General features: G+C 62.6%; 214 protein-coding genes, 1 tRNA gene, 1 other RNA gene, 4 pseudogenes and 2 CRISPR repeat arrays. Of the genes and pseudogenes, 133 read left to right on the forward strand and 87 right to left on the reverse strand.

All coding sequences use genetic code 11. The annotated features are described in order from the left end of the window. The first annotated feature begins 19 nt into the window (after positions 1–19). A CRISPR array of direct repeats spans positions 20–334; the repeat unit is 37 nt; unit sequence GGTGAACGCCCTTCCGCTTATCCACGCGGACTGAAAC. A gap of 104 nt (positions 335–438) precedes the next feature. The 8 genes from ACLIRY_RS14360 to ACLIRY_RS14395 form a co-directional block, all read right to left on the reverse strand. Next, positions 439–2,970 carry a hypothetical protein gene (locus ACLIRY_RS14360; RefSeq protein ID WP_413206101.1) on the reverse strand — a complete coding sequence of 844 codons (2,532 nt, stop codon included), beginning with the start codon at positions 2,968–2,970 and terminating at the stop codon, positions 439–441. A gap of 439 nt (positions 2,971–3,409) precedes the next feature. Then, entirely contained in the window at positions 3,410–4,873 is a 1,464-nt protein-coding gene (locus ACLIRY_RS14365; RefSeq protein WP_413206102.1) for a polysaccharide pyruvyl transferase family protein, read from the reverse strand. A 1-nt stretch (position 4,874) separates the two neighbouring features. Beyond that, positions 4,875–5,681: a thioesterase II family protein gene (locus ACLIRY_RS14370; protein WP_413206103.1), complete on the reverse strand. Its 807-nt coding sequence runs from the start codon at positions 5,679–5,681 to the stop codon at positions 4,875–4,877. After that, positions 5,678–7,015, reverse strand: a complete 1,338-nt coding sequence (locus tag ACLIRY_RS14375) for a glycosyltransferase family 4 protein (protein WP_413206104.1) — start codon at positions 7,013–7,015, stop codon at positions 5,678–5,680. Before ACLIRY_RS14375 ends, ACLIRY_RS14370 begins: the two co-directional genes overlap by 4 nt. A 26-nt stretch (positions 7,016–7,041) precedes the next feature. Beyond that, positions 7,042–14,121, reverse strand: coding sequence for an amino acid adenylation domain-containing protein (locus ACLIRY_RS14380; protein WP_413206105.1), 7,080 nt, complete (start codon positions 14,119–14,121; stop codon positions 7,042–7,044). Further along, positions 14,118–25,556 (reverse strand): amino acid adenylation domain-containing protein, encoded by an 11,439-nt coding sequence (locus ACLIRY_RS14385; protein WP_413206106.1) that lies wholly within the window; start codon positions 25,554–25,556, stop codon positions 14,118–14,120. Before ACLIRY_RS14385 ends, ACLIRY_RS14380 begins: the two co-directional genes overlap by 4 nt. A gap of 8 nt (positions 25,557–25,564) precedes the next feature. Continuing rightward, a complete protein-coding gene (locus tag ACLIRY_RS14390) occupies positions 25,565–31,939 on the reverse strand; it encodes an aminotransferase class III-fold pyridoxal phosphate-dependent enzyme (RefSeq protein ID WP_413206107.1) in 6,375 nt (2,124 codons plus the stop codon). Between the two features lie 3 nt (positions 31,940–31,942). Further along, entirely contained in the window at positions 31,943–37,747 is a 5,805-nt protein-coding gene (locus tag ACLIRY_RS14395; protein ID WP_413206108.1) for an SDR family NAD(P)-dependent oxidoreductase, read from the reverse strand. Positions 37,748–38,327: 580 nt separating this feature from the next. Between ACLIRY_RS14395 and ACLIRY_RS14400 the strand changes: the two genes are divergently transcribed. From ACLIRY_RS14400 to ACLIRY_RS14430, 7 genes and pseudogenes are all read left to right on the forward strand, one after another. Beyond that, positions 38,328–38,954, forward strand: coding sequence for a hypothetical protein (locus ACLIRY_RS14400; RefSeq protein WP_413206109.1), 627 nt, complete (start codon positions 38,328–38,330; stop codon positions 38,952–38,954). Positions 38,955–39,050: 96 nt separating this feature from the next. Next, positions 39,051–42,965, forward strand: a pseudogene (locus ACLIRY_RS14405) (beta-ketoacyl synthase N-terminal-like domain-containing protein); the annotation flags it as partial. 81 nt (positions 42,966–43,046) lie between these two features. After that, positions 43,047–43,164: pseudogene (locus tag ACLIRY_RS14410) on the forward strand (phosphopantetheine-binding protein); the annotation flags it as partial. Between the two features lie 842 nt (positions 43,165–44,006). Beyond that, positions 44,007–44,867 (forward strand): annotated as a pseudogene (locus ACLIRY_RS14415) (SDR family NAD(P)-dependent oxidoreductase); the annotation flags it as partial. Then, entirely contained in the window at positions 44,860–50,511 is a 5,652-nt protein-coding gene (locus ACLIRY_RS14420; RefSeq protein ID WP_413206110.1) for a beta-ketoacyl synthase N-terminal-like domain-containing protein, read from the forward strand. The pseudogene ACLIRY_RS14415 and the gene ACLIRY_RS14420, both read left to right, overlap by 8 nt. After that, on the forward strand, positions 50,508–52,277 hold the full coding sequence (locus tag ACLIRY_RS14425) for a PfaD family polyunsaturated fatty acid/polyketide biosynthesis protein (RefSeq protein ID WP_413206111.1): 1,770 nt from the start codon (positions 50,508–50,510) through the stop codon (positions 52,275–52,277). The genes ACLIRY_RS14420 and ACLIRY_RS14425 overlap by 4 nt, the downstream gene beginning before the upstream one ends. Before the next feature lie 279 nt (positions 52,278–52,556). Continuing rightward, complete coding sequence (locus ACLIRY_RS14430) at positions 52,557–52,805, forward strand: DUF6429 family protein (RefSeq protein WP_413206112.1); 249 nt, start codon at positions 52,557–52,559, stop codon at positions 52,803–52,805. Between the two features lie 266 nt (positions 52,806–53,071). Here the strand turns inward: ACLIRY_RS14430 and ACLIRY_RS14435 are convergent, their stop codons facing one another. The 12 genes from ACLIRY_RS14435 to ACLIRY_RS14490 form a co-directional block, all read right to left on the reverse strand. Then, on the reverse strand, positions 53,072–54,319 hold the full coding sequence (locus ACLIRY_RS14435) for an MFS transporter (RefSeq protein ID WP_413206113.1): 1,248 nt from the start codon (positions 54,317–54,319) through the stop codon (positions 53,072–53,074). Between the two features lie 230 nt (positions 54,320–54,549). After that, positions 54,550–55,515 carry an SMP-30/gluconolactonase/LRE family protein gene (locus ACLIRY_RS14440; RefSeq protein ID WP_413206114.1) on the reverse strand — a complete coding sequence of 322 codons (966 nt, stop codon included), beginning with the start codon at positions 55,513–55,515 and terminating at the stop codon, positions 54,550–54,552. A gap of 3 nt (positions 55,516–55,518) precedes the next feature. Continuing rightward, positions 55,519–56,814 carry a TRAP transporter large permease gene (locus ACLIRY_RS14445; RefSeq protein WP_413206115.1) on the reverse strand — a complete coding sequence of 432 codons (1,296 nt, stop codon included), beginning with the start codon at positions 56,812–56,814 and terminating at the stop codon, positions 55,519–55,521. Next, positions 56,814–57,350: a TRAP transporter small permease gene (locus tag ACLIRY_RS14450; protein WP_413206116.1), complete on the reverse strand. Its 537-nt coding sequence runs from the start codon at positions 57,348–57,350 to the stop codon at positions 56,814–56,816. The genes ACLIRY_RS14445 and ACLIRY_RS14450 overlap by 1 nt, the downstream gene beginning before the upstream one ends. Positions 57,351–57,352: 2 nt before the next feature. Continuing rightward, positions 57,353–58,330 carry a TRAP transporter substrate-binding protein DctP gene (gene dctP, locus ACLIRY_RS14455; protein WP_413206117.1) on the reverse strand — a complete coding sequence of 326 codons (978 nt, stop codon included), beginning with the start codon at positions 58,328–58,330 and terminating at the stop codon, positions 57,353–57,355. 76 nt (positions 58,331–58,406) lie between these two features. Further along, a complete protein-coding gene (locus ACLIRY_RS14460) occupies positions 58,407–59,363 on the reverse strand; it encodes a tripartite tricarboxylate transporter substrate binding protein (RefSeq protein ID WP_413206118.1) in 957 nt (318 codons plus the stop codon). Positions 59,364–59,444: 81 nt separating this feature from the next. Continuing rightward, entirely contained in the window at positions 59,445–60,485 is a 1,041-nt protein-coding gene (locus ACLIRY_RS14465) for an amidohydrolase family protein (RefSeq protein WP_413206119.1), read from the reverse strand. Beyond that, a complete protein-coding gene (locus ACLIRY_RS14470) occupies positions 60,482–62,014 on the reverse strand; it encodes a tripartite tricarboxylate transporter permease (protein WP_413206120.1) in 1,533 nt (510 codons plus the stop codon). Before ACLIRY_RS14470 ends, ACLIRY_RS14465 begins: the two co-directional genes overlap by 4 nt. A gap of 10 nt (positions 62,015–62,024) precedes the next feature. After that, a complete protein-coding gene (locus ACLIRY_RS14475; RefSeq protein ID WP_413206121.1) occupies positions 62,025–62,486 on the reverse strand; it encodes a tripartite tricarboxylate transporter TctB family protein in 462 nt (153 codons plus the stop codon). Between the two features lie 81 nt (positions 62,487–62,567). After that, positions 62,568–63,536 (reverse strand): Bug family tripartite tricarboxylate transporter substrate binding protein, encoded by a 969-nt coding sequence (locus tag ACLIRY_RS14480; protein WP_413206122.1) that lies wholly within the window; start codon positions 63,534–63,536, stop codon positions 62,568–62,570. A gap of 77 nt (positions 63,537–63,613) precedes the next feature. Continuing rightward, on the reverse strand, positions 63,614–64,294 hold the full coding sequence (locus tag ACLIRY_RS14485; RefSeq protein WP_413206123.1) for an RraA family protein: 681 nt from the start codon (positions 64,292–64,294) through the stop codon (positions 63,614–63,616). Continuing rightward, entirely contained in the window at positions 64,291–65,352 is a 1,062-nt protein-coding gene (locus ACLIRY_RS14490) for a hydroxyacid dehydrogenase (RefSeq protein ID WP_413206124.1), read from the reverse strand. The genes ACLIRY_RS14485 and ACLIRY_RS14490 overlap by 4 nt, the downstream gene beginning before the upstream one ends. A 164-nt stretch (positions 65,353–65,516) precedes the next feature. On the opposite strand from ACLIRY_RS14490, the gene ACLIRY_RS14495 reads away from it, so the two are divergent. Continuing rightward, positions 65,517–66,416, forward strand: coding sequence for a LysR substrate-binding domain-containing protein (locus ACLIRY_RS14495; RefSeq protein WP_413206125.1), 900 nt, complete (start codon positions 65,517–65,519; stop codon positions 66,414–66,416). Positions 66,417–66,651: 235 nt separating this feature from the next. Here the strand turns inward: ACLIRY_RS14495 and ACLIRY_RS14500 are convergent, their stop codons facing one another. The 10 genes from ACLIRY_RS14500 to ACLIRY_RS14545 all read right to left on the reverse strand — a co-directional run bounded on the left by ACLIRY_RS14500 (position 66,652) and on the right by ACLIRY_RS14545 (position 78,583). After that, the gene (locus ACLIRY_RS14500; RefSeq protein ID WP_413206126.1) at positions 66,652–67,458 is read right to left on the reverse strand and encodes an amidohydrolase family protein; all 807 of its coding nucleotides are present in this window, start codon (positions 67,456–67,458) and stop codon (positions 66,652–66,654) included. Beyond that, positions 67,455–68,939 (reverse strand): tripartite tricarboxylate transporter permease, encoded by a 1,485-nt coding sequence (locus ACLIRY_RS14505; protein WP_413206127.1) that lies wholly within the window; start codon positions 68,937–68,939, stop codon positions 67,455–67,457. The genes ACLIRY_RS14500 and ACLIRY_RS14505 overlap by 4 nt, the downstream gene beginning before the upstream one ends. 120 nt (positions 68,940–69,059) lie before the next feature. After that, positions 69,060–69,533 carry a tripartite tricarboxylate transporter TctB family protein gene (locus ACLIRY_RS14510; protein WP_413206128.1) on the reverse strand — a complete coding sequence of 158 codons (474 nt, stop codon included), beginning with the start codon at positions 69,531–69,533 and terminating at the stop codon, positions 69,060–69,062. Then, a complete protein-coding gene (locus ACLIRY_RS14515; RefSeq protein ID WP_413206129.1) occupies positions 69,530–70,489 on the reverse strand; it encodes a Bug family tripartite tricarboxylate transporter substrate binding protein in 960 nt (319 codons plus the stop codon). Before ACLIRY_RS14515 ends, ACLIRY_RS14510 begins: the two co-directional genes overlap by 4 nt. An 807-nt stretch (positions 70,490–71,296) precedes the next feature. Continuing rightward, positions 71,297–72,592, reverse strand: coding sequence for a TRAP transporter large permease (locus tag ACLIRY_RS14520; protein WP_413206130.1), 1,296 nt, complete (start codon positions 72,590–72,592; stop codon positions 71,297–71,299). Then, complete coding sequence (locus ACLIRY_RS14525; RefSeq protein ID WP_413206131.1) at positions 72,589–73,116, reverse strand: TRAP transporter small permease; 528 nt, start codon at positions 73,114–73,116, stop codon at positions 72,589–72,591. Before ACLIRY_RS14525 ends, ACLIRY_RS14520 begins: the two co-directional genes overlap by 4 nt. Positions 73,117–73,185: 69 nt before the next feature. Next, complete coding sequence (locus ACLIRY_RS14530; RefSeq protein WP_413206132.1) at positions 73,186–74,169, reverse strand: TRAP transporter substrate-binding protein; 984 nt, start codon at positions 74,167–74,169, stop codon at positions 73,186–73,188. A gap of 51 nt (positions 74,170–74,220) precedes the next feature. After that, positions 74,221–75,468: an NAD(P)/FAD-dependent oxidoreductase gene (locus tag ACLIRY_RS14535; RefSeq protein WP_413206133.1), complete on the reverse strand. Its 1,248-nt coding sequence runs from the start codon at positions 75,466–75,468 to the stop codon at positions 74,221–74,223. Between the two features lie 166 nt (positions 75,469–75,634). Further along, positions 75,635–77,386 carry a thiamine pyrophosphate-binding protein gene (locus ACLIRY_RS14540; RefSeq protein ID WP_413206134.1) on the reverse strand — a complete coding sequence of 584 codons (1,752 nt, stop codon included), beginning with the start codon at positions 77,384–77,386 and terminating at the stop codon, positions 75,635–75,637. A 135-nt stretch (positions 77,387–77,521) separates the two neighbouring features. Continuing rightward, positions 77,522–78,583 carry a saccharopine dehydrogenase C-terminal domain-containing protein gene (locus ACLIRY_RS14545; RefSeq protein WP_413206135.1) on the reverse strand — a complete coding sequence of 354 codons (1,062 nt, stop codon included), beginning with the start codon at positions 78,581–78,583 and terminating at the stop codon, positions 77,522–77,524. Positions 78,584–78,735: 152 nt separating this feature from the next. Between ACLIRY_RS14545 and ACLIRY_RS14550 the strand changes: the two genes are divergently transcribed. After that, positions 78,736–79,161 carry an Lrp/AsnC family transcriptional regulator gene (locus ACLIRY_RS14550; protein ID WP_413206136.1) on the forward strand — a complete coding sequence of 142 codons (426 nt, stop codon included), beginning with the start codon at positions 78,736–78,738 and terminating at the stop codon, positions 79,159–79,161. A 17-nt stretch (positions 79,162–79,178) separates the two neighbouring features. Here ACLIRY_RS14550 and ACLIRY_RS14555 read toward each other — a convergent pair whose 3' ends face one another. Then, complete coding sequence (locus ACLIRY_RS14555) at positions 79,179–79,922, reverse strand: aspartate/glutamate racemase family protein (protein WP_413206137.1); 744 nt, start codon at positions 79,920–79,922, stop codon at positions 79,179–79,181. Next, positions 79,919–80,428, reverse strand: a complete 510-nt coding sequence (locus ACLIRY_RS14560) for an Lrp/AsnC family transcriptional regulator (RefSeq protein WP_413206138.1) — start codon at positions 80,426–80,428, stop codon at positions 79,919–79,921. Before ACLIRY_RS14560 ends, ACLIRY_RS14555 begins: the two co-directional genes overlap by 4 nt. 186 nt (positions 80,429–80,614) lie before the next feature. On the opposite strand from ACLIRY_RS14560, the gene ACLIRY_RS14565 reads away from it, so the two are divergent. Continuing rightward, the gene (locus ACLIRY_RS14565; protein ID WP_413206139.1) at positions 80,615–81,649 is read left to right on the forward strand and encodes a LacI family DNA-binding transcriptional regulator; all 1,035 of its coding nucleotides are present in this window, start codon (positions 80,615–80,617) and stop codon (positions 81,647–81,649) included. A 194-nt stretch (positions 81,650–81,843) separates the two neighbouring features. Here ACLIRY_RS14565 and ACLIRY_RS14570 read toward each other — a convergent pair whose 3' ends face one another. Then, entirely contained in the window at positions 81,844–82,425 is a 582-nt protein-coding gene (locus tag ACLIRY_RS14570; RefSeq protein ID WP_413206140.1) for a YcjF family protein, read from the reverse strand. Between the two features lie 324 nt (positions 82,426–82,749). Here ACLIRY_RS14570 and ACLIRY_RS14575 point away from each other — a divergent pair, with 324 nt between their 5' ends. Then, positions 82,750–83,955 carry an amidohydrolase family protein gene (locus tag ACLIRY_RS14575; protein ID WP_413206141.1) on the forward strand — a complete coding sequence of 402 codons (1,206 nt, stop codon included), beginning with the start codon at positions 82,750–82,752 and terminating at the stop codon, positions 83,953–83,955. Positions 83,956–84,738: 783 nt separating this feature from the next. On the opposite strand, the gene ACLIRY_RS14580 is transcribed toward ACLIRY_RS14575, so the two are convergent. The 3 genes from ACLIRY_RS14580 to ACLIRY_RS14590 are packed head-to-tail and all read right to left on the reverse strand — an operon-like array spanning position 84,739 to position 87,808. Further along, the gene (locus ACLIRY_RS14580; RefSeq protein WP_413206142.1) at positions 84,739–85,866 is read right to left on the reverse strand and encodes a prohibitin family protein; all 1,128 of its coding nucleotides are present in this window, start codon (positions 85,864–85,866) and stop codon (positions 84,739–84,741) included. Beyond that, on the reverse strand, positions 85,859–87,523 hold the full coding sequence (locus tag ACLIRY_RS14585) for a cyclic peptide export ABC transporter (RefSeq protein ID WP_413206143.1): 1,665 nt from the start codon (positions 87,521–87,523) through the stop codon (positions 85,859–85,861). Before ACLIRY_RS14585 ends, ACLIRY_RS14580 begins: the two co-directional genes overlap by 8 nt. Positions 87,524–87,553: 30 nt before the next feature. Then, positions 87,554–87,808 (reverse strand): hypothetical protein, encoded by a 255-nt coding sequence (locus ACLIRY_RS14590; protein WP_413206144.1) that lies wholly within the window; start codon positions 87,806–87,808, stop codon positions 87,554–87,556. A 631-nt stretch (positions 87,809–88,439) separates the two neighbouring features. On the opposite strand from ACLIRY_RS14590, the gene ACLIRY_RS14595 reads away from it, so the two are divergent. The 17 genes and pseudogenes from ACLIRY_RS14595 (at position 88,440) to ACLIRY_RS14675 (ending at position 171,186) form a co-directional block, all read left to right on the forward strand. Next, a complete protein-coding gene (locus ACLIRY_RS14595) occupies positions 88,440–99,149 on the forward strand; it encodes an SDR family NAD(P)-dependent oxidoreductase (RefSeq protein WP_413206145.1) in 10,710 nt (3,569 codons plus the stop codon). A gap of 38 nt (positions 99,150–99,187) precedes the next feature. Continuing rightward, positions 99,188–99,970 carry a thioesterase II family protein gene (locus ACLIRY_RS14600; RefSeq protein WP_413206146.1) on the forward strand — a complete coding sequence of 261 codons (783 nt, stop codon included), beginning with the start codon at positions 99,188–99,190 and terminating at the stop codon, positions 99,968–99,970. A 131-nt stretch (positions 99,971–100,101) separates the two neighbouring features. After that, a complete protein-coding gene (locus ACLIRY_RS14605) occupies positions 100,102–100,683 on the forward strand; it encodes an MbtH family protein (protein WP_413206147.1) in 582 nt (193 codons plus the stop codon). Positions 100,684–100,724: 41 nt separating this feature from the next. Next, the gene (locus tag ACLIRY_RS14610; protein ID WP_413206148.1) at positions 100,725–106,355 is read left to right on the forward strand and encodes a type I polyketide synthase; all 5,631 of its coding nucleotides are present in this window, start codon (positions 100,725–100,727) and stop codon (positions 106,353–106,355) included. A gap of 14 nt (positions 106,356–106,369) precedes the next feature. Beyond that, a complete protein-coding gene (locus tag ACLIRY_RS14615) occupies positions 106,370–111,079 on the forward strand; it encodes a type I polyketide synthase (protein WP_413206149.1) in 4,710 nt (1,569 codons plus the stop codon). After that, the gene (locus ACLIRY_RS14620; protein ID WP_413206150.1) at positions 111,076–120,666 is read left to right on the forward strand and encodes a MupA/Atu3671 family FMN-dependent luciferase-like monooxygenase; all 9,591 of its coding nucleotides are present in this window, start codon (positions 111,076–111,078) and stop codon (positions 120,664–120,666) included. Before ACLIRY_RS14615 ends, ACLIRY_RS14620 begins: the two co-directional genes overlap by 4 nt. Before the next feature lie 14 nt (positions 120,667–120,680). Next, entirely contained in the window at positions 120,681–125,297 is a 4,617-nt protein-coding gene (locus tag ACLIRY_RS14625; RefSeq protein ID WP_413206151.1) for a beta-ketoacyl synthase N-terminal-like domain-containing protein, read from the forward strand. Continuing rightward, the gene (locus tag ACLIRY_RS14630) at positions 125,294–137,773 is read left to right on the forward strand and encodes an amino acid adenylation domain-containing protein (protein ID WP_413206152.1); all 12,480 of its coding nucleotides are present in this window, start codon (positions 125,294–125,296) and stop codon (positions 137,771–137,773) included. The genes ACLIRY_RS14625 and ACLIRY_RS14630 overlap by 4 nt, the downstream gene beginning before the upstream one ends. Next, positions 137,770–146,538, forward strand: a complete 8,769-nt coding sequence (locus tag ACLIRY_RS14635; RefSeq protein WP_413206153.1) for an amino acid adenylation domain-containing protein — start codon at positions 137,770–137,772, stop codon at positions 146,536–146,538. Before ACLIRY_RS14630 ends, ACLIRY_RS14635 begins: the two co-directional genes overlap by 4 nt. Positions 146,539–147,020: 482 nt before the next feature. Beyond that, positions 147,021–154,598 (forward strand): S8 family serine peptidase, encoded by a 7,578-nt coding sequence (locus ACLIRY_RS14640; RefSeq protein ID WP_413206154.1) that lies wholly within the window; start codon positions 147,021–147,023, stop codon positions 154,596–154,598. A gap of 12 nt (positions 154,599–154,610) precedes the next feature. Then, positions 154,611–161,192, forward strand: a complete 6,582-nt coding sequence (locus ACLIRY_RS14645; RefSeq protein ID WP_413206155.1) for a hypothetical protein — start codon at positions 154,611–154,613, stop codon at positions 161,190–161,192. Between the two features lie 58 nt (positions 161,193–161,250). After that, positions 161,251–166,197 carry a hypothetical protein gene (locus ACLIRY_RS14650; protein WP_413206156.1) on the forward strand — a complete coding sequence of 1,649 codons (4,947 nt, stop codon included), beginning with the start codon at positions 161,251–161,253 and terminating at the stop codon, positions 166,195–166,197. A 117-nt stretch (positions 166,198–166,314) separates the two neighbouring features. Then, positions 166,315–166,806 (forward strand): annotated as a pseudogene (locus ACLIRY_RS14655) (transposase); the annotation flags it as partial. A gap of 31 nt (positions 166,807–166,837) precedes the next feature. Next, positions 166,838–167,005, forward strand: coding sequence for a transposase (locus ACLIRY_RS14660; RefSeq protein WP_413206157.1), 168 nt, complete (start codon positions 166,838–166,840; stop codon positions 167,003–167,005). Positions 167,006–167,277: 272 nt separating this feature from the next. Further along, entirely contained in the window at positions 167,278–168,441 is a 1,164-nt protein-coding gene (locus tag ACLIRY_RS14665) for a radical SAM protein (RefSeq protein WP_413206158.1), read from the forward strand. 540 nt (positions 168,442–168,981) lie between these two features. Continuing rightward, positions 168,982–169,938, forward strand: coding sequence for a fatty acid desaturase family protein (locus ACLIRY_RS14670; RefSeq protein WP_413206159.1), 957 nt, complete (start codon positions 168,982–168,984; stop codon positions 169,936–169,938). A gap of 57 nt (positions 169,939–169,995) precedes the next feature. Then, positions 169,996–171,186: a class I SAM-dependent methyltransferase gene (locus ACLIRY_RS14675; RefSeq protein WP_413206160.1), complete on the forward strand. Its 1,191-nt coding sequence runs from the start codon at positions 169,996–169,998 to the stop codon at positions 171,184–171,186. Between the two features lie 168 nt (positions 171,187–171,354). Here ACLIRY_RS14675 and ACLIRY_RS14680 read toward each other — a convergent pair whose 3' ends face one another. Then, positions 171,355–172,110 carry a lysophospholipid acyltransferase family protein gene (locus ACLIRY_RS14680; protein ID WP_413206161.1) on the reverse strand — a complete coding sequence of 252 codons (756 nt, stop codon included), beginning with the start codon at positions 172,108–172,110 and terminating at the stop codon, positions 171,355–171,357. A 169-nt stretch (positions 172,111–172,279) separates the two neighbouring features. Here ACLIRY_RS14680 and ACLIRY_RS14685 point away from each other — a divergent pair, with 169 nt between their 5' ends. Then, a complete protein-coding gene (locus ACLIRY_RS14685) occupies positions 172,280–173,479 on the forward strand; it encodes a hypothetical protein (protein ID WP_413206162.1) in 1,200 nt (399 codons plus the stop codon). Between the two features lie 102 nt (positions 173,480–173,581). Here ACLIRY_RS14685 and ACLIRY_RS14690 read toward each other — a convergent pair whose 3' ends face one another. Both ACLIRY_RS14690 and ACLIRY_RS14695 read right to left on the reverse strand, forming a co-directional pair. Then, positions 173,582–174,754 carry a cyclic nucleotide-binding domain-containing protein gene (locus ACLIRY_RS14690; protein WP_413206163.1) on the reverse strand — a complete coding sequence of 391 codons (1,173 nt, stop codon included), beginning with the start codon at positions 174,752–174,754 and terminating at the stop codon, positions 173,582–173,584. Between the two features lie 2 nt (positions 174,755–174,756). Beyond that, on the reverse strand, positions 174,757–175,383 hold the full coding sequence (locus tag ACLIRY_RS14695; protein WP_413206164.1) for a DUF6962 family protein: 627 nt from the start codon (positions 175,381–175,383) through the stop codon (positions 174,757–174,759). Between the two features lie 396 nt (positions 175,384–175,779). Between ACLIRY_RS14695 and ACLIRY_RS14700 the strand changes: the two genes are divergently transcribed. From ACLIRY_RS14700 to ACLIRY_RS14820, 25 genes are all read left to right on the forward strand, one after another. Continuing rightward, positions 175,780–176,667, forward strand: coding sequence for a diacylglycerol/lipid kinase family protein (locus tag ACLIRY_RS14700; RefSeq protein ID WP_413206165.1), 888 nt, complete (start codon positions 175,780–175,782; stop codon positions 176,665–176,667). 468 nt (positions 176,668–177,135) lie between these two features. Continuing rightward, positions 177,136–177,909, forward strand: a complete 774-nt coding sequence (locus ACLIRY_RS14705) for a TerB family tellurite resistance protein (RefSeq protein WP_413206166.1) — start codon at positions 177,136–177,138, stop codon at positions 177,907–177,909. Positions 177,910–178,205: 296 nt separating this feature from the next. Further along, complete coding sequence (locus ACLIRY_RS14710; protein WP_413206167.1) at positions 178,206–179,162, forward strand: DMT family transporter; 957 nt, start codon at positions 178,206–178,208, stop codon at positions 179,160–179,162. A 1-nt stretch (position 179,163) separates the two neighbouring features. Next, positions 179,164–179,910 carry an N-acetylmuramoyl-L-alanine amidase gene (locus tag ACLIRY_RS14715; protein ID WP_413206168.1) on the forward strand — a complete coding sequence of 249 codons (747 nt, stop codon included), beginning with the start codon at positions 179,164–179,166 and terminating at the stop codon, positions 179,908–179,910. 94 nt (positions 179,911–180,004) lie between these two features. Beyond that, positions 180,005–180,424: RNase P RNA component class A (rnpB, locus tag ACLIRY_RS14720), an RNA gene on the forward strand. Positions 180,425–180,997: 573 nt separating this feature from the next. Next, positions 180,998–181,456 carry a division/cell wall cluster transcriptional repressor MraZ gene (locus ACLIRY_RS14725; RefSeq protein ID WP_413206169.1) on the forward strand — a complete coding sequence of 153 codons (459 nt, stop codon included), beginning with the start codon at positions 180,998–181,000 and terminating at the stop codon, positions 181,454–181,456. After that, positions 181,453–182,457 carry a 16S rRNA (cytosine(1402)-N(4))-methyltransferase RsmH gene (rsmH, locus tag ACLIRY_RS14730; protein WP_413206170.1) on the forward strand — a complete coding sequence of 335 codons (1,005 nt, stop codon included), beginning with the start codon at positions 181,453–181,455 and terminating at the stop codon, positions 182,455–182,457. The genes ACLIRY_RS14725 and rsmH overlap by 4 nt, the downstream gene beginning before the upstream one ends. Beyond that, the gene (locus ACLIRY_RS14735) at positions 182,454–183,098 is read left to right on the forward strand and encodes a hypothetical protein (protein ID WP_413206171.1); all 645 of its coding nucleotides are present in this window, start codon (positions 182,454–182,456) and stop codon (positions 183,096–183,098) included. The genes rsmH and ACLIRY_RS14735 overlap by 4 nt, the downstream gene beginning before the upstream one ends. Continuing rightward, positions 183,095–184,882 carry a peptidoglycan D,D-transpeptidase FtsI family protein gene (locus tag ACLIRY_RS14740; protein WP_413206172.1) on the forward strand — a complete coding sequence of 596 codons (1,788 nt, stop codon included), beginning with the start codon at positions 183,095–183,097 and terminating at the stop codon, positions 184,880–184,882. The genes ACLIRY_RS14735 and ACLIRY_RS14740 overlap by 4 nt, the downstream gene beginning before the upstream one ends. After that, positions 184,869–186,371: a UDP-N-acetylmuramoyl-L-alanyl-D-glutamate--2,6-diaminopimelate ligase gene (locus tag ACLIRY_RS14745; protein WP_413206173.1), complete on the forward strand. Its 1,503-nt coding sequence runs from the start codon at positions 184,869–184,871 to the stop codon at positions 186,369–186,371. Before ACLIRY_RS14740 ends, ACLIRY_RS14745 begins: the two co-directional genes overlap by 14 nt. After that, positions 186,368–187,810 carry a UDP-N-acetylmuramoyl-tripeptide--D-alanyl-D-alanine ligase gene (locus ACLIRY_RS14750; protein ID WP_413206174.1) on the forward strand — a complete coding sequence of 481 codons (1,443 nt, stop codon included), beginning with the start codon at positions 186,368–186,370 and terminating at the stop codon, positions 187,808–187,810. Before ACLIRY_RS14745 ends, ACLIRY_RS14750 begins: the two co-directional genes overlap by 4 nt. Positions 187,811–187,842: 32 nt before the next feature. Continuing rightward, on the forward strand, positions 187,843–188,928 hold the full coding sequence (gene mraY / locus ACLIRY_RS14755) for a phospho-N-acetylmuramoyl-pentapeptide-transferase (protein WP_413206175.1): 1,086 nt from the start codon (positions 187,843–187,845) through the stop codon (positions 188,926–188,928). Between the two features lie 10 nt (positions 188,929–188,938). Then, positions 188,939–190,381, forward strand: a complete 1,443-nt coding sequence (gene murD, locus ACLIRY_RS14760) for a UDP-N-acetylmuramoyl-L-alanine--D-glutamate ligase (RefSeq protein ID WP_413206176.1) — start codon at positions 188,939–188,941, stop codon at positions 190,379–190,381. Then, a complete protein-coding gene (gene ftsW / locus ACLIRY_RS14765; protein ID WP_413206177.1) occupies positions 190,378–191,544 on the forward strand; it encodes a putative lipid II flippase FtsW in 1,167 nt (388 codons plus the stop codon). Before murD ends, ftsW begins: the two co-directional genes overlap by 4 nt. After that, positions 191,544–192,761, forward strand: coding sequence for an undecaprenyldiphospho-muramoylpentapeptide beta-N-acetylglucosaminyltransferase (gene murG, locus ACLIRY_RS14770; RefSeq protein WP_413206178.1), 1,218 nt, complete (start codon positions 191,544–191,546; stop codon positions 192,759–192,761). Before ftsW ends, murG begins: the two co-directional genes overlap by 1 nt. After that, positions 192,758–194,215 carry a UDP-N-acetylmuramate--L-alanine ligase gene (murC, locus tag ACLIRY_RS14775; protein ID WP_413206179.1) on the forward strand — a complete coding sequence of 486 codons (1,458 nt, stop codon included), beginning with the start codon at positions 192,758–192,760 and terminating at the stop codon, positions 194,213–194,215. Before murG ends, murC begins: the two co-directional genes overlap by 4 nt. Next, entirely contained in the window at positions 194,215–195,243 is a 1,029-nt protein-coding gene (gene murB, locus ACLIRY_RS14780) for a UDP-N-acetylmuramate dehydrogenase (RefSeq protein ID WP_413206180.1), read from the forward strand. Before murC ends, murB begins: the two co-directional genes overlap by 1 nt. Further along, entirely contained in the window at positions 195,240–196,148 is a 909-nt protein-coding gene (locus ACLIRY_RS14785; RefSeq protein WP_413206181.1) for a D-alanine--D-alanine ligase, read from the forward strand. Before murB ends, ACLIRY_RS14785 begins: the two co-directional genes overlap by 4 nt. A gap of 23 nt (positions 196,149–196,171) precedes the next feature. Then, positions 196,172–197,152 carry a cell division protein FtsQ/DivIB gene (locus tag ACLIRY_RS14790; protein ID WP_413206182.1) on the forward strand — a complete coding sequence of 327 codons (981 nt, stop codon included), beginning with the start codon at positions 196,172–196,174 and terminating at the stop codon, positions 197,150–197,152. Next, entirely contained in the window at positions 197,145–198,491 is a 1,347-nt protein-coding gene (ftsA, locus tag ACLIRY_RS14795; RefSeq protein WP_413206183.1) for a cell division protein FtsA, read from the forward strand. Before ACLIRY_RS14790 ends, ftsA begins: the two co-directional genes overlap by 8 nt. Positions 198,492–198,630: 139 nt before the next feature. After that, positions 198,631–200,514, forward strand: coding sequence for a cell division protein FtsZ (gene ftsZ, locus ACLIRY_RS14800; RefSeq protein WP_413206312.1), 1,884 nt, complete (start codon positions 198,631–198,633; stop codon positions 200,512–200,514). 452 nt (positions 200,515–200,966) lie between these two features. Beyond that, a complete protein-coding gene (gene lpxC, locus ACLIRY_RS14805) occupies positions 200,967–201,989 on the forward strand; it encodes a UDP-3-O-acyl-N-acetylglucosamine deacetylase (RefSeq protein WP_413206184.1) in 1,023 nt (340 codons plus the stop codon). A 349-nt stretch (positions 201,990–202,338) separates the two neighbouring features. Further along, a complete protein-coding gene (locus tag ACLIRY_RS14810) occupies positions 202,339–203,199 on the forward strand; it encodes an outer membrane protein assembly factor BamD (protein ID WP_413206185.1) in 861 nt (286 codons plus the stop codon). 16 nt (positions 203,200–203,215) lie between these two features. Further along, a complete protein-coding gene (gene recN, locus ACLIRY_RS14815; RefSeq protein WP_413206186.1) occupies positions 203,216–204,892 on the forward strand; it encodes a DNA repair protein RecN in 1,677 nt (558 codons plus the stop codon). A 1,257-nt stretch (positions 204,893–206,149) separates the two neighbouring features. Then, the gene (locus tag ACLIRY_RS14820; RefSeq protein WP_413206187.1) at positions 206,150–207,406 is read left to right on the forward strand and encodes an Hsp70 family protein; all 1,257 of its coding nucleotides are present in this window, start codon (positions 206,150–206,152) and stop codon (positions 207,404–207,406) included. A gap of 10 nt (positions 207,407–207,416) precedes the next feature. Here ACLIRY_RS14820 and ACLIRY_RS14825 read toward each other — a convergent pair whose 3' ends face one another. Then, positions 207,417–208,070, reverse strand: a complete 654-nt coding sequence (locus ACLIRY_RS14825) for a TetR/AcrR family transcriptional regulator (RefSeq protein ID WP_413206188.1) — start codon at positions 208,068–208,070, stop codon at positions 207,417–207,419. A 389-nt stretch (positions 208,071–208,459) separates the two neighbouring features. On the opposite strand from ACLIRY_RS14825, the gene ACLIRY_RS14830 reads away from it, so the two are divergent. Together ACLIRY_RS14830 and ACLIRY_RS14835 are read left to right on the forward strand one after the other, a co-directional pair. Further along, on the forward strand, positions 208,460–209,818 hold the full coding sequence (locus ACLIRY_RS14830) for an HlyD family secretion protein (RefSeq protein ID WP_413206189.1): 1,359 nt from the start codon (positions 208,460–208,462) through the stop codon (positions 209,816–209,818). 43 nt (positions 209,819–209,861) lie between these two features. Continuing rightward, positions 209,862–211,439: a DHA2 family efflux MFS transporter permease subunit gene (locus tag ACLIRY_RS14835; protein WP_413206190.1), complete on the forward strand. Its 1,578-nt coding sequence runs from the start codon at positions 209,862–209,864 to the stop codon at positions 211,437–211,439. Positions 211,440–211,724: 285 nt separating this feature from the next. Here ACLIRY_RS14835 and uvrB read toward each other — a convergent pair whose 3' ends face one another. Next, positions 211,725–213,890, reverse strand: coding sequence for an excinuclease ABC subunit UvrB (uvrB, locus tag ACLIRY_RS14840; RefSeq protein ID WP_413206191.1), 2,166 nt, complete (start codon positions 213,888–213,890; stop codon positions 211,725–211,727). Positions 213,891–214,055: 165 nt separating this feature from the next. On the opposite strand from uvrB, the gene ACLIRY_RS14845 reads away from it, so the two are divergent. The 5 genes from ACLIRY_RS14845 to ACLIRY_RS14865 all read left to right on the forward strand — a co-directional run bounded on the left by ACLIRY_RS14845 (position 214,056) and on the right by ACLIRY_RS14865 (position 224,847). Beyond that, positions 214,056–215,552: a TrkH family potassium uptake protein gene (locus ACLIRY_RS14845; protein WP_413206192.1), complete on the forward strand. Its 1,497-nt coding sequence runs from the start codon at positions 214,056–214,058 to the stop codon at positions 215,550–215,552. A 150-nt stretch (positions 215,553–215,702) separates the two neighbouring features. After that, on the forward strand, positions 215,703–216,773 hold the full coding sequence (locus ACLIRY_RS14850) for a GGDEF domain-containing protein (protein WP_413206193.1): 1,071 nt from the start codon (positions 215,703–215,705) through the stop codon (positions 216,771–216,773). Positions 216,774–217,049: 276 nt separating this feature from the next. Then, entirely contained in the window at positions 217,050–218,303 is a 1,254-nt protein-coding gene (locus tag ACLIRY_RS14855; RefSeq protein WP_413206194.1) for a GGDEF domain-containing protein, read from the forward strand. Positions 218,304–218,461: 158 nt separating this feature from the next. Beyond that, positions 218,462–219,664: a pyridoxal phosphate-dependent aminotransferase gene (locus ACLIRY_RS14860; RefSeq protein WP_413206195.1), complete on the forward strand. Its 1,203-nt coding sequence runs from the start codon at positions 218,462–218,464 to the stop codon at positions 219,662–219,664. Between the two features lie 212 nt (positions 219,665–219,876). After that, the gene (locus tag ACLIRY_RS14865; RefSeq protein ID WP_413206196.1) at positions 219,877–224,847 is read left to right on the forward strand and encodes a pentapeptide repeat-containing protein; all 4,971 of its coding nucleotides are present in this window, start codon (positions 219,877–219,879) and stop codon (positions 224,845–224,847) included. Positions 224,848–225,556: 709 nt separating this feature from the next. Here ACLIRY_RS14865 and ACLIRY_RS14870 read toward each other — a convergent pair. Both ACLIRY_RS14870 and ACLIRY_RS14875 read right to left on the reverse strand, forming a co-directional pair. Then, positions 225,557–225,970 (reverse strand): helix-turn-helix domain-containing protein, encoded by a 414-nt coding sequence (locus ACLIRY_RS14870; RefSeq protein ID WP_413206197.1) that lies wholly within the window; start codon positions 225,968–225,970, stop codon positions 225,557–225,559. A 481-nt stretch (positions 225,971–226,451) separates the two neighbouring features. Then, entirely contained in the window at positions 226,452–228,464 is a 2,013-nt protein-coding gene (locus ACLIRY_RS14875; RefSeq protein WP_413206198.1) for an elongation factor G, read from the reverse strand. Between the two features lie 402 nt (positions 228,465–228,866). On the opposite strand from ACLIRY_RS14875, the gene ACLIRY_RS14880 reads away from it, so the two are divergent. The 9 genes from ACLIRY_RS14880 (at position 228,867) to ACLIRY_RS14920 (ending at position 238,119) form a co-directional block, all read left to right on the forward strand. Then, complete coding sequence (locus ACLIRY_RS14880; RefSeq protein WP_413206199.1) at positions 228,867–229,955, forward strand: alpha/beta hydrolase family protein; 1,089 nt, start codon at positions 228,867–228,869, stop codon at positions 229,953–229,955. A gap of 229 nt (positions 229,956–230,184) precedes the next feature. Further along, a complete protein-coding gene (locus ACLIRY_RS14885) occupies positions 230,185–230,877 on the forward strand; it encodes a GntR family transcriptional regulator (RefSeq protein WP_413206200.1) in 693 nt (230 codons plus the stop codon). After that, positions 230,874–231,701, forward strand: a complete 828-nt coding sequence (locus tag ACLIRY_RS14890) for a transporter substrate-binding domain-containing protein (protein ID WP_413206201.1) — start codon at positions 230,874–230,876, stop codon at positions 231,699–231,701. Before ACLIRY_RS14885 ends, ACLIRY_RS14890 begins: the two co-directional genes overlap by 4 nt. Before the next feature lie 84 nt (positions 231,702–231,785). Further along, on the forward strand, positions 231,786–232,451 hold the full coding sequence (locus ACLIRY_RS14895; RefSeq protein WP_413206202.1) for an amino acid ABC transporter permease: 666 nt from the start codon (positions 231,786–231,788) through the stop codon (positions 232,449–232,451). A 28-nt stretch (positions 232,452–232,479) separates the two neighbouring features. Then, the gene (locus ACLIRY_RS14900; RefSeq protein WP_413206203.1) at positions 232,480–233,145 is read left to right on the forward strand and encodes an amino acid ABC transporter permease; all 666 of its coding nucleotides are present in this window, start codon (positions 232,480–232,482) and stop codon (positions 233,143–233,145) included. Between the two features lie 19 nt (positions 233,146–233,164). Further along, positions 233,165–233,935: an amino acid ABC transporter ATP-binding protein gene (locus ACLIRY_RS14905; RefSeq protein ID WP_413206204.1), complete on the forward strand. Its 771-nt coding sequence runs from the start codon at positions 233,165–233,167 to the stop codon at positions 233,933–233,935. Between the two features lie 37 nt (positions 233,936–233,972). Continuing rightward, positions 233,973–234,887, forward strand: a complete 915-nt coding sequence (locus ACLIRY_RS14910; protein WP_413206205.1) for an aminotransferase class IV — start codon at positions 233,973–233,975, stop codon at positions 234,885–234,887. After that, positions 234,884–236,650, forward strand: coding sequence for a chloride channel protein (locus ACLIRY_RS14915; protein ID WP_413206206.1), 1,767 nt, complete (start codon positions 234,884–234,886; stop codon positions 236,648–236,650). Before ACLIRY_RS14910 ends, ACLIRY_RS14915 begins: the two co-directional genes overlap by 4 nt. Positions 236,651–236,853: 203 nt before the next feature. Next, positions 236,854–238,119 carry a hypothetical protein gene (locus ACLIRY_RS14920; RefSeq protein ID WP_413206207.1) on the forward strand — a complete coding sequence of 422 codons (1,266 nt, stop codon included), beginning with the start codon at positions 236,854–236,856 and terminating at the stop codon, positions 238,117–238,119. A 278-nt stretch (positions 238,120–238,397) separates the two neighbouring features. On the opposite strand, the gene ACLIRY_RS14925 is transcribed toward ACLIRY_RS14920, so the two are convergent. From ACLIRY_RS14925 to dctP (ACLIRY_RS14950), 6 genes are all read right to left on the reverse strand, one after another. Further along, positions 238,398–239,126, reverse strand: coding sequence for a ribonuclease activity regulator RraA (locus ACLIRY_RS14925; RefSeq protein ID WP_413206208.1), 729 nt, complete (start codon positions 239,124–239,126; stop codon positions 238,398–238,400). A gap of 10 nt (positions 239,127–239,136) precedes the next feature. Continuing rightward, complete coding sequence (gene araD / locus ACLIRY_RS14930; protein WP_413206209.1) at positions 239,137–240,873, reverse strand: L-arabinonate dehydratase; 1,737 nt, start codon at positions 240,871–240,873, stop codon at positions 239,137–239,139. Positions 240,874–240,878: 5 nt separating this feature from the next. Beyond that, the gene (locus ACLIRY_RS14935; RefSeq protein WP_413206210.1) at positions 240,879–241,040 is read right to left on the reverse strand and encodes a hypothetical protein; all 162 of its coding nucleotides are present in this window, start codon (positions 241,038–241,040) and stop codon (positions 240,879–240,881) included. Positions 241,041–241,053: 13 nt separating this feature from the next. Beyond that, positions 241,054–242,370 carry a TRAP transporter large permease gene (locus tag ACLIRY_RS14940; protein WP_413206211.1) on the reverse strand — a complete coding sequence of 439 codons (1,317 nt, stop codon included), beginning with the start codon at positions 242,368–242,370 and terminating at the stop codon, positions 241,054–241,056. After that, positions 242,360–242,881 carry a TRAP transporter small permease subunit gene (locus tag ACLIRY_RS14945; protein WP_413206212.1) on the reverse strand — a complete coding sequence of 174 codons (522 nt, stop codon included), beginning with the start codon at positions 242,879–242,881 and terminating at the stop codon, positions 242,360–242,362. The genes ACLIRY_RS14940 and ACLIRY_RS14945 overlap by 11 nt, the downstream gene beginning before the upstream one ends. A 98-nt stretch (positions 242,882–242,979) precedes the next feature. Continuing rightward, positions 242,980–244,002 carry a TRAP transporter substrate-binding protein DctP gene (gene dctP / locus ACLIRY_RS14950; RefSeq protein ID WP_413206213.1) on the reverse strand — a complete coding sequence of 341 codons (1,023 nt, stop codon included), beginning with the start codon at positions 244,000–244,002 and terminating at the stop codon, positions 242,980–242,982. A 173-nt stretch (positions 244,003–244,175) separates the two neighbouring features. On the opposite strand from dctP (ACLIRY_RS14950), the gene ACLIRY_RS14955 reads away from it, so the two are divergent. The 4 genes from ACLIRY_RS14955 (at position 244,176) to ACLIRY_RS14970 (ending at position 247,983) form a co-directional block, all read left to right on the forward strand. Beyond that, positions 244,176–244,910, forward strand: coding sequence for a GntR family transcriptional regulator (locus ACLIRY_RS14955; protein WP_413206214.1), 735 nt, complete (start codon positions 244,176–244,178; stop codon positions 244,908–244,910). 181 nt (positions 244,911–245,091) lie between these two features. Next, entirely contained in the window at positions 245,092–246,570 is a 1,479-nt protein-coding gene (gene pabB, locus ACLIRY_RS14960) for an aminodeoxychorismate synthase component I (RefSeq protein WP_413206215.1), read from the forward strand. After that, entirely contained in the window at positions 246,567–247,361 is a 795-nt protein-coding gene (locus ACLIRY_RS14965; RefSeq protein WP_413206216.1) for an aminotransferase class IV, read from the forward strand. Before pabB ends, ACLIRY_RS14965 begins: the two co-directional genes overlap by 4 nt. Positions 247,362–247,650: 289 nt before the next feature. Beyond that, positions 247,651–247,983 (forward strand): NIPSNAP family protein, encoded by a 333-nt coding sequence (locus ACLIRY_RS14970; RefSeq protein ID WP_413206217.1) that lies wholly within the window; start codon positions 247,651–247,653, stop codon positions 247,981–247,983. A 59-nt stretch (positions 247,984–248,042) separates the two neighbouring features. On the opposite strand, the gene ACLIRY_RS14975 is transcribed toward ACLIRY_RS14970, so the two are convergent. Further along, positions 248,043–249,650: a GMC family oxidoreductase gene (locus tag ACLIRY_RS14975; RefSeq protein WP_413206218.1), complete on the reverse strand. Its 1,608-nt coding sequence runs from the start codon at positions 249,648–249,650 to the stop codon at positions 248,043–248,045. A 515-nt stretch (positions 249,651–250,165) separates the two neighbouring features. Continuing rightward, on the reverse strand, positions 250,166–251,671 hold the full coding sequence (locus ACLIRY_RS14980) for a CoA-acylating methylmalonate-semialdehyde dehydrogenase (protein ID WP_413206219.1): 1,506 nt from the start codon (positions 251,669–251,671) through the stop codon (positions 250,166–250,168). 153 nt (positions 251,672–251,824) lie between these two features. On the opposite strand from ACLIRY_RS14980, the gene ACLIRY_RS14985 reads away from it, so the two are divergent. The 3 genes from ACLIRY_RS14985 (at position 251,825) to ACLIRY_RS14995 (ending at position 256,146) form a co-directional block, all read left to right on the forward strand. Next, positions 251,825–252,727 carry a LysR family transcriptional regulator gene (locus ACLIRY_RS14985; protein WP_413206220.1) on the forward strand — a complete coding sequence of 301 codons (903 nt, stop codon included), beginning with the start codon at positions 251,825–251,827 and terminating at the stop codon, positions 252,725–252,727. Between the two features lie 391 nt (positions 252,728–253,118). Beyond that, entirely contained in the window at positions 253,119–254,804 is a 1,686-nt protein-coding gene (locus ACLIRY_RS14990) for a methyl-accepting chemotaxis protein (RefSeq protein WP_413206221.1), read from the forward strand. 40 nt (positions 254,805–254,844) lie between these two features. Continuing rightward, positions 254,845–256,146: an alpha/beta hydrolase gene (locus ACLIRY_RS14995; RefSeq protein WP_413206222.1), complete on the forward strand. Its 1,302-nt coding sequence runs from the start codon at positions 254,845–254,847 to the stop codon at positions 256,144–256,146. A gap of 443 nt (positions 256,147–256,589) precedes the next feature. Here ACLIRY_RS14995 and ACLIRY_RS15000 read toward each other — a convergent pair whose 3' ends face one another. From ACLIRY_RS15000 to ACLIRY_RS15010, 3 genes are read right to left on the reverse strand one after another with little or no spacing between them, the layout of a single operon-like run. After that, complete coding sequence (locus ACLIRY_RS15000) at positions 256,590–257,984, reverse strand: NAD(P)(+) transhydrogenase (Re/Si-specific) subunit beta (protein ID WP_413206223.1); 1,395 nt, start codon at positions 257,982–257,984, stop codon at positions 256,590–256,592. A 13-nt stretch (positions 257,985–257,997) separates the two neighbouring features. Continuing rightward, positions 257,998–258,417, reverse strand: coding sequence for an NAD(P) transhydrogenase subunit alpha (locus ACLIRY_RS15005; RefSeq protein ID WP_413206224.1), 420 nt, complete (start codon positions 258,415–258,417; stop codon positions 257,998–258,000). Between the two features lie 3 nt (positions 258,418–258,420). Beyond that, positions 258,421–259,575 (reverse strand): Re/Si-specific NAD(P)(+) transhydrogenase subunit alpha, encoded by a 1,155-nt coding sequence (locus ACLIRY_RS15010; protein ID WP_413206225.1) that lies wholly within the window; start codon positions 259,573–259,575, stop codon positions 258,421–258,423. 187 nt (positions 259,576–259,762) lie between these two features. Between ACLIRY_RS15010 and ACLIRY_RS15015 the strand changes: the two genes are divergently transcribed. From ACLIRY_RS15015 to ACLIRY_RS15035, 5 genes are all read left to right on the forward strand, one after another. Beyond that, entirely contained in the window at positions 259,763–260,746 is a 984-nt protein-coding gene (locus tag ACLIRY_RS15015) for a DUF3108 domain-containing protein (RefSeq protein WP_413206226.1), read from the forward strand. Positions 260,747–260,936: 190 nt separating this feature from the next. Further along, on the forward strand, positions 260,937–261,371 hold the full coding sequence (locus ACLIRY_RS15020; RefSeq protein ID WP_413206227.1) for a bacteriohemerythrin: 435 nt from the start codon (positions 260,937–260,939) through the stop codon (positions 261,369–261,371). A 463-nt stretch (positions 261,372–261,834) separates the two neighbouring features. Next, positions 261,835–262,671 carry an ion transporter gene (locus ACLIRY_RS15025; protein WP_413206228.1) on the forward strand — a complete coding sequence of 279 codons (837 nt, stop codon included), beginning with the start codon at positions 261,835–261,837 and terminating at the stop codon, positions 262,669–262,671. Continuing rightward, a complete protein-coding gene (locus tag ACLIRY_RS15030; RefSeq protein ID WP_413206229.1) occupies positions 262,661–263,437 on the forward strand; it encodes a helix-turn-helix domain-containing protein in 777 nt (258 codons plus the stop codon). The genes ACLIRY_RS15025 and ACLIRY_RS15030 overlap by 11 nt, the downstream gene beginning before the upstream one ends. Before the next feature lie 35 nt (positions 263,438–263,472). Then, positions 263,473–263,904, forward strand: coding sequence for a VOC family protein (locus ACLIRY_RS15035; protein WP_413206230.1), 432 nt, complete (start codon positions 263,473–263,475; stop codon positions 263,902–263,904). Between the two features lie 210 nt (positions 263,905–264,114). On the opposite strand, the gene meaB is transcribed toward ACLIRY_RS15035, so the two are convergent. The 3 genes from meaB to ACLIRY_RS15050 form a co-directional block, all read right to left on the reverse strand. Next, positions 264,115–265,116: a methylmalonyl Co-A mutase-associated GTPase MeaB gene (meaB, locus tag ACLIRY_RS15040; protein WP_413206231.1), complete on the reverse strand. Its 1,002-nt coding sequence runs from the start codon at positions 265,114–265,116 to the stop codon at positions 264,115–264,117. Between the two features lie 88 nt (positions 265,117–265,204). Further along, positions 265,205–267,403, reverse strand: coding sequence for a methylmalonyl-CoA mutase (gene scpA / locus ACLIRY_RS15045; RefSeq protein WP_413206232.1), 2,199 nt, complete (start codon positions 267,401–267,403; stop codon positions 265,205–265,207). Between the two features lie 6 nt (positions 267,404–267,409). Continuing rightward, a complete protein-coding gene (locus tag ACLIRY_RS15050) occupies positions 267,410–269,521 on the reverse strand; it encodes a methylmalonyl-CoA mutase family protein (RefSeq protein WP_413206233.1) in 2,112 nt (703 codons plus the stop codon). A 353-nt stretch (positions 269,522–269,874) separates the two neighbouring features. Here ACLIRY_RS15050 and ACLIRY_RS15055 point away from each other — a divergent pair, with 353 nt between their 5' ends. Next, positions 269,875–271,431 (forward strand): bifunctional metallophosphatase/5'-nucleotidase, encoded by a 1,557-nt coding sequence (locus tag ACLIRY_RS15055; protein WP_413206234.1) that lies wholly within the window; start codon positions 269,875–269,877, stop codon positions 271,429–271,431. A 420-nt stretch (positions 271,432–271,851) separates the two neighbouring features. Here ACLIRY_RS15055 and ACLIRY_RS15060 read toward each other — a convergent pair whose 3' ends face one another. Further along, entirely contained in the window at positions 271,852–272,112 is a 261-nt protein-coding gene (locus tag ACLIRY_RS15060) for a hypothetical protein (protein ID WP_413206235.1), read from the reverse strand. A 117-nt stretch (positions 272,113–272,229) separates the two neighbouring features. Between ACLIRY_RS15060 and ACLIRY_RS15065 the strand changes: the two genes are divergently transcribed. Beyond that, positions 272,230–273,045, forward strand: a complete 816-nt coding sequence (locus ACLIRY_RS15065; RefSeq protein ID WP_413206236.1) for a methyltransferase, TIGR04325 family — start codon at positions 272,230–272,232, stop codon at positions 273,043–273,045. A gap of 114 nt (positions 273,046–273,159) precedes the next feature. Here the strand turns inward: ACLIRY_RS15065 and ACLIRY_RS15070 are convergent, their stop codons facing one another. Beyond that, entirely contained in the window at positions 273,160–273,720 is a 561-nt protein-coding gene (locus ACLIRY_RS15070) for a cupin domain-containing protein (protein ID WP_413206313.1), read from the reverse strand. A 230-nt stretch (positions 273,721–273,950) separates the two neighbouring features. Between ACLIRY_RS15070 and ACLIRY_RS15075 the strand changes: the two genes are divergently transcribed. The 3 genes from ACLIRY_RS15075 (at position 273,951) to ACLIRY_RS15085 (ending at position 278,069) form a co-directional block, all read left to right on the forward strand. Beyond that, the gene (locus ACLIRY_RS15075) at positions 273,951–275,417 is read left to right on the forward strand and encodes an NAD-dependent succinate-semialdehyde dehydrogenase (RefSeq protein ID WP_413206237.1); all 1,467 of its coding nucleotides are present in this window, start codon (positions 273,951–273,953) and stop codon (positions 275,415–275,417) included. Positions 275,418–275,465: 48 nt separating this feature from the next. Next, positions 275,466–276,755: a 4-aminobutyrate--2-oxoglutarate transaminase gene (gene gabT, locus ACLIRY_RS15080; protein WP_413206238.1), complete on the forward strand. Its 1,290-nt coding sequence runs from the start codon at positions 275,466–275,468 to the stop codon at positions 276,753–276,755. Positions 276,756–277,268: 513 nt separating this feature from the next. Continuing rightward, positions 277,269–278,069: a delta-class carbonic anhydrase gene (locus ACLIRY_RS15085; RefSeq protein ID WP_413206239.1), complete on the forward strand. Its 801-nt coding sequence runs from the start codon at positions 277,269–277,271 to the stop codon at positions 278,067–278,069. Positions 278,070–278,120: 51 nt separating this feature from the next. Here the strand turns inward: ACLIRY_RS15085 and ACLIRY_RS15090 are convergent, their stop codons facing one another. Next, positions 278,121–278,972 carry a LysR family transcriptional regulator gene (locus ACLIRY_RS15090; protein ID WP_413206240.1) on the reverse strand — a complete coding sequence of 284 codons (852 nt, stop codon included), beginning with the start codon at positions 278,970–278,972 and terminating at the stop codon, positions 278,121–278,123. A 216-nt stretch (positions 278,973–279,188) separates the two neighbouring features. Here ACLIRY_RS15090 and ACLIRY_RS15095 point away from each other — a divergent pair, with 216 nt between their 5' ends. Next, entirely contained in the window at positions 279,189–280,154 is a 966-nt protein-coding gene (locus tag ACLIRY_RS15095) for a quinone oxidoreductase family protein (RefSeq protein WP_413206241.1), read from the forward strand. Positions 280,155–280,182: 28 nt separating this feature from the next. Here the strand turns inward: ACLIRY_RS15095 and ACLIRY_RS15100 are convergent, their stop codons facing one another. Further along, the gene (locus ACLIRY_RS15100) at positions 280,183–280,695 is read right to left on the reverse strand and encodes an Lrp/AsnC family transcriptional regulator (protein ID WP_413206242.1); all 513 of its coding nucleotides are present in this window, start codon (positions 280,693–280,695) and stop codon (positions 280,183–280,185) included. Between the two features lie 443 nt (positions 280,696–281,138). Between ACLIRY_RS15100 and ACLIRY_RS15105 the strand changes: the two genes are divergently transcribed. From ACLIRY_RS15105 to ACLIRY_RS15125, 5 genes are all read left to right on the forward strand, one after another. Beyond that, positions 281,139–281,753, forward strand: a complete 615-nt coding sequence (locus ACLIRY_RS15105; RefSeq protein ID WP_413206243.1) for a peroxiredoxin — start codon at positions 281,139–281,141, stop codon at positions 281,751–281,753. Between the two features lie 225 nt (positions 281,754–281,978). Next, positions 281,979–282,923 carry a thioredoxin-disulfide reductase gene (gene trxB, locus ACLIRY_RS15110; protein ID WP_413206244.1) on the forward strand — a complete coding sequence of 315 codons (945 nt, stop codon included), beginning with the start codon at positions 281,979–281,981 and terminating at the stop codon, positions 282,921–282,923. Positions 282,924–283,145: 222 nt separating this feature from the next. Then, the gene (locus tag ACLIRY_RS15115) at positions 283,146–284,057 is read left to right on the forward strand and encodes a LysR family transcriptional regulator (protein WP_413206245.1); all 912 of its coding nucleotides are present in this window, start codon (positions 283,146–283,148) and stop codon (positions 284,055–284,057) included. Positions 284,058–284,424: 367 nt separating this feature from the next. Further along, on the forward strand, positions 284,425–284,622 hold the full coding sequence (locus tag ACLIRY_RS15120; RefSeq protein WP_413206246.1) for a CsbD family protein: 198 nt from the start codon (positions 284,425–284,427) through the stop codon (positions 284,620–284,622). 84 nt (positions 284,623–284,706) lie between these two features. Then, positions 284,707–286,050: a tetratricopeptide repeat protein gene (locus tag ACLIRY_RS15125; protein WP_413206247.1), complete on the forward strand. Its 1,344-nt coding sequence runs from the start codon at positions 284,707–284,709 to the stop codon at positions 286,048–286,050. A gap of 667 nt (positions 286,051–286,717) precedes the next feature. Here the strand turns inward: ACLIRY_RS15125 and ACLIRY_RS15130 are convergent. The 6 genes from ACLIRY_RS15130 to ACLIRY_RS15155 form a co-directional block, all read right to left on the reverse strand. After that, positions 286,718–288,436, reverse strand: coding sequence for an OFA family MFS transporter (locus tag ACLIRY_RS15130; protein WP_413206248.1), 1,719 nt, complete (start codon positions 288,434–288,436; stop codon positions 286,718–286,720). 233 nt (positions 288,437–288,669) lie between these two features. Then, complete coding sequence (fdhD, locus tag ACLIRY_RS15135; protein ID WP_413206249.1) at positions 288,670–289,491, reverse strand: formate dehydrogenase accessory sulfurtransferase FdhD; 822 nt, start codon at positions 289,489–289,491, stop codon at positions 288,670–288,672. A gap of 4 nt (positions 289,492–289,495) precedes the next feature. Next, entirely contained in the window at positions 289,496–292,330 is a 2,835-nt protein-coding gene (gene fdhF / locus ACLIRY_RS15140; RefSeq protein ID WP_413206250.1) for a formate dehydrogenase subunit alpha, read from the reverse strand. Further along, positions 292,327–293,916 (reverse strand): formate dehydrogenase beta subunit, encoded by a 1,590-nt coding sequence (locus tag ACLIRY_RS15145; protein ID WP_413206251.1) that lies wholly within the window; start codon positions 293,914–293,916, stop codon positions 292,327–292,329. Before ACLIRY_RS15145 ends, fdhF begins: the two co-directional genes overlap by 4 nt. Continuing rightward, on the reverse strand, positions 293,913–294,398 hold the full coding sequence (locus ACLIRY_RS15150) for a formate dehydrogenase subunit gamma (protein WP_413206252.1): 486 nt from the start codon (positions 294,396–294,398) through the stop codon (positions 293,913–293,915). The genes ACLIRY_RS15145 and ACLIRY_RS15150 overlap by 4 nt, the downstream gene beginning before the upstream one ends. A 142-nt stretch (positions 294,399–294,540) precedes the next feature. Further along, positions 294,541–295,476 carry a LysR family transcriptional regulator gene (locus ACLIRY_RS15155; RefSeq protein WP_413206253.1) on the reverse strand — a complete coding sequence of 312 codons (936 nt, stop codon included), beginning with the start codon at positions 295,474–295,476 and terminating at the stop codon, positions 294,541–294,543. 237 nt (positions 295,477–295,713) lie between these two features. On the opposite strand from ACLIRY_RS15155, the gene gpmI reads away from it, so the two are divergent. From gpmI to ACLIRY_RS15190, 7 genes are all read left to right on the forward strand, one after another. Then, entirely contained in the window at positions 295,714–297,318 is a 1,605-nt protein-coding gene (gene gpmI, locus ACLIRY_RS15160) for a 2,3-bisphosphoglycerate-independent phosphoglycerate mutase (RefSeq protein ID WP_413206254.1), read from the forward strand. Beyond that, positions 297,305–298,795 carry a murein hydrolase activator EnvC family protein gene (locus ACLIRY_RS15165; RefSeq protein ID WP_413206255.1) on the forward strand — a complete coding sequence of 497 codons (1,491 nt, stop codon included), beginning with the start codon at positions 297,305–297,307 and terminating at the stop codon, positions 298,793–298,795. Before gpmI ends, ACLIRY_RS15165 begins: the two co-directional genes overlap by 14 nt. Continuing rightward, on the forward strand, positions 298,792–300,123 hold the full coding sequence (locus ACLIRY_RS15170; protein WP_413206256.1) for a S41 family peptidase: 1,332 nt from the start codon (positions 298,792–298,794) through the stop codon (positions 300,121–300,123). The genes ACLIRY_RS15165 and ACLIRY_RS15170 overlap by 4 nt, the downstream gene beginning before the upstream one ends. 33 nt (positions 300,124–300,156) lie before the next feature. After that, the gene (locus ACLIRY_RS15175; protein WP_413206257.1) at positions 300,157–302,070 is read left to right on the forward strand and encodes a divergent polysaccharide deacetylase family protein; all 1,914 of its coding nucleotides are present in this window, start codon (positions 300,157–300,159) and stop codon (positions 302,068–302,070) included. Further along, a complete protein-coding gene (locus ACLIRY_RS15180; RefSeq protein ID WP_413206258.1) occupies positions 302,067–302,537 on the forward strand; it encodes an RNA pyrophosphohydrolase in 471 nt (156 codons plus the stop codon). The genes ACLIRY_RS15175 and ACLIRY_RS15180 overlap by 4 nt, the downstream gene beginning before the upstream one ends. A gap of 491 nt (positions 302,538–303,028) precedes the next feature. Then, positions 303,029–303,988 carry a hypothetical protein gene (locus ACLIRY_RS15185; RefSeq protein WP_413206259.1) on the forward strand — a complete coding sequence of 320 codons (960 nt, stop codon included), beginning with the start codon at positions 303,029–303,031 and terminating at the stop codon, positions 303,986–303,988. A 169-nt stretch (positions 303,989–304,157) separates the two neighbouring features. Beyond that, on the forward strand, positions 304,158–305,681 hold the full coding sequence (locus ACLIRY_RS15190; RefSeq protein ID WP_413206260.1) for an acetyl-CoA hydrolase/transferase family protein: 1,524 nt from the start codon (positions 304,158–304,160) through the stop codon (positions 305,679–305,681). Positions 305,682–305,990: 309 nt separating this feature from the next. Here ACLIRY_RS15190 and ACLIRY_RS15195 read toward each other — a convergent pair whose 3' ends face one another. The 3 genes from ACLIRY_RS15195 to ACLIRY_RS15205 form a co-directional block, all read right to left on the reverse strand. Further along, a complete protein-coding gene (locus ACLIRY_RS15195) occupies positions 305,991–306,491 on the reverse strand; it encodes a transposase (protein WP_413206261.1) in 501 nt (166 codons plus the stop codon). A gap of 780 nt (positions 306,492–307,271) precedes the next feature. Next, a complete protein-coding gene (locus ACLIRY_RS15200) occupies positions 307,272–308,078 on the reverse strand; it encodes an acyl-ACP desaturase (RefSeq protein ID WP_413206262.1) in 807 nt (268 codons plus the stop codon). A gap of 212 nt (positions 308,079–308,290) precedes the next feature. After that, complete coding sequence (locus tag ACLIRY_RS15205) at positions 308,291–308,587, reverse strand: DUF3253 domain-containing protein (RefSeq protein ID WP_413206263.1); 297 nt, start codon at positions 308,585–308,587, stop codon at positions 308,291–308,293. Between the two features lie 566 nt (positions 308,588–309,153). Here ACLIRY_RS15205 and ACLIRY_RS15210 point away from each other — a divergent pair. Next, positions 309,154–309,756, forward strand: a complete 603-nt coding sequence (locus tag ACLIRY_RS15210) for a 2-hydroxychromene-2-carboxylate isomerase (protein WP_413206264.1) — start codon at positions 309,154–309,156, stop codon at positions 309,754–309,756. A gap of 178 nt (positions 309,757–309,934) precedes the next feature. Here the strand turns inward: ACLIRY_RS15210 and ACLIRY_RS15215 are convergent, their stop codons facing one another. Beyond that, the gene (locus tag ACLIRY_RS15215) at positions 309,935–311,776 is read right to left on the reverse strand and encodes an ATP-binding cassette domain-containing protein (protein WP_413206265.1); all 1,842 of its coding nucleotides are present in this window, start codon (positions 311,774–311,776) and stop codon (positions 309,935–309,937) included. Positions 311,777–312,076: 300 nt separating this feature from the next. Between ACLIRY_RS15215 and ACLIRY_RS15220 the strand changes: the two genes are divergently transcribed. Together ACLIRY_RS15220 and ACLIRY_RS15225 are read left to right on the forward strand one after the other, a co-directional pair. Continuing rightward, positions 312,077–312,493 carry a response regulator gene (locus tag ACLIRY_RS15220; RefSeq protein WP_413206266.1) on the forward strand — a complete coding sequence of 139 codons (417 nt, stop codon included), beginning with the start codon at positions 312,077–312,079 and terminating at the stop codon, positions 312,491–312,493. Next, positions 312,376–313,374, forward strand: coding sequence for a formylglycine-generating enzyme family protein (locus ACLIRY_RS15225; RefSeq protein WP_413206267.1), 999 nt, complete (start codon positions 312,376–312,378; stop codon positions 313,372–313,374). The genes ACLIRY_RS15220 and ACLIRY_RS15225 overlap by 118 nt, the downstream gene beginning before the upstream one ends. Positions 313,375–313,417: 43 nt before the next feature. Here ACLIRY_RS15225 and glgC read toward each other — a convergent pair whose 3' ends face one another. Next, positions 313,418–314,689, reverse strand: a complete 1,272-nt coding sequence (gene glgC / locus ACLIRY_RS15230) for a glucose-1-phosphate adenylyltransferase (protein ID WP_413206268.1) — start codon at positions 314,687–314,689, stop codon at positions 313,418–313,420. A gap of 328 nt (positions 314,690–315,017) precedes the next feature. On the opposite strand from glgC, the gene glgA reads away from it, so the two are divergent. Both glgA and ACLIRY_RS15240 read left to right on the forward strand, forming a co-directional pair. Then, on the forward strand, positions 315,018–316,463 hold the full coding sequence (gene glgA / locus ACLIRY_RS15235) for a glycogen synthase GlgA (RefSeq protein ID WP_413206314.1): 1,446 nt from the start codon (positions 315,018–315,020) through the stop codon (positions 316,461–316,463). Positions 316,464–316,629: 166 nt separating this feature from the next. Further along, positions 316,630–319,107, forward strand: coding sequence for a glycogen/starch/alpha-glucan phosphorylase (locus ACLIRY_RS15240; RefSeq protein ID WP_413206269.1), 2,478 nt, complete (start codon positions 316,630–316,632; stop codon positions 319,105–319,107). Positions 319,108–319,350: 243 nt separating this feature from the next. Here the strand turns inward: ACLIRY_RS15240 and ACLIRY_RS15245 are convergent, their stop codons facing one another. Further along, a complete protein-coding gene (locus tag ACLIRY_RS15245) occupies positions 319,351–319,758 on the reverse strand; it encodes a DUF2000 family protein (protein WP_413206270.1) in 408 nt (135 codons plus the stop codon). A gap of 99 nt (positions 319,759–319,857) precedes the next feature. On the opposite strand from ACLIRY_RS15245, the gene ACLIRY_RS15250 reads away from it, so the two are divergent. After that, positions 319,858–320,358: an Lrp/AsnC family transcriptional regulator gene (locus ACLIRY_RS15250; RefSeq protein WP_413206271.1), complete on the forward strand. Its 501-nt coding sequence runs from the start codon at positions 319,858–319,860 to the stop codon at positions 320,356–320,358. Between the two features lie 72 nt (positions 320,359–320,430). Here ACLIRY_RS15250 and ACLIRY_RS15255 read toward each other — a convergent pair whose 3' ends face one another. Next, positions 320,431–323,799: a DUF2126 domain-containing protein gene (locus ACLIRY_RS15255; RefSeq protein WP_413206272.1), complete on the reverse strand. Its 3,369-nt coding sequence runs from the start codon at positions 323,797–323,799 to the stop codon at positions 320,431–320,433. 421 nt (positions 323,800–324,220) lie between these two features. Between ACLIRY_RS15255 and dgcN the strand changes: the two genes are divergently transcribed. The 5 genes from dgcN to ACLIRY_RS15280 all read left to right on the forward strand — a co-directional run bounded on the left by dgcN (position 324,221) and on the right by ACLIRY_RS15280 (position 330,638). Next, positions 324,221–325,228 (forward strand): N-acetyltransferase DgcN, encoded by a 1,008-nt coding sequence (gene dgcN, locus ACLIRY_RS15260; protein WP_413206273.1) that lies wholly within the window; start codon positions 324,221–324,223, stop codon positions 325,226–325,228. A gap of 4 nt (positions 325,229–325,232) precedes the next feature. Continuing rightward, on the forward strand, positions 325,233–326,258 hold the full coding sequence (dgcA, locus tag ACLIRY_RS15265; protein WP_413206274.1) for an N-acetyl-D-Glu racemase DgcA: 1,026 nt from the start codon (positions 325,233–325,235) through the stop codon (positions 326,256–326,258). 177 nt (positions 326,259–326,435) lie between these two features. Continuing rightward, entirely contained in the window at positions 326,436–327,563 is a 1,128-nt protein-coding gene (locus ACLIRY_RS15270) for a diguanylate cyclase (protein ID WP_413206275.1), read from the forward strand. A 121-nt stretch (positions 327,564–327,684) separates the two neighbouring features. Next, positions 327,685–329,787 carry an NAD-dependent DNA ligase LigA gene (ligA, locus tag ACLIRY_RS15275; protein WP_413206276.1) on the forward strand — a complete coding sequence of 701 codons (2,103 nt, stop codon included), beginning with the start codon at positions 327,685–327,687 and terminating at the stop codon, positions 329,785–329,787. Then, complete coding sequence (locus ACLIRY_RS15280; RefSeq protein ID WP_413206277.1) at positions 329,784–330,638, forward strand: alpha/beta fold hydrolase; 855 nt, start codon at positions 329,784–329,786, stop codon at positions 330,636–330,638. The genes ligA and ACLIRY_RS15280 overlap by 4 nt, the downstream gene beginning before the upstream one ends. 161 nt (positions 330,639–330,799) lie before the next feature. Here the strand turns inward: ACLIRY_RS15280 and ACLIRY_RS15285 are convergent, their stop codons facing one another. The 3 genes from ACLIRY_RS15285 to ACLIRY_RS15295 are packed head-to-tail and all read right to left on the reverse strand — an operon-like array spanning position 330,800 to position 333,605. Continuing rightward, a complete protein-coding gene (locus ACLIRY_RS15285; protein WP_413206278.1) occupies positions 330,800–331,474 on the reverse strand; it encodes an NnrU family protein in 675 nt (224 codons plus the stop codon). Then, positions 331,474–331,749 (reverse strand): hypothetical protein, encoded by a 276-nt coding sequence (locus tag ACLIRY_RS15290; RefSeq protein WP_413206279.1) that lies wholly within the window; start codon positions 331,747–331,749, stop codon positions 331,474–331,476. The genes ACLIRY_RS15285 and ACLIRY_RS15290 overlap by 1 nt, the downstream gene beginning before the upstream one ends. After that, a complete protein-coding gene (locus ACLIRY_RS15295; RefSeq protein WP_413206280.1) occupies positions 331,746–333,605 on the reverse strand; it encodes a Na/Pi cotransporter family protein in 1,860 nt (619 codons plus the stop codon). Before ACLIRY_RS15295 ends, ACLIRY_RS15290 begins: the two co-directional genes overlap by 4 nt. A 164-nt stretch (positions 333,606–333,769) precedes the next feature. On the opposite strand from ACLIRY_RS15295, the gene ACLIRY_RS15300 reads away from it, so the two are divergent. The 4 genes from ACLIRY_RS15300 (at position 333,770) to ACLIRY_RS15315 (ending at position 337,654) form a co-directional block, all read left to right on the forward strand. Further along, on the forward strand, positions 333,770–334,171 hold the full coding sequence (locus ACLIRY_RS15300; protein WP_413206281.1) for a hypothetical protein: 402 nt from the start codon (positions 333,770–333,772) through the stop codon (positions 334,169–334,171). Between the two features lie 56 nt (positions 334,172–334,227). After that, positions 334,228–336,333: a TonB-dependent receptor domain-containing protein gene (locus ACLIRY_RS15305; protein WP_413206282.1), complete on the forward strand. Its 2,106-nt coding sequence runs from the start codon at positions 334,228–334,230 to the stop codon at positions 336,331–336,333. A gap of 345 nt (positions 336,334–336,678) precedes the next feature. Continuing rightward, positions 336,679–337,080, forward strand: a complete 402-nt coding sequence (locus ACLIRY_RS15310) for a hypothetical protein (RefSeq protein WP_413206283.1) — start codon at positions 336,679–336,681, stop codon at positions 337,078–337,080. 43 nt (positions 337,081–337,123) lie between these two features. Continuing rightward, positions 337,124–337,654 (forward strand): TIGR02444 family protein, encoded by a 531-nt coding sequence (locus ACLIRY_RS15315; RefSeq protein ID WP_413206284.1) that lies wholly within the window; start codon positions 337,124–337,126, stop codon positions 337,652–337,654. Positions 337,655–337,697: 43 nt separating this feature from the next. On the opposite strand, the gene ACLIRY_RS15320 is transcribed toward ACLIRY_RS15315, so the two are convergent. Together ACLIRY_RS15320 and ACLIRY_RS15325 are read right to left on the reverse strand one after the other, a co-directional pair. Beyond that, a complete protein-coding gene (locus ACLIRY_RS15320; protein WP_413206285.1) occupies positions 337,698–338,015 on the reverse strand; it encodes a hypothetical protein in 318 nt (105 codons plus the stop codon). A 243-nt stretch (positions 338,016–338,258) separates the two neighbouring features. Beyond that, positions 338,259–339,038, reverse strand: a complete 780-nt coding sequence (locus ACLIRY_RS15325) for an HpcH/HpaI aldolase family protein (protein WP_413206286.1) — start codon at positions 339,036–339,038, stop codon at positions 338,259–338,261. A 226-nt stretch (positions 339,039–339,264) separates the two neighbouring features. On the opposite strand from ACLIRY_RS15325, the gene ACLIRY_RS15330 reads away from it, so the two are divergent. The 4 genes from ACLIRY_RS15330 (at position 339,265) to ACLIRY_RS15345 (ending at position 345,328) form a co-directional block, all read left to right on the forward strand. After that, positions 339,265–340,854: a helicase HerA domain-containing protein gene (locus ACLIRY_RS15330; RefSeq protein ID WP_413206287.1), complete on the forward strand. Its 1,590-nt coding sequence runs from the start codon at positions 339,265–339,267 to the stop codon at positions 340,852–340,854. 180 nt (positions 340,855–341,034) lie between these two features. Further along, on the forward strand, positions 341,035–342,546 hold the full coding sequence (locus tag ACLIRY_RS15335; protein WP_413206288.1) for a diguanylate cyclase domain-containing protein: 1,512 nt from the start codon (positions 341,035–341,037) through the stop codon (positions 342,544–342,546). A gap of 62 nt (positions 342,547–342,608) precedes the next feature. After that, positions 342,609–343,982 (forward strand): glutamine synthetase family protein, encoded by a 1,374-nt coding sequence (locus ACLIRY_RS15340; RefSeq protein ID WP_413206289.1) that lies wholly within the window; start codon positions 342,609–342,611, stop codon positions 343,980–343,982. Between the two features lie 5 nt (positions 343,983–343,987). Further along, positions 343,988–345,328, forward strand: coding sequence for an NAD(P)/FAD-dependent oxidoreductase (locus ACLIRY_RS15345; protein ID WP_413206290.1), 1,341 nt, complete (start codon positions 343,988–343,990; stop codon positions 345,326–345,328). Positions 345,329–347,825: 2,497 nt separating this feature from the next. Further along, a CRISPR array of direct repeats spans positions 347,826–348,354; the repeat unit is 36 nt. Between the two features lie 134 nt (positions 348,355–348,488). On the opposite strand, the gene ACLIRY_RS15350 is transcribed toward ACLIRY_RS15345, so the two are convergent. Then, positions 348,489–349,391 carry a LysR family transcriptional regulator gene (locus tag ACLIRY_RS15350; RefSeq protein WP_413206291.1) on the reverse strand — a complete coding sequence of 301 codons (903 nt, stop codon included), beginning with the start codon at positions 349,389–349,391 and terminating at the stop codon, positions 348,489–348,491. Positions 349,392–349,662: 271 nt separating this feature from the next. Here ACLIRY_RS15350 and ACLIRY_RS15355 point away from each other — a divergent pair, with 271 nt between their 5' ends. The 5 genes from ACLIRY_RS15355 to ACLIRY_RS15375 all read left to right on the forward strand — a co-directional run bounded on the left by ACLIRY_RS15355 (position 349,663) and on the right by ACLIRY_RS15375 (position 356,239). Beyond that, positions 349,663–351,744, forward strand: coding sequence for an ABC transporter substrate-binding protein (locus tag ACLIRY_RS15355; protein WP_413206292.1), 2,082 nt, complete (start codon positions 349,663–349,665; stop codon positions 351,742–351,744). A gap of 129 nt (positions 351,745–351,873) precedes the next feature. Continuing rightward, complete coding sequence (locus ACLIRY_RS15360) at positions 351,874–352,869, forward strand: ABC transporter permease (protein ID WP_413206293.1); 996 nt, start codon at positions 351,874–351,876, stop codon at positions 352,867–352,869. Positions 352,870–352,873: 4 nt separating this feature from the next. Beyond that, positions 352,874–354,019 (forward strand): ABC transporter permease, encoded by a 1,146-nt coding sequence (locus tag ACLIRY_RS15365; protein WP_413206294.1) that lies wholly within the window; start codon positions 352,874–352,876, stop codon positions 354,017–354,019. Positions 354,020–354,030: 11 nt separating this feature from the next. Further along, positions 354,031–355,140, forward strand: a complete 1,110-nt coding sequence (locus ACLIRY_RS15370; RefSeq protein ID WP_413206295.1) for an ABC transporter ATP-binding protein — start codon at positions 354,031–354,033, stop codon at positions 355,138–355,140. A gap of 28 nt (positions 355,141–355,168) precedes the next feature. Continuing rightward, on the forward strand, positions 355,169–356,239 hold the full coding sequence (locus ACLIRY_RS15375; protein WP_413206296.1) for an ABC transporter ATP-binding protein: 1,071 nt from the start codon (positions 355,169–355,171) through the stop codon (positions 356,237–356,239). A 216-nt stretch (positions 356,240–356,455) separates the two neighbouring features. Here the strand turns inward: ACLIRY_RS15375 and ACLIRY_RS15380 are convergent, their stop codons facing one another. Beyond that, positions 356,456–357,406, reverse strand: a complete 951-nt coding sequence (locus ACLIRY_RS15380; RefSeq protein ID WP_413206297.1) for a glycosyltransferase family 9 protein — start codon at positions 357,404–357,406, stop codon at positions 356,456–356,458. Between the two features lie 260 nt (positions 357,407–357,666). Between ACLIRY_RS15380 and ACLIRY_RS15385 the strand changes: the two genes are divergently transcribed. From ACLIRY_RS15385 to ACLIRY_RS15395, 3 genes are all read left to right on the forward strand, one after another. Continuing rightward, positions 357,667–358,050 (forward strand): response regulator, encoded by a 384-nt coding sequence (locus tag ACLIRY_RS15385; RefSeq protein ID WP_413206298.1) that lies wholly within the window; start codon positions 357,667–357,669, stop codon positions 358,048–358,050. Continuing rightward, positions 358,047–359,711: a diguanylate cyclase gene (locus ACLIRY_RS15390; protein ID WP_413206299.1), complete on the forward strand. Its 1,665-nt coding sequence runs from the start codon at positions 358,047–358,049 to the stop codon at positions 359,709–359,711. Before ACLIRY_RS15385 ends, ACLIRY_RS15390 begins: the two co-directional genes overlap by 4 nt. 312 nt (positions 359,712–360,023) lie before the next feature. Further along, positions 360,024–360,824 (forward strand): alkaline phosphatase family protein, encoded by an 801-nt coding sequence (locus ACLIRY_RS15395; RefSeq protein WP_413206300.1) that lies wholly within the window; start codon positions 360,024–360,026, stop codon positions 360,822–360,824. Positions 360,825–360,994: 170 nt separating this feature from the next. Here ACLIRY_RS15395 and ACLIRY_RS15400 read toward each other — a convergent pair whose 3' ends face one another. Next, positions 360,995–361,630 (reverse strand): response regulator, encoded by a 636-nt coding sequence (locus ACLIRY_RS15400; RefSeq protein WP_413206301.1) that lies wholly within the window; start codon positions 361,628–361,630, stop codon positions 360,995–360,997. A 672-nt stretch (positions 361,631–362,302) separates the two neighbouring features. On the opposite strand from ACLIRY_RS15400, the gene ACLIRY_RS15405 reads away from it, so the two are divergent. Next, a complete protein-coding gene (locus ACLIRY_RS15405; RefSeq protein WP_413206302.1) occupies positions 362,303–362,638 on the forward strand; it encodes a hypothetical protein in 336 nt (111 codons plus the stop codon). Between the two features lie 158 nt (positions 362,639–362,796). Next, the gene (locus tag ACLIRY_RS15410; protein WP_413206303.1) at positions 362,797–363,615 is read left to right on the forward strand and encodes a universal stress protein; all 819 of its coding nucleotides are present in this window, start codon (positions 362,797–362,799) and stop codon (positions 363,613–363,615) included. 273 nt (positions 363,616–363,888) lie between these two features. On the opposite strand, the gene greA is transcribed toward ACLIRY_RS15410, so the two are convergent. The 3 genes from greA to carA all read right to left on the reverse strand — a co-directional run bounded on the left by greA (position 363,889) and on the right by carA (position 369,061). Next, the gene (greA, locus tag ACLIRY_RS15415; protein WP_413206304.1) at positions 363,889–364,362 is read right to left on the reverse strand and encodes a transcription elongation factor GreA; all 474 of its coding nucleotides are present in this window, start codon (positions 364,360–364,362) and stop codon (positions 363,889–363,891) included. 142 nt (positions 364,363–364,504) lie between these two features. Further along, a complete protein-coding gene (gene carB / locus ACLIRY_RS15420) occupies positions 364,505–367,753 on the reverse strand; it encodes a carbamoyl-phosphate synthase large subunit (RefSeq protein ID WP_413206305.1) in 3,249 nt (1,082 codons plus the stop codon). 138 nt (positions 367,754–367,891) lie between these two features. Beyond that, the gene (gene carA, locus ACLIRY_RS15425) at positions 367,892–369,061 is read right to left on the reverse strand and encodes a glutamine-hydrolyzing carbamoyl-phosphate synthase small subunit (RefSeq protein WP_413206306.1); all 1,170 of its coding nucleotides are present in this window, start codon (positions 369,059–369,061) and stop codon (positions 367,892–367,894) included. Between the two features lie 405 nt (positions 369,062–369,466). Here carA and ACLIRY_RS15430 point away from each other — a divergent pair, with 405 nt between their 5' ends. The 4 genes from ACLIRY_RS15430 to ACLIRY_RS15445 all read left to right on the forward strand — a co-directional run bounded on the left by ACLIRY_RS15430 (position 369,467) and on the right by ACLIRY_RS15445 (position 374,570). After that, the gene (locus ACLIRY_RS15430; RefSeq protein WP_413206307.1) at positions 369,467–369,925 is read left to right on the forward strand and encodes a GatB/YqeY domain-containing protein; all 459 of its coding nucleotides are present in this window, start codon (positions 369,467–369,469) and stop codon (positions 369,923–369,925) included. A gap of 62 nt (positions 369,926–369,987) precedes the next feature. Next, positions 369,988–372,015 carry a DNA primase gene (gene dnaG / locus ACLIRY_RS15435; RefSeq protein ID WP_413206308.1) on the forward strand — a complete coding sequence of 676 codons (2,028 nt, stop codon included), beginning with the start codon at positions 369,988–369,990 and terminating at the stop codon, positions 372,013–372,015. A 229-nt stretch (positions 372,016–372,244) separates the two neighbouring features. Further along, positions 372,245–374,362 carry an RNA polymerase sigma factor RpoD gene (gene rpoD, locus ACLIRY_RS15440; protein ID WP_413206309.1) on the forward strand — a complete coding sequence of 706 codons (2,118 nt, stop codon included), beginning with the start codon at positions 372,245–372,247 and terminating at the stop codon, positions 374,360–374,362. 131 nt (positions 374,363–374,493) lie between these two features. Next, positions 374,494–374,570: transfer RNA gene (locus ACLIRY_RS15445), tRNA-Ile, on the forward strand. Positions 374,571–374,798: 228 nt separating this feature from the next. Here ACLIRY_RS15445 and ACLIRY_RS15450 read toward each other — a convergent pair. Together ACLIRY_RS15450 and ACLIRY_RS15455 are read right to left on the reverse strand one after the other, a co-directional pair. Then, entirely contained in the window at positions 374,799–375,575 is a 777-nt protein-coding gene (locus ACLIRY_RS15450) for a hypothetical protein (protein WP_413206310.1), read from the reverse strand. A 125-nt stretch (positions 375,576–375,700) separates the two neighbouring features. Beyond that, complete coding sequence (locus tag ACLIRY_RS15455) at positions 375,701–376,546, reverse strand: hypothetical protein (RefSeq protein WP_413206311.1); 846 nt, start codon at positions 376,544–376,546, stop codon at positions 375,701–375,703. Between the last annotated feature and the right edge of the window lie 217 nt (positions 376,547–376,763).

Here is a 376,763-nt window from a genome sequence, read left to right on the forward strand (position 1 = left end):
CAGACGCGGCTCGAAGTGCGGTGAACGCCCTTCCGCTTATCCACGCGGACTGAAACTGGCGTGTGGTTGTCCCACCGGATGCCTCCGGGGGTGAACGCCCTTCCGCTTATCCACGCGGACTGAAACGAAAATCTCGATCAGACGCGGCTCGAAGTGCGGTGAACGCCCTTCCGCTTATCCACGCGGACTGAAACTGGCGTGTGGTTGTCCCACCGGATGCCTCCGGGGGTGAACGCCCTTCCGCTTATCCACGCGGACTGAAACGGGCCGCGGCGGCCGCTGCCGATCCGCCTGGACGGTGAACGCCCTTCCGCTCATCCACGCGGACTGAAACAGTACACGCTGCCATCATCACCCCATGTGATGGCTTCCAACGGGGTGAACGCCCTTCCGCTTGTCCACGAGAACCGGGTTTCACTGGGGTAGAAAAACCGCTTCCTATTGGCTTGGACGCCTGTTTCTCAGGGAGGCCCCCCAGGCCTCAAAGCGGTCCAAACGGCGCTCGGCGGCATGAAACGCCGCATCAAGCTCCATACTCTGACGGATCAACGCGAAGACCTCCCGCCCCTGCACCTGAGAACTCAGATGCTCTTCGCAAAGCTGCGCGGCAAAACGCCCATGGGCCGACCGAACCGCCGTGATCCAGGCATCGGGATTGCCCCCCACTCCGGCTGCGGTGGGGATATCCGCCCGCTCCAGGATCTCCGCCAAACGCAGCGCCTCCCCGGCCAGGGCCGCGTCCTGGGCCTGGGCGACCAGGAACAGGCGCCGGTAAACCGTCGTCATATGAGCCATCAGGGTCGACAGGGCAAAGGGATTGGCCCAGGCGACCATCATCAGGGAATGGGCGGTCGCCCCAAGGACCGTTCCCATGTCCGCGAACCGGTCGTAAAGCCCCCGCCGGTATTCCGCCGTGGTCTGGGCGGCGTCATAGGCTGGCCCCTCCCCATAGGGGTCGACGGTCAGAATCCGCGCCCGGAGACAATCCAGCGCCCGGCGGCCCGGTGGCGAAACAGGCTCCCCGCCCTGGGGAAACACCGCCGTTACCACTCGAGCCCGCTCGTCACAAAGCAGCCGCAGCCGTCCGGCATTTCCAACCCCGGAGCTTCCCGTTTCCCCAAGGTCCGCCCCGCTCAGCCCCGTCGCCTCGGCAATCAGGGCGGCGAGCCAACCGGTGATCGGGCAGCGGGAGACCTCCCGGTTCCGGATCAAGGTTCCAATCTCCGCCCCACCCCGCAACAGAGTGACCACGGGCAAGATCTCCCGGCGCTCCGGATTCTCCTCACGCCAGGCGGAAAAGACCAAGCGGACTTCGGCATTGAAGGTCATCACCTCAGCCAGAGTCTCACCTTCTCCTTCGGCCTCCCCTCCCCCATCGACAACGTCCAGCAGGGTGGTTCCCCATTCCGCGCGTCTCGCAGCTTGCCCACCCACCGTCCATTCCAGAAGAACCACCTCCCCCGGCACGAAGACCAACCGGAGGCTTTCCAACGGAACCCTCAGACAGGTCCCGCCGTCCCGACCGGCGAGCTCCGCCATGGTCAGGGACAGGGAGAGGTCATCGCAGGGCAAGGCGATTTCCACGAGGCGTGAACCCGCCCGGATATCCCTTTCCGCCTCCCGCCAGCCCCCCTCCTGATCCACCTCCGGGGCGGAAACCGGGGGAAGCAGGCGATCCCGAAGGTCCGGCAGGAAATACAGACGCTCCTGATCGGTGACCGTCAGCGGTTCGGGACGGGGCGCGGATCCAGCCCGAGCCCGCCAGGCCGCCAGATGGGCCAGGATTGCCTCGGTCAACTTCGGTGTCCCCGCCGGGGGATCACCCGAAGGCGACGCATCGGGATCCAGCGCATCCCCGAGAAACAGGGGAATGCTGAAGATGGTCCGCCACCCCTGGAGGGGCCGGGCGCCGGACAGAATGTCCTCCAGCACCAGATTGGCCATGGCCTCCACCTCCTGGGCGCGCTGGCCCAAGGTATCCCAAGCGGTAAACCGGAGGATCCCCCCGCCCTCGGCATGGCGTTCCAGGCCCGGCGCCCGGTCCCGGGCGGTCTCGCCAAACCAATGGGGCAGCCATGCTCGGCGGGATGCGGGACCGGACCACAACATGCCCCGACTGTCCGACGGTCGTTCCCCGCTCTCCCCCTCTGCGCCCAGAAGAACCACCATCTCGACGGACTGCCCCTCCTCGCGCCAACCGCCGGGCCGTAAATGGGACACCCAGGCGTAGACGGCATCCTCGGCGACCTCGTGAAATCGTGCGGGCAGGCGGGCGACGACAACCCGTTGCCGGTCGTTGCCCCCGACCCGACAGTCCAGAACCCTCGTCCATCCCCCTGCCCGTCCCGCGTCAAGGGCCGTGACCGCCTCAGAGAGGAGAGTCCGCGTTACCTCCAGATCGGGCGCCCATGTCACGGGATCGAAGGAGAGAGGGTCTAGGGGCGCCCGCGCCCTGACCGCGCGTCGCAGGGTCAGATCCTGGCCCCGAAGGTCACCGAACCGGGCCAGACCGCCCGGGTCGAGGCGTTCCAAGCCAGGAATAAAGTCCCGCGCTCCGGCAGCAACCGTTCGCCGCCGCCCGTCAAACCCCGCCGGTCCGCGGTCCCCCGGTTCCAGCCCCAGACACTGGACCACCCGTTCCAACCGGGACAAGGGAGACCACCGGTCCTGAAGGACGGCATGATCGATCCCCTCCACCCCGCGTCCGGTCCGTTCGATCCTGGCCCTCACTGCTTGGTCGGCAATCGATACCAGGATAACCTGCCCCCCCATATCGTTGATATCGGCCTGGGACAGAAGCACCCGTCCCTGGGGCGAAAGGGAAAGGGGATGAACCCTGGCTCCGACCACCTTGCCGACCTCCTGAACGAAACGGACGATCTCCAGTGTTTCCAGGTCACGGGGAACCACCACTACGGACAGCCCATCCATCGTCGCGCCGTGATCGCCCTTTTGGGTGGTATCGGACATACCCGGTCCTCCTTATCTCTTCCGCTCGGATCATAGCGGCGGTCCGATCACCAGGGAATGTTCGAAGGAAAAATGCCTCTTCGGATAAGAGAGAGGTACCATCGAACGCAGTAACCCGAATGGTCGGAAAGCGAACCCGGCGAAAAGGAAATGCCCAGCTTCTGCCGATGGGCGCAAGAAGAACAATACACAACACTGTCTCGTTTTTTTGGGCGATTGCCCAGGCTTCCCTTTTTCTAGCCCGGGGTCTGTCTGGGGCCTTTCGGCCAATAAATGTCCGGGATCTGGGGCCTTTCGGCCCCAGTGGGGGACGGGGCAAAGCCCCGTGACGGGGAAACACCACCTATCGTGTACCGTGATTCACAGCATCCATATGAGGCCTATCATCAAATCGTGCCCATATCCCGTTAACACACTGGTCAAGGTAGCCACCAAAGGGCTATAGCACCGCCTGCGCCTTGTTGACCAAAGCCGAGATTTCGGAGGGGAGCGGTGGCAAATAGGCGCCAGTCTCTGGCAAATCTGGCGCCGGAAAGGCTGGGATGAGTCGTTGGAATTCGGCGGCGAGTTGCCGGCCCATCACGGCCATGCATAGAACGCCGGATGCGACGATCTCCGCACTTTCCTTGGCGATCAGATCCCGCTCCCCATCCAAGGCACGTAATCGGTCGAGTAGTTTCGGGCCCAGCATTTCATCATCGGTTTTCAGAACCCGGCTGCTGCCCCTCTGGCCCAGTAGATTGCCGATGCGCTCATCCATTGAAATTCCGAGCGATGCGGTACCGGCGGGCATGGCGGTGACGAGGGCGTGGAAGCGAGAACTCACCAGCCAGTCGGAGCGGCGCAGTACCGCCACCATATCCCGATGCCCGACCTCGCCGCTGACCAACCCGGCGGAGGGGCAATCCAACTGGGCGCGAAGTTCGCGGCAGGCCCGTTGGTCAAGGCGATCCATACCGGCCACCACCACAAAAGCGTTGGTCTCGGCGGCAAAGCGATTCGCGGCCTCGGCGATCTGGTGGAGATAATGGGTGTATTTGCGCACCCGTTCCGGAGAATGGGCGTGGAAGAAGACAGAGCCTAAGTGAATGTCCTTATGTGCCCCGGTGGTGGCCAGTTCTTCCGCCATTTTGAAATCCGGGCGAATCGGCCACCAAAACGGATTGATCGGACAGAGTGTGAGCACGCGGGAATTGCCATTCCATCCGGCCTCGTGCAGGATTTCCTCGGCGCGGTTTCTCGAAGAGGCGGCGAAGGTCCAAGCCGGATCGGTGCCCGAGTGACAGGCCACGCCCAGCTCTTGCAAGAGATCACGCGAGGCATCGTTGCGACACATCACAAGCGAACCGACGGTGGTATCTTTCACCATGTCTGCCAAATAGGGTTGCATCTTGCCCGCCTCAGCCCCATAGGCGATGGCCGGTTTTCCCGCTGCCACTGCCAGGCCCAACCCACCGCTCAGCATGGCGGTCAAGGTGGGCGAGAAGGTGGATTTGAACATGGAGCCTTCACAGGCAATCACCACATCATGTGCTCGTTCCTGTTCGGCGACAAACACTGGGAAATATTTGTCGATGGTCTTCACCGCCACATTGGGAAACAGCTCCTGATCCGCCCGCCGGTCCGGGGAGAGCAAAGACAGTTCGAGATGGTCCTCACCATAGAGGCTGCGCAATTGCCGCACGATCTCGCTGACCCGGATATCCGCACCGATATTGCCTGCCCCGGAATAGGTGATGAGCAGGATTTTCAGCTTCTGCCCCGGTTGCCATCTGATCGGTGTCGGAGCTTGCAAGCGTCTTGCGTGCACCAGAGAAGCCATATGGGTACAGGCCATGTGATCGGGGTCTTCAGAGGCAAAGAACTCGCGTTCCATCACCTGTAACAGGGCTTCCTTAGCCATTTTAATTCACCGTTTCCGAGAAGCGGTCGAGAATCATCTGGATCACTTGGGCACGATCCTTGCGGGGGAAGAAATGATCTCCGTCCACCATCTCCAGAGAGAAAGTGGATTGAGTCGTGTCTTGCCAACGTTGCACATGTTGTCGGCCAATACTGCTGTCAGACCGCCCGCCAATGGAGAGGACCGGGCAGACCAAGGGATGCGACGGCACATTTAAGCTGTTGTGCAAGATGAAATCGGCCCGGATCGACGGCAGCGACAGCTTGATCAACTCGTCATTGTCAAGGATCTCCGCCGTCATTCCGCCCAACTCAATCAAATGGCTGAGCAGGGACTCATCGGACATGCCGATCACATTGACCGCGTTAAACCCCGGTGGGCGGGAGGCGGCGACGGTGAGCAATTGCGCCGTCGGCAGCCCACGCAATTGCAGTTGCTGGGCTAAGGCGAAGGCGATCCGTCCGCCTAAGGAATGACCAAAAAACGCAAACGGTTTGTCTAGGTAAGGGGGCAGTAGTGCCAGAACCTGGTTGATCACCTCCGACATCTTTTCCGCAGGCGGTTCCTGCAATCGGCTGCCGCGACCCGGCAATTGCAGGGCAAACAGGTCCATGTCGTCGGGAAGCAGGGGGCGCCAGTCTCGGAAATCCACCGCCCCGCCGCCCGCATGTGTAAAGCAAAACAAGCTGCGCTTAGCCTGTCGGCTGGGGGTACCGATGCGGACCAGCCAACCCTGCGCCTTTGGCTCTAAACGGATCGGGCGAGGATGGGCAAGGGACGGAGCAATTTCATGGACGGCCTGGCTCATGCAACGACCTTTCTCAAGCGGTTTTCTTCAATCAGCTGGCGGTACGCGGCGGCGACTTCCGAGCGCACCTTGACCAGATCCATTTTCGCCTCGGCCACATTCCCATTGGCCTCCGCCGCCCCGTTGACCAGATCGTCATCAATCAAGGCGGTACGCAACGCCTCTGCGGTGGCGAGGACATCCTCGCCCGGGATGAGGAGCCCGGTCTCGCCGTCGGTGATCCACTCATCGGCGCAAGACGTGTCCGATTGAATGGGAAAGGAGCCCATGGCCATGGCTTCCAACAGGGCAGAGGGAATACCGTCACTGATACTCACCCCCATGGAAATCCGGGACTGGCCGTGCAGTTTCATCATGTGGTCGTGGGAGCTGAAAGGGATGAACTCCACGTCAATGCCGGTGCGGCGGCTCATCAGTTCCGCCGCCACTCGAACCGCCGGTGCAGCAAGATAAATGCCGATCTTGTAATCGGTGAGCAGCTCCTGGACTTTTTCCATGGCCTGTAGCGCGATCAATGCGCGACCGTGCCAATCCTGATACCCCTTCAACAGGATCATCCGGCGCTCCGAGGTCGGGCCGGGCTGGCGCATTTTCCGCACACGTTCCAAGTCGAACACACTGGCATTGGGCCGCACGGCCAAGGCGCGACCGGTAAAGCCGAAACTGCGGGCCAGTTTTATGTCTCGGGCGCATTCAGCACTGTAATAATCGCATTGCGCCATGATTTGCCGGGCCCGCTGTTCATGTTCGGCCAGTTGGGCGAAGAGCTGTAGATCGCACCCCCAATTGCTCAAGACCCAAGGTGGGAAAACGGCCCCTAGCGGAGGCTTCCGGTTCAACTTAAGAGCATCCCGCTCTAGCTCGGCTTTCGCGGCCAAGGCCAAATAGCCGCCGGTCATCATTTCCAGGGAATGCACCAGATCCGGTTTGATCCTACGGATGGTGCGCGCTAAGGCGGCGGCGCGGCTGAAGCGTTTCGGGGCAAGTTTTTCCAGACCCTGTTCTATCTTCCTGGCTCCCTCCCGGAACGGCCAGGGCCAGCCGGTTTGTGATACACTGCGATCAAAGCGTTTGTGACGGCGACCCAAGGCCCAGCCGCCGGAGGGTGTCTCTTCCGTGGACGGCGCGCAGAGTAAACCTAATTTTGCCACATCCTGCTCATCAAACGGGCGACGGTTAAACACGGCGTGATGCAGGGTCACATTGCGGAATTTGGGATGTAGCGGCGTGGGCTCGACGGGGAAAATATGAACATCAAAGCCGGCCCCTTCGAGCTGGTTGATCCAACGCACCATATGCAGGCTAGTGGCGGGGCCGACAAACAATATTTTCATTTGAAACCTCCTACCTCGTCGCCACATCAGTCAATTGATGTCAATAATTTCCGCAAAACGGTCGCAAGTGTTGCCACATGGGGGGCCGTGATCATGGTGATGTGGTCTCCCACCACTTGGTGTCGCTCCGCGCCGCCGGAGGTGATCGATGACCATCCCTCCGCACCGGGCACCTCGAAAGACGAGGTCTCCGCCGCCACCACATGGAGCCTTGTGGCGAGCGGTTTCGGATGAAAGTCCTTCAATGCCGAAATGCAGAAACGGTAATTTTCCAATACCGTTTCCACCGCAGCCGAACCGATCCCGTCGGGAAGCAGACCGCTGTGCACCAGAGCCTGGGTGAACCGGGTGAGCCGCTCGGGTCTATCCAGACCGGACAAATCCGCAGCGGTAAGCGGGATCGGTCGGTTAAAGAACAAGGCAGCTGCTTCCACAATCTCGGCAATCAACCCGGCCTCATCATTGGCGGGCAGTAGGGTGGGATCGATCGGCGGTGGGGGCAGGTCGAGCACGACCGCTAAATCCACCGATCGACCGGCCTCCTCTTCCAAGGCGGCGACGGCCAGGACAACGGCACCGCCGAAACTATGACCGACCAGCCGCAGGCCACCCACCGGCTGCAACCGGCGCATCTCCACCACAGCTCGGGCGGCCAGCGCTTCCACTGTCGGCTCAATGTTCTCGATGTCGCGCAGGGCTTTGTAGTGCAGCCCGTGGACGGGCTGATTACCTCCCAGATCCCTGGCCAAATCCCCATAGGCATGGGGGGTGTCACTGGCACCGGGGAAGAGGAAGACGGGGGGGTGGGAGGCGTCCTCGTTGGCGAGGGGCAATACCGGCAAGGGGCGCACCAAGCCTTGGTCCACCGCCGCAGCCAGTTCGGCCAGGGTGGGACGGGCGAATAACAGCGATATCGGGAAGTCCCGGCCCATCACTTTGCTTAAACGCGCCGCCAGATCCATGGCTTTCAGGGAATGCCCGCCCAGTTCGAAGAAATTGGCCTCGGCAGACAGGGACTCCAAACCCAGCACCTCCGCCCAAATGTTCGCCAACCGCAGCTCTGTCGGCGTGGTGGGCGCACGGCCCGTCTTCCCAGGGCTCTCTCGCCAGGGCGCCTTGGGAATGGCGAGCGGCTCAGGGGGATGGGCGGTGCGTAGCAGGGAGTCGATGTCGGTCTCGCCGTTGGCAATATGGTCCAAGCAGGTCGTCAGCAGCCCCAGCAATTTGTGTGCAACCGCATCCGGTACCCGGTGGCGTTGGTGGATCAGGTGAAAGCGCAGGGTCTCGCCGGGCATCACGAGCAGGGCAACGGGATAGCGGGTTCGCGATCCCACCGCTGTATAATCTTGGATTTGCCAGTCGGGCTCGGTGCTGTCGTCCTGGCCGGTGGGGAAATTCTCATAGACCAATAGGATTTCAAATAACGGGATCGCGGCGGACAGATCCGTGCAGTTATGGATCCGTCCGGCGCCGAGATAATCCACTTCGCACCCTTGGGCGGACTCCTCTTGCAACGCGCTCAACAGCGGCCAGAAGGCCTGTCCCGCCGCCAACTTTATCCGTACCGGCACTGAGCCCGAAAACAACCCGATCATGGCGTTACTGCCCGACAAGCCTGTCGGACGGCCGGAGGTTGTGGCCCCAAACACCACATCCCGCCCGCCGCCAATGGCACTCAACACGATGGCGAGCGCTCCCTGTACGACCATGTTCATCGACAGGGATTGGGACCGGGCTGCGGCGGTGAGTTTGGCCAGAGCGTCCGCGCCCAACTCCGCATGGGCATCGCCATAACCGCTCCCGCCAAGGGTATCTGGTGTTTCAATTCCGGGCAGCGCCGGTCCGGGGAAGTCGGCTAAATTCTTCCGCCAGACTCTTTCGGCGGCGGCTTCGTCTTGCCCCTCTTGCCACGCCACATAATCGCTATAGGGCCGGACCGGTGGGAAGGCTATGCTGCGATCTTGGGTGATTTCGGCGCGATAGGCAGCCATTAATTCGGCGACGAGTACCGGCAAGCTCCAGCCATCCAGCAGGCTGTGGTGGAAGGTTAGCGCCAGCACCCAGGTCCCTCGTGCACGGACACATGCAAAAGAGTCATCGGCCTGTTCGGCTCGGATCATGGCGAGGTTGATCAGCGGGGCTTTGGTGAAATCAATGCCTTTCGCCCGAAGATCGCGCAACCAGTGCTCCGGGTTCGGATGGGTCTTGACCACATGCACCTCGGGCCGGGCGATCTCGGCCTTTAGGACCGCTTGCACGGGACGTGAGAGGCCTTGCCACACAAAGCCGGAGCGCAAGATCGGGTGTCGTTCGGCGATGATGCGCCAGGCTCGACCCAGGGCGTCCGGATCGAAGGGACAGCATAAGACCAACCGCGACTGTTCCACATTGGCTTCGGAGCTCGGCCCGGCCAGAGCATCTAGGAGCATCCCCTGTTGCTGGCGGGCAAGGGGCAGGATTTGGGTGATGTCCTCGGTCTTGCACCGCAGGCTCTCACAGATCCGCTGTACCAAATCCGGATCCGCACCCGCTTGGGCGACCCAACGGGGCAAGGGGGGGGGAAGGTCCTGCCGAAGGGTTTGATCGAGCACGCGTTCAACCCGTGCAGCCAAGGCTTCAATTTCCTCCGCCGTATCTTGGCCGGCATTGAATCGGAATGCGATCTGCAACTGACCACCGTCAACGGCGCCGACCACTTCTAACCGATGGGTGCGCAGGTTCGACGCCGCCTTATCCAACTCCGATGGGGTATCCATCGGTTGGAACGGCCCGTCATCGGAGACTGCGGTATCCAACACACCGATATAATTGATCGCGATCTCGCCGGTGGGAAGTGCGGAGAGGGGAGTACGCAGATGCTTGGGTCCGAAAGAGGTCAGCCGGGCATGGGCGTCTGGCACCTCGAGTCCGAGCTCAATCCGGGCAAGGGTATCAGCCATAGCCGCCAAGGAGTCTTGATCCTCCCTCCAGTCAATCAGGATTGGGGTGAGGATGGTAAACCACCCCACCATACGGCTTGCATCCTGATCAGAGAGCAGATCGCGGCCATGGGTTTCCACTTCGATCACGAACGAGGAAGAGCCGACCCAATCCACCGCCGCCCCGGCGATTGCGGCGGGCAAAAGCTGTTTGGGACCCTTGGTATGGGTTAAGAGGCGCTTGGTGAGCTCTTGGGATAGGGTGACCGTGACCAGGGCCTCATCGTCCTGGCGTCCGCACCAGGGGGGGCCTGCCGACTGGCCCCTCTCGACCCGGGCAATGAGGCCGCGCACGGCCTGCATCAGTGCCGGGTCATGCATCCGCTTCTCGGTGCTGCGCACCCAATGGGCCCAAGAGGGTGATGGCGGAAGATCCTTGCCCGCCAACAAGGCGGAGAGATCTTCCACGATGACCCGCCAAGACACCGCGTCTACCACCAAGTGATGGGCGGTAAGGAAAAGTTGGGTGACGTTGCCCTCTGGGCTCTGGCAAAGTACCGCACGCAGAAGCGGAGCGGCGTTGAAATCATGGGCTGCCTGGGCAGCGCGGCAGCCTTGTTCGAACCCATCCGGGCCATGACAGGTGACGGGAACATTTACCTCCGTCGCGGCTCGGATATCAGCGATCCATTCCCCGTCCTTTGCACGGAATTGGAGGCGTAGTGCATCATGTCGACCGACCAACTTGTTCAGGACTTCAGATAGAACCTCCACCGAGACCCTATGTCGAACAGCCAACCGCACCGATTGGTTCCAATGGGCTGGTTCGAGCAGGTCCCGGGAGAAGAACCAGGACTGCATCGGGGTGAGCGGTAAATCCAAGACCGGCTGGGTTGGGCTGGCCTGTGTACTCGGCAAGGTGGTTTCCGCCGCTGCGGCTTGTTCGGCTACCGTTTGGTATTTCAACAGCTGACGCATGGTCAGGCCGATACCGGCTCGCGCGGCACGCATCGCCACCTGCATGGACAGGATGGAATCCCCGCCCAGCTCAAAGAAGTTGTCATGGATTGAAACCTGTTTCACCGACAAGAGCTCGGACCAAACCCGGCAGAGTGTCTCTTCGACAGGATTGGTTGGCCCGACAGGTGGTGTCTTCCGCTCAACCGCGCCCGGTTCCGGTAGGGCGTTTAGATCCACCTTGCCGTTGTGTTTTGTCGGCAAGGTGTCGAGCCTGACAAAGGCGGCGGGGACCATATAATTGGGCACACGCTTGGCGAGGGTCTGTCGAATCTGTCGGACATTGAGTTCTTCCCCCTCACGCGGGACCAGATAAGCGACGAGTTTTTGCGCCCGTTGGCCATCACCAAACACTTTGATCACGGCCTGGGAGATGGCGGGATCAGAGAGCAGATGGCTCTCGATTTCCTGGGGTTCGATACGAAAGCCGCGCAGCTTGATTTGATTATCGATACGGCCGACGAAGTCCAATGTACCGTCCGATCGCCAGCAGACCTTATCGCCGGTGCGGTAGACGCGTCCCTCGCCCAGGTGGGGTACGGAGTCCAAATATCCCTTGGCGGTTTTTTCCGGCGCGTTCAAATAGCCTCGACTGACGCAATCTCCGCCGATCACCAATTCCCCCGGCACGCCAAAGGGCATCCGGTTCAGGTGACGGTCGACCACATGGGCACGCACGTTGGACATCACCTTACCGATGGGTATTGGGTCGGGCACCTCGTCGCCTGCCGTCAGTGGTTGCAGGGTGACCATCACCGTGGTTTCTGTCGGCCCATAAGCGTTGAAGAAAGTGCCCTTGTCCATATGGGCCACCAAGCGTCGCAGATGCACGGGCGACGCCACCTCTCCCCCACTCCAGATCGTTTCCAGAGATGCCAAAGCCTCCGGTGCTTCGTCGATCATGCGGTTGAGCAAACCGGTGGTCAAAAACACGTGGTGAATGTCATGTTCCGTTAAAATCTTGGCAATATCCAAAGAGCCAAGGGGCCCCGTTGGCGCGACCATGATCTGCCCGCCCCTGGTCAGCGGCAGCCAAATCTCAAAGGTGGCGGCATCAAACAAGATTGAGGCCGTGTGCAACATTGTGCGCCTTTCAAACTCGCCAAATCGACTTATGGCAAGGCAAAAGCTGACCACATTGCGATGGGTGACGCAGACCCCCTTGGGCGCACCGGTGGAGCCGGAAGTGTAGAGCACATAGGCCAGATCATCCGGGCCGCATTCGATTTGGATCGGCTCAGCCCCCGCATCGTCTGGACCTTCCGCCCCTTCCAACAGAACCAAAGGGCGACCGGTTTCGCGGAGATCGCTTTCATATTGGCCAAGCGTCATCAGCGCGGATACATCGGCATTGTCGATGATGAAATCCCGCCGGGCTTCCGGCACGGACGGGTCCAGCGGCAGATAGGCGGCCCCGCTCTTCAAGATCGCCACGATACCGACCAAAAAGGGGACCGAGCGATGACAATACAAGCCGACGATGCTGCCAGGCGTGACCCCGGCGGTGATGAGGTGGCGGGCCAATCTGTTGGATTGACGATCCAGCTCCCCATAGTTGAGGGATGCGCCCGCATCGTCGGTAGCGGCCAACGCAGGTCGGGTCGGGTCGACGGCGGCCCAATGCTGGATCGCCTCCAACAGCGTGGTGTTGACCTCTGGCGCACCCACATCGGCCCCGCCGGTGAGCGCGTTTAGAGACCTGAGATCATCGGCATCCAAAAAGGGGATCTGGTCAATCGGGCACTCCGGGTCCTCGGCCAGGGTGGTGAGGATGTTGCCGTAATGGCGCACCATTTGACGCATGCGCCAAGCATCGAAGAGATCGGTGGTATACTCAAAGGAGATCTGCAACTCATCGTCTTGCTCTTCCACCGCACAGCCCAAATCCACGCGGGAATAGCCGGTGTCCAGCGGCACCGGTTCCAGCTCGGCACTCCCCAGCGACAAGGTTTCCCGGCGCACATTTTGATAGGCGAAGGCGGTTTGATAGATCGGATGCCAGCGGGGATCGCGCAGGGGATTGATGGCCTGCACCACCAGATCGAAAGGCATCGCACCATCGCGCAACACCTCTACACTTTCTTGATGTACTCTGGATATCAGTTCGCGAACACTGGGCGCGTCGGACAGATCGGCGCGCATGGGCAAGGTATTCACCAACAGTCCGATCAAATCCTCATAAGCTGGATCCTCTCGGCCCGAAAGAGCCACGCCGACCAAGAGATCAGCCTCGTTGCTATAGCGGTTCAGCAGCACATAAAACCCGGCCAATGCCACCATGAAGGGGCTCGCCCCTAAGGTCTTGGCCAATTGCCGAATAGGCTTGGCGGAAACCCGTGTGGTCACGGTCTGTCCACGTTGATCCCTGTCCGGCGGACGGCGGCGATCGGCGGGGAGCTCCAACAAATCCGGACAGCCTGCCAAGCGGTCTCGCCAATTGGCTTTCAGATCCTCTAATGCGGTGCCGGGGAACTCCCGTTGTTGTGCCCGCACATAGTCCCGATAGGAGGGGGCGGCGATGGCCTCGATATCCTGCCCCTCGTAGGCTGCGCCCAGATCCTTCAGGAACACACTGATCGACCAACCGTCGGCGATGATGTGATGCAGGCAAAGGCCCAGTAAATGCCGGGTGGGGGAGAGCTTGACCAAATGGGCGCGTAACAGCGGTGGGCGGGTTAAATCAAACGGGCGGGCCAGAGTCTCGGTCAGTAGCGCCTTCCCGGCGGAGTCCGGATCGGGTGCGTCGGAGGCGTCGGTAACGGTGAAAGGGACGCTCAGTCCCTCGGCCACGATCTGGCGCGGGGTGTCGTCTTGTAGCGTGAAATGGGTGCGCAAGGACTCATGACGCCGCATCACCGCGTTCAACGCCTCTTCCAGCCGAGACACGTCCAAAGGACCGTCAATCCGCGCCCCACCGATGATGCAATAGGCCGCCCCCACCGACACCGATTGCTCAATCAGCCAGAGACGCCGCTGCGCGTGGGAAAGCGGGGCGCTTTGGCCGAGGTCGCTTTGCAAATGGTGGATCAATTCCTCCCGGCAGCCGCTGATTTCCGCCCGGCGCTCATCGGTGAGCGCCCCTTTCGGGGCCCGGAAACCTAGCTTCCCATCTTCGACGTGAAGGCGGATGCCCGCGACGGACAGCCGGTCGATCAGCGTTTGCACACTCATAGGAAACCTTCCTCCTCATCCTCTTCTTCCACCTTCTTCGATGTGGTTTTCGCTGCCAGGACTTGCTGGATTTGCTTGGCCAAACCGGACACGGTGGGGTGGCCGAGCGCCATGGCCAAAGTCACCGAGACCCCCAATTTTCCGCCGAGATCATGGACGATCTGGGTAGCCGCCAAACTATGTCCGCCGAGTTGGAAGAAATCCTCGTCAAACCGGTTCGGACGCAGGCCGAGGAAATGTTCCCAAGCATCCGCCACGATCCGTTCCAGATCCGACAGATCCATTCGCACCGCCTCGGTCGTGCAGGTGACCGGTTCTCTTTGCCGATGAAGCCGGGTGACGAATTGATCCAGGCGCGGGCTCAAGGGGCTGGCCGCCGCGATGACCCGGTGGGGACCACCGCGCATCAGAATTCGCTCCAGCAAGGCGATACCCTGGCGGGGGGAAAGGGTTCCCGGATTCTGACCTTCATAATCCCAGCCGTCCCAGGCAACGCTGATCAGAACTGGTCCGTTGGTGCGGGATTGTCGATCGGCCAAGGCGTCCAGATGATGGTTGGCCCCGGCGTAGGTCGCAAACCCAACCCCACCTAACACGGTGGAGAGAGAGGAGCAGAGCAGGCAGAAATCCATCGCCCCGCCGTCGTGACAGAGATCGGCCAACTCACTGGCGGCAACCACCTTGGCCGCCCGGATCGTCTCGGCGCGCCCCCCCATATACTTGGTGAGCAGCATTTGGGCATCTCGGTCCAGCACGCCCGCCGTATGGATCACCCCATGCACCACACCAAACCGTTCTTGGGCTTTCTCCATCACCGCTGACATGGCACCGGCTTGGGAAAGATCCGCCGATAAGCCGAGCACTTGGCTCCCGGTTGTTTCAAGCTCGGCAATCAGGGCCGGATCGATGGTGCGGCCCACTAACACCAAGCGGGCGTCATAGGTTTTCGCCAGATGCCGGGCAAAGCTTCGGCTCATGCGTCCAAAACCCCCGGTGATCAGATAGACCCCCTCTCGGCGCAACATCGTCTCAGAGGGTGTCGTCACCTCCGGCAGGAAATCTTGCACCCAGGCGACACCGGCCCGTAGGGCAGCGACGGGGCTCACCGAGTCCTCGGAGACCAAGCGGATCACCCCATCGGCGTCTTTGTGACCGGCCTCGCCGATATCCACCAGATGGGCCAGAATGCCCGGTGCTTCTTGCGGGACCACATGGGAGAAGGCGGCAAATTGCGCCCTTGCCGGATTCAGTGTTTCGCTCCCCAACACATCACACCCTCCTTCACTGACAAGACAGAGCTGCCCGGTCCACTCGCCGGCCACCAACCGGCCTGCCTGGCTCGCTATGTCATCGAAGGAGCTGTCGCCGAAGCAGGGCAGAAGCAAGCGTGCGCCCTCTGGCGGCAAATGATCCGAGGATATCTCTTTCAGATGGGAGACCTGGGCATCCCTTGTCCGCAAGCGGTCCGCTATCCGCTCCCAGAGCGGGCCCCCCTCACCGACCAAGACCCAGGGTCGGGTTGCCAATTGGCTTCTGGTATCTCCAACGGTCCGGCGGGTCCAAACCGGACGGTAGAGGCCAGCTTGTTCCGTCGCAGAGATTTGAGGTTTGACGGCGGTCTCGAACCAATAGCGTTTGCGGTCGAATGGATAGGTGGGCAACGTCACCTTGTGGGGGGTGGGGTCCGGGGCGAAGGCCGACCAGTCCAGATCACGTCCGGCTAAGAACACGCCTGCCACCGCCTCGGCTAGGGGGTAGGCGGCAATCGCCATCAGATCACTATTCCCGTCCCGCCTTAACCCAGGATGTGGAGCGACCCAGGCATCAGACGCGGTAAGCAGGCTTGGCCAGTTGGCGGCGCCCGCAGGAAGTTCCCGTGCGGTCAAAGGGTCCAAGATCGGCAGGCGCGGCACGGCGCGGCGTAATGAGCCCACGCGTGTTGCCGCCGCCTCGTCCCCATCGGCCAGCAAGGTCGCGATCCTCACCGCATCCTCCAATTGGATCAGCCCGGCGAAGCAGGCTGCGTCGAGAAGGCTCGGCCCGGCTCCGGTCACCGCGTCGGGTAGATGTCCGGCTTCCTCCCACATCAGGGCGGTGGCATGGCGATGGATAAAGCGGGTAAGCCTGCTCGCATTGGGATCGGCGGCGAGGATCGCCTCCGCCTGCGCCGATGGCAGGGAGGCGATGGTGCGTTCAAGGAAGCGGCGGGGGACGGCATGGGCCACGGGCACGGTGCCGAAGTCCCAAATCCGACGTTTGGCGGTTTCCGTCGAGGCGGTATGACGGATTGGACCGGCGCGGAGCTTCGCTACCGCCTCTTCCTTGTCCCGGACGATGATCCCGTGTCGCAGCATATGATGCCGTCTGCCCTGCAACAGGGTGTGGGCCACATCGCGCAAGTCCAGGTCGGAATGGTCTTGGAGATGATCGGCCAATTGCTCGCATTGCCTTTGTAACGCGGCCTCGGTGCGGGCGGTGACCACGAGCAGGTGCTGCGGCTCACTGACAGCTGTGAAGGTCCGCGCAGGCGGTTCTTCCACCACCAAATGGGCGTTGGTGCCGCCAATACCGAAACTACTCACCGCAGCCCGACGGGGGCCGCGTTCCGAATCCCAGCGACGCAGGCGGGTGTTGACCCGAAAGGGGCTTTCCTCCAACTCATGCAGTGGGTTGGATTTGCTGTAGTGTAAGCTCGGCGGTAGCCGCCCTGTTTCCACCGCAAGGGCCGCTTTCATCAGCCCGGCCACACCGGCGGCGGCATCCAGATGGCCCATATTGCTTTTCAGCGAGCCAATAGCGCAACTCTCCGGCAAGCCGCTTCGCGCGAAAGCGGTTTTCAGCGCGGCGATTTCCACCATGTCCCCCAGCGGCGTGCCGGTGCCATGGGCCTCCACATAGCCGATGGTCTCGGACCCACAGTTCATCTTGTCATGCACCGCGCCAATGACCGCAGCCTGTCCCTGCAGCGAGGGCGCGGTGTAACCGACCTTATCCGCCCCATCATTATTGATCGCCGAGGCTCGGATGACGCCATGGATATGATCGCCATCCGCCAAGGCATCATCTAATCGCTTCAACAAGACAACCCCGACCCCATTGCCGGGTACGGTCCCATCGGCGGCCTCATCAAAGGTGCGACAGATCCCGACCGGGGAGGTGATGGATCCCTCTTCCTGCAGGTAGCCCACATGGTGGGGCACGGTGATGGAACTGCCGCCCGCCAAGGCCGCATCGCAATCCCGATCCTGCAAGGCCCGACAGGCCAAATGGACTGCCACCAAAGAGGTGGAACACGCGGTTTGCACCCCGACCGCTGGACCATTCAGCCCCAGCTTGTAGGCGGTACGGGAGGCCAAGTAGTCTTTATCACTGCCAATCAGCATCTGGATGGCCTCTCCGGTCCCCCCGACCGATTGGACCTGATCGCGCAAGGCCAAGCCATAGGTGCTGAATCCCGATCCGGCAAACACGCCCACCCGAAGGTTTTGGCGTTCCGGCACACAGCCTGCGCGCTCCAAAGCCTCATGGGCGCATTCCAGGAACAACCGGCCTTGCGGATCGAGATAGATCGCATCTTTCGGTGCGTAACCAAAGAATTCCGCATCAAACAGATCGACATCCGCAAGCGTTGCGGCTTTGGCGACATAGTGGGGGTCATCCACGATGCTTTCGGGCACACCCGCGGCCAATAGGGTGTCGCGATCCAGCGAGGTAACGGCATCCACGCCATCGCAGAGATTGCGCCAGAAGCTCTCTATGTCGGGGGCGCCCGGGAAGCGGCCGGACATACCGATAAGGGCAATCTCGGAGCTACCCGGTCGGACCCCATGGCCGACGGGGAGAGAGCCCTTTCTCCGGGCCTGTTGCTGTTCCTCCCGACGATCCAAATGATCGGCCAGGGCATCGATACTGGGGAAGCGAAACAGGTCCACCAAGCTGAGATCCGGAGCAACACTCTGCCGTAGGAGAGTACCGAGCCGAACCAATAAGAGGGAGTTGCCCCCGACATCAAAGAAGTTCTTGGTGATATCGCGGACAGGCTGATCAAGGACTTTTTCCCAGATCGCCGCGATCCTGAGTTCCATGGGTGAAATGGGGGTGCGTGAACCACTGCGCTTATCGCTTTGATCCGGTTCGGGCAGGCGACGCCTGTCGATCTTGCCATTGGGCGAAAGCGGCAGCGCATCGAGTACGGTAAAGCCGCTCGGTATCATATAGCTGGGCAAGCGAGCACCAATGAAATCGCGTACCTCATCGAGGCTCAGGGTCTCGCCGGCAACCTCCGCAACCAGATAGGCATGGAGAAGTTGTCCAGCCCGCTCGCTTTTGCCCCAGAGCGCGACAGCGGCCTCATGCACGGACGGGTGGCTGCGGAGGACCGCTTCGATCTCCCCCAGCTCGACCCGGAAACCGCGCAGTTTGACCTGATCATCCAAGCGACCGAGATATTCCAATGCCCCATCGGAATTCCAGCGCGCCCGATCACCGGTTTTAAACAGAGTTGCTCCGGCATCTTCTCGGAACGGGTCGACAACGAAGCGGCTTTTGGTCAATTCGGGGCGACCGTAATAGCCCCGCGCGACCCCGATCCCGCCGATGAACAACTCGCCGGGGATACCGGCGGGCAGAGGATGGCCCTCCGGGTCCAGCACATGCAGTTGGGTATTGGCGATGGGCCGACCGATAGGGACACGGTCCCTGTCCTCGGCGGAACAGGTCCAGGCGGTCACGTCCACGGAGGCTTCCGTGGGCCCGTATAGATTATACAGTCGGGCATCCAAGCCCAGTTCCAAAAAGCGTTGTACTTGACTCGGCGCCAAGGCCTCCCCGGACGCGAAGACCCTACGCAGTGAGCGGCAAGATTGCGCGTCAGCCACTGTCAAAAATAGGCTGAGCATGGAGGGGACGAAATGTATCGTGGTGATGCCGCTCTGGGAGATCAGACGACAGAGATACTCTGGGTCTTTATGTCCGCCAGGTTTTGCCAAGACCAACCGAGCGCCGATCATCAGCGGCCAGAAAAACTCCCACACCGAGACATCGAAGGAAAATGGGGTTTTCTGCAATATCCGGTCAGAGGTGGTGAGCCCATAGGCTTCCTGCATCCATAGCAGCCGGTTCACAATGCCCCGATGGGGCACCATCACCCCTTTCGGCTCTCCGGTGGAACCGGAGGTGAAGATAATATATGCGAGGTCGTCACCTCCGGCCGCACAGGGCCGTAATGGTGGGGCAGCATCCAGCTCGGCCAGGGTTTCGTTGGCGTCCAAACAAAGCAGCGCTGCGTCGTCTGGGAGTTGACTGGCAAAGCGTCGCCAGGTGACCACCAAGCGGGGTTTGGCTATGGCACAGATGGCCTCTAGGCGCTTGGTCGGCAAGTCCGGATCCATGGGCATATAGGCCCCTCCGGCGGCGATCACGGCCAAGATGGCGGTGACCATGTCGGCGGACCGCTCCAGGCAGATCCCCACGGGTACATCCGGGCCCACGCCTCGGCTTTGCAGCAGAGCGGCCAATTCATCGACCCGACGTTGCAGCTCGCCATAGCTGTAGAGCGCATCGGCGCTTTCCAAGGCCAAGGCTTCGGGGGTCTGCGCCGCTTGGGTCCGGAGCAACGCGGCGAGGGTCTCCGGTGCTTGATAGTCTCTTGCGGTCTCGTTCCAACGCGCCAGATCGGTCCGTTCCGCCTCGGTAAGAATATCCAGCTTTGCTATTGGCAGATCCGGTTGCGCGGTGGCCTTTTGTAAGAGCAGCAGCAGCCTTTCCCGAAGCCGTTGGATGGTCTGTTCTTCGAAAAGATCCAGCCGATAGACGAGGCGGGCGGTGACCCCGTCCCCTGTCTCATCCACATAGAGTGATAGATCATATTGCGCGGTGCCCACATCTAGAGAAACAGGCTCGATCTTAAGGCTCGGCAATGATTGCGGCGGGTCGAAATCGACGATGTGGGAAAACAGGACTTGAAACAAGGCAGGGCGGTCCGGGTCCCGGTCCGGGCGGAGCGCGTCGGTGAGCTGGGAGAAAGGCAGCTCGCTGTGTTGATCGGCTTCCCGCGTCAATAGTCGTACCCGGTCCACCAGAGCGTGGAAATCCGGGCGGTCCGACAGGTCGGTGCGGATCACCACCACATTCACAAAGCAGCCGACAACATCCTGGATATCCGGGTGGTCCCGATTGGCCACTGGGGTGCCAACCGCAATGTCATACTGGCCGGTAAAGTGGGAAAGCAGGGCCTGGAAGGCGGCGAGTAGCACCACATAGGGTGTGGCCTCCGCCGCAGCCGCGATCTTTTGGACCCTTGCCATCAGGGCGTCGGGGATCGTAAAGCTGATCTCTTTGCCCTGGGCAGTACCTTCCGGGGATCGGGGCCGGTCGGTGGGCAGCTCCAGCGGGGCCACCCCGTCCAGTCGGGTGCGCCAATAACGGAGCAGATTGGTGCGGCGTTGATCCGTAAGGCGGCCGATTTGCCAAGCGGTGTAATCGGGGTAGCCGATGGGCAGCGGCGGCAGGGCGACAGGGGATTGGTTGTCCAAGCTGTGATACATCGACAGCATATCGCGCAACAGCACGCCCAGAGACCAGCCATCGGCGATGATGTGGTGCAAGGCAAAGCCCAATAGGTGACTGTCTTCGTCAAGCTTCACTAGCATCACCCGCATCAGTGGGGCGACTTCTAGCACAAAGGGTGTCTGGCCGCGTTCAATGATCCGGCGTTTTGCTTCCGCCTCGCGCGTATCACGGGGGAGATGGGTCAGGTCGATCACCTCCAGCTTGCTCGGCGCGCCGGGCGAAACCAACTGTACCGGGCGACCATCCACATCGTGGAAGCGGGTGCGCAAGGTCTCGTGACGGGTCTGAATTTCCTCGACCACCTGTTCCCAAAGCGCCACCCGTAACGCCCCGTCCATGCGCGCGACGGTGAGCATATTATAGCTCGCCGAGTTGGGATCCAGCTTATGCAAGAACCACATCCCCAACTGAGCCGGGGCCAGGGGCAGGGCATTGTGGCGTTCGATCCGAGGAATCATCGGCTCTTCCCCCGGCGCGCAACCGCTCAGCAGTTGATCCACTTCAGAGCTCAGACCGATCAGTGTCGGACATTCAAACACGGTGCGTACCGGTATGCGTACATTCAGGCGATCCCGAATGCGAGCCACCAATCGACAGGCCAACAGGGAATGCCCGCCAATCTCGAAAAAGTTGTCCTCCGCGCCGACCGTCTCCCGTTTCAGCAATTCCCGCCAAAGTTCGCCCAACACAGCGTTGGTGACACCCGCTTGCGGTTGAGCTTTCTCCATCGTAGCGGTGGATTCCCCGAGGGCGCTCTGAGTTTGCGATACCTCCCGCAAGGCTCGTGTATCGGTCTTGCCATTGGCGGTGACCGGGATCGCCTTCAGTTGGAAATAGCGGCTGGGATGCAGATAGGTGGGAAGGCTTTTCAGCAAATGCCCCACCAATGCTGAACGGGTGACAGAGGTTTGCGCCACAAAATAAGCGGCCAAACCATCCACATCATTGCCAACCCCGTCGGGCAGCACCACGGCAGCTTGAATGCCAGGCATGTTCATCAAGGCGGTTTCAATCTCGCCCAGCTCGATGCGGAAGCCGCGCACTTTCACCTGTTGATCGATCCGCCCCACATAAACCAGTCGCCCATCCGCCGCTCGGCGCACCCAATCGCCGGAACGGAAGAAGCGGTGGCCAGGGAAGTCGGGAAGACTACAGAAGCGTTGTTCGGTGAGCTCTTTGTGTCCGAAGTAACCAACCGCCACCCCGGGTCCGGTGATGCAGACTTCCCCCGGAACTCCATCGGTTACCGGACGCAGCTGTTCATCCACCAGCACCGCCCCGTAACCGGGTAAGGCCTGACCGATAACACTGACCCCATCGGCAATATCGCGGGGACTCACATCACAATGGGTCACATGCACCGTGGTCTCGGTGATGCCATACATATTGACGAGGCGGATATCGGGGAAGCGTCGACACCAATCTTTCAACCGGGCGGGTTGTAGCGCTTCACCGCCGAAAATCACCACCTCCAGCATCAGATTGTCCACGGCTGCCCGCACGGCCTCTTGGGCGAGGCCGTAGAAGGCCGCCGGGGTTTGGTTCAACACCGTGACCCCTTCAGCGACCAAGAGATCTAGAAACCGGGCAGGGTCCAGCCGGGCCTCGGGCGGCACCACCACCAAGCGACCGCCATTGAGCAGCGGCCCGTACATCTCCCAGACCGAGAAATCGAAGCTCGGGGAATGAAACAGGGTCCAGACATCGCCGCGCCCGAATTGGAACGGCAAATCGCGCATGAACAGCAGATTGATCACACTGTCTTGCCGAATCACCACCCCTTTCGGTCGCCCCGTGGAGCCGGAAGTGAAAATCATATAGGCCGGATCTTCCGGCTGGGCCCAGGTTTCGGGTGGTCTTTCCGGTCCCGTGGCGACCAGGGTTTCCATTTCCGGCAGGGGCATTACGGGCAGATCGAAGCTGCCGGTTTCACCTTCAGCAACGCAAAGCACCGCCAGATCCGCATCTTCACAGAGGATATCGATGCGGTCTTGCGGGTAGGTGGGATCAATGGGCACATAGGCTGCCCCCAACCGCACTGTCCCCAAACAACAGGCCATGAAGTCGGCCCCGGCGGAGATCAGTAGCCCGACCCGATCCCCTCGACCGACGCCAGCGGCTTTAAGCCGTTCACTCACGGCATTTGCCGCCTTTGACAGTTGGCTGTAGGTGATCTGGAAACTGCCTTCGGAAATGGCGATCGCTTCGGCGCATTCAGCCACCATCGCATCGAAGCGCGCGATGATGGTACCACTCGCGGTGCGGGCCTTTAGGGCAGTCAATCTGTCCCGGGTCTCGGCGATCTCGGCGGATGTGGCGAGGCCGAGGACATGCGGTGGGCGATCAATATCCTCCGCGAAGGCCTCCACCGCGCGAATCAGAAGATCGGCGAAACGTTCCCCACTGGCCCGGTCAAATAGATCCAGATTGTAGATCAAATTGGCCGCCAGCCCGGTTTTTGTGTGCCGCCAGCCCAGTGTCAGATCGTATTTGCCCCAGCCAAACCCGGTTTCGTAAATTCCGTCGGTATCCTCGGTGGTAACGTAATCAAACAACACGTCAAACAGGGCCGTACGGCTCATATCATTATCGGGTTTCAAGGCCAGCACCACCCGGTCGAATGGGGTCGTGCCATGGGTCTCGGCTGCCTGGCGAAGGGTGCGGCACCGCGCCGCCAGGGCAGCCAGAGACCTGCAGGTCTCCAAATTGGATCTTAGGGTCACCAGATTGGTGTAGGCCCCTAACACGCCGGGCTTTGACGGTGCCAGGGTCTCCCCATGCACAATATCCTTCTGGCCGCTGAGCAGGGCCAAAGAACCGACAAAGGCCGCCCGCAGTAAATCCGAGAGATCCAGCCCCCGGTCCACGGCGATCCGTTCCAGCGCCACCACGGTCTCAAGCTTTAAGCTGCGCGCCGCCTTTGCCGCTGCGAAGGTATGCACCGCCGGACGCGGATGGTCCGTAGGCAGCACAAGCGGTTTCAGTCCCGCCAGTGCCTCGCGCCAATAGGAGATGTCACTTGGCTTGTCCGTCGGGGCGGCTCGTGGTTTTGAATCAATGTCAGGCAAGGTTTTGCCCGCTAACAGCTGTCTGATCTCACTGATCAGCTGATGCAGACTCACCCCATCGACAATGATATGGTGAGCAACCAAGAGCAAGACGGGCTCCCCGACAGAGGGTTCCAGCAGAACCGCGCGGCATAAAGGCGCCTTGCTCAGATCGAAGGGGCGCTGGGTTTCCTCGGCAAGCGTGCGGGCGATGTCCGCCACCTCTTTTCGGTGGGCGACGGGGACGGGGACGGTATCTGTGCTATCGCCGAGGGTGGAGATCGGCAGATCCGCCTCGGTGTCAAAGCAGGTGCGCAAGATCGGATGGCGTGCGGAAATCTGGGCGAGGGTTTGGGCCACATCCTCCGGACCCGCTCCAAAGGGGAGTTGGGTCCAGGCGGACATGTTGTAATAGGTGGGGGCCGCGGGATAGAGCACGCCGTTCTCGAATCGATCCACAAACCAAAGTCGGGCCTGATGCGGCGAGACCTCTTGGTTGGCGAGCCGTGCCACGGGTTGTTCCGGCGTAACACAGAGATCGGTCAAGCATTGCAGGTAGAGATCACCCCAGTGCGCGACCGTTTGGCGCTCAAAGAGGTCCGTCGCCCATTCCACCAGAACCTCAAACCCCTCCCCTTGCGGGATCAGTTCGAAGTTCAGGTCCCATTTCGCCGTGGTGGAGGGGATCGGGCGAGGCGCAACCTTCAGATCCTTCAGCCTGAGCGGAGCCATTGGCGGACGCAGGGAGAACCAAGCTTGGAACAGCGGCGGATAGCTGGTGTCGCGGGCCGCCCCATCGGTCTCCAACAACCGGGAAAAGGGCACCTGTTGCACCGATTGCGCCCGGCTTAATTCACCCCGGACCATTGCGATGGCATCCAATCCGCTAGCGCCGGGCTCCATTCTGATGCGCAGCGGCACCACATTGGCAAACGGACCGATGAGATCGCGGGTCTCTTCCAAGAGGCGGTTGGCAAAGGGGATACCGATGCTGAAATCCCCCTGACCGCTTAATCTTGCCAGCAACGCAGCATAGGCTGTCAGCAAGATGGTAAACGGCGTGGTGCCATTTTTCCGGGCCGTGCTTTGGACCGCCGCGCCCAAGCTATCTGGGATAGGAAAGCTTAGATCCGCGCCGCGATGGGTAAAGATCTTAGGGCGTGCGTGATCGGTGGGCAGACGCAGCACCGGTAGATCGCGCAAATGATCGCGGGCGCTGTCCAGCGACAGGCCATCGCCGTCGGCTTGGTCCTGTTCCCACACGGCGAAATCCGCAAACCCGATGGTCGACTCGGGTAACGGAGCACCCCACCCGTCACAAGCGGCATTGTAGGCGTCAAACAGGTCCCGCAGCATAATCCCAAGCGAGATACCATCGGCAATCACATGGTGGATTGAGAGCATCAAAATATGGTCATGCTCTTTCATCCGAAGCAGGTCCACGCGACAGAGTGGCCCGCGCGCCAAATCAAACGGGATGCGTGCCATTTCGCTTAGCATTACACCGGCCAGTTTGCACCGTTCCGTTTCCACCACATGCTCCAGCTTATGCAGGCTGAGCGGAATCCGCTGGGTGGAATCAATCAACTGGCGGGGTTCGCCATCCTGTTCGACGATACGCGTCCGCAACGTCTCGTGATGGGCACTGACCTGGTCCAAAGCGGCCTCTAGCAGGTCCACCCGTAGCGGGCCGGACAGGGTCAGGGCCCCGGCGATGGTGTAGATCGCGCTTGCCCCCATGAAGTTATCGACGAACCAGATCTGGCGTTGGGCGAAGGAGGCCGGGAACAGATAGAGGTCTTGGGCAAGCTGATCCATGACCGTCCTCACTCCGATGCGTCAGTGGCAAGGCGGGGACGCGCCACCCGGTACTTGTCGCGGGATTGCCTTTGGATACGGCTCTTCGCAGGCTGCGCGGCAGGACCGGGGTCAGGTATATTCTGTTTCTTCACCACACGAGCCAGTCCGGCCACGGTGGGGGTTTTGAACATCTCGCCGAGCGGGATCTCCACATTGAAGCTGCGCCTTGCCCACATCACGGCCTCATCGGCCATCAGGGAATCACCGCCCAGTTCAAAGAAATCCTCTGTAACGCCAAGGTCATCTAAGCCCAACAACTCCGCCCAGTTCGCCAAGATCTTGGCTTCGATCTCATCACTGGCCGGGACGCTTTGTCGCGGTGACCGAACTGGAGCCGTGTCTTCGCCCATCACGGGCCTGGCCGGGGTCAAGGCGGGCACTTTTCGTGCCAGGATACAATCCTCGTCGCTGCCGAGTTCTCGCAGCCATGTCATCCACCCCTCGGCCAACTCTGCCATATAGGCCGGGGAATACAGGTCGGTGGCATAGATGAAATCAATAGCCAGACCTTCACCCAAATCCAGGATGTTGATGTTGAGCTCTACCTTGGCCGTCCGTTGGGCCACCTCGCCCACTCGCGCGGATATGCCGTCAATATCGGCCAGGGTTTTTGGTCGGTCCATGTTCAAGACCGATGAGATCAAGGGCATGTGCCCGGCACGCCAGGTAAGACCCAGGTCCTTCACAATGGAGGCCAGCGGGTAATTGGCGTGCTGTTGCGCTTCACGGAGGGACTGGGCGGTTTGGTTTAAGAAGCTCTTGAAGCTGACATTCGGGCTTAGTTTGCTTCTAAACGGCACCAAATTGGTTGCAAAGCCAACCATATCCCCTTGATCTTCCGGTGCGCGACCCAAAACCAAAAAGCCGATTACCAAATCGTCTTTATCAGCCACCCGATGCAGATAACTTAACCAACTTGCCATCATCACCGTATAGAGGGTGGCTTGGGTCCGGGCCCCCAAGGCTTTTAACTGGTCCTGCAGGGATTTCGGAACCGTGACTCGATGGGTGGCCCCCCGCCACGACCAGCTTGCCGGCTTTGGTCTGTCGCCCGGCAAGGCGTAATCCTCCGTCACTTCGGCCAAGGTTCTACGCCAGTATTCCACATCGGCGGCACGCTCTTGGGCGGAGCGTCCGTGGTCGAGCCAAGCCAGGTGGTCGCGGAACTGGCGGGGCGGCTGAGGCGAGAGCGCTGCCGCATCCCCATAGGCGGACAGGATCTCATTGACCACCACACCTAACGACCAGCCATCGACAACGATGTGATGGCTGATCACCAATATTCGACTGGTACCATCAGGCAGTCGGAGAAGATTCAGGCGAAGTAACGGGCCATTTTGGAGATCAAATTTTTGCCCTATGGCTTGGTTGTACCAGCTATCGAAATCACTACTATTTCTGACGGAAAGCTCGATGGGCATATGGTCCCAAATCAGTTGATCATTGCCTTCAGCCGGGAAAGTGGTGCGCAGAGCCTCATGCCGATCCGAGATCTGCTGTGCCGCATCGGTCAAGCGCTGTGGGTCGATTTCGCCGTCCACTTCAATGAGGATCGCGTCCACGTAGGCCTGGGCCGCCGCGCCATCCAACCGATCCACTAAGCGGATCTGGCGTTGAGCGTCGGTCAAGGACAGTTTTTCGGGGATACCGGTAACGGGCAGTGGGCGGTTTGCATCGTTGGGGGTCGCCAGCCCGGCCGCTTTCAGCACCCGCACCGCGTCTTTGATCTGGTCGGCGACGAAGGCAAGCGCCTCGTCATCATGGGCCTCGGACAGGAAGCAATTACGGCCCTCCCAGACGAACACACCCCGTTCCATCAACAGCGGGAAAATCAGATCCATGTCGCCCCGGAAGGTGAAACGGAACAGGGAGCCGAAATGGATGAGGCGAAGCGCCACTTGCTCCGCCTCGAGCCATGTATTGAGCTCGGCGACAAAGCTGCGGGTCTTCTCGTTCAGCGCTTTTTGGAAATCGGGACCGCGCCGCTCCAATTCCCGCAATACCGCAGCGGCGGCGGCGGTTGCCAGCGGATTGCCGTTAAAGGTACCGGCAAAGAAGGTGGTCGGAGCAGTGGGGGCGGACCGATCGCCATACTGCCAGCACCCACCATCAATCCCGTCCAATAGCCTACCGCGTCCGGCCAATGCGGCCACTTGAATGCCGCCACCAAGCGCCTTGCCATAGGTAGCCAGATCCGCCTGTACACCGAAGTAGGCCTGGGCCCCGCCAGGATGGAGGCGGAAGCCTGTGATCATCTCGTCAAAGATCAGCAGTGCCCCCAACTCACGGGTCAGCTGTCGGAGGGACCGCAGGAAGCCACCGGGGCGCACTTCCAGCGCACGACTTTGTACCGGTTCCACCAGGACCGCAGCCAGATTGGATCCCAACTCCCGGATCACGTTCAAGGCGATGGGGCTATTGTAATCGAGAATGGTTACTTCCGCGACCGCCGCCTCCACAATGCCCTTGGCTGCGGGAACGGTTTCCACGTGATCGCCCCGGCGCATTGTGGTGGCCAAGAGCCCGTCGGAATGACCATGATAGGATTTGGAGAAAATCACCACATGGGGCCGCGAGGTCACGAGACGGGCGATACGGACCGACGTCATCACCGCTTCCGTGCCCGATTGGCAGAACACCACTCGATCCATTTGTGTCAGGCGGCACAGACGCTCGGCGGCCTCGGTCAGATGTGATGCGCGCGGCGCCAGGGCGGTGCCTTGATCCAGTTGGGCTTGGACCGCGTCCAACACCACCGGTGCCCGATGTCCGAACAAATTAGCGCCGAAATCCATGGAGATATCCACGTATTCGTTGCCATCCACATCCCAGATCCGGCAGCCCTGGGAGCGGTCCCCCACCACTGGATAGATCAGTTCTTTCATCGACGGTCGGAAACCGGCCGAGGCCCTGCTATCGGCGAGATGGGGCCGATGCTCATCGGCGAGGCCCTTCGAGATCCTGGTTCGGCGATTGAGCCGATCCGCCAACTCCGCGATAAAGCGATCGCGGACTGCGTTGACCTCGCTTTGCGCTTCGGTCATTCGTGGCGGTTGATAGGGGCCTAGAGCTTGGGCCGGGGCAGGAGTAGCAATGATTGGTTTTGGGTTTGGGTTTGGGTTTGACGTGGGGACGGGGGGCTCGGCTTTGGCTGGGATCGGAGATTGTGCAAGCACGTCGAGTTGACGCTGAATGAGCCCCTCCATGGTCCGCAATTGCTGCTGAAACAGCTCGGTGAGGTTGCCCGCCACAGAGGATGCGGGAGTTGACACTTCCGGCTGGGCCAGGGTTCGCGCCGGAGCAAGCGGAGTATTGGCGGAAATGTGCTGGCTAATCGCCTCAATGGTGGAGAGCGGTCCGTAGAGGTCTTTCATCTCCAGACGGAGAGAGAACCGAGCTTCCACCGCGCGCACGGCCTCCCCGATCAAAATGGAATCCGCGCCAAGCTCGAGGAGGGAGAGCGTGGGATCAATCCGCTCCGGCGCATCGCCCAAGATGGTGGCGAAGATCTCAACCAATTCCGGCAATATCCGGGCAAAGCTTTGGGGAGCGGGGGCCTCGGATTGGGGAAGTGGTTGGGTCATGGGGGACGTGTCCTCTAACCAGTGATATTGATGTTCGAACGGATAAGCGGGCTGCGGACGACGGCGCAGATCAAAACCGCGATAGAGTCCGGTCCAATTGATGGGCGCACCCTCATGCCACAGGCGACGGGCTGCCTCTTGCAAGCAGGCCCAATCGGCGCGGGGGGCGGCGAGGCTGGGCAGGAACACGGCGTCCTTTGCAGGCAGGCAGCCGCGACCCAATGCGGATAGGACCGGCTTGGGCCCGATTTCCACAAAGATCCGGCAATCCCGCTCCCAAAGCCCTTGCATGCCTTGTTCAAACCGCACCGGCGCGCGGGCATGGCGTACGATGAGGTCTGGCCCGAGGGTCTCGCCTGCGGGAAGCGCCAATCCGGTGACATTGGAGATCAACGGAATCGCGCTCGGTTGCCAGGAAAGCTGGCCGGCCAGCCCGGCCAATTCGTCCAGAATCCCCTCCATTTGCGGGGAGTGGAAGGCGTGGGAGACATTCAAACGGATAATCGAACCCGCGCGGTCGCCGAGGCGGCTTAGCACCTGATCCACCGCTTCGGCCCAACCGGCCAAGACGGTCTGCCCTGGCCCGTTAAACGCGGCGATGCTGACCCGATCCCGCAGCGGGTCTAGGGCACGCTCAATCTCGGTTCGGTCCGCGGTCAAGGACACCATCACCCCCCCCGCGGGCAGGGATTGCATCAGCCGACCTCGGGCAGCGATGAAGGGGAGCAACTCTTCAATCTTCACCATGCCCGCCACGGCGGCGGCTACATATTCCCCCAAACTATGTCCGAGCACCGCATCAGGGGTGACCCCCATGGCGCGCCAAAGCTCGGCCAAGGACCACATCACAGCGGCCAAGGCCGGTTGGGCATAGGCGGTCTGGGTTAAACAGTCGGGCGTCCCGGGTTGGGGGAACAAGATCTCGGTTAGGGGTTTGTCCAGATGCGGGGCGAGGATGTCTGCGCAACGATCCAGCTCGCGCCGGAACAGCGGATGGGTGTCATAGAGACCCTTTGCCATGCCCGCGGAGGCGGCCCCTTGCCCGGTGAACAGGAAGGCGATTTGTGGTCGCTGCTTGGTCTGGCTGCGCCGGATGAGGACAGAGTTTTCTTCGGTCGCCGCGTTATCCAAGCCGGTTCTGAGGGCAGCGGCATCTTCGGCTAAAACACTCAGCCGATGGGAATGGCTATCCCGGCCTGCATTGTTGGAAAAGCAAACATCCACCAGATCCGAGCCAGAGGCGTGGGAGACCATATCGGCCATGGAGGCCGTCAACTGACGCAGCGCGGCCTCGCTTTTCGCCGACAAGCAGATCAGATAGGGCGGCGGGCAGACGTTTCGCCGGGGACGGGGATCAAAGGGCGCTTCTTCCACCACAATATGGGCGTTGGTGCCGCTCAAGCCAAAACCGCTGAGGCCCGCTCGCCTTGGCCTGTCGCTGCGGGGCCAGACCTCCGCCTGGCCTAAGATCCGCAGACCCAGATCCTCGAAACTGACATGGGGGTTGGGGCGGGAGAAGCCCGCATGGGGTGGAAGGCATTGCCAACGCAGAGCGAGTAACAGCTTGGCCAGTCCGCACAGACCCGCCGCAGCTTCCAAATGCCCCACATTGTTTTTTACCGTGCCCACGGCCAGGGGCTGTTCTCTGTCTTTGGCGAAAACCCGCCCCAGAGCATTGAGCTCAATGGGATCACCCAGCAAAGTACCCGTGCCATGGGCTTCCACATAGTCGATCTGTCCCGGATCCAAGCTGGCGTCCCGCAAGGCGTCCTGGATCACGGCGGTTTGAGCCAGACCATTGGGAACGGTGACGCCGCCGCTGGCCCCATCATGGTTCACCGCAGACCCCCGGATCAGGCCCTGTATCAGATCATTGTCCCGGATGGCGTCGGAAAGGCGCTTCAGCACCACCACCGCCCCGCCCTCCCCGCGACCGAACCCGTCAGCGCTGGCATCAAAGGCTTTGCACCGGCCATTGGGGGATAAGGCCCCGGAGTGGGAGAGATAGGTGAAGGCCCCCGGTGTGGTCATCAGATGCGCAGCACCCACCACCGCCCGGTCGCATTCACCGGTCTTTAGGCTCCTACTGGCCTGGGCCAAGGCGACCAGAGAGGAGGAACAAGCGGTGTCCAAGGTGACAGCAGGTCCCTTGGTATTGAGCAGATAGGCCAACCGCCCGGCGACAAAGCTGATCGCATTGCCTGACCCGTAATGACTGTCGATCAGATTGAGGTCGCCGCGCCGGATAATGTCGTGGGCGTATTCGGTGGAGGCGATGGCGGCAAAGATGCCGGTCTTGGTGCCGGACAGGGAGCTCGGCGCCGTGCCCGCACTTTCCAACGCCTGCCAAACCAGCTCCAATAACAGGCGCTGTTGCGGGTCCATTCGCGCTGCCTCATGGCCGGAGATGTTGAAAAACCCCGCATCGAAGCCCCGTATATCTTCTAAAAATGCCCCATGGCGCGTGACGCACTTGCCTTTTTGAGTGCGATCCGGATCGTAGTGGGCCTCCGCATCCCAACGCTCCGCCGGGATCCGACCGACAGCATCCCCGCCCTCCACCAGCATTTGCCAGAATCCGTCCGGTGACCCGCGATAGATGTCTCCAACCGGGAAGCGATGGGACAGGCCCACTATGGCGATGGGTTCGCGCAATAGCAGATCTGAATTCCCTGGATTGTTGCGTTCCCGATTGGCCAGGGCGGCCAGTTGAATGGCGGAGAGGGTATGAAGGCTATCAGCGGAAGAATGCTTCATCGGTTACGCCCCAAACTGAGAGCTAAGGTCATTCCACGCCGCCAGCTCATCCAGCCCCACCACGATGTCGCTTGCGGGTATGTTCGGCGCGGCGGGTTTCGGATGCGCTGGTTTGACATCAGGTGCATTCGTCGGCACCAGCAGTTGGTCCAGAACCATTCCGAGAGCGCGGATATTGGGATGGTCGAAGAGTGCGGTGGCAGGTAGGCGAATGCCGGTGTCTCGCTGCAGGAGATCCAGCAAAGTGAGGGCGGAGAGGGAGTCCAATCCTAATTCCTGGAACCCGTCCTCTGCTCCGATCTCATCACCTTGCGGGATAATGAGCACTTGGCTCAGCAGGGACTGGAGATAGGTTTCCAACCGCCGCCGCCGGTCCCCGGCATGGGCTTCGGTCAATGCCTTCAGTACGCCTCCGAGTTCGCCTGTCCGGGCGGCGGGTGGCGTTTGCTTTGCCTCGAATTTCAGCAATCCGGCGATGAGTTCAGAACGGGTGGAAGGCTGGTTCGCCCATTTCCGCCAATCTGCATCAATCACGGTGAGGTTAGGTTCGGATTGGGTAAGCCCCTGTTCCAAGGCGTGCAAGGCGGTTTCGGGGGCAAGGGGGGTTAAGCCGATGGCTTTCCAACGTCGCTTTTGTGCCGGGTCAACGGATTCGCTCATTTTTGTGCCGGACCAGGGGCCCCATTGCAGGGAAACCACCCGTCGACCCTGTTTGCACGCAAGGGCGGCAACCGCATCCATCGCGGCATTCGCACCCGTGTAAAGCCCGCTGCCGGTTTGTCCGAACACGGCAGAGGCAGAGGAATACAGGGCGACAAAATCCAGTGCCATGCCCTCGGTGAGCTCCAACAATGTGGTGGCGGCAATGGGCTTGGCGCGGCAGACTTCGGCCATGGTGTCGGCCTTGGCGTCCCGCAACATGACATCGGCGGTGATCCCTGCGGTGTGGAAAATGCCAGCCAAAGCAGGGAGGTCTTTGCCAAAGCGGGCGAGCAACACCGATAGGGTGGTGCGATCCGAGACATCCATCCGCACCACTTCGACGGGAACACCGAGCCCATTGATACGCTCCTGTACCGCCCCCTCGGCGGGCCGACGGGAGCAGAGCACCAGATGCGCGGCCCCTTTGCGCACCAACCAATCCGCCGTTGCCAAGCCGAGGCTGCCCAATCCGCCGGTAATCAAATACGATCCGGCACCGGTAATGGGACAGCAAGCCGGTTCCGCGACCGTTGTCGGCTGCAAGCTTACGGTATGGAGGATGCCGTCCCGGATGGCGGTTTCCGCTGGTAGACCGCCGTTTTGTAAAGCAAGAGTGAGCGCCGCTTGGGAGGCCTCCTTCCCGTCCAAATCAATTAAACCTCCCCAGATCTCGGGTATCTCAAGGGCGGCTGTGCGACCAATCCCCCACAGGGCGGCAGCCACTGGGTCCGGGGTGTCATCGGGCAAAGCGGCCACAGCGGATTGGGTGATCACGTAAAGGCGAGGCGGCTGGGGTCTGCCCGCAAGAGTCTGGATCGTTTTCAATAGGCCTTGGGTCTGTACCTTGATCGCGCAGGCCATATCCGAGTTGGTGGCGGGCACCCAATGCAACACCGTCGCGATCGGTTCCTGGTCCTGGTCCTGGTCCTGATGCTGGTCCAAATATGCGGCTAAAACATTGGGCGTGATCTCGTCACGGATGTTTGCCACGCGGGCATCTTCGGTTTGCCGTTCGGCCAGGAGGAGTCCCTGACCGCCGCCAATGGCAGGTGTATCCTCTATCGAAACTGGCTTGAAACCGGCATGCCGCAACACACCATGCCAGCGATCCAAAGACAGAGTGGGGTAGAAGTCGCGCTGCTCGGCATCGGTGAACCGCCACCACCCATCGGTAAGACCGAAACTGAGGTCCAACAACCGTCGCCTTGTGGTCTGCTCCACCGCGATCAGGTGACCGGAGGCTGAGAGCAAGGTCTTCACATTGGTCAGGGTCACCGATAGATTTTGCGTGGCGTGCAGTACATTGACGGCGATAACCAGATCAAAGCCCTGGGCTGTGAACCCTTGGGCGAGCGGGTCCCGTTCGATATCCAGCAGCTGGGTGGTAAAGCTGCCCTCTTTGCCAAGGAGGGGGGCAAATCGGTCTTCCGCAGTGCTTAAAAAGGCGGGCGAGATATCGGTAAACACATACTCCACTGGCTGATCCGCCAGACGTTTGAGTAAATGGCTTGTGGTCCCGCCGGTGCCGCCGCCGATCTCTAAGATGCGGTAGCGGCCCGATTTGGGCTGACCGGCGGCGACCAGATCCGCAGCCACACGGTTGGCGCCTTGCATGCTGTGGGCTGCCCCATAAAGCCGCTCCAAAATCGCTTCGCCGCCATTTCGGAACAGCAGATCCACCGCCTCTTTCCGTCCGGTCAACACGTCGGCTAGGGCCGGGGCGCAGAGAGCCAGTAAATCAAGCTCGGCGGCGAATTGCGGAAAATCGACCCGCAACCGGGTGATCTCGTCGGCCACATTACCCAGTATCGGTGTTTTCGTGACCGTCCATCCCTCCACGGTGGTCGACAGGATGCCATCTTCGGTCAATATGTCGAGAAAGCGCCCGATCAGGCGCTTATGCGCAGGCAGAATGCCGCAATGGGTGGTCAATATGTCGACAGTGACCTTCTCGCCGATTTCAGGATTCCAGCCCAAGCTATGCAAAGCCGTGAGAATCGCCTTGGCACTGACCGGGTCCAGCTCCTGGGTAAAGGTCTCGGTCTGACGCGCCAAAATCTGATCGGTGACCGAAACCTTGGCGAGCATCTGCGCCATATTGGGCCGGGCCATGGAGACTTCTTGCCAAGCCAAGCGATAGACCAGCTTGGTCACAGGGCGAGCGGATGTCGGGAGGGGGTGGAACAGGATACCGGTCAATTCACAGACCGCCTCACCATCCAGAGTCCAAATGGTCAGATCACCGGTATCGGTTTCGCCGGTTAAACCCAGATACACCCACCCTTCTTCGGACCAATTGGTCTGGGGAGAGCGGACGCACACCCTGTCGATCACGGCGGGGACGGCGGAGGTATGGGGGGCTTCAGCCAACGTTCCAAAGCCTTCAATTTCCTCGGTCAGTCGCCGTGTAAAAGCTTGAAGGCGATCTTCTCCGGTGCCGGTTTGAGCCTGCAGCCGGGTCAAGCTTTCAGGCCGCGTTTGACCCAATCCGGCGCGGATCTGACCGAGATCCGAAGGCCTGCCCGTCTCGCTCTCGGCGGTAGCACTCATCCAGCGCAACCAGATTGGATCCCTCTCATTGGCAGTGGGGTCCGCGACGTGAAGCTCAAGACTCTTCTTGGGTCCGAAACTCACTTGCAACCGCATCTCATCGGTTAGGCCCGTGGTAATCAGTTGATGGAACGTCACTTGTCTTAGTGAAACCGCTTCCGTGTCCAATTCCTTTGCTGCGGCCTCAGCCGTTACCGCCAGGGCGATGCCTAAGGGCAAGACTGTGTCCTTGCCGAGCCGGTGGCAGCCCGCCGGGCTGGTGGCCGAGGTGTCCACCCGGATCTCCCAGATTGGGGTGGCTGTGGGGAGACGTTCCAGCTCATGCATCCCATGAGGTGGAGTTGCAGCGGTAAAATGCTGATTTCCGGGCAGGCCCAGCCAATAGCGTTGCCGGTTAAACGGGGTCAGCGGAACGATGGGGCGGTAGACCAAGCCATCGGGGAAAAGCGGAAACCAGTCTATATCGAAGCCAGACCGGTATAACGCTGCCAAGGCCGTGAGCGGATCGAAATCGGCGCCAATTTCGATCTCGGCGCGGGCCATATCCGCAGCTTCTTGCGGTGCGTCCCGTCGATCCCAAACCGCTTGCCAGTGCTCAGGTCCGATAGTTTCTCCGTCGATTACCTTTCCCAAGGTATGGGAGATGAACGGGAGGCCAGGGATTGCGGAGGGGACGGCGGCGGGCGTAAAGGGTTCGGTTCCGGCCAACGCCCGTTCCCAGTCCAATGCGAGTGACAGGGCCTCTTCACGGGAGAACACGCCAGCCACACAAGCGGCGCTGATTTCACCCAATCCACGGCCGGAAACGTCGGTGGCAGTGACCCCGGTCCGCTCAAACAGATCGGCGGCGGCCAGAGACAGGGCCACTGTAAGAGGGGCGGAGAACTCGGGATCATCGCGGAAGCTGGGGCTCAGCCTAAGTAACCATTGAGCGACCTGCGGTGCCCAATCGACCTGTCCGGAGAAGCTCAGCATGAGCTCATCGCAACCGGATACCGGTCGGCGTCCGATAATCGTATGATCGCTGTCAGGCCCGGCCTGTGCGATCCGCTCCAACGCCGAGCAAAGCTCTTTCAGCGTGCTCCCAATGGCCACGGCCCGGTGATCATACTGGCTGCGCCGGGTTGCGGCAGCGTAGCAGTAATCGGGCAGAAGCGCCGGGTCGAGCTCGGCAAGGGCTGAGAGGTGGTCCCGCGCAAGGGTGACCACCCCGTCCCGAAAGGGGGCGGACAGGGGAAGAATCAGCGGGGTCGTTGTCTCCCTTGCGGATGCTGGGTGTGGGGCGGCGGCAAGCACCACATGGGCGTTGGTCCCGCCAAAACCGAAGCCGCTCACCCCCACATGAAACGCCTGTTCCGTTGGCCAAGGTGTGAGATCGGTGGACACCTTTATATTGAGCGCATCGAAGGGAATGCGGGCATTGGGGGTCTCGTAGTTCAGCGACGGCGGAATTTGCCGGTGCCGCAGGATTTGTACCGCTTTAATGAGACCTGCCATGCCTGATGCGGATTCCAAATGTCCCACATTGGTTTTTGCAGACCCGATCAGCAGAGGCGCCCCCGCCTTGCGCCCTTCGCCTAGAACCGAGCCCAAGGCCATCACCTCAATGGGATCGCCCAAAGCGGTGCCGGTACCATGAGCCTCCACATAGTCGATTTGCGGGCCCTCAAGTCCCGCATCCTCTAGAGCGGCGCGGAGCACGGCCTCTTGTGCCGGGCCATTGGGGGCGGTGAGGCCATTGCTACGGCCATCTTGGTTCACCGCACTGCCTCGGATCACGGCTAAGATATTATCCCCGGCGACTTCGGCGTCTTGCAAACGCTTCAGCACCACAGCACCGCAGCCCTCGCCGCGCACATAGCCATCGGCCCGATCGTCAAAGGCCTTGCATCTGCCATCGGGGGCCATCATGCGGGCGGCGGAAAAGGCGATCATCAGTTCCGGCGACAGCATCAAATTCACACCGCCCACCAAGGCAGCGTCGCTATCACCGGCCCGCAAGCTTAAACACGCCGTGTGCAACGCCACTAAGGAAGAGGAACAGGCAGTATCAATGGCTTGGCTGGGGCCGCGCAGGTCGAACACATAGGAGAGCCGGTTCGCCGCCATCGCGATTGAGGTACCAGTCCCCCAGTGTAAATCCACGAACTCAGCGGTGCGGGGCAGAAGCCGGGTGTAATCGAAGGTGGAAATGCCAATAAATACGCCTGTCTTTGTGCCTGCGAGCCGCTCTTTCGTCAGCCCGGCATCTTCGAAGGCGTCTCGCGTAACCTCTAACAAAATTCGTTGTTGCGGGTCCATGCGTTCCGCTTCGATGGCAGAGATGCCGAAACATTCGGCATCGAAGCGATCCACATCGTCAATCAGACCAGCCTGGAGGGCATAGGTTTTGCCCCGCTGCCCCGGCTCTGGATCGAAGAGGGACGACATGTCCCAGCGCGTATCGTCTAACGTTAAAATTGCATGACGACCCTGGGAGAGGAGCTGCCAATACGCCTCATGGTTGTTGGCGCCGGGAAAGCGACATGCCATACCTATGAGTGCAATATCTGACATAATATCCACGGCCCCCCGAGCCCTTTTCCGCGTGCGCAGGTCTTTTTCTAGCGTCTCTTGCTGGGGTCAAGTACAGCCTTTAGATTGCATTCATCTGACTGAAAGACCTTGAATGAAAGAATTCAATTTGGGAAACGCTCAGAAAAAGACGTGATTTTTCCACATCGTTCAATCATTATTAGTACGATTGGTTTGAGAGTGTCCATTGGAAAAAACATTAGATTTATAAGATAAAAAAAATCTATCAGTGAGTGTGAAATTTCTTGCAATTCAAGATAAATCCAATTATTTTTCGCTTGCACACTAAATAGTTGAACTACGGTACAACAACCAAAAAGAGGTGCAGAGAGGGAGGGAAGCCGGTCGCGATCTGATTTGGTGTGCGTCCGTGCTGTGGCCGACATTCAATCTTCCTCTATGAGCAAAAACTCCTCTCTAGGTTGTCGATGAAGTCAAGCTCAAAACGGGTGAAATCCCGTTTTGGTTGTTCTGCGTTTTGATCCGCGCACGGGTGTTCGCTGGTCAACCGTTCCAAGTAAAAGAGTTGTTGCTGCCAATTAGCTAACCAGGAGGTTTTTCGATGCCGAGTATCCTTGAGATCAAATACGACGCGAACCACGGTGGTCTGAAGCATTTTGCCGCTGCCGCCGTTGCCGCTGCCAAAGCCGACCCGAAGGGCGCTAAGTTCTTGACCTATGTGCCGGTTCACCGTGCGCATGGCGAGCACACCGCCTACATTGCTTTCCGCGATTCCGACCACAGCGCCTCCCTGAAAGACGCGCAGGGCGACCACGCTGAGGTCCTCGCTAAGAATGCTAAGGCCGGTGTGTCCTCCTGCACCCATGTCGCGTACGAAGTCACGGATTCACATGGGAACTCCAACAGCCCGTCCCCGTACCTGCTGGTGGTCGGCCTGGATCATGCCAAGACCTCTGCCTCCGACCACATCAGCGCAGCCGCAGCCTTGCGCGATGCCAACGCTGCCGCGGATGCGCCAGTCGAGTACCATGTGCTGAAATCCGAGGGCAACCCGACCCTTCTCACTCTGCCTATGGACAGCCTGGGTGATTTCGACAAAGACGGAAAACTGAATGTTCCGTCGCTGCTGAACCACAAGGGTTCGGACGCTCACAATGTCGTTAAAGCTCTGAAAGGCGGGCATAGTTCCATCATTCTGGAATACGTACCGTCTTCCTCCAACCCGTAAGTGACGGGCTGGTAGATCTCAGGAAAACCCGCGCAATCTGGCATTGATGCGGGTTTTTCGCCCCAATAGCGCTTCCGCGTCGGCGAACAGGTTGCCATGTCCAAGTCAAATGAGCCCATCTTGCAGCCTCGCGCTCCGATTGCCATTATTGGCATGTCCTGCGTTCTGCCCGGTGCACGAACCCTTGCCGAGTATTGGCGCAATCTGGTGGAGGGTGCCCATTGCCTGGGACCGGTCCCCGGTTCGCGCTGGCGGATTGACGATTACTTCAACGAAGATCCAGCCTGCCCGGACAAAACCTATTCCCGTGTCGGAGGTTTTATCCCTGATCTGGATTTTGATCCGCTGGAATTCGGGCTTCCGGTCAGTTCTCTCGCTTCCATTGATGTGGCGCAGCTCCTTTCCCTGGTGGTGGCGAAAGAGGCGCTTCAAGACGCAGGCTTCAGACCCGACACCTCCCATCTTCATACCGGCATTGTTCTTGGGGTTTCCGGCACCACCTTGAAATTGTTGATCGGCCTTAGGGCCCGATTGGAATACCCAGTTTGGCGTCAGGTCTTAGCGGCCAACGGCATTGGGGATGCCCAAATCGACCAAATCGTCGAGCAGATCGGTTCTGCCTATCCGGAATGGACGGAAGATTCCTTTCCCGGCTTCCTGGGTAATGTGGTGGCGTCGCGGGTGGCCAATCGCCTTGATCTTGGTGGGCTTTCTTGTGCAGTGGATGCGGCCTGTGGCTCCTCGCTCTGTGCGGTGCATGTGGCGGCCAATGAATTGGAGAGTGGCCGAGCCTCCGTTATGGTCGCCGGTGGGGTGGATACGGATAACTCGATCACCTCCTATCTCAGCTTCTCTAAAACCCCGGCCTTGTCGAAAGGGGAGGCCGTGCGGTCCTTTGATGAGGGGGCGGACGGTACGCTGATCTCCGAAGGGCTGGCTATGGTGGTGATGAAGCGGCTGGCGGATGCGGAGCGGGATGGGGATCGCATCTATGCTGTGATCAAAGGTATCGGCACGAGCAGCGACGGGCGCGGCACAAGCATTTTCGCCCCCTCCGCCTCCGGTCAAGCCCGGGCGATACGGCAAGCTTTGCAGGAGGCCGCTGTGGATCCGGCCTCCATCGGCTTGATCGAAGCCCATGCCACCGGCACGGTGAGCGGTGATTCCACCGAAATGGCCGCCTTGCGCTTAGTCTATGGGAAGGGGGATGCCGGGTCCGGGCGCATTGCCCTTGGTAGCGTGAAATCGCAAATCGGCCACACTAAATCCACAGCGGGTGCCGCCAGTCTGATTAAATCAATCTTAGCACTGCATGGCAAAATTCTGCCTCCGACACTGCATGTCTCTAAACCCAGTGACGGTCTGAAGCTCGATCAGACACCGTTCTGCATCAATACCAAACTCCGTCCCTGGATGCGCACCGATAAAGAAACCCCGCGCCGGGCCGCTGTCAGTGCCATGGGCTTCGGCGGCACCAATTATCATGTGGTGCTGGAAGAATATGAAGCGGACGCGCCTGCTCAATCGCTTCCATTTAACCCCGCGCTTCAAATGGTGCTGCTCGTCGCCTCCGATCCCGCCAGCCTGGCTCGGCGGATCGGCGACCAGCTCGCGACTTTGCGGATCGAGGCGGATTACCACGCCTTAATCTCCCAGAGCCGGGACAGCACACCGAATGCCCATGAAGCCCGTCTCGGTCTGCTCTGTACAGACAGAGAGGATCTGATCAGCAAGCTGAAACTGGCAAAAGCCCGACTTGAGCAGCAACCGGAGGCGGAGTCCTGGCAACTCCCCAATGGCTGCCACTACCGTCGAGCAGGCTTTAAGGGGGTGGAGCAAGTAGTGGCGGTGTTCCCGGGGCAAGGGGCGCAATATGTGGGCATGGGCACAAGGCTGACCATTGAACGGCCGGAGGCCATGGCGAGCCTGGCCCAGTTCGATGCGCTCTATGTCGCAGCCGGTCATGCTCCGCTTTCCGCCAAGCTCTACCCACAGCCGTCGTTCACTCCCCAAGAAGAAAAGGCACGCTCTGCCGACCTGACCCGCACACTCTATGCCCAAGGCAGTGTTGGTGCGGTGAGCATGGCCAGTTATGGGGCGTTGAAACAGGCCGGATTGGCTCCGAAACACTTCTTAGGGCACAGTTTTGGTGAATTGACCGCGCTCTGGGCAGGGGGGGCTATGGGAGATGAGGTCTACCGTTCCTTGGTCTTGGCACGGGGCAGTTCACTCACGCCGCCCACCAAAGGGAGGGCAAAAGGGGGAGCCAAAGAAGAGGATGCGGGGACGCTTATCGCAGTCCAAGCGGATGCCGGGACGGTGGAAGAGGCCATTGCGGCCATCGACGGCGTCAGCATTGCCAATATCAACGGACCGGAACAAGTGGTCGTCGGCGGAACCATCGCGGGTATCGACGCGGCGGATGCTCAGTTGAAGGCGGCGGGACTGGACGTGATCCGCCTACCAGTCGCGGCGGCTTTCCACACCGCATGTGTCCGTTACGCCAAAACCCCCTGGCTGGCCGCTCTTGAACAGGCGGCGTTCGCAACACCCCAAGAAACCGTCTTCAGCAATGTGACCGGAGGGGCTTTTCCCAAAAACGCGGAGGCAGTGCGAGATATGCTCGCCCAGCAGCCGTTTAGCCCGGTGCGGTTCTTGGAAATGATTGAGACCTCCTATCGCCAAGGCGGTCGGGTGTTTGTGGAAATCGGCCCCCGCGCCATTTTGGGCAAACTGATCGGCACCATTTTAGGCGACCGTCCCCATCTGACCATTGCCACCAACCCTCGTGCCGGGGGCGATGATGCCGCCCAATTGCGCGAGGCGATTTTGGCACTGCGGGTGGCGGGTCTGCCCTTGACCGACATTGAGCCCTTAGCCCCCGCCCCTAAAGCGGCGCCGAACAACCGCCGCATTGTTTCCCTTAACGCTGGTCGTCCCGTTTTCATGCCAAGCAAACGCCCCGACACACCGCTCGTCCAATCACCCCACCCCGTACCGGCTCAAGCGGAAGCCCCTGCTCCTGCGCCACAGCCGATTATGTCGGCTCCCGCACCACAGCCGATTGCGTCGGCTCCCGCACCACAGCCGATTGCGTCGGCTCCCGCACCACAGCCGATTGCGTCGGCTCCCGCATCACAGCCGATTATGTCGGCGGCGGAGACGGCGGACGCCTATGGGCTGATGCGCAAAACCTTGGAACTGCATGAGCGCTTCTTAACCTTGCAGACGGACCGTCTGGAAGTGCCCGCGCAACTCTATCAGCGGGGCGATGAGGCCTCGTTACGGGCCGCGCAGGCTTTTCAAGAAGATCAAGCGGCTCTGATGCGTGCCCACGAGACCTTCCTGCGCGGTCAAACCGCGCAGTTGGCTTCCCTCGGACAGCTGACTGGAGGACTGGGTCCCGCCAGACCTCCCGCGCCGTCCATGCCGCCCGCGCCGTCCATGCCTGTGCCGCCCCCTGCACCAATCCCGGCACCAAACCCTTCGGTCCCGGACCCTGTCGCGGCGCCCCCTTCGAGGGCCCCGGTGATGGTGGATGCGGAAGGCCTGCTGCTGCAGATCGTTGCGGAAAAATCCGGGTATCCGGCGGAGTTTCTGGATCTGGGCATGAATATGGAGGCCGATCTCGGCATCGATTCCATTAAGCGGGTGGAGATCCTGACCGCTCTGGCCGAAGCGCTGCCCGACACGCCCCCAGTGAAAGAGCTGGCCCGGTCCCGCAGCTTGGCCGAAGTCTTGGCACGCCTCAACGCGGGTAGCCCGGCCCCCGCTCAGGCGGTAGCGCCCGCCCCGGCCGCGAAGGGGTTGGATGCGGAACGTCTGCTGCTGGAGATCGTCGCGGAAAAATCCGGGTATCCGGCGGAGTTTCTGGATCTGGGCATGAATATGGAGGCCGATCTCGGCATCGATTCCATTAAACGGGTGGAGATCCTGACAGCTCTGGTCGATGCACTGCCTGGCGCCCCCCCCGTGAAAGAGTTGGCCCAGTCCCGCAGCTTGGCCGATGTTTTGGCACGCCTAAACACAGGTGGCCCGCCCCCCGCTCCGGAGGTAGCGCCCAGACTGGCCGCGCTCGATTTGGATGTGGAAGCCCTGCTGCTGGAGATCGTAGCGGAAAAATCCGGTTATCCGGCGGAATTCCTGGATCTGGACATGAATATGGAAGCGGACCTGGGGATTGATTCCATCAAACGGGTGGAGATCGCGTCGTCTCTGGGCATTCAAACCGGCCTGCCCGCTTCCCAAGTCAAACCGTTGAGCACGGCGCGGCTGTTGCGGGATTTGGTCGATACGGTGGTGGCCTATCTGAACCAGGCGGCATTTGAGACACCGCTTCCGGTCGTAAATGAGCAGACTCCTCTTATTACCGAAGCCCGTGCCGCCGTGATCAGTCCCGTCGGACCACCGATGCCGGTTGGCCTGCCCGAGCAGTCGGTCATTCTGCTGGTCGGTGAGGACCAAGTCGAGCTTCAGACATTGACGGAAAAACTCACCGTCATGGGGCATCGCCCCCTGCCGCTGCCGCTCCCGGTTCCCCTGGCGGAATGTGTTGAGGTGCAAATCGAGGCGGCTGTCTTGAATGTGGTTGGAAACCATGACGGATTAGATGCCGTGGTGCATCTGTCCTCTGCCATGGCGGATCGGGATCGTCTGCGCGCTGAGCAAATCGGTTTACTGCTGCTCGCCAAACACTGCATTGAGCCGCTTTCCTCCAAAGGATCGGCCCGCTTCCTCGCCGTGACCCGGATTGATGGCGCGATGGGGTTTGGTGCGGATCGGAAGGACCATGCCATGGGCGGCGGGGCCGGTGGCTTGATGCGCACGTTACACTTGGAATGCCCCGCGATCGAAGCCCACACAGTGGATATCGATCCGCTGACCCCGGTTGATCAGATGGTGGAGCAAGTGGTGAGGGAGCTTTCAGGCGCTCAAACCGAAATGCTGGGTACCGCATGGCGGGAGGGGACGCGTTACGGAATCGAGCTTGTGGGGCAAGAGGCGGTCGCAGAGGATCGCGGCCCCGATGAAAATGATCTGATCCTTGTCACCGGCGGGGCTCGGGGTGTGACCTCGGCCTGCGTGCAAGCTTTGGCGGAACGTAGCGGGTGCCGCTTGGTGTTATTGGGCCGGACCGAGCGCAACATGGACGACCCGCTTTGGTCACGAGGCGCAGAAAGCATTGCGGAATTGCGCGCCAAATATCTGGAAGATATCAAGCGGTCGGGCATTCGGGCGCATCCCCGGGAGATTGAAGCGGTTTGCCAAAGGGTGTTTGCCGGTCGGGAAATCGAAAACACCCTCGCACGGCTCGGTCAAACCGGCAGTGCGGTGCATTATGTTTCCGTCGATGTGGGCGATGCGGACGCGGTACAAAATGCGGTCGCCGAGATCACCGAAAACTGGGGTCCGATCACCGGGTTGGTCCATGGGGCCGGGGCCTTGGCCGATTGCTTGATCACCAACAAGACCAAAGCGCATGTGGACAAGGTGTTCGCCCCGAAAGTGGATGGGCTCAACCATCTTCTCGCCGCGTTGGACCCGGAACAGCTGCGCTATCTGGCCCTGTTCTCCTCCACCTCCGCCACCAATGGCAATGAGGGGCAAGCCGATTACGCCATGGCCAATGAGATCTTGAACGTTGTCGCCCGTCGGATGGCGGGCCGATTACCGGATTGCCGTGTGGTCGCTTTTGATTGGGGGCCCTGGCAAGGGGGCATGGTGACGGCGGACATGGAAGAGCGTTTCATTGAAAAAGGCATCTGGCCCATCCCGCTGGATCAAGGGGCGGCGTTATTTGTCAACGAGCTCTCCCGCGCTCCTGGCGGCCCGGCCCAACTGGTGGTGGAAGCCCATCCGATTGCTCCTGCTGACGCGATGACACTGCACGATAAAGAAACGCTCAATGCCTAACTTTTTCGATCCGATTGCTGTGGTCGGTCAAGGCTGCTTCGTGCCTGATGCGGCGAATATGCCCGAGTTTCTGGCGAACCTGGATGCGGGAGCCTGCGCCATTCGCGCGGCAAGCCCCAGAGAATGGCGAATAGATCCCTCTCTGTTCTACGATGCCGAGCGCGGTAAGGCGGACCGGATTTCCAATATTACCGGCGGCTGGCTTTCCGACCAAGACCTGGATTTGGAGGGGTACCAGCTTCCCGCCACCCAATTGGCCCGTTTCGATAATTTGCAAAAATGGCCACTGCAGGCCTGCCGCGAGGCGCTTGAAACCGCCGGATTGCGTGGCAATACGGCGGCATTGCAACGCTGTGGTATTATCCTCGGGGCCTATACTTGGTCGGTCACCCGCTCGGTCAGCTCCTTGGTGGGCCCGGATTATGACCGGCTGATGGAACCGGCCTTGCGGGAGGTGCTGGAGGGCTACCCCATTGACTGGGATCGGCTGCGTCCGGATCGCGGTCCTATCGATCCGCTGAACGGGGCCATTGCAGGGACTACGGCCAGCACTTTGGCGCGCGCTCTGGGGTTAGCCGGCCCCCGCTATGCCATTGATGCCGCCTGTGCCAGCATCGTTTACTGCATGAAACTGGCCGCCTTTCATCTCAAACACGGCCATGCGGACAGTATGCTGGTGGCCGCGGTTAGTGCTTCTGATCCGGTGTTCGCCTCGCTTGGGTTTTCCACCTTACAAGCCCTGCCGACGGACCGTAGCCGCCCGTTCGATGCAAAATCCGACGGTTTGGCCGTGGCGGAAGGGGCGGTTGCTTTGGTGCTCAAGCCACTTTCCCTAGCCGAGCGGGCCGGGGATGAGATCCTCGGCATTATTCGCGGCATCGGTCTGAGCAGTGACGGAAAGGGCCAGCATATCGTCACCCCCAACCGTATCGGCCAGTTGGCTGCCTGCGAGCGGGCCTATGAAGAAGCCGGTATTGATCCAAAGAGTGTTGATTACGTGGAATGCCACGCCACCGGCACAGCGCTCGGCGATCGCAGCGAAGTGGACGTGATTGCCACCTTCTTCACCGGCCCAACACCGCCTCGCATTGGCTCGCTCAAGTCCAATATCGGCCATTTGCTGACCGGGGCTGGCGGAGCGGGACTCATCAAAATCTTGCACGCGTTCAATACCGGCACCATCCCCGCCACCATTGGCATTCGAGAGTCCATTACCTCTGAAGATGGCCGTGTCAATGGGGATCTCATCGTGCAAACCCCCAGCCAATGGCCAAATCGGGACAGCGATCCCCGTCGCGCGGCGATCAACGTTTTCGGCTTTGGCGGTACCAATGCCCATATGGTGGTCGATGCCCCTGGGGCGGCACTGCACTTGCGCTCGCCCGAAACGACACCCCAGCCGGAAACCGATCTGGCCGTGATCGGCATGGCTGGATGTTTTGCCGGATGGCGGGATATGGACGCGTTGAGTACGGCATTCTATCGGGGTCGGTCCGGTCTCCGAGACGTGCCGCCAAACCGGTTCTCCGGCCTCAGCCCCAATCACTTGGCTCCTATTGGTGGCTATCTGGATGGGTTTGAAGTGGATATGCTCCGCTTCCGCATGCCGCCAAAGGAACTCAAAAATCTCAACCCACAACATCTTCTGACACTAGATACCGCCGACGCCGCGCTCCGCGAAGCGGGAATTGAGCCGGGCAGCCGGGTGGCGGTGTTGGTCGGCATGGGGCATGAACCGTTCATTCAACGATTGCAAGAACGTTGGGAAGCGGAACCCCGATTGCGCCGCACCTTAAAAGAGGCTGGTCTCGATTTGCCGGAAGACACCGTCCAGGCATTGATCGACGCGGTGGCGGACGGGCTGCATCGCAAGCCGGAAGCTGGTGATTTCTTAGGCTATGTGGGCAATTTGCTGGCGTCACGGGTGGCGGCACTTTGGGATTTCTCTGGCCCGGCGTTTTCCTTGTCAGAAGAAGAAAACTCCGTGTTCCGGGCTGTGCAAATCGCGCAGATGATGTTGGATGCCGGAGAAGCCGAAGCGGTGGTCGTCGTTGGCATTGATCTGACCGGCACCGCCGAACATTTAAACCTGCGGGCCCGTTACGCCACCCAAGCGGCCGCGGAAGGTCACCCCTTTGGCTTCGATCGGAACAATAAGGGGTGGATGCCAGGCGAGGGGGCCGGGGCTTTGGTGCTAACCAAGCCAGAGGCGGCAAGGGCGCAAAATCGCCCGATCCATGCCTGCCTCTCCGGCATGTCTCTGATCGATGCGCCCGCTCAACACCCCCATGACCAAGCACCCGCGCCGATTGAAACCGATGCGGCGTTGACGGAAGCCCTGCGTGACACGCTGGCGAAGGCGGGGCTCAGTTCCAACGATATCGGCTATGTAGAAGCCCATGCCAGCGGCATCGCAGCGGAGGATCAGGCAGAAATCACCGCGCTGAAAAATGTCTTCGCGATGGAACGCACGGGTCTGAAACCGGCTTTGGGCTCGGCGAAAGCGCTGCTCGGTCACAGCATGGCGGCGTCGGGTATCGCCGCTCTCATCCATGCGGTTCTGGCGGTGCGGGACCGCTATCTGCCACCCGTGCCCGATTGGGCCGGACCGAAATCGGCTGCGCTGGCCGACGCGGGGTTATGGGTCACCGAACAGCCCATTCCCTGGATCACCGGTACTGATAAGGTTCGAGCCGCTATCGTGACAAGCCTGGGGTTAGACGGCTGTGTCGGCTCGGTGGCGGTGGTGGAAGAGCCTGTGACCCTGCCAGTGCCCCTGCGCGTGACGTCGAGCACCGATCTGTCACCTATCGTCCTGCCGGTGACCGCTCCCGATCTGGCGGGCTTGCAGGAGGGATTGCGCGCGGTCAAAACACGGTTGCGTCAAGGGGAAGATCCGGTTCGCGTGGCGCAAGAGCACAGCGAGATGAAATCTGCTCTTGCCCTGGCCTTGGTGGGCGAGGACGCGGCGGACCTTCAGCAAGAAGCCGACGCCTTGGAGCACGCCTTGGCCGATTATGCGGCGCGCGGCAAGACCTGGACCTCGCCAAGGGGGAGCTATTTCACCGGCCAACCTGTGGGGCCTGCCTCGAAAATCGCTTTTGTTTATTCGGGAATGAACGCGGTGGATGTGGGCATGGGCCGGGATCTATTCCGATTGCTGCCCGAGGCGATAGAAAGGCTCGCGGATTATGGCGATCCAGCGATGATCCTCGACACCAAGCTGCTGTATCCGCCCCAGGCCATGGGACCGGGCAATGCGGCGGAATGGGATAGGGCTCAGGCGCGTTTGCAAGGTTCCATCGCGGATCTGCTTAAGCTCGGCGTGGTACTGCCCACCCTGTCCACCCGGCTTTTGAAATCAAAGCTCGGGCTGACCCCGGATATCATATTCGGTTATAGTTTGGGCGAGTTGAGTATGTTGCATGCGGCGGGGCATTGGCCCCTCTCCAGCTCTGAATTCGATGCGCTGATGCACTCCGACGCCCTCGCCCGGTTGATGGGCCCCATGGAGGGGGTGCGTGCGCATTTCGGCTTGGAAAAGACGAACACTGTCCGATGGACCAGCCACGTTCTTTTGGCCTCCGCCGAGGAGGTTCGAGGGCGGATCGGCGATTATAATCGGGTGTTTGTCACCCATATCAACACGCCGGAAGAAACCGTGATTGCCGGGGATCCTGAACAATGCGCTGCTCTGATCCGAGACCTGAATCGGGATGGGGTGGAAATAGCCGCTCCCTTGGCCATCCACTGCCCGCCCTCCTTTGCCGAAAAGGACCGTCTGGCCCGAGTCCTGGGAATCCCCGCCGACACGCCGCCCGAACCCCGCGCCCTGTTGAGTGCTGCGGATGATCGGGAGTGGACGCCAGAGGTCCTGGCGGATTGGATGGCGACGGGCTTTTGCACCACGGTTAATTTCCCCGCGCAAATTCAAAGTGCCCACGAGGCCGGAGCACGGGTGTTTGTGGAACTGGGTCCAGGCGCATCTTGCACCCGCTGGATCAGTGAAACCCTTGGTGCTGACAAGCCCTATTGCGCCGTCTCGGTCAGCCAGCGAGGCCTTCCCGAAGCCCAGTGTCTGGCGCGTCTCGAAGCGGCGCTGGTGTCTCATCGGGTGCCGTTGACAAAGCCCCTCGCGAAGAAGGCTGCTCACGCCGACAGATCGAGAACCATCCCTATCGAACTGGGCGGCCCGCCGATTACCGCCAAGCTGCGGGATCCGAAGCTACGCCAGCTCTTGAAACAGGGGTTGCAAAACCCCTCGGTCCCGTCGCAACCGCCGATCCCCGCACCTTCGCCTCCCCTATTCGATACACGGCGTGATGTGATTCGCGCATTATTTGCCAATGCTTGGCAACAGGCTGCCACCCATGACGCTCTGCTGGAACTGGCCGAACGGATGCCGCTGCCAAGTCAGGGGGCGGCACGTCCCTCCGCCCCCCTGCACAAGCCTGTCTCCCACGCACCCGTCGAGACTCCGATATTGGATGAAGCGGCGGTGATGGAGTTTGCCGAGGGCAAAATCTCCCGCGTTTTCGGACCAAATTGGGCGGACATCGATCAATACCCACTGCGCCTCCGCCTGCCGAGCCCACCCTTCACCGCGCTCAGTCGGGTAACCCTGATGGAGGGCACGCCCAATGTGCTGGGTCCGGCCCGGATCGTTACCGAATATGATGTGCCAGAAAATGCCTGGTATGGGGTGGATGGCCAAGCCCCCTATATGGCGCTGGACGCCCAGGGGATTTTGGTGCTGGCCTCCTGGCTTGGGGTGGACCGGCTTAATCAAGGCCTCCGCCACTATCGCTGGCTGGACGCCACCTTCACCTATTACGGAGATATGCCTCAGGCCGGAGAGACCATCGCCTATGATATCTCGCTGCGCCGCTTCTCGGAAGCGGGCGACGCGCTACTGTTCTATACGGATTTTGATTGCTCCGTTTCCGGTCGTCCGATGATGACCATCCGGGATTGCTGCGCCGGGTTCTTCACCGCAGAGGAATTGAAAGGCGGGGCGGGCATCACCGAAGCCCATCGATCCCGCGAGCCAAGATCTTTCCCCCGAAACCAAGCGCCTCTGGCGGTGACCCGATCCGTATTGGATCAACAAGACCTGCTTGCGCTGTCTCGAGGTCAGCTGGAAATTCTCACCAATACCCCATCGCCAGGTCCGCAGGGTTTGAAGCTTCCGCCACCCGCAGTGCAAATGATTGATCGGGTCACGGAGATTGATACGACCGGCGGGGCCTATGGCATTGGGGCACTTTATGCGGAAAAGGACCTCGATCCCACCGATTGGTATATCCGCAGTCACTTCAAGGACGATCCGGTCTATGCCGGTCCCTGCATGTTGGAAGGCAGCCGCCAGACCTTGCAAATCTTCATGCTCGCCTGCGGCATGGACCAACAGGTCACCGGCCCGGCCCGTTTCCAACCGGTCCTGGATGTGCCGGTGCGGGTGCGTTTTAGGGGACAAGTGCCGGGAGAGGTCGGTGTGTTCGGCTATCGAATCACCATCATTGGCCTAGAAAATGGCCCCGCGCCATGGGTGGTTGCCGATGTGGAGTTTATCTATAACGGTCGAGTGATCGGCTTGATGGAGGGGCTCGGCATGCGCATCGCTCAAAAAGAGGTCCAATCATGACGGCCAATCCGCAACAGCTTCGCCAAGATCTTTTGGATTTGACGCGACCCTGTCAATGGAACGGGCTGCAGATTCCCGCCTTTCCCCCCGACAAACTGGGCGATCCAGGCTTCCGATCCGCCCATGGGGTTCGCTTCAATTATATGGCCGGAGCCATGGCCAATGGGATATCCTCCGTTGAGTTGGTTGTCGCCATGGGGAAGGCAGGTTATCTCGGCAGTTTTGGGGCTGCCGGTCTGGACCTGTCGCAGATCGACGCTGCGATAAAAGAGCTGCGCCAACGACTGCCCAGTGGACCGTTCGCAGTGAATTTGATCCACCATTTCGATCGGCCGGATCAAGAAATGGCGCTGGTGGATCTGTGTTTAAGCCGAGGTGTGCGCAGCCTGGAAGCCTCTGCCTTCACCGACTTGCAACCGGCTTTGGTGCGGTTCCGGGCCGCCGGGTTGCGCCGGGCCGGGGATGGCTCGGTGCAGGCGGATACCCAGCTGATCGTCAAACTCTCCAACCCTTCCCTGGCGCTGCGGATGATGCAGCCCGCGCCCTTGGAGATGTTGAGGCAATTGACAGCCGCCGGTTTGATCACCTCCGAGCAGGCCGTCTTGGCGTCAGAGGTTCCCGTGGCTGGAGATGTTACGGTGGAAGCGGATTCTGGTGGCCATACGGATTCCCAGCAACTCACCAGCCTGCTGCCCCTTATCCTGTCGATCCGCAATGATGTCGCGCTCAACAGCGGTCACTTTGTGCGCATCGGTGCGGCCGGGGGCATTGGCACACCTGCAGCCGTTGCCGCAGCCTTTGGCTTGGGCGCGGACTATGTGGTGACCGGATCAATCAACCAAGCTTGTGTGGAAGCGGGCACCTCGGCCATCGTCAAACTGCATTTGGCGGAAATGGGGACCGATGATGTTGTCTTAGCGCCCTCCGCCGACATGTTCGAATTGGGGGCAAAGGTCCAGGTCTCCAAACGGGCCACCTTATTTGCCTTCCGAGCCCGACGCTTAGAGGCACTCTTCCAAGCCCACCAGTCCATTGATGAGATCCCTGCCCTGGAAAAAGTCAAGCTGGAACGGCAGATCTTCCAATGTTCCATTGATGAGGTTTGGGGTCAGGTGGAGCGCTATTTCCAACCCCGCGACCCCGAAACGCTAGACTGTGCCCGGCGTGATCCCAAACATCGCATGGCGTTGATCTTCCGCTGGTATTTGGGGCAAAGCTCCGCTTGGGCGATCGCCGGTCGACGGGAGGCGGACCATCAAGTCTGGTGTGGCCCGGCCATGGGAGCGTTTAATCATTGGACCCGAGGCAGTGCCTACGCGGACCCCACCAAGCGACAGGTTTTCGAGGTGGCGGGGGGGCTGATGCGGGGCGCGGCCTACCTCACCCGCCTCAGCGCACTTCGATTGGCGGGGGTCGTGGTGCCACCTGCCCTCGCGCAATTGGGACCCGAAGACGTGATCCCGCAAACTCAACCAGCGTCTCCAGTTCAATCGGCTTCTGCCCCTGCGCCTCAGGCTCCGAAGAGAGTTGGTGCGCCGCATATCAAACGCTTTTTGGTGCAGCAAATCGCCCGTCAATCGGGCCTGTCTCCGGAAGACATCGACATCCGCGCGCCGTTTGATAGTTTCGGTTTGAACTCCATCAAGGCTCTGGTGGTCATGGCGAAACTAGAGGAGTTCTTGGGTTTGAAACTGCCGCAAACCCTGGTGTGGAATTATCCGTCCATCGACAGCTTATCGAAAAAACTGGCTGAGAATGCACTCTAGACATCACCTCCAGTCCGATGCGGCGGGGTTTCCTGTATCTCGTGGCAATCTTGGACCGGGCGACTTCGTATTTTTTGGGCGATTGCCCAAACTCCCATTTTTTCATGGTCTGGGGCCTTTCGGCCCCATTGGGGGACGGCGGGGAAAGCCGCTCTCCCCCCTTCTTCCGCGTCACCGGGTCCGTTCTCCCTCTTCCTCTTTTCCGCCCCGGCCCCGAGCCAGTCCGGTTGCTTCCCCCCCCCTATTCCGCGCTATCCAAGGGAACTGGGAGGACAAACCATGGACATGGACACAGACAAGATCGACGACATGATCCTGGCCCTGCTCTGGCTGGGCGCCCATGGCGATAAATGGTCCACGCGGGCCTGGAAGAGTTTTGACTGGGCTGCCATGGATCGCCTTCATGCCAAGGGCCTGATCACCAATCCCGTCGGCAAGGCGAAATCCGTCAGCTACACCGAGGAAGGCCTGCGCCGATCCCAGGAACTCTTCGAGACCTTCTTTGCCCAAAAGCCCCCCTCACCGTAGCTCTTTGCGGCGGCGATCAGGGGCGCGGGTTGACAGTCCCGGTCCAGATCCCCTTGCGCAGGAATTTCGCCATATTGGCGTCGCTGGCATCGTTGTAAAGTTGGTCGGTGTTCGGATCAGTCACGACTCATACCAAGGTGCGGTGAGTTTGACTCACCGCACCTTGGAAGCGGCCAAGTGGCCGCCGCGCCTTGTGGCGCGTAAAAGCCCGCCTGGCGTTTGAACGCAAGAAAAGCGGCGTGGCTTTCAACCCGCACCGCTTGGTATCAGCCTGTTCGGCGTGTAAGCCGCCACAACCGAGGCATCAACAGAGCCATAAGCAAGACCAGGCCTCCCCCTTCCACCAGAAGAGTCGTTGACGCTCCCAGAGACTTCGCAAGGTATCCGGCGGCGAGCCCGCCCAGGGCGTCGAAGCCGAAGCGCGTCGCTGCGAAAAAAGAGGCCACACGCCCCCGAATAGTGTCGGCGCTGATACTCTGAAGCGTCGCGTTGGTGCCAACGTTGGTTACCGAAATCCCGAAGCCCAACACCACCATTGCCGCCAGGGCGACGCCCAGGTAGGCCGTGGTCGAGAAAACCAGCAAGGCCAGGGCGGCGCCGATCACCCCACACAACATGACCCGAATAACCCGACCGGTGCCCTCAAGCATGGCCAGCAGGATCGTGGCGAGAACGGCACCCGCCCCGGCCGCGCCCAACAACCACCCCAGGGTCCGGGCGTCGGCGAGAAAAACTTCCTTGACGAAAACCGGCATCAGGACCGCGTAACTGGACGCCGTCAGGTTCAATCCGCCAACCAGCAGAAGCAGCCCCCGGTGGGTATCTCGCCACCAGATTTCGGCAAATCCCTCGCCAAGGGCAGCGAGGTAGCTCCGCCTCCGATCGGGCGGGCTCGGCGGTCGCGTCTTGATCCGAAGCAGGGCGATCACCAATGCCAGATAAGACAGGCCGTTCACCAAGAAACAGACCCCTTCCGAGGTCATCGACAGAACCACACCGGCGATCGGCGGCCCGAGAAAGCGCCCGGCGTTAAAGGCCATGGCGTTGAGGGCGAAGGCGTTGTGAATCACAGAGGAGTCTTCGAGCAGACCACCAATCAGGCTTTGCCTCAAGGGGGTGTCGATCCCGTTCAGAACCCCAAGAAGGGCGGCCATGAACACGATCAGCCCGGGCGTGACAAAACCGCCAAGCGTCAAAAGGCCCAGGACCGAGCCGTGGAGAATCAAAAGACACTGAACCAGGAGCAAGAGCCGCCGACGATCGAAACGGTCGAACAGAGCCCCCATCAACGGCCCGACCACCATCTGCGGCGCCATCGTCAGAAAGGTGGTGATCCCCAGCAATTCGGCAGAGCCGGTCAGTCGATAGACCAACCACCCCATGGCCACTTGCTGCACCCACGTCCCCATGATCGAAACGATCTGGCCAACAAAATAGAGACGGAAGGCCCGGTGCTCAAGCGCCTGCGCCGCCTTGAGCCAGCGGCGGCGCCCCGATGCTTTGGTCCAGGTCATGACGCTTCCTTACCCCGGCGATAGCCCAAACCCCCATTTTTCTTTTAAAAATAATGGCCTGGGGTCTGGGGCCTTACGGCCCCAGTGGGGGACGGGGCAAAGCCCCGTGATGGAAAAGTCCCCCTGTCGTATACCCTGCTTTGCAGCCCAACTTGATCTCGAAGCTCTAACTATATGATTTTAGATCAAATTATCCGCCCTAAATCGATTCCGATTTAGGGCGGTTTGATCTAAGCCGAGATTGGCCCGAGATCGCCATGCCCCGAATACATCGGGTTTCCAGCGATGCCAAGTTCGGGAGGAAACTCCGCAGCGAGAATGGATCCGCTGTCGGATTCCGTGATGTAGAGCGTCCGGTTATCCTGCCCCCCAAAAGCACAATTGGTGGTTCCCAGACCCCGGGGAGAGCGGACGACGGCGATGGGGCGCCCCAAGGCATCATGAACCCAAACCAGTCCCATACCGGTCTGGCAGACAACCACGCCCCCCGCCGATGTCAGAGCCAAACCATCAGGGCCGGCCCTGCCACCGCTGAATTGCAAAAACAAGCCCGCCTTGACCACCCGCCCGCTGGGTGACAGGGGCAAGCGCCACACCGCATTGGCCCGGGTCACCGCCAGGTAAAGCACATGCTCGGCCAGATCCAGGACCAGACCATTCGGGCTCGGCACCTTGTCGATGAGACAGGCCAGTTCGCCCGTCTCGGGGGTCCAGCGATAGACCCGCCCCGCGGGATCCTGTAGGCCCGTCTGTCCCTGGTCCGTGAAATAGAGCCGCCCATCCCGACCGAAATGCAGGTCATTGCAGCCCTTGAAGCCTTCGGACTCCGCATCGCGCAGGGCCGGCGAGACGGCGCCGGTCGCCGGGTCAAGCAGCATGATCCCGTTCTGGAAGTCGGCGAGGAAAATCCGTCCATCCCGGTGGATCTTGAGACCGTTGGGCTGACCATCATATTCGGCGATTTGGACGACCTCCCCAGTCGGAGAGGCCCGAAACACGCGACCGAACGGGATATCAACACAATACAGATTGCCGTCGCGGTCAAAGGACGGCCCCTCCAGGAAGCTGTCAACCACGGCACCCCGTCGGTTCCGCTCCGCCCAATAGGATTTGGTATTCCGGCGGCGCAAAGCCTCGGGCAATTCGGTAAAAACCTCCGCGTCAATCACCACGGGGTCCGGAAACGGATAAGTCATGCTTTAGCCTCCCAGGCTCCACGCCGGAAACCAGAGCGCGATGTCCGGAACGGCGATCAACAACAAGATGAAGAGAAGAATGATGGCGAAAAAGGGCGCGACACCCAAGGCGACGTCCTCGACCGTCACCTTGTCTGACGAACTGGCGACAACGAACAGGATCACCCCCAGGGGCGGCGTTAATTGTCCCAGTTCCACCAAAATGACGACAAAAACACCGAACCAAACCGGGTCGACCCCCATGGCCAAAAGGGCCGGATAGATCACCGGGACGATGATCGCGATCATCCCCAGGCCTTCCATGAAGCACCCCAGGATGGCGAAGGTTCCCATGATCATCAGCAGGAAGACAAACTTGGAGAAGCCCGCCGTCTCCAGCCAATGGGCCAACCCCTCCCCGACGCCGGATAGGGCCGTGGCATAGGCGAAGATCATCGAGGTGAAAACGACGAACAGAATGTTGCCGCTCATACGCAGAGTTCGGGAAATAGCCTCTGCCAGCATGGCCCGGGAAAGCCGCCTGTACAGCGCCGCAATCGTCACGGCCCCGACAACGCCAATCGCACCGGCCTCCGTGGGCGTGGCCAGACCGCCGTAAATGCTGCCCAGAACCACCACGATCAAGATCAGAAACGGCAGGACATCCCCCAAGGCCCGCCGCAACTCGTCAAGGCGCGGCCAGTCACGCTCCGCAGGCACCAGCGCGGGATTCCACCAGACCCGCAGCATGATGAAACCCATGTAACACAGGGCGAGCAGGATGCCCGGAACCAAACCCGCTGCGAACAGATGGGCGATTGAGGTTTCGGTGAAGGTCGCGTAGATGATCATGGTGATGGACGGCGGGATCAGGATACCAAGTGTCCCCCCCGCTGCCAGCGACCCCGCAACAACGCGGCTGTTATAACCGCGGGCGGACAGCTCAGGGAGCGCCACCGTGGACATGGCCGCAGCGGTGGGGGCGCTCCCGCCGGATATCGCCGCAAAGATGCCGCAACCCGCAATGTTGGTGTGCAACAGCCCGCCCGGAAGCCATCGAATGAAAGGCGCCACACCATTATACAAACGGCCACTCAGGCCGCTACCCAGCAGGATTTCGGCCATGAAGACGAACAGGGGGATGGCCGCCAGGGTAAAACTGTTGGCCGAGCCCCAGCTGACCAGCCCCAGGGCCTTCCATCCGGCGAACCCGTTGAGCAGCCAAATATAAAGCAGCCCCGCCGTCGAGACGGCGAACTGGACCCAGAATCCCCCCAGGATCAGACCAATCAACAGGCCGAAGGCGAGAATGGCTTCCATCAGTCCCCTCCCCTTTCAGAGATGCCAAACTCCACCAGCAGATGCTCGAGCAGAAACAGGGCGAGGACGCAGAATCCCACGGGCAGAGCGAGCTGCGGGATCCATAGGGGGGTTTCCAACACGGTCTGGGAAATCTTGCCACGCGAGAAGGAACTGGCGACCAGATCACCCGTCTTCCAGGCGAAGATGCAACAGACCGACAGGGCGACGAGAATAAAGAGGACGCGCAGGCCACGTTCCACGGCGGACGGCAAGGCGTCAGCGAGGAAGGAGACCCGGAACAGGTCATTCCCGCGCAGGGCCAGGGCTGCGCCCAAAGCCATGAGCAAAACGACGAAGTAGCCGACGAATTCCTCGACCACGGCCAGCGACGTATTGAACAGCCCCCGGGCAACGACCTCGGCGACAACAAGTCCAACCAGGGCGACGAGCGTCGCCCCGGCCAGGACGGAGACACCGCGCGCCGCCCCCTCGAAAACGAGGCCGACCTTGGCCAGCCCCGTTCTCCCCACAGGTGTCCCGTGACCTGCGGACATGGTTATTTGCCCAGCGCTTGGCGCACGGTCGCCAGCGCCTCAACGTAGTCAGGTCCCTTGTCCGTAGCCCACTCCTGCCAATAGGCTGCCATCTTTTGGCGCGCCTCTGGCAGTTCGGATTGGTCGACCTCCGTTATGGTCATACCGGCGTCCCGTTGCTTGGTCATCTGGACGATCTCGTCCTCATTGAATTCCTCGGTGATCGCGGGGCCTTCCTCGGCCACGATATCGCTCAGGGCTTTCCGATCAGCCTCGGGCAGGTCGTCGAAGGAGTCCCTATTGGCGATGATCACCGAATTTCCGTAGTTGACCGGGAAGCGGTAGTTATACGGCAGGAATTCGTGCCACTTCTTCGCACCGCCCGCGCTGGCCGTCAAAACACCCTCGATGACGCCACGCTCCAGGGAGGTCGGCACCTCACTGCCCGACAGGGTGATGGGAGACCCACCGAAAGCCTCAACGAAATGTCCCTGTTCCGGTGAGGTGACGCGGATCTTATGGCCTTTCAGATCCTTGAGCGATTTCATCTCGAAGGTCGTGAAGAAGATCTGCGCGGGATAGCGATAGCCGCCCAGATAGACCACACCCTGCTTGGCGAAGGCCTCTTTGAGCACCGGTTCCATGGCCGTATAGGCTTTGCTCCACTCCTCGTTGCTCTCGATCAGCAGGGGCAGATTCAGAACGCGGGCGATGGGCACACTGCCGGAAAAGAAGTAGTCGGCAGCGAAGTCGACAATACCGTCTCCTGTCGCCTGGGTAATATCCGAGGAGGCGATCTGCAGAGTCTTGCCCAAATGTAGGCTGATCTTCAAATCGTCCTTGGTGGCCTCCGCCACCCTTTCGGTGATCCGGGTCATCCCCTTCACCGCAGCCGTTGTCGACACGGATGAATAGGTATAGCCCGTCCAATCTGCGGCCCAAGCGCCAGTCGCACCCAGCAGCAGTCCAGCGGCGACAGTCGTCATCCTCAAGAAAGTCATCATTTCCTCCATGTTTCTTTATATGCCGCCCCTGCGGCGTGCGTCCCGAGGGACTGGGCCTTTTTCTTTCCGGGCCCTATTTCCAAGGTGTCGCGTTCCAGATCTTCGCGGCGACGGAAGCCTGCTTTCCGGCCAGTGCCGCGAAATCATCCCCGGCGACAAAGGACGCCGGATTTCCCTGCTCGACCATGGTTTTCTGAAATTCCGGATTATCATTCACCGCGCGCAGGGCGGTGAGCAGCTTTTCGCGCACAGCCTCCGGCAGTCCCGCCGGAGCGACCAACCCCCGGTAAGACCCCATCTCGACGTCATAGCCAAGCTCCTTGGCCGTTGGCACGTCCGGAGCGAAGGGAGAGCGTTCGCTGTCCAGAACCGCCAGAACCCTCAGATTGTCCTCGTAACCAACCGTCTGCCCCAGAGTCATGGTGCCCGCCATCACGTGCCCCCCCATGATCGCCGCCCGCGCGTTGGCTGCGCCTTTAAACGGCACAAAGGAGACATCCACACCGGCGGCGGATTCCATCAGGATTCCCGCGAAATGATCATTGCCGCCCAGGGCGGACAGACCCATGGTTACGCGACCGGGCTCCTTGGCCGCACGATCGAGAAGGTCCTTCAGACTCTCGATCCCGGTTTCCTTGGAGACGACGATGGTGTTCGGATCTTTGACGAAATTGGCCAAATAGGTGAAGCTGTCGGCGTCGTAATCGGCCTCACGGTCCAGAGTCAGGGCCAGAGCGGCAGGTAGATTGAAGGTCCCCAGGGTGTATCCATCGGGCTTCGCCTGGGCGACGGCAGTGAAGCCGATCTGCCCCCCTGCCCCGGGCATATTCTTGACGACCACGCTCGCCTCACCTCCCAGCGCCTTCTCCAGATAGCCTCCCACGGTCCGGGCCAGCACATCCGTGCCGCCTCCAGCGGAATAGCCGACGATGATCTCGATCGGCTTCTCGGGGTACTCGGCCAGGGCTGGCGCCGCGGACAGACCGAGAAGGGTCAGTCCCGAAAGCAGGCCTTTCATAAGCGATTTCATATCAGTTTTCTCCCTGTGTTCTTTTTCAGAGCGGAATGAGGAAAAGTGGGCACCGGTTTTCCGTCCTCATTCCGCTGTAGATCACGATCCTGGCAAGGCGATGCCATAGGTCGCAGAGGCCGTGCCGTAAAAGAGGGCCGCACGCTCCTCCGCAGAATAAGAGCGGGCAAGCCGCTTAAAAGCGTTCCAAATGACCGGATAGGAAAACATGCCTTTGTCGACGGGAAAGTTGCTCTCGAACATGGCCCGGTCCGGTCCGAAGGCATTCAGGCAAACGTCCACATATGCCGCCCAGTCCTGCGCCAGCTGCTCAGAGGAAGGAGGGGTGTCGGCCAAATGATAGTCCTTGCCCATGACCACCAAACCGAAACCGCCGATCTTGATCCGAGTATTGGGCAAGCGGGCCAAACGCTCGACCCCGGCGCGCCAGTCGGCGAAATGCTTCTCCCGGTTCTCGCGGAAGGGTCCCGCGCCCAAAGGTCCACCAAGGTGATCAATGACAACCGTGAGGTCGGGATGAGCTGCGGCCAGATCGTGAACCTCGTCGAGCTGGGTCTGATAGGCCCAGATATCGAGGACCAGGCCCTCCCTGGCCACCGCCCCCGCGCCCTGCGAGAACGCCGGATCCCGCAAGAGTCCCGCGGGCGGGGGACGGGGGTTGGAATTAAGGGCCGGATCGGGATGATGGGCGGTTGTGTTCCGGATCCCGCGAACGGTCCCTTCTCCCGCTTCCATCAAGGCGGTGATCACCGCCTCCGCCTTGTCTCCCAGAAGCAGGTCGGCATGGGCGATCAGTCCGGTGGGACAGGCCGTCGCCCCGGCTTCCCGGCCCCAGGCGCGGACCGTCTCCACCTCGCCAACGGGCCGCAAGGCTTCCGGACCCGTCTCCCTGTACCCCGTTCGGCACTGGACATAAAGGCTCGCCCGGACGTCATGCCCCGTGGCCAAGTCCGCGAGGAATTCGGGAACCCGATACCGGCTTCCCGGGCGATCCCAAAGGTGGTGGTGGGCGTCCAGAATGGGCTGATCCGGATCCAGAACCGGCTCGACGTGACGATCAAGCCAGCCCTGGCGGATGGCGGCATGCGGGCCACTCATGCGCGGTGTGCTGGGTGCACTCATGGGGTGGCATTCCCATCGGCGTCTCCGCCGCCACCTTTTCCCCCCTTTCGGCGGATACGCCGCAGAATGCCGGGCCCGAACACCACACCGATGGTCAGGACAATCAGCAGCTGACTGGTGACGTTGTGCCACAGGATGGACCAGTCCCCCTGACCGATGCGCAGGGCCAGCCGCAGGTTTTCCTCGGCGAAGCCCCCCAGAATCAAACCAAGCACCACAGGCGGAAGCGGAAAGTCCAGCTTGTCCATCAGGTAGCCGATGGCTCCGAAGCCCAGCATCAGGTAGACGTCGAACATGCGGCCATGGATCGAATAGACGCCAACCAGCATGAGCACGATGATCATGGCGCCCAGCAGGGGCCGGGGCAGTGCCAGGACCCGGGCGAAATTGTTGGTCGCCAGGGATCCGCCGAGGAAGATCAGCAAAATCGCGCCAAACAGAAACTGCCACATGAAGCCGAACACAACATCCGGGTTCTCCCGGAACAGCATCGGACCCGGTTGCAGGCCATGGATCAGCAGCCCCCCCAGCATGACCGCAGCCACGGCCGTTCCGGGTATGCCCAGGGTCAGGGCTGGGATGAGCGCTGCTGCGGTATCGGCGTTGTTCGCCGTCTCGGACGCCGCAATCCCCTCCGGTTCCCCCTTCCCCCAGGTTTCCGGTGTCTTGCTCGCACGCCGGGCCTCGTTGTAACTGAGAAAGGCGGCCATCGACCCACCGGCTCCGGGAAGGATACCGATCCAGATACCGAACAGGGAGGAGCGCAGCCAGGTTCGCCAGAAGCGGAACATGCTGGGCAGGGATGTCAGCAGGCTTTGAGTATGCAGCTTGCCGGTGCCCAGGGCATCGGTCTTGAGCGGCTTCTCCAGCAGATCGATAACCGGCGGCAAGGCGTAGAGCCCGACCAGCAGAATCACGATATTGATGCCATCCAGCAGTTCCAACTGACCATAGGTGAAACGATCAACCCCAAGAATGGGGTCCGCGCCCACCGAAGAGACCAAAACACCGAAGGCTGCGCTGATCAGCCCCTTGACCACATGTTTGCCGAGCAGGAAAACAACGCTGGACAGGCCGAAAACGGCGATCCAGAAAATTTCCGACGGTCCGAAAAGCAGAGTCACCCGCGACAACGGCGGCGCGAGCAGCATGAGCGCCAGCGCGCTCGCGATGCCGCCAATGGAGGAGGAGACCACAGCCACCTGCAGGGCATATCCCCCCTTCCCCTGCTGGGCCATGGGATACCCGTCGAAACAGGTGGCCACGGCGGCGGGCGTCCCCGGGATACGCAGGAGAATGGCCGGAATCGCGCCGCCGTACATGGCGCCGTTGTAGATCCCCGCCATCAGGCCGAGCGCCACCAGAGGGTCCAGACCGAAGGTAAACGGCACCAGGACCGAAATCGCCATGGTCGCACTCAGGCCCGGCAAGGCCCCAACAACAATGCCCGCGATTACGCCGATCACGATGGCCGCGAAATTCGCGACGGTCAGAACGGTAGGAAGCGCGTCTATCAGATCACCATACATCGCCTGGACCTCATGAACCGAACAGAATGCCGACCGGGAAGTCCTGATTCATGATCAGGCTGAAGATCCCAAAAAGAAGGCCGATGAATATCGCGGTCCCGAGCGCCAATCGGAATTTGTCCCGATAGCCGAAGACCCAGGCAATGACAGGTACGGCGATCAGCGTCGCCAGGTAAAAGCCGATCACATCAACGGCCAGGCAATAAAGAATGATGAGCGCGAAGGCGCCCAAAGCCCGTCCCGGCGTTTCAGTCAGGCGGGAAGGATCCTCGCCCCGCGCGTTTTTCCGCGCGTCCATGATGACCAGGAGCGCGCCGAGACCGATCAGCATGACCAGCATGGCCAGGGGCAGCAAACCCGCCATGGTCGAGAGTTCGGACGCCTTGATCGCCAAAAGGACGGCGCCGGCGATCAACCCGAGGGCCGTAAATCCGTCGGCGCCCAGCACGCGCCGTTTTGCATGATTGGACATGAGTGATGACTCCGTTGAAACAAGTCCGGATAGGAAAAGCCCCGGGGCGGACGTTAGAGTCCGTCCCGGGGGCTCTTCAGGCTATTTCCACGGAGAGGTCGTCCAGACCTTCTTTGCCCACTCCAGGGCGTCGGCGTTGGTCGCCTTGAAGTCATCGCCGATATGCGGTTCCACGGGGTTGGCCGTTTCCTTCATGCTCTTCAGGAAATCGGGATCAACCACGGCCTTTTCGAAGGCCGCGAGCAGCTTGGCCTTGACATCCTCGGGCAAACCAGCCGGAGCCACGATGCCGCGCATGGATCCATTCACCAGATCCAGGCCCTGTTCCTTGAAGGTCGGCAGATCGGGCGCGAAGTCGGAGCGTTCATTCCGGGCGATGCCCAGGATGTTCATCTGATCCTCGAAACCGGACACTTCGGAAATGTTCAGGATAGCCACCGGCACGTGTCCCCCCATGAGCGCGGTCCGTGTCGGCGCCGACCCCTTGAAGGGAATGATGGTGAGGTCCTGACCGATCAGCGATCCCAGCTTGATCAGGGCGAAGTGGTCGTCTCCGCCCAGGCTGGACATGCCGACGCTCAGGGACTTGGGATCGGTCTTCGCGGCATCGAGGAATTTGTCGAGGGTATCGAGACCGCTCTCCTTCGAGGTGACGATCACGTTGGGGTCGTTCACGATATTCGCCAGGAACGTGAAACTGTCCGCGTCGTAGTCGGCCTTCCGGTCCAAGGTGCGGGCCATCATGCCCGGCAGGTTATACGTGCCCAGGGTGTACCCATCCGGATCGGAATGGGCAACCTGGGTCACACCGATCTGGCCGCTGGCGCCGGGAACGTTCTTGACGACGATCTGGGCACCATTGCCCAGATATTTTTCGATATAGGGAACCGTGGTGCGGGCCATCACGTCCGTCCCGCCGCCTGCGGAGAAGCCGACAATCAACTCGATCGGTTTCTCCGGATATTCTGCCTGAGCAACGGCCGGAACAAGGCACAAAAGGGACAGCGCAAAAGCCATCCGTTTCATGGAAAAAGTCTTGAGTTCAGTCATGGAACACCCTCCCTGGGTGGATTTGGTTCTGGTTCTGGTTATGATTATGTTTTTCTTGTTCTTTGTCGGCTTTAAGCTCACTCGTCGGGGAAGAGACAGCCCTTCTGTTTCAATGTGGCATCAACCCAACTTCTGTCATTGGTCCGCGCCTTGATCGCTTCCATCTGGCGCGTTTCGGCGGCATGCTTGGCCCGCGTGGCTGCCAGGACCTCCTCTGCCATGTCCAGCGGAACCGCGACAACACCGTCACTGTCGCCAAGGATCAAATCCCCCGGCTCAACGACCATTCCCTCCAGGCTGATCGGCACGTTGATTTCGCCCGGGCCGTCCTTGTAGGGCCCCCGGTGGCTCACGCCAGCGGCGAAGATTGGCAAGTTGACCTCGCGGAAGGCGTCCAGATCACGAATGGCGCCGTACAGCACGAAACCAGAGACCCCACGATTGATGGCATGGGCCAACATCAGTTCGCCCATAAGGGAATTGGTCAGATCCCCACCGGCGTCGACCACGATCACATCCCCCGGCACGGCCATGTCGATGGCCTTGTGCAACATGAGATTATCGCCGGGCCGAGACCGCACCGTAACAGCGGCACCCGCCAGGATACCGGAGGTATGCATTGGCCGGAGGTTCGGCCCAGCCGCCACCATCCGGTTCATGCTATCGGAGACATTGGCGACCGGGAGGGCGGCGAAATCGGCGACAAGGGCGGCGTCAATGCACCGCTTGCGGTTTAGAATGCGAAATCCCACGGTCATGACCGATTTTCCTTTGTTTCAAGCATGTGAGGGGGGGTCTTGAGAGCCGAGCGATTGACGACCCGCCGGGCCTCGATTGGCTCGCCATCAAGGATCTGAAAGATACCCCGGACCGCCTCCGTCCCGACGCGGGCCCCCGCTTCCCGGGTCACCCCACCGATATGAGGGGAGACGACGATATTGGGTTCCGCCCAAAAGGGGTGATCGACTGCGGGCGGCTCCACGGCGAAGGTATCGAGACCGGCGCCCGCCAGATGGCCCGAGCGAATGGCGGCCACAAGGGCCTCTTCGTCGATCAGACCGCCACGGGCGGTGTTCACCACATAGCTACCCGGACGCATCAACGCTATCCGCTCGGCGTTGAGCAGGCAGTTGGTCTCGGGCGTCAGGGGGCAGTGCAGGCTGACGATATCGGCACCGGAGAGCGCGCCCTCAACGCTGGCCACACGGGTGACTCCCAGCGCCTCGAAATCCACGTCGGATGCGAAGGGATCATAGCCCACGGCCTTCAGTCCGAACCCGCTGGCCATGCGCGCGGTGGCCTGGGCGATTGCCCCCATGCCGATGAAGGCGATAGTTGACCCGGCCAGTTCACGCCCAAGGAAGCCCGGCTTTTCCCAACGCCCTGCACGCAAGCCGGCGTCCAGGGGGACGATCCGCTTAACCGTAGCGAGCAGCAGGGCAATGGCGTGCTCGGCGACGGATACCGCATTGGCACCGGACGCGGCCAGGACAGCGATGTCCAGTGCCGAGGCCCCGGCGACATCAATATTGTCAACACCGGCTCCGTGCTTGGAAATGACCCGAAGCGCAGGCGCATCTCGCAAGGCTTCGGCTGAAATGCGGCCAAGGCGAGAGACCATTCCAGCCGCACCCGTCTCGCGCAATGCCGCGTTGAGGATGTCTGAATCGGCATAAGCTGGCGTATAGACGACCTCATATCCCCTGCTAGCGATCATCTGAACCGCGTCGGGATGCAAATCGGGGCCGTTAACAAGGATAACCTTATGCATGTCGGGGCTCCCCATGGAGCCGTCGACGGATGCTTCCGCTTTCATCGATGTATTCCTCCCATGACCGGATGCACGTTATGGCCGTGCCCGGTCACCTTCTTGACTTGGAGGAAGCCTACATGACAAAAACTCCTTCACATTAGCGAATAATTATAGTTATTTGATACAGATTTACTTAATTAATACCCTTAAACCAGCAGGGGCTATCCATGGACACCAGGCAACTCCGAACCCTGATCGCCATTGCCGAAGGAGGTTCCTTCGCCCACGCAGCAGAGACGGTCGGGCTCACTCCCTCCGCAGTCAGTCAGCAGGTTTTCGCGCTGGAACAAGAGTTTGGAGCGGCGCTCTTCGATCGCGCGACGCGACCGCCCCGGTTGAACGCCAACGGCCTGCAAGTCGTCGAAACCGCGCGGGAGTTCCTGCGCCTGGAGGAAGCGGTCAAGGGCGCGGTACAGGGTCATAAAGTTTCGGGAACTCTGGTCATCGGATCAGTTCGAAGCAGCGCGCTCAATCTTTTGCCCGAAGCGATCAAGCGCATGCACCATCTGTACCCGGACCTGAAGGTCAATTTGCGGGTCTCCCTTTCGGCGAATCTGATTTCCGATGTCGCCATGGGGAGACTTGACGCCGCTGTTGTCGCGGAACACATGGCCCTGCCCAACGCCCTACGGTGGAGCCCCTTCCTTCGCGAACCCCTGCATATCATCGCGCCACCGGGCACAAAGGACATGACCGGCACGGACTTGCTCAAGACCCAGCCTTTCATCCGCTTCAGAAGCGCCGTTCCCTTGGCGAACCTGATCGATGCCGAGATCGCCAGAAAGGGCATCGTGACCCATGATATCGCGGAAATCGATACCATCGGCGCCATCGTCACCTGCGTGGAAAACGGCCTGGGGATCTCGGTCGTCCCCCATGTCGCCTTACGCGGCCTCGCAGAAAAACGGTTGGTGATACGCGCCTTCGGATCGCCCCCGGTCTATCGCCAAATCGGGCTCATCGAACGCACGGTGGCTCCGCGCGCCCGAATCATCGAGGACTTGCATGAGGCACTTGCCGACCTCAGTGGCGAACACGGCCTGTCCCGTCGCGCATCGCCGGATTAACAGGGTGCGAAAAACTCTTTTGCCGTCATTTTCACGGGGATAACGAAGGAAAACAACGTATTCTTTATACCCCGTCTCCTTGAAAAACCGAAAAACGCGGGGCTTTGCCCCGACCCCCACCGGGGCCTGAGGCCCCGGACCCCCATTCGTTTTTTTACCAATGGGATCAAAGGGTCCGTGACCCTTTGCGGGTCTGGGGGCTTTCCCGCGCCATAAGGCACTCTAACCATTTGATCTAGACGGTTCCGCTTTTCTCGAAAGCGTAAAGTCGTTCGGGATTGGTCCACATACAGGCTCGAAACTGGTCGGGATCGAGTACTGCGGAAAAAAGGTCCAACATTGGCGGAATCTGCGGCAAAGGCGGAGCCGTCATCACATGCGGCCAGTCGCTTCCCCAAATGCATTGGTCCGGATAGGTTCCAACAAGTTGGCCAACGCACTCGACCAAATGCGCATGATCGTCCGGCCCCTGCCCCCTACCCACGCGCGTCAACGACAGCTTGACCCAGACCCGCCCGGTGTCGAGTAACCGACGCAGGTCCCCCATGTCCTGCCCGCTTTGGGGATCCACATGCCCGATATGGTCCAGCACCAGAATCTGCCCCTCGGGCAGCCGTTTCAGGTGCTCGGCGATCGCCGAAAAGCTCGTGGGCTCCGTATTCAGTTCGATGTGCCATCCCATGGGAGCCACGCAGCGAGACAGCTCCGGCAGGCTGCCAAGCGCGCTCGCGCCAAGGCGGGCGCGATCCTGGATCCGGATGGCACGGACACCTGCAGCATGCAGGGCTGAGACATCGGCCCGATCCGGATCGATTGTCGCCACCCCACGCGTGGCGATCCTCGCCCCGCTGCGCAAGACGGAGACCAAGCGGCTGCTATCGGTTCCATCGACCGAGGCCTGAACGATCACCGCCCGAGAGATCCCATGGGGCGCGGCCTCCTCCACATAGTCGGAGAGATCCTTGGTCGGTGGCGCATAGGCCCCACCGGACGGCAGCGCTGTCTTTGCGAAGGAATGAATGTGGCAATCGCAGATCGTCATTCCGAAACCCGCCTCTTTTCACGGAGAGAAAATAAAACACTCGTCGCCAGACTCACCCCAGTCAGCCCCAGAAGCCCCAGGGCGATGGGCGAGTCGACAAACACCCCTAGATTTCCGCCACTCATGAGAAGGGCCTGCCGCATACTCTGCTCGAAGGGGTGACCGAGGATGAGGCCGATCAGAAGCGGGGGAATGGGGAATCCGCTCCGTCGAAAGAAGAACCCAAGCAGACCCGCGCCCAGCATCACCCAGACATCGAACAGGCTGTTGTTCACGGAAAAAGCCCCCAAAGCGGCGAGTATGGCGATGGCCGGGAACAGATGCCGCGGCCGAATACGGATCACATGCACCGCAACCCGGAACAGCAGCAGTCCGAAAATCACGGTCGGAAGGGAGGACAGCAGCAGGGCCTCGAAGATGGCATAAACCTCGACCCCATGGTTTTTGAACAAAAAAGGTCCGGGCGCCAGCCCCTGCAACATAAAGGCCCCGAGGATAACCGCCGTGACCGCATCGCCGGGGATCCCAAGCGCCAGGGTCGGAACCAACGCTCCCCCGGTCACCGCGTTGTTGGCCGCCTCGGGCGCCGCGACGCCTTCCGCCGCGCCCGCGCCGAAGGTTTCCGGCTCCTTCGACCGCGACCGGGCGAGGTTGTAACTCATGAACGCCGGAACCGTAGACCCGATACCAGGCAGAATGCCGACGAAGGTACCGATCACCGATGACAGGGCCAGGGTCGCACGCATGCGCCAGAGGTCTAGAAGGGAAACCCTGGCGGGTTTCAGATCCGGGATCTCGGGATCTCCCGTTTCGGATCGGCGGGAGAACACCTGGATGAAGACCTCCGACATGGCGAAGAGCCCGACGAGAACGGGAATCAACTGAAAGCCGGCCTCAAAGGCGAACGACCCGAAGGTGAAACGGGGCGACCCGTCAATGGGATCCAACCCCACCACGCCTGCGCAAACACCCACAAGGACCATGATCAGCGCATCCAGGCGGGAGGCTCCGCCGAAAAGCACGATCACCTGCAGGGCGAAAAGCATCAGGACGGTCATCTCTGCCGGACCGAAATCCAAGGCGAACCGGGCCAGAGGTTCCGCCAACAACATGAGGACAAGGCAGCTGAACACATTGCCGAACACACTGGCGTAGAGCGCGATCCGCAGCGCGCGTCCCCCCTCTCCCCGGCGGGCCAAGGCGTGGCCATCAATAGCCGTGGCCGCGGAGGATGGCGTTCCCGGCACGTTCAGCAGAACAGCGGAGATCGATCCCCCGAAGATCGCCCCCTGATAGACACCCAACAGCAGGATCATGGCCGGGATCGGTTGCATGGAAAAAGTCGCCGGGATCAGCAGCGCGATCGCCATGGTCGGCCCGAGACCGGGAATCGCGCCGATGATGATACCCGAGACGATACCGATGGCCGCGGCCACCAGCACCCAAATGTTCAGCAAGGAAAGAAACGCGTCCCACAGCATCTTGGGGATGCCCCTATTGCATTCGGTCCTTCGACCGCGTGAAGACCTCGAGGAGAGAGCGGACCCATGGATCGGGTGTTCCGCCTCTCCTCACAGCTCGAGTGTTGAGTCTGGGGCCCATCAGGGAAGGGGGATATGCAATCCCCACCGCGCGCCAAAGGTCACGATCCCCGCGATGGCCACCGGGACCAAAACCCCAAGAACCGGGCGCCGCTCGCCCAGCAACAGGGCGGTCGCCACGCCGAGGAGCCCGGCTCCGGCGAAAAAGCCCAGGACCGGCATGGCCACCAGAGCCAAACCACTGACGAGCGCAAGCGCAAGAGTCCATGCCAGCCGCTGCCCTGGACCGATGGGGGCATCCGTCGCCCCCCGCGCGAGCCCAAGCCCCATGCGAATCACGAGCGCAAGGGCGAGCGCCCCCAAGGCCAACCGGGGAAAGCTCCGTGCGTCCGGTCCTTGGTCGCCAAAACCGAAAAGCGGAATTTGCCGATCCAGTAATGCCAGCCCCGCCAGAGCACCGACCAGGAGTCCCCCACTGGTCAGTGTCCGAATACCGAAGCGGGACCCCGAGGCGACGTTGGTTTCCGTCGTCACTTGGACTGGCCCATTTGCTTTGCCAGATCGCGGTAGGCTGAGAGGTTCTCTGCAATGGTCGCCTTAAGCGCCTCGCCCGACATGACGCGTACCGGCTGGCCCAACTTGGTCATGAAGGCCTTGAACTCGTCCGAGGAGGCGACGTCAGTGAAGATTTTTTCAAGCTTGGCGACAATGGCACCGTCCGTCCCGGCGGGCGCCAGGATGCCGACGATCGAGGGAAACTCCGCTTTGTACCCGGCATCCTTCAGAGTCGGAACGTCGGGGAAATCAGGATCCCGTGTTCCGTCAAGAACCGCAAGGAGACGAAGCTTTCCATCCTGGACCAAATCGCGATAGGCAGGAACCAGCGCCACGTCCACATGTTTTCCCAGCACCGCAGCGGTCGCTGCAGACGCTCCGTCGAACGGCACATGGCGCAAGGCGGCCCCGGTCTGATTGGCGACGGAAGTGAAGGCCAGATGAGCTCCCCCCATCGCACCTGCCGTGCCATAGGTCACCGTAGTCCCGGATTTGGCGGCCGAAATCAACTCGTCGAGCGTTTGGTAAGGCGCGTCGGCATTGACCAGCACGCCGTGATAGGGCCCCGAGTAATTCATGATCGGGATGAAGTCGGTCGTGGTGTCATAGCCAACGGGCCGAAGCGCAGGCGTAACGAAGGAGGGAGACGAGGTCGTCGCGATGAGCCTGTAGCCATCGGGCTTCGCCGCAGCGACCGCGCGCATGGCGTTCGTGCCACTGCTTCCCGGCTGATTTTCTACGACGAAAGGTTGCCCCGCAACCTTCTCGGCCATCGCGGCCATTTGGCGCGCAGAGATATCGGTCGTCCCCCCGGCCCCATAGGGCACCACGATGGTTATGGGGCGGCTCGGATAGTCCTCGGCGAGGGCACCATGGGCCTGTACGATTAGGGTGCAAGCAGCAATCGTCATGCCAATGCGGCGCATGATATTCATAAGTTTCCTCCACAAAGTTTTACTTTGTACTTTTTGTTCATCCCCCCCCTCTCGGCGGGCAAGATGCGGTTTTCACGCATGACCACGGCAACCACGAGTGACCGTAGATCGGTTTTTACATTTCGGCGGACGATCCCGGTCCTTTTTCGAAACGCACGCCAATCTGCGCGTTGATTTCAGTCTAATTGTTAGATTGTCTTTATTAAAACGCGAATACCTTCATATTTAATCGCATTTTTCTAATCAAGTTTACTCGACCCCAGAGACGTCAGGGGACCGGAGCCGAACCTTCGGAATAGTGAATAATAATAGTGAGTTAGGTTGGAATATGGGGGCGGCGCCACGGTCCACGACAGGGAATGTTTCCCGTCACGGGGCTTTGCCCCCTCCCCCACTGGGGCCGAAAGGCTCCAGACCTCGGGCCTAAAAAATGGGGGTTTGGGCAATCGCCCCAAAAAAATATAAGACACTGCCCTGTACCGTGGGTGGGCACCCGCCCCCGGCCTCCCTTGAGGGCGTGATGGACGCGTTCTTTCTCCTCGCCTTCCTCCCATACGGCCTCGGCCTTTAAGGCATCGACAGGCCACGTCGAGCTTCTCAGCAGGGGAGCTTCCTCTGGGAAGGGGAGAGATCAAGGGCGAGCCGACCGTTAATACCAAGGTGCGGTGAGCTTGACACACCGCACCTTGGAAGCGGCCAAGTGGCCGCCGCGCCTTATGGCGCGTAAAAGCCCGCCTGGCGTTTGAACGCAAGAAAAGCGGCGTGAGTTTCAACCCGCGCCGCTTGGTATAAGCCCGCCCAAAGGGGTCAATGTAGGATGCCGGGCAGCCAAGTGGCCATTTCTGGAAAGAGGACAAGCACGGCGATGAAGGCACACATAACGAAGAACATGGGCGCGGACGCCCGGGCGATATACCCCAGGTCCTTGCCGGTCATGCCCTGGAGAACGAACAGGTTGAAGCCGACCGGTGGGGTGATCTGGGCCATTTCAATGACCACCATCAGGTAGACGCCGAACCAGATCATGTCGAAGCCCGCAGTGCGGACCATCGGCTCGATCACGGCCATGGTCAGAACGATGGAGGAAATCCCGTCCAGGAACATGCCAAGGACCATGTAGAACAGAGTCAATACGGTGATGAGCGCCAGGGGGGAAAGGTCCCAGGAAACGATCCCTTCGGCCAGGCCCTTGGGAATGCCGGTGAAGCCCATGGCAAGGGAGAGGAAGCCCGAACCCATCAGGATGAACATGATCATCGCCGACGTGCGCGTGGCGCCGAGAATGGAATCTCCGAAGCCGCTCAGGGTGAAAGATCGCTGGCCGATAGAGAGCAGAATAGACCCAACGACACCAAGGGCAGCTGCTTCGGTAGCGGTGGCGACACCGCTATAGATGGAGCCGATAACCGCCGTGATGAGCAGCATCACGGGAAGAAGGTCCTTCAGCGCGCGCAGGCGGTCACCCCAACTGACGGCCCCAACCCGGTCCAGTGTTTCTTTGTGGAGAAGGGACCAGATCACGACGTACAGCATGAAGCACAGGGCCAATACGATCCCGGGAATCATCGCGGCCATAAACAAGTCGGATATGGACTCGTTGACCGTTACCCCATAGATGATCATGGAAATGGAGGGCGGGATCAGCAAGCCAAGGGTCCCCGCGCCCGATAGGGTGCCGATGATCATTTTCTCGGGATAGGAGCGCTTCCGCAGTTCGGGAATGGACATCTTACCCACGGTGGCCACGGTGGCCGCCGACGATCCCGAAATCGCCGCGAACACCGCCGACGCGCCGATGTTCACATGAAGCAATCCCCCCGGCAGATTGCCAAGGAAGGGGGCCAACCCTCGAAACAGGGTCTCCGACAGGCGGGTTCGGAATAGAATTTCACCCATCCAGACGAACAGCGGCAAGGCCGTCAGCGTCCAGGAAGATTGGCTTCCCCAAATGGTGATCGCCATGGAATCCCCGATGGGACGGGTGGTGAATAGCGCCATGCCAAGCACGGCAGTACCCAGCAAGGACGCGCCAATCCACAGGCTCGACCCAAGCAGGAAGAAAAGAACGATCAAAAAGACAATGATGGACAGGCTTTCGGTCATTCTTCCGCTCCGCCGTCATCCGTGATGAACTCCGGATCGATTTTTCGAGGGTCCACCAGGGATTCAATGAAAGTGTGAGCCGCAGCAATGGCGAAAATAGTCGCGCCAAAGGCCACGGGAACTTGGGGGATCCAAAGGGGAATTGCATCCGCCCCCTGGCTGCGTTCCCCGAACTTCCAGGAATCATGGGCCAGGCGGATCATGTAGAAGGCCAGGTAGCCGGTCACGGCGGTCATGGCGCCCAGGGCCCACCATTCGATGATCCGGCGCGCGCTTCCCCAAGCCTTTTGGATCATGAGGAGAACCCGAATGTGCCCTTTGTTTCGAAACGTATAGGCCAGGGCAAGAAAGGTGCTTGTCGCCATGACATAACCCGCGACGTCGGTTGCTCCGCCCGCATAGAGATTGAAGAGCCGCGCCAGAATACTGTACACGACCAAAAGACAGAGGACGCAAAGGGCAATTCCGGAAAGGATTGCTCCGAAAAGATACAGTCTATCCAATGCCTTGGCTACAGCTCTCATAGTGCCCCCCCCCGTATTTGAATGAAAAACGCCGGTGGTCTTTCAACCACCGGCGTCTCCTGGCCGACCTTATTTGTTGTAAGCGTCGAGAATCGCCTGACCCCGATCCCCGATCTTTTCCAGCCACTCGTCACGTAGTTTGGCGCCCACGTCCTGGAAGGCAGCCAGCATCGCGGGTTGGACGGTGTCGACCGTCATCCCGTTTTCCTTGAACTGTTCCAGGTACCAGTTGGCCAATTCTTCGGCCTTCGCCCATCCCTTCTTCTCGGCCGTAGCGGAGGCGTTCAGGATGATGGTCTTGGTTTCTTCGCTCAGACCGTCCCAGGCTTCCTTGTTGACGACCACCATGTTACGCGGCAGCCATGCGCGGACATCGTAGAAGTAGCTGACGTATTCCCAAAGCTTCCGGTCATATCCGGTCGACCCTGAGGAAATCATGGACTGGGCCACGCCGGTGGCGAAGGCCTGGGACAATTCTGCCGTTTCGATCTTGGCCGGAACCATGCCCAGCATGTCGGCAATCTGGGAGGTCGTGGTGTTGTAGGCGCGGAACTTCAGGCCTTTCACATCTTCCGGCCCATTGGCGGGCTTGACGCTGTAGAAGCCTTGGGGGGGCCAAGGAATGGAGTAGAGAAGAACGAGACCCGCTTCATCCAAGGTCTTTTCCAACTCTCCCTTGGAGGCCTGGTAGAGCTTCCAGGAGTCCTCGAAGCTGGTGGCCAGGAAGGGCACGGAGTCGACTTCGTAAATCGGATCGTCGTTGCTCAGGGCAGAAATGAGTCGTTCACCAATTGGCACCAACCCGCGGCGAACGGCGCCAAAGATTTCGTCGCCCTTGAACAGGGAGCCGCCCGGATGGGTGACGATTTCCAAGTCTCCCTTGGACTTGTCGGTCACTTCCTTGGCGAATTCCGCAGCAATTTCTGAATGGTAGTTGGAGGCGGCATAGGCCAGGGCCATGTCCCACCGGTCTCCGGCTTGCGCCAGGGTGGAGAAGCAAACGCTTCCCATCAGCGTCGCGGCGGTCAAGATGGCTCGGTGATTGAACTTCATTCCAGAACTCCCTTGTTCAAGATCAGTGAAAATCGATGCGAAAGCAAACAATCAGGAAATAAAGCGTTTGGCCTGAAAAGGCGTTGGGTCGATCGGCGGCGTGGCGCCGTCCATCAGGGCGCCCAACAGCTTGGCCGTTCCGGGCCCCGTACTCAGGCCGATGTGCTGGTGCCCAATGGTCAACCAGACGCGTTTCCGTCCTGGCGCCCGGTCAATAACGGGACGGCTGTCGGGAAAACTGGGACGGGCGCCTTTCCAGGGCGTGGTTTCAATCCGCTCGCCCAGGGGAAGCGCCTGTCGTGCGGTGGTTTCCGCCATGATCATTTGGGCATTGGTTGCCGGCGCGTCCAAATTGGCCAGCTCCACGCCCGTCGAGACCCGAATCCCCTGGGCCATGGGGGCGAGCACACAACCACCGTCGACATCATAGACGGGGCGGGTCAAAGGGGCGCATTCGGTCAAGGGAAAATGAAGGTGGTACCCCCGCTCGTATCCCATGGGAACACGGTATCCCAAGGACTCCAGGAAAGAGCGGGCCCAGGGACCCAGGGCAATAACGACTTGATCGACGGACACGAGCGGACTGTCGGTCCCATGAATGGTGACGCCTTGATCCGTTTCCTCGATGGTTCGCGCTTCCATCCGGATAAATTGCCCGCCCCGTTCGGAGAACAGAGCGCCGTAGGCTTCCACCAGCCCTCCGGGATTGTCCACACTCCAACTGTCCTCAATCAGGACTCCCTTCTTGTATATGGGCCGCAGGCTTGGTTCCAGGGCGCGGATGTCCCCCGGGGCAAGATCCGTCAGGCGCAGGCCGAAATCGGATAGGATGTTGCGGTTGCCCTCCCCTTTCCCGTGGCTTTCGGAGGACCGGAAAAGGTGGATCCAGCCGGTTTTGCGCAGGTGGTTTTCATATCCCGCTTCCCGGATCCAGGCATCATGTACGGGCAGCGACAGGGTGATCAGGGAATCCAGCGCCTCGCAGGTTTTCCTGACTTTGGCGGGGGTGGCATTGCTCAGGAAGCGGAGCGCCCAGGACAGGTTCCGAGCCATGTAGCCCAGATGCCAACGAAGGCTTCCCTGGGTGTTGGTCATCAGTTTGGGGAGATTGCGCCACAGGCCCGTGTTGTTCAGTGGCAAAAGCGAGGATCGGGTGAACACACCAGCGTTTCCGTAGGAGGTCTCCCGCCCGGGAGGCGAGCGGTCAATCAAGATGACCTGCTTCCCCCTGGCCTGGAGTTCAAGCGCGCAGGACAGTCCAACCATTCCCGCGCCGATCACCGCAACTGTCGTGTTCAAGGCCTCTGTCTCCAACCGTTGAGGCTTTAGCCTAGCCTTGGTTTCCGTCCGGAATGAACCGACGTTCCGTCGGAAATCCGGCGGCTGCCCGACAAAGTGTCGCCCAAGCCCCCGGTCGAGGGGCTTAGGCGAGGAACTTGGGCGAGGAACTTGGGCCAGGGACAGCCTAGACGTAGGGAACATCCTCGACCTGAAGGGTCAGGGGGTCCCGCTCTCGCTTGCGCAGCCAGGAATAGACGGGGGGGACCCGGTCGGCGAGGGATTCCACCCGGATGTCGATCAGGCAGGGGGCGTTCATCTCGAACCCCTCGGCCAGCGCGGCGTCCAGTTGCTCGGAGGTCTCTGCGGTCCAGGACTTGACGCCAAAGGCTTCACCGATGGCCTGACCCTGGGGGGGCAGGAAGTCGACGCCGAAACATTGGTTATGCCCCCGCAGGCGGTGCAGCCCCTTGATCCATCCAAAGCAGCCGTTATTGAACAACAGCAACATGGCCGGAATATTCAGGCGAACGAGGGTCTCCAATTCTCCGGCCGTCATGCCGAGGGAGCCGTCGCCGAACATGCCGATGGGTTTCCGGTCCGGATCGGCGTAATAGGCGCCGACCACCGCAGGAATGGCCGACCCCAGGCCACCGAAGGCGCGCGGAATAATGAAGCGGGTGCGGCGGTCCTGGATCTTCAGGAAACGGGTCATATAGGGTGTTGGCGTACCCGCGTCGGACAGAATGTGGACAGCCTTGCCGTGGGCCTTCAAGCGCTGGCTGAACACCTCCACGACCCGTTCCGGGCGCAAGGGAACGTCCTCGCGGGTGAGAAGCGTATTGGCTTCCTTCCAGAAGGAGGCCCGGTATTCATTCAACCGGTCCACCCAGGGGGTGTGCTTTGTGCCATCAAAATCCTTGGGCAGGACCTCAAGCAACTGGTTCAGAACCAAACGGGCGTCACCGGAGATGGACAACAGGTTTTCGTAGTTGTTCGCCAGCCGCTCCGGGTTGATGTCGATCTGGGCGACACGGCGGTTCAGGGTCAATTTGGGGAAGGTCCACCCCACGGTGACCACGGATCCCATTTTCGAGCCGATGAACAGGGCCAGGTCGGATTCCTCGAGGGCCCGGTTGGCGTGGGGATGGTAACCGTTGTCGCCGATAACGCCGATGGCAAGGTCGTGGTCATCGGGGATGACGCCCTGTCCGGTGATGGTGTTGACCACCGGAATGTTGAGAGCTTCGGCGAAGGCCGTCAGTTCGGGACCCGCGCAGGACCGGTTGACGCCACCACCGGCGACGATCAGCGGGCGTTCGGCCTTGGCCAACAGATCCAGCAAATCGGTGATCCGCTTGGCGGGGGCTGCCATGGGGAAGGCGGGGAACGTCTTGCATTCCTCGTCCACGTGCAGGGAGATCGTCGCCGGATCCACGTCCGTGGTCAGCATGTCTTCCGGAATCTGCAAGTGGACAGCGCCCGGGGTGCCGCTGCAGGCAACGCGGAAGGCGCGGCGGATGATTTCCGGCAGTTTGCTGGCTGTCTTCACCTGAATGGACATCTTCGTCACGGGTTCGAACAGTTTGGCGCAATCCAGTTCGGTAATCACACCACGCCCCTCGCCGGGCAAGGGCAGGTCGATGGTGAGGAGGATCACGGGAACGGAGGACGCATTGGACTCCGCGACGGGCGGCAAGGAGTACATGGCCCCGGCTCCCGACGGGCATTCGAACACGCCGGGCTTGTCTGTCAGGCGGGCATAGGCATCGGCCATGAAGCCTGCGGACCGTTCGTCCCGGGCCATCACATGGCGAATATCGTCCATGCGCTTTTGAAGGGCCATATACAGGGAAACATTGGTGTCGCCAGGTACGCCGAAAATGGTTTCGACGCCATGCCGAACGAGCATTTCAACAAGGATATCGGATCCGAGCACGGGAGGTCTCCAAGAATCTATTTTTAAATGATAAAGAGCCGGGGACGCGGAAGCGCGTCCACGCGGGTCCGGGGGCGGGGCCGGGTTGGATCCCGTTGATGACACCCGGTCGGACAGACCGAATGTCATCGTGATCTAACCGGCGAACAGGCCGCCCAACGAGGTGCGCTGGAAGGTGTCCAGGGGAATGTCTTCCTGCTTCAGAAAGCCCGAAGCGGGGAGTTGTCCGTCCCGGGTCATCTGGATGACGGAACAGGCGGACGCGGCCGTGGTCCAGGCGATGGCCGTGCGCTGTTCCCCGGCCAGGATCAAGGGGCGATAGGCGCGCACGAACTCATGGCGCCGCGGTCCGGAGTCATCGACGCCTTCGGCCGAGGCATGGATGAACACCACGTCATCATTCACGGGCGGTTTCGCGTGGGTCAGGATTTGGCCCGCGTCTTCCCGGCGATCGCGCATCAGCAGTTCGTGAAAGAAGAAGTTCATCAACGCCACATGGCCGGGGTAGCGCAGGGTCTTGTAGTCCAGGTTGGCCACGGTGCCGTGATAGGTTTCGCACATGGTTCCCAGGCCGCCGGAGGTGGTGAAAGCTTCCAACCGGGTGCCCTCAACGTAAACGGTTTCCAGCCACTCCATGGAGCTGACCCATTTCCGTTCGCCGCCCTCGATGACTTCACAGTCATTCAGGTATTCGTTGACCACCCCTTCCGGCGACCAGTTGAAGGCATATCCCAGAAGTCCGGTGGGATTGCGAGGCAAGGCGCCCACGCGCAATTTGATGGATCGGACCGTCTCCAGGGACTGGGCGAGATGGGCGCCCACGATGCCAATGAAGCCCGGGGCCAAACCGCATTGGGGGGCCATCAGACCTTTGGCTGTTTTGGCCAGGGAGCGGACCTCTTTGGTCACGGAAACATCTTCGGTCAGATCGAAGTAGTGGATCCCTGCGGCATGGGCCGCCTGGGCGACACCGATATTCAGGTGAAAGGGCAGGCAGGAGAGAACCGCGTCGACCTTGGATAGGGCCACGTCAAGATCCGCCCGGGAGGAAACGTCAAGCGCCTGACGGGCAAAAGGCGGCTCGGCGCCATGGACCCGGGCATCAAAACCCGTCACCTGGAAGCCGGCGTCTGACAGGAGCGTGGCAGCGAGATGTCCAACCTTTCCCAATCCGAGAACCGCGATCTTTTGAAACATCCTTCTCTCCATTCCATTTGGGACGCGATGGCGTGCCCTATCCCGTTCATGAGAGAAGATTTTCCTGTCGCTGGAAATAGGCGGACTGGCTAAAATTACTAGGCCTATAGTGAAAATGACTATTGTCGACGACAAGAAGGGAAGGCTTGGATATGGACGACAAGGATGGCGCGCTTCTGGCCCATCTGCGGAATGATGCGCGGATGTCGGTGTCGGAATTGGCCCGCCGTTTGAACTTGTCCAGAACGGCAACTCAGGCGCGGCTGACGCGGCTGGAGCGGGAGGGGACGATTCGGGGGTATTCAGTGATTTTGGCCCCGGGAGTGTCCGAAAAGCGGATTACCGCCCTGGTCATGATCAAGGCGCCACCGATCAAGCGCCGGGCCGTTGAGAGCGCGCTGAAAGCCATGCCCGCCCTGCGCTCGCTGCGGTCGGTGAGCGGTAGTCATGACTTCGTGGCCGAGGTCGAGGCAGAGACCGTCGATGCCCTGGACCGGGTTTTGGATGCCATCGGAGATTTGGAAGGGGGGCTTGAGACCCTGTCATCCGTTGTGCTGGCGACCAAGGTCTCAAGATAGGGTCGGTAAGGACCGGCCTAAAGCGTATAGCCGCGTGTCCGGGCCGTGGCGATCATCTCAAGAAGGTCGATGATGCTGAAAACCGGCAGGCCGGTGGCAGCGCGCAGGGCCGCCGTGTAGGGGGGGAGGTTTGTGCACTCAAGCACGATGGCGCCAAGGTCCGGATGGGCGTCGCGCAGGGCTATGCCCCGGTCGACGACGTCCCGTTCCAGCGTGGCCCGGTCGAAGCCTTCGCCTCCCGGTCCGATTGCCTCGGGTGCTCCGCCGCTGAGGATGGCCCTGCGGAACGCTTCGGACGTTTCCATGCCTTGAATGGAGACCGACAGGTCGGTGCCGATGCCAACGGCGCGGAGGTGGCCTTCCGACAGAACGTCGGCATTGGCCGTCAAAATGCCGACCCGCCGCTTTCGTCCAACCATCTGCGCGACCAGTGGAACCATCATTAACCCCGAGCTCACGACGGGAACCGAAACTGCGGCGGCAACGTCGGCCTGGGCGATGGAGAGGAAACCACAACTGGTCGAAATGACCGCGACCCCCGCCCGTTCCAGGGATTGGGCGGCCCGAATGAAGTCCGGTAACAGGGCGGTCGCGCGGTCCGCTTGGGTAACGACCCGGTCCACAGTGGCGGCTTCAACCGTTTCCAGGATCACAGGATGGGTAAACGATCCTGGATTGCCGATATCGCCGGGGATCCGGGGAAATCGGGTCTTCAACATCATGACGCCTATGGAGGGGAGTATTTTCTGGCTTTCGATCATGGGACAAGGTGGAGCTGAAAGTCCTTGGGCATGGCGGTCGGTACGGGCACGGGGGTGAGCTGCTTGCGGTCGAACTTGCTGGCGAGAATGACGGTGAATTGGGTGGATAGAACCTCTGGCAGTGCGCCGACTTCCTCCAAAATGGCGTCCAGGTCCTCCAGCAAAGGGGCTTCAATCGCGCAGAACAAGTCGTACTCTCCGGAAAGAGCCATGCACTCCCGGATTTCCGGAAAGTCCCGCAGTTTGCTGGCGAGAAGACCACCACGTCCAGAACGGGCCTTGATCATCAGCAATCCCCGGACGTGGGATGTGCTTTCCTTCTCTTCGATGATTGCCGTGTAACCACGAATAGTGCCATTGCGTTCGAGCTTGGTGATGCGTTCATGGACCGTCGATCGCGCCACACGCAAGGACTTGGCCATATCCGATGTGGAGACCCGAGCATTTTCCTTGAGGAGATCGAGAATGCGATGATCCAAACTGTCCCGCCGCGTGGCCTGGGTCATATTTGCCTCTCTTTCGTGCAGCCATGAGTCGTCGGCTTGTTTTTGTGCTTGTCGGCATACGTTCCATGAATATTGAATGGTAAGCCAGTTTGAAAATGATGGATTACCATCATAACGATGATTGAAATCCATCTTCGACGGCGGTTTCCTTCCCTATGAAACGGGAGCGGGACGAAAGCCAAGGCAATGACGCGAAAGAAAAAGGTGACTTTGAAGGACGTCGCTGATTTGGCGGGGGTCGCGATTGCCACTGCCGATCGTGTCCTGAATGGACGCGGCGGGGTTCGTGTCGCGACCGAAGCACGGGTTCTGGAAGCCGCCAGGCGGTTGGGGCTAAACCGCAATCTAGATTTAATTCCCAAAGATACACTGCGATTTGCGGTTGTCATGAATCGGCCTGACCGGGATATCTACATGCGAATCCAGCGTGCCATACTGGACTACGGCACCCGGTTGGCGGGAAAGGGATTCGTTTGCAATTTTCTCTTCTATGCGAGTCAGTTGCCGTCGGACGTGGCCCGTCGGATCGAATCCATTCCCGCGACCTTCGATGGCGCCATCGTGGTGACCTTCGAGCATACCATGGTGACCGACGCGATGGAGCGCCTATGCGAACGGATGCCCGTTGTCACTCTTCTGTCCGATTTGCCCCAAATCGCCCGGATCCACTATGCCGGGAGTGGGAATTGGGAGGCGGGCAAGGTCGCGGGCGACATGATGGGCCGTTTCATCGGCTGCGATGCCGGGCAAGTGATGGTCCTGACCCGCCTTCAACGGTATACGGCCCATCGGGAGCGGGAAATCGCCTTTCGGCAGGTCATGGCCGAGCGCTATCCCGGATTGCGAACCAACCACGTGGTGGAATGCGACACGGGGGACGGCGCGGATATTCGGCGCGCCATGGACTATGTCGCCGAGCATGGCCCCTTCCAGGGGCTTTATAATATTTCTTCATGGAACATTGGGGTTGTCCGTGCCCTGCGCGAGGCGGGGCTGTTGAACGAGGCGGTGCTTGTGACTCATGGGGTGAACCGCCAAGCCCGGGAAATGCTGCGTCTGGAAGAACTGGATCTGATCATTGAATATGCGGTGGAGGATTACGCCTGTCAGGCTTTGGGAGCCTTGCTCCACTACCACGGTCGGCAATCGGAATTCGATCCCAGGCCACGCCACAGGGTGGAGTTTTTTACACGAGAACACTTGCCGCCACGCATGGAATAAAGACCGTCCCTCGGAGCGCTCCCGCACATCAGGTTACCCCGGACGAAGCCGAAATCTCCGCGCACTACCGAAAAAACGCCCAGTGACTTTTCACCATCCAAGGCACCAGACAGGGAATATTTTCCGGTCGCGGGGCAAAGAAAAAGGCCGGGAACCCGCGTTCCCGGCCTTTTTTATCACGCGCCTGCGTCGGGTCAGGCTGCCTGGACCTCCGGATCGGCAGTCTTGCCAGCCCGGGCCGCCTCATACTGTTCTTTGAAATAGCCACGCACCTTTTCCGGATCGAAAGTCAGGAAGGTCCCGCCCGACTCGAAGTGCTGGATGAATACCTTACCCAGCGCCCAGGTCGTGGCGCTGGTCAGCGCGGGCTGCCAGAGGACCGAAGCCACCAAGCCGACGAACGGGATGCTCTTGACCGCCATACCGGTCATATGAGCCGTGGCGATCGGCGCGAAACTACCCACCAGCGCCCCGATAACGTGGCGGACCCGCTCCTGCTTGAATGGGACGCCGTAGATCCCACCGATGTCCGACAGCATCTTCAACTGCGAGGCAAGAACCGCCGCCATGTCGAGGCCTGGAACCGGCACCATGCCACCCGCCGCCGACCAGCCCATATGGTGACGCACCCGCTCCAAAGACGCGAGCTCGTTCGCCGACGGTTCGACCGTCGCGGCGTCCGCCGTCACCGCTTCGCTCGTCTCGTCGGTCGCGGAGGCATCCACCTCTGCGGGCTCGACGTCAGCTTCATCCTTCTTCTTCGCACTATCAACCATATCCACCTCCCAATTGCAGTGTTTCTACCACCCGTCGCATCTGTACCACAACTCGCCCACGGGGGCACGGTAAATCGCTCCCATTCAAAATTTTAGACAGGAACATCGGTAATTCAAGCCCGAGAGCCGACTATCCATTCAGAATCGACATACAAAAGCACTATTGCTTCGCGTCATGTTGCCGAAAAAATAATTCGGCGATCCGACATATTACACGACGATGAAGCATTAGGCAGGGTGAGACATATACCATACGGGTTGACCATTCATTATCCGCAAGCTCATTATGCTGGTTGAAAGCGGTCGCGCCAGCTCTCGAAGGTAGTGACGACCGAGGAATTTGACGCGGAACTTGAAATGGGGAACACGATGCTGGACGGAAGCGGATACCATGGCAGGCTGCTTGATCTCGACATGCACATTCAGCCCTCACCGGATACTTATGAAATCGCCGCTGGCGAAGTCGGGATTCAGTTCGCGAACATGCTTCGCCAGATGAAGGATCAGGTTCCGCCCGACCAGCAAAAACGCGTCACTTCGCTGATCGCTGATGAAACTTCGGTTTTCACCGACGAGACCGTGTGGACCATGAAGGGCGCGGTGGCGCCCGGCGCGTTTACCGCTGATGGTCGGTTGAAGTTGTTGGACCGGATGGGTGTGGCGCGCGCGTTGATTCTCGCCGATCCAGGTATCATGGCGTTGACATTCGCGGACAACGAGCTTGGCGTGCGCACGATGCGCCACTGGAACCGATTCGTCCTCGCCTATATCGAGACGGACCCCGTGCGGCTGCGCGCGGCGGCGTTGCTGAACACGCACGACATCGACGTCGCAATCGACGAGGCGGAGCGGATGCTGAAGGCCGGTTGCCGTGCCTTCGTGCTGCCCAGCGCCAACCCGCCAGGCAAGTTGTCCCCGGCCCACCCGGCGATGGACCGACTGTGGCGCATGATTGAGGAGGCCAACGCGACCGCCGTGCTGCATGCCGGCGGCGAAATGGGCTTCATGTCCAGTTACGATTGGGCGAACGGCGTCGAGCATCTCAACTTCAGCCCCACCGACATCACGTCCGAGTGCGAACAGATCAACATCTTCAACTTCACCGCCCTGCAATATGCCCCGCAAAACTTCCTGACGACCATCGTGCTGGGCGGCGTCTTCGACCGCTTCCCCAACCTGCGTTTCGGGATGTTCGAGTTGGGCGCGGGCTGGTTGGGACCGACCGCTGAAAAGCTGGATCAGATCAACACCATCTACCGGCGGCGGCTGTCGGACGTGCTGTCGATGAAGCCGTCGGAATACATCGAGCGCAATGTCCGTGTCACCCCCTACCGCTTCGAGCCGGTCGCCGATTACGTCGACCGCCACGGTCTGGCCGACTGCTACTGCTACAGCAGCGACTTCCCGCACCCCGAGGGTGGGACCGAGCCGTTGCGGGAGTTTTCTACCCGCATCGACCGGCTGGGCGAGTCCTACGCGGAGCGATTCTTCGTCACCAACGGCGAATGGTTGCTGCCGAACGCGGCCTGACACCCCAAGAGCCCCCATATGGGCCGGGTCAGGGCCTGATCCAGGTCTCGACCCGGCGGTTGACGCGGTGACCGGCCAGCGCGGCGTCACTGGCCAATGGCGCCGACGCCGAGCGGCACCATCTGCCCGGCTAGGAATTTCTCCTCCTCCTGCGCGGCGGCGAAGATCGGGCCAAGCCCCTTTGAGGTTTCCAGATTGCGTTCCGGGTCTCCGCCATCGTTCGAATAGCAGGGGTGGACCAGTTCTTATACCAAGGTGCGGTGAGTTTGCCTCACCGCGCCTTGGAAGCGGCCAAGTGGCCGCCGCGCCTTATGGCGCGTAAAAGCCCGCCTGGCGTTTGAACGCAGGAAAAGCGGCGTGGGTTTCAACCCGCGCCGCTTGGTATTAGAGCGAAATGGGAAAAGTGTATGCGGTTTTCCGCAAGGTACACGACAGTGTCTTTTGGGCTTGGGGTCTGGACTCTTCGGCCCCAGTGGGCGACGGGGCAAAGCCCCGTGACGGGAAAACACCCCCTGTCGTAAACCGTGGGCTTTCCGTCTCATTCCGCTCCAAGTATCTGATTTCAGAAACGTGATCCAATCAGCACCGACATGGGGCGCAGAAGCGGAACAAATCGCGGATGTCTTGCAGAGCCTCCGCATCCAGGGCGTCCGAGCGCCCTTGAAGGGGATGGTGATGTTGACGCTCAGCGTCCCCCGCTTCAGCCCCTTGTCGTAACCGACTGTGGCCCAGAGTGAACCTGAGCCAGCTTGACTCAAGCTGACCCAGGTTCACTCTAGGGCCCTAGGGCTTCGCCCCGTCGGACGTGCCGGACGAGGTCGGTTTGGCGGCAGCCGGTTTCGCGGAAGAGCTCTTCCCGGGCGTGGCCTTGTCCGATGACTTACCGCCAACCGCCGTCGGCTTCGCGTCCGTCTCGGCGCCGGACGACGCATCCTTCCTGACGTCCTCGTACGCCACATCCTCATCGGAATTTTCAGTGTCCTCACTCGGACCAAGCTTCAGCTCCGTGTCGGTCTTGCCGTCGTCGAGACCGCCCAGGATCACCGGCAGCCCGCTCTTGCCAGCGCCAATGACGACGATCTTCGCGTTATTCGACTTGGCGAGCCGCTCGGTCGCCTGGATGCCCTGCCATTGCAGATAGCTTTCGGTCAGGCCCGGCGAGACCTTCAGTTGGAATTTCTCGATGCCGGCGGCCTCGATCTCCTTGCGCTGCGCCTCTTTGGCCTCGCTCAAGAGGCGGAAATCATAGGCCTCGTTCTTCTGTTTCGCCCGGTTCTTCGCCTCGATGGCGGCTGCGACCGACTGGGGCAGGGTGATGCCACGGATCAGCACGTCCCACACCTTGACAAAGCGGAGCGCCGGGCCCGGCCTCCAGTCAGGCTTGAACATCGTGTCCATGCGCTTCTGCACGTCGCCGGTCAGCGCCGCCTCGATGTCTTCACGCCGCCGGGAGAAGATCTCCTCCGGCGTGTTGTTCGAGAAACTGTTCCGCGCCATCGAGGCGACCTGAGGCGCGATCAGTTTTTCCTGGTAGTGCGGACCGACATATTTGGCGAGGTCACCGATCTCGTCGGGGTTCAAGCTGAAGCGATAGACCACATCGACGACCATCTTCAGGCCGTCGGACGACAGCACGTCGAGCTTTTCCTCACCCACCTGAATCTGGCCGTTGAAGATGTACATTTTGTCGGTCGGCAGGATGATATGGATGCCTTCACCGAACAGATGCTGGGTGTCCGTACCGCCACCGAACCGCCGCCACAACACGCCGTAATGGCCGGGGCCGATTGAGACGAACATCTCGTGTCGGAACACCACGACGAAGAACACCACGGCAAAGGTCACCAGCAGCATTTCCGGCGCGCGAAAGGCAAAGAAGCGGCGAACACGTTTCGGTATGAACCTAAGCATTCGCCGTCTCCCCATTGGCTGCTACCCGGGTGTCCATCACGATCCTGCCCTCTTCCAGGTGGATACGGCGATCCGCGAGACCGAAATAGCGGTCGTCGTGGGTCACGCAGATGATCGTGGTGCCCTCGGCCTTCATCTTCGGAATGACGTCATCGTAGAATTTGCGCCGGAAATAGGGGTCCTGGTCCGCCGCCCATTCGTCCAGCACGCAGATCGGCCGCCGTTCCATAATCGCGACGATCAGAGCCAGACGCTTGCGTTGGCCGGCGGACAGGTCGACGGTCGAGAATCCGTTCCCGATAAGCGTCGTCTTGTCCGACAGCTCGAACTCCTCAATCAGCGTCTGCGCCTGTTCAAGCGCCTCCTCGTCGAGGCCGTAGAGCCGCTTGAACAGGTGGTAATCGCTGAACACTGCCGAGAACAGCGCGCGGTAACCGTCGACATCCTCGCGCTCCAACAGCTGCCCGTCGACCTGGATCATTCCCCGCTGCGGCCAGTAGAGCGAGGTCAACAGGCGCATGAACGTTGACTTGCCCGACCCGTTGCCTCCGGAGATGAATACTGTCTCGCCTGCCCGCAGCTTCAGATTGATCGGTCCGACCTGGAAAGGGCAATCGGCATTGCCCTCGTCAAATCGGAAGGTCACGTCGCGCAGTTCGATCTCACGGAAGGTGGCAGGCGCTGCGGAGGCCGGACGCGACACGATCCTGCGCCCGTCCTCCCCGGTCTTGTGCAGTAACCGTTCCAGGTCGGTGATGGCGTTGGCCGACGCGTTGGCGCTGGCCAGGACTGGAATTGACGACACCACGGCGGACAGCGGTGCGAACAGGAACAGTACCGCCGCAGTCGCCTTCACCAGACTGTCGCTGGTGATCTCGCTGAGCATCGGCACCAGGAACACCACCGTGCCCAGCAGCAGGAAGAAGACGTTCTGCGTGAAAACGAAGGTGCGGCCAAACTCCGACTGCGCCTTGGTGCGCTCGTCGGCCGCATTCAGCGAGGCGCGGACCACGTCATCCGTTGACTCGGCAGAGCGGCGGCTGTTGAGCTTGATCTCCTTGAAGCCGTCGAGCACCCCGCCCAACAGATCGTGCAGCCGGTATTCGGCGACCTTAGCCTCTTGAATCGCGGCGTTGATCCGCGCCATTCGGGCCAGATAGAGCCAGGTCGCCACGGCGGTGAAGATCATGGTCAAGACGAACGCGGGCAGAGAGACCAAAATCAGATATAGCGTGGCGAAGATAAGCAACACGCCATCCTGCACCAGCATGCCCAGCATGTTGCCGGACTGGGCGATCGTCTGGATTTCCTTGCTAAGGCCGTTGAAGATGGTCGTCCGACCGACCTTTTCCATACCGTCCAGCTCGCAGGTCCGCAGTTCCTCGACCAACCGACAGCGGATGCGGTGGATGATCCGCTCCACCTCCTGCGCCGTGGAGGACATGACGAAACTCTGCGAAACCGTATAGGCGGCAACGACCAGGATGAACAGTGCGCCCAGTGTGACGATGTCGCTCCGCTCCTCCTGCTTCAGGTTGGCAGCAATGTTGATCAGCGCCAGCACGGCGGCATTGCTGAGTCCAGCGACCGTCGCCATCGCGAGAATGCGCCGCAGACCGGGCACTGCCTCGGTTCGGAGCAGTTGGAGTAATTCCATCAGGCGGCACCCGTCATCGCAGGATCACAGTCACATTGCGCATCCGCAATGCGGGCAATACTTTTTTTCCAACAGCTTCTTGTATTCCTTCTCGCACTGCTTGCACAATTTCATATTCTCCGGTTGGTCGCGGTTCTGATCCATGCGACCGAACAGCAGAATCAGCAAGCCGACGAACGGCGTTAGCATCGCTGCGACGAAGAAATACCCGAAAAACCCCAGCCGCCGTCGCCGCCCGGCAAACGCCACCACCAGACAGAGCAGTAAATAGGAGCCGAAGATCATGGCCGCTTCCTCGTAATGCTGACACCGTTGTTCCGGGCTTAATCCATGGATTTGGGCTGCTTCGGCTTTCGGTCAATGCCGCCCTGAGGACGAATTTCGCCACACGCCCAGGTTCCGATGAGCAACTCGGAGGATATATTATCGCGTGTTTTGATATAATCACACCCGATAAGCGGTTGTAAAGCCCGATGTATCGGCGCAGCCCAATGCCTCCCGGTATCAATTCGCGATTTTTCAGCGTTGAGTGCGACAAAAACTCGACGCTCCATGGGTACCTGCCCGCCCGAGGCTGTTTTACTCTCATTCTATCTATAAGGTTTTACAATCTATAGGTTTTAGACAATTCCGAGATCAGGACCCTCTTTTTGAACATTTGGGTATTCGAAATCCAAAGACGACCATACGGTACCCCGTTAACGCCCTTTTTCCACCTTTCCGCCGAGTTAGGTTATGTCATGATGGAGCGGCAATACCAGGACAGCGATGAAATTCAATTTGATCGCGATACCAACCTTGACCGACGGCCCTTGGTTGCATAGCCTGCACCTCTAGGCGTTTTGTTTCTAAATAAAGACACGTTTGGGTCAGGGCGCATTTCCTGGCTGGCGACACACAATCGGGTGATTTGGTGATGACCATGCGAATTCAGGACGACGACTTGCAGCAATGCGCAGATATGTTGCTGGTGGGCGGTGGGGTGAAGGAATGCGTGATCCTCGACCGGAAAAACCCGGCGGGCCAATCCGACAGAATCGCTTATGTGGTCGTCGACGCGCCACTGGATTTCGACCGGCTGCGGCCCCGGCTGACGGAACGCGTCGGCGGGCGGGTCGCCGCCTTCGTACCCCTCCTCCACATTCCGCTCACCGCCGACGGACAGCCCGACCGCGCCGCCTTGGAGCGGCTGCCCGTCTGGTCCGATGACGCGATTCCGGAGTGGGAGCGCGCGATGGCCGCCCGCCCCGGCATCGACCGCGTCGCCGGCCTGACCGGTCCGCGCGAGGAAAGCCGACGCCACATCCCCGTCGACCGGCTGCTGCGCGACCTGCTGCCGCCGGCCACGGCAGCGCGACAGACCGAGTCAACCGCCGCCTCGGCTGACGCAGAGGAAACCCTTCCGACCGCCGCGCCGTCGCTGAGCGAGGGCGGACCGCTGCCGCAAGTCGCGGACGCGCCGCGCACCTTGCCCGAACTGCTGAGCCGCGCGCCGCAGGACGCCCAGATCATCCAGGTCGAGGCGGACGGATCGCAGCGCATCGGCAGCTACGGCGCCCTGGCGGTGGCCGCGCAGCGGGTGCTGGGCGGCTTGCGCGGGCTGGGTCTCGGGCCGGGCGACAGGGTCATCCTTCAGCTCGACCGCAACGAGGACATTCTGGAAGCCTTCTGGGGGTGCGTGCTGGGCGGCATCCGTCCGGTGATCGTATCCGTTCCCATGGCCTACGACGTGGAGAGCCGACCACTGGATCATCTGATCCACATCTGGGGACTGCTTGACCACCCGCTGATGCTGGCCAGCCCAGCGCGGGCCGACGCGATCACCCGGTCGTCCGCGCTGGTCGGCGCCCGCACCGCGGTCATCGACGATCTGCGCGGCGGCGCGCCCGATGACGCGCTTTACGCCGCGACACCGGACGAGATCGCCTTCTACACCCTGTCGTCGGGCAGCACCGGCGCGCCCAAGGCGGTGATGCTGACGCACGCCAATGTGCTGGCCCGCGCCCAGGGCGTGAACCTGCTGTGCGAGCATGCGTCGGACGACGTGATCCTGAACTGGCTGCCCTTCGACCATGTCGGCAGCATCTCCGACTGGCACATTCGCTGCGTGGCGTTGGGTTGCACGCTGGTCTACGCGCCCAAGGAATATGTGCTCGGGCGGCCACTGAACTGGATGGAACTGATCCACCGCCACCGAGTGACCCACAGCTGGGCGCCCAATTTCGCCTATTCGCTGGTCAGCGGGGCGCTGAAGACCGACCGTCCGGGCGATTGGGATCTGTCCTGCGTCAAGGGCCTGCTGACCGCCGGTGAGATGATCACCCGCGCCGCGACGCGGGAGTTCCTGGCCGGACTCGCCCCCTTCGGCCTGCGTCCGTCGGTAGTGCGGACCGCCTTCGGTATGGCGGAGATGGGATCGGGCGTCACCTATCACCGGCCAGCGGACGGCCGCTCGCTGACCTTTCGCCACATCGACCGGACCTCGCTGGGCGGCGCGCTGCGCCCGGCCGATCCCGACGACGACACCGCCATTTCCTTCGCCAGCCTCGGCCCGGTCATCCCCGGCATGGCCGTGCGCATCGTCGATGACGAGCAGCGGCTGGTGCCGCTGGGCACCGTCGGACACGTACAGTTCCGCGGCGCGGCGGTGTCGCGGGGCTACCATGGCAACACGGAGGCCAACGCCGTCTTCCGCGAAGATGGCTGGTTCGAGACCGGCGACGGCGGCTTCCTCCAGGATGGGGAGCTGTTCCTGACCGGCCGCGTCGGCACCGGAATCATCGTCAACGGCGCCAACTTCTACAATAGTGAGATTGAGGGCACCGTCGAACAGGTGAACGGTGTCACCGCGTCCTTCAGCGCCGCTTGCTCGGTCCGCGCGCCGGGCGATGACCAGCCGAGGCTCGCGGTCTTCTTCCACACACCACTGACCACCGATGCCTTGCTGCGCCCGCTGCTGCGCGCCATCCAGACGCGGCTGACCAAGCAGCTGGGCATCCGCGCGGATTACCTGATCCCGGTGGAGCGAGAGGACATTCCCAAAACCGCCATCGGCAAGATCCAGCACAAGCGCCTGACCGCGCGTTTCGACGCTGGAGATTTCCAGGAGTCACTCGACCGGGCCGACGCGCTGGCGGGGAATGAGCGCACCCTGCCCGACCGCTTCCTGGAGGAGCATTGGCACCGAAAGGCGCTGGTCCACAGCGCGCGGCGCCCAGACGGTGCCTGTCTGGTGGCGCTCGACGACGCTGGCATCGGTCGCCGCGCGGTCGCCGCCCTGACGGCGTCGGGCCTGTCCTGCGTCACCGTCGCGTCGGGTGAGGGGCTGGTCCAGACCGGCCCAACCGAATGGGTGCTGAACCCGGATCGTCCGGAGGAGTTCGCCGAACTTTTGGAGCGTCTGGAACGGGCGGGAACCAGGCTGGACTGCGCGCTGCATATCATGGCTTGCGACATCGCGGCCGACGATTTGGCACACGGCGCCCGCGCGGCGCGCGGGCTGCTGGTCCTCGCCCAGGCCCTGGCCACCCAAAACTCGGACACGCCCGCGCGACTACTGACGCTGTCCTGCAGCGCCGCCGCCGTCCTGCCGGGTGAGGCGGGGAAAGCGGCAGGCTCCGCGCTGGCGGGTGTGGTGGAAGCTGTGGCCCGAACCCTGCCGGGCCTGGAGGTGCGCCACCTTGACCTACCGACGACGCCAGACGATGCGGACCTTGCAGCCGTCGCCCAGGAGCTTCTCACGCCATCAGCCGACACCCACGTCGCGCTGCGCGACGACGCCCGCTGGGTGGCAGGTCTGCGCCGTGTCGACCTCATCGCGCGCGGCGCCGAGGAGGGATGGCGCAACCCGCTGCATCGGCACGGCGTCTACCTACTGAACAACGGCCTGGAGGGTCTGGGACCGGTTCTGGCGGAACACCTGCTGTCCCACCACCACGCCCGCGTCCTGATCCTGGGCCACGCGCCCCTTGCCGAAGGACGGGCTGGCGACGAGCGGGCGGCGGCGTTCCGACGCTTGAAAGCGATGGACGGCGCCTGCGCCTATCTCGCGGCCACACCCGACGACGATTCCATCATCAATGCCGCGCTCGCCGAATGGGGCGGCGCCTTGGACGGCGTGATCCATCTGTCGGCTGCGCCTTCATCCGCCAAGGATAGCCACTCCACCCTCGCCACGGCCTTTGAGGCCGACATGGTCGGCGCATTGGCGCTAGCCCGGCTGGCTCGGTCGCACGACAGCGCCGCCTTCACCCTGTTCTCCACCGCCGACGACCTGTGCGGCGAAAACCCCGCCGCCGCCGCGCTGGCCGCCTTCCACGCCGCGCTGGTCGCCCGACTGGAAGCGGAGGGCGTGCCGATCCATGGTGCCCGCATCCAGGACCTCGCCGACGCCGACCCGCGGCGCGGGCTGAACGCGCTGCTCATCGGGCTGCGGCTGGGCCGGGGTCGGCTGCTGATCGGGCTGGAGGAAAGCGACACCCGCATCCGCGCCCGCCGAACCGATGGCCCTTTGGAGCCGACCAGCCGAACCGCCTTCTACACCGCCAGCCGCCTGATCACTCCGGAGGAGGCCGGGCTGCCCTCGCCGGTCGACGCCTACGGCACCCCGACGCCCTGCGACTTCATCCAGTTGCGCGAACCGGAGACGGCGGCGCTGGAACAGATCGAGCTGTGGCCCTCGGTCGCCGAATATTACGTGTACGATGATCTGATCTACTACGCGCTGGCCAACGACCATTTGCGCAACGAGAAATACGTCGCGGCGCTGGAACGCACGGTGAAGGGCAAGATCGTCGTCGATGTCGGCACCGGCAAGGAAGCGATCCTCTCCCGGCTGGCCTTGCAGGCCGGCGCACGCAAGGTCTACGCCATCGAAAAGGGCGACGAGGCCTATGAACTGGCCGTCGCCCACATCGAAAGCCTTGGCCTGTCCGACCGCATCACCGTCTTCCACGGTCTGGCGGGCGAGGTCGAGCTGCCGGAGCTCGCGGACGTCTGCGTGTCGGAGATCGTCGGCCCGATCGGCGGCTGCGAGGGCGCCGCGGTCATCATCAACGACGCCCACCGGCTGCTGAAGCCGGGCGGCATCATGATTCCATCGCGCAGCGTCACCAAGATCGCGGTCGCCACCCTACCCGACGAGATCCTGCGCAATCCGGGCTTCCACCGCGTTCCGGCCTCCTACACCGAGAAGATCTTCGCGCAGATCGGCCGCCCCTTCGACCTGCGCGTCTGCATCAAGAAGTTCCCGCAGGACCATCTGCTGTCATCGGCCGACGTGTACGAGGATCTGGACTTCAGCCGCCCGACCCAGCTGGAGGACCGGCACGACATCGCGCTGACCGTCGAGACCGCTGGGCGCTTCGACGGCTTTCTGGTCTGGCTCACCCTCCACACCATCGAGGGCGAAGTCATCGACATCCTGGAAAACGAACACAGCTGGCTGCCCGTCTATCTGCCAGTGTTCGAACCGGGCATCGAGGTCACCCCTGGCGACCGGGTGGAGGCGACGGTAACCCGGCGCATCTGCGGAAACGGGCTGAACCCCGACTTCACGGTCGAGGGTCGGCTGATCCGCGCGTCGGGCGAGGCGGTCGCCGTCCACCACACCTCCTTCCATTACGAGGCGCCGTTCCGCGCGCATCCCTTCTACGAGCGGCTGTTCGCCGAGGACGCCTTCGGCCGCCTGCCCTCCTGTCGTCCGGGCACGCCGCTGCATTATCTGCGAGAAATGCCTCTGACCATCACCGGTGCCATCGACCGCGAGAAGCTGGCGACGGTGCTAAGCGAGCAGGAGCGAGGCGCGGCGGCTGGCGCGGTGCCCGCGTCGGAGATGGAACTCCGCATCGCCGAGGTGTGGACGGACCTGCTTGGCGTAACCGAGGTCGGGCTGGACGACAGCTTCTTCGAGTTGGGCGGCCACTCCCTGCTGCTGGTCCAGGCGCATCATCGCTTGGCGGAGCTGTTCGGGCCACGTCTGGCGTTGGTCGATCTGTTCAATTTCCCCACCATCCGCGCGCTGGTGGCGGCACTCGCAGACGACAGCCCCAAAGCCAATCCCTCGCAACGGGGCTCCGACCGGGCCAAGGCGCGCGGTCGCGCGCTTGGTGGTCGAACTGGAGACGGGCCCGAGGCTGAGGGCAAGGGCGGTCGCGACATCGCGGTGATCGGCATGGCCTGCCGGTTCCCCGGCGCCGACGATCCCGACGCCTTCTGGCGCAATCTGGCCAACGGCACCGAATCCATCACCTTCTTCAGCGAGGAGGAAGTCCTTGCCTCGGGCATCGACCCGTCGGTGGTCCGCCGCCCCGGCTATGTGAAGGCCAGTCCGGTCCTGTCGGACATCAAGGGCTTCGACGCGGAGTTCTTCGGCTACGGCGCGCAGGACGCGACGCTGATGGATCCGCAGCAGCGACTGCTGCTGGAATGCGGGTGGGAGGCAATGGAGAACGCCGGCTACGACCCGATCAGCTATCCCGGCGAGATCGGCGTCTATGCCGGCGGCAGCATAAACACCTATCTGCTGAACAACGTCATGCCGAACCGGGGAAGTCTGGATCTGATCGACGATCTGGACGTCATGACGGCGGATTCGATGGGCGGCTTCCAGCTGATGGTGGCCAACGACAAGGACTATCTGAACACCCGGCTGTCCTACAAACTCAATCTGCGCGGTCCCAGCGTCAACGTGCAGACGGCATGCTCCACCGGTCTGGTGGTCATCCATATGGCCTGCCAGTCGTTGCTGAATGGCGAGGCCGACATGTTCCTGGCCGCCGGGTCCGCCGTGCAGGTGCCGGATTGCGCCGGGCACCTCTATCAGGACGGCATGATCGTGTCGCCGGACGGCCATTGCCGGGCCTTCGATGCCAAGGCCAAGGGCACCATCTTCGGCAGTGGCGTCGGCGTCGTTCTGTTGAAGCGGCTGGACGACGCGATCCGCGATGGCGACCACATCCACGCGGTAATCAAGGGCTCGTCCGTCAACAACGACGGCGGCGTCAAGGTCGGCTTCATGGCCCCCTCGGGCGAAGGCGAAGCATCGGCGGTAGCCGAGGCGCTGGCCATGGCCGACGTGTCGGCGGAAACCATCGGCTTCGTCGAAGCGCACGGCACCGGCACCGAGATGGGCGACCCGATCGAGGTCAACGCCCTGACCCAGGCCTTCCGCCTGAGCACCGAGGCGACCGGCTTCTGCGCCATCGGATCGGTCAAAACCAACATCGGACACATGCAGATCGCCTCGGGCATGGGCGGCTTCATCAAAACGGTGCTGGCGCTCGGCAACAAGGCGATCCCGGCCAGCCTGCATTACGAAACGCCGAACCCGGCCATCGACTTTCCCAGCAGCCCCTTCTACGTGCCGACCCGGCTGACCCCCTGGCCCGCGCCGGACGGGGCGCCACGCCGCGCCGGCGTAAACTCGCTGGGCATCGGCGGGACCAACGCCCATGTGATCCTGGAGGAGGCGCCCGCCGTCGCTCCGGTCGTGGCGGAGTTTGAGCGCCCGCGCCACATCCTGACCCTGTCGGCGCGCAACGAGACGGCGCTGGCCCAGCTTGTCGGTCGTTACGCCGCTTACTTGCGCGACCATCCCGACGCCCCGGCGGCGGATGTCTGCTTCACCGCCAACACCGGCCGCAAAGCCTTCGACCACCGTCTCGGTGTCACCGGCGCCACGGCGGAGGAGCTTGCCACCGCCCTGGAGAGCGCGTTGACCGGGACCGACAGCGCGCGGGGACAGTCGACAGCCGTCGGCAACGAGCGCGTCGCCTTCCTGTTCACCGGGCAGGGTGCGCAATATGCGGGCATGGGGCGAGAGCTCTACGAGACACAACCGGTGTTCCGCGAGACGCTCGACCGCTGCGCCGACATCCTGGCACCGCTGCTCGACCGGCCGCTGACCGACATGCTCTATGCCGACGATCCTGACGTGGATCTCGACGACACGCTCTACACCCAGCCAGCGCTGTTCGCGGTCGATTACGCGCTGGCCCAGACGTGGATGTCCTGGGGCGTGGTGCCCGACGCGGTGATGGGGCACAGCTTGGGCGAATATGTCGCGGCCTGTGTGGCCGGGGTGTTTAGCCTGGAGGAGGCTTTGGCACTGGTCGTGACCCGCGCCCGCCTGATGCGCGAGCTGCCAGGCGACGGGGAGATGCTGGCCGTCTTCGCCGACCGGACGGACGTGGAGCCGCTGCTGGCAGCCCACGTCGGTCGAATCGACGTCGCGGCAGAGAACGGCCCTGCGCACACCGTGCTGTCCGGGACCAAGGAGGCTATCGCCGCCGTCCGCGCTGCGCTCGAAGGCCAGGGCAGCGCCTGCCGGACGCTGCGCACCTCGCATGCTTTCCACTCACCGCTGATGGAGCCGATGCTCGATGCCTTCGCCCAGGCGGCCGGGCGGGTGAATTTTGGCGCGCCGGTCATTCCGCTGATCTCCAACGTCACCGGAGCCTTCGCCACCGACGAGGTGACGAAGGTGGACTACTGGTGCCGCCACATCCGCCAGCCGGTCCTGTTCCAGACCGGTATCGAATCCCTCGCCGCGTCGGGTGTGACCACCTTCCTGGAGGTCGGGCCGAAGGCGACCCTGCTCGGCCTCGCCGCAGCCTGTCTGGATAGCGACATGGTGCGACTGCTGCCAAGCATCACCGAAAACCGACCGGATTGGGAGCCGCTGCTCGACAGTCTGGCGCAGCTCGCGGTGCGCGGGTCGGTGGATTGGGCAGGTTTCGACGCGGGTTATCCGCGCCGCCGCCTGCCGCTGCCGACCTATCCGTTCCAACGCCAGCGCTACTGGCTCGACCGGCCGGTCGGCGACGCCAAACCGAAGCGTCGCTCTGCGGGCACGGGCGCGGCGCCATTGCTCGGTCGGCGCGTCCGCGTGCCAACACTGGGCGCCACCGTCTATGAGACCTGCTTTGGCGCCAGCGAACCGCCGCTGCTTGGCGATCACCGGGTGTTCGGCGAGGTGGTGGTCTCCGGCGCCTGCCATCTGTCGATGATGTTGGCCGCTGTCGCCAAGATGCGGAAAGGCGTCGTCAGCACGGTCCACGACGTCAGCTTCCTTCAGCCGCTGGTCATCCCCGGGGAACGCGAAACGACCGTCCAGGTCGTGCTGACGCCGCAGGGGGAACGCACCGCGCTGCGGGTTGTCAGCTTCGTGAGCAGCCCGGAAGCCGACGATGACGCCGATCCCGTGGCGACCACCCATGTGGAGGCGACGGCCGTCACCGATGCCCCCCCTGCCGCCCCGACCGACGGTCAATCCCGCAGCGCGGTGTGGGACCGCTGCGGGCAAGAGATTGCTGCGGAGGACTTCTATCAGGCGCAGGCCGACCGGGACATCGGGCTCGGCCCCAGTTACCGCTGGATCCGGGCGCTTCGCCTTGGTGACGCGGAAGCGGTGTGCACTCTGGCTATGCCCAGGTCGCTGGGCGGAGTGGCGGCGCGGCCGCTCCATCCCGGCCTGCTCGACGCCGCCTTCGGACTGCTGCTCGCTGCGGCGCCGCTGGAGGCGGGCGACACTTGGCTGCCCTTCGCCATCGAGGCTGTGCGCGTCCACGCCGACCCGAACCCGGACGGCGCCTGGGCGCATCTAACCCTGCGCGAGACCGGCAGCGCCGACCGGGTGGCCGCCGATGTGCGGCTCTACGACCGCGACGACCGTCCGGTGCTGGAGTTCATCGGCTTCGAGGGTCGGCGGGCGCGCGGCGAGGATATCCGCCGCCTCGGCGCCACCACCCCACGCAACCGGCTCTACGCCAAGGACTGGCGCACGCTCGCCCCGGCGGTGGCCCCAGTCGAGGAGGAGCCGGTCGGCCGCTGGCTGCTGCTGGCGGACGCGAACGGCGTCGCGGAGGGGCTGGTGAAGCCGCTGACCGCCGATGGCGCGCGCTGCGTGCTGGCCTTCGCCGGCGGGGGCTTCGCGACGCTCGGCCCTGACCGTTACCAGGTCGACCCGACCCAGCCGGAGGACTTCGCGCGCCTGCTGCGCGACAGTCTGGCCCCCGGCGAGCGCTTCGCGGGCGTGGTCCATCTGTGGAGCCTCGACGAGACCACGCCCGACGCGAACGGCGGCCGCAGCCACGCCTGTGCCGGCGCCCTGCATCTGGTTCAGGCACTGGACAAGGCGGACGCGCTCGAAGCCGCCCGGCTCTGGCTGGTCACGCGTGGCGCACGGGTCCTGCCCGGCGACGCGGAACCGCCGCGCGTCGAACAGGCACCGCTGTGGGGCCTCGGGCTGACGCTGGCGCTGGAATATCCGCAGACCCACGCCGCTTGTGTCGATCTCGACCCGGCGAGTCCCGCGCCCGACACCGACCTGCTCGCCACGCTACGCACCCCCGACGACGAGGGCGAGGTGGCCTGGCGCCGCGGCGAACGGCTGGTCGCTCGTCTGGTCGAGCACAAGACGCCCTTGGCCGACCAGCCGGTCGCAATCCGCGCCGATGGCGGTTATCTGATCACCGGTGGCCTCGGCGCACTCGGCCTGCTCACCGCCGAATGGCTGGTTGAGCAAGGGGCGCGGCACCTCACGCTGGTCGGCCGTCGGCCTCCGACACCGGAAGCGCTGGAGGTCATCGCCCGCATGGAGCAGGCGGGGGCCACCGTCCGCACGGATCAGGCCGACGTCGCCGACGGCGAGGCCATGGCAGCGCTGATCGCCAACTTCGGGGATAGCGCGCCCGCGCTGCGCGGCGTCTTCCACGCGGCGGGTGGCATCGCCGACGGCATGATGATCGACCAGCCGTGGGAGCGCTTTGCCGACATCCTGCCTGCGAAGACCGCAGGGGCGTGGCATCTGCACCGACTGACCCGCGACCTGGATCTCGACGTCTTTGCACTGTTCTCCTCGGCCGCGTCACTGTTAGGCAACCCGGGGCAGGCCAACTACGCTGCCGCGAACGCCTTCCTCGACACGCTGGCCCATCACCGCAAGGCGCTGGGGCTACCGGCAACCGCCATCAACTGGGGGCCGTGGGATCGGGTCGGCATCGCCGATCCCGCAATCCGCGAGCGGCTGGCCCGCCAAGGCTTCGCGGCGATCCGGCCGGACGACGGGCTCGACCTGCTCGGCCGACTTCTGGCGGACGAGGCCGCCCAGATCAGCGTGCTCGACGCCGATTGGCGGGTTTATCTCGGCCAGCTCGCCAAACCGGCGAGCCTGTTCCGGGAGCTTCGCGAGGCGGCGAAGATGGCGGAGACGCCATCGCAGACCGACGGTGGGCCGCTGGCCCGGCTTGGCGACGCGGCGCAGGAGGAGCGCCTAACGATCCTCGACGCGCTGGTGCGCGACACACTGCGCCAGGTGCTGGGCGTGACCGATGCCACCCTCGACCCCCACCGGCCGCTGACCGAGCAGGGGCTGGACTCCCTGATGGCGGTGCAGGTCCGCAACGCCATCGCCGGTTCGCTGGCCCTCTCGCTGCCGGTCAGTCTGGTTTTCAACCACCCGACCGTGGCCGACATCGTCAGCTTCCTCGACGCAACGCTGGCCGAACACGCCACCGAAGCGACAAGCCGCGGAGCGAAACCTCACTCCTATAGCGATCAAATTCGCGAAGACGCTCTTGATTTGCTAGCTGACATCGACGGATTGCTTTATGAAGGTGCATCGTAAATGGCATTGCTCAATTCTGATCGTATGAAGGTGTGTCCGTGACGTTCCAGCAAAGCACCCTCGCCCGCGAAACGAGCAGCCAGCCGGTTCAATTCAACCGTTGGATAACCTGCCCGTCACCCAATCCAGCGGCCCCGCTGCGGCTGTTCTGCCTGCCCTTCGCCGGCGGCGGCGCATCGGTCTTTCGCGGCTGGGGACAGAGCCTGTCGTCGGTGGAGCTGTGTCCGATTCAGCTACCCGGCCGGGAAAACCGGTTGAGCGAACCGTCCTTCACCACGATGGGCGACCTTGTGGAGCGGCTGGCCGAGGAAATCATGCCCTTTACCGACAAGCCCTTCGCGCTGTTCGGCCACAGCATGGGGGCGTTGGTCTCCTTCGAGTTGACCCGCGCGCTGCGGCGACGCAGCGCGCCGTTGCCGACGATGCTGTTCCTGTCGGCCATGCGTGCCGCCCATCTGCCGCTGCACCGCGAGCCGCTGCACGGGCTGGACGACGCGGCGTTCCTGGCGGCGGTCAAGCGGTTCGGCGGCACGCCCAGCGACGTGTTCCAGCATCCTGAGCTCATCGAGCTGATCCTGCCGACGCTGCGCGCCGACCTGAGGCTATGCGACGGCTACCGGTTCGAGCCGGACGCGCCGCTCGACTGCCCCTTCATCCTCTACGCTGGCCGCCAGGACGGCGAGGCGACGCCGACCGATGTCGAGCCCTGGAGACAACACACGACCCGCGGCGCCCGCCTGCGCATCTTTCCGGGCGACCATTTCTTTCTGCGCTCCGACCGCGACCTGCTGATGCGGGCGATGGCGAGCGCCTTGGCATAGAGTGCAATGGGATCAGCTTGGAACAAGCTGGCCCCATTTCACTCTCGTTATATAGAGTTTAGAGTGGCTTCGAGACCATGTTTAGCGCGGTGCCGAAACCGCCAAAAAATTATTGAACGGGGGAGCAAGCGATGCCGAAGGACGAACTGGAAGGCACGACGCGCTACATCGTGGTGATCAACCACGAGGAGCAATATTCAATCTGGCCGGAAGGGCGCGAGCTGCCGCTCGGCTGGTCGGCTGAGGGCAAGAGCGGCAGCCGCGCCGCATGCCTGGAGCACATCAACGCGGTGTGGACCGACATGCGGCCGCTTAGCCTGCGTCGCCAGATGGAAGCGCTGGCCGACGCCCCGCCGACCGAAGCGCCGCCCCCCTCCGATGACGGAGAGGAGGACGGCCTCGTCCACCGCCTCGCGGAGGGCAGCCACCCCGTCGAGATCGCGCTTCGGCTGGAGAAGACCGCCGCCGCGCTGCGCGAGGCGGTCGAGCGCGGCTATGTTTATGTCCGCTTCCCCGAGACCCGTGGCGGCACCGAACTGGGTATACGGCTCGACCACGCGGCCTGCGACCTGAGCGGAGCCGACTTCGCCACCGGCACGGGCCGCGCGAAGCTTGTCGGCGGGCTGACGCTGGACTTCACCCCCGTGCGCTGCGTCGCGGAAGTCGATCTGGCGACATTGGGCGGCAGCGGACGCCTTGAGATCGTCACTTGAAATCTTGCGGGGCTGACGACGGACCGCGGAGGAAAGACGGCATGACGCCTTCCCCCCAACTCAACCGCGACGAGGCCTTCCGGCAAGCGCTGTTGAAGGCGCAGGCGACGATCCGTCAGCTGATGGACGAAAACGCCGCCCTGCGCAAAAAGGACGGCGTGGCCGTCATCGGCATGGGATGCCGCTTCCCCGGCGGCGGCAACGACCCCGACCGCTTTTGGCACCACCTGCGCGATGGTGTCGACGCAGTGGCGGAAGTGCCGGCCGACCGCTGGCCCGCCGACCACCACCGCGCGGCCGACCCGGACGCGCCGGGCAAGATGTACACGGCGCGCGGCGGCTTCCTCGACCTGCCGATCGCCGACTTCGACGCCGCCTTTTTCGGCATCACCCCGCGCGAGGCGCGCGCGCTCGACCCCCAGCACCGGCTGGTCCTGGAGGTCGGTTGGGAAGCGCTGGAGGACGCCTGCCTCGACCCGGCGGCGCTGAAGCACAGCCGCACCGGCGTCTTCGTCGGCATCTCCAGCGACGATTATGCGCAGGCACATCGCCATTCCGGGCGGCCGGAGCTGATCGACGCCTATTCAATGACCGGCAGCACCTTCAGTACGGCGGTGGGTCGGCTCTCATACCTGCTAGGGCTGCATGGGCCGGCGCTGGCGGTGGACACCGCCTGTTCCTCCTCCCTGGTGGCGCTGCATCTGGCCTGCCGCAGCCTGCGGTCGGGGGAGACCGATCTGGCGCTGGTCGGCGGGGTGAACCTGATCCTATCGCCGGAATCGCACATCTGCTTCTCCAAGCTGCGCGCGATCTCGCCGACCGGACGCTGTCGGACCTTCGACGCGGAGGCCGACGGCTATGTGCGCGGCGAGGGCTGCGGCTTCATCGTGCTGAAGCGGACGGATGAGGCAGTGCGCGACGGCAACCGCGTCCTGCTATCGGTCAAGGGCACCGCGGTTAACCAGGACGGCCGCACCAATGGCTTGGCCGCCCCCAACGGCACGGCGCAACAGGCGGTGGTGCGCGAGGCGCTGCGCGACGCCGACCTCGGACCCGACGACATCGACTATGTCGAGGCGCATGGCACCGGCACCCTGCTCGGCGACCCCATCGAGGTGGAGGCGCTGGGCGCCGTGTTCGGGTCCAAGCGCCAGACGCCGCTGCACATCGGCTCGGTCAAGACCAACATCGGCCATCTGGAGGCCGCCGCCGGCATGGCCGGGTTGATCAAGCTGATCCTGGCTCTGCGCCACGAGACTTTGCCGGCCTCGCTGCATTTCCGCACCCCAAACCCGCACATCGCGTGGGGCAGCACGGCGTTGCGCGTCGTCGCGGAGCCGACCGAGTGGCGGCGGTCGCAGCGGCCGCGCGTTGCGGGGTTGAGTTCCTTCGGCTTCAGCGGCACCAACGCCCACATCGTGGTCGAGGAACCGCCGCTTGAGCCGACGCGCTCCGCCGAAGCCCCCAAGGCGGCGTCACATCTGCTCTGCCTGTCTGCGCACGAGCCGACGGCGTTGCGCGCACTGGCCGGGCGCTATCGGGCGCTCCTGGCCGAGAGAGCTCCCGATGCCGTGGAACTGGGCGACCTTTGCCACACGGCGGCGGCCGGGCGCGGCCACCGGGCGTACCGTCTGGCGGTCGAGGGCGCCGATGCGGCGGCGCTCGACGTCGGCCTCAGCGCCTTTCTGGACGACCGCGCGAACCCGGCGGCGGTCTCCGGCGACAGCGAAAAGGGCGTTGGACCGGGCATCGCCTTCCTGTTCACCGGCCAGGGCTCCCAATATGTCGGCATGGGCCAGGGCCTCTATCAAAGCGAGCCGGTGTTCCGCGACGCGGTGGACCGCTGCGACGCCATTCTGAAGCCCCGCCTGGGTTTTTCCATCGCCGAGCGGATGTTCGCGGGTGAGGCGGAGGCACTGACCGCCACGGTGCTGGCCCAACCAGCGCTGTTCGTCCTGGAATACGCGCTGGCCCAGCTGTGGGCCGCCTGGGGCATCCGCCCGCAATTCCTGATCGGCCATAGCGTCGGCGAATATGCGGCGGCCTGCCTCGCCGGAGTGTTCAGCCTGGAGGACGGGCTCGCCCTGATCGCCGAGCGCGGGCGGCTGATGCAGGCCCTACCCGTCGGCGGCGCCATGGCGGCCGTGATGGCGCCGCCGGATCGGGTGACCGACGCGCTGCCCCCCTTCGCCGGTCGACTGGACGTCGCGGCCTTCAATGGGCCGGAGCATGTGGTGGTGTCGGGCGACGTCGACGCGCTGACCGCGCTGACCGCGACCCTGGAGGCCGACGGCCTCCGCGTGGCCCAGCTGGCCGTATCCCATGCCTTCCACTCCCACCGCATGGACCCGATGCTGGCGGCGTTCGAGGCCGCCGTGCGCCGCGTCACCCTGTCTCCGCCCCGCATTCCGCTGCTCTCGAACCTGAGCGGCGCGGTGATCGGCGACGAGATCGCCACGCCGGACTATTGGGTGGAGCATGTTCGCCGCCCGGTCGCCTTCGCCGCAGGCATGGAGGCGCTGGAGCGCACCGGGGTGCGGACCTTCCTGGAGTTGGGACCGCAGGCGACCCTGCTGGCGCTCGGGCGCGGCTGTCTCGCTGAAGGTGGCGAACGGGCGTGGCTGCCCAGCCTGAAGCGCAACGCGCCGGACGGCCAAGTCATTCGGCGGGCGTTGGGCGCGCTCTACGTCCAGGGCGCGCCAGTCGATTGGGCCGCAGTTCACACCGGGCGCGGCGAGCGCTGGACCTCCGCCCCGACCACCCCGTTCCAGCGCGTCCGTCACTGGGTGGACAACCCACGTCTGGGCGGCAAAGCGGCACCGGCACCAGTGCCGTCCCTGGCGCCGCTGCTCGACCGCATGGTCCGTTCGCCGCTGATGGACACGATCCTGTTCGAGACGCGCTTCGGTGTCGCGGAGATCCCGCTGTTGGCCGAACATCGGGTGTTCGACGCGGTGGTGGTCTCTGGCGCCAGCCTGATCGCAATGATCCTGGGCGCAGCCGAGCGGGCCTTCGGCGAGGGCACCACGCAACTGTCAGACCTGCTGTTGCATCAGGCGCTGGTCGTGCCCGATGGCGAATCCCGGCTCGTCCACCTCGGCTTCACGCCCACCGACGATGCAGAGACATCCTTCCGTCTGGTCAGCCTGGATGCCTCGGGCGATCCGGCCAGTCAGACCCTACACGTCTCGGGCAAGCTCCGCGTCGGCGCCGACGCGGTGGCGCCGCCGCTCTCCCCGCCCGAACTCCGGCTCGCCTGGGACCGGCTGGAAACCGAGCTCTCGGGTGAGGAGGTGCGGGCGGCGCACGCGGGTCGGCACATCACGCTCGGCCCCAGCTACGTCTGGCTGGAGACCATGCGCCTCGATCCGGGGGAGGCGATAGGGCGGCTGCGCCCACCGGTCATGGAGCCGCCGCTGGCGCTCGACGGCTACCGCATGCATCCCGGCCTGATCGATTCCTGGATCAGCCTGCTGGCCGCGATGGTCGGCGTCAGCGGCGACAAGCCATTGGTACCCTTCGCGGTCGAGCGTCTCACCCTGCTGCGACCACCCGGTATCGGCAAGCTGCTCGCCTACGGCCGCCGCCGGACGCTCGAGGGCCAGCCCGACCGCATGGTCGGCGACCTATGGCTGTTCGACGAGGACGGCGCGCCGGTGGCCGAATGCCTGGGACTGGAGGGTCGGCAGACCACGCTGGAGGCGTTGCTGCGCCGCGCAGGCCAGGCACCCGCCGACTCCTGGTTTCACGAATTGCGCTGGGAAAGCGCCCCGACCGCGGCAGACGCGCGGGTCGCCGCCGACCACGCCGCCCCCTGGCTGATCTTCGCGGACAAGGGCGGCACCGGGCAGGAGCTGGCCGACCACCTCCACCAGCGCGGAAACCATGCCATCCAGGTGACCGCCGGGGAGGGCTTCGCGGTTCTGGAACGGGACCGGATCCGCATCGACCCCCGCCGGGCCGAGGATATGGCGGCGGTGCTGGAGCGCGTCACCCCGTCCCGTGTCGTCTATCTCTGGGGCCTGGACGCCACCGCCCCCGACGCGGCCTCCTTCGACGCGGCGGCGATCGGAAGCTGCGCGCCCTTCCTTCATCTGGTCGCGGCGCTGGCGCAGAAAGCCGCCGCCGCACCACCACCACCGCTGGCGGTGGTGACTCGCGGCGCCTGGAATGTCGAGCCCGACGAGCCCGTGGAGGTCGCACAGGCGCCGTTGAGCGGACTCGCCCGCACCGTGACGCTGGAACACCCGGAGCTGCGGGTGCGCCACATCGACCTCTCCCTCGGCGGGAGGGTTCCGCAGATCGATGACCTGTGGCGCGAATTGACCGTCGACGACCTCGAACCCCGCATGGCCCTGCGCGGCCGAAGCCGCCGCGCGCCCCGCCTGGTTTCGGCACCATCACCGCAGGGCGCCTCCGTGATGACCCTGCGGCCGGACGGCGCCTATCTGATCACCGGCGGGCTCGGCGCGCTCGGTCGGCTGATGGCACAGCGGCTGATCGCCCGTGGAGCCCGAGACCTGACGCTGGTGGGACGGAGCGCCCCCAACGAGAATGCCGACGCCTTTCTCGGGGAATTGCGCGCAACCGGCGCCACCGTCCGCGTTCATCTCGCCGATCTGGCCGACGCGAAACAGGTGGCGCACGCCGTCGCCGTCGCGGCCTCCGAACAGCCGCTGGCCGGCATCGTCCACGCTGCCGGTACGCTCGAAGACGGCGTTCTGGCGCAACTCGACGCCGAGCGACTGCACCGCGCGCTCGCCGCCAAAGCGCTGGGCCTCGCCCATCTCGACGAGGAGACGCGGGCAGCGCATTTGGATTTCTTCATCGCTTTCTCCTCGATGGTCTCGCTGACCGGCTCCGCCGCGCAGGGCGCCTACGCGGCGGCCAACGCCGCGGTGGATGCCCTGATGCGGCGTCGCCGGGCCATGGGCCTGCCGGGGCTGAGCGTCAACTGGGGACCCTGGGCCGATGTCGGCATGGCGGCGCGCCTCGACGAACGGCAGCGCGACCGGCTGTCCCGCCAGGGCATCGGCACCCTGCCGCCAAAAGCGGCGTTGGACGCGCTGGAGCGCCTGACCGTCGAAACGTCGGCGCAGACCGGCATCATGCGGGTCGACTGGGCCGCCTTCCTACGCGCCGCACCGGGTGCCGCCGACGACCCGCTGTTCACCCACTTGCGCCCCCCGACCGGGCAAGCGCAGGCCGCCGCGCCCGCCGCCGCCAAATGGGTGGAGCGTCTGCGCGCAACCCCGACCAGCGGAAGGTCAGCAGCGCTGATGGGGCTGATCCGCGAAGAGATCTCGCAGGTGATCGGTGGGCGCGGCGGGCAGCCCATCGGTCCGCGTCAGCCGTTATTCGAGCTTGGCGTTGATTCCTTGATGGCCGTGGAGCTGCGCGGTCGGCTGGTGGCGGCGCTCGGCTGTCCGCTGGCAACGACGCTGCTGTTCGATCACCCGACGCTGGAGGCGCTGACTGCGCATGTGATGACCGCCGCGCCGGAACTCGCCGACGGCAATGGGAGCAGCGAAACGGGCCCCGCGACCCAAGCGCCGACCACCACCATGAGCGTCCCCGTGAACGCGGCTGAGACCACCACTGACCTGGACGGCCTGTCCGACACCGAGCTGGAGGCCCTGTTGGCCGAGCGGCTCGGCGCCAGCTTGGATTGAGGGGGAACGATCGGATGAGCGCAGGAAAGACCGCCCCAGGCAACCGCGATCTGATGCGGCAGGCGCTACTGCGCATCGACGCCTTGCAGGCCAAGTTGCGCGCAGCGGAGGCGCGGGAATGCGAGCCGATCGCCATCGTCGGCATCGGCTGCCGCTTCCCCGGCGGGGCGGACACGCCCGACGCCTATTGGGAGCTGCTGCGCGTCGGGCGGGATGCCATCGCCGAGGTACCGCGCGACCGCTGGGACATCGACGCCTATTACGACCCCGACCCCGACGCGCCGGGCAAGATGGTCCAGCGCCACGGCGCTTTCCTGTCGGGCATCGACCGCTTCGACCCCCAATTCTTCGGCATCTCGCCGCGCGAGGCGGCGTCGATGGACCCGCAACAACGCCTGCTGCTGGAAGTCGCCTGGGAGGCGCTGGAGGACGCGAACATCCCCGCCGACAGCCTGTATCGCAGCGCCACCGGCGTGTTCATCGGCATGATGGGGCAGGATTTCGGCCAGCGGCTGTTCGCCCCGTCGCGCCACGACCGCATTGACGCCTATGCCGGCACCGGCACCTCACCGGGCATGATCGCGGGCAGGCTGTCCTATTGCCTGGGGCTCACCGGGCCATGCTTCGCGCTGGACACCGCTTGCTCCTCCTCCCTGGTTGCGCTGCATCTGGCCTGCGACAGCCTGCGCCGCAACGAATGCGCGATGGCCTTGACCGGCGGCGTCAACCTGATCCTGGAGCCAGGGCTCAGCATCAACTTCTCCAAGGCGCGGATGCTGGCGCCGGACGGGCGCTGCAAGACCTTCGACGCCACGGCCGACGGTTATGTCCGGGGCGAGGGCTGCGGCGTACTGGTGCTGAAGCGGTTGTCCGACGCCCGGCTCGACGGCGATCGGGTGCTGGCCGTGGTGCGCGGCTCAGCGGTCAACCAGGACGGACCGAGTGGTGGCCTGACCGTGCCCAGCGGCCCAGCGCAGGAACAGGTGATCCGGCGGGCGCTGTCCAACGCCGGACTCGAGCCAGACGCCGTTTCCTATGTCGAGGCGCACGGCACCGGGACGGCGCTGGGCGATCCGATCGAGCTGGGGGCGCTCGACCGCGTGTTCGGCACCGGGCATAGCGCGGACCGACCACTGCATGTCGGATCGGTCAAGACCAACCTCGGCCATCTGGAGGCCGCCGCCGGGGTCGCCGGGGTGATCAAGGTCGTGCTGGCACTCCGCCACAGCTGTCTGCCGCCGCATCTCAACGTCACCCAGCCGACACCACGCTTCCCCTGGGCCGAAAAACCGGTGCGCGTGGCGCGTCAGGCGGTGGACTGGCCAGGCGGCGCCGAACCGCGAGTGGCCGGGATCAGCAGCTTCGGCTTCAGCGGCACCAACGCCCACATCGTGATCGCCGACGCTCCCCCAGGGGACGATGCCTTTGAGGCTACGCAGGACGTCGGCCCCCGCCTATTACCACTTGGTGCGCACACGACAGAGGCGCTGACGGCGCTCGCCGCCCGGTACCGCGACCATCTGCGCGCCAACCCGGGCGTGGCGCCGGGCGATCTCTGCGCCAGTGCCGCGCTGGGCCGCGCCCATCCACCGCGACGGCTGGCGGTGATGGCCGACGACACCGCGCACATGGCTGAGGCGCTCGACCGTTTCACGGAGGGCCGAACCTCCCCCGACCTGATCGCTCCCGCGTTGGAAAGCGCGACCGTCCCATCGCTGGCTTTCCTGTTCACCGGACAGGGCTCGCAATACGCGGGCATGGGCCGTCGGCTGTACGAGACCGAACCGGTCTTCCGTGGGGCGCTCGACCGTTGCGCGGCGATCCTCAAGACGCATGCGGACATCGACCTGATAGACCTCGTCTGTTCGGACGAATCCGGTCGGCTCGACCGCACCGGCAATACCCAACCGGCGCTGTTCGGGCTGGAATACGCGCTGGCCGAGCTGTGGCGGTCGGTCGGCGCCTGGCCCGACGCGGTGCTCGGGCACAGTGTCGGCGAATATGTGGCGGCCTGCGTCGCCGGGGTGTTCAGTCTGGAAGATGGTCTGCGCCTGATCGCGACGCGCGCCCGGCTGATGGAAGCACTGCCGGAGAGCGGCGCCATGGCCTCCGTCGCCGCCCCGGCGAAGCGGGTCGCCCAGGCGCTGACCGACCGCCCCACCCTGTCCATCGCCGCGCTGAACGGACCGGACCAGACGGTGGTGTCCGGCGACGCGGCGGCCCTGCATGCGCTGCTCGCCGACCTGCGCGCCGAGGGCGTCGCCAGCCGCGAGCTGACGGTCTCCCACGCCTTCCACTCCGCGCTGATGGAGCCAATGCTGGCGGACTTCGCGGCGGTGGCGGAGACGGTCGCCTTCTATCCACCGACGCTACCGCTGATCTCCAACCTCACCGGCCGCACCGCCGGGGCGGAGATCGCCAGTCCTGACTATTGGGTCCGCCATGTCCGCGAGGCGGTGCAATTCGCCGATGGCGTGACGGCGTTGGCGAACCTCGGCTGCCGGGCCTTCGTCGAGATCGGACCGGATCCGGTGCTGTGCGGCTTGGCCCGTCAGAGCCTGCCCGAAGACACGATTCTGGTCCCCAGCCTGCGCCGCACCGACGCGGACCGCTTCCCCCGCGCGCTGGGTGAGCTGTATGTCCAGGGCGTCGCGATCGACTGGAGCGCGGTCCATCACGGCCGCAAGACGCGCCCCGTGGCTCTGCCGACCTATCCGTTCCAGCGCAAGCGATACTGGTTCGACGACGGCTTGTCGGCGCCCGTCCACAGGCTTCCGACCGTAAGCGACACCCTGCTGCGCGACCTCGCCGCGAGCGGCGAACTGACCGCTGAGGAGCTGGCACTGGCCCCGAAATTGCTCGCCCTATTAACGCATCGGCGCGGCGCGGGGGACGAGGCCGACATCGGTTATCGGCTGGCGTGGCGGGATCGGCCGCGCGCCGCTGCGATCCCGGCCGAGGGGGGAGCTTGGCTGGTGATCGGGGCGGACGCTCTGGCGGGCGACCTTCGCGGGGCCAAGCGGCGCTGTATCGATCTGCCGACCCTCCCGGACGACGAAACGGAGGTCCGGCGCGCCATCGAAGCGGCGACGACGGACGGCCCGCTGGACGGCGTGCTGGTCGCATGGCCGCCGGGTGACGACGGCCTGGCGGCTGGCGAGGCGGCGCTGCTGGCGGTGACCCGTCTGGTCCGCGTACTGGTCGAGCTTGAGCGACCGCCGCGCCTGTGGCTGATGACCGAAGAGGCGACGGATGCCGGAGGGCTCATTCCGCGCTCACCCTGGCCGGGCCTGCTCTGGGGGCTGGGCCGCACGCTGTTCCTCGAACATCCGGCGCTGAAGGGCGGGCTGTTGGACGTCGCGGCGCTGGCCGACGCGTCGGACCGCGCCGCTCTGCTCCGCGAGGTGCTGGCCCCAGACGGCGAGGACGCCATCGCCCTGCGCGGCGACGCCCGTTTCGTCGCCCGCCTTGAACGGGACGAAGCCCCCCCCGAGTCCCCGCCACCCATTCGCCTCGATCCGAAGGGCGCCTATCTGGTCACCGGCGGACTGGGCGCGCTCGGGCTGCGGGTTGCCGGACTGCTGGCGGATCGCGGGGCCGGGGCGCTGGTCCTGATTGGCCGACGGGGAGCGGCGGCTGTGCCGACGGAACGGCTGGCGGCACTCCAGGCCAAGGGAACGCGCGTCGAGATCGAGGCGGCGGATTGCGCGGACGAGGTGGCGATGCGCGCGGTGCTGGCGCGGATCGACGCGAGCGGCCTCAAACTGAAGGGCATCGTCCACGCCGCCGGGACGGCCACGCCGACCAGCCTCGCCGATCTGACGCCGGAGATCCTGCACGACGGGCTGACCGCGAAGGTCGAGGGGGCGTGGTTGCTGCACCGGCTGACCTCTGACCACGCGCCCGATTTCGCCGTCTTCTTCTCCTCGGTGTCGGCCGTTCTGGGCACCGCGCGGCAGGGCGTCTACACGGCGGCCAATGCCTTCCTCGACGCGCTGGCGACCTACCGTCAGGGTCTGGGGCTGCCGACGCTCAGTATCGGCTGGGGGCCGTGGGGCGGCGGGAACGGAATGGCCGACGGCGATGCAGAACGCCTGATCGCCGACAGCGGCTTCCACCCGCTGGAACCGAAACATGCGGTCGAACGGCTCGGTCGGCTGCTTGGCACTGCGTCGGGGACGACGCTGCTGGTCGACGCCGACTGGGCGCGGCTGAAGGCGGTCTATGAGGCGCGCGGACATCAGCCTCTGCTGGAGGAGCTGGGCGGGGCGGCCATCTCCGACATGGCGGTGACGAAGGCGGAGCGTGACCGACTGGACGCCCTTCCCGCTGGGGAACGTGTCGGAGCCCTGGTCGCCTTCCTTCAGGATGCAATCCGCGCGGTGCTGCTCTTCGACGCCGACGCGCCGGTGGACCCGCGCCAGGGCTTCTTCGACATGGGGCTGGACTCCCTGACGGCGGCGGAACTGAAGCGGCGGATCGACGGGAGGTTCGGCTGTGCCCTGCCCTCGTCCGCCGTGTTCGACCATCCCAACATCGCAACGCTGGCCGCCCATCTATTGACGCTGCTGGTCCCCGAAGGGGCGGCCGAAGCGCCCGCCACCCCGTCACCCGCCTCCCCGGCGGCAACCGCTCCGGCGGTGACGGACGTCCAGCACTATTCCGACAGCGACATCGCGGCCTTCATCGACGATGAGCTGGCCGCCCTGATGAAGGAGGGATGAGCCTCGTGACGACCACCCATCCTCCCCCGGGCGAGATGACGCCACTGCAAAAGGCCTTCGTCGCCATCCGCCAACTGCGCGACAAGGTGACGACTCTGGAGCGCGCGGCGGTGGAGCCCATCGCTGTGGTCGGCATGGGCTGCCGCATGCCGGGCGCCGACGATCCCGACGCCTTTTGGGAGCTGCTCCGCGACGGCCGCGACTTGATCCGAGAGGTCCCGGCCGATCGTTGGGACACCGCTGCCTATTTCGACCCGACGCCGGGCACGCCAGGCAAGACCTATGCCCGTCACGGCGGTTTCCTCGACGCGGTGGACCGTTTCGACGCCGGTTTCTTCGGAATGTCCGCCCGCGAAGTGGAGGGCATGGATCCGCAGCAGCGCCTGCTGCTGGAGGTGGCGTGGGAAGCGCTGGAGAACGCCGGGCTGGTGCCGGAACGGCTGGCCGGAACGGCCACCGGCGTCTTCGTCGGCGTCACCGCCACCGATTACGGGCTGTTGCAGGTCGAACAGGCGGACCGCGACACCAACAACCCTTATTTCAACACGGGCACGCCGCTGAACGGCTGCGCCGGTCGGCTGTCCTACGTGCTGGGCTTTCAGGGACCATGCATGGCGGTGGACACCGCCTGTTCCTCCTCCCTGTCGGCGATCCACCTCGCCTGCGCCAGCCTGCGCGCCGGAGAGTGCGATCAGGCGCTGGCCGGCGGCGTCAATCTGATCCTGTCGCCGCGCCTTTATGTGACGCTGGCGGCGGCTGGCATGCTCGCGCCGGACGGGCGCTGCAAGACCTTCGACGCGGCGGCCGACGGCTATGTCCGGGGAGAGGGCTGCGGGCTGGTGGTGTTGAAACGCCAGCGCGACGCGGTAGCGGCGGGCGACCGCGTCCTGGCTCTAATCCGGGGCTCGGCGGCCAACCAGGACGGAGCGAGCAGCGGTTTCACCGTGCCCAACGGTGTCGCCCAGCAGCGGCTGATCCGCCAGGTGCTCGACAAGGCGGCGCTAACCCCCGATGCCATCGACTATGTCGAGGCGCACGGCACCGGCACCTCACTGGGAGACGTGATCGAAGTACAGGCGCTGGGCACCGTGCTGGGACAGGCGGCGGGGCGCGAGCGGCCGTTGCTGCTGGGCTCGGTCAAGACCAACATCGGCCATCTGGAATCGGCCGCCGGGGTCGCCGGCCTGATCAAGCTGATCCAGGCGCTGCGCCATGACACGCTGCCGCCCAGCCTGAATATCGACACCCCCAACCCCGGCGTCGACTGGACGGCGCTGAAGGTGGCACCGGTGCGCGAGGCGACGCCCTGGCCACGCGGCGAGCGGCCCCGCCGCGCCGGGCTCAGCTCCTTCGGCGCGACCGGCAGCAACGTCCATCTCGTGGTCGAGGAGGCACCGACCATCGAGCCGCGCCAGCCGGGCGCCGACCGTCCGACGCATGTGCTGACCCTCTCGGCCCGCACTGACCCAGCGCTGGCGGCACTGGCCGACAAGTGGGAGGCGCTGGCCCGGCGCCCCGACGCGCCAGCCTTCGCCGACGCCTGCCACTGCGCCAACACCGGACGCAGCCAATTCAAGCGCCGGGCCGCCCTGGTCGCGGCGAATTGGGACGAGGTGCTGGAGCGGCTGGCGGCACTGCGCGACGGCCGCTCCGCGCCGGGGCTGGCGATCACGCACGATGATTCGGCGGCGAAGCCCTTCCGCCCGGTCTTCCTGTTCAGCGGACAGGGCGCCCTGCGGCCCGGAGCTGGGCGCGCCCTCTACGACAGGCACCCGGTCTTCCGGGAGGCCTTGGAGCGCTGCGCCGCCCTGGCCGCCCCGCGGCTCGACCGGCCGCTGCTGGAGGCACTCTACCCCGATACCACCGAGGACGAGGCGCTGCTGGGCCACGCGCGCTACGCCCAGCCGGCGCTGTTCGCCCTGCAACACGCCCTGACCATCCTGTGGCGGTCGTGGGGGGTGGAGCCCGCCGCAGTGATGGGTCACAGCTTGGGCGAATACGCCGCGTCCCATGTCGCGGGAGTCCTCAGCCTGGAGGATGCCTTGCGGCTGGTGGTCGAGCGGGCACAGCTAATGGACGGGCTGCCCTCCCCCGGCGCCATGGCCGCCGTCTTCGCAGAGCCGCCCCAGATCGAGAAGGCGCTGGCCGACGAGACCGGGCGGGTGTCCGTGGCGGTGATCAACGGCCCCGGCAACATCGTGCTGTCGGGCGAGGTGGACGCGCTGGGCCGGGTGGTCGAGCGGTTGCGAGCCCAAGGGGTGTCCAGCGCACCGCTGACCGTCACCCACGCCTTCCACTCCCCGGTGATGGACCCGACGCTCGCCCCGTTTGAGCGCTTCGCCGCGACGGTCGAGCATCGTCCCGCCACTCTGCCGATGGCGCTGAACCTGACCGGCAAGCTCGTCGCCTCCGGCACCAGCCTCGACCCGACCTATTGGCGCCGACATTGCCGCGAGACGGTGCGATACGCCGACGGGCTGTCGGCCCTGCTCGATCAGGGCTACGAGACCTTCGTCGAGATCGGGGCCGGCTCTGTGCTGACCCAGCTTGGCCGCCGCCGCGCGCCCAAGGCGACGTGGCTACAGTCGCTCGCGTCGGGCGACGGTGACGACTGGACCGCGCTGTGCGGCGCCGTCGCCGAGGCCTTCGTTCGCGGCGCGCCCATCGACTGGACCACCTTTGACGCACCGTTCGCCCGCGACCGCGTGCCGGTTCCCACCTGCGCCTTCCAGCGCAAGTCCCATTGGTTTGCCACGACAGGATCGACGATGGATACCAATCATGTCGCCCCGGCCCCCGCCTCCACCCCGGATACGCGGGCCGTCCAGCACGACGCGGTCTTGACCCGACTGCTGACCATCATCGCCAAGATGATGCGCGTCGACCCCGGCGACATCGACATCGACGCCTCCTTCCTTGAGATGGGCGCCGACTCCCTGGTTTTGGTCGAGGCGATGCGGTTGATCGACGACAATTTCGGCGTCAAACTGCAAATGCGCCAGTTCTTCGAGGACGTTACCAGCATCGCGGCGCTGGCCGACCATCTGGTCGATCGCTCCACCTTCGGCCTGACACCGCACCCGGCGGCGACCCATACAGAGGCACCCCATACAGAGGTGCCGTCGGCCGTGACGGCTCCAATCGCGGCGCCAGCGCCTGCCCCGACCGCATGGCCGGAGCCGGAGACCTCGGCGGCGCCCCGTCCCGCGCCCGTGATGGCGGCTCCGGCGGGCGCGCCCATGGTGGCGGCACCCATGCCCGTCGCGGGCACCGCCCTGGAACAACTGCTCCTTACCCAGACGCGGATAATGAGCCAACAGCTCGCCCTCCTCCAGGGCACACCAATGGCGGTGCCTGTTGCGGCTCCGGCCTCCGTTCCCGCCACGGCGCCGGAGGCGCACAATTCCGCAACGGCGCCGGAGGCGCACAATTCCGCAACGGCGCCGGAGGCACCCAATTCCGCCACGGCGCCGGAGGCACCCAAGGCATCTTTATCGGCACCACCGACCGCGCCAGTTCCGAACCCCGCCCCCCCCGCGAAACCGAAGGCCGAGGAGGACCGCTCCTCGCCGCTGCGGGCGCTCGCGAACCCAATGTCGCTGGAGCCGACCGGAAAGAACCCGCGCCAGGACCGCCACCTCGCCGATCTGGTGAAGCGTTACCAGCACCGCACCCCGCGCTCCAAGGAGCTGGCCCAAGCCTGCCGCGCCGGGCTGGCCGACAGCCGGGCCAGTGTCGGTTTCCGCTTCTCGACCAAGGAGATCCTCTATCCGATCACCGGAGCGGAGGCGACCGGCTCACACATCCGCGACGTCGACGGCAACGATTACATCGACCTGACCATGGGTTTCGGTGTGCTGCTGTTCGGCAACCGCCCCGACTTCATGAAAGGCGTGGTCGAGGAGGAGGTGGGGCGCGGAATCCAGCTCGGCCCGCGCTCCGATATGATGCGGGAGGTGACCGACCTGTTCCTGGAGTTGACCGGGCACGAGCGCGCCGCCTTCACCAATTCGGGCACCGAGGCGGTGATGACCGCGCTGCGACTGGCCCGCGCCGGAACCGGACGCACCAAGATCGCGATATTCGACGGCTCGTACCACGGCCATTCCGACGGCACGCTGGCGCGCACGGTCGAAGTGACGGACACGGCCTTCCGCTCCGAACCGATGGCCCCTGGCATTCCCGGCGGGGTCGCGCAGGATGTGCTGGTCGTCGAATACGGCACCGATGAGAGCCTGGAGATCCTGCGCCGCCACGCCCATGAGCTGGCCGCCGTGCTGGTCGAACCGGTGCAGAGCCGCCGCCCCGACTTCCGCCCGATAGAGTTCCTCAAGAAGCTGCGCGCTCTGACCGAGGAGTCCGGCACCGCCCTGATCTTCGACGAGATGATCACTGGCTTCCGCGCCCACCAGGGCGGCGCCCAGGCGCTGTTCGGCGTGCGCGCCGACATCGCCACCTACGGAAAGATCGTCGGCGGCGGCATGCCCATCGGTGTGGTCGCCGGCACGCGACACTTCCTCGACGGCATCGACGGCGGCTTCTGGGCCTATGGCGACGCCTCCTTCCCGGCCGCCCCGCGCACCTATTTCGGCGGCACCTTCTGCCAGCACCCCTTCACCATGGCAGCTGCCCTGGCGGCGCTGCGCCACATGAAGGCTGAAGGGCCGGCATTGCAGGACCGATTGAATCAGCGCACGACGGAATTCGCCGACACGCTGAACCGCTGGTTCGAGGCGGAGGATCTGCCGCTGCGCGTCACCCACTTCGCGTCGATGTTCCGGCTGGTGTTCCAGGGCAACCTGGACATCCTCTATTACCATCTGCTGCTGCGCGGCGTGTACATCTGGGAATGGCGCAACTGCTTCCTGTCCACCGCCCATACCGACGCCGACCTCGCCCACGTCATCCAGGCGATCAAGGACAGCGTCGCCGATCTGCGCGCGGGCGGCTTCCTGCCCGAACGCCAGCCGCCCGCCGGTCCGTCCGGCGCGCCGCCGACCAGCGCCATGTCTGGAACCGCCGCCGGAAGTGCCGCCAAGTCTCCCGCGTCGGCCGCTGCCAAAACGGCAGCCACCGCGCGTGCCGACATCGCCCGCGCCGCGATGACCGGACAGGAGCCGGACGGCTTCTGGGCGCGGCACAAGTCGAAGCTCGGCCATAACGACGCGCTCGACGCGGCGCCCTCTCCCTCGACGTCGGGCCTGCGGCCCATCGACTTCGGCCTCTACTTCTTCGGCCCCTATTCCGCGGCCTTCAGCGACGGCAAGTACGACCTGATCCTGAAGGGCGCGCATTTCGCCGACCGCGAGGGCTTCTCCGCCGTCTGGCTACCCGAACGGCATTTTCATGAGTTCGGCGGCTTCTCGCCCAACCCGGCGGTGGTGGCGGCGGCCCTGGCGCGCGAAACCAAACGGGTGGAGCTGCGCTCCGGCGCCGTGGTGGCGCCGCTGCACGACCCGATCCGCGTCGCCGAAGAATGGTCGGTGGTCGACAACCTGTCGGGGGGTCGCGTCGGCGTCGGCTTCGCCTCTGGCTGGCACGCCAATGACTTCGTGTTCGCGCCGGAATCCTACGACGACCGCCGCGAAGTGACGTTCGAGCGGATAGAGACCGTCCGCCGCCTGTGGCGCGGCGAGAAGATCAGCCGGAAGGACGGGCGCAACAGCCCGGTCGATCTGGCCATCTACCCGCGCCCCAAGCAACCCGCCCTGCCCTGCTGGCTGGCCATCGTCAACAACCCGGACACCTATCGCCGCGCCGGGCTCGCGGACATCGGCGTGCTGACCAACCTGATGGGCCAATCCATCGAGGATCTGAAGAACAACATTGCCATCTACCGGCAAGCCCGCGCCCAGGCCGGACTGGACCCGGAGGGTGGCAACGTGTCGGTGCTGATCCACACCTTCCTGGACGCCGACGCCGACCGCGCCATCGAGATCGCGCGCCAGCCGCTTTGCCATTACCTACTGTCCGGCATCGGCCTGTTCCAGCGCATGGCGCAGGGAGAGAAGGCCCAAGGCGGGCGCGCCACCATCGACCTCGACCGGCTGACACCGGAAGACAAGCAGTTCCTGGTCAACAAGGCCTATGAGAAATATGTGGGCTCCAGCGCGCTGATCGGCTCGCCGGAAAGCTGCGCCCCCATCGTCGAGCGCCTGATCGACGCCGGAGCCGACGAACTGTCCTGCTTCGTCGATTTCGGCGTCGACCCGGCCGCCGTGGCCACTGGCTTGCCCAGCCTGGACGCGCTGCGCCGCCGGTACTGCCGCGACGCCTCCCCCGATGATGCGGCTCCGCTGGTCGTCACCACAGCCGGGGACCCGCTCCCGGACGAACCGGCGCTGCCGATGAGCGAGGCGCAGAAGCAGCTGTGGGTTCTGGCGCAGCTGAGCGCCGATGGCGCGCGCGCCTACAACGACCCGGCGGCGTTGCGGCTCGACGGGCTGCTCGACGAGGCGGCGTTGCGCCGGGCCCTCGCCCAGGTCACCGCGCGCCACGAGGCGCTGCGCACCACCTTCGACGAGGCAGGCGAAAACCAAATCATCCACCCCTCCGCCCTGGCGGCGCTGACCCTGGCTGACCTGTCCGGAGAGCCCGATCCCGAGGCCGCTTTGCAAGAGCGGCTGATGGAGCACACAGGGCACCGCTTCGACTTCGTGAACGGGCCGCTGTTCCTGCCGCTGCTCTACCGGCTGGCGCCGGAGCGCCACGTGCTGCTGCTGCTGGCCCACCACATTGTCAGCGACGGCCCCGCCATGGGCATCGTTCTGCATGAACTGCTGGCCCTCTACGCGGCCGAGCGTGGCGAGGCCGTCCCGTCGCTGCCGGTTCCACTGCCCTTTCGCGATTTCGTGCGCTGGCAGCGCGAACGGGAGCATGACGCCGCCATGGCCCGACACGAGGCCTACTGGCTGGACCGCTTCGCCCAGCCGGTAACACCGCTCGACCTGCCGACCGACCGCCCCCGTCCGCCGGTCAAGAGCTACGGCGGCGCACGGCTATGGGCGGAGTTGCCGGTCGACCTGCTCGACCGGGTGAAGGGGCTGGGCCGCGCGCACAAGGGCACGGTTTACATGGTGCTGCTGGCCGCCTATGCCGCCCTGCTGCACCGGTTGGGCGAGACGGAGGAGGTAATCATCGGCTGCCCCTACGCCGGGCGCGGCCTGCCGGGTGGCGAGGCGCTGGTCGGCTATTGCGTCCATCTGCTGCCGGTGCTGAGCCGGACCAGCGGCGACACGCCCTTCGCCAGCCATCTGGAAACCGTGCGCGGCACGCTGCTCGACGCCTTCGACCATCAGGATTATCCTTTCGCCCGGCTGATCGACAAACTGGGCCAGAAGCGCGACAGCGGCCGCGCGCCGCTGCTTGGCGTCGTGTTCAACCTGGAGCGTGACGGTGGACGCCAGACCTTCGCCGGGCTGGAGGTCGAATCCCAGCGGCTGCCCGTTGGTTTCACCGGCGTGGACCTGACGCTGACCGTCTATCTGCGCGATGACGGGGCGTCCATCGCCTGCGACTTCAACAGTGACCTGTTCGACAAGGTGACGATCGAACGGCTCCTTGACCAGTACCGCACCCTGCTGGAGGCGGTGACCACGACGCCCACGCTGCCGCTGGCCGACATCCCGCTGTTGAGCGACGCCGCGCGTCGGCGCGAGTTGATCGACTGGAACACGGCGGATCCGGCGGCGGAGCAGCTGTGCCTGACCGATTTATGGGCGCGGGCGGTAACGACCCACCCCGACCGCGTGGCGCTGATCCAGGAAGGCCCCGAGGGCGACGTGGTTCTGACCTGCGCGGAGCTGGATCGCCGCGCCAACCGGCTGGCCCAGCGGCTGCGCCGCCTTGGCGTCGGGCCGGACAAGCGGGTGGGCGTGCTCCTCGACCGCTCCTGGGCGCTGACCGTCGCCATGCTGGCGGTGCTGAAGGCCGGCGGCGCCTTCGTGCCGCTTGACCCCACCTACCCGGCAGCCCGCCTGACGATGATGCAAGAGGATGCCGAGATCGCGGCGCTGTTGACCCGTGACGGACTGGCCACCGACCTTGCTTCGCACTGCCCGGTGTTGCGGCTGGATTCCGACTGGGCCGACATTGCAACCGAGCCTGCGACCGCGCCCGCGTCCGGCGCGCTGCCGGGCAATCTCGCCTATGTGATCTACACTTCCGGCTCCACCGGCAAGCCCAAGGGAGTGATGATCAGCCACGCCGGCTTCGTGAACTATCTCCAGTGGGCGATGCGCACCTACGCCGCCGAGGAGGGCGACGGCGCACCGGTGCTGGGCTCCATCGGCTTCGACGCCACGCTGACAAGCCTGTTCGTGCCGCTGCTGGCCGGTGTTCCGACGGTGATGCTGCCCGGCGACAACGAGGTGGAGACGCTGACCGCGCTGCACCGCTCGGCCCGGCACTTCAACTTCGTCAAGGTCACCCCGGCGCATCTGGAACTGCTGAACACCATGTTCGGCGGCGAGCCGCCGGTCGGGCTGGCGCGCCATCTGGTGCTGGGTGGCGAGGCGCTGACCGGCACCACCATCAACCCCTGGCTAAGCCGAGGCGCCACCCACGCGGTCAACGAATATGGCCCGACCGAGACGGTGGTCGGCTGCTGCATCGAGGGGGCGACCGAGCCGGTCGGCGGCGTCATGCCAATCGGTCGTCCCATCGCCGGCACCCGCCTGCATGTGCTGGACGCCCGCCTCAACCCGGTTCCCGCCAACTCCGCAGGAGAACTGTACATCGGCGGCGCCGGACTGGCGCGCGGCTATCTCGGTCGCGGCGATCTGACGGCCGGGGCCTTCGTACCGGATCCGCTGAGCGAGTCCGCCGGAGCAGCGCCCGGCGCGCGGCTCTACAAGACAGGCGACCGCTGCCGTTACCTGTCGGACGGTCGGCTGATGTATCTCGGCCGGATGGACCGACAGATCAAGCTGCACGGCTTCCGCATCGAGTTGGGCGAGATTGAGTCCGTCCTGCTCGACCTGCCGGCCGTGGCGGAGGCGGTGGCGCTGCGTCGTGAGGACCAGCCCGGCCACCCCCATCTTGCCGCCTATGTCCGCCCCACCGTCTGGCCGGCGGCGGCGGAATTGGCCGACACGCTGCGCCGCGCGCTAAAGGAGCGGATGCCCGCCCATATGGTCCCGGCCGCTCTGGTGGTCCTGGAGGCCATACCGCTGACCGCCAATGGCAAGATCGACCGCGCCGCCCTGCCTGTACCGGATCCAGCACGGTCCGCCTCGGCCGAGACCCACCAGCCCGCCCGCACCGATCTGGAGCGCGAGCTCGCCGAGCTTTGGCAGGAGGTGCTGGGGGTCGAGCGGGTCGGAGTTCACGACAACTTCTTCGACCTGGGCGGCGAGTCCTTCCTACTGTTGCAGGTCTGTTCCCGCCTCGATCACCGGATGGACAGAGATGCGCTGGTCATCGCCTTCTTCAAACACCCGACCGTCGCCTCGCTGGCCGCCCACCTGAGCGATAGCGGCAACGGGGGAGACGCTCCACCGCCCGATCTCGACCGCATCAAGTCCCGCGCCAACCAGCAACGGGCAGCCACCCGCCAAGCCGCTGCCCGCCGCCGTCGGCCCGCCTGAAGGAATCCAGATTTATGTCAGACGAAGCGCTCCGCGACGATCAGGATAGCATCGCCATCATCGGGATGGCCGCGCACATGCCCGGCGCCGCCGACCTGGACGCCTTCTGGCGCAACCTACGCGACGGGGTGGACTCGGTCCGGACCTTCACGGAGGCCGAGCTGCTGGAGGCCGGTCTGGATTCGGAAACCGTCCGCCACCCGCGCCTCATCGCCACCAAAGGTCATCTCGACGGCGCGGATCAGTTCGACGCCGCTTTCTTCGGCATAGCGCCGCGCGAGGCGGAACTGATGGACCCGCAGCACCGGCTGATGATGGAATGCGCGTGGCAAGCGATGGAGCATGCCGGCTACGACGCGGAGACGGTGGATGGGCGCGTCGCCATCTACACCAGCGCTGGCATGAACACCTATTTGCCGCTGAACATCCTGACCAATCCGGGACTGGCGGAATCGATCGGCGGCTTTCAACTGTCCATCTTCAACGACAAGGATTTCGTGCCGACCCGCATCGCCTACGCTATGAACGTGACCGGGCCGGGGGTGGACATCGGCACCGCCTGCTCTTCCTCGCTGGTCAGCCTCCACATTGCCTGTCAGAGCCTGCTCACCTATCAGAGCGACATGGCGCTGGTCGGCGGCGTCACCGTTCATCTGCCGCAGATCGACGGCCATATCCACGAGGACGGCTCGGCCTACGCACCGGACGGGCGCTGCCGCCCCTTCGACGCGACCACCAGCGGTCTGGTCGACGGTAACGGGCTCGCCGCCGTCGTGCTGAAGCGGCTGGCCGACGCGCTGGCCGACGGCGACACCATCCACGCAGTGGTCAAAGGCACGGCCATCAACAACGACGGCTCGATGAAGCTCGGCTACACTGCCCCCAGCATCGAGGGGCAGGCCGCCGTAATCCTTGAGGCGCAAAGTGTCGCCAACTGCCCGCCCGAGACCATCGGCTACATCGAGGCGCACGGCACCGCCACTCCGCTGGGCGACCCGGTGGAGGTCGCGGCCCTGACCCGCGCCTTTCGCGCCGGTACGAACAAGACCGGTTTCTGCGGGCTGGGTGCGGTAAAGTCGAACATCGGCCATGTCGACAAGGCCGCCGGGCTCGCAGGGCTGATCAAGACGGCGCTGGCGTTGAAGAATGAGGCGATTCCACCGACCCTCCATTTCCAGGCACCGAACCCCAAGCTGAACCTGCCCGAAACCCCCTTCTTCGTGGTCGACAGGCTGCGCCCCTGGCCGCGCAAGGCGGGCGCGCCGCGCCGCGCCGGCATCAGCTCCTTTGGCGTCGGCGGCACCAACGCCCACGCCATCCTGGAGGAGGCTCCGCAAACTGCCGCCGGATCGCCCTCCCGCCCGGTCCAGATCGTCACCCTGTCGGCGCGGTCGGAAGCGGCTCTAAGAGACGCTGCTGGTAACCTCGCCGCTCATCTGGAAACCACCCCCAGCGTCGATTTCGCCGACGCCTGCCACACCCTGCGGCGCGGGCGCCGGGCCTTCCCGGTGCGCTACGCCTTCGCCTGCCGTTCGGTCGAGGAGGCCATCCGCCGCCTCAAGGCCGACGAGCCGGGTCACGCCTGCGAGCGGCCCGACCAAAGCGTCGCCTTCCTCTTCCCCGGCCAGGGCAGCCAATATCCGGGCATGGCCCGCGACCTCTACGAGCGCGAGCCGCTGTTCCGCGCGGAAATCGACACCTGCGCCACGCTGTTGGAGCCACAACTCGGGCGGGACATCCGCAGCCTGCTGCTCCCCCCCAACGCGGAGCAGGCAGCGGGCGAGCTGACCCGAACCGCACTCGCCCAGCCGGTCCTGTTCGCGGTGGAATACGCGCTGGCGCGGCTGCTGATGAGCTGGGGCATCACACCCGCGGCGATGATCGGCCACAGCCTGGGCGAATATGTCGCCGCCTGTCTGGCGGAGGTCTTCTCCCTGCCCGACGCGCTGACCCTGATCACCGCGCGTGGTCGGCTGATGCAGAGCATGGCGCCGGGCGTCATGCTGGCCGTCCCGCTGTCGGAAGCGGCGCTGCGCCCCCGTCTTGACGCGGGGATCGACCTGGCCGCGGTGAACGCGCCGGACCTCTGCGTTGTCGCCGGGACGGAGGAGGCGCTGGCCACCTTCCAGGCCAAGTTGGCAGCCGACGGGGTAACGGCCACCCGTCTCCACACCTCGCATGCCTTCCACTCCGCTGCGATGGAGCCTGCGGTCGATCCGTTCAAGGCACTGTTCACGGGCGTCAAGCTGAACCCGCCGCGCATCCCCTTCCTGTCCAACCTCCTCGGCGACTGGATCACCGACAGGCAGGCGACCAACCCCGATTATTGGGCAGCGCATCTGCGCCAGCCGGTCCGCTTCGCCGATGGCCTCGCCCGACTGCTGCGCGACCGGGGGCCGTTGCCACTGGTGGAGGTCGGACCCGGCCGGACGCTGGCCACCTTCGCCGCCCGCACGGGCGGTGAACCGGCGCAGCCTTGCATCATCACTCTGCCGCAACCGGGCGAGACGCGCGACGCCCAGGAGACGCTGTTGAGCGCCGTGGCGGAGTTGTGGACGCGGGGCGTCGCCCCGGACTGGTCGGCGTTCCAAGGCGACGAGACCCGCCGCCGCGTGCCGTTGCCCACATACCCGTTCCAACGCCAGAGCTATTGGGTGGAGCCCGGCGGACGGGCCGCCGAACCCGCGCCGACCGCCATCAGCGGAAAGACATCAGGCGGCGCCAAGCGACCGGACATCGCCGACTGGTTCCACTTGCCAAGCTGGAGAGCGGCAGCGACGCCGTCCTCCCGGTTCGACGGGGACGAGGTTTTCCTGCTGTTCCACAACGGGTCTCAGCTTGCGGATCATATGGCGCGCGACTTGACGGAAGGCGGCCGGAAACTGGTGACCGTCCAATTCGGCGACTCTTTCAAGTCGAGCGGGGATTGGGACTATCTCCTGAAGCCAACACAGCCGGACGACTTCACCGCGCTGTTCGACGATCTGTTCGCCAAGGGACGGATGCCTCGCCACATCCTCTATCTATGGAGCGAAGACAGCCACTTCTTGCCGAACCACTTCGACATGAGCGCGCATCTCCAGGTCCCCCTGTCCATCGCGCAGGCGTTGGATTGGATGGCGCCGGAACAGCCGATCGACCTGCTGATCATCGGCCATGGTCTGCGCGACCTTCCCAACGAATCGGCAGCGCAGATGGGCAAGGCGTCGATCATCGGCCTCGTCGAGACCCTTCCCTGGGAACAGTCGGCGATCCGCGCCCGCGCCATCGACATTCCCACCCCACCCGAGGTTGCGAAGAACCATCGCCAGTGGGCGCGACGGCTGATCCGCGAACTGAACGCGCCGGAGTCCGATCGGGTGGTCGCTCTGCGCGGCGGAAACCGATGGGTCCACGAAACACGGTCGGCACGGCTGGAGTCCTCTCAGGATCCCCTGGTCTTTGACACGGAGCGCGCCTGCGTTCTGACCGGCGGCATGTCGGAGATCGGACTGGGCTTCGCACAGCGGCTGAACGCGCTGGGTGTGCGTAAGATCGCCCTTATCGACGTCGCCGACCCGACCTCCCCGCCACCACCCGGCCTCGCCGACGTCACGGCAAGCCTTTCCGCCGATGGTGGCGAGGTCCTGACGATGTGGCTGGACGAAGGCTTCGGTGGACTGCGCGCCGCGTTCGAGACCATCCGGAACCGTTTCGATGGTGTCGGCGCCGTGATCCATGTCGCCGAGATGAACCGGCCACGCCCACCGCGACGGATCAAGGATATCGACCCAACGACGCTGGGTCGGGAATGGGAGGATGTGGAGAAGACCTTCAACGCCCTTTCCTCCGCGCTGGTCGACCGCAACGAAACCGCCTGTCTGGTGATGTCGTCCCTGGCGGCGGACATCGGCGGGCCTGGCCGGGTCATCGACGCCGCCATCGCCAACGCGGTGGATGCCTTTGCCTTGCGCCTCGGCTGGAGCGTGCTGAACTGGGACCAGTGCGTGGCGGAGGAGACGGCGCGAACATCCTCCACCGCCATCACCCCGGGCGAGGCCGCCGATCTGTTCGAACGCGCACTGCGACAAATGCCGGGCGCGCGTGTCGTCATCGCCACCAACGATCCCTCCAGCCGTCTGGCCGCCCATCGCGAAGGCCAGCGCCAACAGGCGGAGGGCGAAGCCGCCCCAACCAACCAGTCCCCCGCCCGCCCCGCCGCCGCCAAGGGCCACCGCCGCCCCGACCTGCCGGTCGCCCATCTCGCCCCACGAACCGACGAGGAACGGACGGTCGCGGCCTTGTGGGAGGAGGTGCTGGGCATCGACGGCATTGGCGTGAACGACAACTTCTTCGACCTGGGCGGCCATTCTCTGCTCGCCGCGCAATTGGTGTCGCGGCTGCGCCAGAGCTTCCGGGTGGAGATGGAGTTGGACGCCCTGTTTACCACCCCGACCATCGTTCAACTCACCGAATCCCTGATCGAAAAGCGGGTGGACACCGAGATCGGCGCCGAGACTCGATCCGGAGCGGGTGAAAACCTGTCCGCCCTACTCGACCAAATCGAGTCGATGTCGGAGGAGGAGGTGGCCGCCCTCTTGGCCAGCGGCGAGTTGCCCCCGGAGTTGTTGAGCGGAGGCGACCCAAAATGAGCCGCGAGACCGACACTGGCCTGGACATGGCCACCGACCTGGGGGCCGAATTGGCCGATCGCATGGCTTCCCTCTCCTCGGCCAAGCGCGCGCTGCTCGCCAAGCTGCGGCAGGCGGCCCCGGCCTCGCCCACCGCGAAGGACCAGGACCGCATCCCCGCCCGCCCGCCGGGCGAGGCACCGCCACTATCCTACGCCCAACAACGGCTATGGGTCCTCGACCAGTTGGAAGGGCCGGGGTCGGTCTACAACATGCCGAACGCGGTGCGGCTCGACGGGCCGCTGGACCGCGAAGCACTGGCGGCAGCGTTCAACGAGGTGGTCCGCCGCCACGAGGCGTTGCGCACCAATTTCGTCGCGCGCGACGGCGAACCGGTACAGATCATCCACGATCCGGCCCCCTTCGACCTGCCGCTGGTCGACATCGGCGCGCTGCCAGAGACCGCACGCGACGCGGCGTTGAGCGAACTGGCGGCGCGCGAGGCCCGGCGGCCCTTCGACCTGCGGGCCGACCGATTGCTGCGGCTGACGCTGGCACGACTTGGCGACGACCGGCACGTGCTGCTGATCAACATCCATCATATCGTGTCGGACGGCTGGTCGATCGGCAACGTTCTGCTGCGCGAGGTGACGGCGCTCTATGACGCCTTCTCGCGCGGTGCGCCCCCGCCGTTGCCGCCGCTGCCGATCCAGTACGCGGATTACGCCTGCTGGCAACGCGACTGGCTGAAGGGCGCGCGGCTCGATGCCCAACTTTCCTATTGGCAGAGCAAGCTCGATGGCTTGCCGGAAGTGCTCACCCTGCCAACCGACCGGCCCCGCCCACGAATGCAGACTTTCAACGGCCGCGTCCATTACTTCACCCTGCCCGCCGATCTGTTGACGCGGCTGAAGGCGCTGAGCCAGACCGGTGGGGCCACCCTGTTTATGACGCTGCTGGCGGGATATGGCGCGCTGCTCGGCCGCTACGCCGGACAGGCCACAGTCGCCGTCGGAACCCCCGTCGCCAACCGCCGCCGGGAGGAGGTTGAGGGGCTGATCGGCTTCTTCGTCAACACGCTGGTGATGCGCCTGGATCTGGGCGAGGGACTGGATGGGGGGCTGGGCGGGCATGACCTGCTGGCCCAGGTCCGGCGGACCTGCCTGGACGCCTTCCGCCACCAGGACGTGCCGTTCGAACGACTGGTCGAGGCGCTGCACCCCGACCGCAACCTCAGCTTCTCACCGCTGTTCCAGGCGATGTTCATCCTGCAAAACCAGAACGCCCCGACCACGGGTTTGCGCATCGGGGATCTGCGAATGGCGATGATCCCGCAGGACACCGGCGCGTCGATGTTCGACCTGACGCTGAAGCTGGAGGAAAGCGAGGGCGGCCTGTCGGGCGAGCTGGAATACAACACCGACCTGTTCGACGAGGCGACCATCGCGCGCTTCGCCCGGCGTTACGCCACCCTGCTGTCGGCCCTGGTCGAGACCCCGGACGCACCGGTGGCCACATTGCCGCTGCTCGACGCCGAGGAGCGGCAAGCCTTGCTGGCCGACATCGACGCCAGCGACCGCGCCCATACCGCCGACGCGACACTGCCGGCGCTGTTCGCACGACAAGCCGCAAGCCATCCGGATCGCATCGCGATCACCCAGGACGATCAATCGCTGACCTATGGCGCGCTGAACCGGCGCGCGGAGCAGCTGGCCGCCCATCTGATGGCCAATGGCGTGGGACCGGAAACGCTGGTCGGCGTCTGCCTCGACCGCTCCATCGCCATGGTCGTCGGCCTGCTCGGCATCCTCAAGGCGGGAGCGGCCTATGTGCCGCTCGACCCAGCTTTCCCCGACGCGCGGCTGGCCCATATGGTCGGCCATTCCGGCCTGTCGCTGCTGCTGATCGGGCGGGCGACCGAGGATCTGGGATTTGACCCGGCGGTGCCGCGCCTCAACCTGGACCGCGATTGGGAGGCCATCGCCGCCACGCCGCTTCGCGCGCCGATGGCTGTGGCCCCGGATAGCCTCGCCTACGTCATCTATACATCCGGGTCCACCGGCACGCCGAAGGGCGTGCAGATCGCGCATGGGGCGCTGGCGAACTTCTTGCTGTCGATGGCCGAGGAACCGGGGCTCGGCCCCGACGACTCCCTACTTGCGGTGACGACCATCTCCTTCGATATCGCCGGGCTGGAGCTCTATCTGCCGCTGATCACCGGCGCACGGGTCACGCTGGCGTCGCGCGAGACCGCCGCCGACGGCTTCGCGCTGCGTCGGCTGGTGGAGGAGACCGCGCCGACCACCCTGCAAGCCACCCCGGCGACCTGGCGCCTGCTGCTGGCCGCCGACTGGCGCGGCCCGATGCCTGCGCGCCTGTTCTGCGGCGGCGAGACGCTGTCGGGGGAGCTGGCCGCCCGCCTGCTGGCGACCGGGGCGAAGCTGTGGAACCTCTACGGCCCAACGGAGACGACGATCTGGTCCACCGTATCACGCGTGCTGGGGCCGGACGACGGCCAAGCGACCGACGACGCCAAGCAATCCATCGGCCACGCGATCGCCAACACCCGGCTCTACATCGCCGAGAACGATGGGGAGCTCGCCCCCGCCGGTCTCCCGGGGGAATTGCTGATCGGCGGCGACGGTCTGGCGCGCGGCTACCGAAACCAGCCAGCGATGACCGCCGAACGCTTCCTCCCCGACCCTTTCGCCGGAAGGCCGGGGGCGCGGCTCTACCGCACCGGAGACCTGACCCGCCTGCTGTCGGACGGACGGATCGGGTTCCTCGGGCGGATCGATCATCAGGTCAAGATTCGCGGCTTCCGCATCGAGCTGGGCGAGATCGAAGCGGTGCTCGACCGTCATCCCGGCGTGCGCGCCGACGTGGTGGTCTGCCGCGAGGACCAGCCGAACCGTCAGCAGCTCGTCGCCTATTTCGAGCTGGATCCCGACTGGGCTCCCGAGCAGGCGCCGGAAGCGGCCCAGATTGACAAGTGGCAGGCGGTGTGGGACGAGAATTACCGCGCGCCCAACGGGAGCGAGCCGGAGGCGGAGACGGAATCCGACGATTTCGACCTGCGCGGCTGGCAGAGCAGCTACAGCGGCGAACCGATCCCCGCGCCCGAGATGCGCGAATGGGTGGACAACACCGTCGCCCGCATCCTGGCGCTGCGCCCCGACCGCGTCCTGGAGATCGGCTGCGGCACCGGCCTGCTGCTGACCCGCATCGCCCCGAAGGTTTCCGAGTATGTCGGCGTGGACTTCTCCGGCTCGGTGCTGGAGACGCTGGCGGCGCGCGTCCGGGCGCGCGGGCTGACCCAGGTGCGGCTGCTCAAGCGGCAGGCGCGCGAGGTGGGCGTCGGGCTGGAGCGCGTCTTCGACACGGTGGTCGTCAACTCGGTCTCCCAATATTTCCCCGACCTGGATTATTTCCTGGAGGTATTGGAGGCCGCCGTCGACATCGTGAAGGATGGCGGGCGCATTTTCCTGGGCGACCTGCGCGTTCTCCCGCTACTGGAACTTCAGCACGCTTCCGTCCAGTTCCATCAGGCCGAAGACTCTTGCGACGGCGTGGAGCTGCGCCACCGGGTCGCCGATCTGGTCGAGGGCGAAGAGGAACTGCTGATCGACCCCGCACTGTTTGCGACGCTGCGCACGCGTTTCCCGCGTGTTGCCGGGGTGCGGATTCAGATCAAGCGCGGAACCGCGGGCAACGAAATGACCCGCTTCCGATGCGACGTGACGCTGCGCATCGGCACCGCCGAGCCCGACGTGCTGGTGGACACGCTTCTGGACGCGTCGGCGGATCCCTCATGGGCGGAGTCCTCGTGGCAGGAATTGCGCGAGACCGTGACGCGACGGGCGGCGCTTCCCGGTGCTTTCGCGCTGCGAAACCTGCGCAACCAACGTTTGGACGAAGACATGCGGGCGTTGGCCTGGCTGCGCACGTCCACCGGCCCGGCAACGGTCGGCGCACTGCGCCAAAGCTTGGCCGATATCCCCGCCGCCGGGCACGCCGCCGGGCACGCCGTCGGCATCGAGCCGGAACGGTTGTGGGAGTTGGGGCAGGAGTTGGGCCTCGCGGTGTCCTGCGGCTGGTCGGCCGGTCAGGCGCCAGACCGCTTCGACGCGATTTTCCAGGCGGGCGCGGATGCGGATCTCGACGACGGCATTCCACTTCCGCTCGGTGAGACGGCAGCGAACCGCCCGTTCGCCAACGATCCGGCGCGGGGGGGGCGGGTGCGCGCTCTGGTCGCCGATCTGCGGCAACGGATGGCGGCGCGGCTGCCCGACTATATGGTGCCCTCCGCCTTCGTCTGCCTCGACCGGCTGCCGCTAACCCCCAACGGCAAGATCGACCGGCGCGCCCTGCCCGCCCCCGTCGGCCTCGCCGCCGAAGAGAGTTACGAAGCGCCGCGCACCCCTGACGAGGAAAAGCTGGCGGCGATCTGGGCCGCTGTGCTGGGCGTCGAGCGGGTCGGCGCCACCGATAACTTCTTCCATCTCGGCGGTCATTCTCTGCTGGCCATTCAAGTGGTGTCCCGGATCCGCGAAGCATGGGCGGTCGAGCTGCCGATCAAGGCGCTGTTCGACACGCCCACCGTGCGCACGCTGGCCGAGCGACTGACCGGAACCGCGCCCGCTGGCCTGCCGCCGCCGGTCCGCGCGCTGACGCCCGAGGAACGCGCGGCAGCACCGCTATCCTTCGCCCAACAGCGGCTGTGGTTCCTCGACCGGCTGGAGGGGCGCAGCCTCGCCTATCACATCGCCGGCGCCATCCGCATTTCGGGGCCGCTCGACGTCGCGGCGCTGGGGCGGGTCATCGCGGAGATCGCGCGGCGCCATGACGCGCTGCGCACCACTTTCCCCGATCGCGATGGCGCGCCGGTCCAGGCGGTCGCCGCTCCCGAAGCGGACGGGCTGCGCGTGGTGGCGCTGGATGGGCTGCCGATGCACGCCCGCGACGCCGAACTGCATCGCCGTCTGGCCGAGGAGAGCGACCGCCCGTTCGATCTGGCCCGCGACCGGCTCTACCGCGCCACCCTGCTGCGGCTGGGTCCGGACGAACATGTGCTGGCGGTCACGCTACACCATATCATCTCCGATCAGTGGTCGATCGGCGTGATCTTCCAGGAGATGGCCGCCCTCTACCGCGCCTTCACCGCAGGGCTGCCGAGCCCGCTGCCGGACCTGCCTGTGCAATATGCCGATTACGCGATCTGGCAGCGGCATTGGCTGAGCGGCGAGGTACTAGACGCGCAATTGCGCTTCTGGACGGACCGTCTGTCGGGCGCGCCCGCCGTGCTGGAGCTGCCCTTCGACCGGCCGCGCCCCGCCATGCGTCAGCACCACGGCCGTATCCACAGCTTCCGGCTCGACGAGGCGCTGACCGCGCGGGTCCGTCGGCTGAGCCAGAGCGCCGACGCCACGCCTTTCATGACGCTGCTGGCCGGCTTCGGTATCCTGCTGGCGCGGTTGAGCGGGTCCGACGATCTGGTGGTGGGATCCCCCATCGCCAACCGGGGCCAGCGCGAACTTGAGGCCCTGGTCGGCTTCTTCGTCAACACGCTGCCGCTGCGCCTCGACCTCAGCGGTCAGCCGTCGGTGCGCGAGGTGTTGTCGCGGGTGCGGCGCACGGCGCTCGACGCCTACGACCATCAGGACGTGCCGTTCGAGAACATCGTCGAGACCCTTCAGCCCGAACGCAGCCTCGGCCACACGCCGATCTTCCAGGTCATGTTCGTGCTGCAAAACGCACCGATGGCCGATCTGGAGATGGCCGACCTGACGCTCGGCACGGTCGAGCCCGACGCGGTGTCCGCCAAGTTCGACCTGACCCTGTCGCTGGAAGAGCGCGGCGAAAGATTCGAGGGCGTCGTCGAATACGACACCGATCTGTTCGACGACGTGACCGTGGCGGCGCTGACCGACCAGTATCGCCGTTTGCTTGACGGCATGGCGGCGCGACCGGACGCGACCCTGTCAGACCTGCCGCTGCTTGACGAAGCCCAGCGCCGTGCGGTCCTGGTCGATTGGAACGCCAGCACCGCGCCCACCCCGCTGGACTGCGCCATCCATCACCTGTTCGAGCGGCAGGCGGCGCTGACCCCCGACCGACCGGCGCTGGTCCATGGCGACGCGGTGCTGAGCTACGGCGCGCTGAACCGGCTCGCCAACCGCGTGGCGCACCGGCTGATCGCGCTGGGCGTCGAACCGGACCTGCCGGTGGCGCTGCATCTGGAGCCATCGCTCGATCTGCTGGTCGGGCTGCTGGGCATCCTGAAGGCCGGCGGCGCCTATGTGCCGCTGGTGCCGCAAACCCCACCCGACCGGCTGGCCTACATCCTGGAGGAGACCGGGGTGACGCTGGCGCTGAGCGAACCGGTGCTGGCCGACAATCTGCCCGCCGGGGTGGCGGCTGTCCACATGGTTGAAGACCTGCGGGCGGCGGGCGTGGCGGAGACCAATCCGAACCGCGTGATCCCCACCGACAGCCTCGCCTACATCATCCACACCTCCGGCTCGACCGGGCGGCCGAAAGGGGTACAGGTCAGCCACGCCAACATCGTCCATTCCACCCAGGCCCGGCTGGCGCGCTACGCCGAACCGGTCACAGCCATGTTGCTGTTGCAGCCGCTGGGCTTCGACGTCGCCTCCGGTTGCCTGTTCTGGACGCTATGCCAGGGCGGCCGCCTCCATCTGGAACCGACCGATCTGGCGCAGGATCCCCACCAACTACTCAACCGGATGGAGCGGGCGGGGGCCTCGCATCTGGTCATCGTGCCGCTGCCCTACCTGCCGCTGCTGGATGCGGCGGGACCGGGACAGCTGGCCTCGCTGCGCACGGTCATCATGGGCGGCGAATCCATGCCGGTGGAGCTGGTCGCCCGTCATGGCGAGCGCCTGCCCGCAACCGCACTGATCAATGAATACGGCCCGACCGAGACCACCGTCTGGGCCAGCCATTTCCAGGTGAAGCCGGAGGAGTGCCGCGCTGTCATCCCGATCGGGCGACCGACGCCACACTGTCAGCTTTACTGCCTGGACGAGGCGATGGCGCCGCAGCCCGACGGCGTGGCCGGTGATCTGCTGATCGGCGGGCCTCAGGTGGCGCGCGGCTACCTCGCCCACCCCGCGATGACGGCGGAGAAGTTCATCCCCGACCCCTTCTCCCCCACCCCCGGCGCCCGGCTCTATCGCAGCGGCGACCGCGCGCGGCGGCGCCGTGACGGGGAACTGGAATTCCTCGGCCGCGACGACCAGCAGGTCAAGATTCGCGGCTTCCGCATCGAGCCGGGGGAGATCGCCGCCGTGCTCACCAGCCACCCCGCCATCGCCGACGCCGTGGTGGTCGCCGACACGCCCGCCGGGCGGGCGGGCGGATCGAAGCGGCTGGTCGCCTATCTGGTCGCGTCCGACGAAGGCGCGGCGCCGGACGGCAGGGCCTTGCGCGGCTATCTGGCGGACCGGCTGCCTGACTATATGATTCCCGCCGCCTTCGTAACGCTGGACGCCTTTCCACTGACCCAGAACGGGAAACTCGACCACCGGAGCCTGCCCGCTCCCGACGCGGAGGCCTGCGAGACCGCCTACGCGCCGCCGCGCACCCCCACCGAGACCTTGCTCGCAGGCATCTGGCAAGAGGTGCTCGGGCTGCCGCAAGTCGGCATTCACGACAATTTCTTCAGCCTGGGCGGCGATTCCATCCTCAGCATCCAGATCGCCAACCGCGCCGGTCGCGCCGGATTCGGCATCAGCGTCCGCCAATTGTTTCAGCACCAGACCATCGCCGAGCTGGCACGGGTCACACCGGAACAGGCTGCGGTCGTGGCCGAGCAAGGCATGGTGAGCGGCCCGGTGGAGGCAACCCCGGTGCTCCGCTGGTTCTATACCGACCTGCCGCCCCAGCCCTGGCATTTCAACCAGTCGGTCCTGCTGGAGATCGCGTCCGGTCTCGACCCCCGCCATGTCGAAACGGCGGTCCACCATCTGCTGACCCACCATGACATGCTGCGCGCCCGCTTCACCGGGGACCGGGGAACGGTGCCGCGCGTCGAGATCGCCGACAGCGTGGAGACCATCCCCTTCACCCAGCACGACCTCTCCACCCTGCCGACGGAGGAGCGCGCGGCGGCACTGCGGACCGAAGCCGAGCGCTTGCAGACGGGGCTGGACCTGACGCGCGGGCCGCTGCTGCGCGCGGCATTGTTCCGCATGGGCGACGACCGGACCGACCGACTGCTGTTGGTCATCCACCATTTCGTGGTCGATGGCGTGTCGCTGCGCATCCTGATCGGCGACCTTGCGGACGCGCTGGGCGCGCTGCGGCGGGGCGAGGCGATAACGTCGCCCGCCAAGACGACCTCCGTCCCGCATTGGGCGCGGCGCCTCGTCGAGTATGCCGGGCAACCGCGGGCGCTGGCCGAGCTGGATTATTGGCGGAAACAGGCGAGGGCGACCGCCGCCCCGTTGCCGCGCGACCACACCGCCGGACCGGAGGCCAACGGCGCGGCGTCCGCAGAGCAAGTCACGGTGGCGCTCGCCCCCACCGTGACGCGGGCCCTGCTGCAAGACGTACCGCGCGTCTACCGCACCCAAATCAACGATGCGCTGCTGACAGCGCTGGTGCGCGCCTTCGCCCGCTGGACCGGCGATCGACACTTGCGCATCGTGCTGGAGGGTCATGGACGCGAAGCGCTGTTCTCTGACGTGGATCTGTCGCGCACGGTCGGCTGGTTCACCGCCGCCTATCCCCTGCTGCTGTCCGACCGCGCCGGGGAGGACGTGGGCACCGCTCTGAAACGCGTCAAGGAGACGTTGCGCGCCGTGCCCAACCAGGGCATCGGCCACGGCATCCTGCGCCACCTGAGCCCGGATCCGGCGGTCCGCGCGGCGCTGGAAGGGGTGGAGCCGGAGGTCAGCTTCAACTATCTCGGCCGCTTCGAGCAGGGCGGCTGTGTTGGTGACGACGCCATCATCCTTGGCGAAGGCCGCGAGGACATCGGCCGCGACCAGAGCGACCTCGGCCGCCGCCGTTTCGTCTTGGAGATCAATGGCCTACTCCGTGACGACCGGATGGAGTTCCTGTGGACCTTCAGCCGCGACATGCACGACCGCCACACGGTAGAGGGGCTGGCCCAGCGTTTCCTGCACGAGCTGGAGGGCATCGTCCGCCATTGCGCCAGCGCCGGAGCGGGTCATTACACCGCCTCCGACTTCCCGCTGGCCGGACTAAACCAGACGGCGCTGGACAGCCTGTCCGCCCACTGGGGCGACGCGGTGGAGGACATCTATCCGCTGTCGCCGTTGCAACAGGGCATGATGTTCCACGCCCTCTACCAGCCGCGTTCCGGCGCTTACGTCATTCAACTGGCTGCACGGTTGGAGGGGGTCTTGCACCGCGACGCCTTCCGCCGCGCCTGGCGGCGCGTGCTGGAACGCCACCCCAGCCTGCGCACGCTGTTCCTGCCGGACCTCGCCGCCGACCCGGTGCAAGTCGTCCTGAACCGAGCCGAGTTGCCCTGGCAGGAGCTGGACTGGAGCGACACGCCCGATGATGACAGCCGACTAAACGATTTCCTGCGCGACGACCGGACCCGCGGCTACGCGCTCGACGCTGCCCCACTGATGCGCTGCGCGCTGATCCGGCTGGGTGAGCGGTCCTGGCGCTTCGTCTGGAGCCACCACCATCTGCTGACCGACGGCTGGTGCCTGCCCATCCTGATGCGCGAAGTGCTGCATTGGTACGGCGCCTTCGCGGCGGGCAGCGACGCCGACCTGCCCAGCCCGCCGCCCTACGGCCGTTACATCGCGTGGCTGGCCCGCCAGGACATGGCGAAGGCGGAAGCCTTCTGGCGCGAGACCTTGCGCGGCTTTGACGCCCCCACGCCGCTGGCGGTCGACCGTCCCGCGAAGCCCACCCCGGCAGGCGAAGAACAGGTTTCCGACATGCGGGAGGTCGCGCGCGACCTCCCGGAGGGCGTCAGCCACGCGCTGACCCGCTACGCCCAGAGCCGCCGCCTGACACTCAGCGTGCTGGTGCAGGGCGCCTGGGCTGTTCTGCTCGGTCGCTACGCACAGCGCGACGACGTGCTGTTCGGCACCACTGTGTCCGGCCGTCCGCCGGAGATCGCGGAGGTCGACCGCATGGTCGGCCTGTTCATCAACACCCTGCCGGTGCGCGTGCGCATCGACGCGGACCAGGGCGTCACCAGCTTCCTCGCCGCCCTTCAGGACGCGCAGATCACCCGTGACCTCTACGCCCACACGCCGCTGGTCGCCATCCACGGCTGGAGCGAGGTGGCGTCCCGCGACCCGCTGTTCGAAAGCGCGGTGGTGTTCGAGAATTATCCAGTCGGCGACGCCTTCGACGACACCGGTGACCTGACGGTCGGTGACGTGCGGCTGCTGGAACAAAACACCTTCCCGCTGACCCTGACCGCTGCCGGTGGCGCCCGCGTCTCGCTGAAGCTGTCCTACGACGCCGCCCGCTTCGACGACGCGACGGCGGCGCGGATCCTCGACCATCTCGCCAACCTGCTGACCGGCCTGACCACGGCACCCGAAGCCAGCGTCGGCGCCTGGACCGCCAGGTCGCTGATCGACGCGGAGGAACGGCGGATCCTGGTCGAGACATGGAACGACACCCGCCGCGACGACATCGACCTGTCACGCACCCTACCCGACCGGTTCGAGGAACAGGTGCGGCGAACCCCGGATCGGGTCGCGGTCGCCTTCGGCGAGGCGCAGCTCACCTTTCGCGCGCTCAACCGGCGCGCCAACCGGCTTGCGCATCGGCTACGCGCAATGGGAGTGACGGCGGGGGCCATCGTCGGGCTATACGCCGAACGATCACTCGATATGCTGGTGGCGCTGCTCGCCATCCAGAAAGTGGGGGCGGCCTATCTACCGCTCGACCCTGCCTTCCCCGCCGACCGCATCGCCTTCATGCTGGAGGACGCCCAGGTCGCGGCCCTTCTGACCGAAACGCTGCGGCGCCCGGCCCTGCCGGACGTTTCAGCGCCGGTCCTGTGCCTGGACGGCGACGACGCGGCGACGACGGTCACCTTCCCCGCCACCGACCCGGTTCGTCCGGTGATCGACGGGCTGCCGGCCTATGTCCTTTACACCTCCGGCTCGACCGGGCGGCCCAAGGGGGTGCTAGTCCCCCAACGCGGGCTGGTCAACTTCCTGGCCACCATGGCCGAGGCGCCAGGGCTGGAGGCCGACGACGCGCTGGTCGCGGTGACCACCATCTCCTTCGACATCGCCGGGCTGGAGCTGTATCTGCCCCTGCTTACCGGCGCGCGGCTGGAGCTGGCGAGCCGAGAGACCGCCTCCGACGGCTTCGCCCTCCTTGACCTGTTGGAGAGCCGCCAAGCCACCGTCCTGCAAGCAACCCCGGCGACCTGGCGGCTGTTACTCGACGCCGGATGGCGCGGCGGGGCGATCACCAAGGCGCTGTGCGGCGGCGAGGCGCTGACCCGCGACCTCGCCACCCGGATGGCGGTCACCGGCGTCGCGATCTGGAACCTCTACGGTCCGACCGAGACGACCATCTGGTCGAGCCGCCGCCTCGCCACCCCCGACACGCATGACGAGCCGTGCGAACCAATCGGCCATCCCATCGCCAATACCACACTGTACATCGCCGACCGCGACCACGTGCCGCTGCCGACCGGCGTGCCCGGCGAGGTGCTGATCGGCGGCGACGGGCTGGCGATCGGCTACCTCGGACGGCCCGACCTGACGGCGGAACGCTTCATCCCCGATCCTTTCGCACGGCAGCCCGGCCAACGACTCTACCGCACCGGCGACCTCGCCCGGCATTGCGCGACTGACGGTGATTTGGTCTTCCTTGGCCGCATGGACCAGCAGGTGAAGCTGCGCGGCTTCCGCATCGAACTGGGCGAGATCGAAGCCGCGCTGAACGAGCGGCCGGAGGTCAAACAGGCCGTCGTCACCCTGTGGGGCGACGGGCCGGACGACCAGCGGCTGGTCGCCTATGTCCAATCCACCGAAGCGCTGGACCGCGAGACGGTCGACCGTGAGAGGGTGGCCGACTGGCTGCGCGCGCGGCTGCCCGCCTACATGATCCCATCGGAAGTGGTGGCGCTGGAGCGTTTCCCGCTGACCCCCAACGGCAAGCTCGACCGCCACGCCCTGCCGCCACCGGACCGCCCGGTGGTAACGGTCTCGGCCGAGCCGCGCACGCCACTGGAAAGCCAGCTGGCTGAGATGATGGCGGAGGTGCTGTCACTCGACTGCATTGGCATCGACGACGACTTCTTCGCGCTGGGCGGCCATTCGTTGCTCGCCACTAGGCTGGTCGCCCGGATCAAGCATGCGCTGGAACTGGCGGTGCCGCTGCCCGTCCTGTTCGAGGGGCCGACCGTCCGGCGGCTCGCCGCGCACATTGACACGCTGCTGTGGGCGGCCGGGCGGCAGACCGCGCCGGACGCCGAATTGCTCGACGACGAAGAGGAGATCTGCCTGTGACCGCCGCTGCGACCTCGCTCGACGCCTTTCTCACGCGACTGCGCGACCTCGGCGTCGCCCTGTCCGTCCAGGGCGGGGAACTGCGCTGCCGCGCGCCGAAGGGCACCCTGACGCCGGAGCTGACGCGCGAGTTGTCCGCCCGTAAGGCCGAGATCACCAGCTTTCTCGAGCACGCGCGGACCGTGACAGCGGTGGACGGGGAGATCGTCCAACCGGCGCCGCGCGGCGGTGACCTGCCGCTGTCCTTCGGCCAGCGACGCCTGTGGTTCCTTGATCGGCTGGAGGGGCCGTCGGCGACCTACACCATGCCGATGGCGGTAAGGCTGGAGGGTGACCTCGATGTCGCGGCGCTGGAACGCGCGGTTGTGGAGATCATCGCGCGGCACGAGATTCTGCGCAGCAACATCGCATTGCGCGACCACGAACCGGTGCTGATCGTCCATGAGCAGGCGGATTGCCAACTCAACCGACGAGCGTTACCACCCGCAGCCACCCTTGAGGATGCCGTGCAGGTCTGCGTGGAGGAAGAGGCGGCGCGGCGTTTCGACCTCGCCGACGACCGGCTGATCCAGGCGAGCCTGATCCCGCTCGGCGAGCGCGATCACCTGTTTCTGGTCACCATGCATCACATCGTGTCGGACGGCTGGTCGCTTGACGTCTTCGTGCGGGAACTGGTGACGCTCTACGGCGCCTTCCGCGAGGGCGCCCCGTCACCGCTGCAGCCGCTGTCCTTGCAGTATGTCGACTTCGCCCACTGGCAGCGCGAACGCCTGTCCGGAGAGCAGTTGGCAGCCGAACTCGCCTTCTGGCGCGGCAAGCTGGCCGGCGCGCCGGAGGTGTTGGCCCTGCCCACCGACCGCCCCCGCCCACCGGTGCAAACCTATCGTGGCGCGAGCCTCACAGACCTCATCGACACCGTATTGACCCGCGATCTGCGCGCGCTGGCGCAGGACGCCGGGGCCACGCTCTACATGACGCTGCTGACCGGCTTTGCCGCGCTGCTCGCCCGCTATACCGGGGAAAGCGACGTCGTGGTCGGGACACCGGTCGCCAACCGCACCCGCGCCGAGTTCGAAGGGCTGATCGGCCTGTTCATCAACACGCTGGCGCTGCGTCTGGATCTAGCTGGCGATCCGGCCGTGCGCACCGCCCTCGACCGCGTGCGGCGGACCGGGATGGAGGCGCTGGAGCATCAGGAACTGCCCTTCGAACAATTGGTCGAGGAGCTGCGCCCGGCCCGCGCGCTGAGCCACGCGCCGCTGGTCCAGGTGTCCTTCCAACTGCGCGCCACGACCGAGCCGCTCGCGGTCGCCGGACTGACCTTGCGCCAAGTCGAGCAGAGCGAAACCACCGCCAAGTTTGACCTGAGCCTGACGGTCGAGGAGCGCGGGGTCGACCTGCTCATCCACTGGAACTACAACCCCGACCTGTTCGACGAGGCGACCATCCGGCGAATGATGGGCCATTACCGCCAGCTGCTGACGGGTATGGCCGCGAGGCCGGACGCCCCACTGTCGACGCTGGAGATGATGGATGCGGCGGAACGGCGTGCCGTGCTCGACGCGCCCAACCGCACCGCCGTCCCCTACCCGGGCGAGCGCACCTTCCTCGACCTGTTCGACGAGACGGCGGCGCGGGTGCCGGACCGCGTGGCGCTCAGCTTCCGCGACACCGACCTGACCTACGGCCAACTGCGGACAAGAATCGATGGGCTGGCGGCGCATCTGCGCAACCTCGGCGTCGGGCCAGAGTTGCGGGTGGCGCTCTGCGCCGAACGCTCGCCGGACATGGTGATCGCGCTGCTGGCCGTGCTAAAGGTCGGCGGCGCCTATATCCCGCTCGACCCGGCCTATCCGCCGGAACGGCTCGCCATGGTGCTTGAGGATGCCCGACCGGCGCTGATCGTCACACAAAGTCATTTGCGCGGGCTGTTCCCGGAAGGGGCAGCGCCGCTCTTCTGCCTGGATGGGGAACCTCAACCATGGCTCAAGGCGCGGTGCGCTCCGGTCGCCTGCGCCGCCTTGCCGGAGAACATCGCCTACGTCATCTACACCTCGGGCTCGACCGGACGGCCCAAGGGGGTGGCGGTCGGGCACCGGGCGTTGTTGAACTTCCTGCTATCGATGAAGGGCGAGCCGGGATTCGCCGAGACCGACGCACTGCTGGCGGTCACCACCATCTCCTTCGACATCGCCGCGCTGGAGCTCTATCTGCCGCTGATCGCCGGGGGCCGGTTGGCGCTGGCGGAGCGCGAGACGACGCTGGACGGGCGGGCGCTCCAGGCGGTCTTGCGCGACCAAGCAATCACCACGCTGCAAGCCACCCCGGCGACCTGGCGGATCCTGGTGGACACCGACTGGCGCCCGTCCGCCGGATTCAAGGCCCTGTGCGGCGGCGAAGCGCTGCCCCGCGCACTGTCGCGCGCGCTGCTCGACCGTGGCGTTGACCTGTGGAATCTCTACGGCCCGACCGAGACCACCGTATGGTCCGCCGTTGGCCCGGTCCCCCCCGGCGAGGGCGACACCGAAGGGGTAGAGCCCATCGGCCATCCCATCGCCAACACGCGGATCCATGTGCTGTCGCCACAAACCCACCCGCTGCCGCTCAGCGTGCCGGGGGAACTGCACATCGGCGGCGACGGACTGGCGCGCGGCTACCTCAACCAGCCGGGGCTGACCGCCGACCGCTACATCCCTGATCCCTTCGCGGCGGAGCCCGGCGCGCGCCTCTACCGCACCGGCGATCTGGTCCGCCGGGTGACCGACGAACGGATCGAGTTCCTCGGCCGCATCGACCATCAGGTCAAGATTCGCGGCTTCCGCATCGAGCTGGGCGAGATCGAAGCGGCGCTGCGCTCACGGGACGGCGTGCGCGATGCCATCGTGCTGGCGCGGGAGGATGCGCCGGGCGACAAGCGGCTGGTCGCCTATGTGCTGTCGAACGGCGCCGCGGCCCCCGACGCCGCGACCCTGCGCGCCGGGCTGAAGGAGGCCGTGCCGAGCTATATGATCCCGGCTGCCTTCGTGATGATGGACGCCTTCCCGCTGACCCCCAATGGCAAGGCCGACCGCCGCGCCCTTCCCGCGCCCGAGAAAGGGGCCGCGGCAGGGAACACGGCGCCAGCCACCCCGCACACGGCGATGGAGGCACGGGTGTCCGAGGTCTGGCGGAAGACGTTACGACTGGATAGGGTCGGGCTCGACGACAATTTCTTCGATCTGGGCGGCCATTCGCTGCTGCTGACCCAGGTGCATGAGGCGCTGCGCCCAGAGACCCGACGGCCCTTCCCGCTGGTCACCCTGTTCCAGCATCCGACAGTGCGCAGCCTCGCCGCTTGGTTGGCCGAGGATAACCGGAAGGACTCCCCTGTGGCGCCGCTGGTGGAACCGACAACCCGCCGCCAGACTCGCGATATCGCCATCGTCGGCATGGCCGGACGCTTCCCCGGCGCGGACGATCTGGAGACCTTTTGGGCCAACCTGCGCGACGGACAAGAGTCCATACGCTTCTTCACGCGGGAGGAACTGCTGGCGGCCGGGCTACCGGAGCACATCGTGTCGAACCCCGATTACGTTCCGGCCAACGGCTGCTTGTCCGACGTCGCCGGCTTCGACGCCGCCTTCTTCGGCGTCACGCCGTCGGACGCGGAGGTGATGGATCCGCAGCACCGGCTGTTTCTGGAAACCCTGTGGCACACGCTGGAGAACGCCGGGTACGCGTCGACGCCGGAGGGGACGCGCGTCGGCGTCTTCGCGGGCAGCAGCCATGCCGGATATTTGGCGCGCAACCTGCTGCCCAGCATGTTCGCCGGGCGCCCGATCGACGTCCAACAAATGATCTTCACCAACGACAAGGATTTCCTGCCGACTCGCGCGTCCTACGCGCTTGCTCTTACGGGGCCGAGCGTCGCGGTGCAGACGGCCTGTTCCACCTCGCTGGTGGCGCTGCACCTCGCCTGCAACAGCCTGCTCGACGGCGAATGCGAAATGGCGCTGGCCGGCGGCGTGGCGATCAAGCTGCCGCAGACCTCCGGCTACAGCTACAGCGAGGGCATGATTCATTCCCCGGATGGCCATTGCCGGGCCTTCGACGCCGAAGCAAACGGCACCACCTGGGGCAGCGGCGTGGCTGCCGTGCTGCTGAAGCCGCTGGACGCGGCATTGGCCGACCGCGACACCATCCACGCGGTCATCAAGGGCTCCGCCATCAACAACGACGGTGCCGTGAAGGTATCCTTCACGGCACCCGGCGTCGACGCCCAAGCTCGTGTCATCGCCACCGCCCAGGCACGGGCGGGGGTCACCCCCGACGATATCTCCTTCGTGGAGACCCACGGCACCGGCACCCGTTTCGGCGATCCCATCGAGGTGGCTGCGCTGACCCGCGCCTTCCGCACCGGTGGGGAGCAGCGCAAGCAACGCTGCGCGTTGGGGGCGGTGAAGACCAACATCGGCCATCTCGATACCGCCGCCGGCATGGCGGGGTTGTTCAAGACCGTGCTGGCGCTGCGTCACCGGCAGATTCCGCCAACACTACATTTCCGACGCGGCAACCCGGACATCGACTTCGCCAACAGCCCCTTTTTCGTGAATGACCGGCTGCGCGACTGGGAAAGCGGCTCGGCACCCCGCCGCGCCGGGGTCAGCTCCTTTGGCATCGGCGGCACCAACGCCCATGTGATCGTCGAGGAGGCGCCAGAGCGCGCCCCATCGGCAACCGCCCGCCCCCATCAACTGCTCGTGCTGTCGGCACGCAGTGCCGCAGCGCTCGACCAACTGCGCGCGGATCTGGCCGCTCATCTCGCGGCACATCCCGACACCGCGCTGGTCGATGTCGCGTACACGCTGGCGCTCGGCCGCCGGGCCTTTCCACATCGCATAGCGGTGGTCGCCGGAGACCCGGTCGAGGCGGCGAGCCGCCTGTCGGCGCCGAACCATCGCCCGGTGGTGGCGACGACCGCCACGCCGCGCGTCGTCTTCCTGTTTCCCGGCCAGGGCAGCCAGCATATCGGCATGGGGGAGGCACTCTACCGGACTGAGCCGCTCTACCGCGAGATCATCGACCATGGCGCGGAGCGGCTGCGCGAGGGGCTAGGCCTCGATCTGCGGACACTGCTCTATCCGGCGCCGGGAGAACACACTGTGGCGGAAGCCCGCCTGTCCGAAACCTGGCTGACCCAACCGGCGCTGTTCCTGACCGAATACGCACTGGCCCGGCTGTGGATGTCCTGGGGCGTCACCCCCTCCGCGATGATCGGCCACAGTCTGGGAGAATACACCGCAGCCTGCCTCGCCGGGGTGTTCGATCTGGACACGGCGCTCGACCTGGTAGCGGAGCGTGGGCGGTTGATCTGGGCGCAACCGCCTGGCGCCATGCTGGCGGTCGTGCGGCCAGCGGCGGAGGTCGAAGCCCTCTTGGGGGATGGTCTCGACCTCGCCAGCGTCAACAGCGCTCAGGATTGCGTCGTCTCCGGACCGGTAGAGGCCATAGAGGCGCTGGCGACACGATTGACTGGTGAGGGCGTGCTGTGCCGTCGGCTGCACGTCTCGCACGCTTTCCACTCGGCGATGATGGAGCCGACGGTCGACGCTTTCACGAAGGTCCTGCGACGGGCGCGGCTGGAACCACCGCGACTGCCCTTCGTGTCGAACCTTTCAGGCACCTGGATCACGGAGGAGGAGGCGACCAACCCCGGCTATTGGGCACGCCACCTGCGCCATGCTGTACGCTTCGCCGACGGCATCGCGACGGTGCTGGCCGACGCCGACGCAATGCCGCTGGAGGTCGGGCCGGGCAGCGTGCTGGCCGCGCTGACCCGTCGTCATGCGTCGGCGACGGGCCGGACCGTCCTGTCGTCTCTTCGAAAGCCGGACCAAGCCCCCGACGGAGAGATGTCGGCGCCGATGGAGACGTTGGGACGGCTGTGGACGGCGGGAGTGGCGGTGGACTGGCAGGCGCTCTTCGCCCGCGATACCGCCGCGCGCGTGCCACTGCCGGGCTATCCGTTCGAGCGCCAGCGCTATTTCATCGAGGAACCCGGCCATTACGCCCTCACGCCCCGACGGGATCCGCAGGCGAAGCTGCCGCTCGACGAGTGGTTCACCCTGCCGGCATGGAAGCCGTCGCTACCGCCACCTCCATGCTCGGCGGATGAACTGGCTGCGCAGCCGGGGACCTGGCTGCTCCTCGGTGACGGTTCGGCTCTGGAGCGTCGGCTCTTCGATAGGCTGAGTGAGGCGGGATGTGATCTGGCGCTGGTCACCGTCGGCGACCGGTTCGGTCAGGACGGCAACCGCTTCACCGTCCGTCCGTCCAGCCCGGAGGATTTCGCGGCGCTGATTGCGACGCTGGCGGCCCGCCCCCTGCGCATGGTCCTGCATCTCTGGTCGCTGTCCTTGCCGGACGACGCGGGCTTCGACGCGGCGCAGGAGGCTGGCTATGTCAGCCTCCTGCATATCGGCCGCGCGCTCGCCGCCCTGCCATCCCAGCAGGCGACGACCGTCGCAGTGATCACCAGCCAGCTTCACGAGGTCGGCGGTGGTGACTCCATCCGCCCAGAAAAAGCGACGATGCTCGGTCCCCTGCTGGTGCTGCCGCAAGAGGTGCCAGCGCTGTCCGTCCGCTGCCTGGACATTCCCACCGATTGCGCGGAGCGTTACGCTGATCGGCTGCTGGCCGAGTTGCTGACGATCACTCATGACCCGATGGTCGCCTATCGCGGCGCCCGCCGTTATCTACCGGATTTCGAGCCGGTGACGCTGGTTCCCTCCACGCAGACGGTGCGCGCATGGCGCGAGGGGGGCGTCTATGTGATCCTCGGTGGGCTGGGCAAGGTCGGGCTGCTGCTGGCCCGCTTCCTGGCCGAAACGATCCGGGCGCGCCTCGTCCTGGTCGGCTCCTCGCCCTTCCCGGCGCGCGAGCGGTGGGAAGACTGGCTGCGCGACCATCCGCGGGACGATGACACCGCCGAACGGATCCGCAAGCTGACGGAGATCGAGGCGCTGGGGGCGGAGGTGCTGACGCTCAGCGCCAACGTCGCCGACGAGGCGGCGCTGCGTGCCGCCTTTGAGCGGGCCGAGGAGCGGTTCGGCGCGGCGCATGGCGTGATCCATGCCGCCGGTCGACTGAATGACGCCTCCTACCTCGCCACCATCGCGGAGGTGGGGGAGGCAGAGACCCGGGCACAGTTCGCGCCCAAGGTCCATGGGCTGATCGCCTTGGAACGGGTGTTGGCCGACCGGTCCGCCGACTTTTGTCTGGTCATCTCCTCGACCTCCGCCGTATTGGGCGGGTTCGGCTTTGCCGCCTATGGCGCCGCCAATGCCTTCATCGACGCCTTCGTGACCCGGCAGTCGCAGCGCGGCGGTATCCCCTGGCTCTGCGTCAACTGCGACGGCTGGCTGTTCGAGGAGCCGACGACCCCGTCGGTCACCCCCGCCTTCGTCATGACACCGGGCGAGTCGGTGGAGGCGCTGTCGCGCGTGGCACAGGGCGTCACCGCCGGCCGGGTGGTATTATCCACCGGCGACATCAAGGCGCGTTACGACCAGTGGGTCCGCCGCGTGGAACAGCGCATGCCACCGCCGCCGCCGATCCCGACCTTGGCGCAGCCCGAGATCCAGCACAGTCGGCCGGACCTGGCCACCGACTACGCGGCACCGGCCAATCCGGTGGAAAGCCGACTGGTCGAGCTTTGGCGGGAGCTTTTCGGCTTCACCATGATCGGCGTCCACGACAATTTCTTCGATCTGGGCGGCGATTCGCTGCTGGCGATCCGCCACATGACGATGATCAAGGAGAGCTTCGGCAAGCAGTTTCCCCTGACCACCCTGCTGGCCAAACCGACCATCCGCGAGTTGGCCAAGGCGCTGGGCCTGCCAACGCAAGCGACCGAGTTTTCACCGCTGATCACCATCCAGCCCGAGGGGGAAGCGACGCCCTTCTTCTGCGTGCCGGGGACGGGCGGCACGGTGCTCTATCTGCGCGCCCTGGCACAGGGGCTGAAGGCATATGGACGGCCCTTTCATGGCCTTCAGGCTTCGGGGCTGGACGGGGTGGAGGCCCCGCTGTCGCGCATCGAAGACATCGCCACCTTGAATCTGCGAGCGCTAAGGGAGCTGCGGCCGCGGGGCCCTTATTTGCTCGGCGGCCATTCCTTCGGTGGCTGGGTGGCCTTTGAGATGGCCCGCCAGCTGCGCGCAGAGGGCGAACGGGTCGCTGGCGTCGTGGTGCTCGACGCCGGCATGCCGGGCGGGCGCGACCACGCTGCCATGATGGCCTGGGACGACGCCCATTGGATCCTGACCATCGCGGACATTCTGGCGACCATGTTCGGCAAGCCACATGGCCTGACACCCGACCAGCTGACCGGGCGCCCCTGGCAGGCGCAGGTGGAGGCGCTGACCCGCGCGATGGAGTCGATCGGCGCGGTGCAGCGCGGCACCGATGCCGACGACATCTGCGGCTTCGCGGAGGTCTACCGCGCCCAGGCCCAGATTTCCTACCGACCGACGCCCGAACCGGCGGCCCCCGTCGCCCTGTTCAAGGCGGAAGATCCGCAGGACGATTTCAAGCAGGACATGCCCGACGCGCTGAAGGACGATCCCGCCTGGGGTTGGGACGCGTTCAGCGAGGGGCCGACGGCGGTGGAGATCATTCCCGGCAACCACCTGACCATGATGACTCCGCCGAACGTCGAGCATCTCGCCAAGCGTCTGCACGCAGCGCTGGAGGTCTTCGAGCGGATGGCCGAACGCGACCTGTAATACCAACCGGTCCTTGATTGTGACTCGTTGGGGGCGGCTTGGTGATACCCAGGCTGTTCGAATGGTGTTTCCCTTTCTTGAGTCAGAAGAAGGGAGTCATGGTTTTCGCGATAACCCGAACGGCTTTGACGGTGAAGGATCTTTGCGGAGCGGCCTCGCCGCCCCCGGATGGCGATGCTGCGAGGCATGGAACGTCTTCGCAAACGATCAAAAAGCCGTCCGATCAATCACATCAAGGCACTCTGCAAAAACGGTCATCAGGTAGGGCCGGTGGTCTTTTACCATAGGCTGCTGTTGTGGGCATGCATATCCACTCCACCCCCGAGCAGTATTGCGTCGCACCATTTTTACGGGATTTTTAAAAATAAAACCCTTTAAAATGGTTGACCCCCTTTTCCCCATGCCCATTTCTAATTGATCCGACCCCCGGACCGGCCTCCGCCGGGGAGATGCTCCACGCCTTCTGACCGGAACCCGCGCCCATGACAGGTTCACGCCCCCGTTTTCTCATCGATGTCATGGATGTTGCCGGGGCACGCCTGCCCGGGGCGCACCTGTCCCTGATGCTCCAGGAAAGCCGATTAGTCAGCGTGGTGGCACCGGGAACGGTGTTCGACCTGAACCTTGATGATCTTCTCGACAGGCAATACTGGCCCGATGACCAACCTCCTCCGCCGGGGGTGTATCTGGCCCGGGTAGACGCTCCGGGCTTTTCCATCCAGGAACGCGAATTGCTTGTCGAGGATGCCGGGGTCTCCACAGTCTTCCTGCTCGGCTCGGCAAACGCCCGCACCTACAGGTTTCCCCATTTCTGCCTTCCCATTGAGGAGCCGCCAACCCTGCTCGGACTATATCGAGCGGACGGGTTTTCCGAGGACCAGGAAAGAGAAATCGAAAACCTCGGACTGGGCGCTCTTGGCATGGCGCGCCATCCGGACGCCGACAATCCACCGCAGGAAGAGGATGCCGCAGATAACGACGGTCCGCCCTGGTGGACCGACTTCCGCCTGCTGCACCTTCCGGAAGGATCGGACGACGCCGCTCGCCGCGAAGCACTGGACCGGCTGCGCGCCCTCGATTTTCTCGACACCACAGGGATTGTTACCACGTGGACCGCCAGAAGCCTCGCCATAACAACCGGAACTTTGGTCGTTACTTTTGCCGTCCCGATTTCTCCCGGGGAAATAGACGCCATAGCGACTGAACTGGCGTTCGAGATCATCCGCCCCCTGGACCCAGGCATCGGATCCTACCTTGCAGCCCCCCTTCCCGGGGCCCTGGACGAAGACGGCCTGGAAACCGCCCAGCGCCTGTCCGGCCATCCGGGAATTGCCGACGCGATACCGGTGATCCTGGAGCCTGTCCAGTTCCACAACGCCGACGTTCGGCCTCAGGATTACCTCATCGACGACCAAAAGGAACTTCTTTACTCACGAACAACCGAAGCATGGAACTACCTGAGGACGCTTTCCCCTGGATATGCGGAGGAAGCAGACGACGAAGAAGATGCTCCGCCACATCCCGGCGACATTACTTATGGCTCGGCGAAAATCTGCATTGGCGTTGTCGACACCGGCCTTCAAAGCTATCGCACAGCCACCGGCACGATAGAACCGCTGCATGCCGAATTCAGGGGGACGGTGAGCGACGGCAGTCCGAAAATTGCGCAGTTCGTGGACACCAATGCGTTACCCTGGCGTTTTCATATCAATGACATCCAAATCGACAGTCACGGAACCAACATGTGCGGTATCGCTGCTGCCAGTGTCAACACCCCAAGCGGCCACAAACAGCATGCACTTGGCACAGTAGGCGTCGCCCCCAACTGTCGCCTCTTGCCCGTACGATGGGTCAACTGGCTACTAAACTACTCCCTTTTTAGATGGATGAGTGGCCTGCCTCTTCTCAAGGGGCGGGATGTTATGGGCACGGACACTGTTCCCGCTGTTCCGGCCGATATTATTACGAATTCGTACTACGCCGGCCTGGGAACCATATTGATGGGGGCACGGAATTTCCATCCATCCACCCGGTATGGCAGAGACGGGCGCGGCACGATCATTATTTTTTCGGCTGGAAATGATGTGGATCGAATCTCCAGAATAGGCAACTTGAAAACTGACCCTGAAGTCATCACCGTCGGCGCCACTGCCGTCTACGATTACAACAATAGATTTGGAGAAGTTCATGTATATTACAGCAATCACGGCCATGAACTTGACGTCTGCGCCATGTCACATAGTCGCCCCTACCAACTTGATATAGAAAACGTAGAACCAAAGCTCCTTGGCCTCGTATCCCCGGCTTTATACGGACAGGGAGAAATACCGGGCTGCGCAGGTGCTTTGGATGTCGCGTTGATAAAACCCTGGGATATGAATGATCGCAGAATTAACGTGGTCGATACAACCGGCCTGCGCAAAGGTAGTGACCGAAATGATCCGGAGAGCTTCAACATACTTTTCTCGATTGATCACATTCTTGTACCCCTTGCCCCCAACAAGATCCGAACCGTCCATAACACCACCAGCATCACACTGGAAAACCCGGTGGGATTTACGCCACCGGTTGACGATGCAGACGTCCGTCTGATCACACTTGCCGACCTAAAGTATCCGTTCGCTGAGCGAGCCCCCTTAGGGACACAACGCATCGTTCCGACTTCTTTCGTCGGCTTCGTCTCAGATCAGAAAATTCTTCTCGGCGATCCCACCGATCCGACCAACCGGGAACTGAATACCATCATAACCATCGACAAGATCAACGGGACACCGGTCGCGTTGGTCTTGGAAGATCCGACAACGCTACCCCACGATGCAAATCATCCAAATCATCAAATTCTGGTAGTTGGCGGTCAGATTCTTGCTTGGACTCCGACTGCGGAAGCAGGTGGCGTGGATACTCCGGCCGGAGCAACGGAGATCCAGGTTGACACCAGCGCCTATTTTGCTGCCAACGACCCCATTCTGATCGGCATATCCGAAACGACATCGGGAAAATTCGGATCAGAAGCAAACCGCGTAAAGCGTAAGACAAGCCCTACTTCCATCGAACTCGAGAAACCTCTGCTGGAAGTCAAACCGCCGGGCACTCAGATCATTGGCGGCCGGGGTGATTACACCCTGACCACGGGTGGCACCTCAGCCGCCGCGCCTCAGGTTGCCGGACTTTGCGCCCTCATCCTGTCAGTCAATCCGCACCTGAGCTGGACGGAAGTTCGATGGATTCTGCGAGAAAGTGCGGACAAGATCGATTTGAGATATACCGGCTGGATCGACAAGGAACAAAACAAGACGGAAATCGGAATCTGGCACGACAAAAAGGGACAGCCCCTTGTCGTCGCCGATGCTCGGGCGCAATCCGGCTATCGCTTCGCAGAGCCTCGTCGAACCGCGTATTTCAGTGAAGTCTTCGGCTATGGCCGCATCAATTCCGAACTTGCGGTAAAGATCGCGAAAAAATACAGCCATGATCACCGGGACCTCATGATCCGCAATCATCCGGATGACGAGGGCACCCACCGGGTGGATACAGCCCGCGATCCGATCCAAAGTCCGGATATCTGGATACGCAACATAGACCCCGTAACGGATGGCACAGCAGCCTTGCCGGTGGGCTACACAACGGCAGACAGCCAGGGCAACATACGGTCCTACAGGTCCCTGCCGCCGCACCAGAATCCCTCTTCGGCGCGGGACGTCACCCGTCATATCTATACGCGCATCCGCAACAGGGGCACGGGCTGCGACAACCTTTACGACGGCATCGAAATTGGAGAACGGCCGGTGGAGCGCCCCGCACTGGCAGTCAGGGAAAGCCTGCAAGCCTGGGCACGGTTCTACATCATCCGAACCGAGTCAGGGGACCCCTTCCGCATACGGCGCGACGTGGCCCAACCGGAAAACGACTGGTCCAACCCGGAACAAGTGGGTGCCCTGTCCACAGACCGCCATCAGCATTATTTCATTGGCGAAAAATCGCTGTTCGATACGCTCGCCGAAGACAACCTTCCGGCCTCCCGCACCGCGCCCTGGCCGTTACCTCTCGACGAGGACGCGGTCCTGCGCAACAACGCCGAGCTGACAGGGGGCATTCCCAGTGGGGAAAACCTGATCGTCAAAATCCCCTGGCGCGCACAGGACTTGCCGCCCGTCGGCTTGCAATTGTCCGACCGCCGCCGCACCGTCCTGTTGGTCGAAATTTCCCCCCACGATGGCGTGATCAAAGACCGGAACCAAGACGGTGAAGAGACGATCCTCGACGGCGCCGAACGGCTGGTTGCCGGATCGAACAACAATTTTTCCACCCGCGAAATCACCTTCGCCACCCTTACCATAGACCGTCCCGACGGCGGCCCTCTGACCAGGGCCGTACCCTTGCAGAGCGGCGAAACGGTTACCCTGCCCTTCCGGATCACCGTTTCCGATCCCATCGGTTATTTCCGTCCCGCCGATATCCAGGTCGAAGCCATCCGTCATTTTCCCGACGGCACCTGGACCAGCGCGCTCCATCCACACGATCCGGCCGCCACCCCCTGGGTAAGCACACCGGATACAGACTGGCTGAGCGTAAATCTTGTCTCCTCAGCCAATGCCGACACCCTTCTGGATCGCGAAAGCGACATGGCCATCGTCGGCACCATCACCCTGTCCTCCGGCGAAAGCCGGATGCATCTGGTCTTCAGGCTGCGCAACGACCAGGGAGCAACCCTGGGCGAAGCCACGCATACCATCATGGTGATCGACGCTGATTCTCTTCAATCCCCGGGTACGACAATCAACAGCGGCCGACCGGCCTTCCACACCTTCGCCGACATGGTCGGCTTCGCCCCCCAGACCCGGGAGGAAGCCTTCGGCCCCGACCCTGCCGCCCCGACCGACCGTTTTGCCGTCACCGCCCGCTTCCACCGGGCCGGGCCGGAGCCCCGGGTGAAGGCCATGGCAGCGGCGACCGGCATGGTCATGCTGCAACGCATGGACAATCACCCGAACCGGGTCAATCTGATCCTCAAGCCCCTTCGTCAGCCCAGGGCCGACTTCACCCGGGTCAAGTATTTCATCTATCGCGGCCTCGCCCTGACCGACTTCCTGGCAGGCCCCGACGGCGCAGACTTGCTGCGTCTGCGCGACGAGGCCGACGCATCCCCGTTCATTACCGACCTGTGGCAGATCCATAACGACCGTCGGCGCTTGGAAGCCCAGGCTGCCAGCCCAGAGCCGCAACCGGATCCCCACCGGGAAGCGCCGCCGGCAAGCCTGTTCGGCCTGATCGCCGATCAATCCGCAGAGGACTCTCTCGACCACTATTTCCAGTCTCGGGAAGGTGGCGGCAGCCTGCCGGTGATCGGTATCGGCCAGACCCTGGGCGATTTCCTGCTCCCCGAGGCTGACAGCATGGTCGGCTTTGAAATCATCCTGGAAGAGGGGACCCCGGGACCGACCCTGGCCATTGCCCGACAGGAAACCAATGCAATTGATCTGTCCGGCATCGCCGACCCCCTGGAGCGGCGCGCGCGGGCCGAACGGATCCTGAACTACATTGATCCGGCCGCATATTACGGTCTGTACTACACGATCGGTGTAGAAAACGCCGATCCCCATGTGCCGATCCTCCGATACGCTGAACTCCACGAAGCGGTGATCTCCCGGTTCCATACCGCTGGCACCGTCTACCTGGATATCCGTAACGAGGGCGGCTATTCGTTCAACTACTACCGGAATTACGACGAAGGGGGAGCCCAAATCCGCCTGGGCATTGATCCCGAGGCCCTGACTCCCCACGCCTACGCCACTCATGACACCTGGCCTCTGGCGATCCTGCACGACCTTTCCCGTACATCGGCCGGAAGGACGATTCCCCTGACCGTGCAATTGGCCCAGGGTGATAACAGCCGACCGCTGGTTTATGTGGAATGGGGAGATCTCACCTCTCGCCACCTGCGGAAATCCTTTGTGCAAGGGCAATATCTGGAAGGTCGAAACCAGGACGACGATCCATGGATGCAGCCCCTTTCATTCGCCCAGCACAGTTTACCCGATCCCGCTGACCTCACGGTGCAGCGCCCCGTCAGCGGCTGGATCAAGCTGTTCGTCTACCGCCGTCGGCCGCCGCCCCCCTTCTTTCCTCTGGACGCCAGCGTGGTCTGGTCTGACCGGTTTACCGACGGCCTGTTCGGCCCTCTGGGAGCCGCGCCCCTTCCCTCTCCGCACAATGAAGCGGTGCAGTGGAGCATGGCCCAGGACAAACGGTTTGTCGACGCCCTGGGCGGCGACAGCGATCTCGGCTTCGCCTATGTCGCCTCTCGCGGGGTGGCTGTGGAGGAGGGAGCTGTGGTCTTCTTCGCTGCGGCAACAGACATCGTGGAGCCCGACGTCCAAAGCACAACCGGTCTTCCGGGGCTGACGGGAGGGGTTGGCGTCAACGGGTCCTTCCTCGATATCGCCTTCTTTTTCAGGGGACTGATCCCGGCAACCACCCCCGTGACGCTGGAGCGACCGGGCAGTGAACCGACAACAGCCACCCTGTTCCGCTTCCAGGCCGACACCGATGCGAACGGCAATGCGGTCCTGTCCCCCCATGCCATCCTGGCTCTGGGCCTCACCGAGGACGAACGGGTCCGCCTGGAAACCGCAGGCCCGTTCAGCCCCCATCACGACCGCTTTCTTGTGCTGGTCCCCGATACGGCGGGGGGTGACAGGCCGCAGACCGACCCGTCCGGCATCGAATACTTCCGATACAGGGTCGAGGTTCGCGGCTGGGACACCGACGGCTTTAGCCAAACCCTCCCTCCGGAGGGGGCAGAGGACGACCCGATTATTGTCTATAGCCTCGACCGGTTGATCTACGGATCCCTCGCCTACTTCGCCCGGCCGCTTCCGGAGACCCGCTACCAGCCGACTCTCGAGGAAGGCCGGACCAAGCGCTTCGCGGACCAGATCAGTCAGATCTTCGCGCCGGTGACATTCAACCCGCTGCAGGAGATCCTGGATGTTTTCACCGGCGAGCTGACCGGTCTTATCGACAACGACCGCTTTGATCACACACTTGATCCTCTCGTCCACTCCGGTGCCGACGATCTATGGTCGATGGCCCGTGGCATCGCCCAAGGAAACGACGACACCCCCCCGGACGACCGCCCCCTGTACTGGGCACGGTTGATCATACGGTTTCTGCTGAAGCAGCATCTGGCGGATCTCGTCCCGACAGGGCGGCTGGTCGACCTGTGCAACGACCTGGATATACGATCCAGGGGTTTGTTCGAACCGGACTTCCGCGCCGAGCCTGCCGGGCCCGTCCCGCCGGATGCGCTGAGAATCCTCGTCCTCGCCCTGGACCCCACCATCACGGACGACTCCGTCGGTCAGCCGTCCCCCGGGGCCTCTCTCGCGCTCGCCCTGGATGGCACGACGCTGGAAGGCGGGGGGCGCACGGCCTTTATCCGTGCCGCCATTCTGCCCAAACGCTATGCGGCATGGACACAGTTGGTCGAAACACTGCTCGCCCCGTTGTTCGACGGCCCCGACCAGGTCAACGCCATCATCACAGTGGGCAGCGAGTCCCGGACCGAAGCGGTCTTCGACATAGATCGGATCGCCGTCAACAGGCGCGCCGCCGCCGTCCCTGACAACGATGGCCAGCTGCCCCCGCAGGAAAGAGTGGGTCCTGTCGACGAGATCCTTGCCTCCAACCTGCCCGTTCCGCCGCAGGTCCGCGGGGAGGGTCGGGAATGGAGATGGGTCTACGATCAGTCGGTCGGATACGAAGGTCAGGCCGCCGATGATCCGCGCCGCATCCACCCCACCTTGCCCGGTGGCGGCCCCCTGACACAGGATCCGGCCTATGACCTGTCCGCTCTGGACGGACGCCCCGAATACGGCGGTGCCGGCGCCTATTTCGAAAACGAGCTGTTCTACCGCGTCATCCGCTACCGCACGACCCACCACGACACCATCAAGGCCGGGCACCTTGGGCTGCCCAACCCGGGGGATGGCGGATTGAGCCTTGGGGATATCATCGCCTCTGCCACCGCCTACCTCCGCACCATACTACCGGGCCTCTAGGGAGAGCAGGACATGACATCGGACGCTTTCTATCCGTCGCTCTCCTCCCTCGTTTCGCCGGAGGACATGCCCACCGGGCTGGGGTTTCTGGGGGAAGGCCTGCAGGAGCTGTTTCGCGGCCTGTATTACCGCGATTTGCGGATATCGCAGGGAAGCAAAGGGGACAGCGCCTTCTACAGCCTGACCGTGGTGTCCTTCAAAGAGCTGTCCTTCGGGACCCCGGGCACCGACGGCCTGCGGGTGGCCTTCAACCTGAGTGAAAACAATGACCCTTCCACCAGCCTGATCCCGACGCGGGTGCATTATCACTGGCCGATCCAGCGCCTTCTGAACGGCTTCGACATCAGCCGCTTCTCGCCCGAGCCACAGGCCCTGTTCGAGCTGGCAATACAGTTGCTTGACGGCGACGCCACACCGATCCTGCGCGCTGCCATCGACCAATTCATCGGCCCCGACGACATCGCCGGGATGGTGGCCGACATGAACGCCTTCCTGGGTCTGGATATCGTGATCCCTGCCGGGTCGGTGGAAGAGGGCCTCAACCGGCTCGCCGAAGAGGTCGAGCAACGCCTGGGCATTCCGCTGATCCGGATCGTCTACCTGCGCTTCATCCTCATCGAAGGCAATCCGCAACGGACCCTGGGCCACCTCAACAGGCTGTTTTCCGGACTCATCCCCGGCGGCGATCTGGAGGCCTATATCCTCGACCTGATGGTGCCGAGGATCGAAGCGTCTTTTGACACCTCTGTTGCCATCCTCTTCCCCCGCTCGGTCCTGGTGCCGGTGGACCAGGACGAACAGTCGGTATTGCGCTTTCACCCAGGCACCCTGAGCTTCTCCACCCACGGCGGTATCGGTTTTCATCAGGCGCCGGGCGTCGCCTCGTTCACCCGGTCACAGATCGGCAGCACCGGCTTTATCATCGATCTGGAAAGCGCCACCCTGGACCTCAGCCGGACCAGCAACATCCCCGAAGCCACGGCGGACGGACGCCCCGATGCCTTCATCGGTGTCTTTGTTTCCGAAGCCACCATCGACCTGCCGCCGGACTGGTTCGGACAGGATGGAAATGCCACGGCCCGTCTGGTCGGCGAAAACCTGCTGATCGGCACCGGCGGGCTGTCCGGCCGGATCGGCCTGCGCGCCATCCGCCAGGGGTCAGCGCCAGAGGATATGGCCCTGACCGCCAGACTGGGCGGTGAGGACGGATTCACCCTGGGCTTCCGTACGTTTGATGTGACCTTCCGCCAGAACGCCATCACCGGATCGACCATCGACGGCTTCATGGAAATCCCGGGGTTCGAGGATGAAGACGGCACCCCCGTCCGGATCGACCTGGAGGTCACGGTCCGCGACGACGGCGACTTTTCCATCACCGCACGCGCGTCCCGGGGGCTGGCGCTGCATGTTCCGGGAGTATTCAGCTTCACCCTGGACCGCCTGTCCCTGGGTCGGCGGGACGACACCTTCTTCCTGAGTCTGGCGGGCAATCTGCGCTTCACCCACCCCGCCCTGTCGACGATCCTGACCGGTGATATCTATATCGCCGACCTGACCGTTTACGCCGACGGAACCTTCGAGTTGGACGGCGGCACCCTGCCTCTGCCCTCGGGGGTGACCATCGCCCTCGGGCCGGCGGAGGTCGCCATCACCGCCATCCACTTCGGCTCCCACCAGGCCGAACATCGGGGGCAACTGCGCAAATACCGCTATTGGGGGCTGGATGGCGGCCTGAGCCTGGACCCGGGCGGCGTGGATGCCCGGGGCGACGGCATCAAGTTCTTCTACACCATCGATAACAACCCGGCAGAGGGGCGCGATCCCGATGCTTTCCTGCGCATTGAAAGCCTGGCCATCGACCTGATCATCCCCGGCACTGCCAAGCCGGACACGGCCCTGGCCCTGATTTCCGGCTATGTGGCCCTGAAAGGCGACGGCGGCGCGGGCAGCGAGGAATACGCCGGCGGCGTTTCGGTGACCCTGCCCAAGATGCGCATGGCCGGCGCAGCAGAAATCGCCTACAAGCCCGCCGACCCGTCCTTCTACATTGATGCCTCCGTTGAAATCGCCACCCCGATCCCCCTGGGGCCGACGGGTCTGGGGATCTATGGGTTCCGAGGGGTGCTCGGCCTGCGCTATGTGCCGTCCAAAACCGAAATCGACCTCACCGACGAAGACGACTGGTTCACCTACTACAAAAAGTCCGTCAATGGAAAAGGGGTCGGCCTGTACCGCGACAAGTTCGCCCCCCCCGGGGATACGGCCAGCGCCTCCAATCCCTTTGCCGTCGGGGCAGGCATCTCGCTGGCCACGGCAAGCGATGACGGCAAGGCCTTTTCCTCCAAGGTCTTCCTGCTGCTGGCCATGCCCGACCTGATCCTGCTGGAAGGCAAGGCCAACGTGCTGGGGAAGCGGGTCGGGCTGGACGACCAGGATCCGCCGTTCTTTGCCTTCCTGGCCCTGGAACCGGAGTCCATCGAAATCGGCTTCGGCGCCGATTATCTGCTGCCATCGGACAGCGGCATGATCCTGGATATTCATGCCGAAGTCCGGGGCAAGTATTTCTTCGACACACCATCGGGCTGGTATCTGAACTTCGGCACCCGCGACAAGCCGATTTCCGCCAGCCTGCTGAAGATCTTTCAGGCGCAGGCCTATCTGATGCTGTCTGCCCGGGGGATCGAGACGGCCGGGCGCATCGAGTTCGACATCGACAAGCGCTATGCTGGCGGTGCGGTGCGGGCGAAGGCCGACATCTACATGGAAGCCGGCGGCAAGATCAGCTTCGAACAGCCCCAGGTCGGCGGCTATGTGCTGGCCGGTGGCGGGATCGACGTCTTCCTGTTGTTCGCCGGTTTCAAGTTCCGCCTGGACACCACCCTGCTGGCCGAAGCGCCCAATCCCTTCCTGATCGAAGGCGGGCTGGATCTGAGGGTCAGCGTCACCATCGGCTATGCCTTCGCCAAGATCACCATTTCCAGGTCCTTCACCGTCTCGCTGAGCTGGACATTCGACGGCGCCGAAGATCGCTCGCCGGTGATCCCCTTCGCCAAGCCCGACGCCATCGCCGAGACCCCGCCGGTCAAGGCGATCAGCATGCTGTCCGGCGAAGGGTTCGATCTGGCCTATTTCGGTGATCGGGATCCGTCCGGCAATGATGACAAGTTCGCCAGGGCGATCATCCCGCTGGACTGCTGGATCGACATCGACTTCCCCAAAAGTCTTCAGCCGGGCGCGGTCAGCCACATTATCGGCGGGGCCGGTCATGCGGCCCCGTCGCAAACCATGGAGATCATCCCCCCCGAACCCGTGCGCACGGATGTCACCCACGAATACCACATCACCGACCTGAGCCTGTCGGTCTGGAGCAACAACGCCTGGTGGCCCTACAATCCCTATGAAGCCCTGACCCCAACCGACGCCCTGATCTTTCCCGACGATCCTGACCAGCCTCGCAACCGGCGCGGAGTGGATCCTGCGACCCTGAAGGCGGGCCAATGGCAGTTGATCAGCCACCACTACAACAAGATCCGCCTGCTGGCCGACACCCCACTGGTCCTGGCCATCCCCCAGATACCAAGCCCCGACCCGGTGGAGCACTTCGGCATCGATGGCGCCACCCTGTTCTGTGAAAGCCCCCCGCGACCCTGGACCGTTGCCGACTGGACCGACGTGACGGCAGGCACGACTTATCCGTCGATGCGGCTGCACAACCGGGGCGGCCTGACCTTCCACCTGCCTGACCGACCGGCTGAGGGACGTCGGGCAGAGGTCCTTCCCTTCCGTCTCGACCCCACCCTGCCCCACGCCCTGGTATGGCTGAACCGCCATATCCTGGTACTGGATCTGCCCGAACGCAGCGTCTCGGTCTCACTGAAACTGTTCACCTATGCCACCGGGGTCCGGGTTTCCGTTCTGAACAAGCGCTGGATCGACTCCCGCCCGGCCTATGCCCTGCTGGAGGACCGCTTCATCGACCGCCTTGATGCGGTCATACCCATCCGGTTCAACGCCCCGGGCCGCCAGACGGACCAGCTGATCAACCGGATCATCATCGAACCGGCCCACGGCGACCGCTGGACCCGGTGGGTCGCCGACGGGGACGGCCAGCGGGAACCGGTCGGCGAGGAAACCATCGCCGATCTCGCGGCCGAAGAGGAACGCCTGTGGCGCCACCTTGCGGAAAACGACGCCAAGACGGACGGGCGCGAGGATCTGGAGCGCCGCCTGAAACTGATCGAATCCCGGCTGCGGGAACGCCGGGCCATCGGCTGTATCGAGCAGGAACACGACCCCGATAAGCTGCGTGCCCGGCTGGAGGCGCTGACCGAAGACGCGACAGAAACGCGCGACCGGATCGCGGAAAGCGACGCGCTGATCCGGGCCATCACTCCCCGCCTGAAGCGCCTGAAGCTTTATGCCGCCCGCTGCCTTCCGCGCGACGGCCGCCCCTTGGCCTACGAGATCTATGACGAGAAGGACAAGGACCAGAAAATCGAATACCGCTGGCGTATCATCGACCGATCCGGCCGCCCGGTGTTCAGCGCCAGCACCCGCTATGCCCAGCAGAAATCGGCCCGGGCGGAAATGCTGGCAACCCTGACGCGGGCGACGACCCACGCCGGCTATCTGGTCGCCCAGGCCAAGGACGGCCGCTACTACTTCAATATCGTCGACGAGAAGGGGGCGGTGATCGGCCGCCAGATCCGCTATTACAAGGATCTCCGCTCGATCAATCGCATGATCACCACGCTGTTGACCGTCGTCGGACAGCAGGCGGCCTATGCCCCCCTGATCCTGGAAAAGCCCCTGGACTGGGCCAGCGGTCCCCTTCCCCGGCTGGGCCAGGACTGCCTGAAAGACCTGCCAGACCTGCTGCGGGGCACCGCCGCCGAAGCCGAGGTGGCCCGGTTCGAGACCACCACCATCACCGCCCCCATCGACTATGCCGAGGTCTACCGCATCGTCTACGCCGCCATCGCCGAGCTGGCGGTGGCCTTGCAGCGGGAACAGGACCGCCGGAGCAGCCTTCAGCGCCGCCTTGACCGGCTGGAAGACGATCTCCGCAGCCTGCGCCCCTTCCTGGAGGCACTGGAACAGGGTCCGGTCCGCCCCGGAGAGCCATGGCACTGCTCCACCCTGCTGTTCGAAGTGCGCTGGCTGACCCGCGCCGATGCGGCCTACAACGACCACATCCCCGGCCAGGAGGCCATCGAAGCCGACTATCAGGCGACCCGGGCCGCCATCGAACACTTGCTGGCCCCGGTCTGGCGGCCGAACAGCCGTTACAGGCTGGCGATTACCGTGGGGGACCGGGTCGACGGCAGGCAGGATGCCAACGAAGAACCAGCTCTGGACAAGCAAACCTTTGTCTTCGGTTTCTCCACGGCCGGTCCCGTCGGCCATTTCCATACCACACCAGGCGTCACCTATGTGGATACGGCCGCCGGCAAGACGGCAGAGGACTACCCCCTGACCTCTCTGCGCCGCTATCTGGACAAGGACCGCTGCGTCCCGGATGTCTCGGGAAATCTGTTGCGGACCAAGCCCCTGTTCTACCAAAACGCTGAAATCCGCCTGTTCTACACCGGCCGCCACACCTATCACCTGCTGAACGGCTGGCCTGCGTATCAGGGGCTGCCCGAACTGACTGGTCGTCTTCAGGTGCTGATCAAGGACCCGGCTGAAGGCGTGACCGTTGAAAACCCGCCGCCGCCGGATATGGAATCGATCCGGGTTCCCGGCGGGACGGAGAGCTGGGAGCGGGATGACGATCCGCGCATCCCCGATGACCTGCGGGCCTTCCGCAATCTTGCCCACAACGACGCCCGCTGCCTGCTGTCGGGAGGCGACCTGATCCTGCCAGCCTCCACCATGACCCGGGTTACCTTGACCAACCTGAAACCGGGCAAGCTGTATACGGCGATCCTGAACAACCTGTTCGAAGGCCGCAGTGCCGAGGTACACCGCTTCTCCTTCCGCACGTCCCGTTACGGATCGTTCCGCGAACAGATCGAAAGCTATCATCTTCGTGGGTCGGTGGCTCCGGATGCGGGGGCCAATGCGGGAGCGCAGGCCAGCCGAGACAACCGCCATGACCTGTGGGTCAACCTGCCGGAAGGAACGGTCTCAGAGCTGCGCCGGATCATTTCGGGCGACGACGACCCGACCACGCGACGGGCCATCCAGTATCCCGATCCCTTCGAACGGATCATCCAGGGGGTTTTGGCCCTGCCCGCCCAACCACCGGCAGAAGCCACGGAAATCCTGTTCCTGCGACAGGCAGCGAACGGAAACGGAAACGGAAACGGAGGGGATACCCTGCTCGCCATTCTGATCCGCAACCCGGAACCCCTGATCGATCCCCGGCTGCCCCGGACCCTTTGGGGCGAAGCGCTCCGGGTGTGGATCGACGGACGGCAAGACGGGCTTGGGATGGTCTTCTCCAAGGACGGAACAGGCGTGCTGATTGCCCACCGGGGGGAGCCGCTGGAGGGGGACAGGCTGACCGCCCGTTTCCATCATCTGGTCTGGAACGGCCGCCAGTACGAAGCGGACAGCAGGGTCAACCTGATCCTTTCACTCTCCCCCTGACGCTGTCCCGCTACCGCCATACCGCAGCCTTCTGTTGCCGCCGCCAAGGAAGCCGCCCATGAGCGCCCTAGACATCGTCCTCGACAACCTCGAAGCCCGGACCTATCTGGTCCAGTCCCCCTATCTGGCCATCATGGCCGCCGGGTCGACCGGAGCTGACAACACCACGGCGGGGGTTCATCTGCGCTGGACCCTGGCCGGCCAGCTGGGGGAGAACCACCTGCCGAAGGGCGAAAGGGGCCAAGCGGGGCCAGGCTTCAACCGACCCGATGACCATGTTCACATCTTCCGCTCGCGGATCGGCCAGACCTTCGCGACCGTCCTGGATCTGGCGAACATGGCCCCCTCTGCCGTTCTTGATCACCGGCGGCTTTGGATCCACCGGCAGACCAACACCGGTGCCGTCATCCATGTGAGCTTCGAAGATGCCGACCGCTACGACCGAGCCAGAAACCGGGCCGACCCCCGGGAGGAGCCGGACCGGTTCCTTGCCGCCTATGGCGACGGGGTGATTGCCGTCAAGCTGAAGGACCGTCTGGCCTTCCGCGCGATGATCGCGCCGGACGGACTTTCGGCTATGACCAAGGTCAAGATCGAAGGACTGTCGGTCAGCGAAAACAGGATTGGCAGCCCCCGATATGTCTCCCTACGCAGCACCCTCGACCTGGCCAATTTCATACCCGGCGCCCGGCGGGATCAGGAACTGGCGGCCAACCTCATCGCCGATCCCCTGTTCTTCCGCGACGACACCTTCACCTCGGACCTGCACCGGGTCCAGGCCGAGGATCCGGATATCGGCGAGGCCGGCGTTTACGCCTTGACGCCCGATGTCCGTATCATGAATGCGACTTGGCGTGCCGCCCCTGTCGGCCTGTCATCGCGAATGGTGGTTCGCACCTCGGGCCGGGATAACCAGACGATCTGGGAAACCAACCTGGAGGTGGAGCCGGAGCGGCAATATCTTTTCACCGGGAAGATTCTGACCATCGACCCGGAAGGCCACCCGGAATTCGACCTGGAAATCCGCGCCGACAACGGAGACGCCCCACCGGTCATCCAGCCGCTGATCGCCCAGGCGGACATCGGCGAAGCCGCCACGTTCCAAGCCGCCTGGACCGCACAGAACGGGGGACGCCTGACATTGCGGATCATTGACCGTAACGTCGACAACAAGCCGTTGGGTGTCGCCTTCGCCGACTTCCTGTTCCTACCCTATTTCAAATCCGGCCAAACCACCATCACTGCAGAGAACCTGGAAGGCATCCGCTTCCGCGCGAGCGGCTGTCTGACCCGCCGGATTTTCCTGCATTGCTACGACCACTATATCGACGGTGTGCGGCGGGCCACCAGCGACGCCCTGCCACCCAGCCAGGCCTGGCAGCCGATGGGCCGCTTTTCGCTGGTGTCGGATACGAACCAGGCAATGGCACGGTTCAATGGCCCCCGGAACGATGTGGGCGGACGTTGGCCCAAGTTCGATCCAGATTCTCCGGTCAGCGAAGACACCTATCGGCGGCGCTGGGAACGCAACGGCGGCATCCGCGATGCGGTCCTGTCCTATCTGGCGCTCAGCGCCCGAAACGACACCCCACGGGGCGAGCGGCCACTTCATGAAGACGGCAATCCGCAGGACATTCTGACGGTGGCCGGTCTCGACCTGCTGAACGTGGCGGCGACCGACTTCCACATTGCCCGCATGCTTGGGCTGGGCACCCTGGATCCGGTTCCAGCAGCAGCACCGGATGCCGAATACGTCTATCTGGCCGTCTATTGCACCGAAGCCCCCCTTGACCACCCCACCTTGCGCGGCGGGGCCAGGGCGGCGCATATGACCATGAGCGTGCCCACCCGTACCCGGGACGACAGGCTGCCCGATGCGCCGGTACTGGATGACCCGGTGTTCGGCATCATTGTCAGCAACGGTTCCCCGGGTGGCCGCAACATCCTGCGCGCCGACGGCACCACCTGGGACGGCCTGAAGCGCTACGTGAACTTCGCCCTGGTGGACACCGATCCTGCCCCCTCGCCGCCGGGTCGCTTTTTCGAGCCGGACACGCCGTTCTCCAGCATCGACAAAACACCGGCGGCCTTCCTGGGCCTGAAACACCGACTGGCGACCGAGGCCCGGTGGCGGCGCCCGGAGCCGTCCCATGCCCTTGATCAGCTTGACGGCGGCAATCCGCAGAAACCGGAGACCATGCCCATCTCCCTGCCCGAGCTGCCCGGCGACATCGCCCTGACCCACGAGCAGACGGAATCGGGACGGCATCTGTACGCCTGCTACGGTATCAACCTGTTCTCACGCCCCGGCCCGCCGGGTCCGCTGGTGACCATCCCCACCACATTGGGCCGGAGCAACGATCTGCTGCCCCCCCACAACCTCGCCGCCTGCCTGATCCAGCCCGAAGCCCCCCTGCTTCTGACCACGGCGGCCGAACAGGCGCGGCTGACCGCCCTGCCCGGACCGGATCGCACCCTGGTCCGCGTCACCTTCGACTACACCCACATCCATGACCTGTCCTATCCCGACGGCCGGTTCGTGGAATTTCTGTTCCGCGAACAGCGCCCCAAGACCATCGGCGGCAAGGTCATCCTGGCCCAGACCTATCCGCATGATCCCTCGCTGTGGGAGGTCCGGACCGGCGACTTCACCCCCGAAAGCACCCGGGACCCCGGCGCTCCGCCCCAGCCGCCCAGTGCCTCCCCGGCTCTGACCGAGGTGGAAAAGCCCCGTTTTACCGGCGGCTCTCTTGTCATCGCCGGCCGCCCCTATGGCATCCAGGCTGTCCTTCCCCCCGCCGGAGAGGGCACCGGCCCCACCTTCCTGCTGCCCAAGCTGCGCAGCGGTACACCGGGCGATGCTCCGACCGGCACCTATCAGGCCTCTGAAACCCTGGAAAGCACCTTCGACACCGGAGAAAACCGCCATTTCGTCGCCGTCGAGAACATGGCCGACGCGGGCAACTGGCGGGATGCCGCTCCGCTTGCCAACCGGGTGACCATCGGCGACCCTTCTTGGCGGCCTTGGGTGGAGCGCTTCATCGACGCATCCGGTCGGCCCGTCGAACAGACCTTGCGGGGCTTCCTGGGTCAGGCACGCATCACTTCCCGCCCGAACGATGCCGCCGAGGAAGGGGGGATCTACGAGCTGAGCTTTCAGGACCTGACTCTGTCCCCCCATCCCCAGGCCGACAGCCCCCTGGCCGTGGAGTGGTACCAGGGCGTTGTCCGCATCGCTCCGCGCGACGCTCCCAACGGGCCGAAAAAGGTGCTGGAGGTCATCCGCATCACCAACGTGGGCAATGGCGCCCGGCTACAGCTGACCGTCGTTGATCCGACCTTCAGCGTTTCCCCCATTCCGGAAGATGCCATCGTCGGTGTCAATTTCTATCCCGGATACCGCCTGTACCTGCCCGCTGACGACGCCAACGGTTTCAATGCCGAAGCCTTGCTGCCAGAAGGCGACGATACGCGGCGCACCACCTATCTGGGTGCCCGCAGCGCCGACCCGGAGCGCTCCTTCCGCTCTCCGGTTTCAGCGCCGGCAGCGATCATCGCCCAAGGTCTGATCGAGCCCGAGCAACCGACCGTTTCCCAAACCCAGACCTTCGCCACCCGTCCGGACAACGAAGGCCGGTCCAGCTATTCCTTCACCATCCGCTCGATCCACCGCCCCTTCGCCCTGGCGGTCTATCGCACCAACGATTCCCGCATCCTCCATGCCCTCTACCAGCCGGCAACGGTTGCGCGGATCCGCGAGGACTTGGCCGCCCTTGCTGCGGCCGAGGGAGGTGACACCTTCCTGCCCGAGCGCTGGAGCAGTCTTCTGAGCCTGAGCTACCCCGACGGTCGGTTCCCTCGCTATCCGGAAGACGGCGGGTATCGTTTTCCCAATCCGGACAAGGCCGGTGTCTTCAACCCGGCCGAAGGCCCCGGTGAAGGCGATAATTTCACGGTCTTGCAGGAGCTGCTGCCCCGTCTGTTCACGCCTCTGACCGAACAGCCACTACTCTATCGTCACATTCGCCCCCTGCCCTATCAGCCGCGCCCGGGGCGTCAGGTGGTGCGCGACGAGAACGGCAAGGTTCTGGAGCCGACAAACCCCGCCTTCGATCAGGCCCCCATGGCCCGTTTGGTCGGCAACAACGGCGTGATGTTCACCGATTTCACCCTGGACGGGGCTTCGCGGTCGCTGTGGTTCTACGCGGCACGGGAAATCGGTAGCCGCATGAAGATGGGGCCGCTCAGCCCCGTGATTGGTCCGGTCTTCCCGGTCAACACCGCCCCGGCTCCAGCCCCGGCGATCAAGGGCCTGACACCCCGCGGCGCCCAGCCGGCGCTCGGCCTCGGCCCGTCGGTCAGCCTGGCGGTCAGCACCCTCCCCGCCTTTCATGGGGTCACCCGCTATCTGCTGATGCGGACTACGGATGCCGATGCCGCCCTGTCGGTGCGGGCAATGACGGTGGTCGACGATGTCACCCCATCCGACCCAGCGGAAGGGCAGGAGGCCGGTAGCCTGACCCTGTCTGACCACTTCACCGACCTCCCCCTGCCACCTTATGGGGTTCCGGTGTTCTATCGGGTCGTCGGCCTGCGGCCGGTGGTCCATGCCAATGATGCCAACGAGGTCCTGACCGACTGGGCACCCTCTCTGCCCTCGCGCACGGTGCTGACCAATCTGATCGACACGGTGATCCCCGATGCTCCGCGTCTATCGGCGGAGATCCCCGACCCGGCGGCCGACCTGCTGGAAGATCTGGTCCTGCGCTGCGCGCCCACCGCGACCAACGCTGATTACCGGCTGTTCAAGCGCAATGCCCGGGGGAACTGGGAACAGGTGGCCCTTCATGAAAACGTGCCGGGGACCGAACCGGATATCACCTTCCGGATCGCCGGTCCGCTGCCCAGACGGGACGCCAACGGCCCCCTGCGCCATCACTTCAAGGTCGAGGTGCAAAACTCGTCGGGCCTGATCAGCACCCGTGACCGGATCCTGACCCTTTAGGACCCAGTCCCCGTGGGACCCCACCGCCTAGAGGGAAACGGGGTCAGCTAGACTCAAGCTGACCCCGTTTCCCTCTAGCAGACTGTCGGATTTTCCCCCGTTCTGGTATTATCCCACATGGCAAAATTCAGAGAATTCGACCGAAATCAGCTGTTTCTGCTGCCCCCCAGTCTGAACGATTGGGTGCCGGAGGACGATTTGGCCCATTTCGTGATTGCGGCTGTGGACCGGGTAAGGCTTGATGCCTTCAAGATCCGTCATCGCGTCGTCGGCCAGCCGCGCTATCATCCCCGGATGATGCTGGGGCTTCTGATTTACGGCTCTGCGAACGGATTTTTCTCCTCGCGTCGCCTGGAGCGGGCGACCTATCGAGATCTTGGTGTGCGTTTTGTGGCGGCAGACAATCATCCCGATCATGATACAATCGCCACCTTTCGGCGGGAGAACAGGACAGCCTTCGAGGCCGCGTTCCTGGAGGTCCTTTTCATGGCGAAGGAGTCCGGGGTCCTGAAGCTCGGTACGGTGTCGATCGACGGGACCAAGAGTAACGCCAACGCGTCGAAGATCCGGTCCCTGCGCTACGACCGGGCCTTGGAGGATCGAGATGAAAGAGAAGCTGAAGACGACGGAGGGACGAAAAATGTACAAGCTGCGTAAGCAGACCGTCGAACCCGTCTTTGGCGTCATCAAATCGGCTCTCGGTTTCCGCACCTTCAGGCTCCGCAGCCTGGAGAAGGTCAAAAGCGAATGGACCCTCGTCGCGCTGGCCGACAACTGTAAGAGAATGGCGAAGCTCAGCATGGCTTGAGGGGGGGCAACGCGCCCCTTGCTCCCCCCTCCAGACCATGCCGACAGCAAAGGCCCAGAAAAAATTCTCAGACACGCTGCTAGTGCACCGACAACACTTACTGAAGCCTCCGATCCAAAACCGGAAAGCGAGGATTAAAGAGTCAGGACACCTTTCCAAATAAGGGGAAATGTCTCAGTATCTCCCTAGGAATAGGCTTCCATCAAATAAGCACCTGACTGTAATATCCGGCCTCCCAAATTTGGAAGCAGTTGATGAAGAGGATAGCTAAGATGAAAAATCACGAATCCTTACCAAATCAAGATTCATCAATTGAAGCTTTCAGCTGGGTCTTTAATATAGAAAGCGTGTCCATAGAACTTACCAGCCGATGCAACTTGAGATGTCACTATTGCAGTGTTCCCCATTCGGAAAGCTATGGCGCTGCGGACATGTCCAAGCAGCGTCTCGGTGATATCCGCAGTCTGCTCAAAACGGGAAATGTGCAGTCTCTTAGCCTGTCTGGTCGAGGAGAGCTGACCTATATGGACAACTGGCAGGAAGCGGTGGCCCTGTTCAAGGACGCGGTCCCCGTCACTCATGCCGTTCTCAATATGGCCAAGCCGCTGACCTGGGAGGAGGCAGAGGCCGTGTTGCAGATCACGTCCTTCAGCTTCAGCATCGATACCGCAGATCGGGAACTGACACTGCGCACCCGCAAGGGAGCGGACCTCCGCACGGTCATTTCCAACATCGTGCTCTTGCGGGCTGTGGCCCTGGCCTGCGGTCGCCCGCTTCCTTTCTTCAACATCATTGCGGTGATGAACGAAAGCAGTATCTTCGGCCTCAAGAAGCTCGCCAGCCTCGCAATAACGCTTGGGGCACGGACCCTGATCCTCCAGGATCTGGTCATGGATTACAAAGGGATTGCCACAGACGCGCCGGTTGGCCACATCAGCACCCTGCCCCAGGAACGACTGCGCGAAGCCGCCGTGGAGTTCTTGGAAGCCAGTAAACTCCTTTCCCACCATCAGGTTGGCTTTACGGCCCACCCGACCCTTACGACGATCATTCAAGAGGCCATTTCTGACATCCCCCCAGAAAAGTCATCTATCACGGCGATTGAGGTAGATTCCCCCTCGTTGGGCCGCTATCGCCGCCATGCTCAGCCCCTTAAGCCTGGATCCACTCGATTCTGCACGATGCCTTGGGAGATGTTACTTCTACGCAGTGACAGTCAAGTCGAAGTGTGCTGCGGAGCGTATGGCGAGACCGGCAGCTATGATGGAATCAAATCCCTGACCGAGATCGCCAACCTGCCCGCCATCCGTCGTCTTCGTAAAGAACTTCTGACAGGCGAGGTGAACGAACTCTGCGCGCACTGCAGTAGTGCGCCGGAAACCTCGGTCAGTGCTTTTCAGGAACACATTCGCACCTTATATGCGAGCGCCCCCTGATACGGGAACGTGGGAGCTGCCAAATCCATAGAAATTCCTTACGCTTTGAAAGCACTCAAGAATTTATAAGATGGCAGTGAAACTGGAGATTAATTCCAAAGTGCGCTCAGCGTGACTCACCGCACTTTGGAAGCATTCAAAGGGTCACCGTGCGTCATGGCACATCAAAGCCCAAGTGGTGTTTGAACGCTATAGAAGCAACGTGGGGATCAAGTCACCTCCTATCGCCACCGTCCTGAGATGATCTTACGAGTCTGACAATCTGGTCTGGCCGCATCGATTCCAGACCGATCAGAAGGCCGGAATATCCCCGCCCTTCGGCAGGCGTCCGCAAAACCGGAGCCACTGTTAGAAGCGCCACCTCCCAATTTTCCGATACTTTCCGTCACGCGATTGGACATCGACCTCTGACGGGGAACCCGCCCAGTGGACAAACCGCCGAAAATACCGCTTATTGTACTCTCATTTTCTGCATAGAGTTCCAAGGTACGCTCCGTGGGCATTGTTTTCGCCTAACCAGATTAAAAGGGGAGACCATCTATGATCGACCGGAAGTATTTTGAACCGAATCCGGCCATCTATTTTCGAGACCTTTTAATCCCCATGGCCCTTTTTTTCGTCTGCTTTGCCTGGGCGATGAACTCGGAAGGATGGATGGTTCTGCTTCCTTGGGTCATTGCGGCGGTCTCGATCCACCGGGCCGGCATGTTCGCCCATGAGATCGTCCATCGGCCCGCTCACCGGCGGATGCGCGCCTTCAACACCTTTTGGAACTGGACCGTCGGCGCCATCATCATGGTGCCAACCCTCCGCTTCCAGAAACCTCACCTAACCCACCACGCAACCGGCATCTTCCGCACCAAGGACGATCCCCAGTATCTGCTCGTGCGCGGCAATCCTGGCATGATGGCCCTGGTCCTTTTCGTCGTTCCCCTGGTCATGCCCCTGACCAATTTCCTCCAGATCCTTACCGGCGCCCTTGGGGGCATCGGTCTGGAGGAAACCATGGAACGCCGCGCCCAGGCCCGGGGGTTTTCCGTCTGCACCCTGTTGACCAAGCGCCAGAAAATCGCCGTCGTCCGGCAGAGTCGCTTTACCCTGGCAGCCTTCATCCTTTACGTTGCCCTTCTCCCCCAGACTCTGCCGCTCTACTATTCCCTGATGGTCGCCGGTTGGTTCCTGACCGTGGCCCGGATCCCGCTGGAGCATGAGCTGGAACGCCATGCGCCCCATTCCAACGCCCACGACCAGATGCTCGACAGCTTCACGGTGGAAACACCCCTGGCCCTATTGATCCAGCCGCTGGGTTTTCGCTTCCACACCGCCCACCACATGTACCCCGGCGTTCCCTATCACAACCTGCCAGCCCTACACGCCGAACTCAAGGCCACCAATCCCGAATACCGGGGCAGCATCATCTCCCTCTGGGCCGCAATCCGTGGCGCCAAAGCCGGACCGCACCCAGGGAATGCGGTGAAGGCCAACGAAGCGGCCTAACCGCCCCCACCCCCTCCACCGTCCCATGTTCCACCGCCAGGATCCACGAACGAGCCCATGAAGACAGCCATCAAAGACATCGCAAAGACCATGCTGGCCGCCGTTCCGGACGCCAGTTTCGAAATCCACTTTTGGGACGGAGACAGCCTGAAAATCGGCGACGCGCCAAAGTTCGTCCTGACATTCAAGGAAAAAAATGCGCTTTCGCAAACTCTCTCCAGTGGCTTCATGGGGTTTGGCGAAGCCTATATGACCGGCAGTATCGAGCTGGAGGGAGACTTCCAAAGCCTCTTCCGGCTGGGTTTCGCTGCGGACTACACCAAACACCCCATGCCGCTGAGCCTGAAACTGCGCATCCTGCTGGTTTACCTGTTGAACCAGAACACCCTGACCGGATCGCGAAAGAACATCGCCCACCACTACGAAGTGGGCAACCCGTTCTACGAACTGTTGCTCGGCCCCACCATGGCTTACACCTGCGGCTATTACAACAGCCCCGACGACGATCTGGAGACGGCCCAGACCAACAAGTTCGAGCACATTTGCCGCAAGCTCCAGCTTGTCGAGGGCGAGCATATCGCCGACCTGGGATGTGGCTGGGGCGGCCTGCTCATCCACGCTGCCCGGAACCATGGGGTGACCGGTGTGGGTGTGACCCTCTCCCCCTCCCAACAGAGCTTTGCCTCCGACCGCATCAAGGCCCTGGGCCTGGAAGATAAGATCGAGGTGCGCCTGCTCGACTACCGGGATATCGAGGGCAGCTATGACAAGGTCGTTTCCGTCGGCATGATGGAACACGTGGGATTGCGCTTCATCCCCGGCTGCTTCGCCAAGATCAAATCGATCCTCAAGCCCGGCGGGCTAGGGTTGGTCCATACCATTGGCAATGACAAGCAAATGGCCGCAGACCCCTGGACGGAGAAGTACATCTTCCCCGGCGCTCAGGTTCCGAGCATTGGCCGTGTGGTGGAGGGGGTCACGGGCCAGGACATGAACCTGATCGACGTGGAGAACCTGCGCCGCCACTACCCCCTGACCATCCGGGGCTGGCTGAATAATTTCGAAGCGAACATCGATCCCATCCGCAAGATGTACGACGAGGAATTCGTCCGCCGCTACAAATTATACTTGGAAGTCAGCGAGGCCTCCTTCCTGTGGGGCGGCAACCGATTGTTCCAGGTGCTGTTTTCCAACGGATTAACGGAAATGACGCCCTACACCAGGGCCTATCTGTACCCGGGCGCGTAACCCGCCGCGTCAACAGGCTGCGTCAACAGGTCGCGCCAGCAGGTCGCGCCAACAGATTGTCTGCTCCTCAAAAAGCCCCCGTCGTCCGCAGCATTGGAAGCGAACCACGGGGGAGAGGTCTTGTTAATCGGAAATGCCTTATTTCAGTGAGTCCGCTTCACCGTCCGCTCATCCCTTCGCGTTCCCGTTCGCGGGCACCGATCCAGCCTCCCATGCGGCCATATGCGACCCAATAAAGTCCACCACCGCACGGTGGGCTTCTGCGGGATCGCCTTCCACAGGGATCGGCGATCCAAAGGCGAAGCGGACGGGCAAGGCGGGATTGATCCAGCCCAGGTCCTCGACCCAGGTGCCGCGCCCCCAAGCCCCCGTGGACAGGGCGACGGGCACCATGGACACGCCGGTACGCCGGGCAAGCCGCATGCCAAGCGTTCCAAAAGCCTCGGGAACGAAGCTGTCGGACCGATGGGCCTGGGGAAAGATGATGACCGAAGTCCCCCCTTCCAGCTTACGCCCCCCTTCCTTGAGAACGTGTGTCAGGTCGGCGCGCGGATCGGTCCGGCTGACAACAATCGGGTCAAAGGCCCCCAGCACATCCCGAAACACGGGATACTTCATCAGGCTCGCCTTGGTCACAAAGGTCACAGGATGATCGCGGCCGAGAAGCCCCGGCATGGCCTGGGTCTCCAGGGCGCTCATATGGTTGCCGACGAAGACCACGGGGCCCGCATGGCTTCTCACGGCCTCCAGCCCGGTCACCTCGAACCGCACGCCCACGCGCTCCAGGGCCCGCACCAGACAGGCGCTGCCGTCGGCGAGACCGGCGGACGTCAGACGCCCACGCGTCGCCAAGTATCCCGCACGCCCCATGATCACCGCAGCCTGCGAGTAGAAACCAATAGTCGGATAAAGCCTACGCGGCACGAACCCCCTCCTTCAACACCGCTTCCGACGGCCTTTCCGACGCTGAGCAAGCGGTCCCCCTGTTTAACCCGGGAACTGTCACACGGGTAGCTTTGATGACAACTCCTCCCTACTATCAGGCGCTTTTCCCGCAGTTACCTTGTAGCACAGCCCCTACTGGAGCCTCTCCATGACCGAAGCCAAGCATGTGGTCGTCATCTACACCGACGCCGGAGGTGGCCACCGTGCCGCAGCCCAGGCCCTGCGCGAGATCCTGGAGTCCGAAGGACAATACCGCGTCACCCTGGTCAATCCCTACGTCGAGCTGATGCCGGAGATGGACCTGTTTCACCGTCTGACGGGACGTCGCGCGGAAGCCTTCTATAACGAAACGATTCTGCGCGATGGCCACACCGGGCTTGTCTGCTGGATCTATTACATGATCGTCCTGATTAATTTCCGCCTGTCGCAAACGGCGGGACGGCGGGTGTTCTTCGACTATTTCCAGCGGGTTCGCCCAGATATGGTGGTGTCCGACCTCCCCATGCTGAATGGGGTCATCATGTCCGCTCTGGCCGACTACCGGGCGCAAAACGCCGGGGCAGAACGCACCAGCGGTGTGGTGCTGATCACGGACTGGACGGAGATCAGCCGCCACGTATGGTTCCCCCGGGGCGGTGGTTACCACGCCATCTGCGGTACCGAGGACGCCTATGGTCAAGCCTCGCGGGTGGCAGGACTTACGGGCCAGATCCATCGCACCCAAGGTCTTTTGCTCAAACCCGCCTTCCTGGCCGGACGGCCCACGGATCAACGGGCCGCGCGCGTCTCCCTCGGCCTGGATCCGGACAAACCCATAATCTGCCTTCTCTATGGCTCCGGCGGCGGGCGGCGCATGCGCGAGATTGGTCTTTCCCTTCGAGACGCCCCCCCCGATGCACAGGTCGTCTTCCTCTGCGGGCGAGACAATCGTTTGGCAGAAGACTTCTCAGCCGTCGACTGGCCCTTTCCGGTCCGCGTGCTGAGCTTTACGAATGAGGTGCCGCGCTACCTGGGGGTCTCCAACATTTTCGTCGGAAAGCCCGGCCCCGGCTGCGTCAGCGAAGCTCTAGCCATGGGGCTCTCCCTGCTACTCGACCGGACCATGGCGCTTCCCCAGGAAAAACCGGTCCTGCAGTGGCTGAAACGGTCAGAAGCGGGGCTGTCCTTCTCCCGGATCGGGGAGTTCCGCAGGCTTCTGGCTCGTCAGCTCGCCGAAATCCAGACCAAACCCGAGGCGGAACCCACCACACACCCCAATACCGCAGCCGCCGAGATCCCGAACATCTTCGCCGATATTCTTCGCCTGGACGCGGCTAGATCAAACCGCCTTAAATCGGAATCGATTTAAGGCGGACACTTTGATCTAGATTCAACAAGTTGAGCATCGAGTGGACCGGAAAACCGGTCCCCACTTTTCCGCTCGATGCTCTAATCGACCAAACACCACAGGTTAGATGAGGCCCACCCAGAAGGCGGCCGCCCCAGACATGTAATGCACCAGGGTGACCCCCGCCAAATTGCGGTGGCGTTGGTAGATCAGACCAAATAGAAGCCCGGTAACAATGGTCAGAAACACGGCGGTAAAGCCGAAGTGCAAGTGGAACATACCAAAGAACAAAGACGCCAGGACAATGGAGCCGAAGCCCTTTCGGTCCCCAAGAAAGCGCTGAAAGGACGATTGGAGGAAGCCCCGCGCCACCAGTTCCTGCAGCAAACTGTGGATGAAATAACTGAGCGAGCCGGCCCATTCGAAGGGCACAGGCTTGCCCGGCAGGGCATCGAAGGCCTTCAGCACCTCGGCCAACCCAAAGGTCAAGAGAAGAACCACAAGGGATATCACCGCCCCCTCCACCAGGGATCGGCGCAATCCAACAGTCGTCAGCCCGATTTCTCTCCGCGGAATTCCCATGCGCCACATGACGATGAGGCTGGGAAGCAACAACAAGGCCAGATACTGCCAGGCAAACTGGCTCGTGTAGACATTCACATGCAGCACATGGCGCGCCAGGACATCATTGACCAACGTCCCAATGCACATCATGCCCATGGCATACAGAAAGAAGCGACCGAACTGCTGCCGTTCGCGGATGGACTGCACCTCGCGTTCCAACACCGCCACATGCTTGTCGGTCTGCCCCCGCATTTTGCGGACGATCGCAACACCCAATCCCCCGCGTAAATCAGCCAGAAGATGATCGCCATCGGGCTCACTCAACAAGTCATTGGGTTGAACCTCCTCCAAGACGACCTCGGTCTTGGCGCGGGCCGACGCAGACCGGGGCAGGCCATCGAGCACGGCCATCTCCCCTAAGGCCTCCCCGGGTCCCAGGTCCGTCAGCACCCGCTCCCCATTATCGGCGCTCCCGTCAGCGTCGCCATGTTCTGTCAGGCGATAGACGGAGATCACCCCCTCCTTGATCAGGAAGAAAGCGTTGGTGCGATCTCCTTCGGTCAGGATCACCGTCCCCGCCGGAATGGTCCGCCGCACGGCCACCCGGCGCAAGGCCGCCATCGTTTCCGGCTTCACAGGCAAGCCCAGGGAGGTGAGGGCATCCCCCTGGTCCACGGCACCCAAGGGGTCAGACGCCAAACCGGCGTTGGAATTGGAATCGGAAAGGGTCATGGTCAAAGGGTCCTGCGCAGCTGACGTCCACCAAGGTAAAGGGCAAAAGAGGCGACCATAAGGATCACATGATAGGTACCCCATAGCCCCAATCCCGGCACCCCGTTGCTCCCCAAAGGAACCATAAGCGAGGCAGCGATGGTCAACAGAATGCCAACGACCATAGAAATAGACCCCGTTCCCCGACGCAACCCGGCCAACGACAGGCCCAGCAGCAGCAAAAAGGCCAGCAGATAGAAAACGATGACGGAAAGAAAGTCGTCGGAGGTCAGGACCACCGCCAAGGCCGCCAGAGCGCAAAGCCCCCCAATCCCCAGGACCAGCCGACGTCCCTTGGGAGGCAGGAACTGGGACGCCGTCGCCAACAAAATGACCATGCTACCGACGATGATGGTAACCCGTGTAACGATGATCATGGCCCGGTGCCAGGGATGCCCCACAGGCTCGAAAAAGCCGTGATCAATGGCGCCCAGCATGGAAGCGACTCCGATCAACAGCAGGGCGAAAGCCCAATACCAAGCCGGTGATTTGGGCACCACCTTCCCCCGGAAGGAGAGACCCGACAGGAAAAACAGTTCACAAGACAATATGATGTCGGTCAATGACGACATCGCGAGTTCACTCAGCATAGCTCTTCCATCCCCCAATTCGCATATCTTTTTGATCCCTCGGCGCCACGGCTGAGCTCCCTCATTCCCACATGAACCTCCCGAAGACTCCGGCAAAGGCTCCTGAAGTCCGCGAAAAACCGATAGAAACCAAGGCACCAAGTGGTACCATAGATGGGGATGGCTTGATCAATAGGATCATTGAATTCTGCCTTTTCTTCTCAAAAAATCGACAAACCCTCAGGGCCACTCAAGAGACGAAAGAGACCACTCCATGCACCTACCCGGAATTTTCAAGGGAGCGCCAAGGTGATTCTTTCGAATTCTTCCCTCGAACGGCACACCGACCCGATCTCTTCATCTCTGGGGACTGGGTTTGAGCACCTTTCTTGCGAGCAATTGGCCCACCCCCCCCGCTTGCTGATCATTCACAACCAGCGGGCCGCTGTCCGCCGGGAGGCCCGCTTTCGCGCGGTCCTGGACAGCCTGAAAGCCGCCGGATGTCCCATGGTGGTCCAGCAGACCCAAGCCGCTGGCGATGCCGGGCGCTTTGCTGCGGCGGCAAGCCGCAGGACCTTTGATCTGGTGGTGGTAGCGGGGGGTGACGGGACAATAAACGACACCATCAATGGCTTTACGCCGGATTCCCCTGCCCTGGGTCTCATTCCCTTGGGAACCGCAAACGTACTGGCCCACGAATTGGGACAGGGCATGAAGCCGGATGCCATCGTCCGCAGCCTGATCGCCGGGCAACGAATCGCGGTTTATCCGGGGGTGGTAAACGGCCGTCGCTTCATGATGATGGCCGGAGTTGGCTTCGACGCCCATGTGGTCAACGGCGTGAAGCGTCCAATGAAACTGCGCCTGGGGAAACTCGCCTACGCCCTTGAGGCCTTGCGGCAATTGGTTCTTCACCCCTGTCCCCCGCTCGATGCTCAGATTGATGGGCGCCCCGTCGTAGCGGCAACCCTGGTGGCCCAAAGGGGCCGCCTTTACGGGGGGCGCTTCACCTTGGCGCCTGACGCAAACCTCAAGATTCCCCTCTTCCAGGCCACCCTGTTCCCCCGTGCCGGACGTCTGGCCATGGCGGGGTATAGCGCTGCCCTGCCCTTGGGCTTGCTGACCAGACTGGGCCTCGTCGAGCATGTGGAGGCCCGGTGCATCGAGGTCGCGGGTCACCCCGGCGACCCCGTTCAGGCTGACGGCGACGTCATCGCCCACCTTCCGGCGAAGTTGACCCTGGACGACCACCCGATCCACATCACGGTGCCGCCAACCGGGGACTCAGCGAAGAAACCAATTTAATCCCTGCACCGCTGTGATTCGAAAGCATGTGACCGCAAAAAATATGTGTCTGGATCAAACCGAAAGTCATGCCGTGGTTTCAGGTGCTTTCCCGTCACGGGGCTTTTCCCCGTCCCCCCCCCTCTTTGGCGAGGCTGGGGCCGAAAGGCCCCAGATCCCGAGCAGTTGCTGGCCGAAAGGCCCCAGCCTCCATGCCAAAATAAAATGGGGGTTTGGGGGCATTTCCCCCCAAATGGGCTTGGGCAATCGCCCAAAAAAGACGAAACACTGTCGTGTCCTGTGTCTGTGCCGCTCAAAAGTTTCGGCGCCCGCACCATCGAAGGCAGAATCCCCATGTCCATCCTTTGTCACCAGTAAATTCGCCCAAATGCCCGTCCGATGGCCTTCGCCTCCCCTTGTCAGAATGCTTGGCGTCTGTATGCTCGAACTTCAGACGATTGTGAGCGACCTGGGGAGGCACCGGGGCAGATGAGTATTTTCGGAAAGATCATCGGAGGCGTCGGAGGCTTCATTATCGGTGGCCCCCTTGGCGCCGTCCTGGGCGCAGCAGCCGGACATGCCTATGACCGCATGCGGGAAGAAGGCCTGGAAGCCTACGGCCCTGAAGAAGGGGTCCGCAGCGGTTCGACCTTTGACCGGAGCAACGATGCCGCCCGCCAAATGGCTTTCACCGTAGCGGTCATCGCCCTGGGTGCTAAGATGGCCAAAGCCGATGGCACCGTCAGCCGGGAGGAAGTCACCGCCTTCAAACGCGCCTTCCGCATCCCCCCCGGAGACATGGAGGCCGTAGGCCGCATGTTCGACGAGGCAAAGAGCAGCCCCGACGGCTACGAGGCCTATGCCCGCCAGATTGCGCAGATGTTCGCCGATACGCCCCAGGTGCTGGAGGAATTGTTGGGCGCCCTGTTCGTGATCGCCCAAGCCGACGGCCGCATCCACCCCAATGAAGTCGCCTTTTTACACCGGGTGGCCGATATCTTCGGCTTACCCCCAAGGGATTTTGACCGCATCAAGGCCACCCACGCCCCGGGCGAACCCGACCCCTACGAGATCCTGGGCGTCACGCGGGACATGGATGATACGGCCATCCGCGCGGCCTACCTGAAACTGGTGCGGGAGAACCACCCTGATACACTGGTCGCCCAAGGTATGCCCCCGGACTTCGTGGAACTGGCCACTCAGAAAATGGCCTCCATCAACACCGCCTATGAAAGCGTAACCGAAGCTCGCAAGGCCCGATGACCACCGGACCCAAGCGTGTCTTCACGGTCAGGTTGCTCCAACGACACTCTCAAATTCAAAAAAGGAAAACGAAACTGGATCAGAGTGGATTGCTCTGATCCAGTTTCGTCTCAGAGTGCCTTCGAGATCAAGTTGGCCCATTTCTTGGCCCAACTTGATCTCGAAGGCACTCTAAAATCTATATAACGAGAGTGAAACTGGGCCAGCTTGACCCAAGCTGGCCCAGTTTCATTTTAGACGTCTCCCTCCCCGTCGCCCCGCGCCCGGGTGATGATCTGTTCATGGACCAAATCCAGATGGGCCTCCTCGATACCTTCGCCGCCCTTACCGTCGCTTTCCTTTGGGGCATGAATTTCATCGTCGTGAAGGTTGGATTGACAGATATGCCTCCCTTCCTTCTGACGACCCTGCGCTTCGCCCTGGCTGCAGCCCTCGTCACCCCCTTCCTGCATGTGGAGCGCAGACATATCAAAAAGGTGCTGCTGCTCTCGTTCACCTTCGGCACAGTCCATTTCGCCTTGCTGTTCACGGGTATCAGCATGGTTGATGCGGCCACTGCGGCGATCATCGTCCAGCTTGGCACCCCTTTCGCCACCTTGGGTGCGATCTTTTTCTTCAAGGAACAGATGGGCTGGGTCCGATGGCTTGGCCTGCTCTTGGCCTTCCTGGGAGTCGCCTTGGTCGTCGGCGGCCCCAGCCTGGGATCGCCAGTCGCCATCCTTATCTTGGTGCTCTCGGCCCTTGGCTGGGCCAGCTCCAACCTGATCATGAAGACCATCACCGGCGCCAACCCCGTAACCATGAGCGGCTGGCTATCCCTTTTCGCCCTCCCCCAAAGTCTTTTGCTGAGCCTTTTGATCGACGGCAATCCTCTGCCCGAGATCGCCCGAATGACTTGGGTAGGATGGGGAGCAGTTCTTTACACAGGTGTATTCGCAAGTATTGTTTCCCACTCTCTTTGGTACTATCTCCTTAAACGACACCCCGTAACCAGCGTCACCCCCTTCGCCCTGCTCGCGCCCATTATTGGCATAGGTGCAGGCATTTTCCTCCTTGGGGAAGAGGCTACAACGGCAAAACTGGTGGGGGGAGCAGTGACCCTGAGTGGGGTGGCCTTGATCGAGATCTGGGGGCGCCGGGGAAACCGCCAACGAATTCGCAGCGAGGGGATAGACAGTCGAGGGATGGCCCCCAAGGTCCAAACCGATGAGGACGCCGAGGCCGGATTCAACAGCAGGTCAGGGACCAAATAGAATGGATGAATACGGAGCCGAACCACACAGCCCGATCATCAAGGCCCCATTGGAGGAAAGGATCCGAAATCGCCCCTCCCCAAACAGAGACGAACGCCCGCAAGGACAGCCAATCGATACTCTGGTCATCCACTACACGGGCATGCGCTCGGCCGGGGAAGCCCTCGAACGCTTGGAAGATCCGGAAGCGAAGGTTTCGGCCCATTACCTGATCGACGAGGACGGACAGATCCTGCGCTTGGTCGCCGAGTCCGACCGCGCCTGGCACGCCGGAGTTTCCTACTGGCGAGGCAGAGAGCGGATCAACGACACCTCCATTGGCATCGAACTCGTCAACCCCGGCCATGAGTTCGGCTACCGCCCCTTTCCCTCTCCCCAAATGAACAGCCTGATCCATCTCTGCCGGGCTATTTTAAAGCGCCATCCCATCCCCGCCCGCAATGTGGTGGGGCACGCCGATATCGCCCCCACCCGCAAGGAGGACCCCGGCGAGTTGTTCGACTGGCACGCCCTGGCCCGGGCTGGCGTGGGCCTTTGGCCGACGCGGCCCCTGCTGGCCCTATCCGCACGGAAAGATCAGGAGAACGCGGACCGACTGCTGGAGCATATCGGCTACGACGTGACTGACCGGACTGCAGCCGTTGTTGCCTTCCAACGGCACTTCCGCCCAGCCAACATTGACGGACAGGTGGATATGGAAACCATGGGTCTGCTAATGGCGCTGACATCCGAGATAAAAGCCCCCTGAGCGCCCCCCTTCCGACCCAACCTTTCCGACGGCAATAGCCCGCGGACGATTAGACCTTTCAGACTGGCAGTCTTTGGCCTAATGTCCGCCACCGCCAGATGGCCGGATGGTCGCTCCTCGGGAGTTGGGTTCGCCCAACGGCCCGGGGGGAGGAAAGTCCGGGCTCCACGGAAACACGGTGCCGGGTAACGCCCGGCGGGGGCGACCCTAGGGAAAGTGCCACAGAAAGCAAACCGCTGGCTTACAGGGTCAGCAAGGATGAAAGGGTGCGGTAAGAGCGCACCGCGGCCCCGGCGACGGGGACGGCATGGTAAACCCCACCGGGAGCAAGATCGAATAGGGACGGCACGCCTTCCGAAGCGGAGGCAAGCGGCGTTTCCGGGCCGCCGTCCGGGTAGTATCGCGTGAGGCGTCCGGTAACGGGCGTCCCAGATGAATGACCATCCCCGCTTCCGCGTCCCTCACGGGATACGGGTGGTGAGGACAGAACCCGGCTTACAGGCCATCTGGCGGCTTTAATTCGGTTTGGTACTTTCATTCGGCTTGGCACTCTGGCCGCGCCAATCCGACTCGCAGACCGTCTGGCGAGACTCGGATCCCCCTTCGCGGACCGTCCGGCGGGACTCCAGTCCCCCCCATGACATCCCACCTCCCAATCCCACGAAATCCCATGTCAGCCCCCCCTCAGCCCGCTGGAATCCCCCACGGGGCGCCATGGGCTGCCCATGGCTTTCCATGGGAAAAACCGGTCTGCTCTCATTCGGTGTGCATTTTATGCTTTTTCACCAAGAGGATTAGCCAGCTATATCTTGTGAGAACGGAATAAGAACAAATACCAGACCCCCCATTCCTTTACAAAGTATTAAGATTGCTTTTTATGCATTCCTTTCAAGGTGCAACGAATACTTCAAAAGAACCAAGGAATTACCTTATTTCCCAGGATACCTCCTATGTAAACCCACCCTGAACCATTGACGCCCATGGTTTCCCATGAGATACCATACAGACCCAAAAAATCCCCAAAAGACGCACCCTCAGCGAAGGGGAAATGGGCTTCTAGAGATCTCACCCGGGAGCACGGCAAGCCATGCGGCCGTTCATCGGCACTTACGAGAACAAAGTGGACCGGAAGGGACGTGTGTCCGTTCCGGCCAAGTTCCGTGCTGTGCTGAGCGCCGAGGACTACACCGGGATTGTCGTCCGCCCTGACGTGGAAAAGGGCTGTATCGAAGGCTACGGCATGGACCGTCTCGAACGACTGAACGACATGACCTCGGACCTCGTGGACTTCGACGATCCCGCAAGCAGCCCCGCCTATCAGATCCTCGCCGAATCGGAGGAGCTGTCCTTCGACCCCAATGGCCGTGTCCTCATCCCCGCACACTTGCTGGAAGAAGCCGGGATTGATGAGACCGCCATCTTCGTTGGCTTGGGTCGTGTCTTCCAAATCTGGAATCCCGTGGCTTACCAAACCTTTAAAAGCACCAAGCTTCGCCCCGCCGCCAAGGCCTCCCCCTCTGCCCAAGCGAAGGAGAGCGCCCCATGACCCATCCCCTTCCCCGTCCCCATTTTCCCGTCATGCTGACCGAGGTTCTCTCTGCCCTGTCCCCAAAGGCGGGAGAGGTCCACCTGGACGGCACCTTCGGCAACGGTGGCTACTCCCAGGGGCTCCTGGAGGCTGCGGATTGCGTTGTCTGGGCCACCGATCGCGACCCATCGGCCCTTGTCCGAGGCCGCGAGATGGAAACAGCCAATCCTGGCCGCTTCACCCTGATCAAAGGTTGTTTTGGCGACATGGATCGCCTGCTGGCTGACCGGGGTGTCACTCAGGTTGATGGCATTGCCCTCGACCTGGGCGTTTCCTCCATGCAGCTTGATCAGGCCGAGCGGGGATTTTCCTTCCAGAAGGATGGCCCACTCGACATGCGCATGGGCAGCGAAGGCCCCACAGCTGCGGACCTTGTGAACACCCTGGACGAGGGTGAACTGGCCAATGTGATCTACCTCTATGGCGAGGAGCGGCACTCACGCCGGATCGCCCGGGCCATCGTCGAACGGCGGGCCGAAACCCCCTTCACCCGCACCGGCGACTTCGCCAATGTGGTGCGGAGCGTCATGCGCAAGGGCAAGGACGGCATCGACCCCGCCACCCGCACCTTCCAGGGTTTGCGTATCAAGGTGAATGACGAGTTGGGTGAACTGGAACGGGGCCTGCTGGCAGCAGAACGCCTGCTGGCCCCCGGCGGACGGCTGGCTGTGGTGTCCTTCCATTCCCTGGAGGACCGGGTGGTCAAGGCCTTCCTGCGTCGCCGCTGCGGAGAAAGCGAGGGCGTCAGCCGACACATGCCCTCGCCTGCGGCCAACCAGGATCCGGAGGCCACCTTCACGGCCCTGTCCCGCCGCGCCATCAAACCCGGCGCGGAAGAAACCCGCATCAACCCCCGCTCCCGGTCCGCCCGACTGCGGGCCGCCCTCCGCACAGCGGCCCCGGCTTGGCCCGACGGGAAGGGACCCGACGAGCAAGGACAGGAAGGAGGATCCCGATGATCCGTCCCATCCACTTAATCTGGGCCGTACTCGTCATGGGTATCGGCACTGCCCTGTTCCTGGTCGCCTACGAGGTTGAGGACCGGGAAGAGGAATTGCTCGCCCTGCGTCACGAGATCCGTGAGACATCCGAGTCCATCCATGTGCTGCGGGCGGAATGGAGCTATTTGAACGATCCCACCCGTTTGGAGCGTCTGGCCGACGAGCACCTGGGACTTGCCCCGATCAAGCCCGAGCAATTCACCACCATCGCCCAACTGACCGACCGGCCCGCCCCCCCTGCCCCATGGGAAAGCAATCCCGAAGGCGGCGTTGATCCGAACCGGCCCCCCGCCACCGGCGATATTCCCTTGGCCAAGAACAAAGAGAAGAACGCCCCCCAAGCCCATGACAAAGGACAGACCGGTACCGCAGGTGCAAAGGTCGCCACGGCAACACCTCTTCCTTCCCCCCGGCCCAAACCCCCGGTGTCCCAGCTCGCGCCCCAACCGTTGAGCAGGGAGGATCATCTTCAGGCCCTGCCCGCCTCCGCCGGGGTTGGGGACCTGAACGCCGCCCGTGCACCCTTGGCTGAGTCTCCGCTTGGTTCCTTCGATCGGAACCGACAGATGAACACTCCCTCCCTGGGAGGGTTAAGATGATGGGGTTCTTCCGATCCCGCCGGACTCGCTTCCTCTATCCGGGCGCCGAGATCCGGTCGAGCAGCGGTGCCTCGCCCGCCCGTCTGGATGGAGAGACCCACCGGATCGTGGAAATGAGCCGGACCCGATTGATGGTCGCCGTCTGTTTGTTCGGCTTGGCTTTCTCCGTCATCGGCGGGCGTCTGGTGCAATTGATGGCCCTGGGCGAACCCGGCGAGCCGCCGGTCGCCACCCTGGCTGACGAACCCCTGGAAACCCGTATGGCCCGGGCCGACATCGTCGATCGGGACGGCTTGGTGCTCGCCACCAACCTCCCCACGGTGCACCTGTATGCCGACACCCGCGCCATTCCGGAAAAGGATCGCCTGCGGGCCATCCGCCTGTTGCCCGCCCTTTTCCCGGAACTGACCACCGAGGAACTGACCAAAAAACTGGTGCCCGGTAAGGCTTTTGTGAACCTGCGCTACAACCTGACCCCCATTGAGCAACAGGCCGTCAACGACCTGGGCATTCCCGGATTGAATTTCCAACGGGCCGAACGGCGGGTCTATCCTGCCGGTCGTCTGGTCGCCCATGTGGTGGGGGCCACCGACGTGGACGGCAATGGCATCGCCGGATTGGAGAAGGCCTTCGACACCCGCCTCTCCAGCCAGGAAACGCCCTTGCGCCTGTCTTTGGATCTGCGGGTCCAACATGTCGCCCATCGGGCCTTAAGCGACGCGGTGGAGCACTTTAAAGCCATCGGTGGCGCCGCCCTGGTCATGGATGCGAACACCGCAGAAGTTCTCGCCATGGTCTCCCTGCCCGATTATGAGCCGGAGCAGATCGGCTCCACCGACGAGGACGCCCGCTTCAACCGGGCGACCCTGGGGGTGTTCGAGATGGGCTCCACCTTCAAGCTGTTCAACACGGCCCTGGGGCTGGAAAACGGCATGAAGCTGACCGACAGCTTCGACGCCCGCCACCCCATCCATATTGGGGGGTTCACCATCAACGACTTCCACGCACAGGCCAAATGGCTGACCATGCCGGAAGTATTGATGTATTCCTCCAACATTGGCTCGGCCCGATTGGCGACGACGGTTGGTACGGAGAAGCAAAAAGAGTTCTTGGGCCGGATGGGGCTGCTCGACCCCATCGCCTTTGAGTTGCCGGAAACGGGGAAACCCCTGACGCCCAGCAGATGGCGGGAGATCAACACCATGACCATCGCCTATGGTCATGGCCTGTCCGTCACCCCCCTGCACACGATCACCGCCGCTGCTGCCCTGGTGAATGGCGGCCTGCTCCGGACTCCAACCCTGTTGTATCGTTCCCCCCGCCAAGTCCCCCCGGGCAAGCGGGTTCTGAGCGCCGAGAACAGCGAAAAAATGCGTGCCTTGATGCGCCTTGTCGTCGAAGGCGGCTCCGGCCGCAACGCCGACATCAAGGGCTATTACGTGGGCGGCAAAACCGGTTCGGCCGACAAGCAGAAAAAGTCCGGTGGCTACGCCAAGAATGCCGTGCGCACCTCCTTCCTGGCAGCCTTCCCCATGACGGACCCGAAATATTTGGTCCTGGTCATGCTCGACGACCCCAAGGCGGTGAAGGGCACCCACGGCTATCGCACCGCGGGATGGAACGCGACCCCGACTGCCGGTCGTGTTGTCGCCGAGATCGCCCCCATCCTTGGGGTTGCCCCCCATCAAGAGGACCCCACCCTCGCCTTCGAACCCCAGATCGTTCAGCAGGTGGGCCTGAAGCTGCTCGAACCATCGGAGGGCCCAACCCTTGCGGCTCAATGAGATTGTCATCGATCAGAAGGCGACAACCGTGACCGGCTCGCTCGACAGCAGGGAGGTCATCGGTGTGACCGCGGATTCCCGTGAAGTCGCACCCGGCTGGCTGTTTGCTGCCCTGCCCGGTTCGAAGACCAATGGGGCGGCCTTCATCCCGGACGCCTTGCGAGCGGGCGCCACTGTCATTCTCGCGGCCCCCGAAGTCTCTTTGCCTGCTGACGCCCCCGCCAAAACGATCCTGCTGACCGACAAGACCCCCCGCAAGGCCTTCACCCGGTTCGCGGCGGCCATGCAAGGAAGCGCCCAACCGGAAAGGGTGGCTGCGGTCACCGGGACCAATGGCAAGACCTCTACTGTCACCTTTGCCCGCCAGCTGTGGGACGGCCTGGGCCTGTCGGGTGCGAGCATGGGAACCATCGGCGCTTTCGCCAAGGGCTATGACCGTCCGGGCCGTCTGACCACCCCCGATCCCGTGGCGCTCCATCGGATCCTGGCGGAACTGGCAGCGGCGGGTGCGACCCATTTGGCCCTGGAGGCTTCCTCCCACGGGTTGGACCAATTCCGCCTGGACGGCACCCGCATTCAGGCGGCGGCCTTTACCAACCTGTCCCGGGATCACTTAGATTACCACGGCGACATGGCAAGCTACCTGGCCGCCAAAACCCGCCTGTTCACCGAGGTTCTGGCCGAAGGAGGCACCGCCGTCCTGAACGCGGATAGTGCCGAGTTTCCCGCCCTGGCCAAAGTCTGCCAGGACCGGCAACTGACGGTGATCACCTTCGGACATCACGACGCGGATCTGGCCATTCTGGAGCGCACTCCCCTCTCGACCGGTCAGAGCCTGACCCTCTCCCTTTTGGGCGAGCGCCGCGAGATCCATTTGCCACTGGCCGGGGATTTCCAGGCCATGAACGTCCTCTGTGCGCTGGGTTTGGTGCTGGCCACCACGGGTATGGACCGTCGCGCCTTCGATCTTCTCCCCTTCCTTACCGGTGTGCCGGGCCGTATGGAGCTGGTGGCCACCCGGGCCAACGGCGCAGCGGTCTACGTCGACTTTGCCCATACCCCGGATGCCCTTGAGACGGCCTTGAAGGCTCTGCGCCCCCACTGTTCAGGCCGTCTGGTTTGCGTCTTCGGCTGTGGTGGCGACCGGGATCGGGGCAAGCGCCCGGAAATGGGTCGGATCGCCAAAACCCTCTCCGATATCGCGATCCTCACCGATGACAACCCCCGTACCGAGGACCCGGCGGCCATCCGCGCCGAGGTCAAGGTCGGCTGCCCCTCGGCCCGCGAAATCGGAGACCGGGACAGGGCCATCCGTGAAGCCGTAGCCCTGTTGGACGCGGGAGACCTGTTGGTCATCGCCGGTAAGGGCCATGAGACGGGCCAGACCGTGGGCACCGTCGTCCACCCCTTCCTGGATGCCGACCACGCCCGCGATGCCGTGCGGGCGGTGGATCACGCCCGTGCCCCTGTGGGGGAGACAAAACAATGACCCAAACGACCACACCCATCCTTTGGACCGCCGTCAGCGCCGCGGCAGCCCTGGGTGTTCCCGCCCGAGGCTCCTGGAGCGCGACGGGCGTCTCCATCGACAGCCGGGACGTGGTCCAGGGCGACCTGTTTATCGCCCTGGTGGGTCCTCGCTTCGACGCCCATGACTACGTCACCCAGGCGCTGAACCAGGGCGCCGTAGCCGCGATCGTCTCCAAACCCGTCGAAGGTGCCGATCCCAACTGCCTGATCTCCGTCGCCGACACCAACGAGGCCCTGTGGACCCTGGGTCGGGCGGCTCGGGCACGCTTCGACGGCAAAGTCGTGGGGATAACCGGCAGCGTGGGTAAAACCGGCACCAAGGAAATGGTGACCCTCGCCTTGGGCGTGTTCGGTCGGGTTCATGCCACGTTGGGCAACCTGAACAACCATTTCGGCGTGCCCCTGACCCTGGCCCGCTTGCCGGTGGAAGCCGATTACGCGGTGATCGAGATGGGCATGAGCGCACCCGGGGAGATCACGTCCCTCAGCCAATTGGCCCGCCCCCATGTGGCCCTGATCACCACCATTGCCCCGGCCCATCTGGAATTCTTCACCGGGGTTGAACAGATCGCAGACGCCAAGGCGGAAATCCTTGAGGGGTTGGAGCCGGGCGGGGTTGCGGTCTTCAACCGGGACAACCGCTTTTACGAGCACCTATGCCGGGTTGCACGAAACAAAGGCATCAACCGCCTTCTCGGGTTCGGCCAACATATCGCGGCAGAAGCCCGTTTGCTTGACTGCGCCGTGGATGGGGAGGGGACGGCCGTCTTCGCCCTGGTTGGCGATCGGGCCTTCGCCTTTCGTATGCCCGTAGAGGGGCGCCATTGGGCGCAGAACGCCCTGGGAGCCCTCGCCGTGGTCGATGCCCTGGGGCTGGACCCCGAACAGGCGGCTCGGGGGCTCCTGAGCCTGTCTGCGCCCGAGGGCCGTGGTCTGCGTCACAGGGTGTCTCTCGCCTGCGGAGAGATCCAGGTGATCGACGAAAGCTATAACGCCAGCCCTGTCAGCATGGTCGCGGCCCTGGAAACCCTGGCCCAAGCCAGAACTGGCCCGAGGGGGCGTCGAATCGCCGTGGTTGGGGATATGTTGGAGCTGGGACCCGACGGTCCGGCCCTTCATGCCGCGCTTGCGAAAACCGTCCTTGACCGGGGAATCGACCTGGTTCATACCCCCGGCCCCCTTGCCAGTCATCTATGGGAGGCTTTACCCGTCGCAAAGCGTGGGGCAAATGCTGACTCCGCAGACGTCTTGGTCCCACTGCTTCTGGCGGACTTGCAGCCCGGAGACGTGGTGATGGTCAAGGGATCGAAGGGCAGCAAGGTCTCCCGCGTGGTCGAGGCCTTGCTCGCTCTCTCAACCCAGACCCATGGTGGCCCCCGGGCCACCATGGACTCCTAACGACCCGTGACGCGAGGCCCCGGAACCGAAAAATGCTCTATTTCCTGTCCGATTTTTCCGAGCAGTTTGGCGCGCTGAACGTCTTTCGCTACCTGACCTTCCGTACGGGTGGGGCAGTGATGACGGCATTGTTGTTCGCTTTCCTGGTCGGCCCCTCGCTGATCAAATGGCTGAAACGCAAGCAGCGGGAAGGCCAACCCATCCGCGACGATGGACCGGAAGGACATCTGCTGACCAAGAAGGGCACGCCCACCATGGGCGGCATCATGATCCTGCTGGGTGTGGGCATCGCCACCCTGCTTTGGGCGGATCTGAAAAGCGGCTACGTCTGGGCCGTTCTGCTGGTCACCCTGGGCTATGGGGCCATCGGCTTCGCCGACGATTACATGAAGGTCACCAAACGCAATACCAAGGGTTTGCCGGGTAAGTTGAAGCTTCTCGGTCAGGTGGGCTTCGCCGGGCTTGCGGCCCTGTGGATCATCCTGCTGGGCGAGACCGGTCAGGCGACCAGTCTGGCGGTCCCCTTCTTCAAGGATTTTTTGGTCAACATGGGGTGGCTCTACCTCCCCTTCGCCGTTTTCGTCATGACCGGTGCCTCGAATTCCGTAAACCTGACCGATGGACTGGACGGGTTGGCCATCGTGCCGGTGATGATCGCCGCCTCGGTTTTTCTCCTCATCGCCTATCTCGTTGGCAATGCCGTCTTCGCCAACTACCTGCAGATTCACCATGTTCCCGGGTCCGGTGAACTGGCCGTCTTTTGCGGCGCTGTGGTGGGCGCAGCCATTGGCTTTCTCTGGTTCAATGCCCCCCCCGCACAAGTCTTCATGGGGGATACGGGCTCCCTGTCCCTTGGGGGTGCCCTGGGGGCGTTGGCCGTGGTCACCAAGCACGAGATCGTGCTGGCCATCGTCGGCGGCCTATTCGTCCTGGAAACGGTCTCGGTGATCGTCCAGGTGGCCTCCTTCAAGCTGACGGGCAGGCGGGTGTTCCGCATGGCCCCCCTGCACCACCACTTCGAAAAGAAGGGCTGGGCTGAACCGACCATTGTGATCCGCTTTTGGATCATCGCCGTGATCCTGGCCATCGTCGGCCTCTCCACCCTGAAGCTGCGATAGGAGGCCATCCATGTCCCCCCCAAATCCCAGAAACGGAATCCCCATCTACGAATACGCCGGACAGGACGTGGCCATCATGGGCCTGGGGAAAAGCGGCATGACCGCCGCCCGGGCGCTGTCGAACACAGGCACCCGCGTCCACGCCTGGGACGACAACCCGGCCCTGCGTGAGGCAGCCAAGGCCGAGGGTATCACCGTGACCAATCTGGCGGACCTGTCGGACCGTCGCAACGAATGGCCCAACATGGCTGCGGTCATCTGGAGCCCCGGCATCCCCCATACCCATCCCCAGGCCCACCCTGTGGCCCGCATCGCCCGGGAGAAAGGCATTCCCCTGCTCTGCGACGTGGAATTATTGGTCCGGGCCCAGCGGGATTGCTTCTTCGTCGGCATCACCGGCACCAATGGCAAGTCGACCACGACGGCTCTGATCGGCCATATCCTGACAAAGGCTGGGCACCCCACCCGTGTCGGAGGCAACTTGGGCATCCCCGCCCTTTCCTTGGCCCCCTTGCCCTTTTACGGCACCCATGTTCTCGAACTGTCGTCCTATCAACTGGAATTGACGCCATCGTTGGATTGCGATGTGGCAGTCCTGCTGAACATCACACCTGACCACCTGAACCGCCATGGCGGCATGGAGGGCTACACTCTGGCCAAGCGCCACATCTTCGACGGTGGCTGCGGTCCCCATTGGGCGGTGGTGGGTATTGATGACGATCCCACCCGCAAGGTCTTCGAGGACCTCAAGCGCCTGGGCCGCCACCGGTTGATCCCCATTTCCACCCAATCGGCGCCGAAGCGCGGTGTGAGCGCCGTGGATGGCATGCTGGTTGACAATATCGACGGTCGGAAGCCCAAGGAAATTCTCGACCTGCTAGAGATTGAGTCCCTGCCCGGGGAGCACAACTGGCAAAACGCAGCTGCGGCCTACGCCGCCTGCCGGGCCCGGGGCGTGGCACCGGGCAAGATCGCCGAAGCCATGCGGACCTTCCCCGGTCTGCCCCACCGCCAAGAGTTGGTGGCCGAGATCAGCGGTGTCCGCTTCATCAACGACAGCAAGGCCACCAACGCCGAGGCTGCCGACAAGGCGCTCTGCTGTTACGAGAACATCTATTGGATCGCCGGTGGGCAAGCCAAGGAAGGGGGGATCGCCAGCCTGGAGCCCCATTTCGAACACATGCGCCATGCCTTCCTGATCGGTGAGGCGGCCCAGTCCTTCGAGCAGGTCATGAGAGGCAAGGTCACCACCCACCGGGCCGGAGACCTCACCAAGGCGGTCAAACAGGCTGCTGACCTCGCTTGGCGCGAGGGCCATGAAGAAGCGGTTGTCCTGCTCTCCCCGGCTTGCGCCTCCTGGGATCAATTCCAAAGCTTCGAGCACCGGGGAGACACGTTTCGGGATCTGGTTTCCAAACTCCATGCTCCCAAGGATAAAGGAGCGCGAAAATGAGTCTCCGCGTCGTCACCGCACCCACGCCAGCGAACCCGGCTTCGCCGTCGTTCACGCGCATGGACACCAGCCTTCTGGGCCAGTGGTGGTGGACCGTGGACCGGGTCCTGCTGGGCGCCATTGCCCTGCTGATCGGTGTTGGCATGGTGCTGATCATGGCTGCGGGCCCGCCGGCTGCGGCGCGGATCGGCGCGGGTACCTTTCACTTTGTCCAACGTCAGTTCCTGTTCGTTCCCGTGGCCGCTGCCCTGGTCGTGGGCGTGTCCATTCTGCCCGCCCGTCAAGTCCGACGCCTGGCGGTGGTTCTGTTCGGTTTCTTCACCCTGTTGCTGATCCTGACTCTCGTCCTGTCCAGCGACATCAAGGGGGCATCGCGCTGGCTCTCCCTTGGCCCCTTTGCCCTGCAGCCTTCGGAATTCGTGAAGCCCACCTTCGCCGTTGTCACGGCCTGGATGTTCGCCTCGGCGCGGACCCAGGAAGGCTTCCCCGGTAACGCCGTCGCCATCCTGCTGATGGCCATTGTCGGTGGCCTCCTGGTGGCCCAGCCGGATTTCGGCATGACGATGGTGGTTGCCTGCGTCTGGGCCAGCCAGTTTTTCATGGCCGGCCTCTCCCTGTTCTGGGTGGTGTCGCTCGCAGCCATGGGAGTGGGTGGGGCCGTCCTCGCCTATCACATGCTGCCCCACGTCCATGACCGGGTGAACCGCTTCCTCGACCCTCAGACCGGTGACCAATATCAGATCCAGAAGTCCATGGAGGCCTTCACCGAAGGGGGGCTCCTGGGCCGCGGACCGGGTGAAGGGCGGGTCAAGGAACAATTGCCCGACGCCCATACGGATTTCATTTTCGCCGTGGCTGGCGAGGAATTCGGCCTGCTGCTTTGCCTGCTGATTGTCGCGCTCTTCGCTTTCATCATTATCCGCGCCTCCCTGCGACTGCGTCGGGAAACCAACTTGTTTGTCCTGCTTGCTGCCTCAGGACTGGTCACCCAGATCGGCCTGCAGGCCCTGATCAACATGGCCTCAAGCCTCAGCCTGATCCCGACCAAGGGCATGACCCTTCCTTTCATCAGCTACGGCGGCTCCTCGATGCTATCGACGGCCCTTTGCATGGGCATGATCCTGGCCCTCACCCGGCGCCGCGCCCAAGGGGAGATGCTGTGATGGCCGCTGCTCAATCCCAGAACCGGACCTTGCGGGTCATCCTCGCCGCCGGGGGCACGGGAGGTCACGTCTTCCCAGCAGAAGCCCTGGCGGAGGAACTGACCAACCGGGGCCATGCCCTGACTCTGGTCACCGACAAACGCGGGCAGACCCACGGCGGCCGCCTGGGTCAGTTGGACACCCGCAGAATCCTCGCTGGAGGCATCGCTGGCCGGGGCCTGTCCGGGCGCTTGCGCGGCATGGTGGAGCTTGGCCTGGGCACCTTTCAGGCGTGGACACTGCTGCGAGCCCAGAAGCCCGATGTGGTTGTCGGCTTTGGTGGTTATGCCTCCCTGCCGACCATGCTTGCGGCCATTCGCCTGAACATACCCACAGTGGTCCACGAACAGAATGCCATCCCGGGACGGGCCAATCGCCTGCTCGCCCCCCGGGTGACCCGCTATGCCGTAGCCTTCGCCAAGGCCCTGCGGCCGCGGGGTGCCCGTCCCTATCTGACAGGCATGCCCGTCCGCCCGGCCGTCCTGGCTCTACGCGACAGCGCCCCCTATATCCCGCCGGAAAGCGACGCCCCCTTCCAATTACTGGTGACCGGCGGAAGCCAGGGTGCTCGCGTGTTCTCGACCTTGATCCCAGAGGCCGTGGCCCTGCTCACGCCTGACAACAAGGCGCGGCTGCGGGTCACCCAGCAATGCCGCCCCGAAGATCTCAATGAGGCCAAGGCCCGCTACGCCGAGATCGGCGTGGAGGCGGAGCTGTCCACCTTCTTTGGCGACCTACCGGAGCGGTTGCGCGACGCCCATCTGGTTATTTGCCGGTCCGGTGCCTCGACCATGGGCGAGCTATCTGCCCTGGGGCGCCCGGCTATCTTGATCCCCTATCCCTTCGCCATTGACGATCACCAGACAGCCAACGCCCGAAACCTGGAAGAGGCCGGTGGCGCATGGTTGATGCCGCAGGACCACCTGTCGGCCCAGGCTTTGTCCGAGCGGCTGCAAGCCCTGATGAACCAACCCAAGGTGTTGGCTCGGACAGCGGCCCAGGCCCAGGCCCAGGGCGTACCTGACGCTGCGGCCCGCCTGGCCGACCTGACCATCGTCACCGCCCTTGGCGCCCCGGCCCCAGCCAAGACAGCTTTGGACCAGGAAGACCAGGACCGGGACAGTGCCCCCACAGAGACCAGGTCCAAGGAGATCAGGCCCAAGGAGATCAGGTCATGAGAGCCCTTCCCCTCGACATCGGCCCCATCCACTTCGTGGGTATCGGCGGCATCGGCATGAGCGGTATCGCCGAAGTGCTGCACAACCTGGGCTACCGCGTCCAAGGCACGGACATGGCCGACAACGCCAATGTCAAACGTCTGCGCTCTCTCGGTATCTCGGTGATGGTCGGCCATGACGCAGCCAATCTGGGGGACGCCCAGGTGATCGTCATTTCTTCGGCGGTCAAATCGACCAATCCTGAAGTTACCGAAGCCCGCTCGCGGTTCCTTCCCGTGGTGCGCCGGGCCGAGATGCTGGGCGAGTTGATGCGCCTGAAGTGGTCCATTGCCGTAGCGGGGACCCATGGCAAAACCACCACCACCTCGCTGGTCGCCCAACTGCTGGAAAGTGCGGGCCTGGGGCCAACGGTCATCAATGGGGGGATCCTCAACGCCCGGGGCACCAACGCCTACCTGGGGACCGGCGACTGGATGGTGGTGGAGGCCGACGAAAGCGATGGGACCTTCACCAAGCTGCCCGCGACGATCGCAATCGTCACCAACATCGATCCGGAGCACCTCGATTTCTACGGCACCTTCGAAAAGGTGAAGGAGGCCTTCCGCACCTTTGTCCACAACCTGCCTTTCTATGGCTTCGCATGCATGTGCATAGACCACCCGGAGGTCCAGGCCATGATCCCGGAACTCCAGGACCGGAAGATCATCACCTATGGCCTCTCCCCGCAGGCGGATGTGCGCGGTGCCAACTTATCCCTCGGTCCGCGAGGCGCACGCTTCGACGTGGTCCTGACCGACCGAATGACCGGTGAGACCCGGACCATCGAAGATCTGCGCCTGCCGATGTATGGAAAGCACAACGTGCTCAATTCCCTGGGAGCCATCGGTGTGGCGGCGGAAATGGGTCTTGACGATAAGATGATCCGCGACGGCCTCTACCGGTTCGAGGGCGTGAAGCGTCGCTTCACCCGAACCGGAGAGGCCGGGGGCATCACCGTCATCGACGACTATGGCCACCATCCTGTAGAGATCGCAGCAGTCCTATCCGCGGCCCGGGACGCCACGGAACGGAACGTCATTGCCGTGGTTCAGCCCCATCGCTATTCCCGCCTGAACAGCCTGTTCGAGGATTTTTGCACCTGCTTCAACGACGCCGATCTGGTGGTGGTCGCCGACGTCTATGCAGCCGGAGAGCAGCCCATCACCGGGGCCAGCAAGGCAGCCCTGGCAGAGGGTCTGAAAATCCATGGACACAAGGGTGTCCATATCCTGCCCTCGGAAGAAGACCTGCCCGAGCTGATCTGGAAGATCGCCCAGCGGGGCGACATGGTGGTTTGCCTTGGGGCCGGAACCATTTCCGCCTGGGCCAACGCCCTCCCCGAGAACCTGGCCCGAATTCAGCGCGGCATTCGCCGAAACCAAACGACCAGCCAAACCAAAGGGGGCGCTCAATAATGGTGTCCGCCCAGGTTTTCCCCCCTGACCTCATGGACCGGCTGCCACCCGTGCGCGGGCGGCTGACCGCGAATGCGCCCCTTGCGCCGGTCACCTGGTTCCAGGTGGGAGGCCCAGCGGAAGTGCTGTTCAAGCCCCTCGACCTGGAAGACCTCTCTGACTTCCTGGCCAACCGCCCTGCGGAAATTCCGGTTCTGGTTCTCGGCGTGGCTTCCAATCTGCTGGTGCGCGACGGCGGTGTTCCCGGTGTGGTGATCCGCCTGGGTCGGGCCTTCGCCGATGTCACCGTCGAGGGAGAGACCATCACCTGTGGCGCCGCCGTCCTGGACGGCAATCTGGCCAAGGTGGCCCGGGACGCCGGACTGGCGGGCCTGGAATTCCTCTCGGGCATTCCAGGCACCATCGGCGGTGCTCTGCGCATGAACGCAGGCGCCCATGGTGGGGAAATGAAGGACATCGTCGTCTCCGCCACCGCGGTGGATTCCTTCGGGCAGGTTTACACCCTGCCTCCGGAGCGACTGCGCTTCACTTACCGCCATTGCGGCATCCCCGAAGATTGGATCTTCACCTCCTGCGTTCTCAAGGGCCGCCCCGAGTCAAAGGACGCCATCACCGCGCGCATGGAGACCATCCGAGCCGACCGGGAGGCATCCCAGCCCATCCGTGCCCGCACCGGAGGCTCGACCTTCGCCAATCCGGAACCCGAGGCCTCGGGCGGACGCCGCGCCTGGCAACTCATTGACGAGGCCGGATGCCGGGGTCTCACTCTGGGTGGTGCCCAGGTCAGCGAGAAGCACTGCAACTTCCTGATCAATACCGGTGATGCCACAGCAACAGACCTGGAAACCTTGGGCGAAACCGTCCGCGCCCGGGTCTTGGAAACCACAGGCGTGGCTTTGCACTGGGAAATTCGTCGGGTGGGTCAGCGTTTGGATACCCCCCGAGAGACCCTGGTCCCCGTATCGGGTCCCCTATCTGCCCCCGAGCCAGCCCCCAGGCCTGCTTCGCGTAAGGGAGAAATCCGATGAGCACACGCGTTACCGTTCTTCTGGGCGGGTTCTCTGCGGAACGGGAAGTGTCCCTGAACAGCGGCGCCGCTGCAATTGAGGCACTGACCACGGCGGGCTTCACCGTAACTCCCTTGGATGTGCCCCGGGATGTGGCCGCCCTCCATGCCGCCCTGCGTGAGAGCAAACCTGATGTGGTTTTCAACGCCCTCCATGGCCGGTTCGGCGAAGACGGCACCATTCAGGGGATCTTGGACATCATGGAGCTGCCCTACACCCATTCCGGACGACTGGCGAGCGCCGTTGCCATGGATAAGCCGATGGCCAAGGCCGTTTTTGAACAAGTGGGCATCCCGACCGCACCCCATGTGATCGCCGACCGGGCCTCGGTTCTGGCAGAGGAAGCCATGCCCCGCCCCTATGTGGTCAAGCCCATGAACGAGGGATCCAGCGTCGGCGTGACCATCGTCACCGAAGACACCAACGACCTGCCCTTCACCCGAGCCGACTGGCCCTATGGGGAGCGGGTCATGGTCGAACGCTTCGTACCCGGGCGCGAACTGACCGTAGCCGTTATGGGCGACCGGCCCCTCGGCGTGACGGAAATCATGACCGGCCACCGCTTTTATGACTATGACGCCAAATACGCCACCGGCGGCTCACACCACATCCTGCCCGCCCCCGTGGAGCCGGATATCTTCGCCGAAGCCCAGCGGTTGTCCGTCCTCGCCCACAACGCCTTGGGCTGTCGCGGCGTGAGTCGGGCCGACATCCGTTATGACGGCGAGACCCTGTATATGCTGGAAGTGAACACCCAACCGGGCATGACCCTCACCTCTCTGGTACCAGAGCAGGCCGCCCATGCCGGTGTTTCCTTCCCCGATCTGGTCACCTGGATGGTGAAGGAGGCCCGATGCGACGCGTAATGCCCAATCTTGGGAGCAGGAGCATGCGAGAGGGCGAGTTCAGTCGGTCAACGACCCGAAGCGCCCTGGTCTTCTGTCTCGCCGGTGCTATCGGTCTGGCTTATCTGGCCTCCCGGACGACAGCGATCACAAGTCTGCTGGACACGACTGCCTCCCTGACGCAGCCCCCCTCGGTTGCGACCTCTGCAACGGGAACCGAGGGTGAGGCCCAAACGGAGGTCGGGGAGCGGCCACAATATGTTTCCCAGGCCGGTCCCTCCCGGTCTTCAGAAATCCTGGCCAGCCAGGGGATGGTTCTTGAACAGATCACCGTCAACGGTCGGGTTTTAAGTGCACCCGAAGATCTGATCGATGCCGTTGGCGCAGCCCAGGGGTCTCCCCTGATGGCGATCGACCCGGCCCAGGTGCGGGCGCGACTGCTCACCCTTCCCTGGGTAAAGTCCGCCCGGGTGGAACGCCGCCTTCCCGCCGAGCTTCACCTGGAGATCACAGAACGGGAACCCATGGCGCTTTGGCAGCACAACGGCGCCTACGCCGTAATTGACCGTCAGGGCAACGCCGTAAACGTGGACCCTGGCGCCTGGTCCTCCCTGCCCTTGGTCGTGGGCAAGGGGGCTGCGGGACAGGCTGCGGATCTTTTGAACCTCTTGACCACCCAACCGGCCATCGCCGCAAGGGTGAAGGCCGCCATTTTGGTGGGAGAGCGCCGCTGGACCCTGCGTTTGGACGACATGGAACGGGGCCTCACCCTGCGTCTACCGGCCCAGGACCCAGCGGAAGCCCTGGCCAAAGTCGCCGAGCTTGATGCCCAAGACGGCCTTTTGTCCAAGGATTTGGCCATGATCGACATGCGCCTTCCGGGACGCTTGGTGGTGCGATTGGTCGACCGGAGCGGCAAGGGCTCCGAAGCCGACGAACTGGACGAGGGAGCTTCTTCCACTGGCCCCGCAGTCGGACCCGCGCGCAGCGGGTCTCAACCACGCGGAGAGGGACGGGATGCCTAGGGACGCCATGAGCAACGAAACACCAAGCCCCCAATCACATGCCCCGCAAACCCGCACGGTCAGCCGCCGCAAGGAGGCCCGGTCCACACCGGCCCGCCGTCAGCGTGGGGGGTTGATCACTGCGCTCGACGTGGGAACCACCAAGATCGCCTGCTTCATCGCCCGCGAGGAAGAGGACGGCCATCTGCGCGTCCTCGGCGTGGGACACCATCGCTCCAAGGGTATGCGCAACGGTCAGGTCGCCAATATGGACGAGGTCGAGTTGTCCATTCGTGCGGCGGTCGACAGCGCCGAGCAGATGGCCAACGAGCGCATTTCGGATGTGGTGGTCAACATCAGCGGCGGCCATCCCCACTCCACCCGGGTTGAGGTCGAGATGTCCATTGCCGGACACGAGGTCCGGGGTGCGGACGTGCGCCGTATCCAGGCCTTCGGCCGGGAGCAACACACAGATCCGGATCGCGAACTGGTCCATTGCATCCCCGTCTCCTATGCCATCGACGGGGCCGATGGGGTGCTCGACCCCCGGGGCATGTTCGGCCAGACTCTGGGGGTCAATATCCACCTGATCTCTGCGGCCCTGGGGCCCCTGCGCAATTTGACCACCGTTGTGGAGCGCTGCCACCTGGACATTGAGGATCGGGTGGTTACCGCCTATGCCTCCGGCCTCGCCTGCCTGGTCGAAGACGAGAAGGACATGGGCGTCACCGTCATCGATATGGGCGGTGGTACGACCTCCATTGCCGTTTTCCATGAAGGCCATGTGGTCCACACCGGCCTGATCCCCGTGGGGGGCCTGCATGTCACCAATGACATCGCCAAAGGGTTGACCACCCCCCACGCCAACGCCGAACGCCTGAAAACCATGCATGGCAGCTGTTTGCCCTCCCCCGCAGAACACCGGGAACTCCTGAAGGTGATCCAGGTGGGAGAGGAAGACGAGGCCACCGCCAAGGAAGTGCCTCGCTCCATGCTGACCCAGATCATCCAGCCCCGGCTGGAGGAAACCTTCGAACTGGCCCGCGCCCATCTGGAAGCTTCGGGCTTCCTGGAAGTCGGCGGCCGTCTGGTCGTGCTGACCGGCGGGGCCAGTCAATTACAGGGAGTGCGCGAATTGGCCGAGACCATCCTCGACCGACAGGTGCGCCACGGCTTCCCCCGACGCATCCGGGGTCTGGCCGACAGCACGTCGGGCCCAGCCTTCGCCGCCTGCGCCGGAATGCTGCGCTACGCCGTGCAGCACCACGTGGAAACCCCCGATACAGATCCGGCCGCCGATAATTCGGCCGTATCCAGCGCCTTCGGGCGTTTGGCTCGCTGGTGGAAGGAAAACTTCTAACCGGCGAGCGGCCCCGCAAGGGCCACCCAACCGGCAACGATGATCCACGGGAGCGGAGAATCGGAGCCGAACTTACAAAACAAAAAGCAAGGACCCCGTCCTTATGGCATGGTACACGAACGATCCGGAGGCAGATCCAATGGCCATTAACATTACCGTTCCGGAGGGTGTAGAAGCCCCCCACCTTAAGCCCCGCATCACAGTCATTGGCGTTGGTGGCGCCGGTGGCAACGCCGTAAACAACATGATCGACGCCCACTTGGAAGGTGTGGACTTCGTCGTCGCGAATACCGACGCCCAAGCCCTGTGCCATTCCCGGACCAGCCGCCGCATTCAGTTGGGCAACGATGCAACCCAAGGCCTGGGCGCAGGTGCCCGACCCGAGATCGGCCGTATCGCCGCAGAAGAAGCCGTGGAAGCCGTGGCCAACGAGCTGAATGGCGCCAATATGGTCTTCATTACCGCAGGCATGGGCGGTGGTACCGGCACAGGCGCCGCACCGGTCGTCGCCAGCGTCGCCCGTGAACTGGGCATCCTGACCGTCGGTGTGGTCACCAAACCCTTCCAGTTCGAAGGTCAGCAACGCATGCGTCTGGCGGAGGCGGGCATCGACGAGTTGGCGCAGTTCGTCGACACTCTGATTATCATTCCGAACCAGAACCTGTTCCGTGTTGCTAACGAAAAAACGACATTCGCAGATGCCTTCAAATTGGCCGACGATGTCCTTTATTCCGGTGTCCGATCGGTTACCGACCTGATGATCAACCCGGGTTTGATCAACCTGGACTTTGCCGATGTGCGCACGGTCATGCAGAATATGGGTCGGGCCATGATGGGAACGGGCGAAGCCGAAGGCGAACGCCGGGCCTTGGAGGCTGCGGAAGCCGCCATCGCCAACCCGTTGCTGGAGGACACGTCCATGCGCGGCGCCCGGGGTGTTCTTATCAACATCACCGGCGGCACTGACGTCACCCTCTACGAAGTCGACGAGGCCGCCAACCGCATCCGGGACGAGGTGGAGACCGACGCCCATATCATCTTCGGATCCAGCCTGGATGCCTCACTGGACGGTCGCATCCGTGTTTCCGTCGTGGCCACGGGTATCAGCGCGGAAGATATGAGCCGCATGACTCCGGTGGAAAACCAGCGTCCGGCCCAGAGCGTCTCCACCCAAACGGTCCAGGCCGAGGCCCAGGCGCCGGAAGTCCGGACCCCGACCTATGCCCAGACACCCCGCGCCATGGAAGCTTCAGCCCAGGCCCGTCCGACTGTCACCCAGATTGCCCCCAAGGCGCCGAATGCCCAAATGGGGAGCACACGGGGTGCTTCGACAGCGTCCTCCGCCACCCCGCGATCGGCAACGGCGCAATCCGGGCTGCGGCCCCAGACGGCTCCATCCGCCCCCCGGCCTCAGGTTGCCCAATCCGCACCCCGAGCTCAGGTCGCCCAATCCGCACCCCGGGCTCAGACTGGTCAGGGTCCGGTCATGGACTCGACCAAATCCGCCCGCGTTCGTCAGACAGTGTCTGGTCTGGAAAGCATGATTCTGGAAAGCAGCCCCAAGCGGACAGCCACCCAGACACCCTCTCCGGCACCGGTAACACGCCGCGACGCCTTCATCCCCGATGAACCCGTAGCCACGCCACCCCGTCATGCCTCCGCACAGGGCAACCTCGACATTGCAGAACCCATGCGGATGGAGGTGGCTCCCCAGCCGGAGACCCAACCTGCGCCCCAGGAGACCACCTATGATCCGCGTCCGGCCCAGGATTTCCGGCCCGGCGTGGTTCCGAGCACCCGTCCCCAACCTGCTCCCAAGCCGGAAACGGAAAAACCCGAACGGCCGAGCCTGCTGGCCCGGATTACCGGCCTGGGCGGACATCGTGCTGCTGCGGACCACAAGGACCCAAACCCCCTGCTCTCGGCCAAGACCCTGTCTGCAAACCCTAATGACCGGGGCGTGCACAGCCAAACCGACGACCAGTTGGAGATCCCCGCATTCCTGCGCCGTCAGGCGAACTGACAGGCATCCACAGCCCCTGTCCGGAGGGGCCTGCGGATTGACCATGACCATGATTTGCTCCCACCGGGGTCCCCAAAGCGGGGACCCCATCTGGAGAGCGCGCGGCGCGACGAGCCCGGTTCCCTCAGGCCCGTGCCCAGAAACAAAAAAGCATTCAGTCGCTCTTCACAACGGCGCGTGTTCCAGAACGGAACCGCGCCGCGCGTGATTCCGACAGGCGCGATCCTCGCGTCGCAACATATTGCAACAATCCTTGATTTGAGCCCTTCCCGGCGTTTCCTTACAACACTATCAGGAAAGCGAGCCATGGGGATCATGGGGCAAACGGAACGCGGGATTTCCCCTTCCATAGGCCCCCGCCCCTTGGATAACGTCCACAGGGCGATCAACCGTTGAGATCAAGTCTTCTCGGCACACTGGGATCGCTCGGTATTCAAAAGAGGATCGGTGTCATGGATGGATTGCATTACCCAGGCGACACGGTGCGCAATGAAACGCTCGAAAGTCTGTCTAGCATGTCCAGTCCTGCCGTCCGCCAACATACGATCAAAGCCCCTATTTCTTGCACGGGAGTCGGTGTCCACAAGGGTCAAGATGTGACCCTGACCCTTCGCCCTGCTCCCCCCGACACGGGCATCATCTTCCGCCGCGTTGACCTTCCGGAAGATCGGAATGAAATCCCTGTGTCCGCTTGTGCGGTGGTTGATGGCCGCCTCTGCACCACGATCGCGAATAATCATGGCACGACGATGTCCACCGTCGAGCACCTGATGGCCGCGCTGGCCTCCCTCTCCATCGACAATGTGATCGCCGAAGTTGATGGCCCCGAACTCCCGATCATGGATGGGTCCGCCGCCCCCTTTGTTTTCCTTCTGGATTGCGCGGGTCTTGCGGAGCAAGACGTGCCCCGTCGGGTCATTCGCGTACTGAAAACCGTCACCATCTCCGATGGACCGGTTTCAGCCACCTTGCGCCCCGCCGAAAGCGGCTTGACCTTGGATTTTGAAATCGACTTCAAAGCCCGGGCCATTGGTCGCCAGGATTGCCACCTCACCCTGTCCCCGGACCTGTTCCGCAATCACATTGCCCGTGCCCGCACCTTCGGTCTGCTCGAAGACATCGAGAAACTCCACGCCGCCGGTCTCGGTCTCGGTGGCTCCCTGGAAAACGCCGTGGTCGTGGATGACGACAAGGTCCTCAACGAGGACGGCCTGCGGTACCAGGATGAGTTCGTCCGCCATAAAACCCTGGACGCCGTGGGTGACCTGTACATGCAGGGCCTGCCCATCATCGGCCATTACGAAGGCGTGCGTTCCAGCCATCACCATAATAACATGCTGCTCCGCGCCCTTCTTGCCGACCCTCAGGCCTTCGAGATCACCGAGGTGGACAGCTGCGAACTGGACGCTCCCGTCAGAGGTGGTTTCCGCGCTGCTCGCCTGAACAACACCGCCGCCGCCGCGCAAGTGGCCTGAGAATCCTTGATGGTCGCGGTGTCATCCGCAGCCAGGCTTCCCTCGAGGCGCCTCCAGAATTTACGGAATCAGAGTGAAACGGGATCAGCTTGACTCAAGCTGATCCCGTTTCACTCTACGCAGCCCCCCTATTGAGACACCGAACACGACTACCAAACCCTCCCGCTTCGCGCCTAGGGTGCAATGGGGAAGCCCGGGATATCCTTTTCCCAGACAGATCGCCCTTATGGGCCTTGCCCCTCTCCGGTTTCCCCATGATATAGTGCGGCGGCTCGGATCCTGTTTGGTCCGCGCAGCCCGCCATTATGTCTCGTTCCCCTTCCCTTGACCTGACCCAGGACCGGAGCCCATGACAGTGAAACGGCCTTCCCTTCCCCGGTCTTCCGCCGGCCTGCCCTCCCCCCGCCGCGTCCTCATGGCCGCCACCCTCGCCCTTGGTTTGGGACTGGGCCTCACGGGCTGTGCTGGAGATGACAAGCCGGAATACGTGGAACGCCCGGTCGAGGAACTGTATAACGAGGCTGTGGACCTATTGAACGCCGCCAAATACCAAGACGCGTCAAAGGCCTTTGACGAAGTGGATCGCCAGCACCCCTACTCCTCCTGGGCAACCAAGGCCCAGATCATGGCAGCCTACGCCCTATATGAGGACAACGCCTACGACGACGCCGTGGTGGCCCTGAACCGCTTTATCGAGTTGCACCCGGGCAACCAGGATATCGCCTACGCCTATTACCTGCGGGGACTCTGCTTCTATGAGCAGATCGCCGACGCGCGACGGGATCAGCAGATGACGCGTCAAGCCATGTCGAACCTGCGCGACGTGGTGACTCGCTTCCCCGATTCTTCCTATGCCCGGGATGCCCGCCTGAAAATCGACCTCGCCAACGACCACTTGGCCGGACACGAGATGGGAATTGGACGGTACTACCTGGACCACCTGGACTATCTCGCCGCATTGAACCGCTTCCGGACCGTTGTGGAAAAGTTTGACCAAACCACCCACGTGCCCGAAGCCCTCTACCGCATGGTGGAGGTCAACACCATCCTTGGCCTGACTGAAGAGGCCAAGCGAGTCGCAGCGGTCCTCGGGTACAACTACCCGGGTAGCGACTGGTACGCGGATGCCTATGGACTTGTGACCGGGAATACCTCTTACGAGCCCAAGACGGACTCCCGCTGGTACGACTCTCTGACAAACTGGCTCTAGGAGCGCGGGACGACCCATGCTCACTTTTCTGTCCATCCGGGACGTGGTCCTGATCGAACGGCTGGACCTGCGTTTCACCCATGGTCTCGGCGTCTTCACCGGCGAAACCGGTGCCGGTAAATCCATTCTTTTGGATAGCCTGTCCCTGGCCGTTGGCGCCCGCGCAGACAGTGGTCTTGTGCGACGGGGGGCCAACCAGCTGGCCGTGACAGCGGAGTTCTCCGTCGCCCCCGACCACCCCATTCGGACCCTTCTGGCCGAGGCCGATCTGGCCATCGACTCCGCCGAAGCGATTGTGGTCCGCCGTGTTGTCACCGCCGACGGGCGCAGCCGCGCCCATGTGAACGACCAGCCAACCAGTGTGGGTATGCTGAAGCGCATCGGCGAGGGGCTGTTGGAGATCCACGGGCAGTTCGAAAGCCACGGTCTGCTCGACCCCGCCACCCATCGGGGGGTCCTCGATGCTTTCGGAGGCCCGGGCAAGGCGGCGCTTGCCAAAACGGAGAAGGCCCATGCCATCTGGGCCAAGGCCGCCAAGGCCCGCCAAACGGCCGAACGGGATCTCGCCAAAGCCCGGGCCGAGGAAGACCTGCTCCGCCATATGCTGGCCGAGCTGGAGGCCCTCGCTCCCAAGGAAGGGGAGGAGGACCGTCTGGCCGAAGAACGGTCCATGCTGATGAACGGAGAGAAGCTGGCAGAGGGCCTGACCTCCGGCTTGACAGCCCTCTCCGAACCTCAATCGGTGGAAACGGCTCTGCGCCAGGCCATGCGTGCTTTGGAGCGGATCGTTCCCTTGGCCGGACAGCGCTTGGACCCCATCATCGAAGGACTGGACCGGGCTGCGGTGGAAGCGGCCGAGGCCCAAAGCCAGTTGGAAGCCGTCGCGGCCGGAATCGACATGGATCCCCGCCGCCTGGAAGCGGTGGAAGAGCGTCTTTTTGCCCTACGCGGCTTGTCCCGAAAGCATGGCTGCACCGTAGACGCCCTGCCCGCCCTGCTGGCGGACACCCGGACCAAGTTGGAAGCCCTGGATGGGGATGGCGACGTCGTGGCCGGTTTGCTCAAAGCCGAACGGGCCGCCCGCCAAAGCTATCTGGAAGCCGCCCGGGTCCTGTCCAAGGCGCGTCAGACAGCAGCCGTGGAGCTGGACGCAGCGGTGGCAGCAGAATTGCCTCCCCTGAAGCTGGAGCGCGCCCGCTTCGTCACCACGCTTGAGGAGCTGCCCGAGGACCAATGGGGTCCCGAGGGCCTGGACCGCGTGACCTTCCTGGTGGCGACCAACCCGGGCGCCGACCCTGGGCAGATCCACAAGATCGCCAGTGGCGGCGAACTGGCGCGCTTCATGTTGGCGTTGAAGGTGGTGCTCTCCCGGTCGGCCACCGTCCCCACCCTGGTCTTCGACGAGGTGGACGCGGGCATCGGCGGGGCCACGGCGGCGGCTGTGGGCGAACGTTTGGCCCGCCTCGGACAGGAGGTTCAAGTGCTGGTCGTCACCCACTCGCCCCAGGTGGCTGCCACGGGCCGGGGGCACTACAAGGTCCAGAAATCCGACGACGACAAGGGCGGTGTGGGCACCACCGTGCGCGAACTCTCCGCCGAGGAGCGGCTGGAGGAAGTGGCTCGCATGCTTTCGGGCGCCGAGGTGACCGAACAGGCCCGCGCGGCGGCCGAGAGTTTATTGCGGCGAGAATAGGCGAAGGCGCTACGGATGACATTCTCCGTTAAATGTAAGGAGCCTTGCAATCCCATGATTTCATCTGATACACAAAGACGGTTGTTTAAGATGTCAAACTGTAGCCAAGGGTTAAATGAGCACCCAGAACAATCATAAGCCACCACCTTCAGAAAAGGTGAAAATTGCGCCCAGCAGATTTCACGAACTGCTTGAAATCTTTCGGTCGGGATTCGGTGCTGCTGGTGTTATGGCTGTCCTGGCAGAAGGCCTTGTACCCATTATATTAGGAAAACTTTCAAAGCTGACTTTCTCTTCCATAAGCCACATATCAACATATACAACAATAATAGTTAGCCTAGTCGCATTTGTGGCGTCAACTTATTTGATTCACGCTTCGAAAGAAGATAAGAAAAAATAAACGAAACTGGAAGCGTAATGGGAAAGTCTATTTACAACAACCAAATAGAACAAAGCCAGCAAATAATCGAGAGTCATATTGGTTTATGGCTATTCGGCATTTCACTACTTTACGTAATATCTTTGGCTATATTTGATAGCATAAAAGCAAAACGGTTTGTTATATCAAAAAATTCTCTCAGACACCTCCTTGATGGATTAACTTTAGCAACAGGCTGCACCATCGCCTACTCTATTTTTGATACATCAATATTAAGAATAGCAACGTCAAATTCCGTCTACATAACCGTAACATCACTAACATGTATACTCGGGCCAATTATAAATGTGGCGGAACGTTATGATATGACGATCGATAACTAAAATAGGATTCGTTTAGCCTGAAACGGAAGCTCGCTCTCAGTTTTTGTTTAATCGAAATTTTTCGCGACGAACCAGTACCCACTTCATCGAATCTCACTGTAATTTTTTAGAGTATGTTGCGTGAAAAGTGATTCACGCAACATGCTCTAAACCTCTGACATTGAAGCAAATCGTCACGCCTACGGCGTGCGTTCCGCCCGTCGCAATCTGTTCCAGATTGCTCGGGATTTGCTCTAAACAACGCCTATTCCGGGGTGAATATTAACAAATTTAACTCCGCTTAAAATTCAGTTTTTTCTTCAAAGAACTCACGCAAGAACACTTACCAACCAACAACCTACTCCCGGGCACCGAGATCACCGCCGAGGCCCGCGTGGCGGCGGAGAGTCTGCTCGTCCGTTAAAGAAACCGGATCCGGATCCTCCGTTGGACAAAGAGAGCCTGGGTGTGTAAACCATCTGGCCCTTTTTCCCGCCTCGGACGAGGACACCCGCGATGCATTGTGGCCTGGACTTCGGAACCAGCAATTCGACCCTTGGCATGGTCGAGGACGGCCAGCCCCACCTTCTGGCCCTTCAAGATGGTCGCCGGGCCATGCCCACGGCGATTTTCTATGCCGAGACCGGAGGCCCTCCGCTCATTGGCCATGACGCCGTCCGGGCCTATCTGGATGGCGAGGAGGGGCGCCTTCTCCGCTCGATCAAATCCATCCTGGGTACCAGCCTGATTGAGGAAAGCACCCGAATTGGGCGGGGCCGCCTGCCCTTGAAGCAAGCCATCAGTGATTACATTGGCCATTTCAAGCGGCTGACGGAAGCCAGGACCGGGACAGAACTCACCTCAGTGGTCCATGGCCGTCCCGTGCATTTCGTCGACGACGACCCCTTGGGTGATCAGGCTGCCGAGGACAGCCTGCGCGAAATCCTGGAGGGTCTTGGGTTTAGGCAGATCGCGTTCCAGGTGGAACCCCTGGCCGCCGCCCGCCATTTCGCCCACCGCTTCACCCGCGAGGCCGTGGCCCTGGTGGTCGACATCGGCGGCGGCACGTCGGATTTCTCGACCATCCATATCCGACCCGGGGCCGAGGGGTCCGAGGGTGGGAAGATGGAAATCCTGGGCAACCACGGCATCCGGCTCGGCGGCACCAACTTCGATCAGGTCCTCAGCGTCAACGAGGTCATGCCCCATTTCGGACGGGGTGTCCCCTTGGGGGAAAAGGGCATGGAGCCCCCCAATTGGATTTTCAGCGACCTGTCGTCCTGGCCACGCATCCAAACCCTGTACTCCCATCAGGCCCTGAACGACGTCAAGGCCCTGGTCCGGCGCAGCGGCAATGATCCCCGGTTCGAACGCCTGTATACGGTGGTTTACGAGCAGCTCGGCCACCATCTGGCCGGCGATGTGGAGGGCGCCAAGATTGCCCTGTCCCAGGAGGACAGCACGACCCTGCAGCTGGACTATCTTGAGCGGGACTTCTCCATCCCCCTGACCGCCCAGAACCTGCAATCCGCCCTGGTGGACGCCCAGCAGCGGCTGGAAGGCGCCATGGACGCCTGCCTGAACGTCAGTGGTCTTGTGCGGGGTCAGATCGACCTATTGGTGCTGACGGGGGGATCAACGGAAATGCCGATCCTCCAGGCCCAACTCCGCCGCCTGTTCCCCAAGGCCGTCCTGGAGCCCTGCGATACCTTCGGTGCCGTCGGCAGCGGTTTGGCCCTGGAAGCGGAGGCGCTGTTCGGGCCAAACCGATAGGCAAACTACGTCAGGCTCCATATGCCTTCATGAACACCTCAACCGCGCTGTCCACGGTAGCGCGGATTTCCTCCGTGGTGGGTGCCTCGCCGATCCCGAAAAGCAGTGGCTTGACCAACTTGCCCTGGCAGAGAGCAAAGAACTGGGATGCGGCCAGTTCGATGTCGCCAGAGATGGCCAAACTGCCATCCTCAACCCGTTTTTCCAGGATGGCGGCAAGCCGGGCCATACCGAAACAGGGCCCGGTCTCAAAAAAGACCCGCCCCACGCCCGGGAACTTCTCTGCGGCGGCCATAACCATGCGGATCAGAGCGATATGGTCTGGACGCACCATGATCGTCACAAAACTCACCCCCAAGCGTGTCAACAAAGTCCGGACGTCCGACTCGCCCTCGTCCACCTGGAACATGGCCTCCGCCGCTTTCCGGCGATCCTGGACCACCAAGGCTTCGAACAAGGCTTCCTTGCTCGCGAAGTACACATAGAGCGTCCCCTTGGACACCCCCGCAGCCCGGGCGATCTGAGCCATGCTCGCCCCATCGAAACCCGCCGCCCGAAAAACCTGACGCGCCCCCTCGATAATTTCCTGCCGCTTGGGCAGCTCGCCCCCATCACCAGACAGGTGGGACGTCGGAGCAGAGTGAATGGTCATGGCCTTGGTCATTTATTTTCCCGAATAGGCAAGATAGTCGGGTCACAATGGCCCGAACCGGTTCGTCACACAGTCGCTATACAGCTCACACTTTAATACCCCCCCATAACACAGTCGATTGGGGCAAATGAGCCATTTAGATCACGTTTATGAAATCAGGTCGGACAGACCTGATTTCATAAACGTGATCTAAAGACCAAACGACGGACGCGCCCCTCTGACGAGGGTACCGCCTCGTCGTCTGGATCCTTCGATAAAATGCATTGACCGAACCGTTCGGTCAATGATAAACGTTCTCATGTGACCGAACGGTTCGGTCAAAGGCACCCATTTCCCGATGACCGACCGTTCCGCTCCATTTTGTGCAATGGACCGAACAAAATAGACGGAGGAAGACCCCCATGGCTCAAGACAACCCCGCGACACGCACAGATCAGGTGAACCGGGGGACCCGGGAGTCTTCCTCACCCCCATCCACATCCCTTCCTCCCCTGTCCACCTCCCAGCCCCTCCCCACCCGTGGGTCAGACGCCTCGGCTGCCCCCCCGGCCAAGACGTCAGCGGAGTCCGCCGGCCACCCCCCGGCACTGCGGTCGGAGGGAGGAGGGAATGGGGGCGCGGTGGCCGCACCCTCCGGCGCCACCGCGTCCCCCCCCCCACGCAAGAAATCTGCGGCGAAAAAGCTCATTCCCTTGGGTATTGCTGCGGCACTGGCTATCGGAGCCGGGTTCCAGGGCTATGAATGGTGGACCGTCGGCCGCTTCCATGTGTCCACAGACGACGCCTATGTGAAGGCCGACACGACCATCGTAGCTGCCAAGGTCTCGGGTTATGTCAGTGCTGTTCCCGTGGCAGAGAACCATTGGGTGAAGGCCGGAGACGTGCTGGCGACCATCGACGATGGCGACCTTCGTCTGGCCGTGCAAGAAGCCAAGGATCGCCTGTCTACCCAGGATGCAACCTTGGACCGTTTGAGGCTGGAAGCGACCTCCAGCAGCTCGACCATCTCGGAAAAAGAAGCGAAGGTCCAGGCGGCGGAAGCTGCTTTGGACCGGGCCAACCGGGAATTCGACCGCCAATCGAAACTCGTGCATAGCGGCGTGGCAGCGGACCGCTCGTTGGATGACGCTCGGGCCGACAGGAACGAAGCCATGGCGGATCTGGATGCCTCCTGGGCGCAACTTGCAACGGCCACGTCGGACCAGGCTGTCCTCAAGGCCCGCGTAACGGAAGCCGAGGGGCAGCGGGCCGAGCTGGCCACCGCCCTGGACCAAGCCGAACGGAATTTGACCTTCGCCACCATCCGCGCCCCCATCGACGGGGTGGTCGGCAACCGCGCCGTGGAAGTGGGTCAGTACATCACCCCGGGGCAGCGTCTGGCCGCCCTGGTGCCCCTGGAGGCGGTCTATGTCGATGCCAATTTCAAGGAAACCCAGTTGGCGGCTCTCCAGCCCGGCCAGCCCGTGGATATTGCCATCGACGCCTACCCTGACACCACCTTCCATGGCCATGTGGACAGCCTTTCTCCGGCTTCGGGGGCAGAGTTCAGCCTGTTGCCGCCGCAAAATGCCACGGGCAACTTCACCAAAATCGTCCAGCGCATGCCCGTGCGGGTGGCCTTCGACACACCGCAGAGTGCTGCGAAATCGGGCACCATGCCCCCCATACCCCGTCCCGGCATGAGCGTCGTCGTAACGGTGAACACCAAGGGCAGCCCCCCCACCCAAAAAGGTGCTCAAGTCGCCGAATCCAACCCCTAAAGTCGACCCTCCCTAAAGCAGGTCATCCCAAAGCAGGTTAACCATGTCCCAAGCTCCCCTGGCCCTGCCCGCCCCGGCCCCAAAGCCGATCGAGAAGAAGCAACTGATCGCCTTCATCTGCATGGTTTTCGGCATGTTCATGGCGATCCTGGACATCCAGATCGTCTCGGCCTCGCTGTCAGATATCCAGGCGGGCCTGTCGGCCAGTCTCGATGAAATCTCCTGGGTGCAGACCGCCTACCTGATCGCCGAAGTGATCATGATCCCCCTGTCGGGGCTCCTCTCCCGGGCCTTCTCAACCCGCTGGATCTTCGTGCTCTCCTGCGGGGGGTTCACGCTGATGAGCCTGCTCTGCTCGACGGCAACCACCATTGATCAGATGATCATCTATCGGGCGCTCCAAGGGTTCATCGGCGGAGCGATGATCCCGACAACCTTCGCCACGGCCTACACCATCTTCCCCCGGGAAAAGCAGCATATCATCTCGCCAATCATCGGTTTGGTGGCGACCTTGGCCCCCACCATCGGCCCGACGGTGGGGGGCTATTTGACCGAGCTGTTTTCCTGGCACTGGCTGTTCCTGGTCAACATCCTGCCGGGCATCCTGGTGACCAGCGCGACCCTGGTCCTCATCGACTTCGACAAACCGGACCTGTCTCTGCTTGACCGCTTCGACTGGTTGGGTTTGGGCTCCATGATCGCCTTTCTGGGTGGCTTGGAATTCGTGCTGGAGGAAGGCCCCGGCAATGACTGGTTCGAGGATAAATGGATCACCATTTTCACCATCATCTCGGTCACGGGGGCCATTGGCTTTTTTACCCGAGCCTTCACGGCAACAACGCCCATTGTGGACCTGCGCGCTTTCAGTAACCGCAACTTCGCCGCCGGCGCCCTGCTCAGCTTTACCATGGGAATCGGCCTCTATGGCCTGACCTACCTCTATCCGGTCTATCTTGCGCAAATTCGCGATTACTCAGCCCTGATGATCGGCGAGACCATGTTTGTCACCGGTTTGTGCATGTTCATGACCGCTCCCATCGCCGGACGGCTCTCCCGGGCCATTGATCCTCGGATCATGATCGGCATCGGCTTCATTGGATTTGGCATGGGAACCTATATGGCCAGCAAAATCACCGCCGATTGGGATTTCTGGGAGCTCTTCGTTCCCCAAATCTTGCGCGGTGTCTCCCTGATGCTCTGCATGGTGCCCATCACCAACATCTCACTCGGAACCTTGGAGCCGCATGCCATTAAAAACGCCTCGGGTCTGTTCAACGTCACCCGGAACCTGGGTGGTGCGGTCGGACTGGCCCTGATCAACACCATGCTCAACGACCGCACGGACCTGCATTTGGCCCGCCTGCGCGAGCAGGTGAGTTGGGGGCGACCCGGAGTCGAGGAAACCCTGGCCCATTTGACAGGCGCCTTCGCCGATCTGGGGTCGAATGCCAGCGCCGCAGCCCTGAAACAGATGAGCCTGATTGTCCGGCAACAGGCCACGGTCATGGCTTTCGGGGACGTGTTCGTGGCCCTGACCGTGGTTTTCGTCAGCCTCGTCCTGCTCGCCCCGCTTATGCGTCGCCCCAAAATGGGACCCAGTGCCGGCGGCGGAGGGCACTAGAGCCGGATGCTCAAAGTGAAATGAGAAAAAGTGGGCACCGGTTTTCACAGTACACGCCGGAGAGCGCTATGCAGTCACGGGGCTTTTCCCCGTCCCCCACTGGGGCCGTAAGGCCCCAGACCCCGGGCATTTATTGGCCGTAAGGCCCCAGACCCCGGGCTAAAAAAAATGGGGGTTTGGGGGCATTTGCCCCCAAATGGGCTTGGGCTATCGCCCAAAAAAGACGAGATACTGTCGCCTCCTGTGAGACAGCCCTCATGTCTTCGCTCTCTCGTCGTCGACAGCTTACTTCCTGCGGGTGCGGGCCTTCCCTTTCCCCTTGGAGGTCTTGGCCACAGCCCCGCGTCCCCGGGCTGCCGAGGCCAAAAGCGGCGAAGACCCAGCCGTCCCCGGAGCGCCGTCCGGCGGCAGCCCCAGATCCTGGGCTTCCAGGCGTCTGATCTCGTCACGTAGGCGGCCGGCCTCCTCGAACTCCAGGTCCGCAGCGGCGGCGCGCATCCGTTTCTCCAGGTCCGCGATATGCTCGCGCAGGGATTTGCCGACCAATTCCGTCCCACCGGAGGCTCCCAGGTCGACGGTCACATAGTCCTTCTCGTAAACGCTGGTCAGCACGTCGGAGATCTTGGAGCGCACCGTTTCCGGGGTGATACCGTGCTCGGCATTATAGGCCATTTGCTTTTCCCGACGGCGGCTGGTCTCGTCGAGGGCGAATTGCAGCGAGGCCGTCATCTTGTCGGCGTAAAGCAACACCCGCCCTTCCACGTTTCGCGCCGCCCGCCCGATGGTCTGGATCAGAGAGGTCTTGGACCGTAGAAAGCCTTCCTTGTCCGCATCCAGGATCGCCACCAGACCGCATTCGGGGATGTCCAATCCCTCGCGCAGCAGGTTGATGCCGACCAGCACGTCGAAGGAGCCCAAACGCAGGTCGCGGATGATCTCGATCCGCTCCAAAGTGTCCACATCGGAATGCATATAGCGCACCCGGATGCCCTGTTCGGTCAGGTATTCGGTCAGATCCTCGGCCATCCGCTTGGTCAGAGTGGTCACCAGCACCCGGAACCCCTTGGCCGTTACCTCACGGGTTTCCGCCAGCAGGTCGTCCACCTGGGTTTCCACCGGTCGGATGATGCAAACGGGATCGAGCAGACCCGTGGGACGAATCACCTGTTCGGCGACCACACCGCCCACCCGCTCCAGCTCCCAGGGGCCAGGGGTGGCCGAGACGAAGATCGATTGGGGCCGCATGACCTCCCATTCCTCGAACTTGAGGGGGCGGTTGTCGACGCAGGACGGCAGGCGGAAGCCATAATCTGCCAGCACCGTCTTGCGGTTAAAGTCGCCTCGGAACATGCCTCCGATCTGGGGGACGGCCACATGGCTTTCGTCCACGAACAGCAAGGCGTCCTCGGGCAGGTATTCGAACAGGGTTGGCGGCGCGTCGCCGGGCCTGCGTCCGGTCAGGTGACGGGAATAGTTTTCGATGGATTTGCAATGGCCCGTGGCGCCCATCACCTCCAGGTCGAAGGTCGTCCGTTGTTCCAGCCGTTGCGCCTCCAGCAGCTTGCCCTGGCTGGTCAGCTCCTCCAGCCGACCTTTCAACTCTTCCTTGATGGTGCGCATGGCCTGGGAGAGGGCGGGTCGGGGTGTCACATGGTGGCTCGCCGGATAAACCACCACTTTCTCCATGTCCGAGGTGACCTGACCGGTCAGGGGATCGAACTCCTTGAGGGATTCCACTTCGTCGCCCCACAGGCTGATCCGCCAGGCCCGATCCTCGTAGTGCGCGGGGAAAATCTCCACCGAATCGCCCCTTGCCCGGAAGGTCCCCCGGGTGAAGGCGATATCATTCCGGGTAAACTGGATCTCCACCAGCGCCTTGAGCAGGTCATTGCGCGGGAAGGTCTGCCCCACGGAAATCGGAACAATCATTCTGGAATAGGATTCTACAGCACCGATACCGTAAATGCAGGACACCGAAGCAACGATCACGACATCGCGCCGTTCGAGCAGGGCCCGGGTGGCCGAATGGCGCATCCGGTCAATCTGCTCGTTGATGCTGGAGTCCTTCTCGATATAGGTGTCTGTGCGCGGAACATAGGCTTCCGGCTGGTAGTAATCGTAGTAACTAACGAAGTACTCAACCGCGTTATCGGGGAAGAAGCTTTTGAATTCCCCATACAATTGGGCGGCCAAGGTCTTGTTCGGCGCGAGGATCAGGGTGGGCCGCCCCTGGGCCTGGATGCATTGGGCCATGGTGTAGGTCTTACCCGACCCGGTAACTCCCAACAGCACCTGATCCCGCTCGCCCGCGTCCAGGCCCCTCAACAGTTCCGCAATGGCCGTGGGTTGGTCGCCCGCAGGCTGGTAGTCGCTGGCCAGCCGGAATTCCGCTTTGGGACCAGCCGGCGGGCGTTCGTAGAGGGGCATCAAAACGGGCGCGAAACCGGACATGGGCATGGACCTGAAAGAAAGAGAGCTTTGACCGAACGGGACGGAGAAAAGGTGTCCAATTAAGATAAGACCGCATGGCACCCTTGACCAGGGGCCGGTCTTGACCGATAGGGTTGGGGAACCGGATGGGGCAGGCTCATTCGGGTCGGAAGGATGCTTGTTTCCATGGCCTTGATCGCCCCCCAGGATCATGAGCGCCCGGGCCTGAGCCTGGGTGGACTGGAGCTGGTCCCCGTGCTGTTCGTGCTGGGTGTGCTGGTCAGCGCCCTGGGTCTCTCCATGTTGGCGCCCGCGTTACTGGATTTCGTCGTCCACGACCACGATTGGCTCGGCTTCCTCCAAGCTGCGGGGCTGACACTGTTTTCGGGCCTGATGTTGGTGGCCTCCAACTGGCGTCGACCGATCCGGCTGAACCTGAAACAGGGCTTCCTGCTCACCTGCCTGTCCTGGGTGGTGTTGGGATTGTTCGGCAGCCTGCCCTTTATTTTCGCCACCACCAGTCTGGACCTGGGCGATGCGGTCTTCGAAAGCATCTCCGGCCTGACCACCACCGGGTCGACGGTCATCCACGATCTGGACCACATGCCCCCAGGCATTCTGTTTTGGCGGGCTTTGCAGCAATGGGTGGGGGGAATCGGCATCATCGGCATGGCCATCGCCCTGTTGCCGGTGCTCCGGGTTGGCGGCATGCAGCTGTTCCGCATGGAAAGCTCCGATACCTCCGAACGGGGACTGACCCGCATCGGCGAGCTGGGCCTGTCCATTTCCGTCATCTACCTGGTCATCACCGTCGCCGTCGCCTTGGGGTACATGCTGGGCGGGATGACCATGTTCGACGCCATTTGCCACGCCTTCACCACGGTGTCCACCGGCGGATTCTCCAATTGGGACACCTCCATGGGCACCATGGGGCCCGGTGTGTTGTGGATTGCCGTCCTGGGCATGATCTTGGGAGCCATGCCCTTCCTTCTGTTCGTCCAGGCCGCAAGGGGGCGACCCGAGGTCCTGTTCAAGGACTCCCAAGTCCGCACCTTTCTGACTTTCCTGGTCGGCTGTTGGCTCTTCGTCGGAACGTGGTTATGGTTGACCTCCGATAAGAGCTTCCCCGCTGCCATCACGGCGGCAGCCTTCAACATCACATCCGTGGTCACCACCACCGGCTTCGCCTCCGAGGACTACACCCTCTGGGGAGACTTTGCTGTGATGTTCTTCTTTCTGATCACCTTCGCCGGGGGCTGTACGGGCAGCACCTCGGGCGCCATCAAAACCTTCCGCTATCAGATTGCCTACAAGGTCATGCGCGCCCACGTCCGGCGACGCTACCTGCCCCATTCGATCATTCTCTCCACCTACCGGGGCAATCCCATTGATGAGGATGTCGCCGCCTCGGTTGTGCTCTTTTTCTTCGCAACCGGCGCGACCACGGCCTTCATCGCCTTGGGTCTCACTCTGCTGGGGTTGGATTGGGTTACGGCCCTGTCCGGCGCGGCGACGGCCGTGGGCAACGTGGGTCCGGGCCTGGGCCCCCTGATCGGACCCTCGGGCAATTTCGCCATTCTCCCGGATTCGGCGAAATGGCTCCTGGCCCTGGGAATGCTCCTTGGCCGGTTGGAGTTTTTCACCCTTCTTGTGTTGTTCAGCCGCGACTTCTGGAGGCGCTGAATGGGGGGGCTCATGGATCACCTCCATCTTCCCACCCTGCTTTTGGTTTTCTTCATATTAGAGATTCTGAAATTAGGATGTTTTACCGTTCTGTGGTTTCCATACCGCGAAGAACCCGGGTTGAAGGGGTGGTGGCTCGGTTACTTGACGATGGCTATCGGCATGCTTTTGGTCTTTGGCCGAGACATCCTCTCCATCCCCTCTTCCGTGGCGATCCCGTCTGGAAACCTCTTTCTCGTCGTAGGCTTCTACATCACCGCTCTGGCGACCTGGGACTTTATGGAGCGCCCCCGACCGAGGGGCTGGGGTCACCTTCCGGCCCTATTCGGTCTCTTCGCCTTTACGATCCTTCTGTATTACTACACTTTTGCCTCCCCCTCCTTCCAATCCCGGGTGATCCTGATGGTTTCGGTGGCAAGCGCCATGACGCTGCTTCAGATCATCGCCCTTTGGCCCATGTGGCGGGATCGATTCCATCCCATGGGCAAATTCCTTATCGTTTGTCTTTGCCTGATCCTGGCAGCCCATTTGGTGCGTTTGTTTCTGTCCTTTTTCAGCGAAACTCCCCTGCCGCAGAGCAACCTTGAGAACAACATCCATAATTCCCGTGTCGTTGTTGCAGCAATTGTACACTCTTGGCTCCTTGCTTTCGGATCTATTGGCGTCACCGCTGAAAAACTCGGGAAACGGCTTCGCATCCAAGCCGACCGCGATCCCCTGACCGGACTGAACAACCGGCGGGCCTTCCTTGAGGGGGCGACCAGCCTTCAAGCCCGTGACCCGTACAGCCCTTTCTCGGTCCTGGCTATTGATCCGGACCACTTCAGCCGTGTGAACGACAGCCAAGGAATGGTCGCTGGGGACCGCGCCCTGCGTCACTTCGCGAACCTCTTGTCGACGGTCGCACGGAAGGGCGACATTCTGGCCCATATCGGCGGTGGGGAATTCGCCCTGGCCATGCCCGGCGCAAACCGGGAGGACGCCCTCACCCTGGCAGAAACCGCCAGAGCCCTCGTGGAGCAGCACCCGGCACCAATCCGTTCCGGCCCCGTCATCATAACCGTCAGCATCGGTGTCGCGACCCTTGGAGCCCCAGAACCAGGGTGTCCTCGCCCTCCCATCGATACCCTCCTGCAGATGGCGGAAGAAACACTCGCCGCAGCCAAGGAGTCTGGGCGGAACCGCTTGTCCCACAAGGATTTTTCCGGCATTCCCTCTTAACGTCGGCACCCGCCTTTGTTTCACCACGAAAACAGGCCGCCTATCCCGTTGATCCAAACGAAAAAACAAGACTGATCCACCTCCATTTTCCACCTTCCCGAACGGGCAGACCATCCTCTAGGTTTACTGTGGACGTCTATCCCGCACAGGCGGAAACCCAAGCAGTAAGAGCATGGCAAACAGTCCTAATCCGGAAACACAGGGTCTCTTTTTTCGCCATCCCCACATCTTTCACCACCCTCGCATCGTCTACTGGACGAAAGCGCTCCTCAGGCCATGACTCTGCACGTTCCGACACTGATCATTGTCCTGCTGCTGGTCCAAGCCATGTCGGCTCTTGTTTTGGGAATGCTTTGGTGGCGGGACCGCACCTCTCCCGGATTGGGGGAATGGGCCCTGGGACGGCTCTTCGTCCTCCTTGCGCTGTTGATCCTGTCCGCCCGCGACGTTCTCTCTATGCCGCTCTCCATTCTGGTGGGACAGGGGTTCTTGCTCCTGGGTGTTCATGTCGCTTGGTTGGGAACCCTGACCTTCATGGGACGAGAGAGACCGGCAAGTTCGCTGCCTGCGCTCCTCTTCTCCCTGGCCTACCTGGGGGCGATCTCCATCCTGGTTGTCCTCCACACCTCTTTTCCCCTCCGCGCGGCGCTCAGTTCTTCGATGATGGGGGGCTACACCCTCCTCATTGCCAGGGCCTTCTGGCCGCTGTGGCGGGACCCGGCCTATCTGCTGGGTAAACTTCTGGTTGGCAGCTTTCTCTTTACCGGTCTGTTCCACTTGGCGCGGGTCCCTTACTTTCTCCTCGCCCACCCCAACGGAGCCCTTCTGGACGACAGTGAGCACGCGCAAATTCTGTTTCTGGCGTCGATCCTATCGACTCTGGTGACGGGTTTCGGCTGTGTCGGCGTCACCATCGAACGCCTCAACGGCCGCTTGCGTCACCTTGCCGAACGGGACCCGCTGACCGGTCTCCGCAACCGCCGGGATTTCTTCGTCCGGGCCGGGGAGATCCTCGACCGGGTCCGGAGGGAGGACCTCCCCCTGGGGGTGCTGGCTTTGGATCTGGACCACTTCAAAGGGGTGAACGACACCCATGGGCATGCGGTGGGCGACCGGGCCCTCTGCCATGTGGCGACTCTGCTTCGGGAGTCCCGGGGCGAAGATGGACTGCTCGCGCGCATGGGGGGCGAGGAATTCGCCCTGCTGCTCCCCGGCCTGACAGAACCCGAGGCCCGTGCCCTGGCCGAAACCATTTGCGCCCGCATCGCCGGAACGCCCCTATCCCTTGGGGATGCGGTGAACACGGCATCCCCAAGGGATGCGGTGAACACGACCCTTCCTCTGACAGCGAGCATTGGCATGGTCCAGACAAGGGGCCGAGATCTGTCCGACAGGGGACCGGTCCTGGACCACCTGCTGCAGGCCGCTGATCAAGCCCTCTACCTGGCGAAGGCCGACGGGCGGAACCGGGTGGTCCAGGGGTCCATCACATATCCAGCACCTGGCCCCGGCCATGACCCCCGGCCATGACCCTGGCCATAACCCTGGCAATCCGGCCCCCGGGACTTTAGCAGGCCTTGCGCGCAAGGCGGACCGGGAGTAGGTTTTTGCGCTCGCCCGTCGATCCGTAGGACGCGCGACCCCAATTCCCACCCCTCCCATCGACTTCATTGATTCCGAGGAACACCATGTCGATCGTCGCCACGCGTCTGTCCGTCATCAAGCCGTCACCGACCATCGCGGTGACCACCAAGGCCGCCGAGCTCAAGGCCGCGGGCCGCGACGTGATCGGGCTGGGCGCCGGAGAGCCGGACTTCGATACTCCCGAGCATGTCAAAGACGCCGCCGTCGCCGCCATCAAGGCCGGGGAGACCAAATACACCGCCGTCCCCGGCACGCCCGCCCTGCGTAAGGCCATTTGCGCCAAGCTCAAGCGCGAGAACGACCTGGACTACACCCCCGAGGAAATCACCGTCGGCTGCGGTGGCAAGCAAACCATCTACAACGCCCTGATGGCGACCCTGAACGAGGGCGAGGAAGTGATCGTCCCGGCTCCCTATTGGGTGAGCTATCCGGACATCACCCTGCTCGCCGGCGGCGTGCCCGTCTTCGTGCCCTGCGGTCCCGAGGTCGGCTTCAAGTTGCAGCCCGCCGACCTGGACAAGGCCATCACACCCAAGACCAAGTGGTTGGTGCTGAACAGCCCCTCCAACCCGACCGGCGCGGCCTATGCGGAGTCCGAGCTGCGGGCCATCGCCGACGTGCTGCTCAAGCACCCCCATGTCTGGATCATGACCGACGACATGTACGAGCATCTGGTCTACGACGGCTTCAAATTCACCACCATCGCCCAGGTGGAGCCCAAGCTGAAGGACCGCACCCTGACGCTGAACGGGGTCTCCAAGTCCTTCGCCATGACGGGGTGGCGCGTCGGCTACGCGGCGGGCCCGGTCGAGGTCATCAAGGCGATGAACAAGATCCAAAGCCAGTCGACCACCCATACCTCGTCCGTTTCCCAGGCCGCCGCCAAGGCCGCCCTGGAAGGCCCGCTGGACTTCCTGGCCGAGCGCAACGCCGTGTTCAAGGAGCGCCGGGATCTGGTGGTCAAGATGATCAACGAATGCCCGGGACTTTCGGTGGGCACACCGGAGGGGGCTTTTTACGTCTATCCCTCCTGCGCGGGCGTGATCGGCAAGAAGACCAAAGACGGCACGGTGATCGAGAACGACACGGTCTTCGTGACCAAGCTGCTGGAGGAAGAAGGCGTCGCCGCCGTGCAGGGCGCCGCCTTCGGCCTGGAGCCCTACTTCCGCATCAGCTATGCCACCTCGACCGAGAACCTGACCGAGGCCTGCATCCGCATCAAGCGCTTCTGCGAGTCTTTGGCTTAAGCACAACAGGCGGGGACGTCGTCCCCGCACCCCTATCGGGGAGGCCAAGCCTCCCCGAACCCCACCATTCCTGAGAAGCCCGGCCCCCGCGCCGGGCTTTTTTTATGGCCAACCTTCACATCAAACTCAATTCAAACATATCAAACACAATCCCTTGACTCTCACACCTCAGGCGCGCAGCATCCGTAAATACCAAATGCGGAGATGCCGTCATGCCCGAGCTCAATGCCTATTTCGCCAAGCGTGCCGCTGCCAATCTGGATGTGACGGGCGCCTTGAAAAAGCACCTGGACGCCCTCCTGGCCCTCATGGAGGAAAACGGGCATATCACCGTTGGCCGGGTGCACGGGGACCTGTTCAGCCTCGCCACCCCCGCCAGCGCCAACGCCCAGCTCAACCGCCTGATCAAGCAGATCAATGATGCGGCAGAGGGCCAATCCCTCCCCCTCCGCCTGGAGATCACCCAGGACAAGAAACGCGGCTCCCAACGGGAGCTTTGGTTCGAAGGCCCCACCCCCGGCCCGGCCCTGGCCCATACGGGCGACATCAACGCCGTGCCAGAGGATCGCTTCTTGGACGATCAGCGGGGCCTGGATTTCGATGCCCCCGATGTGGTGCTTCTGACCTTCAACGAACACGAGACCAAAGCGGCCCTGACCGCCTTCCACCCACAGGGTCCCGCGCCGACCGACACCCGCGACGGGGTGCCCTATTTCCGCTTGGGGCGCCATGGCGGCATGTCCATCCTTCTGCGGGTCAGCGAGCAAGGCCCCCAGGAGACCCACGCCGCCGTGGGAGAAGCCATTCGCCATTGGGCACCCCGGACCATCATCGCCCTCGGCATCGCCTTCGGCATGGGGGGGAAACAGGCCATCGGCGACGTGCTCGTCTCCACCGCCGTCCGGGATTACGACATGGGCCGCATGAACGAGGACGGCACGGAAACCGCACGGGGCCACCGCAACCAGGCCTCCCCCGTCCTGGTCGGACGGTTCCGCAGCCTGGACCATGCCATGCTCGCCCAACCGGATTGCGCCCTGCATTGGCCCAAACTGCGTTTTGGCGTGATCCTGAGCGGATCCAAGCTGGTGGACAGCAAATCCTTCAAGGACAAACTCCGCGCCATCGAACCTGAAGCGGTCGGCGGAGAAATGGAAGGCGTTGGCCTGATGGCCGCGGCCCTGCGCCGCCAAAGCGATTGGATCGTCGTCAAGGCCATCTGCGATTGGGGCGAAAACAAATCCAATCCCCGCAAGGAGCAGGACCAAGCCATGGCCGCCAAACATGCCGCCCTGGTGGTCAAGGCCGCCCTGGACATGGGTCCCCTCCACGACGGTTCCCCGCCCCGCCCCGATCCGAACGACCCCCGCCCCCGGAAACGCGGCCCCCGCCCCCGCGCCCCCATGCACCTATACGACGGCGAGGCCATCCCCGAGGAGCTGTTCATCCTCGACGCCGAGGGCTCCCATACCAGTTTTCTCAAGGACGAAATCCGCGCCCACCGGGGCGCGGGGACCGAGGGCGTCAAAGTCCTCGACGCCCTCCGTGCCTGGACCGTAGAAAAAACCGCCCCGCCCCTCTTCGCCCTGCTGGGGGAATACGGCATGGGCAAAACCGTCACCTGCCAAAAACTGGCCCAGGAGATGGACGCCGCCCGAAAGGCCGACCCCACCCGTCCCCTCCCGCTCTACTTCGACCTGCGCCATATCACCGGCCTGGACAAACGCACCCCGGACCTGCGCGAAGCCCTGGAGGAATGCATGCGCCGGGGCTGGGCCACGGACGGGGACGAAGCCTATACCCTGGAAAACGTCTTTACCTGGATGGAACAGGGCGCCGTGGTCTTCCTCGACGGCCTGGACGAGGTCCTCGTCAAGTTGAAGGAGGCCGACGGTCAGATCTTCACCAACGGTCTGCTAAAACTCATCCCCGACCATACCGCGCGCATCAGAGACAAGGCAGGCGCCGCCCCCGCAAGGGTGGTCGTCACCTGCCGCACCCAGTATTTCCGCACCCTGCGCGACCAGAAAACCCATTTCACCGGGCAGGAACGGGGCGAAGTCACAGCGGACAGATACCGCGCCCTGGTCCTCCTCCCCCTCAGCGAGGAACAAGTCGCCAAATACCTCGCCAGCGCCCTGAAGGTAGAAGACGCCGACTTGACCCGCATCATGGACACGGTCCGCTCCGTCCATGATCTGGAGGACCTGACCCAACGGCCCTTCACCCTGAAACTGGTCTCTGACTTCATTCCCGATATCGAGGAGGAACGCCTTGGCGGGCGCCCGGTCCATGGGGTGACTCTCTACCGCAAAATGGTTCGCCGCTGGCTCGACCGCGACCAGGGCAAGCACCGCATCGAGCCGGACCACAAGATGCACCTCGCCGCCCATTTGGCCGCCACCCTGTGGCGCGACAAAAATGCGGGTCTACCCGCCGGGGAGCTCGAGGATTGGTTCCTCGACTGGCTGGACGAAAACCCCAAGCTTCGCCGTCACTACCAATGGAACGAGTCCATCGGCCTGGACCAGTTGAAGGAGGACCTGCGCACCGCCACCTTCCTCCGCCGGGTCGAGGAGAACGAGGACGAGGACGGCGGCACCTTCCGCTTCGCCCATACCTCCTTGCAGGAGTTCTTCCTTGCCAGCTATCTCTATGACGCCCAGAAGGCCGACCAGCCCGACCGTTGGGTGCTGCCAACGCCCAGCCCCGAAACCCTGGACTTTTTGGGACAAATGCTGGCGGAGGATCCCGCCCCCCTGGCCACCCTGGACCGCTGGGTGCCCCTCCGCCGCCCCCCGGTCAACGAAACCATCCTGACCTACGCCAACCGAGCGGTCCGCCGCGCCCTGCCCTGCCCACGCCTCCGGGGCCTGTCGCTCACGGAGGCGGAACTGGACGACGGCGTTTTCGGCACGGCGGACCACCCCCTCGATCTGACGGGCGCGGATTTCTCTGGCGCCCACCTGCGCCGCACCCGCTTCCCCGGAACCCGGCTGGTCGAGGCGGACTTTTCCAACGCCCACCTCGCCCAAGCGGAGCTGGAAGACGCGGACCTGACCGGCGCCCACCTGGACGGCGCGAGCCTATCGGCGACGGTCTTCCGGTCCTGCGACATGACCGAAACGACCTGGGAGAACGCCAGAGGCCTCCGCCCCCATGTGATTCACGGACGGAACTTCCCCCAAACCCCGGACACGGCGACCCTGACCCCGGTCATTGCGCCCACGCCCGGACCTCCCCCCCCTGCGGCGCGCCTGTTCTGGCTTGCAACGGGTCCCGTCCAATGCTGCGCGTTTTCGCCAGACGGGCGGCGCCTCCTCTCGGGCGGGGAGGACGGCACCCTCCGCCTCTGGAACGCCGAAACCGGGCGCATACTCTCCGCCATTGAGCACGGCACCCGGATCCAATCCTGCGCGTTTTCCCCGGACGGGCGGCGCCTCATCTCGGGCGGGGACGACGGCACCCTCCGCCTCTGGGACGCCGAAACCGGGCGCGCCCTCTCCGCCATGGAACACGGCGACTGGATCACCTCCTGCGCGTTTTCCCCGGACGGGCGGCGCCTCATCTCGGGCGGGGACGACGGCACCCTCCGCCTCTGGGAGGCCGAAACCGGGCGCCTCCTCTCCGCCATGAATAACAGCATCTGGATTGATTCCTGCGCGTTTTCCCCGGACGGGCGGCGCCTCATCTCGGGCGGAAGAGACGGCACTCTCCGCCTCTGGGACACCGAAACCGGTTGCCTCCTCTCCACCATGAAACACGGCGAATCGATCCTGTCCTGTGCGTTTTCCCCGGACGGGCGGCGCCTCCTCTCGGTTGGAAATGACGGCACCCTCAAACTCTGGGAGGCAGAAACCGGGCGCCTCCTCTCCACCATGAAACACGGCGAATGGATCCTGTCCTGCGCGTTTTCGCCAGACGGGCGGCACCTTCTCTCGGGTGGGAGAGGGGGCGCCCTCTGCCTCTGGGATATCGAAACCGGGCGCCTCCTCTCCACCTTTGAGCAGGACGGTCCCATCTGGTCCTGCGCATTTTCGCCGGACGGGCGGCACCTCCTCTCCGGTGGGTTTGACGGCACCCTCAAACTCTGGGAAGCCGAAACCGGGCGCCTCCTTCGCCACTCTCAAAAAGATCGGAACCTTTTAAGCTCCTGCACGTTTTCACCGAACGGGCGGCGCCTACTCTCGGGCGGTAAGGACGGCATCCTCCGCCTCTGGGACGCCGAAGCCGGCCGCCTCCTCTCCATCAGGAAACACGGCACCTGGATCAATTCCTGCGCGTTTGCGCCGGACGGGCGACGCCTCCTCTCCGCCGGAGACGACAGCCTCAAACTCTGGAAGTCCGAAACCGGGCACCTCCTCTCCACCATGGAACACGACACCTCGATCAATACCTGCGCGGTTTCGCCGGATGGACGGCGCCTCCTCTCGGGCGGAGAAGACGGCACCCTCCGCATCTGGGAGGTCGAAACCGGGCACCTCCTCTCCGCCATGGAACACGGCCCTGGAATCAATTCCTGCGCGGTTTCGCCGGACGGACGGCGCGTCCTCTCGGGCGGAGGCGGTACCCTCCGCCTCTGGGACGCCAAAACCGGGCGCGTCCTCTCCACCATGGAACAGGGCCGCAGTATCTCGTCCTGCGCGTTTGCACCGGACGGTCGGCACCTCCTCTCAAGCGGATTCGACGGGTCCCTCCGCCTCTGGGAGACCGCAACCGGGCGCCTCTTCTCCGCCATGAAACACGGCGCTGGGATCACTTCCTGCGCGTTTTCGCCGGACGGGCGGCGCCTCCTTTCGGGGGGGACCCACGGCACCCTCCGCCTATGGGACGCCGAAACCGGGCGCACCCTCTCCGACACTATGAAACACGGCACCTCTATCATTTCCTGCGCGTTTTCGCCGGACGGGCGGCGCCTCCTCTCCGCCGGGAACGACGGCACCCTCAAGCTCTGGGAGGCCGAAACCGGGCGCCTCCTCCGCGTCCATGGCGTCTCCGAGACCGGCGGGCATGCCGTTTGGGAGCCCGAGGGGATGCGGGTGATCGAAGCCGCCGGGGATGGCCGCAGCCTGCTCTCCTGGGTCGTGGAGGGCGCCCCCGAAGTCCTCCCCCTCGAGTATTACGGCCCCATCCCCGCCCCCGTCGTCCCCGCGAACGCGGGGACCCAGGGTGGGAACCAGTGACGGATGCACTCGACGCAACAGATGCGCCTTTCCCCCACGAAAGCGCCATCAACCCTGGATTCCCGCGTTCGCGGGAATGACGGAGGGGGGGGGGAGCGGGCATGACCAGAAGGAGAGAGGGAAAGATGCAGGCGCCTGGGTTCGCAGCTCCCCCCGTCGTCCTCGCGAACGCGGGGACCCAAGGGGGGGGAACCGGTGACGGAAGCCCTCGACGCGACAGACACGCCTTTCCCCCACGACGGCGCCATCAACACTGGATTCCCGCGTTCGCGGGAATGACGGAGGGGGGGAGCGGGCATGACGCGAAGGAAAGAGGGAAGGATGCAGGCGCCTGGGTTCGCAGCTCCCCCCGTCGTCCCCGCGAACGCGGGGACCCAGGGTGGGAACCGGTGACGGAAGCTCTCGACGCAACAGACGCGCCTTTCCCCCACGACAGCGACATCAACCCTGGATTCCCGCGTTCGCGGGAATGACGGAGGGGGGAAGTGGGCATGACAAAAAGGAAAGAGGGAAGGATGTAGGCGCCTGGGTTCGCAGCTCCCCCCGTCATCCCCGCGTTCGCGGGGACGACGGGAAAGGAGGAAATAGCGAAATAAAACAATCTCTTACCTAATTTTAGGGAGGGTTTGGGAGGCCGCCGCCTCCCAACGGGGGTTTGGGGGCGGCGCCCCCATGCTCCGCCAGCTCCCCATGCTCCGCCAGCCGCCCATCACCCCCCGCGATCCACCATGCTCTGCAACAGGGCGAGCGCAGCGGCGCGGACCTTGGCTGAGGGGATGCGGTTGAAGGCCGACACCACCGACAGAGTCAGCGGGTGCATCATCGGGTCCCCCTCCAGACTGGTCAAAAGGATGGGCGACGGAAGGCCCTCGAAAAAATAAGACAAGGGTACCCGCAGGACCTTGGCGAAGTCGTAAAGGCGACTCGCGCTGATCCGGTTGGTTCCCAATTCATACTTCTGGATCTGCTGAAAGGTGACGCCCGTCCAATCGCCAAGCGCCCTCTGACTGGTGCGAAGGGAACGCCGTCGCTCGCGCAGGCGGCGTCCCACGTGGAGGTCAACGGGAGAAGGCGCGCGATCACGCCCCCCACCGGACTCTGGGGAATGAATGGTCTCTCTCATGGCCGGAAGGTCCGGCCGGAGGCGAAGGAGAACAACCGAAACGGGCCGGGTCAGAGCCGAGTCTCACCACACAGGATGAAGACCGCCGGAGAACCCGGCCCGCCCGGTGTCCTCCCTCAGCCCCCGGCCAGAATCACCCCCAGACCATCCCAAAGGCGGGATGGGACTGTGGAATCCGTGATGAGTCGGGTATAACAGGCGTTAGCCATGGCTCTGCTCTCTTTCATAGGTGGAAGCAGGGTTGCGGTCAGGCGTCGGCGGGTGGTTGCACACCTTCCGGCGCCGCTTTTTTGCCCATCCGTGAGGTCGGACACGATCGGAGTATACCGTGAAAGGCATAGCGCACTCCACCGGCAAGAGTGCGAATCCGTAAAAAGATACCCGAGACGGCCCCCAGGACCGGAGGGGCTTGGGGAGGCTAAGCCTCCCCAAGCTTACCCTTGGGAGCGAAGCGCCCAATTCCACCCGACAGAAAGCCCAATCAGCCGAGGGCGGCCTTCCGCGCCTCCACCACCTCATCGGCAGGCTTTCCGGTCAGCTCCTGGAGGTGATCGAAGGACCAGCTAAAGGTGCCGACCCCCATGGTGGCCGAACGGATTTCGATGATCAGATCGTGCATTTCCGACTGGGGCAAATACCCCTGAACCACATCCCATCCGGCCCACCCGTCCCTGGGGGTGAAGCCCAGGATTTGCCCGCGCCGGGTGGTCAGAGCCCGCTGCGCCCGGCTGGTGGCTTCGGTGGGAACGCTGATCTCCACGGTCAGGATGGGTTCCAGCAGGACCGGACCGCATTCGACCATGCCCTCACGCATGGCCAATTGGGCTGCGGATTTGAAGGCCGCTTCCGAACTGTCCACCACGTGATAACTGCCGTCGGTCAGGGTGACGGCGATGTCCACCACGGGGAAACCCAAGGGACCCTGGGACAGGAACTCCTGAACCCCATGGTCCACCGCCGGGATATATTGCTTGGGCACGGCCCCGCCCGTGACCGTGTCGGTGAAGGCGAACCCGGCGCCCCGGGGCTGGGGCTTGATGTCCAGATGCACATCGCCGAACTGGCCATGGCCGCCGGATTGGCGCCGGAACCGGCCCTGCTTGCTGGTGGATTTGCAGATGGTTTCCTTATAGGGGACCGAGGGTTTTTCGGCGGCCACATCCACATGGAACTGGCGGGCCAGACGCAGCACGGCCACCTGAAGGTGGATATCCCCCTGCCCCCAGAGCAGCAGCTCGCCGGTGTCCGCGTCCATCTCGTAGCGCAGGGAGGGATCTTCCTCGCAGAGCTTGCTCAGGGCCGCCGTCAGCTTCACGTCGTCGCCCTGCTTCTGGGCATGGAGAGCGAGGGCGAACAGGGAGCCCAGGACCGGAGGGACATCGGCGGCGCTTTCGCCTCCGATGAGATCGCCGGTCTTCTTGCTATCGAGGTGACCAACACCAACGATACTGCCCGCCGGAGCCATGGCGACCTTGGTCTGCTGACCGGCAGGATAGGTGAACAGACCGGTGATCTTGTCGCCGTAGAGGTTCAGCCCGTCCTTGACCTTGCCCGACCAGATCCGCGACAGGGAAAGCTTGCCCACATGTTCGGCATGCAGGGTCTTGAACACCTGAAGGATGGGGGGCTTGCCCTCGATCCCCAGGCGGGACAGGGTTTCTTCCAGGGTCGGGGCTTCGTGGCGCAGGGCCTTGAGCAGGCGGCGGATGCCGTTGTCCTGCAAGGCACCGCCAAAAAAGACGGGAACCACCAGGTCCTCGGCCAGATCCTTGGCCAGGGTCTGGTAGACCTCCTCCTTGGGCGGAACGATGTCGGAGAGCAACTCTTCCAACAGGTCGTCGTCAAAATCGGCCAGATGCTCCAGCATCTCCTGCCGTTCCTCGGCCTTGCGGTCCTGCATATCCGCCGGGATCTTGATCATGTCGCTGGCCTCGCCCGGCTTGTAGCGGTAGGCCCGTTCGGAGACCAGATCCACATAGCCGACGACCTTTCCCTCTTCGCGGATGGGCACCTCGCGGGCGACCAGGGGGCGGTCGGAGACGGCCTGGAGGGCCTCGATCATGTCGCGGAGACGGTTTTCGGTGGTCTCAATCTTATTGATGAAAATCATGTGGGGAATGCCGCGTTCGTCCAGGAACTTCAGCAGCGGGGCCAGCATGACGGCGCGGGCCGGGTCCGGCTCGCAGACGACCACGGCGACGTCACAGACAGTCAGGGCGTTGAAGGTTTCCTGCAGGAACTCCACAGAGCCCGGGCAATCGAGGAAGGTCCAGGCGCCCCCCAGATAGGCGGCTTCGGCGATATTGACCTCCACACCCATTTCCCGCTCGCGGGCTTCGGGAGAGGAGTCCCCGACCGTATTGTGGTCGGCCACCGCGCCCTTTCGGTGGATGGTGTCGGTTGCCAGTAGGATGCTTTCGAGCAGGCTTGTCTTACCGCTGGCATAGGGACCGACAATGGCGGCCACGCGAGGCGCGTTGGCTCTATCGGGCATGGCTTCACTCCCCTGTTGTTATTGGTGTGTTGGTTTTGGCGCAGACAGGGGGCCGGATTTCGAAGCCTGGGACGGAACCTTGGCACGGGGCCCAGGGACGCGGCATGGCTTCACCGGCCTCCGGGCGCCGGGAACGGGCTCCCGAACGGGAACCGAAGGGGGTTCATGGAAACACTCGGCCGGGGCGCTGGCAAGGAAAAACGGGGGCACCGTGGGGTATTTTAGTAATTCATCGGGCAGGACCGACGGATCGGCTCCTGGACATCCTTCCGCTTCGAGAATGGCGGCCTCATGGGAAGTGGGGAGGGAAATGGGGAGGTCCTTAATCGCGATCAAGGACGCGGGGGAGTGGCCGAGCCCTTATGGTGCCCTCTCTTTTGGCTCATCTGTGAGGAGAAGGTGATGGGGATGTCCCGTGCCTGTGTTGTCTTGGTGCTTCTGTGCCTGTCGAGTATGTCCGCGGTTGCCGCCCCCGGATCGCCCCCACCGTCTGTTGGCATGCGAACGCTGACGGTGGCCTCTTCCCTGCGCGGAGAGGATTTGGCGGTCACCCTGTGGTATCCGGTGGCGCCGGGGGGGCAACTGATCGATCCGGGGGAATCCCGGGTGTTCCAGGGCACTCCCGCTGTCCGGAACGCGCCCCCCATGGTGGGGCGGTTCCCCTTGATCCTGCTCTCCCACGGATCGGGCTCCACGGTCCAGGGGATGGCCTGGATCGCCTCGGCCCTGGCGCGGGCGGGCTTCGTGGTCGCCGGGCCGAACCATCCGGGAACCACCAGCGGAGATTCCACCCCTCAGGATACGCCCGAGCTGTGGGAGCGCACCGATGACCTGTCCAGGATCCTCTCCCACCTGACGAAGGACCCGGTCTGGTCGGCGGTGATCGATGGGACCAGGGTGGGGGTGCTCGGCTTTTCGCTGGGCGGAGCGGCGGCCTTGGATCTGGTGGGTGGTCGTCCCAACCGGGAGGCCTACGCCCGCTATTGCGAGACCTATTCGATGATGCCCGATTGCCGCTGGTTCGTGGGCGGCGAGGCCTTTGTGAAAGGCGAGCAGGTGACGGTCCCTCCCTTCGACCTGCGATCCCTGGACAAGGCCCGGTTCGAGGGTGACCACCGGGACCCACGCGTGACCGCTGCGGTACTGGTGGACCCCTCCATGGCCCAAGCCTTCGACCCGGAGAGCCTGCGGGCAATCCCGGTGCCCTTGGCTTTCGTGAACCTGGGCGCCCCAGGAACGGTGCCCATCTCCGTCGCCTCAGACCAATTGGCCCGGTTGGCCCCGCGGGCGCGGCTGACCCATGTGGCAGGCGCGGTGCACTACAGCTTCCTGCCGGAGTGCCGCGAGGGCGCCCGCGCCTTCCTGCAACAGGTGGGAGAGACGACCCCCCTTTGCGAGGACGCCGGAACCCGGTCGCGGGCGGCGCTGCATGCCGAACTGGCGGAGACGATCACGGCGGCGTTCACGGAAATGTTCGCCGGAGCTTGGTGATCGGATAGGCGGGGAGGTCCGTCCCCGCATCCCTGACTGGGAGGTCCAGAGACCTCCCAAACCCTCCCTAAAATGAAACATGCCCTTGTTTCATTTCGTCATTCCCGCGAAGGCGCCGGGCTTGACGACCGGCGGGCAGAACACCTTTTGGGTCAATTTTGCATAATCCTGTTGACACACCCTCTCAACATTGCAGATTGTAGACAATCAACAACGGAACGAGGGGCAGATGACAGCCGGGCCGGTCAAACGCGAAACCATGAGTGCCCAAATCGCCAGCTTGATGCGGACGGCCATTCTGTCGGGGGAGTTCAAACCCGGCGAGATGGTCACAGAGACCGCCCTGGCCCTGCGCTTCGGCACCAGTCGTGGCCCCATGCGGGAGGCCATGCGGCACTTGATCGATCAGGGGCTGTTGGTCTCGGTTCCCTATACCGGCACCCATGTGCTGGACCTGTCCATCACGGACATCAATGACATCTACGCCATGCGGATTTGTCTGGAAATTTTTGCCTTCGAGCAGATCTGGGAGGCCCGGGACAGTGCCTTTGACCAAGCCCTGCGCCTGCGCCATGACGCCTTGCTGGAGGCGATTGATGCCCAGGACGATGTGCGCGCCATTGATGCGGAACTGGATCTGCATGGCCTGGCTTACGAGTGGTGCGGCAACGGGATCCTGCTCAGCAGCTGGACCGGCATCCGCAGCCGGCTGGAGCTCTATTGGGCGGCCCATCACCGCGCCCATGGGATCACCGGCCCCAAGCGGGAAAGCCACGACGACTATATTCGCCTCGCCCTTGGCGACAGCCTCGATGCGATGAAAGCCGAGATCCACAGCCATATGCGGCGCGGTCTCGATGTGACCAAGGCCTTCGTCGAAACCCTCGACACAGACCGGCCACCCACCAACAGGAGCACATGATGAAAAGACGGACCCTTCTTGTCGCGGCCTTGGCAGCCTGTGTCGGCATGGCCGCGCCAGCCTTTGCCGGGGACACCGATACCCTCGCCAAAATCAAGGAAACCGGCGAATTCCGCATCGGCGTCGCCTCGGCGGAGCCTTGGTTCTACAAGGATCCCATGTCCGAGAAATGGACCGGCGTCGGCGTCGCCATGGGCGAACGGTTGGCCAAGGAGCTTGGGGTCAAACTCGTGCCGGTGGAGACCACCTGGGCCAATGCGGTGGCCGGGCTTCAGGCCGATCAATTCGACACCATGTTCGTCCTCGACCCGACCGAGGAGCGCAAGAAGGCGATCGACTTCCCCGATCACCCGCTTTTCTACTACGCCATGGGCGCCCTGGTGGGGGAGGACGTTTCTGCCCGGACTTGGGATGAGCTGAACACCCCCGAAACCCGGATCGGTGTGACCCTGGGGACCTCGCTGGATCGCAATGTGACGGCGATGTTGCCCAAGGCCCAAATCAATCGGTTCTCAACCAACGATGAGGCGGTTGCGGCCTTCGCTGCGGGGCGGGTGGACGCGGTTGTGCAGTTCCATCCGGCGCTTGTGGTGCAGTACTCCCGGCTCAAACTGGGCAAGGTGATCCTGCCCGAGCCGGTCAATCCGGTGGCGACCTCCGCAGGGATCCGGAAAGAAGCCGACGGCGTCTTCAAAACCTGGATGGATGAAGCCTTCGCCAAGTTCTACGCCGAGGGTGTACCGACGGAAATCTTCAACGCCTACCTCGAAAGCAAGGGCATTGATCCCAAGGGAATCCCCGGCCTCATGAAAGAGGACTGGTAGGAGGTTTTCGCGGTCCGCGCCTTGCCGAAAATGCGCGGACCGCTCCTTGTTTCTTTCCAAGCGAACCAAGCGAAGGGACGGCTTATGGATTACTCCTGGGATTTTGGCTCGGTTTTGGCGCGATTCGATATGCTCGCGCTTGGCCTGCTCAATACCGTCAAGATCGCGGTCGTCTCCATTGTCCTTGGCGTGGTTGTCGGCTTGCTCCTGGCGATGCTGCGGTTGTCCCCGCGCAAATGGTTCAATGTTCCCGCGCTGATTTTCATCGAGTTCTACCGAAACACCCCGCCGATTGTGCATTTCTTTTGGTTTTTCTACGCCTTTCCCGTTCTTTTGGCGGTGAATTTGAACCCCTATGTGGCGGCGGTCCTGGCCCTGTCCACCCAATCGGGCGCGTTTTATGCGGAGGTGTTTCGCGGCGGCATCGTCTCCATCGAGCGCGGGCAATGGGAAGGGGGGCGGGCCCTTGGCATGACCCATGCCAAGCTGATGCGTCGGGTGATCCTTCCCCAGGCTGTGGCCCGTATGGTGCCGCCCTTCATTGAACGCAGTTTCGAACTGCTGAAAACGACGGCTTTGGCCTCGACCCTCGCCTATGCCGACCTGCTCTATCAGGCGATGATGGTGAATGCGGAAACCTTCCGCCCCCTTGAGGTCTACACGGTCATCGCTTTGATGTATCTCGCGCTGCTGGTTACGGCGAGCCAGCTCGGCCGCATGGTCGAAGCGCGGTTGACAGCCCACCATTAAGGGCCCCCATCATTAAGGGACATTATCCATGCCCTATACCCCCGATTTCAGCATTGTTCTCGACAATTGGATCGTCCTGTTCCGCGGGCTTTTGGTGACCGTCGAAATTTGGATTCCGTCGATCCTCATGGGGTTGATCGGTGGCTTTCTGATCGCCCAGGCCCGGTTGTCCAAAAGCCGATGGGTGAGCGGGCCCAGTCTCGTCTACGTCGAGCTGTTCCGCGATACGCCGGTTCTGATCCAGCTCATCTGGTTTTACTACGCCTTTCCCATCCTGATCGGCACCCAGTTGAGCCCCTTCGGCGCGGCACTGCTGGGCCTGACCCTGAATACCTCCGCCTATTGCGCCGAGATTTTCCGGGGCGGGATCCGGTCGATCCACAAGGGGCAAATGGAGGGCGCCAAGGCCATCGGCATGACGCAAGCCCAGGCCATGCGCCGGGTGATCCTGCCGCAGGTGGTCAAACGCATGCTGCCCGCCTTCACCAACCGGACGATCGAGGTTGCCAAGATGTCCTCCCTCGCCTCGGTGATCTCGGTGCATGAGTTGATGTACCAGGGGCGCCTTCTGTCGGCGACCTACTACCGTCCCTTCGAAATCCTGACGACCGTGGCCTTCATCTACTTCGTCTTGATCTATCCCGGCACCTTCCTCGCGGGGCGCCTTGAAAAACGCTTCGCCCGGTCGAATTGACCGGCGGAAAGGAGATGCGATGAGCACACCCATTCTCGAAATCAAGGGCCTGCACAAATCCTTCGGGAACCTTCACGTTCTCAAGGGCATCGATTTCACGGTCGAACCCGGCGAGCGCATTGCCATCATTGGTGGGTCTGGCTCCGGAAAATCGACCTTCCTGCGCTGTATGAACTTCATGGAAGCCCTGTCCGACGGGGAAATCTGGCTCGACGGACAGCGGATCGGCGTCGAACGGAACGGCAAGGTGCACTACCCGGAAAAGCAATTGTGCTCCGTTCGGGAGCGACTTGGCATGGTTTTCCAGCAGTTCAACCTGTTCCCCCATATGACCGTGTTGCAGAACGTCATGGAAGGGTTGGTGACGGTCAAGGGGCTGCCCAAGGCGGAAGCCCAGGCCATTGCCATTCGGGAACTGGAGAAGGTCGGCCTGTCAGAGAAGCACGATGCTTGGCCAGGGCATTTGTCGGGGGGGCAACAGCAACGGGTTGCCATCGCCCGGGCCCTCTCCATGGAGCCTGAAATCCTGTTGTTCGATGAACCCACCTCCTCACTGGATCCCGAACTCGTGGGAGAGGTTCTCAGGGTAATCAAGCAGTTGGCCGTGGAAGGACGGACCATGCTGCTGGTGACCCATGAATTGGGCTTCGCCTACCACTTCGCGACCAAGGTCATTTTCCTCGCCGATGGTCTGTTCCATGAAGTCGGTACGCCGGACGAGGTCCTGAAAGCCCCCCAAAAGGCCAAGACACAAGACTTCCTGAGGCGGTTTGGCGAATTCTCTTTCTGATCGTCCGCCTCTTGTCCCCTATCCAAAGGATGAAAACATGCCTCCTCTGAGTAGCGTCTCCTCGCAAAGCTACGTGAAGGATCCCCGCAACGACGGCGTCGAGATCTATGTCAACGGCGCCTTCTTCAAGCGGGAGGACGCAAAGGTATCGATCTTTGATGCGGGATTTGTGCTTGGGGACGGCGTGTGGGAGGGGCTGCGCTTGATCAAAGGCAGGCTTCTGGCCGTCAATGAGCATATGGACCGCCTGTTCGAGGGCGCCAATTCGATCCAACTCGACCTCGGTTTTACCAAGCAGGGGATGATCGACGAAATCTGGAAGTGCCTGCGACACAATGGCATGGAGGATGGCGCCCATATTCGCCTGATGGTCTCCCGCGGTTTGAAATCCACGCCAAACCAGGACCCCCGCTTTACCGTGGCCGGTCCCACCGTGGTCATTGTCGCCGAGTACAAGCAGCCCAATCCGGAGATCAAAAAAACCGGCCTGAAGCTCATGACCTCGACCATTCGCTGTTCTACCCCGGATGTCTTTGACCTGCGGCTGAACTCCCATTCCCGTCTGAACTTCATTCAAGCTCTGATCCAAGCGATCAACATGGGGGCCGACGAGGCCCTGATGCTCGACACGCGCGGTTTTGTGGCGAGTTGCAATTCCACCAACTTTTTTATCATCCGGGGCGAAGAACTCTGGACCTCGACGGGAAGCTGTTGCTTCAATGGGATTACTCGAAAAAAGGCGATCCACCTCTGGCGAGAGGCTGGGTTGCCCGTGTACGAAAAGGACTTCACCTTGGCAGAAGTGTATGGCGCCGATGAAGCCTTCGTGACCGGAACCTTGGGGGGCATCACCCCCGTTTCGATGATTGATGGACGCCCGGTCGGCAAGGGTGAACCGGGCCCCATGACGGCCCGGATGAACGCGCTGTACCAAGCCTATATCACCCAATGATCGAAAAGGCGCGCCGACGCGTTCCCTTCGGGCGACTCCTCCGTCGGCGTCTTCGGACTCCCTTTCGGTTGCGCGCTTTGGTCCGGCGACAGGAAATCATCTATACGGCGGTCGCTGCGGTTATTGGACTGATCGCAGGACTGCTTGTCGTCGGCATGCGAGAGCTGTTGGATCTGATCGCCCTCCTGGTTTTCGGCCATGGGGGGGCGATTAGTGGCGTGGATATGCTGGATCCGGAACGGACGGTTCTGGGGCCGCTTCTGGGCGGCGTCTTGCTGGGAATTTCCACCTTTCTGGGGAACCGCTGGTTCCGGCGGATCGCCGACCCGATCGAGGCCAATGCCATTGGTGGGGGGAAGGTCGAAATCAAAGGCAGCCTCTTCATCACGATTCAAACCATCCTATCCAGTGGCTTCGGCGCCTCTGTCGGCATGGAGGCCGCCTATACACAGGCCTCCTCGGCGGTTGCCTCGTTTCTTGGCCAGCGGCTGAGACTGCGGCGGGAGGATTTGAGACAACTGGTGGCGGCGGGGGCAGGAGGGGCGATCGCTGCGGCCTTTGATGCGCCCTTGACCGGCGCCTTCTATGCCTTCGAATTGATTTTAGCGGCCTATTCTGTGGCGGCCTTACTGCCGGTTCTGGCCTCTTCGATCGCGGCCACCGCTATTGCGCGGCTGCTCATGGAAACCCATGGGATGGACCTGCATTTTGCCGGGGAGATCCCCGCCCATTCCTATGCCTCCATCGCCGTTCTCGCCGTGCTTTCCGCCGGGATTGGTATCGTCATCATGCGATCGGTGGCGGCCACGGAGACGCTGTTCCGAAAAGTCAGGGTCCCTGGTGGGCTCCGTCCGGTTATCGGGGGGCTGGGTGTCGGGTTGATTGCCCTGTTGACGCCGCGGGTCTTGTCCTCCGGCCATGGGGCCATGGGAGTCCTCTTTGATCAGAACCTGCCCCTGAAGGCGCTGGCCCTGATCTTCCTTCTTAAAATGGTGGCCTCAATCCTGTCCATCGGGTCGGGATTTCGCGGTGGTTTGTTTTTCGCTTCCCTGCTGCTTGGCGTCCTTTTGGGGAAAATTCTGGGACTGCTGTGGATGATGGCCTTCGGGCTCGATTTGCCCATCGTTGTTCTGGCCGTGGTCGGCATGTGCGCCCTGGCAACAGCGGTGATCGGTGCGCCGCTGGCCATGTGTTTTCTGGCGCTGGAGACCACGGCAAGTTTGCCGTTGGCATTGGCGGTGTTGTTCGCCGCGCTGATATCCACCGCGATTGTCCGCCAGGTCTTCGGGTTCAGTTTCTCTACCTGGCGCTTCCATTTACGGGGAGAAACGATTCGCTCCGCTGCGGATATCGGGTGGGAGCGGGACTTGAGCGTGGCGCGTATGATGCGCCACAGCTCCTCCTCCTTGCCCGATACGACGAGCGTGGAGGAGGCACGGCGGCGCTTCCCTTTGGGGGCGACGAAGGCCGTGCCCCTGACGGATCAAACCGGGCGCTATGCAGGGCTTTGCCTGACAACGGATCTCCATTGGGAGGGGCTCGACCCGGAGGAGTCCATTGGAAAGATCGCGCGGCTGAAAACCGCCTGGCTGACTCCCGAGCGAACCCTGCGTGAAGCCATCGCCGCCTTTGGCCGATATGAAGCCGATACCTTACCCGTTCTCGGGGTCAATCAAGAGATTCTGGGGATTGTGAACGAACAGTACTGTCTCCGCCGCTACGCAGAAGAGACCAACAAGCGCCTGTACCCCGGGCGGGTTTAGTGTCTGGCGGTTAGTTGTAAGACGCGCCCTCAAGCTGGGGGGCCCCTTCGGCGCATCCAGTCGTCGCCTGCATAAAATATCCCTAAAAAATTGCCAAAATCCACCGCGTATCGGTATAATTGTTGTCTGGTCGCGGAATTTTGGCGGCTCTGTCGTACAACTCGGACCGAAGGGGCGCGGTGATGCGGTTTGGACCGATTTCAATGTCGTTCGTGGGGATGGTGCTCGCCACACAAGCCTGGGGCATGGAGGTGGAAACCGGCCTCCCACCGCTCAAGACCAACGACTGGAATTTTATCCTCGTCCCCAGCTTCGAGGGATCGGCGGTAGAGGGATCGAATAACCTTTCGGTCCAGGGCCTGAACCATGCCCTTCGTTTCGCCCAGGTGCTTGATGGGGCCGTGGCGGGGAAAGAGTCCGCGATCAAGGGCCTGTACGCCCTTACCCCAAAGACCGCGCCGCAGGACCTCGCGCCTTTGGAGAGCATCGAGCCCTTCGCCGTGCTCAACAACCGAGCGGTCACCGTCTCCAGCCTCACCATGAAGACTCCAACGGCCTGGGACGGAACGGAGGGATTCCTGCAAGGGATTGTTGGCGATAGCCCCAAGGGGACCTATGTGTTCTCCGGCGGGGAGGGCATGATCACGGCCATGGCCCAGGGGTTGGGCGCCAAGTTGGACAAGATCCCCGAGGGGGCTGATTATCTGGTCGCCAGCGGAAACGGAGGGCACTTCACCCTGACCGCCTATGACGATGGCCTGACCGCAGTCAACACCTATCCGGAACCGGTGCTGCCGCCGCCCATGGCCTCCTGCGCCATGGAGAAGGCTGTGACGTTCTCCGTTGACCCACCGAAGGGCTTTTCTCCGCAACCCAACCAGACCGTCTATATGGTCCGCCATGTGGAGGCCCATCCCACTCCGGCCTTCGAGGATGGCAATTATGTCTGCCAGGGCCAATGGCGGGCATTGGGTGTGGCGGATCGGCTGTTGGAGGTCCTGGGGGGGCGAGCGCCGGACTATGTCTACGGACCCAACCCCGCGAGCATCAACCGCTGCCAGGAGGGCGCCTGCTCCTACATCAGGGCGACCATGACGGTGGCGCCCTTCGCGATCAAAACCGGCCTGCCGCTGACCCTTGCGGCTTTTGATTGGAACAACGGGACGGACTTGGCGGAATCCCTGTTCAACCCGGCCTCGCCCTATTTCCAATGGAGCAAGACCGAGCCCCAAACGATTTTGGTGGGATGGGAACACGACCATATCGTGAAGGCCGCCCAATACGTGATTGCGGACCTTTATCAAAACCCCGCTGCGGCGAAGGACCTGCCGCCCTGGGCCTTCAATGATTATGATTCCATCTGGAAGCTGGAAACGGACGCAAACGGTGTTCTGACCTTCTCCAACAGCTGCGAATTAATCGACAGCGCTAGCCTCCCCACGACCTGCCCAGCGTTCTTTCCGAAATAAGGAAAGGATCACGGGGGACGACAGTGTCTTATTTTTTTTGGGCGATTGCCCAAGCCCATTTGGGGCCAATGCCCCCAAACCCCCATTTTTTTAGCCCGGGGTCTGGGGCCTTTCGGCCAATAAATGTCCGGGAGCTGGGGCCTTTCGGCCAAAAGCAATAGTCTGGGGCCTTTCGGCCCCAGTGGGGAACGGGGCAAAGTCCCGTGACGGGAAAACATCCCCTGTCGTGTACTCTGGGACCTCCTCCCCAACCCGTTGGAATAGGTCTATTTTTAGATTTATCGTCCCGCTTTGGCCCGCCAAGCCTCGTACTTCGCCTGGTTCTCTTCCTTGGTGCAGGGATAGAGGCCAATGATCGACGCACCGCTTTGCACCTCCTCCAGGACGAAATCCTCGAAGCTTTCCATCCCCTTACATTCCGCTGCAATCTCGTCGACCAAATGGGCGGGGATCACCATCACCCCATCCCGGTCCCCAACAACCACATCGCCGGGAAAGACCGCCACGTCCCCGCAGGCGATGGGGACATTGATATCTAGCGCCTCGTGCAGGGTCAGGTTGGTGGGGGCCGAGGGATTGGCACAATAGGCCGGCATATCCAATTGACCGATGCCATGGGCATCCCGGAGCCCCCCATCCGACACCAGCCCGGCGCAGCCCCGCTGAGCCATGCGGGTGACCAGAATGGATCCGGCCGTGGCCGCCCGAGCGTCCTTGCGCCCGTCCATGACCAGGACCCAGCCCGGCGGGCAGGTTTCCACGGCCACCCGTTGGGGGTGGTCCGGATTGCGGAAGACGGTAATGGGATTGCGGTCTTCCCGAGCCGGAATATAGCGCAGGGTGAAAGCTTGACCGACCATATTGGCCTCCTTGGGAGAGACCGGAGAGACCCCCTGAATGTATTGATTTCGCAGCCCCCGCTTGAAAAGGGCCGTGGCGATGGAGGCGGTGGAGACGGTCATCAACGCCGCGCGGGTCTCGTCGGACAGAATGAAATCAGTGCTCATCGGAGGTGCCTCAAAAGATATCGGGTTCGCCCGCAGCGGGGCCAAACGCGGTTTCCAGGAAATCGAAGTCGCAGCCCTTGTCGGCCTGGGTCACATGTTGGGTGAACAGGTGGCCATAGCCCCGCTGGAAGCGCGGCTCCGGTGCCACCCAGGCAGCCCGGCGGCGGGTGAGCTCCGCCTCATCCACAAGCATGTCCAAGCGACGGTTAGGCAGGTCCAGGCGGACGGTGTCACCGGTTTTCAGCAGCGCGAGCGGCCCGCCGATATGGGCTTCCGGGGCCACGTGCAGGATGCAGGCCCCATAGGAGGTGCCCGACATGCGCGCATCGGAAATCCGCAGCATGTCCCGATGTCCCTGTTTGATCAGCGCCTTGGGGATCGGCAGCATGCCCCATTCGGGGAAGCCCGGCCCGCCATGGGGTCCGGCGTTGCGCAGCACCATCACATGGTCGGGCGTGATCGCCAGATCCTCGTCCTCCACCGCCGCCTTCATCTCCGGATAGCTGTCGAAGACCAGGGCCGGACCTTGGTGAACATGGAACCGGGGATCGCAGGCTGCGGGCTTGATCACCGCCCCGTCGGGACAAAGATTACCCCGCAGGATAGCCAGAGAGCCCTCCTTGTAGACCGGATTGGACAGCGGGCGGATGACGTCTTCGTTGTACACCCTGGCGCCTTCCAGGCTTTCGCCCAGGCTCTGTCCGGACACGGTGAGCACACTGGTGTCCAGCAGCCCCTGCATCTGCTTCATCAGAGCCCGCAGACCACCGGCGTAATAGAAGTCCTCCATCAGATAGCCCGACGCCCCCGAGGGCCGCACATTGGCGATCAAAGGCGTGCTCCGTCCCAGGGCGTCCAGATCGTCCAGGCTCAGCTCCACCCCCGCTCGACGGGCCATGGCGATCAGATGAACCACGGCATTGGTCGAGCAGCCCGTGGCCATGGCCACCGTCGCGGCGTTGCGCATGGCCTCTGTGGTGACGATCCTGTTCGGAGTGACATCCTCCCACACCATCTCGACGATCCGCCGTCCACAATGGGCGGACATGCGCTGGTGCGCGCTGTCCACGGCGGGGATGGAGGAGGCGCCGGGCAGGGTCAGCCCCATGGCCTCGGCGATGGCCATCATGGTGGCCGCCGTTCCCATGGTCATGCAAGTCCCGGCAGAGCGGGCAATGCCCCCCTGGATGCCGCTCCATTCGGCGTCGGAGATATTCCCCGCGCGGCGCTCGTCCCAGTATTTCCAGGCATCCGAACCCGACCCCAGGGGCTTACCCGCGTAGTTGCCCCGCAGCATGGGACCGGCGGGGAGGTAGATCATCGGCACGCCCGCGGACAGGGCCCCCATCACCAAGCCCGGCGTGGTCTTGTCGCAGCCACCCATCAGTACCACCCCATCCAACGGGTGAGAGCGGATGATCTCCTCCGTCTCCATGGCCAGCAGATTGCGATAGAGCATGGAGGTCGGTTTGGTATAGTTCTCGTCGACGGAGAGGGCTGGCATCTCCACGGCCAACCCCCCGGCCTGAAGGACCCCCCGCTTGACATCCTTCACCCGCTCGGGGAAGTGGGAATGGCAGGTATTCAGTTCCGACCAAGTGCTTAAGACGCCGATCAATGGCCGCCCCATAAAATCCTCTTCCGCATAGCCCAGTTGCATCATGCGGGAGCGGTGGCCGAAACTGCGCAGGTCATCGGGAGCGAACCAGCGGGCGGACCGCAGGTCTTCGTGTCGTTTTGTTGTCATCGGTTCTATCCGGTAAAGGCGAAGATCAGCCAGGTGACGACGGCGGTAAACACCAATCCGACGAGTTCCGGCCAATTTCCGAAATCGTGACTATCGCGGCTTTCTTCTTCGGCAAATTCAGGGCCGGAGAGATCCTCTTCCTGTCGGGTGAGATCCTTGTCTTCCATATCGGCGACCTCCTCAGTTCACCAGCGACGGCAGCCAAAGGGCCAGTTCGGGGAAGAACAGGACGAGGAACAACCCCACGGCCTGCAATGCGATGAAGGGCAGGACGGCAGCAAAGATGTCCTGTAATTCAATGCCTTTGGGGGCAACGGATTTCAGGAAGAAGCAGGCCGGTCCGAAGGGTGGGGAGAGGTAATAGATCTGGATGTTCATGGCGAAGAGCACGCCGAACCAGATCGGGTCATAGCCCAGGTCGACCACCACCGGGGCGAAGATGGGCACGGTAATGAAGATGATTGCGATCCATTCCAGGAAGGTCCCCAGGAGCATGACAATCAACATCATGACGGCGATCACCAGGATGGGCGCGATGTCCAGACCGGTGAGAACGCCCCGCAGGAATTCGCCTCCACCGATCCGGTTGTAGATGCCGATCAGGGAAATCGCCCCCAGGACCAGCCAGATGATCGATCCCATGGTCAGGACAGTCTGGCGCATGGCATTCCGGGCCATCAGCCAGGTCAACTCTCCCCGGATCCCGGCGACCACCAGAGCGCCGACCGCCCCCAGAGCTGCGGCCTCGGTCACCGTCGCCACGCCTGTGTAAATTACCCCCAGAACCGACCCGATGAGCAGGCCCGGCAACACGACGCCCTTCATGAACTTCAGGCGGCTGGTGAACGGCAGAGCCGTTTCGGGGATATCGTAGATGGGAGCCATGGCCGGGTTCAGACGCACCCGGATCAGAATATAGCCAATGTACAGACAGGCCAGAATCACCCCCGGCACGGCGGAAGCGGCGAAGAGCTTGGTGATCGAGACCTGTGCCGCGAGGCCGTAGACGATCAGCACCACCGAGGGGGGGATCAGGGTGGCCAGTGCCCCCGCAGCGCAGATAATGCCGATGGAGAGCTTCTTGTCGTAACCCAGACGCAGCATTTGCGGCAGGGCAATCAGGCCGAGCATGACGATCTCGCCGCCCATGATGCCGGACATGGCCGCCAGCACCACCGCGACGATGCAGGTTTGCACCGCCACCGATCCCCGGAACCGCCCTCCCAGAATCGCCATAGAGTCAAAAAGCGACTTGGCGATGCCCGATCGCTCCAGGACATTGGCCATGAAAATGAAAAAGGGAACGGCGATCAGTTCGTATTTATGCAGGACCTCGCCCACATTGGCCGCGACGATGAAAAAGCCCGCCCGCTCACCGAAATACAACAGGGCCGTGACCAGGGAGACTGTCAGGGTGGTGATGCCCAGGGGTACGCCGACCGCCATCAATGCCAACAGGGCGACAACGATCAGAATGGTAATGACCTCAATGCCCATTGGACTGGCTCCCTTCGGTGCCCTGAGCCCAGCGGGTGATATTCGCGAGCAGTTGCAGAAGGTACAAGCCGCAGCCGACAACCAGCAGCGCCTTCAGATAGGCGGGCTGGATGGAGTTCAGGGCCGTACCCGAATGTTCCATTCGGCTCAAGGCCTTGATGGCCGGATCCCAGAGGGCAAGCATCAGAACGAAGATCGCCCCGGTCGCGACGAGCATTTGGATCAGACGGAACAGCTGCCAGACCCGGGGGGGGACCAACATCTCGATCATGGTGATGGAGATATGCCGCTGCCTCTCGGCCACATAGCCGACGGACAGCACCCAGGCCGAAGCGCAGAGGGTCATCGCCAGCTCCGTTGACCAAACCGTGGGCCGATCGAAGACATAGCGCAGGACCACCTCCAGGGCGGAAATTCCAATACAGGCAAAGAACAGAACGGAGCAGCCATGGCCGATGAAGACGCTGACGCGGTCCATCCCATCGGCGTAGCGCGCGAAAAGGCGATTCATTGCAGTTCCCCGTGGGCGCGAAGGAAAGGGGGGCAAGACCGATATCCGCCCAGCCCCTCCACAAAAAGGAAGGGCCGGGCGCCAACCGTGGGAACCGCCTATTTGAACAGGCCGATCTTCGTCATGTAGGCGATGTTGGCGTCTAGCGCTTCCTTGGCCAGGGGAGACTTCTTGGCGTAGTCCTCCCATTGGACGCGGGCGACCGCGCGCATCTTGTCCCGATCCGCTTGGGCCCAATCGATGACTTCGATCTTTCCTCCGGCGTTATCCCGGGCGGCCAGTTCCTTGTCTTTCTTGGCCACTTCTCCGGCCATGGCGTACATGGCCTCATACCACCAGTCGCGCAGCGCCGTCTGGTCCTGCGGCGAGAGAGCATCCCAGGTTTCGCGGTTGACGGTGAATTGCATGGAGGGCATGGAATGGATGCCCGGAAAAAGGGGAAAGGGTGCCACTTCGTTCAAGCCCGTGGCGTCGTTATTCACATAGGCCGAGGCATCCGCCGCGTCGACGATGCCCTTTTCCAAAGCCCCAAAAACCTCCGAGAAGGGAATCGACACCGGTGAGGCGCCAGCGGCCTGGAACACCGCTGCGGCCAACCCCTCCGGCGACCGGATCTTCTTACCTTTCAGGTCCTCGAAGGTGCGGATCGGAGTGCGCGCCACCAGGGCCTCACGGGAATAAGGGCCGCATGCAACAACCTTCACTTCTCCGTCGGTGATCGCGTCCACGGCCTTTTGCATCATCACCTCGCCTCCGCCGTCATGGCAGAAGCCCAGCATTTGTTCGGGTGTGTCGTAACCGGAGATCAAGTCGCCCAGGATCGCAAAGGCCGGCTCCCGCCCGGAGAAATAGTTCACCGAAGTAAAATCCCCGTCGATGACCCCGGCGGCCACCGCCTCCGGCGTTTCCTTGGCCGGAACGATCGACCCGTTGGGCGTCAGGGTGAGCGCAATTCGCCCGTCCGTCATTTCGGACAGCTTGGGCAACCACGTCTCGGTCAGATATTTGGTCGAAAAATCCCCCGCGTTGAAAGAGGTCTGAATCGACAGGGTTTCCGCCTGAGCCGTCGCAGCAAAGGCCGTGACACAGGTCGCGAGCAAGGCGGCTTTCGTGAACGTCATCTGTTCCTCCCATGGATTTTTTGACGGAACCTCTTTCGGCCCCGTGATCTAATGCACTAATATATTAGTGCATGGGGCGCAAGCTTTCTGTATGAAGGGTTATGCCTTTCTTCCGTCTCACGACCACACCCCACCCCACCCCACCCTTCCCAGGGGATCAACGATAAAGGCCCATGGCAACCTTGGACGTATCCACGCGATTAGATGAGTTTCTCACGCCCGGGATCCCTCCGGGCGGTGGGCGCCCCCATAAGCGGACCACGGCCAGTCAAATGCTCCAAGACAGCCTGCGTCATCGCATCGTGACCCTTGCCCTGGTTCCCGGAACCGCCCTGTCCCGCGCGGAGATCGCCGAAGCCTATGGGGTCAGTCAGACTCCTGTCCGGGATGCCATGATGAAGTTGGAGGAGGAGGGGCTCCTATTCGTTTACCCCCAATCCAAAACCGTGGTGTCCAAGATCGACATTGGCCATGCCAAGGAAACGCAGTTCTTGCGCCTTTCCCTGGAATTGGAAGTCACCCGCCAATTGACTCGCCAGTCCGACAAAACGGATCTGACGATTCCGCGCCGCATTCTCGCCGCTCAAAAGGAAGCCCTGGAGCGGGACGAAACCCTGGGCCGCTTTGGAGCCTTGGATCGCCTGTTTCACCAGTCCTTGTGCGAGATGATGGGGGTGTCCAACCTTTGGCTTTTGATTTCCGCCCGATCCGGACATATCGACCGACTGCGGGCACTGAACCTGCCCGATCCCGGCAAACCCCGCAGCATCCTGGAGTATCACGAAGGCATTCTGGACGCGATCGGAGGTGGGGATCTCCCTCTGGTGGATCGCATGGTCCGGGAACACTTGTCGGGAACCCTCGCCTCCGTCGACCAGATCCGTGAGCGCTATCCAGACTATTTCTAAGAGCCAACCCGGAATTCATGCCATGACTTCAAAGCTTTCCGTCATGCCCGTGAAAACGGGCTGCGGTCCAGGATAGTCGGTGCTTTCCAGTTACGGGGCTTTGCCCCGTCCCCCACTGGGGCCGAAAGGCCCCAGACCCCAAGCCATAAAAAAATGGGCGTTTGGGGGCATTTTCCCCCAAATGGGCTTGGGCTCCAAGGAGGCTCCCGGGTCGGTTTTCCCTTGCCGTATCCCAACCCTTCGCCCCAAGTATCAGGCTCCCTTCCCTGAGATCGGCGCCCCCGTGATCCATATCGAGCCCATTCCCTTCCGCGATCCCCTCGACCTGCTACCCCTCGCGGCTCAGGCCGAGCATGCCGTCCTGTTCGACAGCGCCGCCCGCGACGGGGGCCGGGGGCGCTATGCCTTTCTCTGTGTCGATCCTTGGCGGGTGATCACCGCCGATGGCCAGGGCACCTGGGTGGATGGCTTGCCTGCCCATGTGGATCCCTTCACCGCCCTGCGGGTTGGACTCGAGGCCATGGCCGAAGCCGTTCCCGAAACCTGCCCCCTGCCCTTCCCCACGGGCGCCGCCGGTCTGTTGGGCTATGAATTGGGTCGTCACCTGGAGCACCTGCCCAATCCCGCCCCCAACCACCTGAACATGCCAGAGCTGGCCATGGGGCTCTATGATACGGTGGTCGGGCTGGACCTGGAGGCGCGGCGGGCCTGGATCCTGGCCGGTCGCCGCCGCCGTCCCGACGCGCGGGAGCGGACAGAGACCCTCGCCGCCCGCATCGCCGCCCTGCCGTCGGCGACCGCCCCCGATTGGAGCCCCCTTGGCCACTGGACCCCGGACCGCCCGCGCGCTGCGGTGGAAGATGCCATCGCTCGAACAATCGCCTACATCCATGCCGGAGATATTTTTCAGGCCAACATCACCCAACGGTTTTTGGGACAGATGCCCCGCGGACTGGATGATATGACCCTGTACAAGCGGTTGCGGCAACTCAGCCCCGCGCCCTTCGCTGCCTTCCTGCGGCTGGGCCGGGACCGCGCCGTGATATCCGCCTCGCCCGAACGTTTCCTTAGCCTAGAAGCCGATGGCCGGGTGGAAACCCGCCCCATCAAGGGCACCCGCCCCCGGGGCATCACGGCGGAGGACGATGCGCGCCTCGCCCGGGAGCTTCTGGCCAGCGAGAAGGACCGGGCAGAGAACCTGATGATCGTCGATTTGATGCGCAACGACCTGGGCCGGGTCTGCACCCTGGGCAGCATCGCCGTTCCCCAGTCCCGGGGGCTGGAGACCTTCGCCTCGGTCCACCATCTCGTCTCCGCAGTGGTTGGCAAGCTGCGTCCCGGCGCAGGGCCAGTGGAGCTGCTCAAGGCCTGCTTTCCGGGCGGGTCGATCACGGGCGCCCCAAAGATCCGCGCCATGGAAATCATTTCCGAGCTGGAGAGGGTACGCCGCGATGCCTATTGCGGCTCCATCGCCTGGATCGGCCTGGACGGCTCCATGGACTCCAACATTGTCATCCGCAGCCTGACCCGCTCCGGCGAAACCCTGGTGGCCCAGGCGGGAGGCGGCATTGTCGCCGATTCCGATCCGGCTGCGGAATATGAGGAAAGCCTCGTGAAGCTGGCGCCCCTGCTGACCACTTTGACCGGTCCCGCACCATGATCGTTTGGCTAAACGGCACGCTCCATCCCCTCAAGGAGGCTCGCATCGCCCCCAACGACCGGGGCCTGCTGCTGGGCGACGGACTGTTCGAGACCCTCCGCGCCGAAAACGGTGCCCCCCTGCGGCAGGATGCCCATTTGGCCCGACTGACCCGGGGAGCCGAAGTCCTCGGCCTGCCTCTCCCTGCCCTGGATTGGGACGCAGCCTTCCGCGCGACCCTGGCGGCCAATGACCTCACGCGGGGCAGTTTGCGCCTGACGCTCACCCGGGGGACCGGTCACCGAGGCCTGCTCCCCCCAGCGGAGCCCAGCCCCACGGTGCTGATCACGGCCGCCCCTCCAGCACCGCCGATGGGACCCGTTCGACTGATCATCGCCCAAAGCACCCGACGGAACGAATACTCCCCCCTCTCGGGACTCAAGTCCCTCAACTACGGGGACGGCATCCTGGCCCGGCGAGAGGCTCAGGCAAGGGGGGCGGACGACGCGGTGATCCTGAATACGGCGGGTCGCCTTGCGGAAACGACCATCGCCACCCCCTTCGTTCTGTTGGGCGACCGCATGGTGACTCCGCCCCTTTCGGAAGGGGGAGTAGCCGGAATCGCTCGGGAAGACATCCTCCGCGCCGGATTGGCGGAGGAGGCAAAACTCTCCCTTGATGACCTGAAAAGGACCAACGGAATGGTTTTGACAAACAGCCTTGGGATCCGATGGGTCCACGAACTGGAAGGCGCCGCCCTCAGAGAACCCATTGATTTTATGTCGCTTTTCACCGAATGCCTCGGGGCCTAATACCCGCATGAATTTAATGGGATACCCGACTTTTTTATTTTAGACCAATCCGGTCCATTTTACCGTTGCGTCGATGAGATCCCCCCCTTATCGTGGCGTCAGCGATTGAGGAGGATGCGCTTCGTCCAGAACGCCTTCTCTCCTTTCGGTGTCTTTAGCCTTCACTTTCGGCGGCCCCCTTCATTGGAGTGGCCGCCTTTTTTTTCGTTTCTTTAATCCATAGGGAACAAACAAAAATCCTTGCACCTCTCCGGGGTGATCCCGCATAGCCTTACGTGGAATCCACGCCATGACAAAGAGAACCCCCATGTATTATGAAATGCGGACCTACACCATCAAACCGGGAAAGATGACCGAATACCTCGCCCTGTTCCGGGACGTGGGCTTGCCCATCATCTCCCAGTACACCACCCTCGTAGGCTTCTGGTACACGGAGATTGGCGAGTTGAACCAAGTGGTCCACATCTGGGCCTACGACAGCCTTGATGGCCGTGCCCAAAAGCGGAAAGAGCTGTATCAGAACCCCAATTGGATCTCTGACTTCGTGAGCAAAATCATGCCCATGCTCGAGAAGCAGGAAAGCAAGATTCTTCTTCCCGCAGAGTTCTCCCCCATCAAATAGGGGTCCGGGGAAGCCAGGCTTCCCCGGTGGGGGCGCGGGGGGAAAGCCCCCCCCCGCCCTCAGGCGTTTGCGTCTTCCAACACCATGCCCGCGCCCTTCTCGGCGATCATAATCGTCGGCGAATTGGTGTTGCCCGAGGTGATCCTGGGCATGACCGAGGCATCGATCACCCGCAAACCCTCAATGCCGCGCACCCGTAAGCGTCCGTCGGTAACCGCCATGGGGTCACTCTCCACACCCATTTTCGCCGTTCCGACCGGGTGGAAGATGGTCGTCCCAATGTCTCCGGCGGCCTTCACCAATTGACCATCCTCGGTCAAATGGGCCCCCGGTTTGTATTCCTCGGGTTTGAAACGGGCCATGGCCTGCTGCCCCATCACCTTCCGCGCCAGACGAATGGCTTCGGTCGCCACGACCTGATCCTCGGTATGGGACAGATAATGGGGCGCGATAATGGGTGCGTCATTGGGATCCAGCGAGCGCGCATGGACTCCCCCCCGACTGCTGGGCCGCAGGTTACAGATACTCACCGTGATGGCGCCAAAGGAATGCATGGGCTCGCCAAACTTCTCCAGCGACAGGGGCTGGATGTGGAACTCCGCGTTGGGCGTGGCATGGCGCGGGTCGGTCTTGGCGAAGGCCCCCTGCTGGCTCGGCGCCATGGTCAGAGGTCCCCTGCGGAACAGGGCGTATTCCAGCCCCATGCGAGCGCGACGGAACAGGGATTGATAGACCACGTTCATGGTCTCCACCCCGTGCACCTTGTAGATCATGCGGAGCTGCAAATGGTCCTGTAGGTTCTCTCCGACACCGGGCAGGTGGTGGAGGGTCTCCACCCCCAGCGTCTTCAGGCGCGCACCGTCCCCAATGCCCGAACGCTCCAGAATCGCCGGAGAGGCCACGGCCCCTGCGGAGAGGATCACCTCCTTGCGCGCCTTCAGGGTCTCCCTTTGGCCATTGCGCAGGATGACGATGCCCCTGGCCTTCTTGCCGTCCAGCAGGACCTTTTCCGTCAGGGCGCCGGTGATCAATTTAAGGTTCGAACGCTTCAAGGCGGGCTTGAGGAAGCCCCGGGCCGAAGACCAGCGCCGTCCCCGCTTCTGATTCACCTCGAAGTAGGACACGCCCCCATTGTCACCGGTATTGTAATCGTCGGTGCGGGGAATGCCCGCCTGTTCCGCCGCATCGATGAAGGTATCAAGAACCTCCCAGGAGGTCCGCCGGGCTTCCACGGTCCATTCTCCGCCCACACCATGGTACCTGCTGGCGCCCCGATGACTGTTTTCATGCTTGATGAACAGGGGCAGAACGTCGTCCCAGCCCCATCCATCCAAACCCAGGTCCCGCCACCCGTCGTAGTCTTCCCGTTGTCCCCGCAGGTACAGCATAGCGTTGATAGCCGAACTGCCGCCGATCACCTTCCCCCGGGGATAGCCGAGCACGCGGCCATTCAGACCGGGGTCCGGTTCAGTCTTGAAGCACCAATCCGCCCGGGGGTTGCCGATGGCGAAGAGGTAGCCGACAGGAATATGAAACCATATCCAGTTATCCATTCCTCCGGCCTCGACCACGGCAACGGAGTATTTTCCGTTTTCCGACAGCCGGTTGGCCATCACGCATCCTGCCGACCCCGCGCCGACAACAATGTAATCGAATTCCTCGGACATGGTGTTTCCCCTGTGCTTTCTAGAGCCTCCTGCCTGATTTATGATTCCGACAAAATGCTCTAAGATTTTGTTTTATCGCATTTTTATGCGCAAAATCGGTGCCCACTTTTGCGCAATATGCTCTCTCCCGCGTTTTCGCGATTCACACATGACGCATCATTGTCCCGGATCCTCGATCCCAGAAGATGACGTCGTTACCAACAGTATACTTGAAATGGTATCCCGCTTGGACCGATCCACTCCGGCTCCCCTTGTCTTTCGGTCCCCTCTTCGCCAAACGCCGGGACCGGCGATCCTCCCCCTGGGGATCAACGGGTACGATGGGGGGAGGACCACGGTACACGACAGTGTCTCGTCTTTTTTGGGCGATAGCCCAAACCCCCATTTTTCTTGGCCTGGGGTCTGGGGCCTTACGGCCCCAGTGGGAGACGGGGCAAAGCCCCGTGACGAGAAAGCACCGACTGTCGTGTCCTGTGGGGGAGGACGCCTCTTGGTCGTCCCTGGCTTGGGCCTTTTTACTTCATGGTCGGGATGGAGAACTCAGCCCCATCCTTGATGCCCGAGGGCCAGCGGGAGGTCACAGTCTTGGTCTTGGTGTAGAACCGCACGGAATCCGGACCATGCTGGTTCAGGTCACCAAAACCGGACCGCTTCCAGCCGCCGAAGGTGTGGTAGGCCAGGGGAACTGGGATGGGCACGTTGATGCCAACCATACCGACCTGGATGCGGGAGGCGAAATCCCGGGCGGCGTCGCCGTCGCGGGTGTAAATGGCCACGCCGTTGCCGTACTCGTGCTCGTTGGGCAGGGAGATGGCCTCTTCGTAGTCCTTGGCCCGGGCGACGCAGAGGACCGGACCGAACATCTCTTCCTTATAAATCCGCATGTCCTTGGTGACTTTGTCGAACAGACAGCCGCCCATGTAGAAACCGTTCTCGTAGCCCTGCATCTTGAAGCCGCGACCGTCGACCAGCAGGTCGGCGCCCTCGTCCACACCGATCTGGATGTAACCCTTGACGCGCTCAAGCGCCTGCCCGGTGACCAACGGACCATAATCGGCCGAGGCATCGGTCGAGGGACCGATCTTCAAGGCTTCAACCCGGGGAACCAACTTCTCCAACAGACGCTCGGCGGTTTCGTCGCCAACGGGAACGGCTACGGAAATGGCCATGCAGCGCTCCCCAGCCGAGCCGTACCCGGCTCCGATCAGGGCGTCAACGGCTTGATCCAGGTCGGCGTCAGGCATGATGATCATGTGGTTCTTGGCGCCGCCGAAGCACTGCACCCGCTTGCCGTTGGCGCAACCCCGGGAATAGATGTACTCGGCGATGGGCGTGGAGCCCACAAAACCAATGGCCTTGATGTCCTCGTGATCAAGGATGGCGTCCACGGCTTCCTTATCGCCATTGACCACGTTCAGGATGCCAGCGGGCAGACCCGCTTCGATCATCAGCTCGGCCAGACGCATGGGCACACCGGGATCCCGCTCGGAGGGCTTCAGGATGAAGGCATTGCCGCAAGCGATGGCCGGAGCGAACTTCCACATGGGGATCATGGCCGGGAAGTTGAACGGGGTGATCCCCGCCACCACGCCCAGGGCTTGGCGCATGGAATACATGTCGATGCCCGGACCGGCATTGTCGGTGAATTCACCCTTCATCAGATGCGGGATGCCGATGGCGAATTCCACAACTTCCAGACCACGCTGGATGTCGCCCCGGGCGTCGGGGATGGTCTTGCCATGTTCGAGGGCCAGAATCTCGGCCAGGGAATCGTATTCCTTGTGGACCAGTTCCAGGAACTTCATCAGAACGCGGGCGCGCTTCTGGGGGTTCTGGGCGGCCCAGGCCGGTTGGGCAGCCTTGGCGTTGGCGACGGCCTCGGCAAGCTGATCCTTGGTGGCCAGCTCAACCGTGCCCCGCACACCGCCGGTCATGGGCTCCAGCACGTCCTGGGTGCGACCACCGCTGGGGGCGGTGGTCTTGCCACCGATGAACTGGGTGTAATGGATCAAATCCGACATTGGGGTCCTCCCTACTGATTTTTCATTGGTATAAGGGGAATAGTATGATTGTTTCCGTCACACAACGCATTTGATACGGTAGCGGCTGTGGCAGAATGCTCAGACCGCCCCCCGGACCCAGGCGACGCTTTCCCCAGACAAAGTGGATGCCCCATGAACCGCTTCAATTGGAACGATCTTCGCTATTTTCTGGCCGTGGCGCAGCAGGGCACCTTGACGGGGGCCGCGCGGGTTATGGGAACGGACCACGGGACGGTCAGTCGTCGGGTTCAAGCCCTGGAGAGCACCCTCGGTGCCCGCCTGTTCGAACGCACCCCCCAGGGGTATTTCCTCACCCCCCGGGGCGAAACCCTGCTGGGTCACGCCGAAAGCATGGAGGCTGAGGTGGTCGCGGCCTCCCAAGCCTTGGGGGAAACGGGCATCGGCCTGTCCGGTACCGTCCGCCTGACCTGCCTTGAGGGACTAGGAAACCTGTTCCTCGCCAAGCGCATGGGCAAGTTCAGCCTGGAAAACCCCCGCCTCCGCCTGGAATTCGTCACCCTGCAGCAAATCACCGGCCTGTCCCTGCGTGAAGGTGATGTGGCCATATCCCTCTCCGCGCCCAAACAAGGTCAGTTCGCCACGGCCAAGCTGACCGATTATGCACTCGGCCTCTACGCCACGGGAGCCTATCTGTCCAAGCACGGCACCCCCGAACGCCGGGAAGACCTGCGCGACCATTCCTTTATCGGCTACGTCGCCGATCTGATCTTCACCCGAGAGCTGGACTACCTGGACGAGGTACTGCCCGGCCTGAAAGCCCGCATGCAAAGCTCCAGCCTGATTGCCCAGCGGGAGATGACCGAGGCAGGCCACGGCCTTTGCGTCCTGCCCCATTATATGGCCGCTGAACGCCCCTCTCTGGTCCCCGTTCTGCCGGGCCGGGTCAACCTGGTGCGAAGTTACTGGCTGTTCTCCCGGGCCGACTTCGCAGAATCCCTACGCGTGAAGGCGGTCAGCCGATTCGTGAAACAGGAAATCGCCAACGCCCAGGATATATTCCTGCCACGCCTGTAGCTCTCGTCATCACATTTTTCGAAGTGACAAGGCCGTCCGTAGTACGCGCACCACACATTCGCAGTACGCGCACTACGTGTTCTCACACGCAATCATTTATTCACAATACTCCATCAAATTGAAGGAAAGTCATCCAAATACCGCGCTCTCTTTTTAGACAACCGCCTATTGCGAAAACTTTGATTATTCTGATAGCATCTATGCTGCAGTGCACCGCAAATCTGACAGGAACGAGCTTGTCCCTACGGGATGCTCATAAGGGACTCCAGCCTTGAGAGAGAGCCCCCATCGGTGGAGACCGGAACTTCGACCTGGTGCAGAAACAGCGTGAAGCGCGGCATGGAGAGGCCCCTCTCCCACCCCGTTTTTTTACTCTCTGTTGGAGTCCTCCATGCTGAACCGTGTGAGTGTTGGACGTAAGCTCGCAATTCTTGTCGGCCTGGGATTGGTCTCGACGATTCTGGTTCTGACCATTCTGCTGATCTTTCTTCGCGGCCAATTGCTGGATGACCGATTCGCCAAACTCCGGTCGGTGGTCGAACTGGCCCATGGTCTGGCCCAATCCTATGAAAACCGGGCCGCCAAGGGCGACATCTCCCGGAAAGAAGCACAGGAAGGGTTCGAGGAAGCCTTGAACACCCTGTGGTATGACGACCACCAAAGCTACATCACCACCGCGACCATGGATGGCGTCATGATGGCGAACCCGGCCAATCCTGGTCTGGTCGGCAAGAACCTCATGGGCCTGAAGGATACCAAGGGCCATTTGATCATCGCCGATCAAGTCAAGCTCATGCGCAATCAGGATGAAGCGACCTACGAATTCTATTTTCCAAAACCGGGTGGGAACACTCCCCTGCGGAAAATCAACTATCTGATGCGGTTCAAGCCGTGGAACATGTTTATCGCCTCAAGCGTCTACATTGAGGACATCGATGCCCTTTTTTGGCGCGCAGCCCTTGGCATTATCGCCTTCGCTGTTGTGGTTCAGGCCATCGTCGCCATCGTGGCGGTGTCCATTAGCAGAAATATTCGTATCCCCCTGTCAATCGTCGACAAACGGATGCGCCAGATCGCGTCGGGCGATCTCTCCAGCCCCATCGACCTGCCAGAACGAAAAGACGAAATCGGCCATATCGCCAATACCCTGCGCACCCTTCAAGAAGAACTGCGGTCCAACGAGGTGCTCCGGGACCAAACGGAAGCAGACCAACAGCGGCGCCTGGAACGGGCCAAGGACATCGAGCAGCGGGTTACCACCTTCGAAACCAAGATTGCCGAAGTCACCGGCCAGGTTGGCACCGCCGTTCGAGAATTGGAGACCACGTCCCAAACCATGGCCAGCCGATCGACCCAAACCTCCAGCCAATCGGAGGAGGCCTCCCTGTCGGCGAACTCGATCATGGAAAGTATCAATGCCGTCGCCGGTGCGGGATCCGAACTCACCGCCTCCATCGAGGAGATTGGCGGCCATGTCCAGCGGTCCAAAAACATGATCGAAAAGGCGGTCCGGGAAACCACGGACAGCCACCAGCAAATCCAGGCTTTGGCCGTTGCCGCAGACCGGATCGGCGCCGTGGTCAAGCTGATCTCCGATATCGCCTCGCAAACCAACCTGCTGGCCCTGAACGCCACGATTGAAGCGGCCCGGGCCGGAGATGCGGGGAAAGGCTTCTCCGTCGTTGCCAACGAGGTCAAGACCCTGGCCAACCAAACCGGCAAGGCCACGGACGAAATCACCGCGCAGGTTCAGGCCATTCAAGAAGCAACCCGGACTTCGGCCCAGTCGATCGAAGGTGTCGTGGGGACCATGCGCGACATCGACAGCCTTGGCCATGATATCGCCGAGTCCGTCGGTGGACAAAGGGAGGCAACCCAAGAAATCGCTCATATGACCGAAGATGTCGCGCACCGCACGTCGACCCTGTCGATAGTCATCGGAGATGTTTCCCACACGGCCAAGGACCTCAAGGCATCATCCGACACCGTCTTACGTGCCGCAGCGAACCTAAGGAAAAGCGGGGATGTCCTCGACACTGAAGTGCGCGGCTTCCTGAGCCACGTTCGGACCAGTTGATCGAACGGCCCCCGTCTCCCACCGGGAAGGAGGATCTCCCATGGATGTTGATTTTGACCACAGCACCTTCACCCTTAGGACCTATGAGAGCTGGAAGCAGCGCGCCGACACGGCCAAAGTCGCTTATGTTCCCTTTGGCGGCGGCCCCTATTACGGATACGAGGTCGGCGTCATCGACGCGATGCACGAATTGGGCATTGTTCCCGATGTCATGCTACCAGGGTGCGTCGGCAATTTCGTCGGCCTCTTCTATCACATGGCCCTCGTCGAGGGGCTGCCCCCGACCACCTATATTGATCGCTTTTCCGAAGCCGGTCTGATGGCCGAAAAGGATTATATGAAGGCGCCGATCCCGCCCCTTTTCCCCATGCGGATCGCATCCTGGATGCGCGGATTCGCCAGCTATTACAGCAGCCCGGAAGCCTACCAGGACCTCTTGGCGCCGGAGCTCTTCCCCGATGTCGTGCACGCAGGGATGGACTATTGGGCTAACCCGACCGAACGGAACCTGGGGATTTTCACCCGCAATCTTTGCGTCTGGCACCCCCTGACCCGATTGGGCCTTGGTGGATACTACTTCGCGCCCATCGGCCCCTTCGGGGAGCTCTACGATCCCACCCAGCCCGAGGGATGGATCCACCCGAGTATCAACTGGGCCAGCGTCTACGACAAGGACTCGCCCATTTACATCATGAGTCTCTTGCAAGTCGGGCAAGCCCAGGTCACCCAGGCGACCAACTGCATCGACCACCCCCAATTTGCGCCCCTGGACGGCAGGCGCCTGGCCTCGGCCAGCAACTTGCCCTGGCTGATCGCAGAGACGGAAATCGATGGCAATTGGTATCGGGAAAGCGCCGTCCGCGACGTCGCGACCCTGACCCCCGCAGCCCTGGAAACTCTGCCGTCTCTGGAGGTCTTGATCTGCGTGCAGATCATGGATAGCAATGACACGGCCACCTTGAGTATCCACAACGGCAACCACGACAACTATTCCCTTCAGGTCACCGAAATGATCGCCACCATCGGAGACGATGATATCAGTCAGGGGCAGGCTCTCCTGGCGACCCGGGACAAAGAGGTGGAGTGGATCATTATCGAGGCGCAATCCGACGCCCAACCCCATTGGACGCACGAAAATGTGGCCCGGTGTCGCCGCCAGGGATACGAGATCGCCATGCGCCAGTTCCTGAACAGTGAAGCGCTTCGCCCCTTCATCAAGCATCACCCGGACAAGGCTGTCCCCCCGCCCCCCAGGCACCGGTCCCATGTCAGCCTTCTCCATCAGGCCCGTCTGGACCGGATGGTCGCGGCCAACAGCAACAAGCCTGCCGCCACGGAATAACCTCCACCCCCACCGGAGCCTCGGGTACCCCGGTGGAGGCAGGGCAAAGACTCGCATGCACCCAAAAAAGCGGGCCCCTCTCGGAGCCCGCTTTCCTTATGCATCGATAAGAAGACGAGGGACCGTCAGCCCCCCCTGACGCGGAGAGCCTTAGAGTGAAACGGGATCAACTTGAGTCAAGTTGGCCCAGCTTCACTCAATTTATACCCCGTCTCCTTGAAAAACCGAAAAACACGGGGCTTTGCCCCGCCCCCCACCGGGGCCTGAGGCCCCGGACCCCCATTTGGGATCAAAGGGTCCGCGGCCCTTTGCGGGTCTGGGCAGAGCCCAGAAACTGCGAAGCAGGGTTTCCGAATTTTCAAGGACACAGAGTATATGTAGATATTAGAGTGCTCCGAGATCAAGTTGGGCCATTCTTGGCCCAACTTGGCATCGAAGGCACTCTATCCCATGGCCTGGACGATTTCCTCGGTCATCTTCTTGGCGTCGCCGAACAGCATCATGGTGTTGTCGCGGAAGAACAGTTCGTTTTGCACACCGGCATAACCGGACGCCATCGATCGCTTGACGAACAGAACCGTTCCAGCCTTTTCCACATCCAGGATCGGCATCCCAAAAATGGGGCTGGCCGGGTCGGTCTTGGCCGCTGGGTTGGTCACGTCGTTGGCGCCGATCACATAGACGACATCCGCTGTGGCGAACTCGTTGTTGATCTCTTCCAACTCGAAGACCTCATCGTAGGGCACATTGGCCTCGGCGAGCAGCACGTTCATGTGACCGGGCATCCGGCCGGCCACCGGGTGAATGGCGTAGGACACGTCCACTCCCTCGCCCTTCAGGGTGTCGGCCAATTCCCGCAGGGCATGCTGGGCCTGAGCCACGGCCATGCCGTATCCGGGAACGATGATCACCTTGGACGCGTTCTTCATGATGAAAGCCGCATCGTCGGCACTGCCCGGCTTAACCGACCGTTCACTATCGTCGCCCCCCGGACCGGCTGCGGCGGAATCGCCGCCAAAACCGCCCAGGATCACGTTGAAGATCGACCGGTTCATGCCCTTACACATGATGTAGCTGAGGATCGCGCCAGAGGAGCCCACCAGGGCCCCGGCGATGATCAGCAACGGGTTGCCCAAGGTAAATCCAATACCCGCCGCCGCCCAGCCCGAGTAGCTGTTCAGCATGGAGATCACCACCGGCATATCGGCGCCACCGATGGGGACGATCAGAAGGAAGCCCAACGCGAAGGCCAGGGCCATCAGCAGGAAATAAGCCAGATGGCTTTCCGTGGCGGCGAACCAGATGATCAGCACCACCAGCAGAATGCCCAGAGCGGCGTTCAGCGGGTGCTGCATGGGGAAGGTCACCGGCTTGCCGGAGATCAGACCCTGCAGCTTGCCAAAGGCGATGACCGAACCGGAGAAGGTGATCGCACCGACCGCCAGTCCCAAAGACATCTCGACCAGGGATCCTGCATGGATGGCCCCGGGCGAGCCGATGCCATAGGCCTCCGGGTTGAGCATGGCACCCGTGGCCACGAAGACCGCCGCCATACCGACCAGGGAGTGGAAAGCCGCCACCAGCTGCGGCAGGGCAGTCATCACCACTTTGCGGGCAATCACCGTCCCCGCTGCGCCACCGATGACGATGGCAATCACAATCCAGGCATAGGCCTGGACAGCCGGAGAGATCAAGGTGGTGAGGATGGCGATCCCCATGCCCACCATGCCCATCAGGTTGCCCTTACGGGCCGTTTCCGGATTGGACAGGCCGCGCAGGGCCATGATGAAGAGGATTCCGGCGACGATATAGGCCGCCATTGTCAGTCCGTGTGTCATTGTCGCTCGCCCCTCACTTCTGCTTCTTTTTGAACATCGCGAGCATGCGTTGGGTCACAATAAACCCACCGAATATGTTCACGCTCGCCAGAAGGATGGCGAAGAAGCCCAGCACCTTGGATCCGCTGAAGTCAGCGGGACCCGCAGCGATAAGCGCGCCAACGATGATCACCGAGGAGATGGCGTTGGTGACGCCCATCAGGGGGCTGTGCAGGGCCGGGGTCACCGACCAGACCACATAAAAGCCCACAAAGCAGGCCAGGACGAAAATGGTCATCAACCACCAGAACTCGCCCGGCCCCTCGTGGGCGGCCGGCGCGATGCCCATCATGCCGGCCGCCTGATGGGCCATGATCTGGGCATTCTGAGACAGCTCATTGGCCTGTTCGGAGAGCAGTTTAAAGCCCTCGACGAGTACGTTCTTGTCTTCCATGGATCAGGCTCCCTCCCCAAGCAGGCCCGGGTGGACCACCGTTCCGTCCTTGCACACGCAGGTGCCCGACACGGTTTGGTCCTCGTAGTTCATGGACAGGGCCTTGGTCTCCTTGTCCAGCTGCGGGGTAATGAAATTCAACAGGTTCTTGGCGAACAGCGGGCTGGCGTCCGCAGCCACGCGCGAGGGCACGTTGGCATGGCCAACAATCTTCACCCCATGCTCGGTTACGATCTTGCCCAGCTTGGCCAGCGGGCAATTGCCCCCGGCTTCGACCGCCAAATCAACGATGATACTGCCGGGTTTCATCTGCTTGACCATGTCCTCGTCAATCAGGACCGGCGCGGGTTTGCCCGGAATCAAGGCGGTGGTGATGGCGATGTCCGTGCGCACCAGCTCCTTCAGCACGGCCTCGGCCTGCTTCTTACGGAACTCCTCGCCCATCTCCTTGGCGTAGCCGCCGGAAGTCTCGGCGTTTTTCATGGCCTCGTCGTCGACGGAGATAAACTTGCCGCCCAGACTCTCCACCTGTTCCTTGGTGGCCGGACGCACATCGGTGGCCATGACCACCGCGCCCATGCGCTTGGCCGTCGCGATGGCCTGCAGACCCGCGACACCGGCGCCGAATACCAGGACACGCGCCGGGGGAACGGTGCCCGCAGCCGTCATCATCATGGGGAAGGCCCGACCAAATTCATAGGCCCCGTCGATGACAGCCCGGTATCCCGCCAGGTTGGACTGGCTGGACAGGATATCCATGGACTGGGCCCGGCTGATGCGCGGCATCAGTTCCATGGCGAAAGCGGTCACCCCCTGATTGGCCAACGCCTCCACCAACGGCTTGTTCGTCATGGCGGAGAGATGACAGAGCAGCAGGCTACCCTTAGGCAGCAGGGACACTTCGTCGGTCCCCTCCTCTGCCGTCATGGGCCGCTGGATTTTCCAGATCATGCCCGCCTCGGCATAGGTCTCTTCCGGCGTGGCGGCGATGGTCGCTCCGGCTGCGGTCAAGGCATCGTCGGTGAGAGCCGCCCCCGCCCCGGCGCCTTTCTCGACGACGACCTGGAAACCCAGGCCGACAAGCTTCTTAGCCACCTCGGGGGAAATGGCGACGCGGTCCTCGCCGGACCGGCGCTCCTTAGGTATGGCGATTTTCATTAAAGTCACCCGTTTCTTACATGCATGTAGATTGGATTTTCGTTTTTTATTTTGGGCCCAAGAGGGGAGAGGATGACCCCTCTCGGCCATTGTTACAAGGCCGGTGCCACTGTCACGCCATGATTTCGCCGAATTGACATCGCTTCCGGAGTCTGGTGGTAATAAACGAACTGTTTAGCGAGGCAGCATGATGCGACTATTTCCGACCAGGACCGGGTCGGCGAGCATCGCTCCCCCAGGGTCCGTTCGCCAAATTCTCCTTTGGTTTTCCCAGCTCCCGTGGCGGACTTCTGCGCTCGCGGTTTGCCTGGGATTACCCCTTCTGGCCGACGCGGGCGGACAGACTCCAGCAGGGCCCGGGGATCGGATCGAGGTCAGGCCAGCAACCGAACCGGAGACCATACCCCACCGGGACCATTTCCATGACCTGTTCACCGCCCACCTTGGCGGGCTCCACATGGCTGATTTCTCTGTCAACTTCACCGATCGGGGGAGCAGCTTCGACGCCAAGCTTGTCTTGGAGAGCAGGGGATTGCTGGAAACCTTCCGGGAATTGCGCGCCATGGCCCAGGGATCTGGCCGATTTACCGATGCCCTCTCACCCATGAAATCCATCCACCCCGAAGGCTACCTGCGAGTCTATCGGGAGACGGGAAAGGCTGGGATCAAGGAGGTCCGCTACTCCCTGGGACATCCCCCAGAAGGCTACAACAATGGAAAGGAAGACCCTCGGGTGCCTCCGGAGTTGCGCTGGGGCGCCCTTGATCCCTTTGCCACCTTTGCCCTGGCCCGGCGAATCCTCAGGACTGCGAAAAGTGGAGAGCGGGTTATCCTGCCCGTATTCGATGGGAAGTTGCGCTACGACTTCCAGGCCGACGTTGGCGACTCCACGACCATCCAAGTTAATGACGCTCCGATAAAGACCATTCCGGTCACCTTGGAACCCCTTCCCATCTCTGGTTTTTCGAAAAGACACGCCCGGTCCTGGGAAGGCAAAACCATAACCCTCCACTTTTCTGCAGATGGCATGTTAACTCCCATAAAATTAATTCTAAACAGTGCCTTAGGAGGTTTCATCATTACCCGCGTCGGCCCCTGCGACTCCCCCCAAATCACCTGCCCCATTCCCTTGTCCAAATACCTGTCAGCAAATAACCATCTAGACAATTAACACACAATTATATCCATATACGTCCAATGGTTGGGGAGCACTCGATCCCCCCGACGCTACAGGTGCAACGCTGGATAGGAGAGGCTTTCCCCTGGTATTTTGCTCCAAAGCCAAGGCGCAGTCGGACGGATAGCGAGACGAAAAGGCTCAAGAAACCTTGTCGCCCCCTCTTTATAAGGCAGGCGGTCCCATGATAAATATTGACTGGTCCCCGGCGTTCCAGATGGGCGTGGGGAAAATTGATGAGGCCCACGCAGGCCACCTCGAATTGCTGAAGGGAATGACCAAGCTCATTCACTGGGGCGAGTCCCCATCTGAAATCAGGACCTGGGCCGAACAGCTACACCATGACTTTCTCTCCCATAACCAGGAAGAGGAAATTCTGATGGCCAACCTGGGGTATCCCGAGTTGACGGAGCACCAAGCGGTTCACACCTTCCTGTCAAGCGAGATAGGAGACCAGGTCGGCCACTTCACCGAGAATGCCGATCAAACAACCATGATGCGCGCTGTCTCGCGCATCGGGCATATGCTGCTCGATCACATGATCCGCCATGACCTGACGATCTTGACTTTTATGCAAGGCCGCGGATTGACCGAAGCCCGACTAGGGCTAAACGGCTAGAGCAACTCGCCTGCTTCAGGACTCCACAATACAGGACAGTGTTTTATATTGTTTCGGCGAGTGCCCAAGCCCATTTGAGGGCCAATGCCCCCTTTTTCTTTTACAAATAGGAGCGCGGGGTCTGGGGCCTTTCGGCCAATAAATACCCGGGGTCTGGGGCCTTTCGGCCAATAAACACCCGGGGTCTGGGGCCTTTCGGCCAATAAACACCCGGGGTCTGGGGCCTTTCGGCCCCAGCGGGGGGGGGGGGGACGGGGCAAAGCCCCGTGGCGGGAAAACACCCCCTGTCGTGGACCGTATCGGGGGCCACTTTTGCGCAAAATGCTCTAGAAAAGCCACAAGTGGGCGCTTCCGAGAGCGATTGAACTTGGTAACCGGCATGCCTATCTTCCGGCATCCGTCTCTCAATCGTGATCGACAGGACCTCGTCCAAATGCCCCAAGACCAACCGTCCTCGCCTACCATGTCTCCACAGAATACTCCCTTCGACGCCCTGGGCCGGTGGGTTGAGGGCATCGGGTTTCAGCGGTTCATCACCGCCTTGATTGTCTTGAACGGCATTACCCTGGGCATGGAGACATCGGATGCCGTCATGGGGCAGATTGGACCAATCCTGGTGTGGTTTGACCATGCGGTCCTGGCGGTCTTCGCGTTCGAGATTTTGGGCAAGCTGGCTTACCGCCGCCTCCGGTTTTTCCGGGATGGCTGGAATATCTTTGACATAACCATTGTTGCCTTCGCCCTGATCCCCGCCTCTGGACCGCTTGCGGTCTTGCGGGCGTTGCGGATCCTGAGAATCCTGCGGCTGGTGTCCGTCGTGCCCCAGCTCCGCCGGGTGATCCAGGCCTTGCTGACCGCCATTCCCGGCATGGCCAGCGTGGTCATGATCATCTGCATGATATTCTACGTGGGCGCCGTCCTGAGCACCAAACTGTACGGAGACAGCTTCCCCCAGTGGTTTGGCACCATCGGGGAATCCATGTACACCCTGTTTCAGTTGATGACGCTGGAAAGCTGGTCCATGGGCATCGTCCGACCGGTGATGGAGGTCCACCCCACATCCTGGATTTTCTTCGTCCCCTTCATCATCGTCACCAGCTTCGCCATTCTGAACATGTTCATCGGTATTATCGTGGATTCCATGCAAACAGTTCATGACGCGGACAACCAAGCCGAGCATGTCCACGAAGCTGCCGAGACCCATGCGACTATGACTGACATGGCCAACGACCTCCGCGCCCTGCGCCGTGAAATTCGGGACATGCGGTCTTTGCTGGACAAGGACAAAAATGGGGCCTGACGCCCCTCTTGTGGTGCTGCACCGGGAATGGATCATCGCGCCGGGGGACGGATTGGGACAAGCAACCGCCTGGGCCTCGGACGGCGGGGGGCAACATCTCATTCCCCCCGACGGATCCATGGATATGATCCTGCGCTGGCGCCCCGACGGATCCCTGTTCGATGGCTTCGTCTCTCCACCCAGCCTCGGCGCGTTTTCCGTTATTCTTGATCCCAGAGACCGCTACGCAGGAGTCCGCCTCCCGCCTCCCCTTGGCTTCACCCTTCTGGGTCCTCCTGCCGATTTTGCCGAGTCCCCGCAGTCCCTTCCGCCCTGGCTTTGGCGTTTGGGACAAGCCGTACTCGCTGATCCTGACCGCCCTGCAGACCTTGTAGCCCGAGACCTCGCCCGCGCGCTGTTTCTCCGGAGCCCCCCCTTGTCACCTGAAGCCCTCCGTGTGGACCGGTGTTGGGCCCTCCTCCGCTCGGGTCTTGAGCCGGGTGCCGCCTTGCGGGAGGCTCCCTGGTCGGAGCGTGCGGCGCGACGGTCTTTTGCTCGAATCGCGGGAGTGTCACCCCGGTTTCTCTCCACCGTAGCCCGCATGGAACGGGCCGGATGGCTCTTGGCCCGTGGCAGAGGTTCCCTCGCCCAGATCGCACAAGAGGCCGGGTTTACGGATCAAGCCCATATGGGGCGGTCCCTGCGGGTCCTGACCGGCCTGCCTGCGGGTGCGGCGCTGGCTCTTCTGGCCGAAAGGTACAAGACGACGGGGTGGCTCTCCCCCTAACCTGACCGCATCCCCTCATCAAAGGAGCGTCTCGCATGACCACACCCGTTCCCCAAAGCCTGCACCTAGTGACCCTCGCCGTGGCAGATATCGCCCGAGCGCGGGCCTTCTACGATGCCCTGGGCTGGACGGCCCATGGGGACAGCAATCCCCATGTTGTGTTCTACCAGACCGGCGGCATGGTCCTAGGCCTCTACGGCCGCGATGCCCTGGCCGCCGACCTGGAGAGGCCAAACCTCGGTGAACCGGGCGCGATCACCCTGGCACTCAATCTGCGAACGAAAGAGGAGGTCGCCCCCATGGTCGAGCGATGGCTGGCCGCCGGAGCAACCCGCCTGACCCCCATCAAGGAGACCCCCTGGGGCGCGGTCATGGCCTACGTCGCCGACCCTGACGGCCACCCCTGGGAAATCGGCTACGTGCCCCAGTTCCTACCCGATGACGCTGGAAACCTGATCCTGCCGTGAACAGAAGGCCCCAAACCCCAGGCTATAAAAAAATGGGGGTTTGGGGGCATGTGCCCCCAAATGGGCTTGGGCAATCGCCCAAACTGGGCCAGCTTGACTCAAGCTGATCCGGTTTTAGTCTAGGACGGTTTCACTCTCATTCTATAAGTTTTAGAGTATCTTCGAGGTCGAGTTCAGCCGCCAAGCGACCCAGCGTGATCTCGAAGTACTCTAGCGTCCCTCGGCATCCACCCCAAAGGCTTCCAGGATGCGATAGGCCGCCAGGGTAGCCGTGATCCCACCTGTGGCCACTTGGCTCTTCAGGTCAGGAAGAGCGTCCTTGACTGCGGGATGACCGCGCACAGCATCCATCAGGCGGTCCTCGACCATGGACCACATCCATTGCACTTGCTGGGCTTGGCGGCGCTGCTGGAGGTGTCCGTTGGCACCCATGATCGCCCGATACTCTTCCACTTTGGCCCAAAGTTCGTCCAGGCCCTCACCACGCAGACCGGAGCAAAGGACGACCGGAGCAGTCCAATCGGGGTGGGCGGGCTTCATGATATGCAGGGCGACCTTGTACTCGCGCATGGCGGCGGTCGCCTTGTCCCGGTTCGGTCCGTCGCTTTTGTTCACGGCGATCATGTCGGCCAGCTCGAGAATACCCTTTTTAATGCCCTGAAGCTCATCACCAGCCCCGGGCAACATGAGCACCAGGAAGAAATCCACCATGTCGGCAACCAGGGTTTCCGATTGGCCGGTGCCAACGGTTTCCACCAGGACCACGTCAAAACCTGCTGCTTCGCAGACCAGCATGGTTTCCCGGGTGGCGCGGGTTACGCCGCCCAGGCGCCCGGCAGAAGGCGAGGGGCGGATGAAGGCGTTGTCCCTTTGGCAAAGCTCCTCCATCCGGGTCTTGTCCCCCAAGATGGACCCGCCGGTGCGCGAGGAAGATGGATCCACGGCGAGCACGGCGACGCGATGCCCCTGGTCACAGAGTTGGCAGCCCAAGGCTTCGATAAAGGTGGACTTACCGACACCGGGAACGCCGGAAATGCCGACCCGATGGGCCTGGCCCGCATGGGGCAGCAACTGGATCAACACCTCTTGCGCGGTGCGCTGGTGAACCGGGTTCCGGCTTTCCACCAGGGTGATCGCCTGGCCGAGCCGGGCCCGGTCGCCGGAAAGAACACCGGAGACATAGTCGTCAACGGTCAGGGGGGAACGCGCCATGGGAGTCTTTCGAAACAAAACAAAGGAGAGGTCCGGGGGGATAAATCCCCCCGGCCGGGCGCGGGCGGGAGCCCGCCCGCGAAGCGGATCAGGCCGCTTTCGACGTATAGCCGAGCTTCTCGTTGAGCTTGGCGAGCAGGTCGATGGCCGCCTCGGCGATATTGGTGCCGGGTGGGAAGATGGCCGCAGCTCCTGCCTTGTACAGGGCATCGAAATCACCAGGCGGGATCACGCCTCCGACAACGACCATGATGTCGTCCCGGCCCTGCTTGGCCAGTTCCTGGCGCAGTTCGGGCACCAGGGTCAGGTGCCCGGCGGCCAGGGAGGAGGCACCGACGATATGTACATCGTTTTCCACCGCCTGACGGGCGCTTTCCGCAGGCGTCTGGAACAGGGAGCCGATGTCCACGTCGAAGCCCAGGTCGGCGAAGGCCGTAGCGATCACCTTCTGCCCCCGATCGTGGCCGTCCTGCCCCATCTTGGCGATCAGGATCCGCGGACGTCGCCCGTCGTTGACCTCGAATTCCTCCACCATCTTGTGGAGCTTGTCCACGCTGTCAACCATGTCTCCCACCTCACTGCTATAAACGCCGGAGATGCTGCGGATTTCCGCCTTATGGCGACCGTAGACCTTCTCCAGGGCCAGGGAAATTTCGCCCACGGTTGCCTTCTCGCGGCCCGCATCGACGGCGAGCGCAAGCAGGTTACCCTCACCCGTTTCGGCGGCCTTGGTCAGGGCGGCGAGCTTTTCCTCCACCTTGGTCGAATCCCGCTCGGCACGCAGCTTTTCGAGCTGCTCGATCTGTTGGCGGCGCACCTGGGCGTTCTCGACCTTGAGAACGTCGATAGCCTGGTCCTCGCCCACCTTGTGCTTGTTGACTCCCAGAACAGTCTGGCGCCCGCTGTCGATACGGGCCTGGGTGCGGGCTGCCGCCTCTTCGATGCGCATCTTGGGGATACCGGCCTCGATGGCCTTGGCCATGCCGCCGGTTTCCTCCACCTCCTGGATATGGGTCCAGGCGCGGGCGGCCAGATCGTGGGTCAGGCGTTCCACGTAATAGCTGCCGCCCCAGGGGTCGATCACCCGGTTGGTATTGGCTTCCTGCTGGATGAACAGTTGGGTGTTCCGGGCAATGCGCGCGGAGAAATCGGTGGGCAGCGCAATGGCCTCGTCCAGGGCGTTGGTATGCAGGGACTGCGTATGCCCCTGCGTCGCGGCCATGGCCTCCACACAGGTTCGGGTGACGTTGTTGAAAACGTCCTGAGCCGTGAGGGACCAGCCGGAGGTCTGGCTATGGGTGCGCAGGCAGAGAGACTTGGGGTTCTTGGCGTCGAGCTGCTTGATCAGCTTGGCCCAAAGCAGCCGGGCCGCCCGCATCTTGGCCACTTCCATGTAGAAGTTCATGCCAATAGCCCAGAAGAAAGACAGGCGGGGGGCGAAGGCGTCGATGTCCAATCCAGCGGCCATGCCCGCCCGGGCATATTCCACGCCGTCGGCGAGGGTATAGGCCAGCTCCAGATCCGCCGTCGCTCCGGCTTCCTGCATGTGATAGCCGGAGATGGAGATGGAGTTGTACTTGGGCATATTGGCAGCGGTGAAGGAAAAGATGTCGGAAATGATCCGCATCGAGGGCGTGGGCGGATAGATATAGGTATTCCGCACCATGAATTCCTTGAGGATATCGTTCTGGATGGTACCCGACAGCTTTTCAGGCGAAACACCCTGTTCCTCGGCGGCGAGGATGTAGAGCGCCATGACCGGCAGCACCGCGCCGTTCATGGTCATGGACACACTCATCTTGTCCAAAGGGATACCGCTGAACAGCGTGCGCATATCGTAGATGCTGTCGATGGCCACTCCCGCCATGCCCACGTCACCCGACACGCGCGGGTGGTCGGAGTCATAGCCCCGGTGGGTGGCCAAATCAAAGGCAACGGACAGCCCCTTCTGACCGGCAGCCAAATTGCGGCGATAGAAGGCGTTGGATTCCGTGGCCGTGGAGAATCCGGCATACTGGCGGATGGTCCACGGCTGGTTCACATACATGGTCGAATAAGGACCGCGCAGGAAGGGCGCCGCACCCGGATAGGTGTCCAGGAAATCCAGCCCCTCCAGGTCGGAGGCCTTATAAAGGGGTTTGACGGCGATATGCTCCGGGGTTTCCCAGGCAAGCGCCTCCGGTGCCTTGCCGGTGGCTTGGGTGAAGGCGTTGGTCCAGGCTTCGGCGGATCCGGCAGCGGCGCCGCCGTTCAAATCGATCTTGGAAAAATCGGGAATGCCGGTCATTGGATCTTATCCTTCCACCGTAAGGCCCAGGTGGGCATGCAGGTCAGTCAGGGTACCAAGCACGTCGCAGCCAACATGGACGAAGGCGTCCACACCCGCAGCGCTCAGAGCGTCCTTGGCGTCACCGGGGGCACCGGCGAGATAGAGTTTGGTCGCCCCCGCTGCCTTCAGGGCCCGGGCGACAGGTTCTGCCATCTCGGCGTAAAGCCCGTCGGAGGAGCAGATCACGGCCACCTTGGCGCCGCTCTCCGTAAAAGCGCTGGCGCACTCTTCGGCGGAAGCGGCGCCGGAGCCGGGACGCCCTTCGATACCGCCGGCCTCGAACAGGTTCTTGGCGAAGGTCGCCCTCGCGGTGTACTGGGCCACGGGACCCAGGTTGGCCAGGAAGATCGCCGGGCGCTGACCCTGCTTTTCCATCCAGAGGTCCGAGGCGTCGCGCAGGGCTTCGAAGTCCTCAGCCAGATCATGGGCGGTGAAGGCGTCGACCTGGGCGGCATGGCCGTCGGACAGGGCGGCCGTCAATCCACCCAAGGTCGCTCCCTTGCCCGCAGCCTCTACGGCGGTGGCGAAGTCGGCGACCTTATCCGCAGAAGCGCGGCTGGCTGCAAGGCGCGCGGTCGCGGCCTTGACCAGGGCATCCCGATCCACAGGGGCGGTCTCCACGGGAGCCTCGCCCAGGTTGGGGAACTCCGAGACGCCAGTGATTGGATCCTTGCGCTTGCCGATGGCGGTGCGGCGCACCTCCCAGGTGTCGGCAATCAGGGCGGCGAAGGACCCGCTTTCCAAAGCCGCCACCATGCCGCCTTCTTCCTCGATGCGCTGGAATTCGCTCCAGGCTTCCCGGGCCAGCCGGTCGGTGAGGGTTTCCACGTACCAGGATCCTCCGGCGGGGTCGATCACCCGACCCAGGTTGCTCTCCTCCATCAGCACGATCTGGACGTTGCGGGCGATGCGGCGGGCGAAGTCCGAGGACACACCCAGGGCGGCATCAAAGGGCGCAACGGAGACGGTATCGGCGCCGCCGACCGCACCGGCGAAACAGGTCACGGTGGTGCGCAACATGTTCACCCAGGGATCCCGGCGGGTGAGTATGCGCCGGGCGGTGGTGGCCCGTAGACGCATGGCCCGGTCGCTTTCGGCGACGCCGCAGGCCTCCATAACCCGGCCCCAGAGCAGACGGGCGGCCCGCAGCTTGGCGATGCCCATGAAGAAATCGCTGTCCAGCGGCAAAGAGAAAACGATCTGTCTCGCCGCTGAGCCCAGGTCCATTCCGGCAGCTTCCATGGCCCGCAGGTAAGCAACACCGGTGGCCAGGATAGCGCCCAGGGTCTGGGATTCATTGGCACCCGCATCGTGGTAGGGGGCACCATCCACCTTCACCGCTGTGGCTTTGGGGTAGCTGGCCGCAGTCATGACAGCAAGGGCAGCCAAGCGCTCCAAGGCCCGGTCGGTGGACATGGGCAGGGCACCGATGGCCGCCAGGGTCCCCAGGGGATCGGCGTCAAAGGAGACCAGCGCCTTGGAGGGGTCCACCCCGCGTTTTTTCCACAGGGCGACCATCAGGGCGGCGGCGGCTTCGAACCCGGCGCCCGCGTCCAGGGAGACAACGGCGCCGTCCAGGATCACACCGGAAAGGGCAGCGTCCAGGTCCTCGACGGAGGACACCATGATCCCGTCCCAGCCGGCGATTTCAGCGGCCGCTTCGGCATCGGCGTCCAGTCCGACCCGTCCAGCCATGTCCAGGCGCAGGGACACACTGCTGGCGCCCTTTTCAAGGTCGGTCAAAATCTGCTTGTTGGCGGTGACGGGATCGGGATGGGCGTGTTCCTGGCGGATATCCCAACCCGTCTGCAGAGATCCGCTGGCGGTTCCCCCTCGGGTGAAGGGAGCGCCGCCGGGAAAACCGGAGGGATCCCCCTCCGTCGGCCAATCCTGGCAGGTGTAGAGGGGTTGGATGGAGAAGCCCTCGTGAGTCTTCGTCACCATCTTCTTTTCAAAGGACGCTCCCTTCAGGGCCTTGTCCACGAGAACGAGCCAGTCGTCGTGGGACAGGGCCGGGAAATCGGCGGCAAGCGATAGGGTGTCTTCGGTCATTGCCTGTTTTTGCCTTGCGGTCATGCTTTTTCGAGTACAGTTCGTCGCAGCAGGGCCCCACACCGCAGTGAGCCCCGGTTCAGGGCTGGGTTTTGGAGTCCATGGGCGCCGAACGCGCGAAATCCTGCGGAAAAGGGTCTCTCTTCTCTCATTTCCCCCGGGGTCAAGGACCAAGCTTTTCCCCTTGCAAGGCCCGCCCCAAGCTTTACCGCGTCGATCTTCATTGGGACTCTTCGCGACGCAGTGTCGCCGTAGAATAGCAAAGGCAGGGCGCGCCCTTCAATCGTCCCCGTGATGTCCGTTCCGCCAAACCCTAAAAACGTGCATACTGAGCCTTCTTCCCCGCCAATCGCCCCCCTTTTTTCGAGGAGTTTTCCATGCGATTGCCCCATCGCCTTCGCCCCATCGCGCTATTTTTGGCCGGTCTGGTTCTAACCATCCTGCTCCAGACAGGGCCCGAGTCCGCCCGGGCCGAGGATCTCAGGCCACCCGCTGTTCTGCGACTGCTGCACGTGAACGATGTCTACGAAGTGTCTCCCAACAAGGCGGGCCTGGGTGGTTTGGCCGAATTGGCGACAATGGTCGACGAGGCCAAAGCTGAACCGGGCGCGGATTTGACCCTGGTCACCTTCGGCGGGGACCTGATTTCGCCTTCCCTGCTGTCGAGCATCGACAAGGGCAAGCATATGATCACCGCCATGGACATGGTCGGCGTGGATCTGGCGGTTCCAGGGAACCATGAGTTCGACTTCGGCCCCGAAGTCTTCGCCGAACACCTCAAGACCAGCCCCTTCCCTTGGCTGGGCACCAATGTGCTGGATAAAAATGAGCAGCCTTTTGGAGGCATGGTGGCCACGGCCCTGCGCAACGTCGGCCCCTACAAGGTCGGTTTCCTCGGCGTGTTGACCGACGAGACCACCACCTTGTCCGACCCGGGCGAGGACGTGCTGTTTCTCGATCCCATCGCCAAGGCGAAGGATGCGGCGGTGAACCTGAAAGTCGCGGGGGCCGATGTGGTCATCGCCTTAACCCATCTGTTATTCGAACAGGACAAGGCCCTGGCCCAGGAGGTTCCGGACATCAACCTGATCCTTGGTGGCCACGACCACGAGGCCATCACCTGGATGGAGGGCGGAACCCTGATCCTCAAGGCGGGCATGGACGCGGAATTCCTGGCAGAGGTTGATCTGACCATACAGGACGTCAAGGGACGGAAGACGGTGGAGGTCAGCACACTTCCTGCCTGGAGCCTGACTCCGGTCACCGGTGTGGCGCCCAATCCCCAATTGGCCGCCAAAATTGCGGAATGGGATGCCATGCTGGACAAGGAACTGGGGGAACCCCTGGCGGTGACCAAGGTCGCATTGGACAGCCGGAAGTCGGTGGTTCGCTCCCAGGAATCCACCATGGGTGACCTGATCGCCGATGCCCTGCGTGCAGAGGCCAAGGCCGATATCGGCTTGGCCAATGGGGGCGGCATCCGCGGGGATCGCCTGTACGATCCGGACACCACCCTGACCCGCAAGGATTTGGTGACCGAGATGCCCTTTGGCAATGTGTCCATGGTTGTGGAGCTGACCGGCGCCCAGGTGAAACAGACCCTCGAACATGGGCTCTCCCAGGTAGGGGAAAACGGCGGGCGGTTCCTCCAGGTGTCCGGCCTGGCTCTGACCTATGACCCGAACAAGCCTGTGGGCAGTCGCCTGGTGTCGGTGACCGTGGGCGATCAGCCCTTGGACGAGTCGGCCAACTACACCGTGGCAACAAACGACTACATTGCCGAAGGAGGCGACGGCTTCAAGGCCTTGGGCGAGGGCAAAGTGCTCGTCGATGCCAGCGCCGGACGCTTGCTGGTGAGCGTCGTTGCGGATTATTTGACCGCCTTGAAGGAAGTCACGGGCACTTCAGGCGGGCGCATCGAAGTCGCAAAGTAGCGGCAGGAGGAGTGTTGGCGGCCATCACATCATGGTGGATGTGATGGCTACGGCCCAGACATTCTGCCCATTCCGCCCTGCACGTGGGGTCCGCTCCCCAGAGAACCCGGCTCATGCTGGATCGAGTCCCTCACATGCGTTATGCGAGTGGTTCCGTAAGCCTGCCCGCTCTGATGCCGTAAGTGCGGCCGCTTGACGGTGAACCCGCGCACATCGCTTCGACCGTCAGCGGCCCAAAGAGCTTGCCCTCACGAAGGCGGGGGGCCGCGGCTCTCCATTATGTCGTTAATGCCTTCCTAATACCAAGCGGCGCGGGTTTAAACCCACGCCGCTTTTCTTGCGTTCAAACGCCAGGCGGGCTTTTACGCGCCATAAGGCGCGGCGGCCACTTGGCCGCTTCCAAGGTGCGGTGAGGCAAACTCACCGCACCTGGGTATAAAAGCCCTTTTCCAGGAGCACCTCGCCCAGCTTGGTGCAGAGGCGTTCGACCTCCAGATCCCGGTTATCGTTCTCCCCCGTCGCCAGCACTGCTTCCCCAACGCTCGGGAACGCGTCGCCCCATTCTGAAAAGCGCGACGCCATGCCCCCACTGGGCACGAACCCACCTCCAAATCCCTGGCCCCGAAGCAGAACCGCATCGCGCTTGCGTTGGCGTGACAACCGCCGCGGTCTTCTCCGCATGAAGATATTTGCAGAAAGCCATTATCTGCCACTTCCCTCACCCCGTAAGATCCATTAAAGGAGGTGGCACCAGCGCAAGAAGTCCATCAATTGAATCCCGAATAATACAAGAAAAAATTGCAAAAAACCCTACAAAGCAAGTCAAGATACCCCTACCTTGAGGTGAAAATGTTCACAACGGCCACTGCATTCCCATCATACCAAGAAGCCCTTGAATTTTGTGGCAGCAACTATTCCGACAACGACATTGTAGATGTCGTATTGAAAAAAACACTTGAATTCATCTATACCAATCCTAAGCCCATACTGGACCCAGATCCGATCTGTATTATTGCAATAGCGATCATGAAAGCATCGCAAAATGGAAAAAAGACAGTCACTGTTTTGGACTTCGGCGGCGCATGCGGACTTCATTTTTATCTCGTAAAGAAAATCATAAAAGACATAGACATAAAATGGGTTGTTGTCGAAACAGAAGAAATGATATGCGCAGCAAAAGAAACCATAAAAATGGACGGACTGTTCTTTTCCTCATCTATAAACGAAGCAATCAATATCATCGGAACGTTCGATGTCGTCCACGCATCAGGATCCGTACAATACACTCCATCTCCTGAAGAAACCCTTGAGAATCTCATTGAAGTCGCGGCTCCTATAATGGCAATAAATCGCTTGCCCTTATTCACAGGAGAACGAACCGTTACAGTGAACACGTCAAAACTAAGTCAACATGGCCCCGGACCAATGCCAGCCAATATAAAAGATAGAGAAATTAGAGTCCCCGTAACATTAGTCAATGTTGGTGAACTTGAGAAAATTTTACTAAACAAATACTCCCTGGAAAGTCATTTCTCAAGCAAGAACATGGGCGCCAAACTAGGAGAGCACAGCATCGTCGGCGCTAATCTCTTATTGAAACGTAAGAATAATTAGCGTTCTGCTGCACATACACCGGAAGCCCCCTTCAAATCGATCCCTACCGGAAAACAGGGCGGGGGCGTTATTGCGTTTACACATACCGCCCCCTATCCACGCGGACATCAGATGCTACAGATAGGGCGGCGTACAAGCGGAAATCAACACGCAGGGCTCATCAAAAGGGTTTCGAAACCGGTGGGGGCGGCGACTATCGAAGAGATAGGCGTCCCCTGGCCCCAGGATGTGACGCTCGTCTTCCACCGTCAGTTCCATACGCCCGGAGATGATAATCCCCCCTTCCTCGGAGTCGTGTTGAAGCAGGGTGCGGCCCGTGTCCGCGCCCGGCTCATAGGCCTCGTGTAGGATCTGAAGGCCGTGTTGGCGTGCGTCACCCACTTGGCGGAAGGCAATGGCCCCTTTGCTTTTCCTCTGAAGCTCGTGGGTAATCTCCGTCAAGTCCTCGGAACGGAAGACAATGCGCTCCGGAGGGGGCATCTCCTGACTGAAAAACTCCTGCAGCGACATGGGAATGCCCTGGAGGACCTTGCGCAGCGAGGCCACCGAAGGACTGCTCTGGTTTTGCTCGATCAGAGAGATGGTGCCGTTGGTTACTCCAGCCCGGCGCGCTAACTCCCGCTGGGACAGCCCGTTGGCCTCGCGGATCGACCGCAGCCGAGCCCCCACATCCACATCCATTCGATCTGCTCCCATCCATCCATGCCCGAACTGTTTAATTGTTTAGGATTTTAGATCACCTGACCACCAGGACCAACCGCGTTAAACGCATCCCCTCCTCGCGTTTAAGATCACCGCACAGTCGCCGACGATATTGTTTATAATTTTAGACGGATGTATGGTTTTGTCGAACAGAGGGTCAGCCCGGCCCTTTCCCCCTTCGCCCCATGGGAGTGCCCCCCACCATGCCCACCCTCTCCGACTCCGGTTTGCTCAAGACCCAGGCTTTCATCGGCGGCGCCTGGACCGATGCAGACGATGGCGCCACCTTCCCCGTGACCAACCCAGCCAATGGAGAAGAGATCGCCCAGGTCCCCGACATGGGCGCCCAGGAAACCCACCGGGCCATCCGCGACGCCGAAAGCGCCATGACCGGTTGGAAAGCCCGCACCGCCAAGGATCGGGCTGGCGTTCTGCGCCGGTGGCATGATCTGATCCTGGCGGCCAAGGAAGATCTCGCGATCCTGATGACCGCCGAACAGGGCAAACCCCTGGCCGAGGCCCGGGGCGAAGTGGCCTATGGCGCCAGCTTCATCGAGTGGTTCGCCGAGGAAGGCAAGCGCATGTATGGGGAGGTCATCCCCGCCCACGGCACGGACAAGCGCCTGCTGGTCCTGCGCCAACCCATCGGTGTGGTCGCCGCCATCACCCCTTGGAACTTCCCCATGGCCATGATCACCCGCAAGGTCTCTCCGGCCCTGGCCGCAGGCTGTGCCGTGGTGGTCAAACCCGGCGAAGACACCCCCCTTTCGGCCCTGGCCCTGGCTGAACTGGCTGTCCGGGCGGGAATGCCTGCGGGACTGTTCAATGTGGTGACCTGTTCCAAGCCCAAGGCACCGGAGGTCGGCGGCGCCCTGACATCCGACCCCATTGTCCGCAAGCTCTCCTTCACCGGCTCCACCCCTGTGGGCAAGATGCTGATGGCCCAATGTGCCGGGACCGTGAAGAAAGTCTCGCTGGAACTGGGGGGCAACGCGCCTTTCATCGTCTTCGACGACGCCGACCTGGACGCCGCCGTTGAAGGCGCCTTGGCTTCCAAGTACCGCAACACCGGACAGACCTGTGTCTGCGCCAACCGCCTGCTCGTCCAGGACGGGGTATACGAGGCCTTCGCCACCAAGCTGGCCGAGGCGGTCAAGAAAATGGCCGTGGGTCCGGGATTGGAGGGCGAGACCCAGCAGGGTCCGCTGATCAATGCGGCCGCCCTGGAGAAGGTCGACGCCCTGGTGAAGGATGCCCTGTCAAAGGGCGCCACAGCAACCCTGGGCGGCAAGCCCCATACCCTGGGCGGAACCTTCTACGAGCCCACCATCCTGACCGGCGTGACCCCGGCCATGCGGGTGGCCAATGAGGAGATCTTCGGCCCCGTCGCCCCCCTCTTCCGCTTCAAGACCGAAGACGAAGCCATTCACATGGCCAACGACACGCCCTTCGGTCTGGCCGCCTATTTCTACGCCCGCGACGTCGGTCGGGTTTGGCGGGTTGCTGAAGCCCTGGAGTACGGCATCGTTGGTATCAATGAAGGCATCATCTCCACGGAATCCGCGCCCTTCGGCGGTGTGAAGGAATCCGGCATCGGGCGGGAGGGCTCTCGCCATGGTCTCGATGACTTCACCGAAATGAAATACCTCTGCCTCGGTGGCGTAAAATAAGCCGAGCCCTCCCTGCCTGCACCAAATTTCCCTCATGGATCACACAGCATGACACAAACGACCAACGCCGCCTTGCAGGACCGTCGCCTTTCCGCCATTCCCCGGGGCGTGGCCACAATGCTTCCGCGTTTTGCCGCTCGCGCCCAGGGCGCCGAGCTATGGGACGTGGAGGGCAAGCGGTACATCGATTTTGCCGGGGGCATCGCCGTCCTCAATACGGGCCACAACCACCCCAAGGTCAAAGCCGCCGTCGCCGGACAGCTCGATAACTTCTCCCACACCTGCTTCCAGGTGGTCCCCTACGAGAGCTACATCGCCCTGGCCGAGCGCCTGAACGCCCTGGTGCCCATCGCCGAGCCCTGCCAGACCCTGTTCTTGACCACCGGCGCCGAAGCCGTCGAAAACGCCATCAAAATTGCCCGGGCCCACACCGGACGCCCCGGTGTCATCGCCTTTTCCGGCGGCTTCCATGGCCGCACCATGATGGGCATGGCGTTGACCGGCAAGGTCGCCCCCTATAAGGTCGGCTTCGGCCCCTTCCCCGGCGACATCTACCATGTCCCCTATCCCAACGCCTATCACGGGATCTCCGTGGCCGACTCCCTGACCGCCCTGGAGGACCGCTTTAAGTCGGATATCGAGCCGACCCGGATTGCAGCCCTGATCCTGGAGCCGATCCAGGGAGAAGGCGGCTTCGTCATTTCCCCGCCCGAATGGGTCGCAGCCCTGCGCGAGATCTGCGACAGATATGGCATCCTGCTGATCGCCGACGAGATCCAGACCGGCTTCGCCCGGACCGGAAAGATGTTCGCCATCGAGCATAGCGGCGTCGAGCCGGATCTGATGACCATGGCCAAGTCCCTGGCGGGCGGCTTCCCCCTCTCTGCCGTCACGGGCAAGGCCAGCATCATGGACTCCGCCAACCCCGGCGGCCTGGGTGGCACCTATGCGGGCAGCCCGCTGGCCTGCGCCGCCGGTCTGGCGGTTCTTGATGTCATCGAAGAAGAAAAGCTGATCGAGCGGGCCATCCATCTCGGCGATCGCATGACCACCCGTTTAAAAGCCCTGGCCAGCCGCAATGACGTCTCTTGTGTCGGCGAGATCCGAGGCCAGGGCGCCATGGTGGCCATGGAACTGGTGAAAAACCGGGACGCCAACAGTCCGGATGCGGACTTGGCCAAGGCCCTGGTCCATAAGGCCGCCGAAAATGGTTTGATCCTGTTGTCCTGCGGCACCCGGGGCAACGTGATCCGCTTCCTCTCTCCACTGGTCATCACCGACGCCCAGTTGGACGAGGGTCTGGATATCCTGGAAAGCGCCCTACTTTCTGTGCTTTGACCCAGGGCTGGAGCGGAATGAGGAAAAGGGGACACCGGTTTTCCGGCCTCATTCCGCTCTAACCAGATGATTTAAATCACATTGATAAAATTCGATCGGACACAATACACAACGGGGCATATTTTCCCGTCGCGGGGCTTTGCCCCGTCCCCCACTGGGGCATAAAGGCCCCAGCCCCCGGGCTCTTATTTGTAAAAAGAAATTGGGGGTTTGGGGGCAATGGCCCCCAAATGGGCTTGGGCAATCGCCCAAAAAATATCAGACACTGTCCCGTACCCTGGACTCGAACCGTTGAATAAAGGCGAAACCTTGTCTTAACGAGAGAAGGCCCGCTCCGACAAGAACGACACCGGATCACACCATCCGGCACCGGACCGCACCCGACGCCCCTTTCCATTTCATTCACCACGAGAACACAAAGAACTCGGATAGGAAAATTAGACATCGACAGGACCGCCATTCATTGCGACCATAGCCTTTCAACCATATCTAAAAGGCGCAAGGACAGATAATATGATGCATTTTCGTTTAACACCCCTTTTGTTGGTCTTATGCGGATTCGTTGGTTCGGTCGGCATGACATCCGCCGCCGAGATATGCCAAGGTTTTGGCCCACAAACACCGCGCGACATTTCCAATGTCGAGGGCACCAATCCCAGAGTTTTCTCCCCTGCACCACCGGCCGATCGGCTCAATTTATGTAATATCCACACCCACACGAATGCCGAGCACAAGGGACCCGGGTTCACCGTGTTCGCCGGGGATCAGGAGCATGGCGGTTACCAATGCAACGAGACCGCGTCTCTGACCAAAGAAGAGCTTGAGGATCCGGCCCATGGGCACGGGGCATTTCACGGCATCGTTCCCGGTGATACGATCGAAGTGCATTGGGTCTATACGTCCTGTGATGTCTCACCCGGCGAAGGACTGGGATCCTGCATGAACGATCGCTGCGCCAACCCGGAATTACGCGTTGAATCCCAAGTTTTCCTGGTTGTAAACGACAAGACGGCTTTGGATTTCGCGGATTTCGCTTACGCGAATACGGTTGTTAACGGCTTTCACCAACCAAAATCGCTGCCGAGCGGTACCGGTACACCGGTCGTCTTCGCCGGTTCAACCACCGGACCGAAATTCACGGAAGAGCATTGCTCACCCTTGCAAGTGACCTGGAGCGTGCGCCCGGCCTGCGCGAAGATCGATGTCAGCTCCCTATACAAATGGGCAGAAGACGGCAATGTCTTCCATGAGGATCATTCCCATGGCGTCCGCCAGTTGGTAACCGCACCGGAATTGCTCGCACCCATTCAGTGAGGGTCACAAAACGTCACATCCCGCCGATGAAACCTGCCCAAGGCTTGCTCCTCATACGTCCCTCACGATTTGCGCCAATTCATCCATCACCAACCGGACTCGGGGAACGGATCGCAAATCGTCGTGGACCACCATCCATATATCCCGAGACGGCGGGATGTCCTGACTCGCAAGAACGACCAGTCCAGCTTCCTCCCCCATAAACCGGGGGAGGAGAGCCACCCCCATCCCCGCCCGAGCAGCCACCGCGTGGGCGGTCAGATCGTTGCTTCGGAAGACCACCGGACGCCCCGCCAGACGCGGCTCCAGCCAGCGCCATTGGGGATAATGGGCGGTTGTTTCCTCATATCCAATGATCGGCCAATGGGCCTCTCGGGCATCCTCCCGCAGCGCGAAGTCCGGCTCCCCATAAAAGCGAAAGACCAGCTCCCCCACCTTGCGGGCCACCAGATCCGGCTGTTCCGGTCGGGAGAGGCGAAGCGCAATATCCGCCCGGCGCCGGTCCAGATCCGCCCTGTCGACGTCCCCCAACAGTGTCACCACCAACTGCGGATGGCGCTGCCGCAGGTCCGCCAGGGCCTTGGCGATGACCCATCCGGCGAGGCTGGGCGGCGCACTGACAGTCACCGACCCGGCTAAGCTGTCCTCCAGGGCATCCACCCCCCGGACGACCCGCGCGACCCCCTCGGACACCCCGGCCCCGAGATCTGCCACCCGTCGTCCCGCTTCGGTCAGAAGAACGGAGCGAGGCAAGCGGTCAACCAACCGTGTCCCCAGATCCCGCTCCAGGGTGGCGACCCGACGGGCCACGGTCGAATGCTCCACGCCCAGCATCCGGGCCGCAGCAGACAAGCTTCCCCCCTCGGCCAGGGCCAGGAAGTGACGGAGATCTTCCCAATTCATGCTCATTTTTCCCCAAGGAATGGGAATTTATAGGCATTTTCACCCATGCAAAGAAACCCCATTCTTCCGCCACCCCATTAGAGCATCGAGCGGAAAAGTGGGCACCGGTTTTCCGGACCACTCGATGCTCAACTTGTTGAATCTAGATCAAAGTGTCCGCCTTAAATCGATTCCGATTTAAGGCGGTTTGATCTAACGAAGAACGGAGTTTTCCTTATGGTCATGATGATTTGCATGGACGCCCCGGGCGGCGTCGACCGGCTTTCGGTCCGGGACATCAATCCCGGCCCTCCCGGCCCTGGCGCCATTCTCGTCGAACAGACAGCGATCGGCGTCAATTTCGTCGACATCTACCACCGCAAGGGACTGCACAAGCCCCCCGCCTTCCCCGCACCTCTGGGGGTGGAGGCCCTGGGGGTCGTGGCCGAGGTCGGCTCCGGCGTGACCGACCTGGCCCCCGGTGACCGGGTGGCCATGGCGGGCGCTCCCATTGGAAGTTACGCCCAGGCCCGGGTTGTCCCGTCCAGTGCGGCGGTCCGTTTGCCCAACGACCTACCCGACGAGCAAATCGCCGGGTCCTTCCTCCGGGGGCTGACGGCCCATCTCTTGCTCCATACGGTCGGGCAGGTCCAATCGGGTCAGCGCCTGTTGATCCATGGCGCCGCCGGAGGCTTGGGATTGATCCTGGTCCAATGGGCCAAGCGGTTGGGAGCGGAAACATTCGGTGTGGTCGGCTCCGAGGACAAAGCACGCCTCGCCCTGGCCCATGGCCTGGACCACGTCATCCGCCGGGACCAGGAGGATTTCGCCGAGTCCCTACGGGCGCAGACCGATGGAACAGGGGTGGATTTCATCGTCGACGGCATTGGCGGCGAAACCTTCACCCGCAGCCTGGGATGCCTCGCCCCCTTCGGCCTCCTGGCCAATGTGGGCATGGTGGGTGGCCCTCTACCCCCCATTGACCCAGCCTCCCTGACCAACCGCTTCCTCTCCCGCCCCAGCATCCTGGCCCACCTGGGCAATCGCCGGGGTTACGAACAGGCGGCAGAGGCATGGTTCGATGTCCTGCGGGAGGGGCTCAGCGTCGCCGAGGGGCGGAGTTACCCCTTGGCTGAAGCCGCCCAAGCCCAGGCGGACCTGGAGGCGGGCAGCACCACCGGTACCCTTCGCCTTTTGCCGTGAAGGAAGCCCCGGGGCGAGAGAGGCTGTTTTACGCCGTATCCCGCCTCGGGTCGCCATCCGGATGATCGGTGACCGGCACGCCCGGACACAGCTTGCCGGTGCGAATCGCCAGGGCCGACTTCACATGGGCCACATTGGGGGCCGAGGTCAGCCGCTCGGTCAGAAACCGTTGATAGTCATCCCAGTCATGGGCGACCACTTTCAATAGGAAGTCCGTATCGCCGGCAAGCATGTGGCACTCCCGAACCTCAGGCCAGATACCAACCAGATCCTCGAAAGCCCGCAAATCCGATTCGGCTTGGCTGTTCAGGCCCACATGGGCGAAGACGGAAACGTTAAACCCAAGGGAAACCGGGTCCAGCTCCGCATGGTAGCCCCGGATATACCCGGATTCCTCTAACGCACGAACCCGGCGCAGGCAGGGGGGCGCGGAAATTCCAGCCCGCTTGGCCAAATCCACGTTGGTCATCCGACCGTCATTCTGAAGATCGGTGAGAATCTTTCGGTCGATGCGGTCCAATTTGACCCGCTGCGTCACCATGGAACCCTGCCCATTTCAACAAAAGGCGCCCCCGTCCCATCCGGGTTCGGAGGTCACGAAACTATGTCACACAGGCCGGGTCACCGGCCCACACTCTCCAACCGAGGACCTACCTAGCCCACGAAAGGAAATTACACGCATCTCGCACCCTGACGCAACGACAATGCGAGGTGACGCAATCTTTGGAAAGTTCCACGCCCTCTTTTTGGAACAACCCCATGAGATCCTCGGAAAAGTCATCCGGTGGGCCTTGCGCCGAGGCATCCCATAACCGACATTATGGGCGCCCGAGGGAGACCGATCCTTTCGCGCCTTTTCCTCGCTCGCCCATGCCACCCTTGGTGGGGCGCGTCGCGTGGAAATCGGAATTGACCTAAAAAAACCCATGGCGGCATCCCCTTTTCGGGCATGCCCGCATTTCTCGATACTGGAGACCAAAGACGATGACCGATAGCGTCGGCAACCTGATTGGCAAGCCCGTTCCTGATTTCACCGCTCCGGCTGTGATGGGCGACAACTCCATCGACGAGGGTTTCAACCTGAAGAGCTATCTGGCTGGATCCTACGGCCTCGTGTTCTTCTACCCGCTGGACTTCACCTTCGTCTGCCCCTCCGAGATCCTGGCCCACGATCACCGCATGGACGCCTTCACGGCGAAGGGCTGCAAGGTCGTTGCCATCTCCGTCGATTCCCACTTCACCCACTTGGCCTGGAAGAAGACCCCCGTGGCCGAAGGTGGCCTGGGCAACGTCCAGTTCCCGATGGTCGCCGACCTGACCAAGGACATCGCGAAGTCCTTCGGCGTGCTGCTGCCCGGTGGCGTGGCCCTGCGCGGCAGCTTCCTTGTCGACAAGGAAGGCAACGTCCGTCACCAGGTGATCAACGACCTGCCCCTGGGCCGGAACGTTGATGAGTCCCTGCGCATGGTCGACGCGCTGGCCTTCCACGACGCCCATGGCGAGGTCTGCCCCGCCGGTTGGAAGGAAGGCGAAAAGGGCATGACCGCCACCCCCGAAGGCGTGGCCGCATACCTGTCCGAAAACGCCGACAAGCTGTAAGCATTCGATCCTGACCCGCAAAACAAGCGGGCCGATCCTTGTGAGAAGCGAGGCGTCCCTCTCGGGGCGTCTCGCTTTTTCTTCTTCCGCCAAGGTTTTTGGGTCTTGCTCCCTTTACCCCGCATCGGAGGCCCCCTATTCTTTTGGCTCCTTCGCGCGGAGGCCCATACGAAGGGCGGGGGACCTTCATGCCACTCTTTCACCCTCTTTAAGTCCTGGACCACCATGACCGAGCACCACACAAAAGTTCTGATCCTTGGCTCCGGCGCTGCCGGATGCACCGCCGCCATCTATGCCGCGCGGGCCAATCTGTCTCCGATCCTGGTGGCCGGCCTGCAACCCGGTGGCCAGTTGACCATCACAACCGACGTGGAAAACTTCCCCGGATTTGCCGATGCCATCCAAGGCCCCTGGCTGATGGAGCAGATGCAGGCCCAGGCCGAGAACGTGGGAACGACCATGGTCCACGACCTGATTGTCGACGTGGATCTGTCCAAGCGTCCCTTTGTCTGTCAGGGCGATTCCGGAGACACCTACATCGGTGAGACCCTGATCATCGCCACCGGCGCCTCGGCCCGCTGGCTGGGTCTGGAGAGCGAACAACAATGGGCGGGCATGGGCGTCTCAGCCTGCGCCACCTGCGACGGCTTTTTCTTCCGGGGAAAAGAGGTCGTGGTGATCGGCGGCGGCAACACGGCGGTCGAAGAAGCCATCTACCTGACCAACCACGCCAGCAAGGTGACTCTGATCCATCGCCGCGATGAACTGCGGGCCGAGCGGATCATGCAGGACCGCCTGTTCAAGAACCCCAAGGTTTCGGTGATCTGGGACAGCGTGGTTGAAGAAGTTCTGGGCGGTGGGACGCCCCCCGGTGTCACGGGCGTGGCCCTGAAAAATGTCAAAACAGGCGAAACCAGCACCCTGCCCTGTGAGGGGGTTTTCGTCGCCATCGGCCATGCCCCCAACACGGAAATCTTCAAGGATCAGTTGGACAAAGACGCCAACGGCTATCTCGTCACCAAACCCGATAGCACCGCAACAAATGTCTCTGGCGTCTTCGCCGCAGGGGACGTGCAGGACCACATCTTCCGTCAAGCTGTGACGGCGGCGGGAACGGGCTGCATGGCCGCCCTGGAAGCCGACCGTTTCCTGGCCCTCGCAGAGGAATAAGCACTCGGCCCTCGCCTTGAGGGCTCAGTATCCGGCCCTCAACGCGGGGGCCACGCACCTGACTCCGCCGTCCCAAAAAGGGCAATCTGCGGGCAGCCCCCGAAAAAGAGGGGCCAGTCATTCAGTCGGAACAGATACCCAGGGGCGGGGAGGCCCATGGGTGTCGCTGGACAATGAAAGTCCGGCCTTGGGGAGAAGCCAATGCCGCACGGAGCGGGCAATATGGATTGGGATAAGCTGCGAGTCTTTCACGCCGTAGCTGAAGCGGGCAGCTTCACCCACGCGGGCGAAACGCTGAATCTCAGCCAGTCGGCCGTCAGTCGCCAGATCAGTGCCCTGGAAGAAAGCTTGAAGGTGTCCCTGTTTCACCGTCATGCCCGGGGGCTGATCCTCACCGAACAGGGAGAACTGCTCTTTGAAACGGTGCACGAGGTCTTTGGCAGGTTGGCTTCCGTCGAGGCCAAACTGGGAGAGTCCAAGGAACGACCAGAAGGGCCATTGACCATCACCACCACGCTGGCTTTTGGGTCGCTCTGGCTGACGCCGCGCATCCGCCGCTTTATGGAGCGGTATCCAGATATCAACGTGACCATCGCGTTGAACGATACGGAGCTGGATCTGGCCATGCGTCAGGCGGATGTCGCCCTGCGTTTCGTGCCGCCCAGGCAGCCGGACCTGATCCAGCGCCACCTGCTCAGCATGCCCTATCATGTCTTCGCTGCCCCAGAATACTTGAAGAAATATGGTGTGCCCAAGAATGTGCGAGACCTGGACGACCACAAGATCATCAGCTACGGCGAGGAGTTCAAACCGCCTGTGCAGGAAATGAATTGGCTGTTGACCGCTGGCACCGCAGACGGGCGACCGCGCAAACCCATTCTGAAGCTGAACAATATTTACGGCATGTTTCGCGCGGCAGAAAGCGGACTCGGCATCACTGCATTGCCCGATTATTTCTCCAGCGAATCCTCCAACTTGGTGAAAATTCTCCCGGAGGAGCATGGCCCTGACGTAAACATCTACTTCGTCTACGCCGAAGAATTGCGACACAGCAAGCGGGTGACGGTGTTCCGAGACTTTCTGATCAAGGAAATCTCCGTCATCAACGGACCACGTTCACCATTATCCAATTGATTTAAAAAGGAAAAGCAAGAGAGGAAGACGCCTCTACAGGACCGTCGACCAAAGCCATGCGACCGATGCATAGCCTATCTGTCGAAATTCACATGGTGGTTCAGGGGTCCAAAGCGTAAAAACAAGTCATCGCATGTTGCATCGCACATGCAGACAGATTTGGTGGCTCTCCTCCCTTGTGCCGCCAATTCCGCCGGAGAGATCCGGCACAGGGCGCCGCGTTTCGGTGTCCTACGTCTTCCAGACGTGAAACCTCCCTGTTCCGACTTAACCCCTGGGCTTGCCCAGGGGTTTTTTTTATTCGGAACCCTAATGCCCCTCGCTCGTTTCCTGGGTGTTACCCTTTTCCAACCGAGGAGAGCGCCCGATGAATCGCCATGAGATCGAAGGCAACTGGAACCGGCTGGCTGGCGTGGCCAAGGAACGCTGGGGCAAATTGACCGACGACGACGTGAAGGTCGTCCAGGGGAAACACCAAAACCTGGTGGGGAAGCTCCAGCAACGCTATGGCATCACCCTGCATGACGCGAAACGCGAAGTGGACGCCTTCTTCGAGAAGCTGTAATCCCGTTCTTCACCGGTTCAAAAGGATGCCGACGCCGTGTACCCTGCTGGTCCTGTAACTGAACCGGAAAAAGGACATGCACTTATGGCCGGGGCTGCCGACCATCTGGACGCCGCCATCCGGGCCTTGAAGGCCAAGACCCCCAAGGATGCGGTCCCCCCTCTGCGCGCCTTCCTGGCACTGGAGCCCGACGAACCCGACGCCTGGAGCTTGCTGGCCGAGACCCTGACGGCCCTGGGCGAGGCGGAGGCAGCCCTGGAAGCCCTCGACCGAACGCTGACCCTCTCCCCACAGGACGACGGCGCCCTGTTTCACCGGGCCAAGGTTCTGGACGACCTGGAGCGCCCCCAGCAGGCCCTGGTGGACCAGGAAGCCCTGGCAGAGCGCCATCCCACCAATACCAATGTCCTCCACAATCTCGCCCTCTTGCGGCGACATGCGGGGGATACGGAGGGATCCGAGGCGGTATTGCGGCGCCTCCTCACCCTCGCTCCCGACAGACAGGACAGCCGTCTGGCCCTGGCCCATGCCCTGCTTGCAAGGGGCGCCTGGGCGGAGGGCTTCGCCCTTTATGAGGCGCGCCTCGCCCTGCCCGGCTGGCAGAGGGCGGCGCTGACCGCTCCGTCCTGGGACGGGTCGGCCCTCGAAGGCCGCTCGCTGCTGGTCACCGCGGAACAGGGGTTGGGAGACGGGGTGCAGTTTCTGCGCTACCTGCCCCAGATCTCCGGCGCCGGTCGGGTGATCGTGGAGTGCCACGCCCCCTTGCGCCGTCTGATAGAGGCCATTCCCACCGTTGACCTCGTCGTTCCCTTCTCGCCCGAGGGCAATCTCCCCCCCACGGACCTGAGAGTGGCCCTGGGCAGCCTGCCCGGCCTTATTGCCCAGGGAGCCCCCCTAGAGGACGCTGTTCCCTACCCACCCTTCCCCCTCGCCCCGGTCACCCCGCCGATCACCGAAACGCCCCGCAAGGGGACCGGCTTGGCTCTGGGGATGGTCTGGCGCTCCAGCGACCGACCGGAGCTGCGACGGGACCCCCCCAGAGAAGCCCTTGCGTCCCTCTCGGCCTGTCCCGGTATCCGGTGGACCAGCCTGCAATGGGGAGACGCCTCCCCCTCTTTTCCCCCCCCATTCCCCATGGACATGGCCCCCATCGCCCAGGCCAGAGACCTGCTGGACACGGCGCGCATCATCGACTCGTTGGATGGAGTTGTGACCGTGGACACGGTGGTGGCGCATCTGGCCGGAGCCATGGGCAAGCCCTGCTGGGTCCTTTTAGGGTCCCGCCCCGATTGGCGCTGGGGAAATGGGGCCCCAATCACCCCGTGGTACCCCACCGCACGCCTGTTCCGCCGGGAGCAGAATCCCTGGAGGACGCCGCTGACCGCCCTGATTGATTCGCTGCTGGAGGCGCTGGTACGGAGCTTATGAAACGCAGCCCTTCAAGACACTGAATCGTCAGGAAGAGAACCCAAAGCCGACGATTTCAGACCTTTGATAAAAAAAAGAGCGGCGCGTTCCTTGGGAAGGGAACGCGCCGCCAAAAGGCCTCGCAAGGAAGACAGAAGATCAAGAGTGGCGAACAAAGCACGGGAGGGTTTAAACCTGCGCTTCGCGGAGAGGCCGTTCTCCTGTCTCACTTCGGGTCAGACAGCACCGCCTAAAATCGGGCCAGATTTCAGGCGTATCGACCCAGAGAGGCCCGCATCCCCGGCTGCTCGGGAAGAACAGGGACGCGATCTAGGGATGATGCTATCCCAGATTTTCTCCCCTGTGACCCAACCAAAAAGGATTGCTCTCTGCGACATTTTCCCGGCAAATCCCTTGGAAGGTCGCCCTTTCTTCATTGTTTTATTTCCTCTTTTCTCAAAAAAACACGCAGTCGACTAAGGTACACGGTAGCGGACGTTTTCCCGTCACGGGGCTTTGCCCCGTCCCCCACTGGAGCCGTGAGGCCCCAGACCCCAGGCCATAAAAAAATGGGGATTTGGGGGCATTTGCCCTCAAATGGGCTTGGGCAATCGCACAAAAAAACGATGCGCCTCTCATGAAGAGGCGCATCATCAAGTACTCTAACCCGCCATAAGGCGCTTTAGAATTACATCACGGGGTCTTCCACTTCATCATGGACCATGTGGTGTTTTTCATGCACCGGACGGACCATCATGTTGGCGATCAGCCCAACAACCAACAGAGCTGCCATAGTATACATGGTCGTATTGTACAGGCTGGGCGTCGGGTCGGTGGTTCCTGCGGGAGCGATTTCCATCAACTTGCCAATGGTCACCGTCTTGGTAGCAATCAGCTCGTCCAACTTCTCCTTCCCCGCGCCAAAGGCCGTAACGAAGGTCTCGTTGTTAATCACTCCAGCCAAATCATGCAGGGCGTTGGTCAGGGAATGCTGGCGCAATTGGGTAATCGCCAAAGGCCCCAGGACACCGGCGGTACTCCAGGCGGTCAGCAGCCGCCCATGGATCCCCCCCACGTATTTGGTCCCAAAGATATCCGCAAGGTAGGCCGGGATGGTCGCAAAACCGCCACCGTACATGGTGAAGATAATCATCGTCGCCGCGTAGAACATGACCAACCAGACAACCGCCGGATGGACACTCACCTGCTGGGCGGCGTAGGGAATGGACATGTACAGGATAATACCGAGGATGAAAAAGACGAAGTAGGTGTTCTTTCGCCCCAGGAAGTCCGATGTGCTGGCCCAGAAGAAACGCCCGACCATGTTAAACACACTGATCATCAGAACATAGGTCGCCGCGAATCCACCGTTGACGATCAAGGGCATGGTGGTCCCGAAAATCTCGGTCATCATGGTCTTGGCCACGCCGATCACACCAATCCCGGCAGTCACATTGGCGCAAAGCACAACCCAGAGAAGCCAGAACTGGGGCGTTTTCAGGGCCTGATCGATGTGGACATGGGCCGAGGAAATCATCTTCTTGGCTGCGGTACCGGCCTGGGGAGGCGTCCATCCCTTGGGCAACCATCCCTCCCGAGGAACACGGTAGGAGAAGGAGGCGGCAATCATCACGATGGTATAGAGAATCCCCAGGGTGAAGAAGGTCGCCGCAGCACCGGTGCTGCCCGTGCCCACCACATAGACCCCCTCAGGTCCCGGCATGATCGCCTTGGCCATATCGGCCGCCGAGGCCACGACCACCTCGACGGGGCTGCCATTGACCGTAGCGAAGCGCACCCCATTCTCCGTAGTCATGGGGACATCCGCCACCGGCCCCAGGAATGTCGGGGCCTGATAGTACAGTTTCAGAAGGAATTCCTTCAGCGGCGCGCCAATCATGGCCCCGCCACCAAAGCCCATGATGGCCATACCCGTGGCCATACCGCGTCGGTCCGGGAACCACCGGATCAGCGTCGAGACGGGCGACACATAGCCAAGCCCGAGCCCACAGCCGCCAAGCGCCCCGTATCCTAAATAGATCAGCCACAATTGGTGCGTGGTGATACCCACGGAGCCGATGAGGAATCCCCCCCCCCAACAGCAAGCCGCAACGAATCCGACCATCCGTGGTCCCACCTGCTCCAACCACTTGCCAGCGAAGGCCGCAGACAGTCCGAGAAAAACGATGGCAACGGAAAAAATCCAAACAACCGAACTCAACGACCAGTCGCCGGACGCACTGGCCACGACTCCCAATTCCTTAATCAGGGCCGGATTAAAAATACTCCAGGCATAGACAGAGCCAATGCATAGATGGATTGCGATAGAAGCCGGTGGAACAAGCCACCGATTATAGTCCTCCCCCGCGACGATATGTTCCTTTTTTAGTCCCTCTATAATATTCACGTAACGACCTCCCGCTTTGTTTTTTTGCGTTGGATCGGCCGCACCCTCTCACGTCTTTTTATTACCCTTTCCCAAGAGGGTGACTCACCTTATGGAATACTCTCCCCGGCCCTCTTAAAAGGACAAGGGTCCATATTTATTCAGAAGTCTCCAGTCCACAAAAACAGACCAAAAGGCCCGTATAACCAGAAGACAACATCAACCCCTTACTGAAACACCCAATAGGCCATAGTCTATTGGAAGAGAATAACGCCTCCGGAACGATTCCGTGCCGCCAGGGTTAATCCCACCCCCCGGGCCAGATCCACAGCCAGGGCCGTCGGCGCCGACAGTGTGGCCAGCAGGGAGATCCCCGCAGCCGCAGCCTTTTGGACCAACTCCGCACCGCAACGGCTGGACAACAGAACGAAGCCCTCCGATGGATCAAACCCCGCCCGGGCCATGGCCCCGATAACCTTGTCCAAGGCATTGTGTCGGCCCACGTCCTCGCGACACAGGAGAATCCGTCCCTCGGGATCGCAGAAGGCTGCTCCGTGGACCGAATGGTTCAGACGGTTCATGGGCTGGTGATCCCGAAAAGCCTCGTAGGCCTGAACGATCGCCTCCGCCAAAACGACCCTCTTGAGGCCCGGAACCGGTGGAAGGGGCCGCAGGGCCTGGCCGATTTCCGCCAAACCACAAAGCCCGCATCCGGATCCTCCCGCCAGGGTCCGCTCGGTCAGCGCCCCCGGACCCAACTCATCGGGATCCACGGCGATGCACAGGCGGCGCCCCACCCCTTCCTCCTCGACCCGCACGGTCAGGAAGGCCTTGGGGTGGGCGACCACCTGTTCGGCAATGGAAAACCCCAGCGCAAAATCTTCCAAATCCGCTGGGGTCGCCATCATCACCGCATGGGGCTCGGTATTGTAGACGAAGGCCACGGGGGTTTCCTCGGCCAAATGCCACGTCACCTCTTCCCGCCGTTCACCGCCCCGAAAGGCGGATCCGGCGGCGAAGGCAGAGTGGCTGGTCCCCACTCCGCGTCCCCCTTGATCTCCCATCACCTTGCCCATGGGATTACTCTGCGGGCTCCTTCAGGTCTTCCAAGGTGCGAACCGGCGCCTGCTCCCGCGCCCAGTTGGCCAGGCTGTTGGATTTGGCCACCTGGACGGCGGTCACCTTGTATTCCGGACAGCTGGTTGCCCAATCCGAGTTGTCGGTGGTCACCACATTGGCCCCGGTCACTGGGTGGTGGAAGGTGGTGTACACCACGCCCTGGGGCATGCGTCCGGACACCTTGGCCCGAAGCGCCGTGGCACCCATCCGGCTGGCGAGCGATACCATGTCGCCATCGACGATGCCCCGGTTCTCCGCGTCGTGGGGATGGATCTCCAGAATATCCTCGGCATGCCAACTGGAGTTTTCCGTCCGCCGGGTCTGGGCGCCCACGTTGTACTGGGACAGAATCCGGCCAGTGGTGAGGATCAGCGGATAGTGGCGGCTGGTCCGTTCGGTCGTCGCGACGAATTCGGTCACCACAAACTGCCCCTTGCCGCGAACAAAGCCGCCCACATGCATGGTCCGGGTGCCATGGGGTGCGGCGTCGTTACAGGGCCATTGCAGGCTGCCCTCGGCATCCAGGCGGGCGAAGCTCACCCCCTTGAAGGTGGGGGTCAGGCGGGCGATTTCGTCCATGATCTCCGACGAGTGGGCATAGGCCATGGGATAGCCCATGGCCGTCGCCAGATCGCAGGCCACCTGCCATTCGTCCTTGCCGCTCTTGGGACGCATGGCCGGGCGCACCCGGTTGATCCGCCGCTCGGCGTTGGTGAAGGTCCCGTCCTTCTCCAGGAAAGAGGTGCCGGGCAGGAAGACATGGGCGAAAGCCGCCGTTTCGTTCAGGAAAAGGTCCTGGACGATCAGGCAATCCAGCGCCTTCAGGGCCGCCTGGACATGTTGTGTATTGGGATCGGACTGGGCGATGTCCTCGCCTTGAACGAACATACCGCGATAGGTCCCACCGATGGCGGAGTCGAACATGTTGGGAATACGCAACCCCGGCTCGGGCAACAGCTTGGCGCCCCAATCGGCCTCGAACAGCCCCCGGGCCGCGTCGTCGGAAACGGACCGGTAGCCGCTGAGTTCATGGGGGAAGGAGCCCATGTCACAGGACCCCTGGACATTGTTCTGACCGCGCAGGGGGTTTACCCCGGCACCTTCCTTGCCCACGTTGCCCGTGGCCATGGCGAGGTTCGCCATGCCCATCACCATGGTGGACCCCTGGCTGTGCTCGGTCACGCCCAGGCCGTAATAAATCGCTCCATTCCCCGCCGTGGCGTAGAGCCGGGCAGCCGCCCGAACGTCACCCGCAGGCACGCCGGTGACGGCTTCCAAAGCCTCCGGAGAATTCCGCTCCTCGCGGATGAAGGCTTCCCAGGCGGCGAAGGCCTCCGGATCGCAGCGGTCCTCGATATAGGCACGGTCTTCCAGACCCTCGCTCAGCACCACATGGGCCAGGGCGTTGACCAGGGCCACGTTGGTGCCCGGCCGAAGCTGCAAATGGTATTCGGCGCGGATATGGGGGCTCTTGACCAGATCCACCCGACGGGGGTCGGCAACGATCAGCCGCGCGCCCGCCCGCAACCGCTTTTTCATGCGGGAGCCGAAGACCGGATGGGCATCGGTGGGATTGGCACCGATCAGCAGGATCACATCGGCGGATTCAACGCTCTTGAAGTCCTGGGTCCCCGCCGAGGTGCCGAAGGTTTCCTTCAGGCCATAGCCCGTCGGGCTGTGGCAGACCCGGGCGCAGGTATCGACGTTGTTGGACCCAAAGGCCGCGCGGATCATCTTCTGCACCACGAAGACTTCCTCGTTGGTGCACCGAGAGGAGGTGATCCCCCCAAGAGCCAGGGGGCCATGCTCGGCCTTGATGGCATTCAGGCGCTCCGCCGCGAAGAAGATGGCTTCCTCCCAGGAGACTTCCCGCCAGGGGTCGGTGATCTTGTCGCGGACCATCGGGCTGGTGATGCGGTCCTTATGGGTCGCGTAGCCCCAGGCAAAGCGACCCTTCACGCAGGAATGGCCCTCGTTGGCGCCGCCCTCCTTGGACGGTGTCATGCGCACCACGGTCTCACCCTGCATTTCCGCATCGAAGGAGCACCCCACACCGCAATAGGCACAGGTGGTCTTCACCACATGCTCGGGCTGGCCCTGCTCGATGACGCTTTTTTCCATCAACGTGGCGGTGGGGCAGGCCTGGACACAGGCGCCGCAGGAGACGCAATCGCTGTCCATGAAATTGCTTCCGGCGCCCGGAGCGACCTTGGACTCAAAACCCCGACCCTCGATGGTCAAGGCGAAGGTCCCCTGGGTTTCCTCGCAGGCCCGGACGCAACGGGAACAGACAATACATTTGCTGGCGTCGAAGGAGAAATAGGGGTTGCTGGCATCCGTCGGGGCCTCCAGATGGTTCTCCCCCTCGTAGCCATAGCGCACCTTACGCAAGCCCACGGCCCCGGCCATATCCTGCAACTCGCAATCGCCGTTGGCCGAGCAGGTCAGGCAGTCCAACGGATGGTCGGAGATATACAGTTCCATCACTCCCCGGCGCAGATCGCCGAGACGCTTGTTCTGGGTGATGACCTCCATGCCCTCGGCCACCGGTGTGGTGCAGGAGGCAGGCGTTCCCCGGCGGCCCGAGACCTCCACCAGACAGAGGCGGCAGGAGCCGAAGGACTTCAGACTGTCGGTCGCGCAGAGTTTGGGAATGGAGATCCCCGCCTCGGCGGCGGCGCGCAGGATCGAGGTGCCCTCGGGCACGGTCACGGCGCGACCGTCGATCATCAGGGAAACGGGGGCGCCGCTCTCCACGGCCGGGGTTCCGTAGTCGGTGTCCTTGAGCCGGGTCATTCCGCAGCCTCCGTGGTTAGGGCCGAGGGACCGAAGTCCTCGGGGAAATGCTTCAGGGCGCTGCGCACGGGCATGGGGGTCAACCCGCCCATGGCGCAAAGGGAGCCGTCGGCCAACACCGTGCACAGGTCCTCCAACAGGACCAGATTGGCAGCGGGTTCGATCCCGGCGCGGATCCGGTCGATGACCTCGACACCTCGCTGGGAACCGACCCGACAGGGGGTGCATTTGCCGCAGCTTTCCGCCGCACAGAACTCCATGGCGAAACGAGCTTGGGCGGCCATATCCACGGTGTCATCGAACACCACGATGCCGCCATGGCCGACCATCGCCTCCTGGGCGGCGAAGGCTTCGTAGTCCTTGGGCGTATCGAACAGACTGGCGGGCAGGTATGCGCCCAGGGGGCCCCCGCTTTGGACCGCGCGCACCGGACGACCCGAGGCCGTTCCCCCACCAAAGTCATAGAGCAGCTCGTGCAGGGTGATGCCAAAGGCCTTCTCGACGATTCCGCCATGGCGGATATTCCCTGCCAACTGGAAGGGCTGGGTTCCCCGGGAGCGCCCCACGCCAAAGTCCCGATAATAGGCCGCACCCTTGGACAGGATCACCGGCACAGAACAGAGGGACAGAACATTGTTCACCACCGTCGGCTTACCAAAGAGCCCCTCGAGAGCCGGCAGGGGCGGCTTGGCACGGACCTGCCCCCGGCGACCTTCCAGGCTTTCCAGCATGGAGGTTTCCTCACCGCAGATATAGGCCCCGGCGCCCATGCGGATCTCCAGGTGGAAATCCCGCTTCGAGCCGTGAATCCCCTTGCCCAGCCAGCCCTCGGCCTCGGCCAGACGGACGGCCTCGCGCATGGTTTCCACCGCATGGGGATATTCGGAACGGATGTAAACATAGCCCTCCGTCGCCTCGACGGCCAGGGCGGCAATGGTCATGCCCTCGATCAGGCGGAAGGGATCGCCTTCCATGATCATGCGGTCGGCGAAGGTTCCACTGTCGCCTTCATCGGCGTTGCAGCAGATAAACTTGAGGGGTCCCTGGGCCTCCAGCACCGTCTTCCATTTGATGCCCGTGGGGAATCCGGCCCCACCCCGGCCCCGCAGACCACTGTCCGTCACCTCGGCGCAAATGGCGGCGGGGTCCATGGACAGCGCCCGCTCCAACCCGACGAAACCGCCATGGGACTGGTAGTCGGCCACGGAAAGCGGATCGATGATCCCGCAATTCTGAAAGGTCAGCCGTTCCTGACGCTTGAGATAGGGGATCTCCTCGGTCAGGCCATGGGCCAGGGCGTGGTCCTTGCCCTCCAGGAATCCGGCCTCGAACAAACCGGCCACATCGCCCTTGGTCACCGGACCATAGGCCACCCGACCCTCGGGCAGGGCCACTTCCACCAGGGTTTCCAGCCAGAGCAGGCCTCGGGACCCATTGCGGACGATCTTCACGGCATGGCCCCGGCGGTCGGCTTCCCCCGCGATTTCCCGGGCCACGGCATCGGCCCCCATGGACAGGGCAGCGGCGTCCCGGGGGACATAGACGGTCACGGCGTCCCGGAGGGTGCTTTCAGATTGGGGGCTCATGCGACCGCTCCCTCGCGATAATCGGCCAGCAGGGAATCCAGACGGTCCGGGCTGACCCGGCCATACAGGTCTTCGTCGATCAGAACGGCGGGGGAGAGGGCACAATTGCCCAGACAGAACACGGTTTCCAGCGTGAAAACCCCATCCGCAGAGGTCTCACCCCGGTCAACGGACAGATGGGCCTTGGCATGGGCCAGCAGGGCCTCGGCTCCCATGGACTGGCAGGCCTCGGCCCGGCAGACTTTCAGCACATGATGGCCCGGGCGTGTCGTCCGAAAATCCTCGTAGAAGCTGACCACCCCGTGAACCTCGGCCTGGGACAGGTTCAGCGCATCGGCCAGCAGGGGAATAGCCGGGTCATCAATGCAGCCGAATTCCTCCTGAAGCCCATGCAGCATGGGCAGCAGGGCACCGCGCATGTCCTGGAACTCGGATAAAATGGATCGGGCGCGGTCTTCGGACCACGGAGCGCGATCAGCCATGTTTCCTCCCCTTTAAAATACGGCAACCCTTTGCCTGGGCTTGGTTCAGATTGGGATGAAAGTCACGCAATGTTCAAATTTTAATTTTCCATGCGGCGATAGCAAAAAGCTATCAAAGCCCCAAGAAGCGATAGCAATCTCCTTACGTCCCTCCGGACATGGCCCGCGCCCGTTCCGTCTCCTCGCCAATGGTCGTGGCCAAATCGAGGGTGGACATCATTTCGAGCAGCGCCGTCACCAAGGGCGTGGGCGGATCCCGGTCGACATAAACCAAACCCACGGTATAGGTGGTCACGGGGGATTCCAGGGGCAGCGCGACCAGGTCTGGATCGGCGCGAACGACGGTCAGCAACTGACCGGGAACCACGCTGGACCAATGCCCCCGACGGACCAGAGTGAACAGGTTCATCAGGGAATTGGTTTCCACCTCCGGCGTGACGCAGACTCCGGCCCGCTCGAAGGCGGATTCGGCAATACGGCGGTTTTGCATATCCGGGGTGAGCAGGCAAAGGGGCAGCTCCGCGGCCTCTCTCCAGCCAACACCGGTCCGTCCTTCCAGGGGACCGGTCCGCCGGGTGAGCAGGAAGTAGCGTTCTATATAGAGAGGGCGGGAGCGCACACCCAAGAGGGGCTCGTTGTCGACATAAGTGATCCCCATGTCCAACTCGAAGGCGGACAGGCCCCGCTGGATCTCGCGCGAGCTCATGGACCGCAAGGACACCCGCAGCTTGGGGTGTCGTTCGGCAAAGGGGGCCAGGATATGAGCAACCGCAGGCAGGGCGGTGGGAATAACCCCCAGCTTGGCCGTCCCCCCCAGTCCCAGATTTCCCTGGCGCAGGGATTGGATGAGGGCGTCCTGCTCACTCAACACATGGCGGGCATGCTCCAGAACCTTCTGCCCCTCCTGCGTAAACCCCTGAAAGGTCCGGCCCCGCTCCACAATGGGAACGTTCAGGTCTTCCTCTAACTGTCGGATGGCGTTGGACAGGGTCGGTTGGGACACATTGCAGGCCTGCGCGGCCCGGCCAAAATGCCGCTCCCGGGCCAAAGCCAGCAGATAAGCGTATTTCCGCATCATCTCCGTCGGTCCTTTCCTCGACCCATCCTTTCCTCAACCCATCCGATGTGAACGCCCCGCTCCGTTTTCCGGACCTTAAGGCATTCGTAACATCAACCGATTACCCTGCATGCCGCAACCCTCTCGCCCGCAACCCTCTTGCTCGCCGGGTGGTTCCGGTTTTGACTTGATCCCCGTGGACTTTATATACAGGGGGAAGACGGATAGACGGAACGGTCCCCGAGCGAGGAAACCCAGATGACCCATCACGCTGCCTCCACCCCGAAACAGCCCCGCCCGGCGGTTCACCGCCCGGTGCTTCTTTGCATCCTGGATGGCTGGGGACATCGGGACGACCCCACAGACAATGCCATCGCCCAGGCTGACACCCCGAACTGGGATCGCCTGATGGCCAGTTGCCCGCACACTTTGATTGAGACCAGCGGCCATGACGTCGGCCTTCCCGATGGGCAGATGGGCAATTCGGAAGTGGGCCATATGAACCTGGGCGCGGGCCGGGTGGTCATGCAGGACCTGCCGCGCATTGATGCGGCGGTGGCCGATGGCTCCATCAAAACCATGCCCGGCTTGACCGCCTTCATCGACGCCCTGACGCAGAGTGGCGGGACGGCCCATGTGATGGGTCTGCTCTCTCCGGGTGGCGTGCATAGCCATCAGAACCACATGGCCTGCGTCGCCAAGGCCATCGCCGAGGCCGGCGTCCCCACCAAGGTTCACGCCTTCCTGGATGGTCGCGACACCCCGCCGCGCTCGGCCCTGGGTTTCCTCGACAGCTTCATGGAAGACGCCGGACCGGACGCCCCCATCGCCACCGTTTCAGGCCGCTACTATGCCATGGACCGGGACAAGCGCTGGGACCGGGTCCAGCTCGCCCATGACGCCATGGCCCTGGGCAAGGGGGAAAGCGCAGCGGACCCCAAAACCGCCGTCAGCCAGTTCTATGAGACCAAGGACAAGGGAGACGAATTCGTCCTGCCTACGGTTATCGGCGATTATGCGGGCATGGCCGAAGGGGATGGGATCTTCTTCATCAACTTCCGCGCCGACCGTGCCCGCGAGATCAGTCAGGCCCTGCTGGACCCCACTTTCGATGGCTTTGCGCGAACCGCACCGAAGATGGCTGCGGCGCTGGCCATGACCGAATATTCCAAGGCGCACAATGCCTTTATGAAGGTGCTGTTCGCCCCCGAAACCCTGACCAACATCCTGGGCGAAGTGGTCTCCAAGGCGGGCCTGAAGCAACTGCGCATCGCCGAGACGGAGAAATATGCCCACGTCACTTTCTTCTTTAACGGTGGCGAGGAAACCCAGTTCGAGGGGGAGGAGCGGATCCTCGTTCCCAGTCCCAAGGTCGCCACCTATGACCTACAGCCGGAAATGAGCGCGCCGGAGGTCACCGATAAGCTGGTCGGAGCCATCGAATCCGGCAGCTTTGACGTGATCATCGCCAACTTCGCCAATGGCGACATGGTGGGCCATACGGGCATGCTGGAGGCCGCCATGAAAGCGGCTGCCACCATCGACACCAGCTTGGGCCGCTTGGAAAAGGCCATCGCCGCCGCCGGTGGAGTGATGCTGGTCACGGCGGATCATGGCAATGCGGAACTGATGCGCGACCCGGTAACCGGAGAGCCCCACACCGCCCATACGGTGGGCAAGGTCGATCTGCTGCTGGTCAACGGAGCGGAGGGTGCGACCCTCAGCGAAGGACGGTTGGCCGACATTTCCCCCACCATCCTTGCCCTCATGGGCCTGGGACAACCTGCGGAAATGACCGGGCGGTGCCTGATCTCGCAGCCTGTGGCCGCCTCAGGCAGTCAGGCATCCGGTGCGCAGGGTTAAACGCCCGGCCCTCCCCTCTCGGGCCGCCCTGACCCTGGGCGCGGTAGCGGCGCTGCTCTGCGCGTCGACTGCCCCCCAGTCCTGGGCGGCGGGGGATCCCTCCCCCAAGGACTTGAAAGCCGTGGAACGCGCCCTGCAACGGGAGCGCGAAGAACGGGAGCGGCTGGATGCACAGGCAAAAACCACCGAACAAGAACTCTCCGATCTCAGCGAGCAATTGGTTGCCGCAGCGAAGCGAGTCCAGGATCACGAGGAAACCCTGTCCAATCTGGAAGACCAACTCGGCGGCCTGCGCAAACGGGACACGGCCCTGCGCGACGCCTTGGCGCGACGGGACGATCAGGTGGTCCGCGTGCTGACCGCGATCCAGCGCCTCGCCTGGCGGCCCACGGAAGCCCTTCTCGTGCAACCCGTTTCCCCCGCCGATACGGTGCGTGGGGCGATCCTCCTGCGCTCGGCCATTCCGCAGATCGAGGAAAACGCCCGCGAGATCGTCTCCCAGATCAAAACCCTGCGTGATCTGGACACGGCCATGCGCGCCCAACGCGCCCAGATCCGGGCCACCAATGATTCCCTCCGGGCCGAACATGCCCAATTGCGCGATCTGGTCGAAGAAAAGCGCAGCATGGTCCGTGACCTGCGCGCCCAAGGCGAAGCCGCAACCGCCCGTATGGAAAAGCTGACCAGGGATGCCAAGGACCTCCGCGACTTGATGGCCCGCCTGGAAGAGGAAAAACTGAAACGGGAAACGGAGGAGCGTCAGCGCCTGCAACAACGGGAGGCCGAACGCCTCGCAGCTCTGGCCATCCGACCCAAACCCGAGGAACCGGAAGAGACGGCTCTCCCGAACGAGCCGCCACTGCGCATTCCCCCCGCCAGCCCCCCCAACCGACCAAACGGGAGCGAGACCGCATCCGTGGCAGCCTCCCCCAATGCCCCCTCCCCACCTCCAGCGGATCAGACGGCGGCCACCGGTCGGCCCGCTCCATCCAATCGTCCGGTGGAGAACATGGCCGAAACCGCCTCCCGCCCGCCAGATGTCCAATTGTCCGCAGCCGCCTTCGAAGGCGCGCGGGGGGCCATGCCCTTCCCGGCCCGGGGACGGCTGTCGGCACGCTATGGGGAAAGGACGGATTTGGGCGACACCCTGAAGGGGATGCGCATCCAGACACGCGCCGGCGGACAGGTTGTCAGCCCCCACAATGGGGTGGTTGTCTTCGCTGGACCGTTTCGAGGATATGGGAATCTCTTGATCATCGATCACGGCGGAGGATACCATACGTTACTCGCGGGTCTTGGCCGAATAGACGCCATTGTCGGCCAAAGGCTCGCGGCGGGTGAACCTGTCGGGTTGATGCCTCCCATGGGAAGCAAAAACGACGATTCGCCATCTCTTTATGTGGAATTGCGCCGCGACGGGCAGCCCATCAATCCACTCCCCTGGCTCACGGCAAGCAAAGGCAACGCGAGCGGATGACCTCCTGGAAAACTTGGATTTCGGCCGGTGCCATTGCGGTCACGGCCTTCACCTTTGGAACCCTTTATGACGATGGTGCGGCGAAAGCCGCGAAGGGCGAGGATACCTACCAACTCCTCGACCTGTTCGCCGACGTCTTCGAGCGGGTCAAACGCGACTACGTGGAAGAAGTCAGTGACGAGGCTCTGGTAGAAGCGGCCATCAATGGCATGCTGACCTCCCTCGACCCCCATTCCAGCTACATGAACCCCAAAAGTTTCGAGGACATGCAGGTCCAGACCCGTGGCGAATTCGGCGGTCTGGGCATCGAGGTGTCGATGGAAGACGGCTTCGTCAAGGTCGTTTCTCCCATCGACGGCACTCCGGCCGCAGAAGCGGGCCTGCAACCCGGTGACTTCATCACCACCCTGGACGGGGAACCGGTTCTCGGGCTGACCCTGAACGAAGCCGTCGAGAAAATGCGCGGCCCCGTGAACACCGACATCACCCTGGGTATTCGCCGGGAGGGCAAGGAGCCCTTCGACGTCACCCTGACCCGTGATGTGATCAAAATCCGCTCCGTTCGCTCGCGCACGGAAGGGGACGTGGGGTATGTCCGCATTACCACCTTCTCCGAACAGACCGAAGATGGCCTGCGCGACGCCATGAAGAAGATCCACGACAAGTTGGGCGACAAGTTGAAGGGCTATGTCCTGGATTTGCGAAACAACCCGGGCGGTCTGCTCGACCAGGCCATCGCCGTGTCCGATGTTTTCCTGGACAAGGGTGAAATCGTCTCCACCCGCTCGCGTGACAGCAAGGACACCCAGCGCTACGCCGCCCGCCCCGGAGATCTGGCCGAAGGCCTGCCCCTGGTGGTGCTGATCAATGGCGGTTCGGCCTCGGCCAGCGAGATCGTCGCCGGTGCCCTGCAGGACCACCGCCGGGCGTTGCTCGTCGGCACCAAATCCTTTGGCAAAGGATCCGTGCAGACCATCATGCCCCTGCCCGGCCATGGCGCCATCCGCCTGACCACGGCCCGCTATTACACGCCCTCGGGCCGCTCGATCCAGGCCAAGGGGATTGAACCCGACATCCTCGTGGAACCGGCTCGGATCGAGACCATCGACCGACCCACGGGTATGCGCAGCGAAGCCGACCTGCGGAATGCTCTGGTCAATACGGACAAGTCCTCAAAAGACGCGTCTCCGGACAAGTCGAAGGAAGAGGGATCCAAGGCGGAAGAGGACGACAAAACCTCGACGGCCCGGGACGACTACCAATTATCCCGTGCCCTTGATCTCATTCGCGGCTTGGCCCTTTACCGGTCCAAGGACGTACACGAGTAGGAGCTTGCGGGCTTCCCGCAAGACAGAGCAACCGTGAGCAAAGCCCCCTCCAAATCCAAGCGCGGCGCCAAGAAAAAGCCGCGCGAGGACATCCAGGACCTCGATATCGACGACTTCGACGAGGACGATGGCGCCCCCCTTTTCGGTTCAAATACCGGAGAGGGGGACGACTTCATTGATGACTTGGCTGATGGTGACATCGGGGACGACCTGGGCAACCCTATGGGTCATGATGACTTTGATATGGATGCCTTGGACAGATTGGACTCCAATGCCCAGAAGAAGGGTGGCGGTCCTCTGGGAAAGTTAAAGGGACTGTTCAAAGGGAAGAGCGACCGCTTTGATGACGATGATCCCCATTACCGGGATCGTGACGACGATGACGAAGGGCGGGGACGGATGATTCTCCACGGCCTCGCCGTTCTGCTACTCGGCGGCGCCCTGATCGGCGGCTACATGGCTGTGTCTGGGTCGGGAGAGGAAAGCAAGGACGCCGTTGGCTCCGTGAACACTCACCATCCCTTGCCGTCAACTCCCGCCGACGGTCTGATGACCCCACCGACCCAGCCCCCCACCTCGGGAGAGAGTGGTGGACCGGAGCAGGTAACCACAGATCGCTCCCTTGAGCGACGCCCCTGGCTGAACGACGGCACAGCACCCCCATCCCAGAACCCTGCCCCCCCTGCGGCACAAACGACAGCTCCCGCTCCCCAGGCTATGGCCGCCGCCGAACCGGTCCCCGCACAGCCGGACGCGACAGCCCCACCTGCAGCTGTTTCAGCCGAGACCGCCCCACAAGCGGTCACCCCCACATCGATGTCGGATTCCAGCCCTGAGCCCGCAGCACCGACCCAGGCTCCTGCTCCTGGGGACATCAGAGGGAATTCTGAAGCCGCTCCCGTGGCAACATCGCCGAACCAACCGGCGATGACATCGCCCAGCCAACAACCAAGCAAAGGCAATCCAGTCGGTGGAACTGGAAACGGGACATCCGCTTTCCAGCGACCAGCGGGCCAGCTTCTTCCCACGCCATCGGCGCCCCCACCTCCCACCCCGCCCTTCCCCGTGGAGGACGGCTACCGCCCCGGCCGCATGCCCAGCTATGCTGATTTGCCTGCGGCGGGCAGCTTAGGCGGCACGCCCCTTCCGGATGCCCCTCTGACTGAGTTGTTGCGCACCTCGGAAAGCGGCCTCCTGCCCGTGATTGCCGAAGACGGTCGCATGCCATGGCGCACCTACGCCCGCCCCTTCACTGGAGACCCCACCCTCCCGCGGATCGCCATCATTGTTGACGGCCTGGGTTTGCGCAACGATGCGACCGAAGCGGCCATCGGCCAAACACCGCCCGATGTCACCCTGGCTTTCAGCCCCTATGCGGAAAACTTGGCCGTCTGGATGGGGCGGGCACGTCAGATGGGTCATGAGACCCTGCTGGACTTACCCGTGGAACCCCTGGGTTTCCCCGCCATGGACCCGGGTCCCCTGGCCCTTTTGTCCCCCATCGCCGAATTGGAAAACCGCAAACGCTTGGACTCCGTTTTGGGCCGCGCCGGGGGATACGTGGGTCTTCTGGCCACAGCCGCCGGTCGCTTCACAGACACCGCCGCGACCATGCGCCCCCTGCTCCAATCCTTGAAAGCCAGAGGGCTGCTTTACGTCCACCGGGGAGATGTGGCCGCAGTGAACGCCAATAACGACGTTGTGCCTCCGGTGAACCGGGTGACCGTAGAAATCGACCAGAACCCCTTCCAACGGGCCATCGACAGCCGTTTGACTTACCTGGAGGAAGAAGCCCGGGCCCAAGGCTTCGCGATCGGCGTCATCGGCACCTCGCCAGTCGCCCTCTACCGCCTGACCCGTTGGCTGAGCACCTTGCAAAGCAAGGGCTTCGCCCTGGCGCCCGTATCAGCCGTGATGTTGACCGGAGAAAGAGGACCAACCCAATGACCAGCGAGCTTCCCTACCGCCGAGGTGTGGGCATCATGCTCCTCAACCAAGCAGGCCAAGTCTTTGTCGGCCAGCGGATCGATACCCCCGACGCTTGGCAGATGCCCCAGGGAGGCATAGACCGGGGCGAGGACCCCGAAGACGCCGCTTTTCGGGAGTTGGAAGAGGAAATCGGCACAAACGCAGCGACCATACTGGGCGAAACCGAGGACTGGCTGCGCTACGATCTACCCCCCGATATCCAGAAAAAGGTCTGGAAGGGCAAGTACCGGGGACAGGAGCAGAAGTGGTACGCCATGCGTCTGGCTGGTCCGGACAGGCTGATCGACATCGAAACCGACCATCCCGAATTCGACGCCTGGAAGTGGGTCCCCCTGGACCAGTTGATCCCGTTGATCGTGCCCTTCAAGCGGGCACTTTATACCGATGTGATCGCCGCTCTAGGACCATACGTCAAATCAGCGTAGCTATATCCTTGCGCGCTTTTCACTAAGAAAACCTCCCCGAAGTGTGTTAGGCTGGTGGTTCGCCAATGCATGTCGCATGAAATGCGAATCACGTGCCATGCAATCAGCGTCCGACAGTGAAGCTAATCGTAGCGGCACTCTGCCCCAGATTGCTTTGGATTTGACATAAATTTTATCCGTAGAGTATTAAACGGAAAGCCGGTTCTCATTTTTCCGCTCGATACTCTCGTCTTCATGGAGCGAAACCCATCGAGCACGACAATCAACAGACAGAGAACGGCCGCACGACGCACCCTCCGGTTACGATAGAGAAACCGCGAGAGGACACGCGTCACTTTCCCTTCAAACCTCTATGGAAACGTCGTTCCCGGCCCTTGGGCTCAAAGAAAACGGAAGCCCCACCCTTATCAGATGAAGGGGACAACCAGGACCGGACCTTCACCCGCATGGCCGGTCACGGCACAACGGACTTCTAAACCGAGGGCATCGCCATGTTTTCCGAGCTTCCCAAACTGATTGGCCGGGCCTTTCTGATCGGACAAGTGCTTCCCGGGACTCTTTTGACCTTCGGGCTTTGGTCGGCTTTCGCTCCTGGCACCATTATTGACACCATCAAGCTGGCCAATGGTGTTTCGGGAACGGCGGCCGCCCTTGTTATTCTTTGGTTGGTGGCCATCGCGCTCTCGGCCATCAACCGCCCCCTGATCCGCCTTCTCCAGGGCTATCCCTTTCGCCCTCTGACTTGGGCCGCAAAACGTGCCTATGCGCGGGAGGCCGCCCCCTATTTCGCCGAAGCAGCCCGGCTGGAGGCAGCCCGACAAACGGACCCCACAGCCAAGCCGAAGCTCCCGGACTTGAACGGCGGGTTACAGCGGGCCGTCACCCATTACCCGGATGCTCCCCGGTTCCTGCTGCCCACCAGCCTTGGCAATATCATGCGCGCCTATGAGGTCTATCCGCGAATCCTCTACGGATTGGATTCCGTGCCAGCTTGGCCTCGTATTGTGGAGGTCTTACCCAAGGAAACCCTCTCACGCCTGGAGGAAAGCCGAGGCCTCCTCAATTTCGGAGCCAATCTGGTCTTCGCCTCCACCGTTGTGGTGCTCGCCACACTGCTGTCCCGGCTGATGAATCCTCCCCATCCCATCCACTCGAATCTGTTGAGCCTTGCCATCCTCTCCCATCCCCTGGGATGGGCCGTGGCCAGGAACGCAGCCCACACCTGGGGGGATCAGTGCCGGGCGGTCTTCGACCTCCATCGCGGAGATCTGGCCGAAGCATTGGGCCTGATACTCCCCTCCGATCCTGCACAGGAACGAATCATGTGGCGTGCCTTCAGCCGTATGACCCTCTACCGATTGCCCTCTGCGGCGGACGAACTGGCGCGCTTCCGCGCCCCACAAACCGCCGAAGCCCAGACGTACAAAACCAACGAAGACCACCTGCCATAAGCAGGTATGTGTTTTTTGCATAACTTACATATCAAGATGCGCATTTAAATCATGTCGAATTCTGGACTATGAGACAAGAGGGTCTGTCCGGCGAGAGGGGCGGACCCACCCCAGGGTTGAGGCCACCCCCGCCCACCTGGGCCAATCAAAAAATGTCCAGGAGGAACCCATGACCCTCATCCAATCCAGCCGTATCCAGAATGCCGCCCTGTCCGCCAAGGTAGTCACTGCGGAGGAGGCCATCGCCCATATCAGCCCCGGGGACACCCTGGGCCTTTCGGGCTTCACCGGTTCTGGCTATCCCAAGGCCGTGCCGCTGGCCCTGGCGGCCCATATGGAAGCCGAGCACGCCAAGGGATCGCCTTTCCGCGTCCAGGTGTGGACCGGCGCCTCCACGGGACCGGAACTCGATGGGGCCCTGTCCAAGGCCGATGGCATCGAATTCCGCCTGCCCTACAATTCCGACCCCATCGCCCGGGAGAAGATCAACAGCGGGCAGATGAACTACTTCGACATGCACCTCAGCCAGGTGGCCCCCATGGCTTGGCAAGGGTTCCTGGGAGAGCTGGACGTGGCCGTGGTCGAGGTTGCGGGCATCCGGCCCGATGGCTCACTGATCCCCTCCTCTTCCGTCGGCAACAACAAGACCTGGTTGGACCGGGCCAAGCGGGTGATTCTGGAGGTCAACTCCTGGCAGAACCAGGCCCTGGAAGGCATGCACGACATCTACTACGGCACGGCCCTGCCGCCTAACCGCAAGCCCATTCCCCTGATTCACCCCGATGACCGCATTGGCCAGTCCACCTTCCGCTGCGATCCCGACAAGATCGTCGCCATTGTCGAGACCGAAGCCCCAGACCGCAATTTGCCCTTCGCCAAGCCAGACGCCAATGCCAAGGCCATCGCCGCCCATCTGCTCGACTTCCTGGAACATGAAGTCCGCTTCGGTCGAATGCCCGCTTCGCTTCTGCCCCTTCAATCCGGCGTGGGCAATGTGGCCAATGCGGTTCTGTCCGGGCTGTTGGACAGCCGGTTCGAGGACCTGACCTCCTATACCGAAGTGATCCAGGATGGCATGATCGACCTGCTGGACGCGGGCAAGCTGCGCATGGCTTCGGCCACGGCCTTCTCCCTCAGCCCCGAGGCGGCAGCCCGGCTGAATAGCAATATGGCGCAGTATCGAGATCGGATGATTCTGCGTCCCCAGGAGATCAGCAACCATCCGGAGCTGATCCGACGCCTGGGTTGTATCGCCATGAATGGCCTGATCGAAGCCGATATCTATGGCAATGTAAACTCCACCCATGTGATGGGGTCGCGCATTCAGAACGGCATTGGCGGCTCCGGCGATTTCGCCCGCAACGCCTATGTCTCGATTTTCCTCACGCCCTCAACGGCCAAGGGTGGGGCCATCTCCGCCATCGTTCCCCAGGTCGCCCATGTGGACCACATCACCCAGGACGTTCAGGTGATCGTCACGGAACAGGGCTTGGCCGACCTGCGCGGTCTGGCCCCCCGCCAAAGGTCAAAGCTGATCATCGAGACCTGCGCCCATCCCGATTTCCGCCCGGCCCTGCGGGACTATCTGGCCCGTGCCGAGAAAGAAAGCTACGGTGGGCATGCCCCCGGCCTTCCCCGGGAGGCCCTGTCCTGGCACCAGCGCTTCATCGACACCGGGAGCATGCGGACCTAGAGTAGTCCGAAATCAAGATGAACCACGTCTTGGCCAGGGTATACGACAGCGTCTCGTCTTTTTTGGGCGATAGCCCAAACCCATTTGGGGGCAAATGCCCCCAAATCCCCCTTTTTCTTTTATAGATAAGAGCCCGGGGTCTGGGGCCTTTCGGCCAGTAACTGCCTGGGGTCTGGGGCCTTTCGGCCAGTAACTGCCTGGGGTCTGGGGCCTTTCGGCCCCAGTGGGGGACGGGGCAAAGCCCCGTGACGGGAAAACCCCCGGATGATGTGTACCTTGCGTCTTGGCCCAACTTGATCTCGAAGCACTCTAGCTTCGTGCACTGCGTTCAAGGAGGCCCTTGATCTCCTCAGACGGATTGCCTTCCAAAATGGCCCGAACCTGGAGCAGAATCGGGTCATCCGGAGCATCTCGCAACCGATCAACCACCGACCAAGCGGATTTGTAACTCATGGCCGTCTCCCGCTGGATCCGCGCGGCGAGTCCCCCTCGGGGGGCAGTTAAATACAGAACCATGGCCTGCAGCCATCGGGCGGTGGACAGATTCGACCGCTCCAGCAAAGTGCCCTGGCGGGCGGTGAACTGCTTGCGGCAACGGGCGCATTTGAAACGCAAACGAGCCACCTCGGCGTTGGCCATTCGATAAGACCGACGAAATTCGCAATGAACACAGGGACGACGGCCCGTCGGCCACCGCAAATGCTCCAGCAAGGTTTCCACCTCCATCGTATCAGCACGCTCCAGGAAGGTGCTAAGGCGTTCCTCACCCCGCTCCCCTGCTTTACCGCACCGATCAGCAAAACCATCCACGTGCATCTTTCCATCCCCGGCAAGACCATAATCCGAGTATGGTGTTGGATTTGATAATCATTCGCAATGACAAATTAAAATGAGACTTAATATTATTACCTTTAAAGACCCATGGATCTCGTTGGAATTGGATCCCGTTTCACTCTAGGGCCCGTTGACGTTTGTCAGACTGTCGAAACCGTCTTTTTTTGTCATTCCCGCATGCGCGCCAAGGGATGCACGTTTCTCGAGTTCACTGTGACGCGGACGTAACGTTTTGTTTTTACTCGTCATTCCCGCGTACCCGGGAATCCAGGGTGGGGAGAACCAGCGGCGGCGATTGACGCATCCTGACGTGCTAGACCAAACCGCCTTAAATCGGAATCGATTTAAGGCGGTTTGGTCTAGAGTCAACAGGTTGAGCATCGAGCGGACCGGAAAACCGGTTCCCACTTTTCCGCTCGATGCTCTAAGCGCCAATACCAGAGAAATCAACCCTGGATGCCCGTTTTCACGGTCATGACGAAATAAAAATGATCAGCCCTAAATAAAAGAAACGCGCATACCTGAGCGCGTTCGCGGGGATGACAAAGAAGAGAAGGAGTCGAAAGGGCTTTGACGCCAATCCCCGCAGGATGTTCATTTCAAGGTTCACTGGCAATCATAAACGTCAACTGGCCCTGGGGGACTGGAACTGGAACTGGATCCAGATCTCGACCGCCGAACTTGCCTGCGATGATACCCGTTCGATACCTGCTATGCCTTCAGCATGAGGCCTGAGGCCCTAAAAGGGCCCGTGCCTCACGCTGCCAGGGATTTCGCTTTGCTGCGCATGTAGAACCACATGACATTGCCAGCCAAATCCCCCATCCGGCCCTGGGGTGACAAGCCCGCAGCCTTTAGGACCATATAGGCCACCCTTTGGGCATGGTGGCGTTGGTAGTTGGCGAAAACCCGAGCGGAGTATTCCCGATAGGCCTCGGCCCGAACATAGGGACGATCCGCATGGTTCGCACAATGATAGGCGAAGGGTAGCTCGTCGTCCTCGGTCTCCCGGATTCGCCCCAAGGCAACGAGAAGGCGGCGAATGACTCCCGTTCCTTCCCGCTCCAACAGAACATTCAAGGTGTCGAGGAACAGCTTGTAATGCCGGAATTCATCCGCAGCCACGCGCCGACAGATTTCCTTGAACACGGGCTCTTCCGACCGGTCCATCAGGGCCGAATAAAAAGAAGACGTTCCGGCCTCGACAATACAGCGGGCAACCATTTCCGATGTTTTGGATCCTCGCACGCTGGTATCCACATCCACGTCGATGGTGTACCCCTCCCGAAAGCGCAGTAGAACCTCAGCATAGTCGAAAGTTGGATCGGCCATTGCAGCCCATCGGCCCAGGGCCTCTCCGTGGCGCACTTCCTCCTCCGCCCATTGACCGATGGCTTCCCGAATGGTCGGCTCATCGTGAAACACCCGTGAAAGATATTGGCCATACAAACGACCATTGCTTTCCGTCAGGGCAGCGGCCTTCGCTATTTTCAGGGAATCCGCATTCACCCGACCGGGATCGAATGCATCCCAAGGGATATCGTCAAGTGACCAACTGCTCATGAACCGCTTATTCCCTGTCTTGACCGAAGGACCCCAGGCATATAGGGCCGAATAATTCCTCACGCCATGTTCTCATTGCCCGGAACCAAAAGAAAGACGCCCTCCCAATCGCCGGAGGATCAAGAACATCGAGCGGAAAAGTGGGCACCGGTTTTCCGGTCCATTCGATGCTCAACTTGTCGAATCTAGATCGAAGGGGGTCCTCTCTGTCCTTAGATGTCCGCCGAGGGACCTCCCAACCGAATAACCCCTTTCACACCATCGGGTTCCACCGCCTTTCCCTTGCGATAGATGGTCAGCTTGCCATCACGGGCCATCTCCAGGGCCGTGCGCCGCACGGCGGGAAGGACCTTCCGCCAAGCGTCCACCTCCCCCTCCCACTCTGTCCGATCCGTCACCAAATGACGAGCCACATCAGAGGGACAAAAGGTCTTCCCATCCCCCTGACGTTGGCAAAAGATTTCAATGGTGTCGCGGATCAGGGCAGCGGGGGGCATGGGGCGTGGCATTGCAATCTCCTCTAGAGCATCGAGCGGAAAAGTGGGCGCCGGTTTTCCGGTCCACGCGATGCTCTAACCATATGATTTCAGATCAAATTATCCGCCCTAAATCGATTCCGATTTAGGGCGGTTTGATCTAACGGGCGGGGGCGGGCTCGGCTTGTCGATCAAACTGATCTCGAAGATACTCTAAAATCACTATCACTAGAGTAAGACTGGGCCAGTTTCACTCTAGGGGAACATTGTTGGATCAAAAACAGAAAACAAGCGGTTTATACCCGCGCCCCCTCCATTTCAAACGGTCTTCCTCTTGCCTCTTCCCAAGATCCATGGAAACACCTCATCTCATGCTGAAAAGCAGAGTATTCCATATTTTTGCCAAGGTTTTGGAGGTAAGGGCTAAACGCCCATGCGAATTTTCAGAATCAAAAGAGCAATCTTCTAGAGATTTTTTCCAGAAAAATCTCTCACCCGACACCTCCCGTCTCTCCGTGATCTAGAAAAGCGGTTGAAACGCCCTTAAATTGGCTCTGCCCCGTATCGAATTTTCCCTTTGACCACATAGGAATATAGCCATGGGCAGGACGGATCTCGTCCACTACCACTTTTTGCAATCTCCCTGGAGTTACCTCGGCTTTGACCGCCTGATGGAGATCGCAACCCGACATGGGGTAACGGTTCGCCACATCCCTTTACTGCCTTCTGACATTTTTCCAGCGACGGGTGGAGCGCCCTTGAACAAGCGGCATCCATCCCGCCAATCCTATCGCCTGCTGGAACTGGAGCGGTGGAGCCGGGAGTTTAATCTGCCTCTTGTCCTCCACCCTCGCCATTTTCCCGTAGATGACCGCTTAGCCGCCAGTTGTGTCATCGCCGCCCGAGACATGGAGGTGGCCGTAGACGGACTTGTCCGAACCCTACTGGCGGCCGTCTGGGTGGAGGAGTTGGACTTGGCCGACCCGGACGTGCTCAGCATGTTGATCGGCAAGGCTGGATTGAACGCCACCGAAGTCCTCGCCAAGGCTCAGGACAGGTCGACCGAAAAGACTCTGGCCGAGGATACGGAGGCAGCCATTGCCCTGGGGGTCTTTGGCGCGCCCACCTATGTCCTGGACGGCGAACGGTTCTGGGGCCAGGACCGGCTGGACACCTTGGACAAAGCCCTATCGGCACGATAAGGCCGCTGAGATGGGGTTGTGTGGGGCCGCGCTCACGGACCCACACAACCCCATAGAGCATGGTGCGTGAATGTGATTCACGCACCATGCTCTAAACCTCTGACATTGAAGCAAATCGTCACGCCTACGGCGTGCGTTCCGCCCGTCGCAATCTGTTCCAGATTGCTCGGGATTTGCTCTATCCCGCGCTCAATTCCTCGCGCTGCATTTCCAGATCCAGCCACTTTTCTTCCGCGTCGGCAAGGGCCTGCTGGGCCTCCTCCAGGCGCTTTGCTTTTGACTGGTAGCCTTCGGGATCCTTGGTGAACAGGGCCGGATCGCTTAGGGCGCCCTCAAGGAGAGCAATCTCGCCCTGCAGCCGTTCCATGGTTCCAGGCAATTGATCGAGCAGCCGCTGGTCCTTGTAGCTCAGCTTCGCCACCGGTTTCGCTTTGGGTTTTGACCCCGACCCCAGACCGGCCCCTGAACTGCCGCTACTTTTCTCCCCCTTGGATTTCGCCTTGGCCCGCGGAATCTCCCAGGGCGCCCCGCCCGCTTGGCGAACGGCGTCGGTATATCCCCCCGGGTATTCAGTGGCCCCGCCCAGACCGTCCATGAGAATGGTGGAGGTCACCACCCGATCGACGAAATCCCGGTCGTGACTGACCAGCAGCAGCGTCCCCTCATAGTCGGCCAAAACATCTTGAAGCAGGTCCAGGGTTTCCATATCCAGGTCGTTGGTGGGCTCGTCCAGGATCATCAGGTTGGAGTCCCGGGCCAAGGCCTTGGCGAGCAACAAGCGGTTACGCTCGCCACCGGACAGGCTGCCCACAGGGCTTTGCGCCTGACGGTCCTCAAACAGGAAATCACGCATATAGCCGTGGACATGGCGGGGGGTCCCCCGCACATCAACCATGTCCCCCCCCATGTCGCAAAGGGTATCCTTCACCGACTTTTCCGGGTCCAGGGTCGACCGGGATTGATCCAGATAGGTGATGTTCAGGTTGGTCCCCAGACGCAGCTTACCGCTGTCGGGTACCAGCGCCCCGGTCATAATCTTCAGCAGAGTGGACTTGCCCGCACCATTGGGGCCAACGATCCCCAGACGGTCGCCCCGCAGCACACGGGCGGAAAACCCCTTCAGGATGGGCCGCCCCCCCAGGTCAATGGAGACCCCTTCGGCCTCCATCACCAACTTGCCAGAGGTCTGCCCCGCTTCGGCCGTCATCTTCGCCGCACCCTGAACGGCCACTCGGTCAGACCGTTCCTTGCGCATGTCATAAAGGCGCGCCAAGCGCCCCTGATTGCGTTTCCGCCGGGCAGAGATCCCCTGGCGCGACCAGCGGGTTTCCTCGGCGATCAATTTGTCGAACTTGCGCTCCTGCTCCGCCTCCATCTCCAAGGTCTCGTCCCGCCAGGCTTCGAAGGCGGAAAAGCCTTGGTCCAATCGACGAACAACCCCTCGATCAAGCCAGAGGGTGGCCCGGGTCAGGCGGGACAGGAATGCCCGATCATGGGAGATCAACACAAGAGCGCCACGAAAACCCGCCAGATGGTTTTCCAGCCAAGTGATGGCAGGCAAATCCAGGTGGTTGGTCGGCTCGTCGAGCAGCAGGATCTCCGGCTCTCCCACCAGGGCCCGGGCCAGAGCGGCGCGGCGTGCCTCTCCTCCGGACAGACCAACCGGCTCCCGGTCGGGGTCCATGGACAGGGCTTCGAGCAGGATATCCGCCCGATGGGTTTCGCTCCGTTGGGTGGGCGGCAACCCTTGCACGACGGCGTCACGCAGGGTGGGCCATCCCGACAGATCAGGCTCCTGGGGTAAATAGGAGACCGTGACGCCCGGCTGGACGAAAACCTCGCCCCCATCCGCCTCGACCTGACCGGCCATGACTTTCAATAGGGTGGATTTGCCGCCGCCGTTGCGCCCAACAAGGCAGAGGCGCGCGCCTGCCTCGACCTCGGCGGTAACGCCGCGGAACAGAGGACGCCCGCCAAATCCGAGCGTAATGTCGCGTAGTGCAAGAGGTGGTGGAGCCATGGGCCGCACCCTATCGCCTGCCGCTGGCTCTGACAATCCACCTTGAGAGCTCCTTAAATTATTATCTGAATCATGCAATTCCTCGTAACAAACGGTCTTGAATTTCAATCCGTACGCAATCTTTGATACGATTTCCCTGGTATATTGCCGGAAAAATGGGGAAGCTTAGCGAAAGGGGACGCGAAAAAACGCTGGAGACTTGGCGACCTGGAGACATTGGGAGGGGGGAGAACAAACATGTCAGTGAGGGCTTGGGGAGACCTCCGGTGTCTCGTGGTAGATGATAATCCGCAGTTCAGAATGCTGCTCCGCACGCTTCTGTCGGCCCTTGGCGCGGAGCATGTCCTTGAAGCGGAGAACGCGGAGGAGGCTTCAAAGCTCCTCAGGAGACACCCTTTTGATCTGGCCATCGTCGATCACTTACTCGGTGGGCAAACGGGTTTGGCCTGGACGCACTGGGTGGTCCACTCCCCGGAGAGCCCACATCAAGACTTGCCGGTCATCCTTATTTCCGGACATAACGATGAACACTTGCCGCGTGCGGCCCTGGCTGCCGGGGCGAGGGGATTCATCCGCAAACCCTTCGGAGCACGGGATTTATGGATACGCGTGGCCCAGGCCTTGAGTACAAAGCCCTCTCGACGGGACAAGGCTTCACGGGATGCTTCTGCGGGTCCCGTCGCGCAGATCGCCCTATTGGCGCCGCACTCGCCCTAGGGATCCTGCTCGGGATCGCCCAACCCGGTTTGGCCAGGGATCAGCGACCGCTCCTCAACGCCCCCCTTCCATTCAAGGAATGCACCGACTGCCCGGAGATGGTGCCCCTCCCTGCAGGCAGCTTCACCATGGGGGACGACCGGGGACGACAAAACGTCGGTCCGGCAGTCCCCATCACTCTGAGCCGCCCTTTCGCCATAGCCCGGACCGAGACCACCTGGGATCAGTGGACCGCCTGCGTGGCCGATGGCGCCTGCGAGGGTGGACAAGATGACCACGCTTGGGGGCGAGGAAACCGGCCCATGATCAACATTACCTGGGATCAAGCCCGGGATTACGCAGCTTGGCTCAGCGCCAAAACCGGAGCCACCTATCGGCTGCCCACAGAAGCCGAATGGGAATATGCCGCCCGGGCGGGCACGGATACGCCCTGGTGGTTTGGAGAGACCATGGTGACCGGCCGGGTCAATTGTCGCCATTGCGATCCGGACAAACCTTGGGACGCCCGATCCAGCGCGCCGGTCGGGTCCTACCCCCCCAACCCTTGGGGCCTTTCGGACATGAACGGCAATGTCTGGGAATTTACCCTGGATTGCTGGTCCAAGACCCATGCGGGCGCCCCACCGGATGGATCAGCCCGCCCACCGGATGGATCAGCCCGCCCACCGGATGGATCAGCCCGCCCACCGGATGGATCAGCCCGAAGGCCGGAAAGCCAAAACGGAGAAGACTGCCGCGACAAGACGATGCGCGGCGGTGCCTGGTACTATAAAGCTTCCCTCTCCGCCTCAACGGGGCGAGCCCGTGCAGACAGCCATGTTTGGAGCTACGTTGTGGGCTTCCGTGTCGTCCGGGAGCCCCCCTTTCCGGCGTCCCCCTGACTGGCCCCCCATCACAATGGTGCCCCGTTACAATGGTGCCCCATTACAACATGGCCAACCGATCCGGCGTTACCAGAGTCACCCCCTGTTCGGTCACATGGAAGCGCTGGCTGTCCAGATAGGGATCTTCGCCCACAACCAGCCCTTCGGGGACGCGACAGCCTGTGCCGACAATGCATTTGCTCAGCCGGGAATGGCGGCCGATATCGGCCATGGGCAGGACCACCGTATCTTTCACAATGCTGAAAGAATTCACCCGCACATCGTTGAACAACAGGGATCCACTGACCCGCCCGCCGGACACGATGCAGCCCGCAGAGACAAGGCTATCCGTTGCGACACCCCGACGCTCATCGGTATCAAAAACGAACTTCGCCGGAGGCCGCTGCATCTGATAGGTCCAGATGGGCCAGTGGGTATCATAAAGGTCGAGAGCTGGGGTGACATTCACCAGATCGATGTTGGCCGCCCAATAGGCATCGACTGTTCCCACATCGCGCCAATAGGGCTCGCGCCGTCCCACGGAATAGACACAGGATTGGCTAAACCGGTGGGCAACGATGCGCGCCTTTCCCACATAATGGGGGATGATGTCCTTGCCGAAGTCATGGGCGCTGCCCTCAACCTCAGCGTCATGTTCCAAAACCTCGTAGAGAAATTCCGCGCTGAAGATATAAATCCCCATGGATGCAAAAGTCCGATCCGGTTGGCCCGGGATACAGGGGGGATCTGTCGGCTTCTCCAGGAAATGGGTAATCTGGTCATTCTCGTCCACATCCACGCATCCGAAACCGGACGCTTCTTCCCGGGGGACATCAACGCAGGCCACGGTACAATCGGCCTTGCTTTCGATGTGATGGGCCAAAAGCTTGGCGTAATCCTGTTTGTAGATGTGATCTCCGGCCAAAATCAGCACATAGCGGGGTGCATGCATGCGGATCAGGTCCAGGTTTTGGTGCACGGCATCCGCCGTCCCCAGGTACCAGCTTTCCTTGACGGTTTGCTGCTGGGCGGGCCAAAGCTCCACAAACTCGCCGATTTCCGCCTTCAGAAAGCCCCATCCCCGCTGAATGTGGTGGATCAGGTTATGGGACCGGTATTGGGTCAGCACGCACATGCGGCGAATCCCGGAATTCATGCAATTCGACAGAGGAAAATCGACAATCCGGTACTTCCCACCGAAGGGAACGGCCGGTTTGGATTCCCGGTTGGTCAGATCGCGAAGCCGCGATCCCCGCCCGCCCGCAAGCACCAGGGCAAGGGTATCCTTCAGGGCGCGGTTGATATCCAATTGAAACGCGGTGACCTGGTCCATTTCACTTCCCTCGGTATGATCTTATTGAGCACACTATAGATCTCTCTGCTCTTATATGCATGAAGCAAATGAGAGATTCATGAAAAACCGCGCGGTGCCCTAATGCGCAGCACCCATCGTCGAGATGCACAGGGTTCCATCATATTGTCGCTTGTGCCGGAGTGGAATTCTTGGCAGGGATAACACGTCCCTGTCCGGACGAGCCGGACCGGGGCATTTTGGGGGTAAGTGAGGTCCCCCGAAACACATGACAGGGCGGGTTCGGAAACGGAGGGACCCCTGTATTCCTCTTTTTTTCGAAAACTGCTCCGGGGGCTTTGCCTTGACAATGAAAGTTCTGTTCGTCTCTTCCGAAGCCTATCCGCTGGTCAAAACCGGTGGTTTGGGTGACGTGGCGGGCGCCCTTCCCGCTGCCCTGCGCGACGTGGGCGTGGACGCCCGCATTCTGCTCCCCGCCTACCCGGATGCCATGGGCCGGGCCACCCTGACCGGACGGTCCGTGGCCCTGGGCGATCCCCTGGGTGTCGGCGAGTGCCGCCTGCTGGAGGGCAGCATGCCCGACACGGGCTGCCCGCTCTGGCTGCTGGATTGCCCGCCGATGTACGAGCGGTCGGGCGACCCCTACATGATCACTCCTGGGAACGACTGGCCGGACAATTTCAAGCGGTTTGCCCTGCTGGCCAAAGTCGCGGCCATGATCGGTGCGGCGGGCGATCTGATGGACTGGCGCCCGAACGTGATCCATGCCCACGATTGGCAGACCGGCCTGGTCCCCGCCTATCTGAAGGCTTGGTCCGTCCGCCGTCCGCCGGTGCTGTTCACCATTCACAACCTTCATTACATGGGAATTTTCGGCCAGGAAATCCTGGGGATGGTCGGCCTGCCCCAAAACCAGTTCTCCATTGAGGGATTGGAATACCACGGGTTGGTATCCATGCTGAAGGCGGGCATTCAATATTCCCAAGCCGTGTCGACGGTCAGCCCCTCCTACGCCCGGGAGATACAGACTCCCTACGAGGGCCAGGGTTTGGACGGACTGCTGCGACAGCGGGGAGAAAAGCTGCGTGGCATTTTGAACGGAATCGACATGGCAGCCTGGGACCCCCTGACCGACCCCCACCTTGCCGCCCCCATTGATCCAGCCAATCCGGAACCGGGAAAGGCCGCCAACAAAGCCTCCCTGAAGCGCCAGATGGGCCTGGATGGCAATGGCAGCACCCCCCTGTTCGGCCTCGTCAGCCGCTTTGTTGAGCAGAAAGGCATCGATCTGGTCCTGGGAGCCATCAATCGACTGGTTGGTGAAGGCGCGCAATTGGCCATCCTCGGTTCCGGAGATCGCCATCTGGAATACGAACTGAACCTCGCCGCCTCCCGTCACCCGGGACGGGTCGGCATCCATGTGGGTTACGACGAGCGCCTGTCCCACCTTATCCAGGCTGGAAGTGATTTCCTGCTGGTTCCCTCCCGCTTCGAACCCTGCGGCCTGACACAGCTCTATGCGCTGCGCTATGGTACGGCACCGGTGGTGCGTAGAACCGGCGGTCTGGCCGATTCCGTACGCTCCGTGGATGAGGATCCAGAGGGCACGGGGGTTGTTTTCGACCATGCCTTCATCGACGCCGTGGAATGGGCCGTGGGCCGGGCGGTCGCCCTGTTCCATGATCCCGACACCATGGCCCGAGTCCGACGCGCGGCCATGGCCCAGGATTTCAGTTGGAAGCGTTCCGCTCAGGAGTACTTGAAAGTGTACACGGACTTGATGACTGCAGGGTGATAGACCAGAATTGGGGGAAGCGTTTTTCCCCACCGACATTGGCATAACTCTTGCTTAACTACGGGAGTTGCCGTTCGGACATCCCGCCCGTTTCTGTTGCCCGTCCGTTCACCTTGCCCGTCCGTTCAACCTTGAACGACCACCTTTTACACTAGGAGTTTCGCGCATGGATAATGTGATCGCCGATGGTTTCGAGCTGGAAGCCGGCATCGACTTCACGGATGTGGAGCAGATCAAGCGGGGGCTCGTCGCTTCCATGGTGCGATCCGTGGGGTTCGACCCCTCCAGCGCCACCGCCCATGACTGGTATCTAGCCCTGGCCGGCATGTTGCGCGGCCACCTGTCTGAACAAGGTATGCGCACGTCGCGCACCCAATATGGCCAGGACATGAAGCGGGTCTATTACCTCTCCATGGAATTCCTGACCGGTCGGCGACTGATGAAGCACCTGCTCGACCTGGGTATCGAGGCCCCTGTCCGCGCCGCCCTGGCCGCGCTCGATCAGGACCTCGACGCGGTAATCGAGGAGGAAAGCGACCCCGCCCTCGGCAATGGGGGTCTGGGCCGTCTGGCTGCCTGCTTCCTGGATTCCATGGCAACCCATGGCTATCCCGGCTATGGCTACGGCATCCGCTACGAATTCGGTATGTTCTCCCAGACCATCGAGAACGGCCAACAGGTGGAGCACCCGGAAAGCTGGCTGCGCAACGGCAGCCCCTGGGAGATCATGCGCCACAACGTGGAATACCCCGTGCGCTTCGGCGGCCGCATCGTTTGCTTCCGAGACGAGGACGGCCAGGAGCGCTGCCGCTGGGTGGACGCCGAAGAGGTCATGGCCGTTGCCTACGACCTGAAGGAAACCGGCTTCGGCGGAGACTTCGCCGCCAACCTGCGCCTCTGGTCGGCCCGCTCGACCCAGGACTTCGACCTGCGCTACTTCAACGAGGGCAACTACATCGAGGCGGTGAAGGAAAAAACCGTCAGCGAGACCCTGTCCAAGGTTCTCTACCCCATGGACACCACCTTGATGGGCCAGGAATTGCGCCTGAAGCAGGAGTATTTCTTCGTCTCCGCCTCCCTGCAGGACATCATTGTCCGGTTCATGAAGGTCCATAAGAACGCGCACCTGATCCCGGAAAAGATCGTCATCCAGCTCAACGACACCCATCCGGCGCTCGCCGTGCCCGAGATGATGCGTCTGTTGATCGACCATTACGGTCTGGCTTGGCCTGAAGCCTGGACCATCACCCGCCAGACCTTCGCCTATACCAACCACACCCTGCTGCCCGAAGCCCTGGAAACCTGGCCCGTGGAGATGTTCGAGGCCATCTTGCCCCGGCACCTGGAGATCATCTACAAAATCAACCATGGGTTCCTGCAAGATGTCCGCCACGCCTACCCCGGAGACATGGACATGCTGCGCCGCCTGTCCCTGATCGACGAGAACACCCGCCGGGTACGCATGGCCCATCTGGCCGTGGTCGGCAGCCAGAAGGTCAACGGTGTGGCCGCCCTGCACACCAAATTGCTGCGGGAACGGGTCTTCCCGGACTTCGACGCCCTGTACCCCGGAAAATTCGTCAATGTCACCAATGGCATCACCCAGCGGCGCTGGCTGCTCCAGTCCAATCCCGCCCTCTCGGCCCTGGTGACAGAGGCCGTGGGCGATGGCTGGGTGACCGACCTGGACAAGCTCCGGGGCCTTGAGACGCTGGCCAAGGACAAAGCTTTCCAGAAGAAGTTCCTCGCCATCAAACAGGACTGCAAGGTCAAGGCGGCGGCCCTGGTGGCCGAGCGGCGGGGGGTCGCCCTGGACCCGAACTCCCTGTTCGACATCCAAATCAAGCGGATCCATGAATACAAACGCCAACTGCTGAACATCCTTCAGGTCATCGCCCGCTACAATCGCATCCGCCGGGACCCCACCCTGGATCTCCTCCCCCGGTCGGTGATCTTTGGGGGCAAGGCCGCGCCGGGCTATTTCATGGCCAAGAAGATCATCCGACTGATCAACGACGTGGCCGAAACCATCAACCACGACCCGGCCGCCCGCGGCCTGTTGAAGGTGGCCTTCGTCCCCAACTACAATGTGTCCACGGCGGAAGTGCTGATCCCCTCCTGCGACCTGTCCGAACAGATCTCCACGGCCGGGACGGAAGCTTCGGGCACGGGCAATATGAAATTCGCCCTGAACGGCGGCATGACCATTGGCACCCTGGACGGCGCCAATATCGAAATCCTCGAGGAAGTGGGCGAGGACAACATCTTTATCTTCGGCCTGACCGCCCAGGAAGTGGCCCAGTCCAAGGCCGAAGGCTACAACCCCTGGCATTGGTACAACGGCGACGGTGAACTGCGCGAAGTCATCGACATGATCCGCAACGGCTTTTTCTCCGCCGAGGATCTCGAGCGCTACCATCCGCTGGTCAACGCCCTGCTGGACGGCGGCGATCCCTACATGGTGCTGGCCGATTTCCGCAGCTACATGAAGGCCCAGGAGGAGGTCGACACCCTGTACCAGGACCAGAGCGCCTGGGCGGAAAAAGCCATTCTCAATGTGGCCCGGATCGGCAAGTTCTCTTCTGACCGCTCCATCCATACCTACGCCCAGGACATCTGGGACGTGAAAAAGATGGATGCCTGACAGCGCTTAGAGTGAAACGGGATCAGCTTGAGTCATGCCGGTCCCGTTTCCTCTATACTCTGTCGTCTTGAAAAACCGAAAAATGCGGGACTTTGCCCCGCCCCCCACTGGGGCCGAAAGGCCCCAGACCCCAGGCATTTACTGGCCGAAAGGCCCCAGACCCCAGGCCATTAAAAAAATGGGGCTTGGGCTATCGCCCAAAAAAGACGAAAGATTGTCGTGTACCGTGCCTTGAGACAGACATCACGAGTGCAGCTTCGCCCCTTTTATCGCCTTGTCGACGTCCTTCCTCGGTCCTCGAAGGGCTATTCCCACAAGATCGGGCGCCTCGGGGGATTCGGCCAAGAAAACTTCTCGGTTCGCCGCATCGTGGCCGGTGGAAAACATGGCGCGCACATAGGCTGCGCAGGACAGCGCCCGCTCTCCGGCGACCCGATGAGCACGGGCCAGTGCTTTGGGGTCTGCCCCGAAAATCAACATGGGCTCCCCCAACAGCCGCGCGTAGGACCGGCCCGCAGCGTCCACATAGGGCTCCCCCATGGCTTCGGGCGCATCAGCAGCGATCCCCGTGGCAAGGAAAGCCGTCACGTTCAGTTTTTGCCAGACAGCCAGATCCTCGAGAACCAGAATTGCCACCTTAGTGTCAAACATCCTAATAATCTCCAGTAAAATCAGCTTATTTCCGAACGGCATTCGGCCATAGCCAGATATACTGACTCAGCTTTCGCTCTCAAAGACTCAAGGGATGCCATGCTCGAAGATTCGAATACCGTTCCGAATCCCCACCCCGGCCCGGTACGCCTGGACGCAAAGGACAGAATGTTATTAGGCCTATTGTCCGAAGACGCCTCCTTAAGCTACGCCGAATTGGGGGAGCGGGTGCACCTGTCCGCGCCTGCGGCGCACGAGCGGGTGAAGCGGTTGCGACGAGAGGGGGTGATCCGAGGCACCGTGGCGGTGCTCGACGGGGCCAAACTGGGCCGACCGCTGCTGTCCTTCGTGCATGTGGACACGACCAGTTGGGCGGTAACTCGCCACCTCCTGGCCCTGAAGGACCTGCCAGACGTGGAAGAGATCCACACCGTCACGGGGGAAAGCGCCGTACTGCTCAAGGTCCGGACAAGGGACACCCATGCCCTGGAAAAACTCCTGGAGCGGATCCATGCCATCGAGGGTTTCACGGGCACCCGAAGCTACATCGCGCTCAGCAGCTATCTGGAACGGGGTCCCAGTCCCATCGCCGACGGCTGAACCGGAGGGTCTGAAAGGCCTCTGGGAGGCCTTTCAGACGGGAGTGGGTAAAAGCCCATCAGGCTGCCATTCTTACCCCATCCAGCGCAGATCAAGCGTCGCCGGGAAGTGCGGATTACGCTCTTCCCTGGGTGTGCCCATGAGGCCGTGGCTATGACCGATGGGAAAGAAGCGCGCCAAACGGCGACTTTCGGCCTCATTGCCATTGACCGGAAAGGTCTCATAGTTCCGCCCGCCCGGGTGGGTCACATGATAGGTGCAGCCCCCCAAAGAGCGCCCACTCCATAGGTCCACGATGTCGAAGACCAGGGGCGTATGGGCGCCGATGGTCGGATGCAGACAGCTCGCCGGAAGCCACGCACGGTAGCGAATGCCCGCGACCCCCTCGCCCGGAGTGCCGGTGTCCGCCATGGGCAGGCGCCGCCCGTTGCAGGTGATGGCATGGCGCCCGGGGACCAGCCCCGAGGCCTTGATCTGCAGGCGCTCGACGGAGCTGTCGACGAAGCGGACCGTGCCCCCGCCGCCGGGTTCCTCGCCCATGACGTGCCAGGGCTCCAGGGCATGGCGCACTTCCATCTCCACGCCACCGTGGCGCACGGCGCCGTAACGGGGGAAGCGGAACTCGATATGCGGGGCGAACCAAGAGAAATCGATGGGGAAGCCTGCCCGGGTCATGTCCTCGCAGATGTCGCGCATATCCTCGGACACATGGTAAGGCAGCATGAACCGGTCACGCAGGGCGTGACCCCAATGCACCAGAGGCGCCGTATAGGGCTGCTCCCAGAAGCGGGCGATCATCGCACGGAGCAGCAGTTGCTGGGCGAGGCTCATCCGCGCATGGGGGGGCATCTCGAAGGCGCGGAACTCCACCAACCCCAGGCGCCCCGTGGCGCTGTCCGGGGAATAGAGCTTGTCGATGCAGATCTCCGCCCGGTGGGTATTGCCGGTGACGTCAACCAACAGATTGCGCATCACCCGGTCAACCAACCAGGGCGGGGGCGGATTGGCCTCCGACTGCTCCTTGGTGGGGAGCTGAGCCAGCGCGATCTCCAGCTCATAGAGGGTATCGTCCCGGGCTTCGTCCACCCGGGGCGCCTGACTGGTCGGGCCAATAAACAGGCCGCTGAACAGGTAACTCAGGGCGGGATGGTTCTGCCAATAGCGGACGATGCTGCCCAGCAGATCCGGGCGGCGGATGAAGGGGCTGTCCTTGGTCCTGGCCCCGCCCACCACCAGGTGGTTGCCGCCGCCGGTGCCGACATGGCGCCCGTCGATCATGAACTTTTCCGTACCCAAGCGGTTGGCCCGAGCTTCCTCGTAGAGGATCTCCGTATTGTTGACCAACTCATCCCAGGAGGAACAGGGGTGGATGTTCACCTCGATCACGCCTGGGTCTGGGGTCACCTTGATGACGTTCAGGCGGGAGTCTTGCGGCGGGGGATAGCCTTCGATGGTCACCGGCAGGCCCAGTTCAACTGCCGTATTCTCCACCTCGTTCAGCAGCTCCAGGTAATCCTCCAGCCGTTCGGTCGGCGGCATGAAGACATGGAGACGACCATTGCGGGCTTCGACACAGAGGGCCGTGCGGACAACGCCACCCTCACCGTCCCCGGCGGTCTGCTCCATCAAACGCTGGGCGTTCTCGTCGGGGGCTTGGGCTTCCGCCGCACCGGGAATGCTGGCCTGGACCCGCTGACCTAAGAGGGGGCCCGAAAGGGGCGCGGGTTCGGGCAAGGGGGGCGGCTCGGGCAGTTCATCCCGGTCCTCGGTGGGATCCTGGCCGTAGATGAAGGGGTAGGAGTCCCGGGGCACCCAAGGCAGGCTGTCCAGCGGAATGCGCAAGCCCAGGGCCGAATCACCGGGGATCAGATAGCACCGGCCCTGGCGGAATTTCCAAACTTCGGTCAGCCACTTGGGCGCCTGGGCCGGCGCATTCCAGCGCTGGATCGGCAGGACGTAGCCCCGCAGCTTGTTGACCCCCTCCTCGAAAACCCGGGCGACCCGGTCCCGGGTCTGGGGATCGGCAATCTTATTGTCGATGGGGTCGACGTTGAAGGGCAGGCGTCGTTCATGCTCGATGAAATGCCAGGGATCCTCATAGGCGGGTTGGATCGCCTTGGGCGTGACATCCAGACGCTTCACCAGGGCGTTGATGAAGGTTTCCGCCTCGGGAATATCGTACCCCTTGTTGGAGACCGTATCGCCCAGAAGGGAGGGGTCCCGCCAGATGGGCTTGCCATCCTTGCGCCAATACAGGTGGTGCGCCCAGCGGGGAAGCTGCTCGCCCGGATACCATTTGCCCTGGCCGAACAAGAGGAAGCCGCCCGGGGCGTAGCGCGCGCGCAGGCGGTGGATCAGGCCCGTGGCCAGTCGCTCCTTGTCGGGGCCGACGGCGGCGGTGTTCCACTCCGGCCCATCCATGTCGTCGATGGAAACGAAAGTGGGCTCTCCGCCCATGGTCAGTCGGACATCGCCCTCCTGAAGCTTGCGGTCGATCTCATGGCCCAGGCTTTCGATGGCCGCCCATTGCTCTTCCGAATAGGGCTTGGTGACTCGCGGCGTTTCAAGGATGCGCGAAATGGACATCTCGAAGTCGAAGGTGGTCTCGCAGGGCTCGACAAGGCCCGAGACCGGCGCCGCAGAGGGCGTATCCGGCGTCGCGGCAAGGGGGATGTGGCCCTCTCCGGCGAACAGACCGCTGGTGGGATCCAGACCCACCCAACCGGCACCGGGCAAATAGACCTCGGTCCAGGCGTGCAGGTCGGTAAAGTCGGCCTCCGGCCCACTGGGACCGTCCAGGGATTTCTGGTCGGCGGTGAGTTGCAGCAGGTAACCGGAAACGAAGCGGGCCGCCAGACCCAGGTGACGCAAAACGGCGACAAACAGCCAAGCGCTGTCCCGGCAAGAGCCGCGCTCCAGGGTCAGGGTTTCCTCCGGCGACTGGACACCCGGTTCCATGCGCACGGTATAGGCAATCAACTGTTGAAGGCGCTGGTTGATGGTCACCAGGAAATCGACCGTGCGGGCCTCGGTCCGATCAATGGAGTCCACCAATTCCTGAAGCTTGGGGGTCAGCGGGGGCAGCTTGCGGAAGGGCGCCAGTTCTTCGGCAAGATCAGACGCATAGGCGAAGGGAAAGGTCTCCGCCTCGGGCTCCAGGAAGAAGTCGAAGGGGTTAAAGACGGCCATATCGGCGACCAGATCCACCTCGACCGAGAAATGATCCACCTTCTCGGGGAAGACCACTCGGGCCAACCAATTGGAATGGGGATCCTGCTGCCAATTCAGGAAATGAGGTTCCGGCGTAATCTTGAGAGAATAGGACAGCACATCCGTTCGGCTGTGCGGCGCGGGACGCAGACGGATCACCTGGGGTGACAACTTGACCAAGCGGTCGTATTTGTATTCCGTACGGTGGTGCAAGGCAGCGTGGATGCTCATCGGGAATCCCTATCGGAGAACAGACTGGCCTTATCGTTAATGGTCCGTTTCCCTCCATCCCGCAAGGCCGCGCATGCGAAATAACCCACCTAGTGGATCAACCGAAACATTTGAGTTCAACGTCGGGATCGGCAGACAATCCGGTAAGCCACTCAAATGTTTTGATAAGTTGATCCATCAATCGAAGAGCCTAGTGGTTCGAAGCGTCAGATTCGAACCACTAGATCATATAGTTAGAGCGGAATGAGACGGAAAACCGCACACACTTTTCCTCATTCCGCTCTAGGAACCCGGAAGTCGTCCCTCACCGGGGTTGGCGGCCCGTCGTTGGGGCCCCATCTAAGCGGATTGAGGGACGCTAACCGCCCCTATACTGTCATTTTCATCGTCTTTTCCCTCTTTCTGGTCTCAGGAGTCTCCCATGGCCCTTCGCGCGCCCTACCTGCTGTTCCTCGGCGATGCCCCCGACAAACTGGCGGCCAAGACCGCCAATGGCATTCACCAATGGCGGCCGGACTGGTGCCTGGGACAATTCCGTCTGCCCGGCTGCAAGGCAGACCTGGGGATTCCCGACATGACCCTGGAGGAAGCCCGCGCCGCCGGAGCCGAAACCCTGGTGCTTGGCGTCGCCAACCGGGGTGGCCGCATCGGCGAGGCCTGGCGGGAGATCCTGCTCCAGGCCGTGGAGCTGGGTTTCGACATCGCAGCGGGTCTGCACCAGAAGGTCGCCGATGTTCCGGGCCTGGCCGAAGCCGCCGCCGCCAAGGGGGTGGCCTTGCATGATGTCCGCCACCCCACCGACCCCCTGGATGTGGGCACCGGCGAACCCCGCAGCGGCAAGCGCATCCTGGCCGTGGGCACCGATTGCTCGGTGGGCAAGATGTACACCATGCTGGCCATGGAAAAGGCCATGCGCGACGCGGGCATGAAAGCCGATTTCCGGGCCACGGGCCAGACCGGCATCCTGATCGCCGGGTCGGGGATCTCCGTTGATGCGGTGGTGTCCGATTTCATCAGCGGCGCCACCGAACGCCTCGCCCCCGCCCACGATGCCGACCATTGGGATCTGGTGGAAGGTCAGGGCTCGCTGTTCCATGCCTCCTTCGCCGGAGTCAGCCTTGGCCTTCTGCACGGTGCCCAACCCGACTATCTGGTGATCTGCCACGAGCCCAACCGCCCCCATATGCGCGGCCTACCTGGGCGCGCCCTGCCCTCGCTGGAGGAGTGCATGGAGCTCAACCTGCGCTGCGCCCGGCTGACCAATCCGGACGTTCAGGTTCTCGGAATGGCCTTCAACACCTCTGCCCTGGCCGATGCAGAGGCCCAGGACCTGATGGCCCACACCGCCGAGACCTTCGGCCTCCCCTGCGTGGATCCGGTACGCACCGGCGTCGCCCCCCTGGTGGACAGCCTGATGGCGAAGGGATAATGCCGTGAGCGTGACCGGAACCGGGACCGAGACCGCGCCCCTGCTGACCCTGTCGGACGAACGCTGGCCGATTGCCGGGTCCTTCGTCATTTCCAGGGGCGCCAAGACCGAAGCCCATGTGATCCTCGCCCGCATCACCCAAACCCTGGCGGACGGTCGAACCGTCGTTGGCCAGGGAGAGGCCGTTCCCTATGCCCGCTATGGGGAAACCGTGGCGGACTCCCTGAAAGCGCTGGAGGCCATGGTACCCCTGGTGGCCGAGGGACTGACCTCCCAGGGGCTGCTGTCGGCCATGGCCCCGGGCGCAGCCCGCAATGCCCTGGACTGCGCCCTGATCGACCTGGAGGCCAAACGCTCCGGCCAACCCGCCTGGCGGACCCTTGGCCTGCGCGAACCCGCTCCGGCGGTGACAGCGGAAACCATCAGCCTCGGCCCGCCCGAGGAGATGGAGGCCAAGGCCCGCGCCCTGGCCAACCGCCCGCTGCTGAAGATCAAGGTGGGGGGGGATGATCCCATCACCCGGGTAACCGCCGTGCGCCAGGGTGCCCCCGATTCGAAGCTGATCGTCGATGCCAACGAAGGCTGGGCCGCCGAAGACCTTCCTGCCCTGCTGGCGGCCATGGCCGATTTGTCCGTGGATCTGATCGAACAGCCCCTGCCCGCCGATGCGGACGAGGCTTTGGAGGGGATCAACAGCCCCGTCCCCCTCTGCGCCGACGAATCCGTCCATACGGCAGAGGACCTCCCCCGACTGGCCCGCCGATATGGTCTGGTCAATATCAAGCTGGACAAGACCGGAGGGCTGACCGCCGCCTTGACACTCGCCGATGCCGCAGAGGCCCAGGGCATGGGCATCATGGTCGGCTGTATGCTCGCCACCTCGCTGGCCATGGCCCCGGCGCTTCTCCTGGCCGACCGGGCGGCCTTCGTCGACCTGGACGGCCCTGTCCTGCTGGCAAAGGACCGGTCCCCAGGCCTGGACTTTGCCCAAGGGATCGTCTCCCCCCCAGCCCCAGCCCTATGGGGGTAGGTAGGTATATAACCCTTAGTATTGAAAGGGTTTTATTTTACTTCCCTGCGCATACTCCCTATCTTACCGCAAAACACGTAAGATAGGGGGGCCTTCGGGCAACTGGGAATGGCCAAACCGGGACCAAACATTAGTGGGGCGCTGGCTCGGATCACCAACGAACTCACAGCGGATCTTATGTACGACCTTGTTCTGCCACTCGGGCATTCGCCCCTCGTTCAGCGCCGCAGGGCGATTCTGATTATCTCTCGGGTGCGCTGGGTTGCGATGACCTTCGCCGTACTCACGCCCCTATGGATCGCCGTCGATATGGTGATGTTCCCTTGGCCGCTGTCGGGTATTCTGACCGCCCTGCGGGTCGGTGCCACGGTCACCTTCGGCAGCATCGCCCTGGGATTCCGCAATACGGAGCGCATGCGCTCGGCCATGACAGCCCTGGCCCTGCTTCTGGCCATCCCCTGCCTCTTTTTTATTATCAGCGTACCCTCTTTGGCGAATTTTGACCTGACCGCGATACAACAGGTCTTTGCCTCCGGTTATGCCTTCCTGCCCTTTGTGATGGTTGCCGGTCTCGCGGTCTTTCCCATCACCTTCGTGGAGGGAGTCGCCCTGACGGCTCCCCTGATCCTGTCCCAATTCGGCGTAGCTATCCTTGGATTTCCCCTGGAGCCCTTCAATTATTACCTGGGCGCCCTTTGGCTGCTGGCCCTGCTGGCGATCGTGGCCACCTTGGCGGGCATGAGCCAGTTGCACTTCATGACCCAATTGGTCAATCAGGCGGCCCACGACGGCCTGACCAAGGTCTACACCCGCCGGGTGGGCGAGGAACTGCTGGATGTCCAGTTCAACAGTTCCCAAAGATCGGGATTGCCGCTTTCCATCGCCTTTCTCGATTTGGACCATTTCAAATCGGTGAACGACCGGTTCGGGCACGAAGAAGGGGACAAGACCCTCAAACGGGCCTGTGAGTCCCTGCGCAAGGTGCTGCGCCGCGGCGATATCGTCGTCCGGTGGGGGGGCGAGGAGTTCATCATCATGATGCCCAATACCACCGGTGTGGGGGCGTTGAACGCCATCTTGCGTCTGCGGGAATTGGGCCTGGGCAACCGTCCCGATGGGGAACCCCAAACCGCAAGCATCGGCGTCGCCGAAATGGTCGCCGATGAAAGCGCAGACTGGTCCGAGCTGGTCGAATTGGCGGACAAGCGGATGTACAAGGCCAAAAAATCCGGTCGCGATCGCGTCGTGACCCTGAACGAAGAAATGATCACCGACTCGGCCCCCATGACCGTCGCGGCCTCCTGACGGGCGGTGTGAACCGGCCCTTGTCTCCCATCGCAAACCCTGTTTCCTCTGGGCACAGGGTGGTCTAAAACGGTGCTTGTTCCCCATAGTGGCCCCTCAACAGAAGGCACCGGACCACCCCATGATTCCCGTGACCGACCTCACCGCCGAACAGGCCGCCGAGGACCTGGCCCTTCTGGCCGCCGAGATCGCCCGCCATGACGCCCTGTACCACGGCAAGGACGCGCCAGAGATCAGCGATGGCGATTATGACGCCCTGGTCCGACGCAATCGCGAGATCGAGGCCCGGTTCCCCGAACTGATCCGCGAGGACAGCCCCTCCCGCAGGGTGGGCACCGCCCCCACCGAGGGGTTCGACAAGGTCACCCATGCCGTTCCCATGCTCTCGCTCGGCAACGTCTTCGACGACGACGAAGCCCGGGAGTTCGACCAGAAGATCCGCCGGTTCCTCAGCCTGGACGCAGAAGCCCCCATCCCCTATGTGGCCGAGCCCAAGATCGACGGGCTGTCCTTCTCGGCCCGCTACGAAGGAGGGCGATTCGTCCGCGCCGCCACCCGTGGCGATGGGACGACGGGTGAGGACATCACCGCCAACATGATGACCATCGCTTCCCTGCCCAAAACCCTGTCGGGTGAGGATCTGCCCGCCATCCTTGAGGTGCGGGGCGAGGTCTACATGGGTAAGGCGGACTTTCGCGCCTTGAACGCCCGGCAAGTGGAACGGGGCGGCAAGGTCTTCGCCAATCCGCGCAATGCCGCCGCAGGCTCCCTGCGTCAGTTGGATTCCAAGATCACGGCGGAGCGGGCCTTGAGTTTCTTCGCCTATTCCTGGGGCGAAGTCGACGGCCTGGAGATGGCCAGCCACCACGAGTTCCTGGAGCGCCTGCGCCGTTGGGGATTTCCGGTGAACCCGGAAACCCGGATCTGCGAGGGGGTTGAAGCTCTGGTCGAAGCGACCGCCGAGCTGGCCCTGAAACGGGCGGAGCTGGATTACGACATCGACGGTGTTGTCTACAAGGTGGATCGCATCGACTGGCAGAAACGGCTGGGCTTCGTCAGCCGCGCGCCACGCTGGGCCATCGCGCGAAAATTCCCCGCCGAACAGGCCCAAACCCGGATCAACAGGATCATCGTCCAGGTGGGCCGCACTGGTGTGCTCACCCCCGTCGCCGAGTTGGAACCGGTGACCGTGGGGGGCGTGGTGGTCAGCCGGGCGACCCTCCATAACCAGGACGAAATCGACCGCAAGGATATCCGGCTTGGCGATATGGTGACGATCCAGCGGGCCGGAGACGTCATCCCCCAAGTGGTGGAAGTCCTGCTCGACCAGCGGCCCGAGGACAGCGCCCCCTATGCCATGCCCGAAACCTGCCCGGTCTGCGGATCCCATGTGGTCCAGCAGGAGGGCGAGGTAGCCCGGCGCTGTTCCGGTGGGTTAACCTGCCCGGCCCAGGCGGTAGAGCGGCTGAAACACTTTGTCTCGCGCAATGCCTTTGATATCGAAGGACTGGGCGGCAAACATATCGAGGCCTTTTATGAACGCGGAGAGATCCGCGCGCCCGCAGACATCTTCCGTCTGAAGGAAACGGACGACGCCAACAGCCTGATTAAACTGCGCAATCGGGAAGGCTGGGGCGCCAAATCGGCGGAGAACCTGTTCAAGGCCATCGATGAGCGGCGGGTCATCGGGCTCGACCGCTTCATCTTCGCCCTGGGTATCCCCCAGGTGGGCCAAGCCACTGCCCGCCTGCTGGCCGAACATTACCCCTCCCTGTCCACCTTGCGCACCGCCATGGAGGCAGCAGGTACCGGAGCGGGGGAGGAAGAGGACAACGAGGCCTTCACGGCATTGAAAAACATCAACGGGATTGGCCCCTCCATGGCCCGGGACCTGGTGGCCTTCTTCGCCGAGAAGCACAATCAGGACGCCCTGGACGCCCTGGACGCCCAATTGACCGTGACCGATTTCGAACGTGTGGCCATCGGCGGAGACAGCCCCTTGTCGGGCAAGACCATCGTTTTCACCGGAACCATGGACACCATGAGCCGGGGCGAGGCCAAGGCCCGGGCCCAGGCCCTGGGAGCCAAGGTCGCCGGATCGGTATCGTCCAAGACCGACTATGTCGTGGTCGGTGCCGACGCCGGATCGAAGGAAAAGAAGGCCCGCGACCTGGGACTCGCGATCCTGACGGAGCAGGACTTCAGGGAGATCATCGACGCATGACCGGGAAAGGCCTGGACACAAAGGACCCAGGGGACTCGGACCAGGGGACCGTATCCGTGGAAGACCTGGACTTGGATATCGGGGGTGTCCACCTCAAGGGACGCTGGCTGACCCCCAACGGTGTGGACACGGGGCCGGTGTTGGTCTTCTTGCATGAAGGCCTGGGCTGCATCCGCATGTGGAAGGATTTCCCCGAACGCCTTTGCCGTGCCACGGGGCTGCGCGGGTTCCTGTACGAGCGGCAGGGTTTTGGCGGATCCGACCCCATCCCCGTGGGGCCACGCCCCTTTGACTACCTGCATGTTGAAGGCGAACAGGTCCTTCCCCAGGTCCTTGATCAGGTCGGCATCCGGCCCCGACAGCATATCCTGATCGGCCATTCGGACGGCGGCACCATCGCCCTGTTGTTCGCGGCGGCCCGCCCCATGGAACCGCTCGCCGCCATTACCGAGGCCGCCCATGTCTTTGTGGAAGACGTGACCATCGCCGGAGTCCTGGACGCCAAAACGGCCTGGGAAACGACGAACCTGCGCGATCGCCTTGCCCGTTACCATGGGGAGAACGTGGATGGGGCCTTCCACGGCTGGAACGACACCTGGAGGAGGTCCGCGTTCAAGGGCTGGACCATGGTTGATGAATTGCCGGATATCCGCTGCCCCCTGCTGGTGATCCAGGGAGAGGAGGACGAATACGGCACGCAAATGCAGGTGGAAGAGATCCTCCGCTGGTCAAGCGGCCCGGCGGAGGGCCTGATGATCCCCAACTGCGCCCATATCCCCCATTTACAAGCCAAGGATTCCGTCTTGGGCGCCATGGGTGAGTTCATCGAACGGGTGCTCCACCAGGGCTAAAAATTGGGCGATTGCCCAAGCCCATTTGGGGGCAAATGCCCCCAAACCCCCATTTTTCTTTTACAAATTAATGCCCGGGGTCTGGGGCCTTTCGGCCCCAGTAGGGGACGGGGCAAAGCCCCGTGACGGGAAAGCCGACTGTCGTTTACCGAGCCAAACGCTCACCCCACTAACGCCGCCGGATCAATGCCGAACAACGGCCCATGGAGCCTTAGAAGGGCGAAATACAGCAACAGCCCATACAGCACCGTCCGCCCTGTCGGCAGCTTTTGGGACAGGGGCACCGTCGCCATGGCGCGCTCCCATTGGGCCAAGCGCTCCGCCCCATGGCGTCGAGCGGCCTTGCGTCGGGCGATCCGGGGTCCCAGCAAAGACAGAACCAACATGGGACCAAACACCAACAGCCCCGCCAAATCTCCATTGGCCAAGACATGGCCCGCCGCCCAAAGCGCCATGCCCGCGAACAGGGGATGGCGCACCAATCCCGCCAATCCCGGGCGCTGCGGATCAAAGGCCCGGCGGTTAAAACTCAGACTGAAGGGATTGGCTTCTATCAGAGAAGCGGTCCAGAGGATGGACACGATCGGCATCCCGCCGACCAGCAGGTAAGCCACCCAGGATTGGGGCGGCCAAAGCTCCAGATAGGGCGCACGCAGGGCGGCGGAGATCACCCAGCCCACCAGCCCCAGGGACAGCAGAGAATAGGCGACCAGATAGACCCGCTCCCCCAATGCGCTCACGAGCCGACTGCGGGCACCGGGCAATCCCGCAACCGCGTGGGACCCCAGAAACACGACCAGGGCCAGGGCCAATTCTCCAAAGCCTCCCAAGACCATTAGTCCTTATCCTGGTCCGCCTTCGGGGCCGCCTCCAGATCCTTCAAAGCCTGAATGGCCTTTTCCCTGTGGAGCTTGGTCACGAGTAACTTTTCCTCGAATTTCAGGCGCTCGGCCTCATCCTTGGCGGCATCGCGCTTTTCCCGGAATTTCCGCGACCGTTTGCGCAGTTTTTTTGCCGTGTCCTTCAAGGCCTTGCGGGTCTTGCCCTTGCCCTCCTTCTGGATGTCCTCGATCAAACGTCGCGCCAGGGCGATCAGTTTGTTGGTGCTCATGTCTTCCCCTTCCCGCCGGCAGGCGGTGTGCCGTGGCCCAGGGCCATCACCTCGCCCTCGGTCAGGGCGAGGCTGTCGGCCACATTGGCATCGCCCTCTTTGTTCACGCCGACCATGGACAGGGCGGCATCGGCGAGGTTCCATACTATCCGACGGGCATAGCCAAAATCATTGACCAATGATGTCGCCACCGTACCAGGCATGGCACCCGCACGAATCAGGCGGTCCATGTGGCCATCGGCCATGGGGTCAGCACGCTCCATATCCACCTTCACCAGATCCAACGCCAAGGGATCCCGCGACTCCGCGTCCTCATGCAGCAAGACATCCGTGGCCCGCAGCATCTCCGCCACAACACAGCGGAGCTTCACATATTCCTCTCGCGCCCGCTCATTGCCCCCCTGGGCCATCCGCGACGCATTCTTATGCAGGTGTTTCATATCCTTGACCGCCTGGGCCATGCGGTTGGACGCCCGGTACAACCCCATCAGCGGGCGGGTTTCCGACGCCTGAAAAGATCCGGCCCGGGCGATGAACTCGACGATGGCAGCATGGAGGGGCTTGATCCGCGTATCGTAGAGCATCTCCACGTCAAGGGTCGGGTCAGGACGAAGGGCCCCCATACGAGCGCGCAGATCCCCCTCCCCGTCCACCACCCGGAGATCCAGTCCCAAGGTAATACAGGCCACGTCCCGGGTGTGCTCAAACAGGCGGAACACTTCCTTGCGGGCAGCCTCCAGCGCGGCCTCGGGAAAAGCGAGGGCCGTCTCGGACAGGTATTTGGGCTGGGTAACCTTGGCCATGTGATCGGGTAGCAGCCGATAGAGAACCTGCTCCAGCCGCCCAACCAGGGGCAGCATCACGATCACGCCCACCAAGTTAAAGAGACTGTGGAAGATCGCCAATCGCATGGTCATGTCGTCCGGAGCCAACCCAACCGCCAACGCCACCTCTTCCACCGCCCATTCGAAGCCCGGCAGAGCCAAGAGGGCGACCAAGCCCGTGACCCCATTGAACACCACATGGGCTGCGGCCAATCTGCGTCCCGCAGCATTGGCCCCCAACGCCCCGATCACAGCCGTGATGGTCGTACCCAGGTTGGCTCCAATAGCCAAAGCCAACGCGTTTTCATAGGTGATTTGACCGGCGGACAGCGCGGTCAGGATCAGGATCAACGTGGCATGACTGGACTGCATGATGACCGTCGCAATGGTCCCTAAAAGAGCATAGACCAGCAATCCCCGAATTCCAGGCATGGCAAAGGCGGCGAGATCGATGGTATCGCGGAAGGCATCGAAGCCGTCCTTCATCTCCTGGATCCCCATGAACAGGAACCCCAACCCCGCCAGCGCCAGTCCGGCCCCCCGCCCTGCCTTGCCCTTCTGGAAGCTCAGGACCGCGCCCAAAACCAACATGGGCAGGGCATAGACCGCCAGATCGACCTTGAAGCCCAGCCCAGCCACCAACCAGGCGCCCGTTGTCGTCCCCAGGTTGGCACCGAAAATGATCCCGATCCCCCCGCGCAGGGAGAGAAGACCGGCGCTCATGAAGGAAATGGTCAGCACCGACACCAGAGAGCTGGACTGCACCAGAGCCGTCACGACCACGCCAAACAACAAAGACATCCAGATTGAGCCCGTACAGCGGCCCAAAAGGTGCTCCAGCGCGCCACCGGTGAAAGACCGGAAGCCGTCCTCCATGAACCGCATGCCAAACAGGAAAATCGCCACGCCCGCAGCCACCCGGGTGCCATCGGGGCTGCTCCAGAACAGCCAGAGCAAAAGAGCCAGGCTGCCGATCAAAAGGACACGTCCGGCCAGAAGGCCCGAGAAAGCGCGCGACAAGGGGAAGGACATGGCGGAATGACCCGAAAAAAGGACAAAACAGACTCTCGCAACATTGCCCTATTCTCGCAAAAATCAAGCGCACAATGTGCACAAATCACCCAATGCGATTAAAAACCCTAGATACCTTCCGGCTTCCCTTGCTAACATGCCCTTTCTGAGTGGGGGGATTCCGGTTGAGACTAAAGGGCGGGCGAAAAGGCGCTTGGCGCGCCCAAGCGATGCTGGTCATCGCTTGGCTGGGTATTCTTATGCCCACGTTCGCCGGGGTTCAGGTTGAAAGCACGCGGGATCCCGTTGTGCGCGCCATTCTGTCTTCCCTTTGCTTGGCGGCAAACTCCGGCGGCACCCAGGACGGATCGGATGAGTCGACCCCCTCCAAAGACTCCTCCGGCTATCAGTGCTTCTTCTGCTTTCCCAGCACCAACGCAAGCCATGGCTGCTTGGCCCCGGAAAGCGTCGCCCTGCCTGTCATCGCCCTCAAGCTCGAACGATGGGACACGCCCCTCGTCGTCCGGCCGCTGTCGCGGCGCCCCATCATTCCCAGGGCCAGGGACCCACCCCTCTCCTTTTCCTGACGCCATTCGGCATCCGACGGACGCTGAATCAACATCAAAGGAAAAGGATACCACTCATGCCAAGGCATGCCACTTTGGCGCGCATCCTGCTGTGCGCCCCCCTTCCCTTCTTCGCCCTTCCCGCTCTCGCGGCGGAAGACGCGCCCCCCCCCTCTCCCCTGGCGATCACGGTTTATGGCCAATCGCAGGCGCTGGACGAGACGTCCACCCCCTCGTCGAGCACCTCCAGCATCGGAGCGAACGACCCGGACACCGGCCCGATTTTGGAAACCGGTGATTTGCTCCGAAACCTCCCCGGCGTCACCGCCTCCCGGGCGGGAGGCCATGGTTTCGAACCCGTGATCCGAGGCCAACAACAAAACCAACTTACGGTTATAGACAATGGGTCTCAGATCTTTGGCGCCTGTCCCGGCCGCATGGATCCTCCCACGACCCTGGCGCGCCCTGGTGACTACGACCAGATCACCGTCATCCGAGGCTATCAAACGGTCACCAACGGCCCTGGGGCAAGCGGTGGAACCATTCTGCTGGAGAAGCGGCTTCCCCCCATGGACCGTCCCTTTTCCGGATCGGCCTGGGCTGGCTTTGAGTCCAATGGATTGGGCAGTTCCACGGGCTTCACCGCCAATGCTGTCCATGAGGGCTATTTCGCCAGCGGAGAAGGAAGCTGGACCAGGGCAGAAAACTACGAGGACGGAGACGGGAGAGACGTCCGGTCCGCCTTCAAACAGGTGGGCGGTGGCCTGACCCTGGGCCGCGTTGCGAACGATGGGTCCTTTCTGGAGGCCAACATTTCCAAATCCGCCATTCGGGATGCTTTGTTCAACGGCATGATGGATAGCCCCAAGACCGACACTTTCTCGGGTCGGGTCCGGGCCAAATATGTGGTCGACGACGCGACCCTCAAGCTGGTGGAAGGGAATTTCTACGGAAACGATGTCGATCATCTGATGGACAACTACAGTCTCCGCGACGTCACCGGCATGTATATGAAGACAGACGCCCACTCCAGAACCTTTGGCGGCAAGCTTTCGGCGAGCCTCGATCTGTTTGGTGCCTCTACCGAGGTGGGCGTGGACGGCCGAACCAACAAGCGCTCGGCCCAAAGTTACATGGGAATGATGGCGCCTTCACCGCTCATCAGAACCTATTCCTGGCCAGATATTTCCATCACCGAACTCGGACTGTTTGGCGAGACCACCATCCCGGTAACCGAGAATACCCGGCTGATCACCGGTGCGCGCATGGATTTCGTCTACACCACTGCGGGGGCAGCCGACAGCCTGCCCGGCGCTGCGATTGCTGGGGCTCGGAGAACGGCCAACTCCCTCTATTCCGCCTACTATGGGGAAACCTATGGGGATCGCGTCGAACTGAACCTTGGTGGCCTCGCCCGGTTAGAGCATGACCTTTCCAACGGAATTACCCTCAACGCGGGCCTGTCCCGGTCCGTGCGCACCGCCGATGCCACAGAACGGGGTATCGCCTCGGGCTTTGGGTCGACGGCCCGGGTCGGCAATCCGGACATCCACCCGGAAAAGCACCACCAGGTCGATATCGGCGCCTCTTGGAAAAACGCACGGGGGGATAACGCCTTCATCGCCAGTTACGTCAACTTGGTCGATGACTACATCTTGGCGGACCACGCCAGGGGCGAATACGGGGTTCTGCGAAGCGACGGTGCCCTGATCTATCACAACACCACCGCGCTGCTCACCGGGATCGAGGCCGGGGTGAACCATCGCGTTTTCGATGACTGGCTGGTGAGTGCAGACTTGGCCTGGACCTTCGGCCAGGACCTAAAAACGAACCGTCCCCTAGACCAGATCCCTCCCCTGACCATGGGCCTGGGCGCGACCTACGACGGTGGCGGTTGGACCCTGGGAGGCAAGGTGCGGGGGGCCCTCACCCAAAACCGGGTGGATACCAACAGCCTGACTGGGACGGGTCAGGACGTCCGGAAAACGCCGGGCTGGGTCACCCTGGACCTTCATGGAACCATCACGGAATTCGACCCCGTGGAAATCAGCTTTGGCGCGACCAACCTGCTGGACGCGACCTATTCCAACCATCTGAATAAGGCTGCCACCTTCGAGCCAAACGACATCCAAGTGAACGAGCCGGGTCGAAGCTTCTACCTGAAAGCCACCGTTCGGTTTTAGAGCATCGAGCGGAAAAGTGGGAGCCAAAGGGAACGCGGAGCGGACAACCGGTTTTCCGGTCCACTCGATGCTCTAACTCTATGATTTTAGATCAAATTATCCGCCTTAAATCGATTCCGATTTAAGGCGGTTTGATCTAGAGGCCACCGCCTCGTGCGACCGTAAGGCTGTGCACCCAAACAGACCGAGAGGAAACGCGGCCCCCAAGGACCTGCCGCGTTTCCCAACCGAAATAATTGCCTCTGATGTCCTGAACGTCCATAATCCTCCTCTCCCCCGCCAGTCGAGCCGACGCGGATGCGTCCGGTTCACGTCATCGCGAGAGAGACAGGAACCAAACGACCCATGACCTCCACCTCCATCCCTCCCCTTATGGCTCACGACAAAGCCCCCCATGCTCCCGGTGTCCGTCCCATGGAGGGATATGACCCCGATTGGTTCGAGCGATTGGAGCGAGCCAAGGCGACCCGCCTGGAACTGACGGCCAAACCCGGCGCCTTGACCGCAAATGAGCGGCGCGCCCTGTTCGATGCCCGGCGAGAGGAAGTGGACGCCTTTAACGCCCAATTTCAAACGGTTCCTGAATACCGGACCTTTCATTTCGCCCGTGCCCGCCAATTGTTGGAGGACGAAGGAATCGACATGGAGTTGCCCGATTTACCCGAGGACTGTACGCGAGAGGATGTGGACCGGTACCTTGGCTTCGTCTTCGACGCGGTCGAAGTGACCAATGGAGAAACCTTTTAACGAGACGCCCCAAACCAACGGAGGACGTCCGGGAGTGGTTAAGATGAGCGCCGATGCCGAAGACCTTTGGCGGTTCGCCGTCGCCCTCCACGCCCGATCCGGCGTGGAAACCGCCTGCCTTGCCCTCCAGGACGAGGCAGGGGTCGACGTTCCCCTGTTGCTGTTCGCCGCCTGGGCCGCCTCCCGCCGGGGCGCCAAGGTGGACCAAGAGCTGTTGGAGGACATCAACCAACGGATCTCTCCCTGGCGGGAATCCGTGATCCGCCCCTTGCGCACCGTGCGCCGCACCATGAAAAGCAGCCAGCCGCCCCATCGGGACCTGGACAAGGCCGCCGCCGAATTGCGCTCCCGCATCAAAACCGTGGAGTTGGAGGCGGAACGCCTCTCCCTGGACGCCCTGGCCCTGCACGCCCAGGTTCCCCAGGGTCAACCAGGCTCGCAGTCCGACGTGCTGGCAGCGCTGCGTGCAGTGGTTGATTTGGCCGGAGCCGGGCTTTCGGAAAGTTGGCGGGACAAACACCTGACCGCCATTGCTGAGTCCGTGCCCAGCACCCAGCACAGCCCCGCCCTTTGAGAAGGGGACAGGACCTGGCGGGCCAAGAGCAGAAAAGGCCCGCCTATCCGGCGCGACGCAGCTTGCGGGTCAGAAACAGATAGTCCTTGAAGTCGCTGAGAATGAAAAGGCGGTTGTCCGGATCGGTCAACCGTTTCAAGGTCAGCGGATCGCCAATCTTGTACAGCTCTGCCGCCGAGGTGAAATCCCTGTGGATGGTGGCATTGAAGGCCGAGCCGCGCGCCAGCAGAGTCATCAATTGCTCGAACAGCAGATCGAAATGTCCGGATTCTCCCTCCGGCATGTCCCGGTACGCCGTGTCGACGGCATCCCCGTAAAGAGCGAACAGACGCTCATAATCCTCTTGCGTGGGTCCCTGCATGGGAGACTCCTCGGTTCCAGCCAAATAATCTTCACGCGGTCGAGAGGGCCGCTTCCAGGGTACACGACAGTATCTCGTGTTTTTTGGGCCTGGGGTCCGGGGCCTTTCGGCCCCAGTGGGGGACGGGGCAAAGCCCCGTGACGGGAAAACACTCCCTGTCGCGTACCCTGGGCCGCACCAAACCTGGTCCATAAGATTTAGGCGCGCCACCCCCTATGGCAAGGGAGTAATCGACCCCAGGGGTCAAGTTTTCAGCCTGTGCGCCCCCCGCAATTCTGCCAACTCCCGATTGATCGCCCGCCCCAGGATCAGGCTATCGGCCCCCAGGGTGACCAAATCGAAGCCCATTTCAAGCATGGCCATGCCGAAGGCAGTGTCGGACGCATAAGTCCCCACCTTCTTGCCCGCCCGATGTCCGGCCTCTAGAATCCGCGTGACGGCAGCGCGGTACTCGGGGTTCTCCAGGTCCACGGCAAACTGGCCCGTGACCACCCGGGCCAAATCCCCCGGCCCCATGAACAGGCCATCCAATTCCGGGGTATTGGCGATGGCATCGACATTCGCCAACCCCTCCAGAGTCTCGATCATGGCAAGCGCCAGGATCTCGTCATCGGCCTTTTCCATGTAATCGGCCCCATGGGCGAGGCTCGCCCGGGCCGGGCCGACGCTGCGACGTCCCCGGGGGAAATAGCGGCAATTGGCAGCGAAGGTTGCCGCCTGCTCGGCGGTATCGATCATGGGGCAGATGACGCCCAGGGCGCCCCCATCCAATGCCTTCATCGTATCCGAAGGGTCATTCCAAGACAGGCGGACAAAGGGCGTGGGGCCATTCTGGGCGGTGATGCCCTGGAGCATGGCGAGCACGCTTTCGATTCCGTTCATGCCATGCTGCAAGTCGATGATCACGGCGTCGACCGGTTGCGCCGCGAAAAGCTCGGCGAGCAGGGGATCGGGAATGCCGATCCAGGCAGAGACGACCTGACGGCCCTCTTCCCAGGCAAGACGAACGGTATTGGCGCGCATTTCGGGGATCCTCCGGACGCGTGAACAGGTTGATTTCTCGTTTAACCACGCGAGCATACGCCACTCCCATCACGAAACGGAAGGGGAGCATACCTGCCCTGCCCCTCATTCCAGGACTTGACAGCGGGCGCCGCATGGCGAGAGTCGCATCTTCGCACTGCCCTCGTCCCCAGACCCAAAACCCAGACCCAAAACCCAGACCCAAAACAAGGACCCACAGCCCCCCATGACCATCGGCATCGATATGGGAAAAACCCGAACCGGCGAGGCCGCCCTGATGGACCTGGAGGAGCTGCTGGCAACCCGCTTGCTGGTGCAGGGCAATTCGGGATCGGGCAAGTCCCACCTGCTCCGCCGCCTGATGGAGCAATCCGCCCCCTGGGTCCAACAGGCCGTGATTGATCCCGAGGGGGACTTCGTCACCCTGGCCGAAGAATATGGCCATGTGGTCGTTGATGCCTCCGCCCATACGGACAACGCCCTGCAGCAGATCGCCGCGCGGGTACGGGAACACCGGGTTTCGGTGATCCTCAATCTGGAAAACCTGGAAACCGAACTGCAAATGCGACGGGCCGCCGCTTTCCTGGGGGGGCTGTTCGACATGGAGCGGGACTACTGGTACCCCATGCTGGTGGTCGTCGATGAAGCCCAGATGTTCGCCCCAGCCGTGGCCGGAGAAGTGTCCGATGAGGCCCGCAAAACCTCCCTCGGGGCCATGACCAACTTGATGTGTCGGGGGCGGAAACGCGGTTTGGCGGGCATCATTGCCACCCAGCGACTGGCCAAACTGGCCAAGAACGTGGCCGCAGAGGCCTCCAACTTCCTCATGGGTCGCACCTTCCTCGATATCGACATGGTCCGGGCCGCAGACCTGCTGGGCATGGAGCGGCGCCAGGCGGAAATGTTCCGCGACCTGAACCGGGGCCATTTCATCGCCCTGGGTCCGGCCCTGGCCCGCCGTCCCCTGCCCCTGAAGATCGGCGAGGTGACAACCGGGGGACGGGGAGGCGGACCGGCCCTGTTGCCCCTGCCCGAAACCCCGCCCGAGCATGCCCGCGATTTAATCATGCAAATCGACGCCTTCCCCATGCCCCGGCCCTCCGAACGCCCGACACCCCGATCGAGCACCAGAGAAATCCTCGAGCGGGTGAACTTGGCCACGCCTGCCGGCCTCTCCCCGGCTGAGGGGACAAGGAGCGCCCCCTCAACGGGGACCACAACAGGGACAACCATGGGGGCTCCCCCCCCGGACAACACCGCTTCCCCAACGCTCTTCTCCCAAGCCGCCGCTGTGGAAACGCCCATGGCCCGACTGGATGACATCCTGCGCGAGATCCTCAAGGACCCCGACGCCGCCTTCCGCAACGAAGCGGTCCTATACCAGGATTTCCTGGTGCGCTGCCGGTCCCAGGGGGTCAATGGACGGCTGCTTGATCTGGGGGCCTTCCGACGGCGCCTGTCCGTTGCCCGGGCCGGGGTCGACAGTGAGACCGCCGAGGATCCCGAATGGATCGCCGCCCAGGACGCGGCGGAAGCCCTGCCGGAGGATCTGCGCGCCATCTATCTGCTGATCGCGCGGGCTGCCCGCGATGGCTCGCCCTGCCCCTCCGATTTGGCCATCGCCCGGGCCCGGGGCTCACGCTCACCCCGCCGGGGCCGGGGATTGCTCGACTACCTGGAGGGTCAGGGCGCCATCGCCATGCGAGAGGACGCCTATGGCAAGCGCGTCATCGCCCTTCCCGCCCTGGGATGGGAAACCGCCCCTGGCATGCCAGACGAGCCGGAAGCCGGCCAAGGGGACCTGTTTGGCACGTGATCCACGTCCCCTCTCCTACAGGGTGACAGCGGGTATGGGACGATCGCCAGGCTAACAGAATCGTAAGACAATCTTCCTACACTACTGGAGTGGCGGGAGAAGCCTTAGCCACCCTTGCGCGTTTTCGGCCCACCCGAAACGCGGTCCGCAGGCTTGCGAAATCCGACAGGGAAGACGGATGTGACCAAGAACCCATTACTGGCCAGCCTTTCAGACTGCGCTCGGTTGCTCGACACAGGGGAGGACTGGTCCGAAGCCATGCGCTGCGCCCTGGCCTCCGTTGGCGAGGCAACGGGGGTCAGCCGGGTTTGGATCTTCCAGCTCATTCACCGCGCCGATGACCACCTGATCCAGGATCACATTTTCGAGCATGCCGCCACGCCACGGTGGGCGCAGCTCCAGCGAAACCGGTTTCGCCTGTTTCGCAGCACCTTCGACTGTCCCGAATACCAGGAGATGGTCGCCAAACGGATCCAAGGCAAACCCGTGGCATTCCGAACCCAGGACTTGCCCCTTGGCGACCTCAGGGACGATATGAACTCTCAGGGGATCCTGGCCATGGCGACGGTCCCCATTATGGTGGGCGGCGACTGGTGGGGAACCCTGGGGCTGGACGATTGCGAACGGGCGGTGAACTGGTCCGGGGACGACATCGCCTACCTTCAAACCGTCGCCGGGCTCATCGCCGGATCCATCCACCGGGAACGCCAGAACGCCCTGTCCCGACAATTCGCCGTGTTGGAGCGCTCGCAGGGGGGCGGGCTTTGGGAACTGGACTTGGCCACCCGTCGCCTTTGGTGTTCGGATACCCTGTTCACCATGCTGGGCTACCCGCCCCCCTATGCCCAAATGAACGCCCGACGCTTGGTCCGACACCTTTTTGCCGATAACCAGCCCCAAGTCATGGCCGCCGTCCGTGCCTGCCTGGAAGGGCGCTCCACGGGCTTCCGCATGGATGTCAAAGCCCGCAAGCTCAACGGCGAGGAGATCTGGTTGGAGCTGATCACCGACGTCACCGCCCAAACCTCCAATCACCAAACCTCCAGCGCCAGGGACGCCCCCCAGCGACTCGCCGGATTGGTGTTGGTGGCCAGCGACCGAAAGGCCCGGGAACAGGCATTGAATGAGGCCGCTCTGACGGACCCGTTGACCGGCCTGCCCAACCGGCGTGCCTTCCGCGATACCCTGGAACAGGCCCTCCAGCTCCGGCCGGATCGGGGAGCCTTGATGATGCTCGACCTCGACCATTTCAAACATGTGAACGATACCCTGGGACATGGCGCGGGCGATGAAGTTCTGCGGTCCATGGGGCGCCTCCTCCGCGCGAGCCTGGCCACCGACGACCAGGTGGCCCGCCTGGGGGGAGAGGAATTCGCGCTCTACCTGCCCGGAACCGAATGGGAGGCCCGGCGCAAGGCCGACCTGTTGCGCCGGGCCGTCGAAGACATGACCCTGCTGCTGACCGATCTGGCCGGAGAGCCGGTTCCAACCAGCCTGACCATCTCCATCGGACTGGCCTTTGTCCGTCCGGTCTCCCCGGGCCAAACGGTGGCGCAGGATCTCTTCACCCGCGCCGATCGGGCCCTCTACGCCGCCAAGGGCAGAGGGCGAAACCGGGTCGTCGTCGACAGCGATCCGACGCCCGGACAGGGTCCGGTCACAAAAGACCCCAAACTCCGTCTCGCCAAATGAATGGATTAAAGGCATGATAGCCCGGCGGATCGCACTGGGATCCGAGTCGCACAGGGTGTAAAATGTTGCCCATTGGACTGACCCCCTCACAGGTCGCTGCCTACTTCCATCGCTTTCCAAATACCGAAATCCTCGAAGCCTTCGTCGTTGACGTGAATGGCGTCGCCCGGGGCAAATGGATCCCCCGGGACCGGGCCGAGGAAGTCCTTTGCGGGGGGATGGCCCTGCCGCGATCGGCTCTGGTGCTCGACATCTGGGGCCGGGACGTGGACAAGGCCGGTCTGGCCCACGGCACCGGTGATCCCGATGGCCTGTGCATGCCCATCGACGGAACCCTCTGCCCCCTGCCCTGGTTTGACCGACCCATGGCCCAGGTCATGATGACCATGCTGGACGATGACGGCGGCCCCTTCTATGCCGACCCCCGTCAGGTGTTGGCCCGGGTGCAGGACCGCTTCCACAACATGGGACTGACCCCGGTCGTGGCAACGGAGCTGGAGTTCTACCTGATCGACCGGCACCGCACGCCGCTTGACCCGGTGCGCCCGCCCAATTCCAGCACGGGCCGCTGGCAGGGCTGGCAGACCCAGGTGCTGTCCATCGCCGAGCTGCACGCCAACGAGGCCCTGCTGGCCGAGATTTCCCAGGCCTGCCAACTCATGGAGATCCCGGCGGATTCGACCCTGCGGGAAAACGGCCCGGGTCAGTACGAAATCAACCTCAAGCATGTCTCCGACGCCCTGGATGCCGCCGACCACGCGGTGATGCTCAAACGCATCGTCAAGGGCGTGGCCGCCCGCCACAACCTGGACGCCACCTTCATGGCCAAGCCCTATGGCGACCGCGAAGGCAACGGCATGCACGTCCATTTCAGCCTGTTGGACCTGGAGGGCAACAACGTCTTCGCCAGCCCCCTCAACGAAGCCAACGAGATCACCCGTCACGCCGTGGGCGGCTTGTTGAAATACATGCCCGACGCCATGTTGCTGTTCGCACCCCACCAGAATTCCTACCGCCGTCTGTGGCTGTCGGAGCACTCGCCCACCGTCGCCTGCTGGGGGTATGACAACCGCAATGCGGCGGTCCGGGTCATCACCAGCAGCCCCAACGCCAGCCGCATTGAACACCGGGTGCCCGGCGCCGACGTGAATCCCTATCTGGCCATCGCCGGATTGCTCGCCGCCGCCCACAAGGGCATCGTCGACGCCGAGGAGCCCCCCGCCGCCGTGGCCCCGGGAGACCCCACGGACGAAAGCGCCCGCCTGACGGTGATCTGGGAACGCACCCTTGAGCGGTTCGTCGGCTCCCCCTTCATCGCCAATTACCTGGGCGAGGGATTCCAGCGTATTTACGCCGACACCAAATACCAGGAACTGAACGAATACCGTCTGCGCGTCACCGACGTGGAATACGACGCCTACCTGAGGACAGTGTAAGCCCCATGCCTGCCCCCACTTCCCATCCCCACGCCTCCCAGCCCCCCGCCTCCCAGCCCAACGTCGGCCAGCCCCACGCGCCGTCCTACTACGCGGCATCGGCCCATGCCTCGCCCGACCGCCCCGCCCTGCGCGGAGCGGTCACCACCGGCGTCTGCGTCATCGGCGCGGGCTTCACCGGCCTGTCCGCCGCCCTGCATCTGGCCGAAAAGGGCTTCCCGGTCACCGTCCTGGAAGCCAACCGGGTCGGCTGGGGCGCCTCGGGCCGCAACGGCGGTCAACTGGTCAACGGCTACTCCCGCGACCTGGACACCATCCGGGAGCGTTACGGCAAGGACGCCGAACGCACCCTCGCCTCCATGGCCCAGGAGGGCGCGGCCATCATCCGCGAGCGGGTGGCCAAATACGGCCTTCATTGCGATCTGGTGGATGGTGGCTTCCACGCCGCCTTCACCGCCAAACAGATGCGCGGCCTGGAGGACTTCAAACGCACCTGGGAGGCCAATGGCCTGGACGGCCTGGAGATGGTCGACGCCGCCCGCCTGCCCCAAGTGGTCAAGACCGACCGCTATGTGGGTGGCATGATCGACCATGTGGGCGGCCATATGCACCCGCTCAACTACTGTCTCGGCTCCGCCGCCGCCTTCGAAGGCTTGGGCGGGGTGATCCACGAAGCCTCCCCGGTCCTGTCCATCGACGAGAGCGGCGCCAAACCCGTGGTCCGCACGGCCCAGGGATCCGTGACCGCAGAAAGCGTGCTGATCTGCGGCAATGCCTACCTCCACGGCGTGGTCCCCAAGGTGGAGCGGGAATTCATGCCCACCTCCTCCCAGGTGCTGACCACCGAGCCCCTGGACGCTGCCTTGCTCGATGACCTTCTGCCCGCCAATTACTGCGTGGAGGACTGCAATTACGTCCTCGACTACTACCGGCGGACGGCGGACAACCGGCTGCTCTATGGGGCGGGGATCGTCTATGGGGCGCGGGAGCTCTCCGACATCACCGCCTCGGTCCGGCCCAAGATGCTCAAGACCTTTCCCGGGCTGAAGAGCGCACAGATCGACTTCGCCTGGAGCGGCGACTTCGCCCTGACCCTGACCCGCGTGCCCCATATCGGCCGCCTGTCCCCGACGGTGTGGTTCAGCCATGGCGACAGCGGCCACGGCGTCACCACCACCCAGCTTCTGGGCCGCCTCCTCGCCGAGGGCCTGTCCGGCCAGATGGAGCGCTTCGACGCCTGGGCCGCCTTGCCCTGCCTGCCCTTCCCCGGAGGTCGGACCTTGAGCGTGCCCCTGTCCGCCCTTGGGGCGTGGTATTACGGATTGAGGGACAAGCTGGGGATTTGATCCCCAGACCCCCACCGGGGGGACGCGGTCCCCCCGGACCCCGCGCGGCATGGTGGAAGGCGCAGCATCAGTGGAATGGTGGGACCCATTTGATTTTCATAGGGAATTTTGGATAAAAGGGAAAAACGGGACAGATTATGAGACGCAGTCTCGAAAATGAGGGCGCTATCCGTGGAAAATGGGCCAAAAACCAAGCCTTGCATAAGGCCTTCCAGAGGGGTAGGGTTGAAAGCCCTTCCGCTTGCTCACGCGGACTGAAACCAGACTAACTTAGCTTTGAATATGCTTGTTCTGTTGAAAGCCCTTCCGCTTGCTCACGCGGACTGAAATGGCCCTTCGGTGGGCCATCCTTTTGGCCTACGGCCCCGCCTTCTGTGAATGACCAAAGCGTCTGACATCAAACACCCTCCCCGTCATTCCCGCGAACGCGCTAAGGGATGCACATATCTTTTATTTAGGATTGATCATTTTTATTTCGTCATGCCCGTGAAAACGGGCATCCAGGGTTGATTTCTCTGGTATTGGCGCTTTGCGCGTCTGGATGCGTCAATCGCCGCCGCTGGTTCTTCCCACCCTGGATTCCCGCGTACGCGGGAATGACGAGTAAAAACAAAACGTTATGCCCGCGCCACAGCGAACTCGAGAAACGTGCATCCCTTAGCGCGAGAACGGGGATCCCGAGTGACGGCTCTGGCGACGGTCGCCGTGGGTCGAAGCCCCCCGCTCCGACCCTAAAACACGAAAATCAGGCGCAGCATCAGTGGAACGGCGGGAACCATCTGATTTTCATGTGGAATTTTGATGGAGAAGTGGAAAATGGAGCGAATTATGAGACGCAGTCTCGAAAATTCGACGCTATCCGTGGAAACTGGCCCAAAAACCAAACCTTGCAGAAGGCCTTCCAGAGGGGTAGGTTGAAAGCCCTTCCGCTTGCTCACGCGGACTGAAACTCAGATTGCTGATGCCGTTCCCAATCTGTTCAACGGGTTGAAAGCCCTTCCGCTTGCTCACGCGGACTGAAACAGTTGGCCGTCTTCACCACAGTGACGACCTGTTGAAAGCCCTTCCGCTTGCTCACGCGGACTGAAATGGCCCTTCGGTGGGCCATACTTTTGACCTACGGCCCCGCCTTCAATGACCAAAGCGTCTGATATCAAACACCCTCCCCGTCATTCCTGCGCACGCGCTATGGCATGCACATATCTTTTATTTAGGACTGATCATTTTTATTTCGTCATGCCCGTGAAAACGGGCATCCAGGGTTGATTTCTCTGGTATTGGCGCTTAGCGCGTCAGGATGCGTCAATCGCCGCCGTTGGTTCTTCCCACCCTGGATTCCCGCGTACGCGGGAATGACGCGTAAAAAAAAACGTTATGCCCGCGCCACAGTGAACTCGATAAACGTGCATCCCTCAGCGCGGGAACGGGGATCCCGAGTGACGGCTCTGGCGACGGTCGCCGTGGGTCGAAGCCCCCCGCTCCGACCCTAAAACACGAAAATCAGGCGCAGCATCAGTGGAACGGCGGGAACCATCTGATTTTCATGTGGAATTTTGATGAAGAAGTGGAAAATGGAGCGAATTATGAGACGCAGTCTCGAAAATTCGACGCTATCCGTGGAAACTGGCCCAAAAACCAAACCTTGCAGAAGGCCTTCCAGAGGGGTAGGGTTGAAAGCCCTTCCGCTTGCTCACGCGGACTGAAACCCGACCCCAAGACAGGGAAGAACGGAAGGGGTGGGTTGAAAGCCCTTCCGCTTGCTCACGCGGACTGAAACTTAGCGCGTAAATGCTGCCTGTATATCCACTGTTGAAAGCCCTTCCGCTTGCTCACGCGGACTGAAACGTTCCCTTCCTGTCCCGTCAGGATGTCGAGGCGTTGAAAGCCCTTCCGCTTGCTCACGCGGACTGAAATGGCCCTTCGGTGGGCCATCCTTTTGACCTACGGCCCCGCCTTCTGTGAATGACCAAAGCGTCTGACATCAAACACCCTCCCCGTCATTCCCGAGCACGCGCTAAGGCATGCACATATCTTTTATTTAGGACTGATCATTTTTATTTCGTCATGTTCGTGAAAACGGGCATCCAGGGTTGATTTCTCTGGTATTGGCGCTTAGCGCGTCAGGATGCGTCAATCGCCGCCGCTGGTTCTTCCCACCCTGGATTCCCGCGTACGCGGGAATGACGCGTAAAAACAAAACGTTATGCCCGCGCCACAGTGAACTCGAGAAACGTGCATCCCTCAGCGCGAGAACGGGGATCCCGAGTGACGGCTCTGGCGACGGCCGCCGTGGGTCGAAGCCCCCCGCTCCGACCCTAAAACACGAAAATCAGGCGCAGCATCAGTGGAACGGCGGGAACCATCTGATTTTCATGTGGAATTTTGATGGAGAAGTGGAAAATGGAGCGAATTATGAGACGCAGTCTCGAAAATTCGACGCTATCGGTGGAAACTGCCCCAAAAACCAAGCCTTGCATAAGGCCTTCTAGAGGGGTAGGTTGATAGCCCTTCCGCTTGCTCACGCGGACTGAAACTTTCTTCTTGTTCGCGGTCGCCCTGTTCTGAGGTTGATAGCCCTTCCGCTTGCTCACGCGGACTGAAACCCCAACTGCTCGAACGCGCGACCGATACGCTCGTTGATAGCCCTTCCGCTTGCTCACGCGGACTGAAACGGCGGCAGGATGTACTCGATGGAGAAATTGCCGCGTTGATAGCCCTTCCGCTTGCTCACGCGGACTGAAACCCGGCGGGCTGCTGGCGAGGGCCTGCATGGGGGCGTTGATAGCCCTTCCGCTTGCTCACGCGGACTGAAACATGACACAATAGTAGGACGTGGGGTAGTCCTGGTTGATAGCCCTTCCGCTTGCTCACGCGGACTGAAACCTGCATGTCGGCCAAGGTCGGCGTGGTGGTGGTTGAAAGACCTTCCGCTTGCTCACGCGGACTGAAACACGTCCCCATCATTCCACCACGCCTCACCAAACTGGTTAGTTGAACCCCCTTCCGCTTACTCACGCGGTCTCTGATATCTCTCCCCCTTTGAACCGAGCCCCAATGAATGGGGGTCCGGGGCCTCAGGCCCCGGTGGGGGGCGGGGCAAGGCCCCGCGTTTTTCGGTTTTTGAAGGAGACAGGGTATAAAGGACCGTCTCCGCAGCCTGTCACACCTCCACCCCATGGGTCATCCGCGCCGCCAGCCGGACAAAGGCGCGGATTGCCGGTTGGTTCTGCCGGGCGCGGAGCCAGACGATGGACTCCCAGATTTCCTCGTCGGCGTCGATCAGCGGGACCGGCTTCACCCGTGGGTCCGGGATCGTGTCGTTATCCAGGACGAAGCCCGCCCCGATCCCATTGGCCACCGCCTCATGGGCGCCTTCGCGGGTCTCCAGCCAAAGGGCCGGCGTCACCGCAAGCTCCGCCTTGGCCAGCGCCCGGTCTGCCATGGCCTGGGTCAGCGACGGGCCGGAGCGGAGAACCATCGGCTTCTTCACCAGATTGGCCATGGAGACCGCCGCGTCATTCGCCAGGGGATGGGCCGCCGGAAGCAAAGCCATCAACCGCTGGCGCCGGAAGGGTTGGCTCGACAGGCGCTCGTCCGGTGTGTCCAGGTGGAGCAACCCCACGTCCACCTGACGCTCCAGAAGGCGGGTCCGCGCCTCCCCCGTGCTGCCCAGAACGACACTGACCCGCACGGTGGGAAAGCTCTCGATGAACCCCGCCACCAGCGGCATGCAGATCTGCGGCGAGGGCGTGGCGATGCGCAACTCCCGCGGCGCCATGGCTCCGGCCTCCAGCAGGGCCTGGGCGGCGGCTTCCACGTCGTCGATCTGCTGGGTCAGGGCAAAGAGCCGGAGCCCCAAATCCGTCGTCTCCGCCCCCGCTGCGGTTCGCTCAAACAGGACCACCCCGAAGGCCGATTCCAATTTGCGGATCTGCGCCGTGACGGCCGGCTGGCTGATCCCCAGAACTTGCGCAGCCCGCGAGAAAGAGCGCTGCCGCACGACAGCATTGAAAGCCCGGATCCGTGGCCCGGACAAACCCTCCGTTGATGCCTCTCCGGTCATAATTCCGACACTCCCACCTTATAATCGAAAGTTATAAGGCGCCACATTACCATAAATAAATCATCCCAGAACTGTCTTTTGGCTTCTCTCCCGGAACAAACGATTGTCATCATGGTGCTATTGGGCGCGCCGCGAAGCAGGGGGTCCCTTGGGGACGCCGGGACGGTCGCACGCGCCGACGGCAAGATCGCATTTCCAATTCGGGTTTGGCTCCAGCTTGGGGTCGGTTCCGACCATTCACATGCAATTGCAAAGCCGGGGAGATTTCCTAATGTCTCGCGTTTCCATGAAGACCGTTTCCATGCGCCGGGGGCTGATGGCCGCCACCGCACTTGCAGGCCTGATGGCCGCGACCTCCGCCCCAGGAGCCGCCCAGGCTGCGGACTGCCCTGCGGTTACCGTTGCCGACATGCAGGGCCTGAGCGCCCCGGTCCCCTACCAGTTCGAACTGACCGAGTTCCAGAAAGCCGGGTCCTGCGAGCTGACCTTCCAGGAAAACCCCGCCGCTGCGGAAATGAATGGCAAGATCACCGGCAACCCGGCCCTGCCCGCGCTGGCCGACCGCCTGCCCAAGGATCCCTTGGTCCTTATCCCCTATGACGAGATCGGCACCTATGGCGGCGTCTTCACGGGCCTGTCCAAAGCCACCGAATCGGGCACCTCGGACCTGCTGTCCGTCCGCCATGTGAACTTCGTGCGCTATGCCGACGACCTGAAGACCATCGTCCCCAACGTCGCCAAGTCCTGGTCCTGGAACGACGACTACACCGAACTGACCATGAACCTGCGGGAGGGGCACAAATGGTCCGACGGCGAGCCCTTCACCGCCGAGGACGTGGTCTTCTGGTACAATGACCTGATCCTGAACAAGGACGTCTACCCCGAGACTCCGGATCGCTGGCTGTTCGCGGGTAAGCCCATGACCGTGGAAGCCGTCACCCCCACCCAAGTGAAGATGACCTTCCCCGTTCCCACGCCGGGCATCGTCAACCGCTTCGCCGTTGATTTTGGCCAGCCCTTCCAGCCCAAGCATTTCCTGTCCAAGTACATGACCAAGTACAACCCGGACGCCGATAAGCTGGCCAAGGAGATGGGCAAGGAAAACGCCGTCGAGGCCCTGAAGGTCTTCTATTCCGGATCCGACTGGAAAGACGTTCCCACCCCGCTGCTGTCCGGTGACGCCAAGATGGTGACCCCGACGCTGGAGTCCCACATCGTCATCGCCGACACCTCCACCGGCCGCAAGCTGGTCGCCAACCCCTACTTCCACATCGTGGACACCGCTGGCAACCAACTGCCCTATATCAACGAGATCGACGAGCAATACGTCAAGGACAAGGAAGTCCAGAACCTCAAGATCACCAATGGGGAAGTCACCTATAAAGCCCAGGCTGTCTTCATCGAAGAATACCCCTTGCTGAAGGAAAACGAGGACAAGGGGGGATACAAGATCTTCCTGACCCCGGCGCTGGGCGAGAACGTTTTCTACGCCTTCAACACCACCCACAAAGACCCGGAACTGCGCAAGATCTTCAACGACGTGCGCTTCCGCGAAGCCATGTCCCTGGCCATCAACCGCGACGAGATCAACGACGTGGTCCAGCTCGGCCAGGGCAAGCCCATGCAGTACGTTCCCGCCGAGCCCTCCACTGTGGGCTTCGTCACCGATGACATGCTGAACTACATGATCAAGTACGATCCGGAAGCGGCCAAGGCCAAGCTGGACGAAATGGGCCTGAAGGACAGCGACGGCGACGGCGTGCGCGAGCGCTTCGACGGCAAGCCCCTGATTGTCCGCCTCGTCTATGCCAGCCAGGGCGCCCCGGTGCGCATGCATGAACTGGTGCGCGACTACTGGGCCGACGTGGGTCTGCGGGTCGACCTGAAGGAAGTGACCTCCGACGAGTACCGGGCCGGCGCGAACAACAACGACCTGGACCTGACCGCCTGGAAGGGCGACAACATCGCCGCCCCGACCATCAGCCAGGACGTGACCTCCTTCGTGCCCATGTTCGGGGACTACTTCAACCCGGGCACCGGCTTCGAATGGGCCGCCTGGAAGACCTCCGGCGGGAAGGAGGGCATCGAGCCCCCCGATGACGTAAAAGCGCTCTACACTCTGTCGGAGAAATTCCTGCAATACCCGCTGAACACGCCGGAATCCGACAAGCTCGGCGCTGAGATCGTCGACATCCACGTCAAGAACCTGTGGAAAATCGGCACCGTCGGTGAAGTCACCAACCCGGTGGTCCACCGGAACGACCTGGGGAACTTCAAGGAATACACCGCGAAGTCCTATGACTACTACTGGTCCTACCCCTACCGCGCCAACCAGTGGTTCATCAAGAAGTAAGCCCAGGGGCTATCCTTCGGCGCGTCCCCACTCGGGCGCGCCGAAATGCCGAACGGGCCGCTCCCTTGTTCATGCCGGAATGCGGTCCATTTACAGGAAGAGATCACAACCCCGGGGGGACATGGGGCGATGTCGCGATTCATCATCCAACGGCTGTTCGGCATGTTGGTCACGCTGTTCTTTGTGTCCATCATGGTTTTCACCATCATGGAGCTGCCGCCCGGCGACTACGCCGACCGGTATGCCTTCCGCAAATATTCGGGTACCGGCGTCAATGTCACCCAGAGTGATATCCAGAATATCCGGGTGGACTTCGGTCTCGACCGTCCCGCTCCGGAGCGCTACCTCTCCTGGGTCGGCGGGATCCTGACCGACTTCGACTTCGGTCAGTCCTTCGCCTTCGAAACCTCCGTCAATCGGGTGATTGGCGAACGCCTGTTTCTGACGCTCTCGCTCCTCTATGCGACGCTGATCCTGACCTATGTGATCTCTATTCCCATTGCCATCTATGCCGCCGTGCGACGACACAGCGCGGTGGACTATGGCCTGACGATCATGAGTTACCTGGGGTTGGCCCTGCCCAACTTCCTGCTTGCCCTGATCCTGCTGTATGTCAGTGTGACCGTGTTCGGCTCGTCGGTGGGCGGCTTGTTCTCACCGGACTATGTGGACGCACCCTGGTCGCTCGCCAAGGTGGGCGACATGGTGCTGCATCTGATCGTGCCCGCCCTGGTCCTGGCCTGGTCGGCTACCGCCCTGCAATTGCAGACCGTGCGCGCCACCATGCTTGATGAATTGAACAAGCTGTCGGTCACGGCGGCCCGGGCGCGCGGTCTGCCGGAATGGAAGCTGCTGCTGAAATATCCGGCCCGGCTGGCCATCAACCCGGTGGTCAGCACCATTGGGTTCGACGTCAACCGCATTTTTTCCGAACTGCCCATCGTCGCCCTTGTCCTCAGCCTTCCCGAACTGGGAGAGCTTTTGATTCAGAGTTACCTGGACCTGGACATGTACGTGGCCGGAGCCATTCTGATGATGCTCACCTTCTTCATTGTCTTCATGAATTTCCTGTCCGACGTGCTGCTCGCCCTGCTCGACCCACGCATCAAGCTGGAGGGAGGTTGATCCCATGACCGATACTGCGACTCCCACCGTTGATGGCCCCCTGCCCGAGAACGACGCCAAGGCGTTGAGGTATTACACCGCCAGTCAATGGCAACTGGTCTGGTGGCGGTTCAAACGCCACCGCACCGCCATGGCCGGAGCCATTGTCCTGCTGGTGATGGCCTTCGCCGGACTGTTCGCCGATTTCGTCGCCCCCTATTCCACCACCACCCGGGACCGGACCTACATCATGGGCCCGCCACAGATCCCCCAACTCTGGGATCACAACGGGTTCTCCTTACGCCCCTTCGTCCATGGGACAACCACCAAACGCGACCCGGTAACCCTGCGCAAGATCGCCACCATCGATCCAGAGAAGCGTGATTACTTAAATTTCTTCGTCCCGGGTGACGCGTACAAGCTGTTCGGCCTGTTCCCATCGAACATCCACCTGTTCGGGATCGAAGGGGGAACGATCCACCTCTTCGGCACCGATGAACTGGGACGGGATGTCTTTTCCCGGACTCTCTTCGCCACGGGCACCTCGCTGTCCATCGGTGTCCTGGGCGTGATGACCGCTTTCGTCCTGGCCCTGTTCATCGGCGGTATCGCCGGGTATTTCGCGGGTTGGGTCGACTATGGCGTCCAGCGGGTAACGGAGATTGTCCGGGTCGTGCCAGTCATCCCCCTTTATATGGGACTCGCCGCCGCCTTCCCCCGGGAGTGGTCGAACATCCAGGTCTATTTCGCCATGACCATGATTTTTGGTCTGGTCGGCTGGCCCACCCTGGCCCGACGGGTCCGCTCCCACCTGCTCGCCCAACGGGGCGAGGACTACGTGCTGGCCGCCGAACTCTCCGGCGCCCGTCCGGCGCGGATCATCGGCAAGCACCTGCTGCCCAGTTTCACCAGTTATATCATCGTCGATCTGGTGATCAGCTTCCCCTACATGATCCTGTCCGAAACGGCCCTGTCCTTCATCGGCCTGGGTCTGCGCCCACCTTCGGTCAGTTGGGGCATCATGCTTCAGGATGCCCAGAACATCCGGGCCATTGAACAGGCGCCCTGGTTCTTCATTCCCGCTGGGTTCGTGGTCCTTGCCGTGCTCGCCTTCACCCTGCTGGGCGATGGTCTGCGCGACGCCGCCGATCCCTATTCGGTCAACAAGTAGGAGGCCGAGAGATGGACAGCATGACCATGACCACGCCCCCCCTCGCCACGGGTCAAGACAGCGAGACCGTGATCTCGGTGGAGAACCTGCGGATTTCCTTCCGCACCGACGAAGGATTGATCACCCCGGTGGACGGGGTGAGCTTTTCCGCCAAACGGGGCAAGACCCTGGGCATCGTCGGAGAAAGCGGCTCGGGCAAAAGCGTCAGCACCCGGGCGCTGATGAAGCTTCTGCCGCGCAATGCGGTGATCGATCCGGCCTCGCGCATGCTGCTGTGCGCCGGGCGAAGCGAGCCTGTGGACATCGCCAAACTGCACCCCGACAGCAAGGAGATGCGCAAGATCCGCGGCGGCTCGATCGCCATGATCTTCCAGGAACCCATGGCCTCCTTCTCACCGGTCTACACCATCGGCAATCAGATCGTCGAGGCCGTGCGCCTGCACCGACAATCGGCCAACAGCCCCTTGGCCGCCACCGAAACCGTGGGCGAGCAGATCGAGGAAAACCTTCTTGGCCATGGCAAGATGACCAAGAAACATGCCCATGAAATCGCCGTGGAGATGCTCCATCGGGTGGGCATGTCCAACGCCGGTTTGCGGGTCAACCAGTTCCCCCATGAACTGTCCGGCGGCATGCGGCAAAGGGCGATGATCGCCGTTGCGCTCTCGACCCAACCGGCCCTGCTGATCGCCGACGAGCCCACCACGGCCTTGGACGTGACCATCCAGGCCCAGATCCTGGAGCTGATGAAGGAGCTCCAGGATGACCTGGGCATGTCGATTATTTTCATTACCCACGACATGGGCGTGATCGCCCAGGTGGCCGACGAGGTGGCGGTGATGTACCTGGGCAAGATTGTCGAGCGGGGCCCCACCCGCCAGGTCATCGCCCATCCCCACCACCCCTATACGGAGGGGCTGTTGCGGGCCATTCCGCGCATGGACAACCTGACCCGGCGCCTGACCCCCGTTCCCGGTGACATTCCCAGCCCACTGGAGCGGCCCAAAGGCTGCCCCTTTGTTACCCGTTGCCCCAAACGGATGGCCCAATGTGCCGATGTCATGCCCAGTGACACCGATCTGGGCAATGGTCAGTCCGTCGCCTGTTTCCTCCATGGATGAATGGAACAAGCCCATGAGCGGGATGACAATGAGCGAGAAGACAATGAGCGGGATGACGATGAGCGACACAAAACCTCTGATCGAGGTCAACAACCTCAAGGTCCACTTTCCCATCCGCAGCTCCAGCCTTCTCGGCGGAACTGTGGGAGCCGTAAAAGCCGTGGACGGCGTCGGTTTCACCATCGGCCAGGGGGAGACCCTGGGGCTGGTCGGCGAAAGCGGATCGGGCAAAACCACCGTCGGTCGCGCCCTGCTGCGCGCGATCCCGGCCACCGATGGCTCCATGGTCTTCAACACCAACGAAGGGCCGGTGGATCTCCGCTCCCTGAAGCGGGGGGCCCTGCGGTCCTTCCGCCGGAACATGCAACTCATCTTCCAGGACCCCTATTCCTCACTGAACCCGCGCATGACCGTGCGCGACATCATCGCCGAACCCCTGGAATGCCTGAACTGGGGGACGCGGGCGGAGATCGACAACCGCGTGCGAGAGATCGCCCGGCGCTGCAAGATGAATGTCGAACACCTGCGCCGCTTCCCCCATGCCTTCTCCGGCGGACAGAGGCAACGCATCTGCATCGCCCGGGCACTGGCGGCAAATCCCCGGTTCATCGTCTGCGACGAAAGCGTTTCAGCGCTGGACGTCTCCATCCAGGCGGAAATCCTCAACCTGTTGATGGACCTGCAGGACGAGTTCGGCTTCACCTATTTGTTCATCGCCCACGACCTATCCGTGGTCGCCCAGATCGCCACCCGGGTGGCGGTCATGTATGTGGGCAAGTTCATGGAGATGGCGCCAAGCGCGGCGCTGTTCGAAGCCCCGCGCCATCCCTATACAAAGGCCCTTCTCTCGGCCATTCCCACCGTCGATCCGGACATCCCCTTTGCCCCCATGCGCCTGACCGGCGAGATCCCGAACCCCGCCGATCCCCCTCCGGGCTGCCGCTTCCAGACCCGTTGTCCCTATGCCAATGCCCAATGTCGGGGGGAGGAGCCGCTCTGGCGCGATGTCGCGACCGACCATTGGGTCGCCTGCCACCATGCCGAAGCCATCGCCGACGGCTCCCACGGCATCCAGGAGCAGGCACTGGCAGCGGAATAGGTCCGGGCCACCTGCGGAGTACTCTATAATCTATATATACCGTTTCCTCGAACATCCGGAAAACCTGCTTCGCAGTTTCTGGGCTCTGCCCAGACCGGCAAAGAGTCACGGCCCCTTTGATCCCCAATGGGGGTCCGGGGCCTCAGGCCCCGGTTGGGGGGCGGGGCAAAGCCCCGCGTTTTTCAGTTTTTCAAGAAGGCAGAGCATCCAGGCTCTTCATCGGTGGCGCTCCCACAGCCGCAAGGCCGCCTGTTCCACCGCATCGACGGTCAGTGTGTGCATGACCGGAGCCACGCTTGCCGGATCCGTTCCCGGGGGCATGATCTCCTCGAAGGATTGGGGTGTGCGGACCAGGGCCGTTTTGGGTCCCCAGGGGCCATAGAGATGGTCCGGACTGGGTCCGAACAGGCCCAGGGTCGGAATGCCCGAGGCTGCGGCCATATGCATCAACCCGGAATCATTGCCGACGAACAACGCGCAGCGCTCCAGCACCGCCTGGGCGTCCAACAAGGATCCCTCGCCCACCAAATCAAGAACGGTCAGATCCGACAGGGCCGCGCGGAGGGGGGGGATCGCCTCCCTCTCCCCCGGACCGCCAAGCAGAACGATCGGCGCCCCGGGAAGGGGACCACCGGGGGCGGTCAGCCGCCGGGCCAACTCGACGAAATGCCCTGCGGGCCAGGTCTTCGTCACCCAATTGGCCACAGGTCCCAAGGCCAACAAGGGTGTCCCCCGTGGCGGCAAGACGGATTCGGCCCGGGCTTGGTTATCCGCTCCCAGCCAGATCCGGGGGGCTGGCGGCGGGCTCACCCCCAGCACCCGGGCCATCTGGACCACCTTATGCTCCCGCGACCCCGCAGCCCGATAGACATGGCGCCGCTTTGCCGACACCAGCCAACTCACTGCCGACATGCGTAAATCAACGATCACGTCCCATCGCGTCGTCACACAGGCCCGCCAGAGCCCGCGCCAGTGCCGAGCCCAGGGCCCCTTGCGCAGCACATGGAGGCGTTCCAGGCCCGGCACGGCTTCAAACAAGCCCGCAGCCGCAGGGCCACAAGCGACGGTGACCCGCACCCCCTGAGTACTCCGGATTATATGGTCCAGCAAACCTGTGGAAAGGACCGCGTCGCCAATACGCGTGGACGTGATAAACAACAGTTTCATGGGTGGCTACATTTCAGGGGAGGTCACCGGCCCAAAGGACGCCCGGCGACAAAAGAAGAAGGCAGCCCACGACAAATTACCCCCCGCCGAGCTACCTTCCGGTTAGGCGCTCAATTTTTCCCAAACCGCCCCAAAGCGCAAGACTTACGATCCCTCAAGTGTACCCGGCAATAAAACCACCGGTGGACAAAAGGACAGAGTCAGGTGACAGTTAATGGAGAGTTATGTCTGTTCAAACTAGAAAATGAGCTGAAATACCAATGGACGGTGACCCCAGACAGGTACTGATCGTGGATGACGACCCAGACATGCTGGCCATTGCCCAGCTCGCCCTCGCCGATATCGGCGGATTGACCACCTGCACCGCCCAAAATGGCGGAGAAGCGCTGGTCGCCCGAGCCACCCATGATGCCGATCTGATCCTCATGGACCTCCGCCTCGAGCGGGAAGACGGGCAGGTCGTCTGGCGTGCCTTGAATGCCAATTCCGCCGTCCCTCTGCACGTCATCTTCGTGACCGGTGCAAGGGCCGATGAAGTGGCCGGGCTGGAGGCCGAAACGGGCTTCCTTGGGATCATCTCTAAACCCTTCGATCCCATAGGGCTGGCTGAAAACGTTCGACAGCTGTGGAAAACCCGCCCATGAGTGAGGAACTTTCCAGCAACCGCCTGAGGGGCGTCGTCCGCTCCTTCCACGACAATGCCCTGGCTCAGGCGGACACCATTGAGGCATTGAGAAAACACCTTGCCACCCAAAACTGGCACGACCAGTCTGACCTCCTCGAATTGGATCACTTGGCCCACAAGCTGGCCGGATCGGCCGGCAGTCTTGGCTTCCCCACTCTTGGTCGCACGGCAAGCGCCCTGGAAATGATCGTCCGGCAGCTTCTAGGCGGGCAGGAGCAAGGCTCCCGAGACGAACGCATTGATCAGGCCGCTCTTCTGGCGCGGATCCTGGTGCAACGGATCCGCGCCAGCAAACCGGAGGACAGCACCCTGGACCTGGACAGGTTGGGTGGTCCAGAGGGGGATGACCAAAAAATCGACCCGCAGGTGGTGGTGACCATCGGCGTGGAACAGGATGTTGTCTCCGACCTCTCCCTACTGGACTTCACCCTGGTGGAGGTGGAAACCCTGGCTGAATGGCACGATCAGGTTCCCCTTCCCCCTTTGGCTGTTGTGGTCGACCTGAATTTTGCCAATGGGGACCCGACCCTGACCCGGCATTTGCGTCACTTACCCCGAGAAACCACTGTTCTGGCCGTGGGTGGGTCGGGAACTTTCCTCTGGCGGGTGCGGGCCAACCGTCTGGGGGCTCGGACCTATCTGCCCCATTGTGACGCTAAAGAGCTATTGGATCACATCAGCCAAGTCGCCGGAGAAAGCCAGGCAGGTCCAGCGCGGATCCTGATCCTGGAGGATGACGAGTCTCTCGCCATGCTGTACACCGCCATCCTGATCGAAGCGGGCATGGAAGCTGAATTCCTGACGGAGCCCTCCCATATCCTGGATCATTTGGCCCGTTTTGAACCGGATGTTCTGATTTCGGATCTGCATATGCCCGGGTATTCAGGCGCGGAGGTGGCTGCGGCCGTCCGTCACGGCAGCAGATGGGCCACCCTGCCCATCCTCTTCCTGTCCCGGGACCAGGACATAGAGCATCAAATTGAAGCCCTGGCTTCCGGCGCAGATTTCTTTCTGCCCAAACCCATTTTGCCTGAATTCCTGATCTCTGCCGCCCAAGACCGGGCCGACCGTGGTCGGATCCTGCGCAACATGACCCTGCGCGACCCCTTGACCCGCCTGTACAACCATACCACCAGCCTGGACTTCCTGGAACGGGAAGTGGAGCGGTCGCGGCGGGGGAGAACGCCCCTTGCGGTGGCCCTGCTCGACATCGATCACTTCAAGAGAGTCAACGATACCTACGGCCATCACACCGGTGATGAAGTGATCAAGACCCTGGCCCGCTTGATGACTGGCCGTCTGCGATCGAGCGATATCCTGGGACGCTGCGGGGGCGAGGAATTCCTGGTCATCCTGCCCAACACCCCCGTCGAGCGGGCGGTGGAGGTCATTGATAGCCTGCGGCAGACCTTTCATGACCTGCCCATCGAAACACCGGAGGGGATCACCAGCCTTTCCTTCAGCGCCGGCGTCTCCGGTCTGCCTGGCGGACGGTCAGAACCTGGAACCCTCGGCCCGGAAGCACGAGCACTGTTTAACCTCGCCGACGAGGGATTATACGAAGCCAAGCATCAAGGGCGAAACAGGGTCTCATTCAAGCTCCCACCGTCCTCCGCTTGACGCCCTCCGAAAGGGATGTCGACTTTAGAGTGCCCTTGAAACCAAGTTGGGCCGCAAAGCACGGTACACGACAGGGGTGTTTTCCCGTCACGGGGCTTTGCCCCGTCCCCCCCGGGGCCGAAAGGCCTCAACCGTTATTCTTGGCCGAAAGGCCCCAACCATTATTTTTGGCCGAAAGGCCCCAGACCCCCAGGTCTTTATTGGCCCAACTTGATCTCGGAGCACTCTAGCCCCTTTCTCACCCCCATGCCCTTTATCCAGACCGCTCGCATACCCACCTGAGGTTATGGTTTCAACCTGGGAAATGGTGGCATGTCAAAAGTCATTCTAGTGCTGGTGGATGGGCTTGGATTCGCGACAGCGGTTCGGGAAATGGGCTATCTGGAAGGGCTGGTCGCCCAAGGATTCGCAAAGCGATGGGGGATGCGCTCCGTCCTGCCCAGCCTGTCCCGCCCCGCCTATGAGTCGGTCTTGACCGGCGTCACCCCTGCGGTCCATGGCATAACATCGAACAAGGTCAACCGCCTGTCCCGGGTTCCCGGAGTCTTCGGGGAAGCCCGGGCGGCCGGCAAGGTCACCGCAGCGGCGGCCTACTCCTGGATTTCAGAACTCTACAATGGCCCCTTCGATCCGGTCCTGGACCGGGAGGTGGTCGACGGTCCCGGAGCCATCCAACACGGGAGGTTCTATGTCCTGGACCCCTTTCCCGACCAGGAGCTCTATTGGCAGGCGGACCTGCTTGTCCGTCGGCACCAGCCAGATTTTCTGCTCATCCATCCCATGGGCTGCGACCACATGGGACATGAACATGGAGGAGAATCCTTGGAATACCGACGCGCTGCGGCGGAAAGCGATGATGCGCTCGCGCAACTGATCCCCAGTTGGCGTGAGGCCGGCTATCGGGTGCTGGTCACTGCCGACCACGGTATGTGCAAAGACGGCCACCACGGAGGGACAGACGCCGTGGTGCGGCGCGTCCCCTTCTACATGATCGACGCAGAAACCGGCGGAATCGCTCCGGACGAAGCCGATCAGCTCTCAGTCGCCCCAACGGTTCTGAGCCTCTTGGGTGTGCAACCACCGAAAACGATGACGGCTCCTATTTTATCCTGATCTCCCCCCTCCCACCCAATACCAAAAAGGCCGCCCCAGTGGGAGGCGGCCTTTTGCTTCTTGGGCTCGCCCCCCACTGGGGCCTTTTGGCCCCAAACGGGCTTGGGCAATCGCCCAAAAACGACGAGTCACTGTCGTGTACCGTGGAATCACATGTCACAAGACATGCTTTAAAGCATACCCCTCCGCCGCGCAACGGCCAAGGCATCGGTCCGACTCTGCGCGCCCAGGGCCTTGAACAGGCGTCCGATATGCATCTTCACGGTCGCCTCGGACAGGGTCATGGCCTGAGCGATCTGGCGGTTGGATAAACCGGCATCGATATGAGCCAAGACCTCCCGCTGACGCGGCGTCAGGGGAATATCTTCGCCATTAGAGGTCGGCCGGGATACCGTCTCCCCTCCGCGGGGGCCGCGAAACACCTCAGGTGTAATGTAAAAACCGCCGGCTAAAATGAGGCGTAAGGCGCTTTCCAGGACATCGCCCTTCAAACTCTTGGGAATGTAGCCGCAGGCCCCATTATCGATGGCTGAGCGAATGATGGCGACATCGTCCGCACCGGACAAGACAATCACATCCGGAGGCTCGGGTAGACGACGCAGGGCGGACAGGGCATCGCGCCAATCCATATCCGGCATCATCAAATCCAGGAACACCTTGTCCAGCGGCCCTTCCTCGGACGCCAAACGAATAGCTTCCTCGAACGAATCCACGTCAAGGACATCCAACTCGGGGTCGATCGCGGCAAGCTGAAAACGAAGCCCGTTTCGAAACAACTCGTGATCGTCAACAATCATAATGCGCATGGTGCGCACGCCCTCCTTTGACCCCACGATCTCCTCCAGACTGAAAACCTAGAAAGTGAAGAACGCGCCGGTTTAACTCCGGTCAATACGCCTACGGCATCCAGGAAGAATAACCCACCCTGAACGACCCATCCCACTCGAAAAGCATCCCAGCGCTTGCGAATTTCTTCCGCCTACCTCTCAGCTTGAAACAGCCCTGTTTCAAGCCTTCGGTTCGCACCATGGTATGATTATGCAACGTTGTGTGCATAGTATTCGAACCAGAACACTACCACGCAACGGTGATTGAACAAGCCATTCTCGACAAGCCGCTCAAAAGTCATCGTTTTTTTTCAACATAAACCTAACCTTTTGGCCAGGATCTCTACCAAGATTCGGACGAGACCAAACAGATCCACAGCGCTGACTTGCATTCCATCCAATCGATTCAATCGATAAGGTAATTTTGCGGGACAAGTCCCGTCGATAGTACGACGCAAACGAATCGCAAGCACTCCCCGGACCACATCAAAATGTCAGGTTGGGAATGATTTACCATGAAGTAAATTTGCGCAAACCAATTGCCCCATAATGGTTGAAACTCAAGATCACCTTCCCCACCGTTAACCGGGCACCATGAAAATCACCCCATCACGCAGGGGAGCATGTCCAGTCTAAACACCAGGCGCGCCAATGCCCAACGGATATCGCCGAAAACTGGCGCGCCTGGGACGCCATATTCAAGCACAAGAGTTGATTTTGGGACTCTATCCCGGCCAATGGATGACCCTGCGCTATTTCAGCAGTATGAACGAGCGGGCTCGCAGGGTCCTGCGTTTTGCAGCCGACTACGGCAGCAGCCGGGGCACAGCATCACGGGTCCATTGCGGCTCTGGTCCGCAAAGGGTATCTCGCAGAGGCACCCAACCTGCTGTCATCGAGACCCCCTCCAACCTGCCCGAGACATCCTTGAAAGGCCGATCCCTGGGCACTTCCCTGCGCTTCCAAAGGGCAACCGATAGCGGATAGCGCGCGTTTGGCTTGCGAAAGTGAGCAGGTTGAGCCACCCTCGCCAGAATCAAAAGGGGAGGCGCCGGACCACGATTTGGCCGGACACTCAAAAACCGCTATTCCTGAGGCATGCACCGGAAACGGGCAGCCCATGGGATGGGAAGGAGATGGAATACATGAAAATCGTTGTGCATGTGGATACGGGAGAGTCTTGGCCCCGCCGCGTCGAAGCAGCGGCCAAGATCCTCGCCAACTATGGAGGCGGCCGGATCCTCGGGCTTTTCGGCCAGATGGCATCGACCCTGCCCAGCTACTCCTTTCACGGAGACAAGGACGTTATCGACCGCGACGCATCCCCCCACCGCAAGCGTTTCTATGACATCATTGCCGCCCATCCGGGTTTGGAGGTGGAGTGGCATACCATTCACTCCGTGAACCCTGGCTTCATTGTCAGCGAGGTCACTGCCAATGCCCAGTTCGCCGACCTGACCGTTCTGGGCCAGATCGATCCCCGGGCCACCGGCGAGCGGGTTCCGGCGGACATGGCCGAACAAGTTGTGTTGAATTGCGGACGGCCGGTCCTGCTCATCCCCTACACCGGCACCTTCGATTATGATTTCAAGCGGGTTCTGATTGCCTATAACGACAGCCGGGAATCGAGCCGAGCTGTGGGCGATGCCCTGCCCTTCATCAAGGGCGCCAAAGCCCGGGTTGAAGTGGTTCGCCACGCTCCGGAAAAGGCCGATCCCAACGATTGGCGGTGGGTGGAGTTGGCCAAGCGTTTGGCAGACCATGGGGTCACAGCCGTCGTCGAAACTCCGGCCATCGCCAATATCGGCGTGGCGGATTTCCTGTTGTCCCAAGCTGCGGACACGGATGCCCAACTTCTGATCATGGGTGCCTATGGCAAGCTGGGTCTCCCCCGCATGCTGCGCGGCAGCGTTACCCGTGACATCCTGCGCCAAATGACCCTGCCGGTGCTCCTCGCGCATTAATCACGTGACAACGGCGGATCCCTCGGAGCCGCCGTTTTTCAACCGTGATCAACGACGAAAGCGCCAAGATACAGAAGCGCCAAGATTTGGACAATTGGCCGAGGGTCGCCCTCACTCTGATTCTATAAATTTTAGTGTACCTTCGAGATCAAGTTGGTCCGCGAATGCGACCCCAACTTGATCTCGGACGGCTCTCGTGCTTCAACCGCTCCATGAAAAAACCTCGCTCAATTTGAGCGAGGTTTTTTCACGTCAGCACTCAACTCCGGCCAATCAGCCGAAGCGGACCTTCGTCACCTCGTAGAACTTCGAACCACCAGGGGCCTTGACCTCGATGGAATCTCCCAGAACCTTGCCAATCAATGCCTTGGCAATGGGCGAAGCGACCGAAATCCGGCCCGCCTTCAAATCGGCCTCGTGGGCACCGACAATCTGGTAGGTCATTTCCTCGTCCGTATCCTCATCGGCCACCGTAACCGTGGCGCCAAAGCGAACAGTGTCCCCGGACATCTTGGTGATATCGATCACATCGGCCCGGCTGACAACGTCCTCGAGCTCCTTGATCCGCCCCTCAATAAAGCTCTGTTTTTCCCGCGCCGCATGGTATTCGGCGTTTTCCGACAGATCCCCATGCTCCCGCGCCTCGCTGATGGCACGGATAACCGCTGGACGTTCTTCGTTTTTCAAAATCTTCAACTCAGCCTCCAGACGGACCAACCCGTCCGGAGTCATGGGTATCTTTTCCATGGATACGAATCCTTAAAACCGATGATCCAAGCGTCGCCGTGGTTCCCCCCCAAAAAAAACCGGTGGCCTGATAAAGCCCCCGAACCTTTGGTCGAGACCCCCGGACTCACGCGATGGCGTAAGGGGACTCCCTAGGCGACGATCAAGACTCCTTAAAATATTCCTGAAGAGGCGCCACTTCAAGGTGTCCCAGTCGCAGGGCCGTCATAGCCTTCACCGCAGCGGAAGCTCCGGCCGCAGTCGTGTAGTGAGGAATGTTCCGCATCAGCGCCGTATGGCGGATGTCAAAACTGTCCTTCTGCGATTGTACACCCTCTGTCGTGTTGATGACCAAGTGAATGTCACCGCTGATCAGGGCATCCACGCAATGGGGCCGCCCCTCCAGAACCTTGTTGATCACATCCACCCGCAAACCGTTGTCCTGAAGGAAGGCCGCCGTTCCGCGGGTGGCCACCAGATGGAAGCCCAGGTCCACCAACTCCCGACAGAGGGGAAGGCTGGCCTGTTTGTCCGCATCCCGCAGACTGATGAAGGCCGTTCCCCCCACGGGCAACTGCACGCCCGCCCCCAGTTGGGACTTGGCATAGGCCCGGGCGAAGTTGGTGTCGATCCCCATGACCTCACCGGTCGACTTCATCTCGGGGCCGAGAACAATATCAACCCCTGGGAACCGGGCAAAGGGGAAGACCGCTTCCTTCACCGCCACATGCTCCAGCTTTTTAGTGGACAGCTTAAAGTCCGCCAGTCGTTCTCCGGCCATGACCCGTGCGGCGATCTTGGCCACGGGAACGCCCGTCGCCTTGGCAACGAAGGGCACGGTCCGGCTCGCCCGGGGATTGACCTCAAGCAGGTAGATATCGCCGTCCTTGATGGCAAACTGGATGTTCATCAGGCCACGAACGTTCAGCCCCTTGGCCAGCAGTTCCGTCTGACGGGTCAGCTCGGCGATGGTGGCGTCATCCAGAGAATAGGGTGGCAACGAGCAGGCCGAGTCCCCAGAGTGAATCCCGGCCTCTTCGATATGCTGCATGATGCCCGCAACATGGGTGCTCTCCCCATCGGCGATGGCATCCACGTCGACCTCGATTGCCCCGGACAGATAGCCGTCAATCAGCACCGGGTCCGTCCCGGATACCTTCACGGCATGGACCATGTAATCGTTGAGTTGCGCTTCCTCATGGACGATCTGCATGGCCCGGCCTCCCAGGACATAGGAAGGGCGGATCACGACCGGATAGCCAATGCGGGCGGCAATCTCGCGCGCCTGCTCCACGGAGTGGGCCATCCCGTTGCGGGGTTGGCGCAGCTTCAGTGCCTCAATCAACTTCTGGAAGCGATCCCTATCTTCGGCCAAATCGATGGCATCGGGCGAGGTGCCAAGCACGGGGATTCCCGCCTGCTCCAGGCTATGGGCCAGCTTCAGCGGCGTCTGTCCGCCATACTGGACGATACAGCCCAGCAGGGTCCCCTTGGCCTGTTCCTTGCGGGCAAGCGCGATCACGTCCTCCGGCGTCAGGGGCTCGAAATAGAGCCGGTCCGAGGTGTCGTAGTCCGTCGAAACCGTTTCCGGGTTACAGTTGACCATAATGGTCTCGTATCCGGCCTCGGACAGGGCGTAAGCGGCATGGACACAGCAGTAATCGAATTCAATGCCCTGGCCGATGCGGTTTGGTCCGCCCCCCAGGATGATCACTTTTTTCCGGTCGCTGACCTCGGCCTCGCATTCACCCGGAGTGATCCCATCCCCCTCGTAACAGGAGTACATATAGGGAGTCTGGGACGGGAACTCACCCGCACAGGTGTCAATCCGCTTGTAGACGGGCTGGACATTCAGCATGTCACGGCGGAAGGCCACTTCCTTCAGGGTCTTGTCCGTCAAGGCCGAGAGACGGGCATCGGAGAAGCCCATCTTCTTGACCCGGGTCATACCGATGGAATCCACCGGCAACCCGTCAACCTTCAGCCGCTCTTCCTCACGCACGATCTCCTCAATGCGGGCCAGGAACCAGCGGTCATAGAGACAGGTGGCGCGAATTTCCTCCAGACTGAGACCCTGGCGGAAGGCCTGGGCAATCAGCAACAGACGGTCCGGACGGGGCTTTGACAACTGGGCCTTGATGGCGTCCTTGCCGTCGGGTCCATCGGCGCCCGGGATCTCCACCTCGTCCAAGCCAGACAGACCAATTTCAAGAGAGCGCAAGCCCTTCTGCAGACTTTCCGTGAAGGTCCGGCCAATGGCCATGGCCTCGCCGACGGACTTCATGGAAGAGGACAGCAGCGCCTCGGTATCCGGGAACTTCTCGAAGGTGAAGCGCGGCAGCTTGGTGACCACATAGTCGATGGTCGGCTCGAAGCTGGCCGGAGTGCAGCCGGTGATGTCGTTGGTCAGTTCGTCCAGGGTATAGCCGACAGCCAGCTTGGCGGCGATCTTCGCAATCGGGAAACCCGTTGCCTTGGAAGCAAGCGCTGAAGAGCGGGACACCCGGGGGTTCATCTCGATCACCACCAGACGGCCATCGACCGGGTTCACGGCGAACTGCACGTTGGAGCCACCGGTCTCCACACCGATCTCCCGCAGGCAGGCGATCGAGGCGTCGCGCATGATCTGATATTCCTTGTCGGTCAAGGTCAGTGCAGGCGCGACAGTGACGGAATCGCCCGTGTGTACCCCCATGGGATCCACATTCTCGATGGAACAGACGATGATGCAGTTGTCCGCCCGGTCGCGGACCACCTCCATCTCGAATTCCTTCCAACCGAGCACGCTTTCCTCGACCAGCACCTGACTGACCGGCGAGGCGGCCAGCCCCGAGGCGATGATGCGATCATATTCTTCCCGATTATAGGCCAAACCTCCGCCCTGCCCGCCCAGGGTGAAGCTGGGACGAATGATGACCGGCAGGCCGATTTCCTCCAGCGCCGCACGGCCCTCGGCGATGGTATGGACCAGCGCCGACCGGGGGCAGTCCAGGCCAATCTTGATCATCGCATCCCGAAACAGCATCCGATCCTCGGCCTTGGCGATGACCTCCTTCTTCGCGGCGATCATCTCCACGCCATACTTGTCCAGAACGCCCATGTCAGCCAGCGTCATGGCAGTATTCAGGGCCGTCTGCCCCCCCATGGTCGGCAGCAGGGCATCCGGGCGCTCCCGCTCGATGATCGCTTCAACGATTTCCGGGGTGATCGGTTCGATATAGGTGGCGTCAGCGGTTTCCGGATCGGTCATGATCGTCGCCGGATTGGAGTTCACCAGGATGACCCGGTATCCCTCTTCCCGCAGGGCCTTGCACGCCTGAGCGCCCGAATAGTCGAATTCGCAGGCCTGACCGATCACGATAGGACCGGCGCCGATGATCAGAATGCTGTGAATATCCGTACGTTTGGGCATGCGACTTCCCTTTGGAGCGGCGGGGGATCCGGGCGAGACCCATAATTCGGCCCGCCCACCGCCCGCCATTTTAAACGCGTGGCGCGCTGTTCTTGGAAAACCGCCCCAGGTCGGACCCAGGGCGGGAGGGGACTTCAATCAAGCGCGCTGGGCGTCCATCAGATCAACGAAGCGCTGGAACAGGTAGTGACTGTCCCGGGGCCCCGGCGAGGCCTCCGGATGGTACTGAACGGAGAAGATCGGTTTGCCATCCACCGCAATCCCCTCCAACACGCCATCAAACAGGCTGGTATGGGTCTCGGTCACACCATCAGGCAGACTCTCCCGATCCACGGCGAACCCATGGTTCATGGAGGTAATCTCCACCTTCCCCGTGGTGTGGTCCTTCACCGGATGGTTCGACCCCCGGTGACCGATGTCCATCTTATAAGTCTTTGCCCCCAGCGCCAGGGACAGCATCTGGTGCCCCAGGCAAATGCCGAACACCGGCTTGCCGGAGTCGAGAAGGGACCGGATCACTGGAACGGCATAGGCTCCGGTGGCTGCGGGATCGCCAGGACCGTTAGACAGGAAGATGCCGTCCGGGTTCAGTGCCTTCACCTCCTCGGCGGAGGTCGAAGCGGGAACGACGGTAACCTTGCAGCCCAACCCCGCCAGATTGCGCAAAATATTGCGTTTCGCCCCATAGTCCACGGCGACCACATGATACTTGGCCTCGGCCAGTTCTCCGTAGCCCGCTTCCAGGTCCCAGGGCGTTTCCGACCAACTGTAGGTCTGGCCACAGGTCACGTCCTTGGCCAGATCCATGCCCTCCAAGCCGGGCCACCCCTTGGCTTTTTCCACCAGGACATCGATGTCAAAAATCCCATCGGGGGAATGGACGACAATCCCCGTCGGCGCGCCCGCATCGCGGATCCGCCGGGTCAGGCGCCGGGTGTCAACGCCACTGATGCCCACCAGCCCCCGGGACTTCAGCCAGCCATCCAGGTGCTGAGCCGAGCGCCAATTCGCCGGTTCGGTGATATCGGCGCGCAACACACAGCCCCGGGCTGCTGTAGCGGTGCTTTCGATATCTTCGGTGTTGGTGCCGACATTGCCCACATGGGGGAAACAGAAAGTGATAATCTGCCCCGCGTATGAGGGGTCGGTCAGCACTTCCTGGTACCCGGTCAAGCCCGTATTGAAGCAGACCTCGCCAATGGCCTCTCCGACGGCGCCGACGCCCCGTCCCCACAGGATGGTGCCATCGGCCAGGACCAACGCCGCAGTGGTTCCGGGCGGGCGGGGCGTGGGTGTGCTGCTGGACATGACTTTAATTCCCGCTTTCAATCAAATGGATCCGCCCAGCCCCCTTGACCTTAGCGGGACCGCGCGGGCGCGACCAACCCCGACGCGGAGAGGGGGACCTCGGCGGGCGCGGGATACGGTCTGGGTTATTGGTGGCCGAACGTCGGTCGCACAGGAGCAGACCGGCGACCTCGCCCGCTATTTCCCATATTGGCTGGAAATGCGCGCGCCGCCAAGCCTCCCTCCGCAGGAAACGCGTGGGCCGTCGACGGTAGTTAAGCGATGCCCTCCGGGAAGTCAAGAATCGGAAAAAAAATAAAAATTCAAATCTTTCAATGCACTAATAATACGCAAGCCCCCTTTGCTTTCCCGTGATTTTGGGATAGGTTTCGCCCTTTCCTCTCAAACCTACTCGGAGTCCCCCCGATGCTGCGTTCCCAACTTAACGACGCGCTCAAGGAAGCCATGCGGGCGAGGGATCAAACCACCCTCTCGACCGTTCGACTGATCCTCGCCGCCCTCAAGGATCGGGACATTTGCGCCCGGGGCAACGGCAATCCGGACGGAATCGACGAGGAGGAGATCCTCGGCATGCTGCAGTCCATGGTGAAGCAGCGCCGGGAAAGTATTAACATGTACGAACAGGGCGGTCGCCTGGAACTGGCCGAAGAGGAAGGCAATGAAATTGCCGTGATCGAGCGGTTTCTTCCCGCCCAAATGGACGCCGCCGATCTGGCCCGCGCCGTGGATGCCACCCTCGCCGACCTGGGTGCCGAAGGACTGAAGGACATGGGCCGGGTCATGGCCGCCTTGAAGGAGCGCTACGCCGGTCAAATGGACTTCGGCAAGGCAGGCGCCCTGGCGAAGGCCAAACTGAACGCCTAACTGTACACCAACACTTACTCACTCCCCCCCCCCCGCCACTCCGGTGGGGATGCCCGCGTCCTATGAAGGGCTTGCCCATGGCCTTGCCCAACAGCTTCCTTGATGAAATCCGTGCCCGCCTGACCCTGTCTTCGGTCATCGGCAGACGGGTCAAGCTTGTCCGCAAGGGCCGGGAATATTCCGGTCTGTGCCCCTTCCACAACGAAAAAAGCCCCTCCTTCACCGTCAATGACGAGAAGGGCTTTTTCCATTGCTTTGGCTGTGGCGCCCATGGGGATGTCATCGGCTTTGAGATGCAGGCGGGAAACCTGCCCTTCCGCGAAGCCGTGGACCGCCTCGCCGCCGAAGCGGGATTGGAGATTCCCCGGGAAACCCCGGAAGACCGGCAAAAAGCAAAAGCGGCAGCCAGTTACCGGGAAGTCATGGAGATGGCCACCCGGTTCTACGAAAAGATGCTGCGCCTGCCCCAGGGCAAGGATGGACTGGCCTATCTGCGGCGCCGGGGGTTGAACGACGCCACCATTGCGCGGTTCCGCCTGGGCCATGCCCCCGGCGGCGGAGCCCTGCGCGCCGCCCTCTCCCGCGAAGGCGTCGACGACCAAGTGATGGCCGACCTGGGGCTGATCATGCGACCCGACGATGGTCGGGCCCCCTACGATTATTTCCGCGACCGCGTCCTGTTCCCCATCGCGGACCGCGCCGGGCGGGTCGTGGCCTTTGGTGCTCGGATTTTGGGCGACGGCCAACCCAAGTACTTGAACTCCCCGGAAACCCCGCTCTTCCACAAGGGGCGCGAGCTGTACAACCTGGGTCCGGCCCGGGAAGCCGCGCGGCAATCCAACACCATCATCGTCGCCGAGGGCTATATGGACGTCATCGCCCTCACGCGGGGCGGCTTTGCCAATGCCGTCGCCCCCCTGGGCACGGCCCTGACGGAAAACCAGTTGGAGGCCCTCTGGCGGGGAGTCCCCGAACCGACCCTCTGCTTCGACGGTGACGCTGCGGGCCAGCGGGCAGCCAAGCGGGCGATGGAGCGGGCCCTGCCCCTCCTCGGCCCCGGGCGATCCCTGCGCTTCGCCCTGCTCCCCCCCGGACAAGATCCGGACGACCTGCTGTCCGAAGGCGGACCGGATGCCTTGCGCCGGGTGCTCGACCACGCCCAACCCCTGGCCGAAATGGCCTGGCGCTCTTTGATCGAAGGGCGGGATCTGTCCACACCGGAACGCCAAGCCGGGCTGGAGAAGGACATCGATGGGTTGGTCAACGCCATCACCGACCGGTCCGTGCAAAACCACTATCGCCGTGCCCTGAGAGAGAGGTTCTGGACCCTGCTGCGGGGCAACCGCGACCAGGGGAGCCAGAGACGCGGATCCGACTGGAAGACGAATCGACCCCAGAGTCAAGGACTGGGACAGGGCACTCGGGGCGCATGGCCCGCCAAAGGCGGAGGAGCCCGTTTCCGAGGCCGGGGGGGGCCTCTCCCTACCCCCTCTCCGCCCCTCCCCGCCCCAACCGACGCCCGTATCCTGCGGGAGCGATTGCTTCTTGCTGCGGCCATCACCCATCCGGAAGTCTTTGACCATATTGGCGAACGGCTGGGGTCCATGGATATGTCCGACCCCACCCTTGACTCGGCAAGACAAGAAATCGTAATCATCCTGTCCTCTGAAAAAAGCCTTGACTTTAATGGCCTTCGGGACCAGTTGAGCGCTAGGGGTTTGTCGGGGGCCATCGCGGGGCTATTGCGTCCTGATGTTCTGATTCACGCGAAATTCGCGCGTCCAGGGTCCGACCCGGGCTTGGTGAAAGCCGGGTGGGACCACACATATGATATCCACCAGCGCGACGCGCTGCGGGCGGACTGCCGAAGAGCAAATGATCGGTTGGGAGACCACATGACCCAAGAGGCCCTGGAGCATTTCTTCGCCTTCAAACGGCATGATACCTGGTCGGACGCAGCTCTCCCCGATGACGCGTCGTTCCAAGACAGGGTGGAGTTTGACGGAGCGGGAGAGTTCGACGGCGCCGGGGAAGACCTGTCGAACGCGACAGAGGACCAGGAATTGCCCCAGCAGGGCAGGTCCCGGTAAAGGCGAAACCCCCGACCGGGGCAAGGCAAGGCCCGATGGGCTGGCGCAAGGGTCGATCGGGGCAGTGAGAGTGACGGAGACCGGTTTCCAGGGGAGAAAGAGACCCTTGAGACTCGGGGATCTGGAGGAAGGCTCCCTCAAGGGGTCGGGAAGCAACATGCTTCCAGTGGGCGAAGCGCCAGGACAGGCAAACGCCCCGCTGGAAAGCGGGTGAAGGAAGATAAACCGTATGGCGACGAAGGCGACCAACACGGCGGAAGCGGTGAACGGCCAGGAAGAGGGTGGCGACAGCCCCCTGCTGGATTCCATGAACGCGGCCGTCAAGAAATTGGTCACCCGCGGCAAAGACCGGGGGTATATCACCTACGACGAGCTCAACGCCGCCCTGCCCCCCGATGATGTGTCTTCGGAACAGATCGAGGATACCATGGCGATGCTCTCCGAAATGGGGATCAACGTGGTCGAGGATGAGGAAGAAGGCGAAGCGGGAGCCGTCGCATCCAATGATGACGAGTCCACGAGCCGCGAGGTCACCGTAGCGGGCAACGTCAGTGAAGACGACGTCGGCCGTACCGATGACCCCGTGCGCATGTACCTGCGCGAGATGGGCTCGGTGGAATTGCTGTCGCGCGAGGGCGAAATTGCCATCGCCAAGCGCATTGAAGCCGGTCGCGAGATGATGATCGGCGGCATCTGCGAAAGCCCGCTGACCATTCGGGCACTTCTGCAGTGGCACGATGCCCTGCTGGAGGGGCGCATGCTGTTGCGTGACATCATCGACTTGGACGCGACCTATGGTGCGGACTCGGTTCCCGTTGACGAAGACGGAGTCGATGAGGATGCCGAGCCGATCACGCTGAAGACCCCCACCGCGCCCGATACGATTGCGCCCCCTCCCGCCGATCCGGATGAGAACGGCCAGGAGAAAAGCAAAGGTGACACTGCTCCCGAGAGCGACGCCGTTGAAGACGACGAAGACGAGAACGATGACGATGCCGATACCACCGAAGGCAGCGATGACGAAACTGCTGAGGGCGGAGACGGTTCAGGAGACGGCGAAGAAGGTGAAGGTGAAGTGAACGTTTCGCTGGCCGCCATGGAGCAGGAGTTGATGCCCCGGGTCGTCGAAACGTTTGAGGCCATTGCGGCAACCTACAATAAGCTGAAGAAGGCCCAAGACCAGCGCATCACCGCCCTGCAGAAGGGCGAGGAGCCCTCGGCCAACCTGGAACGCCGCTACGAGAAGCTGAAGCTTGAACTGGTTACGATGATGGAGGACGTCCATCTCAACAACAACCGGATTGAGCAGTTGGTGGAACAGCTCAACAGCCTGAGCAAGTCGCTGATGACCAACGAAGGCAAGCTACTGCGCCTGGCAGAGCGGGCGAAAATCCGCCGGACGGATTTCCTCGAGGTTTACATGGGCCGCGAGATGGACCCCACCTGGGTTGAAGACGTGGGCAACCTGCCCGGCAAGGGCTGGAAAGACTTCACGACCCGCTTTCTGAATGACATCCAGGGGATCCGGGACGGTATTGCCGAGATCTCCGAACGCTCCCTTTTGCCCATTCCCGAATTCCGGCGCATCGTCCAGACCGTCCAGAAGGGCGAGCGAGAAGCCAGCAGGGCCAAGAAGGAGATGATCGAGGCTAACCTGCGTCTGGTGATCTCCATCGCCAAGAAGTACACCAACCGCGGCCTTCAATTCCTGGACCTGATTCAGGAGGGCAACATCGGCCTGATGAAGGCGGTGGACAAGTTCGAATATCGGCGCGGCTATAAATTCTCGACCTATGCCACTTGGTGGATCCGACAGGCTATCACCCGGTCCATCGCGGATCAGGCCCGAACGATCCGCATCCCGGTGCACATGATAGAGACCATCAACAAGCTGGTCCGCACCTCCCGCCAGATGCTGCACGAAATCGGTCGCGAGCCGACACCCGAAGAACTGGCCGAGAAGCTGCAGATGCCACTGGAGAAGGTCCGCAAGGTCCTGAAGATCGCCAAGGAGCCAATCAGCCTCGAAACGCCCATCGGCGACGAGGAAGACAGCCACTTGGGCGACTTCATCGAGGATAAGAACGCGGTCCAGCCCTTGGACGCGGCCATCAACTCGAACCTGCGCGAGACCTGCACCCGTGTCCTGGCGAGCCTGACCCCGCGGGAGGAACGTGTCCTCCGCATGCGGTTTGGCATCGGCATGAACACCGACCACACTTTGGAAGAGGTTGGCCAACAGTTCAGCGTGACCCGCGAACGGATCCGCCAGATTGAGGCGAAGGCCCTGCGCAAGCTGAAGCACCCGTCGCGGTCGCGGAAGCTGCGGTCCTTCCTGGACAACTAAGATCCAGAGACAACGGAACAGCGCTGCGATTTTCCTGCAGCGCTGTCTTGTTTCCTTCATCCATTCCGGATAAAACCTTTTTCTTCTCACCGCCCAGTCGTGTTTCACGGCCAGGGGGCGGTCGAGCTGGTGGGCCTGTAGCTCAATTGGTTAGAGCCGGCGGCTCATAACCGTCTGGTTGTAGGTTCAAGTCCTACCGGGCCCACCAACCCCATTTTTACGTTATGAAACTGCTCTAAGTATTTGAATGGTAATGTGGTTTTTGGTGTTCTATATCCAATTCCACGGATGTAGCGCAAACGCTCCGCAAACACCATTCTGAGGACCAGTTTTCGGATCGTCAGATCGCCGCTTTGCCAGAGTCTCCAAGGGTTTTGCACGAACCCCAGGGCGTGTTCTAGCACCTGTCCCAAGGTGGCCTTTGGCTGGGTGTGATTCACCGCCCGATCCCGCATCTCCAGCTTTTGTTTTTCCAGTGACGCAATCTTGAGTTCATAGGCCGTGATCGCCGCACTACTCTGACTTTCAACGATGCGATCCGCCAAAATGTCGATCTGTTTATCAAGATCGGCCAGCTCCCGCTCCACACCCGCTTTGATGTGCTTGGCCTGATCCTTCCGCTGGCCCCAGGCATCGATAACCATCGCCTTGAATGGCATTCATCGCACAGCACATAGCCCCGCAAGGGGAAGTCGGCATTGATATCCCGGCGGGCAGGTGTCCGTGAGCCCTTCCTCAAGCGCTCCTGATTGCGCAGATAGGTCTGGCAGGAGATCAACCCCTCATGCTGGCCTTCCCGCAAGGAGACCTTCCACATCGGCTCCTCGACATATCCAGCATAGACGACCCGCTCCAACAGTTCCGTAACCCGGGAGGGATGCACCAGACCATCCTTGCCCCTGTGATAGAGCGGCTGGCTTTCGAGAAAGCGTTTCACCTCGACCTGAGTCTCGAAACGCCCCGCCGCATAGCCTTCCAAGGCTTCCCGGATCACAGAGACAGCGGGTTCATCCGGCACCAGCCGCTTACCGCCCTGGCGGCATTTCTCATAGCGGTAGCCGATAGGCGCCTGGAACACCCAAAAGCCCCGCTCGATGCGGGCCTGCATGGATTCCCGATCAACACGAGTGGCGCCGTAATCCCGATGCGCCAGCGCAGCCATGGCGGAGAGCACGGCCATTGCCTCCTGATCGGCCCCCATGACCTGATTCACTACTATGGGTCGGTGTTCGAGTCTGGTACGCCGGTCCCCCTTGATCGGCTGGAGGCCATGGCAAAGCGGCTGGAACCGCTCCCACAGGCACGCCTTGCCATCCTGTTGGAGAATGTGAGACGCCCTCACGCAGACGCCATATAGCGGAACGGCGCCAGCGTCTCCCGCAAGGCGTCAAAGCGGGCCTTGTAGCGATCAGGATCAAACCCGTCCACCGTCTGCCAGGACGACCCCACAGGGGCGAGGATCATCCGCAATTGGTCCAGTGCCGCTTTTGCAGCCATGGATACGCCGGGCCCCTCCATCGTGCCTGCGTCCCATCCGGCCCTGGAGGCCAGCATCTTGAGGCGGGTGAGCGGCGCCGGATGGGTAACACTCAGCTTGCGGCGATAGAGCACAGTCTGAAACACCTCGAACAACGCCGTCATGGCATAGATACCAAACAGGGTCAGGCGCAGGCGCAATGCCTCCGGCAGGGCCGCTATGCCGTCGATATTCTCAAGACCACCTTGCTGGATCAAAAGACAGCGGCTCAGCGCCCAGCTATCCGCTTCGAACTCCATGCATTGCAGGGATTGGGAATCGAGAGAGCCCGAGGGCGCCGCCGTCTCGGTGGATATCAACTCCTCCACCCTGCACGCCCCATCGCCCAGCACTTGACGGCGATAATCGACATGACCGAGCAGCCCATGGGCCAGTTCGTGGAACCAGACAAAGCGCATCATCAATAAGGAGAGATAGAGCGCCATCACATGGCGCTCGGGATCGACAGGCACCATACGGGGCGCATCGGCAGGAACCGCCCGCATCCCCTCCAGTGTGCGCATCAACAGCCACAGGCCGGGGATATGATCCGTAGTGGCAGGCGGAGCGGTCTCCGCCCCGGCATCGCCTACATCGGCAAAGAACGCCTTCTGCGAAAAACAGTACAGCGCAAACTCCTGAATGGTCGAGGCCAGCCCCGTGGTCATGCTGACCACATGGTGCTCCCCGTCCGTAATTGCTCACGGGGTTGGCGAAATCGGTTGGCTGACGGCCTGGGTTGTGATTCAACCTTTGTATGAAAACGCCCCGGACATATCGACTTAGCGAAGCGGAGAAAGACGCCTTGCTGCTTGAGCAGGCGGTGCTGATCGAGCATTTATCGGCCCGGGTGACGGAACTTGAAGCGGCGCTCAAGAAGCCGAA

Origin of the sequence: Rhodospirillum sp. A1_3_36 (genome assembly GCF_047263945.1) — a bacterium.
GTDB lineage: Bacteria > Pseudomonadota > Alphaproteobacteria > Rhodospirillales > Rhodospirillaceae > Rhodospirillum.

Coding starts and splice junctions, on each gene's coding strand:
- ACLIRY_RS14360 (WP_413206101.1), bottom strand. CDS start 2,970: ATGTCCGATACCACCCAAAAGGGCGATCACGGCGCGACGATGGATGGG.
- ACLIRY_RS14365 (WP_413206102.1), bottom strand. CDS start 4,873: ATGGCTAAGGAAGCCCTGTTACAGGTGATGGAACGCGAGTTCTTTGCC.
- ACLIRY_RS14370 (WP_413206103.1), bottom strand. CDS start 5,681: ATGAGCCAGGCCGTCCATGAAATTGCTCCGTCCCTTGCCCATCCTCGC.
- ACLIRY_RS14375 (WP_413206104.1), bottom strand. CDS start 7,015: ATGAAAATATTGTTTGTCGGCCCCGCCACTAGCCTGCATATGGTGCGT.
- ACLIRY_RS14380 (WP_413206105.1), bottom strand. CDS start 14,121: ATGAGTGTGCAAACGCTGATCGACCGGCTGTCCGTCGCGGGCATCCGC.
- ACLIRY_RS14385 (WP_413206106.1), bottom strand. CDS start 25,556: ATGGATCAGCTTGCCCAAGACCTCTATCTGTTCCCGGCCTCCTTCGCC.
- ACLIRY_RS14390 (WP_413206107.1), bottom strand. CDS start 31,939: ATGAAGCATTCTTCCGCTGATAGCCTTCATACCCTCTCCGCCATTCAA.
- ACLIRY_RS14395 (WP_413206108.1), bottom strand. CDS start 37,747: ATGTCAGATATTGCACTCATAGGTATGGCATGTCGCTTTCCCGGCGCC.
- ACLIRY_RS14400 (WP_413206109.1), top strand. CDS start 38,328: ATGCCGAGTATCCTTGAGATCAAATACGACGCGAACCACGGTGGTCTG.
- ACLIRY_RS14420 (WP_413206110.1), top strand. CDS start 44,860: ATGCCTAACTTTTTCGATCCGATTGCTGTGGTCGGTCAAGGCTGCTTC.
- ACLIRY_RS14425 (WP_413206111.1), top strand. CDS start 50,508: ATGACGGCCAATCCGCAACAGCTTCGCCAAGATCTTTTGGATTTGACG.
- ACLIRY_RS14430 (WP_413206112.1), top strand. CDS start 52,557: ATGGACATGGACACAGACAAGATCGACGACATGATCCTGGCCCTGCTC.
- ACLIRY_RS14435 (WP_413206113.1), bottom strand. CDS start 54,319: ATGACCTGGACCAAAGCATCGGGGCGCCGCCGCTGGCTCAAGGCGGCG.
- ACLIRY_RS14440 (WP_413206114.1), bottom strand. CDS start 55,515: ATGACTTATCCGTTTCCGGACCCCGTGGTGATTGACGCGGAGGTTTTT.
- ACLIRY_RS14445 (WP_413206115.1), bottom strand. CDS start 56,814: ATGGAAGCCATTCTCGCCTTCGGCCTGTTGATTGGTCTGATCCTGGGG.
- ACLIRY_RS14450 (WP_413206116.1), bottom strand. CDS start 57,350: ATGTCCGCAGGTCACGGGACACCTGTGGGGAGAACGGGGCTGGCCAAG.
- dctP (WP_413206117.1), bottom strand. CDS start 58,330: ATGACTTTCTTGAGGATGACGACTGTCGCCGCTGGACTGCTGCTGGGT.
- ACLIRY_RS14460 (WP_413206118.1), bottom strand. CDS start 59,363: ATGAAATCGCTTATGAAAGGCCTGCTTTCGGGACTGACCCTTCTCGGT.
- ACLIRY_RS14465 (WP_413206119.1), bottom strand. CDS start 60,485: ATGAGTGCACCCAGCACACCGCGCATGAGTGGCCCGCATGCCGCCATC.
- ACLIRY_RS14470 (WP_413206120.1), bottom strand. CDS start 62,014: ATGTATGGTGATCTGATAGACGCGCTTCCTACCGTTCTGACCGTCGCG.
- ACLIRY_RS14475 (WP_413206121.1), bottom strand. CDS start 62,486: ATGTCCAATCATGCAAAACGGCGCGTGCTGGGCGCCGACGGATTTACG.
- ACLIRY_RS14480 (WP_413206122.1), bottom strand. CDS start 63,536: ATGACTGAACTCAAGACTTTTTCCATGAAACGGATGGCTTTTGCGCTG.
- ACLIRY_RS14485 (WP_413206123.1), bottom strand. CDS start 64,294: ATGACCGTGGGATTTCGCATTCTAAACCGCAAGCGGTGCATTGACGCC.
- ACLIRY_RS14490 (WP_413206124.1), bottom strand. CDS start 65,352: ATGAAAGCGGAAGCATCCGTCGACGGCTCCATGGGGAGCCCCGACATG.
- ACLIRY_RS14495 (WP_413206125.1), top strand. CDS start 65,517: ATGGACACCAGGCAACTCCGAACCCTGATCGCCATTGCCGAAGGAGGT.
- ACLIRY_RS14500 (WP_413206126.1), bottom strand. CDS start 67,458: ATGACGATCTGCGATTGCCACATTCATTCCTTCGCAAAGACAGCGCTG.
- ACLIRY_RS14505 (WP_413206127.1), bottom strand. CDS start 68,939: ATGCTGTGGGACGCGTTTCTTTCCTTGCTGAACATTTGGGTGCTGGTG.
- ACLIRY_RS14515 (WP_413206129.1), bottom strand. CDS start 70,489: ATGAATATCATGCGCCGCATTGGCATGACGATTGCTGCTTGCACCCTA.
- ACLIRY_RS14520 (WP_413206130.1), bottom strand. CDS start 72,592: ATGACCGAAAGCCTGTCCATCATTGTCTTTTTGATCGTTCTTTTCTTC.
- ACLIRY_RS14525 (WP_413206131.1), bottom strand. CDS start 73,116: ATGAGAGCTGTAGCCAAGGCATTGGATAGACTGTATCTTTTCGGAGCA.
- ACLIRY_RS14530 (WP_413206132.1), bottom strand. CDS start 74,169: ATGAAGTTCAATCACCGAGCCATCTTGACCGCCGCGACGCTGATGGGA.
- ACLIRY_RS14545 (WP_413206135.1), bottom strand. CDS start 78,583: ATGTTTCAAAAGATCGCGGTTCTCGGATTGGGAAAGGTTGGACATCTC.
- ACLIRY_RS14550 (WP_413206136.1), top strand. CDS start 78,736: ATGGACGACAAGGATGGCGCGCTTCTGGCCCATCTGCGGAATGATGCG.
- ACLIRY_RS14555 (WP_413206137.1), bottom strand. CDS start 79,922: ATGATCGAAAGCCAGAAAATACTCCCCTCCATAGGCGTCATGATGTTG.
- ACLIRY_RS14560 (WP_413206138.1), bottom strand. CDS start 80,428: ATGACCCAGGCCACGCGGCGGGACAGTTTGGATCATCGCATTCTCGAT.
- ACLIRY_RS14565 (WP_413206139.1), top strand. CDS start 80,615: ATGACGCGAAAGAAAAAGGTGACTTTGAAGGACGTCGCTGATTTGGCG.
- ACLIRY_RS14570 (WP_413206140.1), bottom strand. CDS start 82,425: ATGGTTGATAGTGCGAAGAAGAAGGATGAAGCTGACGTCGAGCCCGCA.
- ACLIRY_RS14580 (WP_413206142.1), bottom strand. CDS start 85,866: ATGCTTAGGTTCATACCGAAACGTGTTCGCCGCTTCTTTGCCTTTCGC.
- ACLIRY_RS14585 (WP_413206143.1), bottom strand. CDS start 87,523: ATGGAATTACTCCAACTGCTCCGAACCGAGGCAGTGCCCGGTCTGCGG.
- ACLIRY_RS14590 (WP_413206144.1), bottom strand. CDS start 87,808: ATGATCTTCGGCTCCTATTTACTGCTCTGTCTGGTGGTGGCGTTTGCC.
- ACLIRY_RS14595 (WP_413206145.1), top strand. CDS start 88,440: ATGACCATGCGAATTCAGGACGACGACTTGCAGCAATGCGCAGATATG.
- ACLIRY_RS14605 (WP_413206147.1), top strand. CDS start 100,102: ATGCCGAAGGACGAACTGGAAGGCACGACGCGCTACATCGTGGTGATC.
- ACLIRY_RS14610 (WP_413206148.1), top strand. CDS start 100,725: ATGACGCCTTCCCCCCAACTCAACCGCGACGAGGCCTTCCGGCAAGCG.
- ACLIRY_RS14615 (WP_413206149.1), top strand. CDS start 106,370: ATGAGCGCAGGAAAGACCGCCCCAGGCAACCGCGATCTGATGCGGCAG.
- ACLIRY_RS14620 (WP_413206150.1), top strand. CDS start 111,076: ATGAGCCTCGTGACGACCACCCATCCTCCCCCGGGCGAGATGACGCCA.
- ACLIRY_RS14625 (WP_413206151.1), top strand. CDS start 120,681: ATGTCAGACGAAGCGCTCCGCGACGATCAGGATAGCATCGCCATCATC.
- ACLIRY_RS14630 (WP_413206152.1), top strand. CDS start 125,294: ATGAGCCGCGAGACCGACACTGGCCTGGACATGGCCACCGACCTGGGG.
- ACLIRY_RS14640 (WP_413206154.1), top strand. CDS start 147,021: ATGACAGGTTCACGCCCCCGTTTTCTCATCGATGTCATGGATGTTGCC.
- ACLIRY_RS14645 (WP_413206155.1), top strand. CDS start 154,611: ATGACATCGGACGCTTTCTATCCGTCGCTCTCCTCCCTCGTTTCGCCG.
- ACLIRY_RS14650 (WP_413206156.1), top strand. CDS start 161,251: ATGAGCGCCCTAGACATCGTCCTCGACAACCTCGAAGCCCGGACCTAT.
- ACLIRY_RS14660 (WP_413206157.1), top strand. CDS start 166,838: ATGTACAAGCTGCGTAAGCAGACCGTCGAACCCGTCTTTGGCGTCATC.
- ACLIRY_RS14665 (WP_413206158.1), top strand. CDS start 167,278: ATGAAAAATCACGAATCCTTACCAAATCAAGATTCATCAATTGAAGCT.
- ACLIRY_RS14670 (WP_413206159.1), top strand. CDS start 168,982: ATGATCGACCGGAAGTATTTTGAACCGAATCCGGCCATCTATTTTCGA.
- ACLIRY_RS14675 (WP_413206160.1), top strand. CDS start 169,996: ATGAAGACAGCCATCAAAGACATCGCAAAGACCATGCTGGCCGCCGTT.
- ACLIRY_RS14685 (WP_413206162.1), top strand. CDS start 172,280: ATGACCGAAGCCAAGCATGTGGTCGTCATCTACACCGACGCCGGAGGT.
- ACLIRY_RS14690 (WP_413206163.1), bottom strand. CDS start 174,754: ATGACCCTTTCCGATTCCAATTCCAACGCCGGTTTGGCGTCTGACCCC.
- ACLIRY_RS14695 (WP_413206164.1), bottom strand. CDS start 175,383: ATGCTGAGTGAACTCGCGATGTCGTCATTGACCGACATCATATTGTCT.
- ACLIRY_RS14705 (WP_413206166.1), top strand. CDS start 177,136: ATGAGTATTTTCGGAAAGATCATCGGAGGCGTCGGAGGCTTCATTATC.
- ACLIRY_RS14710 (WP_413206167.1), top strand. CDS start 178,206: ATGGGCCTCCTCGATACCTTCGCCGCCCTTACCGTCGCTTTCCTTTGG.
- ACLIRY_RS14715 (WP_413206168.1), top strand. CDS start 179,164: ATGGATGAATACGGAGCCGAACCACACAGCCCGATCATCAAGGCCCCA.
- ACLIRY_RS14725 (WP_413206169.1), top strand. CDS start 180,998: ATGCGGCCGTTCATCGGCACTTACGAGAACAAAGTGGACCGGAAGGGA.
- rsmH (WP_413206170.1), top strand. CDS start 181,453: ATGACCCATCCCCTTCCCCGTCCCCATTTTCCCGTCATGCTGACCGAG.
- ACLIRY_RS14735 (WP_413206171.1), top strand. CDS start 182,454: ATGATCCGTCCCATCCACTTAATCTGGGCCGTACTCGTCATGGGTATC.
- ACLIRY_RS14740 (WP_413206172.1), top strand. CDS start 183,095: ATGATGGGGTTCTTCCGATCCCGCCGGACTCGCTTCCTCTATCCGGGC.
- ACLIRY_RS14750 (WP_413206174.1), top strand. CDS start 186,368: ATGACCCAAACGACCACACCCATCCTTTGGACCGCCGTCAGCGCCGCG.
- mraY (WP_413206175.1), top strand. CDS start 187,843: ATGCTCTATTTCCTGTCCGATTTTTCCGAGCAGTTTGGCGCGCTGAAC.
- murD (WP_413206176.1), top strand. CDS start 188,939: ATGTCCCCCCCAAATCCCAGAAACGGAATCCCCATCTACGAATACGCC.
- ftsW (WP_413206177.1), top strand. CDS start 190,378: ATGAGTCTCCGCGTCGTCACCGCACCCACGCCAGCGAACCCGGCTTCG.
- murG (WP_413206178.1), top strand. CDS start 191,544: ATGGCCGCTGCTCAATCCCAGAACCGGACCTTGCGGGTCATCCTCGCC.
- murC (WP_413206179.1), top strand. CDS start 192,758: ATGAGAGCCCTTCCCCTCGACATCGGCCCCATCCACTTCGTGGGTATC.
- murB (WP_413206180.1), top strand. CDS start 194,215: ATGGTGTCCGCCCAGGTTTTCCCCCCTGACCTCATGGACCGGCTGCCA.
- ACLIRY_RS14785 (WP_413206181.1), top strand. CDS start 195,240: ATGAGCACACGCGTTACCGTTCTTCTGGGCGGGTTCTCTGCGGAACGG.
- ACLIRY_RS14790 (WP_413206182.1), top strand. CDS start 196,172: ATGCGAGAGGGCGAGTTCAGTCGGTCAACGACCCGAAGCGCCCTGGTC.
- ftsA (WP_413206183.1), top strand. CDS start 197,145: ATGCCTAGGGACGCCATGAGCAACGAAACACCAAGCCCCCAATCACAT.
- ftsZ (WP_413206312.1), top strand. CDS start 198,631: ATGGCCATTAACATTACCGTTCCGGAGGGTGTAGAAGCCCCCCACCTT.
- lpxC (WP_413206184.1), top strand. CDS start 200,967: ATGGATGGATTGCATTACCCAGGCGACACGGTGCGCAATGAAACGCTC.
- ACLIRY_RS14810 (WP_413206185.1), top strand. CDS start 202,339: ATGACAGTGAAACGGCCTTCCCTTCCCCGGTCTTCCGCCGGCCTGCCC.
- recN (WP_413206186.1), top strand. CDS start 203,216: ATGCTCACTTTTCTGTCCATCCGGGACGTGGTCCTGATCGAACGGCTG.
- ACLIRY_RS14820 (WP_413206187.1), top strand. CDS start 206,150: ATGCATTGTGGCCTGGACTTCGGAACCAGCAATTCGACCCTTGGCATG.
- ACLIRY_RS14825 (WP_413206188.1), bottom strand. CDS start 208,070: ATGACCAAGGCCATGACCATTCACTCTGCTCCGACGTCCCACCTGTCT.
- ACLIRY_RS14830 (WP_413206189.1), top strand. CDS start 208,460: ATGGCTCAAGACAACCCCGCGACACGCACAGATCAGGTGAACCGGGGG.
- ACLIRY_RS14835 (WP_413206190.1), top strand. CDS start 209,862: ATGTCCCAAGCTCCCCTGGCCCTGCCCGCCCCGGCCCCAAAGCCGATC.
- uvrB (WP_413206191.1), bottom strand. CDS start 213,890: ATGTCCGGTTTCGCGCCCGTTTTGATGCCCCTCTACGAACGCCCGCCG.
- ACLIRY_RS14845 (WP_413206192.1), top strand. CDS start 214,056: ATGGCCTTGATCGCCCCCCAGGATCATGAGCGCCCGGGCCTGAGCCTG.
- ACLIRY_RS14850 (WP_413206193.1), top strand. CDS start 215,703: ATGGCTATCGGCATGCTTTTGGTCTTTGGCCGAGACATCCTCTCCATC.
- ACLIRY_RS14855 (WP_413206194.1), top strand. CDS start 217,050: ATGACTCTGCACGTTCCGACACTGATCATTGTCCTGCTGCTGGTCCAA.
- ACLIRY_RS14860 (WP_413206195.1), top strand. CDS start 218,462: ATGTCGATCGTCGCCACGCGTCTGTCCGTCATCAAGCCGTCACCGACC.
- ACLIRY_RS14865 (WP_413206196.1), top strand. CDS start 219,877: ATGCCCGAGCTCAATGCCTATTTCGCCAAGCGTGCCGCTGCCAATCTG.
- ACLIRY_RS14870 (WP_413206197.1), bottom strand. CDS start 225,970: ATGAGAGAGACCATTCATTCCCCAGAGTCCGGTGGGGGGCGTGATCGC.
- ACLIRY_RS14875 (WP_413206198.1), bottom strand. CDS start 228,464: ATGCCCGATAGAGCCAACGCGCCTCGCGTGGCCGCCATTGTCGGTCCC.
- ACLIRY_RS14880 (WP_413206199.1), top strand. CDS start 228,867: ATGGGGATGTCCCGTGCCTGTGTTGTCTTGGTGCTTCTGTGCCTGTCG.
- ACLIRY_RS14885 (WP_413206200.1), top strand. CDS start 230,185: ATGACAGCCGGGCCGGTCAAACGCGAAACCATGAGTGCCCAAATCGCC.
- ACLIRY_RS14890 (WP_413206201.1), top strand. CDS start 230,874: ATGATGAAAAGACGGACCCTTCTTGTCGCGGCCTTGGCAGCCTGTGTC.
- ACLIRY_RS14895 (WP_413206202.1), top strand. CDS start 231,786: ATGGATTACTCCTGGGATTTTGGCTCGGTTTTGGCGCGATTCGATATG.
- ACLIRY_RS14900 (WP_413206203.1), top strand. CDS start 232,480: ATGCCCTATACCCCCGATTTCAGCATTGTTCTCGACAATTGGATCGTC.
- ACLIRY_RS14905 (WP_413206204.1), top strand. CDS start 233,165: ATGAGCACACCCATTCTCGAAATCAAGGGCCTGCACAAATCCTTCGGG.
- ACLIRY_RS14910 (WP_413206205.1), top strand. CDS start 233,973: ATGCCTCCTCTGAGTAGCGTCTCCTCGCAAAGCTACGTGAAGGATCCC.
- ACLIRY_RS14915 (WP_413206206.1), top strand. CDS start 234,884: ATGATCGAAAAGGCGCGCCGACGCGTTCCCTTCGGGCGACTCCTCCGT.
- ACLIRY_RS14920 (WP_413206207.1), top strand. CDS start 236,854: ATGTCGTTCGTGGGGATGGTGCTCGCCACACAAGCCTGGGGCATGGAG.
- ACLIRY_RS14925 (WP_413206208.1), bottom strand. CDS start 239,126: ATGAGCACTGATTTCATTCTGTCCGACGAGACCCGCGCGGCGTTGATG.
- araD (WP_413206209.1), bottom strand. CDS start 240,873: ATGACAACAAAACGACACGAAGACCTGCGGTCCGCCCGCTGGTTCGCT.
- ACLIRY_RS14935 (WP_413206210.1), bottom strand. CDS start 241,040: ATGGAAGACAAGGATCTCACCCGACAGGAAGAGGATCTCTCCGGCCCT.
- ACLIRY_RS14940 (WP_413206211.1), bottom strand. CDS start 242,370: ATGGGCATTGAGGTCATTACCATTCTGATCGTTGTCGCCCTGTTGGCA.
- ACLIRY_RS14945 (WP_413206212.1), bottom strand. CDS start 242,881: ATGAATCGCCTTTTCGCGCGCTACGCCGATGGGATGGACCGCGTCAGC.
- dctP (WP_413206213.1), bottom strand. CDS start 244,002: ATGACGTTCACGAAAGCCGCCTTGCTCGCGACCTGTGTCACGGCCTTT.
- ACLIRY_RS14955 (WP_413206214.1), top strand. CDS start 244,176: ATGGCAACCTTGGACGTATCCACGCGATTAGATGAGTTTCTCACGCCC.
- pabB (WP_413206215.1), top strand. CDS start 245,092: ATGGGCTTGGGCTCCAAGGAGGCTCCCGGGTCGGTTTTCCCTTGCCGT.
- ACLIRY_RS14965 (WP_413206216.1), top strand. CDS start 246,567: ATGATCGTTTGGCTAAACGGCACGCTCCATCCCCTCAAGGAGGCTCGC.
- ACLIRY_RS14970 (WP_413206217.1), top strand. CDS start 247,651: ATGACAAAGAGAACCCCCATGTATTATGAAATGCGGACCTACACCATC.
- ACLIRY_RS14975 (WP_413206218.1), bottom strand. CDS start 249,650: ATGTCCGAGGAATTCGATTACATTGTTGTCGGCGCGGGGTCGGCAGGA.
- ACLIRY_RS14980 (WP_413206219.1), bottom strand. CDS start 251,671: ATGTCGGATTTGATCCATTACACCCAGTTCATCGGTGGCAAGACCACC.
- ACLIRY_RS14985 (WP_413206220.1), top strand. CDS start 251,825: ATGAACCGCTTCAATTGGAACGATCTTCGCTATTTTCTGGCCGTGGCG.
- ACLIRY_RS14990 (WP_413206221.1), top strand. CDS start 253,119: ATGCTGAACCGTGTGAGTGTTGGACGTAAGCTCGCAATTCTTGTCGGC.
- ACLIRY_RS14995 (WP_413206222.1), top strand. CDS start 254,845: ATGGATGTTGATTTTGACCACAGCACCTTCACCCTTAGGACCTATGAG.
- ACLIRY_RS15000 (WP_413206223.1), bottom strand. CDS start 257,984: ATGACACACGGACTGACAATGGCGGCCTATATCGTCGCCGGAATCCTC.
- ACLIRY_RS15005 (WP_413206224.1), bottom strand. CDS start 258,417: ATGGAAGACAAGAACGTACTCGTCGAGGGCTTTAAACTGCTCTCCGAA.
- ACLIRY_RS15010 (WP_413206225.1), bottom strand. CDS start 259,575: ATGAAAATCGCCATACCTAAGGAGCGCCGGTCCGGCGAGGACCGCGTC.
- ACLIRY_RS15015 (WP_413206226.1), top strand. CDS start 259,763: ATGATGCGACTATTTCCGACCAGGACCGGGTCGGCGAGCATCGCTCCC.
- ACLIRY_RS15020 (WP_413206227.1), top strand. CDS start 260,937: ATGATAAATATTGACTGGTCCCCGGCGTTCCAGATGGGCGTGGGGAAA.
- ACLIRY_RS15025 (WP_413206228.1), top strand. CDS start 261,835: ATGTCTCCACAGAATACTCCCTTCGACGCCCTGGGCCGGTGGGTTGAG.
- ACLIRY_RS15030 (WP_413206229.1), top strand. CDS start 262,661: ATGGGGCCTGACGCCCCTCTTGTGGTGCTGCACCGGGAATGGATCATC.
- ACLIRY_RS15035 (WP_413206230.1), top strand. CDS start 263,473: ATGACCACACCCGTTCCCCAAAGCCTGCACCTAGTGACCCTCGCCGTG.
- meaB (WP_413206231.1), bottom strand. CDS start 265,116: ATGGCGCGTTCCCCCCTGACCGTTGACGACTATGTCTCCGGTGTTCTT.
- scpA (WP_413206232.1), bottom strand. CDS start 267,403: ATGACCGGCATTCCCGATTTTTCCAAGATCGATTTGAACGGCGGCGCC.
- ACLIRY_RS15050 (WP_413206233.1), bottom strand. CDS start 269,521: ATGACCGCAAGGCAAAAACAGGCAATGACCGAAGACACCCTATCGCTT.
- ACLIRY_RS15055 (WP_413206234.1), top strand. CDS start 269,875: ATGCGATTGCCCCATCGCCTTCGCCCCATCGCGCTATTTTTGGCCGGT.
- ACLIRY_RS15060 (WP_413206235.1), bottom strand. CDS start 272,112: ATGCGGAGAAGACCGCGGCGGTTGTCACGCCAACGCAAGCGCGATGCG.
- ACLIRY_RS15075 (WP_413206237.1), top strand. CDS start 273,951: ATGCCCACCCTCTCCGACTCCGGTTTGCTCAAGACCCAGGCTTTCATC.
- gabT (WP_413206238.1), top strand. CDS start 275,466: ATGACACAAACGACCAACGCCGCCTTGCAGGACCGTCGCCTTTCCGCC.
- ACLIRY_RS15085 (WP_413206239.1), top strand. CDS start 277,269: ATGATGCATTTTCGTTTAACACCCCTTTTGTTGGTCTTATGCGGATTC.
- ACLIRY_RS15090 (WP_413206240.1), bottom strand. CDS start 278,972: ATGAATTGGGAAGATCTCCGTCACTTCCTGGCCCTGGCCGAGGGGGGA.
- ACLIRY_RS15095 (WP_413206241.1), top strand. CDS start 279,189: ATGGTCATGATGATTTGCATGGACGCCCCGGGCGGCGTCGACCGGCTT.
- ACLIRY_RS15100 (WP_413206242.1), bottom strand. CDS start 280,695: ATGGTGACGCAGCGGGTCAAATTGGACCGCATCGACCGAAAGATTCTC.
- ACLIRY_RS15105 (WP_413206243.1), top strand. CDS start 281,139: ATGACCGATAGCGTCGGCAACCTGATTGGCAAGCCCGTTCCTGATTTC.
- trxB (WP_413206244.1), top strand. CDS start 281,979: ATGACCGAGCACCACACAAAAGTTCTGATCCTTGGCTCCGGCGCTGCC.
- ACLIRY_RS15115 (WP_413206245.1), top strand. CDS start 283,146: ATGGATTGGGATAAGCTGCGAGTCTTTCACGCCGTAGCTGAAGCGGGC.
- ACLIRY_RS15120 (WP_413206246.1), top strand. CDS start 284,425: ATGAATCGCCATGAGATCGAAGGCAACTGGAACCGGCTGGCTGGCGTG.
- ACLIRY_RS15125 (WP_413206247.1), top strand. CDS start 284,707: ATGGCCGGGGCTGCCGACCATCTGGACGCCGCCATCCGGGCCTTGAAG.
- fdhD (WP_413206249.1), bottom strand. CDS start 289,491: ATGGGCAAGGTGATGGGAGATCAAGGGGGACGCGGAGTGGGGACCAGC.
- fdhF (WP_413206250.1), bottom strand. CDS start 292,330: ATGACCCGGCTCAAGGACACCGACTACGGAACCCCGGCCGTGGAGAGC.
- ACLIRY_RS15145 (WP_413206251.1), bottom strand. CDS start 293,916: ATGAGCCCCCAATCTGAAAGCACCCTCCGGGACGCCGTGACCGTCTAT.
- ACLIRY_RS15150 (WP_413206252.1), bottom strand. CDS start 294,398: ATGGCTGATCGCGCTCCGTGGTCCGAAGACCGCGCCCGATCCATTTTA.
- ACLIRY_RS15155 (WP_413206253.1), bottom strand. CDS start 295,476: ATGATGCGGAAATACGCTTATCTGCTGGCTTTGGCCCGGGAGCGGCAT.
- gpmI (WP_413206254.1), top strand. CDS start 295,714: ATGACCCATCACGCTGCCTCCACCCCGAAACAGCCCCGCCCGGCGGTT.
- ACLIRY_RS15170 (WP_413206256.1), top strand. CDS start 298,792: ATGACCTCCTGGAAAACTTGGATTTCGGCCGGTGCCATTGCGGTCACG.
- ACLIRY_RS15180 (WP_413206258.1), top strand. CDS start 302,067: ATGACCAGCGAGCTTCCCTACCGCCGAGGTGTGGGCATCATGCTCCTC.
- ACLIRY_RS15185 (WP_413206259.1), top strand. CDS start 303,029: ATGTTTTCCGAGCTTCCCAAACTGATTGGCCGGGCCTTTCTGATCGGA.
- ACLIRY_RS15190 (WP_413206260.1), top strand. CDS start 304,158: ATGACCCTCATCCAATCCAGCCGTATCCAGAATGCCGCCCTGTCCGCC.
- ACLIRY_RS15200 (WP_413206262.1), bottom strand. CDS start 308,078: ATGAGCAGTTGGTCACTTGACGATATCCCTTGGGATGCATTCGATCCC.
- ACLIRY_RS15205 (WP_413206263.1), bottom strand. CDS start 308,587: ATGCCACGCCCCATGCCCCCCGCTGCCCTGATCCGCGACACCATTGAA.
- ACLIRY_RS15210 (WP_413206264.1), top strand. CDS start 309,154: ATGGGCAGGACGGATCTCGTCCACTACCACTTTTTGCAATCTCCCTGG.
- ACLIRY_RS15215 (WP_413206265.1), bottom strand. CDS start 311,776: ATGGCTCCACCACCTCTTGCACTACGCGACATTACGCTCGGATTTGGC.
- ACLIRY_RS15220 (WP_413206266.1), top strand. CDS start 312,077: ATGCTGCTCCGCACGCTTCTGTCGGCCCTTGGCGCGGAGCATGTCCTT.
- ACLIRY_RS15225 (WP_413206267.1), top strand. CDS start 312,376: ATGGATACGCGTGGCCCAGGCCTTGAGTACAAAGCCCTCTCGACGGGA.
- glgC (WP_413206268.1), bottom strand. CDS start 314,689: ATGGACCAGGTCACCGCGTTTCAATTGGATATCAACCGCGCCCTGAAG.
- glgA (WP_413206314.1), top strand. CDS start 315,018: ATGAAAGTTCTGTTCGTCTCTTCCGAAGCCTATCCGCTGGTCAAAACC.
- ACLIRY_RS15240 (WP_413206269.1), top strand. CDS start 316,630: ATGGATAATGTGATCGCCGATGGTTTCGAGCTGGAAGCCGGCATCGAC.
- ACLIRY_RS15245 (WP_413206270.1), bottom strand. CDS start 319,758: ATGTTTGACACTAAGGTGGCAATTCTGGTTCTCGAGGATCTGGCTGTC.
- ACLIRY_RS15250 (WP_413206271.1), top strand. CDS start 319,858: ATGCTCGAAGATTCGAATACCGTTCCGAATCCCCACCCCGGCCCGGTA.
- ACLIRY_RS15255 (WP_413206272.1), bottom strand. CDS start 323,799: ATGAGCATCCACGCTGCCTTGCACCACCGTACGGAATACAAATACGAC.
- dgcN (WP_413206273.1), top strand. CDS start 324,221: ATGGCCCTTCGCGCGCCCTACCTGCTGTTCCTCGGCGATGCCCCCGAC.
- ACLIRY_RS15270 (WP_413206275.1), top strand. CDS start 326,436: ATGTACGACCTTGTTCTGCCACTCGGGCATTCGCCCCTCGTTCAGCGC.
- ligA (WP_413206276.1), top strand. CDS start 327,685: ATGATTCCCGTGACCGACCTCACCGCCGAACAGGCCGCCGAGGACCTG.
- ACLIRY_RS15280 (WP_413206277.1), top strand. CDS start 329,784: ATGACCGGGAAAGGCCTGGACACAAAGGACCCAGGGGACTCGGACCAG.
- ACLIRY_RS15285 (WP_413206278.1), bottom strand. CDS start 331,474: ATGGTCTTGGGAGGCTTTGGAGAATTGGCCCTGGCCCTGGTCGTGTTT.
- ACLIRY_RS15290 (WP_413206279.1), bottom strand. CDS start 331,749: ATGAGCACCAACAAACTGATCGCCCTGGCGCGACGTTTGATCGAGGAC.
- ACLIRY_RS15295 (WP_413206280.1), bottom strand. CDS start 333,605: ATGTCCTTCCCCTTGTCGCGCGCTTTCTCGGGCCTTCTGGCCGGACGT.
- ACLIRY_RS15305 (WP_413206282.1), top strand. CDS start 334,228: ATGCCAAGGCATGCCACTTTGGCGCGCATCCTGCTGTGCGCCCCCCTT.
- ACLIRY_RS15310 (WP_413206283.1), top strand. CDS start 336,679: ATGACCTCCACCTCCATCCCTCCCCTTATGGCTCACGACAAAGCCCCC.
- ACLIRY_RS15315 (WP_413206284.1), top strand. CDS start 337,124: ATGAGCGCCGATGCCGAAGACCTTTGGCGGTTCGCCGTCGCCCTCCAC.
- ACLIRY_RS15320 (WP_413206285.1), bottom strand. CDS start 338,015: ATGCAGGGACCCACGCAAGAGGATTATGAGCGTCTGTTCGCTCTTTAC.
- ACLIRY_RS15325 (WP_413206286.1), bottom strand. CDS start 339,038: ATGCGCGCCAATACCGTTCGTCTTGCCTGGGAAGAGGGCCGTCAGGTC.
- ACLIRY_RS15330 (WP_413206287.1), top strand. CDS start 339,265: ATGACCATCGGCATCGATATGGGAAAAACCCGAACCGGCGAGGCCGCC.
- ACLIRY_RS15340 (WP_413206289.1), top strand. CDS start 342,609: ATGTTGCCCATTGGACTGACCCCCTCACAGGTCGCTGCCTACTTCCAT.
- ACLIRY_RS15345 (WP_413206290.1), top strand. CDS start 343,988: ATGCCTGCCCCCACTTCCCATCCCCACGCCTCCCAGCCCCCCGCCTCC.
- ACLIRY_RS15350 (WP_413206291.1), bottom strand. CDS start 349,391: ATGACCGGAGAGGCATCAACGGAGGGTTTGTCCGGGCCACGGATCCGG.
- ACLIRY_RS15355 (WP_413206292.1), top strand. CDS start 349,663: ATGTCTCGCGTTTCCATGAAGACCGTTTCCATGCGCCGGGGGCTGATG.
- ACLIRY_RS15360 (WP_413206293.1), top strand. CDS start 351,874: ATGTCGCGATTCATCATCCAACGGCTGTTCGGCATGTTGGTCACGCTG.
- ACLIRY_RS15365 (WP_413206294.1), top strand. CDS start 352,874: ATGACCGATACTGCGACTCCCACCGTTGATGGCCCCCTGCCCGAGAAC.
- ACLIRY_RS15370 (WP_413206295.1), top strand. CDS start 354,031: ATGGACAGCATGACCATGACCACGCCCCCCCTCGCCACGGGTCAAGAC.
- ACLIRY_RS15375 (WP_413206296.1), top strand. CDS start 355,169: ATGAGCGAGAAGACAATGAGCGGGATGACGATGAGCGACACAAAACCT.
- ACLIRY_RS15380 (WP_413206297.1), bottom strand. CDS start 357,406: ATGAAACTGTTGTTTATCACGTCCACGCGTATTGGCGACGCGGTCCTT.
- ACLIRY_RS15385 (WP_413206298.1), top strand. CDS start 357,667: ATGGACGGTGACCCCAGACAGGTACTGATCGTGGATGACGACCCAGAC.
- ACLIRY_RS15390 (WP_413206299.1), top strand. CDS start 358,047: ATGAGTGAGGAACTTTCCAGCAACCGCCTGAGGGGCGTCGTCCGCTCC.
- ACLIRY_RS15395 (WP_413206300.1), top strand. CDS start 360,024: ATGTCAAAAGTCATTCTAGTGCTGGTGGATGGGCTTGGATTCGCGACA.
- ACLIRY_RS15400 (WP_413206301.1), bottom strand. CDS start 361,630: ATGCGCATTATGATTGTTGACGATCACGAGTTGTTTCGAAACGGGCTT.
- ACLIRY_RS15405 (WP_413206302.1), top strand. CDS start 362,303: ATGCCCAACGGATATCGCCGAAAACTGGCGCGCCTGGGACGCCATATT.
- ACLIRY_RS15410 (WP_413206303.1), top strand. CDS start 362,797: ATGAAAATCGTTGTGCATGTGGATACGGGAGAGTCTTGGCCCCGCCGC.
- greA (WP_413206304.1), bottom strand. CDS start 364,362: ATGGAAAAGATACCCATGACTCCGGACGGGTTGGTCCGTCTGGAGGCT.
- carB (WP_413206305.1), bottom strand. CDS start 367,753: ATGCCCAAACGTACGGATATTCACAGCATTCTGATCATCGGCGCCGGT.
- carA (WP_413206306.1), bottom strand. CDS start 369,061: ATGTCCAGCAGCACACCCACGCCCCGCCCGCCCGGAACCACTGCGGCG.
- ACLIRY_RS15430 (WP_413206307.1), top strand. CDS start 369,467: ATGCTGCGTTCCCAACTTAACGACGCGCTCAAGGAAGCCATGCGGGCG.
- dnaG (WP_413206308.1), top strand. CDS start 369,988: ATGAAGGGCTTGCCCATGGCCTTGCCCAACAGCTTCCTTGATGAAATC.
- rpoD (WP_413206309.1), top strand. CDS start 372,245: ATGGCGACGAAGGCGACCAACACGGCGGAAGCGGTGAACGGCCAGGAA.
- ACLIRY_RS15455 (WP_413206311.1), bottom strand. CDS start 376,546: ATGACCACGGGGCTGGCCTCGACCATTCAGGAGTTTGCGCTGTACTGT.